Here is a 451,841-nt window from a genome sequence, read left to right on the forward strand (position 1 = left end):
GCGGGTTGCCTGGGGGCGGGGGCGCCGAAAATGCATCGCTCATTGTCGGCCTTATCCGTTTTGCGGCGTGCGGGGTCAACGGCCGAGCGACCGGGCGATTCGCGCGGCGAGCGCGACCATGGCCGCATCGTTCAGCTGATCCGCCACCCCGACGAGCCGCCAGCCGGAACCGGCGGCGCGTGCGACCGCCTCGCTCATCGCGGCCAGCGCGATTTGCGCGCGCACGACGCCGGCCGCGTCGACAACGTGCGCGAAGCGCTCCGCCGCGCGGGGCGAGTGAAGAAGCGCACACCCGCCCGCGATCGATGCGAGCACGTCCGGATCGACGGGAATCGTATCGCTGGCGTAGACGATGACGGTCGCCGCAACATCGGCATGGGCGCGGTGCTCGCGTCCGGCCAGATGGAGAAGGCGCGGCAAGCCCGCGGCGCGGGCACGCACCACCGCTTCCACGATGTCGCCATTGCCGGTGACGGCGACGTTCAGTCCCGCTGCGCGCGCCGCTTTCGCCGTCGCGGTCCCGATCGCGATGATGGGCCGTGTGCCGATCGCCGTGATGGCGTCCCCGCCACAATCGACGGCATTGGCGCTGGTCAGCAAGACGGCGTCGAAGCCTTTCAGTGCCGGCAGTGTTGCCTTGATCGGCACGACCGCGAACAGCGGGCAGCGAATGGCGGTCAGCCCTGCGGCGCTCAGCCGCCGCGACGTGGCTGCGTTGCCCGGCTCTGGCCGCAGGACGGCGACGTGCATCTCAGGCAAAGAGGCGGCGGATTGCGGGCGGCGCGCGCTCCAGCAGCGCGCGCCCGACCGCCCGGCCGAGCGCAACCGGATCGGCGCCCTCGGCCTCGGCGGAAACCGAATCCGCGCCGTCTTCGGTCAGGATTTCGGCGCGAAGCTGCATCCCGCCCTTGGAGAGCGTCGCGAGCGCCGCGACCGGCGAATGGCAATCGGCGCCAAGCTCCGCCAGCATCGCGCGCTCGCACATCACACAGCGCAAGGTGTCCGGATCGCCGATCGCAGCGATGAGGGCTGCGGCGCCGCCACCCGCCAGCGTCTCGATCCCGACCGCGCCTTGCGCCGGTGCGGGCAGCATGACGTCGATCGGAATCGAAACGCCCGTATCGCCGCGCCCGAGCCGATCGAGACCGGCGGCGGCGAGCAGCGTCGCATCGACCTCGCCGATCGCCAGCTTGGCGAGCCGCGTATCGACGTTGCCGCGAAAGAGCACGATCTGCAGGTCCGGGCGTAGGCGTAGCAACTGCGCGCGCCGCCGGGGCGAGCTTGTCCCGATGATTGCGCCCTCGCGCAGCGCATCGATCGACTCGGTGCCGATGATCCGGTCACGCACATCGGCGCGGGGCAGCATCGCCGCGATCGCGATGTCGGCGGGACGGACTGTCTCGACATCCTTCATCGAATGGACCGCGCAATCGATCTCGCCGGCGAGCAGCGCGCGGTCAAGTTCCTTGGTCCACAGCGCCTTGCCGCCGATCTCGGCGAGCGCGCGGTCCTGCACCCGGTCGCCCGTCGTCCTTATGACGACGATCTCGATCGCATCGTCGCCCCAGCCATGCGCGGCGATGAGCGCATCGCGCACCATCCCCGCCTGCGTCAGCGCCAGCGGCGATCCGCGCGTCCCGATCCGAAAGCTCTCCACGCCGCCTTCTTGCAACCTTCGACAAGCCCGGGGCAAGCGGTTAGGACGCGGCGATGCTCATCCTCGGCCTGGAATCCTCGTGCGACGAAACCGCCGCGGCGCTCGTGACGGGCGACCGGCAGGTGCTTGCGCATCGCCTGCTCGGCCAGGAAGCCGCGCATCGTCCGTTCGGCGGCGTCGTTCCGGAGATCGCGGCGCGTGCGCATGTCGAGGCGCTGGAGCCGCTCGTCGCAGCCGCGCTGGCTGATGCAGGCGTCACGCTTGCCGATGTCGATGCGGTCGCCGCGACCGCGGGGCCTGGACTCATCGGTGGCGTCATGGTGGGGCTGGTGACCGGCAAGGCACTCGCCCACGCGGCGGGCAAGCCGTTGATCGCGGTCAATCATCTGGAGGGGCACGCGCTCAGCCCGCGGCTCGCCGACCCCGATCTCGATTTCCCCTATCTGCTGCTCCTCGTATCGGGTGGGCACTGCCAGTTGCTGCTCGTCGAAGGGGTCGGCCGCTACCGCCGGCTCGCGACGACGATCGACGATGCGGCGGGCGAGGCCTTCGACAAGACCGCGAAGCTGCTGGGGCTGGGCTTTCCGGGCGGGCCCGCGGTCGAGCGTGCGGCGGCGGCGGGCGATCCGCGCGCGGTGCCGCTGCCGCGCCCGCTCGTCGGATCGGGGGAGCCGCATTTCTCCTTTGCGGGGCTGAAGAGCGCGGTCGCGCGCGCGGTCGGGCAGCATTCGCCCGAAGATCTGGCTGCGTCGTTCCAGCAGGCGGTGGTCGATTGCCTGGTCGATCGCACGCGGATCGCGATCGACAAGGCGGACGGCGTGTCCGCGCTGGTCGTTGCGGGCGGTGTCGCGGCGAACCAAGCGGTGCGCGGGGCGTTGACGACGCTTGCGGGCGAACATGGCCTGCGCTTCGTCGCCCCGCCGCTGTGGCTGTGCACCGACAACGCGGCGATGATCGCCTGGGCCGGCGCCGAGCGGTTCGCCGCAGGCCTGACCGATCCGCTCGACGTGCCGGCGCGCCCGCGCTGGCCGCTCGATCCGGCAGCGGAAACGGTACGCGGGGCGGGGGTGAAGGCATGAAAATCGGTGTCATCGGCGGCGGCGCCTGGGGCACTGCCCTCGCGCAGGTCGCTGCGCGCGGCGGGCAGGACGTGACGCTGTGGGCGCTCGAGCCCGATGTGGTGTCGGCGATCAACGACGTGCACGAAAACATCCTGTTCCTGCGCAACGTGCCGCTGTCGCCGTCGATTCGCGCGACCGGGTCGCTCGGCGAGCTGGCGGGCTGCGATGCGCTGCTCGTCGTCGCACCCGCGCAGCACGTTCGCGCTGTCCTTGCCGAAACCGCGGTCGGCGCGACCCCGCTGGTGCTGTGTGCCAAGGGCATCGAGGCGGGCACGCGGATGCTGGTCGGAGAGGTCGCGGCGCAAATCCACCCGCGCGCGCCGATCGCGGTCCTGTCGGGGCCGACCTTCGCGCACGAAGTCGCAGCCGGACAGCCGACCGCGGTGACGCTCGCCTGCGAAGACGCTGACCTGCAGCGCGCGCTGGCCGATCGCCTTGCCGGCCCCGCGTTTCGCCCCTACGCATCGGACGACGTGATCGGGGCGGAAATCGGCGGCGCGGTGAAGAACGTGCTCGCGATCGCGTGCGGCGTCGTCGAGGGTGCAGGACTTGGCCAGAACGCCCGCGCGGCGCTGATCGCGCGCGGTTTTGCCGAAATGACCCGCTTCGGGCTGTCGCGCGGCGCGCGGGCGGAGACGCTTGCGGGGCTGTCGGGGCTCGGCGATCTGGTGCTTACCTGTTCATCGACCGCCTCGCGCAATTTCTCGCTCGGGGTCGCGCTCGGCCGTGGTGAGCCGGCGGCGATGCATCTCGCCGACCGGCGCACCGTCGCCGAAGGCGCGCTGACGGCGCCTGTCCTGCGCGAGGCGGCGGCGGAGGTGGGGGTCGATATGCCGATCGTCGAGGCGGTCGGGCGCCTGCTGGACGGCGCGCCCGCGCCGGCGGTGATCGATGCGCTGCTGTCGAGGCCCTTGCGCGGCGAAGCCTAGCGCGGTCGCTCTAGCGCAGCACCTGCGCGGCGAGCGCGCCGCAATCGGCGTCGGTCGCGGTCGGGCCCTGCTTGCCGGTGATCGCGCGGCCGATCGCTTTGAAGAAATTGCCCACCGACTTGACCTGCTTCGGCACGATGATGTCGGGCAGCCTGATCGTCCCCGCCATCGTCGCGGAGCCGGGGAGGCGCAGGATGCTGTTGTGCTTGGGCGCGCCGGTCAGGGTAATCGCCAGGCGTTCGTCGGGGAAGCTGATCGTGCCCGTGCCGCGAGACTGACTCTGCGTCGTGTCGAGGATCAGCGGTGAGACGGTGCCGCGCCCACTGCGCATCGGCAGACCTAGGATCACGCAGCGCAAGCCGGCGCGGTCGTCGTCGCCGGCGGTCAGCGCGCGACCGGCATCGAAGCCGAGCGCGCTCGCGATTCTGGCCGGCAGCTGCCCGTCGCGCGCGGCTAGCCCGATACGGCCGTCGGCGCGGCCGATCGCCTCGCGGATGGTGCTGCCACGCCCGGTCAGCACGGCGCGCGCATCGACCCGGCCCGTCACCGATCCGCCGCCGCCGGCCAGCGCGCCGATGCTGCTGCCCGACAGCCGCAGGTCGAGTGCGAGTTTGGGTTCCTTGCGTCCGTCCTGATCGACGACCGCGCGCCCGGTGATCGCGCCCTGCCGCATCGCGATCCCGAGCGGATCGATGGTAAGCCTTTGATGATCGAGGACGAGCGTGCCCTGCATCGCGGTGATCGGCGATTCGCCCTGCCGCTGGACGACGCGGCGCACGCGGAACGTAAACCGCCCGTCGGTCCTGCCGATCTTGGCGAGGTTGATGCGGGTATCGGGCACCAGTCGCGGGCCGATGGCGCGCTCCTTCGCTTCACCTTGCGCGATGCCCTCGTCCGAGGACAGATCGTCGAAATCGAGCACGCCGGCGTCGAAATCGCCGGCCAGCTTCGTGCGGCCATCGACCTTCTCGACCTTCAGCTTGCCGGCGAAGCGCGATCGGCCGACCGTCCCCTCCAGCCGCGGGATCGTCCAGGTTTCGCCGTCGCGCTCGACATGCGCGGAAAGGCCGACCGGCTGGGTGCGGAACAGCCCCGCCTCGATGATCGCGTCGATCAGCTTCAGGTCGCTCGCGCGGGCGGTGACGTCCAGCGTCATCGAATCGGTGTCGAGCGGATGCGCCATCGTGCCTTTCGCCGTCATCGCCAGCGCAGCGCCGTCGATCTTCGCGGTGAACGGCCAGCGGCCGTCGGCCCCGCCGGCTATGGCCGGGCCGGTCGCTTCGATGATGACCGGCGCGCCGCGAACATCGCCTGACCCCGCGATCCGAAAGCCCTGTTTCGTGTCGGAGGCCAGCATCACGCGAAAGCTGCGGCCCTGTTTGGCGTCGCGGTAGAGCACCGTCGTGCCGCGAATGACGAGCGAATCGAGCGGACGCCCGCCCGGTCCCTTGCGGTCGCTCGACTCGCCCCAATTGACCCGGCCGTCCTTCGCCCTGACGAGCGTGAGCGTCGCACGTTCGACCGAGAGTTCGCGCACCTTGAAGCGTCCGCGCAGCAGCGGGAGTGCGAGAAAACCGATCCGCGCGTCGGCGATGCGCGCAAGGTCGCCCTCGCCCGCCCATCGCGCCTGCGGGATGCGGATGTCGGTCACGCGGAGCATGGGATGGAAGCCGAAGCCATCGATCCGCTCCACCCGCCCGATCGTGACGGTGCGGCCGAAGCGGCGCGACAGCCGATCCTCGATCATTCCCTTGAGCATGCCCCAGGGAAAGGCCGCGAGCAGCATCAACAGTGCCGCGATAATGCCCGCGACGATCGCCGCGCTCCAGCGGACGCGCTTGTCGGAAAGGATCGCGGCTGTCCTCATCCACGCGGAGACGAACGGAGCGGAAATTCGTTCCGGGGGCGTTACGCCGTCAGAAATCGACCGCGATTCCCTTCAGCATCCAGTCGCCATATCGGGTCGGGTCCTGACCCAGCGGATCGGCAGATTTCGCGGGCTTTGCGGCGGGTTTCGGGACCGGCGGATTGTCCGAGAGATAGGCCGGTGGTTTGACGGTATCGGGTCGCTTGCCCATATGCGCGCCTTTTTCTTGTCAGGTCAGGCTCGCCAGATCGGCGTGAAAGCGCCAAGGATCAAGGGATGATGACGAAGACGCCGGGCGGACAGCGCCCGCCAGAACCGCTCGGCACCGCGACTCGCCGGGCGGCGCTGCGCCTGCTCGACGCGGTGCTCCGCCGCGGCGATCCGCTCGAGGCGGCGCTCGCGAATGCGACGCGTGCGCTGCACGGTGGACCCGATCGTGGGCTCGCCCATGCCATTGCGGCGGAAACGCTGCGGCGCTTGCCGGATCTCGACGTGCTGATTGATTCGGCGACGAAGCAGCGCCTGCCCGACGACGCCAAGGCGCGCTTTGCGCTGCGTATCGCGCTCGTCCAGGTGCTCGCGCTCGGCACGCCCCCCCACGCCGCGATCGCGACGGTGCTGCCGCTGGTCGATGGCGGACCCAAGCGACTGGTCCACGGCGTCTTCGGCACGCTAATGCGCCAGGGAGCGGCGCTTGCCGAAATACCGACGCTGCCAGCCGACACTGCGGCACGTTGGCGAGCGGCCTGGGGCGAAGACGCCGTCGTCGCGGCGGCGCGGGCGATCGCGGCACCGCCGCCGCTCGATCTGTCGCTCGTCGCCGACGATGCGGCGCCCGGCGGCGAATCGCTTGCGCCGCGCCACACCCGGATCGAGGACGCCGCCCCGGTGCCCGATCTGCCGGGGTTCGCCGAAGGGCGCTGGTGGGTGCAGGACCTCGCTGCGTCGATCCCGGCGCGGCTGCTCGGCGAAGGGCAGGGCCGCGTGCTCGATCTGTGCGCGGCGCCGGGCGGCAAGACGCTCCAGCTCGCGGCGGCGGGTTGGGACGTCACTGCGCTCGACATATCCGAAAGTCGTCTCGCGCGACTTCGCGACAACCTCGCGCGCACTTCGCTTGCGGCGACGATCGTGCGCGCCGATGCGCTCGACTGGTCGCCAAAGGCGCCGTTCGATGCGGTGCTGATCGACGCGCCGTGCAGCGCGACCGGAATCTTCCGCCGCCACCCCGACGTGCTGTACCGCGTCCGCCCGAGCGTGATTGCGGAAATGGCCGATCTCCAGCGGCGAATCCTGGCGCGCGCAGCGGACTGGGTGCGGCCCGGCGGCACGCTGATCTATGCGACGTGCTCGCTGGAGCCTGAGGAGGGCGAGGCGCAGCTCGCCGCGTTCCTTGCCGAGCGGACCGACTACCATGTGACACCCGCAACCGCGCGGGAGCTGCCGGTAGGTATCGCCCCTCGCGACGACGGCACTGTTCGCACCCTGCCAGGCACGCTCGCCGAGAAAGGCGGATGCGACGGCTTCTTCATCGCACGGCTTACCCGCGCTTCCGCCTGAGCGCCGACTTCGCTAGGGACAGCGCCATGCAGCAGCCAGTCCGTATCGCCCCCTCCATCCTCTCCGCCGATTTCGCGAAACTGGGCGAGGAGGTGCGCGCGATCGACGCGGCGGGCGCCGACTGGATCCATGTCGACGTTATGGACGGCCATTTCGTCCCCAACATCACGATCGGCCCGGCGGTGGTGAAGGCGCTGCGCCCGCACACGACGAAGCCGCTCGACGTGCATCTCATGATCGCGCCGGTCGATCCCTATCTCGATGCCTTTGCCGAGGCCGGCGCCGACACGATCAGCATCCATGTCGAGGCCGGGCCGCACACCCATCGCAGTCTCCAGCACATCCGCTCGCTCGGCAAGCGCGCGGGGGTCGTGCTGACCCCGCAGACCCCGGCCAAGGCGCTCGATTATCTGATCGAGGCGGTCGATCTGGTGCTGGTGATGAGCGTCAATCCCGGTTTCGGCGGGCAGAGCTTCATCGAGAGTTCGCTGCGCAAGATCGAAAGTGTGCGCACGATGATCGACAAGGGCGGTTACATCGTCGATCTCGAGGTCGATGGCGGCATCGACGCCACGACCGCACCACGCGCCATTGCCGCGGGCGCCGACGCGCTGGTGGCGGGCACCGCGACTTTCCGTGGCGGGCCGGACTGCTATGCCGCCAATATCCGCGCGCTGCGGGGATCGTGAAGGACGACGCATCGACACCCGGCACCGACGGGGTCGAGGAAGGCAAGCGGCTGATCCGCATCGGCGGGGATAAGGGGCTGAGCCTCGCCGATCGCCTGTCCGAACGATTCCACAGACTGACCTGGCGCACGCCGCTCCACACCATGCGGCTGAAAGGGCGGTATCCGCTGAAGCTCATCGCGGTGCCCGACGATCCGATCTTCGGCGACGTCGCGCGCGGCCACGCACTTCTCGACGGAATGCTCAGCTATCGCGGCACGCGTGTCGATGTGGAGACGCTCGACTTCGCCAGGCTCGCGGCGCCGACGCCGATGGCCGAGTATATCCACAGCTTTGCGTGGCTGCGCGACCTCTCCTCGGTGGCGACACGGGCGCAAGGCGCGCCGATCGCCGAGGCGCTGATGGCGGCATGGCTGGCGGTGCACGGCGAGAAGGTCACGCCGCTCGCCTGGCGCGCCGACCTGTGGGGGCGCCGGCTGTTGTTCTGGATGGGGCACGCGCCGCTGATCCTGTCCTCGACCGACCTCATCTACCGGTCGAAGGTGCTCAACACCCTCGCGCGCGGCGCGCGGCATGTCGAGCGTGGGGCGGACAAGGCGCCCGCCGGCGCGCCGCGGATTGCCGCGTGGTGCGGGGTCATCGCGGCGGGTCTGCTGATTCCCGGCGGCGATCCGCGCCGGGCGCTGGGCGAGGCGGGACTGGCGCGCGCGATCGCGAGCGGTATCCACGACGATGGCGGCGTGGTCAGCCGCGCGCCGGCGGCGCTCCTGGACGTCATCGCGCTGCTCACCCAGCTGCGCGAGGTCTATGACGCGCGGCGGCTGGAGATGCCGGAGGCGGCGCGCGTCGCGCTGGCGCGAATGGTGCCCGCGCTGCTCGGGGTCGCGCACGCCGACAAGGCGCTGTCGAGCTGGCAGGGCGGCGGACCGCTGCCCGCAGATCGCGTCCAGCAGATCGTCGAGGCGAGCGGCATCCGCTCGCGTCCGCTGCGCCAGGCGCGCGACTGGGGCTATCAGCGGCTCGCCGCGGGCAGCGCGGTCGCGATCATGGACGCCGCCCCGCCGCCGGTCGCGCGCGTCGTCGAGGGCGGGTGCGCATCCACGCTGGCGTTCGAGTTCTCCGACGGGCCGGCGCGGATGATCGTCAATTGCGGCGGCGCGCGCGATCATGTCGCGCAATTGCCGCAGGCGATCGCGGAAGGGCTGCGGACGACCGCTGCGCATTCGACGCTGACGCTCGCCGATACCAATTCGACCGCGATCCACGCCGACGGCACGCTCGGGCGCGGGGTCGCCGAGGTCGAGCTCAGCCGGCAGGAGTCGGATGTGGCGAGCCGGATCGAGGCGAGCCATGACGGCTATGTCCGCCGTTTCGGCTTCCGGCATCGCCGGCAGTTGCTGCTGACCGCCGACGGCAAGGAATTGCGCGGCGAGGATTCGCTGCTGCCCGATGGGCGCAAACGGCGGACGGTGGAGACGCCATTCGCCATCCGTTTCCACCTCGGGCGCGGGGTGCAGGCATCGGCGACCGCGGACGGCATGGCCGCGATCCTGCGCCTCGCGGGCGGTGGCCTGTGGCAATTCCGCTGCCGCGGGGGCGCGCTGGCGCTTGAGGATAGCGTGTGGATCGACGGCGAGGGGCGGCCTGTCGCGACGCAGCAACTCGTCATCACCGGGCAGGCGGCAGCCGGCGGCGCCGCGATCAGCTGGGCCTTGAAGCGCGCGGCGTGAGGCGTCAAGGGGGCGGCACCCTGCCATCCCCGGAGTTCCATCGATGACCGCGATCCCGATTCGCCGCGCCCTCCTGTCGGTATCCGACAAGACGGGGATCGCCGAACTGGGGCAGGCGCTCGCGAGGTCCGGGGTGGAACTCGTCTCGACCGGAGGCACGGCCAAGGCCCTGCGCGAGGCGGGGCTGACTGTCAGCGACGTGAGCGATCTCACCGGCTTTCCCGAGATGATGGACGGACGGGTGAAGACGCTCCATCCCAAGGTTCACGGCGGGCTGCTGGCGGTGCGCGATGACCCCGCGCACGCCGCCGCGATGGAAGAGCACGATATCGACGCGATCGATCTCGTCGTCGTCAATCTCTATCCGTTCGAGGCGACGGTCGCGAAGGGTGCGAGACGCGACGAAGTGATCGAGAATATCGATATCGGTGGCCCCAGCATGGTGCGCTCGGCCGCGAAGAACCACGCCTATGTGACGATCGTCACCGATCCGCGCGACTATGCCGAACTGATCGCGGCGCTGGAGAATGAGGGCGGCGCGACGAGCCTCGACTTCCGCCAAAGCTGCGCGGCGAAGGCGTTCGCGGCGACCGCTGCCTATGACGGCGCGATCGCATCGTGGTTCGCTTTCGCGGACCAGAATGAGCGCTTTCCGGCGACGCTGCCGATCACGCTGAAGCGCGCCGGCGACGAGCTTCGCTATGGCGAGAATCCGCATCAGGCTGCTGCCTTCTACGCCGCGACCGCTCCGGAGGCACGCGGGATCGGCCAGGCCGAACAGGTGCAGGGCAAGGCGCTCAGCTACAACAACCTGAACGATGCCGATGCCGCGCTCGAGCTGGTCAGCGAATTCCGCGACGCAGAGCCGACCGTGGTGATCGTCAAGCACGCCAATCCCTGCGGCGTCGCGACCGCGGCGACGATCGAGGACGCCTATGCGCAAGCCTTCGCGTGCGACACCGTGTCTGCGTTCGGCGGAATCATCGCCCTCAACCGTGCGCTCGACCAGGCGACCGCGCGGGCGATCGCTGCGATCTTTACCGAGGTCGTGGTGGCGCCGGACGCCGATGAGGGCGCGCGTGCGGTGTTCGCCGCGAAGAAGAACCTGCGGCTATTGCTGACGGGGGAATTGCCCGACCCTGCGCGAGACGGCCTCGCCGCGAAGTCGATCGCCGGCGGATGGCTGGTCCAGTCGCGCGATAACGGCCGGCTCGGCGATCTGAAGGTCGTGACCAGGCGCCAGCCGACCGCGCAGGAGCTCGCCGATTGCCGCTTCGCCTGGACCGTCGCCAAGCACGTCAAGTCGAACGCGATCGTCTACGCCAGGGACGGCGCGACCGCGGGGATCGGCGCGGGGCAGATGAACCGGCTGGAATCGGCGCGGATCGCAGCATGGAAGGCAAAGGACGCGGCTGACAAGGCCGGCTGGGCCGAGCCGCGCACGATCGGATCGGCGGTCGCATCGGATGCGTTCTTCCCCTTCGCCGACGGGCTGCTCGCGGCGGTGGAAGCCGGCGCCACCGCGGTGATCCAGCCGGGCGGCTCGATTCGCGACGACGAGGTGATCGCGGCAGCGGACGAGGCGGGCCTCGCGATGGTCTTCACCGGGATGCGCCACTTCCGGCATTGACGCGACGACATGCTTTCAGGCGGTCGATGGGGTTCTACCGCGTCAGTCCGCCCTCGTTCGGCAACGTCGCCTGCTCGGCGTTCGGCACCGTGCCGAACAGCGCGCGGTCGGCGGGGCTGAACGCCCATTTCCACAGCACGAACAGATAGGTCGCCGCGATCGCCGGTTCGCCGATCAACAGCTCCGCCCACTCGTAACGCTTGGGGAGTAAGGTAAAGGCGGTGCCGACGACGATTGCCGCGAGCGCGGCCCAGACGATCGGCCAGCGTAAGGGCGACACCGGCGCGCGCAGGATGCGACCAAGCAGCCGCGCCTTGACCACGGACGTGAGTGCAAGGCTGATCATCAGCGCGAGCGCCGGACCCGCCGCCTGATAATTGGGCGGCCACCCGGCACGCCGCATCCCGAAGATCAGCGCGAAGCTGAGCGCGACCTGCACGCCGAGCATCGTCGCCGAGATCATCAGATTACGGTGGCGCGCGGTGTAGACGAGCGCGGTTTCGCAAACCGCACCCGTTGAGGCGAGCACCTCGGCGATCAGCAGGAAGGCGAGGGCCGCGGTGCCAGCGACGAACTGCGGCCCGACGACGCCCATCACCGCCTCGCCCGGGATCGATCCCATCAACGCGAGCCCGCCCTGCGCTGCGATGATCCAGAACGCGACCTGGCGGACCTGCGTCGCGATGGCGGCGCGGTCGTCGATCGCAAGGCTGCGGGTGATGACCGGGCCGAGGATCGGATCGAAGCTCGTCTTCAGCTTCTGCGGCAGCGACGCGACCTGCTGCGCCATGTAATAGATGCCGACGACCTTGGGCGCGAAAAGCAGACCGAGGATGAAGCGATCGACGTTGCGCGATCCCCATTCCAGCGCATCGGCGCCCGCAAGCGGCATGTTGCGCCGGGCGAGCGCGAAGAGCTGGCGGAACTGCGGCGACCACCCGTGCGGCAGGCCATAGCTGCGCACGAACGGCACGATCGACGCGATCAACGCCGCCGTCATCGACGCGACGTAAGACAGGACGAGCCCGTCGCGGATCGTGAAGAAAGAGAACGCATAGGCCGCGATCGAGATCGTCCACGGCTCCACGACCGCACGCGCCGTCACCGCCGCCTTCACGTTCAGGCGATAGGCCAGTGCGGCGAGGCTGACATCGGACCAGGCTATCGCGACGATGATGAGCGACAGATAGCGGTCGAGCCCCGTGACCGCGGTGTTGGTGTACATGATCTGCGGAAACGCCCACAGCACCGCGCTGGCGCTGATCGCGACGACGAAGGCGACCGCCATCGCGTCCCAAACGACATGCACGTGCGGCCGGTCGGTGGTGCTGAGCGCCTGCGCAAGCCCGCGCTTCAGCCCGAGCGTAGCGACAAGCGCGGCGAGTTCCACCACCACCACCGCGATGGCGAACCGCCCGACGAGATCGGGACCGTAGAGGCGCCCTGCGATGAACAGGAACGGGATGCGTGCAGCAAGCCGCAGCACGAACCCCGCGATGTTGGTGCGCCCGCCCCTGGCGAGTTGGGCGATTTCCTCGGTGGAATCAGCCACGCGCCTTTCCTCTCCCTTTCAGGGAGGGTTGCGAGCCGTCCCCCGACGCTCGTTTGCTGCTCAATGCGCCGCCCCCCAGCTTGGCCCGGTTCCGATCTCGACTCCCAACGGCACGCTCAGCTTCACCGCGGGCTCCGCCGCCCCCGCCATGACCGAAGCGATGATTGGTGTCGTGGCCGCCACATCGCCTTCGGGGAGTTCGAAGACGAGTTCGTCGTGCACCTGCAGCAGCATGCGGACGTTCGTCAGCCCGGCCTCGGCAAGCGCTGGCTCCATCCGCACCATCGCGCGCTTGATGATGTCGGCGCTGGTTCCCTGAATAGGGGCGTTGATCGCGGCGCGCTCCGCGCCCTGCCGCTCGTGCTGGACCTTCGATTTGATCCGCGGGAAATGCGTCTTCCGCCCGAACAGCGTCGTCGTGTAGCCGGTTTCGCGCACGCTCTGGGTCGTCTCGGCGATGTAGCGGTTGATGCCGGGGAATCGCTCGAAATACCGGTCGATCATGCCTTGTGCCTCGTCGGCGGTCACGTCGAGCCGCCCGGCGAGACCCCAGCGGCTGATGCCGTAGAGGATCGCGAAGTTGATCGTCTTCGCCCGCCCGCGCGTGTCGCGCGTCACTTCGCCGAACAGCTCCTGCGCGGTCAACGTGTGGATGTCGTCGCCGCGTTCGAACGCCTCGCGCAGTTGCGGGACGTCGGCGATGTGGGCGGCGAGCCGTAGTTCGATCTGGCTGTAGTCGGCGGCGAGGATGACGTTGCCCGGCTCCGCCACGAACGCATCGCGGATCTGGCGGCCGATCTCGGTGCGGATCGGGATGTTTTGCAGGTTGGGATCGGTCGAGGACAGCCGCCCGGTCTGCGCGCCGGTCAGGCTGTAGCTGGTATGGACGCGGCCGGTTTCGGGGTGGATCTGGTCCTGAAGGGTGTCGGTGTAGGTGTTCTTCAGTTTCGCCAGCTGGCGCCAGTCGAGCACCCGCGCGGCGATGACCTTGCCGGGCGAATCCTTGTCCGCCGCGATCCGCTCCAGCTCGTTGACGTCGGTCGAATAGACGCCCGACTTGCCCTTGCGCCCGCCCTTGATGCCCATCCGCTCGAACAGAACGTCGCCCAGCTGCTTGGGGCTGCCGATGGTGAAGGGGCCGCCGGCGAGATCGTGGATCTCGGTTTCCAGGCTCGCCATCTGCGCGGCGAACTCGCCCGACAGTTTCGACAGCACGTCGCGGTCGACCTTGATGCCGTGGCGCTCCATCCGCGCGATGACGGGGACGAGCGGCCGATCGACCATCTCGTAGACCCGCGTGGAACCCTCGGCCGGCAACCGCGGCTTGAAGCGCCGCCACAGCCTGAGCGTCACGTCGGCGTCCTCGGCGGCGTAGCGCGTCGCGGTCTTCAAATCGACCTCGTGAAAGCCGAGCTGTTTCTTGCCCGTGCCGACGACGTCCTTGTAGGCGATGCAGCTGTGCGAGAGGTGCGTCGCGGCGAGTTCGTCCATGCCGTGGCCGTGGCGCCCGGCATCGAGGTCGAAGCTCATCAGGATCGTGTCGTCGAACGGCGCCACGTCGATTCCGAGCCGCCCGAGCACGATCATGTCGTATTTCAGGTTGTGCCCGATCTTCAGGACGCCCGTGTCCTCAAGCAGCGGCTTCAACTTCGCGAGCGCGGCGTCGCGGTCCAGCTGCACGGGTTTTTCCGCGAACATGTCGCTGCCACCATGCGCGAGCGGCACGTAGCAGGCGAGGTTGGGGGCGAGCGCCATCGATACGCCGACGAGCTCGGCGAGCATCGGGTCCTTCGCCGTCGTCTCGGTATCGATCGCGACCCAGCCCTGGTGCCGCGCGACATGAATCCAGCGATCGAGCGCGGACTCGTCCACCACGGTTTCATAGCCGTCATGGTCGCACGGGGGGTCCTCCTCGAATGCGATCGTCGCCGCCGGCTCCGGTTGGGGGGCATCCGCCACCTGTCCGAGCTTCGCGAGCAGCGACTTGAAGCCGTGATGTTCAAGAAACGCACGCAAGGGCGCCTCGGGAATGCCGTCGAGCACCATCCCGTCGAGCGGCTCTGGCAGCGGCACGTCGCATTCCAGCGCGACGAGCTTGCGGGACAGCCGCGCCATGTCGGCATGCTCGATCAGGTTATCGCGAAGCTTGCCCGGCTTCATCGCCGGCGCGGCGGCGAGCACCGCCTCGACATCGCCATGTTCCAGGATCAGCTTTGCCGCCGTCTTGGGTCCGACGCCCGGGACGCCCGGCACATTGTCGACGCTGTCGCCCATCAGCGCCAGCATCTCGCCGAGTTTGTCGGGGCCGACCCCGAACTTCTCGATCACTTCGGGCGGTCCGAAGCGCTTGTCCTTCATGGTATCGAGCATGTCGATGCCCGGCTCGGTCAGCAGCTGCATGAGGTCCTTGTCGGAGCTCACGATCGTCACCTGCCATCCTTGCGCGAGCGCAGCCTTGGCGTAGCTCGCGATCAGGTCGTCGGCTTCCCAGCCCAGCTCCTCGATGCACGGCAGCGAAAAGGCGCGAGTGGCATCGCGGATCATCGGGAATTGCGGCACCAGATCCTCGGGCGCCGGCGGGCGATGCGCCTTGTATTTGTCGTAGAGGTCGTTGCGGAACGTGTGTTCCGACTTGTCGAGGATCACCGCGAGATGCGACGGCCCCTCCGCTTGGTGCAGCTCGGTCGCAAGCTTCCACAGCATCGTCGTGTAGCCATAGACGGCGCCCGCGGGCTCGCCGTGCTGGTTCGTGAGCTTTGGAAGGACGTGATAGGCGCGAAAGATGAAGCTCGAGCCATCGACGAGGTAGAGATGCGGCATGGGCGTGGGATAGCGGATCGATCCGGCGGCGTCATCCGGCCTGTTGGCAAGAGGCTAAGCGCCATGCCACATTGATGCGCGCGCTCGATACCTTCCTTGGAAGGCCGCGAGGGACCTACGAACCCGCCTCTTCGTCGCCACTGGTCGCCGCCATCGTAGGCGACAACGCATGGCCACCAATGAGCGCCGCGCCGACCGCCTGGATCAGCTGCTGGCGCTCGCGCATGGTGTGGGTCGTGTCGCCGATCATCACCGCGACGGCATAGCGGCGACCGTCCGGGGCGGTGAGCAGCCCGACATCGTTCAGCCCGGCATTGCGGCTGCCGAGCTCCTGCCCCGTCCCGGTCTTGTGCGCGATCTGCCAGTCGGTGGGGACGACAGCGCGCAATCGCGCGCGACCGGTGTGCGAGGCGGCCATCGTGTCCAGCAGCAGCCGGGTCGAGGTTTCGCTCAGCAATTCGCCCCGCGCGAGCCGGGCCAGCGCATCGGCGATCGCCAGCGGCGCGGCGCCGTCGATCGGATCGGCGACATAGCGTTCGAACGCGGCGCGGCGGACAGCCGGGTCGAGCCGCGCGCGTGCCGCCTCGAAACCGCGACCCATCGCCATCGCCTGGTTCCAGGTGACGCCCGCGGTATAGCTCTGCAACAGCCGCTCGCCGGGACCGAAGCGGATATCGCCCAGTTGCTTGGCAGCGATCATCTCGCGCACCGCCATCGGCCCGCCGACAAGCGACAGTAGCCGGTCGTTCGCCGTGTTGTCGCTCATCGTCAGCGCGCGGCGCATCAGCTCGCCGACGGTCGTATGGTAGCCGTCGCCCTTCACGAGCGCGGCGATGGGCTGGTGGAACAGCGTCAGGTCCTGCGTCCGGACGACGATCGGGTCGTCCATCCGCACAAGGCCCCGGTCGCGCTGGTCGAGCAGGGTGATCGCGACCCACAGCTTGCTGACGCTCTGCTGCGGTAGCCGCTGGCGGCCGCCGGCCTCGACCGTCCAGCCTTCATCGACCGCGCGGATGCCGACGCCGGCCTTGCCACCGAACGCGCGGATGAGGTTCGAGACACGATCGGCCAGTTGCTGGGGCGGGCGGACGACGGGGCTGGTCATGACCTGGGGGACCGGAACGGCGACGACATAGCCCGGCGGCTGCAAGGGCGCGCGCGCGACGCCGCTCGGCGCGGCTGACGTCTGACCGCACGCAGCGATCGAAACCGCGCCCGCGATCATGCCAGCCAGCGCGACGACGCTACGCAAACCCGGATACTTCATGTCGTTTCGATGTCCCGCCCCTATCCGGCGGAATCCTACGCGAGAATTCGTCATTAGGAACAGGTCCGTAGCGCAATCGCGATGAACCGCGCCTGACACACGGCGGATTCCCCGCGATTCCGCCATTTCTACGGAACGAGGACCGTGTCGATCGCTTCGGGGAGCGTCTGTGGCCAGTCGAGCGTGTAATGCAGGCCGCGGCTTTCATGCCTGTGGAGCGCCGATCGCACGATCAGGTCCGCGGTCTGCAGCAAATTCCTCAGCTCGATCAGGTCCGGGGTCACGCGGAAATGACCGTAATACTCCTCCACTTCCCTGGTCAGCAGCGTGATGCGGTGCTGCGCACGCTCCAGCCGCTTCGTCGTGCGGACGATGCCGACATAATTCCACATGAAGCGGCGGATTTCGGTCCAGGTCTGCTTGATGACCACCTCTTCGTCGGAATCGGTGACGCGGCTTTCGTCCCAGGCGCGGATCGCGGGCGGCGGCGGCAGGCTGTCCCAGGCGGCGGCGATACTCCGCGCCGCCGCTTCGCCGAAGACGAAGCATTCGAGCAGCGAGTTGCTCGCCAGCCGGTTGGCGCCGTGCAGCCCCGACTGGGTGCATTCGCCCGCCGCATACAGCCCCGGCAGGTCGGTGCGGCCGGCGCGATCGATCATCACCCCGCCGCAGGTGTAATGCTGCGCCGGCACGACCGGGATCGGCTCCTTCGTCATGTCGATGCCGAGACCCATCAGCTTTTCGTAGATGTTGGGGAAGTGCGCCTTCACGAACTCGGGCGGCTGGTGGCTGATGTCGAGATGGACATAGTCCAGACCATCGCGCTTGATCTCCGCATCGATCGCGCGCGCGACGACATCGCGCGGGGCAAGCTCCAGCCGCTCGGGATCGTAATCGGGCATGAAGCGCCGGCCCGTCGTCGGGTTGATCAGCCGCCCGCCCTCGCCGCGCACCGCCTCGGTGATCAGGAAGTTCTTGACCTCCAGATTGTAGAGGCAGGTCGGGTGGAACTGCATGAATTCCATGTTCGATACCCGCGCGCCGGCGCGCCAGGCCATCGCGATCCCGTCCCCGGTCGCACCGCGCGGCGCGGTGGAGAACAGATAGGTTCGTCCGGCCCCGCCTGTCGCCAAAATCGTCGCGCGCGCGGTGTAGAGGTTGACCCGATCGGTCGCGCGATCGACGGCGTAGACGCCCCAGACATTGCCCGCGCCCGAATAGCGTTCCTCATGGCGCGAGGTGGCGAGGTCGATCGCGACCTGATCGGGGACGAGGGTGATGTTGGGGTGCGCCTCGGCTGCCTTCTGCAGCGCCTCCTGCACCGCCCAGCCCGTCGCATCGGCGACATGGACGATACGGCGGTGGCTATGCCCGCCCTCGCGCGTCAGATGAAGCGTGCCTTCCTCCTCGGCAAAGGGCACGCCAAGCTCCTGCAATCGCGCGATTGCCGCCGGCGCGCCCTCGACGACGAACTCGACGATCGCGCGGTCGTTCAGCCCCGCGCCCGCGATCATCGTATCCTCGATATGGCTCTCGAACGTGTCGCCCGGCTCCAGCACCGCGGCGATCCCGCCCTGCGCCCAGGCGGTCGATCCTTCGTTAAGGGCACCCTTGGCGAGCACGGTCACGCGGAAGCGATCGGCGAGGTTCAGCGCGGCCGTCAGGCCCGCCGCGCCCGATCCGACGATCAGGACATCGCTCGTCCGCGCGCCACTCATCGCGCGTTCCGGCGCATCAAGTGGAGAAAGTGGAGAGGTGCCATTGCGTCATCCCAGCCGTGCAGATGGGCAACGTCGGAGGCGGCGAAACGGGTGCGGAGATCGGAACGGGACATGAGCCGTCTTTGGCACGGTTGTGGTGCTGTAGGACAGACCTACAGCGATACGGACGATCGGCGAAGCCACATGGCGGTCCGGCGCTTTGCGACGAGGCGAACGGAACACTTTGCGGCGGCGGGCATTTGCGGACCCGTAAGTATCCTGTCCACTTGACGTTCCCGATCCCATGATGTTCCCGACCAAGGCCGACCGCAACCGCGATCGCGCCGCCCGCCTCCACCGCGAAGCCGCCAACTGCATCACGCTCGCGGTGCGCGAACGCGACGCGGCGCATAGCGCGGAACTGATCGACGAGGCGGTTCGGCTGGAGCGCCGATCGCAGCAATTGGCGGACGCGAAGTGATCGGCTTGATCTACACCGCTGCGATGCACTTATTCGGATCGAGTGCGCGGCAAGGAGGTTTCAATGTCGTCTGATGTCATCAAGGCCGTTGTGACACGATTCAACGAAGAGGTCATCGTCAAGGGCGATCGGACTTCGTTCGAGGCGTTGATCGATCCGGATTTTGTCAATCGATCGGCCCCGGAGGGTGCACCGAACGGGCCGGAAAGCATGTGGAATACGTTCGAGAATGTCCTGCGTCCCGCATTGGCCAACCTGTCGGTAGCGATTCACGACCAGATCGCCGAGGGCGATAAGGTCACCACCCGAAAAACGATCACCGGCATCCATCACGGCACTTTGATGGGTGTGGAAGCCTCGGGACGGGCGGTCGCGATCGACGTCATCGACATCGTTCGCATTGCCAACGGGCGCTATGCCGAACATTGGGGACTGAACACGCTGCAGACCGTGCTCGCGCAGTTGAAAAAATGACGGGCAAATCCGTGCCAGAGCCTCCCTCCTGGGCGGTATGCCGCTCGATCGTCCGGGTCGTGCGTTGCTCAGAAACGCGATCCAGCCCATCTCGAAGGGCGTATCAAGCCCGAACACGTCCGCATGAATGGCGCGAGCGCGAGCGGGTTCGGCGCGGCGAGATTGGCAACGAGTCTGGCGACGGCGATCGGCTGATGAACGCTTGGCAGGCGGACGCTGGCAAGCCCGCGCCAGGCCGCGCGGTGACGTTCGATATATGCTTACGCCAATACTCGGAAAGGCGAAGGCTTAGGCAGCATTCGCTGCGCGCGTCAGGCTGAGGAACACGTCCTCCAGATCGGCTTCCTTCGTCGACACGTCGACGATTCCGAACCCGTCCGCCTGCACCGCGGCGAGGACTTCGCCGGCGTTCACCTTGTCCTTGGCGTAGGTGATCTCCAGCGTCCGCTCGCCCTTCAGCGTGATCTTCTGGAAGCACGCCGCCTGCGGCACGGCTGCGACATCCCGGTCGACGGTGACGGCGACGATCTTTTCCTGCGCCTTGCCGACGAGATCGCGGGTCGGTTCGTTGGCGATGACTCGGCCGTGGTTGATGATCGCGATCCGGTCGCACAGCTGCTCGGCCTCCTCGAGATAGTGCGTCGTCAGCACCACCGTGACCCCGGCTTCGTTGAGAGAGCGGACATAGGTCCACAGTTGCTGGCGCAGCTCGATATCCACGCCCGCGGTCGGCTCGTCGAGGACGAGGACGGGCGGCGAGTGGACCATCGCCTTCGCCACCATCAGCCGACGCTTCATGCCGCCCGACAGCGTGCGGGCATAGGCGTTCGCCTTGTCCTCCAGGTGCACCGCGCGCAGCAGTTCGAGGCTGCGGCGGGCGGCCTTGGGCACGCCGTAGAGGCCGGCCTGGATCTCCAGCGTCTCGAACGGGGTGAAGAAGGGATCGAAGAGGATTTCCTGGTTGACGATGCCGATCGACGCCTTGGCGTTGCGGGGGTGCTGGTCGATGTCGAAGCCCCAGATCGACGCGCTGCCGCTCGTCTTGTTCACGAGGCCCGCGAGGATGTTGATGAGGGTCGACTTGCCCGCGCCGTTCGGCCCGAGCAGGCCGAAGATCTGGCCGCGGGGGACGTCGAACGTCACCCCGTAAAGCGCGCGCTTGCCGCCCTGATAGGTCTTGCAGAGGTCGGCGATCGCGATGGCGGCTTCGGTCATGGGTGCGCGATAGGCTTCGGCGCCGCTCGCCTCAACCCGCGATTGCGCACGCGCGACCACCACGCTATCGGCCGCGCATGGTCCCGCCGCCCGAAACCACCCGCGTCTCCCACCGCCGCGTCGCCTGTGACGGCGCGCAGGACGGCATCCCTGCCGCGCTCGGCCATCCGCGAGTCTGGCTGGAGATCGACGAGACCGGCTACACCGATTGCGGTTATTGCGACCGGCGCTTCATCCTGATCGGCGGCCCGGCGGACGGCGCGGATCAGGCGACGCTCCCCGATCACGGGGATGGCGCGGGCCGCTGAGCCCCCTATATTCGGGCGCATGACCAGCCCGCTGCCTTCGTCCGCCGATCCCCGCCACTTCCTCTACCGCGATGCGCTCGACCCCGAGACCGCGCAGGCGCTGACCGCCAAGGCGCTCGACAAGGCGGACGACGGCGAGTTGTATCTGCAATACCGCAAGTCGGAGGCGTTTGGCTTCGATGACGGGAGGCTGAAGACCGCGAGCTACGATACGCATTCGGGCTTCGGTCTCCGCGCCGTGTCGGGCGAGATGACCGCCTTCGCGCACGCCAACGAGCTGTCCCCGGCGGCGATCAAGCGGGCGGCGGAGACGATGGCGCTCATCGATCCGTCTGAGGCGGCGAAGGCGCCGCGCCCGCGCAGCACCAACCGGCATCTCTATACCGACGCCGATCCGCTCGACCTCGTGCCTTTTTCCGACAAGGTGAACCTGTGCCAGACGATCGACGCCGCCGCGCGCGCGCGCGACAGCCGTGTGGCACAGGTCTCGGTCGGGCTGTCGGGGACGTGGGGCGTCGTCGAGATCGTCCGCGCCGACGGCTTCGTCGCGACCGACGTGCGGCCGCTGGTGCGCCTGAATGTCCAGATCGTCGTCGAGCAGAACGGCCGGCGCGAGACGGGGACGTTCGGGATGGGCGGGCGCTATCTCTACGACCGGCTGTTCCAGCCCGAAACCTGGAACCGCGCGATCGACGAGGCGCTGGCACAGGCGCTGGTGAACCTCGAATCGATCGATGCGCCCGCGGGCGAGATGACGGTGCTGCTGAGCGCGGGCTGGCCGGGGATCATCTTGCACGAGGCGATCGGCCACGGGCTGGAGGGCGATTTCAACAGGAAGGGCACCTCCGCCTTTTCGGGTCGCATCGGCGAGCGGGTCGCGGCGCCGGGGGTGACGGTGGTGGACGACGGCTCGATCGCCGACCGGCGCGGGTCGCTGTCGATCGACGACGAGGGCACGCCGACGCAGGAGAATGTCCTGATCGAGGACGGCATCCTCAAGGGCTACATGCAGGACCGCCTGAACGCGCGGCTGATGGGGGTCGAGCCGACCGGCAACGGGAGGCGTGAGAGTTTCGCGCACGCGCCGATGCCGCGAATGACCAATACCTTCATGCGGGCTGGCCAAGACGATCCGGCCGAGTTGATGTCCCGCGTGAAGCGCGGCATCTTCGCCAAGTCGTTCGGCGGCGGGCAAGTCGATATCGTCTCGGGAAAGTTCGTGTTCAGTTGCACTGAAGCGTACATGATCGAGAACGGCAAATTGGGCGCGCCGATCAAGGGCGCGACGCTGATCGGCGACGGGCCGAGCGTGCTGACCAAGGTGACCGGCATCGGCAACGATTTCGCGCTGGACGAAGGGATCGGCGTTTGCGGCAAGGGCGGGCAATCGGTGCCCGCGGGGGTCGGGCAGCCGACGATGCTGGTGAGCGGGATTACGGTGGGCGGGACAGCGGCTTGATCAGTAGCCGCTGATCAGCATGTCGAGCGCGGCTTTGATGTCCCATTCGTGCGCGGCCAACGATGCCACGGGTCGGCCAAGCTGGCGGCGATCGACCGACCGCAGGAATTGCGCTGCGACGCGGTAACGCGTTCCGTCGATCGTGACTTCGGGGTTGAGCCGCGATTGCCAGACCGTCGGCTCATCCGGATCGCGTAGGGGCGCCACGACGCGCGAACGCAGATCGTTTAGGAGGTCGCTTTGGCAATCGACGACATAACCGTGGCCGGCGATCAGATGCACATCGAATTGCGCCATCAAAGAACGTGAAGGCCCGCGAGCGGAATCCCGTTCTCCTCGATCCAGCGGTTATGCGCTTCGATCCGTTCGCGATTTTCTTCCTTCCAGCGCTGGGTCTGAGCCGCTCGGGTCGCTTCGCGGAGCGCCGCTTCGCTGACCTGCGAGAGGTTGATGCCCACCGCGCGCGCCGCCTGCACGATTCCGGTATCGAGCGAGACGTTGACCGGCTTCCTCTTGCCGGAAGACATGCTACCATGCTTCATGGAGCAAATCTATGCGCATTGTAGATGCGCGTCAATCGGAGCTTCGGATGGAATTCTTCGACCAGCTCACCGACGATCACTGCGCCTTTATCGCTCGGCAGCCGGTGTTTTTCGTCGCGACCGCCGCGGATGGCGCGCGGATTAACCTCAGTCCCAAGGGCATGGACACGTTCCGCGTGCTCGATGCGAACACCGTTGCCTATCTCGATCTCGGCGGGTCGGGGAACGAGACGCAGGCGCATCTAGCGGCAGACGGGCGGATCACCGTCATGTTTTGCGCCTTCGACAATCCTGCGCTGATCCTTCGCCTTTACGGCCGTGGCACCTTCACGGTTGCGGGTGAGGCGGGGTTCGACGCGCTCGCGGTGCATTTTCCCGATTATCCCGGTCGGCGGCAGGTGTTCACGATTGCGATCGAGAGCGTGCAAACGAGTTGCGGCTGGGGTGTGCCGCGAATGACACTGGAAAAGGAACGCGCGACCCTGGCCAGATATCATGCGCAGTCCGATCCGGGTGCCTATCTGGAAAAGATCGCCAGCCGGACGCGGAGCATCGACGGGCTGCCGGTGCGGGTTCAGACGGTGATTCCCGCATGAGCCTCGTCGAACTTGGCCGCTACGATCGCAACCTCGCCAACATCCTTGTCGGCAAGCTGGAGAGCGAGGGCATACCCGCCTTTGCCTTCGATGGCGGTGCGAGCATCGCGGACGGCAGCTGGCTGCTGATCCCGGTACGCGTGATGGTCGATGAAGAGAATCTAGCCGCGGCCCAGGCGATCGCTGGCGCTGCCTGAAAAAAAGGCATCTGTTCGCATTTGCACAAAAACCGATCGTTTCACGTAATGATCTGATGTCGCGAACGTTGGTAACGTAAGACTTTATTCACTTGGCACGCTCGTTGCGAAGCCGTTCCCCGGAACAATCTGCAAGGGGGCTCGGGTGAAGCTGGTCATCGCCATCATCAAACCGTTCAAGCTCGACGAAGTGCGCGAGGCGCTTACCGGGGTCGGCGTCCAGGGCATGACGGTCAGCGAGGTCAAGGGCTTCGGTCGCCAGAAGGGCCAGACCGAAATCTACCGCGGTGCCGAATACAGCACCAACATGGTGCCCAAGATCAAGATCGAGATCGTCTGCGCGACCGACCTCTCAGACCGCGTGGTCGAGGCGATCCAGGCCTCCGCCAACACCGGAGCAATCGGCGACGGCAAAATCTTCGTGCTCGACGTCGGGCAGGCGGTGCGCATCCGCACCGGCGAAACCGATCAGACTGCCCTGTGAGCGGCGCGAACGTGCCTGGGGCTGTGAGGGAAGGGGGAATGATGACGCTTTCGAAATCCGTGAGCCTCGCCAGTGTGGGCTTCGTGCTGTTCGCCGCGCTGCCGGCCTGGGCGCAGGACGCCGCCGCGGCCACGCCGCCGCCGACCGTCAACAAGGGCGATACGGCCTGGATGATGACCTCCACCATCCTCGTCTTGATGATGATCGTGCCGGGCCTTGCGCTGTTCTACGGCGGCCTCACCCGCGCGAAGAACATGCTCTCCACCATGACCCAGATCGGTGCGGTCGCGGCGCTCGCGATGCTGATCTGGGTGATGTGGGGCTATACGATGGCGTTCGGCGACGGGGGCGGGAACTTCATCTCAGGCTTCGGCAAGGCGTTCCTCCACGGCATCACGCCGGATTCGACCGCGGCGACCTTCACCGCCGGGGTCGCGATTCCCGAATATGTCTTCGTCTGCTTCCAGATGACCTTTGCCGCGATCACCGTCGCGCTGGTGCTGGGGTCGGTCGTCGAGCGGATGAAGTTCTCGGCGGTGATGGTGTTCGGCGCCGTCTGGCTGACGATCGTCTACTTCCCCATCGCGCATATGGTCTGGGCATCGGGCGGGCTGTTCTTCAAGATGGGCGCGCTCGATTTCGCGGGCGGCACCGTCGTTCACATCAATGCCGGCGTCTCGGCGCTGGTGGCAGCGCTCATCCTCGGCAAGCGGATCGGCTACCCGACCGAGCGGATCGTGCCGCATTCGCTGACCATGACGGGGGTTGGCACCGGGTTGCTCTGGGTCGGCTGGTTCGGCTTCAACGCAGGCTCCGCGCTGGAGGCCAACGGATCGGCGGCGCTCGCGATGATCAACACCTTTGTCGCCACCGCATCGGCGGGGCTGTTCTGGATGCTGATCGAGCGGGTCAATGGCCACAAGGGCTCCGCCCTCGGTTTCTGCTCGGGCATTATCGCGGGCCTAGTCGCGGTGACCCCGGCGGCGGGCAATTCCGGGCCGTTCGGCGCGATCGTCCTCGGCGCCGTCGCCTCGGTCGTATGCTATTATGCGGTGTCGGTGCTCAAGCCCCGGCTCGGCTATGACGACGCGCTCGACGCCTTCGGCATCCACGGCATCGGCGGCATGATCGGCGCGATCGGGACCGGCATCGTCTATGCGCCGTCGCTCGGCGGCCCCGGCAAGCCCGATTTCGACATGGGGCACCAGATCGTCACCCAGCTCGCGACCGTCGCGACGACGATCGTCTGGGCCGCGGTCGGAACCGGCATCGCGATCTATGCCGCCAAGGCGGTCACCGGCCTGCGCGTCTCCACCGACGTCGAGCGCGAAGGCCTCGACCTCGGCGAGCATGGCGAGCGCGCCTATAACTGATCGGGCGCGGGGGCTGTGCCCCGCGTCACAAAGGGGTTCCTCCTGCGGACGACCTCAGCCCCGGCGCGAAAGTGCCGGGGTTTTTTTGCGTTCCGCCTCGGATCGTCATCCCAGCGAAGGCTGGGATCTATGTCTCTCGGTTGTGTGTCCCATCAGCAGACATGGGCCCCTGCCTTCGCAGGGGCGACGATTTATGGAGCGCGTCCGTCCCGCACAGTCCACTTCTCCCGGATCGTCTCGCTCGTCTCGCGGCTGCCGTCGTGGCTCCAGCCAGGCGGGCGCCAGAGATACCCCAGTTTCGCCCGCCACGGCGCCGTCCAAACGTCGCGCGCAATCCCGATCCATTCGTGCGTCGCTGCCCAAAGCAGGTTGAAGCTGCCCAACTGGTGCACGATCCCGTAGCGCGGGCGGTCGTCGTCGCGCTCGAGCTCGAAGGTGCCGAACATCCGATCCCAAACGATGAACACGCCGGCATAGTTTCGGTCGAGATAGCGCGCATTGGTCGCGTGGTGGACGCGGTGGTGCGACGGCGTGTTCATCACCGCCTCGAACCAGCGCGGGCAGCGGCCGATCACCTCGGTGTGAATCCAGAACTGGTAGATGAGATTCACACCCGCCACGAAGAAGACCATCGCCGGTGGGAAGCCGATCAGGAACAGCGGCAGACGGAATAGGAAGGCGAGGCTGAAAAACGCCGTCCATGTCTGCCGCAGCGCGGTGCTCAGATTATAGTGCTGGCTCGAATGATGGATGACGTGGCTCGCCCAGAACCACCGCACCCGGTGCGCCGATCGGTGGAAGACGTAATAGGCGAAGTCGTCGATGACGAAAGCGACGACGAACCAGTACCACGCATAGCCGATGTCGAAGAGGCGGAATTGCCACACCCATGTCGCCAGCGCGAACACCGCCCCCGCCGACAGGACCCCCGCAACCGTGCTGCCGAGCCCCAGCGCGAGACTGGTCAGCGTATCACGCGGTTCATAGCGCGTGCGGTCCTTGATCGCCGCGACGATCATCTCCGCGAGCACGAGCAGGACGAACACCGGGACCGCAAGGTTCACCGGATCTGGCAGCCTCTCCATGAGGCTCTGCTTACACCGCTGTCAGTTGTGGCGCCAGTTGGCGAATGTGGAGCGCGGTGACGCCGGCGAGGAGTACCGATCCAAAGCGGCGTTCGCCGGTGTCGATCATCATCCCGGCCGGGACCGCGCGCACCTTCTGCCAGATGATCTCGCGCACCGCGATCCGCGCGCCGTGCACCTTCAGCGCGACGACCCGGCCGCGTCCGTCCACCACGAGCGCCGCCTGTCCGTCCGTGCCGACGATCGCGCTTTCTCCGCGAAAACCTGCGATGGCTGCATCCGCCTCGCGGATCGCGTCCTCGGGCTCATCGATGCGCGCGGTGCCGCGGCCGAGGCGAAGCGCCCACGCGATACCGGTCAGGATCAGAATCGCGGCGAGCGACCCGCCGAATATCAGCCAGTTCATTCACCAATCCTCGAAAGCGGGCAGTAACAATCCGATCCGCCTTCCGTTCGCCCTGAGCGAAGTCGAAGGGCAAGCGCCAGGCACGGTGCTTCGACTTCGCTCAGCACAAACGGTTCAGGCGCATTCTTCAAGCGCTCGCAAGCGCGTCGAGCATGGGACGGATGCCGCTGAGGTCATAGCCGGCGGCGGCGGCCTGCGCGGTGAGGAGGTCGGGATCGCGCCCGGCCTTGGCGGCAGCGAGCGCCCAGAGATTGCACGACCGCGTGCCCGAGCGGCAATAGGCGAGCACCGGGCCGTCGGCGGCCACCAGCGCGGCGGCCATCGCATCGAGCTGCGGATGGCTGAACCCCGCCTGCGTCACAGGAATCGCTGTATAGCCGAGTCCTGCGGTCTCCGCGGCGGCACGGATCGCCTCGCCCTTGGGCTGGCCCGCTTCCTCGCCGTCGGGGCGGTTGTTGACGATCGCGACATAGCCCGCGGCCTTGATCGCGGCGATGTCCTCGGGCGCGATCTGCGGCGCGACTGCGACGGATTCGTTGATGGGGCGGATCATGCGGCCTCGCGGATGACGGCTAGAAAGGCGTCGCCATAAGCCTCCAGCTTGCGCTCGCCCACCCCGGAAATGCGCCCCATCGCGGCGCGTGTGTCGGGGCGGCGTTCGGCCATGTCGCGCAGGACGGAATCGTGGAAAATGACATAGGGCGGCACATTGCCCTCCTGCGCCAGTTCGCGGCGGCGCGCGCGCAGCGCCTCGAAAAGCGGATTGCCGATCGGGTTGGGCGTGTCGCTGCCTCTGCCACCACGCCGCCGCTCGCGCTTGGGCGGCACGACGAGCGATACGGCCTCGCCGCCTTTCAGGATCGCGCGTGCGCCGGGGCCGAACTCGAGCCCGCCATGCGCGTTGGTGCGGAGCGCGTCCTTCAAGAGCAGCGCGCGGCCGACCGGCTTGATCAGCGCCGCCTCCTCGCCATCGACGATCCCCCATACGGAGAGCGCCTCATGACCGTTCATCAGACTGCGCTCGGTGGATTGCCCGGTTAGCACGCTCTCGACATAACCGCTGCCGAACATCTGCCCGGTGCGGAAGACGGCGGAAAGGTATTTTTTCGCAGTCTCGGTCGCGTCGATCGCGGCGGGCGGATTGAGGCAATTGTCGCAATTGCCGCACGTCGCGGGCGGGTCCTCGCCGAAATGCTTGAGGAGAATTTGCCGCCGGCACCCCGCGGTTTCGACCAGCGCGCCGAGTGCCGCGAGCCGCGTGCGCTCGCCATGTTGCCGGTGCGGCTCGACCTCGCCGATCCGCTGGCGTGCGCGCGCGAAATCGTCCGCGCCCCAGAACAGATGCGCGATCGCGGGATCGCCGTCGCGCCCGGCGCGGCCGGTTTCCTGGTAATAGCCCTCGATCGACTTCGGCATCCCGGCATGCGCGACGAAGCGGACATCGGGCTTGTCGATCCCCATCCCGAACGCGACCGTCGCGCAGATCACCATGTCTTCGGACGCGACGAAATCGCGCTGGTTGCGCGCGCGCACCGCCGGGTCGAGCCCGGCGTGGTAGGCGCGGGTCGGGCGGCCGGTCTTCGCCAACGCCTCGGCGAGCTTCTCGGTCGCGGCGCGGGTCTGCGCGTAGACGATGCCGGGTCCGGGCTGCTCCGCGATCACATCGGCGATCTGGCGCGCTGTGTTGTCGCGCGGGGAGATCATGTAGCGGATATTGGGCCGGTCGAACCCCGCGACGATCAGCCCTTCGCGCGGGATGCCGAGCTGTTCGAGAATGTCGGCGCGAGTGTGCGCGTCCGCGGTCGCGGTCAGCGCAAGCCGGGGGACATCGCCGAACGTATCGAGCAGCGGGCGGAGCAGGCGGTAGTCGGGACGGAAGTCATGGCCCCATTCCGAGACGCAGTGTGCCTCGTCGATCGCAAAAAGCGACAGCGGCGCGCTGGCGAGCAGGTCGCGAAAGCCTTGCCCCGACGCCCGCTCGGGGGCGACATAGAGCAGATCGAGCTGGCCCGACCGGAACCGATCGCGGGTTTCCGCCTGGTTCTGGTCGACCGAGGTCAGGGTGGCGGCGCGGATGCCGACCGCTTCTGCGGCGCGCAGCTGGTCATGCATCAGCGCGATGAGCGGAGAGACGACGACGCAGCAACCCTCCAGCATCACTGCCGGCAGCTGATAGCAGAGCGACTTGCCCGCGCCGGTCGGCATCACCGCCAGCGTCCGCTCCCCCGCCAGAACGCGATCCACCACCTGGCGCTGGACACCGCGGAAATCGGGAAAGCCGAACAGCGACTGGAGGACGGATACGGGATCGCGTGACATGGCCGGGGCTATAGCGATAAGGCGCTGCCATGGAACAGGTGCGCGACAACAGGGCCGAACAGGAATTCGAACTCGACGTCCGCGGCCACCGCGCGGTCGCGGACTATCAGCGCGAGGGCGACCGGATCGTCTTCACCCATACGCTCGTGCCAAAGGCGATCGAAGGAAAGGGCATCGGCTCGAAACTGATCCGCGCCGCGTTAGAGTCGGCGCGCGATCAGGGGCTGACGGTCGTGGCGCAATGCCCCTTCGTCGCAGCGTATATCGATCGCCATCCGGAATATCGCGATCTGGTGGGGTGATGGGCCAACGGCTGGTTGCGTTCAACCGTCCTCCCCATGCGTTGCATGGGGAGGGGGACCATCCGCAGGATGGTGGAGGGGAGGGGCGCAGTGCTGCAAGATGTGCGCGACGACGCCGTCCAGATCAGCCATCACCTGAAAAGCGGGAAAACGCAGCGTTACGATACCCTGTTCAGCGAGCCGGCGATCCCGAACCTGGTCTCGCTCGGGACGGTCCCCCATGTCATGCGCCATCCCGTCAATCTCGATCGCGAGCCGGGCCTGCGCGCAATAGAAGTCGAGGATGAAAGGGCCCAGCGGATGCTGGCGGCGGAAACGCGTGCCCTGAGGTCTCATCCGCAGGGCTGACCACAAGCGGACTTCGGGCGCGCTCATTGTCCGGCGCAATCTACGGGCCTGTTCTATCGTGCGCCGTCTCGCCATTCCCCTCCACCGCCTTCGGCGGTCCCCCTCCCCATGCAAAACATGGGGAGGATGAAGAAGGGCGCCGACTCATGCAATGTTCGCTGTCGGGGTGAAACTGCCGCCTCTCTACTCCGCCGCCAGCGCCTCCTCGCGCTCGGCCTGCTGGCGCATCCACATCTCCGCATACAGCCCGCCGCGCCTCAGCAACTCGGCGTGGGTGCCCTTCTCCGCGACGCGGCCGGCATCGAGCACGACGATCTGGTCGGCATCGACGATCGTCGACAGGCGGTGCGCGATGACGATCGTGGTGCGGCCGCGTTCGACCTGTTCGAGCGTCTCCATGATCTCGGCCTCGGTGCGGCTGTCGAGCGCGCTCGTCGCCTCGTCGAGGATCAGGATCGGCGGGTTCTTGAGGAGCGTCCGGGCGATCGCGACGCGCTGCTTCTCGCCGCCCGACAGCTTCAGCCCGCGCTCGCCGACGCGGGTGGCGTAGCCATCGGTCTGCGCTTCGATGAACGGCGCGATCGCGGCACCGCGGGCGGCGGCGCGGACGTCGGTGTCGTCGGCGCCCTCACGGCCATAGGCGATGTTGTAGCCGATCGTGTCGTTGAACAGGACGGTGTCCTGCGGCACGATGCCGATCGCGGCGCGCAACGACGCCTGCGTTACCTGCGATATGTCCTGCCCGTCGATCGTGATCCGCCCGCCGGTCAGGTCGTAGAAGCGGTAGAGCAGCCTTGCGAGGGTCGACTTGCCCGCGCCGGAGGGCCCGACCACCGCGAGTGTGGTGCCGGGGGCGAGGTCGAGATCGATGCCTTTCAGGATCTCGCGGTCCGCGTCATAGCCGAAATGCACGCCTTCGAACCGCACATGCCCCGCGCCGACCTGGAGCGGTCGCGCGCCGGGCGCATCCTTCACCTCGGCCTGGGTATCGATCAGATCGAACATCGCGGCCATGTCGATCACCCCCTGGCGGATGGTGCGATAGACCATGCCGAGCAGATCGAGCGGGCGAAAGAGCTGGCTGAGCAGCGTCGAGACGAAGACCACATCGCCGGGCGAGAACCGGCCCTGCCCCCAACCCCAGGCGATGACCCCCATGCCGATCGCCAGCATCGCGCCGGTGATGAACGCCTGCCCGACGTTGAGCCAGGCGAGGCTGTTCTCGGACTTCGTCGCGGCATCGGCATAGGCCTGCATCGCCGCGGAATAGCGCCGGCTTTCGCGGTCCTCGGCGCCGAAATACTTCACCGTCTCGAAATTGAGCAGCGAATCGACCGCATGCGCGACCGCGCCGGTGTCGAGGTCGTTCATCCGGGTGCGCAGCGCGTTGCGCCAGTCGGTCACGATTCGGGTGAACACGATGTAGATCGCGACCATCACCACGGTCGCGGCGACGAGCCACAGGCCGAAATTGGTCCAGAAGATGCCGAGCACCAGCGCGAGTTCGAAGATGGTGGGCGCGATGTTGAAGAGCATGAAATACAGCATCGTATCGATGCTCTTCGTGCCGCGCTCGACCACCTTAGTGACCGCCCCGGTGCGGCGTTCGAGGTGGAAGCGCAGCGACAGGCGGTGGAGATGCGCGAAGACGTGCCCCGCCAGCCTGCGCGTCGCATCCTGCCCGACGCGTTCGAACACCGCATTGCGCAGATTGTCGAACAGGGTCGTCGAGAAGCGCGCCGCGGCATAGCCGACGACCAGCAGGATCACGAGCGTCGCGACGCTGCGGTCTCCAGACGCCATCCGGTCCACCGCATATTTCAGCGTATAGGCCGCCCCGAAGACCTGGGTCAGCTTCGACGCGACGACGAACAGCATCGCAGCCACGATGCGTACCTTCAGCCGCGGCGCGCCGGCGGGCCAGAGATAGGGGAGGAAACGCCTCAGCGTCGGCAGCAGGGGCTGATCGCGCGAGGGTTCGGAAGTCATTGGCGGCATCGTTTGCCTATGTCGGCATGGTGAGAGGCACGCGCAAGCAGGATCGCTCGGGTGGCCGCGCGAGCCAATGTCAGGCGCGGGTCGTCGCAGCTGCGGAACCGTTCACCGTGTCAATCCGTTTTCCCTTGCGAAGGGAGCGGACGATGGAACCGGTGTTCTTTGTGATGGCGATCCTGGGGTGCGGCGACGGCACCACGCAGTGCCAAGCGGCGCGCGTCGAGCCGGCGCATTACAGCACGATGGCGCAGTGCCGCGCGGATGCGGCCAACGCGCTGGCCCGCAACACCGATCTGGAGTTCCCGGTGATTTCAGCGCAGTGCCGCCAGTCGGGCATGATCGTCGCCGAGCGCGGAAAGCTGCCGACGCGCGGCTAACTCGTTTAGCGCATCATATGTGCTTTCGCGCAGGCGGGAGCCCAGTCTGGGTCCCCGCCTTCGCGGGGACACGTTCGTCAGCGAGGGCGGGACCATAGCGAGAGATCACGCGGTGTCTGCTTGGCGGTTCCACGCCCCGCGGCTTCGATAGCCGACCGCCCGATCCACCCAAGCTTCTCTGCCGGCGACGTCGTGACCCGGTGATCCCATGCGTGATCCCCACGCGCCGCGACCTTGCGCGCGATATCGCCATAGATGCCCGCCGCGGCCAGCACCGCCCATGCCGACCGGAACGGCAGCGCCGCCACACCGAGCCGTGCGCTCGCTTCATAGTGCGCGGCGAGCGACGCCAGCCGCCGCGCGAGCACCGATAGTCGCGATCGGAACGGCGGCTTCATGTGCTGTCCCGGCGGCATGTCCATCTCGACCAGCCATTCCTCGGGCAGATAGCAACGGCCGCCGCGGTCATCCTCCTCGATATCGCGCGCGATATTGGCGAGCTGGAAGGCAAGGCCCAGGTCGCACGCGCGGTCCAGCGTCGCGTCATCGTCCGGCGAGACACCCATGACGATCGCCATCATGCACCCCACCGCGCCGGCGACGTGATAGCAGTAGCGGTAGAGATCGGCCTCGCTGCGCGGGCGCCACTCGTCGGCGTCCAGCGCGAATCCGGCGATGACGTCGCGTGCGAAGCGGTGCGGCATCGCGGTTTCGCCGGCGACGATGCCCAGCGCGTCGAACGCCGGATCGCCGACGATCTGCCCGGCGAGCGCGGCTTCGGTTTTGGCGGTGATCTCGGCCAGCCGCGCGGAAGCATCCTCCACCCGGGTCAGGTCGTGGCCGTGATCCTGCCCGTCCGCGATGTCGTCGCAGCGGCGGCACCACGCATAAAGCAGCCACGCCCGTTCGCGGGTGGGCCGGTCGAACAACAGGCTGGCAGCGTGGAAGCTCTTCGACCCGCGCGCGATCGACTCCCGCGCGGTCGCGACGATTGCGTCGCGGGTGGGGAGGGCGACATTCACGCGATGCATACTTCCGCGAAAGCGGGAGGCCAGAACCAAAAACGACGACGCTGGGGGCCCTGGACTCCCGCTTTCGCGGGAGTAGGATTTTGCGAGATCAGTTTCACAAATCCGCGTGGCTCATCCGCACGATCGGCTTGGTCGGCACATGATCGGCCATCTTTGCGAGCAGCCCGTCGAGGGTGTCATCGACGATCAGCAGGTCGCGGTGCTGCGGGCGCAGGAAACCAACCTCGCCCATCTTGTCCCAGAAGGCGATGAGGTGATCGTAATAGCCCGCGGTGTTGAGCAGCCCGACGGGATCGGCGTGATAACCCAGCTGCGCCCAGCTTAGCGCCTCCCACAATTCATCCATCGTGCCCGTGCCGCCGGGAATGGTGACGAAGCCGTCCGCCAAATCGGTGAACTTGGCCTTGCGTTCGTGCATCCCGCCGACAACGTGCAGTTCGGTCAGCCCGCGATGCGCGACCTCCGCATCGACGAGCGCCTGCGGGATCACGCCGATGACCTCGCCGCCCGCCTCAAGTGCCGCGTCGGCGATGGCGCCCATCAGCCCCAGCCGCCCGCCGCCATAGACGACGCCGATTCCGCGCTCGGCAAGGGTGCGGCCGATCGCTCGGGCGGAATCGATGTAGACGGGGTCGGCCGGGGTGGCGGAGCCGCAGTAGATGGCGAGGCGTTTCATGAGGCTGGCCGTATCTTGGTTTTTGGCGGGAGCAAAGGGAAGAGGGTTCAGAGGAGGCGCTAAGACGCGAAGAAGGTTTGTTCACGCGGAGGCGCGGAGACGCGGAGTTTTCGATTTTCCTTCGAGCCGCCGTGGCGGCTCAAGATCATTCAGTTGCTGCCGCGGAACGATTGCCAAGCTCATCCTCCGCGCCTCCGCGCCTCCGCGTGAACGAACTTTCTTCTTAGCGCCTTAGCGCCTTCTGAACCGCATTCACCCCTCCAGCATCAGGCGCGCAGTCGCTTTCGCACTTCCCACGACCCCCGGAATCCCGGCGCCCGGATGTGTGCCCGCACCGACGAAATAGAGGTTGGGGATGTTGTCGTCGCGGTTGTGCACGCGGAACCACGCGCTTTGCGTCAGAGTCGGCTCCAGGCTGAACGCGCTGCCGAGATGCGCATTCAGGTCGGTCGCGAAGTCGGCGGGCGAATAGCTGAACTTGGTGACGATCCGGTCGTGGATGTCGGGGATCAGCCGCCGCCCGACCTCGTCGAGGATGCGCTTCTCCAGGATCGGCTTCACCAGGTCCCAGCTTTCCGGGAACTTGCCCATGTGCGGCACCGGCGCCAGCGCGTAGAAGGTCGAGCAGCCTTCGGGCGCCATCGCCGGATCGGTGATCGTCGGGTGGTGGAGATAGAGCGAGAAGTCCTGCGACAAGACGCCGTGGTCATAGATGTCCGACAGCAGGCCCTTATAGCGCGGGCCGAAGAGGATCATGTGGTGCGGGATGCCCGGCCACGTGCCCCTGACTCCGAAATGGACGACGAACAGCGAGGGCGAATATTTCTTGCGCTCCAGCTTCGCCTTGACCCGCTGCGCGCTGCGGCTGTCCGCCAGCAAGTCGCGATAGGTGTGCATGATGTCGCTGTTGGCGGCCAGCATGTCGCATTCGCTGCGCCAGCCGCTTGCGGTCTCGATGCCGGTCACCCGCTCGCCCAGCGTATCGATCCGGGACACCGGGTCGTTCAATCTTACCGTACCGCCGAGCCGCTCGAAATGCGTGACCATCCCCGCAATCAGCCGGTTGGTTCCGCCGCGCGCGAACCACACCCCGCCGTCGCGCTCCAGCTTGTGGATCAGCGCGTAGATCGCGCTCGTCGTCATCGGATTGCCGCCCACGAGCAGGGTGTGGAAGGACAGCGCCTCGCGCAGCTTCTCCGATTTCACGAAACTCGACACCATCGAATAGACCGACCGCCACGCCTGGTATTTGGCGAGCGCGGGGGCTGCCTTCACCATCGACGCGAAGTCGAGGAACGCGACGTGGCCCAGTTTCTCGTAGCCCTCGCGGTAGACGTCGCCGGCATATTCGAGAAAGCGTTCGTAGCCTGCGACATCTTCGGGATTGAGCTTCGCGATCTCGGCCTTCAGGACCGCATCGTCGTTGGTATAGTCGAAGTTCGTCCCGTCCGCCCAGTTGAGCCGGTAGAAGGGCGAGACCGGCTCCAGCGTCACGTCGTCGGCCATGTCGCGGCCCGAAAGCTGCCACAGCTCCTTCAGGCAATTGGGATCGGTGACGACGGTCGGCCCGGCATCGAAGGTGAAGCCGTCCTTCTCCCAGAAATACGCGCGGCCGCCGGCCTTGTCGCGTCCCTCGACGACGGTCGTGCGCACGCCCGCGGATTGCAGCCGGATCGCGAGCGCCAGTCCGCCGAACCCCGCGCCGATGACGACCGCATGTTTCTGCCCGCCGGCCATCATGCCGGGCATCATTCCGGCCATCGTGCCGGCCATTGTGCCGGATTGCATACCGCTCTGCTGAATCACGCTCGCCATGACGTTTCCTTCAGGACCTTGATCGCGCGGCCGACGGGGACGGGCGGTTTGCCGGTCAGGATACGGGCCTTGTCAGGGAAGGTCGATCGCCCGGCATAGAATCGGCGGATGAGATTGGGGCCGAGGCCGTAGAAGCGCTCGATCACCCGCCAGCGTTCCTCCGGCCGCGCGGCGCGGAACAGCATCGCGTTCAGCATCCGGTAGAAGCGCTGGCTGCGCCACGCGGCGGCGGCATAATCATGGGTGAAGGTCGCGAGGTGTGCGCCCGACAGGTCGCGCTCGGCCGCGATCGCGATGGCGAGGCGCACCGCGTCGGGGAGCGAATAGCCGGTGGTCGGCTGGAACAGCCCCGCGCGCATCCCCGCCTTGGCGACGCCGGCGCCCGTCGATCGCCAATAGCTCTCGAAATCGCCGCCGATGGTGATCGGCAGCACGCCCGTTTCCTCACGCAGCTTGCGCTTCGGCTGCCAGCCGCGCGCGGCGGCATATGCCGCGACGCGCTGGCCGACCGCCTTCACGTCGAGGTCGGGAGTGTCGCTGTAATAGGTGTCCTCGACGAACATCCGCTTCACCCCGAACGGCAGGGCATAGACGAAGCGGTAGCCGTCGATCTGCTCGACGGTGGCGTCCATCACGATCGGGTTGGCGAGGCCATGCGCCGCCTCCAGCCGGTAATCGCGCCCGACGAACTTCTGCCAGCCGAGGTCCATCGTGCGGGTCAGATCGCCGGGGCCGCGCGCGTCGATGATGCCGGTGGCGGTCACGCGGTCGCCGTTCGCCAGCAGGATCGTCGTCGGCGTCACCTCTTCGATCGTCGCGCCGAATGTCAGTCGTTCGGGCGCAAGCGTTTGCCGAACGATTGCATCGAGCCGCGTCGACTCGATCGTGTAATAGGGCTGGGGCAGCTGGCGCACCGCGCGTGGGAACGCGATCGAATAGCCGGGCCAGGCATGGACCACGAGCCGCTCGATCAGCCAGCGCTCGCCCTGCGCGATGTCGGCGCCGAAAAACGACCAGGCGTGGTTGCCGCCGATCGTGTCTGCCCCCTCGATGATCCGCACGTCGAGATCGGGGCGCTTCTCGGCCAGCGCCAGCGCGATCAGCGCGCCGGCCAGGCCCCCGCCAGCGATCGCCAGGTCGCAGTGTTGAACGCTCGCCATGTGGTTTAGCGCGTAGCGGAAAGGGTTGAGGCCGCAAACCGGATTTCATGGCGCTCTTTGCTCGTCATCCCGGCGAAGGCCGGGATCCACTCATCCCCTCGGGCCCGTGGCGCGGTGGATCCCGGCCTTCGCCGGGATGACGATTCGGGTTACGGCAGCGTCATGACCCACGCGCCCACGCTCACCACGTCCCGCCTCACCCTGCGCGGCCACCGCATCGAAGACCTCGACGCGCTTGCCGCGATGTGGGCGGACCCCGCGGTCTATGCCTTTATCGGCGGCAAGCCCCGGTCGCGCGAGGAGGTGTGGCTGCGGCTGCTCCGTTCGATCGGGCAGTGGACGGCGTTCGGCTACGGCTCGTGGGTCGTCGAGCGCGACGGCCGGGTCATCGGCGACATCGGCCTGCTCGAAGCTCGCCGTGAGATCGAACCCGCGATCGACGACGCGCCAGAACTGGGCTGGGCGCTCGCCGGCGCAGCGCAGGGGCAGGGCTATGCTCGCGAGGCGCTGGCAGCGGTGCTCGGCTGGGCAGATGGTCAGAATATCGCCCGGACATGCTGCATCATCGATGCCGGCAACACCGCTTCGATCCGGCTCGGCGAGCGCATGGGCTATGTACTGCGAACAATCGGCCGTTACCACGACGAACCTATCGGCATCTATGATCGCATGGCGGGGGCAGGCGCGATCGGCTAAGGCGTCGCGCATGACGGTCGCCATCGCCATCATCCTGTCCGCGCTTGCGATGACGCTGATCGTCGGCGTGCGCTATCTCGTCACCTCGGGCGCGTTCGCCGCGGCGACGAAGTGGCGGCATCCGGGGCTGTATACCGGCCTCGACGTTCAGATGCGCCGCGAGATCGTGTGGAGCCTTGCCTCGGCCACGATCTACGGCGTTCCTGCAGGCGTCGTCGCCTGGGGATGGCAGAATCGCGGCTGGACGGCGATCTACTCCGATGCTCACGCGATGCCGCTCTGGTATCTTCCGGTTTCGGTGCTGCTCTACCTCTTTGCGCACGACACGTGGTTCTACTGGACGCACCGCTGGATGCACCGGCCGGTGCCGTTCCGTCTCGCCCACGCCGTCCACCACGCCAGCCGCCCGCCGACCGCCTGGGCGGCGATGGCGTTCCACCCGTTCGAGGCACTGACCGGGGCTGTGATAATTCCGCTACTGGTGTTCGTGATTCCGATCCACGTCGCCGCTCTCGGCTTCGTGCTGGCGGTGATGACGGTTATGGGGGTGACCAATCACATGGGATGGGAGGTTTTCCCGCGGTTCATGTGGACGGGGGCATTAGGGGGCTGGCTGATCACAGCGAGCCATCATCAGCGTCATCACGAGCAATACGGGTGTAACTATGGCCTCTACTTCCGCGTCTGGGACCGGCTCTGCGGCACCGATCGGGGCATCGGCGATTTCGCCCGGGCGCACGCCCGGGCGAAGGATCGCGGTGGCGATGGCAGCGGTCGCGCTTCTGCCGCTCATCGGAGCCGTGCCGACCACGCGGCTTGATCTCGGGGTGGATCATGTGCGCTCCGCCAAGGGGTTGCTGCGCGTCTGCCTCACCGCCGATCCCGACAACTTCCCGTCCTGCGTCGATGACGCGCAGGCGCTGACCCGCTCGGTCCCCGCGGCCACGCGCGCGCTCGATTTCGCGGGGCTTCCCCACGGCGATTATGCGATTGCCGTGATCCACGACGAGAACGGGAATGCGAAGCTCGATACCTTTGCGGGCATTCCGAAGGAGGGCTTCGGCTTTTCGCGCAACCCGGCGATCGGCTTCGGCCCGCCGCGCTTTTCGGCAGCGCGCTTCACGATCGGGGGTGATGCCGCAAAGCAACAGATTCGGATGCGTTACATCCTGTGACCGCACGGCGCGGACCCAAAGGCGGGTGAAAGTGTTACGCCCCTGAAATCAGGTTCGGGGTATCCATGTCCATTCGCTTTTCAATCTTCACCGCGCTCGCCTGCGCGGTCGCCACGCCCGCCATCGCGCAGAACACCGTCAACGCAACGCCGCCCGACACCGCGGCACCCGAAAAACAGTTCAGCGACACGATCACCGTCGGCGCTGCGATCGTCTCGATCCCCGATTATGAGGGGTCGGACGATTCGCGGATCACCGGCGCGCCGGGCGCGATCGGATCGTACAAGGGTTTCGGCTTCGTGCTTGCGGGCAACCGGCTGAGCGTCGATCTGATCCCCGATCGCGGCGGCGAGGGGATCGACTTTCAGGCGGGGCCGATCGCGGTCGTCAACTTCAATCGGTCGAGCCTGAACAGCATCGACGATCCCCGCATCCGCGCGCTCGGCAAGGTCGATACCGCGATCGAACTCGGCGGCTATGTGGGAGTCGGCAAGACCGGCGTCATCACCAGCCCCTATGACCGCCTGTCGGTGTCGCTCAGCTATCGCCACGATGTCGCCGGCGCGCACGACAGCGGTATCTGGCAGCCGACGGTCAACTACCTAACACCACTCAGCCGCAAGGCCGCCGTCGCGCTCTTCGCGTCGGCCGAGCATGCCGACAGCGGCTATGCGGACACCTACTTCACCGTGACGTCTACGCAGGCGGTGGCGAGCGGGCTGCCCGCCTATCGCGCGCGCAGCGGGTGGAAGAACTACACGCTCGGCGCGCTCGGCACCTATGCGCTGACCGGCGATCTGCTCCACGGCTGGAAGGTCGTGGCCGGCGGCACCTATGGCCGGCTGCTCAATGATTTCGGCGACAGTCCCGTCGTCAGCATCGCCGGGTCGCGCAGCCAGTGGCTCGGCGCGCTGGGCCTCGCCTACACGTTCTGAGGCCTATGCGCTGACGAGCTTGCCGGTCGCCACCACGGGGCCGGTCGGCAGGCCGGTTGGCGATCCGCCGCTGGGTTCGATCGAAACCGCGAGCGTGATGCCCTCCGCCAGCCGAGCGCGATCGGCGGCGCGCACTGCGAGGATGTGGCTGGCGGGCATGATGCCCAGCGATCGCGGCGTGCCGTCCGCGCCGATCGTCCAGACCTCGGCATCGCGCCCGGCGGGAAGCGACACGTCGCCGGCCATGCGCGCCTCGCCGCGGGCGCTGTCATAGACCAGCCCGAACGCCGCGGCGCCCTTCGCCTTGTCGGTCGGAGTCATTGCCGCGACCATGGGCGCGGGCTGCTCGACCGGGGCGATGACGGCGGGCGGTGGTGGTGCGGCGCCTGGGCGCAGCAGCAGCGCGAGCACCAGCACGGCGGCCAGCGCGCCGAGCGCGATCGTTGCGCCCTTCCACCAGCGCGTGGGCGATGCGTCGACAATTCCGCGTGCCACGCGGTCCTCGATCCCCCCGTCGGGGGCGACATCGGCCCCGACCGCGAACAGCGTCGCGAAATGATCGCGCCACAGTTCGACCTCGTGGGCGAAGGCCGGTTCGGCGAGCGAGCGGCGCAGCGCATCGGCGCGCTCGCCGCCATCGAGCAGCCCGAGCGCCAGCTCGGCCGCGGTGACGCTGTCGTCGGGGGAGAGGCGGGGATCAGTCGGCATCGTTCAGGCAATCGCGCAGCCGCAGCAGTCCGCGGCGAATGGTGCTTTTCATCGTGCTCAGCGGCACGCCCTCGCGCTCGGCGATCTCGGAATAGGTGAGGCCGCCGAAGAACGCGGTGCGGATCGCGCCCTGCTGGCGCGGCTCGAGTTCGTCGAGGCACAGGTGCAGCCGCTGGGCTTCCTCCGTCCGCAGCAGCGCCGCGTCGGCCAGCGGCCGCTCGTCGGCGATCCTGTCCGCCTCGTCGAGCAGCGGCGCGGGCGCTGTGCGCTGTGCGCGCCGCCAGTCGATCGACCGGTTGCGCGCGATCGTGCACAGCCAGGTGATCGGGCTGGCCCGTCCCGGCTGGAAGGCGCCGGCCCGGCGCCAGACTATGGCGTATACCTCTTGCAGCACATCCTCCGCCGCGCGTCGTTCGCCACAGATACGCAGGCAGATGCCGAACAGCTTCGCCGACGTCATTCGATAGACGCGCTGAAAGGCACCGCGATCGGCTGCGCCGGTCGCCACAAGGGCCTCGACCAGCGCGGCGCGATCTGCGGCCTGGCCAGAGTGCGGTCCGGATTGGGCGGGGGGGAGCTGCTCGCTGGTCATGTTCTAGGCGATTTCTAGAAATATTTTCCTGCTTACGCATCCTAAATCGTGGCCGCTCGTATCTGCCTTTGAAGAAAAAGGAAGTTCGCGACGCAAGCGCGCGTCGTGAAGGCGTGTTTTTAAGGGAGGTGCCGACGATGACAGATCAAGCCGAAGCCATTGCGATGCTCGATACACGGGTGCGCAGGCGGGAAGATCGCCGAGCCTTCTTCACTGCTGCCCTCGGCGCTGCTGCCGTTGGTGCGGGGGCGTTCGCCTTTGCCGATGTCGCGAGCGCGCAGTCGGCGCCGACCGATGCCGACGTGCTGAACTTTGCCCTGAACCTGGAATATCTCGAGGCGAACTTCTATTCCTATGCGGTCTTTGGCACGCCGATCGACCCGACGATCACCACCGGCACGACGGGCACGCTTGGCGTCGCTACCGGTGGGCGCAAGGTTGCTTTCACCGATTCGCTGGTCGCCGCCTATGCCAAGGAAATCGCGCTCGACGAGATCGCGCATGTGAAGTTCCTCCGTACCGCGCTCGGCAGTGCCGCCGTTGCGCAGCCGGCGATCGACGTCGGGACCTCCGCTACCGGCGCGTTCAGCAGCGCCGCGGTCGCTGCCGGGCTCATCACGTCGGGCCAGACGTTCGATCCCTATGCGAGCGACGAGAATTTCCTGCTCGGTTCGTTCATCTTCGAAGATGTCGGCGTCACCGCCTACAAGGGTGCTTCGCCGCTCATTACCAACCCGACCTTCCTCGAAGCCGCAGCGGGCATTCTGGCGGTCGAGGCGTATCACGCGTCGATCGTGCGCACCGTTCTCTACGCGAAGGGCATGGCGACACCGTCGCTGAAGCTGATCGAGGCGACTGAGGCGATCTCCAAGGCGCGCGACAGCTTGGATGGCACAACCGATGACGACCAGGGCGTGGCAGACCTGACGACGGGGGTCGGCACCGTCTCCAATATCGTCCCGCTCGACGCCAACGGTCTCGCTTACAGCCGGTCGACCGGACAGGTGCTCAACATCGTCTATCTGAACAACAAGCAGGTCACGATGGGCGGGTTCTTCCCCGCAGGCGTCAACGGCAACATCAAGACGAGCGCTGCGAACTAAGCCTTCGCGCCTGTCCGCTCCCAGGGAGAGACCTCATGATCCAGAACGAAACCATGCTCGCCATTGTCGAGGCATCGGAACATCGCCGGGCCGAACGGCGCCGGTTCCTCAAGGTTGCCGGCGGCGGCGCCGCGGCGGTCGGCGGGCTGTCGCTGCTCGCCGCGTGCGGTGACGACGATGGCGGCTTCAACCCGACGCCGACCCCGTCGCCGACGCCGACCCCGACCCCGACCTCCTCGTCGGCGCAGCAGGACATCAACGTCCTGAATTTCGCGCTCAACCTCGAATATCTCGAGGCGACCTTCTATTCCTATGCGGCCTTCGGCTCGCCGTTGTCGCCCGCGCTCACCAGCGGGATCGGCAATGTCGGGACGGTGACCGGCGGCCGGAAGGTGAACTTCTCCGATCCGATCGTCGCCAAATATGCGCGCGAGATTGCCGGCGACGAGGTCGCGCACGTCAATTTCCTGCGCAGCGCGCTGGGATCGGCGGCGATTGCGCTGCCCGATCTCAACATCGATGGCGGCTCTACCGGCGCGTTCACCGCGGCAGCGCGGGCGGCGGGTCTTGTCAGCTCGTCCGGCACCTTCGACCCTTATGCCGACGACCAAAGCTTCCTGCTCGGCGCGTTCATCTTCGAAGACGTCGGGGTCACCGCCTACAAGGGTGGATCGACGCTGATTTCGAACAAGACCTATCTGGAAGCCGCTGCCGGCATTCTTGCGGCGGAAGCGTATCATGCGGGGCTCGTCCGCACGCTGCTTTACGCCAAGGGCATGACCACGCGGTCGGCGACGGATAGCATTTCGAACGCGCGCGACAGCCTAGACGGGACGACCGATCTCGATCAAGGCACGACAGGTCCGGATTCGAGCCAGTCGAACATCGTGCCGACCGACAGCAACGGCATCGCGTTCAGCCGCACCGTCGCGCAGGTCCACAATATCGCCTATCTTACCAACAAGCAGGCGAGCAGCGGCGGTTTCTTCCCGACCGGCACGCGCAACGCGAACCCGGCGCTGACCCAGAGCGGCGCGAACTGACGCTTTAGGACTTCGGGTCCTGCGGGGAAGGGTGGTACCGGCAACGGTGCCGCCCTTTTCGTCGCTCGGCCCTTCGTGCGTTTGGGGCGCTTCGTCGCGCGGCAAAATCGCGGCGCGGCCTTAGGACATAGACATTGCCCGGAATTTGTCCCAACGCGCGGGCAGGGCGCTTCGTCGTAGGAAGCGGCTGCTAGCGAAGGGACGGCGCAGATGGCGGACAGCGAAGAGATGATGGGCGTGCTTAAGGCACGTGCCGAGCGGCGAAACGATCGACGCGAATTTTTCCTGGCCGCGATGGGGGCTGCCGCGGTCGGCGCGGGCGCCTTCGCCTTTGCCGATGCCGCCTCCGCGCAGACGGTGACCGATGCCGATATCCTCAACTTCGCGCTGAACCTCGAATATCTCGAGGCGAATTTCTACTCGTTCGCTGCGAACGGCACCGCGCTCGATTCCTCGGTGACGAGCGGAACCGTCGGCACGGCCGGGGCCGCGACCGGCGGGCGCAAGGTCAGCTTCACCGATCCCGTCGTCGCGCAATATGCAAAGGAAATTGCGGCGGACGAACTCGCGCATGTGAAGTTCCTGCGCGGCGCGCTGGGCACCGCGACCGTCGCACAGCCGGCGATCGACGTCGGCGTCTCGGCCACCGGCGCATTCAGCGCCGCGGCGCAGGCGGCGGGTGTGGTCGCAGCGGGCGCAGCGTTCGATCCCTATGCGTCGGACGAGGCGTTCCTGCTCGGCGCGTTCATTTTCGAAGATGTCGGCGTCACCGCCTACAAGGGGGCGGCCTCGCTGCTTTCGAGCAAGACCTTCCTCGAGGCGGCAGCCGGAATCCTCGCGGTCGAGGCGTATCATGCTGCGACGGTGCGCAACGCGCTGTATCGCAAGGGGATCGCAACGCCCTCGCTGAACCTCATCCAGAATGCGGGCAAGATTTCCGATGCGCGCGATTCGCTCGACGGCACTGCCGATCTCGACCAGGGCATCGCGGCGGTCGCCACCGGCATCGGCACCGCGTCGAACATCGCGCCCGGCGATACGTCGGGCCTCGCCTTCGGGCGCTCGACGGGTCAGGTCCTCAACATCGTATACCTGAACCGCGCGTCGGCGACGATGGGCGGGTTCTTCCCCGCCGGCGTCAACGGCAACATCAAGACCAGCGTCGCGAACTGAGCCCGGGGAGAGAGATCATGGACAAGCACGAAACCGGCTCGGCGATCCTGAGCAACGAAGAGCGCACGCGGCACGAGCGCAGGCGCTTCCTCCAGGTGGCAGGCGGCAGCGCCGCGGCGGTCGGCGGACTGTCGCTGCTGGCGGCGTGCGGCGGCGACAGCTCGCCCACCCCGTCGCCGTCTCCCACGCCGACACCGACCTCTTCGCCGACCCCGACGCCCACCCCGACCTTCAGCCAGGCCGAGATCGATGTCCTGAACTTTGCGCTGAACGTCGCCTATATCGAGGCGCATTTCTACTGGCAGGCCGCGGTCGGCACCGCGCCGCAGGGGGTTTCGTTCGGCACGACGCCGGGCGCGGTGACGGGCGGTCGGCAGGTGGCCTTTACCGACGCGATCCTCCAGCAGAATGCGCGCGAACTCGCGCTGGACTGCGCCGCGCACATCTCGGTGCTGCGCAGCTTCCTTGGGGCGGCGGCGATCGACCAGCCGGCGATCAACATCGACGGCGGCGCGACCGGCGCCTTCACCAAGGCGGCGCAGGCGGCGGGGATCGTTGCGGCGGGGGCTACCTTCGATCCCTATGCCGGCGACGACAATTTCCTGCTTTCGGCCTTTCTGCTGACCGACGTCGTGCCGACCGCCTACAAGGGTGCGATCACGACGCTCGTCTACACCACGCTGATTGACGCGGCGGCGGGGCTGCACGGCGTGAAGAGCTATCACGCCGGGCTGCTCCGTTCGACGATCTACGCCAAGGGCGCGAGCAACGCATCGTTGCGGACGAACGCAGGATTGATCTCCGATGCGCGCGACTCGCTCGATGGCACGAGCGACCTCGACCAGGGCGTGACGAACACCGACGCGACGATATCGAACATCGTCGCGACCGACGGTAATGGCCTCATCTACTCGCGCACCCCGCAGCAGGTGCTCAACATCCTGTATCTGAACAAGGCGGCGGTAACGTCTGGGGGCTTCCTGCCCGCAGGCGCCAACGGCAACGTAAAGACGAGCGCCGCGAACTGAGCGCGGACGCCCTTGGATTGCTTCGGCAATCCAAGGAGACGTCACGGCGGACAGCGAGGGCGGCAAAGCCGTCCTCGTCTGACGCCGCGACGCTGGACGCAGCAATCCCGACCGCCTACAACGCCATCCATCCCCGGGGGACCGCTATCGCCGCGGTTGAGAGGAGGGCTGCAGCCCTCGACCCGCCGAACCTGATCCGGCTGACACCGGCGTAGGGAGGGAGCGGTCCATCGCCACCGGCCCGTTCTCCTCCGCAATTGGAGTTGAGAATTATGGCCGATATTGATTCCCCGATCTTGCGTTCGTCCGGTGGAAGCCCGCGGCAATCCGGCAGCGATATCGGCGTGACGACCGGGCCGATCCGCGGCAGTCGCAAGATTCATGTCGGGCCGCTCGGCGTTGCGATGCGCGCGATCGACCTGGAAGCCGGGTGCGGCGAACCGCCGCTCAACGTCTACGATACGTCCGGGCCTTACACCGATCCGAAGGTGCAGATCGACATCAACGCAGGCCTTCCCCGGCTTCGCCGCGAGTGGATCATGGCGCGCGGCGATGTCGAAGCCTATGACGCGCGCGAACTCCGCCCGGAGGATAATGGCCAGCTAGGACCCGATCGGTCGGGCGGCGTGCAGCCCTTTCCCAACGTCGTGACGCGGCCGCTGCGCGCAAAGCCCGGCGCGAATGTCAGCCAGATGCACTATGCTCGGCGCGGGATCATCACCCCGGAAATGGAATATGTCGCGATCCGCGAAAATCTCGGGCGCGAGATGCTGCGGAACCATGTTCGCGATGGCGAGAGCTTCGGCGCGGCCATTCCCGATTATGTGACCCCCGAATTCGTCCGTGACGAGGTTGCCCGCGGCCGCGCGATCATCCCGAACAACATCAACCATCCCGAATCCGAGCCGATGGCGATCGGCCGCAACTTCCTGGTGAAAATCAACGCCAATATCGGAAATTCGGCGGTGGCCTCGAATGTCGCGACCGAGGTCGATAAGCTCGTCTGGTCGATCCGCTGGGGCGCCGACACGGTCATGGACCTCAGCACCGGGCGCAATATCCACGATACCCGCGAATGGATCATCCGCAACTCGCCCGTCCCGATCGGGACCGTCCCCATCTATCAGGCGCTGGAAAAGGTCGGCGGCATCGCCGAGGATCTGACCTGGGACATCTTCCGCGACACCCTGATCGAGCAGGCCGAACAGGGCGTGGATTACTTCACCATCCACGCCGGCGTCCGCCTGCCCTACGTGCCGCTCACCGCGAAGCGCGTCACCGGCATTGTCAGCCGCGGCGGCTCGATCATGGCGAAATGGTGCCTCGCCCATCACAAGGAGAGCTTTCTCTACGAACGCTTCGACGAGATCACCGAGATCATGAAGGCTTATGACATCGCCTATTCGCTCGGGGATGGCCTGCGCCCCGGCTCGATCGCCGACGCCAATGACGAAGCGCAGTTCGCCGAGCTTTACACGCTTGGCGAGCTCACCCACCGCGCCTGGGCGCAGGACGTTCAGGTGATGATCGAGGGCCCCGGCCACGTGCCGATGCACAAGATCAAGGAGAATATGGACAAGCAGCTCGAGGTCTGCGGCGAGGCACCGTTCTACACGCTCGGGCCTCTGACGACCGACATCGCGCCCGGATACGACCACATTACCAGCGGTATCGGCGCGGCGATGATCGGCTGGTACGGCACCGCGATGCTCTGCTACGTCACGCCCAAGGAGCATCTGGGGCTGCCGGACCGCGACGACGTGAAGGTCGGCGTGGTGACCTACAAGCTCGCCGCCCACGCCGCCGATCTGGCGAAGGGGCATCCGGCCGCGAAGATGCGCGACGACGCGCTCAGCCGCGCGAGGTTCGAGTTCCGCTGGCGCGACCAGTTCAACCTGAGCCTCGATCCGGACACGGCGGAGCAGTATCACGACCAGACGCTTCCGGCAGAAGGCGCGAAGACGGCGCATTTCTGCTCGATGTGCGGGCCGAAATTCTGCTCGATGAAGATCACGCAGGAGGTCCGCGATTTTGCCGCGAAGCAGAATCAGGGCGCGGAGGGATTCCTCGCCGCGAGTCCCGCAATACCCGACGCCGAAGCGGGGATGGCCCAGATGAGCGATCGATTCCGCGATTCCGGGTCGGAAATCTACCTGAAGGATGCCGATTGACCTCAAGGTGATTCGCCAAGGTGCTCATCTGGCGCCTCGCAGAATGCCATCCAAGTGCCTGTAAATCCGTTCTTTTTCTTCATCTCTGCAACAAAATTGCAAAAAGTGTTTGACGGTGTTGGGGTGTGGTGGGTAGAGGGCTGTTCACCGGCGGCGGTGTCTCGGAAGGGATGGCGTTTCGGTCAGCGAAGCGACAAACCATCGAACATCGACGCTTGCAGCACCGCAAGCGCGCCGCCTAACATCAACCCCCAGACGAGGCCCGCACTCCACTAATTTACGCCGCGAGATGCGCCAAATGATCTGACGACGGACAATGGCTGTTCCTGTCCGATTAAATTATGAGCGGGGAGCGAAAGCGCCAATCTTGAGCTTCTCTTGGCGGTAGGTATTCGGATTGCCAGTATCGGCATCCAGTGCGTCCATCATCTTGTTGACCCGATTAGGACGGGGACCGGGACGGCCACGGCGGAGGAAGTCGGGCAGTTCAATGCCAAGGGCTTCCAAGGCAAAGCGAACGCCAATGGTTACACGGCGATCAGTGGAAGCAAGGTAGACCGCTACCCGGTCATTATTAATGCGGTTCATATCAACGGTTGCAATGGTCATGGTCGGTCCTTTAATTGATTGTGTACTGTCCTGACAAAAGACACAGATGCCCCGCTTATGGATAAGCGAAGCCAAGCGGATATATTGAAGCTATGGAAAGGGTACGCCTGCTAGCTACCAACTAGGGCAATGCTATAGCTAGCAGGCTGGCAATTGCTCAGGGCCGCTGGGAATTAGGGATTGATGAGCAATGCGTATGGTGAGGATGATGGCAGTCATTCCTCGGATAGGCTCAGGGTATGCATAGCGATCACCCGAACAGGAAAGGATGATAACTATCTGAGCCTATCAGAAGAATGAGACTGTGTATGGCATCCATGCTATCAAGCCGTAGAGTGCCAATGATCTATACTAATGTAGTATGATCGTTAGATTTGAGAGATGTAGCTGTATCCCGTGGTCCCCCCGGACAGATAGATAACCGGATTGAGTAAATCCGTTCTGTCACTATGGAGGAGCACTACAGCAGCATGATCGTTGAGTTTGATTAGCGCAGCTTGTATTGCCCGTGGTCCGATACCCTGCATCATCTAATCAAAGATGGCACAGCCCGTCGCTCTTAAGCTAAGCCTTGCGGCCTTCAGTATCTTAGCAGTTGCGTATGCCCTGCCGCTAATGCGGCTTACGGTGCTCCGGCTAAACGGACGCTGGCGGTGATGAATGGTGTATATTGCAAGACGGTACTGAATAGGACCGGATGTGAACGAGGATTTTCCTATATGCCATACGGTCCCATAATCGGTCCCGTCCCTGCCGCTACAGAATAAGCCCCGTACAGAGTCGCCACGGTATCCCGGCTAGGTCGATACCCTGAGCCTCCCATATCGAGTCTGGCGGGCCGTTTCCGGGCGATCTAGCCGGGTCGTCAGGCGGCTCGCTTCTCGACCCGTTGAATGGCAGCGCGGGATACCCCGTACTCGGCAGCGAGGACGCCAAGGGATACCCCCTCGCTACGGCGCTCGCGGATCGTAGCTTGCTGCTCGACCGTCAGGGCCGATGGCCTGCCAAGCGCCTTGCCCTCAGCCTTCGCACGGGTCAGCCCGGCTTGCGTCCGCTCTACCAGCAAGTCCCGTTCAAACTCAGCGACGGCAGCGATAACGCCCATGGTCATCTTGCCAGCGGGGCTAGTCAGATCGACGCCACCTAGGGCTAGGCAATGGACCTTCACCCCCTCCTTGGCGAGGCTATCGACTGTGCTGCGAACGTCCATGGCATTGCGGCCTAGCCGGTCTAGCTTGGTCACGATCAGAATATCCCCGGCTTCCAGCCTATCGACCAGCTTGGCAAAGCCCTTGCGCTCCATGGCAGCAACGGACCCGGATACCGTCTCAGCTACGATACGCTTGGGATCGACCTTGAAGCCTGCGGCCTCAATCTCCCTGACCTGATTATCGGTAGTCTGATCGGCAGTGCTGACGCGGCAGTAGGCGAAGGTGCGAGCCATAGCGGCCTCCTGTATCGAATAGGTGGCTCGCTATATCTGCTGTATCGATACGCCTGTCAAGCTAGGTTTGGATACAATGATCCAGCCTGTATCGTAACCGGTCGTTTTCGATGCAGTTATGCCAGCCTGATCGTAGCGCCCGATTTGTGCAGGGCATCCCGCAATGCCTCAGCCTCAGCGATCCCGGTTCACTCGGGCAAGTCGAGATAGAGCGACTTACCGCCTAGTCCGATATTCTCATTCAGATTGAGCAATAGGAAGCATGGCTGATCGGCCTCGCGTTCCTTGACCTCAGCCACATAATTCCGAGCCATTGCGTTCTCCCGTCATTCCATTCCCGACATGCTGGCGGGATCGGTCGGCAGGAGTATCATATTCGCCAACGGGCCGGGTAGGGATACGGGGGAACTAGGACGCTCAGAATAGTCTGATTACCCTCTCGCGTATCTCTAGCAAAAATAGGTCGTAGGCGGTTTGCCGCTGGCCTCAGAGGCCGTGAGCCTCAGCCTCCAACAGCATTCCTGCGACCCGATAGTCAGATGCCAGCAACTCAACCGATTTATGGGTGACGGTTTGGACCTTTCTCTTTTCTTTCTTATTTGGCTCAAATGAGGAAACCTCAAACTTACCCCGCTTAAACTCCCAGTCGCCATGTATTAGAGAGTTTCTGCGTCCGGTAGCTGCTCTCGTTTTATCGAGGGCTTTATTAATTCTAATCTTCTTGTCTTCATCAGGAACGCTATCCATGAGCGATCTAATCATATCAATCCGAGCGCCCATGTTGACGGTCGAATAGAATAGTGAAGATGCCTTCTTCTGCGATATGCCAGCCAGCTTTGCCAACAGCCTAATCATACTTTTCTCTAGAAGATTAGCGCGGACGACTAATACCCCAAGCGCCTTTAGTATCGCCGTATCATAATCCTGTCCAAAGTAAGTGCTTATCTCACCGCTACTATGAGGTTCTCCGGGTACGTTGACGTTGAATGCCTCACTGATTTTTGTGCGGTTTACCACAGGGGGTTGAGGCAATGCGGCTAGTGCTTCTGCAAGGCTACCTGCAAGCTCAGCAGCAAGATTGGGTCCAATTATCGTAACGAACTGATTGCCCGTTGGTGAGATAAAGCGAAACTCACAAGCGGCGATGCCGTCTCCGCCTAGGTAATTACCGGCGAAGGCCATCACCGTATCAAATGCTATTTGTATGCCCTGCACTTCGGCAGTTGGAGCGGTTTGATTTGCATTGGCCGCAAGGGATTGAAACTCCAGCGCTATAGTGTTCATTGCGCTAAGGTCTGCAACGAAATAGTTATTTACATTGTCGGTTCCTAGAAGGCCGAAATGCACCCGCGTTACGCCTTTGTCCCGGACCATCGCAAATCGGTGGAACCGCTGGATAGGAACGGACTTTGAAAACTCCTCGGGCAATTGCTCGGTAGAGGGCAGTTCCATCATTGCAGCGCCGATCTATCCAGTTGGGTATTTACAGGCTGCAAATCATAGGCACCACCCGCTTGAGTGCAACTGATCGAGTCCCTGTTGCGGACTCACATCGCCAAGCCCCTTGCCACGGCTAAGGGGAAACTGTTACATCAGGCATTGCCAACAGTGACAGCGGCCTAAATAAAAATCGTTGTTCCTCAGTGCCTTATGGGGATATCGGCAAAATCCTCTTCTGGGCACCATTATCATTCGCGTCAGCGAAAAGGCTGGATCGAACGGGCGTCGACGGCGACCATGGGCGGCGGCATGCCCTCATCGCGCGCCTTCTCGCGCGATAGGCCCCGAACTTCATTTGCTCGACAGCGCGGATTGCGCTGAGAGATGGAGACAATAGCCTGTAACGTCGCCGACGCGACGCAGCAAAGATTCGAAGAGACAGCGGGCGAGAGACTGCCGGAGAGGAATCGCGGCATGGCAACGCCGGTTCCGGTCGTTCCATATTATGCCGGTTCGTGGATCGGGCAGCGGTTGAACCGAGCGCGGAACTGCGCCGAATGCTCATACGGCGTCTTGCGCGCACGGTTGATGTTGCCGAGCGGGCGGTGCGCCTCGAGGCCGAGCCAGATCGAGAAGCGCATTTCCTCGTCGACCTCCTGCACAAGCTCCGGGCTCCAGCTGTCCTGCGGCTCGGCGCGGATCGTCGCGACCGTCTGGAACGGCGCGTCGGCCTCCTTCCACTCGACGGTCGAATCCTCGATCGGCTGCTTCTCGAGATCGCGGCACAGCTGGACGCGCAGCTCCCAGACCATGTCCAGAACCTGCGTTTCGGATCGCATGACCTCGCGCAGCGCGTCCGGCCGCCCGCTCGCGTCGATCGTGGTGCCGGTCTGGTCGGTCAGCCCCTTCGACACGGGCACGACCGCGAACTTGGCGATATAGTCACCATAGCGGAACGGCGTGACGCTGAAATAGGTCTCGCCGAGCGGATCGCTGTTCGGTGCTCCGCCCAGCGTCTGGACCGTTGGACTCTCGATCCCGACCGCCGACAGGACGGCGTTGACGCCCCGCAGGACCGAGGACATCGTTTCCTTGGTTCCTTCGGCACGGTCGGTCGTCTTCACCAGCAGCTTGAGGTTGCCGAGGAACTGATCCGCGGTCTTGTTCTGAAACACCGGCCCGTTGACCATCACGAAGTTCTGCGTGCGCCCTTCTGCGTCGGGCAGGCGCTCGCCATCGACGTCGAGCACCTTGAGCGCCAGCCCGCGCGGCAGGCTGACCGTGTCGGGCAGGATGTCACCGGCGTTGGTCGAGATGCGCATGAAGACGCGGTGCTCGCCCGGCGTTGTGAACATCCCCTGCGCGAGTTCGGGCGAAAGGCCGTCATGGATCGTCATCACGCCGGCCAGAATGCCGTGCGCCTTGGCATGGACCGAGCGGACGGCGTGGCCGTAATCTTTAGCGGTCTTGTCGAGCAGCTGGTCGAACGCCGCGTTGATGTCGGCGATCGTCTGCTGCTCGTCGGACTCGACGGTTTCAACCGCAGGAGAGAAGCGGACCGGCGGTGGCAGCGTCATGAGAGTCTCCCGGATAATCGACTCCCAACTCGGGCACACGCCACCGTGTTCCCGTAGTTAATCTGGATCATAGAGAGCGTTGCAAACCGAGTCGCACCGATGATCGCTCCCCGCGTGCCGGCCTGCCTCGACCGGTCACACGATATGCAAGGGATCGATCGCGCTCTGGGTGTTGGCGCCGGACAGCAGCACCGACTGGTCGAAGACACCGTCGCCATTGCCGTCCCAGAACAGCCATCCGTCGGTCGCGCCGGCGACGAAGGTGATATGCCCCGCGCTTTGGGTGAGCTTGGCGGCGGTAAGGGCGTCGGCGAAATTGTTGGTCGCGATGGTCGTCGCGGTGAAGTCCGCAGGCGCCAGGCTGCCGTTCACGACATCGAGGTCGATGACGTCGCCCTCGCTCGCCTTGAAGTCGGTGATGCGGTCGTAGCTGGCGCTGTTGAGCGTGGTATCGCCGAAGTTGAACACGAACGTATCGGCCTCGGTCCCGCCGGTCAGCGTATCCTTGCCTGCGCCGCCGATGAGCGTGTCATTGCCGGCCTTGCCGAGAAGCGTGTCGGCCCCCGCACCGCCATCGAGCCGGTCATTGCCCACCCCGCCGTCCAAAGTGTCGAGCCCGTCCTCGCCGAAGAGCCGGTCGTCGCCGGCATTGCCGGACAGCGTGTCGTTGCCCGCACCGCCCCACAGGCCGTTGTTCGCGCCGTTGCCGGTGATGGTGTTGTTGAGCTCGTTTCCGCGCCCGTCGATCGCGTCGGTGCCGGTCAGCGTCAGCTTCTCGACCTCGGCGGGCAGGCTGTAGGTGATCGCGGAGAAGATCTGATCGGTCGTGCCGCCGTTCGCCAGCTCCACCACCTGGTCGCCCGCATCGTCGACATAATAGCTGTCATTGCCGTCGCCGCCGGTCATCGTGTCGGCGCCGGTGCCGCCGTCGAGCGTGTCGTCGCCCGTCCCGCCGATCAGCGTGTCGGTGCCGTCGCCGCCATAAAGCCGGTCGTTGCCGTCGCCGCCGTCGAGCGTGTCGTTGCCGCCCATCCCGTAAAGCGTGTCGGCACCGAGCCCACCTTCCAGCCGGTTGGCGGCATCGTTCCCGGTGATGATGTTGGCCAGATCGTTACCATAGCCGTTGAGCGCGGCGGTGCCGGTGAGCGTCAGATTCTCGACCTGATCGGCGAGCCGGTAGCTGACCGAGGCATAGACGAGATCGGTGCCGCCGCCGGCAAGTTCGATCACCCGGTCGTCATTGCCCGCATAGCCGTCGTCGGAGAAGGTATCAACGTAGAAGGTGTCGTTGCCCGCACCCCCGTCCATGTAGTCGGCGCCGGCCCCGCCATCGATGATGTCGTTGCCGGCGAGCGCATAGATGGTGTCGCCCAGCGCGGTCGTCTGATAGCCGACGACGGTCGTGGTCGGGCTGATCGTGTTGTTGCCCGACGTGCCGGTGATCGTGCGACCGACCTCGTTCACGTCGGTGACGCTGACCGACAGGAGCTGATCGACGACATTCAGCCCGTCGGTCGCGCGGACGGTGACCTGGTAGATGCCGTTCGCATCGGCATCGAGCGGATGCTCGAAATCGGGGGCCGACAGGAAGGATAGCGCGCCGGTCGCCGGATCGATGGTGAAGAGCGCCGCATCCGCGCCGCCCGCGATGGCGTAGGTCGGGACGGTGCCGTCGGCATCGGTCGCGGTCACAATCGTCACCGCGGTGCCGTTCTCCGCGATGCCGAGGGACGCGGTGCCACCGCCGCCGTTCGAGGTGATGACGGGGGCGTTGTCGTTGACGTTGGCGATGGTGATCGACAGCGCCTGGGCGACGCTGTTCGTGCCGTCGCTCGCGCTCACCACGACCTGATAGATGCGGTCATGGTCGCTGTCGCCGGGTGCCTCGTAATCCGGCGGGGTGATGAAAGTGAGCCGCCCCGTCGCCGCATCGACCGCGAAGAGCGCCGCATCGGCACCGCCGGTGATCGTGTAGGAAAGCGCGTCGCCATCGGCATCGCTCGCCGCGATCGTCGTGGCTGCGGTCACGTTCTCGTTGACCGTGAAGGAAGCCGCCAGCGCCCCGCCGAACGACGTCAGGGCGGGGGCGTTGTCGTTCACATTGCCGACCGTCACGCTGAGCGCTTGGCTGTCGGTGTTGTTGCCGTCGCTCGCCTGGACGACGACGTCATAGACATTGTCGTGATTGGCATCGCCCGGATTTTCGAAGTCGGGGGCGTTTTTGAAGGTCAGCGCGCCGGTCGCGGGATCGATCGCGAACAGCGCAGCGTCCGCGCCGCCGATGATCGCAAAGGCCAGCGTCGGGCCATCGGCATCGGTCGCAGTGACGGTCGTGACGGCGGTCAGGTTCTCGTTGACCGTGATCGCCGCGGTCGCACCGCCGCCGTTGGACGTGATGACCGGGGCAAAGCCATCGGGCACGTCGCGAACGTTCACCGACAGGTCCTGCGTATCGACCCCGCCATTGCCGTCGTTCACCGCGACCACGACACGGTAGACGTTGTCGCCGTTGGCATCCGATGGGCTCTCGAAATTGGGCGCCGTGATGAAGCTCAGCACACCCGTGACGGGATCGACGGTGAATAGCGCCGCATCCGCGCCGCCAGCGATCGTGAAGGTCAGCGTCTGCCCCGCGTCCTGATCGGTGGCAGTGACCGTCGTGACCAGTGTCGCATTCTCGTCGATATCGAGCGAGGCCGCCGCGCCGCTGCCGTTCGAGGTGATGACTGGCAGATAGTTGAGCAGCGTCGACGATACCGTCGTATCGGCAAAGGCGAAGAATTCGACATTGCGAATCGTCTTCGTCCCCTCGGGCGATCCGCCGCGCATGTCGGTCGCGATGAAACTCCCGTCAGTCTGCAGCGCGAATTGATAATCCGCCCGGTTGCCCGCGAACACCACCGTATCGATATCGGCACTGCCGTCGATGATGTCGTTGCCCGCGCCGGCGACGATCGTGTCGTTGCCTGCTCCGCCGTGCACGTAATCGTTGCCGGTGCCGCCATCGAGATAATCGTCGCCCGACCCGCCATAAAGCTCGTCATCGCCGCCGCCGCCATACAGCCGGTCCGCGCCGGCATCGCCGTTCAGCGTGTCGTTGCTCGTCGTATCGGCATCGTCGCCGTAGAGCAGGTCGTCGCCCGAGCCGCCCGACATGTTGTCGCCGCCGGCCTGGCCATAAAGGATGTCGTTGTCGTCGCCCCCGGTCATCTTGTCGCTGCCGCGGCCGCCATACAAAATATCGTTGCCGGCGCCGCCGTCGATCGTGTCGTCGCCCGCGATGCCGTTGAAACCCAGATCGTCGCCGTAGAGCAGATCGTCGCCGGTCCCGCCGAAGATCGTGTCGCTACCGCGCCAGCCGAAGATGATGTCGTTGCCGGCATCACCTTCCAGCGTGTCCTTGCCCGCCCCGCCGATGATGATGTCGTTGCCGCCCTGGCCGTGGATCGCCGCGGCCTTCGCGTAATCGACTCCGCCGGCGCCGTGCGCGGTCAGATCGATGATATCGTCGCCGTCCCCCATCCAGAATTGTTCGATGTTGCTGAACCCGCCGAACCCGCCCGCAATCGCACCATTATTGTAGAACAGCGCGTCTGCGACATTGGAGGCATAGACGATGTCCGTCCCTTCGCCGCCGTTCAGCAAATCCATCGAGATCTGCACGTTGGGCGCGATGATCTGATACGCCGTGCCGCTGCCGGTCAGGATGCCGGTGCTCCAGACGAGCTGCGACAGTGTCGCGTCGGCGCGCAGATGGTCGAAATTGGGGTCTTTGGTAAACGGAAAGAACAGATCACGCCCGGTCGTGCCGTTGGCGATCGAGCTGCCAAGTGTGTTGTAATAATCGGCCATCGCCCGGTCCCTCGAAAGATTCACCCGCGACGAATTCTATCGGGCGCCGCTTCGATCAACGAAGGACCATTTCGGCCCGGCCGAAATAGAAGGCGAGTGCTCATTCGGGGGAGACTAAGCCCTTTGGACCAGCGTCGGTCGCGCCGCGTCGCTGACCGCTCTGCCTCCTGCCCCGTATCTTGACGCGGCCATGCTCGCGACAACGCACAGAAAAAACCCGCCCCCCCAGTCGGACAGGGACGGTGAGCCTGAGGGTCCATTAACCTCTTTGTGATTAGCACACGCTGTGATGGGACGGACGAAATCCTGGGTGCGGCGCGCATGGCCGCCCTGTCTTTTGGGGCTGGCCTATTACGCGGTCGCCGCAGTCTCGCTCGCGCTGACGAAAGGCAGCGACGGGATCGCGACGATCTGGCCGCCCAGCGGGCTGCTGCTCGCGGCGGTCCTGATCCTTCCCGGCCGCCGGATCATGCCCTTTGCCATCGCCGCGGCGGCGGGCAGCGTCTTGGCCAATCTGCTCGCGGGGACGCAAGCCTGGGTCGCCGCCGGCTTCACCGTCGCCAATATCACAGAGGCGCTGACCGCCGGCCTCCTGCTGCGCCGGCGCCAGCCGGTTCGACTTTCCTTCATCGATCCGCGCGGGCTGTCCCGCTTCTTCGCGGCAACGCTCGCCGCGGCGGCGGTCAGCGCCGCGATCGCGGCATGCGTCGATCCTGCCAGCGACTGGCGCTTCACCCTGTCGTGGTTCACCACGGTCTGGCTGGGCATGCTGCTGGTCACGCCGCTGCTCCACGCGTCGTTCGAGCTTTCGACCTCGCCCCGCGCCAAGACCGAAACGGGCAGCGTGAGGGATATCGCATGGATCGCGGCGCTGACCTTGGCGGCAAGCGCGGAGACCTTCTTTAGATCGCCCTATCCGATCCTGTTCGTGCCGATGATCGTCATCATCATCGCCGTCCTGCGCGCCGGCGCGCTGGGCGGCATCGTCAGCATGACCATCACCGCAACGATCGGGTCGATCGCCATCGGCACGCATAGGGGAACGGCCCTCCTCGCCGGGGGAAGCCATCAGAGCGACGTCCTGTTCTATCAGGTCTACCTGCTCGCGCTGTTCGCCTCGGCGCTGCCGATGGCGACGCTGCTCGCCGCGCGCGACCGTTTGCGGCTGGACCTGGCGGAGCGCCTGCGCCTGCTCGACCAGGCCGAGAAGATCGCGCAACTCGGGCACTGGCGCGTCGATCCGACGACCCGGGCGATCTTCTGGTCGCCCGAGGTGTTTCGAATCCACGGCCGGACCGAAGAAACCCCGCCGGCGATCGACGAAGCGATCAACGCCTATCATCCGGACGATCGCGCGCGGGTCGCCGCGATCGTCGAAGATGCCCTACGCGATGGCCTTCCCTTCGAATTCGAGGCGAGGATCGTTCGCCCCGATGGCGTGGTCCGGCATGTCGTCTCCCGCGGCGAGCGCGATTTTTCCTCGCGGGACAACGCGATCGGCCTGTTCGGCCTGATCCAGGACATCACCGATCAGGTCGCGGCGCGCCGGATCCTGAAAGAGGCGCGCGATGCCGCCGAAAAATCGGCACAGGCGGCGCAGCTGCTGGCCGAAACCGATCCGCTGACGGGGCTCGCGAACCGCCGCCGGATCGTCGGCCACCTGACGCACCAGCTCGCCGTGGTGGCGAAGGATCGCAGCGACCTCGCGGTGGTCATCTTCGACATCGATCATTTCAAGGCGATCAACGACAATTTCGGGCACGCGATCGGCGATCTTGTCCTGCGCCGTGTGGCTGTCGCTGCGGCCGCCGGGCTGCGCAGCACCGACATGCTCGGGCGCTATGGCGGGGAAGAGTTCGTCCTCGTCCTTGCCGACGCTCCGGCCGACGTAGCGACGCGGATCGCCGAGCGGGTGCGAGGCGCGGTCGAAAGCAGCGGCGGCGACGGCGATAGCGACCCCAGGGTCACCGTGAGCCTCGGCATCGCGATCGTGTCCCCGGGCGAGACGCTCGATGCGATCCTGCGAAGGGCGGATGCGGCACTTTACGAAGCCAAGAACGCCGGCCGCAACTGCCTGTGCCTCGCTGCGTGACCGCGCCTAGCGCTTCAGGCCGCTCCGCGATCGCCTGAGCGACGCTTGCGGACCCGGCTCGACCGGCAAGGCATCGTTATCGGCCCGGTCGAAAGGGGCCGGGCGGGACAGTGCATTACCCGCCTCGACCGCCGCGTCGCTCGACCCGCGGATGACGAGCGAAGGGGGCAATTTCAGCGACGGCATCGCATCACCGATCATGCGCGCGAGCAGCCGATCGACCATCGCCTTTGCGCCGCCCGCGAAATCCTGGCGCACCGTCGTGATCCGCGGCACGGTCTGCCGGGCCAGCGGCAAATCGTCATAGCCGACGACCCGCACCGCCTCCGGCACCCGGATCCCGTGATCCGCCAGCGCGCGCAGGGTCATCATCGCGATCACGTCGGAGCCTGCGAAGATGCCGTCGATCACCGCGCCGTGCTTGTCGAGATGCGCGCCGATCTCCGCATACATCACATCGGCGGCCAGGTGCGTTTCGAGCAGGACCGGCGGCGCAGCCCCGGCCGCCGCGGTGGCGGCAGACAGCCCGGCGAAGCGCAGTCCGAATTCGGGCGCGCGCACGTCGCCGAGGAAGGCGATGCGCGTGGCGCCGGTCGAAAGCAGATGCTCCCCCGCCAGCCGGCCACCGCGAAAATTGTCGGTGCCCACCGAACAATGCACTTGCCCCTCGGCCAGATCGCCCCACACGACGAGCGGCAGATAGCGCTCGGCGACCCGTTCGATCGCATCGCGCTGATCCGACTGGCCGAGCAGCAGCACGCCGTCCAGCATCCCCGAATCGACGATCCGCTCCAGCCAGTCGGGCGCGTCCGGGATCACGCGCGACAGCATGAGATCATAGCCGATCTCGGTCAGCGCATCGCCGAGATGACCGAGCATCAGCATGAAGAACGGATCGGACAGATGCTGGCGCCGCTCATGCCCAAGCGGCACGACGACCCCGATCACCCCGGTGCGCTTCGTGCGCAGCCGGCTCGCCATCTGGTTGAGCCGGAAATCGTGGCGCGTCGCGAGCGCCTGGATCCGCGCGCGCGTGCCCGGATTGACGAGCGGCGAGTCCGCCAGCGCACGCGACACCGTGCCCGCCGAGACGCCGGCGACCCGGGCGAGGTCGACGATCGTGCGGACGCGCGTTTCGGGCTTCCCGCGCGGGTGTTCGGTGACGGGCATTGCCATCGGTATAGCGCGCATGCGCGTCGTGCCAACGACGAAACGATTCCGTTGCCCGCCCGCGCAACAAACGTTTGCAATGGCTTCCCGATTAAGTATGTTTCGGCACTATCCAGGGACGAGCCGGCCGCGAGAACGAGCCAGCCGAAAAGGAGGAGAGGGCATGATCAAGACCCGTCACATGAGCATCCGCGCCATGCTGCTGCTCGGCGCCGCCCTTCCCGCGCTGCCCGCGGCGGCGCAGGTCGCGCCCGCGCCCGAGACTCAGGCCGATCCGCAGGCTGCCGCACAGACACCCGCGCCCGAGCCGCAGGACGAGGACATCGTCGTTACCGGCCAGACGACGCGCAACCGCCCGCTCATTACCGCATCGGCCGACATCACCCTTGCCAATCGCGACGATATCGATCGAAAGGCGCCGCGATCGACCGCCGACATGCTCGAGCTCGTGCCCGGCATCTTCGTCGAGGGCACGGCGGGCGCGATCTCGAACAACTATTCGGTGCGCGGCCTGCAGGGCGGCGGCCAGCGCTTCGTCCAGCTTGAGGAAGACGGTCTGCCGATCCTCTACAGCGGCGGCGGCGCGGACTTCTTCTTCGATCAGGATCTGACGATCGACCGGCTGGAAGCGGTGAAGGGCGGATCGTCGGGCGTGCTGACCGTCAACGGCGCAGGCGCCACCATCAACTTCATCTCCAAGCGCCCCAATTTCAGCCGCGCCGAGGGAATGGCGCGGGTCACGGCGTATAATTACGGGCTGAAGCGCGGCGATTTCTATTATTCGCAGCCGATCACCGACAATCTGGCCTTCAACATCGGCGGCTATGTCCAGTCGAGCCCGGGCGTCCGCAAGAACCCGTTCGACTATCAGGGTTACCGCGTGAAGGGCGCGCTGGAATACAAGTTCGACGATGGCGGCTATGTCCGCGTCACGGCCAAGGGCGGCAATGTCGAGAACGCCTATTATGCCGACCAGCCCTATCGCTTCACCGACGGCAAGCCGGCCGGCATCCCCAGCCTGGACACCCAGTTCGGCAATGTCGGTGGCGACGCGTTTTCGAACATCGCGGTCCCGGTCTCGACCTTCGCGCATCCCAGCGGCTTTCGCGATTTCCGCTACCGCGACGGCGTGAAGGCGAAGACCGCGCAAATCCGGCTCGACATCGAAAAGCCGGTCGGTGATTCGTTCAATCTCTTCGCGCGCGGCCGCTACCTCAAATATTCCTACGACTTCAACGGCCTGTTCCCCGGTTCCGGCACCGGCAATGCGGGGCTGACCAGCGCGGTCAACTATCTCAATCCCAACGGCACGCTGACCGCGGGCGCCGATCCGACGAATTGCGCCAGCTACACCTATACCTCGCCGATCGGGCAGGTGCTGTGCCTGGGCGGACAGGCATTCCCCAACACCGTGCGCTACGGCATCAAGAACCTGCGCACCGGCGTGTTGCTCGGATCGAACCAGACCGCCGAGCTGAACGCGCTCAACAACAACGGCTTCCTCCAGCGCACGACGCTCAACCACGACTATATCGACGGCAAGGACTTCGGCATGAATGTCGGAGGGACGTGGGAATATGAAAGCGGCGGCTTCAAGAACTCGCTGACAGCCGGCGTGATGTATTACAACGTCAAACGCTTCCAGGATCAGTCCGCGACCGCGAGCGTCGTCAACGACGTCAAGACCAACAGCGACATCTACGACATCGTCGCGCTGGACGCGAACAACAACGTCGTCGGCACGCTCAGCGACAACGGCCTCGTCTCGTACGGCGATTGGGGCGCCGGCATCCGCCAGCGCAACGACTCCACCGTATCGCTCTACGCGAACGACGAATTGTCGTTCGGCGATCTTCACATCGACGGCGGCATCCGCTGGGAAAGCGACAGTGCGACCGCGATCGACGGCAACACCGCCGCCACGAACCAGGCGGTGCAGCCCGGCGTCGTGGGTGTCATCCGCAACGTCGGCTCGACCTTCGACGGCACCTACACGACGCGCAAGAAAACGCAGTCCAAACTGGCCTATACGGTGGGCGCGAACTATCAGCTCACGCCCAATTTCGCCGTTTATGCGCGCTACGCCAACGGCTTCCAGACCAACAACGTCGATCCGATCACCACGATCGAACTCTACGAAGCAGGGGTGCGCGGCCAGTATGGCCGGTTCTTCAGCGGATCGGCGACGGTGTTCCGCACCAACTTCCGCAACCAGAACTACAACTTCGCCGATCCCACGAACCCGACGATCCAGAGCAACATCAATGCCGACCTGCGCACCAAGGGTATCGAGATCGACCTGAACGTCCGCCCGATCGACTGGTTCTCGATCGATTTCCAGGGCGTGTTCCAGGAGCCGAAGCTCGTCAATCTGGCGATCAACGGCGCCAACCAGGAAGGCTTCGAGGGCAATCGCCCCGAGCGGACGCCCGCGAAGCTCTTTACGATCACCCCGGCGATCAAACTTCCGAACGGTCTCGGCGAAATCTACGGCCGCTACAAATATATCGGGCGGATCTTCGCCGATGCGGGCAATGGCGTCGCGCTGCCGAGCTACGGCGTGACCAGCGCTGGCGTCACGCTGAACCTGAGCGACTCGATCCAGGCCAATTTCAACGCCGACAACATCTTCAACGTCATCGGCCTGACCGAGGGCAATCCGCGGCAGGGGCAGACCCAGGCGATCACCGATGGCTATTTCTACGCGCGCGGGATCGTTGGGGCGACCTATGGCGGGTCGATCACGTTGAAGTTCTAAGCTTTTCGAAGCGGGGACGACCGGGCGGCGGGCGCAAATCGCGTTCCGCCGCTCTGCATTGGGCGTAACGGAGCGATGCGATGCGGATGATGGTGACCCTTCCGATACTGGCCTTGCTCTCCACGATCGGCAGCGCGGCGCCTGCACCCGTGCGGCCCGAGCTCGCCTATCAGCTGACCGAGGGCCAGAACCTCAACGCCTTCGTCCGGAACGGACCCGTCGCGGCGCACCTCCTGCTGCGCAACGGCACCGATCCCCGCATTCTCGTCGCCTTCCCGGCAGGCAACAGCGGCGTCGGCCTGTGGTTCGATCGCACCGCCCGCGCGACGTGGCGGCTCGACCAGCCACCGCAGCCGCTCTCTCGCGGGGCGCTGCACGGCATCGGGGTGACTGCGAGCATCGATGCGCCGCGCCTCGTCCCCAGACAGGCCGTGCTGTCCAGCGTGCGCTTCCTGCGCGACTATCAGGCGGTCGGCACCTTCCCCGCAGAGGTCGGCGTGAAGCCGACAATCGCGGGCGATACGATGACCTGGCGCCGGACGCGGCTGGACGGCGCACCGGGCTATGACCTCAGCCTGCGCGTCGTGGAGGGGCGCATCGCGGGCGGCGCGATCGTCGCCGGCGCCAATCGCCGGATCCGCGTGGAGATTACGGCGCTTACCGGCGAGACGCCGCTCACCCCGCTCCCGATCGCGCAGTTGCTGAACGCCAACGCAGCGGCCGATCCCGCCGCGCGCAATGCGCTGGCGTTCCTCAGCTACCGCGAGAAGTTCCTCGCAGGGTCGTGGCGCTTCGATACCTATTTCGGGCGCGACACGCTTATGTCGGTGCGGCTGCTGATGCCCGCGCTGCGGCCCGTCGCGATCGAATCCGGGCTGAACGCGGTCATCGCGCGTCTGTCGCCCGGCGGCGAGGTCGCGCATGAAGAGGGGATCGGCGAGTTCGCGGTCGTCGCCAACCGCAAGGCCGGCCGCGCAGGCGACGCGGCCGAGTTCGATTACGGCATGGTCGATGACGATTACATGCTCGGCCCCGTCGCCGCGGACTATCTGCTCGGCCCCGGCCGCGCGCGCGCCGCAGCCTATCTGGCGGAACCGGTGCACAGCGAAAGCCAGCCGGGCAAGCGCGAGACGGTCGGCGCGGCGCTCGTCCGCAACCTGCGCTTCGTACTGTCCCAGGCGCGTCCGTTTGCCGAGCGTCCGGCCACCGCCACGCTGATCGCGATCAAGCCGGGGCGGATGACCGGCGAATGGCGCGACAGCGACGAAGGGCTCGGTCGCGGCATCTACCCCTATGACGTGAATGCGGCGCTGGTGCCCGCGGCGATCGGGGCGGCCGACAGGTTGCTGCGCGCCGGACTCCTCGATGCCTATCTCTCTCCCGCCGACCGTGCGACATTCCAGCGCGCCGGTGCGATGGCACGGACATGGCGCGAAAAGGCGCCGCCGCTGTTCCGGGTCGAAATCGAGTCCGGCAAGGCGAGCGAACAGATCCGCCGCTACGCAGCGTCGCTCGGGGTGCCCGCCCAGCCCGGTCTGGCGGCGCTCGGGCGGGAGCCGCTCGTCTTCCACGCGCTGTCGCTTCGGAAAAGCGACGGTGCCCCCGTTCCGATCGTCAATTCGGACGAGGGGTTCGCGCTGCTGTTCGACACGCCGACGCCGGCCGATCTCGATACCTATATCGGCGGCATCATGCGCCCCTTCCCCGCCGGCCTGATGACCGACATCGGGCTGCTCGTCGCCAATCCGGCGTTCGCGGACACCGCTGCGCAAAGCCGCTTCACGCCGGCGGCCTATCACGGTGCGGTCGTATGGTCGTGGCAGCAGGCGCTGCTTGCCGCGGGGATCGAGCGCCAGCTCGCACGGCGCGACCTGCCGCCAGCGACCCGCACGCGGCTGATCGCGGCACAGGCGGCGCTGTGGCGCGCCATCGGCGCCGCACGCGCGGTGCAGAGTTCCGAGCTGTGGTCCTGGGCCTATCGTGACGGCCGCTACCGCATCGTGCCCTTCGGCGCGGGCAAGGCGGATGTCGACGAATCCAATGCCGCGCAGCTGTGGAGCACGGTCTATCTCGCCGTCCGGCCGCCAAAGGCGCGCTAGGTCGCGAAGAACCCGGTGATCGTGAGCCGGCCCGTCTGCGGGTCTGCCGGCAGCGGCGCATGCGGCGGGATCGCGCCCGAATGGAGCATGCGGCTGCGGTAGAGGAGCGCACGGTTATAGGCGCCGGGAATGCACGCGGTCTGATCGAACAGCGGCGTGTCGCCCGCGATATACGCCATCGGCGGCGGCCCCCGCGCTGCGATCGCTTCGTTGAGCGCGGCGAAATAGGTCTCGCTACGCGCGGCATCGACCGTTTCGTATCCGCTCGACCGCTGGCGGTAGAAGGCGGTGCCGTCCGTGCCGTCGGGCACGAGGTAATGGATGAGCGCCAGCCGGCCGGGTTCCAGCGCATCGACATGCGGCAGCCGCTGCGACAGCGACAGCGTATCGGGCGACGCGGTGACGATCGAGAAGCGCGCCTCCAGCACGTCCAGCGACGGCCCCGCGCCGAAGACTTCGCGCGCGATTCGCCCGATCAGCGTGGCCTGGGCGGGCATATAGCTATCCGGAAGCGTCGCCTTGATACCGGGATAGTGGCGCCCGGCCGGTTCGTAGCGCTGCTGCGCGGCGAACCGGCGCAGGCCATCCGGATCGCGCGCGAAATTCTCGATGATCGCGACCGGTTCGCGTTCCGCGCCGACCAGCCGGACCGTGACGCGCGGCGCGTTCATCCGTGAACCGATGCCCGTGCGCCGGATTCGCCGAGCAGCGCCGCGATCGCGTCGTCGTGGCGGGGCAGCGTCGGCACCGCGCGCGCGATCACCGCCTCGATCTGGTCGAGCTGTCGGCGGTTGGCCGCGCCGTCCAGCGTATCGGCGATCGGCGCCGGCCCGGCCGCGACGATCCCCTGTCCGTTCAGCACCGCAAGCCAGCTCGCCTCGCGAAACAGTTCGTCGGACGACAGCATCACTCGTCCGGAGCGGGCATAGTGCGCCTCCTTCTCGATCAGCGTGTCGGGCAGCGCCATCGTCCGCGTGTGCTGCCACAGCGGGTGATGGTGGCCGGTCGTCGCGTGGTAATGCAGGATGAGGAAATCGCGGATGCCGTCCATGTCGCGCCCGAACAGCGCGTTGAACTGGCGCGCGAGCGCGGGATCGCAATCGGCGTCCGGGAACAGCGTGATCAGCTTTGCGATCGCGCTCTGGATCAGATGGATGCTCGTCGATTCCAGGGGCTCGAGAAAGCCCGAGGACAGGCCGATCGCGACGACGTTGCCGCGCCACGCCTCGCGCCGGAACCCGGCCTGAAAGCGCAGCATCCGCGGCTCGGCGAGCGCTTCGCCGTCGAGATTCGCGAGCAGCGTCGCCGCGGCCTCATCGTCCGACACGAAGCGGCTGGCATAGACATAGCCGTTGCCGGTGCGATGTTGCAGCGGGATGCGCCACTGCCACCCGGCGGGACGCAGCGTCGAGCGGGTGAACGGCGTCGTCTCTGCCACCCGTGCGCACGGCACCGCGACGGCGCGGTCGCACGGCAGCCAGTGCGACCAGTCCTCGAACGGTGATCCCATCTCATCGCCGATCAGCAGCGCGCGAAAGCCCGAGCAATCGATGAACAGGTCACCCGACAGCCGCTCGCCACGCTCGGTCGTCAGCGCCGTGATGACGCCGCTGTTGGCATCGTGCTCGACCTGCTCCAGCCGCCCCTCGTAACGGGTCACCCCCCGCGCCTCGGCGAGCGAACGGAGATACCGCGCGTAGAGGCCGGCATCGAAATGATAGGCATAGCCGAGCGTCGAGAGGATCGATCCGGGGTCGTTGCTCGGCCGGGCGAAGCCGCCTGCCTCCGCCAGTTGCGCTGCCAGCGAATAGGCCGACAGCGGCCGGTCGTGGCCGTCCGCCCGCGCGCGCAGCCAGCGCTGGTGGAACGGCACCGCCCCAAGATCGACGCCGTAGCGGCCGAAGGGGTGGAAATAGCGGTGACCGGGGCGCGTCCAGTCGACGAACTCGATGCCCAGCTTGAAGCTCGCCTTCGTCTCGCGCACGAAGTCGGCCTCGTCCAGCCCGATCAGCTGGTTGAACCAGTGGATCGTCGGGATCGTCGCCTCGCCCACCCCGACCGTCCCGATCGCATCGGATTCGAGGAGGCTGATCGACACCGTCTGGCCAAGCGTCGCGCCGAGCGCCGCCGCGGTCATCCAGCCCGCGGTGCCGCCACCCAATATCACCACCCTGCGGACGCGCTGCATCGACCGATCTTCCCGTTACCAAAGCGGAGAAGAACCGGGTTTGGCGCAGATGGCAAGCAGGACCGCGCCGGCGCCGATGCCCAGTCAATCAGAAGCGATAGGGCGAGAAGCAGCCGGCGTCGGCATCGGGTCGTCCCGCGAAATCTGCGGCGATGATATCAGCGGCGAGCGCTGCGAAGGTGATGCCGTTGCCGCCGAATCCGCTCGCCAGCCAGAGGTTCGCGCTGCCATCCACCCGGCCGATTGCGGGCAGCCCGTCGGGCGACGACCCGAAGCTTGCTGCCCAGGCGCAGTCCACCCCGACATGGCGCTGTGCGATCATCGCGCCCAGCTTCGCGCTGATCGTCCCCGCCTTCGCCCCGATAAGCGCGTCGCGCTGGCGCGCATCGGCGAAATCCTCGTCCTCGCCGCCGGCGATCACCCGGCCATCGGCGGTCGCGCGCGTGTAGAGATAGGGCGAGGACGCCTCCCAGATCATCGCATTCTCGCGCCAGAGCGGCGCGGTTCCCGGCGCCGTCGCGATGGCGTAGCTCGATCCCACCGTGAAGGCCTGCGGCAGGAACAGCGTCGCGCGCTCATACCCCGGCGCCAGGATCACGTGGCGCGCGGCGATCGTCCGGCCGTCGCTGAAGACCACCCGGATGCTCGCGTCGCCATGTTCGATCCGGGTGACGTCATGCGGAGAGGCGATCGTAGCACCGCCGGCGCGCGCGCGGCGCAGCAGCCCGAGCGTCAGCGCGACCGGATCGACCTCGTAACTGCCGTCCGACACCAACGCAGCGCGCGGCGCGATGGCGAACCGGTCGGCAATCGCATCGCCGCGAGCGAAGGACGACGGCAAGCCCGCGTCACGGCGCGCCGCCCCCTCCGCCTCCAGCGCCGCTTCGTCGAGCAATGTCCCCGCCAGATACAGTTCCGGCCGCGCCACCCAGCCGCATTCGATCGCTTCCCCGGCGATGCGGTCGCCGAGGTCGCGCACCGCGGAAAAGACCCGGCGCCATCGACGTGCCGCCTCGGTCATGCCGATCGTGCGTGCGAGGTGGGTGAGCGGGACGTCGGCGTCCCACATGACCAGTGCGGTCGACGCCGCGGTGCTGCCATGCGCGGGCGGACGCCGATCGACGACCAGCACGCGTCGTCCCATCGCGGTCAGACGATGCGCGATCATCGCCCCCATCACGCCGGCGCCGACGACGGCGATATCGACCGGGCCGGCCGGCAGCGTATCGGACGCGAGCGTGGTGGATTCGTCGGCGACCCAGCTCGGTCGGCCGCCGCGCAGGTCGCGATGCTCGGTCAATTCCATGTCGCGATCCGATACGCGCAGGCATCGCCACGGTTCCTGCGACTCAGCGCGGCGATCGCCTCACACGGGGACAGCGACGTGCTTCCCGCCGAAGAACGCCTGCCAGTTCTCGATTGCGGTGATGACGATCTCGTCCATCGCATCGCCCAGCCACTCGGTCGATACGACGCCGAGCGCCGCGAAGAGGCTCAGCACGAGATAACATGCGACCGAAATCATCGCGAACTGGAACAGGCGCAGCGACATGCGGTCGAGATTGTGCAGCCGTCCGCGCTAAACGCACCGGTCTCCTGAAAAAATGATCGCCGGCGCCGGAAGGTTCCGATGCCGGCGATCGAGGGGGAGGCTGGTCAGAACTGGAAGTTGACGGCGAGCGCGTAGGTGCGGCCGAAATACGCGGTGTAGAGCGGATCCTGGCGCACGGTATCGACGGTCAGGCGGTTCGTCTCGTTGGTGATGTTCGAGACCTCTGCGATCAGCTTCACATTGTCGTTGATGTTGTACGACGCTGACGCATCGACGAAGATCGAGCTTGCGTTCGCGGTCGAGTCGGCATCCACCGATCCGCTCGGCACCGCTGTCAGGAACGCCGACCGGTAGTTGACCGTCGAGCGGATGCTGAACTTCTTGTCCTCATAATACAGCGTGCCGCTCGCGGTTTCCGGCGACAGCCCGACGAGCGCCGCGGTGCGCGAAAGCGTCGGCGAGATGATGTAGTTGATGTTCGAGCGCACGCGCGTGAAGTTGCCCAGCGCCCCGAAATTCCTGAGGAATCCCGGCAGGAAGCGGAACGGCAGCTGCACGTTCACCTCTAGGCCGTTCAACGGGCCGCCCGGCGTGTTGTTGCTGCGCTGTACGGTGAACTGGTCGGTCGGGCGCAGCTGCGTGCCCGTCAGCAGCGACAGCGGCAGGCCGATATCCTGGAACGCCACCTGCTGGCTGGTGGTCTGGATATAGGTCTCGATATTCTTGTGGAAATACGCGACCGAGATCAGCGATCCGGGCGCGAAATACCATTCGAGGGACGCATCGAAGGTGTTGGCGCGGATCGGATCGAGGAACGGGTTGCTGAAGCTTGCGGTCTGGATCACCAGATTGGCCGATCCCGCGGGGATCAGCTGGCCATAGGATGGCCGCGACATGACCCGCGCCGCCGAGAGCCGCGCGATGAGATCGTGCGTGATATCGATCGCCACGTTCGCCGACGGCAGCCAGTCCTCATAGGACCGGCTGACGTTCGAGATGACGTAGCGCGAGGCGTAGGTCGATCCGGTGGGATTGGCGGTCGTGATCGGCCCGTAGGTGTCAAGATCGGTGTGGACATACCGCACGCCCGCATCGCCGCGGATCGCGATCGGCAGCGTGTTTTCGGTATTGAATTTCACCATCAAATAGCCGGACTTGTACTTCTCATCGACCCCGCCATAGGTGCCTTTGGCGCATTCCACGCTGCAGTAGACATAGCTGTCCAGCCCGACTGCCGAGCGGAACTTGTTCGGATCGATGGAGACGAAATCCTGCAACTGCCCGTCTAGGTTGCTGCCGATTCCCCTGGTGACGAAGGCGAAGTCCGCCACGCTGACGCCAGCGGGGAGCGCAAGCGGCGTGTTGGTCGCCAGCTGGCGTTCGCGCGCGGTGTACCTGTTGGTGCGATACTGGCCGCCGACCTGGACCGTGAATCCCGGCGCCGCCTCCCATTCGGTGTTCAGCTCGAAGGTCTTGCTGAGGATCGTGTTGCGGCGGATGAAATTCGAAAGCTGCCCGCGCTGGTCGCCATTTGTAAGCGGCGGCCCATATTGAAAGAGCGCGGCATTGGTGGTGTCGATGCCGTAGGTGATATTCGGGATGTCCGGATTGTCGCGGAAATCGATCTCCCAGTTGCGGGTGTCGTTCGAATCGATCGCGACCTGCAGGCGGTTCACATCGAGCACCGACTGGTTGATCCCGGCCATGCCATACACACGGAAATTATCCGAAAAGCGGTGATCGACGTTGAGGTTCGCCTGCTTGTAGGTCGAGGTAAACCGCTCGTCCTGCATTTCCGAGCGCAGATCGACGCCGTCGAACAGGCCGTGGATCAGCGATCCGTTCTCATCGACCTCGATATCGCGCACCGACGTCAGCGGCTGGCCGTTGTTCGAGATCGCGCGGCCGAACGAGCGCGCGTCGAAATAGGTGTCGAGGCGATTGACCTTGAACCGCGAATACAGCCCGTCGAGCGAGATATCGGTGGCGTCGGTCGGCTTCCACTGCAACGTCAGCGATCCGGCCAGCCGGTCCTGATCCTGCGAGCTCTTCACCGGACGCGGCAGGCGCGGCAGATAGACGCCGCCACCCGGGCGACCGTTCACCCCGGTGCGGCTCATGATATAGTCGTAGGCCGCCGTCGTGCCGGTGCGCGGGTTGCCGGTGCTGCAATTGTTGGCGTCGGCGCCGATCGGGACGCCGTTGGGTTGGGTGTAGCCGGGGACCGGGCTGTTCGTCGCGGCGCCGCGATAGGTGTAGCCGACCGGCGTGCAGAACGGGAAGATGACGCCTGCATTCGCGGTGCCGGCGGGTTGCGCCAGGCCATATACCGTCGTCGGCACCACATCGACCGCCGAATAGGCATATTCGTCGATATGCCGCTTCGAATAGGCGATGCTGCCAAGGATCCCGAAGGTATTGCCGAACTTCTTCGAAACCAGCGCGGAAAGCCGCGGATCGACGTCGCGGCGGATATCGTTGTAGATGCCGCGCGCGGTGGCGGAGAGGACGAAATCCTTGCGCTGGTCGAACGGCTTGGGCGCGCGCAGATCGACCGTCGCGCCGAGCGAGCCTTCCTCCACGTCCGCCGACAATGTCTTGCGGACCGAGAGGCTGGAAAAGATCTCGGTCGGGAACGTCACGAAATCGAACGAGCGACCGGTGGCGACGCCGCCGCGGATATCGCTGCCGCTGACCTGGCTTACGCCTTCCATCCCGTTTATCCGCACCCGGGTGAACTGCGCGCCAAGGCCGCGAACCGAGATGTTGCGGCCTTCGCCGCCATCGCCGCGGGACAGCGCGACGCCCGGAATGCGCTGCATCGATTCGGCGAGGTTCGAATCGGGGAACTTGCCGATATCCTCGGCCACGATGCTGTCGATAGCCGCGGTCTCGTTGCGCTTGGCATTCAGCGCGCTGTTCAGCGACGCGCGGAAGCCGGTGACGACAATGTCCGGGTCGGACGGGCTTTCGGCGCCGCTCTGCGGCACGGCCGCCGGCGCACCGGTCTGGTCGGTCTGCCCTTCGACCGGGGCCCCCGGCTGGCTCGTTGGGCTGGGGGCAGTGGTCTGCGCCTGGGCGATCGTCGCCAGAAACATGCTGGCCAGACCCGTCGACACGAGCAGCCGATATTTGTTCGCGCGCTTGTCCGTCACGCCCCTCTCCCTGTTGTTGCGGCCATTCGAGCGGCCGCATTGTTGTCATGCCGGTCGACCAATTCTTATCGTCCGGTCGGATAACACCGATAAAGCTGCATGACAACATCCCGAGAGTGGTCGGGCAAAAAAGCGCGCTTGTCAGCTCGGGGGTGGTCGCGAGGGTGCCGCGCTACACCGTGCGACGCGCCAGCGCGCGACGGCGCTGGTCGGTCTGCGCCCGTGCGCGCTCCACCGCTTCCGTCTCGTCGACGTGGAGAAGATGGTCGATCACCCGCGTCAGGTGATCGCGCATCGCCAGCCGCGCCTCCGCCGGATTGCGCGATTCCAGCGCGCGCAGGATTCGCCCATGCTCCTCCAGCCGCTCCTTCGTGCCAAGGCTCCCGGCCTTGACCAGCACCTGCCGCGCGAGGGGGGAACGAAAGCGCATGTCCCAGAAATCCGTGACCACCGCGATGATCGCGGCGTTGCCCGTCGCCTCGGCAATGGCGATGTGGAAGCGGCGATCGGCATCCTCGGCAGCGGCATCGTCGTCCTGCGCCATTTCCTTCACCAGCGCGCGCAGGGCCGCGAGCTGGGCCTCGTCGATTTCGGTCGCTGCGACCGCGGCCACCTCGCCCTCCACGAGCCGGCGCGCCTCGGTGATCTCGAAGGCGCCGATGTCGAGCTCCTCGTCGATGTCCCCGCTGGCGGAGGCGAGAACAAACACCCCCGACCCCTTGCGTGCCTCGACCAGGCCCTGCATCTCGAGCGCGATCATCGCCTCGCGCACGGTCGGACGGCTGACGCCGAATCGCTCTGTCAGGTCGCGCTCCGCCGGCAGGCGCGAGCCGATGGGGAAGATCCCCGCCGTGATGTCCGCAACGATCGCCTGCACGATCCTGCGATACAGTTTTCCGCCGCCCTGCACCTGCATAACATGTCCTATCCCGTTTCGCCGCCGCGCACGCCTCATCGCCGCCGTTCCTGCTCCTCACGCATCGCGAGGCGCGGCGTCAAGCCCCCGTGATATCGGCACCCATCTGCCCGAATCGGATAAAATGCCTGACAGACTATTGCATGTGGCCGGACCACATTTTAACAAACGGGTATAAGAGGCTGTGTCGACAACGATCGGCACGCAACAGAGGGACGAGGGCGATGATGGCACCGGGCGACGAACGAAATCTCCCTTTGCGACGTGCGCTGGGTCCCTGCGCGCTCGCCGCAGCGGCGCTGCTCACGGCAACGGGGGCTCCCGTCCTGTCCTCACCCGCGGCGACGACACCGCGCGCACCGTGGCGCGACATCACGCCGAAACCGGGTCTGGCGGGCTACCACAGCACGGGCGGTAACGCCGTCTACGAAGTCGTCGGCGGCGAGCTCGTCGGGCGCGCCACACCGGGCAAGACGAACAGCTGGCTCGTCTCTGACGCGACCTATGGCGATTACATCATGGAGTTCGACGCGAAGACCGATCCCCTGCTCAATTCGGGCATGATGGTGCGCGGACAGAGCAGGCCCGATTACCGCAACGGCGTGGTCCACGGCTATCAGGCGGAAATCGACCCGAGCCCGCGCGCGTGGAGCGGCGGCATGTATGACGAGCAGCGCCGCCAGTGGCTCTACTCGCTGGGCCGCAACGAGGCGGCACGGCGCACCTTTCGTTCGGGCGACTGGAATCACTACCGTATCGAGGCGATCGGCAACCGGCTGCGCACCTGGATCAACGGCGTCCCGGCGACCGACACGGTGGACGATACCGACGCCCGCGGCTTCATCGCCTTTCAGGTTCATGCCATCCCCGACGAGCAGGCGCGCAAAGGCCCCGAGGCGCGGTTCCGCGCGGTGCGCATCATCACCGACAACCCGGCGCGTTACGCCCTGCCGGAAACCGGGCTGCCACAGGAAGGCTGGCTGACCAATCGCCTGAGCGCGCGCGAGCAGCGCGCGGGCTGGTCGCTGCTGTGGGACGGGACGAGCGACCGGGGTTGGCGGAGCGTGACGGCTGCGGGATTCCCGGCAAAGGGCTGGGGAATCGCGGACGGCGTGCTGTCGACGACCGGTGGCGGCGGCGACATCCGGACGGCCGCGCCCTACCGCGATTTCGAGCTTTCGGTGGATTTTCGGCTGACCCGCGGCGCGAACAGCGGGATCAAATACCGCGTCGCGCCGGGCACACGCTCGCTCGGGCTCGAATATCAGCTGCTCGACGACGACCGGCATCCGGATGCGAAGATGGGCCGCGACGGCAACCGCACACTCGCCTCGCTCTACGACCTCATCCCCGCGCGCAATCTTTCCGACCCGGCGAGTCCGGGCAAGCGCACCAACCCGCCCGGGGAGTGGAACCGCGCGGTGATCGTCGTGCGCGGCAACCATGTCGAGCACTGGCTGAACGGGTTCAAGGTCGTCGAATATGACCGCGCATCGCCCGCCTTCCGCGCGGCGGTGGCGGCCAGCAAGTTCGCCGGCGAACAGGGATTCGGCACGTGGCCGCAGAGTCCGATCGTGCTGCAGGACCACGGCGACCGGGTGGACTTCCGCTCGATCAAGCTGCGCAAACTCTAAGGGGAGATCGGCCATGATGGACCGTCGCACGGTAGTCAAAGGTATGGGCGCCACGATCGGCGCCGCGATGACCGCGAAAAGCTATGCGCGGATCAAGGGCGCGAACGATCGCATCAACGTCGCGACGATCGGCGTCAACGGGCGCGGGCAGGCGCATATTGCCGCGTTCACGAAAGTGCCGAACGTATCGCTGACGCATATCGTCGATTGCGATTCGGCGGTGCTGGCGAAGCGCGTCGCCGCGTTTTCGGAGCGTGGGCTACCCGTCCCCCGCACCGAAAGCGACTATCGCCGGCTGTTGCAGAACAAGGACGTCGATATCGTCACTGTTGCAACGCCCGACTTCAGCCATGTGAAGATCGCGACCGATGCGATGAACGCCGGCCACCACGTTTATTGCGAGAAACCGGTTGGAATCTCGCCCGCGGAGGGCGAGGCGATGATCGCGGTGCAGAAGCGCACCGGGCGCAAGCTGCAGATCGGCAACCAGCAGCGCTCCAGCCCCGAAACGCGGCAGCTGGCCGACCTCGTCAAGGCGGGTGATCTCGGTCACATCTACGAGGCGCAGACCTGGTATGCGAATGCGCGCAAGCCGATCGGCCACGGCAAGCGCGTGTCCCCGCCGGCGACGCTCGACTGGGACATGTGGCAGGGTCCTCGGCCGCGTGCTGCCTATCGGTCCAATCTGGTGCCCTATAACTGGCACTGGGTGTGGCAATACGGCACGGGCGAGATCTGCAACAACGGCATGCACGAGATCGACGTCGCGCGCTGGCTGATGGGGCTGACCTATCCCAGCCAGGTGGAAGCGCGCGGCCAGAGGCAGTTCTTCAACGACGACGATTGGGACATGTACGACAGCATGGCCCTGACGCTGGCATTCGACGGCGACCGGACGATTCGCTGGGACGGCCAGAGCGGCAATGCGATGCTGCGCTACGGTCGCGGGCGCGGGGTGCTGCTGCTGGGGACCAAGGGCTCGGCCGTCGTCGATCGCAACGGCTACGAACTCTACGACCTGTCGGGCAAGCAAACGCGCGTCGTGAAGGCGGCGGGCGAATCGGAGACGACCGGCACCGTCGGCGAGGGCGTCCTCGACATCTATCACGCAGGCAATCTCGTCGATAACGTCCGCGGCAAGTCGACGACGCTCAATTCGCCGATTGCGGAGGGGCATATCAGCACCACGCTCTGTCACCTGGGAAACATGGCCTACCGCACGGGCGAAATACTCACCGTCGATCCGAAGACGGGCAGGCCGAAAAGCGCGGAAGCGCTGAAATTGTGGGCGGTCGATTACCAGCCGGGTTGGGAGATCAAGGTCTGAACGCGGTGACGAAGCCGGTCGCGGGTGCGGTGGAACGGTTCGCTGCCATGGGCACGCGGATCGAGCTGCACGTCTTCGGCCCCGGCGCGAGCGAGGGAAGCTTTGCGGACGCCCTCGCCGCCGCACGCCGCACGGTCGAGGCGGTGGACGATGCGCTGACGATCCACCGGCCGTCGCCCGCCACCGCGCTCAACGAGGCGCTGATGGCCGGGACAACGGCTGCGATCGACGACCCCCTGCTCTTCGACGCGCTGGCCGTCGTCGATGACGAATATGCCGCCACCCTCGCGCTGTTCGACGTGGCCGCCGATCGATATCGCGGCGGAGCCTGGTCGCAGGTGTCGCTCGATCGCGCTGCACGACGAATCACCGCAACAGGATTGCTGGCGCTCGATTTCGGGGGAATGGGCAAGGGATTCGCGCTCGACCATGCAGCGGCGGCCCTGCGTGATGGCGGCGTCACCTCGGCGCTGCTGAGCGCGGGCGAAAGCTCGATCGTTGTCATCGGCGAGCATCCGCTTGGCGGCAGCTGGCCGTTCGCGATTCCGCACCCGCTACGCCCGCACGAAACGCTGGTGGAGTTGCAGTTGACCGATGCGGCGCTCTCGATCTCGGCGACCGTCGGAGCAGGGCTCGATGCGCCCGAGCGCTCGGCAACGCTTCGTCCTGGGGGCGGCACGCCCGTCACCGCGCCGCGCTGCACCGCCGCCATCGCGACCACGGGCACGCTCGCGGAGATGATGAGCACCGCGCTGCTCGCCGCCGACGCGGCGCAGGCGCAGCACCTGATCGCGGATGCGCCCCGCGCGCGCTTTCGCTTCGACCTGAACGGCGCCCGGACGGCGCCTCTTGGAGATCTGATCCCAGCATGACCGATGAGACGTTCGAACTCTCCCGCCGGCGCTTCCTCGACAGCGTGCTGGGCGCCACCGCTGCGGCAGGTGTCGCCGCCGCGGCCCCCTGGGCAGCGAGCGCGGCGGCGCAGACGCTGGCCGCACCCGTGCCGCGATCGGGCGACCGCGTAAGGCTGGCCGTGCTTGGCACCGGCGACCGCGGGCGGGCGCTCATCCGCAACATCCAGAAGACGCGCAACTGCACGGTCGTCGCGGTGTGCGACACCTATGCGCCGCATCTGGCGAAGGCGCGCGAGATCGTGGGCGCGGCGGTGCCCGCCTTCACCGATCACCGCCGAATGCTCGATGCGGGCAGATATGATGCAATCGTCATCGCGACGCCCTTGAACCTGCACGCAGCCCATGCCGCGGCCGGGTTCGACGCGGGACTCCACGTCTGGTGCGAAAAGGCGATGGCGCGCACGATCGCGGATTGCGGCGCGATGATCACAGGCGCGCGCAAAGCGGGCAAGGTGCTGCAGATCGGCCACCAGCGCATGTTCCATCCAACCTATCTGAACGCGCTGAAGCGCGTGAAGGCGGGGGACATCGGCTCGATCACCCAGGTCCGCGCAAGCTGGCACCGCAACAACAGCTGGCGCCGCCCCGTCCCCGCCGACGCGACCGACCGCCAGATCAACTGGCGCCTATACCGCGACAGCTCGGCCGGTCTGATGACCGAGCTTGCGACCCATCAGCTACAGGTCTGCAACTGGTTCATGGACAGCGTGCCGACGCGCGTCATGGGATCGGGAAGCATCTGCTTCTGGAAAGACGGTCGCGAGGTCTACGACCACGTCGCGCTGGTTTATGAGTATGCCGGCGGCCGCAAGGTCATCTACACCTCGTTGCTGAACAATGCGCGCTATGGCTGCGAGGAGCAGATTCAGGGCAGCAAGGGCACGATCGAGCCAGAGCTCGGCCGCATCTTTGCCGAGGTGCCGCCCAAGCAGCTCCAGCTCCAGCGCATGCATCAGGACATCGCGCGCGGCCACAAGCGCACCGTGCCGATCGGCGGCGCCACGTGGTTCCCGGAGCTGCCCGTCACCACCCCCGGCGAGTCGCTGGGGTGGAGCGCGTATGACGAGACGATGCTGCAGTTCGAGGGCTTTGGCGAGGCGGTGCGCACCGGCAAGCCGCTGCCCGGGCTGCTCGCCCAGGCCTATTGGGCGAGCGTCGCCTCGCTGCTTGGCGAGCATGCGATGGACCGCGGCGAAGCGATGACATGGCCGACCGATCTGATCGCGGTCTGATCCGACAACAGGAGTAAGCGAAGTGACCGATCCCAGCCGCCGCGATCTCATCGGCCTTGCGCTCGCCACCGGCCTGTCGGGGATGGCGGCCGAGGCGCTGGCGCAATCGACAACCCGCGGCGACGCACCGACCGAAAGCGCCCCAGCACGCCCCGCCCCGGACGCGAAATACCGCGTGCCGTTCGCGGTCATCGGGCTCGATCACAACCATATCTATGGCATCACCGATGCGATGATCCGCGGCGGCGGCGTCCTGACCGCCTTCTACGCCGCCGACCCGAAACAGGTCGCGGCGTTCCGGAAACGCTATCCGGGCGTGCGCCTCGCGCGATCCGAAGACGAGATCATCGAGGACAGGGCGATCAAGCTGGTCTGCAGCGCGGCGATCCCCGCCCTGCGCGCGCCGCTGGGCATCAAGGTGATGCGCGCGGGCAAGGATTACCTCAGCGACAAGGCGGCGGTGGTCACCCTGAAGCAGCTGGCCGAGGTGCGCGCGGCGATCAAGGCGACGGGGCGCAAGTTCGGGATCATGTATTCCGAACGGCTGGAGGTGCCCGCCGCGGTGATGGCGGGGCAGCTGGTCCATGACGGCGCGATCGGCCGCGTCATCCAGACCGTGAACCTTGCGCCGCACCGCGTCGCCGCCCCCACGCGCCCCGCATGGTTCTGGGACCCTGCGCTCAACGGCGGCATCCTGACCGACGTCGGCAGCCATCAGGCGGACCAGTTCGTGTATCTGACCGGCAGCAAGCGCGCGAGCGTGCTGGCCGCGCAGGTCGGCAATTTCGGGAATCCGGATCACCCCAAGTTCCAGGATTTCGGCGACATGATGATGCACGGCGACGGCGGGGCCGGCTATGTCCGCGTCGATTGGTTCACCCCCGACGGGCTACCGACCTGGGGGGACGGCCGGCTCTTCATCCTTGGCAGCGAAGGCTATATCGAGCTGCGCAAATATGTGGACATTGCCGGGCGGCCGGGCGGCAACCATCTGTTCATCGCGGACAAAAAGGGCACGCGCTACATCGACTGCGCGAAGGTGCCGCTGCCGTTCGGGCCGCAGTTCATCGCCGATCTGGTCGAGCGGACATCGGTGGCGCAGGATCAGGACGGCGCGCTGCTTGCCGCGGAGCTGGTGCTTACCGCCTCGGCGAAGGCGACAACGGCGACTGCCTAGTCGTCGCGTACCAGCCGCGTCAGTTCGGCACGGTCATCCGCGTCAAGTGCGTATGCGGCCGGCATCAGCCCGCGCGTTCCGAACACCGCGTCCACCACGCCCTGCGCGCCGCCGCGCCAGCACGCCATGAGCGCCGCGCTGCGCGGATCGTCTGCCGGCGCGCGCACGAAGCGCAGCCACGCTGCCAGCGCGATCAATGTCGCAGGCGAACGTCGCCCGCGCGCGCGATTGATCGCCAGCGGCGCGAGCCAGCGCGGGCCGATCTTCTGCGATCCGTCGGTAGCGATCTGCGCTAGCCGGTGCGGCAGCGCCGGATTGGCAAAGCGCGCGAGCAGCGCGTCGGCGTAGGCGGTGAGATCCTGCCCCGGCGCGGCATCCACCGTCGGCGCCGCCTCCCACCGCATCAGTTCCTCCACCGTTACACGGATGACCGGATCGGCGATCGCTTCGTGGACATGCGCATGGCCCGCGGCGAGCCCGAGATAGGCAAGCGCCGAATGCGCGCCGTTGAGCATGCGCAGTTTTGCGGTTTCGAACGGGCGCACATCGGCGGCGAACTGCGCGCCACCCGCCTCCCAGCGCGGGCGCGGGCCGGCAAAGCGATCCTCGATCACCCATTGGCGAAACGGTTCGGTGACGATCGCGCCCGCGTCGCGCAGGCCGAGACGCGCTTCCGCGTCATCCAGCATTACCGCCGTCGCGGCGGGCACGATGCGATCCACCATGGTGGACGGGCACGCACAGCAATCGGCAAACCAGCGTGCCAGCGACGGGTCGGTCTCGTCGAGCCACGCCGCCACAGCACGTCCGAGCTTGGCGCCATTTTCCGCCAGATTGTCGCAGCTGACGAGCGTGAGGCCGGGCAGTCCCCGCGCCCGCCGCTCGGCAAGCCCGGTCGCCAGATAGTGATACAGCCCCTCCCCGCTCGCCCGCACAGCCGCCAGGTCGAGCGCGCCGCCGGCCCCGAGCTGATAGGCCTTCTCGGTCACCGTCAGTGTCACGACCCGCGTATCCGGATCGGCGAGCGCCGCGACAACCGCGCTTGGGTTCTGCGGCGCGACCAGCACATCGCGCAGCGCGCCGGCCAGTTGCACGCGCTCGCCATCCCCGCCGCGCTCGGTCACGGTGTAGAGCCCGTCCTGCGGCGCGAGCGCTTCGGCGACGCTCGCGGAGCGAAGCGAAACGCCGGTGATCGACCAGTCGCGGTCCCCGGCCGCCATGGCAGCGTCGGTATAGACCGCCTGATGCGCACGCGCGAACGCGCCGATCCCGATATGGACGATCCCGCGCCTTTGCGCCGCGCGATCGTAACCCGGATGCACGACGCCAGCCGGCAGGTGCCGGGCGGTCGCTGCCGAGAGCCTCACACGCGGTACGCCCGGCGTACCAGGCCACTGGTCAATTCATGCGCGAGGTCCGCCGCTTCCCAGTCGGCCAGGCGATGTTCCGCCACGAGCCGCGCGAGGAAAGCACAGTCGATGCGCCGAGCCACGTCGTGCCGCGCAGGAATCGACAGGAACGCGCGCGTATCGTCGTTGAACCCGACGGTGTTGTAAAAACCCGCCGTTTCGGTCGTCATCTCGCGGAAGCGGCGCATGCCCTCGGGCGAATCGTGAAACCACCAGGCCGGCCCAAGGCGCAGGCAGGGATAGTGGCCCGCCAGCGGCGCGAGCTCGCGGGTGTAGGTGTCCTCGTCCAGCGTGAAGAGGATGATTGTGAGGCCCAGCTCGTTGCCGACCACGTCGAGCATCGGCTTGAGCGCCCGGACGAATTCCGCCTGCACCGGGATGTCCGCGCCCTTGTCCCGGCCATGCGTCGCGAACAGGCGGGCATTGTGGTTGCGATAGGAGCCAGGATGGATCTGCATCACCATGCCGTCCGCGACGCTCATCTTCGCCATCTCGGTGAGCATCTGCGCGCGGAACAGTTCGGCATCGTCGGGCGACCACGTGCCGCCGACGATCCGCGCGAACAGCGCCTCGCATTCCGCGGTGGAAAGGTTCGCGGTCGCCGCGCTGGCATGGCCGTGATCGGTCGCGGTCGCGCCAAGATCGCGGAACGCGGTGCGCCGCTTTGCGTGCGCCGCGAGATAGCCCGACCAGCTGTGCACGTCCTCCCCGGTCAGGGCAGCGAAACGCTCCATCGCATCGGCGAACGCCTCATGCTCGACATCGATGACGCCGTCGGGGCGATAGGTGGTGACGACCCTACCCTGCCAGCCCGACCCGCGGATTGCGCGGTGGTGCGCCAGATCGTCGTGCGCGCCTTCGGTCGTCGCGAGGAAATCGATGCGGAACTGCTCGAACAGGGCGCGCGGGCGGAACGCGTCGCTCGCCAGCCGCTCGCCGATCGTGTCGTAATATCGATCCGCCGTGCTCGCATCGAGCGCCACCTCAAAGCCGAACACCTCGGCGAAGACGTGATCGAGCCACAATTGCGATGGAGTGCCGCGGAACAGATGATACCGCTCGGCAAAAGCGCGCCACGCCGCGCGCGGATCGGTATCGGGCACGCCGTCGCGATGCGGAATCGCCAGCGTGTCGAGATCGATGCCCTGGCTGTAGAGCATGCGGAAGACGTAGTGGTCGGGCTGCAGCAACAGGCTCGTCGCATCCGTCCACGGCGCGTTGGTGGCGAACCATGCAGGGTCGACATGGCCATGCGGACTGACGATCGGCAGCGTGCCGACCTCCGCATATAGCGCGCGTGCGATATCACGCTGCACGGGATCGCTGGAGAACAGGCGATCGGGATGGAGCGACAACGGACGGGTCATGGACGGCAACCGATCCTGATTGCCGATAGCGGTGACCTTGCTTGTCGCATCGAACCCTCCTTCTGGCCATGCCTAGCAGCGGCAAAGTGGCCTGACCAGTGGCCGCGTAAATCTGCGCCGGTTCGTTGACATGCCGGCCGACGCTGCTCATCCAATGCGACCGGACGAACCGAAAGGCGCGCTGCGGACAATGCCGGATATCGTGATGGTCGGAGAGGGAATGATCGAGCTGTCGCGCGCCGACGCCGCTGGCGGCTGGCGACTGGCCCATGGCGGCGACACGCTCAACACCGCAATCCATCTGGCGCGCCTCGGCGACCGCGTCCGCTACCTCACAGCAATTGGCGACGATCCGTTCAGCGCCGGTTTGCGTGCCGACTGGGCCGCGGAAGGCATCAATACTGCGCTCACCCTGACCGAGCCAAACGCAAGTCCGGGCCTTTACGCAATCGCCACCGACGACGCGGGGGAGCGCACCTTCACCTATTGGCGCAGCGACAGCGCCGCGCGGCGCGTGTTCGGCGCACCCGGAATCGCAGCGGCGGTCGAGCAAGCGGCGAGCGCCGACCTGCTCGGCTTCTCGCTCATCAGCCTTGCGATCCTGCCCGACGAGGGACGCAACGCGCTGCTCGCGCTGGCCGAACGCGTCCGCGCAAATGGCGGCGGCGTCGCGTTCGATGGCAATTACCGTCCGCGACTGTGGCGCGACGCGGCGGAGGCTCGATCCTGGCGCGACCGGGCGGTCGCGACGTGCAGCATCGGACTTCCCACCGCCGAGGACGAGGCGCTGATCGGCGACGCAGATTACGCCGCTGCCATCGCCGCACGCTGGCGGTCGCTTGGCGCGGGCGAGGTCGTCGTGAAGCTGGGTGCGCGCGGCGCCCTGGTGGATGGCGAAATCGTGCCGCCGCCTGCCCGCCTGACCCCGCGCGACACCAGCGGGGCGGGGGACGCCTTCAACGCCGGCTATCTCCACGCGCGACTGAGCGGCACCGCGCCCGCCGACGCGGCGCTGGCCGGTCACCGCCTCGCCGGGTGGGTGGTTATGCGCCCCGGTGCGATCCCAGGCCGCGATGACGGCGCCGCTTACGATGGCTGAACCTCCGCCACAATCTGCTCATCCTATGTAAGACAGACTATTGCCCGTGGCCTGACCAATGTATAGGTTGATGTCGTTGCCAAGGTGATGGAGCGGCAGGAAGTCGCTTTGTCCGGTCGGGAGGGGAGGAACGGGTGATCCGGTTGGCGAAGACGTGGCGTTGAACGACACTCACCCGGTATTGATGACCCAGACGATGCGCTGGTTCGGCCCGACGGACCCGGTATCGCTGCGCGATATCCGCCAGGCGGGCGCCAGCGAGGTGGTCACCGCGCTTCACGAAATACCCAACGGCGAGGTCTGGCCGCAGGAGGCTATCGCCGCCCGGCGCGACGAAATTATGCGCGCAGGCCTCGGCTGGACCGTCGTCGAAAGCCTGCCCGTGCACGAGGCGATCAAGCTCGGCACCGCGGACCGCGACCGCTGCCTTGATGCGTATCGCCAGAGCCTGCGTCATCTGGCGCGCGCGGGCATCAAGGTCGTCACCTACAATTACATGCCGCTGCTCGACTGGACCCGCACCGATCTCGCCTACGCCATGCCCGACGGCGCGCTGGCACTCCGTTTCGAGCCCGTCGCGCTCGCCGCCTACGACATCCACATCCTGAAGCGCCCCAACGCCGCTGAAAGCTACGACGACGCGGTGCGCGAGCGCGCCGACAGGCGTTTCCACGCGATGGACGACGCCGCGCGCCGCAAGCTGGAGCGCACGATCATCGCCGGCCTGCCCGGCAGCGAGGAGAGCTTCACCTCGGCAGAGTTTCTGCGCGCCATCGAAGGATATGAAGGGATCGACGAGGACCGCCTGCGCGAGCACCATATTGCCTTCCTCGAGGCCGTCTGCCCGGTGGCGGAGGAAGAGGGCGTGCAACTGGTCGTGCACCCGGACGACCCGCCCTTCTCGATCTTCGGCCTGCCGCGGGTGGTGAGCACCGAGGCCGACGCGACCGCGCTGTTCGCGCGGGTGCCGAGTGCCAGCAACGGCCTGTGTTTCTGTGCCGGCTCATTCGGGTCGCGGAAAGACAACGATCTTCCCGGCATGGTCGAGCGGCTGGGCGACCGCATCGGCTTCGTCCATCTGCGCTCGGTTCAGCACAAACCCGACGGGTCCTTCCACGAGGCCGCACATCTAGAGGGACATGCCCGCATGCCCGAGATCGTCGCCGCGCTGCACCGCCTGCAGCAGCGGTCCGGGCGATCGATCCCCATGCGGCCCGACCACGGCCACCAGATGATGGACGATCTACGCCGGGTCACCAACCCGGGCTATTCGCTGCTCGGCCGGATGCGCGGGCTGGCCGAACTGCGCGGATTGGAACGCGGCATCGCCCACGCCGCAGCCTGAAACAACAGGGCGAACAAACCGCCAATGAGCGAAAACACAGGAGAGGGCACGACCATGGCAACGCATTCCCGCCCGGTTCCGATACGCGCCCGACCCGGCGGGAATGTGCGATGGGTGATATGTGCGCTTCTCTTCCTGGCGACGACGATCAATTATGTCGATCGGCAGATCATCGGCATTCTGAAACCCACGCTGCAGGACGAGCTTGGCTGGAGCGAGGTCGATTACGGCAACATCGTCTTCTGGTTCCAGGCCGCCTATGCGATCGGCCTGCTGGCGTGCGGCCCGCTGATCGACCGGATCGGCGCTCGGCTGGGCTATGCCGCCGCGATCGGGATCTGGAGCCTCGCTGCGATGTTCCACGCGGTAGTCAGGACGCCGTTCGGTTTCTCCGGCGCGCGCTTCCTCCTCGGGCTGGGGGAGTCGGCGAACTTCCCGGCCGCGATCAAATCGGTCGCGGAATGGTTTCCGCGGCACGAGCGCGCGCTGGCCGCAGGAATCCTGAACGCCGGTGCCAATGTCGGCGCAATCGCGACGCCGATCGTCGTGCCGCTGCTGACGATCCGCTTCGGTTGGCAGGCGGCCTTCATCGTGACGGGCCTGCTCGGCTTTCTGTGGCTAGCGGCGTGGCTCGCCTTCTACCGCACGCCGGCGGATCACCCGACGGTCACCGCGTCAGAGCGCGCCTATATCGACGCCGATACCGAGGAAGAGCCGAGCGAGCGCGTGCCTTGGCGCCGTCTGTTCGCGCAGCGCCCGACATGGGCTTTCGTCATCGCGAAATTTCTGACCGACCCGGTATGGTATCTCTTCCTGTTCTGGCTCCCTGATTTCTTCTCGAAGGAATATCAGCTCGATCTCAAGACCTTCGGCCCGCCGCTCATCGCCGTGTATCTGCTGGCCGATGCGGGAAGTATCGGCGGCGGCTGGCTGTCCTCGACGCTGATGAAGCGTGGCTACAGCGTGAACGCGGCGCGCAAGATCGCGCTGCTGGCGTGCGCGCTGTGCGTCGTTCCGATCGTGTTCGCCAGCGGTGCGTCCAACCTGTGGAGCGCCGTCGCGATCCTCGGGCTCGCCGCCGCCGCGCATCAGGGGTGGTCGTCGAACCTCTACGCGGTCGTGTCCGACACCGTCCCGCGCTCGTCCATCGCCTCGGTCATGGGGATCGGCGGCGCGGCGGGGGCGGTCGGCGGCATGATCATGGCGCAGTCGGTCGGCCATCTGCTAGAACGGATCGGATCCTATTGGCCGGTATTCCTGTGGGCGAGCAGCGCCTATCTGATCGCGCTTGGCGTGATGCACCTGCTGCTTCCTCGGATCGGTGCGCCGGTGGCCCGCTGAAGGCCGCGGCGCCTCCCGCTTGTCTTTCCCGAACCGCCGATAAGTCAGCCAAACCTCAGTTCAGATCGCGCACCCATATGTTGCGATAGCTGATCGGCGGGCTGGGATCGCCATGCGCCTGGAGCTTGATCGGCGCCCGGTCATAGGCCTTGTAGCTCGGTTTGCCGATATAGAGCGTCTCGCCAAGCAGCGCGACATGGTTCTGGATCAGCACGCCGTTGATGAACGCGGTAACGTGCGCCGGGCTTTTCACCGATCCGGTCGCGTCGAAGGTCGGCTTGTCCCAGACCACATCGATGCTTTGCCACTCGCCCGGCTTGCGCACCGGATTGGCGAGCGGGGCGAACTGCTTGTAGATCGAACCGGCCTGACCATTGACGTAGGTGTCGTTCCGGTAGCTGTCCATGATCTGCAACTCGTAGCCTTCATCGCCCGGACCGGTCGACGCCAGGAACAGCCCGCTGTTGCCGCGTGCCTGCCCCATGCCGGTGACATTGGCAGGGATGCGATATTCGAGGTGAAGCTGATAGCTGCCGAAGGACCGACGGGTCTGGATGTTGCCCGCCTCCTTCGCCACGGTGACGATGCCGTCCGCGACCGTCCAGCCCGCCGCCGCGCCGTCCTTCACGTTCACCCACTGGTCGAGCGACTTGCCGTCGAACAGGACTATCGCGTCGGACGGCGGCGAGGCCGTCTCGCTCCTGCCGGGCGTCACCACCGGCACCGCAGGCGACCAGCGCTCGGTATCCTCAGGCTTCGGCTTGGCGTCTTGCGCCGTGGCGGCGAGCGGGGCTGCGACCAGCAACAGGGGCACGCCCCGGAGGATCGATGTCATAGCTCCCATCCTTTTCGATATGTGCGGTCGAGATAGCGGTTCGCGTCGGCCAAATTGGTGATGCGGCCCGCCGCGGCGTCATACTCGATCGGCTGGCCCGCCCGCATCGCGACGATGCCGAGCAGCATCGTCTCGGTCAGCGGTACCGCCACGGCGAAGGGCGAGGAGATCGCTTCCTCGCCCCGGATCGCGCGAATCCAGTTCATCTCATGGCCGTGCAGGCCGCCCTGGATGCGCGGGAGCGATTGCGGGATGGCGGCGGCGCGTTCGGCGACGCCCTCACCGATGAAGACCGGTTTCTCGCCGTAGGTTTCATGCATCAGCATGCCCTGGCTGCCGACATAGAGCACGCCGCCATCCGGCTTCATCACCGCCGTCGGCGGCAGTCCGCGCGGCGTGGGTGGCATCAGCCCGCCGTCATACCACGTCAGCTTCACCGCCCCGCCTTTGGCGGCGCCGAACTCGAAGAAGGTCGTGGTGGCAAGCGGATAGCTGCCGCGCCCATCGCCTTCCGGCGTGCCCGCCGGCCGCGGATTGTCGCCCCAGGCGGAATGGCGCGTCTCGATGCGGGTCGGAAGACCGGGGTCGAGCGCCCAGACCGGAAAGTCGATCAGGTGCGCGCCCATGTCACCCAGCGCACCGCACCCGAAGGGCTGCCAGCCGCGCCAGTTGAAATGGGCGTAAAGCGGGTTGTAGCCCCAATCGACCGTCGATGGCCCGAGCCACACGTCCCAGTCGAAACCGGCTGGCGTCGGCTGAGACACGGGGCGCGCGATGCCTTGTGGCCAGATCGGCCTATTGGTCCAGACATGAACCTCACGAACGGCACCGATGACGCCGCCACGGATCAGCTCCACCACACGGCGGCCATCGTCGCCCGAATGGCCCTGATTGCCCATCTGCGTCACGAGTCCGGGATTGGCGCGGGCGAGGGCGTTCAGGACGCGACCTTCGCGCACGGTGTAGGTCAGCGGCTTCTGGACATAGACGTGCAGGCCGCGCTCCATCGCCATTTTGGCGGCGACCGCGTGGTGCTGGTCGGGGGTCGCGATGACGACGGCGTCGATGTCCCGCCGATCGAGCATCCGCCGGTAATCGGCATATTTTTCGGCGCGGTCGTAGGCGGCCTTGAGCACCGCGCGGCGCGGGTTCGGCGCGCCGGAATCGTCCACGAACGCCTTGGCGACGTGCGAAAAGTCCGGATCAGCAAGCGCAACGATATTCTGGCTGGTGAACTGCTCCATATTGGCAGCGCCCATCCCGCCTGCGCCGATCGCGGCGATGTTCACGCGGTCGCTGGGGACAATTCGGCGAGTGCGGCGTGCGGCGTGCGACGGCATGGCGATGCTCGACGCAGCGGCGGCGGCGCCCTTCAGCCATGAACGACGGTCCATCATCGCGGCGTCCCCCCGCTCAAGCCAGCGCACCGGCACGCAACTGTTTCACCGCGTGATCCACCGCCCGGCACGTCATCGCCATGAAGGTGAGCGACGGGTTCACGCAGGCGATCGAGTTCATCTGCGAGCCATCCGTCACGAACAGGTTGGGTGCCTCGTGCGCCTGGTTCCACTTGTTGAGCACCGAAGCGCGCGGGTTCTCGCCCATGCGCGCACCGCCCATCTCGTGGATCGCGTCTCCGGGCACGTGTTCGGACTCGCTGCTGGTCACGTTGGTGAGGCCCGCCTTTCGCAGCATGATTTCCCCTTGCTCGCGGGCATCCTTCATCATGCGAAGTTCGTTCTCCCGGAAGGTCACGTCGAAACGCAGCTGGGGAATGCCGAAGCGATCCACCTTCGTGGAATGCAGCGAGACGCGGTTGTCCTCATAAGGGAGACATTCGCCAAAGGCGCCGATCGAGAACCGCCACGGGGCGTAGCGGCGCATGCCCTGCTTCATCGAGGCGCCGAAGCCCACCGGCGCGGCCATGCTCCGGCCCGCGCCGCCCTGATAGCCGTAACCGCGCTTGAACCCGACGCCGTCGTCCTTGCCGATGTTGCGGAATTTGGGAATATAGACCGCGCCGGGACGACGGCCATATTCGATATAGTCCGTCATCCCCGGCACTTCGCCCGAGATATCCGTGCGGAAGATGTGGTCCATCACATAGCGGCCAAGCGTTCCGCTGGTGTCGAAATAGCTGCGGCCCGATCCCGGTGCGCGGGTGTTCATCAAAATCTGGACCGACGCCATCGCCGATGCGCAGAGGAACACCAGATCGGCCTTCACAACACTTGCCTGTCCCGTCTTTGTGTCGATGAAGCGGACGCCCGTTACGCGCTTGCGCTGCGCGTCATAGTCCAGGTTCGACACGACCGCGTCGGAGCGAATGGTGAGGCGCCCCGTGGCGCGCGCCGCGGGCAGGGTGACGGCCTGGGTCGAGAAATAGGCGCCGAACGAACAGCCATTGGAGCATTGGTCGCGGAACTGGCACTTCGTCCGGTTCTGTTCGGGTTTGTCCTCGGTCATGTTCGAAAGCCGCGCGTGGATCAGCTTGCGGCCGGGAAATGCGCCTTCCAGCCGGCCTTTCATCCAGGTCTCGGCCACGTTCATCGGCATCGGCGGCTGGAACTCGCTGTCGGGCAGGTAATCGAGGTTCTCGCGCGAGCCGGAGACGCCGATATATTTCTCGACATAGCTGTACCAGGGCGCAACGTCGTCATAGCGGATCGGCCAGTCCCCGCCGATTCCTTCGCGCTTGTTCGCTTCGAAATCCGCCGGACTCCAGCGGAAGCACCACCGGCCCCAGATCAGCGACTTGCCGCCGAATGCCGCGGGGCGGATCCAGTAGAACTTGCTGCCCTCGTCGATGACGTAGGGGTTCAGCCGGTCGTCATTGTAGAATTGCAGGTTGCTGGTCGACAGATAGCCATGCTTGGCGATGAAATAGTCGCTGTCGACGATCGCCTTGGGGACTTCGCCGCGGGCCGGCAGCTCGAAGGCGGGCTTGCCGTCATAGGGATAGCCCTCGCCGTGCTCGACCATGAAGCCGCGGTCGAGCATCAGGACGCGAAGGCCCTTTTCGGTCAGTTCCTTCGCCGCGAACCCGCCGCTGACCCCGGAACCGATGACGATCGCGTCGAAACTGTTGGTCGAATCCATTGGTGATGCCTTCGCAGCGGGGGATCAGAAGCGCAGCGCGCTGAGGTTCCGGAAGCTGGTGGTGATGTCCGGAAGGTAAGGGGCTGGCGCTTCGTCATTCTCGACATAGAAATGGCGGACGCTGGCGGCGCCGGGCCGCTTGAACAGCGCGGCGAAATCGATCGTGCCGGTGCCGACCGCGGTCATCGACTTGTCGGCGCGCATGTCCTTCACGTGGAAGGCGTAGAGACGGGCAGCGAGGCGATCGACGAGCTTGCCGGGATCCTCGCCGGCGTGAACCGCCCAAAACAGGTCCAGCTCCAGCTTCACGAGCGCGGGGTCGGTCCCGCTGACAAGCCGGTCGTAGAGCGATTTGCCGTCGAAGCGGGTGGTGAACTCGAAATCGTGGTTGTGATAGGCGAGGCCGAGGCCGGCGTCGCGCGCCTGCTTCGCGAAGCGGTTCATATTCTCCACCACCGCGCCGAACCCCGTGTCCGTGCGAAGCTCCTCCGGCAGCCAGGGCACCACGATCGTGTCGGCGCCCAGCGCTTTCGCCATCTTCACCGCTTCGGCGAATTTGGTCAGCAGCGTTTCGTAGGGCACATGCAGCGACGGTGCGGACAGGTGCAGCTTGTCCATCGTCCGGCGCAGCAGCGCGTGGTCCATCGCCTCGTAATTGCCGCCGCCGAACTCGACCTCGCGGTAGCCGATGCGCGCGACCTTCTCGAGCGTGGCGACCGGGTCGCGCTGGAAGAGCTCGCGCACCGTGTAGAGTTGCAGCCCAACCTTGCGAACCTGCGCGGCCATCGCGATTTTCGGGAGGGTGCTGACCGCCAGGGCCCCGCTTATGCTCGCAACGAAAGCGCGTCGATCGATCGTCATGCCGTGTAGACCTTGTTGACCTTGGAATAGAGATAATCGCCGTGATATTCGCCGGGGACCGGCAGATATTCCTGCTCCTGCGTCATCCCGATCTCCGACGTGTAGTATCCGGTCACGACGAGCTGCCGGAACGCCTCGAAGAAATCGGCTCCGCCTGCGAACTGCGCATTCATCGCGGCGGTGAGCAGCGCGTCGAGTTGCTCGGCGGAGGCCTGGGCCGTCGGGACCTTGTAGTCCTGAAGGCATTTGGCCTCGATCGCATCGAGGCCGGCGAGGATCGGAACCCTTTCCTCAGGTAGCGCCCAGTCGGCGAGCAGCTTTTCGATATAGGCTGGCACGCCGGCCTTGATGGCGCCGGGCGTGTCGGTCGTCGGGACGACGCGTTCGCTCAGCGCAGTCATCAGCGCGCGTTGCGGTGCGGTGAAGACCTGCACGCTCGGCGGCCCCTCACTGACAACGGGGCGCAGGTCCTTGCCGACGAGCCCGGCCGCGCGCGCGATCGGCGCGAACAGCGTGGTGCCGAACAGCGCGGCGACCCCGGCAAGGGCGGTTCTACGGTCGATCATTGCGAGCCTCCGGACAGGTTCAGGGGAGTGCTGTTGCACGTCATGCCGCGTCGACCTCGCGATAAGCGACGACCAACCGCTCTTCGCCCGCGCGCCCATTGAGCGAGTTGCCATGTTCCATGCCGATGACGCCATCGTAGCGACGGCGCTTCAGCCAGCGCACGATATTGTGATGGTTGATCTCGCCGGTGCCCGGCTCCAGCCGGCCCGGATTGTCGCCGAACTGGATATAGGCGATCTCGCTCCAGCAGGTCTCCAGCGTCGGGATCAGGTTCCCCGCCTGGATCTGCGCGTGATAGAGATCGGCCAGCACCTTGACCGCCGGGTTGGCGACCCCCGTAGCGATGGCATAGCCCTGCGGGATCGTGCGCATGAAGATATTAGGATGATTGGTGATCGTGTTGAGCGGCTCCATCACCAGCACCAGCCCGTGTTTCGCCGCGATATCGCCCGCGCGGCGCATCACCTCGATGACCCGCGCCGTCTGGATATCGACGGGCACCTTCGGGTCCATGAATCCGGTGACGACGGTCATCCACTTCGCATCGAGCCGCTTGGCGACGTCAACGGAGCGGCGGATGTCGGCGAGCATCGCCTCCTGCTCGACCGCATCGCCGGACCCCAGAAGCGGGCGATACTGATCCCATTTCGGCATGCTGGCGACCAGCACGCCCATCGTCATCCCGCGCTGGCGCAGCGCCTTGCCCATCGCCTCCTGCTCGGCGACGGACCGCCCGGCGGCCTCATTGTCTTCCCATGCCGTGAAACCCTGGTCGGCGGCATAGGCGATCTGCTCGATCCGGTCGCCGCGGCTCGCGAAGCTGCCTTCGTGGGGCGCGAATTTCAGCGCGAACCGCGCGGCGTTTCCTGATGGCCCCGCGGCCCGCGCGCACGTGCTCGCACCGAGCCCTGCCAGGCTCGCCGCCAGGAGAGTGCGTCTGGATGGCGTCAGGCTTTCCAGCATCACGTGCGCATCCCCTATTTGGCCGTCGCCGTCGTCAGATAGGCGATGACCGCCGCGCGCTTCGCCGGATCGGACAGGCTGATCGGCATTTTCGTCCCCGGGACCTTCTTGGTTGGCGCCGCCAGGAATTCGTCCAGCGTCTTGGCATCCCAGGTGATGCCCGAACCCTTCATCGCGGCCGAGTAGCTGAAGCCGGGAACCGACCCGGCGCGTCGCCCGAACAGGCCGGAGAGATTGGGACCGATCCCGTTGCGGCCGCCTTTGGTAACCGTATGGCAGGCCGCGCACATGCCGAATGCCTGCGCGCCGGCAGGGGCGCCTTGCGCGGTCGAGGGCGGAGCGGACACCGCGATGACGCCCAGCAGCGCGGGGGCTGCGATCAGGCTATAAATCCACTTCATCCAAACTCTCCCGATTTTACGGGCCTCGGACCGTCTACGGTTTGCGGGTCGAGGCCGAGCAGTGCGCGATTGGTGGCGTGGTCCGTGCCGCTCGCCGCGAAATCGTCGAACGCGTGCGGCGTGACCCGGATGATATGGTCCCGGATGAAGGGCGCTCCCTCGCGCGCGCCGTCTTCGGGATGCTTGAGCGCGCATTCCCATTCGAGAACCGCCCAGCCGCGGAAGTCATATTGCGCCAGTTTCGCGAAAATCGCGCCGAAATTGACCTGGCCGTCCCCCGGCGAGCGGAATCGGCCGGGGCGATCCACCCAGGTCTGATAGCCGCCATACACGCCGGACCGTCCGTTCGGCCGGAACTCCGCATCCTTGACGTGGAAGCAGCTGATCCGCTCGTGATAGAGGTCGAGAAAGGCGAGATAATCGAGCTGTTGCAGCACGAAATGGCTGGGATCGTAGAGGATCCGGGCGCGCGAATGCTGGTCGACGACGTCCAGAAAGCGCTCGAACGTCACACCGTCGTGCAAATCCTCGCCCGGATGAAGCTCGAACGCGCAATCGACGCCGCAGTCTTCGAACACATCGAGGATCGGGCGCCAGCGCTTGCCGAGTTCGGCAAAGGCTTCGTCGATCAGCCCGGCCGGGCGTTGCGGCCAAGGATAGACATAAGGCCAAGCGAGCGCCCCCGAGAAGGTCGCGTGCGCATCGAGGCCCAGCCGCCGGCTGGCCTGCGCGGCGAGTTTCACCTGTTCGGTCGCCCAGCGCTGGCGCTCGGCCGGCTTGCCCCGCACATGCGCCGCGGCAAACCCGTCGAACAGCCTGTCATAGGCGGGATGGACCGCGACCAGCTGGCCTTGCAGATGCGTGGACAGCTCGCTCACCACGATGCCGTGCCTGTCGAGCGTGGCGCGCAGATCGTCGCAATAGGCCTGGCTTTCGGCCGCCGTCTCGAGGTCGATCAGTTGCGGGGTGCAGGGGATCTGCACCGCTGCATAGCCAAGCCCGGACGCCCACTCAGCCAGGTGATCCAGCGTGTCGAACGGCGGCTGATCGGACAGAAACTGCGCGAGGAAGATGCCGGGGCCCTTGATGGTCTTCATCGGGCTATATCCGGGAGCGACAGCCAGGTTCGCGCCTCGTTCGATCGAACCGCGCAGTCGATGAACCGCGCGGACCGCAGGCCGTCTTCGATGCCGGGCAAGAGGCCTTGCGCGCCGCAACTGCCTTCGATCATGTCGGCGAAATCCGCATAGAGTGTCGCGAACGCTTCGATGAAACCTTCCGGATGGCCGCTGGGCAAGCGGGTCGCCCGCTGCGCCGTGGAGTGCAGGCCTGGCGCTCCCGCGTGGATAATCTCGGTCCGCGCTTCGGGCCAGCGCAGGATCAGTTCCCCCGGCGCGTCGTGGCACCATTCGAGGCCGCCCTTCTCGCCGTAGACGCGCAGGCGCAGCGCGTTGCGTTCTCCCGTCGCGATCTGCGAGGCCGTCAGGACACCGGGCACGCCGCCCGTGAAGCGGAGCAGGACGTTGCAGTCATCGTCCAGCTGACGGCCGGTGACGACACGGGGAAGGTCTGCAATCAGTTCGGCCGCGCGAAGGCCGCTCACATACTCCGCGAGCTGGAAGGCGTGGACGCCAATGTCGCCAATCGCGCCGCCCATGCCGGCCTTGGCGGGGTCAGTCCGCCAGCGCGCCTGGGCATTGTCGGCCTCGATCCGCTCGGACAGCCAGCCTTGCGGATAGTCGACCATGATCTTGCGGACCCGTCCGATCGCGCCGTCGGCGATCCGCGCCCGCGCCTCGCGGATCATCGCATAGCCGGTGTAAGTGTAGGTAAGCGCGAAGGGTCGGCCGGATTGCACCACGATGGGAGCCAGCGCCTCGGCTTCGGCCAGCGTCGCGGTCATCGGCTTGTCGCAGATCACCGCGAAACCGGCTTCCAAGGCCGCCTTGGCGATCGCGAAATGGCTGTCGTTCGGCGTCGCGATGGCGATCGCCTGAACCCCGTCGTCGCGCCCGCGCTCGCCCGCAATCAGCGCCTCGACACCGTCATAGGCCCGGTCTTCCGGGATGCCCCACCGTGCGGCTTGCTGACGCGACTTTGCCAATGTCCGGCTGAACGCGCCGGCGGACAGAACGAAGCGCGCGTCGAGGCAGGCGGCCATGCGGTGCACCGGGCCGATGAAGCTTCCCGGACCGCCGCCGATTAATCCAAGCCTGAGCATCTCGTTCGTCATCCCAAGCCCACCGGTGCGGGCGCGACGGACTTATCGTCGGGGGCGGGTGCTAGTTTCTCGCGGAAGGTGAGCGCGAAGAGAACCATCGCGACGGCGGCGATTACCGCCGGCACCATCCAGATGGCGCGCCAGTCGTGACTGCCGTCGGCGCTGACGTTCATCCCGTACACGACGCCGGCGATGTTCGAGCCGATGACGATGCCGATCCCCTGGGTGATCAGATTGAAGAAGGATTGCGCGCGCGATCGGGCCTCCGCATCGAACTTGCGATCGACGTAAATCTGCCCCGACACGATGAGGAAATCGTAGCAGACGCCGTGAATGATGATGCCGAGCAGCACCATCGGCATGATCGCGGTCGCACCGCTATAGCCGAAGCCGAAGAGCAGGAATCGCACCGCCCACGCGCCCATGCCGATGACCAGCACGCGCTTGATGCCCAGGCGGAACAGCAGGATAGGCAGGCTGATGAGGATCAGTGATTCGAAGATCTGCCCCGCCGTCTGGATGCCCGTCGCCTCGATCCGCGTGCCGAACAGCGTCAGGTGCAGGTCCTTGTCGGCGAAGAAGGTGTTGGCGTAGGTGTCGTAGAAGCTGCGGGGGATCATCAGCGCCAGCGTGCAGGCGATGAAGACCCAGAACGCCGTCTCACGGTGGCGCAGGATCACGTCCAGCCCGAGCACCGCCGACGCGCTGACGATCCGGCCCCGCGCGCGCGGCGGCGTGTTCGGCAAGGTAAGGGCGTAGAGGCCGAGCCCGACATAGACGATCGCCGCCATCCGCATCGGCAGCGCGGTCTGCGCCGCACCCGCGATCACGCCGACCAGCAGCCCCGCCACGATCCAGCCGACCGTCCCCCACACGCGCACCCCCGGAAACTCGCGGGCGATATCGTCCACGGCGTTGAACGCGATCGCGGTCGCAAGCGGAATGGTCGAGGCGTAGAAGAGGAAATGGAGGAGGAGACCGAAAAGGAAGAGCGAGGGCGAGGTCTCGATCGTCGACACCCAGAACAGCGCGGCGCCGGCCAGGATCGACAGGATGCTCAGCAGCTTCTCCGCCGCCATGAAACGATCCGCGATCATCCCCACGAACAGCGTCGATACGATCGTCGCGATGCCGACCATGCCGTACGCGGTGCCGATGATCGTATCGAAATGAAGCCCCTTGCTCATATAGGTGCTGAGCGGGACGAGCCAGACGCCCCACGCGAAATACTGCGCGAACATCATGATCGACAGTCGCAATTTCACCATGCGCAGCACCTTTTCAGACCAGGTTGGAGATTCCCGGCGCACCTCTCACATACATCGGGTGCGGCAACCGGAATGGCGACGCCGACCCGTCACACCCCCGATCTTCGCCGGGGCTTCGACGTGGGCAAGGAAACATGAGATCGATCTCATGGCAAGGTGAAATCGGTAAAAGGCGGAATTATCCGATCAGCTGCGGAGAAGCCGATTCACCGGCGCGGCCCCCAGGCTTTCGCGCGGAATGAGTTCGTAGGGCAGCGTCGCGGAAACGGGCTGCACCTGCCGGCCGCTGAGGATGCCGAGCAGCAGTTCGACCGTCTTGCGCCCGATCTCCGCCATCGGCTGGCGCACGGTCGCGAGCGGCGGATCGACATAGCGCGCCATCTGAATATCGTCGAAGCCCACGACGGAAAGGTCGGCCGGGCAGGACAGGCCGGCGGTGCGCGCCGCCGCCAGCGTGCCGATCGCCATCTCGTCGCTGAAGCAGAAGATGGCGGTGGGGCGCGGGGAGCGCGCGAACAGCGCCATCGCCGCGCGCCGCCCCGACTCGATCGAGAAATCGCCGGCTTCGACGATGAGATTGGCGGCCAGCCCGCGCGCCGCCGCCGCTCTGCTCGCGCCGGCCAGACGATCGCGGGTCAACGGGCTGTCGGCGGGTCCGAGGATGAGCGCGATGTCGCGGTGACCCAGCCCGTAGAGCGCCTGCATGACCTCATGGCCCGCCCCCGCATTGTCGATATGCGCGCTCGACACGCCGAGCGTGGAGGTGAACTCGCAACCATTGACGACCGGCGCGCGGCCGCCATCGCGGGCGAGGATCGTGGCGAGCACCGTCGGCAGCCGGTGGCCGAGAAAGATGATGCCGTCCGCCTCACGGCGATTGAGCATGTCGGCATATTGCTCCTCACGCTCACGCTCGTTGCGGGTGTCGCCAAGCAGCACCGCATAGCCCGCCTTCTGCGCCGCTTCCTCGACCCCGCGGATGACGCGGGAGAAGAACGGGTTCGAGATATCGGGCACGGTCACGATGATCCGCCCCGTCCGCGTTGTCCGCAGGCTCGCCGCGACCGAATTCCGGATGTAGCCGAGCTCCTGCACGGCCTGCATCACCTTCGCGCGCGTTGCGTCTGCGACCAGCTCGGGGGCGGAGAGGACGCGCGCGGCGGTCGCCCTGGAGACGCCCGCGACCTGCGCCACATCGCGAAGCGTCGTCACCGCGCGCGGACGTCGGCGGACATGGCCGCGGCGCGTCCGTCGTGGTGAGCGGTGGGCGATCGTTGGCAACGCATCGCCTTACCTTTGCGAGGGACGTTATCGCTGGCAAGTCCCGTCGTCGATCGACCGACATGTCATGCGACCGCGTCGCGCGATCCTTGGCCCACGTGCCGCGCCACCAGCCACGGCCGGAGACGCGAGCGGGGCCCGCCGCATTTCCTCTGTTCGACCCTCCCTGATTGCCGTAGCCCTTCCCCATGAAGAACGGCGTCCGTCATTCGCTGGCCACGGCTCTTCTTGCGGTCGTGCTGATCGCGAATGCCGACCCGGCGCCGCTTCCCACATATCGACAGGACGTCACCGGATTTGTGTCCGCCAAGGGCGAGCGGGCGCTGCTCATGGGGTATCCCGGCGCGCTCGAAATCTGGGCCTATCCGCTCCAGCTCGCAAGCGACTTCCAGCTTCGCTTCCGCGTTCAGGGCACCGTGGCACCGATCGAGGCGGCACCGCTCCTTCGCCGCGTCGATCGCTCGCCGAACGAAGTCGTGCGCACCTATGTCGGCGCCGACTTCGTCGTGCGCGAACGTCTGTTCGTCCCCCGCCAGCAAGCCGGCGCGATCCTCCGCTATGAAGTGGAGGGCAAGCCCGACGTCCAGATCGAAGCGAGCTTTCGCCCCTCGCTGAACCTCATGTGGCCTGCCGCGCTTGGCGGTCGATCGGTCAGCTGGGACGCGACGCGATCCGGCTATGTCGAGCGCGAGCCGCTGCACGGGTTCAGCGCGACGATCTCCTCGCGCGAGACTGTCGCGCACGACGACGCGATCAATCTCGCCCGGGCGCCGCTGGAGCGATACGCGATGCTGCTTGCCCCGCGCGCGGGAGGCGACGGTGTCCGCTCCGCCAGCCTCGTCCTTGCGCTCGATCCCTCGGCGGAAACCGACGGCGCCCAGAACATTCGCGACTCTGAGACTGCGGCACGCCGGGACGCGGCGACGCACAGCGCGGCGGTGCTCGCGGAGTCGATCGCCATCGAGACGCCGGACCCGGCGGTCAACCGCGCGCTCGCGTCGGCCGCCCTCGCCCTCGATGCGGCATGGGCGTGTAACGACCGCATCGGCTGCGGCGTGGTTGGCGGCTACGGCCCGTCGCGCCCCGATCGACGCCCCCAATATGCGTGGTTCTTCGCAGGCGACGGGCTGGTCGTGATGGAGGGCATGCTCGCCGCCGGCCAGTTCGACCGCGCGCGCCAGGAACTCGCGTTCGTGACCCGCTACCAGGACCCCAGGACAGGGATGATCTGGCACGAAATGTCGCAGAGCGCCGGCCTGATCGATTGGGTCGGCAAATATCATTACATGTACGTCCATGTCGACATCACCTTCCAGTATCTCGCGGCCGTCGCCCGCTACGTGGAGACGACCGGCGATGTCGCGTTTGCGCGCCGCAACTGGCCGGCCATCGCGGCGGCGTGGCGCTACTGCATGTCCGTCATCGATCGCGACACGGGTATTCCCACCATCCCTGCGGGCAAGCAGGGGCAGAATGAGCAGGAGGATCTGCGCGACGATATCCGGCTGTCATCGCTGTGGATCGATGCGGCCGATGGCTACGCGTCGCTCGCCGGCGCGCTGCAAAAGCCCGCGCTCGTAAAGACCGCGGCAGCGGCCGCGACGCGCGCGCGCCGTGCCATTGCCGACAATGGATGGGACGACGCCAACGGCTTCTGGCTTTCGGGCCATCGGCGCGACGGCACGCCGGTCCTCAGCCAGCGCCCCGACGCGATCGGCGTGCTCGATCAGCGCGTCGTATCGGATGCGCGGGCAGCCCGGGTGCTCAACCGGATCGCGTCGCCCGATTTTCTCACCGACTGGGGGGTGCGGAGCCTGGCAGCGAGCGATCCTCAATATGATCCCAATCTTTATTCGGCGGGGAGCGTATGGGCGCTCGGCAGCGCGACCGTCGCCACCACGGCCTACCGGCAGCATCGACCGCAAACCGGATGGGCGATCTGGCGCGCCATGGTGGACAGCGACACGCTCGACAGCGCGGGCCATCTCCACGAGGTGCTGGCCGGCGATACCTATCGACCGGAATTCGAATCCGTGCCCGAACAGAGCTGGTCCTCCGCGGGGCTGATGATCGCGGCAGTGCGGGGTGTGTTCGGGCTTTCCGTGTTCCCCGCCGAAAACCGCGTGAGGCTGGCGCCGCACCTGCCGGCCGAGTGGGATGCCATTCGCTTGCGAAACGTCCGGATCGGCGATCGACGCGTCGGCCTGGCGATCAAACGCGACGCGAAGGGGATGACGCTGACCATCGATAATCCGGGCGATGCCTTGACGGTCGCGTTCGCGCCGGTGATCCCGCTTGGCGCGAGCCTGACCGGCGCCGTCGTCGAAGCGCGCCCCGTGACCATCAAGGCCGTCTCGACTGGCCAGGACAATCACGCCGAAATTACGATCGACGCACGCGCCCGCGGCCAAACGACGGCGCGGATCATGTATGATGGCGGGGTCACGGTGGCGCCGGTGCGGCGACCGGCGTCGATCGGCGACCGCAGCCATAACCCGATCCTCACGTCTGTTTCCGAATATCCTGACGGGCTTGGCCTCGACGCGTGGGTGTCACAGGCCGCGGGCGGCGCCTTCACATTGGCGACGGATCGCGTACCGTCGGTCGGATCGGGCGCGACGATCGATCGCATTCGCGATGGGTTCTACAGAATCACGGTCGCTCCGGGCACAGGTCAGACGGGCAGCATTTCGGGATATGATCGCCATAAGGTGATGATGACCTTCAAACCCTGACCCGTGCTGCTCGTCGATCGCCGAGCGCCGCGGCCTGCCGTGCATGGTGGTGGTCGACGACAATGGCACCGGGCTGACCAGCCATGCCGTCCTCGCCTAGTGCCAGGACACCGGGGGCGAGCGGCACTCCATCGCGCCGGGCACCCCAAGCCTACCCACCCCCGGCCCCTCCCTTCTTAGGGAGGGGAGGAGCTGACATGAACACCAACCTCACCACCGATCGCCCGACCTTCGTCACCCATCTCGAATGCTCGATGACGGGCGAGCGCTACGCGGCGGACACGCTGCACAATCTCTCGCGCGTCGGCCGGCCGTTGCTCGTTCGCTACGATCTGGACGCGGTAAAGGCAGCCGTCTCGCGCGACGCGATGGCCGCGCGCGAAACCGATCTGTGGCGGTGGCGCGAGCTGCTACCGGTGCGCCATACGCGCGATATCGTCAGCCTCGGCGAGATCGAGACCCCACTCGTGCCGATCCCCCGGTCCGGCGGCGCGAACGTGCTGGTCAAGGACGAGGGGCGGCTTCCCACCGGCAGCTTCAAGGCACGCGGGCTGGTCATGGCGGTCGCGATGGCGAAGGAACTTGGCGTCACCCGGATCGCGATGCCCACCAACGGCAATGCCGGCGCCGCGCTCGCCGCCTATGCCACGCGGGTCGGGATCGAGACGATCGTCTTCTGCCCGGACGACACCCCCGAAATCAACGTGCGCGAGATCGCGGTGCAGGGCGCAGCGGTCTGGCGCGTCAACGGCCTGATCGACGATTGCGGCGCGATCGTCGCGAAGGGCGCGGCGGAAGGGCGCTGGTTTGACTTCTCGACGCTGAAGGAACCCTATCGGATCGAAGGCAAGAAGACGATGGGGCTGGAACTCGCCGCGCAATTCGGCTGGTCATTGCCCGATGCGATCTTCTACCCGACCGGCGGCGGCACCGGGCTGATCGGCATGTGGAAGGCGTTCGACGAGCTGGAGAAGCTCGGCTGGATCGGGCCCGAACGCCCGCGCATGTATGCCGTCCAGGCCAGCGGCTGCGCCCCGATCGTCCGCGCCTTCGAAGCCGGCGTGGAGCATGCCGAGCGCTGGGAAGACGCGGCGACCGTCGCGGCGGGCATCCGCGTGCCCAGGGCGGTCGGCGATTTCCTGATCCTGCGCGCGGTGCGCGAAAGCGGCGGCAAGGCGCTCGGCGTCGGCGACCCAGCGATCCTGAAAGCGGTCGAGGAGTGCGCCAAGAAGGACGGCCTCCTGCTCTGCCCCGAAGGCGGCGCGACCCTCGCGGCGTACAAACAGGCGCTGCGCGACGGCGAGGTTGACGAAGACGAGCGCGTCGTCCTGTTCAACTGCGCGACGGGCCTGAAATACCCGATGCCGGCAGCCGACAAGACGCTGGATCGCCACGCGCCGATCGATTTTGACGCGCTTTGAGGGCCGTTCGCTAGCGCGCGGTCGCGCAAGCCGCGCGCGGCTGGCAGGGTAGCGGTTTCCAGGTGGCAATCTCTTTTTGAAGATTGACCAGCGCGCGAGCACCGTAAGCGCCGCGCTCCTGCTCGGTGAGGAGGCCGTCATGATCCGTGTCGGCTTCGGCGAACGCCCGATCGGCCCCCGCAATCGCCTCTTGGATGGAGATGCGCCCGTCATGATCAATGTCCGCGCGGTCGAATTCGGCGCGCGCCATCCGATCGTTGGGCAATCGTTCTGGGATCTGCCCTTTCGGGAATATTGCGGCTAAGGCGAATTCGCGCATCTCGGCATAGGTTACGAAGCCATCGTGGTTCGCATCCATGCGACGGTGATGCGCTAAAGCCGCTGCCTCGTCCTGTTGCCGCGTTTCTCCGACAGGACTGACATTGGCCGCGGCCAGCAGTGCTGCAACGAGAATTGCCATTCCCCGACCCTGCGCCGTACTGAATGACGAGGACGTGACGAACGTCTGAAATCTGCTGTCGATTTGTTCAAGGTTGGTCCGCTCCCTAGAAGAACAGCTTCCGTACCGAAATCCGCACGCTGCGGCCCAGCGCGTCGAGATAGGCGGGCTGGTAGCTGATCGGGGTCAGGCCGTTCGCGTCGGTCACGCGCTGGCGCTGGTTGGTCAGATTGTTGAACGACAGCGTCACCCGCGTTCCCCGCATCCAGGGGTGCGCCTTCACCCATTCCAGCCGCCCGCCCAGATCGGCGAACAGCCGCAGGTTGAAGGTGGCGAGGCTGGAGAAATCGAGCGTCTGCGGGTTGGCGGCGGTGCCGGCCTGCACCGTCGTGCCGCTCTGCCAGTTCGCCGAAAGCCGCGCGCCGATGCCGTTGTTGGTGTAGCCCGCCTGTCCCTCGACCTCGTGGCGCGGCTGGCCGCCGCTCTGCCCGATCGCGTCGCCGCGCAGGAGATCGAGGCTTGGGCCGCCGTCGAGCACATCGACCCGGTCGGTCAGGTGGATGGTGTGATACACCGCGAACTGCAGCCGCCCGCCGCCGCCAGCGCCGCCGCCGCCGCGCCCGCCGAAGCCCCGGCCACCGCCGCTAAATCCACGTCGGCCGCCCGGACCTGCCTGCGGACCATTCGGCCGAGCCGCGCTGTCCGCTGGTGGGGACGCTGCACCATCCGGGGCGGACGTCGCGGCTGTGTTACCACGCGCGCCGTCCTGTCCCTCGCCGCCGCCCTGCCGCCGCTGGCGCCCGGGGAAGGTCATCCCCGCGAACGGGTTGGGTCCAGTGCCCGCGCGATACGCCTCGATCTCGCGCTGGACCTTCGATTTCAGCGATTTGGAGAAGTTGAAACCGTAGCGGAACTGGCTGTTCTCCGTCCGCGCATAGTTGATCGGTCGCGTGTCGAGCCGCACCAGCGTGCCGTTCACCCGCGTGAAGCGATCGCCGAACGCCGCCTCGATCGCGGCGGTGGGCGTAGGGAAGGACGCGATCGGATCATCGACGGTCGTTCTTACGTAGGTGCCCACGATCGTCAGGTCGCTCTTCGCCCACGGCTTCAGCGTCAGACCCAGCTTCTGGACGTTCTTCGTGTCGGAACGCAGCAGCGGGTTGCCGCCGCTGAGCGTCGTCACGTTCACCGTCTGCCCGGTGACGTAATCGAAGACGCGGGTGTTGGGGGTCAGGACCTGCGGATTGCCCAGCTGCGCCGCGCTCGGCGCCTCCTCCCGGTGCGCGACCGATCCGATGAAGCGCACGCCGTCGATCACCGACCAGTTGAAGCCGTAGCCATAAGCGACGAGCGTGCCGAAATCGGAAAGGCGATCCACGCCGAAATTGCCGTTGAGCGAGAAATTGCCCGCCCAGGCGAGCACGTCCTTCGAACGGCTCGCGATCGGCACGTCGACGTTGATCTGTCCACTTGCGGTATCGCGCGACACCTTGCCGCTCTGCACAAGGCCGCTGCGGAACGAATCGCTCGTGAAATCGGAGGTGTCGGCGCCGATCTTGATCGTGGTCGAAACATCGCCCGCAGGAAGGGCGAACAGCGGGCCGCTCGCGGTCGTCGTGAGGTCCGCCGTGCTCGACACCGAATTGCCGCGATTGGGCAGCCCGAACGGCCCGGTCAGCGGATCGCCCGCCAGCAGCGCCGCCTGATAGGTCGCCAGGTCCAGGCTGGTGTCGGTCAGCGTCTTGCTGTTCACCCTGTCGTAGGCGGCGGTCGTCGTCCAGCGCCACTGGTCCGCGGTGCCGTTGACGGTCGCGCCGAGATGGCTGGTGAGGCTCGAATTGCGCTGCGAAAGCGGTGTCAGGTCGGTTGTATCGCTCACCGGCGATTGCAGCGTTACGATCGGCAGGCCGAACGTGCCCAGGCTTCCCGTCTGGGTGATCGAGCCGTTGATCGTCGCGTTCACGCTGTTCCCGAAGGGACGGGCATAGACCATGTTGACGTTCAGCTGGTGGCTGCCGGGCGTCAGCGTGCGATAGGGGCCGAGGTCGATCGCGCTTCCCGGTTCCTGGATGACGTTCCGCTCCGCCTCGGTCAGCGCGGACGTGTCGGTGTAGCTGGTGTGAAGCTGGACGCGGCTGTCGCGCGCGATGTGAAGCAGGTCGAACTCACCCTGCGCGGTGTTGCTGCCGCCCTCGGTCGGGATCTTGTCTGCGGCCTCGATCGTGACCGCGCGGAAACGGCGGCGCAGGACGAAGTTCACCACCTTCTGGTCGGCGCGGTAGCCATATTTCAGCGCGACTTCCTCGGGCAGGATATCGACGCGCAGGATCGCCTCGGTCGGGATATCGCGGATCTCGGAAAAGCCCGCGATCCGCCGCCCGTTCAGCAGCACCACCGGAGGCCCGCCGACGCCGCTCTGCGTCTGCGGGCCGAGCTCGTCGAGCAGGTCGCTGACCGAGCTGACGCCGTAGGAGCGGATGTCCGCCGGCCCCAGCTGCACTTCGGGCGGGATATCGCCGACGACCGCACCGGGCAGGTTCTGTCGGGAGCCGGTGACGACGATATCGGCCGCCTCGTCCTCGTCGCCCGCCGCTGCTGGTTCGGGCGCGGGTTGTGCGGCGGGAGGGGTGGCGGGGGCGGGTGCCTGCTGCGCCCATGCGGGTGCCGCGGTCATCATTCCGAACATCACGACCAGCCGACGCATCTTCACCACTTCCCCGAACCGACACGCGGCCGAAACGCACCGCAGTCCGGCGGGTAGCGCGGCATTGTCGCAAAACTATGTCATGGAGGGGCGACGAAGATTATCCGCCCAATCGCCGCTATCCGCGCAGCCGCTCATGATGGCGGATCACCTCGTCGATGATGAAGCGCAGAAACTTCTCGGAAAACTCCGGGTCGAGATCGGCCTCGCCCGCCAGCCGCCGCAACCGCGCGATCTGCTGCTCCTCGCGCCCCGGATCGGCCGGCGGAAGCCCCGTCTCCGCTTTGTAGCGGCCGACCGCCTGCGTCACCTTGAAGCGCTCGGCGAGCAGGCAGACCAGCGCCATGTCGATATTGTCGATCGACTGGCGATAGCCCTTCAACACATCGTCGGCCATGGCGCGCCCCCAATTGCGGTTCGCCGCCTTTTGTCCGTGCGCGCCGCGAGGGGCAACCCCCGGCCTTGCGTTCGGGCGCGCTTGCCGCCACAGCCTGACCGCGATGACCGCGACGATCCATCGCCTCGCCGGCCGGGCGCCTTCCCTCGACCCGATGGTCCAGCTGGTGACCGGGGACATGAACTGCGTCAACGCAGTGATCCTCGATCGCATGCAGTCGCAGATTCCGCTGATCCCGGAGCTTGCCGGGCATCTGATCGCGGGTGGTGGCAAGCGGATGCGGCCGATGCTGACGCTCAGTTCCGCGCGGCTGATCGGCTATACCGGCACGCGCCACCACCGGCTGGCGGCGGCGGTGGAATTCATTCACACCGCGACTCTGCTCCACGACGATGTCGTCGACGGCAGCGACCTTCGCCGCGGCAAGCGCACCGCGAACATCATCTGGGGCAATCCCGCGAGCGTGCTGGTCGGCGACTTCCTGTTCAGCCGCAGCTTCGAGCTGATGGTCGAGGACGGCAGCCTCAAGGTGCTGAAAATCCTGTCCAACGCCAGCGCGGTGATCGCGGAGGGCGAGGTCAACCAGCTGACCGCCGCGCGCCGCGTCGATCTGGGCGAAGACCGCTATCTCGATATCATTGGTGCGAAGACCGCCGCCCTGTTCGCCGCCGCGTGCCGGATCGCGGCCGTCGTCGCGGAGCGATCGGAAGACGACGAGGCGGCGCTCGACGCCTATGGCCGCAACCTCGGCATCGCGTTCCAGCTCGTCGACGACGCGATCGATTACGTGTCGGACGCTGGCACGATGGGCAAGGATGCGGGCGACGATTTCCGCGAGGGCAAGATGACGCTGCCGGTCATCCTGGCCTATGCGCGCGGCGACGATGCCGACCGCAAGTTCTGGAAGGACGCGGTCGAGGGACGGCGCGACAGCGACGCCGATTTTGCGCACGCGATCGACCTTGTCCGCTCGACCCGCGCGGTCGACGATACGCTCGCCCGCGCGCGTCACTACGGCCAGCGCGCGATCGACGCGATCGGGCGGTTCCCGGCCGGCGCCGCGAAGGACGCGATGATCGAGGCGGTCGAGTTCGCGGTCGCGCGCGCCTATTGAGGACTCAGGACTTCCCGAACATTCCCGACAGTCCGCCCATGATCCCGCCCAGGCCGCCTTCGCCGCCCTGTTCCCCCAGCAAGCCCGCAAAGCGTCCGAGCGCACCTTCGCCACCGATATGGCCGACGATCTGCTGCAGCGCATCGGTTGGAAGCCCGGTCGATTGCGCGGCCGTGTCGACCGTATCGCCCGGCGCCGCGTGTGCCTGACCCAGCGCGGTAACCGCCTGTTCGACCTGATCGGGCGACAGGCCCACTTTTTCGGCGAGGTTGGCGATATCCACATTGCCGGTCACCTGGCCCAGCAGTCCGTCGAGCATACCCATCGCGTATCTCCTGCAATCCCGGACGTCCCGCATAGCACGTCAGCGCGAGCGGAGTCCGCGCCGTAAAGCACGGCTGGCGCAGCGCGGGGTCGGTGTGGCATCGCGGGGGCGATGAGCGACCTGCCAATCCTTGCCGTATTGCCCGAGCTGCTTCGGGTGCTCCGCGAGGGGACGCGCGCCGTGCTGGTCGCGCCGCCGGGAGCTGGCAAGACGACCGCGGTCGCGCCGGCATTGCTTGGCGAGGGGTGGTGTTCGGGCGAAATCCTGCTGCTCAGCCCGCGGCGGATAGCGGCGCGCGCGGCGGCGGAGCGGATGGCTGCGCTCGCCGGTGAGCCGGTCGGCAAAACCTTCGGCTATGCGACGCGGCTCGACAGCAAGCGGTCGGCCGCCACGCGCGTGATCGTGGTCACCGAAGGCATTTTCGTCGCGCGTATCGAGGCCGATCCGGAGCTTGCCGGGGTATCCGCAGTCCTCTTCGACGAAGTGCACGAGCGCAGCCTAGACGGCGATTTCGGCCTCGCCCTCGCGCTCGATGCGCAGGCAGGGTTTCGCCCGGACCTGCGGATCGTCGCGATGTCGGCAACGCTCGACGGCGCGCGCTTCGCCGACGTGATGCACGCAGCCCCGGTGATCGAGAGCGAAGGGCGCAGCCATCCGCTCACCGTTCGGCATATCGGCCGCCGGGCCGAGGCGCGGATCGAGGACGAGGTTGCAGGCGCGATCCGGCGGGCGTTGCGCGAGGAGGAGGGGGGAGTGCTCGCCTTCCTGCCCGGTGTCGGCGAGATCGAGCGGACGGCGGAACGGCTGAGCGAGGACATGGCGCGCCTCGATATCGCGCTGCACCGGCTTCACGGCACGCTCGACCCGGCGGAGCAGCGCGCCGCAATCGCGCCGACGAAGGATGGCCGCCGCAAGGTCGTGCTCGCGACGTCGATCGCAGAGACGAGCCTTACGCTCGACGGTATCCGTATCGTCGTCGACTCCGGCCTTGCGCGCCGCCCGCGCTACGACCGGGCGGCGGGGATGACGCGGCTCGTCACCGAACGCGCGAGCCAGGCGGCGGTGACGCAGCGGGCAGGGCGCGCCGCACGGCAAGGGCCGGGCACTGCCTATCGGCTGTGGGAGGCGGAGGCGACCGCGGGGCTGCCGCGCTTCGACCCGCCGGAAATCCTGGAGGCGGACCTGTCCTCCCTTGTGCTCGCGATCGGCATCTGGGGCGTTGCCGACGCGCGGGAGCTGCGCTGGATCGATCCCCCGCCCGCCGCCGCCATTGCGGAAGCGCGGTCGCGACTGGAGGCGCTGGCGGCGATCGATCCGGATGGCCGCCCCACCCCGCACGGCCGCGCCATCGCCGCGTTGCCGATGTCGCCACGGCTTGCGCACATGCTCCTGCTCGCGTCCGACAAGCGCCTCGCGGCGGAGATCGCGGTGCTGCTCGGCGAGCGCGGGCTTGGCGGCAACGATATCGATCTGGAGACGCGGCTGCGGCGCTGGCGGGGGGATCGCTCGGCGAAGGCGACCGCCGCACGCGGGCTGGCGGAACGGTGGGTCAGCCTTGCTCCCCTCCCTGGAAGGGAGGGGAGCAAGGCTCGCTGACCGAAACGCCATCCCTTCCGAGACACCGCCGCCGGTGAACAGCCCTCTACCCACCACACCCCAACACCGTCAAACACTTTTTGCAATTTTGTTGCAGAGATGAAGAAAAAGAACGGATTTCCGCGGGTCTTAACTCGTTGGCAGGCCGGTGCATCTAGGACGAGCCGATGGACGTTCCCGCCGAATCGCAGCCCGGCACAGCGGCCGCCAGCCGTGATTCGAGCATCACGCCGCTGCGAGCTCAGATCCGGCGCGCGGTCTTGTGGCGCTCGGGAAGCCAGATCGTCGCGCAGATCGTGCAGTGGACAGCGACCTTCCTCGTGATCCGTATTCTGGCGCCCGCCGATTACGGGCTCTTTGCGATGACCCAGGTCGTGTTGATGCTGGCGAGCATGCTCAACGGCATGGGGCTCGCCAATGCTGTCGTCCGCCAACCGACGGTCACCCCGCACGCGCTCCGCCAGGTGTTCGGGATGTTGATCGCGACCAACGCGCTGCTTGCGGTCGTCCAGATCGCCGCCGCGCCGATCGTTGCCGCCTATTATCGCCAGCCGGAGATCACGACGATCCTGCGCGTCCAGGCGCTGCTCTATGGCGCGACGCCGTTGATCGCGCTGCCGCAGGCGCTGCTCGCCCGAACGCTCGAGTTTCGGCGGCAGGCGCAAGTCAACGTTGCAGCGTCCTTGCTCGCGGCATCGAACGCGCTTGGCGGCGCGCTGATGGGCCTGGGCGTATGGACGCTCGTCGCGGCGCCGATCGTCCTGTTCTGGGTCCGCGGGATCGGCTTGACGATCGCCGCCGGCGGCCTGCCGCGTCCGAGCTTCGCCTTTCGCGGCAGCGGCGAGTTCGCGCGCTATGGCGGGTTGCTGGCCGCCGGGCAGTTCTTCGCCTTCATCTGGAGCCAGGCGGACGTGTTCGTCGGCGGACGCGTGCTCGACCCCGCGATTCTGGGGCTTTACACGACGAGCCTGTTCCTCGTGCAGATCGTCGTGTCGAAAATCGTGCCCCCCCTGAACGAAGTCGCCTTTGCAGCCTATGCGCGCATGCAGGACGATCCCGATGCCGTAGCCGCCGCATTCCTGAAGCTGGTGCGGGTCGTCATGGTGATCGCCATGCCCTTCTACCTCGGGTTGGCGGCGACGGCCGAGCCGCTGGTCGCAACGATCCTTGGCAGCAAATGGGTGGCGGCGGCGCCGATTGCGGCGGTGCTCGCGCTGTCGATGCCCTTCTATACCGTTCAGGTCCTGCTGGGGCCGGCGACCGATGCGCTCGGGCGCCCGGGAATCGCGGCGCGCAACGGGCTGACCGCGGCGCTCATCGCGCCGGTCGCTGTGCTCATCGCGATCCCCTTTGGCGTAATCGCGCTCGCAGCGTGCTGGCTTGGCGTGTTTCCGCTGCTTCTCGCGATCTCGGCGCGGCGCGCGTTGCCGGTCATCGGGGTGAGCGCGCGCGCGCTGATCGCGGCGGTCGCGCCGCCCGTGGCCGCAGCGTCGGCAATGGGGCTGGTCCTCACCGTCGTCGACCGGATGTCTGCCATCGAGGCGGACGGCGTGCGCCTCGCGCTTCTGGTTGCGTGCGGTGCGGCGGTCTATGGCACGTGGCTGCTGATCTTCGCGCGCGATTCGGTGCGCGAGATGCTGGCCCTGCTCAGGCGGCGCTGAGCGCCCGGATCGCGTTGTTCGTGGCGTCGAGATAGACGCGCCCGTCGAACCGGCACGTCCCGACGAAATGGACGAAGCGCCGATCCGCCGGAAGTGCCTCCCCCCAGAAATTGAGATAGCGACCATACGGCAGCAGCAGCGGATCGCCGCTATTGGCGATGACGACGTTCGAGGTCACCTGCTCCGTTCCCCACTCGGCCCAGCGCGGCCCCAGCATCGCTTGCGCCTGAAGCGAAAAGGCTTCGGCAAGCGCACGCCCGCCGCGCGAGGGAGCGAATCCGGCAAACCCCGAACATCCGCGCGCGTAGAGCGGCCTCGCAACGCCCGGTAACGCGATCGCATCCATCCGCATCTCGATCGCGTGCTGGATATGGACGCGCGGGCCGACCTCTGGCGCCAGCGTTGCGGGGAAATCCGACATCGGCATAAGCGTGGCGGATTCCTCGCCGCGCAGCATGAACGACCGCCCGGCGTCGATCGCGGCGGCCACTTCCGGCACGTCTCCAAAAGTCACCGTGTCCGAATCGAGCTGGATCACATAGTCGTCGCGCCGCAGGTCGAGGATGGTGAGCAGCCGCTCCCAAGTCCCGCCGCGCGGGCAAGGGCCGGTATCGACGCTGGCGATCGGGATGATCCGTGGCTGCCCAAGATGATGCGCGAGGAGGGCGCGGTCGGCATCTGTCAGCGTCCCGTCATCGACGATGACCACGCGCCCTCGCCCGAGCGCTACCGCAAACGACTTCACCGCGACCAGATAGGGAAGCACCACCTGCGTGCCGATCATCGAGAACAGGATTACGCCATCGTCGCGCGGAATCATCGGCGGGGTATCGATGACGCCGCGCACGACGCGCGCATGCCAGCGGGTCTTCACGCGCCAGTTCAGGTGATCGAGCAGCATCGGCATCGATCGCGTCTTACGCGCGCGTGCGTTAAGGCTTCGTCGCCATCAGGCCGTCTGGATATAGGTCCGCATCGCCTCCGCCTCGGCCTCGATCCGATCGATCCGGTATTTCACCAGATCGCCGATCGACACGATGCCGATGACCTCGCCCCCGTCGATCACGGGCAGGTGACGGATTCGCCGCTTCGTCATCAGCGACAGCGCGCCGAGCACCGAATCGCCGGGCGCGACGGTGAGCGCTGGCGCGGTCATCACGTCGCGCACCGTTTTCTGGAGCGTCGCGGTGTCGCCGTCCTTCAGGCAATGGATCACGTCGCGCTCCGAAAAGACGCCCGCGACCTGCCCGCCTTCCATGACCGGCACCGCGCCGACCCGTCGCTCGGCAAGCAGCGCAATCGCCTCAGCGACGCTCTGGCCGGGGGAGACGGAGACGACCTCTCCGCCCTTGGTTTTCAGGATCGCCGCGATGGTCATCTGTTTTCTCCTTTCGCCGGCGGAGACTGTCTCACTTTTGCGGTGCGGAGAAAAGGCGCGAGCGAGGGCGCCGCATAGAAAAGGCCGGCACCGCGCTGTGCGATACCGGCCATTTCGGGGTTGCAGATGCGACGGACTCAGCTGGCTTGCGAAACCTCGTCGCCGGCGGCGCGGCGGCGACGGCGCGGCTTCTCGGCCACTTCGCCTTCGTCCCCGCTGTCGCCCGATGGCGTGATGCCGAGCGATGGCGGGAGGATCGCCGCATCGAAGGTCGGGGCGGGCTCGGCCCCCTCGGCCTGCACCTTGCGAGGACGGCCGCGGCGGCGCGGCTCTGCGGCCTCGACGCCCTCGTAATCGTTCGCGGGAGTCACCGCGAGCGGACGCTCGCCGTCGCGGCTGCGATCCTGATCGCGGTCGTCCGTGCCCTGGTTCTCGCGCGCCTGATCCCGGCTGACGCGGCGTTGCGGACGATCGTCGCGCTGAGCCCCGTCGCGCTGGAAATCGTCGCGATTGCCCCGATCGTCGCGCGGTTGACGGTTGCTGCGGGCCTCGCGCGGGCTGCGGTCGTCGCGGCTCTGCCCGCCTCGCTCCTGGCCATCGCGATCCTGACCATCTCGACCTCCGCGCTCTTCGCGGTAGCCATCACGGCCATTCTGTTCGTCGGCGCGAACCAGATCGCCCTCGTCGCCGTAATCGTCGAAGTCGCCGTCGAACGAATCCTCCCGCCCACGGCGCGGGTTCTGTTCTTCGGCGCGGCCGCGCTGTTCGGCCAGCACGCGGAAATAGTGGTCCGCAAACTGGAGGTAATATTCGGTGTTGACGCGGTCGCCCTGCATCTGCGCGTCGCGCGCCAGCGTCTTGTATTTCTCGAGCAGCTGGGCGGCATTGCCGCGCGCACGGTTGTCGATGCGGTTACCCATGTTCGGATTGCCGCCGCCACCCTGGCGCTGGCCACCACCACCGCGACCGCGACGGCGGCCGTTCTGACGATTATTGATCAAGCGATTGTCCTCGTCCTCAAACCAAAACCGGTCCTGCTCCCGGAATACTCGGTGCAACCCCGGCCTAACCTGTGCTCAAACGCTCAGGCCAAGCCTGCCACGGTCGCCGGACTGCAGCGACTTCATGACGAAGGAAGCGGGTAAGTGCCCACATCTCAACCAATTCGATGAAATGTGTGGAGCCCCGTGAGCGTCGAATAGCGGCACTTGGACCCGGCTACAAATGAAATATGGGCGGGCCGTGCCGATTTTCAAGCCGGTGTGGCAACGATGGCGCGGGGGCGATCGCCATAATCGCGCACTGCCCGCGTCGCAAATCCGTGGGCCAGCAAGACCGCGGCGACCGCATCCGCCTGCGTCCAGCCGATCTCGACGATCGCCACACCACCGGCCGCGACCAGCCGGGCAAGCTGCGGCGCGAGCGCGCGGTAATCGTCCAGGCCGTCGGCCCCAGCGAACAGCGCCTCCCCCGGTTCGTGGTGCGCCACCTCGTCGGGCAGCGCCTCGTCAGTCGCGATGTAGGGCGGATTGGCGAGAACGAGATCGAACCGCGCGTCGATCGCCGCCGCCCAGTCGCCCTGCACCAGCCGCGCCCGCCCCGGTGCAACGCGCGCGGCGTTGATGCGGGCGTAATCGAGTGCGGCAGCTGACCGTTCGACGCCCAGCCCTGCCGATTCGGGCCACTGATCGAGCGCGGCGAGCAGGAGCGTGCCGGGACCGGTGCCGAGATCAATCACGCTCGCCGGCGCCCGCGCCCCGAAATGCGCGACCGCCGCCTCGATCAGCGCCTCGCTGTCGGCGCGCGGCACGAGCACGCCGGGACCGACCGCGAGGTCGATCGTCCAGAAGCCGCGGGCGCCGGTGAGATAGGCGACGGGCTCGTGTGCGGCACGGCGTTCGACGAGCGCGGCGAAGCCGGGCGGCACCGCATCGTCGAGGTGCGTGAGCAGCAGCGCCTCGCGGGTAACCCCCAGCGCATGCGCCATCAGCAGTTCGGCATCGAGCCGCGGGGTTGCTGAAAAGCCGAACCTTGCGGCTGCGACGGTGAGGGCGGCCCTGACGGTCACGTGAGGCACGCGGCGCGGCAAAGCCGCGCCGTCGAACGGCGCCTCCAGCGCCGTCGGCCGTGCTTGGCCGTGTTCTGCCGCGGCACGCGGCAGGCCGGCCTACGCATCCAGCGTCGCCAGCCGCTCCGCCTCGTCCTCGGCGATCAGCGCGCCGACCAGCTCGTCCATCTCGCCCTCCAGGATTTCCGGCAGACGGTGCAGCGTCAGGTTGATCCGGTGATCGGTCACCCGGCCTTGCGGGAAATTATAGGTCCGTATCCGCTCCGATCGATCCCCCGACCCGACCATCGCCTTGCGAGTCCCCGATCGCTCGCTTGCCAGCCGCTCGCGCTCCGCCTCGTACAGCCGTGTCCGGAGCACCTTCAGCGCCTTCGCCTTGTTCTTGTGCTGCGACTTCTCGTCCTGCTGGATCACGACCAGCCCGGTCGGCAGATGCGTGATCCGCACCGCCGAATCGGTGGTGTTCACCGATTGTCCGCCCGGCCCCGACGACCGGTACACGTCGATCCTGAGATCGCGCGCCTCGTCGATCTGGACGTCGACCTCTTCCGCCTCGGGCAGCACCGCCACCGTCGCCGCCGACGTATGGATGCGCCCCCCGCTCTCGGTGACGGGCACGCGCTGCACGCGGTGGACCCCGCTTTCGAACTTCAGCCGCGCGAACACGCCCTTGCCCTCGACCGAGGCGATCGCCTCCTTGAAGCCGCCGGATTCGGACGAAGATGCAGAGATCAGCTCGACCCGCCACCCCTGCTTCTCGGCGTAGCGCTGGTACATGCGGAACAGATCGCCCGCGAAGAGCGCCGCCTCGTCGCCGCCGGTGCCGGCGCGAATCTCGAGCATCGCCGCGCGCTCGTCGGCGGCGTCGCGCGGCAAGAGCGCGAGTGCGAGGCGACGGTCCGCCGCTTCCAGCGCCGCCTTGTTGTCGCGCAGCTCCTCCTCGGCCATCACGCGCAACTCGGCATCGCTCTCCTGCGTCATATAGGCGAGGCTCTCCGCCTCCTGCCGCAACCGCCGCACCGCCGCCGCGGCTTCCGCGACCGGCTCCAACTCGGCATATTCCTTCGACACCGCAACGAAGCGATCGCCGGCGAGATCGCCCGTCGCCATCAGCGCCGACAATTCATGCAACCGCGCCTCGATCTGCGCGATCCGTTCGGGGGAGATGGTTGTCATTCGGCAGCACCGAGCGCTGGCTCAAGGATTTGCCTGACCCTATCGATTTCCGGTTTCGTAGCTCCAAAACCTCGATGGCCGATACCCGTCACCCCCTCACGAAACGACAACGAGATGATCTGGTCAGGTCGATGTTTAAGCGCCTTGTCATAGCGCTTTTTTGAGCTTCCCGTTGTGACGGCTTCAGCCATCCAACCTGCACGCCGCAAGGCAGCTACACCCGCTAAGACAACTGTTTCATACCGATCATCTTCCGCCACAACTACAACTTGAGGCTTTGGCGCTTCCGGCTCTTCAATCAACATCGCCAATCGCTCGACCCCCGCCGCCCAGCCGACCCCTGCCGTCGCCGGCCCGCCGAGGCTTTCGATCAACCCGTCATAGCGCCCGCCCGCGAGCACCGTGCCCTGCGCACCCAGCCGGTCGGTCACGAACTCGAACGCCGTATGTCGGTAATAATCCAGCCCGCGCACCAGCCGCGCGTTGCGCGTCCACGCCACGCCCGCGGCATCCAGCCCCTTCGTCACGCTGTCGAAGAACGCACCGGCTTTCGCCGACATGAAGTCGTCGATCCCCGGCGCCGCATCCGCCACCGGCCGATCCCGCGGGTCCTTCGAATCGAGGATGCGCAGCGGATTCTTCTCCAGCCGCACGAGGCTGTCCTCGCTCAGCTCCCCGCGATGCGCCTCGAAATGCGCCACCAGCGCGTCCCGCCACGCATCACGCGTTTCGGCATCGCCCAGCGTATTGAGCTGAAGCGTCACCCCGTCCGCGATGCCGAGTTCCCGCAGCAACTGGTCCGCCAGGCACAGCAACTCCACATCCGCCGCCGGCTCCAGCGCGCCGATCACCTCCGCATCGATCTGGTGAAACTGGCGATACCGTCCCTTTTGCGGCCGCTCGTAGCGGAACACCGGACCCGAGGTCGCGAGCTTCAGCGGCGCATATTGCTGCCACCCCTCGGTCAGATACGCCCGTGCGATCCCCGCGGTGAATTCCGGGCGCAGCGTGATGAGGTCGCCGCCGCGATCGGGGAAGGTGTACATCTCCTTCGACACCACATCGGTCGTCTCGCCGATCGAGCGTGCGAAGACCTGCGTGTCCTCGAACACCGGAATGTCGATGCGCTCGAAGCAGTAGAGCGCGCGCACCCGCTCGAAGGTCTGGAGGACATGCGCGAAGCGGCGCTGCTCCTCGCGGAAGATGTCCTGCGTGCCGCGCACGCGTTTTGGTGTTTCGATCCGGGCCATTGCGGCCGGGTATCTAGGCGAGGTCCGTGGGTTACGCTAGCGTCCGCGCAATGCAGCTCCATCTCGGCAAGCGGATCGCCCCGCCGCGCTTCGTCGCCTTCCTCCTGATCTTCGTGGTCGGGCTCTTCGTCGCCATCCCCGCCCAGGGCCTCGGGCGCGGCACGATGATCGCGTTCGACGTGGCGGCGGCGATCTTCCTCGTATCGCTCTGGCCGCTGTTCGGCCGCGGCGGGGCGGAGCAGATGCGCGCCGCCTCCGAACGGAACGACGCCAATCGCGCCGGGCTGCTCGGCATCACCGGGCTGACGATGCTCGTCATCCTCGTATCGGTGGCGAAGGAGCTTCAGGGCAAGAACGATATGCTCGCGATCATCCTCGTCGTCGCGACGCTCGCGCTCGCCTGGCTGTTTTCGAACACGATCTACGCGCTGCACTATGCGCACCTCTATTATTCGGACGGAGAGGCGGGGAAGGACCTGCGCGGGCTCGATTTTCCCGATTGCAAGGAGCCCGATTACTGGGATTTCGTCTATTTCAGCTTCACGCTGGGCATGACGTTCCAGACCAGCGACGTGGGAATCTCGTCGCGGCGGCTGCGCAAGATCGCGATCGGCCAGTGCCTTGCCGCCTTCGTCTTCAACCTCGGCGTCCTCGCCTTCACGATCAACGTGCTGGGCAGCAGCGGGAACTGACCGGAGACATTATTACACCGGAGGGGCTGGACGGCTGACCTTTTCGGCGCGTAAGTCCCCCGCTTCGTCGTCTCCAGCCGAAAGAATCCCCGTGATCGCACGTCTGCTTGCCGCCACCTTACTCGCCTCGACCGCCGCCGCCGCCCTGGCGCAGGTTCCCCAAGGCAACACCGCGCCGCAGCCAGTCCCGATCGTCGATACCATCCCCTCCGCCGTCGACACGCCCTATCCGGGCACGATCCAGCTCGATGTCGACGCGACCGATACCGAGCGCGGCATCTTCCGCGTGACCGAGACGATCCCCGTCGCGAAGGCGGGCCATATGGTGCTGCTCTTCCCGAAATGGCTGCCGGGCAACCATTCGCCCACGGGCCAGGTCGAAAAGCTTGCCGGCCTCGTCATCAAGGCGAACGGGAAGACGCTGCCGTGGACCCGTGATCCGGTCGACGTCTTCGCCTTCCACATCGATGTGCCGGAGGGCGCCCGGCGGCTCGACACGACCTTCCAGTTCATCTCGGCGACGCAAGCCAATCAGGGCTCGATCGTGATGGGTCCGTCTATCCTCCGGCTCCAGCCCAATTCGGTCAGCCTCTATCCGGCCGGCTATTTCACCCGCCAGATTCCGATCCAGATGACGGTGAAATATCCCGCCGGCTGGACCGCATCGGGCGCGGTTCCGGCCAAGGTCGCGGGCGCGACTTACACCTATGACAAGACGAACTACGAGATTCTCGTCGATTCGCCGATCATCGCGGGCCGCTATTTCAAGCGCTGGCCGCTCAGCCCCCGCGTCAATCTCGACGTCTATGCGGACACCCCCGATCAGCTCGCGGCGACGCCGGCGCAGATCGACGCGCACAAGCGGCTCGTCGATCAGGCGGTGAAGACCTTCGGCGCGCAGCATTACGACAACTACACCTTCCTGCTCGGCATCAGCGACCAGATCGGCGGCATCGGGCTGGAGCATCACCGTTCCTCCGAAGACGGCGTGCGCCCCGGATATTTCACTGAATGGGACCAGCAGATCGGCGCGCGCAACCTGCTGCCGCACGAATACACGCATAGCTGGGACGGCAAGTTCCGCCGCGGCGCGGACCTCTGGACCCCGGATTTCCGCACACCGATGCGCAACTCGCTGCTGTGGGTCTATGAGGGCCAGACGCAATTCTGGGGCTATGTCCTCCAGGCGCGCTCGGGCCTCGTCAGCAAGCAGGACACGCTCGATCAATATGCGGGCATCATGGCGCTCTACGATTCGCAGCCCGCGCGTCAGTGGCGCGACCTCGTCGACACCACCAACGATCCGATCATCTCGCGCCGCGCGCCGAAGGGTTGGACGAGCTGGCAGCGTAGCGAAGACTATTACAACGAGGGGCTTCTGGTCTGGATGGACGTCGATTCGATGCTTCGCCAGATGTCGGGCGGCAGGAAGTCGATCGACGATTTCGCCAAGGCGTTCTTCGGCGTGCGCGACGGCGACTGGGGCGAGCTGACCTACACGCTGGACGATGTGGCGAGCACGCTGAACGGCATCCAGCCCTATGACTGGAAGGCCTATCTCGTGAAGCGCCTGACCGAGCATGCCGCCGGCGCGCCGATCGATGGCTTTGCGCGCAACGGCTACAAGCTCGTCTACACCGACCAGCCGACCAACGTCTTCAAGCAGGGCGAGAAGACCCGCAAGATCGCCGATTTCACCTATTCGGGCGGCTTCGTCGTCGGCAAGGACGCGGAAATCAGCTCGGTCACCTGGGATTCGCCGGCGTTCAAGGCGGGGCTCGATGTCGGCACGACGATCGTGTCGATCGGCGACACCGCCTATTCCGACGACCGGATGAAGGCTGCGATCAACGCGGCGAAGACGTCGAAGGAGCCGATCCGCCTGACCGTGAAGAACGGTGATCGCTATCGCCAGGTCGCGATCGATTACCATAACGGCCTGCGCTACCCGCATCTCCAGAAGGTCGGCACCGGCGAAACGGGTCTCGACCGCCTGCTCGCGCCGCGCTGAGGGGGTCGAAGGAACCGGTTCGGGAAGTCGCTAAGGCGCTAAGAAGACACTGTTCACGCGGAGACGCGGGAGTTTAGAAGAGTCGAGCCGCCCCTGGGCGGCTCAAGGCTAAATCGTTGCTGCCGCGGAGCTATACCAGAAGTCCCACTCCGCGCCTCCGCGCCTCCGCGTGAAACCATCTTCCTGCTCTTCTTAGCGCCTTCCCCGAACCGGCTCTTCCCCTCTTCTACAAACGCTCAACCCCCGTCTGCCAACCACTCCAGCGCCTCGCCGGTCACCCGGTTGATCCGCCACTCCTCCAGCGTCTCCGCGCCGAGCGAGCGGTAGAAGTCGATCGCGGGCGTATTCCACGTCAGCACCGACCATTCGAACCGGGCGCAGCCGCGATCCGTCGCGATCCGTGCCAGCCGCTTCAACAGCGCCTTGCCGACCCCGGCCCCGCGTGCCGCCGGGGTGACGTACAAATCCTCGAGATACAGACCGCGCCAACCGGTCCAGGTGGAAAAGTTATGGAAGAACAGCGCCATGCCGACCGGCGCGCCGTCCACCTCGGCGATCAGCGCTTCCGCCGCAGGTGGCGCGGAGAACAGCGCATCGGCCAGCAATGCCTCGGTCGCGACGACCTTGTCGGCGGCGCGTTCATACTCCGCAAGTTCACGCACGAAGCGCAGGATGGTCGTGACGTCGCCGCGTTCGGCGAAACGGATCTTGGTGCTCATGCCGCCGCCTCTAGCGCAGCCTGCGCGATATCGCGACGCCGCGCCGCATACAGGCACGCCGCGACGATGACTGCCGCCCCGCCCAGCGTCCACACCGACACCCGCTCCCCGAACACCGCCCAGCCCAGCACAGCGGCATAGACGAATGACGTATATTCGGTCGTCGCCAGATACCCCGTATCGCCGTGGGCATAGGCCCAGCCGAGTGCGAAGAGCGATGCGGTGGCCAGGCCCGCGCCGATCACCAGCTTCGGCCACTCCCCGACCGGAGGAAATGCCGCCAGCCACGGCGCTGCCAGTCCGAGCAGCGCGACGACGATCATCGACTGGAAGAAGGCGATCTCCCCGGGCCGCGCCGCCTGCGCCTGCACCCGCGCAATGACGAGATTCACCGCATAAAGCACCGCCGACACCAGGATCGCGCATGCCCCTTCGAATGCCTGCGGCCCAAGCGCTGCGCGGCTCTGACCCAGCATCACGATCAACACCCCCGCAAAGGCCGCGACCGACGCGACGACAACGCGCCTGCCGACCCGCTCGCCGAGCACGACCGCCGCCAGTAACAGCGCAAGGATGGGCGCGATGTAGGAGAGCGTGATCGCCTGCGCCATCGGCACCCGCGCCAGCCCCCAGAAGAACAGCAACGCCATGATCGTGGTGACGCCACCGCGCATCGCATGCAGCCGCAGCGCCTTGCGCGTCGGTCGCCCGCTCTTGCCCGCTTTCCACGCGATCGCGCCGAACCCGACCGACACCAGCGACCGCCAGAACAGCGCGTTGTAGACGCCGATCGCAAGCGTCAGCGACTTCATGAACGCGTCCATGATCGAGAACAGCCCGATCCCCAGCGCCGCCACCGCGAAAGCGAGCGCGGGCGATACGGTTCTCGCGCTCACTCGGCGGCCTGCGCCGTCTCCGCTGCCTCCGCCTCGATCTCGGCCGCCTTCGCTTCCACCAGCTTCACGATATGCGAGATCATGTCGGCGTCCTGGACGTGATGATCGGTGACGCCCGACAGATAGACCATGTGCTTGCCGTTGCCGCCGCCGGTGATGCCGATATCCGTCTCGCGCGCTTCGCCCGGACCGTTGACGACGCAGCCCAGCACCGACAGCGACATCGGCGTGCGGATATGCTGGAGCCGCTCCTCGAGCGCCTGCACGGTGCGGATCACGTCGAAGCCCTGCCGCGCGCAACTCGGGCACGACACCACCCGCACGCCGCGATTGCGGATGCCGAGCGCTTTCAGGATTTCGAACCCGACCCGAACTTCGTCTTCCGGCTCGGCCGACAGGCTCACACGGATCGTGTCGCCGATCCCGTACCAGAGCAGCGAGCCGATCCCGATCGAAGACTTCACTGTCCCGCCGACAAACCCGCCCGCCTCGGTGATCCCCAGATGCAGCGGACAATCGACGACCTCCGCCAGCTGCTGATACGCCGCGACCGCCAGAAACAGGTCGCTCGCCTTTACCGCGACCTTGAATTCGTGGAAATCGCGGTCCTGGAGCAGCTTGATATGATCGAGCGCGCTTTCGACCAGAGCATCGGGGCAGGGCTCGCCGTATTTCTCCAGCAGGTCGCGCTCGAGGCTCCCGGCATTCACCCCGATCCGGATCGCGCAGCCATTCGCCTTGGCCGCGTTCACCACCTCGTTCACTCGGCTTGCCGACCCGATATTGCCCGGATTGATGCGCAGGCACGCCGCGCCCGCATCCGCCGCCTCAAGCGCGCGCTTGTAGTGAAAATGAATGTCCGCGACGATCGGCACACTGGCGGCGCGGACGATCTCTTTCAGTGCCACGGTCGATTCCACATCGGGGCACGAGACGCGGATGATATCGACCCCCGCCTCCTCGCAGCGACGGATCTGGTCGATCGTCGCCTTCGCGTCCGAGGTCGGGGTATTGGTCATCGTCTGCACCGTCACCGGCGCGTCGCCGCCGACGGGGACGTTGCCGACCATGATCTGGCGGCTCTTGCGGCGCACGATATCGCGCCAGGGACGGACGGACATGGGGATTCCTTGTGCTTCGGACGGCCTATACTATCGCCCGCGAAACGCCGCCACCCGCCGCGCGGCATTCTCGCGCAGGTTCATATAGGCGATGCTGTAATCGACGTTATGGAAGTTTCCGAACGGGATCATCAGCGCTGCGTAGCGCTTGCCCGGCGGCGAGATGTAGAGCGCGCCGTCCTTCATCCGCCCGGTCACCAGCCCGACATCGGCAACCGCAGGCTCTGCGCCGGGTCCGTGAATCCACGATCCGAGATCGGCCGATTTCGGCGACACGGCCCCGCTCGTCGTCCACGTGAAGGGGTTGATGCCGACATAGGGACGGCGGATCGCCTCCGGCGCATAATGGCTCTGCTCCGCGACGAACCGCCGCTGCGCTGCCCCGTCGCGGCCCTGCGCAAAGGTCGAGAAGGTAACGACGCAGCCGGTATCGTCCCCGCGCTGGCAGGGGGTGATGCCGCCGAGCCTGCGGAACCAGTCCGCCTCGATCCAGTGCCCGATCAGATAGGCCGCGACCATGCGGCGGGCGATCGGCTTGCCCGCAATCTCGCGCTCGATCAACAATCGCCCCAGCCGCGACCCCTGGCTGTGCCCCGCGATGATGAACGGTCGCCCCTTGTTCCAGGCGAGAAACTGCCGAAAGGCGCGGGCGACGTCGCCGTACGCGAGCTCGGTCGCGCGCGCGCTGCCGTCGCTCCAGCGGATATAGCCGCCGAGCGTCATCTGGCGATAGCGCGGCGCATAGACCGCGCAGCAATCGTTGAACGCGCTCGCCTGCCCGCGGATCGTGGTCGCATCGATCTTGGCATTCAGCGCCGCATCGCGCGGATCGGCGTTCCACTGCGTCCGGCTCATCAGCACGGTCGGATAGATGAAGAACACCTCCGCCGGCGCGCGGGTCTGGTCGCCCGGGCGCACGCCGAGCGGCGACACGTCTGCCTCGTCCCGCGTCGTCGGCAGCGCCGCCCAGGACGACGCCCGCGCATAGTCGACCGGGGCGGGCGGGGGCTTGGTCCCGAAGGCGAAGGGCGGTGGCTGGTTGTTGCGCGAGATCTTCAGCGCCTGGAGAATTTGCGCGCTCGCCGCACTCGCCCCCGCCAGCGCGACCGCCGCCAGCGTCCCGTTCCGGATCAGCGTCCCGCGCATCCCGCTTGCTCCCGTCAACGAATTGGTGACCGGCAAAGCCTATACGAGCAACGCATTGAGGGCGAATATTTCCGTGACGATCGGCCGCCATTACGGACTCGACTGGCTGAGGATCGGCGCCTTCGCGCTATTGATCCTCTACCATGTCGGCATGGTCTTCGCGCCCTGGGACTGGGTGGTGAAGTCGCGCGTCACCTATCCCGCGCTCATCGTGCCGATGGCGGCGCTGACCCCGTGGCGGCTTGCGCTGCTGTTCGCGGTATCGGGCTACGCCTCGCGCCGGCTGATGATGCGGGGCGATCTCCTCGCGTTCCTGCGCAATAGGTCGCTTCGCCTGCTCCTCCCGGTCGGCTTCGCGCTCGTCGTGCTGCTGCCTCCCGAATTGTGGATCCGCGAAAGGTTGCGCGGCTATGACGGCTCCCTCTGGCGCTACTGGAGCCACGACTACTGGAGCGTCACCCCGATCCACGGACTCGGCTTCCCGAGCTGGGAGCATATGTGGTTCGTCGTCTATCTCTGGGCCTACACCGTCGCGCTTGTCGGTCTGGTCGCCGCGCTCGGCATTCCGCGCCTCCAGCGCGCCGGTGACTGGCTCGCACATGGCATCCGCCTGCTCTGGGTGCCGATCGCGATCCTCGTCACCCTGAAGCTCGCGCTGATGTTCGAAGTGCCCGAGCAGCAGGGCCTGACCACCGACTGGACCGCGCATGCCGAGTTCGCGCCGCTGTTCCTCTTCGGATTCGTGCTTGGTGGCTCGGACGTGCTGATGCCCGCCGTCCACCGCTTCTGGAAACCGGCCGCGGTCATTGCATTGGTCACCGGCATCTTCGCTGTGTGGATTGAGCTTGCCTATCAGGGCCAGCACGTCCCCGGCCACGCGCTGATGGCGCTCGATCGTGCCGCACGGCTCGCGATGGCATGGGTGATGATCCTGCTGCTCGTCCATATCGCGACACGCTTCTGGAATCACGATCACCCCTGGCGCGCGACGCTCGCGGAGGCGGTGTTCCCGATCTATGTCGCCCACCACCTGATCCTGATGTGGCTCGCCTGGACGACGCTGCCGCTGGACCTGCCGATGCCGGTGGAGTTCGCGCTGCTGTTGGGTGGCACGACGGGGTTGTCGCTCGGCGTCTACCTCATCGGCCGCCGCATCCCGTGGCTGCGTCCGTGGATCGGACTGTCGGCTCCCAAGCGTGCGCCGGCGGTCAAGATAGCCACTGCTTAAATCTGCGCCGTATCGCCCTCACCCTTCCGGCGCGTGCCGCGCCTCCCTCCCTCTCCCGCCGGGAGAGGGAAGGGGCCCGCCGCCGGAGGCGGTGGGAAGGGTGAGGGCGAGATCAGGCGACACTCTGTTACCCTTTTCCACTGGCAATCCGGCCCCCGCTCACCGAAAGCCCGCGCATGGATCGTCACTACGGCCTCGACTGGCTCCGGATCGGCGCGTTCGGGCTGCTGATCTTCTACCATATCGGCATGGTCTTCGTGCCGTGGGACTATCATGTGAAGCTTGCCGCCGCCGATTGGGTCGTCGTCCCCATGCTGGCGACGAACGCCTGGCGGCTGATGCTGCTGTTCGTGGTCTCGGGCTATGCCAGCCGCGCGCTGATGATCCGCAGCGACGGGCTCGCCGCCTTCGCGCGCAACCGCAGCTTCCGTCTGCTCGTCCCGCTGGCCTTCGGCGTCGCGGTGATCGTCCCGCCACAGGTCTGGGCGGAGCTCGCGTCGAAATATGGCTATGCGCGCGGCTATCTCCATTTCTGGGCGCGTGACTATTTCTCGTTCGAGACGATCGGCCGAATCGTCGTGCCCACCTGGAACCACCTGTGGTTCGTGGGCTATCTTTGGCTCTACACCATCGGGCTGACGATCCTCGCGGCGATCGCGGGACGGGTAGGGCATTTGTTCCAGCGGGCTGGCGACTGGCTCTTCGCCGGGCCGCTGCTGTTCCTCGTCCCCACCGCCTGGCTGCTCTTCATCAGCGGCTGGGCCTTTGCCGGCCAGAGCGAAACCCACGCGCTGATCGACGATGGCGTCGCGCATGCCAGCTATCTGCCGATGTTCCTCTTCGGCTTCTGGCTTGCCGGCAGCGAGAGCGCGATCGATCGCTTTCGTCGTTTCTGGCCGGTCACCGCCGCGCTCGGCCTCGCCGCCTATGCGGTCGTCGCCGGGGTCGAGATCGCCTGGCCGGGCGGTGCGCCTTATCCCTGGGGTCGCGTCTTCAGTCTCGGCAAGGGCGTGCAGGGTTGGATGACGATCGCTGCACTTATCGGTCTTGCTGAGGCGTTCCTCAACCGCGACCACCCCTGGCGCCGCACGCTGACCGAGGCGGTGTTCCCCTTCTATATCATCCACCAGACCGTCATCGTCGTTGTCGCCTATTGGCTGCGCGGCGCCGGGCTGCCGCTCGCCGCCGACTTCGCGATCCTGGTGGCGGCGACCGTCACCGGATGCTGGGCCTTCTACCTCGTCGGCCGCTCGGTCGGGTGGCTGCGGCCGCTCATCGGCCTGCGCCCCCGCGTCCATCCGCGCGGCGATATGGCATTTGCGTGAGGCCCGAGGCGTTCAAGCGATCATCCGTTTCAGCGTCTCCACCCGGTCCGCCTCGGCTGCCGGCTTGTCGGTCCTGATCCGCGCGATGCGGGGGAAGCGCATCGCGACGCCGGATTTGTGCCGCCGCGATTCGTGGATCGAATCGAACGCGATCTCCAGCACCAGCGTCTTCTCGACCTCGCGCACCGGCCCGAAGCGGCCAACGGTATTCCGCCGCACGAAGCCGTCGAGCATCTTCAGCTCCTCGTCGGTGATCCCCGAATAGGCCTTGCCGACCGGCAGCAGCTCGCCCTCTTCGCTCCAGCAGCCGAACGTATAGTCGCTGTACCAGGACGACCGCCGCCCATTGCCGCGCTGCGCATACATCATCACGCAATCGGCGGTCAGCGGGTCGCGCTTCCACTTGTACCACAATCCGGTGCGCCGCCCCGCGACATAGGGCGAGTCGCGGCGCTTGAGCATCATCCCCTCGATCGCGGCATCGCGCGCACCGCTGCGGATCGCTTCCAGCGCGGTAAAGTCCTCCGCCTCGATCACCTGGCTCAGATCGAAGCGTTGCGGATCGAGCCGCGGCACGAACGCCTCCAGCCGCACCCGGCGCTCGCTCCACGGCAGCGCGCGCAGATCTTCCTCTTCGTCGAACAATATGTCGTAAAGCCGCACGAACGCGGGATAGTCCACCAGCATCTTCGCCGAGACGACCTTGCGCCCCAATCGCTGCTGGAGCGCGTTGAAGCTCGCCGCCTCTCCACCCTGCGCCTCGCCCTTCACCAGCAACTCGCCATCGACCACTCCGGGTTCGGCAAAGGCCGCCGCTACATCGGGAAAGCTGCCCGTCACGTCGTCACCCGTGCGGCTGTAGAGCCGCGTTTCGCCCTTCACATGGACGATCTGGACGCGGATGCCGTCCCATTTCCATTCCGCGGCATAATCGGCGAGGTCGACGCGCACATCCTCCAGCGGATGCGCGAGCATGAACGGGCGGAACACCGGCACGTCCGCCGCGGTCGGCTGGTCCCCGCGCCCTTCCGCCCAGTCGAACAGCGCGGCGTAAGGCGCGTCGATGCCGTGCCAGACTTCCTCGACCGCCTCGACATCGATCCCGAACGCATCGGCCAGCGCCTGCTTCGCGAGGCGTGCGGATATGCCGATCCGCATGCCCCCCGTCGCCATTTTCAACAGGGCGTAGCGTTCCTCCGGCGTCATCCGATCAAGCATCGCCGCCAGCACCGCCGGGGCATCCGAACGCGACAGATGCGCCAGCCGATCGACGACCGCCGCGACCCCCAACGGCTCATCGACCGGCGGAGTTACCGGATCGGGCCAGAGCAACGCGACCGTCTCGGCGGTGTCGCCGACATAGTCGCGGCTCAGTCGGAACAGCACGGGATCGACCCGTTCCTCGATCAGCGCGCGGATCTGCGCGGGCTTTACCCCCGGCAGATCGAGTTCACCTGTCAGCGCCGCCAGCGCCCAGCCGCGATCGGGATCGGGTGTCGCGCGCAGATAATCGCCGATGAGCTTCAGCTTGGCGTTGCGCGACCGCGTGTAGATCAGCGAATCGAGGAGCTGGGCAAAGGCGCGCATCAGGCCCTAACTAAGCCTTGCGGCTGGCCTCGAAGAGAAACCAGGCGCGTTCCTCGGCCTGATCGGTCCATTCATCGACGATGCCGCTCGTCGCGTTGTCCTTCGCTTCGTCAGCGGCATCCTTCACCACGCGGAAGCTTTCGACGAGCTTGAGATTATCGTCGCGCAGTTCGGCCAGCATCGCGGCAGGATCGACGAAGGGCTTGTCGTTGTCCGCGATGGTCTGGTGCCGCGCAATGTCGCCGATCGATCGCAGCGTCGTGTTGCCGGTCTTGCGCACGCGTTCGGCAATCGCGTCGGTCACGCCCAGAATCTGCGCGGACTGATCGTCGAGCAGCAGGTGATAATCGCGGAAATGCGGGCCGGAAACATGCCAATGGAAGTTCTTCGTCTTCAGATAGAGGGCAAAGCAATCCGCCAGCGACGAATTGAGCGCCTCTGCCACAGACTTGGTCGCGTTGCGGTTGAGGTCGGTCGGGGTCTTGAGATTGGCGTTGGCGTCGGCCATCGGTCTGCTCCGTCGCTGGAATTAATGGATCGTTGCGATAACGGACCGAACCGCGTTTTTATCCCCCGCAAAACTCGATCAGAGCGAACGACGCGCTAGATCAACCGCAACCCGTTCAGCGCACACAGGATTCCCGCAACCAACAGTATCCCGCACGTGCCGAAGCGGATCGCGCGCTGAGGCAGCGACAGCCAGCGGCGCTCGCCCATGATCGCCGCCGGGATGGCGACCGCGAGCGCTCCCGCCGTCGCGCCGACCGCGGCCAGCCACGGCAGCGGGCTGCGCGCGGCGAGCGCAGCGGTCACGAACTGCATGCGGTCGGCAAAGGCGATGATGACGAGGCCGAGGACGCTCGTCGCGACAGCGCCGATCCGCCATCCCTCCAACCGATCGGGCGAACGCGCGCGTAGCGGCGTCTCCACCGCCGCAAAGACGAGCGCGAGGCCGAGAAACACCAGCTTTGCTTCGGGCGAGATCATCGGCGCAACGTAAAGGCCGCCGAGCGTGCCGAGCGCATAGTTGAGCGCGAAGGCGACGAGCAGCGCCACAACGACGATCCCCCGCCGTGCGAATCGATCGGCGAGGATCGCGGCAAGCCACGGCGTACGGTCGCCCGCCTGGCACAGCGCGCCAAGCACGAAGGCGGCCATCAGCGCGTCCATGGCCGCTTCCTATCGCTTTCAATCAGTGCGCGAGGCGAACCGAGCATGCAGCGGCGAACGCGTCGGACGCGGCGGCATCATGCCGTTCGCATCCCACCGCATCGGCCAGCACCGCCAGCCAGCCGCGCACCAGCGCGCCGTGCTCACCGCGCGCCAGAACCGATTCGATCATATGTGCGATGGTGACCGCGGGTTGCATCCCGTTGCGCATCGCGATCGCGCGGATGGCATCGACCTGGCCGGCGATGTCGCCGGCGCGGCTCCACGTCGCGACCGCATCGATCGCGGCGATCCGGCTCAACAACTCCGCCTGAACCGCGGCGATCGGCGTCCTATCCTCCATGCGAAATTTCCCCTTTCGCGTGCTGGCATCATGCTGCGCCCGAAAGGGTAAAGGGGGGATTAAGCGCGCCGTGCGCAGTCTCCGACGTGCCGACCCGCCTTGACTTTGCGCCGCCGCCTTGTCATGCGCCGCCCCTTGATGGGCGGTGCCGCGTTCGCTGTGCCGCTCTTTTGCATTTTTCAGAATCAGGATTTCGGGTCATGGCAAAGCCGACCACCGTCAAGATCAAGCTCGTCAGCACGGCCGATACCGGCTTCTTCTACGTGACGAAGAAGAACCCGCGCACCAAGACCGAGAAGCTGAGCTTCCAGAAGTATGATCCCGTCGTGCGCAAGCATGTCGAGTTCAAGGAAGCCAAGATCAAGTAATGCTGGCGTAGCGGATCAGCCGCGCTGATCCGCGTCTCGACGCCAACACGGCCGGCGTCGGTGCATACCGACGACCGACGGCGCGGCTTTGCCGCGACGATACCCTGAACACATGGGGAACGCCGCAGGCAGATATGCCCGCGGCTTTTTCGTGTTTGCGGCAAGGCCACGGCGTCTATCAGGTCGGGCACGCCCGCGTGTCGGCCGCGCTACGCCTCGCGCACCTGCGATTGGCGGACGCTAATCGCCTTCGAGCAGCGCGTTTACCGCGTCCATGAAGCGGGCAAGACTGATCGGCTTCGACACATACGCCTCCGCCCCCGCTGCGCGAATCCGTTCCTCGTCCTCGCGCCCGGAATAGGCGGTGACCGCCATCACCGGGATCGCGCGCAGCGCCTCGTCGGCCTTCAGCTCGACGATGAGCTCATGGCCAGTCACGTGGGGCATCTGGATGTCCATGACGATCAGGTCGGGCTGGAACGCGCGGGTGCGCTCAACCGCCTCGCGGCCGTCGCGCACCGGCTCCACGCTATGCTCGTGCGCGCGCAGCAGGTCGCAGAACAGCTTCAGATTGAGTTCGTTGTCCTCGACAACGAGCACCCTTTTTGCCACGCGCGGGATCACACCTTCGGTTCGGATGGATGACAGGTAGGCGAAGCGCGTGCGCGATACAAATAAGGAAGAGGCGCTGGCGTTGCAGGCGCTGATATGGACACTCGGCGATGCGAGCCGCGCGGATCGCCTGCTGTCGCTGACCGGACTGACCCCCGACGATCTGCGCGCCCGCGCGGGCGATCCCACGGTGCTCGCGGCCACGCTCGGTTTTCTCGAGGCGCATGAACCCGATCTCGTCGCCTGCGCCGATTCGCTGGATACGGCGCCTGCCGCCCTCGTGCGGGCGCGCGCCACGCTGGAAACGTTATGAAGCCGCTGCTGATCTGCGACTGCGACGAAGTCCTTCTCCACATGGTCCGCCATTTCGGCACCTGGCTGGACGAGACGCATGACATCGATTTCGACATTGCCGGCGGCGATTTCGTCACCGCGATGAAGCGCCGCGACGGCAAGCCTGCACCCAGCCGCGAAGAGATGTGGGGGTATCTGAAAGGCTTCTTCCCCGACGAGATGCACCGCCAGACCCTCGTCCCGCATGCCCGCGAAGCGCTCGCCGCGCTGGCGCAAGCCGCCGATATCGTCATTCTCACCAATCTCGAGGACGAATGCCGCCAGCCGCGTCTGGAGCAGCTCGCCGCGTTTGGCATCGAGCACCGCGTCGAATGCAACCAGGGCGGCAAGGGCGATCCGGTCGCGAGGCTTGTCGCCGAGCATGGCGACCCCGTCACGGTCTTCGTCGACGATCTTGCGGTCCACCATGATTCGGTCGCGCGCCGCGCGCCGCAGGTTCACCGGCTCCACATGATTTCCGAGCCCACCCTCGCCGCGACGATGCCGCCCGCGCCCGCCGCCCACGCCCGGATCGACGACTGGCGCGAGGCACAGGATTGGATCGCCGCGCGCTTCGCCGCCGGCCGACCCGCCGACGCTTGACCCGATCCCCGACAATCGCGAGAGGATTTCCATGACCACGCATATCGATCGCAGGCTCGAAGAGCTCGGCCTCACCCTTCCCGAGGCCGCAGCGCCCGTCGCCGCCTATGTTCCCGTCGTCGAGGCGGGCGGGCTGCTCCACCTGTCCGGGCAGCTGCCCTTCAAGGACGGCCAGCTGATGACTGGCCGGCTGGGCGATGGCGTGAGCCTTGAGGAGGGTCAGGACGCGGCGAAGGCGTGTGCGCTGATGATCGTCGCGCAGGTGAAGAAGCATCTCGGCGGCGATCTGGCGCGGGTGAAGCGGATCGTGAAGCTCGGCGTCTTCGTGAACAGCCACGGCGATTTCACCGACCAGCCCAAGGTTGCGAACGGCGCGTCGGAACTGATGGTCGCGCTGTTCGGCGATGCCGGCAAGCACGCCCGCTCGGCGGTCGGCGTGCCCGTCCTGCCGCTCGGCGCTGCGGTCGAGATCGACGCGATCATCGAACTGGCTTGAGGCGGAGCAGCGCGCTCCTACGTTAGGGAGCGGATGTCCGCTCTCATCGCCCGACTCGCCGACGGCGTCGCACAAGTCCCCGCCGTCCAGTGGGATGCGTGCGCGGGCAACGCCAATCCGTTCGTCAGCCACGCCTTCCTGACCCTGCTCGAGGACTCGGGCAGCGTCGGCGGGCGCAGCGGATGGCAGCCCATCCCGATCCTCGTCGACGGCGCCGACGGCACGCCCGCCGCGATCGCACCCGCCTATGCAAAGGCGCACAGCCAGGGCGAATATGTGTTCGATCATGCCTGGGCCGACGCATGGGAGCGCGCAGGCGGGCGCTATTACCCCAAGCTTCAGATCGCGACGCCCTTCACGCCGGTTCCCGGTCCCCGCCTGCTGCTGCGCGACGAAACCGCCGCCCCCGCGCTGATCGCCGCGATCGAGGCGGTGACCGACCAGCATCAGCTGTCTTCCGCACACGCGACCTTCATCACTCCCGCCGAAATCCCGCTGTTCGAGGCGGCGGGCTGGCTGATCCGGCAGGGCACGCAGTTCCACTGGACCAACGCGGGCTATACGACGTTCGACGATTTCCTCGCCGACCTCGCCAGCCGCAAGCGCAAGGCTATCCGCAAGGAACGCGCCGCAGCCATCGAGGGGCTGACGATCCGGCATCTGACGGGCAGCGACCTGACCGAGGCGCACTGGGACGCCTTCTGGATCTTCTATCAGGACACCGGCTCGCGCAAATGGGGGACGCCCTATCTCACCCGCCGCTTCTTCTCGCTGCTGGGCGAGGCGATGGCCGACAAGGTGCTGCTCGTCCTCGCCGAGCGTGACGGGCGACCGATCGCCGGCGCGCTCAACATGATCGGCGCCGATACGCTTTACGGCCGCTATTGGGGCGCGACCGAGGAGGTGCCCTTCCTCCATTTCGAGCTGTGCTATTACCAGGCCATCGATGTCGCGATCGCTCTGGGGCTGACAACGGTCGAGGCGGGCGCGCAGGGCGAGCACAAGCTCGCGCGCGGCTATGCCCCGGTGCCGACTTTCTCCGCGCACTACCTCCCCGACCCCGGGTTCAAGCGCGCGGTATCGGATTTCCTCGAGCGCGAACGCGAAGCCGTGGCCGCCGACCGCGAATTCCTGGACACGATGACGCCGTTCCGGCGCTGTCAGTAGAACCGGGTCAGTAAAGCGGCGCCTTCATCGTCGCGGGGTCGTAGACCGGCCCCGGCGCGCCGTGATCGACCTTGAACAGCACGCTGCGTCCGCTGCGCCAGATCGGCGTCAGCCCCGCCGTCAACCGCCGGTCGTAGCGCGGCGGATCGATGAGCCACAGATAGTCATAGGCATCCCGCGGAAACTTGAACATCGCGAGTCCGATCGGCCGCCACCATTGCCGCGGGCAGCGATATTGCGTCACGATCTGCGACGGATCGTGCGCGAACCTGCCCGCCGCCGCATAGCGCGTCGTCAGAAGCTGCCCGCCCGGCATCGACCACTGGTCGTTCGCGAACGCCATCTTGCGCACCATCGCCAGCCCCGGCGCATGCTCCAGCCGCGACATCGTCCAGGTGTTGCGGCAGCTATAGCCGATGAAGGTCAGCAGCCGCGCGCGCGGCGGCAGCCTGTCGATCGCCGCGAACTCGCGTTTGTAGGTCTGGTCGAACATCCAGTAGCTGACGGTCTGCGCGCCGATCCTCACCAGGAAGAAGGCGAGCCCTATCGCCGCCAGCACCGCGGCGCCGCGCATCGACAGCCCCGGCTTCGGCCGGATCGCGATCAGCGCGATCGCGACCATGAACGGCGCGAGGCGCATATCGGCATAGGCGGAGCCGAAGACGATGCGCGGGAGCAGGATATAGACCGCGACCAGGAACAGCGTGGAGAGCCCGAGGTGCCGCGAATATTCGATGCCCGGATCGCGCAGGCCCTTCATCAGCACCAGCAGCAGCACCGCGGTCGATGCGATGTCGAAGGCGAGCCAGCGGTCGCGCAGGATCATCGTGATCCACTGGATCTTGAAGCGCCAGTTGAACCAGTCGGCGGTCTGCCCGGTCACATGGTCGCCCGATCGCCACAACACCATGAGCAGCATCGGCAGCGCCAGCGGCAGGCAGCCGAGCCCGGCGCGCACCCAGCTTTCCAGCCAGTGCCCCCCGCGACCGTCCTTGCGCAGATCATGCTGGCGGATCATCTCGGCCGAGAAGGCGAGCACGCCGAGCACCCCCCAGCCGAAGGTGTGACACACCCACAGCGCGCAGGACAGCGGCACGAAGACGACCGCGCGGGCCTTCAGCCGGCCGAGCCGCGCCATGCGCAGCCACAGCCCGAACATCACGAACGCCAGCCCCATCGACAGCGCAAAATTCACGAAGCCGAACTGGAGCGGGTAGCTGTATGCCAGCGGCAGCGCGAAGAGCGCGGTCGGCGGAATGCGGCCGTGCACTTCGCGCGCGATCCACAGCAGCCCGGCGACGATGAGCGCCGGGATCGCCATCACGATCAGCTTCACGCCAAGCTCGAGCCCGAAGACCTTGGCCATCGGGATGACGAGCAGATCGACGCCGAGATTGCCGATCAGCTGCCATTTGAAGGCATACCAGTCGTTGAGCCAGGGATTGCTGCCGATCGCGAGCTGGACGCGATATCGCCCCATATGCCCGAGCAGATCGACGAGCGGCGGCACCGTCGGCCACAGCAGCGGGACGACGGCAACGAACGTCGCCGCGACGACGAACGCGCGGCTTTCCCACCAATGTGTCGCTGTTCGGCCTCCCGCGCCCATCGGCGAGGGTCTATAGGCGAGCGTCACCGGCGCGCAAGCACCCTCACGCCGCCGCCCTGCGCGATCGTCGCAAAGCCCGGTGCCGCACCGCGCGCCGCGATCGAATCGGGCGCCGCGCCGCCGCCGACCGCGCCGGGACACCAGACGATGTAGCGAACCGCATTCGCGCGGAGCAGGCGCGCGGCGACCGCCGGCTCGCCGAGCATGATCCGATACAGCGCCGCATTGCCCATGCCGTCGCGGTGATATGGCCCGGCGAGTGTCGCGTGGCGGGTATCGCGCAGGATTGCCGGACCGAGGTCGATCGGCGCCGCGAGGCGTCCCGGCGGCAGTTTTGCGAGCAAAGCCGTCGCCGCCCCCGCGTCGCACGGCGCGACCGCACCGCGCGGCGATTGCGCGAGTGCGGTTCCGGCGAGCGGATACAGGATCCCGGCCGATGCGATCCACGCCCCCGTCAGCAGGATTGGCCCGCGCGATCGCGCCGCATCGATGAGCGCTGCCAGCGCAATCGGAGCAATGGCCGCCGCGCCATACGCACCGCGCAGCTGCCAGCAGGCCACCATGAGCCCGGAGGCGATTAACGCGGCCACGCCCCACCAGGCGCCACCGCGCAGCCGCGCCTGCCAAAGTGCGGCGAGCAATCCGACAATGGCCAGCCCGGCATAGCCGATCGCGTCGGCAGGCGCGGCGCGCAACAGCGGTTGCGCCTCGGCGACATTGTGCAACCAGAGCCGGACGAGACCAGCATCCACCGCGCCATATGGGCCGACGCGGCAGCCTGCCGGCGCGATCGCCGCCGCGACTCCGATCAGCACGATGCCGCACGCGGCAACGAGCACCCACCGCGGCACCGCAAGATGCCGCGAAGCCAGCGTGATGAGCCCGAGCATGATGCCCGTCACGACCAGGATTGCAGCCAGCGGCGCGGAAAGCGCATCGCAAAGCCCGGACGGTGCGCTGGCGGGGATCAGGCCGAAGGACACCGCCCCGACGATCGCGAGGCCGATCGCAATCCCCTGCAACCGGGCATCGTCGTCGCGCATCCATGTGGCGACAGCCCAAGCGCCGAGAACCGCGAGCAGCGGCACCGTCTCGAACCCGATCGCAGCGCTTGCGGCCATGGCCGCACCGATCGCGATGCCGCGCCCGCGCGATGGAGGCGCGACCATGCCGTGCACGCACGCCAGCAACAGGACGATCTGCAGGCCGTGATGATCGATCCGTCCGGGCACGAACAGCGTCGTGACCGGGAAAGCGATCGCCGCGACGATCATCGCGGTGACGCCCGTAACGCCCAGGCGCCGCGCGACCGCGCCGATCGCTGCGAGGTAGGCCGCGAACAGGAGCACCGGCCACAGGCAGACCGCCACAACTTCCGCCATATGGCGTCCGGCCAGCGGCGCGAGCGCGAGAATCAGCGCCGCGACCGGCATGTCCGCCAGCCGCGACCAGTGCATCGCCGTGCCGCCCGGCGGGCCGAGCCGATACTGGTGGAGGTCGGCATATCCTTGCCCGGCCAGCCAGTCGCGCACCTCGACCAGGCGCATCACGTCATCGGTGTCGGGCAGGCGCAGCGCGGCAAGATCGCCCCAATGCCGCGCCGCCCAGACGAATCCGAGCAGCACGGCAAGCGCGACCGCGATCACCGCATCGCGAAGCCAGGGTCGTGTGCTATCCACCCACGGCGTCTAGCCGCGCCGCGGTAAACGCCGCGTTAGGGCCGGTCGCGCCGTCCCAGCAACCGCAGCCGCAGCGCATTGAGCTTGATGAAGCCCGCCGCATCGCGCTGGTCATAAGCGCCCTGATCGTCCTCGAACGTCACGACCTTCTCGCTGTAGAGCGAGTTCGGCGACCTGCGCCCGGTGACGATGACCGATCCCTTGTAGAGCTTCAGCCGCACCGTCCCCGCAACCTTTTCCTGGCTGTGGTCGATCGCCGCCTGCAGCATCTCGCGCTCGGGGCTGAACCACAGGCCGTTATAGAGCAGCTCCGCATAGCGCGGCATCAGCTCGTCCTTCAGGTGCGCCGCGCCCCGGTCGAGCGTGATCTGCTCGATGCCGCGGTGGGCGAGGTGGTAGATCGTGCCCCCCGGCGTCTCGTACATGCCGCGGCTCTTCATGCCGACGAAGCGGTTCTCGACCAGATCGAGCCGGCCGATGCCGTGCCTGCGCCCAAGCTCGTTGAGCGCGGTCAGCAGGGTCGCGGGCGACATCGCCTCACCGTTCAGCGCAACGCCATCACCGCGCTCGAAATCGATCGTGATCGTCTCCGGCGTGTCGGGCGCATCCTCGGGATTGACGGTGCGCGAATAGACATAGTCGGGAACCTCGTCCCACGGGTCCTCGAGCACCTTGCCCTCGCTCGAGGTGTGGAGAAGATTCGCATCGGTCGAGAACGGCGCCTCGCCGCGCTTGTCCTTCGCCACCTGGATCTGGTGCTGTTCGGCGAACTCGATCAGCTTCGTGCGGCTCGTCAAATCCCATTCGCGCCACGGCGCGATGACCTTGATATCGGGGGCGAGCGCGTAATAGCCCAGCTCGAAACGGACCTGGTCGTTGCCCTTGCCGGTCGCGCCGTGGCTCACCGCGTCCGCGCCGACCTGTCTGGCGATCTCGATCTGGCGCTTGGCGATCAGCGGCCGCGCGATCGAGGTCCCGAGCAGATACAACCCTTCGTAGAGCGCGTTCGCGCGCATCATCGGGAAGACGTAATCCGCGACGAATTCCTCGCGCAGATCGTCGATGAAGATGTGCTCGGGCTTCACCCCGGCATCGAGCGCCTTCTTGCGCGCCGGCTCCAGTTCCTCGCCCTGCCCCAGATCGGCGGTGAAGGTCACGACCTCGCACCCATAGGTCTGCTGCAGCCACTTCAGGATCACGCTGGTATCCAGCCCGCCCGAATAGGCGAGGACCACCCTGTTGATGCCGGCGTCGCCGGCGGGTCGGTTGATTGGATCGGTCATGGCGGGGCTCCCGAGGAACTGGACGCGCCGCGCTCTACGGGCGACACTCGCGCCGCGCAACCGGTGGAGTCGTCCAATGGCAGCCAGCAAGACGCAACCGACCGCCGCGACCGTCGACGGCTTTCTCGATTCGGTCGAGCCACCCGAACGGCGCGCGGATGCCAGGGCGATCGCCGCGATGCTGGCGCGGGTGTCGGGCGAGCCGGCGACGATGTGGGGGCCGGCGATCGTCGGGTTCGGTCGCTATCGCTACCGCTACGACAGCGGCCGCGAGGGGGAGATGTGCCGCGTCGGCTTTTCCCCCCGTAAGGCCGCCTTCACCTTCTATCTGACCACCGGCTTCGCGATGCGGCAGGATTTGCTCGACCGGCTCGGCAAGCACTCGTCCGGCAAGGGCTGCCTTTACGTCAAGGCGCTCGCCGATATCGATCAGGGCGTGCTGGAAGAGCTGGTGCGCGCATCGCTCGCCGATATGGCCGCGCGCCATCCCGATTGAGGCGTTCAGCCGCGGTATAGCTAGCGCGTTGCAGGGCAGCGTTCATCCTGCCATCGGAGTCCGCATGTTCCTTCGATTCACCGCCGCCGCCGCGATGCTCCTCGTCGCCACGCCCGCCTTCGCGCAGGAAACGCGCGCCTCGGCGATCGCCAAGCTCGATGCCGAGTTCAAGGCGACCGACACCGACGGCAACGGCACGCTGAGCCTGGCCGAAGTGACCGCGCGGATGGGCAAGATGAGCGCTGGCATGAAGCAGCTCGATCCCGTCCACGCCAAGCGCGTTGCCGGGCTGTGGTTCCAGTCGGCGGACCGCAACAAGGACGGCAAGGTCACCCGCGACGAATCGCGCGCGCTGATGATCGCGGTGTTCGATCGCTACGACCTTGATCACGACGGCAAGATCACCCCGATCGAGCGCGCCAAGGCGGCGGAAGCGGCGAAGGCGGGCGCGGGGCGGTAACAACTTGCCCGCTTGGGGCTGAAATTCTCAGTATCCCCGCGCAGGCGGGGATCCAGTCTCGCGCCAGCGATCGCTTCGCGAGCCTGGGCTCCCGCCTCCGCGGGGGCACAGACGCCTGGTCACCCCCGTAACACCAGCTCGCGCTCGCCGATGTAATCGCGCGTCAGCGGCACCGCGAGGCGCCCCTTCGCCAGCTGGATCTGGTAGTTGCACAGCCCGCCATAGCGAAACGCGGCACCGGCGCCCGCCAGGTAGAACTGCCACATCCGGAAGAAGCGTTCGTCATACAGCGCGACGATCGCATCCCTCGCCGCGGTCGTGCGGTCGTACCAGTGGTCGATCGTCATCGCATAATGGACGCGCAGCACCTCGATATCGGTCGGCACCAGCCGGAGGCCTTCATAGCCGCGCGCGATCTCCGACAGGGCCGGGTTGTAGCCGCCGGGAAAGACATATTTCAGCGTGAACTTGTCGGTGACGCCCGGCGCGCCCATCCGCCCGATCGTGTGGAGCAGCATCACGCCGTCTTCGGCCAGCAGCTGCCGGCACTTCACGAAGAATGCGCGGTAGTGCGCCGGCCCGACATGTTCGAACATGCCTACCGACACGATCCGGTCGAAAGTGCCGGTGACGTCGCGGTAATCGATAAGTTCGAATCGGACCTTGTCCGCGACCCCCGCCTCCTCGGCGCGTCGGCGCGCGACCTTCAGCTGTTCCTCCGACAACGTGACCCCCAGCACCTCGGCGCCGGTCCTGGCGTGAATGTAGAGCGCCATCCCGCCCCAGCCGCAGCCGATGTCGAGCACCCGCATCCCCGGCTCCACCAGCAGCTTGGCGACGATATGCGCCTTCTTGTCGGCCTGCGCCTGCTCCAGGCTGTTCGCGGGATCGGTGAAATAGGCGCAGCTATATTGGCGGTCGGCGTCGAGGAAGAGATCGTAGAGCCGGTCGGAAAGGTCGTAATGATGCGCGACGTTGCGCTTCGACTTGCGCGCCATGTTGATCCGGTCGGCCCGGTGGGTGATCGCCTGCACCGCGCGGCGCATCGCCGACGCCGCGAGCTTGCTGCCGCCTTCCTCCCATTTGTCGTTGGCGGTCAGCAGGTTGACGAGATCGCGCACGTCGCCCTGTTCGACGATCAGCCGACCGTCCATGATCGCCTCGGCCGCGCCGAGGCCCGGGTCGCGGATGATCGCGCCGGTCACCCCTTTGTCGGCGAACCGGATGGCCACGTCGGGATAGCCATCGGTCGGCGTGCCGAAGTTGCGGACGGTGCCGTTTGCGTGGAAGACTTTCAGGGTCCCGTGGACGACACGGGCAGCGAAAAACCGATCGATCAGCGCCATGAGCCGGGGACCTAGCGGCTAGATTCCGGCGTACCAATCGTAATCGACATTGTCCTCCCAATAGCCGCCCTTGCCGAGCCCGATCCCGGCGAGGCTCTCCACCGCATCGATGCGCATCACATATTTGGCGTGCTTGTAGCCAAGCTGCCGCTCGACCCGGAGGCGTACGGGCGCGCCGTGCCCGACGCTCAGCGGATGGCCGTTCATCGCCCAGGCGAGGATCGTCTGCGGGTGGAAGGCATCGATCATGTCGATCGATTCGTAATAGGGCGTGCCGCGGTAGAGATCGGCGCAGTGGAACACGACATAGCGCGCGGAACGCCGCACGCCCACCGCCTTCAGCACCGTGCCGAGCATCGGCCCGTGCCATTTGCCGATCGCGCTCCACCCCTCGACGCAGTCGTGACGCGTGATCTGGGTGCGAGCCGGCATCGACCGGAGTTGCGCGAGCGAGAGGTCGAGCGGCCGATCGACGAGCCCGCCGACCTTAAGCCGCCAGTCGGCAAAGCGGTTCGCGACATGCGCGTTATAGGCGTCGGTGTTCGGGTTGCGCGTCCCGTTCTCGCGGAAGATCGGCGACATCTGCGCTTCGGTGAATTGCGGCGCGAGTGCGCCCCGGTCGGTGAGCGCGCGCTGGAGACCGCGGTGGATGTCCTCGCCCTTGAACAGGATCGAGCGGAACGTCTCGTTCTGACCGAGCCGGTCGCACCCCGCCAGCAGCGTGCCCGCGCCGACCGCAGCACCGGTGACGAGGCCGCGGCGGGTGATGATACGGCTCATGCCTCGTCCTCCGGAATACGCCACCGCCCGGTGATCATCGACGTCACCTCGCGCACCGGCCCGGCAAGCAGGACGAGCGCGAGGTGGACGATGATGAACGCAGCGATCGCGCCCGCCGCGATGAAATGCAGCGACCGCGCCGATTGCCGACCGCCGAACAGATCGAGCAGCCACGGCCACGCCGCATCCATCCCCGGCGACAGCGTCAGCCCGGTCAGAATCGCCAGTGGCAGCAGGACGAAGATCGTGCCGACATAGGCCAGCTTCTGCAGGATGTTGTAGGCACCGGGCCGGTCGGGATCGTGGAAACGAAAGGCGAGATGTTCCCTCACGTCGTGCCACAGGTGACGCGGCGCGACCTCGCCCGCGCGGATGCGCAGGTCGCGCTGGATGTGGCGATTGACGAGGCTCCAGACGATGAAACCGAGCAGCGCGAAGGCGAAGACCAGCGCGAAGAACAGATGCCAGCGCCGCCCGAGCGCGAGATTGTAGGTCGACGGGATGGTCAGCCAGCCGGGGAAGCGCGGCGGATCAAACCACGCATGGTCGAAATTCGCGCCGTACCGCCCCCAGTAGAGATGCGGATGCGCGTTCGAGATCATCATGCCGGAGCCAAGCAGGATGAACACCGCGACGACATTGATCCAGTGCCACAGCCGCGTCGCGAGCCGGTGTTTCACGATGAAGCGGGGTCGCGGCGCGGCATCGGCGCTTGCGGGCGGTTCAGGATTCGGGTCTGCGTCCATCGGCTCCCTTTTCGCGGCACAGCGCGCGATGGTTACATAGCAGGCAAGGTGCGATGACCGAATATCACTTTTACGAACCCGCAAACGGCCACCGCCTGCCCCACGATCCGACCAATGCGATCATCGCGCCGCGCCCGATCGGCTGGATCAGCACCGTCTCGCCCGCAGGCAAGCGCAACCTCGCGCCCTATTCCTTCTTCAACCAGTTCAATTACCGCCCGCCGATCATCGGCTTCTGCTCGACCGGCTGGAAGGACAGCGTCGCGAACGTGGAAGCGACGGGCGAATTCGTCTGGAATCTGGCGACCGAAGCGCTGGCCGGGGCGATGAACGCGACGTCGGCGACGGTCGAGGACGACGAGTTCGTGCTCGCCGGGCTGGATTCGCTGCCGTCGCGGCTGGTGAAGCCCGACCGCGTGGCGGCAAGCCCGGTTCATTTCGAATGCCGCAAGACGCAGATCGTGCAGCTCCAGACCGCAGACGGGGCGGACGTCGACAGCTGGCTCGTGCTGGGCGAAGTCGTCGCGGTCCATATCGACACCGCAATGCTGGATGACGGCATCTACCAGACCGCGCGCTCCATCCCGATCATGCGCGGCGGCGGTCCGACCGACTATTTCGCGGTGCGCGAGGAGGCGAAGTTCCAGATGCGGCGCCCGGCCTGAACACTCGGAGCGCACCTTCCGCCGGTCCTCCCCTGGAAGGGGAGGTGGCAGCGCGCAGCGCTGACGGAGGGGTAGTCCGCTATCGAGAGCGCGATACCCCTCCACCACGCGCTCCGCGCGCGGTCCCCCTCCCCTTGCAGGGGAGGATGTGAGTCACTCGTCCTCACCCCCGATAAGCCCTGTAGAAGAACACTATCGTCGTTACCCCCGTCACCAGCATCGTCCAGGCGCGCACCATTCCCGGCGAAAGCCGCTTCCCGATCTTCGCGCCCAGCCAGCCGCCGAGGATCGACCCTACCAGCATCGGCGCGCATGCCCACCAGCGGACCAGCCCGGTCGCGATGAAGACGATCGCCGCCGCGGCGTTCGCGACGGCGAGCATCAGCGTGCGCGGCGCGAACAACGCGCGGGGGCTGATGCCGGCGAGCAGCCCGTACATCGCCGTCGTCATGATCCCAACGCCGCCGCCGAAATAGCCGCCATATATCCCCAGCAGCATCTGCGCGATCACGAGACTGCGTCGGCCGATCGTCACCCGCGCGCGCAGCCAGTCCGCGGCGCGCTTGCCGAACGCGATCGCGACGAAGGCGATCAGCAGCAGCCAGGGAATAAGCAGATCGAAGGTGCGTGTCGGTGTCCACACCAGCAGCAGCGATCCGACAAGCCCCGCGCCGAAGGTGATCGCCGCCAGCGTCCGGATCGACACGCCGCCGACCGGCGCCAGCTCGTCGCGGAAACCCCAGGCGCTCGTCGCCGCCCCCGGCAGCAACGCGACGTTCGAGGTCGCGTTGGCCTGGTTGGCGGGCAGCCCGAGCGCGATGAGCGCCGGGAGCGTCGCGAAGGTGCCGCCGCCCGCCAGCGCGTTCATCGCACCGCCGACGATGCCTGCGCCGAATGCCAGCGCGATCCCGCCCGATCCCGCCCCCGCGATCACTCGCCGCGCGGACCCTGGAACGCCCAGCGCAATGTGCGCGCCACGCCAAGCGTCGCGGTCGATACCGCGGGCCGAACCAGTCGGGTCGCGTGGAGGCCGTGCATCCGCCGCGCCCGGTCGGGGAGCAGATCGATTGCCGCCTGCATCATCAGCGACTGCACCGGTGCCGCCGCCAACGACCGCGGTCGCGCGCGCAATACCGCGCGCGCGATGTCGCGGCTGCGCGCGTCGGCGGTGAGGTCCTGCCGAAACGAAGCGATCAGTTCCTCCGCCTCGGCGCGTGTCGTCGGCACCGGATCGGCGCCCAGCGCCAGCGCGACCGGCGCGACATCGGCGAAATAGCGATCCTGATCGACACGCGACATGCCCGGCTCGCCAAAGCGAATCCACGCGTCGAGAAAGGGCAACGCGCCCGCCACGTGCACCCAGGCGAGCAGCCGTGCATCGGCCGCATGATAGGCGGTGCCGTCCGGGCGCGCGCCGGCGACGCCTTCGTGAATCCGCCGCACCCGCGCGATCGCGGCCTCGGCATCGGCCTTCGCACCGAACGTCGTAACCGCGATGAAGCGCGCGGTGCGCCGCAGCCGCCCGATCATGTCGCGGCGGAAATTGCTGTGGTCCCACACGCCCGCACGCGCCGAGGGGTGGAGCATCTGGAGCAGCAGCGCGGCGATGCCGCCGACCATCATCGTCGTCACGTCGCTATGGACACGCCACGCGACCGAACCTTGCGGAATGAAGGGATCGGCCGCGCGCTCGACCGGACGTTCGCCGCGGGCGCGATCGTTGAACAGCGCGCGCACTTCCCCGATCAGCGTCCGGCGAAGTGCGCCCGTCAGGCTCACCCGAGCGCCGCCTGCCACCGATTGCTCCGCAGGCGGGCTCCATGCGGCGCCATGCCCCCGGCATGGCGACTCATCGCATTACGCCCTCAGCCTGCCGGTCGAGTTCCGCCCGGCTCTTCTTTTCAGCGGCGGTCTTCAGCTGTCCGCACGCCGCGTCGATATCGCGCCCGCGCGGGGTCCGCGTCGGCGCGGAAATCCCGGCTTCGAAGACGATGTTCGAAAAGGCCCGGATGCGTTCGGGCGTCGAGCATTCATACGGCGCGCCGGGCCAGGGATTGAACGGGATCAGGTTCACCTTGGCGGGCAGCTTGTACTGCTTGATGAGCCGCACGAGTTCGCGCGCATCGGCATCGCCGTCGTTCTTGTCGCGCAGCATGACATATTCGAACGTGATCCGCCGCGCATTGTTGGCGCCCGGATAGTCCGCGCACGCCTGGAGCAGCTCCTCGATCCCGTATTTGCGGTTCAAGGGCACGATCTCGTCGCGCACGTCCTTCGTGACCGCGTGGAGCGAGACCGCGAGGTTCACCCCGATCTCCTCGCCCGCGCGCGCCATCATCGGCACCACGCCCGACGTGGATAGCGTGATCCGCCGCTTGGAGAGCGCAAGGCCATCGCCGTCCATGACGATCTTCAGCGCATCGCGAACGCTCTCGAAATTATACAGCGGCTCGCCCATCCCCATCATCACGATGTTGGTGAGCATCCGCCCCTCGGGCGTCGAGGGCCATTCGCCAAGCGAATCGCGCGCGAGCATCACCTGGCCGACGATCTCGCCCGGCGTCAGGTTGCGCACCAGCCGCATCGTGCCGGTGTGGCAGAAGCGGCAGTTGAGCGTGCAGCCGACCTGGCTCGACACGCACAAAGTCCCCCGATCGGCATCGGGGATGAACACCATCTCGTAATCTTGCGCGTCGTCGCTGCGCAGCAGCCACTTGCGTGTCCCGTCGGTCGAAACCTGCGCCTCGACGACCTGTGGCCGGCTGATGACGAAGCGCTGTTCCAGCCACGGCTGCATCGTCTTCGAGATGTCGGTCATCAGCGAAAAATCGGTGACGCCGCGATTGTAGATCCAGTGCCACAACTGCTTGGCGCGCAGCTTCGCCTGTTTCGGCTCGAGCTGCGACGTCTCCAGCGCCATGCGCAGGTCGTCCTTCGAGAGTCCGAGCAGATCGATCCGCCCGTCCGAGCGCGGCGCGAGCGCGCGCGCCACGGGCACGGGGTCGAAATGCCCCGGAATGGGCATGGGTGCGGCCGATCCTGTCTGCATGGCCGGGCACATAGGCGATTTGACATGAATTTTCTAGCTGCCCCTCACTTATCCCCGCTTATCCTGAGGAGAGGCTGAGCGAAGTCGAAGCCTCGTCTCGAAGGACGGTCTGGGCGTGTCCTTCGAGACGGGCCTTCGACGAGCTCAGTCCCTCCTCAGGATGAGCGGAGTTGAAGTGGTTGAATTACCTGCGAGCGCAGCCCAGCGCCGCCGCGTCGATCGCGGTCGCGGCGCCGGCCAGCGCGTAGGTATCCGCGAAGGGCGTCCCCCGATCGCTGACCGCAGCCACGCTCATGCTGCGCGCGCCGCGCATCGCCGCCACGATCGCGCGGTCGGTCTGCGCGTCGGGCGCCCAGGCGGCAGCATCGCCGCCCGACAGCGTGAAGCGGCGATCATCGATCGAGAGCGTCACCGGTACGGCGAGGTTGCGCGCGGTCGACAGGCGCACGAACAGCGCGCTGCGGTTGCTTCGCCCGAAATGGCTGGCCACGCTCGCAAAGGGACGCAGCCGGGTCGAGGCACCGGCCCGCACCGGCGCCGCGATCGCAAAGCAGCGCGTGGGGCCTTGATCGCGAAACGCCGCCCAGCTTTCATACACGCCGAGCGTCACGCGGCCGGGCGGCGCAATCGCCAGCAACAGCGCGAGCAGCGCGATCACGCCGGTGCGTAGCCCGTGCCGCGGTGGATCAGATGCTCGACGCCGCGCGCGACCATCGTCACCGATCCCTGCGGCATCCCCGCCATGACCGGCGCACCGGCCCAGCCATCGATGGCGGCCCCCGTCATCACCCCGCGCATCACCCGGCTGGAAATGCCGTGCATGATGACCAGCCGGTCGCCTTCGTCCTCGCCCGTGTCGGCGAGCCAGCCGCTCACCCGCGCCGCGATGGCGGGATAATCCTCGCCGTCTGGGGCGGGCACCAGCAGCCCGCCGTCGTGGACGACGGGGCCGACTTCGTCGATCACATCGGCGTAATAGCGCCCGCCCCACGCGCCCATGCCGATCTCGCTGAGCCGTGCGTCAGTGCGCACCGCGTGCCAGTCGAGCCCGAGATGTTCCGCGATGACCGCCATCGTCTGCAGCGCGCGGCCCGTGGGCGAGGCCCACAGCGTCAGCGCGGGCGATGCGCCGAGCGCCTCGCGCAACGCGGCGCCCATTTCCTCCGCCTGTGCGAAACCCGCGCGCGTGAGCGGTGTATGCGGGTGGTCGCCCTGCAACCGCCGTGCGGCGTTGAACACCGTTTCGCCGTGCCGCGCGACGAAATCGCGCCCTTTTCGCGCCGCAGATGCCTTGGAATCCATTGCCGTCATTTCAACCCCGTGTGGCGCAAAAGCAACGGATTTCCGTGTTTATCTGGGGTTCATGCAACGTCTCGCTGCTTCGGCCATTGGCGCCGTCCCTGCCTCGTTTCGGCAGGAACGTATCGATGGAGTATCCCATGCGTAAGATCACCGCCGCCCTGCTGCTCGCCACCGCTACCGCCGCAACCCCTGCCCTCGCGCAGGAGGTGAACCCCACCTTCACCGGCCCGCGCGTCGAAGGCACGATCGGTTACGACCATGTCGGCGCCGGCTCGTCGGTCAACAACAATAACGGCCAGGACGATCAGTCGATCGACGGCCTGCTCTATGGTGGCGGCATCGGCTACGACATCGCCACGTCGAGCGGCATCGTGCTGGGTGCAGAAGCGGAGATCACCGGATCGACCGCCAAGAGCCAGCGCCGCGACTATACCGCCGATTTCGGCTTCGGCCGGGTGAAGCAGGGGCGCGACCTCTATGTCGGCGCGCGCGCCGGTGTGCTCGTCAGCCCGACGACGATGGTCTATGCCAAGGGCGGCTACACCAACGCCCGCCTGAACGTACTCGCGGGCGACACCCAGCAGACGACCGATACCGACTTCAACCTTGACGGCTGGCGCGCCGGTGCGGGCGTCGAGCATGCGGTCGGCGAGCACAGCTACATCAAGGCCGAATATCGCTATTCGAACTACGGCCGCGGCGCGGTCGATTATGCGAACGGCGCGCAGAGCAGCAAGTTCGACATCGATACCGACAAGCATCAGGCAGTGGTCAGCTACGGCTTCCGCTTCTGAGTTTGCCCGCGGGGCACACCGTTCCGCGCGTAGATGAGGTGGCTGGTCGGGCGTCCCAACGGACAGCACCGATAACGTCCGACATAACAATCCACCGAAAAGAAGGGCCGGGGCGCTTGCTCCGGCCCTTTCTCTTTGGCTAGGACCACTCGGGAGTTGCCCCCGGCTTGAGTCCGGCTGGGCCGGGGGACGATGTGATGAAGGCGACGATCGAACGCGCGACGCTCCTGAAGGGGCTGAGCCATGTCCAGTCGGTGGTGGAGCGCCGCAACACCATCCCGATCCTGTCGAACGTTTTGCTGGAAGCCACGGCCGAGGGCGCGCTGAAGTTGATGGCGACCGATCTCGATCTGCAGATCAACGAGCAGGTCGCCGCCGCGGTCGACCAGCCGGGATCGACGACCGTCTCCGCCCACACCCTGTTCGACATCGCGCGCAAGCTGCCCGAGGGCGCGCAGGTCTCGCTGAGCGCCGCGGAAGGCCGGATGGCGATCGTCGCCGGCCGTGCGCGCTTCTCGCTCGGCACCCTGCCGCGCGACGACTTCCCGGTCATCGCGGAAGGCGAACTGCCAACCCAGTTCGAGCTGCCCGCCGAGACGTTGAAGCAGATCATCGACAAGACGCGGTTTGCGATCTCGACCGAGGAGACGCGTTACTACCTGAACGGGATCTTCCTTCATGTCGCAGATGACGGATCGCAGCCGGTCCTGAAGGCCGCCGCGACCGACGGCCACCGCCTCGCCCGCGTGACGATGCCGCGCCCTGACGGCGCCGAGGGGATGCCCGACGTCATCGTACCGCGGAAATGCGTCGCGGAACTCAGGAAGCTGCTCGACGAGATCGACGGGTCCGTCGGTGTCTCGCTTTCCGCGACCAAGATCCGCTTCGATCTCGGCCAGGCGATCCTGACCTCGAAGCTCATCGACGGCACCTTCCCCGACTACAGCCGCGTCATCCCGACCGGCAACGACAAGATCCTGAAGCTCGACCCCGTCAGCTTCATGCAAGGCGTCGACCGCGTCTCCACGATCGCGACCGAAAAGACCCGCGCGGTGAAGATGGCGCTCGATCGCGACAAGATCACGCTGTCGGTGACTTCGCCGGAGAACGGCACCGCGGCGGAGGAAGTTCCCGGCGACTACACCGCGCTGCCGTTCGAGATCGGCTTCAACAGCCGGTATCTCATGGACATCCTCGGCCAGATCGAGGGCGATTCGGTCGAAGTCCATTTGGCCGATGCCGCCGCACCGACGCTGATCCGCGAAAACGACAAGGCGGTCGCGCTCTATGTGCTGATGCCGATGCGGGTGTAAGGCGACCGCGCCCGAGGTAAGGCGCGGTCAAACCGGCAGATCATTGAAGCAGCCCGGTCCCCGCGATTCGCGGCGGCCTCTGGCGCGCTGGATGCAGGCGCGTTTTACCACTTGGCCTGCAAGATTGACCTGCAACCTCCCTGATATCGAGGGAGGTTGCAGGGTCGGCGCCCGCCTCAGAAGCGGGTGCGCAGCGTCACGCCGTAAGTCCGCGGCTCGGCCAGGAACGAGCTGAACACCTGGTTCGCAGGACTGGTGCCGAACGCCTGGGCCTGTGCCTGGCTGCCCGCGCCCTGGAACGGCGCATTGAAGGCGACCTGCTGATAATTGGTGTCGAGCAGGTTCTGACCCCACAGCTCCAGCGCCCAGCGCTGGCCCGGTCCGCGAATGCCGACGCGGGCGTTCATCAGGAAGAAGCCGTCCTGCGCCTTTTCGGGAAACAGGTCGGACCCCGTGTTGTAGTCGCTGGTCATGCGGCCATCGACATAGAACAGCGCGCTGAGCCCCGATCCGCCGAGTTCCGGCGTCCAGCTCGTCGATGCCGTCACCGTATGGCGCGGCGCGTTCGACAGGTCGCTGCCCGAGAGCAGGAACAGCGCCGGATCGAGCGCCTCGCCGCTCTCGCTGCCGACCAGATTGTTGCGGTAGCGCGTGTCGGTGAAGGTATAGCCCAGGTTCACCGCGAAGTTGCGCGCCGGATACAGCCCCGCTTCGAGCTCGAAGCCCTGCGACAGCACGCCGTATTTGGTCTTGCCCGTGCACGCGCCCGTCGTCGCGCTCGCATCGCGATCCGCGCCGTTCAGGCTGGTGTCGCACGAGCTGAGATTCTGGACGATGTAGTTCTGGCCGTTGAAGGTGTTCAACTGGAAATTCTTGAACTCCTGGCGGAAGCCGGCGACGTTGAAGGTGAAATCGCTGCTGGAGAATTTCAGGCCGACTTCATAGGCGTTGACCGTTTCGGGATCGAAGCGCAGCCGGCTTGCGGCCGCGTTGGTGATCGGCGCGAAGGTGGTGGCGCTCAGGTCCGACCGGTCGAGGTTGTAGCCGCCGGCCTTGTAGCCGCGCGAGTAGGACGCATAGAGCAGCGTGTCGGTGCGCGGCTTGTAGCTGACGACCGCGGTGCCGGTGAACTCGCCTTCCTTGAACCCGTCGTTGAGATCGAGGCCATTGAGCTGCGACGACGAGTTGCCCGTGCAGGTCAGCGTCAGGATGCCGCCGACCAGCGTCTTCAGGCTTGCAGGAACCGCGGCGCTGGCGAGCAGCGGGCTGAGATTGGCCTGCTGCACCGGGCAGACGGTGTTGTTGTTATTGAAGTCCGCATGGAACTGCTTGCGCTCATGCGTGTAGCGCAGGCCGCCGGTGAGGCTGAGCTTGTCGGTGATCTTGAAGATGTTGTGGGTGAAGAACGCGTAGTTCTCGCTGTCCTGATAATAGGTGGAGCGCACGTCGCCGACATTGTTGACTGTGGAGAGACGATCGATCCCGGCGAGAACGGTCGGCGCCAGCGCGCCGAGGCCCGCGCCCACGGCCTGACGCCCGGTTGCGCCGCCAAGCGCGGCGAGCGGCGTCGTGCCGAGGCAGCCCGGCTGGGTCGGATCACGCAGCGCGGCGAGCGGATTGATCGTCGCGACGATACGGCACGATGCGAACGCGCCGTACTGGCTGCCGAACTTCAGATTGTCGGCAACGACCAGGTCTTCCTTCGAGTAATAGCCGCCGACGAGCCAGTCGAGCTTGTCGTCGAACAGCGAGCCGTTGAGGCGGACCTCCTGGCTGAAGGTGTGGAACTGGCGGTAGCTGTTGCCGTCATCGGGGCGGTAGCCGATGTCGAGATTGCCATAGTCGATATCCGCCGCGCCGTCCGACTTGTATTCGCGGTAGGCGGTGATCGAGGTCAGCTGTGCGCCGCCCAGATTCCAGTCGAGCTGCGCCGAGCCGCCATAGTCCTTGGTGACGTTCGCATAGGCGCGACCAAGGGTGTTGGCGATGCGGCGGTTATAGGGATCGCCCGCGCTCGGGAAGATCGCGCCCATGCTCTGCATGACCTGGACGATGCGGTTGCCCGCCGGATTGATCGCGAAGTCGCCGGGGACGCCGGGGGTCGGATCGATCTTCTCGCGCAGATCGACATAGACCGCGCCGCAGCACTTCTCGTCGCGCCACGTATAGTCGCCGATCAGCCGCAGCGAGATATCGGAGGATGGCTCGAACAGCAGCTGCCCGCGCACGAAATAGCGGTTGCGGTCGTTGTAATCGGTCTTGTTGACGACGTCGTAGTAGAAGCCGTCGCGGTTGCCGTAAACGCCGTCGAGGCGGAAGGCGAGCACGTCCTTGATGATCGGGCCGGTGATCGCGCCCGCCACGCGGACGTTGTTGTAGTTGCCGTAGGTCGCCTCGCCATAGCCGCCGAAGGTGAATTCGGGCTTCTTGGTGTAGATGTTGATCGCGCCGGCGGACGAATTGCGGCCCGAAAGCGTGCCCTGCGGGCCGCGCAGCACCTCGATGCGGTCGACCTCGCCGAGATCGTTGAGCCCCGAGCCGGTGCGGCTGCGATAGACGCCGTCGATGAACACCGCGACCGAGCTTTCGAGACCGGGATTGTCGCCGACGGTGCCGATGCCGCGGATGCGCGCCGAGGCGTTGGCTTCGGAGCCCGTCGACGAGACGAGGAGCGACGGCGCGAGCTGGGTCATCTGGCGGATATCGGTCGCGCCCGAGTTCTGGAGCGCGACCTGGCCGACGGCTGACACCGCGATCGGCACGTTCGAAAGGCGTTCGGAGCGGCGAGTCGCGGTGATGACGATGTCGCCGGCGTTCTGCGGGGTTTCGTCGGCAACCTGCGCCTGACTGTCGACGGCGGCGGGAGCGGCCGCGCTCTGCGGGCTGGCGGCGGTCTGCGTATCCGCCGCCGTTGCCGGAGCATCCTGCGCAAAGGCGGGGGCTGCCATGACGACCAGCGCGGTCGACAGGAAAAGGGCCGATTTACGCATGCATGCTCTCCCGTTTCGAATTATCGGTATCGGGAGCGCGATTAGAAGCGCAGGCGTGCGCGTCTAGGTTTTTCGGGCGTCACCGCCGATTTTCGAAGACGAGTGTCGCAGCTTTGCAACAATGGGTCCGCCGCAGACCTTTGGGCAAGAATCGTCTGACGCTACGGAAATCGCGGCGCGCGCAGGGTTTGCCGCCATCGGGCGGGCGCCCAGCGCGCGCATCACGCGAATTATTTCGGCGAGAGCACCATCAGCATCTGGCGGCCTTCCATGCGCGGATAGGCCTCGACCTTGGCGACCTCGGCGGTTTCCTCCGCGACGCGCTGAAGCACCGCCATGCCGAGCTGGCCGTGGCTCAATTCGCGCCCGCGAAAGCGCATCGTGACCTTCACCTTGTCGCCGTCACCGATGAACTCGACGACCTTCTTCATCTTGGTGTCGTAGTCGTGATCGTCGATGTTCGGACGCATCTTGATCTCCTTGATCTCCTGCGTCTTCTGGCTCTTGCGGGCGAGGTTCGCCTTCTTCTGCGCCTCGTATTTGAACTTGCCGACATCGAGGAACTTGGCGACCGGCGGGTCTGCGTTGGGCGACACCTCGACCAGGTCGAGCCCGAGTTCCTTCGCCTGCTCCATCGCCTCACGCGTGTACATCACGCCGAGATTCTCGCCCTCATGGTCGATCACGCGGACCTTGGGGCTCTGAATCCATTCGTTGAAGCGGGGGCCGTTCATCGGCGGCGCCTGGTTGGGCCGGCGCATCATGGGAGGGGGTATGGGGTATGCTCCTGTCGTGATTACAGAAAATATTTCGAGTCACTATATAGGTGAAACGCGACGATCTTGAAAGGTGCGCCGCGTCTCAGCTGAGGTCTGGCGGGGTCGCCTCAGTGGTCAGCGCCGCCACGATCTCGTCCAGCGTCACGATCTGCTGGCCATCGGACCCGAGCCGGCGGACCGCGACCTTGCCCTCCTCCGCCTCGCGCTTGCCGACGACGAGCAGCGCCGGAACCTTGGCAAGGCTGTGCTCGCGCACCTTGTAATTGATCTTCTCGTTCCGGAGATCGGTCTCGACGCGGATGCCCGCCTTGCGGAGCGTGTCGGCGACGTGGCGGGCGTAATCGTCCGCATCGGATACGATCGTCGCGACGACCGCCTGCACCGGCGCCAGCCACATCGGGAATCGGCCGGCATGATGTTCGATCAGGATGCCGATGAAGCGTTCGAACGTGCCGAGGATCGCGCGGTGCAGCATCACCGGGCGGTGCCGCTCACCATCCTCGCCCACATAGGACGCGTCGAGCCGATCGGGGAGCACCCGGTCCGACTGGATCGTGCCGACCTGCCAGGTGCGGCCGATCGCATCGGTCAGGTGGAACTCCAGCTTCGGCGCGTAGAAGGCGCCCTCGCCGGGCAATTCCTCGAACCTGTCCTTGATCGTCTGGGACAGCGACGAGGTGCGCACGGCGACGCGCAATTCCTCTTCGGCCGTGTCCCACATGTCGTCGGAGCCGAAGCGCTTGTCGGGACGCAGCGCCAGCTTCACCGCATAGTCGGTGAAGCCGAGATCCCGATACACGCTGTCGAGCAGCTCGCAGAATTTGCGGACCTCCTCGATCACCTGATCCTCGCGCACGAAGATGTGCGCATCGTCCTGGGTGAACTGGCGCACCCGCATGATGCCGTGGAGCGCGCCGTGGGGTTCGTTCCGGTGGCAGCAGCCGAACTCGGCCATGCGAATCGGCAGGTCGCGGTAGCTCTTGATACCCTGCTTGAAGATGAGAACATGCGCCGGGCAGTTCATCGGCTTCAGCGCCATCAGGTCCGCGTCGCCCGAAAGGATCGCGCCCTCGTCCTCCACGTTCGGCACCTCGTCGGGTACCACGAACATGTTCTCGCGGTATTTGCCCCAGTGGCCGGACTGCTCCCACTGGCGCGCGTCCATCAGCTGCGGCGTCTTGACCTCGGCATAGTCCGCCGCATCGAGACGGCGGCGCATATAAGCCTCGAGGCTGCGCCAGAGGATGAAGCCGTTGGGGTGCCAGAACACCGACCCCTGCGCTTCCGACTGGAGGTGGAACAGGTCCATCTCCTGCCCGATCTTGCGGTGATCGCGCTTCGCGGCTTCCTCGAGCATCGTCAGGTGCGCGTCGAGCTGCTTCCTGGAAAGCCAGCCGGTGCCGTAGATGCGGCTGAGCATCGCGTTCTTCTGGTCGCCTCGCCAATAGGCGCCGGAGACGCGCGTGAGCCTGAACGCCTGCGGGTCGAGTTTGCCGGTGGAGGCGAGATGGGGGCCGCGGCACATGTCGAGCCACGCGTCGTCGCCCTTGCCCGCACGGTACACGGTCAGCTCCTCGCTGTCCGGAAGCTCGGCCGCCCACTCGGCCTTGAACATCTCGCCCTGTTTCTGCCAGCGCGCGATCAGCTGCTCGCGCGTCCAGACCTCGCGGATCAGCGGCTCGTCCTTCGCGATGATCTCGCGCATCTTCGCCTCGATCGCGGGCAGGTCCTCTTCGGTGAAGGGGCCGTGATCGGGCGCCGGGGCGAAGTCGTAATAGAAGCCGTCGTCGGTCGCGGGGCCGAAGGTGATCTGCGTGCCGGGGAACAGCGCCTGCACCGCCTCCGCCAGCACATGCGCATAATCGTGGCGCGCGAGCTCCAGCGCATCCGCCTCGTCGCGCGCCGTGACGAGGGCGAGGCTGGTGTCGCCATCGAACGGCCGGTTCAGGTCGCGCACCTCGCCATCGATCCTCGCGGCGAGCGCCGCCTTGGCGAGACCCGGGCCGATCGCCGCCGCCACATCCGCCGGGGTGGTTCCGGGCGCGACTTCACGGACGGACCCGTCGGGAAGCGTGATGCGGAACAACTCGGCCATTTGGGCGGACATGGAGTGCTTTCCTGCGCGTAGGGAGGGATATCGGAAGCGCGGCAATACAGCGAAGCGGGCGCGCGCGAAACCCCGCGTCAGATCATGCCGAACGGCACCACATGGTTCGCCTGGCTATGCCCCACCTCCGCGCGGCCGAGATAGGGCACGCCCATTTCGCCGCACCAGCGGGTCATCATATATTCCAGCGTCTCCCCCCATTCGGGTTCGTTGGGCTTGATCGCGGTGACCGCGCCCAGCCGGACGCCGGCGATGCCCCGCAACTGGGTGGCGTTCGCCATGTGGAACAGCATCCGGTCGATCGCATACATCGCCTCGGACACCTCCTCGACGATGAGGACATGGTTCTTGAGATCGGGCAGCCACGGCGTGCCGATGATCGCGGTGAGGATCGAGAGGTTGAGGCACACCGAAGGCTTGCCGCCCAGCCCGGGTTCCAGCCCCTGCCGGTCGCCGCGCGCGAGCCAGCCGAGCGTTCGCGCCACCGTCTCGTCGCCCTTTGTGCGGTTGATATCGGTGACCATCGGCCCGTGGGTCGGGCGCCCGATCCGCCTGGCATAGAGCGCGGCGAGGAGGAACCCCATGTCCGAATAGCCGACATAGGCCTTGTGACGCGCCGCCGGCCCCAGCTTCGGGATCGCCTCGGCCAGAATGCGGTTCGAGCCATAGCCGCCGCGGCCGAACCAGATCGCATCGAAGCTGGCGTCGTTGGCGAATTCGAGGAAGGCGGACGCGCGCAGCGCATCGGAGCCAGCGAAATGCCCGTCAACCGCGAAACATTGCGGGTGGAAGACGAGATCGATCTCTGGGTAGGCGACCGCGGCGAAAGCCGATGCGGGGGCCACCATGTCCGGGTTGCCCAGGCTGGCAGGCGATACGACCCCGATCTTCATGCAATTCCCCTCATCGGCGCCGCGGTGCTGTTGCTCCGGCGCGCGGTGCGGGATAGCGCGCTGCCATGCAGGACGGCAACATCGACAACAGGCGCTTCTTCCTCGTGGGCATCGGCGGATCGGGGATGATGCCGCTCGCGATGATCCTGCGCGGACGCGGCGCGCGCGTGGAAGGGTCCGACCGCGGGCTAGATCAGGGTCGCGTGCCCGCGAAGTTCGATGCGCTGCGAGGGCTGGGAATCGCGCTCCATCCACAGGACGGCAGCGGCGTGGTGTCGGCGGAGCAGATCGTCGTGGCATCGGCCGCGGTCGAGGAAACGGTCGCCGATATCGTCGCAGCGACCCAAAAGGGATGCGAGCGACGGACGCGCGCTGAACTGAACGCGCAGCTGTTCAACGAAAGCGCGCTTTCGATCGGGGTGGCGGGGACGAGCGGCAAGTCGACCGTCACCGGCATGATCGGCTGGATTCTCCACGCGGTCGGCCGCGACCCGACGGTGATGAACGGCGCGGTGATGAAGAACTTCGCCACCCCCGACGCGCCGTTCGCGACCGCGCTGGTGGGGGCGGGCGACGCCTATGTCAGCGAGGTCGACGAGAGCGACGGATCGATCGCGCTCTACGCCCCGCGCATCGCAGTGCTGAACAATGTGAGCCTGGACCACAAGTCGCTGGAGGAACTGCGGACGCTGTTCGCGGACTTTGCGGGCAAGGCGGAGCGGACGGTGCTGAACGTCGGCGATGCCGAGGCGCGGGCGCTGGCGTCGGGATTGCCTCGCGAGAAGCTGGTCACGGTAGCCGTGGAGGCCGAGGCCGACCTGATTGCCGAGAACCTCGCTCCCGAGCCGTTCGCGATTGCGTTCGATCTTGTCGTGTCGCCCTCACCCTTCCGCGCCTTCGGCGCTCCCTCCCTCTCCCAGCGGGAGAGGGAAGAGGCGGCATCGCCGCCGAAGGGTGAGGGCGAGGCGCGATACCGCGTCCATCTCGGGGTGCCCGGCCGCCACAATGTCGCGAACGCGCTGGCCGCGATCGGCGCGGTGCACGCCGCCGACGTGTCGATCGAGGCGGCGGTCGCGGCGATCGCCGGGTTCACCGGTCTGCGCCGGCGGTTCGAGCTGATCGGTGCTGGCGGCGGGGTCGCGGTGATCGACGATTTCGGACACAACCCGGACAAGATCGCGGCGACGCTCGATACGCTTCACGCCTTTCCGGGACGAATCCTCGCGCTCTTCCAGCCGCACGGCTATGGTCCGCTCAAGGTCATGCGGCGCGAGCTCGTTGCAAGCGTGGCAGCGCGGCTGCGCGACGACGACCTGCTGGTGCTGCCCGATCCGGTCTATCAGGGCGGCACCACAACTCGCGACGTGACGAGCGCCGATATCGTCGCCGACCTGACGGCAGCGGGCGCGAACGCGCGCTACATCGCCGATCGCGCCGAGGCGGCGGCGGCGATCGTCGCGGAGGCGCGGCCCGGCGACCGCATCGTCGTGATGGGCGCGCGTGACGACACGCTGGGGCTGTTGGCGGCGGAAATGGTCGTCGCGCTGGAAGCCAAGGCTGCAACCGCCGAAGGATTGTGATAGTCTTCGTCATCGACCACCGGAGTGCGCCCATGTTCCGCCGCCTGTTTTATCGTCTGTTCTGGGACCATCCCGAAACCGTCGGTGAAAGCTATGCCGAGCATTTCGGCGTCGCGAGCCGGTTCGGCGCGACGATGATCTGGGGCGGGCTCGGCGCGGTGCTTCATGCCTTCCTGCCGGCGGTCTGCAAGACCCGGGGCAGCGACACCGTGGCGGCGCTCCACCGGCAGATGGTCGCAAAGCGCGGTGCCGTGCGAAACGCGCAGACGCAGATGAAGACGGTCGATTATATCATCTGACAGGTAAAGGACGCTTGACGTAAAGCGTGCTTTCCATGTAAAGCTTCCTTCACATTGTGGAGGAGGTTGCAGTGAGTCGTTCGAAAGCGCGCCAGCGCTACAATATGGCGATCCTCGGCTGTTCGGCGGGCTATGCCTGCGCGCTGTTCGGCGGCGAGGCGTATTTCCAGAACCATCCCGGCGCGAACGGGGTCACCGCCTATGCCGCGGCGATCATTCCGGCGTTGATGATCGTCGGCATGTTCTTCGCGATCGGGCGCTATCTGGTCGAAGAGCAGGACGAATATCAGCGGATGCTGATGGTGCGGCAGTCGCTGGTCGCGAGTGGCTTCGCGCTGAGCATTGCGACCGTCTGGGGCTTTCTCGAAAGCTTCGGCCTCGCGCCCCATGTCGACGCCTATTACGTCGCGGTGATGTGGTTCGGTGGCCTCGGGCTTGGGGCTTGCGTCAACCGGCTTATCGAGCGCCGGTCGTGAACAACCGCCTCAAGGACCTGCGCGGGGAGCGGGGGTGGAGCCAGCAACTGCTCGCCGATCGGCTCGAGGTGTCGCGCCAGAGCGTCAACGCGATCGAGACCGGGCGCTACGACCCGTCGCTGCCGCTCGCCTTCAAGATCGCCGAACTCTTCGAACTTTCCATCGAAGCCATTTTCATCAGTCCGTCCAAAGGAGAACAAGCATGATCCGTTTCTTCGGTCTTCGTCTCGCCGCGTCTGCGCTGACGCTCGCTGTCGTGCTCCAGCCCACGGGTGCGCACGCCCGTCCCGTCGCTACTGCGGCACCTGTCATGCAGATGGCGCACATCTCGATCGAGGCGGTGGGCAAGGGTTCGCCGGTCGTCTTCATCCCCGGCCTGTCGATGCCGCGCGAGAACTGGCGTTCGGAGGCGGAGCGGCTGAAGGCGAGGCACCGGGTCTATCTGGTGCAGATCAACGGCTTCGGCGGCAGTGCGCCGGGTGACAATCTGAAACCGGGGATGCTCGACGGGGTGGTCGCCGATCTCCACGCCTTCGTCGCGAAGGAAAAGATCACGCCCGCGATCGTCGGCCACTCGCTTGGCGGGACGCTTGCGCTGATGTGGGCGAAGGCGCATCCCGAGGATGTGCGCAAGGCGCTGATCGTCGATGCGCTGCCTTGGGTCGGGCTCATCATGGCGCCGCCCACCGCGACGCCCGCAATGATCGCGCCGCAGGCACAGGCGATGCGCGACGCGATGGCCGCGCATTATGGCAAGCCCGCGGACCTCGCGGCGGCGAAGGCGACGATGGCGCGCCTCGCGCTCAAGCCCGCGTCGCAGGAGCAGGGGGCACAGTGGTCCCTCACCGCCGACCCGCGGGTTACGGCCGAGGCGTTCTACGAAGACCTGATGCTCGACCTGCGGCCCGACATGGCGAACATCGCGACGCCGCTGACGCTGATCTATCCGACGGGCGAAGCAGGATCCGGCAAGACGATGGCCGACGGGCTGTACCAGGGCGCCTATGCGAAAGCGCCCCAAGTCACCTATGTGCCCGTCGCCGACTCCGCGCACTTCGTGATGCTCGACCAGCCCGCCGCGTTCGATGCCGCGCTCGACGCCTTTCTGGCGGGTTAGAGCGCCCGTCCCGATCCGTTCGTGCTGAGCGACGTCGAAGCACTTGGGGCGCGTGCCCTTCGACTTCGCTCAGGGCGAACGGAAGTGGGTCAACCTGACCTGAAAATGCTCTAAGGGCGGGGCATGACCGATACGTTCGCCCCCGCCCGCCCCCGCCTCGCCTACCATTTGACCGAAGGCGCCGGCCCCACCGTCATCTTCCTCCCCGGCTATGCCTCCGACATGGAAGGCACCAAGGCGCTGGCGATCGAGGCATGGGCAAAGGCGCAGGGCCGCGCCTTCCTGCGCTTCGACTATGGCGGATGCGGGCAGAGCGAGGGGCGGTTCGAGGATCAGAGCCTCGCCGATTGGCTCGCCGATACGCTGGCGATGATCGACGAGGCGGTGACGGGGCCGGTGGTGCTTGTCGGCTCGTCGATGGGCGGGTGGCTGATGCTGCTCGCGGCGAAGGCGCGGCCGGACCGAGTCGTCGCGCTGGTGGGGATCGCGCCCGCGGCGGACTTCACCGACTGGGGCTTTTCCACCGAGGAAAAGGCCTACATCATGCAGCATGGCCGGCTGGAACGGCCCAACGCCTATGGCCCCGCGCCGACCGTCTACACCAAGCGCTTCTGGTCGTCGGGCGAGGCCAATCGGCTGATGTTCGGCGAGATCGCCTATGACGGGCCGGTGCGCATCCTGCAGGGCCAGCGCGACCCCGACGTGCCGTGGCACCGCGCGCCGCGCCTTGCCGAGCTGCTGCGTTCAGCGGATGTGCAGACGTGGCTCGTCAAGGACGGCGATCACCGCCTGTCGCGCGATGCCGATATCGCGCTGCTGATCCGTGCGGTGGAGGATGTTCTGGACCGCGCATGATCCTGATGCTCGCCGCCCTTGCCGCGCAAACTGCCCCTGCTGGACCGCCGGCCCCGGCGGCCGATCGCTATCAGCACTGCACCGCGCTGCTCGCCGACGACGCGGTCGCGGCCGAGCGTGAGGCGACGCGCTGGGCGGCGCAGGACGGCAAGGCGCCCGCCAGCCGCTGCCTCGGCCTCGCGCTGGTGAAGCAGGCGCGGTTCGCGCCGGCGGCCGCCGCGTTCGAAGCGGCGGCGAAGGCCGATGCCGTCGCCGATCCGCTCGCCGCTGCCGAGGCCTCGGCGCAGGCGGGCAATGCGTGGCTCGCGGCTGGCGATCCCGCGAAGGCGCGGGTGGCGCTCGATGCAGCGCTGGCGGCGAAACGTCTTACCGGATTGCAGCTGGGCGAGGCGCATCTCGACCGTGCCCGCGCGCTCGTCGCGGCGCAGCAGCTCGCGGCGGCGCGGGTCGATCTCGACGAGGCGCTGAAAACCGCAGGCGAGGACCCGCTTGCCTGGCTGCTCTCCGCAACGCTGGCCCGGCGCGCGCAGGACCTGCCGCGCGCCAAGACCGATATCGCCGAGGCGCTACGCCTGGCCGCCGACGCGCCGCAGGTGCACCTGGAGGCGGGGAACATCGCCGCGGCAAGCGGAGACGAGACCGGCGCACGCAAGGCGTGGACCGACACGGTCGCGCTCGCGCCGAACAGCCCGGAGGCGCAGAGCGCGACCCGCGCGCTGGCTCAGTTCGGGCCGGCCGCCGTGCCGAAGGCGCCGGAGGGGCGTTAGAGGGATTCAGATTTATTCAGATCGCGCCCTCACCCTTCCGGCGCTTCGCGCCTCCCTCCCTCTCCCGCTGGGAGAGGGAAGGGGCCCGCTACCGAAGGTGGTGGGAAGGGTGAGGGCGATGCAGTTCGACCGCCAACCCCCTCACCGCAGATAGAAGTCCACCGTCGTCACCACACGCACCTTCTTGAACGGCGTATCGGCGACGCCGTAACTGTCGCCGCCCTCGCCATCGCGCGCGTCGATCGAGAAGTAACCCTGGCTTGCGCTCTTGATGCCGCCGACGCCGGTGCCGCTGTCCTTCGCGAACTGTTCGGCCGCAGCGCGGGCGTCGCGAGTCGCTTCGGCGACCATCGGTGGCTTGATCGCATTGAGCTTCGTGAAGCTGTAGGTCATCCGCGACCCTTCCTGAAGCTGGACGCCCGCGCGGACGAGATCGAACTGCCGCGCCACTGCGCGCCTTGCGCGCGCGACATCGGTGGTTCGGAATTGCAGGCGCTGGTTGATCGTGACCCGTGGCAGGCCGTTGAACATCGACTGGCTGACCCCGGCGCCGGCCGGCTGGAGCGCCTCGGCCGGGAACCCCAGCCCCGTGAAATAGTCGCGCGTCGCCTGCGTGTCGCGCGCGATCGCGGCCTGCACCTCGGCAAGGTCCGATCCCTGTTCGGAATAGGAAAGGTTCCAGGTTGCAAGATCGGCGGTGACGTTGCGCTCCGCCAGTCCGCGCACGGTGACCGACCGATCCGCCTCATGCGCCCGCACCAGCCCGTTGCCGAGGAGATAACCGCCGACGACCAACCCCGCAGCGACGATCGCCGCCGACCCCAGCAGACCCACACGACTTTTGCCCGTCGACCCTTCCATTCGCTTGTCCTCCGCCCGATATGTTGCTCAGCATAAAAGCGGTTTTAGCGATGAACCGTGGCTTAATAGCGACGAAACGAGGACTCGCCGATGAATTATCTCCACACGATGATCCGCGTCGCAGACCCGGAAGCGACCATCCGTTTCTTCGAGGTGCTGGGACTGAAGGAGGTGCGGCGCATGGAGAACGAGAAGGGCCGCTTCACACTCATATTCCTGGCCGCGGACGAGGATATGAACGCGCCCGGTGAACGCGCGAAGGCCGAGGTGGAACTGACCCATAACTGGGACCCGGAGGATTATGGAAGTGGGCGCAATTTCGGGCATCTCGCCTACCGCGTCGACGATATCTACGCGACGTGCCAGCGCGTACTCGACGCCGGCTACACCGTTCACCGCCCGCCGCGCGACGGGCATATGGCGTTCGTGAAGACCCCCGACGGCATCTCGATCGAGTTGCTCCAGAACGGCGTGCTGGAGCCGGCCGAGCCATGGGTGTCGATGCCGAACACGGGAAGCTGGTAGGATGCCGCTGGAGATCGTCCGCGTGCCCGTCCTCAGCGACAATTACGCCTGGCTCGTCCATGACGAGGCCGGCGGCGCGACGATGGCGGTCGATCCCGGCGAGGCGCAACCGCTGATCGACGCGGCGGCGACGCGCGGGTGGCGGATCGATCAGGTATGGATCACCCACTGGCATCCCGACCACACCGGCGGGCTGGCGGCGCTGAAGGCGGCGGGCGCGCAGGTCGTCGGCCCGGCGGCGGAAGCGGCGAAGATCGAGGGGCTGGATATTTTGGTCGGCGACGGCGATGTGGTGAGGCTTGGCGATCATACCGCGACAGTGATGAGCGTCCCCGGCCACACGCTCGGCCACATTGCGTTTCACTTCGCCGAAGACGACGCGATCTTCACCGGCGATACATTGTTCGCGATGGGCTGCGGACGCCTGTTCGAGGGGGGGCCCGAGCAGATGTTCGCCAACATGCAGCGCTTCGCCGCGCTGCCCGACGCGACGCAGGTCTATTGCGGGCATGAATATACGCAGTCGAACGGGCGCTATGCGCTGGTCGCCGAGCCGGACAATGCCGCGATCCGCGCGCGGATGGTCGCGGTCGACGCCGTTCGCGCGAAGGGCGAGGCGACGGTGCCCACGACCATCGGGCTGGAACGCGCGACCAATCCGTTCCTGCGCGCAAGGGATGCAGCGGAACTCGGCCGGATGCGGCAGGAAAAGGACGGCTTTCGCGGCTGAATCGTGCTATATCGCTGTCGGGGCGTGAGTGACGGAGGTGATGATGCGTAGCTTTCTCCCGAAATCCGGCGTTGCGGCCGGTATCGCGGTCCTGGCCGGGATCGCGGCGACCGCAGCGCTTGCCGGCAGCGACCGCAAGCCGGTCGAATCGCCGCAGGTGAAGTTCGACAAGGCGGTCGCCGGTCTGACGCCAGGCAAGCCGATGACGTGCCTGCGCGAACGCACGCCCACGTCGCTGACCGCGATTGGCAACAAGCTCCTCTACCGCGCCAGCGCGAAGCTCATCTATGTCAACGAGACGACCGGCGGATGCGAGAATGTCGCGCGCGGCGATACGCTCATTACCAAATCCTATGGTGGCGGCCTGTGCCGCGGCGATATCGCGCAGACCGTCGATCTGCCCGCCCGCATTCCGACCGGCAGCTGCGCGCTCGGCGATTTCACGCCGTACCGCCGATGATCGCACGCGCAGTCGCGGCGCTGGCGCTCGCCGGCACGATCGGCGCGGCCGCACCCGAGCGCGACGATCTTGCCAAGGCGCTCGCGGGGCGGGTGCCGGGCGAGCCGCAAAGCTGCATTACGCTCGGCAGCAATGACGGCCCACAGATCATCGACGCGCACACGATCCTCTATCGCCATTCGGGCAAGCGGGTGTGGCGCACCGGGCCGATCGGCGCGTGTCCGTCGCTTCGCCCGCTCAATACGCTGGTGATCGAGGTGTGGGGTGGGCAGCTCTGCATGAACGATCGCTTCCGCGTCGTGACGCCCGGGCTGTCGATCCCATCGGGCTATTGCCGCTTCGACAGCTTCACGCCCTACGACAAGATACGCTAGCCGTCGCCCCTGCGCAGGCAGGGGCCTAAGACTGGTCGGTGTGCCACACGATAGAGACATGGGCCCCGGCCTTCGCCGGGGTGACAGTTCTAGAGAGCCTTTGCCCGGCGGCGGTAGGCGTGGAGCAGCGGCTCGGTATAGCCGTTGGGTTGCACCGCCCCCTCGAACACGAGCGCACGCGCGGCCTGGAAGGCGAGGCTCGTCGCTTCGTTTCCCGCCATCGCGCGGTAGAGCGGGTCGCCCGCATTCTGCGCATCGACCTTTGTGGCCATCCGGGTGAGCGCGGCGTCCACGTCCTCCGCGGTGACGACGCCGTGAGCAAGCCAGTTCGCCATGTGCTGCGAGGAGATGCGCAGCGTCGCGCGGTCTTCCATCAGGCCGATATCGTGGATGTCAGGGACCTTGGAGCAGCCGACACCCTGATCGATCCAGCGCACGACATAGCCGAGAATGCCCTGCGCGTTGTTGTTGAGTTCCTCGCGGACTTCCTCGGGCGTCCAGTTGCGTCCGATCGCGACGGGGATGTCGAGCAAAGCGTCGAGCGGAGCGACCGGTTCGCTGGCACGCTCGCGTTGGCGCTCGGCAACATCGATACGGTGGTAGTGGGTCGCGTGGAGCGTCGCTGCCGTGGGCGAGGGCACCCACGCCGTCGTCGCGCCCGACCTTGGGTGTGCGATCTTCTGATCGAGCATGTCGATCATCCGGTCGGGCGCCGCCCACATGCCCTTGCCGATCTGCGCCTTGCCGGCGAGGCCGCAGGCGAGGCCGATCTGGACGTTGCGATCCTCGTAAGCGGTGATCCAGCGCGATGCCTTCATCTCGGCCTTGCGGATCATCGGCCCGGCGCGCATCGCGGTGTGCATCTCGTCGCCGGTGCGATCGAGGAAGCCGGTGTTGATGAAGACGATCCGGTCCTTCACCGCATGGATGCACGCGGCGAGATTGGCGGAGGTGCGGCGTTCCTCGTCCATGACGCCCACCTTGATGGTGTGGCGCGCGAGGCCGAGCAGATCCTCGACCGCGTCGAAGAGCCGGTTGGTGAAGGCGGCTTCGTCGGGGCCGTGCATCTTGGGCTTCACGATGTAGATCGAGCCGGCGCGGCTGTTGCGGCGCGCGCCGATCAGGTCGTGCAGGGCGATCAGCGACGTGACGATCGCGTCCAGGATGCCTTCGGGCGCCTCGCTGCCGTCGGGAAGCAGGACGGCAGGCGTCGTCATCAGATGCCCGACATTGCGCACGAAGAGCAGCGCGCGGCCGGGGAGGGTGAGGTCCGATCCGTCGTCGGCGGTGTAACGGCGATCCGCCGCGAGCCGCCGCGTCATCGCCGTCCCGTTCTTCTCGAAGCTGTCCTCGAGATCGCCGCGCATCACGCCGAGCCAATTGGCATAGGCGGCGACCTTGTCCTCGGCGTCCACAGCAGCGACCGAATCCTCGAGATCGACGATCGTCGTCAGCGCGCATTCGAGGATGACGTCGGCGATTCCCGCGGGATCGTCGCCGATCGGGTGGGCAGGATCGATGACGACCTCTATGTGGAGGCCGTTGTGGCGCAAGAGCAGATTTGCGCCCGCGCGGCCGACCAGTTGTGCGGGGTCGCGCAGTTCCAATTCGCCGCCCCGCCAGTCCGCCCACGAACCAGCTGCCAGCGGCACCGCCTCGTCGAGAAACGCTTTCGACCAGGCGATGACCTGCGCGCCGCGCGCCGGGTCGTAGCCTTTGCCCTTGGGCGTGCCCGGAATGGCGTCCGTGCCGTAGAGCGCATCATACAGGCTTCCCCAGCGCGCATTGGCGGCGTTGAGCAGGAAGCGCGCGTTGAGGACGGGGACGACGAGTTGCGGTCCCGCCAACGTCGCGACCTCGGCGTCGACCCCGGTCGGCGCCACCGTGAACGGCGCGGGTTCGGGGACGAGATAGCCGATCTCACGCAAGAAGGTCTGATAGGCCGGCTGATCGATCGGCTGGCCGACGCGCTCCGCGTGCCAGGCGTCGATCTTCGCCTGGAGCGCGTCGCGCGTGGCCAGCAGATCGCGGTTCTCCGGCGCGAAACGCGCGAAGATGGCGGCGGTGCCGGCCCAGAAGGCGTCGGCGTCGATCCCCGTCCCCGGCAGCGCGCGCGTTTCGATGAACGTCGCGAGTTCGTCGGCGACGCGAAGGCCCGCGCGTGTCGTCATTCCCACCCGATTTCTCCTGTCTCGTATCAGATCAGCCTGCCTGGGGAGGGCGGCGTCCGATGCGAGATCAGACGCGGACGAGCATCTTGCCGGTATTGCCGCCGGTGAACAGCCCGAGAAACGCGTCGGGCATCGCGTCGAGTCCCTCATGCACGGTTTCCTGCCGCTGGAGCTGGCCGCTCTTCAGCCAGCCGCCCATGTCACGGTAGAATTCCTCGGCGCGGTTCATGTAGTCGCTGACGATGAAGCCCTGCATCCGCACGCGGTTGCCAATCAGCCGCGCGAGATAGCGCAGTTCGGTCGGCTTGCCGTCATTGTAGATGTCGATCATCCCGCAGATCGCAAAGCGCGCGTTGGGGCGGGCGGTCGCCAGCGCGGCGTCGAGATGCTCGCCGCCGACATTGTCGAAATAGACGTCGATGCCATCGGGCGCGGACTCGGTCAGCGCCTTCACGACCGGCGTGCCCCCCTTGTAGTCGACGACCTTGTCAGCGCCGAGCGACTGGACCCACGCGCATTTGTCCGCGCCGCCCGCCGAGCCGATGACGGTCATGCCCTTGGCCTTGGCGACCTGCACGACGGTCGATCCGACCGCGCCGGCCGCGGCAGATACGAACACCGTGTCGCCGGCCTTGGCTTCGGCGACCGCGAGCAGCCCGAAATAGGCGGTCATGCCCGGCATGCCGAGCTGGCCGAGATACGCCTGGATATCGACCCCGAGATCGGGAAGCTTCTGCGCCTGCACAGCCGGCAGCACCGCCTCGTCGCGCCAGCCGAGCATGTGGAGAACCTGTGTGCCGACCGGCAGGTCCGCGCTCCTGCTCTCGACCACCTCGCCGACCGCGCCGCCCTGCATCGCCTCGCCGATCTGGAAGGGCGGGACATAGCTTTTCACGTCGTTCATCCGGCCGCGCATATAGGGATCGACCGAGAGCCAGAGATTGGCGACGCGCACCTCGCCGTCAGCGAGATCGCGCGATTCCAGATCGACCATCGCGAAATCGGTATGCTTGGGCATCCCTTGCGGGCGCGATGCAAGGCTCCAGGCGCGGGGCATGTCTCTCTCCTGACGGGATAGGTTTCGAGACTGCGGTATGGCGATCTTCGCGCGCAAAGAAAAGGCCCGGGCGTCGCCGCCCGGACCTTTGTCGTGGGAGTCAAGCTGTCCTCACCCTTCCGCGGCTTCGGGCACACATGAAAGTAATACTTTCATGGGAACCCCTCGCCGCTCCCTCCCTCTCCCAAAGGGAGAGGGAGGGGCCCACCGCCGAAGGCGGTGGGAAGGGTGAGGGCGACAGCCTAGTAGGTGCCGGAGAAGCTCCGGTTGAGCATTCGGCCTTGCGCGTCGTCCGATCCGCGATCGCCAGCTTGTTTGTCGCCGAACATCGCCTGATTGTTCTCCTCGTCACGCCATGCGGACTGTGCCTCGGCTGCCGACTTCGTGAGCGTCACCTTGGTATCGACCTTGTCGATCCAGCGCGACGGGATCGAGTGGTGGCGGCCACCGGCATCGGCGTCGCTCTTGGTCAGCAGAATGCGGTCGCCGCGGACCTTGTCGACGGTGCCGACATGCTCGCCGTCCGATCCGACGACGTCCATGTGCTCACTGACGCTCGACAGCGAGTCGCGCTGGGTCTGACGGCCCTGGCGCCAGGTCGAGAACTCGTTGTGGAACTTCGTCCGGTTTTCGCTGCGATACTCGTCATAGTCGCGGTCGAGCGACGCGATCTGCGTCCGGCGCCAGCTGTGATAATCGTCGTCGCGGTCGTCGCGCGAGCGATTGGCGTAATATTGATCGTCGTAGCGCGAGTCCATGTCGCGGCGGCGTTCCGCATCCTCGTCGCCGAACCACGAGCGCACTTCGTCGCCCGCGCGCGCGAAGAAGCCACGCTCGTCATAGTCGTAGCCCTGCGGCTGGCTGCCATATTGCCGCTGCCGGTTGCCCTGGAAGCGACCGGCGCCGCTATCGCGGTCGAACCGGTTGTCGTCGTCCCAGTCGCGGCGGCTGCCGACATCCTCAAACCGGCGGCCATCGGCGCCGTAGCTGCCGTGATAGTCGCCCGAACGGTAGGTTCCGCCGCCGTAGCTGCCGTAGCGATCCGCGTCGCGACCATAGCTGCGGTCCTGGCCATACTGGCCGCGCTGGCCGTAGCCGCGGTCGTTCTGGCCGCCCTGACGTCCTTCGTCATCGCGCCCGCGGCCATAGCCAGCCGCGCCATATTCACGCGCGCTCGACGCGCCATATTGGCCGCCGCTGCCATAGTCGCGGCCATAATCCTGGGTTTCGCGGCGTCCGTAATAGTCGCGGTCACCGCCCTGTCGGGGATAGCGTTCATAGCCCATCGGTCACACTCCTTGTTTCCTGCGGGCGACCTGTCAGACGTACGTGGCCGCACGCCTGCGTCGCTGCCGTCTTCAAGGGCTGAAAAGGCTTTTCGTTCCTGTCGTTACGCCTGCGAACCTTGATTCCGTCGCAGCCTGCGTTCGGGTGGGCGCGCCGCACGAACGCGGGTTTTCGCGCGGGCGGTATCGGACGGATATTGCAAGGGGGAGGAGAGCCGGCTAATGGCGGCGCTCCCCGGCTTTGCCGGGCCCGGCGGGGCCGTAGCTCAGATGGGAGAGCGCTGCAATCGCACTGCAGAGGTCAGGGGTTCGATTCCCCTCGGCTCCACCACCGGCCTGCAAATCTCAAGTTGTCACGGTAACCTGACAACCTTTCCGCGAGAACGTCGTTCGTGCCCGCTTGCCAAGCGGCGATAAAGAGCGGACTCTGCCGCTGACGCTGCGATCTTGGGGACAAGGGGATGGCGATGGCGACCCGGCTGGCGATCGTGCTGAGCGGAGGCGGCGCGAAAGGCGCCTTCCAGGTCGGCGCGCTCGATGCGCTCATCAACACCCACGGCGTGCGCCCGGCGATCGTCGTCGGCACATCGACGGGCGCGATTCAGGCGCTGGCGGTCGCGCAGGACGATATTGCGGGGCTGCTCGATACCTGGCTGGGGATCCGGGGCAACCGCGACATCTACCGCGATCGCGGCGGCGTCGCGGGGTCGATCATCCTCGGTGAAAAGGCGCTGTACGACGCCGCCCCGCTGCGCCGGCTGCTGAAGGCCTTCGCCGATCCGGCAAGGCTCGCTGCATCCCCGATCGACCTGCGCCTCGGCGTCGTCAGCCTGCAATCGGGCGAATTCCGCACGATCGACAAGTCGGTGCCCGATATCCACAACTGGGTCTACGCCAGCTGCGCGATGCCGGTGTTCTTCGATCCGCTGCAGACTAGCGACCGGCAGCAATGGGTGGACGGCGGGGTGCGCGACGTGACCCCGCTCGGCGCCGCGCTCGATCTCAACCCAACAGGCGTGCTCGTCATTCGCGCCTCGCCGGTCAGCAATCCGGCGACGACGCGGACGTTCGGCGGGCTGATCCCTATCGGACTGCGTGCGGTGAACCTGCTCCAGTCGGAAGTGTCGCGCAACGATCTGGCCAACACCTCGCTTATCAACGACATGCTCGCGGCGCGCGACCAGATCTTCACCGCGCTGGAGGCCACCGGCGCGACCGCGGCCGAGGCGAGCCACCTCGTCCTCCCGCTCGACCGGCAGCTGGCGAAATACCGCTTCGCGCAAGTCCGGGTGATCGAGCCGCGCGAAGAGTTTTCCGATACGCTGGAATTCGATCCGGCAAAGATCCGCCGCGCGATCGATGCGGGCCGGGCTGCCGTCGAGGCGCAGTGGACCGCGATCCAGGCCGTCCTGCATTAGGCGATGTTCTAAAGCGCGGCCTTCAGCGTCGCGCGGGTGCCAGCATGCGTGAAATCATATTCGACCGCTGACTGCAGGCTCTGCGCCATCGCCCGGATCAGCTTGGTGCCGACCCCGGTGCCGCGCGGGGCTGCGTCCGCGGTCATGCCGATGCCGTCGTCCTCCACCGCAAGCGCGAAGTCCTGGCCCTCGCGACGCAGCGCGACGCGCACCTCGCCGCTGCCATCAGGATAGGCGTATTTGCACGCGTTGCTGACCAGTTCGGTGACGATCACGCCAAGCGATACCGCACGGTCGGTCGCCAGCCGGATCGGTTCGGCGGCAAGCGTCAGCGCGCGTGGCGCCTCGTCGCTCGACCAGGTCGCGCGCAGTTCGTCGACGAGCGCGGTCAGATACTCGCACATGTCCACGCCCTCGACGTCACCCGCCGTGTATAGCCGGCGGTGGACCTGCGCGATCGCGGTGATGCGGCGCTGCGAATCCTCGATCGCGAGGCGGGCCGCATCGTCGTCGATCGCGTTGGATTGCATCCGCAGGATCGCGCTGACGAGCTGGAGCGAGTTGGCTACGCGGTGGTTGACCTCGCTCAGCAGCGCTTCCAGCCGCGCATTGCTGGCGCGGAGCTGATCCTCGACGAGCAGCGCCTGGCGTTCGAGGAGATCGCGCGCGCGCACCTGTTCGAACGCGGCGGCGAGCAGATCGAAAAAGTCGTCCCCCACCGTCTTGACCACATAGTCCGCAGCCCCTGCGCGCAGCGCCGCGATCGCGATACGGCCTTCCTCGGACCCGGTGACGTAGACGACGCTCGGCGGATCGGGGAGCGCGCGCAGGCGCTGCAGCGTCTCCAGCCCGTCCAGCCCCGGCATGTAGTGATCGACCGCGACCAGATCGAAGCGCTCGGCACCCGCCAGCGCCAGCCCCGCCGCACCGTCCTCCGCCAGCGTGACGCGGTAGCCACGGCGCGTCAGCGCACGCTGCGCCAGCCGCCGAAGCCCGGCGTCGTCGTCGATATAGAGGATCGAGGCGGCGCTATCCGGCATCAATCCTCGGCGATGTCCGGCACCTGGATCACCGACAGGAACAGCCCGAGCTGGCGGATCGCCTGCGCGAAGCTCTCATAGTTCACCGGCTTGGTGATGTAGACGTTGCAGCCCAGATCGTAGCAGCGCTGGATTTCCACCTTGTCGTCGGTCGTCGTCAGCACGACGACGGGCGCGCGGCGGACAGGGCCGGCGTCGGGCGCCTTGATCTTGGCGAGGATATCGGTGCCGCTCATGTCGGGCAGGTTGAGATCGAGCAGGACGAGCGCCGGGCCGTTCTTGTTGGGGCCGTCCGCCGCATTGAACAGATAGTCGAGCGCGCTCGTCCCATCCATGAAATGCTTGATATCGTTCAGGATGCCGGCGCGACGGATGTTCTTTTCGATGAGGCGGGCATGCCCCTCGTCATCCTCGATCATCACGATGCTGACGGACTGGTGGGTGTTCATGACTGGACCTGTGCTGGTTCGAGGTGGACGGGAAGCGTGACGCGGAATAGCGCGCCTTCCCCAAGTTTCGATGAAAGATCGATCACGCCGCCGAGACGATAGGCGAGCGCGCGGACGTTGGCGAGGCCGATGCCCTCGCCCGGCTGGTCCTGCGTGCCCGAGCGGCGGAACAGGTCGAAGACGCGCGCATGGTCCTTCGGGTCGATGCCGCGGCCATTGTCGTCGATCTCGTACGTGACGTGCGGCCCCAGGCGCTCCCCGCGCACCGCGATGCGCAGCGGGCGGCCGGGCTGCGCATATTTGATCGCGTTTTCGATGAGATTGGAGAAAATCTGCTCGATCGCCAGCCGGTCGGTGACGATGTGCGGCATCGCCCCCTCCATCATGATCTCGCCGTCGCGCGTCTCGAGCTGCTGGACGAGGCTCGCGCCGATCGTCTCGACCATCGCGGCGACATCGATCGTCTCGGGGGTGAGCACACGGCGACCCTGGCGCGAAAGGCCGAGGATCGCGTTGATCAGCCGGTCCATCTTCTGCGTCGAGGTGCGGATGAAGCCGATCGCCTCGGGCAGGTCCTCGCGCGCGGCAAGCCGCGATTCCTCGTCGACGATGTGCGGTGCCTCTGCCTCCGCCCGGTCGAGAAGCGCACGTATCGCACCGGTCGCGCCGTCGAGCTCGGCGGTGAACCCCATGACGTTCACCAGCGGCGCGCGCAGATCGTGGCTGACGATATAGGCGAAGCGCTGGATCTCCTCGTTCGCGCGCGCAAGATCGGCGGTGCGCACGCTCACCTGATCCTCGAGCGAACCGGCAAGCGTCTGAAGCTGCGCGCGCGATGCCGCCAGGCTGCGGGTATAGCGCAGCACCGTGAAGAGCGCGCCGAGAGCCACGAGGATCACGATGACCCCGGCAAGCAGGAGTACGCTGTAGAACGTCGCCGCGCTCTGCTGCGCGTCTTGGTCGCGCTTCTGCAGAAGACCGCGCTCTTGCGCCGCCATCGCGCCGAACATCGTGCGGATGGCGCGCATCCGCTGGCCGCCGACGTCGCGCTGGAACATCGCCATCGCCCCGGCAATATCGCCTGTCGCCGCCAGCGTCATCGATCGCTGGCGCGCGTCGGCGAGCGCGCCGATCATCGCTTCCGCCCGCGACAGTCTGCGCAGCTGCGCCGGATTGTCCTGAATGAGCGCGCGCAACGCGTCGGCGCTCTCCCCCCACCCGTCGGTCGCGGCCCGATAGGTGCGCAGGAATGCCGGATCGCGCGTCAGCAGGAAACCGCGTCGTGCGGTCTCCGCCTGCTCGACCAGACGCGCGCCCTGGGTCGTCGCAAGCTCGACCTCATAGGTGTGGCTGACCCAGCGCGCATGCTCCTGATTACGGTCCGCAACCCACCAGATCGACACGCCGGCCGCAAGCAGGGCCGCAAAGCCGATGAGCAGGAAGGTGACGAGGATGCGCCCGACCCGGCCCTCATCCAATCCGAACCTGTCCAGGAAGCTGCGCATACCGGCGGCAGCGTTACGACCGAAACGATTGTTACGCCAGCGTGTCTGTCTTGATGGGGATCAATCTCACAGCAGGAGATCCTGTGCGCTTTGCCGTCCGACATGGCCGCCGCCGCGCCGCCGGGCGAGCTCGGTTTCCGCGGTGAAGCGCACGTCCGCGTCGCGATCGGTGAGGAAGCCGGCAAGACTGTCGTCGCTGATCTCCGCCCAGCCCTTGCCGCGATCCGGGCCGTAGCGGACGCGCGGCAACAGCCCCGGCTCGCGCGACCAGGCAAGCAATTGCTCGACGCTCGCCTCGTTCAGCATGTCGCGCAGGTGATGCGCGGTGACGTAGGAATCGGGGAAGGCGCGGTGCGCGGGCAGCCCGCGTTCATGCTCAAGCCCCGCGGGCTTGCGCCAGTAGCGCAGGACCTGATTGGAAAAGCTCGGCGAATCCGGCCAGAGCCTCAGCGCGCATTTCCAGGTGCAGATCCATTCGGCGCCGTGGGTGAGCGCGGGCGTGCAGAACTGCATCTCGAAATCGGCGCGGTGCGCGGCGAGCGCGAGGCGGCGCGGATACGGATCGAGGACGGGTCGCGCGACATCGATCCACCACGGGGCGTCGGCCACGTCCTCTTCGCGGATATGGTGGATCGCCTGGGTGATCGGCGGCAGCGGGCGCCCGGGGTTGACGTAGCGCGCACCGCCCTCGCCGTAGAGTTCCCACCGGCCTTCCTTGCCGAGCGCCACGTCCTGCCAGCCCACCTCGCACACAGCATGCGCGGGCGGGGCGGAACCGGTGGTTTCCAGATCGATGACCCGGATGATGCTGGGCGGAGTCGGCGGGCGCATGGCGACCCACGTGGGCACCATCGTCGGGGATTGCCAGCGAAAAGGGAATGCTGTCCGCAATGTCGCGCGTCAAAATCCTCCCCTGGAAGGGGAGGTGGCTCGCGTAGCGAGACGGAGGGGTGTCGCCACCCGAAATCTCGCGCGATACTTATAGGGGGCTACCCCTCCGTCAGCCCTGCGGGCTGCCACCTCCCCTTTTAGGGGAGGATTGGAAGAGCGATCCTTCGGCTGTGATTCTAAGTGCGGACCACGCCGCTTGCCGCCAGTTGCGCATCGACGTGCGCCATCAACCGCGCGAGCGCCGCCTCGTCACGACCTTCGGCGCGGGCGGTAAGCGCGGCCTCGGTGTTCGACGCGCGGAGCAGCCACCAACCGTCTTGGGTCGTCACGCGCACGCCGTCCGTGTCATCCACGTCCCCGCCGGCAGCACGCAGCCGGGCCGCGACCTCATCCACCACCGAGAACTTGCGATCATCCGCAACCGTGAAGCGCAGTTCGGGCGTGTTGGCATAGCGCGGCATCGCGTCGCACAGCGCGGTCAGCGATCCGCCCGCCATCCCCACCGCCTCGATCAGCCGGACCGCGGCGAGCAGCGCGTCGTCATAGCCGCCCTCGTCGCGCCCGAAGAAGACGTGGCCGCTCATCTCGCCGCCGAGGGGCGCATCGACCTCGCGCATCTTCTCCTTGATGTTGCTGTGGCCCGATTTCCACATCACGGGTCGGCCGCCGAGCGCGGCGATCCGGTCGGGCAGCAGCTGCGATGCCTTTACGTCGATGACGATGGCCGCGCCCGGCTGGGCGGCGAGGACAGGCTGCACCAATATGGACAGAAGCTGATCGCCCGCGATCACGCGGCCCAACCCGTCGATCGCACCGATCCGGTCGCCGTCGCCGTCGAAAGCCACTCCGAAATCGAGGCGTCTGTCCGCGACGAGCCGCTGGAGATGCGCGAGGTTCGCAGGCTCGGTCGGATCGGGATGATGGTTGGGAAAATCGCCGTCTATATCGGTGAACAGCAGGTGATGCTCACCCGGCAGGAGCTTCGTCAGCTTCTCCACGATCGCGCCGGCGGCGCCGTTGCCGGCATCCCAGCCGATGCGAAAGGCGTGCGCGGGGCGGCCGCGAACGAGATGGGTCACATAGGCGTCGGCAACGTCGTCGGTCTCGACGCGCCCCATCCCGGCGTTCCAGTCGCCCGCCTCAGCCAGCGCCGCCAGATCACGGATCGCCGCGCCAAAGAAGGGGCGACCCTGAAGGACCATCTTGAAGCCGTTGTCGTCGGCGGGATTATGGCTGCCGGTTACCTGTATGCCGCCATCCACTGGTAGCGTCTGTTCGGCAAAATAGAGCATGGGCGACGGTGCGACGCCAATCCGCACGACGTCGATGCCCGAAGCGGCGAGCCCATGGACCAGCGCGGCTTCGAGCATGGGAGAAGATCGCCGCCCGTCGCGTCCAACGGCCACGCGACTGCCGCCCGCGCGGCGGACGATCGTGGCGAAGCTGCGGCCGATCGCGTGGGCATCGGCTTCACGGAGCGTGCGGCCGAAGGTGCCGCGGATATCATATTCGCGGAGGATCGTCGGATTGATGATATGCGCCACCGGCGCTCAGCTCCGCGAGCGCCCGACGAGCAAATCGCGCGCCGCGTTCAGCCGCCGCGCCAGATCGTCGCCGCCTCCGCGATCCGGGTGCGCCTCCGCAACCAGCCTCCGGTGTGCAGCACGGATCGCCGCGTCGTCTGCCCGAGGGCCGACCCCGAGCAATCGCCGTGCGTCCGCCTCGTCCGGCGACATGCCGCCGCGCGCGGGTTTGCGCATCAGCGTCCAGACCAGCCAGATCACGAGCGCAGCGACGACCCACTTCATCATGCCCGGTCCATCACGCGACGAGGGTCAGCGCAGCAGGTTCGGGCAGCGCCAGCGCGGCCATCATCTCACGCAGCTCCTGCCGGGCGGCGACATGCGCGAGGCCCATTTCGCCGAAATCGCGCGAATCGAGCATGGTGAGCCCGGCCGGAAAAAGCTCGCGGTAGATCACCCGCTCGCCGAGGCCCGGGATGACCCGAAACCCTACCCGCTTGGCGAGCTGGTCGAGCGCTTCCGACACGCGGCGCATGTTGCGCGCCTCGATATGCTGGAGGCGGTTCCTGAGCACGACCCAGTCGATCGTCGATCCGTCTTCCTTCGCGCGGGCCTTGCGGGTTTCCCAGATCAGTTCGGAATAGAAGCTCGGCCGGGTGACCTTGAACGTTTCGGGGTGGACCTGCCCGATGAGGTCGAAATCGACGAAGCTGTCGTTCATCGGGGTGACGAGCGTGTTCGCGCGTACCGCCGCCATTCGCGCGAACGGATCGTCACGGCCAGGCGTGTCGATGACCAGGAAATCGGCGCCCTCCGACAGCTCCGCGAACAGGCCCTCGAAATTTTCCGCGGTCTTGCCGTCGCCGGTCTTGTGGCGCGGGATCACCAGATCGCGGCCGGTGCGGCGCATCGTCTCGGCCCGGTTGTCGAGATAGCGCCCCATCGTCCGCTGCCGGTGATCGAGGTCGAGGCACGCGACGCGCGCGCCCTTCGCCGCCAGCGCGATGGCGACGTGCACCGCCGTCGTCGACTTTCCCGTTCCGCCCTTCTCGTTGGCGAAAACAATGATGTGTGTCTTTTCAGCCCCTTGCGGCAACTCGTCGCATCCCCGGTTGATACTGCCCGTGCACACCCATAGAAGCCCGGCCCGCATTGTTCGAGGGGGATTTACGTGGACACCGTCCGGGATTTGAACGCGCTGCGCGAGACGATCGCGGGGTTGCGTCAGGAGGGCGGTCGCATTGCGCTCGTGCCGACGATGGGCGCGCTGCACGCCGGCCACGTCGCGCTGGTCGAAGCGGCGAGGGACCGCGGCGCGAAAGTCGTAGCGTCGATCTTCGTCAATCCCAAGCAGTTCGGCCCGAACGAGGACCTCGCCCGCTATCCCAGGCGCGAGATGGCTGACCTGAAGATGCTGGCCGACGCGGGCTGCGACGTCGCGTGGCTGCCCCCGATCGAAGTCATGTATCCCGACGGCTTTGCGACCAACATCGCGGTGAACGGGGTCAGCGACCTATGGGACGGCGCCGCTCGACCCGGCCATTTCGACGGCGTCGCGACGGTCGTGACCAAGCTCTTCCACCAGGTCGATCCGGACCTCGCGCTGTTCGGCGAGAAGGATTTTCAGCAGCTTGCGGTCATCCGCCGCATGGTCGCCGACCTCGACATGGATATCGAGATCGTCGGCGTGCCGACCCAGCGCGATGACGACGGCCTCGCGCTGTCCTCCCGCAACATCTACCTCGACGAGGACGAGCGCGCGAAGGCTGTCGCCCTGCCGCGCGCGCTCGGCGTGGCTGCGCGAGCGATCGCCAAGGGCGAGACGGCCGCCGATGTGATCGCGGACGCGAGCGCCAGCCTTACCGCGGCGGGGTTCGAGATCGACTATGTCGCGCTCGTCGATGCCGAAACGCTGACGGCCGACCCGGCCGCCGATCGCCCGCGCCGCATCCTGGCGGCGGCGCGGATGGGGGCGACGCGCCTCATCGACAATATCGCGATCGAATAGGGTGATCGCGGTGTTAACCATTTGTAGAGACTGAGTCGCCAAACCGGCCCCTGGAGGAAAAGGACCTTCTGGGGGACGATCGATGGGCAGCAGTCTGAAAAGTGCGCAGTTTCTGTTCGAAAGCCGCATCCGCGATGCGCTGCTGGGCGACCCGAGCGCCTATTACGACCTCGGCGTCTTCTACTCGACCGGCAGCGGCGGCGTGACGCTCGACCTGATCGAGGCGCACAAGTGGTTCAATCTGGCTGCGGTCGGCGGGGTCGAGGCCGCGCAGGCGTGCCGCGCCGAAATCTCCGAAGACATGACCGCCCGCGAAATCGCGACCGCACAGGGCGCCGCCCGCGCCTGGATCGCGCAGACGATGCGCCGCGCGGCCTGAGCCGAGCAACGGCAAACGAAATGGGTGGGTAAGCCCGCGCTCTGGCGCGCAGCCCCTCACCTCGGCGTCAGGCCGGTGGTTCCCATAATTCGATCGGATTGCCTTCGGGATCGTGGACGCGCGCAAAGCGCCCCGTCTCCGGCGAATCCCATTCGGCACGGGTTTCGGCCGCGATGCCCGCCGCGGTCAGCCCCTCGAGCAATCGCGGCAGGTCGCTCACCCTGAGGTTGAGCATATACGCCTTGTCCGTCGGGAAATAATCGGTGGTCGCCTTGAAAGGCGCGAAGACGACGGGTCCGCCACCAGCGTTCCACGACCATTCGTCGATCGGACCGGTGCCGGTCGAATCGCATCCGCCGCCGATGCCGAGATGTTTCTTGTACCACGCCGAAAGAGCGTCGGGATCGCGCGACCGGAAGAACAGGCCGCCGATCCCGAGCACGGGCATCAGCGGGCGCCCATCCAGAAACCCACCGCATGGGCTGCATAGGCAGAACCGACCGACAGCCCGGTGCCGCCGATCACGATCAACATCGCGAGCCCCAGCTGCTTCAACCGATTGGGGCGCACTTCCTCATTACCCATGCCTTGTCCTCTCCATCGAGCTCGGCGCCGATTTTGGCGATTACCTGAGCGTGATAGGCATTGAGCCATGAAAGTTCGGCCGGCGTCAACAGCTTCGCCTCGATGAGGTCGCGCTCGATCGGCACGAAGGTCAGCGTCTCGAACCCGAGCATCGTCTCGTCTCCGCCGGGCATCGCGCGCTCCTCGACGAGAATCAGATTCTCGATCCGGATGCCGTATTCCCCCGCCTTGTAGTAGCCGGGTTCGTTCGAAAGGATCATGCCCGGCAGCAGCGGCTCGTTGGGTCCGCCGCCCGGATAGCTGGGCTTGGCGATCCGCGCCGGCCCCTCATGCACCGACAGATAGCTGCCGACACCGTGCCCGGTGCCGTGCGCGAAATCGAGCCCCGCCGCCCAGAGCGGCGCGCGGGTGATCGCGTCGAGCTGGCTGCCGACCGTCCCGCGCGGGAAGATCGCGGTCGCGAGTGCGATGTGCGCCTTCAGCACGCGGGTGAAGCGATCGCGCATTTCCGCGGTCGGCGCGCCGATCGGCACGACGCGGGTCACGTCGGTCGTGCCGTCGGCATATTGGCCACCGGAATCGACGAGATAGAGCTGGCCGGGCGCGAGCGCCGCGTTCGAATCCTCGGTCGAATGATAATGCGGCGACGCGCCGTGCGCGCCTGCGGCCGAAATGGTGTCGAACGAGGTGTCGATCAGCACCCCCGTCGCCTGCCGGCATTCCAGCAGCTTCTGCACCGCGCTCAGTTCGCTCTGTCCGCCCTTCGGCGCCTCGGTTTCGACCCAGCGCAGGAAGCGCGAGAGCGCGGCCCCGTCGCGCACGCTCGCCGCGCGGTGCCCCGCGATCTCGACCGCGTTCTTCGTCGCCTTCGGAACGACGACCGGGTCGCGCACCGCGAGCACCGTCGCGCCGCCCGCCTCCAGCCGTTCGAAGATCGCCGCGACCGCGCTCGCCGGATCGGCCGCGACCGTCTTGCCGTCAAAGTCGCCGAGCGCCGCCTCGAACGCCGCGCGATCGTGCACCCGCACCGCGTTGCCGAGATGCTTGGCGACCGCCTCGGTCATCTTTTCCGGTGCGACATACAGGTCTGCGGTGCCATCGCCGTGGACGATCGCATAGGATAGCGCGACCGGCGTGTGCGCAACATCGCCACCGCGCACGTTGAACGCCCAGGCGATCGAATCGAGTGCGGCGAGGACGACCGCATCGGCGCCCTGCTCGCCCAGCCACTCGCCGATCATCGCGCGCTTGTCCGCCGAGGAGCGCCCCGCGACGGCATCGGCCTGCACACTGAGCGTCGCGTCGGACGGCTGAGGCCGGTCGGGCCACACCGCATCGACCGGGTTGGTTTCGACCGCGACGAGCGTCGCGCCTTTCGCCGCGAGCGCTTTCGTTGCTTCCGTCACCCAGGCGCTGGTGTGCAGCCAGGGATCATAGCCAATCCGCGCGCCGGCGGGCGCGTGGCTCCCCAGCCAGCCCGACACGCTCGTCTCGGGCACGGCGACATACTGCCAGTCGTCGCCCGAGACCTGCTCGCGCACCTGGAGCGTGTAGCGTCCGTCGGTGAAGATCGCGGCCTCCGCCGGCAGCACCACCGCAGTCCCCGCCGATCCCTGAAACCCGGTCAGCCACGCCAGCCGCTGCGCATAGGCGCCGACATATTCGCTCATATGCTCGTCGGTCAGCGGCACGACGAAACCGTCGAGCCGATCGCGCGAAAGCTGATCGCGAAGCGCGGCGAGGCGGGCGGAATAGGTCGACATGAGCGCTGGTCCGGAACTGTTATGGCAGGGTTGGGCCCACCCATAACGCGCTTGGCGCGACCGCGCGACCGCGCGACCGCAGCGTTCAGCTCGTCGCTTCGCCAATCTCGGGCGTGGCAGGGCGGGTGCCGAAATGAACGCGGACGCCGTGAACGCTGTCGCTGGCGACCGCGCTGGATGCCGGTTCGGTCGTCACGGCAGCGCGCCCGGTGCCGCGGTGGATGGCGACTCCGAACGCCATATCCGCGGTCTTGCCCGCGGCAGCCGGCTGCGCATCCGTGCTGCCATAATGGACCTGCACCCCGAAGGCTGCGGCAACCGCCTCCCGCCCGACCGATGCCGGACTGGCGCCGATCACCGGCTCGACCCCGGCGTAGCGCTGCCCGTAGGACAGCGCGCTCTCCAGATTGCTGCGCCAGCGGTAGAAGACATGCGCCCCGATCGTCGCGACCCGCGCGAGGCTGGGCGCCCACCACGGCAGGATCGCCGTCGTGTGATAGGAGGTCGCCGAGCCGACCTCTGCGAAGACGCTGCCCGAAAGCGCCGCATCGGCGATACTGCGCGCCCGGTCCCACGCGCGGGGTTCGCGCGGGCGATAGAGCGATCCGTCGCAGGTAAAACTGAACTGGCAGCCGGTGCGCCGGTTCGATCCCTGATAGACGACGCCGCACACCGTGTTCGGAAAGGCGCGGTTGCGCACGCGGTTGAGCACGACCTGCGCCACCGCGCGCTGGCCATCGGGCGCTTCGGAACGCGCCTCGTAATAGACCGCCGCGGTCAGGCAGTCGCGCGCGCGCGCCGCGGCATCGGGCGTGTAGGTCGTCTCGACAAAGGGCGGCGCTGCCGGAAGCTGGCCTTGCGTGACGGCCGCTGCGGGCGACGACGGCGCTTCGGCGAGCGGGCCTTCGGGAACCGCCAGTCCGAGCTTCGTCAGCAGCAGCCGCGGGTCGCGGATCGGCTTGGCCGGCGGCACCGCCTGCGTCGCGACATCGGGCGCGGGCACGCACGATGCGCCAGCACTCAGCAGCGCCACGCCGAAGATCGCCCGAACCCACATCGCCTGTCAGAATCGCCCAAGAAAGAAGCGTCTGCCCTAGCGGCGATGCCTTTGCGTCCGGTTAAGACCGCTTCGAACATGCGCGCGCACGTCAATGGCTTTGACGTCGCGCGCGCCGCGGAGGATAGGCGGCGCATGACCGATCGCACCACGCCGCCCGTCGCCGCAACCCGCCCGCACAGCTTCACCGCGCACGGGGTCACGATCGACGATCCCTGGGCTTGGCTGAAGGACGCCGGCTATCCGGAGGTCACCGACACCGACGTGCTCGCCTATCTGGAGGCGGAGAACGCCTATTTCGACAGCGTGATGGCGCCGCACCAGCCGCTCGTCGACCGGCTCTATGAAGAGATGAAGGGCCGGATCAAGGAGGACGAATCCTCCGTGCCGCAAAAGGATGGCGACTGGCTCTACTGGACCGCATTCGAGACTGGCGGCGAGTATCGAAAATGGTGGCGCAAGCCTGTCCTGAGCGGAGTCGAAGAGCCCACAGCGGGCGGGGCGGACGAACTGCTGCTCGACGAACCGGCGCTGGCCGCGGGCCACGAATATTTTCGCCTCGGCGCGTTTGCGGTCAGCAACAACGGCCGGCTGCTCGCCTATGCGATCGACGACAACGGTTCGGAACGTTTCACCATCCGCGTGAAGAATCTGGAGAGCGGTGAGCATCTGCCCGAAATCATCCCCGGCGTGCTTTCCGATATCGTCTGGACCGCGGACGATAGCGGGTTCCTCTACGGCCTCGCCAACGCGCAGTGGCGCACCGACAATGCGCGGTTCCACCGGCTCGGCACGCCGGTCGAGAGCGATATCGAGCTGTTTCATGAGGCGGACGAAGGCTACCGCGTCGGTGTGTCGGAGACGAGCGACCGGCGGTGGATCATCCTCGCAACCGGCGATCACGTGACGAGCGAGGTCCGCCTGCTGCCCGCGACCGACCCGCTCGCCCAACCGATCCTCGTCGCCCCGCGCTTGCCCGGTCGCGAATATGACGTCGATGCGCACGGCGACACGCTGTTCATCCACACCAACGATACCGATCCGATGTGGCGGCTTTGCACCGCGCCGATTTCGGCGCCGGGGGACTGGTCCGAACTCATCGCCCCGAACCCGCATTTCTACATGACCGGAGTTGAGACCTATCGCGACTTCTTCGTCGTCGAGGGCCGCGAGGATGGTTTGGACCGGATCGCGATCCACCGTTACGACGCGCCGACCGTGCCCGAATGGATCGACTTTCCCGAGGCGAGCTACGCCGCGGGGCTTGGCGACAATCCCGAATATGACATGACCGTGCTCAGGCTCGGCTATGAATCGATGGTCACGCCGGGGACGGTCTACGACTACGACACCGCCACGCGGGCGATGACGACGCTGAAGGTGCAGGAAATCCCGTCGGGTTATGACGGCGGCCAATATGCGACCGAGCGGCTGAAGATCGCCGCGCGCGACGGCACGGAAATTCCGGTGTCGATCGTCTATCCGAAAGGCTTCCAGCGCGACGGGACGCGGCCTCTGTTCCTCTACGCTTACGGCGCTTATGGCCACGCGATCCCGCCGGGCTTCTCGACCGGGCGGCTGTCGCTGCTCGACCGCGGCTTCGCCTACGCCATCGCGCACATCCGCGGCGGCGATGACCTCGGCCAGGCCTGGTATCACGACGGCAAGCTGGAAAAGCGCGCCAACACGTTCAACGATTTCGTCGATGTGGCGAAGGGCTTGATCGCGGATCGCTGGACGGGCGCGGGTCGCATCGCGATCGCCGGGCGATCGGCGGGCGGCGAACTGATGGGCGCGGTCGTCAATTCCGACCCACACCTGTGGGGTGCGGTGATCGCCGACGTGCCGTTCGTCGATGTGCTCAACACGATGCTCGACGCCGACCTGCCGCTGACCCCGGGAGAGTGGCCCGAATGGGGCAACCCGATCGAGGACAAGGCCGCGTTCGATCTGATCCGCGACTACAGCCCCTATGACAATGTGAAGCCGCAAGCCTATCCGCCGCTCTTCATCTCGGGCGGGTTGAACGACCCGCGGGTGACCTATTGGGAGCCGGCGAAATGGGCGGCGAAGCTGCGCAGCGTGAAGACCGACGCCAACATCCTGCTGCTCAAGACCAACATGGGTGCCGGGCATGGCGGCAAGTCGGGCCGGTTCGAATCGCTGCGCGAGGGTGCCGAGGAACATGCGTTCGTGTTGTGGCAGCTGGGCGTGGAAAGCTGAGCGCCGCATGACGATCGAGGCGCTCGTCGCGCGTTACGGGCTCGCCGCGCTGTTTGCCGGCGCCGCGATCGAGGGGGAGACCGTCGTCGTCGCGGGCGGGCTCCTCGCGCACCAGGGCCTCTTCCCGCTGCCCGGCGCGATGATCGCCGCCGCGCTCGGCTCGTTCGCGGCCGACCAGGCGTGGTTCGCTGCCGGACGACGCTTTCGCGGGCACCGCTGGGTGAAGCGCGCGCAGGCGAAGAGCGCCTTCGCCAAGGCGCTGGGGATGCTGGAGCGGCACCCGATCGGCTTCATCTTCGCGTTCCGCTTCATCTACGGGTTTCGCACGGTCAGCCCGATCGCGATCGGCACGACGAAGGTGCGCGCGCGGACGTTCGTGCTGGTCAATGCGGTGTCGGCCGCCGTCTGGGGCGTCGTGTTCAGTGCGGTCGGCTATCTGTTCGGCAACGCGTTCGAGCGGTTCCTGGGCAAGCTGCACCCGCACGGCTGGACGCTGTGGTATATCGTCGGCGGTTTCGTGCTGCTTGGGCTGGCGATCGCGGGCGTGCACTGGTGGAGAACGCGCGAATGACCCGCTTCACCCGCAGCTTCACCGCCACCCCCGCGGACATCGACGAGCTAGGCCATGTCAACAATGCGGTCTGGGTGCGCTGGATCCAGGACCTGGCGACATCGCACTGGGCTGCGGTCGCGCCCGCCGAGCATCAGGCGGCGTTCATCTGGGTCGTGACGCGGCACGAGATCGATTACCGCGGCAATGTTCGTGAGGGCAAGACGGTGACCGGCGAGACATGGGTGCCGAGCGCCCCAAAGGGCGCCCGCTTCGACCGGCACGTTCGTTTCCTCGATGCGCACGGCCGCGTCGTGGTGGAGGCAGTGACGACCTGGGCACTGCTCGACCGCGCGAGCGGGCGCCTGTTGCGGGTCCGGCCGGAGATCGCGGCGCCGTTTCTGGAAACTAAATCCTCCCCTGCAAGGGGAGGTGGCAGCCCGCAGGGCTGACGGAGGGGTATCCCCGGTTGCAGTGATCGCGATCGCGATACCAGCGTCGACACCCCTCCGTCTCGCCGACGCGAGCCACCTCCCCTTGCAGGGGGGGGTCGCGTCAGAAGTTCACCCGACCCACGACCCCGAAATAGCGGTCCGCCTCGCGCGGGATGATATAGCGATAGCTGCCGCCCGGCCCGCCGCTGGTGATCGCCGAGGCGAAGCTCTGGTCGAGCAGGTTCTTGACCTGGAAGGTCACGCGGTAGCGGTCATCGGCATCGACGATACCGGCGGAGAGATCGACCAGCCCATAGGCGCGGATCGTGGTCGCCTGCCGGATCGCGGCCGAGGCATCGAGCTGCGAAATCTGCTTCGATTGATAGGACCCTTGCGCGCCCAGCTGGAAATCGACCGCCCCGCCGGTGCGGATGCGGTAGTCCGCCGACAGCAACCCCTTCCACTTGGGGGCGTAGGGCAGTTGCGTGCCCGATGGGACCACGCCCGTCGTCACGCCGTTGGTCGGCACCTTGAACTGGTCGATATGCGCGTCGGTATAGGCGAGCCCGCCGTTGAAACTCAGATCGCGGATCGGCTGATACAGCAGATCGAGTTCGGCACCGCGGGTCGAGATTTCGCCCGCATTGGTGAAGCGCGTGACGAGCACGCCCGCAACGATGTCCGGGTTGTTCGCCTGGAAGTTGTGATATTTGGCGTAATAGCCGGCCAGATTGACGACAAGCTTGCCGCCGAACAGCGTATTCTTCAGCCCGGCCTCATAGCTATCGGCCGTCTCCGGATCGATGACGTTGGTGCCGGTTGCAGTCAGATTGTAGAAGATATTGAACGCCGGCCCCTTATAGCCGCGTGAATAGGTGGCGTAGGCCGTCGATTGCTTCACGATATCGAATTGCAGGCCAGCCTTGCCCGACCAATTGTCGTTGGTCGTCTTGCCGCGAAACGGGCCAAAACTTGGCTGGATGCCCGGGCCGGCCAGCGTCGTCACGCGGCTGTGGAACACGTCCAGCTGATCGGTGGTGTAGCGGATGCCGGCGATGCCGCGGAAGCGATCAGTGAAGTTGAGCGTCGACTGCCCGAACAGCGCGAAATTCTTGAAGGTCGATCCGAACACCGCGGTGCCAGTCGGACGGGTGATCGTCGTCCCGGTGGTCGAGCACGGCGTCAGGACCGTGGGCGTCGGGGTGAGGGTGCAGGCCACATCGTTTCGGGTAAAGCTGCGCTCGGTATAGGCACGCGAGTAATAGGCGCCCAGCACATAGCTGAAGAACTGGTTCGCAGGGCTGGTGATCCGCAGCTCCTGCGTCAGCGTGTCGCTGGTCTGCGGTCCGAAATCGTGAAGCTCGTTCGCCTGGACATAGGGTTGCGGCAGCCAGTCGCCGTCGCGGATCTCTGTGTTGTCATATTCGCGGTAGCTGCCGATATAGGTCACCGTCTGTGTGCCCAGCGTCCAGTCCGCCTGGAGTGACGCACCCCAGCTTTTCTCATCGGTGTGGGTGATGAGGTTCTGGTTCACCGTGCGCGATTCGTTGCCCCGAATGTCCGGCAGGACGCTCGCGGTCAGATTGGCGGGCGTCGTCCCGATGATCTCCGCGCAGCAATTATCGTCGCTCTTGCGGTAGTCCGCGATCAGCGTGAGGGTCAGATCCGGGGTGGGATCGGCGACGATCATGCCGCGCACGCCCCAATGATCGTAGCCGTTCACTCGCTTGCCGTCATAGGCCAGGTTCTTGATATTGCCGTCGTAATTTCCGTAGAAACCCGTCACGCGCGCGGCGATATGCTCGGCGAAGGGCAGGTCGATCGCGCCGCGGACGCGGTATTCGTTGCCGTTGTCGAAATAATAGGCGCCCTCCAGATAGCCGCCGAAGTCCTTGCCGGGACGCTTCGTCACGATGTTGATGACGCCGGCCGACGTGTTCTTGCCGAACAGCGTGCCCTGCGGCCCGCGCAAGACCTCGATCCGGTCGACGTCGATCAGGTCGCTGAACGCCTCGCCCGCACGGCTGTAGACGACGCCGTCGACGACCGTGGAGATCGATGGCTCGCCCGCGATCGAAAAGGTCGAGGTGCCGACCCCGCGCAGGAACAGCGACTGGTTGATCGCAGTGCCGCTTTTCCGGAAGTTGAGCGTGGGGACGAGATACTGCGCGCCCTCGAGATTCACCGCGCCCTTCGCGGCGAGCGCATCGCCCGAGATGACCGACACCGCGACCGGCACGTCCTGCAACCGCTCCGACCGCTTCTGCGCGGTGACGACGATGTCGCCGGGCGCCGCCTCGGCTGTGTCGGTCGGAACCGCGGCCTGCGCGTCGGCGGCCGGCGTCTGTGTTCCCGCGGTGCCGGCGTCCTGCGCAAAAGCGGGGGCACTGCCCAGTGCAATCAGCGCGGCACCTGCCATCAGATAGGATTTCATTGCGTTCCTCCTCCCTATTCCCACTTCATCGGTGGGATATTCCTGTCATGCCCGCCGTGTCGCCCGCGGTTCGGCTTTGGGGGCGCAAAGCCCCGCTTCGTCAGAATCCCAGTTCGCTCATTTCGACGACGCGCTTCTCGCGCGCGCTGATCTCGGCCGCGGTGCCGATCGCCACCGCCATCAGCCCGTCGCGCGCGGTAACCTCGACCGCGCCCTCCCCGCGCACCGCAGCGTTGAAGCGCTGATGCTCGTAGAAGGTCGATCCGTGATGGCTGCCGGCATCGAGCGCGGCCTGATCGACCTCCACCACATGGCGTTCCGCACGCTTGGGCTGGCGGAAGCCGACGCGGGGCGAATAGACGATCGCGCCTTCGGGGATCAGCACGTCGAGCCGCGCGTCGCTGCCGACCGCGGTGATCTCCTCCTGATTCTCGGCGCCGTCGGCGAACATCGACAGATCGAGCATCGCGCGGACGCCATTGGCGAAATCGACGGTCGTGAAGCTGTTGTCGATGATGTCGGGCTGCACCCCGTCATACGCCTCGTCGAGATGGTTCACGTCCATCGCGCCCGAGCAATACACCCGCACCGCCTCGCTTTTCGTGATGAGCCGCATGAGATCGAAGAAATGGCAGCATTTCTCGACCATCGTGCCGCCGGTGTTCGCGCTGAAGCGGTTCCAGTCGCCGACCTTGGGCAGGAAGGGAAAGCGGTGCTCGCGGATCGACAGCATCTGAAGCCGTCCGATCTTGCCGCCATGCACGCCCGCTATGAACTCGGCCGCGGGCGGCATGTAGCGATATTCCATCGCGGTCCAGAACGGGCGACCACTCTTCTCCGCCTGCTCGACGATCCAGCGCGCATCGGGGATCGTCGTCGCGAGCGGCTTCTCGCACAGGATCGCGAGGCCTTCGCCGAACAGCGGCGCGAGGACGTCGCGATGGGTATGGTTGGGACTGGCGACGATCACCGCATCGACCAGCCCGCTCTTTGCGAGTGCCGCCGAATCGGTGAACGCCTGCACGCCGTCCGCCCGGTCGCCGAGCGCGCCTCTTGCCCAACCCAGCGATGCCTCGACCGGATCGGCGATCGCGGTCACCACCGCGCCCGGCGTGATCGCCAGGTTGTTGAGGTGCTCCACCCCCATCATCCCGGTGCCCACCAGGCCGTAACGGACTTGCTCTCCCAACGATCCTGTCCTTATATGACAACGATGTCTGAAATCGCTCTATCGCCCGATTCGAGGCCGCTCGGCAAGAGCGGAATCATGGTGTCACCGATTGCGTGGGGGATGTGGCGCTTCGCCGGCCGTTCCGCGGACGAGGCCCGCGCGCTGATCGAGGCGGCGTTTGCCGCCGGGATCACGCTGTTCGATACCGCCGACATCTACGGTTTCGACGGGGAGGGCGGATTCGGCGATGCCGAGTTGCTGCTGGGCGAGGTTTTTGCTGCGACACCGGGCCTGCGCGACCGCATGGTACTGGCGACCAAGGGCGGGATCACCCCGCCGGTGCCTTACGACTCGAGCCGCGAGTATCTGATGCGCGCGCTCGACAATTCGCTGCGCCGGATGCGCGTCGAGCAGGTCGATCTCTACCAGATCCACCGCCCCGACATCCTCGCACATCCGCAGGAGGTCGCCCGCGCGCTCGACGACATGGTCGCCAGCGGCAAGGTGAAGGCGGTCGGCGTGTCGAATTACTCGGTCGATCAGACGCGCACGCTCGCGAGCTTTCTCACCGTGCCGCTCGTCAGCCAGCAGCCCGAATTCTCGGCGCTGTTCACCGAGCCGATGACGAACGGCCTGTTCGACCAGGCGATGAAGCACGATGTCGCGATCCTCGCCTGGTCGCCGCTTGGCGGCGGGCGGATCGCCGATCCGGGCACCGCGCAGGAGCGCGCGGTCGCCGCTGCACTGGATGCCAAGGCCGAGGAAGCGGGTGTGAGCCGCACGGCCGCCGCCTATGCCTGGATCATGGCGCATCCGGTCCGCGCGATTCCGATCGTCGGCACCCAGAACGCGCAGCGGATCGCGGAGATCGGTGACGTCTTCAAGGTGAAGTGGACGCGCACCGAATGGTATGACGTGCTCGTCGCGTCGCGGGGGGAGAAATTGCCGTGAGCGATGGCACGAGGGGATGCGAGATCAGCTGGTTCTCGGCGCTGTGCGACGACGATTACGAGTTTCTGGGGCAACCGGACCCGATGCTCGCGTCGAGCTGGGAGCATTGCCGCGACATCGTGATGCAGGCCGAAACCGGCGGGTTCGACAACATCCTGCTCCCCTCCGGCTATGCGCTGGGCATCGACACCACCGCCTTTGCCGCCGCGATCGCGACGCTGACGCGGCGGATCAACCTGCTGATGGCGGTGCGAATCGGCGAGAGCTGGCCGCCCCAGCTCGCCCGCCAGATCGCTACCATTGATCGGATGACGGGCGGCGGCAGGCTGAAGATCAACATCATCTCCTCCGACCTGCCCGGCGAGACGATGCCGTCCGCCCCGCGCTATGCCCGCACGGTCGAGGCGATGGCGATCCTGAAGGACATGCTGAACGGGAAGGCGATCGATCATCAGGGCGAATTCTGGCAGCTGAAGCTCGATCCACCACGCGTCACGACCGTCTCCGGCAGGGCACCGCTCCTCTATTTCGGCGGGCTCTCCCCCGATGCGCGCGAGGCTGCGGCCAAGGGCTGCGATGTGTTCCTGATGTGGCCCGACAAGTGCGAGACGATCGCCGCGATCATGGCCGACATGGACGAACGCGCCGCCAGATACGGCCGCAAGCTCCGCTATGGCTACCGCGCGCACGTCATCGTCCGCGAGACGGAGGCCGAAGCCCGCACCTACGCCGACCGCCTGCTGTCGAAGCTCGACGCCGATCAGGGTGCCGCCATCCGCGCCAAGTCGCTCGATTCGACGAGCGTCGGCGTCGCCGCGCAGGCGGCGCTGCGCGAGGGTGCGTCGGACGACGGCTATGCCGAGGAAAATCTGTGGACCGGCGTCGGCCGTGCACGCTCCGGCTGCGGCGCGGCGATCGTCGGCGATCCCGATCAGGTGCTCGCGAAACTGCGCATGTATCAGGACATGGGGATCGAGGCGTTCATCCTCTCCGGCTACCCCCACGCCGCCGAAGCCGATCTGTTTGCGCGCCATGTGCTGCCGAACATCGACCACGCGCCACTCTGACGCTAACACCCTGCGCATGGCGGACCGCGAACCCACTTCCCCTCTCGTCGTCGGCATCGGCGGCACGATCGGCGGCATCTCCTCCACCGAGCGCGCGCTGCGCATCGCGCTCGACGGCGCTGCGAAGGAGGGGTTCCGCACGCGGCTGTTCGGCGGCGCGGACATGGCGCGCCTGCCGCTTTATGATCCGCGCGCAACGACTCGGACGGCGGACGAGCGCGCCTTCGTCGATGCGGTGCGCGAGGCGTCCGCGATCATCATCGCGTCGCCCGGCTATCACGGCAGCATTTCCGGCGTGGTGAAGAACGCGCTCGATCTGCTGGAAGAAACCGCGCGCGACGAACGCCGCGCCTATCTCGCCGACATGCCGGTCGGGCTGATCGCCACCGCCTATGGCTGGCAGGCGACCGGTTCGACGATCGCGGCGCTCAGATCAATCGTCCACGCGCTGCGCGGATGGCCAACGCCGTTCGCCGCCGCGATCAACACCCAGATCACCAAGTTCGACGACGATGGCGGCGCCAGCGACCCGGCGGTCGTCGAGCAGCTCCGGCTGATCGGCCGGCAAGTCGCGCGCTTCGCACCGCTGGCGGCCGCCAATGCTTGATCGTCGCGCAGCGCTTGCCACGATCGGCTTCGGCACCGCCGGGATCGCGGCGACGGGGTGGGCGGCGGGCGACGGCGGGGTCGATCTCGGCTTTGCGGGCGGACGCCGCGCCCTGACGCGTGCATTTCCCGGCAAGGCTGAGATGATCCTCCAGCGGATGCGCGCGCCGCTGCTCGAAACGCCGATGACCGCGCTCGACGGGCAGGTGTTCACCCCCAACGACCGCTTCTTCGTGCGCTGGCATTATTCGGACATCCCGACCGCGGTCGATCCGGCGACATTCCGCCTCCGCGTCGGCGGCGCGGTGAAGCGCCCGCTCGCGATCCCGCTCGGTGAACTGCTGAAACTCCCGCGCGTCGAGATGGCGGCCGTGAACCAGTGTTCGGGCAATTCCCGCGGATTCTTTACCCCGCGCGTGCCCGGGGCGCAGTGGGGCAACGGCGCGATCGGCAACGCGAAATGGACCGGCGTCCGGCTGAAGGACGTGCTCGATCTCGCCGGGGTCGCGCCCGGCGCGCGGCAGGTCCGCGTGTCCGGCCTCGATCGCCCGCCCCCCGACGCGCCGTGGTTCGCGAAGGCGCTCGAGATCGACCACGCCCGCGACGGCGAGGTCATGATCGCCTTTGCGATGAACGATGCGCCGCTGCCGCTGCTCAACGGCTTCCCGATCCGCCTCATCGTGCCCGGCTGGTTCTCGACATATTGGGTCAAGGCGCTCGACCGGATCGAGGTGCTGAGCGCGCCCGACACCGGCTTCTGGATGGAAAAGGCGTATCGCATTCCGGCGACGCCGGGCGCGAACGTGGCGCCGGGCGCCAAGGATTTCCCGACCGTCCCGATCAACCGAATGGTCCCGCGCGCCTTCTTCACCAACGTCGCCGACACCGCGGCGACGACCGCGAGCAAGCCGCTTTACGTCCGCGGGCTTGCGATGGGCGGAGCGAGCGCGGTCGCCAGGGTCGACCTGTCCATGGATGCTGGCGCGAGCTGGCACGCCGCGCGTCTCGGCCGCGACGAGGGGCGCTACGGCTTCCGGCTGTGGGAGGCGACGCTGCCCCCGCTCGCGCGCGGCGGCTACCGCCTGTGGGTCCGCTGCACCAATGCGGACCGGGAGGCCCAGCCGATGCAGCCGACGTGGAATCCGGGCGGCTTCATGCGCAATCCCGCCGAATCGATCGCGGTGCGCGTCGCATGAGGCTGCTTCTCACCGCTCTAGCGCTCCTGCCGCTCGCTGCCTGCGGCCAGGGCAACGAAGCACCCGCGAACACGACGGCACCGCAGTTCGCCGCGGCATCCATCTCGCTGCCGACCGACGAGCCGACGCTGCCCGCGGGGCCTGCGGGTGAGTTGCTCACCAACAGCTGCACTGCCTGCCACTCGCCGGACTTCCTGATGGCGCAGCCGCCGCTCAAGCCCGAGACATGGAAGGCCGAGGTCACCAAGATGCGCAGCGTCTATCACGCGAGCATCGCTCCGTCCGACGACGAGAAGATCGTCGCCGCGCTGGTCGATCTTCAGAAGCAGCCCCGGCCATAGGACACCGGGGACAAAGCCGTCAGCGCTTGCCCGCGCGCGCCTTGCGCGCGGCGTAGCGCGCGTCGCGGGCGGCCTTCATCTCGGCTTCGGTCGGCATCTTGGGCACATAGACCTTGGCGGCCTCGGCAGCGGCAGCGGCGGCTTCCTCGGCGCGCGCCTTCTTCTCGGCCGCAACCTGTTCGCGCGCGGCCTGCTTCTCGGCGCGCGCCTTGGCCTGCGCGGCCTCGCGGGCTTCCTGCGCCGCCTTGCGCTCGGCGACGACGGCTTCGTCGACGGGCGGCTTGGCGCGCAGCTTGTCGAGCGCGGCCTGTTTGGCTTTGGCGGCGAGCGCGGCGCGCTCCTGAAACGACTGTTCCTTGAAAGAGGCCATGAAGGGGTAGAAATCCTCGTCGATTGTGTGACACGGGTTTGGTGGCGCCCGCTGGCGCCACACGTCGCTGGATGCGCGCGATAGTCGAAAACGCCGCGCTGCACAAAGGGTGCCCGCGATTCGTGCTCGACCTTAGCGATCACCACCCTCGCCAACCCGCCCCCGCAGCCTTAACGGCAGGCCGATCCTCGTGCGAAAAGGCCGCCATGACCCCCAGAGAACTGCTAGGCACTGCAGACGTCCCCGGCGGAGAACCGCTGCGTCTCTTCCGTCGCGGCGGCGACTTCATGATCGTGCTCGATCGCAACGAGCTGATGAGCAGCCGGATGAGCGGGTCGGAGGAAGCGCTGGCGACGATGACCTGCCAGCGACTCGGCGCGCGCGGCGGCATCCGCATGCTGATCGGCGGCTACGGCATGGGCTTTACGCTGCGCGCCGCACTCCGCACGCTGCCGGCAGACGCGCAGATCACCGTCGCCGAGCTGGTGCCCGAAATCCTCGTCTGGGCGCGCGGGCCGATGGCTGCGGTGACCGGCGACTGTCTGGATGATCCCCGCGTAAGCGTCGTCGAAGGCGACGTCGCAGAGGTCATCGCCGACGCGCGCGGCAGCTATGACGCGATCCTGCTCGACGTGGACAACGGCCCCGATGGGCTGGTGCGCGCGGCGAACGACCGCCTCTATTCAGCGGCGGGCCTCGCCCGCGCGCGCGCGGCGCTGCGACCCCGCGGCGTCCTCGCCATCTGGTCCGCCGCCCCCGACGCCGCCTTTACCCGCCGGCTTCAGGTAGCGGGATTCGCAGTCGAAGACGTGACGGTGCGCGCCCGGAACAACGGCAAGGGCCCGGCCCACCTCATCTGGTTCGCCACGCCGCGGTGACGGAGGACGGCCGGCGATTCATCGATCTCGCTAGAAAATGGTGCTGCCGGTGAGGATTGAACTCACGACCTCAGCCTTACCAAGGATGCGCTCTACCACTGAGCTACGGCAGCACTGCCCCGAACCGTAGTCTGTGGGGCGAGGGGGCCTAAGAGACGTTGCCGCCGGGATTGTCAAGGCCGCGTCGGCGGCGCATGGCGCATCCCATGCCTGACACGCCCATCAAGGACGACCGCGCTGACCGCCTTGCGGCGGCGCTGCGCGAAAATCTGCGGCGGCGAAAGGCGCAGGCGCGCGAAACGAGCGCTTCGCCCCCCGTGCCTCCGCCGCACAAGGATTAGCCCTCAGGCGGCAAGTTCGATCGGTGTCCCCGCGGCCGCATCGAGCAACCGCTTCTCCAGGGCGCGCAGTTTCGTCACGCTCGCGATCTTGTCGCCGGTCAGGTCGGTCAGGTAAAAAACATCGACCGCGCGCTCGCCGTACGTCGCGACATGCGCGGAGTGGATCGTCACCTTCGACTGGAACAGCGCATGGGCAAGCTGGTTGAGCAGCGCCGGCCGGTCGCGCGCGTTCACCTCCACGACGGTGAAGCGGTTCGACGCCTTGTTGTCGACCAGCACATTGGGCTCGATCTCGAACGCATCGGCGCGGGTGCGCGGGGTCGGCTTGGCGCGGAGCCGGTCGGCGAGCATGCCGCGGTTCGCCAGCGCATCGTCGATCGCGGTGCGTAGCCGGTCGAGCTGCGCCGCCTCGTCGAACGGGCGGCCGAACGGATCCTGGACGAGGAAATTGTCGAGCGCCATGCCGTCGCGCGTCGTGTGGATTCGCGCATCGATGATGTTGCCGCCGGCGACATGGATCGCGCCGGCGATCCGGTAGAACAACCCCGGATGATCGGCGGCATAGACCGTGACAAGGGTCGCACCGCGATCGGGCTGGGGCTGGGTCGCGATGAAGAGCTGCGCGTCGCCCGCCGCCTCGACCGTGCGCGCGTTGCGGGCGAGCACATCCTCGGGCTCGGCGATCCAATAGGGTTCCGGGAAACGGTGGATATAGGCCGCGAGCGCTGCCTCGTCCCAACCCATCGCCGCCTGCAGCGCCTCGTGCTTGGCCGAGATCCGTTCGGCGCGCCCGCGCTGCTTGTGGCCGAGGCGCAGCACTTCCTCGCCCGCTTCGAACAGGTCGCCGAGAAGTTGCCGCTTCCAGCCATTCCACACGCCCGGCCCCACCGCGCGGATATCGACGATCGTCAGCACCAGGAGCAGGCGCAGCCGTTCCGGGCTCTGCACCGCCTCGGCGAAGTCGAGGATCGTCTTGAAGTCCGACAGGTCGCGCTTGAACGCGGTCGCCGACATCAGCAGATGCCAGCGCACGAGCCATTCGACCGTTTCGGTTTCCGCCGCGCTCAGCCCGAGTCGCGGGCAGAGCCGCCGCGCGACCTCGGCGCCCAGCACCGAATGATCGCCGCCGCGCCCCTTGGCGATATCGTGGAGCAGCACCGCGACATAGAGCGCCCGGCGCGAGACGATCTGCTGCATGATCGCGGTCGCCATCGGGTGGTCGGCCTTCAGCGCGCCGCGTTCGATCTGCGCGAGCAGCCCGATCGCGCGGATCGTGTGCTCGTCCACCGTATAGTGATGATACATGTCGAACTGCATCTGCGCGACGACGCGGCCGAAATCGGGCACGAAGCGGCCGAACACGCCTGCCTCGTTCATCCAGCGCAGCACCAGCTCGGGATCACGTGGGCTCGAGAGGACATCGAGGAACAGCGAATTGGCGCGCGGGTCGCGGCGAATATCGTCGACCAGCTTCGCATCGCGCGTCGCGGCGCGCATCGCGAGCGGATGGATTTCCAGCGTGTTCGCGTCGGCCAGCTGGAAGATTTCGATCAGCCGCACCGGGTCGTCGCGGAAGAAATCGTCGCGCGGCAGCGCCAGGCGCCCGCGATCGAGGACGAAACCGTTGAGCCGCCGCGGCGACCGGCGGATCGTCGGGAAGCCGAAGCGGCGCCCGCGCGCGGCGAACTTCTCGTCGAGATGGGCGAGGAATACCCCGGTCAGGGTGCCGACCGTCTTCGCCTGCAGGAAGTAATATTGCATGAAGCGTTCGACCCGCGGCTTTCCGGGGCGATCGGAAAAGCGCATCCGCTCCGCCACCTCGCGCTGCAGGTCGAAGGTCAGCCGGTCCTCGGCGCGACCGGTGATGAGGTGCAGGTGGCACCGCACCGCCTGGAGAAAATTGTCGGCGCGGTGGAACAGCCGATATTCGGCGCGGGTCAGCAGCCCGGCATCGACGAGCTCGGCCGCGCGCTGGACGTCGTGGACATATTTGCCGATCCAGAACAGCGCGTGGAGATCGCGAAGCCCGCCCTTCCCCTCCTTCACATTGGGTTCGACGACGTAGCGGGTGTCGCCCATCTTGACGTGGCGCACGTCGCGCTCGGCCAGCTTGTCGGCGATGAAGGCGCGCTCGGTCCCGCGCTGCACCTCCGCCTTGAACCGGCGCGCGGCCTCGTCATACAGGTCCTGGTCGCCCCAGACATAGCGTGCCTCGACCAGCGCGGTGCGGATGGTGCCGTCTGCCTTGGCCTGGCGGACCATGTCGTCGAGCGATCGGCTGGAATGGCCGATCTTCAGCCCGAGGTCCCACAGCGTATACAGCATCGACTCGATGACCTGCTCCGCCCAGGGCGTCTGCTTCCACGGGGTCAGGAAACCGATATCGACGTCGGAAAACGGCGCCATCTCCGCGCGGCCATAGCCGCCGACCGCGATGAGGACGAGGCGCTCCGCCGCGGTCGGGTTGGCGAGCGGATAGAGCCGCTGTGTCGCGACATCGAACAGCAGCCTCAGGATCTGGTCGATGAGGAACGCCTGCCCGTTGGTCGCCTCGATCCCGCGCGAGGGGTGTTCGGCCAGCCGCCGTGCGATCTCGGCGCGCCCGTCCGCAAGCGCTGCCTTCAGCACCTCCATCACATGATGGCGCAACTGCGCCGGCGTCGCCGCGTCGATCGCCGCGATTCCGTCGGTCAGCGCCCGGCGGTCGATGATCTGGCGGCGGGCGGGCAGGTGGTCGAAACGCGAGGACATGGTGGTCAGATAGAACGCCCACGCCCTCGCGTCATCCCGGAGCGGAAGTGCCCCGCCCTACCTATTGCCGGTAAGCGGTGTAGGTCGTCTTCGTGCCCGCCTGGTTGTTGGCATAGGTGCCGACCGCCGACTTGCCGTCGGCCGCGACATTGACCTGAAGCACGCCGACGACCTTGCCGCCGCGCTTGTTGATTTCCTCGATCCCGCGGTCGCCCAGCTTCTTCACCGCGATCATCGTGTTGCCGGGGTCTCCGACGAGCGGAACGAACGGCCCGCCAAAGGTGGCGGTATAATGCTCGCCGGTCGGCTGGGTCATCGTCACCGTGTCACCGTCGACCTTATAGGTGACCGTCAGAGCGGCCTCGCTGACCCCCGTGACCGCGCCCGGCTTCCACGAACCGGAGATCGCATGCGCGCCCGCCGGCGCTGGCGCGACGCGGGTTTCGGTCATCGACTGATCGACCGGCGTTCCGTTCGCGTTGTTGGTCGATTTGAAGCTGCTGGTCAGCGTGTTGCCGTCCGCGGACACCGTATCGGTGCCGCTGCTCACGTCCTTGCCCTTCAGGCGGTAGCCATAGGACACCGTGTTCGGATCGACGATGGTCACCGAGATCTCGTCCGAATAGCTGTGGCCGGTGACCTTGTGGAACTTGCCGTCGGCGGGGACGGTCACGGCGGGGGTGCAGGTGCTGCACGAATAGGTGCCGTCCTTCAGCAGCATCACATCGGGCTTGGCCGGCAGCTTCGCGGTCGCCGGATCGAGCTTCCACGTGCCGGCGATCGGGTGATCGGCAAGCGCCGGCGATGCGATGGCAAGGGCGACGAGCGCGGCTGCGCCCGAGGCGAAATGTCTGATCATGGTCTTTCCCCTGTCGGAAGTGGCGGTTTCAGATACGCGCGACCATGGTCTGGTTATGGCCAAAGGCTAAGCCCGCGGACGGTTCGGAGTCAAAGGATCATCCGTCCAATCGCACGCCAGCGATTGGCGGCGGAGCGAACCTCGCCTAGCGTCGCTTCCGATGCATGCGCGCCAGCAAGATGTCGAACGGAGCCGGGCCGGCACGGCGCTCCCCGCACTCGTCGCGCTCGCGCTGTTTGCCGCCTGTGCGCTGTGGATCGCGGCGAAGATGGCGTTTCCGTCGACCTATGACGAGCTCCAGCATCTGTCGGTGGTCGAGGCGCAGCGCGAGGCGCCGCAGCTGTTCGCGGATGCGCGCGACTACCGTGTGCTCGATGCCCGCGACCCATCGCGGTGGAGCGCAAAAGCGAACTACATCAACCACCCATCGCTCTATTATCTGCTGATGGCCCCGCTTCGCGCGGCGACGCCGAGCATCCTCGCGCTGCGGCTGGCGAACGTCGCGCTGGCGCTGATGGCGCTCGCGATCCTGCTGTGGGCGGCGCTCCCGCGCCTTGCGCCGGCGGCACGCTGGCCGTTCGCGATCCTTGCCGGGGCCTTTCCCAAGGCGGCCGTCATCGCCGGCATGGTCAACAACGACAATCTCGCCGCGCTCGCCGCGTCGATGGTGTTTGCCGGCCTCGTCGGGGCGCCGGGCGCGGCGTGGTGGATCGCGATCGGGCTGGCGCTTGCCGGCTGGTCGAAACTGACCGCACTGATCGCGCTCGGCGCGGTCGCCGGGGTCCACCTGATACTCCGGATGAAAGCAGGACCGCGGTCGATGGGGTCGCGCGCACTCGTGCCGATCGCCATCGGCGCGGCGATCGGTGCGCTGCCCTATCTCGTCACCTGGTGGCACACCGGCGCGCTGCTCTACGTCAACGACGCCGCCTTCTTCGTGCCGCCGGCGCTGCGTCCGCTGTTCCACCCTGCGGACTTCACCAGCGCCTTTCTCCGCGCCTTGGTGATGAAATGGCCGGCAGCGGAGAGCCACCTGCCCTTCCCGCTCGCGCTCGCCGTGCTCGGCCTCCCGCTCCTGCTCACCGCCGTCGCAGCCACCCGGCGCGATCCGGCGCGCCTCGTTGCCACCGCATATCTTGCCGGGACCGCGATCCTGCTCGTCATCCATTTGTGGTTCGCATGGTCCGCCTATCGGCGGATCGGCGACCTGACGATCGCGCAGCCGCGCTATTACGGGGTGCTGTGGCCGGGGATCGCACTCGGCGCCGCGGCTGCGCTTGGCCGGACGCCGCGCGCCGTGCGCGTGATCGCGCTCATGCTCTGTCTGATCCCGACCGTTCTCGGCGTGGTCGTGCTTTCGGGACTCGGATTCTAGAGGATTGCGCTATCCCTCCCGCGCGAGCGCCTTCAGCCGGTAGAGCGTGTCGAGCGCATCGCGCGGGGTGAGACTGTCGATATCGAGAACCTCGACCTCGCGGCGAATCGCATCGCACTGCTCCTCCTCCGCCTCCGCGGCGGCCGCGAACAGCGGCAAATCGTCGAGCCCCGCCGCGAGCCCGCCGGTCTTCGCGCGCCCCGCCTCGAGCTTCGCGAGCACCGCCTTCGCCCGCGCGACGGTCGCGGGCGCCATCCCGGCCAGACGGGCGACGGCGAGGCCGTAGCTGCGGTCGGCGGGGCCATCCGCCAGCTCGTGGAGCAACACCAGCTCGCCCTTCCACTCGCGGGCGCGGACATGATGCAGCGTCAGCGCATCGCACCGTTCCGCCAGCCGCGTCAGCTCGTGATAATGCGTCGCGAAGAGGCAGCGGCAGCGATTTTCGTCGTGGATCGATTCGACGACCGCCCATGCAATGGCGAGCCCGTCATAGGTCGAGGTACCGCGCCCGACCTCGTCGAGGATGACGAACGACCGCGGCGTCGCCTGCGCCAGGATCGCCGCCGTCTCGACCATCTCGACCATGAAGGTGGAGCGCCCGCGCGCGAGGTTATCGGAGGCGCCGACGCGGCTGAACAGCCGATCGACCAGCCCCAGCCGCACGGCGGTCGCGGGCACGTAGCTGCCCGCCTGCGCAAGCACCGCGATGAGCGCGTTCTGCCGCAGGAAGGTCGACTTGCCGCCCATGTTCGGCCCCGTCACAAGCCAGAGCCGCGACTCCTCGGTCAGCACGCAGTCGTTCGCGACGAAGCGGTCGCCCGCGCGCGCCACGGCCGCCTCGACGACGGGATGGCGCCCGCCCGTCACCTCGAAACAGAGGTGATCGACGAGCGCGGGGCGCGACCAGCCGCCCTCGACCGCACGCTCCGCCAGCGCCGAGGCGACGTCGAGCCGCGCGAGCGCGTCCGCGGTCGCCGCGATCGCTTCGCGGCTGGCGAGCGCCAGCGCGGTCAGGTCCTCCAGATGCGCGGCCTCGGCGGCGATGGCGTGCGCGCCGGCCTGCGTCACTTTCACCGCGACCTCATGAAGCGCGGGCGCATTGAAACGAACGACGCCGGCGAGCGTCTGGCGATGGATGAAGCCGCTATCCGCCGCCATCAGCGCGTCCGCTGCCTTTGCCGGCACCTCGATATGATAGCCGAGGACGCCGTTGTGGCGGATCTTGAGCGCCTGCGTGCCGGTCTGTGCGCGGAACTCCGCCTCCAGCGCGGCAATCGCACGGCGGCCGCCCGCGCCGGCATCGCGCAGGTCGTCGAGCGAGGCGTCATAGCCCTCCGCCACATAACCGCCATTCGCGGCATCGATCGGCGGCGTCGCGACCAGCGCGCGTTTGAGCAGATCGATGAGCGCGCCGTGTCCGCGCAGGTGCGGCGCGAGATCACGCAGCAACGGCGGGGCGGCATCGATGCCCGCTAGCCGCTCGTCGAGCAGCCACGCGCCGTCCAGCCCGTCGCGCAACTGGCCGAGGTCGCGCGGGCTCCCCCGCCCTACCGCGATCCGCCCGAGCGCGCGGCCGATATCGGGCAGCGCGCGCAGATTTCCCCGCAGCGCATCGCGCAACGCAGCATCGTCGTGGAAGAGCGCGACGAGATCGAACCGCGCCTCGATCCCCGCGCGGTCCATGAGCGGTGCACCGATGTCGGCGGCGAGCAGTCGCGCGCCGGCGCCAGTGACGGTCCGGTCGACCGCATCGAGCAGCGATCCCTTGCGCTGCCCGCTCGCCGTCTGGGTCAGTTCCAGGCTTTCGCGCGTCGCGGCGTCGATCGCCATCGTCTGCGCAGCACTGGTGACACGCGGCGGGCGAAGGAAGGGCAGCGCCCCCTTTGCGGTGTGTTCCAGATACGCGACCAGTCCGCCCGCCGCCGACAGGGCCGCACGCCCGAATTGCCCGAAGCCGTCAAGCGTCGCAACGCTATAGAGCCGCTTCAGCCGCGCCTCGCCAGCGCCGCTGTCGAACTCCCCGCGCGGACGCAGCGTCGTCGCTGCATCGGCGTGATCGCTCGCCTCCGACGCGACGACCTCGGCTGCCGCAAGCCGTGCAAGCTCGGCGCCGAGGGCCGCGCTCGCAACCTCGACGATCTCGAACCGTCCGGTCGAAACGTCGGCGGCGGCGACCGCGATCTCGCCGCCGGCTTCCCCGATCGCGACGCACCAATTGTCGGCCCGCGCATCGAGCAGCGCTTCTTCGGTCAGTGTCCCTGCGGTAACGAAGCGGACGATCGCGCGCCCAACGAGCGCCTTCGACCCGCGCGCCTTCTTTGCCTGTTCGGGGCTTTCGGTCTGCTCGGCGATTGCGACACGGTGTCCCGCCTTGATAAGCCGCTGGAGATACGCGGTCGCGGCGTGGACGGGGACGCCGCACATCGGGATCTTCGTGCCCTCATGCTCGCCCCGCGCGGTCAGCGCGATGTCGAGCACCGCGCTCGCGATTCTGGCATCGTCGAAGAACAGCTCGAAGAAATCGCCCATCCGGTAGAAGAGTAGGCAATCCTCGGCCTCCGCCTTCAGCGCGAGATACTGCGCCATCATCGGGGTCGGGGCGGCGGTCGTCATCGCCGATGCGATAGAGGGAGCGCGACGCGCGCGTAAAGCGCTTTGACCGCAAGCCGCGAGATGTGTCGAGCTCTGCTACACGGTAGAGAGCCACTCATCACCCGGAACCGTTCGGTTCGAGCAGCTTCGAGCGAAGTCGAGAAGCGTCAGTCGAGAACCCTTCTCGACTATGATCTCGGCTTCGCTCGATCTCCGCTCGAAGCAAAAGGGATTCAGTCAGACTGGATCACACCAGGAAAACGGCAGCACGGAGAACCGACCATGACCCTCGCAAGCAAGACCATGCCCTCGCCCGTCGGCACGCTCACCCTCGTGGCGAGCGACGCCGGCCTCGTCGCGATCCTGTGGGCGGACGACGATCCGTCGCGCGTCCGGCTCGGCGTGGTGACGCCCGTCGCGTCGCACCCGATCCTCGATGCGGTGGAGGGACAGCTCGCCGAGTATTTTGCGGGCAAGCGGACGACGTTCGATGCGCCGCTCGATCCGCGCGGCACCGAGTTCCAGAAGAGCGTCTGGCGCGCGCTGTGCGCCATCCCGTTCGGCGAGACGCGCAGCTATGCCGAGATCGCGCGCGCGGTCGGCCGTCCCACCGCAACTCGCGCAGTCGGCGCGGCGAACGGGCGAAACCCCATTTCGATCATCGCGCCGTGCCACCGCGTGATCGGATCGAACGGGGCGCTGACCGGCTTCGCCGGCGGGCTTGCGGCGAAGGACTATCTGCTCGGGCACGAGCGCGCGGTCGCTACGGCACGCTAGCGCCGCCCGAATCATTCCCGGCGTTTTCATTCGCGGCGCACTTGCCTAAAGCCTTGCGGCATGACCGACAGCACCGCCGAAACCCCGACCGACACCAACGTCCAGTTTTCCGAGCGCGAGGCGCTGCTGTTCCATTCGGAAGGCAGGCCGGGCAAGATCGAGATCGTCGCGTCGAAGCCGCTGACCACGCAGCGCGACCTCGCGCTCGCCTACTCCCCCGGCGTCGCGGTGCCGGTGCAGGCGATCGCCGACGATCCGGCGACCGCCTATGACTATACCGCCAAGGGCAATCTCGTCGCGGTCATCTCGAACGGCACCGCGATCCTCGGTATGGGCAATCTCGGCGCGCTTGCTTCAAAGCCGGTGATGGAAGGCAAGGCGGTGCTCTTCAAGCGCTTCGCCGATGTCGACGCGATCGATATCGAGCTGAAGACCGAGGACGTCGATCGGCTCATCGATGCGATCGAGCTGATGGAGCCTAGCTTCGGCGGCATCAACCTGGAGGACATCAAGGCGCCTGAATGCTTCATCATCGAGCAGACCCTGCGCGAGCGGATGAACATCCCGGTCTTCCATGACGACCAGCACGGCACCGCGATCATCACCGCCGCCGGCCTCATCAACGCCTGCCTCCTGACCGGGCGGCGGCTCGACGAGATCAAGGTGGTCGTCAACGGCGCGGGCGCCGCTGCGATCGCCTGCACCGAGCTGATGAAGGCGATGGGCGTGCGCGGCGACAACGTCATCATGTGCGATCGCACCGGCGTGATCTATCAGGGCCGCGAGGACGTGAACCAGTGGCAGTCGGCGCACGCCGCCGCCACCGATCGCCGCACGCTCACCGATGCGCTCCACGGCGCCGACGTCTTTCTCGGCCTTTCCGCCGCGGGCGCGCTGAAGCCCGAAATGGTGAAGGACATGGCGAAGGCGCCGATCATCTTCGCGATGGCGAACCCCGAGCCGGAAATCCGCCCCGAACGCGCCAAGGCCGCACGCCCCGATGCGATCATCGCGACCGGGCGCTCCGACTATCCGAACCAGGTCAACAACGTCCTCGGCTTCCCGTTCATCTTCCGCGGCGCGCTGGACGTGCGCGCGACGGGGATCAACGACGCGATGAAGATCGCCGCCGCCAACGCCATCGCCGAGCTCGCGCGCGAACGCGTGCCCGAGGAAGTCGCCGCGGCCTACGGGGTCAGCCACAGCTTCGGCGCCGATTACATCATCCCCGCCCCCTTCGATCCGCGCCTCATGGAGGTCGTGCCGGCCGCCGTCGCAAAGGCGGCGATGGATTCGGGCGTCGCGACGAAGCCGATCCTCGACATGGAGGCGTATCGGCAATCGCTCCGGGCGCGGCTCAACCCGACGACCTCGGTCCTGACCCTCGCCTATGAAGGCGCACGCGCCCACCCCAAGCGCGTCATCTTCGCGGAGGCCGAAGAAGAGGTCGTCCTGCGTGCGGCCATCGCGTTTCGCGAGGGCGGTTACGGTGTGCCGGTCCTTGTCGGGCGCGACGACGTGCCCGATCGCCTCCGCGCGTTGGGCGTCGCCGATCCGGAAAGCTTCGAGCTGCACAACAGCCGCGTCTCGCCGCTCGTCCCGCAAATGGTGGAGCGGCTCTACGCCCGGCTCCAGCGCCGCGGCTATCTGCGCCGCGACTGCGAGCGGATGGTGAACCAGGATCGCAACATCTTCGGCGCGCTGCTGCTGGAACTCGGCGAAGGCGATGCGATGATTACCGGGATCACCCGCACCTATGGCGAGACGATGCGCCAGATCTACCGCGTCATCGATCCGATCCCCGGCCGCACCCCGTTCGGCATCCACCTGCTCGTCGGGCAGAGCCACACCGTGTTCATCGCCGACACCACCGTCAACGAGCGGCCCAATGCCGAACAGCTCGCCGATATCGCCGAACAGACCGCGGCCGTCGCGCGGCGCATGGGCCACGAACCGCGCGTCGCGTTCCTCAGCTATTCCAATTTCGGCAATCCCAAGGGCGAATGGCTCGACAATATCCGCGAGGCGGTGACCGTACTCGACCGGCGCGAGGTCGGGTTCGAATATGAAGGCGAAATGGCGCCCGATGTCGCGCTCAATCCAAAGCAACTCGCCAACTACCCCTTCGCGCGGCTGTCAGGCCCGGCCAATGTTCTGATCATGCCGGGGCTCCAGTCCGCGCACATCTCGGCAAAGCTGCTGCGTGAGCTGGGCGGGGATTCGGTGATCGGGCCGATGCTGATCGGCATGGACAAGCCGGTTCAGGTCGCGCCGATGACCTCGACCGCGAGCGAGCTGGTGACGCTGGCGGTTCTGGCGGCCGGCGGCATCGCACGCTAACGCGCTCAGTAATTCGTCACCCCGGACTTGATCCGGAGTCCCGCTGCCTTGAGCCGGCAGACGAAGCGGGACCCCGGCTGGGGGCCGGGGTGACGGGTTGGGGAATGCAAGGATCACTCCGGCAAAGCTGAACAACACTCGCCCCACCGCCAGATTTTGCGACAATTTCATGCGGTTCACGGCACAGCTTCGCGACAGCTGCGTTCCACATTGCTCTCACAGGCCCGGTCAGGGCTGCGTATCCAGAGGAGTGAACCCATGAAGACCATGACCAAGCTGATCGCAGGCCTCGGCCTTGCCGCCGCGATCGTCCCCAGCATGGCATCCGCCGCGCCGTGGCAGTCGATCAACCAGCGTCAGGCGAACCTGAACGTGCGCATCGACCAGGGCATCCGCTCCGGCGCGCTGACCCGGCCCGAGGCTATCCGCCTGCGCGCGCAGATGCGCGACGTGGCCAACCTGGAATATCGCTACAAGCGCAATGGCCTGACGCTGGCCGAGCGCCGCGACCTCGACCGCCGCTTCAACGCGATCAGCGCGCGCGTCTACACCAACAAGCACGACCGTCAGTATCGCTGATCCGATCTGACCGAGAACATGGGGCTTCGCAGCGATGCGGGGCCCCTTTTCTTTTGGCGTTGCAGGGGGATGCGGCGCGGCTTACGCCCCGTGACACACCTTTCGGAGCAGCCCCATGCGTTTCGTCCTTGCCGCCTCCCTCGCCCTGACCTTCGCCAGCCCGGCGCTCGCCGACACGCTGCGCGGCTATGCGGGGCTCACGCTGTCGCCGCGCGGAGACCGGATCGCGGCGATCGAGACGGCGCCCGGCGCCAAGCGCGCGGCCATCGTCGTCCGCGACGCGCGCAGCGGGCAGATCGTGCGCAGCATCGATCCGTGCGGCACGTGCAGCTATTCGGGGCTGACCTTCGCCCCCGACGGATCGCTGGCGTGGCTCGCGCGCGATCGTGCGGCGGGCACCGTCACGCTTTCGGTCGATTCAGCCGGCAAGCCGCACACGATCGCGACGGTGAAGGGCATCGCGCAGGCGCCGCGCTTCTCGCCCGACGGCAGCCGGATCGCGCTGCTGGTCACGATCGGCGCGGCCAAGGAATCGGGCGCGGTGCAGGCGGGCGTCCGCCAAATCGGGGAGATTGGCGAGGCGAATGACGAGCAGCGGATCGCAGTATTCCCGGTGCGTGGTGCGGCGGTGTCCGCGGATGCGGTAAAGCCGGTGTCGCCGGCCGATCGCTATGTCTACGAATATGACTGGACGCCCGACGGCCGCGGCTTCGTCGTCACGTCGGCGCTCGGCAATGGCGACGCGAACTGGTGGGTCGCGACCCTCGACGCCGTCGATGCCGCGACGGGCACCGTCCGCACGATCGCGCGGCCCGCGACCCAGATCAACTTCCCGCGCGTTTCGCCGGATGGCCGCACGGTCGCCTATATCGGCGGGCTGATGAGCGACTTCGGTTCGGTCGGCGGCGATGTGTGGACGGTGCCGTTCGCCGGCGGCACGCCGGTCGATCGCACGCCGGGTTACAAGGCGAGCGTGACCTCGCTCGCCTGGACCAAGGCGGGGCTGCGCGGCACGACGCTGGCGGGCGCGAATACGACGCTCGTCAGCTTCCCCGATCGCGGCGAGGGCCGCGTGCTGTGGGCGAAGCCGGTGTCGCTGTCCGCCGGCGACGGCCGCGTCGCGTGGAGCGCGGACGGTCGCATCGCCGCCGCGGTTTCGCAGGATTTCGAACACGCCCCCGCGATCCTTGCCGGCGCACCCGATGCGCTCGCACCGGTGACGCATGACAACGACACCGCGCGCCCGATCGTGACCGCGAAGAGCGTCACCTGGAAGAGCGGCGGCTATGACGTGCAGGGCTGGCTGCTCGCGCCGGTCGGGGCAGACCCGGCCAAGAAGGCGCCGATGATCGTCAACGTCCACGGCGGCCCCGCCGCCGCGAGCACGCCGGGCTTCATGACCGCCGACGGACAGGCGGCAGACTTCATCAACGCCGGCTATTATCTCTTCCTCCCCAACCCGCGCGGCAGCTACGGCCAGGGCGAGGCGTTCACCGCGGCGAACAAGCGCGATTTCGGCGGCGGCGACCTGAAGGACATCCTTGCCGGTATCGACGCGGTGGAAAGGCAGGCGCCGGTCGATGACGCGCGGCTCGGCCTGACCGGCGGCAGCTATGGCGGGTTCATGGCGATGTGGGCGAACACCCAGACCAACCGCTTCAAGGCGATCGTCGCGGGCGCCGGCCTGTCGAACTGGGTCAGCTATTACGGCACCAACGGCATCAACACCTGGATGATCCCGTTCTTCGGCAAGTCGATGTACGACGATCCCGCGGCCTACGAGAAGGTCTCCGCGATCAACTATATCAAGCAGGCGCGAACCCCGACCTTCATCTATGTCGGCGAACGCGACATCGAAGTGCCGCCGACGCAGTCGATCGAATATTGGAACGCGCTGAAGTCCCAGAACGTGCCGACCAGCCTCGTCATCTACCCCGATGAAGGCCACGGCATTCGCCAGCCGGACCATGTCGCCGATCTGCGCAAACGCCTGCTCGCCTGGTTCAATCGCTACCTGCAGCCCGCGGCGCATTAGGGCCGACTGCAACCAAATACCGCGTCGATCATTACGCCTTCATCACGACAGGAGGGTTGGCGATGAAGATGGTGGCGTTGGCGGCAGTCGCCGCGGCGACGTTGGTCGCAGGGTGCAATGACTATGGCCGGGGACCGGGCTACGCAGGTGACTATGGCTATGGTCGTTACGACTATAACCGGCCCGACCCGGCGTATAACGGCTATTATGCCGATCGCTATTACCGTGACGATGCCCGCTACCGGGAACGTCGCCTGGGCAACAATGACCGCGTGTATGTCGGCAATGACGGGCGCTATTACTGCCGCCGCAACGACGGCACGACGGGGCTGATCGTCGGCGGCATCGCGGGCGGCGCGCTGGGTGCTGCGATCGCACCGGGCGGCTCGGGTCTGCTCGGCGCGCTGATCGGCGGCGTCGCGGGTGCAGCAGGCGGTCAGGCGATCGACAAGAACAACGTACGCTGCCGGTAAGGGTCGCGGGTCGGCGTCTGCCTCAGCGGACGAACTGACCCGAATCCTTCCACCGGTCCAGAACCGGAGAATCGGGCAGTCGGTCGTCGCGTTCAGCGGCCAACGGCTGCCCGCTTTGCGTGTGCGCCGGCTGGATGACGGGCGCGGCGTAGGACGGTTCGGGCGTCTTCGCGACATGCACTGCGCTCGATACCGCTGCGACCGCGACGGGAATTGGCGCGGCGACCGGACGCAGCGGGCCGGGCACCTGTTCGCCGCCACGATAGGGCTGGTGGAACGCCGCCGCCGTCCCCCAATAGCCCTTCCACCGATGAAAGAAGTGGGCGCCGATCGCATCGGTCATCACCAGCGTCCGGTTCCACGCCGGGGTCACCGCAAAGGTGTGATAATGCGTCGCCAGGCCCACCGGCGCGAAGACCTGCCCGCCGAGCGCCGCGGCCGCGATCCGCAGCGCGCGCGCCCAGCCGGAGCGTGACGGCTCCCGCGCCATCGCGCCGTCACAGGCGAAGCTGAACTGGCATCCGGTGGGTTTGTTCGATCCCTGATAGACTACGCCGCACACCGTCGCGGGAAAGGCGGGGTGCCGCACCCGGTTCAGGACGACCTGGGCCACCGCACGCTGGCCGTCGTCCGATTCCGACGCGGCTTCGTAATAGATCGCCGCGGCGAGACACTCGAGCGCACGGCCGCGATCAAGCATCGTTGCCGGCCCGAACGCAAAGGGTTGCGCCGGTGTGATGCCGGTCGCGAAATCGGTCGGGACCGGCAGTGCCTTTGGCTCCGGCGGCAGCGCGATGGTGCCGGTCGTCCCTTGTGCGGGCGAGGCGAACGGATCGATCGGCACCGCGGGCGCCACCTTGGCCGCGACGGGCGCCTGCTCGATCGCGAAGACCCGCAGCGCGGCGCTCGCCGAAACCCCGATCAACGCCATCCCGAGCGCTACGGCGAGCACCACACGCCGCTGTCCGCCCCCGTGCGCGGCGACGGCACGACGTTCGGAAGGATGGCGCGCGGAATCGTTCACGCTTGCGCCCGTAGCGCACCAGCGGTGAAGATTCTCCCGCGCAATCGCCCCCGTCCCGCTGCGGGACGATCGCGCGGCGCGCTAACCCTATTTCAGCGTCGCCGAATCGAGGTCGAGCGATGCCGCCGGAATGACCTCGAGCGCCGGATAGCTCTTGCGCAGATCGCCGACGAACTGCTTCGCGTCGCCCACCACGACGATGCTCGCCTTGGAGGGGTCCAGCAGCTTCGCCGCAACCGCCTCGACCCGCGCGCCGGGCACCGCCTCGATCGAACGCGTGTAGCGCCCGATCTTGTCGAGCGGCACGCCGTTGGTGACATAGCCGCCGACGATCGCCGCCAGTCCCTCGGTCCGCTCGATATTCCGTCCGAAATTGCCGACGAGGACCGCCTTGCGCGTCGCGAGTTCGGCATCGGTCGGCGCAGGCGGCTTGCCGAGCTTCGCCATCTCCGCGGTGATGAGCGTCACGACTTCGGCGGCCGACGGGTTCTTGGTCTGGGTGAAGGCGATAACGCTGCCACCTTCGCGCCGCGTGTCGAGCGCGCTGCCCGCGCCATACGCAAGCCCGCGCTTGATCCGCACCTCATAATTCAGCCGCGACGAGAAGCCGCCGCCAAGCACGGTGTTCGCGACCGAGGCTGGATAGAAATCCGCATCGCGCCGCGCGATGCCCGGGCGTGCGACGACGACCCCCGCTTGCCCCGCATCGGGCATGTCGACCACCACCACCCGCGGTGCCGGCGCTGCGGCGAGCTTCGCGGTCGCGGCAGGCGCGGCCCCGTTCGCCTTCCAGCTGCCGAAACTCGCCTCGGCCAACCGCCTGGCCTCGGCCGGGGTCACGTCCCCCGCCACGACGAGCGCGACGCGATCGGGGCGCCATGCGGCGGCATAGCTCGCCGCCACCTGACCGCGCGCGATGGCCTTCAATGATTTCGGCGTGCCGTCTTCGGCGGTCGCATAGGCGCCGCTGCCATAGACGGCGCGGTTGGCGGTCATCCGCGCGAGGTCGGCCGGGTCCTTGAACGACAGCGTCGCCGCGTCGATCGCTTGTCCCCGCGCACGCTCGATCTCGTCCGCCGCGAACGCCGGGTGCTGCGCGACATCGGCCATGATGCCGAGGGCCGGCGCAAGCGCGCTGCTGCGCACCGTGATGCCGAGCGACGATCCGTCGCGCCCGGCATCGCTCGACAGCGACGCGCCGAGCATTTCCGCCGCACGCGCGATCTGGGTGGCGGAGCGTGTCGTCGTGCCCTTGGTAAGCAGATCGGCGGTCAAACTCGCGGTGCCCGCAGGCATCGCATCACCCTCCCCGCCCAGCGCCACCAGCTCTGCGGTGACGAGCGGCACGCCGTGGCGCTCGACGGTGATGACGCGCAGGCCGTTGGCCAGCCGCGTTTCGGATGGGGTCGGCACAGCGGTCGCGACCGGCGTCGCCGGGGCAGGCGGCGCGACGCGGTCGGCAGCGCTCGCCGGTGTCACGACTGCGATATCGGCGGGTGGGGTGAGCGGCGCCGTCACGACGCTGGCGGCGATCGCAACGTCATCGCCCTTCGCGTTCGCCGGCTTGCCCTCGGCCGGCAGATAGCGGATCGACGCCGCCCGCGCATCGCCCAGATATTTGCGCGCGACGCGCTGCACGTCCGCGGCGGTGACCGTCTGCACCTGGGCAAGCTGACGCTCCGACGCGGTCGGATCGCCATCGATCAGCACCGACGACGCGATCATCCGCGCCTTGCCCTCGGCCGTCTCCAGCCCCTTCAGCGCGCCGGTCAGGATCTCGTTCTTCGCCTCGGCGAGTTCGGCCGCGCTGACCGGCGTCTCGCGAACCGCGGCGATCTGCCTGCGCAGCGAGGCTTCCGCAGCCCCCACATCCTTCCCGCCCGCGACGATCGCATAGGCGACCAGCGACCCCGGCCCCTGCCGCATGTCGAGCTGCGTCTCGGCCGACTGCGCGATGCCCTCCTTGTAGACGAGGTTCTCGTAGAATCGCGAGCTTTCGCCGGTCGAAAGGATCGCGTTCAGCACCATGAGCGCGGGCGCGTCGGCATCGCGGTCGGGCGGCAGCGGCCAGGTGATCGCGACAGCGGGCAGCGGCGTGTTCGGTTCATAGACGGTGTAGCTGGCGGGCTTCGCGCGCACCGGCTCGTCTACCGTCACGCGCGGAAGCGCCCCGGCGGGCTTCTTGATGCCTGCGAAATATTGGTCGATCCATTTGTCCAGCTGCGCCGGATCGAAATTGCCCGAGACGACGAGGATCGCATTGTCGGGCCGGTAATAGGTCGCGTGGAAGGCGCGGACATCGTCGATCGTCGCCGAATCCAGATTCGCGATGTCGCCGATGACGCCGCGCGCATAAGGGTGCGTGCGATAGGTGATCGCGGGCAGATATGTGCCGAACAGCTTGCCGTACGGACGCGACAGCACGCTCTGGCGATACTCCTCCTTCACGACGTCGCGTTCCGACACGAAGGTCGATTGCTCGACCGCGAGCGACCCCATCCGGTCGGCCTCGGCGAACAGCAGCCGCTGCAAATGGTTGGCCGGCACGACCTCGTAGTAATTGGTGTAGTCGTCACCCGTGGAGGCGTTGTTGTAGCCGCCGACATCCTCGGTCAGCCGGTCCATCTGTTCCGGCACCAGATTGCGCGTCGCCTTGAACATCAGATGCTCGAACAGATGCGCGAAGCCGGATCGCCCGCGCGGATCGTCCTTGCCGCCGACATCGTACCAGACCTGCACCGCGACGTTGGGCGTACCGGTGTCGCGGATGGCGTAGACGCGCAGGCCATTGGCAAGCGTGCGGGTGGTGAACGCAATCGGCTTCATCGGGGCAGCCGGCGCCGGCTTCTCCTGCGCGGCAGCGGCCAGCGGCAGGGTGACGGCGGACGCGGCGAGCAGGGCGGCACGGATCAGGCGCATCGATGTCTCCAGAGGGATTGGCGGGACGATGAAGTTCAGCGCTTTTTCGGCTTGTCACGATTGGCGAAGAGGACGGCGGCGGCGACCGCAGCAGACCCGATGCCGACGCCGAGCCCGATCTTGCCGATATTCCAGTTACGGTTGCGCGCCTCGCGCTTCGCCTTCTCGGCGCCGAGCTCGTGGCTCTTGGCGGTCGCGGCGGCGGCGAGGATTTCGTTCGGCTCTTCGGGGTCTGACACGGCTACTCTCCTTTGTTCCCACGATAGCGCGCGCGGAATGCGTCTGCGAACCCCTTGAGTTCGCCCGCCGCAATCGCAGAACGCAGATCGGCCATCAACGCTTCGTAAAAGGCGATATTGTGTTCGGTCATCAGCATCGCACCCAGGATTTCGCCCGCTCGCACCAGATGGTGCAGATACGCCCGGCTCCAGCCCGCACACACCGGGCAGCCGCATTCGGGGTCGAGCGGCGACTGGTCCTCGGCGAATTTCGCGTTGCGGATGTTGATCGGCCCGACGCGGGTGAACGCCTGCCCCGTGCGGCCCGAGCGCGTCGGCATGACGCAATCGAACATGTCGATCCCGCGCTCCACCGCGCCGACGATATCGTCGGGCTTGCCCACCCCCATCAGATAGCGGGGCTTGTCGGCCGGAAGCTGTTGCGGCGCATAGTCGAGGCACGCGAACATCGCTTCCTGCCCCTCCCCCACCGCGAGCCCGCCGACCGCATAGCCGTCGAAGCCGATCTCGATCAGCGCATCGGCCGAACTCTTGCGCAATCCCTCGTCGAGCGCACCCTGCTGGATGCCGAAGATCGCGTTGTGCGCGGCGTGCGCCTCGCCCCCGTCAAAGGCATCGCGCGACCGGCGCGCCCAGCGCATCGATCGTTCCATCGCCGCCGCCTGCACCTCGCGGGTCGAGGTCGTCGGCACCAGCTCGTCGAACGCCATCACGATGTTCGAGCCGAGCAGCCGCTGGATTTCGATCGAGCGTTCCGGGCTCAGCAGATGCCGCGTGCCGTCGAGATGCGACTTGAACGAAACGCCCTCTTCGGAGCGTTTGGTCAGATCGGCGAGGCTCATCACCTGATAGCCGCCGGAATCAGTCAGGATCGGCTTCGACCAACCCATGAACGCATGCAGTCCGCCAAGCCGCGCGACGCGCTCTGCACCGGGACGCAGCATCAGATGATAGGTGTTGCCCAGGATGATGTCGGCGCCCGCGCGTTCCACATCCGCGGGCTTCATCGCCTTCACCGTCGCGGCGGTGCCGACCGGCATGAAGGCAGGCGTGCGGATCACGCCGCGTTCCATGGTGATGGCGCCGGCGCGGGCGCGGCCATCGCGGGCGTGGATGGCAAAGGCGAAACGATCCGTCACGCGCGCCGCAATGCCGGTGGGCACCGGGCTTGTCGAGAGTGGGATCAGCGCCGCTTGCCGCGCCGCGGGTCGCGGTCCCCGCCGCTCGCGCGGATCGTCAGCAGCTCGGCGCGAGTCACCGCGCCGTCATGGTCGCGGTCCAGCCGCGCGAAGATCTCGGCCATCTTCGCCTCCAGCTCGCCGAGCGTGATCCGGTTGTCGCCGTCGGCGTCGGTCTCGAACGGGCTGGGCAGCGCGTTGCGATCGCCGAGCCAGCGCTCCGCCCAGTCGGCAAAACCGATATAGCCGATGCTCCCCTTGTGCTCGCTGTCGATCGCATCGAAGCCGCGCTTGACGCAAGACGTCAGCTCGGCACGGGTCGTCTTCCCGTCGCCGTCGCTGTCGCAGGCGGCGATCAGCATCCCCGCCGGCTCGACCACCATCGTCGCGGGCGGCAGTTGCGGAATCGCGGGCGGTGCGACGGGAGTGACCTGGGCGAGGACGAACAGCAGCATCGGCGAGAACCCTCAAGGAAGAAGCAGCGACGCATCCCCGTAGCTGTAGAAGCGGTAATCGTGTCGAATCGCGTGCGCATACGCCGCCTGCATGCGGTCCAGCCCCATCAGCGCCGAGACCAGCATGAACAGGGTCGATCGCGGCAGATGGAAGTTGGTGAAGAGGCCATCGATCGCGCGGAAGGCATAGCCGGGGGTGATGAAGATCGCGGTGTCGCCCTCGAACGGGCGGATGACTCGGTCTTCGCCGCTCGCGCTTTCCAGGAGGCGCAGCGACGTCGTGCCGACCGCGATCACCCGGTCGCCCCGCGCGCGCACCGCATTCAGCCGACCGGCGGTCGCTGCGTCGATCCGACCCCATTCGGCATGCATGACATGCGCGTCGGTATCCTCGGCCTTTACCGGCAGGAAAGTGCCCGCGCCGACGTGCAGCGTCAGCGTCTCGTGCGCGATCCCCGCCGCCTCCAGCGCCGCAATCAATTCCGGGGTGAAGTGGAGCGCGGCGGTGGGCGCGGCGACGGCGCCCGCCTCGCGCGCGAACATCGTCTGGTAATCGTCCGCGTCGCGCGCGTCGGTCGGACGCTTCGCCGCGATATAGGGCGGCAGCGGCATGCGACCGGCGCGTTCCAGCAGCAACTCGACCGGCTCGTCCCCTGCGAACTCCAGCGCGAAGCTGCCGTCCTCGCGGCGGTCGCTCGCGCGGGCGGTCACGCCGTTCCCAAAATCGATATCGTCACCGTCGCGCAGCCGCTTGGCGTTGCGGATGAAGGCGCGCCAGCGTCGCGGCCCCTCGCGCTTGTGCAGCGTCGCGCCGATCGTCGCGTCGCCGCGGCGTCCTTCGAGCTGGGCAGGGATGACGCGCGTGTCGTTGAAGACGAGGCAGTCGCCGGCGCGCAGCTGCGCCGGCAGGTCGGTGACGTGCAGGTCGCGGGTGACGCCGCCGTCAAGGACGAGCAGGCGCGCCGAATCGCGCGGGGACGCCGGACGGAGCGCGATCCGCTCCGGCGGCAGCTCGAAATCGAACAGATCGACGTTCATCTCGCGTCAGGGCGGGATCGAGCCCGCCCCGCCCGGATCACTTGGTCGCGGGCGCGAGCTTGGGCGCCGCGACGTTCTTTCCCGGCACCGTCTTCTTCGCGATGGTCTTCGTGCCCGGCAGCGCGGTGACCGTGTCCGACGCGACCGGCGCGGGCGGCGGGGCTGGCTGATAGGCCGGGGGATTGTCGCCCGCGATATAGGCGTGGAGGATCCGCGTCGGGTTCTGCGGCGGCTCGCCCCGCTCGATCGCATCGACATATTGCATGCCGTCAATGACGCGGCCGAACACGGTGTATTTCTTGTCGAGGCTGAGGCGCGGCTGGAACACGATGAAGAACTGGCTGTTCGCGCTGTCCTCCGAATCCGCGCGCGCCGCCGACACCGCACCGCGGACGTGGGGCAGATAGTTGAACTCCGCCTTCACGTCGGGAAGCGTCGAGCCGCCGGTGCCGTCGCCCTTGGGATCGCCGCCCTGCGCCATGAAGCCGTCGATCACGCGGTGGAACAGCAGGCCGTCATAGAAATGCTGGCGCGTGAGGTTCTTGATGCGCGTCACCATCCGGGGCGCGACGTCGGGCCGCAGCCAGATCGTGACGCGGCCGCCGTCCGACAGGTCGAGCAGCCACTGGTTGTTCTTGTCGGTCATCGGCGGCGGGGTGATCCGCACCGCAGCGGTCGCCGCCGTCGCTTCGCGCTGTTCATCGGCGAGCTTCGACGCCATCTTCGCCTGCTCGGCCTTCTTCACGGCATCGCCCTGCGACTGGGCGAGCGCCGGGGTGGCGGCCAGGCAGCCGAAAAACGCAAGAACAGCGAAAACGCGCATGGGGTCGTTCATCCTAGAAAGCCGGTCCCGCGCGCTTAGAGCAAAAGGCCGATTGCGCCAAACTGAACGTCAGCTACCGCGGCGCCCCAGGACGGCGACGCGTGCGACGACCTCTTCGCGCACCGCCGGCGTCACGAACTTGCCGATCTCGCCGCCGAAGATCGCGATCTCCTTGACCAGCCGGCTCGCGATCGGCTGCAGCGCGACATCGGCCATCAGGAACACCGTCTCGATGCGGTTGTTGAGCTGCTGGTTCATCCCCGCCATCTGATATTCATATTCGAAATCGGCGACCGCCCGCAGGCCACGCACGATGACCGAGGCGCCTTCGCGCTCGGCGAAGTCCATGAGCAGCGAATCGAAGCTCACGACGGTGACGTCGCCCGCGATATCCGCGACCTCGCGCTCGACGATCGCCATGCGTTCGGGCAGCGAGAACATCGGCGACTTGGACGGGTTCGTCGTGACCCCGATCACCAGCCGGTCGACCAGCTTCGCGCCGCGCCGGATGATGTCCATATGCCCGAGCGTGATCGGATCGAAGGTGCCCGGATAGACGCCGATGCGGATGGTCACGGACGCTGTTCCCTTCAGTGGTCGCGCGCCACGACGAAGCGGGCGATGTCGCGCAGCAGTTCGGCCTCGTCGCCGAAACCGCGCAGATGGTCGATCGCCTGATCGACGAGCATGCGCGACTGCGCCCGCGCGCGCTCGATGCCGAGCAGCGAGACGAACGTCTCCTTGCCCGCCTCGCCGTCCTTGCGCAGCTTCTTGCCCGCCAGCGCCTCGTCGCCCTCCACATCCAGCAGATCATCGACGATCTGGAAGGCAAGCCCCAGATCGTGCGCATAGCCGCGCAGGCTGGTGCGCATATCGGGGGAGGCCTTGCCCAGGATCGCGCCGGCTTCCACCGACGCCGCGATCAGCGCGCCGGTCTTCATCGCCTGCAGCCGGGTGACGGTATCGAGGTCGAACTGAGCGCGTTCGGCCTCCAGGTCCATCATCTGGCCGCCGGCCATGCCCGACGGTCCCGATGCGCGCGAGAGATCGAGGATCAGTTCGGACCGCACGAACGGATCGGCATGCGTCGCGGGTTCCGCCAGCACTTCGAAGGCGAGCGCGTGGAGGCAATCGCCAGCGAGGATCGCGGTCGCTTCGCCATATGCCTTGTGCGCAGTCGGCTTGCCGTGGCGCAGATCGTCGTCGTCCATCGCGGGCAGATCGTCATGGATCAGCGAATAGACGTGAATACATTCGATCGCGGTCGCCGCGCGGCCGGCGCACTCGCGGTCCACGCCGAACAGGCTCGCGGTCGCGAAGACGAGCAGCGGACGCAGCCGCTTGCCGCCGCCGATCGCGACATGCCGCATCGCGCGGTAGAGATCGGCCCGCGGATCGTCGGGCACCGTCAGCAGCGCGTCGAAACGGTCGTCCATCTCGGCCGCGACCTCGGCAAGCGCATCCTGCAGGCGGGGCGACGCGGTGGCCATACCGCTCATCCGGCGGCGAAGGGCTTGGTGCCCGCGGCGCGCCCTTCGGCATCGACCCGGATCGCCTCGATCCGCGCCTGCGCCGCGTCGAGCCGTTCCGAACAGCGCTGCCGGAGCGCGTTGCCGCGTTCGTAGAGATGGATCGATTCGTCGAGGCTCGCATCCCCTGATTCGAGCCGGGTCACGACCGCCTCGAGCTCCTTGAGCGCATCTTCGAACGAAAGGGCATCGATCGGGCTATCCATCGCATCGCTATGCGGCAGCGCGCTTGGGCCGGTCAAGGCGGCTGGGCGATCCTCCGGACGAGCGCGGGATACCCGGGCACAAGGCATGCGTCGAAAGGCCAAAAAAGAGCCGGCGCCGTATTCCTCTTGTCGATCTCGTGATTGGCAAGACCGGGGCGCCATTCCCCGATTCATCTTGGCGAAGCCATAATGGCGAGCGCGGTCCCTTCGGCCTTGCAAGTTCAGGACGCTGAAAACCATGCTGGTGGCATGAATTCGGATCCACCCTGCGCAAGCGGCCGATCGGGGCCGCGCTAGGGCTGCTCTGCCGTCACCTCGACAACCAGGTCCTTGCGGCTCAGCTTGCCGATCATCGTCTTCGGCAGGCTGTCGCGCACGATCACCGCATCGACGCGTTCGTGCTTGCCGAGTTGCGGGTTCAGCCAGCCGGCGAGCGCGGCACCGTCCACCGCCGCCTCATCGGTCAGCGTCACATAGGCGCGCGGATGCTCGCCGCGATACGCGTCGGGCAGCCCGATCACTAGCGCCTCCTTCACCGCAGGATGCGTGTAGAGCACCGCCTCGATCTGGCTGGGGAACACCTTGAATCCGCCGACCGCGATCATGTCCTTCAGCCGGTCGACGATCCGGATGAAGCCGTCTTCGTCGATCGTGCCGACATCGCCGGTGCGCAGCCACCGCGTGCCGCCATCGTCGGTGACGAAGGTCTCCGCATCGGCATCGTCGCGGTTCCAGTAGCCCGCCATGATCTGCGGCCCCGCCGCGACGATCTCGCCGGGGTCACCCGCCGGCGCGGGCCGCGCGGCGTCTTCCTTGTCGACGAGACGAATCCGGGTGCCGGGAATCGGCTGGCCGATCGTGCCGGGCTTGCCTTGCGCCTCGTAAGGATTCGCCGCGAGCACGCCCGAGCTTTCCGACAGGCCATAGCCCTCGATCAGCGTCGCGCCGGTCGCGGCCTCGAACCGGGTCTTGAGCTCCGCCGGCAGCGGCGCGCCGCCGGAGATGCAGATGCGCAAGGACGACAGGTCGGTCTGCGCCAGCTTTGGGTGATCGAGCAGCGCACGGTACATCGTCGGCACGCCGGGCAGCGCGGTCGCCTTCGTCCGCTGGATCGCGGCGAGCGCCTGCGCGCCGTCGAAACGCGGCAGCATCACGATCTCGCCGCCGTTCAGCACGGTGCGGTTGAGCACGCAGGTGTTGGCGAAGACGTGAAACAGCGGCAGCACGCCGAGGATGCGGTCGGGCGCGTTCGGATTCGGATCGAGTCCCGCGACCTGGCGGGCGTTCGCGGACAGATTCCGGTGCGTCAGCATCGCGCCCTTGGGCACGCCGGTGGTGCCGCCGGTATACTGGATCAGCGCGACGTCGTGATCGGGATCGATTGGCGCCGCATCGCGCACCCCGTCATTGGCGATGAGCTGCGAAAAGGCGGTGATCCGGCCGTCCTGGGGTCTCGCGGTGACTTCACGGCCGCGGAACAGCCGGTAGAACATGGATTTCGCCGGCGGCAGCGCCCCCGCGACCGAGCCCACGATCAGCCGTTCGAGCCCGCTCTTCTCCAGCACCGCAAGCGCGGTCGGCAGCAGCGCGCTGGCGGAAATCGTGAAGAGCGCCCGCGTGCCCGAATCTTCGACCTGATGGCGCAGTTCCTCGACCGTGTAGAGCGGCGAGAAATTGACGACCGTCGCACCCAGCCGCAGGATGCCGTAATAGGCCGCGACATAATGCGGGACGTTGGGGAGGAAGAGCCCGATCCGGTCGCCCGGACCATAGCCCATCGCCGCCAGCCCTTTCGCGACGCGCCGCACCCCGTCGGCCGTCTCGCGGTAGCTATAGTGCCGCCCCAGAAAATCGATGAGCGCCCGGTCGGCGAACCGCGTCGCCGAAGCGTCGAACAGCTCCGTCATCGATTCGGGTGGAAATGCGGTATCCCACGCAGTCGGATGGCGATACCGCGCGCGCCACGCGGCTTCCGGTGCAGGATCGGGTGCAGTCATTGACACTGATGTAAGCAAGCCGCGTGCAGGCGGCAAGCGCAGCCGGTCAGCTGCGCGGTGCCAGCCGTGAAGACGTCCAGGTGACGAGCACCGAAACCCCCATCAGCCCCAGATCGACCGCGGCCTGGAACCGGTGCGGCGCGCTATCCCAGGCCTCGTGGTTGATGAAGCGCAGATCGGCGGTCGGGTGGCGCGCCGAAACGAGCGCCAGCGCAAGGGCAAATCCGGCGATCACGGTGGTACGGCGGCGGGAATCCATGGCGGCATTCTCCTGCCGCGGGCCTTAGCGCGAAATTGCTTCGACTACAAGCGTAATCAAGCAGCGGCTTCGCAGCGCGCACGATCGCGTCCGGCGGCTTTTGCTTCGAACAGCGCGCGGTCGGCGCGGCGATACATCGATTTCCACGCAGCCTCGCTCTCGATGCCGCCGGCACAGCTGCCGATCGAAACGGTGACGGTAATGTCGAAGGGCATGCGCTCCGCGCGGATACGGCCGAGCATTGCCTGCGCATCGAGCGGCGCGAAGACGCCGGTGAGGATCGCGAATTCCTCGCCGCCGATTCGCGCCACGATCGCACCCGCCGGCGCCACCGCGCGCAGCGACCGTGCGACGATTCGCAGCACTTCGTCGCCGCCGTCATGGCCGAGCGTATCGTTGACCCGCTTGAAATGATCGATGTCCACGATGAACAGCCGGTGGTCGCCCCCACGCCCGATCGCCTCGCGCAGGAAGCCGCGGCGGTTGAGCAGCCCGGTCAGCGGGTCGATATCGGCGAGCAACCGCGCCGCGACCTCCTGCTCGCGCGCCTCGTCGCGTTCCTTGGACAAGAGGCGGATTCGGTAGGCGATGGCGACACTCGACAACAGCGCCTCGGTCGCCATCGCAAGAATCGTCGAATTGTCGACCCAGAAGCTCCACCCGATGAGCTGCAGATTGCCCGCGACGCGCACCGTGGCGAGCGCGATCGGCGATGCCCAGGCAATGGCGAACAGCCACAGATAGTTGCTCCGCTCGCGCCAGGCGCGCCACAACACCGCAGCGGCCGTGACGAGCAGGAACGCGAAGGCGAACGCATAGAGCTTGTCGAGCAGCATCATCCGCCACGGCGCCGCCGCCGCCAAGAGCGCCGACGATCCCAGCAGCCCCGCGATCGTCGCGGCGGCCATCAGCTTCAGCCGCCGGCCGAACACCCGCTCCTCGAAGAAGCAGCGAGCGAAGACGAGCGCTGCCGACGCACTGCCCGCGAGCATCACGTAATTCAGCCGGATCCGGTCATTGTTCGCGACGTCAGGCCATATCCATGCGAGCGCGCCCGAAGACGACAGCGCATAGACGCCTAGGCAGGCAAGCATCGCGCAATAGGCGAGCTGGAACCGGTGCCGGAGCACGAACCACAGCGCCAGATTGTAGACGAACAGCGCCACCGCGAGCCCGCCGAAGCCAGCGTAGATCGCGGCCATTGTCAGGTTGGCACCGGTGGAATCGCGCATTCCCGCAAGCGTGACGCCCATCATCACCGCGCGCGTGTTCGTCGCGTGCTCGACATGCCACAGCAGCCGTTCGAGCGGCGCCGCGCGCATTGGCAGCCGAACCTCGATGATCGCGCCTAGCTGGATATGCCGCGACACCCCCCGCCCGTCGAGCAGCTGCGTTTCGACATGGCCATCGGCATAGCGCGCGTAGAGGGTGAGCCGGTCCTGCCAGAGACTGGCGAACCGCACGCGCATATGGGGAATGGTCGTGACGGCTGTCGGAATGCGCTTCGAAAGCACCCAATAGTCGCCGCTGCCGAAGCGCCGCTGCGGCGTCTCGCAATCGAACCGGGCCGGGGACGCGAACAACGCGGCCGGCGTCATCCCCGGAGCCGCGCGCGTCACGCACACGCCGAGATTGGTGCCGACAAGCCCCGCCTGCGCACGCGTCGCGCCCGGAAGCATCAGCGCCGCAAGCGCTGCCAGCACTGCAATGATCCATCCCCGCGTCATGGACCTCTGCTAGGGCGCAAGTCGCGAAAGAGTGGTAAATGCCCCCGAGGAAAAGGACGGCGCCGGACCTATCCGCCCGACGCCGCCCGCCTTTTTCCCGCGATTCCCTGCGCGCGCACCTGCGCGTGAGAATCAGGCCTTTACCTTCTCCGCACGACCACCCTTGGGGCCGCCCTTCTTGCGCGGCTTCGCGGGTGGCGCGGCGACGATCTCGAAGGCCGGCGCACCGTCCTTCATCTTCACCGTCACCTCGCCGCCATGGACGAGCTTGCCGAACAGCAGCTCCTCGGCGAGCGGCTGCTTGACCTTTTCCTGGATCAGCCGCCCCATCGGCCGCGCGCCGTAGAGCTTGTCATAGCCCTTGCTCGTGAGCCAGGCGCGCGATTCGTCGTCCAGCTTGATGTGGACGTTGCGGTCCGCAAGCTGCAGCTCGAGCTGGAGGATGAACTTGTCCACGACGCGTGCCACCACTTCGGTCGGCAGGTAGCCGAACGGAACGATCGCATCGAGCCGATTGCGGAATTCCGGCGTGAACATCTTCTGCACCGCCTGCTCGTCCTCGCCCTCGCGCGTCAGGTTGCCGAAGCCGACCGTCTCACGCGCCATGTCGCTGGCGCCCGCATTGGTCGTCATGATGAGGATCACGTTGCGGAAATCGACCGACTTGCCGTGCTGGTCGGTGAGGCGCCCGTTGTCCATGACCTGGAGCAGGATGTTGAAGAGATCGGGATGCGCCTTTTCGATCTCGTCGAGCAGCAGCACGCAGTGCGGGTTCTGGTCGACCGCGTCGGTCAGCAGCCCGCCCTGGTCGAACCCGACATAGCCCGGCGGCGCCCCGATCAGCCGGCTGACCGAATGACGCTCCATATATTCGCTCATGTCGAAGCGCTGGAGCGGAATCCCCAGGATCGACGCGAGCTGTTTCGCCACCTCGGTCTTGCCGACACCGGTCGGGCCGGTGAACAGGTAGTTTCCGATCGGCTTTTCCGGTTCGCGCAGCCCCGCGCGCGCCAGCTTGATCGCCGACGCCAGCTTCTCGATCGCCGCATTCTGGCCGAAGACGACGCGCTTCAGGTCGGTCTCAAGGCTTTCGAGCGCCTTCTTGTCGTCGCTCGACACCGATTTCGGCGGGATGCGTGCCATTGTCGCGATCACCGCCTCGATCTCGCGCGTGGTGATCGTCTTCTTGCGCTTGGACGGGGCGACCAGCATCTGCATCGCGCCGACCTCGTCGATCACGTCGATCGCCTTGTCGGGCAGCTTGCGGTCGTTGATGTAGCGCGCGCTCAGTTCCACCGCCGACTTGATCGCGTCGGGGGTGTATTTGACGCTGTGATGCGCCTCGAACGCGCTGCGCAGCCCGGCGAGGATCTTGATCGTGTCCTCGATCGTCGGCTCGTTCACGTCGATCTTCTGGAACCGGCGCAGCAGCGCGCGATCCTTTTCGAAGTGGTTGCGGAACTCCTTGTAAGTGGTCGAGCCGATGCAGCGGATCGTGCCCCCCGACAGCGCCGGCTTGAGCAGGTTCGACGCGTCCATCGCACCGCCGCTGGTCGCGCCGGCGCCGATGACGGTGTGGATCTCGTCGATGAAGAGCACCGCATCGGGCAGCTTCTCCAGCTCGTTGACGACCGCCTTCAGCCGCTCCTCGAAATCGCCGCGATAGCGCGTGCCGGCGAGCAGCGCGCCCATGTCGAGCGAGTAGATGACCGCGGGCTTCAGCACGTCGGGCACGTCGCCCTCGACGATCTTGCGCGCCAGCCCTTCCGCGATCGCGGTCTTCCCGACGCCGGGATCGCCCACATAAAGCGGATTGTTCTTCGAACGGCGGCAGAGGATCTGGACCGTGCGGTCGACCTCCGGCCCGCGCCCGATCAGCGGATCGACCTTGCCGCTCTTCGCTTTCTCGTTGAGATCGACGGTGAACTGCTTCAGCGCGCTTTCGCCCTTGGCCTTGTCCGCGGATTTGCCCGGTTTCTCCTCCTCGGCGCCCTTGGGGGCGGCGGCCTCGTTCGGGGTTGTGCCCTTGCCGACGCCGTGGCTGATATAGCTCACCGCATCGAGCCGGCTCATATCCTGCTGCTGGAGGAAATAGACGGCGTAGCTCTCGCGCTCGCTGAACAGCGCGACGAGCACATTGCCGCCGGTCACCTCGTCACGGCCCGACGACTGGACGTGGAGGATCGCGCGCTGAACGACACGCTGAAAACCGCTCGTCGGCGAGGGATCGGTCTGCGCCTCGACCTTCAGCGCGTCAAGCTCGGTATCGAGATAATGCGCGACGGTGGTCCGGAGCTCACCCAGATCGACCCCGCACGCAGTCATCACCTTTGACGCATGCTCGTCATCGACGAGCGCGAGCAGCAAATGCTCCAGCGTCGCATATTCGTGGCGGCGCGAGGACGCGGCCTCGAGCGCGGTGTGCAGCGTGGTTTCGAGTGCGCTGGCGAAGGAAGGCATCAGATTACTCCAACGGGCGTGCGACACATGCGCGGCCCGTTCCCGATATGTTGGCATCGGAAGGCCCCGCATCAAGCGCTGGGGCGTTCGCATCGGCGGCGGCGTGCCGGTCAGGCGTGTCGCCGGACCGATGCGCCCCTTCGGCTGCCTGCAAGGCAGACGTCGGGGCTGGCCCTAGGCTCATGACTTGAATAACGCATCAGCGCTTGCGCGATGGTTAACGGCGCCTTCAATTTTTCGTTTCGTGCGCGCGATCTCGCCGTCCAGCGTGGCGACCCGCGCGTGAAGTTCGGCGACCGAAAGCCGATCGAGGTCCTCGCGCACCAGAAGCGCGATCGGGGCTTCGCCTCGCAGCGGAAGATTGTCGTCCGCGTCCATGTGCCACAGCGTTGACCGGGGTGCGGGCGATGTCAATAAGGCAGCCATCGACAGAAGGCGGATGACGATGACCGACGTGCCCGAGACGATGCAGGCGATCGATCCCGAGGCGGCGGGAGGACCCGAAGTCCTTGTGCCGGTCACCCGCCCGGTGCCCCGCCCCGCGCCTGGCGAAGTGCTGGTCCGGGTCGAGGCGGCCGGCGTCAACCGGCCCGATGTGCTCCAACGCAAGGGCGGCTACCCCCCGCCCCCCGGTGCGCCGTCGATCCCGGGGCTGGAAATCGCGGGCTATGTCGTGGCGCTTGGCGAGGGCGTCGGCGCGGAAATGCTCGGCCAGCCCGTCTGCGCGCTGGTCGCGGGTGGCGGCTATGCCGAATATGCGGTCGCGCCCGCGGGACAGTGCCTCCCCGTTCCGGACGCGCTGACGATGACCGAGGCGGCCGCGCTGCCCGAGACGCTTTTTACGGTGTGGACGAACCTGTTCGAGCGCGCCTTTGCGGTCGAGGCTGACACGGTGCTCGTCCATGGCGGCACGAGCGGGATCGGCACGATGGCGATCGCGCTCTGCAACATCTTCGGCATCACGATCATCGTGACCGCCGGATCGGACGAGAAATGCGCCGCGGCACGCGCGCTGGGGGCGGATCACGCGATCAACTACAAGACGCAGGACTTCGTCGCCGAGGTAAAGACTATTACCGAGGGACGCGGCGTCGCCGCGGTGCTGGACATGGTCGGCGGCGATTATGTGCCCCGCAACCTCCAGTGCCTGGCGGAGGACGGCCGCCACGTGTCGATCGCGGTGCAGGGCGGCGCGACCACGACGATCCCGATCTTCGAGATCATGCGCAGGCGTCTGACCCTTACCGGATCGACGCTGCGCGGGCGCGACACCGCGTTCAAGGCGCTGGTCGCCGACGAGCTGTCGCGCACCGTCTGGCCGCATGTCGAGGCGGGACGGCTGAAACCGGTGATCGACCGCAGCTTTGCGCTCGCCGACGCGGCTGACGCGCACCGGCGGATGGAGGCGGGCGATCACGTCGGGAAGATCGTGCTGACGATCTAGCCGGCCGACGCGGACCGCCGTCGACTGTGTTGCCTGCACGCCACAGTCGCCGATTTTTCGTCTCGGGCGAACGATATAGTCCTTTTGAAGGCTGGGGCCGCAGTTGCGCCACCGGAAAGAACGCGTAAGCTTTTGCGATCGTGCAGGGAAAAGCACGTCATCAAAGATTTTAGGGGGATTACCGATGTCGATAGCTGCCAACCGCGCCAGTGCGCGCGCCGTCCGTCTCGCGCTGCTCGCGTCGACCGCGATGCTGGCAGTTCCTGCCGCGGCGCAGGATGCAGGCGTGGTTCGGCCCGACGGGTCCTACAACGATCCGCAGATCGTGATCTCGCAGCCCGGAACGCCAGCGTCGGCGGTCGACAAGACCGATGTGACCGGCGTCGGCCAGATGATCATCGATCAGAAGAACGGTTTTGTCGGGCTGTGCACCGGCACGCTTATCAACCCGCGCACCGTGATCTTCGCCGCGCACTGCGTGAACGAGAGCCCGAGTGGCGCCGCGATGAACCCCTGGGGCTACGGCACCGGCGCGGGTCAGCTGCCGATCGGCTTCGGGTTCAAGGCGAACAACCTCCCCGGCATCGTTTCCTGGTTCAACAGCAATTACCAGTCGAGCAAGACCAACGCTTTCTACAACGTCAACCAGGTCGTCTATAACCCCGATTCGCTGAAGCTCGGCCTCGCCAACAACTTCCTGCAGGGCGACATCGCGCTCGCCTCGCTCGACACGCCGGCCAGCAACGTGCCGACCTGGACGATCCTGCTCTCCGCGCTCCCCGCACCCGCATCGATCAGCAACACCACCGGCACCGGCTATCACGTCACCGAGGTCGGCTACGGCAATAACGGCGTCGGGACGACGGGCTCGACGGGCGGTATCGATTATCGCCGGCGCGTGGCGGAGAACTTCATCGGCCTGCTCGGCTCGCTCGACGACCGCGACCTTTTTCTCTTCGGCTCGCCGGACGGCCTGCCGCAGAACCTCTACCAGCTCGATTTCGACGATCCGCGTCGGGGCACGGCATCGGCCAGCCCATATGACTTCAACCTGTTCAAGGACAATGCACTGCCGAGCGAGGGTATCACCGCGCCCGGCGATTCGGGTGGTCCGCTGATCCTCGACAAGACCTTCGACCGGCCGACCGTGATCGGCGTTCTGTCGGGCGGCAGCCGCTTCTACGGGGCGCAGCCGGCCGGCTCCTACGGCACCTCGTCCTTCTATCAGCCGCTCTATCTGTTCTGGGATTATATCGTCGCGAACAACCCGTATCGCTACGTCTCGGCGAAGGCTGGCGACGGCAAGTGGAGCGATGCGACCCACTGGGTGACCAATCTCGACCCCGCCTATCAGATCATCGCGGGCGGCAAGCTGGTAAACGGCGTGCCGACGACCCCGGGTGCGGGGATCGCGGGTGACGGCAACAAATTCGGCCAGGTCTGCTTCGAGCAGCGCGGCTCCAGCGAATGCCAGGACGTCGCGACCGGCGTCTATTACGTCAATGGCCAGCCTGTCTCCGCCGACGCGGCGGCGCCAGACGCTGCGGGCGCGACCGCCGGCGCGATCGGCGTCGAGACCGCCAGCGACAAGGCGACGGTGCGCGGGATCACCGCGATCAACAGCGCGCAGGACGCAACCGCATCGTCGGGGCTGACCGCATCGGCTGGCGACGTTGCAGCCGCAGCGGCCGCCGCCGCCGCGCTGCCGACACCGACCCTCGCCAATGGCCTGCCGGGCGCGACCAATTTCGTGCCGAACAACATCGACCCGAACGCCGCGACGAAGACCAACGGTCGCTATTTCGACGTGAACCTTTCGGCGACCGGCACGACGACGCTCGACACCGCGGTGACGATCGATCGCTTCACGATTTCGGGCACCGGCGCCAAGCTGAACGTAACGAGCACCGGGTCGCTCTCCAGCCTCATCGATTTCAGCCACCTGACCGGACTCGTTACCGTCGATGGGCGGATCAAGTCGGCCGGTGACTATTTCATGATGGCCGGCGCGCTGAACGGTTCGGGGCGTATCGACGCGCCCTATTTCACCAACGCAACCGGCATGATCGCCCCCGGCACGATCGGCGGGGTGGGCACGCTCACCTTTGGCGGCAACGTGATCCTGTCGTCGGGCAGCGCCTTGCTCATCGACCTGGGTGACAATGGCGCAAGCGACAAGCTGGCGGTGGTCGCGACCCAGTTCAGCGGGACGACCGCGCTCGACGGCAAGGCATCGATCGGCGGGACGGTGGGCTTCGCGCCGGCTTCCGGCACGATCCTGCGCGCCAACAGCGTCTATACCATCCTGACCGCGCAGGGCGGGATCGGCGGCACGTTCGCTGCGCCCAAGGCGTTCAGCGCGATCCTGACGCCGCAGTTCCTCTACAGCACCAACGCAGTGCAGGTGCGGATCAACGCTGGGCTCTACGCCAATGTCGTGGCGGGCACGCCGATCCAGTCCGCCTATGCGCGGCTGCTCGACAGCAACCGGGCGAACGCGACGGGGCTGAGCGAACTCTACGGCATCCTCGACCTGCAGAATGCGGCGACGATCCAGACCACGCTCGAGGGGCTGGCGCCGCGCACCGAATCGCTTGTCCAGGCACTCGGCACCACCGCGACCGACAACCTCGCGCGCTTCTACCGCGATCGCCTCGGCCAGATGGACGTGCGTGGCGGGCTCGGCGGCAGCCTTGCGCTGATCGGCCAGCCGATCCAGCTCGCCGCCGTCGCGACGATGCCCGGCGCGCAAGCGACCGCCAGCGATTCGGGCGGCATCTCGCTGCAGGAAAATGCGCTTCCCGATACGGTCGCTGCCTATATCGCTGGCGGCTATATCGACGGCAAGGCGCGCTCGACCCCGGGGCTCAATCCGCAAGGGTCGCGTGATCCCTTCGACGGCTGGTTCGTGGCGGGCGGCATCGAAACCGAGATCGACGACAACGCCGCGATCGGCTTCTCGCTGTCCTACACCAAGGTCGATGGCACCACGAGCGGCATCGCGCAGACCGCGCGCGGCGAGCTCTACTCCGGCACGCTCTACGGCAAGCTGGAAACAGAGAGCGGCGTGACGCTCGACACCCAGTTCAGCGCCGGCGTCTTCCAGGCCCGCACGCGCCGCGGTGCGCAGCTGGTGACCAACAGCTATACGCTGCGCAGCCGTGACAATGCGCTGGCGGTGTCGAGCGAGGTCGGACTTGCCAAGGCGTTCGATCTGGGCGGGTTCAAGATCGGCCCGCGCATCGCCGCGCGCGCCAGCCATCTCGGCTTCACCCCGACGGCAGAGACCGGCGGTGCGCCGGCGCTCCGCTACGATCGCGGCAGCTATGACAGCCTGCAGGGCCGCGCCGGTCTGCAGCTGTCGGGCGGCATGGGGTTCAAGCCCTATGCCTCGGCCTATTACGTCCACGATTTCCAGGACAAGCCGGGCTATTACGGCGCGAATTTCGCCGGCGGCTTCCCGGGCAACTCGGCGCTGTTCGCGCTGCCGGGCCAAGACAAGAACTGGGGCGAGCTGAGCGCCGGCGTGTCGTTCGGTGGCGAAAAGGTCTCGGTCTCGGTCGGGGCGGACACCACCGTCGGCCGGGAATCGCTCGAGAACCAGTCCTATCGCGGATCTATCAGCGTCCGCTTCTGATCGCGCGGATCATGACGAAGGGGGTCGCGCCGTCGGCGCGGCCCCTTTTTTTGCGCGCTGCGCACAACCCAACCTCGCGGCACACCGCAATCGCGTTCGCTCGGCTGAAGAAGCGACGCGAAGTTTCAGACCTATCGGTGCTGGTGGCGCTGGATGCCCCGTGAGGATTCGAACCTCAATTGACGGAGTCAGAGTCCGTAGTCTTACCTTTAGACGACGGGGCAATCGAGGGGGGCTGTAAGGCGCAGAAAACCGTGGGTCAAGCGCGTTTCCGGGCGGCGCTGCGACGAAAACCGTTGTCGCACTGCGACGAAGCGGCGGCCATCGACCACCTTTTCGGGCCGGATTGGCACGCAGCTTGCCGCACGCGCGCATCGCCGCTACGCTTGGGGTCAAGCACCGGGCGGATCGGGACCGAAAGGGGCCGCGCCGCAACGGCAGAACGAACAAGAAGCGAGTGACGGCAGTGGGCGATCAATCCGCCGGCATGCCGGACCGGGCCGGAGACATTGCGGCACGGGCGGCTGGCAAGACGACAATGCGGCATCGCGGCCGCGAGCCGCGGCATTTCGCCGCGCTCGATCTGGGCACCAACAATTGCCGGTTGCTGATCGCGCGCCCGCAGGGCGACGGCTTTGCGGTGATCGATGCCTTTTCGCGAATCGTGCGCCTGGGCGAAGGTCTCGCGACCACTGGCCGACTCAGCGACGCCGCGATCGAGCGGACCATCGCCGCGCTTCGCGTGTGTGCCGACAAGCTGAAGCGCAGGAATGTCGCGCTCGCGCGTTCGGTGGCGACAGAGGCGTGTCGTCAAGCCTCGAACGGCGAAAGCTTCATCGAACGCGTCCGCGCCGAGACGGGCATCCATCTGGACATCATTTCTGCCGAGGAAGAGGCGCGTCTCGCGGTGCTCGGCTGCCACGTGCTCATCGAGCCCGGCAACGGCCCGGCGATCGTTTTCGATATCGGCGGCGGATCGACCGAGATGGTGCTCATCGACACCAGCACGACGATCCCGACCGTGCTCGACTGGCATTCGACGCCGTGGGGTGTGGTGTCGCTGACCGAGTTCGTCGGCGGCGGCGACGGCGCTGACGGGCGCGCCGCGTCCTATGCGCGGATGCGCGGGCTGGTCGCCGAGAGCTTTCGCCCCTTCGCAGCGCGGCTGCCCGATCCCGGCGAGCGCCCGCGGCTGCTCGGCACCAGCGGCACGGTGACGACGCTGGCGAGCGTCCATCTGGGGCTGGAGCATTATGACCGCGCCGTCGTCGATGGCCTGATCGCGCCGGCGGCGGCGATGCGGCGGATCAGCAGCACGCTCTCGACCATGTCGCCGGCCGAACGCGCTGCGCTGCCCTGCATCGGCACCGAGCGCGCCGACCTGGTGGTCGCGGGGTGCGCGATCCTCGAATCGATCCTCGATATCTGGCCCGCCGAACGGCTGGGCGTCGCCGATCGCGGCATTCGCGAAGGCATCTTGCGCCGGCTGATGGGCACGCGCGTTCAGTGAAGGCAGATCATGTCCAAGGATAGCCTGCGCGGGCGCCAGCGCGTCCGCACCGCACGCGGGCGCACCGCGCAATCGACCCGCTGGCTCGAGCGCCAGCTGAACGACCCTTATGTCCGCCGCGCGAAGGCGGAAGGGTATCGCAGCCGCGCCGCCTACAAGCTGATCGAGCTCGACGAACGGTTCGGCTTCCTGAAGGGCGCGAAGCGGATCGTCGATCTGGGCATTGCGCCCGGCGGCTGGTCGCAGGTCGTTCGCCGCCAGCTACCGAACAGCGCCGTCGTCGGGATCGATCTGCTACCCGTCGATCCGATAGACGGGGTCACGATCTTCCAGATGGATTTCATGGATGACGCTGCGCCAGGCAGGCTCATTGAGGCGCTCGGCGGCGCGCCCGATCTCGTCATCTCGGACATGGCGGCGAACACCGTCGGGCATCCGCAGACCGATGCGCTGCGCACGATGGCGCTGGTCGAAACCGCGCTCGCCTTTGCATGCGACGTTCTGCAACCCGGCGGCGATTTCGTCGCGAAGGTCTTTGCAGGAGGAGCCGATTCGGCGCTCGTCGCCGAGATGAAGCGAAACTTCACGACCGTGAAGCACGCCAAGCCGCCATCGAGCCGCAAGGGGTCGGTCGAATGGTTCGTCGTCGCGCAGGGGTTCAAGGGCCGCACCGAACCGGAAATCGGCGCCGCCGGATAAGCCGATCGAACAAAAGCCGCACAGGCGCGTTGCGGCAATTGGTCCCTTCCCCCCTTTCGGGACCAGTGCCGACCCAAGCCGGCACCGGCCGCGCCGGCGCGTAAACGCGGCGCGGCCGAAACGGGGAACAGGGGGCACGTCGTAACGCCGCGCCCCCGGATTTCCTACCAGTAGAAGTTGCGGATCACATCGACGACATAGCCGCGACGGTAATCGACGAGAATCACGTCGTTATAATGCCGCACCCACCGCGTGCCGGGACGCGCGATCGGCAGGCGATAGCGCCAGGGATCGGCGATGACGTAGCGCGGTCCATAGTAAAAGCTCTGGATGCGCACCCCCGGCCGGAACGTCGTGTAGCGGAACGGCGCGCGCCAGTTGCCGCGCGCGTAGAGCGCACGATTCTGGTTGCGCCAGCCCTGCCAGTCGTTGCGGCCCCAGCGGTGATTGCGATCGCGCAGGTCCTCGCGATATTCCTGACGCGCGTCGCGAACGTCGCGGCGCTGGTCACGCACGTCCCGCTGCGTGCCATAGCGGCGCGCCTGGTTCAGGTCGCGCTGTTCCTGCCGGATATCCTGCCGGTCGTGGCGCAGTTCGCGTGCGGACTGGGCATTTGCCACCGACGGCAGCGCCGTCGCGGCGAGCAGGGCAACGGTCATCAACGTACGCATGATCTGTCTCCTGTCATGGCGCCGCGACCCCAAACGAAGATCGCGGCATGAGGGAGAATTGCCCGAACGGTCCTGAACGCTGCGGGAATGCGCCGGTCAGCCGCCAGCAAGGTGCCAGCGGAGTGGCGTCAGGGGGTATCGCGACCGCCGCCGCCTGCGTCACCACCGCCCGCCCCAGCCGCACCGACCGTGCCGATATTGCCGAACAGATCCTCGAAGAAGCCGCGCTTGCGGCCGAGCGTCGGCGTGGTCTTCGACGATGGCGAGATCGAGGCCACCTGTTCCTCACCAGACTTGCGGATGGCGGTAACCGTACCGGCCTGGTCGAAGCTGATCTGCAGCGTCAGCTGCTTGTCGACCTTGGGGGAGTTATACGCGTAATTCTTGCTGTCGCGCGCGATATAATACCAGTCGCCCTGGCCGAACTGGCTCGCAAAACTGGGATGGCCGAGCGTCGCGGCGACCGAATTGCGGTTGTCGACCCCCGGCTGGATCGAATTCACCAGATCGGCATCGACGATATAGCCCTGGTGCGATTTGAGCGGCGCGCACGCCCCGCTGGCAAGACCGAGCGCGATCGCGACGAGGAGAGTGGACGATACGCGCATGGGAACTCCGAGCCGACAAGCAAAGCCGCGCGTTGCATCGGCGCGGCAAAGCCTCAATATGCCGAGGCGCGCTGCAGGACAAGCACGGGCGTCATGCGGCATGGACGGGAAGGGTCAGCGTTGGGTTTGTTCGACAGGCTGTTCGGAGATCGCACCTCCGAAGCGCAGCTCCTCTACAATGCCGCGGTGGCGAAGGGGCGCGAGCCGCACTGGTATGTTGAAGGGGCCGTGCCCGACACCGTCGATGGCCGGTTCGACATGATCACGGCCATCGTCGCCGTCATCATGCTGCGACTGGAGGATGACCCCGATGGTGCTGCGCCCAATGCGCGGCTGGCGGAATGCTTCGTCGCCGACATGGACGGGCAGATGCGCGAGCTCGGCATCGGCGATGTCGTCGTGGGCAAGAAGATCGGCCGGCTGATGAGCCTGCTCGGCGGGCGGTTGGGCGCCTATCGCGATGGCCTGGCGGGAGGATCGCTGGACGAGGCGTTGGTGCGCAATCTCTATCGCGGAGTGGCGCCGGGGAACGAGGCAGTGGTTCACGTAGCAAAGCGCCTCGCGGCGTTGCGCGCCGATCTCGACCAGGTGACGATCCCGGCGCTGCTGGAAGGCCGGCTGCCATGACGCCGGAGTTTTCGCGGACCGAACGGATCGACACGATCGGCGGCGATGCGCGCGCGGTATCGATCGAGGCGACGCCCGGGGAACGCGCGGCAATCGCGCGGCGCTTCGATCTGGTGGCGCTCGACCGGCTGGCCGCCGAGCTATCCGTCCGTCGCACTGCAAGCGGGGTGATGGTCGAGGGGCGGGTTACGGCCGCGGCGACGCAGGCGTGCGCGATCACCGGCGATCCGTTGCCCGTCTCGATCGACGAGGCCGTGGCGCTGCGCTTCGTCGATGCGCAGGCAAGCGAGGAGGACATCGAGCTCGACGCCGACGGGCTCGACACCGTCGAGATCGAGGATGGCGCGGTCGATCTGGGTGAGCTCGCCGCCGAAACGCTGGCCCTCGCGCTCGATCCGTTCCCGCGTGGCCCGAACGCCGAGGCGGCACTCCGCGCGGCAGGCGTCCTTCGCGAAGAGGATGTGCGGCCGGCCAATGCCTTTTCCGGGCTGAAGGACAAGCTTTCGGGGCGTTGATCCCGCGGATCGTGCGCCGCGTCCTACCCGAACGCCGACGTCTCCGGGTCCACCAGCGTCGTCAGCCGGCGTGCGGCGCGGCGGGCGAAGGCGAGGGTGCAGCGCTTGCGGACATGCGCGGCGAGCGGCACCGTCGCGCCTTCGCGCACGATTGCGGCGTCATAGCGGTCGGCCACGATCAGCCCGGTACGGTCCGGCAGAAAGGCGGGGCCGTCGATCGGGGACGCATCGAAGCCCGCCGGTACCGCCCAGTAGAACCGGTCGCAGTGATCGAGATACTCGCGCCATTTGGCATCGCCGATCAGATCGGCGCGCGACACCTTGATCTCGACGATCACGATCCGCCCCTTCACGTCGAGCGCCATCAGGTCGGCGCGGCGCCCGCCGTCGAGCGGCACTTCGCCGATCGTCGTCAGGTCGTGGCGCAGCAGCATCCGCGTGACGCCGCGCGCGACATCGGCGGCGCACAATGCCTCGGGCGAACCGTCCAGACAGGAAGAAGGGGCGACGAGCATGGCCCGCCACCCCTAGAACATTGCACGAACCTTTTGAAGCCTCAGCGGTAAAAGACGTGGTTGCCGATAGAGGCGACCTGGGTCTTGTTCCACCCCGGCGAGACGCGGCGGGCGTGGAAGAACAGCGCCTTGCCGGCCGGGCTGTCCCATGCATCGTCCATCGCGACCTTCGCGACCGCAACGGCGGTACGGTAGCTCGCGCGGCTTTCCGGGATCGAGGGGATCCGCCCACCGCGCACGAACGAGAACTGGCCGCGCTGGGTCACGACGTCGCACACCGTCTCACCGAAGCGACGCGCCGCCACACGGTTCAGGATGACTTCGGCAACCGCGAGCTGGCCGGCGAGGGGTTCCCCCTTCGATTCGAAATAGATCGCGCCCGCAAGGCAGCGGAGTTGCTCGTCGCTCGCCTCGACAGGCTGCGCGGCGACCGCGGCGGCAAGCGTGGGATAAGCCACGGTATCGCCGTCATCGATGTCGGCGGATTCGGTCGGCGGCGTGGTCGCGGCCGGCGCGGGGTAGGTCGGGGTGGGGAGCGCCTGGGGCGCCTGACCGTCCTGGAAGACGATGATCGCGGGAGCCGGGGTCGGCACGTTCGCGTGGGGCGTTTCCGCCGCGAAGCCCGCGGTGCTGTGGGCGGCAAGCCCGACAAGCGCAAGAGAAAGGGCTGCGACGGACGCAACCCGCTGACGAAACGACATCAATCAACACATTTATGCGGTTGGCGTGCGGAACGCGGTCGTCATCGCCTCACAGCGAACGACCGGCCGGACTTACCCCCCGACTGCGTAACTGACCGGATCGCACCCGCCCCAGCACAACGCGAAGAACCCAATGCGGCGGCTGTGATGGTGCGGTGCACGCAAGTCAAATCATCGCGATCGTTTCAGCGACGAATCGTTCGGCCTCCGGGACGGCCAGAGCAACCACCCATAGATCGGGATCGCGCGCGCGCCGGCGGCGCCAATATTCCTCAACCGACTCCTCGCCGCCTGCACGCGGCCCGGTTTCGATGAGGCCGGAGCGGCCATCGGCGCCGATCCCGCGCTCCATAACCCGGTCGCCCGCCGTCTCCTCGAGGAGGAACAGGATGGCGCCTGCCTGTGCGTCGCCCTTCGCGCGAACCACCGCGAATCCACCGGAATCATTGGCGCGGCGAAGCAGCGCGGACACAAGGATGCCGCTCGGCAGGCGATCACTCACCGGACGCCATAGCCATCGAGGCCGGCGAGCGCGATTCGCGACTTCATGAAGGTGCCCGTGCCGCGCGCGACCTCCTCGCCCGCGGCATCGATCAGGCGGGCGTCGGAGACGAAGACGCGCCGCTGGCCGCTGATCCAGCGGCCTTCGGCAACGACCCGCCCCTCGCGCAGCGGCCGGGTGAACAGCAGGTTGAACGCAGTGGTCAGCAGGAAACGGTCGGTCACCAGGCTGTTCGCCGCGTAAAAGGCCGCGTCGTCGAGCATCTTGAAATAGCTCGTGCCGTGCACCGCACCGGCGGCGTGAAAGTGCCGCCGATCGAGGTTGAAATGGATTCGCGCGACGCCCGCCGCAACGATTTCGAGCCGCGAATCGAACAACTGGTTGATTGGCGCGTGCGCGTAGAGCGATTCGAGCGCACGGTAGTGCGCCGCCGCGCCACCCGTCACCCCCGCCGCCATGGCTCCGTCAGGCGGCGTCACGCGCGTCGTCCCCGGTCAGCAGCGCGTAGATCGCATCGCGCGATCCGGCGCCGCGCAGCTTCGCGACGAAAGCGCGGTCGCGCAGCCGGCGCGAGATTCGTGCCAGCGCCTTCAGATGCTCAGCACCCGCCTCAGGCGGAGACAGGAGGACGAAGGCGATATCGACGGGCAGATCGTCGACCGCCTGGAAATCGATCGGCTGGGCGAGCCGGATCACCATCCCGGCGATGCGCGGCAGATCGGGCACGCGGGCGTGGGGAATGGCGACGCCGCCGCCAAACCCCGTCGATCCCAGTTTCTCGCGCGCCGCCAGCAGCCGCGCGACCGTTCCCTCGTCGAGATTGAGGACGGGGGCGGCGGCGGCGGCGGCCTGCTGAAACAACGCCTTCTTGGTTGCCGCCGCCACGTCCACCAGGACGAGTTCGGGCAGCAGCAGGTCACTCACATCGGTCATCGTCGTGCAATCGTCACCCTGCGCGCTGCGGCTCGACCCACCCGATCGTGCCGTCGCCGCGCCGATAGACCATGTTGTACGATCCGGTCCCCGAATTCTTGAACAGCAGCGCAGTGGTGTTGCGCAGATCGAGCATCATCACCGCATCGGACACGCTGGCATCGGGGACATCGACCCGCGTCTCGGCGATGATGAGCGGCGAATCGGGCGATTCCTCCTGCTCGTCGGTGCGCTCCGCGAACAGGGTATAGCCGGCATTGTCATAGCCGTTGCCCTCCGCCGCCGCGTTCGCCTGATCGGCATGGCGATCCTTCAGCCGGCGCATGTAGCGGCGCAGCTGCTTCTCGATCTTGTCCGCGACACCGTCGAAGGCGAGATGCGCATCCTGCGCGTCGTGCCGGCCCTTCAGCACGAGGCCCTGCATCACATGCGCGGTGATATCGCAGGTGAAGCCATTGTCGTGCGGCCCTTTCCCGAACGTCACCTGCGCCGAGATCGCCCGGGAGAAATATTTGCTCGCGATACCCTGGAGCCGGTCTTCGACATGGCGCTTCAGCGCGTCGCCGGTGGCGACCTGATGACCCGAGATCCGGATATCCATATGTTCTTCTCCTTTGTTGGCGCCGGCACGAAAACGCGCGCCGGCGCAGGTCTCAGGCGGCGGTCCAGATCGGATCGCTCACCTTGGACAGGAACGCGGCATGCGCGGCCAATTCTCCCTCGCTCGGCTGAAAAGTGCGCGCCGGCCGGACGCTTGCGGCAGGGCGTGCCGCCGAGGCGGCGACCGCGGCGGTCGCGGTTTCGCTGACCAGCGACAGGCCGATCTGGCGGCCGCCCATCAGCTCGACATAGACCTGGGCGAGGAGCTGCGCGTCAAGCAGCGCGCCGTGGAGGACGCGGTGCGAACGATCGATGCCGTAGCGCGAGCACAGCGCATCGAGCGTGTGCTTGGCGCCCGGATGCCGCTGCCGCGCGATCTGCAGCGTATCGATCATCCGCGTGGTGCACACGAGCGAACGGCCGCATTTGTGAAGCTCGCCGTTCAGGAAGGAAAAGTCGAAGCCCGCATTGTGCGCGATCAGCGGCGCGTCCCCGATAAAGGCGATGAGCGCGTCCGCCGCATCGGCGAAGCGCGGCTTGTCCGACAGGAAGGCGTCGCTGAGCCCATGCACCGCCTGCGCCTCCGCCGCCATCGGGCGCTCGGGATGATAATAGGCGTGAAAGACCTGACCCGTCTCGACCCGGTTGATCATCTCGACACAGCCGATCTCGACCAGCCGGTCACCGCCGGAGAAGCTGAGCCCCGTGGTTTCGGTATCGAACACGATTTCGCGCATCGGGGCGTTATCGGCCTTCGCGCGGCGCTAGGCAAGCAACGACGCGGGCGACGGCGCTGCGGGTCTGCTCGAGCGGCACATCGGTGGCGATGACGAAGTCGGCGCGCGCGCGCTTTTGCGCATCCGGCATCTGGCGTGCGAGGATCGATTCGAACTTCGCCGCACTCATGCCGGCACGCGCGAGCACGCGGGCGCGCTGCACGTCAGACGAGGCGGAGACGACGACGACCTTGTCCACCCGCCCGTCACCGCCGGTTTCGAAAAGCAGGGGGATGTCGAGGACGACGATCGGCGCATCGATGCGATCGGCGAAGAAGCGTGCCCGTTCTTCGCCGACGGCCGGATGGACGATCGCCTCGAGCCGCCGCATCGCCGCATCGTCGTTCAGCACCGCTGCCGACAGGGTGGGACGATCGACCCCGGATGCGCCGGTAGTGCCCGGAAACGCCGCCTCGATCGCCGGCACGATCCGCCCGCCCGGTCCCTGCAGCGCGTGGACCACCGCATCGGCATCGAAGACCGGCACGCCAAGGTCCGCGAACATCGCCGCCACCGTCGACTTGCCCATCCCGATCGAGCCGGTGAGCCCGACGACGATCCGCGGCGGCGTCACGACGTCAATAGCGTGCGCAGCGCGTCATCCCGGTCGCGCGGCGGTGCCTGACCGAAGAACATCTCGAACGCCGCAGCCGCCTGACCGATCAGCATTTCGAGCCCGTCGACCACATCAAGACCGCGTGCGCGTGCGGCGGCGAGCAGCGGGGTTTCGAGCGGCGCGTAAACGATATCATAGACGACCGCGTCATCGGGCAGGGGGTCGAGGTCGATCGTCAGCGGCGGCTGGCCGGCCATGCCGAGAACGCTCGCATTGACGAGTAGCGCGGCCGGCGGAATCGGCGCGGTCAGGGGAAGCGCTTCGCCCTTCAGCCCGAACGACGCCAGCAGCGCCGCGCCCTTCAAAGGATTGCGATTGAGGATCGTCACGCGGCCGACATCCATGCGAGCCAGCGCGAAGAGAATCGCGCGCGCCGCGCCGCCCGCACCGATCACGACGACGGGCGCCCCGTCGAGATCGAGGTCGGCAATCGGCGCGTAGAAGCCGGCGGCATCGGTGTTGGTGCCAACCAGCACCTCGCCCTCCGCGCGCACCACGCAGTTGATCGCGCCGATCGAGCCGCGCACATCACCGGGATCGGCGACATGGTCCAGCGCGGCGATCTTGTGCGGCACCGTGATATTGCATCCGCGCCAGGCCGGGTCCGCGCGACGATCGGCAAAATAGGCGGCGAGCCCGTCCGGCGTCACATGCACCGCGCGATACTCGGCATCGACCCCCAGCGCGTTCAGCCAGAAATTGTGGATGACCGGCGATTTCGAATGCGCGATCGGATCGCCGATGACTTCGGCAAACGGCTTGTTCGGCGCGGTCATGCGGGCAGGATCTTTCGCGTCCGGAGATATTCGAGCACGGGAAGCAGCGGCATGCCGAGCACGGTGAACTGGCTGCCGTCGATCCGCGTGAACAGCTGTGCGCCCGGTCCCTCGATCCGGTAGCAGCCGACGCACCCTGCGATCGCCGGCCATTCGAGATCGAGATAGCGCGCGATGAACGCGTTCGAGAGCGGACGGACGTGCATCCGCGCGCGATCGACATGCCGCCAGACGGCACGACCGCCTTCCGCAACGACCGCAGCGCTCACGAGATCGTGATGACGCCCGCTCATCCGCCGCAGGTGGTCCGCTGCCTCCGCACGGTCGCGCGGCTTGTCGAGGATGCTGCCATCGTCAAGTACCGCAAGCGAATCCGAACCCAGCACCAGGGCGTCGGCGTGCAGCGCGGAAACCTTGATCGCCTTCAATTCCGCCAGCGCGTCGGCCAGATCGCGCGGGCGTGCGGAATCGAACGATGCCTTGACGCCAGCTTCATCGACGTGCCCGGGAACAGCCTGATACGCCACGCCCGCCGCGTCGAGCATCGCGCGGCGTGACGCGCTTTGCGACGCGAGGATCAGTCGAGAAGCGGCGGGATCGTTCAAGGTCACAAGTCTTCCCCGCGCGACGCGCCGCGACGTTCGTTGCACAGCGCGATGACCGCGGCGGCGGTTTCCTCGATCGAGCGCCTCGTCACATCGATGACCGGCCAGCCATGATCCGCGAACATCCGCCGCGCGAAGGCAATCTCGCTCGCGACCGCCTCCTGGTTCACATAATCGGTTTCAGCTGCCTGATTGAGCGAGAGCAGCCGGTTGCGTCGGACCTGGATCAGCCGGTCCGCGCTCGTCGTCAGCCCGACGATCAGCGGATTGGCGAGGCTGTAGAGCGACGTCGGCGGCGGGCTTTCGACCACAATCGGGATGTTCGCGACCTTGTAACCGCGATTGGCGAGGTAAATCGAGGTCGGCGTCTTCGATGACCGGCTGACCCCCGCGAGAACGATGTCCGCTTCCTCCCAGTCTTCGTGCGCGATGCCGTCGTCATGCGCGATGGTGAACTGGATCGCATCGACCCGCGCGAAATAGGCGGCATCAAGGACGTGCTGGCGCCCGGGGCGAGCCTTAGCCTGCTGACCCAGCATCGACGACAGCGCATCGTTGACGGAATCCAGCGGCGCGACCGTCGGCAGGCCCAGCGCTGCGCACCGTTGCTCCAGCGCACGTCGGGTCGACGAGTTGACCAACGTGAAGATCACGAGTCCCGGATTCTGCGCGATTTCCTGCAGGATGCGATCCAGATGCGCCTCGGTGCGCACCATCGGCCAGAAATGCCGGACGGTCTCGACATCGTCATATTGCGCGAGCGCCGCCTTTGCGATGTTCTCCAGCGTCTCGCCGGTCGAGTCCGACAGGAGGTGCAAATGGAGGCGCGTCGCCATCAGCGGGATCGATCTGTGGACAAGATGGGGACGAGCGCTAGCGCAACTCGCAACCGCGGCCAAGCGCAGCGCCGCCGGTGGATCATCCGCGATCTGTCCACAAAGTCGTCAACGCCCACCGGGTTCCTGCACAGGCTGTGGATAACGGGGATGCCCGACGCGAATCCCAAGGGAATCGTCAGCACGCATACGTCAAGCTGTTGGCATTTCCGGGATGGCCGCATAATCCCGGTCACCAACGCGACTACTACCGCAACAGCTTCTTTAAGATTCTCTTCATCAGTAGAAGGACGCCCGCGCTGACCAAGCCCCTGCTCGCAACGCTGAAGGGTCAGCGCCAGTCGGTGCCGCCAATGTGGCTCATGCGGCAGGCGGGGCGCTATCTGCCCGAATATCGTGCTCTCAGGGCGGAGAAGGGCGGGTTTCTTTCGCTCGCGACCGACCCCGAAGCTGCGGCGGAAGTGACGCTTCAGCCGATCCGGCGCTTCGGATTCGACGGCGCGATCCTGTTCAGCGATATCCTGATGGTGCCCTGGGCGCTTGGCCAGGACCTGAGTTTCGGGGTGGGAGAAGGCCCGCGACTGGAGCCGGCGCTCGTCGATCATGCGCTGGTGGCGCTTCAGAGCGTCCCTGAGAGGCTAGAACCTGTCTATGCGACCGTCAGGACTGTCGCGGCGGCTTTGCCCCCCGAAACGACCTTTCTGGGCTTTGCCGGCTCCCCCTGGACCGTCGCGACCTATATGGTGGCCGGACAAGGCAGCCGCGATCAGGCCGAGACTCGGCGCTACGCCTATCGCGATCCCGGGGCGTTCGGCGCGATCGTCGATGCTATCACCCGGATGACGACCGACTATCTTTCCGCGCAGATCGAGGCGGGCGTGGAGGCGGTGCAGCTGTTCGACAGCTGGGCGGGGAGCCTCAGCCCGGCACAATTCGAACGCTGGGTCATCGCGCCGAACGCCGCGATCGTTGCGGGGGTAAAGGCGCGGCACCCGGAGGCGGTCGTCATCGGCTTTCCCAAGGGCGCCGGCGGGAAGCTCCCCGCCTATGCGCGCGAAACGGGGGTCGATGCGCTGGGGCTGGACGAGACGGTCGATCCCGAATGGGCGGCCGCCTCGATCCCGGCGGCGATGCCGGTGCAGGGCAATCTCGATCCGCTGGCGCTCATCACCGGCGGCGAAACGCTCGATGCCGCGATCGATCGTATCCTTGCAGCCTTCGCCGACCGGCCGCACGTCTTCAATCTCGGCCACGGCATCCTTCAGGACACGCCCATCGCGCATGTCGAGCAACTGATCGCGCGGGTGAGGGGAACGGCATGATCATCGATCTTGGTGCGGCCTACCCGTGGGTGAAGGCGGCGCATGTCGTCTTCGTGATCTTCTGGATGGCGGGGCTGTTCATGCTGCCGCGTTACCTCGTCTATCATCAGGAGGCGCTGGGCGACGGCGCGCAGGAGGCGCTGTGGGTCGAGCGCGAGGCGAAGCTCCGCCAGATGATCCTCACCCCGTCGATGATCGCGGTTTGGGTGCTGGGGCTGCTGCTCGCTGCCAATCTCGGGCTGTTCAGCGGCGGTGCGGGCCTGGGATGGCTGCATGCCAAGCTGACGATCGTCGTGCTGCTATCCGCCTATCATGGCTGGGCGGTGGGGTATGGCAGGCGGCTCGGCAAGGGGGTGGCGCGGCTGACCAACCGGCAGTTGCGGATGGCCAACGAGCTCCCCGCGCTCGCTACCGTTCTCATCGTCGTGCTGGTGATCGCCAAGCCCTTCTGATCCGCTTGACTTGAACGCGGCCGAATCCTAGATTCGAGGCTACCGGGAACCGGCGTCCGCCGTGCGTCTCGCGTATCCCCTCCAGCTTCGTCAGTCGCGTTCCACCGCCGGCCGAGCTTCCCCCACGACCGATCCATTCGGAAAAAACACATGCATCTCAAAGATTTGAAAAAGAAGACTCCCGCGGAGCTCGTCCAGCTGGCCGAGGAATTGGGGGTCGAAGGCGCGTCGACGCTGCGCAAGCAGGACCTCATGTTCGCGATCCTGAAGGTCCAGGCCGAGAATGGCGAGCAGATCATGGGCGAGGGCACCATCGAGGTGCTCCAGGACGGCTTCGGCTTCCTCCGTAGCCCCCAGGCAAACTACCTTGCCGGCCCCGACGACATCTATATTTCGCCCAATCAGGTCCGCAAATTCGGGCTGCGCACCGGTGATACCGTCGAGGGCGAGATCCGCGGTCCCAAGGACGGCGAGCGCTATTTCGCGCTGACCAAGCTCATCAGCGTCAATTTCGACGATCCCGATGCGGTGCGCCACCGCGTCAACTTCGACAACCTCACGCCGCTCTATCCCGAGGAGCGGCTGAAGCTCGAGATCGAAGACCCGACGATCAAGGACAAGACGGGCCGCGTGCTCGACGTCGTCGCGCCGCTCGGCAAGGGCCAGCGCTGCCTGATCGTCGCGCCGCCGCGGGTCGGCAAGACGGTGATGATGCAGAATGTCGCGCGCGCGATCAGCGTCAATCATCCCGAGGTCTACCTCATCGTGCTGCTGATCGACGAGCGGCCCGAGGAAGTCACCGACATGCAGCGCACGGTGAACGGCGAGGTCGTCTCCTCGACCTTTGACGAGCCGGCGACGCGCCACGTGCAAGTCGCAGAAATGGTGATCGAAAAAGCCAAACGCCTGGTCGAGCACAAGAAGGACGTGGTGATCCTGCTCGACAATATCACGCGCCTTGGCCGGGCCTACAACACGGTGGTGCCATCGTCGGGCAAGGTGCTGACCGGCGGCGTCGACGCGAATGCGCTCCAGCGGCCGAAGCGCTTCTTCGGTGCAGCGCGCAATATCGAGGAAGGCGGGAGCCTCACGATCATCTCGACCTCGCTGATCGACACCGGCAGCCGCATGGACGAAGTGATCTTCGAAGAGTTCAAGGGCACCGGCAACGCCGAGATCGTGCTCGACCGCAAGGTGGCCGACAAGCGCGTCTTCCCGGCGATCGACATCGGCAAGTCGGGGACCCGCAAGGAGGAGCTGCTCGTCGAGAAGGGGCAGCTCAGCAAGATGTGGGTCCTGCGCCGCATCCTCATGCAGATGGGCACCGTCGATGCGATGGAATTCCTGCTCGACAAGATGAAGGATTCGAAGACGAATTCGGACTTCTTCGACAGCATGAATCAGTAACCGAGCACGGCCCGCTGCATGCTGCAGCGGGACTCGTGCCGGTTCGGCCGGTGGGCGCAAGCCCGTCCGACGTGAAGGCGCGGGCTATGCCCGCGCCGTTTTTCTTGTATCCCATTGAGCCAAACCAGGCGGCGATCGTTCCGTATTGGTCCGTTCACGAACTCCGGGAGTCGTTCTTGAGCATCATCGCGCTTCTTGCCCAGGCTGTCCAAGGTCCGGGGTCGCCAGCGGAAATCTGGCAGCATATCGTTGCCGACTTTTCGAACATCACCGAACCTGCGGCGCTCGCGGCGTTCGGATCGGTGCTGATGATCGACCTCGTCCTCGCTGGCGACAACGCGATCGTCGTCGGCGCGCTGGCAGCGGGGTTGCCCGCCGAGCAGCGCAAGAAGGTCATTCTGATCGGGATCGGCGCGGCGCTGGTGCTGCGCATCCTCTTCGCGCTGATCGTCACCTGGCTCATGGGGATCGTCGGACTCATCTTTGCCGGCGGGCTTCTGCTGCTGTGGGTCAGCTGGAAATTCTGGCGCGAAATCCGGCATTCGGCCGCCAATGTCGGCTCGGACGAGATCGCCGGTGACGAGCATTCGGGCCTGACCCCTGCGAAGAGCTTCGCTGGTGCCGCATGGGCAGTCGCGGTCGCCGATGTGTCGATGAGTCTCGACAATGTGCTCGCCGTCGCAGGTGCCGCGCGCGAACATCCCGGCATCCTCGTCGTCGGGCTGCTCCTATCGGTCGCGCTGATGGGGTTGGCCGCGAATTTTATCGCGCGGATCATCGATCGATACCGATGGATCGCGTATCTCGGCCTAGCCGTCATCCTGCTCGTCGCGGGCAAGATGATCTATGAAGGCTGGGTCGGCACCGGCGAGACGCAGGGCATCATCACGCTGTTTACATGACGAAAAAGGCCTGCCGCGCCGACAAATGGCGTGGCAGGCCGTCGCGGTTATCCCAGATGGCTGGCGAAGAACGCCGCCGTCCGCTCGTCCGCACGCTTCGCGGCTTCATCCGAACGCCGCTCACCGAATTCGGTCGCGAAGCCGTGATCCTCGCCCGGATAATCATAGAGGGTGATCTTGGGATGATCGTCGAGCCCGGCATGCATCGCAGCCTGCGCTGTCTTGTCGACGAAGTGATCTTCCTGGGGAATGTGGAGAAGAACCGGGCGGGCGATCGCGTGCTTCTCGCCGAGCAGGCCGTCGATGCCGACGCCGTAATAACCGACGCTTGCATCGATATCGGTACGCGTCGCGGTCATGAAGGCGAGGCGTCCACCCAGGCAATATCCCACCGCGCCAACCTTTGCGTCGTCACCGAGAAGCCTTCGCGCCGCGTGAATCGTCGCCTCGATATCCTGGATACCCTGATTCTGGTCGAACTCCCCCATCAGCCCCAGCGCTTCCTGCATCTCGGCCTCGATGTCCGGATCGAGCTCGATCCCGGGGCGCAGGCGCCAGAAGAGATCGGGGGCGAGCGCGAGGTAGCCCGCCTCTGCCAGCGTATCGCATTTGCGGCGGATGCCTGCGTTCACGCCGAAGATTTCCTGGATGACGATGATCGCTGCTCTGGGGGTGGCTTCGGGGTCGGCGCGGTATGCGGGGAAGGTTGCGGCCCCGTCCAGCGTCGGCACATCGATCATCGTCGTCATCAGTCTCTCCGGTAGCGAAGCTCGTGAGCGAGCAGCCATTGTTTCGTCGAAACGCCGTGACCGGCCGAATAGTGCCCGATTCCGTTGGTCGCGAGCACGCGGTGGCAGGGAATCACGATCGGAAAAGGGTTGCGCGCGCAGGCCTGACCGATCGCACGCGGGCTGGAGGCGATGCGGCGTGCAAGCGCGCCGTAGCTTTGCGTCTCGCCATAAGGAATGGCGATCATCCCGTCGCGTAGTGCCTGACCGCGTGGGGTTGCGGCAGGTGTCAGGGGCAGGTCGAAGAGTTGACGGTCCCAGGCGAACCATTGGCGAAGCTGTGCGATAGCGGCCACGACCGCCTTGGCCGAGCCGGCGTGTGGCGACCCCTCCGCACCGATCGAAATCGACAGGACGCGGTCGTCATCCCCGGTGACGCTGACGATCCCGACGGGCGTTGCGATTGCGGCACGATCACGGGCATACATACGCCGAATACTGCCTCCGGTGGTCGGCGGGCTCAAGCGGAGACGCGCGTGTGAAGATCAATGTCGAGGTGGATTGTACTCCCGAAGAAGCACGGCGTTTCATGGGACTTCCCGATCTTTCGCCGCTCCATGCGCGCTATATCGAGAAGATGGGCGACATGATGGACGGCAGCGTGCAGCCCGAGATGGTCGAGGCGATGATGAAGGGCTGGGCGCCGATGGGCGAGGCTGGCATGACCTTCTGGCGCCAGTTGTTCGAGGCCGGCGGCAAGCCGGGCGGCTGAGCGGCGCAAATGGCTGACACGATTTTTGCGGTTTCAAGTGGGCGCCCGCCCGCGGCCATCGCGGTCATTCGGGTGAGCGGGGCGCTTGCGATGGCGTGCGCCCAGAGCCTTGCCGGGAATATTCCTGAACCGCGACGAGCGACGCTGCGGCAAATCAGGAATGCGGATGGGCTGCTGCTCGATCGTGCGCTGCTGCTCGCCTTTCCGGGACCGGAGAGCGCAACGGGCGAGGATCTGCTCGAAATTCACGCGCATGGCGGACCCGCGGTCGTCGCGGCGATCGAGGCCGCGCTCGCCGCCATGGCCGGCGTGAGACGCGCCGAACCGGGCGAATTTACCCGCCGGGCGCTCGAACATGGCCGACTCGATCTGTCGCAGGCCGAGGCTCTCGCCGATCTGCTGGCGGCCGAAACCGAGACGCAGCGTCGCCAGGCTATCCGCGCAAGTGAGGGTGAGCTGAGCGCCGCGGTCATCGCCTGGATGGATCACCTCGCGGCGATCGCGGCGATGATTGAGGTGGCGATCGACTATGACGGAGAGGAGAACTCGGGCGATCCGGAGGAAGCGGCCTTGCGCGCGACATGCGCGGTGCGGGATGACATAGCGCTCGCCCTTGCCAGACCGCCGGTAGAGCGGCTGCACGATGGGATAAGGATCGTACTCGCCGGGCCTCGAAATGCCGGAAAGTCGACGCTATTCAATGCGTTGGTCGCACGGGATGCAGCAATTACCTCACCGATTGCGGGCACGACGCGCGATTTGATCGAAGCGAGCGTCCAGCGCGGAGGACGGGCTTATGTCCTGGTCGACACGGCCGGAATAGTCGCGGAGACCGCCGATCCGATCGAAGCGATTGGGATCGAGCGGGCGGGGCAGGCCATCGCGCACGCGGACGTTGTCTTGTGGCTGGGCGACGAAGTTCCTCCCGAGCAGAATGGGATGATCGCTGTACATCCCCGTGCCGACTTGCACGGTCGGGAGATCGCACCTGAGGGGCGTATTGCGGTTTCGGCCGGTGACGCTGCTTCGGTCGAACGGGTCTGGCGCGCGATCGATGCGAAAGCCAATCTGATGATCCCTGCTGTCGATGTTATGTTCAACAACCGTCAGCGCCGCGCGCTTCGGGAGGCCTGGAGTGCAATCGCCGACCCCGATGACGAGCTGTTGTTGCTCGCCGAACAGCTTCGTGTCGCAACGCGGAGCCTTGCGGCAGTGATCGGGGTCGATGCCACCGAGTCGATGCTGGATATGCTCTTTTCGCGATTTTGCCTCGGAAAATGACAATGTTTCACGTGGAACGTTTTTGACGGTCCACGCGCAAATAGTTTAGGCGCTCTGCATGAACTATGATGTGATCGTCGTCGGTGGTGGCCACGCAGGCGTGGAAGCCGCGTGTGCCGCCGCGCGCCGCGGCGCGCGGACGGTGCTTGTTACGCTTGATCGACGCGGTATCGGCGCCATGTCCTGCAACCCCGCGATTGGTGGGGTCGGCAAGGGCCATCTCGTCCGCGAGGTGGACGCATTGGGCGGGGCAATTGCCGTTGCGGCCGATCAGTCGGCGATCCATCATCGGATGCTTAACAGGAGCAAAGGGCTAGCGGTTCATGGTCCGCGCATACAGGCCGATCGTTCCCGATTTCATCGTGCCGTGGCATCGATCGTCAAAGCGGCACCGAATCTCGATATGATCGAAGCGGAAGTCGTCGATCTCGATCTGAAGGGCGCGACCATCCGCGGCGTGGTGCTCGCAGACGGGTCGCGGATAGGTGCCCGCGCGGTCGCTATCGGCAGCGGCACGTTTCTCGGCGGGCGCCTCTTTCGGGGTGTCGAGCGCAGCGTCGGAGGACGGATTCACGAGAGACCAACGACAGCGCTTGCGGCTCGGCTGCGCGATCTCGGGCTGCCGATCGCACGGCTCAAGACCGGAACACCGCCGCGGCTGGATGGACGCACCATCGATTGGACTCGCCTTGAACGACAGCCCTCGGACATCGACGACTGGACGATGTCGCCGATGACGGCGCAGCGTATACTGCCGCAGGTCGCGTGCGGGATCACGCGGACGAACAGCCGGACCCACGCGATCATCGCCGCATCTCTCGACCGATCGCCGCTATTCAGTGGCGACATCGCTAGTGGCGGACCGCGCTATTGCCCGTCTATCGAAGACAAGATTCATCGCTTTGCCGATCGCGATGGTCATCAGATTTTCCTGGAGCCGGAGGGGCTGGACGACGCGACCGTCTACCCGAACGGCATATCGACCTCGCTGCCGACGGACGTGCAGGAGGCGCTGATCGCGACGATCGAGGGACTCGAAAGCGCCCGTATCGTCGAGCCGGGCTATGCGGTCGAATATGACCATATCGACCCACGAGCGTTGACGCCGCTGCTAGCAACGCGGGCGGTCGAAGGATTGTTCTTTGCCGGTCAAGTGAATGGCACCACCGGCTATGAAGAGGCGGCTGCACAGGGATTGGTTGCGGGCGCCAATGCCGCTGCGGTTGCTCGCGATCTGGCGCCGTTCGAAGCGGATCGCACGACAAGCTATATCGGCGTGATGATCGATGACCTCGTGCTGCAAGGCGTGACGGAACCCTATCGCATGCTCACGGCAAGGGCAGAATATCGCCTGGCTTTGCGTGCAGACAACGCGGAGTCGCGACTATCCGCCGTGGCGGACTCGCTCGGGATGCTGACGCCGGCGCGACAGGAGGTGTGGAGGGCGCGAAGCGACGAGCGTGAGCGCGCCCGCGGCGGTCATCACGATGTCAGCGCCGACATTTTGCGCGAGGTCGAGGAGGATGCACGCTACGCACCATATTTGGCGCGACAGGCCGCAGAGGTCGCGCGTCTGCGTCGGGAGGGCGGTCTCGCAATTCCAGCAACCATCGATTATCGCGCTGTCCCCGGCTTATCGACCGAAATGATCGAACGGCTCGATGCCGCGCGTCCGGAAACGCTGGGGGCGGCGGGACGGGTTCGGGGCGTCACACCGTCGGCAATCTCCGCAATCTGGCTTCAGCTCCGCCGGGTGGCGGCGTGACGGAAAGCGATGCCCGCGCGTGGATCGTATCGCGGTTCGGCGACCACAAGGCGGCGCTGCTCGAGCGCTTCGGCGAAATCGTCGGCGAAGAAAACGAGCGCCAGAATCTCGTTTCCAAAGCGACACTGGACTCGATCTGGACACGGCACTTGGTTGACTCGGCGCAGCTGGTCCCGTTGGCGCCGGAATGCGGAACGTGGCTTGATATCGGAACGGGCGGTGGATTTCCCGGTATGATCGTCGCGGCGCTTCGCGAACAGCCTGTGGTCTTGTGCGAGCCCCGCCGCCAACGTGCGCAGTTCCTGAAAACGTCCGCGGGCTTATTGGGGTTATCGAATGTCTCCGTCGAACAGCGGAAAGTCGCAGCGCTCTCGGGGTTTACGCCTGCGATAATCTCGGCACGCGCGGTCGCACCGGTAGATGTCCTTTTTCGCGATACCCTTCATTTGACCCATCCGGACACGCTTTTCGTGTTTCCGCGTGGTCGTTCGGGCACCGATGAGCTATCAGCAGCAAAGCGCAATTGGCGAGGAATGTTTCACGTGAAACAGAGCATCACGGACGCGGACTCGGTGATCGTGACCGCGACGAAGGTCCGTCCCTCATGATCCGCATCGCCGTCGCGAATCAGAAGGGAGGGGTTGGCAAGACAACCTCCGCGATCAATCTCGCGACGGCCCTCGCCGCCACTGGGCAGCGCGTCTTGCTGATCGACCTTGATCCACAGGGTAATGCCTCAACCGGACTGGGGATCGGCGCGAATCAAAGGCATCGCTCGAGTTACGACGTCCTGGTTGGCAATACGACGGTGTCGGACGCGGTCGTAAATACCCCGATCCCGCGCCTCGATGTGCTGCCGGCGACCGTCGATCTGTCTGGTGCAGAAATCGAACTGGTCGAGCTCGAAGCGCGAACGCACCGTCTGCACAAGGCGCTCGAAGTTGCGCCCGCGGATTGGGATATTGTCCTCATCGATTGCCCGCCCTCGCTCGGGCTGTTGACGATGAACGCGATGGTCGCGGCCGATTCCTTGCTGGTGCCCTTGCAGTGCGAGTTTTTTGCGCTTGAAGGGCTCAGCCAGCTGTTGAGCACGGTCGAGCGGATAAGGGCGCGCTTCAACCCGTCCCTGTCGATCCTGGGTGTGGCGCTCACGATGTACGATCGGCGCAATCGTTTGACTGAACAAGTGTCGAAGGACGTTCGCGCCGTTTTGGGGCAGGTTGTGTTCGATACCGTCATCCCCCGCAATGTGCGGCTTTCGGAAGCGCCTAGCCACGGCTTGCCGGCGCTGATCTACGATCATCGTTGTTCGGGATCGGAGGCGTATATCGCGCTGACGCGCGAGCTGCTCGCACGTCTGCCGCGTCAAAGGGAGGCTGCATGAACGAACCACAGATGAAGCGTGCGCGTCCAGGACTTGGCCGCGGGCTTAGTGCGCTGCTCGGCGATACGCTGGTCGATGACCTGGCGGGCGGCGGCGAGGGCGGGCGCAAGGCGGGCGTGCAGACGATGGCGGTAAGTGCGCTGTCGCCGCATCCGGGGCAGCCGCGACGACATTTCGATGAGGCCGCGCTCGACGAACTCGCGGCGTCGATTCGTCAGAGGGGACTGATCCAGCCGATCGTCGTGCGACCCCATGGCCATGATTTTCAGATTGTCGCGGGCGAGCGACGCTGGCGCGCGGCGCAGCGTGCGCAGCTCCATGAAGTGCCTGTCGTCGTGCGCGATTTCACCGACGCGGAAACGCTGGAAGTCGCGCTCGTCGAGAATATCCAGCGGCAGGACCTGAATGCGATCGAGGAGGCGGAAGCCTATTCGCGGTTGATCGCGGAGTTCGACCACACGCAGGAAGCACTGGCGAAGATCGTCGACAAGTCGCGCAGCCATGTGACGAACCTGCTGCGGCTGCTCGACCTGCCCCGCCCGGTGCAGTCGCGGCTTGCTGCCGGCGACCTGTCGATGGGACATGCCCGCGCGCTGATCGGCGCGGCCGATCCCGAGGCGCTGGCGGAGCAGGTCGTCGCACGCGGTCTGTCCGTGCGCGAAACGGAGAAACTCGCGCGGGCAGCGAAGAACAAGCCAGTGCGGGCAAAGATCAGGCAAGAGCGCAACGCCGATATCACGGCATTGGAGACGCAACTAGCGGATTTGCTTGGGCTTTCGGTATCGATCGCTCATGCCGAGTCTGGAGGCACGCTGACGCTCAGCTATTCGACGCTCGATCAGCTCGACATGATCTGCCAGCGGCTCACTGGCGAGGCGATCTGATCTCGTTCGTGCACGACCTACTCGGCGTCCGGCCCTAGCCCCGGATCGAGGTCGCGCGGGCGGACAAAGCGGCTGAGCGCGCATAGTCCGGCAGTCCAGTCGCTCCAGGAATCAGGTCCGCGCAGCTGCGCAAAGCTCGCCGTCGGAAATTTATGCTCGACTGCTTCTCGCATTTCGCCCGTGTTGGCGAGCAGCAGCGCGATATCTTCAAGGCCTGGATTGTGGGCTATTATCAATGCATTAGCTACTTTTTCTGGCATCGTGTGGACGATGTCGAGCAGCGTTGCCGAAGACGCGAGGTAGATCCGGCGGTCCCATATCGGCGTCACCGCCCGGCCATAGCCAGCGCTGAAAGCTTCGACCGTCTCGACCACGCGGATCGCCGGCGACGCAATGACGTGGTCGAAAACCAGGTCGAGCTCGCGGGCGTGCGCGCCCATCATCGCCGCGGCGCGCTTGCCCTTGGCGTTCAGGTCGCGGTCGAAATCGCGCGCGATGTGCGGATCATGGCCCGACTTGGCGTGGCGCAGCAGCGTCAGCGTCTTCACGGGCGGCGATCTCCGTCAGGCAGGTGAAGTCGCCTCATGCCGTATCGCGGGCGCCGAGGGAAGTCGTGCCCGCACCCGCGCCACCGCTTCGTCAAGGGTCACACGCGCGATCGGCACGCCGGGCGGGAAGGCAGTGAGCAGCCGGGACGGCATCGCCGCCGACAGCAGCACGAAGGCGCCGCGATCGTCGGCGCGGCGGATCAGCCGCCCGAACGCCTGCGCCAGCCGCGCCCGGACGATCCGGTCGTCATAGGCGCTGCCGCCGCCCGCCAGTCGACGCGCTGCGTGGAGCACCGTCGGCTTGGGCCACGGCACGCCTTCCATCACCACCAGCCGCAGCGAATGGCCAGGCACGTCGACGCCGTCGCGCAACGCATCCGTTCCGAGCAGCGAGGCATGCGGATCGTCGCGGAAGATATCGACCAGCGTGCCGGTATCGACAGGATCGACGTGCTGCGCGTGGAGCGGCAAGCCTTCGCGCGCCAGCCGATCGGCGATACGGCCATGCACCCCGCGCAGCCGGCGGATCGCGGTGAACAGCCCCAGCGTCCCGCCCTCGGCCGCGACGATCAGCTGGGCATAGGCATTGGCGAGGGCGGAAACGTCCCCGCGCTTCACGTCGGTAACGATCAGCACCTCGGCCTGCGCGGCATAGTCGAACGGACTCGGCGCTTCGAACCGCGCGGGCGATTTGAGCAGATGCGGCGCGCCGGTGCGCGCTTCCGCGACCGACCAGTCGCCACCGCCGGTCAGGGTTGCCGAGGTCACAAGCGCGCCATGCGCGGGCTTGAGGACGATTTCAGCGAAGGGCCGGGTGGGATCGAGCCAGTGACGGTGGAGACCGATGTCATACTCGCGGCCCTCGACCCGGTCGACCGCGAGCCAATCGACGAAATCGGGCGACGCGGGCCCGCCGATGCGCGTGAGCAGCGACAGCCACGCCGCAACCGTCTCCGCCCGCCAGCCGACCGACGCGATCGCACCCTCGATCCGCGCCCGCGCCGGCCCGTCCATCCAGTCGGGCGCCTCCGCCAGCACCGCCTCAAGCCGCCGTCCGAGCGTCACGAGCGGGCGAACCAGCGTATCGAGCGCGGCGGCGGCGGGGGCGGCGGCGTCGATCAGTTCCGGGCTCGGCTCTGCCAGCTCGGTTTCCAGCCCATAACCCGCATCGCCGGGCTGCTCGGCGCGCGCATAGGTGAGCCCGCGAACCGCCGCGAGGAGCCCCTCGATCGGCCCGAACGGCTCGCCTTCCGCCAGACGCTGCAGCCAGCCATCGGACGCAAGCGCGCGCGCCGCGTCCACCGCATCGGTGATCGCGGTGCCGCCGAGCGCATCGTAGCTCGCCACATCGGACAGTCTTGCCTGCAGCCCTCGCCGCCGCCCGCGCCCGCCCGACTCCGGGCCGAGGATCCAGCGGCGCAGTTCGATCGTCTCCTGCCCGGTCAGCGCGGTGGAGAACATGGAATCCGCCGCATCGAACAGGTGATGCCCCTCGTCGAAGACATAGCGGGTGGGGCGCGTCGTCATCTCGCGCCCACGCGCTGCGTTGACCATCACCAGCGCGTGGTTGGCGATGACGATATCCGCGTCGGCAGAGGCGCGCGCGGCGCGCTCGATGAAGCATTTCCGGTAATGCGGGCAGCCGGCATAGACGCACTCGCCGCGCCGGTCGGTCAGCGCAGCGGGGCCGTTGCGACGGAACAGCGCGGTCAGCCAACCCGGCAGGTCCCCGCCGACCATATCGCCGTCCGCGGTATAGGCCGCCCAGCGCGCGACCAGATGCGCCAAGATCGCCGCGCGCCCCTGGAACCCGCCTTGCAGCGCGTCCTCCAGGTTGAGCAGGCACACATAATTCTCGCGGCCCTTGCGAGTCACGACGCGGGTCTTGCGTATCGCTGCGTCGGGATAGAGCCGCTGTGTCTCGTGCGCGAGCTGGCGTTGCAGCGCCTTGGTATAGGTCGATACCCAGACCGCGCCGCACGCCTGATCCGCCCAGATCGAGGCGGGCGCGAGATAGCCAAGCGTCTTGCCGATCCCGGTGCCCGCCTCCGCCAGCACCATATTCGGGGCGTCGCGCGTCGTGCGCGGCGCGAATGCCTGCGTGGCAGCGGTCGCATAGGCGCGCTGGCCGGGGCGCTCCTCCGCGCCGTCTCCGGTCAGCGCGGCGAGGCGATCCAGCACCGCTTGCGGGTCCGGCGTGACGGTATGCGGGGCGGGGCGGGGCGCGTGCTCCTCCCATTCGGGGAGCTTCGAGAACAGCCAGCGCTCATTGGTGTCGGGCTTTGCGATCCTGGCGCCGACGACGGGCGCCCAGGGCCAGCGCAGGCGGGTGAGAGACTGCGCGGCGGTCCACACCCCTTCGCGCTCGGGCCAGTCGCCATCGGTGACCGCGAGCATCGCCGCCGCTGCCGCGCGAAGAAATGGCGCGACGTCGGCATCGTTCGCGGGCATCGCGATCCCAGCGGCACGCGCCAGCCCGCGCGGGGTCGGCACCATGAAGCGCGCCGGATGCAGGAAGGCGAAGAGTTCGAGCAGATCGAGCCCCGACAACTCGCCATGGCCGAGCCGCTGCGCGATCAGCGGCGCGTTCAGCAACAGCAGCGGCGTATCCGCAGCCACCCGGATCGCCTCCCCACGCCCCACCGCGCGGCATTCGTCAGCGGTGGCGATCCAGATGCCGGCATGGCTGGCATGGAGCGCGGGGTAGGGCAGCGGATCGGGCTGGAGGGGCGTCACGCGGCGTCTTTAGCCTGTCTGGAACGAAAGAGAAACGCTGGCTTGAAAAAGAGCCGGCTGGAATCACTACCTCCGCTCGTTTCGGATCAACTCAGGTTGCAAACGCTTTAGCCTGTCGACACGGCGTATCGAGGTCGCTGCCACATGGCGGGTTTCTCGATACCGTCTCTCGACATGCCCGTCCCCTACGCGAGACGAACGGTGGGGTTGAATGCAGACCGCCCTAGCGTCTCAGCGGCTCGGCGAGCGTCGCCTTTAGCGCCGCGATCAATTCGGGCGACCGCTCGCCCAGCACGCCCCGCGCCTCGGGCGCGACATGCGCCATCGGGTCGCCGTCCGCGCGGAAGATGTAATGATCGAAGAAGACCTTCCACGCCGCCAGCTCGCGCGCCGGCAGTTCGTGCATCGTCATCGCGGCGTGGAGCAGCGCGTGCATCGGCGTGGTCATCCGCGCCGGCCCGTCGCGCCACCAGAAATTCACCATCGCACCGACCGGATCGGGGCTGGTGACGCCATGCCACCACAGGCTCGGCATGTAGAGCGCGTCGCCCGGTTCCAGCTCGGCGATCTCGGCGGCGTCCCAAGCCTCGGCAAAGCGCGGGAAGCGTTCGAGATCGGGGTGATCGATATCGACCATGCTCGAGGGCTGACCGGCGAGCGTCCGGTCGATCGGCCCGACATAGAGGTTCGCGACCTGATCGGTCGGAAACAGCGTGAAACGCCGCCGTCCCGCGACGACGCAGGCGAGATTCTGCGGCAGGTCCCAATGCGCGGCCGTCGTCGTCCGGTTGCCCAGCCAGAGCGAGACGAGCATGTGGCGATCGTCGGCGAGCAGCGGCATCGGATTCTCGGCGAGAAAACCGGGCAGATGGCGACCCACGGGCAGTGCACCGGCATAGACCGCCCAGGGCGCTGCACTTTCGCGTTGCGCGAGGATCAGATCGAGCAGCTGGTCGATCGTCGCGAGCTTGCGTTCGTGATTGAACCCTGCGTGATCGGGCGCAAAGTCGAAGCGACCGCCAATCTCCGGCGGCCCGAACCATGCCTCCGCCGCGTCTTCCGAGGCGCGCTGGCGCAACCAGGCGGCGAGCTCGTCGGCGCCTTCCCGCGCCGCGAGCACGATCGGCCAGTCGCGCACCAGCCCGCGCAAGACCGCGGGCCGGCCGGCCGGCACGATCTCGGTTTCGAACCGCGCCCGGTCGACGCCGTGATAGTCGGGGGCTGGGCGAGCCATCGCGGCTGACTAGCAGACCGCGCGGTTGCAACCAACGCCGGCGATGAACGTTGCGCTCGTGTATCAATTCAGTGGAGGCGAGTGATGCGTAATTTTGTCATGGCGATGAGTGCCCTGTCGCTGGCGATTCCGGCGACGATGGCGCTGCCGACGAGCAAGGCGGAGGCGCGGCGTCATTACACCCGTGGACACTATACCCACTATCGCGGCCGCTGCCGTCACTCGAGCGGCACGACCGGCCTCGTCGCGGGCGGTGTCGGGGGTGCGCTGGTCGGCAACTCGCTGCTCGGCCACGGCGCGCTCGGCACGATCGCCGGCGGCGTCGGCGGCGCCTTTGCGGGCCGCGCGATCGACCGGACGATCACCGCGGACAAGCGCTGCCGCTGACGCTCGCCAGACCGGGGTGACGGATGCGCGCGCACGCGCTACGTCGCCCCGGTCATGACCGATCCCGACCTGCGCAGCGCTGCCCTCGACTCCAAGGCCTGGCCGTATGAGGAGGCGCGCAAGCTGCTGAAGCGTTGGCCGGATGGCAAGCCCGGCGGTGATCCTGTTCTCTTCGAAACCGGCTACGGACCTTCGGGGCTGCCCCATATCGGCACCTTCAACGAAGTGCTGCGCACGACGATGGTGCGCAACGCCTTCCACGCGCTCAGCGACCAGCCGACGCGGTTGATCGCGTTCTCGGACGACATGGACGGGCTGCGCAAGGTGCCGGACAATGTGCCGAACGGCGACATGCTGCGCGAATATCTCGGCAAGCCGCTGACCCGGATTCCCGACCCCTTCGGCACGCACGAGAGCTTTGCGGCGCACAACAATGCGCGACTGCGTGCGTTCCTCGATCAATATGGCTTCGACTACGAGTTCGCCTCGTCGACGGACTATTATGAGAGCGGCCGGTTCGACGACGCGTTGAAGGGCGTGCTCGCGCACTGGCAGGGCATCATGGACGTGATGCTGCCGACGCTCCGGGCAGAGCGGCGCGCGACCTATTCGCCAGTTTTGCCGATCAGTCCCAAAACCGGCATTGTGCTTCAGGTTCCGGTCGAGGTCATCGACGCCGACTCGGGGACGATTGCCTTCATCGATGAGAACGGCGAGCGGATCGTCCAGTCTGCACTCGGCGGGCAGGCGAAGCTCCAGTGGAAGGTGGACTGGGCGATGCGTTGGGTCGCGCTTGGCGTCGATTACGAGATGGCGGGCAAGGACCTCATCGATTCGGTCACGCAAAGCTCGAAGATCGCGCGCGCGCTCGGCGGGCGCCCGCCCGAGGGTTTCAACTACGAGATGTTCCTCGACGAAAAGGGGGAGAAGATCTCGAAGTCGAAGGGCAACGGCCTGACGATCGAGCAGTGGCTGACCTATGGCCCCGACGAGAGCCTGGCCTTCTATATCTACCGCGAACCCAAGAAGGCGAAGCAGCTGCATCTGGGGCTGATCCCGCGCGCGGTCGATGAGTATTGGCAGTTTCGGGGCAATTACGCCGGGCAGCCGCTCAAGGAGCAGCTCGGCAATCCCGTCCATCACATTCACGATGGGAAGCTTCCTGACGGCGAGCTGCCGGTGACGTTCGGGCTACTGCTGAACCTTGTCGGCGTGATGGGCGAGGCGACGAAGGACCAGGTCTGGGGCTATCTCGCCAACTACGTCCCCGACGCGACGCCGGACCGTTATCCCGAGCTGGATCGGCTGATCGACCACGCGCTCGCCTACGCGCGTGATTTCGTCGCGCCGACGCTTCATCGCCGCGTGCCGGAAGGACTCGAGGTGGCAGCGCTTCGGCGGCTTGACGACGATCTGGCGGCGCTCCCCGACGATGCGTCGGCCGAGGATATCCAGAACATCGTCTATGAGATCGGCAAGACCGCAGGGTTCGAAAGCCTGCGCGACTGGTTCAGGGCGCTCTACGAAACGCTGCTCGGCTCCGCGCAGGGGCCGCGCATGGGCAGCTTCATCAGGCTTTACGGAATCGACAACAGCCGTCGTCTTATTGCAGAGGCGCTGACGAAGGCGTGAGACCGGCAGGCGGGGCAACCGTCCATTCCAGCGTGACGGCCGATCCGCCGCCGCTGCGCGATGCGGCGATGCCAGCGTTGGTCAGCTCATCAACGACCGTGTTCGCGCGCGCCGCCGGGCCCGAAACCGCGATGCCGAGACCCAGCCGTCTGGCGCCCCAGATCGCTGCGGCAATCGTCTGTGCATCGGGACTCTCGCCATCGAAGGGAACCGCGCCGGGCGGGACGGCAGGCGGCACGAGATAGACCTCCCACCCCGGCGTGTTCGCCGCCGCGCGCTGCTCCAGCGCACGATAGGTCGCAAGGCTTGCGCCGGGCAGCGCCGCCGCTGCCACCCGCGCGCGGCGATGCTCGCGGTCGATCGTGATGGCATCGGGGGAGACTCCGGCCACCAGCGCCAGCCGATCGGCCAGCGCGTCCGCCGCTGCATCGGCGGGCGACGCGGTCCCCCGCGCCTGCGCAGCCTGAAGCGCCGCATTCTCCGCCGCGCCGCTGCCGGTGCCGACCCGGTATTGTTCGATCTGTACTCTCGCGGGGCGACCGGCATCCTTCAGAAAGGCCGCTGCCGCGATACGTTCGGCATCGGCGCGGTAGCGCGGGGTGAGGACGGTGGCGACAATCCTGATCGGAACGGCATTGAAATCGATGTCGATCTGACTGATCCGTGCCTTGCCGTCGAAGACGTCGGCGACGGCGGAACGCGCCTGCCGCCCCGCCAGGCCCTCCCAGGCGATCTTGCGAAGCGCGACCCCCAGCGGGACGGCGAGCGCCGCAAACGTTGCGATGACGACGATCAGCTGCACCGCGGTCTGGTTCGGCGACAGCGACTGGCCGAAGCCATACAGCCGCGCCATCACCGCTGCCGCCAGCGCGATCGTGACGAAGTTGGTGACGAACAGCAGCAGCGCGCCGAAGAACACGGTGCCGTTCCACGTCGCGAGCCCGAAGCCGACGGTTGCCAGCGGCGGCATCAGCGCGGTGGCGATAGCGACGCCGACGATGGTGCCGGCGCGGCCGCGAATCGTCGCATAGCTGCCGGCGAGCGCCGAGAAGAGCGCGACCGCAAGGTCGAACAAATTGGGCCGCGTCCGTGCCGCGAGCTCGCTCGTCACGTTCTGCAATGGCGAAACCAGGACGATCGCGGCGCAGAACAGCACCGCGATCAGCGACCCGGCGACCAAAGCCGCAAGCGCGCGCCGGATCTGGCGCGAATCGACGGTGGCAACCGCGAACCCCAGCCCGATGATCGGCCCCATGAGCGGCGAGATCAGCATGGCGCCGATGACGACTGCCGGCGAGGACAGCAGCAGGCCGAGGATCGCGATCCCCGCCGACATCGCGATCATGAACAGATAGCGCCCACTCCAGCCGGCATCATCATGGACGGTATCGATGACCGCGACATGATCGACACTGCCGATGACATGCGCCTGCCACCAGCGTTGGAGGACACGGTGCTGGGGGACTTCGCTCATGTCGCCGGGTTACGGGCTTTGACCGTCGCGATCCACCCTGTAACCCGATGGGATGAGCGAGACGCCGACCCTGCTGAAACCGATCTCGGCGCTACGCCATTTCCTTCATTCGTCCGCCTCGGGCGGCATCCTGCTGATGGCCGCCGCGGCGTTGGCGTTGTTCGCGGCGAATTCCGACGTGTCGCAGGCCTATCAGCACCTGCTGCACCTTGAGACTGGGCCGATCCTCGCCCCCGCGATCGGCGCGATGACCGTCGAGCTGTGGATCAACGACGGGCTGATGGCGCTGTTCTTCCTGCTCGTCGGGCTGGAGATCAAGCGCGAGCTGATCGATGGCGAACTGGCCGATCCCGCGGACCGACGCTTGCCGATTGTGGTCGCGCTGGCGGGAATGATCGTGCCGGCGATCGTCTATCTCGCGGTGGTCGGGGGGGACCGTGCGCTGGTGCGCGGCTGGGCGATCCCGGCGGCGACCGACATCGCCTTCGCGATCGGGGTCATGGCGCTGCTCGGCAAGCGGGTGCCGCCGCAACTGAAGCTGTTTTTGGCGACGGTCGCGATCGTCGATGACATGGGCGCGGTCGCGATCATCGCGCTCGTCTACAGCCACGGGCTCGATATCGGCGCGCTGGCGGCGGCGGCGGGAACGCTCGCGATCATGGCCGCGCTCAACCGGCGCAAGGTCAAGGCGCTGACGCCGTATCTGCTGCTGTCCTTGCTGCTGTGGTTTCTCGTTCTGCGATCGGGGGTGCACGCGACCATCGCGGGGGTGCTGGCGGCGATCTTCATTCCCATCCACAAGTCACCCGGCGTTCCCGACGACATCGAATCGCCGCTCCACCGGCTCGAACACGCGCTCAGCCCGTGGGTTTCGTTCGTCATCGTGCCCGTCTTCGGCTTCGCCAATGCAGGGGTCGCGCTTGGCGGCGCATCCCTCGGCGCGCCGGTGGTGATCGCGGTGGCGAGCGGGCTGTTCGTCGGCAAGCAGATCGGAATCCTCGCCGGCGTCTGGCTCGCCGAGCGAACCGGGTTCGCGCGCCGACCATATGGGGTGGGGTGGACCCAGCTTTACGGCGTCGCGCTGCTGGCGGGGATCGGCTTTACCATGAGCCTGTTCATCGGCGGCCTTGCCTTTCCCGGGAACGCGGCGCTGGTCGACGAGGTGAAGATCGGCGTTCTCGCCGGATCGGTGCTGTCCGCGCTCGGCGGCTTCCTCGTCCTGCGCTTTGCGGTTCCGGTGCGGCGATGAAGGCGTATTTCGATCCGCGCCAGCTCGCCCATGCGCCGGCGCGCGAACTGCACAATGGCAGCTTCACCGCCTATGCGGAGGTGCCCGCGCGCGGCGAGGCGATCCGCGCGGTTCTGCCTGACTGCCACTGCCCCGACGATTTCGGCGAGGCCGCGATCGTGGCGGTCCATGATGCGGGCTATCTCGCATTCCTGAAGGATGCGGCGCGGCTCTGGGCGGAGGCGGGGCGGGCGGGGGACCCGATCCCATACGCCTTTCCGATCGTGCGCCGCCGCTCTCCCCATCTCACTCGCATCGATGCGCTGATGGGCCGCTACAGCTTCGACGCGACGACGCCGATCACTCGCGAAGCCTGGGCGTCGTCCTATTGGAGCGCGCAGTCGGTGCTCAGCGCGACGCATACAGTGCTCGGCGGTGACCGCGCGGCCTTCGCGCTGTGCCGACCGCCGGGGCACCATGCCGGCGCCGACTATTGCGGCGGCTATTGCCACCTCAACACTGCCGCGATCGCGGCGCAGGCCGCGCGTGATGCCGGATGCGCCCGCGTCGCGATTCTCGACATCGACTATCACCACGGTAACGGCACGCAGGACATCTTCTGGACGCGCGGCGACGTCTTCTACGCCTCTGTCCATGCCGATCCGGCAACCGATTATCCCTTCTACTGGGGCCATGCCGACGAGATCGGCGAGGGCGCCGGACGCGGTGCGACGCTGAACCTGCCGCTGCCGCACGGCACCCGGGTCGATGCGTTTCGCGCGGCGCAGGCCAGTGCGCTCGAGGCGATCACGCGGTTCGCGCCCGATCTGCTCGTGCTGAGCTTCGGGGCGGATACGTGGGAGGGCGATCCGATCTCGCATTTCGCGCTGACGACCGCCGACTACGCCGTTCTCGCGCGCGATATCGCCGCGTGCGGCTGGCCCACCGTCATCGCGATGGAGGGCGGCTATGCCGTCGACGCGCTGGGCGCCAATGTCGCGAGCTTGCTGTCGGGATTCTAGTTCGGCGCGGTGGCATCGACGGGTGGCATGCCGGCGCTCGCTTTCGCGACAGCCTCGACGCGCTCCATGACCCGCAGGATGTTGCCCTGTGAAAGCTTCACGAGATCGGTATCGCTCCAGCCGCGCCGCGCGAGTTCGGCGAAGACCTTCGGATAGCCATCGACCCCCTTCATCCCCACCGGGCCAGTGCCGCTGATCCCGTCATAATCGCCGCCGATGCCGACATGATCGACGCCGGCGACCCTGGCGACATGGGCGACGTGATCGGCGACCGTCGCTGCCGTGACGAGGGGTTCGGGGTGGGCCGCATCCCAGGCGACGAGCGGTGCTGCGCTGCGCGGGCCATAGACGTCGGCCGGCACGCCGACCGACTTCGCGTAGTCGGTCCGCGCCTTGTCCCACGCGCGCCACTGCCTCGAGAGGAAGGCGGGGTAGAAGTTCACCATCACCACGCCGCCATTGGCGCCGATCGCGCGGAGCAGATCGTCGGGGATGTTGCGCGGCGCGTCCGCAAGCGCGCGGGCCGAGGAGTGCGACGCCATCACCGGCGCCTTCGAAGCGGCGAGCGCCGCGGCCATCGTCGCGTCGGAGACGTGGCTCACATCGACGATCATACCGATACGGTTCATCTCGGCGACGACCTTGCGGCCGAAATCGCTGAGGCCATTGGCGCGGGGGCCATCCGTCGCGCTGTCTGCCCAATCGAGGCTCTTGCTATGGGTCAGCGTCATGTAGCCGACGCCGAGCGCCTTGTATTCGCGCAGCACCGACAGCCGCCCGTCGATCTGGTGTCCACCCTCGACGCCCAGCAGCGAGGCGATCCGGCCGGATTTCTGGATGCGACGGATATCGTCGGCGGTCGTCGCCATCGCGAACGCATCGGGATTGGCGGCGACGAAGCGGCGGACGATGTCGATCTCCTCCAGCGTCGTCTCCACCGCGGCGGGGCCGGTGATCGACGCGGGGATGTAGACCGACCAGAATTGTCCGCCGAGATGCCCCGCCCTCGCGCGCGGGATGTCGGTCTGCAGGGGATGGGGGCGCTTCGTCGTGTCCGCCTTGAGATCGACGGTTTCGACCTTCGCATTGGCGCCCTCGCGGATTTCCCAGGCCAGATCGTTGTGCCCGTCGATCACCGGCGCGCGGGTCAGCAGCCGCTCGATACGGGCGGGGATAGCAGGAGCGGCCTGGGCCGCGGCAAGGAGGGCGAGCGCGATCATGGCGCAAACCATGCCAGCGCAGCCCACAGGGTCAAAGGCGGCGAGGCGAATTTATTTTCGGGCGCATGGAACCAAGCTCACGCACGAGCCGTTAATGTCAGGCTTGGATCGAAAGAGCCAAGTGATTGACGGTTCGGAGCCTTGTGCGAAGATCCGTCCAGGGAGCCCCGCCGCGAAAGCGACGGGGCTTACTCGTATCTAGACCCGCTCATCTTGATGACCGGTCAGACGGTCGGGCGTTTGACGAACCCCTCCAGCGTCTCGCTCGGCGCGTCGTCGGTGACCGCAACATCCACCACGCGAGACGCCGGCGAGCCGGCCCTCGCCTTCGCGATGATCGCCTCGACCATCTCGGGCGGTCCAGACACCACCGCCTCGACCGAATTGTCTGCCCGATTGCGAACCCAGCCATCCACGCCGAGGCCCAGCGCCTGCTCGACGAACCAGTCGCGGTAGAAGACGTTCTGGACGCGGCCGGTGATGACGAGGCGACGGCGGATCATGCCAGGCACTCCTCGATGACGCTCAACGAGCGGACGGACGCGCCGGTTGCGGTTTCAGTGGCTGTTTCGGCGTCCGACCGCGGCCCTCGTCGATCAGCCAGGGCTTCACCAGCCCGGTCGGCTTCGCCTTGCCGTCGAGCCGCGTCGCCTTCGTGATCGTCACCGGCTTCAGCAGCAACTGCCCGCCCATGCCGCCGCCGGTCGGCATCGCCAGAATGTTACGGACAATCCCCATGCCCGACACAATCCGCCCGAACGCGGCATAGCCCATCTGGCCGGGGCTGGCGTCCATGGTCGGGATCGCGCCGACGGTAATGAAGAAATTGCCACCCGCCGAGCTCGGGTCGGCGCGCCGTGCCATCGAGATCGTCGCGTCGAGGTGCTTGATCCCGGTCTTCGCGGTGGATTCGAAGGCGAAGGGCGGCAGGATTCGGCGCGCATCGGTCCGGATGCCGCCCTGGATGAAGCCGAATTTGGGCGCAGCCTTGCGCCGCGAAGACCGGTAGAAGCTGATCCCGTCGAACCGGCCGTCGTCGACATAGGCGAGGAAATTGGCCGCAGTCTTCGGCGCATGCCGCTGATCGACCGCGATCACGATTGGGCCGAGCGTGGTCGCAAAGCGGACGCGGACGATTCCGGCGCCGGTGGCCGGACGCGCGCCGGCCGGGGACGCAAGGACGAACAGCGCGAGAAGCGCGGTAGAAATACGCATGAACCCGGCGCTACGGCGTCCATCCGGCCGCGGCAAGCCGCCGGCCGATCAGAGGAACTGATCCCAGTGCCGGTATACCGGTTCGGGCGCCTCGTGCGGCCGATCCTTTGGGTCGACGACCATATAGGGCACCGCCTCGATTTCCTCGCGCGTGTAGGGCAGCAGATAACCGCCAAGGCCGGCATCGAACCGCAACTGGTCCCATGCCAGCGGGCAGGCCCGCGCGCCCACGCCGAAGATGCCGCCAAACGACAGCACCGCGTGCGACACGACGCCGGTCGTCTTCGAAATCATCAATGACCGGATCGATCCGATCTTCACCGCCCGGCGATCGAATACCGGGGTTCCCTCGACGCGCGAAGACGCGACGAGATCATGGTCGTCAACAACGCTTTCCATCTCTGGCCTCCTCAAGAACAACCGCACGGCGCGTGGGTGAGAGGAGCAAGCCGATCATAACGCGCGTCGCACGGGAGTCGGGACGGGGAATTTACGCCTTTCCTGACACCGCGGCAAACCCTGTCGGGGTGGAAGGCGCGCATCGCCGCCCTACATCACCGGCATCGCCTGCCGTGAAGGAGTCATCCCGCATGCCCGATACTGCCGACTATACCCCGCCAAAGGTCTGGTCCTGGAACAAGGACAATGGCGGGCGCTTCGCCAATATCAACCGGCCGATCGCGGGAGCGACCCATGACAAGGACCTGCCGGTAGGCGAGCATCCGCTGCAGCTCTATTCGCTGGCGACGCCCAACGGTGTGAAAGTGACGGTGATGCTGGAGGAGTTGCTGGCGGCCGGGCATTCCGGCGCAGAATATGACGCGTGGCTGATCCGTATCAACGAGGGCGATCAGTTCGGCAGCGGGTTCGTCGATGTGAACCCCAATTCGAAGATTCCCGCGCTCGTCGATCGCAGCGGGGCCGCGCCGATCCGGATTTTCGAATCGGGGGCGATCCTTGTCTATCTCGCGGAGAAGTTCGGCGCCTTCCTCCCCACCGACGCGGCAAAACGCGCGGAGTGCCTGTCCTGGCTGTTCTGGCAGATGGGGGCGGGGCCGTATCTCGGCGGCGGGTTCGGCCATTTCTACGCCTATGCGCCGGTGAAGATCGAATATGCGATCGATCGCTTCGCGATGGAGGTGAAGCGGCAGCTCGACGTGCTTGATCGCCGGCTGGCCGAGACCGAATATCTCGGCGGCAGCGAGTATACGATCGCGGATATGGCGGTCTGGCCGTGGTATGGCGCGCTGGTGAAGGGCCTTGTCTATGACGCGGGCGAGTTTCTCCAGGTGCAGGACTACGCCCATGTCCAGCGCTGGACCGACCAGATCGCGGCCCGGCCGGCGGTGAAGCGTGGGCGGATGGTCAACCGGGTGATGGGAGACCCGGCGAGCCAGCTCCATGAACGGCACGATGCGAGCGATTTCGAGACGAAGACTCAGGACAAGCTGGCGCCCGCGGACGCGGCAGAATGAGGCTGTTCGACAGCCGCCGCGCGCCCAATCCGCGGCGGGTGCGCTGGGTGATGGCCGAAAAGGGCATCGACGATATCGAGATCGTCGAGATCGACGTGTTCAAGGGCGAGCACAGAACGCCGGAGTATCTCGCGCGCGCCGGCTTGGGCAACGTTCCGGCGCTGGAGCTGGACGACGGCACCACGATCACCGAGTCGGTCGCAATCTGCCGCTATCTGGAGAGCGTCTATCCGGAGCCGAATCTCTTCGGTCGCGACGCGAAGGAGACGGCGGTGATCGAGATGTGGGCGCGGCGGGCGGAAATGCTGCTCGCGACGCCGCTGATGCTGGCGGTGCGCCACGGCCACCCCGCGCTCGCGGCGCTGGAGACGCAGGTGCCGGCGATTGCGGAGAGCAACGGCGCGGGCGCGACGCGTGCGTTGAAGGTCTTCGATCGGCGGCTTGGGGAGAGCGACTTCATCGCCGCGGACCGGGTGACGATCGCCGACATCCTGGCCTTCACGGGAATCGATTTCGCGCGGATGATCCGGTTCAGGTTGCCGGAAGAGTTCGCGAACATGGCGCGCTGGGCCGAGGCAATGCGGGCGCGGCCGGCGGCTTCAGCGGGGGTTTGACCAGCAATCCAGTCACCCCCGCGCAGGCGGGGATCCACGTCTCTCGGTTGCGCGCGTAACGGCGAGACATGGACCCCAGCCTTCGCTGGGATGACGGGATTTACAGCTTTTCGGTGAGTTCCGGCACGATCTTGAACAGATCACCCACCAGGCCGATGTCCGCGACCTGGAAGATCGGGGCGTCCTCGTCCTTGTTGATGGCGATGATGGTCTTGGAATCCTTCATGCCGGCGAGATGCTGGATCGCCCCCGAAATGCCGACCGCGATATAGACTTCCGGTGCGACGATCTTGCCGGTCTGGCCGACCTGATAGTCGTTGGGGACATAGCCCGCATCGACCGCAGCGCGGCTGGCGCCGACGCCGGCCCCGAGCTTGTCGGCAAGCGGCTCGATGAGGCTGTGGAAGTTCTCGCTGTTCTGCAGCGCGCGGCCACCAGAGACGATGATCTTGGCTGAGGTCAGTTCGGGACGTTCGAGTTTGGCGATCTCGGCGCCCTCGAAAGTCGAGAGGCCTGTCTCGCCGGTGCTGGCAACCGCTTCGACTGTTCCCGACCCGCCCTCGGTCGCTGCCTTGTCGAAGGCGGTGCCGCGCACGGTGATGACCTTCTTCGCGTCCGACGACTGGACGGTCGCGATCGCGTTGCCCGCGTAGATCGGCCGGGTGAAGGTATCGTCGCTCTCGACCGACAGGATGTCGCTGATCTGCATCACGTCGAGCAGCGCCGCGACGCGCGGGGCGATGTTCTTGCCGTTGGTGGTGGCTGGCGCGACGAACGCGTCGTGGTCGGCCATCAGCTGGACGACGAGCGGCGCGACGTTCTCCGCCAGCGCATGGGCGAAGGCGGCATCGTCCGCGACATGGACCTTGCCGACGCCCGCGATCTTCGCTGCGGCCTGCGCCACGCCGTCGACGCCTTGGCCGGCGACCAGTAGGTGGACTTCGCCGAGTTTGGCGGCTGCGGTCACCGCGGAAAGCGTTGCGTCCTTGACGGCGGCACCGTCATGTTCGACCCAAACCAGAGTCTTCATGTCTCAATCCTCTCAAACCGTTCGGCCCCGGACTTGATCCGGGGCTGTCGAAGCAGTCCTATCTTCGATCGGTAGAAATACGGCCCTTCGACAAGCTCAGGGCAAACGGGTTGCGTTTACTTCGCGACGCCCATCGTCTTGAGCTTGGCGACCAGTTCGTCAACATCCGCGACCTTCACGCCGGCGGTGCGCTTGGCAGGCTCGACGACCTTCAGCGTCTTCAGCCGCGGCGTCACGTCCACGCCGTAATCGGCGGGCGTCTTCTGCGCCATCGGCTTCGATTTCGCCTTCATGATGTTCGGCAGCGACGCATAGCGCGGCTCGTTGAGGCGCAGGTCGGTCGTCACGATTGCCGGGAGCTTCAGCCCGTCGGTCTCCGCGCCGCCATCGACCTCGCGCGTCACCTTGGCGGTGCCTTCCGCGACCTCCACCTTCGAGGCGAAGGTGCCCTGGCCCCAGCCGAGCAGCCCGGCGAGCATCTGCCCGGTCTGGTTGTTGTCGTCATCGATCGCCTGCTTGCCGAGGATGATGAGCTGAGGCTGTTCCTCCTCGGCGATCTTGGCGAGGATCTTGGCGACGCCCAGCGGCTCGACCTTCTCGTCAGAGGTCACGAGGATCGCGCGGTCGGCGCCCATGGCGAGGGCGGTGCGCAGCGTTTCCTGCGACTTCTGCTCGCCGATCGAAACCGCGACGATCTCGGTCACGACGCCCTTTTCCTTCAGGCGGATGGCTTCCTCGACCGCGATCTCGTCGAACGGGTTCATGCTCATCTTGACGTTGGCGAGGTCCACTCCCGACCCGTCCGCCTTCACGCGGGGCTTCACGTTATAGTCAAGCACGCGCTTGACGGGGACGATGACCTTCATTCGCTTGCTCTCCTATCCAAACCGCATCCCTGGGGAGAGATGTGTTCCCGCGCAGGCGGGGACCCAGTCTGGGCTCCCGCCTTCGCGGGAGCACAAATACGACTTATGCCGCCTTCTTCACCTCGGCGACGATTTTCTTCGCGGCATCGCCCAGATCATTGGCAGGAACGATCGCGAGGCCCGAGGTCGACAGGATTTCCTTGCCCTTCTCGACATTGGTGCCTTCGAGGCGAACCACCAGCGGGACCGAAAGGTTCACTTCCTTTGCCGCGGCGACGATGCCCTCCGCGATGATGTCGCAGCGCATGATGCCGCCGAAGATGTTGACCAGAATGCCCTTCACGTTCGGGTCCTGGAGGATGATCTTGAACGCCGCGGTGACCTTCTCCTTGTTGGCGCCGCCGCCGACGTCGAGGAAGTTCGCGGGGAACATGCCGTTCAGCTTGATGATGTCCATCGTCGCCATCGCCAGGCCCGCGCCGTTGACCATGCAGCCGATATCGCCGTCGAGCTTGATATAGGCGAGGTCGTATCTGGACGCCTCCAGCTCGGCCGGGTCCTCCTCGGTCTCGTCGCGCAACTCCGCGATGTCCTTGTGGCGGAACATCGCATTGCCGTCGAAGCCGACCTTGGCGTCGAGGACCATCAGCTTGCCGTCTTCGGTGACGGCGAGCGGGTTGATCTCGATCTGCTCGGCATCGGTGCCGAGAAACGCGGCATACAGCTTCGACGCGACGTTCGCGGCTTGCTTGGCGAGATCGCCCGTCAGTTCGAGCGCGGCGGCAACCGCGCGGCCGTGATGCGGCATGAAGCCGGTCGCGGTGTCGATGTCGATGCTGTGGATCTTCTCCGGCGTGTCATGCGCCACCGTCTCGATGTCCATGCCGCCTTCGGTCGAGGCGACCATCGAGACACGCCCCGTCGCGCGATTGACGAGGAGTGCGAGGTAGAATTCCTTTGCGATATCGACGCCGTCAGTGACGTAGAGCCGGTTGACCTGCTTGCCGTGCTCGCCGGTCTGCACCGTTACCAGGGTATTGCCGAGCATGTCGGTCGCCGCCGCGCGCACTTCGTCGGCGGTCTTGGCGAGGCGGACGCCGCCCTTGGCGTCGGGGCCCAGCTCCTTGAATTTGCCCTTGCCGCGGCCGCCGGCGTGAATCTGCGCCTTCACGACGTAGAGTGGTCCGGGCAGCTTCTCCGACGCCGCGACCGCTTCCTCGACGGTCATCGCCGCGAAGCCCGCGGGGACGGGGACGCCGAACTTCGCCAGCAGTTCCTTCGCCTGATATTCGTGGATGTTCATGGGATGCGCCTTTTTACAGCAACCGGAAGGTTTGCGGCGGGCTTAAGCACAGCCAGCCCGGCGAATCCACCCCGCCGCCAAAATCAGCGAGCGCTCTCGCTAATGCGTCTCCGTCGCAGTTGGCGCGGCGTGCGAGTTTGCGGATGACGATTCCGGTCGAGTGTCACTATATGGCACGCATGGCGCTGTGGTCGGGTCTTTTGCTGTTTCTCTTCACCGTCATCGGGATGGAGGGCTTTGCCTATGCCGCGCATCGCTGGGTCATGCATGGCCCAGGCTGGTTTCTTCACAAGAGCCATCACCGGCCGCGCACCGGCAACTGGGAATTGAACGACCTCTACGCGGTGATCTTTGCGGTGCCGTCGATCGTGCTGATTCTGGGTGGGGTGCAGCTGGGCTGGTGGCCGGGCTGCGCGTGGATAGGAGCGGGGATCGCGGCGTATGGCGCGATCTATTTCGGTTTCCATGACGTCATTGTCCACAGGCGGCTGCCGACCCGCTATTTGCCGAAATCCCCCTACATGAAGCGGATCGTCCAGGCGCACCGCCTGCACCACGTGGTCGAGACGAAGGCTGGAACGGTCAGTTTCGGCTTTCTCGTCGCGCCGAAACCCGAAGCCTTGAAGGCCGAGTTGCGCCGCCGCAGTCGCGCCGGGATTCGCGCGCCCAACAGCCGCGTGTTTGCGGAAAAATAACCTTTTTCCGGCATCCGGGGGGCATGGAACCGGCAATGCCCTTCGCCTTCGATTCGGACGAAACCGACGAGAATCGCCGCGCGCTGCGCAAGGCCGTGAAGATGCGCGCGCATTTGCGCGATCGCGGGACGACCCGGTTCGAGATCGATATCGTCGATCTTTCGACGACCGGCTTCCGCGCCGAGACAAGCTTTACACTGTGGCCGGGCACCAGCGTCTGGCTGACCCTGCCGGGGCTTGCCGGGCTGGAGGCTGTGGTCGCCTGGCGCGACAAGTATCGCTATGGCTGCGCCTTCACCAAGCCGCTGCATCCGGCGGTGTTCGATCACATCGTGGCGCTCAGCAACCGCTGATCAGTAAACGCGGTCGGAGGAAAGCGCCTCGATCGTGTGAAGCAGCGTGGTGGCGCGATCCTCCGGGGCGGTCGTCTCGATATCGTCGAAAATCGGCTGCAGCGTGTCGGTGAGCGCGCGGTCCGGGCCGAGCCACGTCAGCCGCCAGGTCGGGAAGCGACGATAGCTGATCTGCGGTGGCGGCACGATGACGACGCGCTCGTGGCGCAGATCGCGACAGATGCTCGTCATCACTGCGCTCACGGCGTCCCCCTCGCCTTCGAGATATTGCGCGAAATTGCGGGGCGTGACGACGAGCAGGCCGGTGAGGTTGAGATCGCGATTGCGGGCGACGGACAAATGGTGGATCGCGGACACCTGCGCGGCGTCGGCTGGAAGCGTCAGCCGGCTATGGCTGAGATACATGGTCGAGCACAGCATGGCGGACGGCGCGGCTTCCTCTCCGCGCTTTCCTTGCCCGATGCCATCACGCGAGGACAAGGCGTGTCGCCCGCTGGCCCGCCAAATTCGGGCGGTGCCGTGGCTTGCCCGCGTTTAGTCGAAGAGGCTGGACACCGACGTTTCGTCCGCGATCCGGCCGATCGCCTCGGCGAGTAGCGGCGCGATCGTGAGGTGACGGATGCGTTTGCCACCGGCGATGATGTCCTGGTTGCCGATCGAATCGGTGATGACCAGCTCGCGCAAGGCCGATCCCTCCACGCGCGCGACCGCCCCCCCGGAGAGCACGCCGTGGGTGACATAGGCGACGACATCCTCGGCGCCCGCCTCCTTCAGCGCGGCGGCGGCGTTGCACAGCGTGCCCGCCGAATCGACGATATCGTCGACGAGGACGCAGAATCGTCCCTCGACGTCGCCGATGATGTTCATCACTTCCGACTCGCCTGCCCGCTCGCGGCGCTTGTCGACGATCGCGAGCGGCGCGTTGTTCAGCCGCTTGGCGAGCACCCGCGCGCGAACGACGCCGCCCACGTCCGGCGAAACCACCATCAGGTTCCGGTCGCCGAACCGCGACTGGATATCCGCGGACATGACGGGAGCCGCATAGAGATTGTCGGTCGGGATATCGAAGAAGCCCTGAATCTGCCCGGCATGGAGATCGACCGACAACACGCGGTCGGCGCCGGCAACGGTGATGAGGTTCGCGACGAGCTTCGCCGAAATTGGGGTACGCGGCCCCGGTTTGCGGTCCTGCCGGGCATAGCCGAAATAGGGAACGACCGCGGTGATCCGCTTCGCCGACGCCCGCTTCAGCGCGTCGATCATGATGAGCAGTTCCATGAGGTTGTCGTTCGCCGGAAAGCCGGTCGATTGCAGCACGAACACATCCTCGCCGCGGACATTCTCCTGGATTTCGACGAAGATTTCCTCATCGGCGAAGCGACGGACGAGCGCCTCGGTCAGCGGCAGCTCGCAATAGGTCGCGATCGCCTTGGCCAGCGGCAGGTTCGAATTGCCCGTCAGAAGTTTCATGCGCGTCCACTGCTCCCGCCCGCGTTTGTGACGCCTTAGGCCGCGAGTCGCAGCAGGGCAATTGCCGCGTGGGCGGTGGCACCGTAGAGCCTCGCAGATGACCGTTATCACCCGTTTCGCACCGTCGCCGACCGGCCGGCTCCATGTCGGCAATTTGCGCACCGCACTCCACAACTGGCTGTTCGCGCAGAAGATGGGCGGGGCGTTCTGGCTGCGCATCGACGATACCGATGACCAGCGCAGCGAGGAGCGGTTCGTCGAGTCGATCCGTGCGGACCTCGCCTGGATGGGGTTGGCGCCGGCGGGCGAGGTGCGGCAGTCGGCGCGGTTCGATCTCTACCAGCGGCGCTTCGACGAACTCGTCGCCACCGGGCGGGTCTATCCGGCCTATGAAACCGCCCAGGAACTCGATCTCAAGCGCAAGATCCAGCTCGGGCGCGGTCTGCCGCCCATCTACGACCGCGCCGCGCTCGCGCTGAACGACGCCGACCGCGCCGCGCTGGAGGCGGATGGCGTCAAGCCGCACTGGCGTTTCCGGCTGGACGAGACGGCGACGATCACCTGGGACGATCTGGTGCGCGGGGGCCAGCATTTCGCCGCGTCGACGATGAGCGACCCCGTGATCCGCCGTGCCGACGGATCGTGGCTCTACATGCTGCCATCGGTCATCGACGATATCGACATGGGCGTGACGCACGTCGTGCGCGGCGAGGATCATGTATCGAACACCGCGCTGCAGTTGCAGATGTTCGAAGCGCTCGGTGCGCCCGCACCCGCCTTCGCGCATGCCGCGCTGCTGATCGGGAGCGAGGGCAAGCTGTCGAAGCGGCTCGGTTCGCTGGGGGTGGACCATTTCCGGGAGGCGGGTGTCGAACCGCAGACGCTGGCGGCGCTGCTCGCGCGGATCGGGACGAGCGATCCCGTCGAGCCGCTGATCGACGAAACCGTGCTCGCGGCCACGTTCGACTTCGCCCATTTCGGCCGGGCGCCGGCTCGCTTCGATGAGGCGGAACTGGCGCAGGTGAACGCGCGCATCGTCCACCAGCTGCCCTATGATGCGGTGCGCGATCGCGTGCCCGGCGGCATGGGCAAGGTCGAGTGGGACGCGGTTCGTCCCAATCTCGCCAGGGTCGCAGACGCGGCGGAATGGTGGCAGGTCATCGAGGGGCCGGTTGCCGCGACGATCGATGAAGCGGATCGCGCCTACCTCGCGCAAGCCGCCGCGGTCGCAGAGGCGATCGACTGGACAGCCGATCCCTGGCACGCGCTGACGTCTGCGCTCAAGGATCGCGCAGGTCGCAAGGGCAAGGCCCTGTTTCTGCCGCTCCGCCGGGCGCTGACCGCGCACGATCACGGTCCGGATATGGCGACGCTGTTGCCGCTGATCGGACGCGAGCGTGCTCTCCAACGGCTGCAGGCCGCCGCCGCGGGCTAGAGAGGCTGAGATCGGACGGCGCTTGCGCCAAACGTGCAATGTTGCAACATTACGGAGCCGGGAAATCCGGAGAAGGAGATGCGATAAGGAGCGGTCAGGATGTATGCGGATCGTTACGCTCGGTCGGGGGGCATTCAGCCCGGCAGCCTCGCCATCGCGCTTGGCCTCAACGCGGCGGTCGTTGCCGCCCTCGTGCTCTCGTCGCCCGCGGTGCAGGAAAAGCTGCGCGACCCGGTGCTGACGACCCGCAACATCCCGATCGAAGACCCGCCGCCCCCTATACCCCAGCCGAAGCCGCAACCGCATCAGAAGGCGATCCTGCAGCAGCGCCAGCCGATCGAGACGGTGGACCGGATCGTGAAGACCGATGCTGGCGACGGGCCGATCCTTCCCCCGACCCCGCCGTTTGATCCTGGCCCGCCCAGCGGCCTCGATGGCGTCGGCACCGGGCCGGGTCCGATCACGCCGCCGCTGCCCGCGCTGATCGCGGCGAGCGTCGATCCGCGTTTCGCCGCCGATTTTCAGCCGGATTATCCCGCGGCCGAGCGCCGGCTGGAACGCGAGGGCGTGGTGAAGATTCGCGTGCTCATCGGCGTCGATGGCCGAGTCAAGGCGGCGCAGCAGATCGCCGCGACGAGCGATGCGTTCTGGCGCGCGGCGGAACGTCAGGCCCTGTCCAGATGGCGCTTCAAGCCCGCGACGCGCGGCGGCGTGGCGGAGGAAAGCTGGCGCACCATGTCGCTGACCTTCGTCCTGCGAGACTGAGGAGGCGCACGACCGGTCGCGGGGGTGGCCTTGCCGCCCCCGCGGCCCTATCTTTCCCTCATCATGCGCTATTTCGCCCGAATGAACCCGCTGCGCGCGGTGCGCGACCTGCGCCTCTTCCTGTCGCAGCGCGAGAAGTACGAACTTTGGTTCGGTATTCTCGCCGTTTCGCTCACGCTGCTGCTGCTGATCGGATTCCTTCACGATTCGCGGATGGAGGCGCCAGCCTATGATCCCGAGATCATCTATGTGCAGCAATGGCCCGCGAACCGCACCGATGCGGAAATTCGCGCGCAGCAGAAGATCGATCAGGCGAAGAAGGACGAGCGGCAGGCCATTATCGACGCGCGCGAGGCGAAGTCCCGCGCGGCGCTGAAGCGGCTCGACGAGCAGCTCGACCGGATGGGAATCTGACCATCGCTGACGATGCGCGCTGGATGGCGGCAGCGCTAGCGCTCGCCGAGCGGACGCGTGGGCATACCGCGCCCAATCCCAATGTCGGCTGCGTTATCGTGAAGGACGGCCGGGCGGTCGGTCGCGGTTGGACCCAGCCGGGCGGACGGCCGCACGCGGAGGCGATGGCGCTCGATCGGGCCGGCGAGGAGTCGCGCGGCGCGACTTGCTATGTGACGCTGGAGCCGTGCGCGCACCAGTCGTCACGGGGGCCGGCGTGCAGCGACCTGCTGGTCGCGGCGGGTGTCGCGCGGGTCGTGGTCGCGATGCGTGATCCGGACGAGCGCACCAACGGCGCGGGACTCGAGCGGCTGGAGGCAGCCGGGATCGGAACGAAAACCGGCGCCGGCGCCGATGCCGCGGCGCGCTTGATGGCGGGCTTCCTGACGCGGCGGCGCTTCGGACGCCCGCATGTGACGTTGAAGCTCGCGACCTCGCTTGATGGCTGCATCGCGCTCGCGTCGGGCGAAAGCCGCTGGATCACCGGGCCGGAGGCGCGTGCACATGCGCATCTGGAGCGCGCACGACACGAGGCGATCCTGGTCGGTCGCGGCACGTGGGAGGCGGATGCGCCGAGGCTCGATGTGCGTTTGGCGGGGTTGGCGGCGCGCGCGCCAGCGCGAGTGGTTCTTTCCAGTCGTCCTCACCCTTCCGCCGCGCTGCGCGCGGCTCCCTCCCTCTCCCAGCGGGAGAGGGAAGGGGCGGGCCCGGCAGAGCCGGGTGGGAAAGGTGAGGACGGCATGATCTGGCTGTCCGCACTCGCCGCCATCGCGACCCTTCCCGGCGATAACCTTCTGGTCGAAGGAGGCGCTGCGACGGCGGCGTCTTTTCTCCGCGCAGACCTCGTCGATCGCTTGTTTCTCTACCGCGCACCGATCCTGCTGGGCGGGGGGCGGCCGGCACTAGGCGACCTCGGCCTGACAACGTTGACAGAAGCGCATGGCCGCTGGCATCTGGCCGATGCACGCGCGCTTGGCATCGACCGTCTCGAGGTTTACGAGCGCGTCAGGCAACAGGATCGATAATGTTCACCGGCATCGTCTCCGACATCGGCACCATCCGCAGCGTCGAGCAGCGCGGGGACACGCGCGTCGTCGTCGAGACGGCCTATGACATGGGCGGGGTCGAACTCGGCGCGTCGATCGCCTGTTCGGGCGTCTGCCTGACCGTCGTGGACAAGTCCCCCGCGGGTGCGCCGGGCTGGTTCGCGGTCGATGTGTCCGGCGAGACGATCAGCCGCACGGCGCAAGGCCAATGGACCGCGGGACGTCGCCTCAACCTCGAACGCGCGATGAAGCTGGGCGATGAGCTTGGCGGGCATATCGTCACCGGGCATGTCGATGGCATCGGGACGGTGGTCGAGGCGATAGCCGAGGGCGACTCGACGCGACTGTCGATAAGGGTCGGCGCGGAAATCGCGTCCTTCATCGCCGAAAAGGGATCGGTCACGGTCGACGGCGTGTCATTGACCGTCAACAGTGTGGCCGACCTGTCCGACGGCACGGTGTTCGGCCTGAACATCATCCCGCACACAGCAGCGGTCACCACACTCGGCGATCTCTCGGGCGATCACACCGTCAATATCGAGATCGACGTCCTCGCCCGCTACCTCCAACGCATGGAGCACTACCGTGCAAAAGCCTGAGCTCGCGCGCCTGCGCCACGGTTTCCTGTCCTCGCCCGAAGAGATCATCGACGAGGCGAAGAACGGGCGGATGTTCATCCTCGTCGATGACGAGGACCGCGAGAACGAGGGCGATCTCGTCATCCCCGCCCAGATGGCGACGCCCGAAAAGATCAACTTCATGGCCCGCCACGGCCGCGGTCTCATTTGCCTTGCGATGACGAAGAAGCGGATCGACGAGCTAGGGCTGGGGCTGATGAGCCGTCAGAACGGCACGCGCCACGAAACCGCGTTCACGACCTCGATCGAGGCGCGCGATGGGGTGACGACCGGCATTTCGGCGGCCGACCGCGCGCGCACCGTCGCGGTCGCGATCGACGCGTCGAAGGGGAGGGACGAGATCGTGACGCCGGGCCACGTCTTCCCGCTCGTCGCGCGCGATGGCGGCGTTCTGGTGCGTGCCGGACATACCGAGGCGGCGGTCGATGTCGCGCGGCTCGCCGGGCTCAACCCCTCGGGCGTGATCTGCGAGATCATGAACGAGGACGGCACGATGAGCCGGATGGACGACCTCGTCGCCTTCGCGCAGCTCCACAACCTCAAGATCGGCACGATCCGCGATTTGATCGCCTATCGCCGCCGCTACGACCACCTCGTCGAAAAGCGCGCGGAGATGACCTTCCATTCGAAATGGGGCGGCGACTGGCGCGCGATCACCTATCACAACAAGGCGACCGGGGACGAGACGATCGCGCTGGTGAAGGGCAAGGTCGATCCCGCGCAGCCGACGCTCGTGCGGATGCACACGCTCAGCTATTTCGTCGATGCGTTCGGCGAGGATTCGGAGCGCGCAGGGCTGCTCTCGCGCTCGATGGAACTGATCGCCTCCGAGGGATCGGGCGTCATCGTCGTCATCAACCGCCCGATGAAGGATTCGGTCAGCCGCTTCATCCGCCTGCGCGGCGAAGGCAAGGGCGCGGGGGCCCCGGAGATCGAGGAACTGCGCGACTACGGCGTCGGCGCGCAGATCCTGGCCGAGCTGGGCGTCGAGGAAATGGTGCTGCTGACCAATACCCACCACGCGCTCGTCGGTCTGGAAGGTTACGGCCTGTCGATTGTCGACGAGCGCAAGATTCCGGGCACTGGCGGCGAGTGACAAGTCCTTCCCATGCCGGGGAGGATCAAGGAGGTGCAATGGCCCATATCCTCATCGTCGAAGCGCGCTTCTACGATCATCTGAACGACATGCTCATCGCCGGCGCGCGTGCGGCGATCGAGGGGGCGGGACATAGCTGCGAGGTGCTGACCGTGCCGGGCGCGCTTGAGGTCCCGGGCGCGATCGCGATGGCGGCGGAGACGGGGCGTTATGATGCGTTCGTCGCGCTCGGCGTCGTGATCCGCGGCGAGACCTATCATTTCGAGATCGTGTCGAACGAAAGCGCGCGCGGCGTCATGGCGCTGACGCTCGACGGAATCGCGATCGGCAATGGCATCCTGACGACCGAGAACGAGGCGCAGGCCATCGCGCGCGCCGATCCGGCACAGCTCGACAAGGGCGGTGGCGCGGCGAAGGCGGCGCTCGCGATGCTCGACCTCAAGGATCGGCTGGGCTGAGATGACGGCGCCGCCGCCCTCGCGCTACCGGGTGGTCGAGCGCGGGCGGCGGCTGGTGGTGATCGACCGGCAGAGCGGGGCGGAGGTGAGCCGGCAGCCCGAGGTGCCCGGTTCCGGTAGCGGCGTTCCGCGGCGAGGTCGCCTCTCGCTGCCATCCGCGCCGAAACGCACGAGCTTCGACGGGACGAGCACGCTCACCACGCACGCGCTCTACGACCTGAAGGCGCCGCGCACGATCCGGCTCGATCCCGGCAGTGCGCTGACGCTCAGCCGGATGCGTCTGGCAGCGGTTGTCGTCGCTGTGCTGACCGTCGTCGCGATCGTGGCGTGGCCGGCGCTGATGGTGATCCCGATCGTGCTGGCGAACGCGAAGGTTCGGGACGGTGCGCGGCGCGCAGCGACTGGCTGGCTCGACCGCGTCGAGGCAGAGGCGAACTGACCTAACCGCGCGGGTCAGGCGTCTTACGGTATCGGTGTGATCGCCACGATCTCCAGCGCCGCCGCCTGGCCGCCGAAATCGACTGCTTCGCCAATGGCCGCCCCCATCAGCGCGCGGGCGAGCGGGGCAGAAAAGCTCACGCGGCCCTCGCCCGGATCGGCCTCGTCGTCGCCGACGATCTCGATCATCCTCACCGTATCGTTCTGGCGAAACGCGACGCGCGTGCCGAACGCGACCTCCTCGCCATTCGGAACGGGCGCCAGTTGCGCGGTCGTCTGGCGTGTCGTCCAATAGCGAAGGCCACGCCGCGCGGCCTCGATCACGCTCTCCTCACCGCCTGCATCGATGACCGCACTCAGCGCGGCGATGCGCTCGTCGATCAGCGCGAGTCCGCGCGCGGTGACGAGGTTCGGCCCAGCCGGGATCGGCAGCTCGAACCGCGGCTCCTTGTGGTCCTCATCGCTCTCGCGGCGAAAGGCTACGCTCAAAATCCAGTCTCCTCGCCTCCGATATGGGGCACGAGGAGACGAACGCAAAGCCGCGCGCGGGATGTCTCCGCGCGCGGCTGCGATTTCAGGCCGCGACCGCCGTTTCGTCGATCGTCGGATAGTCGGTATAGCCTTCAGCGCCCTGGCTGTACCAGGTTCGCGGATTGCCGGGGTTGAGCGGGGCACCGTCCTTCAAGCGCTCGGGCAGATCGGGATTGGCGAGGAATGTCCGCCCGAAGCTCACCGCGTCCGCCACGCCGGAATCGATCACGGCCTGCGCTTCGTTCACCGTCGTATAGTCCGAATTGAGGATCAGCGGGCCGGCAAAGGCCTCGCGAATCTGCGGCGAGAGCTTGGGCACATCGGTGCGCCCGAACGTGCCGTCGGGGCCAGGCTCGCGCAGCTCCAGATAGGCGATGCCGATATCGGACAGCGCGCGGACGGCGGGGAGGAAGACGGCGTGCGGATCGCTGTCGTCGACGCCCTGCGATTCGCCGTTGGGCGACAGTCGGACGCCGGTGCGGTCGGCGCCAGCGACCGAGGCCACGCGTTCGGCAACTTCGCGCAGCAAGCGAATGCGGTTTTCAGCGCTGCCGCCATACGCATCGTCGCGGTGGTTGGCGCCGTCGCGCAGGAACTGGTCGATCAGATAGCCGTTCGCGGCGTGGATCTGCACACCGTCGAACCCGGCGGCGATCGCGTTGCGCGTGGCGAGCGCGTAATCGTCGAGCAGCCGCGGCAGCTCGTCGATGTGCAGCGCGCGCGCGGTCTCGAAATCCTGCTTGCCCTCGAACGTGTGCGCCTGACCTTCGGTGCGCGTCGCGGAGGACGAAACGGGTTGCTGGCCGATGACCGAGGAATGGACCTGCCGGCCCATATGCCAGAGCTGCGCGACGATTCGCCCGCCCGCGGCGTGCACCGCGTCTGTCACCGGCTTCCACGCCTCGGTCTGCGCGTCGGTCCACAGTCCCGGCGCAAACGGCCAGCCAAGGCCCTCGCGGCTGATCCCGGTGGCTTCCGAGATGATGAGGCCGGCGGATGCGCGCTGCGCGTAATATTCCGCCATGATCGGGGTCGGCACCGCGTCGCGCGTCGCGCGGCCGCGGGTGAGGGGGGCCATGAGAATGCGATTGGGCGCGTCGATCGCGCCGAGAGTGATCGAGTCGAAAAGGCTCGGCATAGGTTTTCCTTTGCTACCTGACTTGGGCCAGATAGGGCGTTAGGGGGCGCCATGCACGGCCAGTCTCCGAAAAGAATTGCTATCGCGCCCGAAAGCACGCCGCCGGCCGTGACTGCCCCTGCGCCCGCCCCCGCGGTGGCATTTGTGGCGCTCGTGCTGGCGAATGTCGCGCTTGCCTTCGGGCCGTGGTTCGTGCGGTTGGCCGATACCGGGCCGGTCGCGGCCGCGTTCTGGAGAATCACGCTCGCCGCGCCCGTCCTCGCACTGGCCGCGCTCGCCACGGGAGGGCGTCCACAGCGATTGTCGCCGGCGCTCTGGGGTGTACTGGCGCTTGCCGGGCTGGCCTTTGCGGCCGATCTTGGCAGCTGGCACGTCGGCATCCACAAGACGACCCTCGCCAACGCAACGCTGTTCGGCAATTCGGCGACGCTGATCTTTCCGATCTACGGATTCCTCGTCGCACGCGTGTGGCCGACGCGGATGCAGGCCTTTGCGCTGGCGCTCGCTGCCGTTGGGGCTGCGCTGTTGATGGGGCGATCCTATCAGCTCGATCCACGGCATCTCGTCGGCGATCTGCTCTGCCTGCTCGCGGGTGTGCTTTACACCGGCTATTTCATCCTCATGGCGCGCGCGCGCACCGTCATGGCGCCGCTCTCGTCGCTCGCGCTGGCCACGATGGCGTCGATCGTGCCGCTGCTGCTGGTGGCGTTGCTGCTGGGCGAGCGCATCCTGCCGCAGGCCTGGGGGCCGCTCATCCTGCTGGCCCTGGTCAGCCAGATCATCGGACAGGGACTGATGATCTACGCGCTCGGCAAGCTGTCGCCGCTCGTGGTCGGGATCGCGCTGCTCCTCCAGCCGGCGGTCGCGGGGATAATCGGCTGGATCGCCTATGACGAACGGCTGGGCGCGCCCGATTTCGTCGGGCTGGCGATGGTCGCCGTCGCCCTCGTTCTCGTCCGTCGCGCGAGCGGGGTTGCCAAGCCGGTCCCCGCCGACGATCTTGGGCGCGAGGAGCCCGCATGATGGACGCGCAAGACCTGACGCTCGACGAAGTCCGCGCGCGGCTCGCCGACGATATCGCAGCCAACGCCGCCTTCGATGGCTGGGGTGACGCGGCGCGCGACATGGCGGCGGACGCGGCCGGCATTGACCGCGATATCGCGCGGATCGCCTTTCCCGGCGGCGCCGTGGACATGATCGACGCGTGGTTCGCGCAGGTCGATGCGCGGATGGCGCAGGCGGTTCCGGACCCGGTGATGGCGACGCTCAAGGTTCGCGAGAAGATCGCGCGGCAGATCGAGGCGCGGCTGGAGGCGGTGGCGGGCAATCGCGACTCGCTTCGCCGGGCGCTCGCGATTCTTGCCATGCCGCAGAACCTCGCGCGCGGCGCGAAGCTCGGCTGGCGCACTGTCGATCTTATGTGGCGACGCGCCGGCGACACCGCGACGGACTACAACCACTATACGAAGCGCACCATTCTGCTCGGTGTCTACGGCGCGACGGTCACGGTCTTTCTGGACGACGAAAGCGCCGGTTTCGCCGATACCCGTGCCTTCCTGCAGCGCCGGATCGACGGGATCATGCGCTTCGAAAAGACGAAGGCGGGGATGCTGAAGCGCGCTGCCCACCGGCCCAGCCTTTCGCGGTTCATCGGCCGGCTTCGCTACCCGGTTGCCTGACCCCCGCAATATTTCCTTTCCACGCGCTGCCGTTATTGATAATCACTCGCAGCGTGGATATGTCCTCCCCCATGATCCCGGCCTTAAGCCTTGAGTCGCTGCCCAGGCGCCAGCGCGCCACCGTCGCGACGATCGACTGGTCGCATCTGGCTGTCGCCGAGGCTCGCCGCCTGCGCGAGCTTGGCTTCGACGAAGGCGTCGGGGTGGAAGTCCTGCACCGCGCGACGCTAGGCCAGGGACCGATTGCCTGCCGGATCGGGCGGATGACGGTCGCGCTGCGCCGCGTGGTCGCCCGCTCCATCCATGTATCGCTCGCCGGCTGAGGTGAACGCAGCGCCGCTCGTGGCGCTCGTCGGCAACCCCAATGCCGGCAAGAGCGCGCTGTTCAACGCGCTGACCGGCGCCAGGCAGAAGGTCGGCAACTATCCCGGCGTGACCGTCGAACGGCATTCGGGGCGCCTCGCGCTCGACGACGGACGCCCGGTCGAGCTGGTCGATCTTCCCGGTGCGTATAGTCTAGATCCCGCGAGCCCCGACGAACGCGTGACGCGCGACGTGGTGACGGGGCGGCAGACGGGCGAGCGACTGCCCGACGCGCTCGTCGTGGTGATCGACGCCGCCAATCTCGACAATCATCTGCGCTTCACGCTCCAGCTGATCGCGCTCGGCCTGCCGATCGTCGTCGCGCTGAACATGATCGACCTGGCGGAACGCGATGGCCTGACGCTCGACCCTGCGATCCTGGCGAAGGAACTGGGCGTGCCCGTCGTCCCGACCGTCGCGGTGCGCCGCCGTGGGCTCGATCTCCTCAGGACCGAGATCGCGCGGCTCGTCGGCGGCGGCGTGGCGGTGCGGCTGCGTGCGTCCAACGGCGCAATCGACGACGATATCGCCGCCCTCCAGCGCAAGGCGCGCCACATCGCGGCGGCCGCGACGGTCAGCGAGACGCCGGTGCGCCGCTGGACCCATCTGCTCGACGCGGTCGCGCTGCATCCGGTCAGCGGACCCATACTCCTTGCGGCGCTGCTCTTCGTGATGTTCCAGGCAGTCTTCGCCTGGTCCGAAGTGCCGATCGGATGGATCGAATCGGCCTTCGCGGCGATCGACGGCGCGGTGAAGGGCGCGATGCCAGACGGCATCCTGCGCAGCCTCATCACAGACGGCGTCATCGCGGGGGTCGGTGCAGTCGTCGTCTTCCTGCCGCAGATACTGATCCTCTTCGCCTTCATCCTGATCCTCGAGGCGTCGGGGTACATGGTTCGCGCGGCGTTCCTGATGGACCGGCTGATGAGCCGCGTCGGGCTGTCCGGGCGCGCGTTCATCCCGCTGCTGTCGAGCTTCGCCTGCGCGGTGCCCGGCATCATGGCGACGCGGACGATCGACGACGAGAAGGATCGGCTGACGACGATCCTCATCGCGCCGCTGATGACCTGTTCCGCGCGGCTGCCCGTCTATACCATAATCATCGGCGCATTCATCCCCGATCGCGCGGTGCTGCCCTTTGTCGGCTTGAAGGGGCTGGTGCTCTTCGGGCTCTACATCATGGGCATTGTCGGCGCGTTCGTCGCGGCGCTGGCGCTCAGGCATACGGTGACCAAGGGGTCGTCCTCGGGCTTTCTCATGGAGATGCCCAAATATCAGTGGCCGCGGCTGCGCGACGTGCTGATCGGGCTGTGGCAGCGGGCGTGGATTTTCCTGAAGCGCGCCGGCACGATCATCGCGCTGACGACGGTGGTGCTCTGGGCGCTGCTCTCCTTCCCGCAGGCACCCGCCGGGAAAAGCCAGGTCGATTACTCGATCGCCGGCCGGATCGCGAACGGGGTCGAGGTCGTCGTCAGGCCGATCGGCTTCAACCGCGATATTGCGCTCGCGCTCATCCCGGCGATGGCGGCGCGCGAGGTTGCGGTCGCGGCGATCGGCACGGTCTATGCGGTCGACAATGTCGAGGATGCGGCGGGCGAGCGAAGCCTCGTCCAGAGCCTGCGCGCCCGCTGGAGCCTGCCCACCGCGCTCGCCTTTCTGATGTGGTTCGTCTTCGCGCCGCAGTGCATCTCGACGATCGCGGTGACGCGGCGGGAGACGAACGGCTGGAAGTGGCCGGCCTTCATGCTAGGGTATCTTTTCGCGACCGCCTACATCATGGCGGGGATCACTTTCTGGCTGGCGACGTTTGCCGGCCTGTAGACTCTAGGGCGGACAATGGCAGGCAGCGTCAACAAGGTCATTCTGGTGGGCAATCTGGGGCGCGATCCCGAATCGCGGTCGTTCCAGAACGGCGGCAAGGTTGTGAACCTGCGCATCGCGACGTCGGAAAGCTGGAAGGACCGCAATTCGGGCGAGCGCAAGGAAAAGACCGAATGGCATTCGGTCGCGATCTTCAACGAAGGCCTGGCGGGCGTTGCGGAGCGGTTCCTGCGCAAAGGATCGAAGGTCTATATCGAGGGCCAGCTCCAGACCCGCAAATGGCAGGACCAGCAGGGGCAGGACCGCTATTCGACCGAGATCGTGCTGCAGGGCTTCAACAGCGTGCTGACGATGCTCGACGGCACTGGTGGCGGTCAGGGCGGTAGCGGCGGCGGCAGTCGTGGCGGTGACGACTGGGCCGGCGGCAGCGACGATTTCGGTGGTGGTTCTGGCGGCAGCCGCGGCGGCGCTTCGTCGGGCGGGGGCGCACGCGGATCGAGCTTCGGCCAGGGCGGCGGCTTTGCCGACGACCTCGACGACGACGTGCCGTTCTGAAGGCTCGTCCCACGGCCGACATCGACGTCTTGAAGGGCACCGTCCCCATGTCCTCCGTCTGCGGTGCAGACGAAGCGCGCGCCGAGGTCATCGCGGCGTACGATGCGCGCGGTGGTGTCAGTCACGGCGCGCTCGACGAGGTGGTACGGTTCGCCGCGCAATTGTGCGAGGCGCCGGTCGCGATCGTTACCTGGATCGACGGGGCGACACAGTATTTCCTCGCCAGGAACGGAGTGGATGTCGATCGTACCGAAACGCGACATTCCTTCTGCCAGTTCGCGCTCGCAAGCGGCGACTATATGGAGGTGTGCGACGCGACCGAAGACCCGCGCTTCATCGACAACCCCTATGTCACCGGCGATCTGAACGTCCGCTTCTATGCGGGCATGCCGCTGATCTCGCCGGAGGGGATCGCGCTCGGCACGGTGTGTATCCTCGATACGGCGCCGCGTCCGGCGGGATTGACCGCGTTTCAGCGCGAGGGGCTGAGGCTGCTCGCCGATCTCGCCATGGCGCGGCTCGGCGATCGCCGTGTGTCGCTGGAGCGCTCGGCGGAGCAGAACGAGGCGCAGGCCGCGATCGCGGACAGCGCGCTGCGCTTCCGCATCCTTGCCGACACCATGCCGCAAATGGTGTGGTCGACGCTGCCAGACGGCTTCCACGATTATTACAATGCGCGCTGGTACGAGTTTACCGGTGTCCCCCAGGGCACGACCGATGGCGAGGGATGGAACGGCATGTTCCACCCTGAAGATCAGGACCGGGCATGGGCGCGCTGGCGGCACAGCCTGGAAAGCGGCGATCCCTATGCGATCGAATATCGCCTGCGTCACCGTGACGGCACCTATCGCTGGGTGCTGGGCCGTGCCCTGCCGATCCGCGACCCCGACACGGGGGCGATCACGCGCTGGTTCGGGACGTGCACCGATATTCACGAGCAGAAACTCGCACTCGAGGAGCGCGAGATCATCAGCCAGGAGCTGAGCCACCGCATCAAGAATATCTTCGCGGTGGTATCGGGGCTGATCGCCTTCGCGGCGCGCGCGAGACCGGAATTCGCGCCCGTCGCAACCGATCTTCGCGAACGGGTGACGGCACTCGGCCGCGCGCATGACTTCGTCCGGCCGCACAGCGCGCAATCACGACCCTCCGCGCAGCAGGACAGCCTCAAGGGCCTGATGGCCGAACTGTTCTCGCCCTATCAGCAGGCGGGGGACGATCGTATCCGCGTCCAAGGCGGCGATCTGTCGATCGACGATCGTTCGGCGACGCCGCTGGCGCTCCTGTTCCACGAGCTCGCCACCAACGCGACCAAATATGGCGCGCTATCCAACGACGAAGGGCATGTGGTCGTATCGATCGACAGCGACGGCGTGGTCGCACGTCTGGGCTGGCGCGAATATGCCGGCCCCGCCGTCAGTGCTCCCTCGGGCGCGGGCGGATTTGGCAGCCAGTTGATCGAAATGAGCGCCGTTCGCCAGATGGGCGGCACGGTGACCCGGTCATGGGACCCGGACGGGCTTGCGCTGGAAATAGCCGTGCCGCTGTCGGCGCTTACCCGCCAGCCCGCGAACTGAGTCGCACCACGTCGTCATTGGCGGCATCATGAGGAATGCGGCCGGTCGCGAGATCGGCCGCTGCGCGAATTGCCGTTTCGCCGAAGGGCTTGCGCACATAACCGATCGCATCGGGATAGGTGATCTGCGCAGGATTGGCGGTTACGTAGATGACACGGATGCCCGACGCGGTAAGCGTGCGCGCGATATCCGATCCCGTCGCGCCGTCACGCAAATTGATATCCACGAACGCAAAGGTGCACCCTGCAGCCGCCGCAAGCGCCGTCGGCGTATCGGCCGCAATACCCGCGACGCGAAAGCCGGCCTCCGTCAGGATCCGTTCTATGTCGAGCGCGACGAAAATCTCGTCTTCGACGATGAGGGCGGTGTCGATCATCCGTCGTCTGCCGTTCAAGGTTCGGGGTTAGCAAACACGCGTCATAGTGCATGGTTCCGCTGCGGCCCCGAAATCGCGCTGCGATGCGTCATTTACTTTCGATCGAAGGACAAAGTCGGGGCAGCCAGCAAGAAAACCGCATGCTCGGCGCGAAAATTGGCCGCCGCTGAGCGCGTGGGGTAGCCGCGCGACAAGAACCACGCGTCCTCGACGGTGATCGACCGCTCGCGCAGGAAGGCGCGGAAGTCGTCGATCGTCACATGGTGGATGTTGGGCGTGTCGAACCACTGCTCGGGCAGCAGCTTCGTCACCGGCATCCGCCCGCCCCACAGCAGCGAGGCACGCACCCGCCAGTGCGCGAAATTGGGAAAGCTGACGAAGGCGCGGCGCCCGATCCGCAGCAGCTCAGTCAGCACCTTGTCAGGGGCGCGGCACGTCTGGAGCGTCTGGCTGAGAATCGCATAGTCGAAGCTCGCATCGGGATAGGCCGCCAGATCGGTGTCGGCGTCCCCCTGGATGACGGAGAGCCCGCGCGCCACCGCCGTCGCGACGTTGCCGGGATCGATCTCGAGCCCGCGGGCATCGACGCCCTTTTCATCGCGCAACGCAGCCATCAGCGCGCCGTCGCCGCAGCCGATATCGAGCACGCGCGAACCGCGGGCCACGTGATCGGCGATGATCGCCAGATCGGCACGCAGCGTCACGGCGCTGCCCTCAGCCTCGCCGCCGCGTCTGGAGTCAGACGCTCCATATAGCGTTCGGGCCGCAGCAGCGCGTGGAAGCCGAGCGCGGCATAGACGCCGTGCGCGTCGGCGGTGACGAGGCCGAAGCGGCGAATGTCGGCAAAGGCGGGGTGATCGACGAACCAGCGAACCATCCGCCGTCCCAACCCCTGTCCACGCGCGCTTTCGTCGATCCAGACATCGGCGATCCAGGCAAAGGTCGCGTGATCGGTGATCGCGCGGGCGAAACCGACCTGCGTTCCGTCCCGATAGGCGCCCAAGGCGTGCGACCCCGCGATCGCGCGCTCCACCAGGGATCGCTCGATGCCGGGTGACCAATAGCTCGACGCCAGCCAGCCATGAATGCGCGCGATATCGAGCCTCGCCTTGTCGTCGTCGAGCGCGATCATGCCGATGCCCTCAGAAAGCCATCGACGACCCGGTTCATCTCCGGTGCGTCGAGCAGGAAGGCATCGTGTCCGTAAGGGCTCGAGAGTTCGACGAAACTCACGGGCGCGCCGGCGGCGTTGAGCGCCTGGACGATCACGCGCGATTCTGCGGTCGGGTAGAGCCAGTCGGTATCGAAGCTGACGAGGCAGAAGCGTGCCTTCGTGGCGCGAAAGGCGTTGGCGAGGTGCCCGCCATGTTCTTCGGCGAGATCGAAATAATCCATCGCGCGGGTGATATAGAGATAGCTGTTGGCGTCGAACCGATCGGTGAAGGTCAGCCCCTGGTGCCGCAGATAGCTTTCGACCTGGAAGTCGGCGTCGAAGCCGAAGGTCTTGGCGTGCCGCGCCTGCAGGCGGCGACCGAACTTCTCGGTCAGCCCGGCCTCCGACAGATAGGTGATGTGTGCCGCCATCCGTGCGACGGCGAGGCCCGCGGTCGGCGCCTCACCGGCGTAATAGTCGCCGCCGCGCCACTGAGGATCGGCCATGACCGCCTGCCGCCCGACTTCGTGGAACGCGATGTTCTGCGCGGTGTGGCGCGCGGTCGAGGCGATGACGACCGCGGCACGCACGCGGTCGGGAAAGGTCGCCGGCCAGCTGAGCGCCTGCATGCCCCCCATCGATCCGCCGACGACCGCGCGGAGCATCCGGACGCCGAGATGGTCGAGCAACGCCGCCTGCGCGCGCACCATGTCGCGGATGGTGATGACCGGGAAGGTCATGGCATAGGGCTTGCCCGTCGCCGGATCGATCGAGGCGGGGCCGGACGATCCCATGCAGCTGCCGATGACATTTGCGCACACGATGAAATGCCGCGCGGGGTCGATCGGCTTGCCTTCGCCGACCATCCGCGTCCACCAGCCCGGCTTGCCGGTGCGCGGATGCGCGGAGGCAACATGCTGATCGCCGGTCAGCGCGTGGCAGATGAGGATCGCGTTGCCGCCGTCCGCACCCAGCGTGCCATAGGTTTCGTAACCGATTTCCAGCTGCGCGAGGCTGCCCCCGCCATCGAGCGCGAACGGCCCGGGCAGGACGACGTGGCGGGCAGGGCCGAAACGCTGGTTGTCGGACATGATCGCGGGCTAGCGAGGTTGGTCTTGCTCCACAACCGTGCCGGCATGGACGGCATCGCTCGACAGCGACGGACGAGGGAAGCTAAGGCGCGGGGATGAACGCACCGCAGCCCAAGAAATGGATCATGGACATCGCGCCCTATATTCCGGGCCGATCCACCACCGATGACGGCCGCAAGGTCGCCAAGCTCTCGTCGAACGAGAATCCGCTCGGCACCTCGCCCCGCGCGCGCGAAGCGTTCGCCTCGGCCGCGAACGAGCTGGAGCGCTATCCCGATGCCTCCGGCGCGATCGTGCGCGAGGCAATCGCGGCGAAATACGATCTCGATCCGGCGCGGATTATCTACGGCAACGGCTCGGACGAGGTCCTGCACCTCGCGGCTGGTGCCTATGCCGGGGCGGGCGACGAGATCATCTTCGTGAAATACGGCTTTGCGGTGTACGAGATCGCGACGCGACGCGTCGGCGCCGTGCCCGTCATCGCGCCGGACGCGGATTATGCGACCGACGTCGATTCGGTGCTCGCCAGCGTCACCGACAGGACGCGCATCGTCTTCATCGCAAACCCCAACAACCCGACCGGCACCTTTGCGCCGCGCGCCGAGATCGCGCGTCTGCATGCAGGCCTGCCGGCGCACGTCCTGCTCGTCCTCGATCAGGCTTATGCCGAATATCTGGGCGCGGCGGACGACGATGGCGGGATGGACCTGGCGAAGACCGCGACGAACGTCCTCGTCACGCGCACCTTCTCCAAGATCCACGGACTTGCCGCGGAGCGCATCGGCTGGGGCTATGCGCACGTCGACATCATCCAGGCGATGCACCGCATCCGCCTGCCGTTCAGCATCACGATCGCGGGGCAGCGCGCGGCGGTCGCGGCACTGGTTGACGACGCTTTCGTCGCCCACACCCGCGATCACAACGCGACGTGGCGCGCGTGGTTCGTGGACGAGATCGCGAAGCTGGGCAATGGCGGGCTGCGCGCGATCCCCAGCCAGGCGAACTTCGTGCTCGTGGTGTTCGAGGGCACGCTGACCGCCGAGACGGCCTATAAGGGCCTGATGGACGCCGGCTATATCGTCCGCTGGCTGCCGGGGCAGGGCCTGGCGCAGGGGCTGCGCATCACGATCGGCACCGAAGCGGAAACGCGCGGCGTCGCGGCGGCGCTGCGCACCTTGGTCGAGCAGGCGGGGTGACGCCGCCCTTCGCGCAGGTTGCGGTCATCGGGCTTGGGCTGATCGGCTCCTCGATCGCGCGCGCGGTGAAGGCGGCGACGCCGGACGTGCGGGTCACCGGGTTCGATGCCGATGCGGGCGTGCGCGAAACCGCGCGGCGGATCGCGCTGTGCGACGCAGTGGCCGAGAGCGCGGGGGAAGCGGTTGCAGCAGCCGATCTCGTCATCCTGTGCGTGCCGGTGGGCGCGATGGGCGCCGCAGCGGCGTCGCTTGCGGATCATCTGCCTGCGCACGCGGTCGTCAGCGATGTCGGCAGCTGCAAGGCGTCGGTCGCCGACGCGCTGCGCGCCGCACTGCCGGGGGTCGAGGTCGTCCCCGCGCATCCCGTCGCGGGCACCGAGCAGAGCGGCCCGGAGGCCGGATTCGCGACGCTCTTCCACCGCCGCTGGTGCATCGTCACCCCGCCCGAGGGGGCCGATGCGGGCGCCGTCGCCAGGGTCGAGGCATTCTGGCGCTCGCTCGGCGCGGAGGTCGAGACGATGGCGCCCGATCATCACGACCGCGTCCTCGCGGTGACCAGCCACCTGCCCCACCTCATCGCCTATACGATCGTCGGCACCGCCAGCGACCTCGAGGAAGTGACGCAGAGCGAAGTCATCAAATTCTCCGCCGGCGGCTTTCGCGACTTCACCCGCATCGCCGCATCCGATCCGACGATGTGGCGCGACGTGTTCCTGTCGAACCGCGAGGCGGTGCTCGAGATGCTCCAGCGTTTCTCCGAAGACCTGTCGCAACTCCAGCGCGCGATCCGTTGGGGCGATGGCGACGCGCTGTTCCGTCACTTCACCCAGACCCGCGCGATCCGCCGCGGGATTGTCGAGCAGGGGCAGGACGACGCCGCACCGGATTTCGGGCGGACGCACGAATAGCCTTTAGCGATCGCCCGATCCTCCCCTGGAAGGGGAGGTGGCATCGCGCAGCGATGACGGAGGGGTAACACCCTCTCGATAGCGCGATACCCCTCCACCAGCTTCGCTGGTCCCCCTCCCCTTGCAGGGGAGGACTTTGGGGGCGGTTATCTCACCGATCGAGCACGTTGATCGCCGCATGCACGCGCGCGTCGATCTCCTCGCGCGGCAGGCCCGGTGGAATGACGTCACCGAAGCGAAAGGTGATTACGCCTGCGTGCTTGGCGCCCTTTTTCGGCCAGAGCACGCCGGTGTCGCACGCGACGGGCACGGTCGGCATTCCGAGCGTCCGGTACAGCCCTGCGAAGCCCGACTTGAGCGGCGGCTGCTCGCCCGGACGCACGCGGGTGCCCTCGGGAAAGATCAGCACCGACCGCCCCTGTGCCTTCGCCGCCTTGCCCTCGCGCATCATCTGGCGCAGCGCGGTCGCCGACGCGTCGCGGTCGATGACCAGCGCGCCGTAGCGCCGCGCCGCCCAGCCCCACACCGGAATGTCAGCCAGCTCCTGCTTCAGGACCATCGCCGGTCCGTCGAGCAGCGCCTGCAATTCCAGCGTCTCGAACATCGCCTGGTGCTTCGACGCGTACAGCGCCGGACCTTCCGGCCGCTCCCCCTCGATCCGGATGCGGATACCCAGCAGCCAGCGTGCCGCCCAGCGGTGGAAACGCGTCCAGAAGGTCGCGTGCGCGATGATCGCCTTTTGCCCGAACAGCGCGGAAATGGGCACGGTTCCCACGATCGGGACCGACAGGCCGTAGAAGACGATGCGGAACGCCAGCGTGCGGACCCACGCGATCGCACCATCCATCCTACAGGCCGATCCCGAGCCACAGCGCGACGCGGCGCAGCAGCAGCTTGTTATATTCGTTGATGAGCAGCGCCAGCCGCGGCTCGCTCGCCACCCCGTCTTTCACGATCACTATATCCTTCAGCGCCGACTGGAGTTCCATCTTCGCGCGCGCCATGTGCCAGTCCGACGTGACGAGGCGAACCGAGGTGAAACCGTGGTCGTGGACCCAGCGGGCGGTTTCCTCGGCATTGGACCGCGTATCGACCGCTTCCGCGCCCAGATCGATGCAACACGCGAAGATCGCCGGCCGCACCTTGTAGGCGAGCGCGAGGTCGATCGGACGGACGCCGGGGCCGACACCGGTGACGAGCATGCGCTTCGCCTTCTTCGCCTGGATCATCGCGATCCCGCGGTCGATCCGCCCCGCGCCGCCCGTCGGCACGACGACCGCGTCGGTGACGGTCGTGTCGTCCGGCTTCGGCAGAGTCAGCATGAACGCGGCAAAGCCGAGCGCCCAGGCCAGCAGGACGACGCCGATGGTGCGCACGATCACAGCGTGCGCCTCAGCACCGCAGTCACCGCGATCCGCGCCGACAAGGCCGCGAGCCCGACGAAGAGCAGGGGCAGCAGGGCCAGCGCGACCCATCCCGCGCCGCCGAGCGTCGCTGCCGACAGCAGGTCCGATCCGACATCGCCGAGCTTGATGCCGAGAACGACGACGACCAGGATCGCGGTCGCCCCGCCGATCGCGCCACCGACCAGCGCGTCGCGCGCGATGCGCCGCTGGAACAGTCGCGCGACCTGCACGTCGGTGGAGCCGAGCATATGCATGACCTCGATCGTCGGGCGGTGCGCCTCGAGTCCGGCGCGTGTCGCCAGCACGACGACCGCGGCAGTCGCGCCCGCCATCAGCAGCACGAGCGCGACGGCGAGCAGGGTGACGAAGCGCATCAATCCGCTGACCGGTGACATCCACGCCTCGTGCGCGTCGATCCGCGCGGCGGGCACCGCGCGGGCGAGCGCGGAGCGGACGCGGGTCAGTGTGGCATCGGACGGATCGGCGAGATCGACGTCGATCAGTGCGGGCATCGGCAATTCGGGATCGGCGCCGTCACTGCCCAGCCACGGCGACAGCAGGCGCGCGAGCGCAGCGCGATCGACCGGGCGGACCGCGGCGACGTCGCGGCTCGCCCGCAGCAATGCCGTGGCGCGCGCGGCCGCGGCATCGCGCTGCGCCGGGTCGGCGATCGCAACCTGCACTGTCATGCGCCCCGCGAGTTGCCGGTCGAGCGACCGCGTCGCGCCCCAGGTCGCCAGACCCAGCGCGGCGGCGAGCACCGTCAGGAACAGCATGATCGACAGCACCCCGGTCATCGCGCCGGCGCCGTTGGCGGCATCGAGCACGCGTGCGGCATGGGGGCGTCGCGCGCGCCTCATGCGTCGAGCCTGCGCGGCGGGAAGCGCAGCGCGCCCGTCGGATCGAGCAGGCGCCCCTTGTCGAGCCGCATCATCTGCGCATTGGGCACGCGGCCGATGATGTGGAGATCGTGGGTCGCTACGACGACCGTGGTGCCCAGGCTGTTCAGGGAATCGAACAGATGCATGAGCCGGTCGGCCATTTCCGGATCGACGTTGCCCGTCGGTTCGTCCGCCACGAGGATTTCGGGCCGGCCGATGACCGCGCGCGCGATCGCCACGCGCTGCTGCTCCCCGCCGGAGAGCGTCGCCGGAAGCGCCTGCGCACGGTCGCGCAAACCCACCCAGGCCAGCATCTCGCGCACCGGCGCCTCGATATCGGCCTCGGGCATGCCGGCGACGCGCAAGGGCAGCGCGACATTGTCGGCGACCGAAAGATGGGGAACGAGCCGGAAATCCTGGAAGACAACGCCGATCCGCCGACGAAATCCCGGCAGCCGGCTGCGCGGCAGGAGAACGGCATCCTCGCCGAAGAGCCGGATGATGCCGCGGCTGGGGCGCTGGGCGAGGTAGAGGAGCTTCAGCAGCGAAGTCTTGCCCGCGCCGCTCGCGCCGGTGAGGAAGTAGAAGGTGCCGGACGCGAGCGTGAACGAGATATCCGACAGCGTTTCCGCGCCCGTGTCGTAGCGCAGCCCCACATTTTCGAACTGCACGATATTCGCCACTGCGCGCCTGCGCTCCCCGCCCCGACCCCGGTCTTGCCCCGGTCCTCGCCACGCCATCGCATGACAGGCGCGCGCGCTTCAAGCGTGGTGATCGAGGGCACGCTTGCCACAGGGTCACGCGGCGTGCTTAGAATCGCGGGTTAACCGGGTTTTACGCGGCGGGGGGTCCGCAGCGGGTTGGCCCGGCCAGTCGTGAAGCGTGCGAGACCATGATCCTCGAATGCCCGGAGTGCCATACCCGCTATCTCGTTCCCGACACGGCGATCGGTGCGGACGGGCGCACGGTGCGCTGCGCGACATGCAAGCATAGCTGGTTCCAGACGCCGGCGGGCTTTTCCGCGCCGATCGACGCGCCGGTCGAACCTGAACCGATCCCGTCGGCTCCCGCGACGTCGGGGGAGGTCGAAGACCGGGCGGGGTCCCGCGCCGACGCGCGACCGGCGTCGGTCATCCCACCCGCGCCGCAGGTTGCCGCGTTTGCGGGCGCCGAACCCGCTGCCGCCGATTATGACGCCTTCGCCCACCGCGCGCCGTTTCGCGCGCGGCGCAATCCTGCGCGCCTCTGGACGATCGCCGCGATTGCCGCGGCCGTGTTCATGGTCGTCGCTGCCGGCGCGATCCTGTGGTCCGGCGCGCCAGGGCTGCTCCAGCGCATCGGCATCCCCGTGGGCAGCGGGGAAAACCCGCTGAAGCTGGTGAACAACCCGATCGAGCGGCGCGAGCTCGCCAATGGCAGCGAGCTGTTCGCGATCAGCGGTCGCGTCATCAACCCGTCTGGCAGCCGCCAGCGCGTGCCCGATATCCGCGCCGATCTGAAGGACGCCTCGAACCGCACGGTGTTCAGCTGGACGATCACCCCCGAGCAGCGGACGCTGGGGCCGGGTGGAACGATCGACTTCAACTCCGCGAAGCTCGACGTGCCGGCAAACTCGAAACAGCTCGAGCTCAGCTTCGCCGGCGAAAACGCCAGCTGATTCGCAAATGCGGGCATTGCCAGCCCCGAAACGCTTTGCTAGGGGCGCTCGCCTACCAGCTGCCGGGGCGTGAACCGGTAGTTCTTCGAGTGCGGTCGTGGCGGAACTGGTAGACGCGCAACGTTGAGGTCGTTGTGGCCGAAAGGCCGTGGAAGTTCGAGTCTTCTCGACCGCACCATTCCCGAGCAAAAGAGGGCACCGCCCGCTTTCGGGCGCGGTCGTGTGTGACCTGGGCATGTTCGAATGCAGCCCGGGTTCGCGAAAATGCGGACAGCGTCCGTCGAAAGTTCGACCCTGTCGACCGGAAAAGCAATATCGGCGGGTCTGAAATCAGGATCGCCGCGCCGGCGTCTGTCGCTCGGTCTCCATCCGAATTGACGAACCATCGTGGGCGTGATCTTGCGTTTCGAGATACGATCATGGCTGTGCGCGCCCAATTTCTGCGGCCGCTTTCGCCCCGCCGCGCGATAGCCCGGCGATGCGATGGCTGGAACGACGCATATCGGCTTTCGCATCGTCCACGCGAACCCGCGCATTTGAATCGCGCGGTCGCGGATATGCGTGATTTACACAAATGAACTTTTGCTCGGGGTGCGTGAGCGCGTGGCGCGCCCGAACAGAGGGTGAGGTCACGGCGTCGCAGAAAGCTCGTCATGCGCGACGCGTTGCAACGCGACCGCATCCCTAGGTGAGATGCCGAGTTCGTCGGCGGCGCGCTCGGCGGCACCGAGCGACATCGGGTCACGCCCGGTGATCCGCCCGAAGACGACCAGCGCCTCGAGATAATAGCCGTGGATGCTGGCGTGATATTGGTCGTAGGTCCACAGATCGACCTGGCCGTAGCTGATGCCGTCATACGGATCGGGGTCCGCCACGCCCGTCGCGAACGCGCGGTTCCAGGCCTGTCCCACCGGCAGGACGCCCGCGACCGCCGGCGTTGCGGCGCGGGCACGATCGGCGGCGGCGCGCAGGTCGGTCGCCATCACGCTGACCGGCTGGCGATACCAGTGGCCGGTCGGGCGATAGGTTTCGTCGGCGCGGGTCCAGGTCGCCATCAGTTCGATCCGCACCGCCGGATTGCGCGCGGTGAACAGCCGCGCCAGGCGGCCGACATCAGCGATATAGTCGGTGTCGTCGCCGGGCTTCTTGCGGTTGAGCGTGCTCAGCTCCTGCAGCACCACCACGTCCCACGCCCGGTCGAGGCGCTGCCGCCGCTCGTCATAGTGGAAGCCCAGCGTTTTGCCGCCCTGCGTCTCCAGGCTGACGGCGTAGTCGAGTCCCGCTTCCTCGGTGAAGGTCTTGAACAGCGCGGGCACCCCGCCATAGCCATCGCCATTGAGGTCGGTCACGCTCGCGGCGTGCCAGTTGCGCACCGCCGAATGCGCGCCCTGGGTGAAGCTGTTGCCGACGAACAGGATCGTGCGGGCCGGGGCCGCGACACCAGGAGCGGCGATCGGCGGGACGGCCGGCGGGACGGCCGGCGCGTCCTGGGCGGTCGCCGGGGTCGCAATGGTCAGCGCGATGGCGATCAGCGGGATATGGCGCCAGTTCATCAGAAGTTCTTCCCGACCGTCAGATACCAATAGCGGCCATAGGGCACATAGAGCGAGCCCAGATACCCGTCGGCGACCACCGGCGGTTCCTTGTCGAACAGGTTGCGCGCGCCGATGCGGAAGCGGGTGCCGTCCATGAAGGTCCCTTTCACCCGGTATTGCGCGTAGAGATTGAAGGTCGTCGTCCCCGCGACCGGATAGGGGTTGCCGTCGGTATCGAGGAAGTTGGTGTCGTCGACCGGGCCGATATAGTTGGCGAATGCGCCCACCTGCCACTGCTTCTGCGACCAGGTCAGCGATCCCGTGACGCGCCACTTCGGCCGGCCGCGATCCTCGATCAGGTCGCTCGCGTCGGTCAGCGGGGTGGCGGCATTGATCTGCCCCGCCGCACGCGCGTCGAACAGCGCCTGTACCGCGGGCGGCGTATCGCGGCTGAACTTGGTCAGCCGCGCGGCGTTGATTGCCAGGTCGAATTTTCCGATGTCGGTGCGCACATTATAGAGCAGCGCCAGATCGATGCCCTGCACGGTCTGCGGCAGCAGGTTGGTGAACTGGTCGTTGATCTGCAGCACCGCTCCTGCCGGCGCAAGCCCGGTGCCGGCGAAGGCGGGGGTGTCGTCCGCAGTCGGCGCGGCGCGGATCACGTTGGGGTTGCTCGATCCCTGCAGCCGCAGCAGATAGTCGAGCACCAGCGCGTTCTGCGGCCCGAACTGGCCGACGATGCCGACCTGCTTGATCGACCAGAAATCCGCGGTCAGTGTCAGCCGGCCATACTCGCTGGGGATGAAGCCCGGCTGGATGACGGTGCCGACCGTCCAGTTGGTGCTGTTCTCGGGCTTCAGGTCGCGGTTGCCTGCGATCGCGATCTGGTAGCTCACCCCGCGGCCGCACGCGCTGAAGGTGCTGATCCGACCGGCGCGCAGATCGGCCTCGCACGCATAATAATCGGTGTTCGATCCCAGCCGCGAATAGCGCGTGGTGTTGACCTGTTCGAGGTTCGGCGCGCGGAACCCCTGCGAAGCGGAGGCGCGCAGGCGAAACCCGTCGACGAGATCCCAGGCGATCGCGACCTTGGGCTTCGCGACCGATCCGAAGTCGCTGTAATGCTCGTAGCGGCCCGCGATCTGCATATCGATTCTGTGAACGAGCGGAATGCCCATATCGGGCGACACGACCGGCAGCGCGATCTCGGAGAAGGCCGAAAACACGGTGCGCGCGCCGAACGAGCTCGGCGTCGGGCTGACCGCGGCGACGTTGGACAGATTGGTTTCGCCCGTCACCAGATCGGTGAAGGTGATGTCGCCGTTGAGATTGGGATCACGGATGTCCGCCTGCGTCTCGCGCCGCCCTTCGACGCCGAACGCGAAGCCGACATGTCCCGCGGGCACCGCGATCAGCCGCGCGTTCGACAGCTTGAAATCGCCGAGGAACAGCGTCGTGCGGTCCTTGCGCCGCAGCCGGAACTGGAAGGCGTCGATCGTCTGCTGGCTGGCCACGGAGCAATCCCCCAGCGACGGGGTCGCCGAACAGCCGCCCGAGAACGGGTTGTATGCATTGGGCGTCGAGAGCGCGAGGTTCTTCTGGAACGCGGTCATGTCGATCGCGTTCGAATCGTCGGTCGCCTGCGCCGCAGTGTAGAGCAGCGCGCTGTCGAAATCGAAGCTGCCGAGCTTGCCCTTCACCCCGCCGAGGAACCGCGACTGCCAGTTGGTGACATCGACCAGCTGCTTGCCCGCATCGACGAAGCGGTAGGTGGACAGGCGCACGGGTAGCCCCGCCGCGGGGACGTTGGTCAGACCGGGGATACGGTTTGGGTTGAGCGATCCGTCCGCGAAGCGGGTCGGGCCGAACGGGTTCCAGTAGTTCGAGGCCGGGATGACGATCGCATTGAGGTTGATCGTCGGCGGCTGCATACGGTGGGTGTCCGCCCGGTAATAGCCGAGCTCGGTGTAGAAGGTCACCGCGTCGCTGACGTCGTAATGCGCCGTCAGGAAGGTGTTGTAGCGGTTGAACGACGGCGTGACGGTGGTGCCGGGGCGGGTATCGAACCGCTCCGAGCGCAGCGTCGAGGCGGTCGCGCGGGTTCCGGTGCCGTAACAGACGTTGGAATTGACCGTGAAGGCGCAACCCGGATTTGCCGCCGACTGGGTGTGGAAGGCGCCGGCGGACGAGGTCACCGCGCGGGTGCCCATGCGGATCGTGCCGGGGCCGCCGACCACCGCCAGGTTCGCCCAGGGCGACTGGGTCGCGCGGCCGTCGGGGACGAGGCTGGAGGCGTAAGCGGGGTTGTCCGCGAAGAAGGACAGTAGGTTGTCGGACGCCGTATAGGGCTCATCCGAGGCCAGCTGTGCGGTGCGCCGGGTATAATCGAGGAAGATGGAGACGTTGCCGCGCCCGTCCGCGAAATTCGTCCCCGCAGTGCCGGTGACCTGCAGCTCCTTGCGGTGGGTGCCCTCGGCAAAGCCGAACCGGTAGTTGAGGCTGGCGCCGTCGAAATCCGATTTGGTCACCGTGTTGACCACGCCCGCGACCGCATCGGCGCCGTAGATCGCGGCGGCGCCATCGCGCAGGATTTCCAGTCGCTCGATCCCCGCGACCGGCAGCGCATTGGAATTATAGCCGAGCACCGGCACGTTGCCGTCGCCTGCCTGACTGGTGGGATGCTGGACGAGGCGGCGGCCGTTGAGCAGCACCAGCGTGTTGCCGACCCCCAAATTGCGCAGGTTGATAGAATTGACGTCGCCGCGCGCCGCGTTCGAGGTCTGCGGGTTGTTCGCCTCGTTGAAGGTCACGTCGCCGGCTTGCGGGATCGACCGGAACAGTTCGTCGCCCGAGACCGTGCCGGTCGCGTCGATCTGCGCCTGATCGATGACCGACACCGGCAGCGCGGCACTGGTGCTCGCGCCCTTGATCTGGCTGCCGACGACGACGATGTCCGCGGCAGCCTCCGGGGCCTGCGCTGCGGTGTCGGGGTCGGCGTTCGCCTGCGGTGTCGCCTGGGCCAGGCCGGGAACGGCTTCGGCGCGCGGCGCGGGCGTCTGCGTTTGGGCCTGGGCCTGGCCCGCGATCAGTGCCGCGAGCGCGCTGCCGGTGGCAAGCGCAAGGCGTGCGTTGGTCATCGTCATTCTCCCTGCATGGTGGTCAGCGGGGCCGTGTCGGCGAAGCGTGCCGCCGGCCCTCTGTGGTGAAGCGTCGCGTCGAGGCGCGCGCGGTCGAGCTTGCCTTCCCAGCGCGCGACGACGATTCCCGCCACCGCATTGCCGATGAAGTTGGTCAGGCTGCGGCATTCGCTCATGAACCGGTCGACGCCGAGGATCAGCGCCATGCCCGCCACAGGGACGGAAGGCACGATCGACAGCGTCGCGGCCAGCGTGATGAATCCCGCGCCTGTCACCCCGGCCGCGCCCTTGGACGAGAGCATAGCGACGCCGAGGAGGAGCAGCTCCTGCCCGAGCGTGAGGTCCACGTTGCAAGCCTGCGCGATGAACAGAGCGGCAAGGGTCATGTAGATGTTGGTGCCGTCGAGGTTGAACGAATAGCCGGTGGGCACGACCAGCCCGACGACCCCGCGGTCGCATCCCGCGGCTTCCAGCTTGACGATCAGATTGGGCAGCGCCGCCTCGGACGAGGAGGTGCCGAGGACGAGCAGCAGCTCGGCCTTGAGATACAGGATGAGGCGGATGATCGAAAAGCCGTGCAGCCGCGCGACCGCGCCCAGCACGACCAGCACGAACAGCAGCGAGGTGAGATAGAAGGTCGCGACGAGTCCGCCGAGGTTGACGAGGCTCCCCGCGCCATATTTGCCCACCGTGAACGCGATCGCACCGAACGCGCCGACCGGGGCGGCGCGCATCAGGATGCCGGTCAGGCGGAACACGATTTTGCCGGTCCGATCGATCAGGTCGAGCACTGGCTGCGCGGGTTCGCCCACCAGGCTGATCGAGATTCCGACCAGGATCGCGACGACCAGCACCTGCAGGATATTGCCCTGGATCAGCGCCGAAACCAGCGTATCGGGGATCATCGCGAGCGCGAAACCGACCAGCGTCGTCTCGTGCGCCTGATGCGCATAGTCGGCGACCGCGCCCGGATCCAGCGTAGCGGGGTCGATGTTCATCCCCGCGCCGGGCTGCACGGTGTTGGCGACGATCAGCCCCACCACCAGCGCGAGCGTGGAGAACAGCAGGAAATAGCCCAGCGCCTTCGCGGCGACGCGCCCGACGGTGCGCAGCTCGCGCATCCCGGCGATGCCGCTGACGAGGGTGAGGAAGATGACCGGCGCGATGACCATCTTCACCAGCTTGATGAAGGCGTCGCCCAGCGGCTTCAGCGCCTCGCCCGCCGCGGGGTAGAAATGGCCGACCAGCGCGCCCGCAACGATCGCCGCGAGCACCTGCACATAGAGGTGATGATAGAATGGCCGGGGCCCGGCGATGGCCGGCTGATCCGCGTCGGGCGTCATGTCCTCTCCCCCGCACCTCTGTCATCCGAGGTTGCGGCTGTTAGCCTAGCCGCCGTCGGGCGATGTTCCAGTCGCTCACCTGGATTCTTGCAAGAGACTGAAAAGTCGTGATTAAGCACCATAATAGCGGCGTGGGATGCGCGGCGCAGGAGCACGGCACGCCTTCCCATCCTCCTAAAAGTGTGTGGTAATCCACACATGTTCGCGTGGCGCCGAATCGTCCTGGTCCTGCTCGCCGCCGCCGCCGTCGGCGCGCTCGCGCTCGCGGGACTGCGCTGGGCCGGGACGCGGGCGGAGCGGGTCGCCGATATCGGCGCCGCATCGATCGCAAGGACGCATGCCGGGCTGCTTGAAAGCGAATTGCAGAAGTTTCGCCTGCTGCCACTCGTCCTGACCGAATATCCCGGTGTCTCGACGGTGCTCGCCGGGGACGACCCGGCGGCGGCAGCCCGGCTCGACCGCACGCTGCAGTCGCTCGCTGGCCGCACCGACGCCGCGGTGCTCTACGTGATCGATCGCAGCGGGCGCACACTGGCGGCGAGCAACTGGCGCTTGCCGAGCAGCTTCGTCGGCCAGAATTACGGCTTTCGCCCCTATTTTCTCGACGCGATGCGCAGCGGGTCTGCAGAGCTTTTTGCGCTCGGCACCGTCAGCGGCCGGCCGGGTCTCTACCTCGCACGGCGGGTGGACCGGGACGGCAAGGCGCTTGGCGTCATCGTGGTCAAGGTGGAGTTCGACACACTGGAGGCGAACTGGGCGCGGTCGAGCGGCATCAGCCTGCTGACCGATCGACACGGGGTGATCCTCATCACCAGCCGTCCGGCCTGGCGCTTTGGCGCGATCCACGCGCTGGACTCCACGACGATCGCCGACGCGCGAAGAACGCTTCAGTTCGGGCCCCGGCCACCCCGTCGTGCACCGGTCACGATCAAGGGCGCGACCGCGACCGTCGATGGCGCGCTGACCGAACGGTTTCGCGCTGCCGCCGTGCCATCGAGCCTGCGGGGCGCCCGGTTGATCCACCTCGCGCCGCTCGCGCCGCCGCTCGCTGCCGCGCGGCTGCAGGTCCTGATCTGGGCGTTGTGCATGCTCATCGTCGCCGGCATCGCGAGCGGCGTCGTGATCCGCGCCGCCGATCGCCGTCGTCTCCACAGGATCGCGCACGAGGCGCTGGAACGCGAGGTCGCGCATCGCACCGCGGAACTGCGCGAGACGAATGCGCGCCTGGTGATCGAATCGGAAGAACGGCTGGCCGCGGACCATCGCTACCGAGCCGCGCGCGAAGAGCTGGCACAGGCCAGCCGGCTGGGATCGCTCGGCCAGATCACTGCGGGCGTGGCGCATGAGATCAACCAGCCGGTTGCGGCCATCCGCGCCTTTGCCGAGAACGGGCAGGCGATGCTCGCCGGGGGCGCAACAGACGATGCGAAGGTCAATCTCGCCCGGATCGTGGCGCTCACCGAACGCGTCGGGGCGATCACCGGCGAACTGCGCGCCTTCGTCCGCCGGCGCAAGGCGGATGTCACCGCGGTGCCGTTCGGTGCGGTGATCGACGGGTTGTTCCTGCTGATGGGCGAGCGCGTGCGCGGCCTCCTGACGCTCGATCTGCCGCCGGCGCTGAAGGCAGCGTGCGTGGTCGGCGACCGCATCCGCCTCGAACAGATATTGGTGAACCTGGTCCAGAACGCACTCGACGCGGCGGGGGACCGCCCCGGCATCGCGATCACCTGTGCGGTGCGCCAGGACGATGCGCATCTGCTCGTCAACGTCAACGACAATGGACCAGGCATCGATCCCGCGGTTCGCGCGACGCTGTTCGATCCGTTCGTCTCCGGGCGCGAAGACGGCCTCGGACTCGGGCTGGCGATCGCGCGGGACATCGCGCGCGGCTTCGGTGGGGAATTGGCGCTGCATGAGGGCCCCGGCGGCGGCGCGTCCTTCCTGTTGACGCTGAAACGCGCATGACGGGCAGCGCATCCCGCCTGGAGATCATCCTGATCGAGGACGATCACGATCTGCGACTGGCGACCGCGCAGTCCTTCGGGCTGGCCGGATTTAACGTTCGCGCCTTTGCCGGGGCCGAGGCTGCGCTCGCGCTGGCCACCCCAAGTTTCGAAGGCGTGGTCGTGTCCGATATCCGCATGCCACGGATGGATGGCTTTCAGCTGCTATCGGCCGTCCGCGCGGTTGATCCTGAGGTGCCCGTGATCCTCATCACCGGCCACGGCGACGTGCCGATGGCGGTCGCGGCGATGAAGGAGGGCGCGTATGATTTTCTCACCAAGCCCTTTTCGGTGGATCACCTGACGCTTGCGGTCTCCCGCGCGCTCGAGCGGCGGCGGTTGGTCATCGAGAACCGCCAGTTGCGCGCCGTGGCCGAGGCGGGTGAAGCGGCTAGCCCGCTGATCGGTAACAGTCGGGCGATCACCCAGTTGCGTGCGCAGATCCAGCGCCTCGCACAGGCCAGTATCGACGTGCTGATCGAAGGCGAGACCGGGACCGGCAAGGAACTCGCCGCGCTCATGCTGCACCGGCAGGGGCCGCGTCGGCAAAAGCCCTTCGTTGCGATCGACTGTCCGACGCTGGACGATGCCACCGCCGCGATCGAATTGTTCGGCCATGCCGCTGACGTCGTCCCGCACACCCGGCTCGCGCGCACCGGGCTCATCGTGGAGGCGAACGGCGGCACGCTGCTGCTCGACGACATCGACGCGCTATCGCCGGACCTGCAGACGAAACTGCTCCGCGTGATCGAAGAACGCGAGGTTCACCCTCTGGGAGCACCGCGCCCCGAAGCCGTGACCATCCGCATCATCGCCACCTCAAAATCCGATCTGCGGGCGAGCGTTGATCGCGATGGCTTTCGCGCCGACCTATATCATCGTCTTGCAACGACCCATTTGCGGCTACCGCCGCTTCGCGAGCGGGAGAGCGATGCGATGATCCTATACGCCATCTTTGTCGAACAGGCGAAGGCGCAGCTCGGACGACCCGATCACGTCATCGGCGATGCCGAGCGGCGCCATGTCCTGGCATATGAATGGCCCGGAAATGTCCGCGAGCTGCGCAACTACGCGTTCGGAACCCTCCTCGGCGACATGGCCGTCTTGCCGGATGACACGGATTTGCGAGGACGTGTCGCGGCATTCGAAAAGCAGCTGATCAGCAACGCGCTCAAAGCGACAAAAGGCAATGTCTCGGCCGCTATCAAAGAACTGAAAATTCCAAGGAAAACCTTTTACGAGAAGGTCGGCAGGCTCTCGATCGATCCTGCATCGTTCCGACCATGACACCGTGTCGCGAGGGACGTGCTCCTCAAACGGAAAGCTCGGGATTCCCCTCGAGCACTCGCTGCTCCAGCTTCGGCGGCACTCCCGGCCGCCACATGTTGGCGCGGTGCGAAACGCGGTATCGCAGGGGGCCGCCGTCGGGTGTTGCAGCGCGCGCGATCGGGCGGGCGATGCAGACGAATTCGGTGTCGATGGAATCCGGTCCGGCGGTAACCACGGCATAGCCGTGACCGGCCATATCGACGAACTCCAGATGTGGCGCGACATCGGGATTGGTGACCGCGCGCGCCTTTGCGATATCGCCGCTCGCCGCATATTCGAGCGCACTGCGCACCCCGCGCTTGATCGTGAGGTTGATCGTATGCTCGGGCGCGGCGCCCGCCGTCTTGCGGACGAAGAGCGGCAGCAGCGGGGACGCCTTCCTATATTCCGCCGCTTCGCCGAGACCGGGCGCCGAGATCGAACCGGTGATGAAGCTGATCCCGACCGGCGCGAATCCTTCGGGCGGCAGTGCCGGCGCGGCATAGCCGGCCCAGAAGCTGTGACGATCGCCCGAGACGGTGACGAACCCCGACACCTTGTGATCGCGGACCAGGTCGTAGATTTCCGCCCGCTCGCTGAACGCGCCGCTGAAGTCGCCGCCGCCGAATGTGCCGAACCCCTTGCCGGGCCACGCCGCCTTGACCAGGCCGGCGGGCAGATTCTGCGGGTCGGTCCGCATGTCGAGCGTCCCGTTGGTCGCGCCCCAGATCTTCCAGGTTGCGGTCGATTCAGTCAGTTGCGCCTTTAGCCATGCCTTCTGCTCGCGTCCGAGCACGGTGTAGGCGGGCTCGTCCTTGCGATAATTAGGGATGGTCCTGTCGCCGATCGCAATGGTCGCGGGTGGCTTGCCGCCGGCATAATCCTTGCCGCCATCGACGATCTCCATCCACTCCTGCGGGATGACCGGGAACTCGCCCGCATCGAGCGCCGCTGCTTCCGGCCGGTCCGTCGGGTCTTCCATCTTGTAGCTGTGAAGGTCGGTCAGGACGAGCTCGACGTGCCGGCCGTATCGAAGCGCGCGATAAGCGGTCATGCTGCCGACCGCGGCGCGGTTATTGGCCTCGGTGCCGAACCCGTGATCGTCGAACGCGTCGATCGGCGCCTTTGACACCGCGGGCGGTCCGAACTGCTCGAAACCCGGCCCCGATGCCTTGCGGACGCGCGACGGGATATACTCCCACCACGCCTGGTTGGCGGCGACACGCAGCGGCTGTGCTGGTTCGACCGTTTCGCCATATTTGATGAAGCTCTGCCAGCCCTGCCACGAGAATTCGTGATTGTCGCCGATACACACGAAGGGAAAGCGGGCCCGTGCGTTCTGGATATCGGGATCGTCGATATGCGCACGATAGACGTGGCGGTAGCCGGCGAGATTCGTCGGCACATGGAAATTGCCGACCTTGCGGGCGTCAGGAATGTGGCCGAGGTCGTAGACGGTGCGCGCGTAGCGATGCGGCACCTCTTCGGGATATTCGACCACTTCGTAGATGAAGTCCCCGAGATGGAGCACGAATCCGAGGTTGCGGTCGACGGGCGCGCGCTCGTCTTCCCAGATCATCCGGCGATAGGCGTTCTGCGCGCCTTCGTTGACGCTGTTGCACGAAACGAACGCGAAGCGGACCGGACGCGGATCGGTGATGCGCGGCGCGGTGATCGTTCGCCCCACCCGGCTGCCCGCGCCGCTATCGTCGGTGAAGCGATACCAGTAGGTCGTTGCCGGCAAGAGTCCGCCGACAAGCACGCGGCATGTCCAGTCAGCGGCCGCCAGCACGGGCGCGTGCGCCTTTGCCACGACGCGGCGGAAATCCGGATCGCGCGCGACCTCCACCGCAAGCTCGTGCCGGTCGCCCGCATCGAACGGTCGCCGGGTCCACAGCACGACACTGTGCTCGTCCGGGTCACCCGACGCGACGCCTTGAGGATACAGCGCGCGATCCTCGTGCGGGTCGAGGCGCGACTCGGCAGCGGCCGATCGCGCAGCCCAGACCGCGAACAGTCCGAGTGACGCGGCGTTGGCCAGAAACTGCCGTCGTTCCATGTCTCACTCCAAGCCCGCTTGGCGTGATGGTCTAGTAACACAGCCGTCAGGTCAAGGAGGCCCGCATGATGGCCTTGTGCCGCGGCGCGCTGGTGACGGTCGCAGCTCAGCCGTCGCTGGCGCGCTCGATATCGGCGCCGACGGCGGACAGTTTTTCCTCCAGCCGCTCATACCCGCGGTCGAGATGGTAGACGCGGGCAACCTGCGTTTCGCCGTCCGCCGCCAGCCCGGCGAGAATGAGACTCATCGAGGCGCGCAGGTCGGTCGCCATGACGGGCGCGCCGACCATGCGGTTCACCCCGCGGACGATCGCGGTGCGACCGCTGACGGTGATATCCGCGCCCATCCGCGCAAGCTCGGGGACGTGCATGTAGCGGTTCTCGAAGATCGTCTCGGTCAGCACCGACGCGCCGTCCGCCTTGCAAAGCATCGCCATGAACTGCGCCTGCATGTCGGTGGCAAAGCCCGGATAGGGTGCGGTGGACAGCGTCAGCGGTTTCAGCGTCGTGTCCGCGGTGACGCGCACGCCGTCCTTCGTTTCCTCGATCGCGACGCCGGCCTCGGCGAGCGCGGTCAGCGTCGCGCGCATGTCGTCGGCATTGGCGCCGACCAGTTCCAGGCTGCCCCCGGTGATCGCGGCGGCGCACGCATAGCTGCCCGCCTCGATCCGGTCGGGCATCACCGCATAGGTCGCGCCGTGCAGGCGGTCGGTGCCCTCGATCTCCAGCGTCTCGGTGCCGATCCCCGCAATTTTTGCCCCCATCGCGACCAGGCAGTCGCACAGATCGACGATCTCGGGTTCGCGCGCCGCGTTCTCGATCCGGCTCGTGCCCTTCGCCAATACGGCCGCCATCACGACATTTTCGGTCGCGCCGACCGACACGATCGGGAAGGTGTATTTGCCGCCGGACAGCCGCCCGCCGGGCGCGGTCGCCTTCACATAGCCCGCCGCCATCTCCAGCTCGGCGCCGATCGCTTCCAGCGCCTTCAGGTGAAGGTCGATCGGGCGGTTGCCGATCGCGCAGCCGCCGGGAAGCGAGACGGTCGCTTCGCCGCCGCGCCCGATCAGCGGCCCCAGGACGAGGATCGATGCGCGCATCTTGCGCACGATGTCGTAGGGCGCCTCGGTCGAGGTCAGCTTCCCCGCGCGGATCGTCATCACCCGGCCGAAATCCTCCGGCCGGGTCCCCTCGATCGCGGTCGAGGCGCCGAGCTGGTTGAGCAGGTGGCCGAACCCGTCGACATCGGCGAGCCGCGGCAGGTTGCGCAGCGTCAGCGGCTCGTCGGTCAGGAGGGCGCAGGGCATGAGTGTCAGCGCCGCGTTCTTTGCGCCCGAGATCGGAAGGCGGCCGGAAAGGCGGTTGCCGCCGCGAATGAGAATACGGTCCATCCGCCGGCTCTAACGCGTCCGTAGCGGGTTGCAAACGACCGGATCGGCACCTGCATTGATCGATTTTAATGCGCGTGCGCAACGATGTGCCCATGGCTGGTAACCATCAGGGGGTTGCGCTTGCGTGTCAGGTAGTTGTTTCGCCGAGCGGCTCGGTGATTTTCTCGCGCTGTCGTCTGCCGAGCATGACGCACTTGCGCGGCTGGAAGAGCGCGAACGCCCGCTGCGGCGCGGCGCAACCCTGATTCGCGAGAACGATCCGCTGGGCGAGCTGTTCATCCTGCGCAAGGGCATGATGATGAGCTATGTGCTGCTGCCCGACGGCAGCCGCCAGATTCTGCGCTTTCTGTTTCCCGGCGACATGATCGCGTCGTCGGCGATGGTGTATCGCGATTCGCCCGAAACCGTGGTGGCGCTGACCGACAGCATCGTCTGCCCGTTCGAGCGCAGCGCGATGGCGACGCTGGTGACCGAACATCCCCGCCTCGCCGCGCTGTTCATGGTCCTTGCCCAGATGGAGCGCGTGGCGCTCACCGACCGGCTGGCGGCGCTCGGCCGGACATCGGCGAAGGCACGCGTCGCGGCGCTGCTCCTCGAGATACGCTACCGCATGCGCCCGACCGATCGGACGAACGGCGACAGCTTCGTGCTGGGGCTGACTCAGGAAGAGATCGGCGACGCGACGGGGCTGACCGCGGTGCATGTCAACCGTATGCTGCGCCAGATCGAGGACGAGGGGCTGATCACGCGTGAGGCCGGGCGGGTGACGGTGCGCAACGAGGCCGGACTGGCGAGCGCTGCCAATTATATCGACCGGTTCACCGGACTCGAACTCGGCTGGCTCCCCGCCGCGCGCTGACCGCGGATCAGGCCTTCTCCAGCGTGCACTGCAGCGGGTGCTGGTTTTCCCGGGCGAAATCCATGACCTGGCCGACCTTGGTTTCGGCGACTTCGTAGGTGAAGACGCCGCACACGCCGACGCCCTTCTGATGGACGTGGAGCATGACTCGCGTCGCCTCTTCCATGTTCATCCGGAAGAATCGCTGCAGGCACAGGACCACGAATTCCATCGGCGTATAGTCGTCGTTGAGCATCAGGACGCGGTACGGCGTCGGCTTCTTCGTGCGCGTGCGCGTGCGGGTCGCAACACCGACACCCGGATCGCGGGTATCGTCGTCGACGCCGTCGTCGCGGCGTTCGGCCATGGTCAGGGGGTCGCACTGCATGATGATTGCCAAAATATGGCATTTGCGCCGGTTCAGGCAAGGGCGTGGGCGCGTGCTGACCACGAAAAAGGGGCGCCGGGCCGAAGCCGCGGCGCCCCTTGGACATTTTCCCGCGAAGGCGACCGAAGTCGTCTGGCGGTGTCGTCGCGTTACGCGGCGACCTTTGCCTTTTCCATCGCGACCGCGACGCGGTTCGAAACCGGCTGCACGATCTCGCCCCACAGCTTCAGATAGTTCTCGGTGAACTTCGACGCTTCGGCGACGACGGCGTCGATCGCCTTGCGCGACGCGTCCGACTGGATCTGGAAGAACTCGGTCGGCGACTTGGCGCCGGCCAGGTCCTTGGCGGTGGCGTTGGCCTTCTCGATCGTCTGGCGACCGTAATCGATGGTGTAGCGCGCGATGTCCTCGGCACCCTTCGCGGCGATCTTGGCCGATTCGACCATCGCCTCGACATTGCCCTTCGACAGATCGTTGAACTCTGCGACCATCTTCTGGCTCTTCTCGACCGCGCCCTTCGCGCGCGCGTTCACGTCGGCGAACATTTCCTTGGCCTGCGCCTGGGTCTTCTCGGCAGTGGCCTTCATCGTGTTGGTGTCCATCGTTGCGTCCTTTACTGGCGGCATGAGAGCCGGAGCCGCCGGAACCGCGGCGGGCGGGGTCGAAGTCTTCGGAGCGGATGATGCAGCAGCCGTTGCCGGCCGCGCCGGGGCGCCGCGCTTGCCGCGCGGGGCCGGGACAGCGGGGGTTTTCGCAATGGCCATCTGACGTCCACCTCGATCTTTGCTGCGGCGCAACATAGTATGGATTCGAGACGGGTTCAAGCGTGATTGTGCGACGCAGCAAAGACTCCGCACGCAGTGTGGCGCTGGAATTGGTCGAGCCATCGGAACCGCTTCCCAGCGTCGTGCGCTGTGCGCTAGCGTGCAGGCACAGCCAACGAACGGGGAGACAATGCAATGCGCTATGCGATGACGATCGGGGCGGCGGCAGCGTTGGTCGCGGTGGCGGCCTGCAGCGAAAAGCGTGTCGATACCGGCATGCCCGTCGCCGGCGCGGCAAAGGCGGTCGCGATGCTGCGCACCGCAGCCGGGGTCGATGTCGGCCGGGCAAGCGCGACCGAGGTTGCGGGCGGGGTGCGCTTCACGATCGATGCGAAGGGCATGCCGCAGGGCAATCACGGCGCCCATATCCACATGACCGGGCGCTGCGACGGTCCCGACTTCACCACGGCGGGCGGGCACTGGAACCCGACGAACATGAAGCATGGCTCGATGAACCCGCAAGGGCCGCATGAGGGCGATTTGCCCAATCTGATGATCGGGGCGGACGGACGCGGCACGCTCGGCGCGACGATCCCGGGCGCGACCATGGCCGGGCTGATGGACGCGGACGGCGCGGCGATCGTCGTCCATGCCGGCCCCGACGACCTGATGACGGATCCCGCCGGCAACAGCGGCGCCCGGATCGCCTGCGGGGTCTTCCAGCCGGGTTGATCGCGCCCGCGCGACTCCCTACGCTCGCCCGAAACAAGCGATCGGGGAGCCGGGGATCATGGGGTCGAGCAGACCGGCGCGTGTGCGCGCCGTCATCGGGGGTGCGCTCACCTTTGCGCTGATGGCGTGTGCTGGCGAGGCGAAGGAACGGCCGAAAGCCGCGTCGGATACCAGCCCACCCGCCGCCGAACGCCGCTACGATCGCGATCCCTTTCCGTCGACCTATCACGCCTATCCCGGCGTCCCGACGCTCTTGCGCGGCGCGACGATCTACGACGGGGAGGGTGGTCGGATCGAGCGCGGCTCGGTGCTCTTCGCGGACGGGAAGATCGTGGCGGTCGGTGCCGATGTGCAGGCGCCGGCGGGTGCGACCGTCATCGACGGCACCGGGCTGTGGGTCACCCCCGGCGTCATCGATATACACAGCCACCTCGGTGATTACCCCTCGCCGGGCATCCGCGCGCTGTCCGATGGCAACGAGGCGACTGCCCCCGCGACCCCGGAAGTGTGGGCGGAACACAGCGTCTGGCCGCAGGACCCCGGCTTTTCACGCGCGCTCGCCAATGGCGGGGTAACCACGCTCCAGATCCTGCCCGGCTCCGCGAACCTCTTCGGCGGGCGCTCGGTCATCCTGAAGAACGTCTATGCCCGCACGGCGCAGGGGATGAAGTTCCCTGGCGCGCCTTATGGCCTCAAGATGGCGTGCGGCGAGAATCCGAAGCGTGTCTATGGCGGCAAGGGCCGCGCGCCCTCGACCCGAATGGGCAATATCGCGGTCGATCGCCAGACCTGGGCGAAGGCGGTCGAGTATCGTCGCAAATGGATGAAATACGAAAAGGACGGCGGCGATCCGCCCGCGCGCGACATCGCTATGGATACGCTGCGCGGCGTGCTCGATGGCGACATCCTCGTCCAGAACCACTGCTACCGCGCCGACGAGATGGCCAACGTCCTCGATATGGCGAAGGAGTTCGGGTACAAGGTCACCGCGTTCCACCACGCGGTCGAGGCGTACAAGATCGCCGATCTGCTGAAGGCCACCGGCACCTGCGCTGCGGTGTGGGCGGACTGGTATGGCTTCAAGATGGAAAGCTATGACGGCGTCGGCGCCAACCTCGCGCTGCTCCAGAAGGCGGGGGCGTGCGCGATGATCCATTCCGACGACGAGAACGGCATCCAGCGGCTCAATCAGGAGGTCGCGAAGGCGCAGGCATCGGGTCGCCGTGTCGGGATCGACATCCCCGATGCGGTCGCGTGGGAATGGTTGTCGATCAATCCGGCGAAAGCGCTGGGCATCGCCGACAAGACGGGCAGCCTCAAGCCCGGCAAGATGGCGGACGTGGTGCTGTGGAACGGCAATCCGCTGAGCGTCTATACGCGGCCGGCCAAGGTCTGGGTCGACGGCGCGCTGCTCTATGATGCGACCGACCCGTCGCGGCGCCCCGTGTCCGATTTCGAGCTTGGCCAGCCCGGGCAGGGAGACGTGAAGTGAAGGCGCTCCTCCTTGGCCTCGCCGCGCTCGTCGCGGTCCCCGCCGCGGCACAGACCATCGCCATTACCGGTGGCACCGTCGCGATCGGCGACGGATCACAGCCGATCGCGAACGGCGTCGTCGTGTTCTGCGATGGCCGCATCGTCGCGGCGGGGCCTAACGTGCCGGTTCCCGCCGGCGCGACGATCGTCGATGCTCGTGGCAAATGGGTCGCGGCCGGCATCGTCGCCGGCTTCACCAACCTTGGCCTCGTCGATGCCGAGGGGATCGAGGAATCGAACGACGTCAGCGCGAGCGGCTCGCCGTTCGCCGCCGGCATCGACGTATCGACCGCGATCAATCCCGATGGCGTGGAGATCGGCAACGAACGCGCCGGCGGCGTCACCCGTGCGCTCGTCGCGCCGGGAACGGCGGGGTCGATCTTTGCGGGACGCGGCGCAGTGATCGATCTCGGCGCTGACGTCGATCCAGTCACGCGCGCGCGGGCGTTCCAGTATGTCGAGCTGGGCGAAGAGGGCGCGCGCCGCGCCGGCGGCAGCCGCCCGGCCGCCTATGCGATGCTGCGCGATGCGTTCGCGCAGGCGCAGGACTATCGGCGCAGTCCGACGGGGTTCGGCGGGCGCGAGAAGGATTCGCTGCTGAAGCGCGCCGATGCGCAGGCGCTGCTCGACGTGCTCGACGGCAAGACGCCGCTGCTCGTCCATGTCGAGCGCGCGGCCGATATCCGCATGGTCCTGTCGCTGCGCCGCGATTATCCCGCGATCAGGCTTGTTCTCGTCGGCGCCACCGAAGGCTGGATGGTCGCGCAGGAGATCGCGACGGCGCGGGTGCCGGTGATCGCCGCGGCGCTCGCCGACCTGCCGTTCAGCTTCGAATCGCTGGCCGCGACCGAAACCAATGTCGGGCGGCTGACCCGGGCGGGAGTTTCGGTCGGAATCTCGACGGTCGATATCAACACGGCACCGGGCGAGCATGTCCTCGCGCAATATGCCGGCAATCTGGTCGCGATCGGCAAGGTGCCGCGCGGCATCGGGCTCGATTGGGGGCAGGCGTTTGCGACGATCACCTCGAAGCCAGCCGCGGCGCTGGGCATGGACGGGGAGATCGGGTCGCTGCGTACGGGGCGCCGCGCCGATGTGGTAATCTGGGACGGCGACCCGCTTGAGCTCTCGTCAGCGCCGGAGCAGGTCTTCATCGACGGCCGTGCGCAGCCGATGGAGTCGCGGCAGAAGCTGTTGCAGCGGCGCTATGCGGTCCCGACCGAGGGTGCACTGCCGAAAGCGTATGATCGATAGGCAGACCCCGGAACAGGTCCGGAGTGATGGCAAGCCTCAAGCCGCCGCCAGATCCTCGCTCGTCGCATCCTCAAGGCTTGTCCCGTCCAGAATCCGCGCGGTTTCGTCGCGCACGCGCATCATCGCGTGGCGGATCGCGCACGTCGCCTCATCCTTGCAGTCGGCGCAGCGGCGATAGGCGGTGCGGCTGACGCAGGGCACGAGCGCCAGCGGCCCCTCGATCACGCGGACGATTTCGCCCAGTGAGATGAGGTGGGTTGGGCGCGACAGGCAATATCCGCCCATCTTGCCGCGGTGACTGTGGAGCAGCCCGGCATCGCGCAGATCGGCGAGGATCAGCTCCAGGAACTTGCGCGGGACGCTTGCCGCCGCCGCGATCCGGTTCATCGGGATGGGCGGCGATCCGGCGGGCGCCTCGGCCAGGAAGAGCATCGCGCGGAGCGCGTAACGGGAACGCTGCGTCAACATGATGGTCCCCTTATGGCCCTGCTTTGTGGCGAGCGAAAGGCGCCCTTTGCGTTTATTGCGCGCAAGGCCTATATCGGTCGGGCAAGGGGCTTCGGCCCTGGCTATGGCGATAAACGGCGGCGTATAATAGACGCAGCGGACCCGGGGGCAGTACCCGGCGGCTCCACCAAAGACCCTCGGCGACGGGGGCCTCTGACGGGGCCGAACCAGGATCGACGTGTGTTGAACGGCGCTGCCTTTTGCTCGGAATGGGACCACCGTGACGGCCCATACACAAGTGCCAACGATAACGAAGCACTCGCGATTGCGGCGTAACTGAGGGCCTCACGGCCTAAGGTTACTCCAAGATAGCGCGGTCGGACCCCACCGGGCAACAGAAGGGGATTCCAGCGGCCGCCGGGGGGGCCGGGCAACAGAACCCCCCGGACTTCCTCCGAAAAAGCGCGGAGCACCGGGCAACGGAAGCTCCCCACTTCTCTTAAGTCGACGCTCTTGATTTGCTCCGTTTGTGCTGAGCGAAGTCGAAGCACGCTCCGTGGCGTGTGCCCTTCGACTGCGCTCGGGGCGAACGCAGGTTGGGGGAGCTAGGGCTGATACTCTAACGGTTTCGAGCCAGCCGCTCTTCCTCGCGACTAAAGGCAGACCTGCCCTTGCTGCCATCGGGCACGGCGGTCGCGAAGAAGGCGACGCCGCGGCCTTTTGCGCGGTCGATCCACAGCCCCGATCGCACCGCATAAGCTTCCCCCGCATGGCCGACCCATGTCGCGTCGTCGCCGAACAGATCATCGGCGCAGCCGTTCGCGGGGGTCGGCAGCGTCTGTGTGGCGAGGCCGTAGCGGCAATAGAAGCCGTGTGACGTGTCGCCATTGGTGCCGTCATACGTCCAGACGGGCGTCGTCAGTGTCGCCATCGATGCCGGTGAGAGGAAGCCGTCACCGTTCTTGAGGAACACCCTTCCGATCCGCGCCAGATCGCGCATCGAGGCGCGCACCCCGCCCTGCGGACTGAAGATCGCGCCGTTGTCGCCGAGCCGGTAGCTCGCCAGATCGCACCCGCCCGACGTGTTGACCGGGCAGGGCGGGGGTTGCCCGTGCAAGTCGTCTAGCGCGACTTCACCGGTCGCGCGGTAGAGGACGACATGGCGCGCGATCTTGGCTGGGCTGCATCCCGACCAGTTGAAGCACGCATCAAGCCCGAGCGGCTGGAAGACAATTCGGGTCATCAGCCGATCGAACCGCTCGCCCGTCGCCTTTTCCAGCACGCCTGCGATCACCGGAAAATTGAGGTTGGTGTAGGCGAACCAGGTGCCCGGCGCGTGGCGCTGGTCCCAGGCGCGGGGATCGGCGAGCACGTCCTTGAGCGATTTGCCGAGCGGGATGACGTAATCGGCACCGTCGGCCAGGCTCGATCGGTGCGATAGCAGCAGCCTGAGCGTGATCGGCGTGTCGGGAAAGGCCGGGTTACGCAGTCGGTAACCGAGCCAGTCCGACACGTCGCGATCGAGGGTGATCTTGCCTGCCTCGACCAGCCGCATGACGCCGAGCGCGGTCACGAGCTTCGATATGCTGGCGAGGCGGACGGGGGCGTCGGCGTTGACGCGGCGCTTCGTCGTGCGGTCGGCCAGACCGCGTGCGGTGACGCTTGTCACTCCGGTCGCATCGAAGCCGACGCGGACTTCGGCGGGGCGTGTCGCGCAGCCGGAGAGCAGGAGCGCGAACGCGGCGAGGGCGGTGCGGATCATGCGATCGAGCATAAGCGGGCGCCCGCCGCGCACAAGAAAAAGGGCCCGGTTTCCCGAGCCCCTTGGCAATCTCCCAATTCCGTTTGTGCTGAGCCTGTCGAAGCAGTGTTCTACCGCTATCCGAAAGAAGAACGGCACTTCGACAAGCTCAGTGCGAACGGATTTGGGTTTATTCCGATCCTAGTCGCGGTCGCCCGTCAGGAAGGCTGGCGCGAACTCCGGCGCGGGGCCCCGATCGTCATTGGCGTCGTTGCCGCCTTCCGAACGCTCGCGGCGCGGACCGCGATCCGAGCGCTCGCCGCCTTCGCGACGCGGGCCACGATCGCCGTCACGGCGCGGGCCGCGGCCACCGCCATCACGACCGCTGCCATCACGACGCGGACCACGATCACCGCGCGGGCCGCGATCGCCACCCTCGCGCGGCGGACGCGTGTCCTCCAGCTCGGCGCCGGTGTCCTGATCGACGACGCGCATCGACAGGCGCACCTTGCCGCGCTGGTCGATCTCGAGGACCTTGACCTTCACTTCCTGGCCCTCGGACAGGACGTCGGAAACCTTCTCGACCCGCTCGTTCTTGATCTCCGAGACGTGGACGAGCCCGTCCTTGCCGCCCATGAAGTTCACGAACGCGCCGAAATCGACGAGATTGACGACCTTGCCGTCATAGATCTTGCCGACTTCCGCTTCCTCGACGAGCCCCTTGATCCACTTGACCGCCGCTTCGATCTGCGACGGATCGCTCGACGAGACCTTGATGACCCCCTCGTCGTCGATATCGACCTTGGCACCGGTCGTCGCGACGATTTCGCGGATGACCTTGCCGCCGGTGCCGATGACTTCGCGGATCTTCGACTTGTCGATCGAGAAGGTCTCGATGCGCGGTGCGTGCGCCGACAGCTCTTCACGCGTGTGGTCGAGCGCCTTGGCCATCTCGCCCAGGATGTGCGCGCGGCCTTCCTTCGCCTGATCGAGCGCGGTCTTCATGATCTCCTCGGTGATGCCGGCGATCTTGATGTCCATCTGCATCGTCGTGATGCCTTCGGACGTGCCCGCAACCTTGAAGTCCATGTCGCCGAGGTGATCCTCGTCGCCGAGGATGTCGGAAAGGACCGCAAAGTCCTTGCCCTCGAGGATCAGGCCCATCGCGATGCCCGAAACCGGACGCTTCAGCGGCACGCCCGCGTCCATCATCGACAGCGACCCGCCGCACACCGTCGCCATCGACGACGAACCGTTCGACTCGGTGATGTCGGAGAGAACGCGGATCGTGTAGGGAAACTCCTCCTTCGATGGCAGCACCGGGTGCAGCGCGCGCCAGGCGAGCTTGCCGTGGCCGACTTCGCGACGCCCCGGCGCACCGAAGCGGCCGACTTCACCGACCGAATAGGGCGGGAAGTTATAGTGCAGCATGAAATGCTCGTAGGAGAGGCCGGTCAGCCCGTCGATCATCTGCTCGCTGTCGCGCGTGCCGAGCGTCGTCGTGCAGATCGACTGCGTCTCGCCGCGGGTGAACAGCGCCGAGCCGTGTGCGCGCGGCAGGAAGTGCACCATCGCCTCGATCGGACGGATCTGCGTGGTGGTGCGGCCGTCGATGCGGGTGCCGTCCTTCAGGATGGCGCCGCGGACGATTTCCGCCTCCAGCTTCTTCATCAGCTTGCCCGCGGCCATCTGGTCCTGCGGGGTGGCCTCGGCGAACGCTGCCTTGCCCTTGGCGCGCGCCTCGTTGAGCAGGCCCGAACGCTTGGACTTGTCGGTCACCTTGTAGGCAGCCGCGATGTCCTTGCCGACCAGCTTCTTCAGCTTGTCCTTGGCAGCCGAAAGGTCGGCCTGCGGAGCCATTTCCCACGGGTCCTTGGCGGCCTGCTCGGCCAGATCGATGATCGCGTTGCACGCCGCGCGGCAGGCGTTGTGGGCGAACTGGACCGCGCCCAGCATGACCTCTTCGGAAAGCTCCTTGGCTTCGGATTCGACCATCATCACCGCGTTGCCGGTCGCGGCGACGACCAGGTCGAGATCGCCGTCCTTCGCCTGCTCGGTCGTCGGGTTCAGGATGTACTCGCCATCGACGTAGCCGACGCGCGCAGCCCCGATCGGGCCCATGAACGGCACGCCCGAAATGGTCAGCGCCGCCGAGGCCGCGACCATCGCGAGAATGTCCGGCTCGTTCTCGCCGTCATAGCTCAGCACCTGGGCGATGACGTTGATCTCGTTGTAGAAGCCTTCCGGGAAAAGCGGGCGGATCGGACGGTCGATGAGACGGCTGGTCAGCGTTTCCTTTTCGGTCGCGCCGCGCTCACGCTTGAAGAAGCCGCCGGGGATGCGGCCGCTGGCGGAGAACTTTTCCTGATAATGGACGGTGAGCGGGAAGAAATCCTGCCCTTCCTTGACCGAGCGTGCAGCGGTGACGGCGCACAGCACGACGGTTTCGCCGAGCGTCGCGAGCACTGCGCCATCGGCCTGGCGGGCAACGCGGCCCGTTTCGAGGGTGAGGGTCTTTCCGCCCCACTCGATGCTTACCTTCTTGGTATCGAACATGTTTTTTCCTTTACGCCACGCGCCCGATGCGCGTGGGGCCTATGAGTGAGCCAGTATCGGCTCCTGCCAGAGCACCGAATTGTGGTCTGGCGTTGCATGTGCTCCCGCGAAGGCGGGAGCCCAGTCTGGACCCCGGCCTTCGCCGGGGTACATGATGCGAAAAGGGCGACCCGCAGGCCGCCCCCGAATTATTTCCGAAGACCGAGCTTCGCGATGAGGGCGAGATACCGATCCCCGTCCTTGTGGCGGAGATAGTCGAGCAGCGAGCGCCGCTTGTTGACCATCATCAGCAGCCCGCGGCGCGAATGGTTGTCCTTCTTGTGACCCTTGAAATGCTCGGTCAGATTCTTGATCCGCTCGGTCAGGATCGCGACCTGGACTTCGGGAGACCCGGTGTCGCCCTCGGCGCGCGCATGATCCTTGATGACTGCCTGGCGGCGTTCTGCGGTAATCGTCATATCGTGTCCTTCGACATCGTCTTACAGGTTGAAGCCGCGGACGACGCGGGCGTTGCCGCCCTCCACCTCGACCAGCGCGACCGGAACGTCGTCCAGCATCGCAAAGGCAAGGCCATCGTCTGTGGCGATCCCGGCCAGCACACGCCCCTGTCGGAGCGCTCCTGCCTGGTCGGGGGTGAGGGGGAAAGCCGGGATGTCGTCCAGCCCCGCCCTCAATGGCAGAAGTATCTGTTCAAGGGTGCGCGCCTTAGCGTGTTCGTCCAGTTTGTCCAGCGATATCGCCGAATCGAACCCGAACGCCCCGGCCCTGGTGCGGCGAAGCATGGTGACATGTCCCACCGTGCCGAGCGCCAGCGCGATGTCGCGCGCGAGGCTGCGGATATAGGTCCCCTTGGAGACATGCGCGGTAAGGGTGATTTCCTCTAGTTCCTCCCCGGCACGGGGAGGGAGACCAGCCGCAGGCTGGTGGTGGGGTATCCCGCTATCGATAGGGGGACACCCCTCCGTCGCGCTTTGCGCGCCACCTCCCCTTCCAGGGGAGGAGCAGAGACTATGTATCGTCACGCTGCGCGTCGCGAGCATGACCTCTTCACCCGCCCGTGCGAGATCATACGCCCGCGCGCCATCTACCTTCAGCGCCGAATAGGCCGGCGGCACCTGTTCGATCGAACCGGTGAAGCGCGGGAGAACCGCTTCCAGCGCTCGCATAGAGGGCCGAACATCACTCGTCGCGATCACCGCGCCCTCGGCATCCAGCGTATCGGTCTGCTCTCCGAAGCGAATGGTGAAATCATAGACCTTGTCGCTATCGAGCATCCGCCCCGCGAGCTTCGTCGCCTCGCCGATCGCGATCGGGAGGACACCGGTCGCCAGCGGATCGAGCGTCCCGCCATGGCCGACCTTCCACTTGCCATATCCGCCCTGCCGCAGCGCGCGCTTCACCGCGCTCACGCCCTGCGTCGAGGCAAGCCCCAGCGGCTTGTCTAGGATGATCCAGCCGTGCACGCGCGTCAGCCGTTCAGTGCTTCGACGAAATGGCGGCGACACAACGCAACGTAGCGGTCGTTGCCGCCGATCTCGGTCTGCGCGCCCTTGGCGATCGGGCGGCCGGTGCCGTCGACGCGCAGGTTCATCGTCGCCTTGCGCCCGCACTGGCACACCGACTTGATCTCGATCAGCGCGTCGCCGAGCGCAAGCAGCCGTGCCGAGCCGGGAAAGAGCTGTCCCTGGAAATCGGTGCGCAGGCCGTAAGCGAGCACCGGAATGCCCCCGCTATCGGCGATCGCCGCCAGCTGGTCGACCTGCGCCTCGCTCAGGAACTGCGCCTCGTCCACGAGCACGCACGCAAGCGATGTGTCGGCATGGCGCGCGGCGACCGCGGCGGCGATATCGGTCGCGGCGTCGAACATCGTCGCCGGCGCCGACAGCCCGATCCGCGACGCGATCGTCCCGCTTTCGAACCGGTCGTCGATCGCTGCGGTGAACAGCATCGTCGCCATGCCGCGCTCACGGTAATTGAAATCGGCCTGGAGCAGGTTGGTCGATTTCCCGGCGTTCATCGAGGCGTAGTAGAAATAGAGCTTGGCCATCAGTCGAGCGTCTCGACCGGCACCGGCGCGCCCGGGCCGGCATCGCCCACCACCGCACGATCGAATGTCGCGAAGCCGACCGTCGACGTCGAGGACGCGAGATGGATCATGTCCGCGATATCCGCTCCGGCTGCGTAGCGCGACAGCACCCATCGCATAAGAGGCGCGTCGGCCACAGTGACTGAGGGCAGGTCGATGATCCCAGCCAGTGTGTCAGCCACGACCTCGCGTGACTGGCGATATCGCGATTGCAGAAGCCAAGAGAGTTCGAGCAGGACGGTAGCCGGGACGAATACGCCTGCGGCTATCGTTGCGGCTGCTAACTCCGACTGCTTTTTGTCATCGTTGAGAAGATATCGCGCGAGAACATTAGTGTCGATCGCGCGCATGGTCACTCCGTCCTGCCGAGTCTGCCCAAGCTTCGCGAATCGTGAGATTCATCTCTTCGATCGAAACAGGCGGCCCATCGTATTTGATGCGGGCACGGATACTGTCCGTGATCTCTTCGAACGACCGGCCACTTTTTTGGGTCACCGGCCGCAGCAGGACGCCCCCCGCCGTTTGGGTGACATCCAGCGCTTGGCCGGGCTTCAGCCCAAGAGCATCGCGAACATCCTTGGGGATGACGACCTGGCCTTTCGCCGAAATAGTGGTCCGTGCGTTCATGTCGGTAAGATACGTCTTACCCAGTTTGCGGTCAATCACCGTCACCGAGGTCCCGCGCGACCTGCGGCGCGCGTAGCAGCGTGTCGATGTGGCTGCCCTCGTCGAAGCTCTCGTCCGCCAGGAACTTCAGCTTCGCGGCATATTTCATCTTCACGCGGTGCGCGACTTCACGCTGAAGATAGGCGGTGTTGGTCCTGAGCGCCTTCAATACCGCCTCCTCGTCCCGCCCGAGCAGCGGCTTTACGAAGACGGTGGCGTGGCGCAGATCGGGCGACATGCGCACTTCGGTGACGCTCACCATATGGCTGGCCAGCACCGGGTCGTGCACGTCGCCGCGCTGGAGGATCTCGGACAGGATGTGACGCACCTGCTCGCCGACGCGCAGCGTGCGGACCGATTTTTCGGGTTGTTCGGTTTTCATGTTCCCTCTCCCGGCGGGAGAGGGAGGGGCCCGCTCGGCATAGCCGAGTGGGAGGGTGAGGGCAGCTTTGGCCCATCATCCCTGTCCTCACCCTTCCGCCGCTCTTCGAGCGGCTCCCTCCCTCTCCCAAATGGGAGAGGGAAAAGTCCCTATAGCGTGCGTTCGCGCAGTTCGACCTCGAAGGTTTCGAGATAATCGCCGGCCTTGATGTCGGTGAAGTTCTGCGTGAACGTCACACCGCATTCCAGCCCTGCGCGCACTTCCGCCACATCGTCCTTGAAGCGGCGCAGGCTCGCGATCTCGCCCTGGTAGATGATGACGTCCGCCCGCGTGATACGCGCCTTGAGTGCCTTGCGGATGATGCCGTCGGTGACGAGCAGACCTGCCGCCTTGCCATGCTTGCCGGCGGAGAACACCTCGCGGATTTCGGCGCGGCCGACGACCGTCTCGAACGCCTCGGGGCCGAGCTCGCCCGCCATGCCGGCGCGGATCTCGTCGATCAGGTCGTAGATCACGTCGTAATATTTCAGCGCCACCTTCTGCCGTTCGGCGATCTCGCGCGCCTTCGCGTTGGCACGGACATTGAACCCGATGATCGGCGCGCCCGATGCGCCCGCGAGCGTCACGTCGCTTTCGGTGATGCCGCCGACGCCCGAATGCAGCACCCGCGCCTTGATGTCGTCGGTCGAGATCTTGTTGATCGACGCGACGATCGCCTCCACCGTGCCTTGCGTGTCGGCCTTGACGACGAGCGGATATTCGATCGCCTGGTTGGCCTTCAGCGCGGAGAACATCGTCTCCAGGCTCGCCGGCGCCGTAGTCGTGCGCTTCTGGGTGAGCACGCCCTGACGGTAATCGGCAACCTCGCGTGCGCGCGCTTCGGTTTCGACGACCTGGAGCGCATCGCCCGCCGACGGCGTGCCCGAAATGCCGAGGATCTCGACCGGCATCGACGGGCCTGCTTCCTTCAGCTGGCGCCCCTTGTCATCGACGATCGCGCGGACCTTGCCGCTTTCCGCGCCGACGACGAAGATGTCGCCGACCTTCAGCGTGCCGCGGTTGACGAGGATCGTCGCGACGGGCCCGCGCCCCTTGTCGAGCTTCGCTTCGATCACCGTGCCTTCGGCATCGCGATCGGGGTTCGCCTTCAGCTCGAGCAGTTCGGCCTGGAGCTGGATCTTTTCGATCAGCGTGTCGAGCCCGGTCTTCTTGAGCGCCGACACCTCCACGTCCTGAACCTCGCCGCCCATGTCCTCGACGATCACCTCATGCTCGAGCAGGCGCTCGCGCACCCGCTGCGGGTTCGCGCCGTCCTTGTCGACCTTGTTGATCGCGACGATCATCGGGACGCCCGCCGCCTTGGTATGGTTGATCGCCTCGATCGTCTGCGGCATCAGCCCGTCATCGGCAGCGACGACCAGCACGACGATATCGGTGACGTCGGCCCCTCGCGCACGCATCTGCGTGAACGCCTCGTGGCCCGGCGTGTCGAGGAAGGTGACCTTCGACTTGTCCTTCAGCGTGACCTGATAGGCGCCGATATGCTGGGTGATGCCGCCGGCCTCGCCCTTCACCACGTCGGTGCCGCGCAGCGCGTCGAGCAGGCTCGTTTTGCCGTGATCGACATGGCCCATGATCGTGACCACAGGCGCACGCGGCTGGAGCTGATCGGCCGAATCTTCGGTCGTGTCGAGCGCGAGGTCGATGTCCGAATCGGAGACGCGGACGATGTTGTGGCCGAACTCGGTCACCAGCAGCTCGGCGGTGTCCTGATCGATCGTCTGCGTCATCGTGACGGGCATGCCCATCTTGAACAGCGTCTTGACCAGATCGGCGCCGCGTTCCGCCATGCGGTTGGCGAGCTCCTGGACGGTGATGGCCTCAGGCACCTGCACGTCGCGGACCTGCTTGGCCTGCGGTTCACGCGGGCCGCCAAAGCCGCGCTTTTCCTTTTCGCGCGCGCGCTTGAGCGCGGCGAGGCTGCGCGCACGGGCGCCGCCGTCCTCGTTGAGCGCGCGGTTGACGGTCAGCTTGCCGCCACGCCGCTCGTCACCCTTGCGGTCACGCTGCTGCGGACGGGCGGGCGTGTCGGTGCGGCGCGGCGTCGCCTGGCCGCTGGGAAGCGCACGCGTGCCTGGTGCGGACGCGCTTGCCGCCGCTGCCGGAGCAGGGGCGGCCTTTTCGACCGGCTTGGGTTGCGGCCTGGGAATGTCGGGACGCGCGACCGGCGAGAAGCGGCGCGGCGCGGGCATCGCCGGATCGCGGGCGAGTTCGACGATCGGCGGCGGTGCGGCGGGTGCCGGCGCCTCGACGGGAGCTGCTTTCGCTGCGACCCTGGCGGGCGCGTCTGCCGTCGATGCGGGCGGCGCGGCTTCCACCGGTGCCGACTCGGTTACGGCCGGCTGGCGATCGACTGCAGCAGGCGCCGGCTGTGGCGCGGTTTCGGGCTTGCTTGCGCGTTCCTCGGCGCGGCGTGCCTCCTCTTCGGCCGCGCGCTGGCGATCGGCTTCCTCGCGGCGCCGTGCATCTTCCTGCGCGTGCATGCGCTGCTCTTCGGCTTCGCGCAGCAGCCTGGCCTGGCGCTCCTGCGGAGTCAGCGCCGCATCGGACGGTGTCGCGCGCGGCGCGGCGGTGCGCTCGACAGGCGCCTCGGCGGCGGGGGCGGGCGCAGGCTCCGCCACGGCCGGCGCTGCCTCGGGCGCACCGCCCTGCGGCCCGAGCACGCGGCGACGCTTCACCTCGACCACCACCGTGTTCGAACGGCCGTGGCTGAAGCTCTGCTTCACCTTGCCGGTCTCGACCGTGCGCTTCAGCCCCAGGGGCGCACGCATTCCGAGCTTCGGCTTGTCGTTTTCGGTCTCGCTCACTCAAAATCCTCTTGGGCTATCGTCGGCCTGAGCTCGGTGGCCTGGGCGGCGGCAATGCCGGTCGCCGATGCGCCTTGCGAGGCCGTTTCGCAAGGTGCGTGCTTCAGGTCGGATCCGATAAAGTGCAGCCACCGATCGAGCGCGTCGCCCAATCGCATGGCCGCCAGACGGTCTGTAACGCCGATATGTACCACATTTTCGCGGCCCAGCGCCATCGCCAATATGGTGCGCGAGGCTGGCAACGCCAACCCCTTCAGGTCGCTGCCTTCGCGGTCGCTGCCGACCCGCCACGCCTGGGCAAGCTTGCGCGCACCATCGGCGGCGGCATCGGCCGCGTGGTAAAGCGCATGAAGCTTGCCGCTGCGCGCCGCGTCCTCGATCCGGTCGGACCCGGTCAGCAGATTGCCCGATCGCGATTCCAGCCCGAGCCGGTCGAGTGCGTTGCGTTCCAGCGCGGCGGCGATCCTGGCGGGCAGATCGTCGGGCAGCGCGAAATCATTGGCCTTGAACGCGCGCGCCAGGGCGCCGCGAAGCTTGCCCTTCGCCAGCGCCGACTCGAGCGCGGCACGGTCCACCCCGATCCACGCGCCCCGCCCCGGCGCCCTGGCGCGCACGTCGGGCAGCACCTGCCCGTCGGGCGCCAGCGCCAGCCGTACAAGTCGATCCTGCCCGCTCCGCTCGCGGGTCAGGATGCAGGAGCGTTCGGGGCCTTCTACCGGCTCATTGTCCCGGGACCGCATGCGCGTCTCCCCGGGGTTCGGTGGCAGGGACCGGGGCGGGCGGGTTCGCGCCGCGGTCGGCGATCAGGATGCCGCCGGCGCCGTAATTTTCCGTCGAGACTTCCTCGATCACGATCTGCACCGCCGCCGGGTTCTTGCCCAGCCGCGCGACCAGCGAGGCCGTGACGTCTGCCACGATCCCCGCCTTTTGCGCCTTGGTGGCGGTGCCCGAAATCCTGATCGAGACGAACGGCATCAGGCCTCCTCGCCCTCCGCGTCAGCGGTTGCCGCCGCCGGCTCGTCCTCGAACCAGTGCGCGCGGGCGGCCATGATCATCTCGTTGCCCTGCTCCTCGGTCAGGCCGTATTCCTGCAGAACGCCGCCCTTGTGCTCGGGGCGCTTGGGGGCATCCTCGCTGCGGCGGCGCGGCTCGATGCGCTTCTTCTCGATCAGCTCGTCGGTCGCCAGATCGGCGAGGTCGTCGAGCGTCTTGATACCCGCCTTGCCGAGCGTGACCAGCATCGCCTCGGTCATATACGGCAGGTCCGCGAGCGCATCCTCGACGCCTAGGGCCGTGCGCTCCTCGCGGGCGGCCTGTTCGCGGCGTTCGAGCGCTTCCTGCGCGCGGCTCTGCAACTCCTGCGCGAGGTCTTCGTCGAAGCCCTCGATCCCGGCCAGCTCGTCGAGCTCGACATAGGCGACCTCTTCCAGCGCGCCGAAGCCTTCGGCGACCAGCAGCTGCGCCAGCGTCTCGTCGACGTCCAGCTCGGTCTGGAACATCTCGGTGCGCTCGGTGAATTCCTTCTGGCGCTTCTCCGACGCATCGGCCTCGGTCAGGATGTCGATCGCCTTTGCGGTCAACTGCGAGGCGAGACGGACGTTCTGCCCACGCCGCCCGATCGCGAGCGACAACTGATCGTCGGGAACGACGACCTCGATCCGGTCCTCTTCCTCGTCGATGACGACGCGGCTGACGTTCGCGGGCTGGAGCGCGTTCACCACGAAGGTCGCGGTATCGGGCGACCACGGAATGATGTCGATCTTCTCGCCCTGCATTTCCTGCACGACGGCCTGCACGCGGCTGCCCTTCATGCCGACGCACGCGCCGACCGGATCGATGCTGCTGTCGTGCGAGATGACGCCGATCTTGGCGCGGCTGCCGGGGTCGCGCGCCGCGGCCTTGATCTCGATGATGCCGTCGTAGATCTCGGGGACTTCCTGCGCGAACAGTTTCTTCATGAAGTCGGGATGCGCGCGGCTGAGGAAGATCTGCGGGCCGCGGTTCTCGCGGCGCACGCTGAAGATCAGGCTGCGGATGCGGTCGTTGACGCGCACGACTTCGCGGGGAATCTGCTGGTCGCGGCGGATGACGCCTTCCGCGCGGCCGAGATCAACGACGATATGGCCGAACTCGACCCGCTTGACGACGCCGGTGATGATCTCGCCGGCACGGTCCTTGAACTCCTCGAACTGGCGCTCGCGCTCGGCATCGCGGACTTTCTGGAAGATCGTCTGCTTCGCCGCCTGTGCCTGGATGCGGCCGAACTCGATCGGGGGCAGCGGATCGACGAGGAAGTCGCCGACGACTGCGCCCGCCTGCAGCTTCTGCGCGCCTTTCACGTCCACCTGCTTGTAGATGTCGTCGACCAGCTCGACGACCTCGACGACGCGCCACAGGCGCAGGTCGCCGTTATTCGCGTCGAGCTTGGCGCGGATATCCATTTCCTGGCCGTAGCGGGTGCGCGCAGCGCGCTGGATCGCGTCCTCCATCGCCTCGATGACGATCGCCTTGTCGATCATCTTCTCGCTCGCGACCGAATTCGCGATCGCGATCAGTTCCGCGCGGTTCGCGGTAACGCCGGAAGTCGCCGTGGCCATCAGTTCGTTTCCTCTGCTTGCGCCGCGTCGGACGCGTCGCCTGTGTCTTCGTCTATGTCTTCGAATTCGTCGGCGCCCTCGGCCGAGAGCGGCGCGGTGGCGGCGAGCAGCCGGTCAGTGAAGACGAGCTTCGCCTCCTCGATCCGCGCGAACGGCAGCATGAAGGTCGCGCCGGCCGCGGAGCGGAGCATCACGACGCCGCCCTTCTCGTCAACGCCGGCGAGATCGCCCTTGAACGTCCGCTGTCCACCCAGCTTCTCGACGAGCGTGATCCGCGCCTCGTGCCCCGCCCAGTCGGTAAAGTCCTTCAGCCGGGTCAGCGGCCGGTCGATGCCGGGGCTCGACACCTCAAGCCGGTAGGCGTCCTCGATCGGGTCACGGTCTTCCGCCTCCAGCGCGTCGAGCCTGTCGGACACCCGGCGCGACAGGTCGGCGCAGTCGTCGATCGTCAGCTGGCGGGTATCGGGGCGCTCCGCCATGATTTGCAGCGTGCGCTCGTCGCCGCGCCCGAACAGCTTCACGCGCACCAGGTCGAAGCCCAGCGCGCGCGCCTCGGGCTCGATCAGGTCGGTCAGCTTGGCGATATCGGCCACGGGCACCTTTCGGACATGCGTTTCTTGCCGCCGCGGAGCCGGGCCCCGCAGCCTCCTTCACCTGGCGATGTAAGAGATGCGAGAGCGCTATAGCGCCGACGCCCCGATCGCACAAGCGCTTGCCGCATCCATTGCGGCGCCGATACGTTCATGCCGTTGTCACGACCGGGAGATAGTGATGCGTTCTTCGATCCTTGCCGCCCTGCCGATCATCCTCGTCGCCTGTTCGAGCAGCGGCACCATGGCCGAGTCCCCGGCCCCAGCACCCAGCGAAGACGGACTGGTGGCGCAGGCGGACAGGGCGGACCAGCGGCCGTTCGCGACCAGCGTCATCGCGGATTTCGAGGCGCCCTGGGCGATGACCTTCCTGCCCGACGCGCGCATGCTCGTCACCGAAAAGGCGGGTCAGATGCTGCTCGTCTCCGCCGACGGCACGCAGCGACAGACGATCGCGACGATTCCCGTCGATTCGGCCGGACAGGGCGCGTTGATGGACGTCGTCCTCGCGCCTGATTTCGCGACGTCGAAGCGCGTGTATTTCAGCTATGCCGCGGCCGGCGAGGGCGGCAAGGGTGTCGTCCTGGCGCGCGGGGTGCTGGAGGAAAGGCAGGTCCAGTGCATCAAGGCGCCGTGTCCGCCGGTCGCGCGGCTGTCCGGCATCGAAACACTGTTCCGCGCGCATCCGCTCGTGGACGGAGACGGGCATTATTCCGGCAGGATCGCTTTCTCGCCGGACGGCAAATATCTGTTCTTCACCAATGGCGAGCGGCAGAAATTCACGCCTGCGCAGGACCCCAAGGTCACGCTGGGCAAGGTGCTGCGGCTGACGCTCGACGGCAAGCCGGCGCCCGGCAACCCGCTTGCCGCGAAGGGCTTCGATCCCGCCATCTGGTCCTACGGCCACCGCAACCTGCTCGGCATCGCGTTCGATTCGGCGGGCAATCTGTGGGAGCAGGAAATGGGGCCGAAGGGCGGCGACGAGATCAATCTCATCAAGCCCGGGCTGAACTATGGCTGGCCCAGGGCATCGAACGGCAGCAATTACGACGACACCGACATCCCCGATCACCGCGCCGGCGACGGCTATGAACCGCCCAAGGTCTGGTGGAACCCGTCGATCTCGCCTGCGGGGCTGATGATCTATTCGGGCAACCTCTTCCCGCAGTGGAAGGGCGATGCCTTTGTCGGCGGGCTGTCGTCGAAGGCACTTTTGCGCATCGATCTTGACGGCACCAATGCAAGGAAGGGCGACCAATGGGACATGGGTGCGCGTATCCGCGAGGTGGAGCAGGGGCCGGACGGCGCGATCTGGCTGCTGGAGGATGGCGGGCGGGGCTCACAGGGGCGGCTTCTCAAGCTGACGCCGCGGTCATGATCCGCCGCGCGCTCACGCCGCTTGCGCTGCTGCTCGTCGCTGCGTGCGGTGGCGAAGGGGGCGGCACGATCGGCTCCGCTCCGACACCCACACCCACACCTACACCGACGCCCGCCCCCTCGCCGACGCCGGCGCCAACGACGACGGCGGTGACCCGCACACCCGTCGCGTCGTTCGACAATCCCTGGGCGATGGTGTTCCTGCCCGACGGACAGCTTCTGGTCACCGAAAAGCCGGGGCGGCTGCAACTCGTCACCCAGGCGGGCGTGAAGACGCCGGTCACCGGCGTGCCGGCCGTTACCTATTCGGGCCAGCTGGGGTTCCAGGACGTGATCCTCGATCCCGGGTTCGCGACCAACCGCGTCGTTTACCTGAGCTATGCGGAGCCGGCGTCGGGCGGTCGATCCGCGCTGGCGGTCGCGCGTGCCACGCTGGCCACCGGTTCGGCGCCGCGGCTCGACAGCCTCAGCGTCATCTGGCGCGCGGTGCCCGCCACCACCGGCGGCCAGCTCGGCGCACGGCTCGCCTTTTCACCGGACGGGCATCTGTTCGTCTCCACCGGGGAGCGCCAGCAGGGCGCGCCGGCGCAGGACATGGGCGGGACGCTCGGCAAGATCGTGCGTCTCAATGCTGACGGCTCGGTACCGGCGGGCAATCCCTTTGCGGCGACGTCAGGCGCGCGGCCGGAAATCTGGACGCTCGGCCACCGCAATCCCTACGGCCTCGTCTTCGCCCGCGACGGCCGTCTGTTCGAAAGCGAGATGGGTCCGGCGGGTGGCGACGAGTTCAATCTCATCACGGGGGGAAAGAATTACGGCTGGCCCAACGTGTCGGAGGGCGACAATTACGACGGCACGCCGATCCCGCGCCACGCGACCAATCCCGCCTACACCCCGCCGCTGACAAGCTGGACGCCGGTGATCGCGCCGGGCGGAATGATCGAATATCGCGGCACGCGCTTCAGCGGGTGGGACGGCGACTTCATCCTGGCCGGGCTGGCGGCGCAGGCGATCGTCCGGGTGCGCGTCAGCGGCACCACCGCGAGCGAAGCGGGGCGGATCAGCCTCGGCGCGCGCATCCGCGAGGTCGAGCAGGGGCCGGACGGCGCGATCTGGGTGCTGGAGGATGGCGGCGGCGGCCGGCTCATCCGGCTTGATCCCGCCTGACGTAAATCAGGCGGCAAACAGTTCGAGCTGCTCGCGCTTCGGCACCACCATCGGTTTCAGATCGGCGCGGTCGGTCAGCGCCACCGGTCGCCAGTCGTTAGTGACGATGAACGGCCGCATCTTGGCAACCGACACCGTCAAGCGCCCCACATCGGCCAGCGACAGCCTTCGCCAACGCCGCGCGCCAAGGATCGCGTTCACCGCTTTCACGCCAAGCCCCGGGACGCGCAGCAGCATCTCGCGCGGCGCGCGGTTGATATCGATCGGGAAGGACGCCCGGAATTTCAGCGCCCAGGCGAGCTTGGGATCGATGTCGAGCGGCAGCATCCCCGTCGCATCGTCCGCCGCCGCGACGACCTCGCGTGGCGCAAAACCGTAGAAGCGCATCAGCCAGTCGGACTGATAGAGCCTGTGTTCGCGCATCAGCGGCGGGCGCTGGAGCGGTAGCACCGCGCTGGCATCGGGAATCGGGCTGAACGCCGAATAATAGACGCGCTTCAAGGTGAATCGGTCGTAGAGAGTCGCGGCCTTCGTCACGATATCGCCGTCCGTCGCCGCATCCGCGCCGACGATCATCTGGGTCGATTGGCCGGCAGGTGCGAAACGCGGCGCGGAGCGGTATTTCTTCCGCGCGTCGGCGGTATCGACGATCGTCGCCTTCGTCTCCCCCATCGCACTCTCGATCCGCGCGCCGTCCTTTTCGGGCGCCAGCCGCTTCAATCCGCCGGCGGTCGGAAGCTCGACGTTGATCGACAGGCGATCGGCGTGAAGTCCCGCCTGCCGCACCAGCTCCGGATCGGCGTCGGGGATCGTCTTGAGGTGAATATAGCCGCGGAAATCATGATCCTCGCGCAGCGACCGCGCGACCTCGCCGATCTGCTCCATCGTGTAGTTGGACGTTCCGATGATGCCCGAGGACAGAAACAGCCCCTCGATGTAGTTGCGCTTGTAGAAGGCGAGGGTGAGATCGACGACTTCCTTCGCGGTAAAGCGCGCGCGCCGCACGTTCGAGCTCTTGCGGTTGATGCAGTAATGGCAGTCGAAGATGCAGCTGTTCGTCAGCAGGATTTTCAGCAGGCTGATGCAACGGCCATCGGGCGCATAGGCGTGGCAGATGCCCATGCCGGCATCGGTCGATCCCAGCCCCTTGCCGTCGCGCGAGGTGCGCTTCACCGATCCCGACGAGGCGCACGACGCATCGTATTTCGCTGCGTCGGCAAGGATTTCCAGCTTCTGTCGGACATCGAGCTGCGCCATGCGTTCCTTATATGTTCGGCGTGGCCGAAAGCCAAGCGCTCGATTATGGCGAGGGAATGGACAGGCTGATGCGCGACCGTGCGCCCTACGCATTGCTGGCGCTGACCTGCCTCGCGGGCTGGCTCTTCAAATGGCATTGCGGCGCCTTCTGGGTCGGCAACGTCCAGTATGTCACCGGCTGCTATAGCGACGCGGTGCCATTCTGGGGGTTGCGCGGGGTGGCGGCGGGACAGGCGCCCTATTTTCAGGCGCGGATGGAATATCCGGTGCTGACCGGCGCGCTGATCTGGGTCGAGGGCGGGATCACCCGGTTGGGCGGTGCGCGCGCGGATGCGGCGGACTTCCTGACGATCGTCAGCGGGGTGAACGCCGTGCTCGCCTTTGTCGTGCTGGCGATGATGCGCGGCGCCGGCGTCGATCGCGCGCGGCAGTTTGCGTGGAGCCTTTCCCCGCTGCTCGTCCTGTATCTGGGGCATAATTGGGACATGCTGGCGGTCGCGTTCGCGGTCGGCGCGCTGCTGGCGGCGCGGCGGGGGCGGGATGCGACCGCGACGGCGCTCGCCGCGCTCGGCACCGCGGCGAAACTCTTTCCCGTGCTCATGCTGCCCCTATTCGGGCTTGGCGCCCTGTTCAAGCGGGGCGAGCGGCTGCCGCAGCGCCTCGCCAGCGCAGCCACGCTCGTCGCGGTCGCGGTTCTGGCATGGGGAGTCGTCAACCTGCCGGTCGCGATCGGTGCGTTCCAGAACTGGTCGGAATTCTACCGCTTCTCGGGCGAACGCAGCGGGACGGCGGGGTCGGTGTGGGAGCTGGCGTCGATGCTCGGCGTGGCGCAGATCGATGTGCCCACGCGCAACCTCTGGTCGTTCGCGGCCTTTGCCGCCGGCGCGGTGGCCATCGTCGCGGCGGGATGGCCGCGCCACCGCGACCGGTTGTGGCTGCTCTTTACGCCAGTCCTCGCGTGGTTCCTTTTGACCAGCAAGGTCTATTCGCCGCAATTCGACCTGTGGCTGTATCCCTTCGCGATCCTGACGAGCCGGCGGCTCTGGCCGGTCGCGTGGTTCGCGCTTGGTGACGCGCTCGCCTATTTCGCGGAGTTCTGGATCTTCGCCGGGCTCGCAACGCCGAAAATGCTCGCGGTCGCTGCGGTAATCCGGGCAGGCGCGATGCTGTGGATCATCGGATCGGCGCTGACCGAACCGCCGCCCGCGTGGATCAGCCGAACAGACCCCAGAGATAGCGCAGCAGATCGACCGCGCTCCCCAGACTTATCGGCATCAACAGCAATATGAAGGCGTAGATCAGCAGCAGCCGGCTGACGACGCGCTCGCGCTGCGACCGCGGTGTCGGCGCGGGTTCGTCGCGGCGGGGCCAGGTCGTGCGTTCGTCGAGGAACATGCGCGCAAGTTTGCGCTTTCATTCGGCGGCGATCAAGCGCTCCGCCCCGCCGAGATCGACCGAGACCAGCCGGCTGACCCCGCGCTCGATCATCGTCACCCCGAACAGCCGGTGCATCCGGCTCATCGTGACGGCATTGTGGGTGACGATCAGATAGCGCGTATGCGTTTCCACCGTCATCGCGTCGAGGAGATCGCAGAACCGCTCGATATTGGCGTCGTCGAGCGGGGCATCGACCTCGTCGAGCACGCAGATCGGCGCCGGGTTGGTCAGGAACAGCCCGAAGATCAGCGCGACCGCGGTCAGCGCCTGCTCGCCCCCCGACAAGAGGGTCAGCGACTGGAGGCGCTTGCCCGGCGGCTGCGCCATGATTTCCAGCCCGGCCTCGAGCGGATCGTCCGAATCGACGAGCTCCAGATGCGCCTGCCCGCCATCGAACAGCGTCGCGAACAGCCGCTGGAAATGTCCGTTGACCGCCGCGAACGCCGCAAGCAGCCGCTGGCGGCCCTCGCGGTTCAGCGTGCCGATCGATCCGCGCAACCGGTTGACCGCCTGACCCAGCTCGTCGCGCTCGGCGGCGTTGGACAGCGCGCCCGTTTCCAGCTCGGCCAGTTCCTGTTCCGCCACGAGATTGACCGGACCGATGCGTTCGCGATCGACCGTCAGCCGATCGTGCGTGGCCGATTCCTCCGCCGGCGCCCGGACGGAGTCGCTGTCGAAGCCGATTTTCGCGGGAAGGACCGGCGCTGGGCATTCGAACCGCTCGCCGGAGACGCGGCCCATCTCGACCCGGCGAAGCTCCTGGTGCTCGGCGCGCGCGATCGCCCCGGCGCGCAGCTCACGCGCCTGCGACAGCGCTTCGCCCGAAATCCGCGCACTGTCCTCGGCCGCGCGCAGCGTCGATTCGGCGGCGCGCTCCGCCGCGGCAAGGTCGTCGGCGGCACCGCGCGCGGTCTCGTGATCGGCCGCGATCCGCGCGATGTCGGCGTCGAGCACCCCCGGCCGATCGGCGAGCGCGCTCGCCTCGCGGGCCAGCTCCTCCGCGCGCTTGTCCATGTCGGCGATTCGGCGCGCGGCATCGCCCGCGCGCGCGCGCCAGCTCTTCGCCTCCACCTGCGCGCCGGCAAGCCGCTCGCGTTGCGCGGTCAGGCCGCGGTCGATCGCCGCGCGCTCGGTGCGCGCCTGTGCCACCGCCGTGCGTTGAAGATCAGCTGCACGCTGCGCCTTCTCGACTGCCGCTGCCGTCGCGGTCGTATCGGGAAGTGCGGTTATGGCAGCGGTCGCCACTCCGGCCTCGCGCGCGGCCTCGTCATGCTCCGTTTCAGCCCGCGCGGCGCGCGCGTCGAGATCGGTGCGTTGACCCGAAAGCCGCTCGATCTGCGCGGTGGCGCGGTCCTCGCGCTGGCGGGCGTCGCGGGTCGCTGCCTCCGCCTGTGCCATTGCTCCACGCCCCGCCTGCGCCCGTGTCCGTGCCGCGGCGATCGCGCGCTCGGCCTCGTCCAGCGCGGCGTCGCCCTGTGCCACGGCGTCGCGCGCGGCGGGCAAGGCTGTTTCGATGGCGGCGAGCCGATTCATCCGCTCCAGCCGCTCCGCCGCCGCCGCGCCCCCGGTGCGCGCGACAAGCCCGTCCCAACGCCGCATCGCGCCGCCTCTGGTCACGATCCGCTGGCCGGGCAGGAGCGCGCGGCCGTCATCGGTGTCGACGACGATAATTTGCGCAAGACGACGGCCAAGCACGTCGGGCGCGCTGACGTGGCGGGAAAGCGGATCGCCCGCCACCGCCGCGTCGCCGGATGCGCTGGCGCCCGCCCAATGCGCGTCAGCCGAAGGATCGATCCCGATCTCCAGATCGTCGCCAAGCGCCGCGGCGAGCGCGCGCTCATAGCCCGGCGCGGCGCGGACATGATCGAGCAGGCGGTCGCGCCCCGACCGCTGTGTCGCCCGGGTCAGCGCGGCGGCTTCGCTTTCCAGCGCGGACAGGTCGGCGCGGGCGGCGGCGCGTGTGGCCTGCGCGGTGTCGCGGCCGGCGGCCGCCGCGCGCTCGGCCGCGTCGGCATCGGCGATGTACCGGCGGGCTGCGTCGAGCGCGACCGTGCCCATGTCGCGGTCTTGAATCGCGCGGCGGCGTTCCGCCTCGATCGGGGCCGGGTCGCCGATCGCCGCGATGGCCTGCGCGACCTGCGCCACTTCGCGCTCGGCGCGCTCGAGCCGTGCGCGTGCAGCGTTGAGCGCCGCGTTCGCCACGCGCGCATCGGCCGCCTCGCTCGCCGCCCGCGCGATCGTTTGCGCCAGCGCGACCTCGGCGTCGCGCGCGCTGCGTTCCGCCCCGGCCAGCGCGGCGTCCAGCGTCGGCAGCGCATCGCCGCCCCGCGCGATCTCGCGCTCCAGCAGCCTCGCTTCGTCGGTCAGCCGCCCGATCGCGTCCGCCGCGTCGTTGGCGAGCGCGCCTTCGCGGTCGCGGTCGGCGACGATCCGCGCGCTCGCCTCGGCAAGGTCGCGCAACCGTCGTTCCGCTGTGTCCCGTTCGCTGCGCAACGCCGCCAGCCGGTGTCCGGCCTCGCTTGCACGGTCGCGCGCGGACAGCGCCGCGGCGCGCGCGGTCGCCAGCGCGTCGGTCGCCTGCGCCTGATACGCCGCCGCCGCCGTCTGCGCTTCGTGCGCCGCGGTAACCTTCACCCCCGCGCTCGCCGCCTCGGCCTTGGCGGTGTCCGCCGCCGCCGCCGCCTCGCGCCAGCGGGCGAAGATCATGCGCGCTTCGGCGACGCGGATCTGTGCGGAGAGCGCGCGATAGCGCTCCGCCTGCCGTGCCTGACGCTTCAGCGCGGCGGCGCGCGCATCCTGATCGGCGATCACCTCGTCGAGCCGCGCCAGATTGGCCTCGGTCGCGCGCAGCTTCGCCTCCGCGTCCTTGCGGCGCACGTGCAGCCCCGCGATCCCCGCCGCTTCCTCCAGCATCGCGCGCCGCTCGGCGGGCTTGGCCGCGATCACCGCGCCGATCCGGTTCTGGCTAACGAGGGCAGGGCTGTGCGCGCCGGTCGCGGCGTCGGCGAACAGCAGCGCCACATCCTTCGCGCGCACGTCGCGGCCGTCGATCCGGTAGGCGGAGCCAGCGCCGCGTTCGATCCGGCGGACGACCTCGGTTTCCTCTCCCGCGATCTCGGCGAGCAGAGAGACTTCGGCGAAGTCGCGCGGCGGGCGCGTCGCGGTGCCGGCAAAGATCACGTCTTCCATGCCGGCGCCGCGCATCGACTTCGGACTGTTCTCGCCCATCGTCCAGCGCAGCGCCTCGAGCAGGTTCGATTTGCCGCAACCATTGGGGCCGACGACGCCGGTCAGCCCCGGTTCGATCCGCAGGTCGGCTGCGTCGACGAAGCTCTTGAAGCCCGACAATCGCAGCCGCTTGATCTGCATCGGTTCAGCGCCCCCCGACGCCCGTTTCCAGCGCTCAGGCGCCCGCGTTCTTCAGCGCCTTCTCGACCTCGTCCCAGCTGACCACATCGAGCTTCTTGCCGTTCAGGAAGAACGTCGGCGTGCCGGTCACGCCCTGGTCGGTGCCGCCCTGCATGACCTTGGTGATCTCGTCGATCGCCTTCTTGTCGGTGATGCACGCGCGCGCCTGCGCCTCGGGAATGCCGCGCTGCTTCACGAAATCGATATAGCCGAGCTGTTCGGCCCAGGCGGTGAACATCTGCGCCGGCGGGAGGCTCGCGACCTTCTGCTGGAAGGCGTTCGCGTTCTCCATCTTCGGCAGGATCGTCGGCTGGGCCGCGAACATGTCCTCCAGCAGCGGGAAGAACGGCGCGGTGCCGGCACAGCGGCCGAGCAGCGCAGGCGCGAAGTCGGGCGCGCCGTGGACCATGAATTCGCGGAATTCGTAACTCACCTTGCCGCTCGCGACATAGGTGTTCTCCAGCGGCTTCATGCCGGTATTGGCGAACGCACCACAGGTCGGGCACAGCCGCGAGCCATATTCGACGAGCTTGATCGGCGCGTTCGGGTTGCCCATCACATAGCCGTTCTCCGGCGTCTTGGAGACGATTTCGGTCCACTTCTGGCCGGCGGGTGCGGCCTGCGCGGCGACGGGCGCCGATGGCGTCGTCGAATTGCCGTCGCCCGAGCCGCAGGCAGCGAGCGCCAGCGGCAGCAGGGCGAGAAGGAAGCGCGTTGTCATCGAATAGGTCTCCGAAATGGGTTATTTGGCGCCGGCGGCGCGTAATTGCGGTTCGAGCTGTGCCCAGCCGACATTCTCGACAAGCTTGCCATTGATCTCGAACGCCGGCGTGCCGTTGATCTTCTGCGCGGTCGCGTTGGCGACGGCGAGGGTCTTGGCGAGGACCGCGGGGTCCGCAAGGCAGGCATCGACCGCCGCGCTCGTCATGCCGTTCGCCTGCGCGATCGCGGTGAGGCCCGAGCCCTTGGCGAGCGCCTTCAGCTGGTCCGCTTGCGGGTAGAGCCGCATCCGCGACGCGTTCGCGCTGTCGTAATCGGCACCCGCCGAAACCCAGTCTTCCTGCTGTGCATAGACCGCGTCGTGGAAGCGCGGGAAGTTCGCCGCACCCGAGCAGCGCGCGAGCAGCGCCGCGACGAGATCGAGCTTGTCGTGAACGGCGTTGCGGATCTCCAGGCTCGTCGAGCCGGACCGGATCATCCTGCCCTTCAGCGTCGCGGCCGATTCCTCGCCGAAATGCCGGCAATGCGGACAGGTATAGCTCGCATATTCGACCAGCTTCACCTTCGCCTTCGGGTTGCCGATGACATAGCTGCCGTTCGGCGCAGGCGACGCCACGCTCGCCCAGTCGCGCGGTGCCGCGCTGGCGAGAGTGCCCGCGCCGATCAGCGCGAGCGCGAAACCGAGAATCCGCTTCATTTGACCTGGGGCACTCCACGCGTGGCGGCGACGCCGGCGGCAAGCGCCTCCAGCACGGCCTTCAATTCGGGATCGGCGATCGTCTTCAGGCTGTTGCCGAGCTCGACCGGCACCACTTTCAGCGACGGCGGCGCGCGGCGTTCGGGACGCACCGCGACCTCGCCCTGACGGATCACCACGCGCTCGACCGCGACGTAGCCGAAGAAGCGGTTCACCCGCTCGACGATTTCCGGGGTGATGTGCTGCATCATCGGCGCGTGGGCACCGCGAACCGTCAGCGTCAGGATACCGTCCTGCTTGCGGCCGACGGGGAAGCGGATCGATTCGGGCGTGCTGACCCGCGACAGCTTCTCGCCGACGATTTCGCCCCAGCGGCTGACGATCGACGACTGGACGAAGCCGAACTTGCGGAACGCGGCCCGGCCGACATCGGGCAGCAATTCCGCCACCTGGCGCGCGCGGTTGGCGCGCGGCGCATCGGTCGTGGAGGTGGGACGCTTGCTCATCACGCCACCCATGCCATAGCGCGGCCATGTCCGCCAAGCGCCCTTCGATCGCCGATCTGCTGCTCGCCTGGTATGATGCGAACGCGCGCGTGCTGCCGTGGCGCGCGCCGCCCGGCGAGACGGCCGATCCCTACCGCGTCTGGCTGTCCGAAGTGATGCTCCAGCAGACGACGGTCGCTGCCGTCCGCCCGCGATTCGCGGCGTGGGTCGCGCGCTGGCCCGATCTCGCGAGCCTGGCCGCGGCGGACGAGGCCGACGTGATGGCGGCATGGGCGGGGCTCGGTTACTATGCCCGCGCGCGCAACCTGCTCGCCTGTGCGCGGGTGGTTTCGGCGGATCATGGCGGCGAATTTCCGCGGACCGAGGCCGCGTTGCGCGCGCTGCCGGGGCTCGGCGCCTACACCGCCGCCGCCGTCGCCGCGATCGCGTTCGGCGCGCGCGCGGTGGTCGTCGACGCCAATGTCGAGCGCGTCGTCGCGCGGCTCTTCGCGATTCCCGACAAGGGCGCCGCGATTCGCGCCGCGGCGGAGGCGATCACGCCCGATGCGCGATCGGGCGACTTCGCGCAGGGGATGATGGACCTGGGCTCGGCGATCTGCACCCCGCGCGCACCCAAATGCCTGCTCTGCCCGCTCGCCGACCGGTGCGACGGACGGCTGGCTGGCGATCCCGAGGCCTATCCGGCAAGGAAGGCGAAGGCGGCGAAGCCACAGCGTTACGGCACGGTCTTCTGGCTGGAGCGTGGCGGCGCGGTGTGGCTCGTTCGCCGCCCGGCCAAGGGACTGCTCGGCGGAATGCGCGCGCTGCCGACGGGCGCGTGGAGTGATGCGCCGCCCGGTCTTGTGGATGCACCGGCCCCCGCCGGGTGGCGCGTGCTGGATATGACGGTCGCGCACGGCTTCACCCATTTCGATCTGCAACTGGCGCTTGCGATGGCGGATGCAGGGGCGCATCAACCCGCCGGCGAGGGGGAATGGTGGCCGGTCGATGCGCTTGATTCGGCAGGGCTTCCGACCGTCTTCGCCAAGGCTGCCATGCGGATGAGGAGCGAGCGATGAAGCGGGTGGGGAAACGAACGGCGATGACGGCGATCGCGCTGGTCGCGCTGATGGGCGCAGGCGCGGTGGCGCGAGAGGCGAAGGTCCAGCCGCAGGCCGCCCCAGCCACGACCCCTCCGGCTCCGAGGAACCTCGCCCTGCCGACGACGCAGGCGCTGTTCGACGGCTATGTCCGCGACGGCAAGATGCCGGGGATCGTCGGCGCCTTCGGGTTCGGTGACCGGCCGACCCAGTTCGTCTCCGCGGGCCGGATTGCCGACGATGCCGGCGCCCCCGCGGCCGGCCCCGATTCGCTGTGGCGCGTCTATTCGATGACCAAGCCGATCACCGCGATGGCTGCGATGGTGCTCATCGACGACGGCAAGCTCAGGCTCGACCAGCCGGTCAGCGATTTCTTCCCCGGCTTCAAGACGATGAAGGTGCTGACCGGCGAAACCTCGCTCGAAAGCGTGCCGGCAACCCGCGAGATCACGATCCGCAACCTGCTGACCCATACCGCCGGGCTCGGCTACAACATCATCACCAAGGGTCCGCTGCTCAAGGAGTATGAGCGGCTCGGCATCCTGCCGGGTGCGGTCAATCCGCAGATCGAGGCGCAGATGCGCGCCGTCCGCCCGAAGACCCTCGCCGAGTTTGCGGAACGCGTCTCGACGCTGCCGCTCATCGCGCAGCCGGGGACGAAATGGAGCTATTCGATCGGGCTCGACGTGATGGGCGCGGTGATCGAGAAGGCGAGCGGGATGCCGTTCGACCGGTTCGTCCAGACGCGGCTGCTGACCCCGCTCCGGATGACCTCGACCTATTGGACGGTCCCGGCGAGCGAGGCCGGACGGCTGGCAACGAACTACGCGTTCGTCGGTGAGACGCGGACCCCGCTCGATACCGGCGCCGGCTCGGTCTGGCTCAGCCCGCCGAGCTTTCCCTATGGCGGCGCCGGGCTCGTGACCTCGGCGCGCGATTACGACCGGTTCCTGCACATGCTCCAGGATGGTGGCACACTCGACGGCGTGCGGGTGCTGAAACCGGAGACGGTGGCGCTTGCCATGTCGAACCTGCTGCCGCCGGGGGTGTTCTTCCAGGGTGTCGGCGGCGGCACCGGGGGCACGCAGGCGGAGGTGCCGATGGGGTTCGGCGCGGGCGGATCGGTGTATCTCGCCGACAAGCCGGGCGGGCCTTCGAAGGGCACCTATGGCTGGGGCGGTGCTGCCGGCACGATCGCGTGGGTCGATCCGGTCAAGCACGTGCGCGGGACGGTGATGGTCAACTATTTCCCGGCCGAGAAATGGCCGCTGCGCGCCGATATCCCGCCGGCGCTCGCCCGCGACGCGATGCGCATGACCGCGCGGTGATTCGCGCAGGGTTCACCGGCAGCGTCCTCGACCGCGCCGACCATCTGCGCCACGATGCCGACGCGCTCGCCGGCGTGACGGACTGGCGCGCGCGGCTGTTGAAGCTCGATGGACTGCATCCCGAGGTTTCCGACGATGGTACCCTCGGCTGGACGACGCTCGCCGAGGCGGACGAGGATGCGCAGCTTATCCTTCTCGGCGTCCACGAGGGGCGCGCGCACTTCGCCGCCTATCGGCCCGGCACCCGCGCGGCGGAGGCGACGCCGATGCGCTCGCCCGCGATGATCCACGCGCTCTCGACGCTCCGGCCGGAGGAAGCGGCGACCTATGCCGCCGCGCGCAGCGTCATCGACTGGCATTCGCGGCACGGCTTCTGCGCCAATTGCGGCGCCGGGACGCAGCCGTTCCGCGCCGGCTGGGGCCGCACGTGCGACGCGTGCGGGACCGAACATTTCCCGCGCGTCGACCCGGTCGTCATCATGATCGCCGAACATGACGGCCGCGCGCTGCTCGGGCGGGGAAAAAACTGGCCGGCGGGGCGCTATTCGGCGCTCGCCGGTTTCCTGGAGCCTGGCGAATCGATCGAGGAAGCGGTGGCGCGGGAGATTCGCGAAGAGGCGGGGGTGCGGGTCGGCGAGGTTCGCTATGTCGCGAGCCAGCCCTGGCCCTTCCCGTCCTCGCTGATGATGGCGTGCGTCGGGGTCGCGCAAGATGACGCGCTGACGATCGATCGCAACGAGCTGGAAGACGCGATCTGGGTGCCGCGCGAGATGGTGCGGCAGGTGCTGGCTGGCGGCGAGGGGCCGTTCATCGCGCCGCCGCCCTATGCGATCGCGCATACGCTGCTGACCGAGTGGGCGCGCCGCGCCTAGCGCGAAAAGGAGCCGGCTGGGATCACAACTTCCGTTCGTTTCGAGCGAAGTCGAGAAACGCCGGACTGCGCCTGGAAACGTTTCTCGACTAAGCTCGAAACGAACGGGCGGATCAAGGTTCAACACGCTCGAAGCCGCGCCGTCGGTCGGCGCTTGTGCGCCGCCGGCCGGTCGCGCCTTGAGCGCGAAGCGAGCGACGCTCGCTTCGGCGCCGGCGCGACGCAAAAGAGGCCGCGGCGCCCCCCGACGCCGCAGCCTCCTCCCGGATACGCGGGTGACTGTCTGTCAAAAGCTCAGGCGACGGCGGCCTTGGGCACTTCCTCGAGATCGCGCAGCACATAGCCGCGGCCCCAGACGGTCTCGATGTAATTCTCGCCTTCGCAGGCCAGCGACAATTTCTTGCGCAGCTTGCAGATGAAGACGTCGATGATCTTGAGTTCGGGTTCGTCCATCCCGCCATACAGGTGGTTGAGGAACATTTCCTTGGTCAGCGTCGTGCCCTTGCGGAGCGACAGCAGCTCCAGCATCGCATATTCCTTGCCGGTCAGATGGACCCGCGCACCATCGACCTCGACCGTCTTGGCATCGAGATTGACCGAGAGCTTGCCCGTCTTGATGACCGACTGGCTGTGGCCCTTGGACCGGCGGACGACGGCGTGGATACGCGCCACCAGCTCTTCGCGGTGGAAGGGCTTTGTCACATAATCGTCGGCACCGAAGCCGAAGCTGCGGACCTTCGAATCCATTTCACTGATGCCCGACAGGATCAGCACCGGCGTCGAAACGCGCGCAACGCGCAGCTTCTTCAGCACGTCATAGCCGTGCATGTCGGGCAGGTTCAGGTCGAGCAGGATGATATCGTAGTCGTAGAGCTTGCCCAGATCGAGGCCCTCTTCGCCCAGATCGGTCGTGTAGACGTTGAACCCTTCAACCGCGAGCATCATCTCGATCGCCTTGGCGGTCGTCGGCTCGTCTTCGATCAGCAACACGCGCATTGGCTTGTTCCCCCCAGGCGGCAGCGCTGCACCCCATTAGCAGCACGGTCCGACGCGAGATTTATTAACCAAACGGGGAATGAAGGCAAAAGGTTAATTTGGATTTAAGCGCGCGATTTCCGTGAGTCGTGACCGGTTCGGAGGGATCAGTCCTGTTCGACGCGCGGGATATCCTCGCCGAGCACTTCACGTAGATAGAGCGTGCGAACAAGCGTGAAGATCACCACCAGCAGCGCCGCTGAAAAGAAGAGCCCGAAAATCCCGAAGACCGCACCGATGACGAGGATCGCGAACAGCGTGACCGCAGGCGGAATCGAGATCACCCGCGCAGTGACGAAGGGGGTGATGAAGTTGGTCTGCACGATTCGCACGAGCGCGAAGGTGACGAGCGTGCCGATGATCGCGGGCGTGCCGACCGTCGCCGCCAGCCCGAGCGCCGGCAGCATCGCGGCGACCGGGCCGATATAGGGGACGAATTCGCTGAGGCCGGTCAACAGCCCGAGCGCCGGGGCGGAGGGCACGCCCGCGATGGCCAGTCCGACGCCGACGAGCACCCCCATCGTCGTCATCTGGATGAGCTGCGCGCGCAGCCACAGCCTGAGCGTCGCGGCGACGTCCTCCAGCGAATCCTCGAAAGCGGGGCGCTTGGCGCGAGGGACGAGGAGCAGCAGCCCGCGTTCATAGACCTTGGGATCGACCGCGAAGAAGATCGCGCCGACGACCAGCAGCAGGAAGTTGAGCGCGATCTCGCCGCCCCCCTGCACCAGCCCGCCGATGTCCTGTGCGACCCGGCTGCCCGCGAAGGCCGCCTGCACCGCATCGACAACCTTCGCGCCGACCGCGGACTGCGATGCCCATGCGGCGAACTGATCGAGGATACCGGGAAGGCGCAGGACGAGCACGTTCAGCTGCTGGCGAAAGGCGACCCCGAACAGCCAGCCCAGAAACGCGATTCCCGCGAGAATGCTGACGACGCCGAGGATCAGCGCCGGGCGCTCAGGCACCCGCAGCTTGCGATGATAGAGCTCGGCGATGGCATGGATGGTGATCGCGCCGAGGACGGAACCGAAGGCGAGGATCAGCAGATCGGACGCGAGAAAGATCGCGCCCGCGATGGCCAGCACGAGGAGCGCGAGGACGAGGCGGCGAACGAAACGCGTGTCGTCGGCGTCGGGGGTGAGGCGGTTCATGGCATCAGGTGGAGAAAGTGGAGAGGGGCCATTGAGGTGGTCCGACCACCCCACGCCTCGATGCAACTGTGCTCCCGCGAAGGCGGGAGCCCAGGCTGGATCCCCGCCTTCGCGGGGATACAAGAGAAGCGTAATTTCATACCGCCGAACCGTCGCACATCGCCGCCGTGTAGGACAGCCTTCAGCGTGTATCGCGCAGCGTCTCCCACGCCAGCGTCTGCAACCGAACGACCGTATCCGGGTTCAGCCCGAGATCCTGTGCGGCGCGTTCCTCGCGGCCGAGGACCCGCGGATCGGTGCCGGTGACGCGGCCGAAGGCGACGAGCGCTTCCAGATAATAGCCATAGGCGCTCGCGTGATACTGGTCCCACGTCCACAGGTTGATCTGGCCGTACGACACCCCGTCATAGGGGTTTGGATCGGCGATCCCCGCCTGCATCGCGCGGTTCCACGCCTGCCCCGCCGGGATGATCATGGCGATATCGCGGGAGGACGCGCGGACGCGCGCGGCGGCGCGGGCGATATCGTCCGCCATCGCGGTGATCGGCCGCCCCGCCCAGGCGCCGCCGGCCTTGTAGGTCTGGTCGGCGCGGCTCCAGGTCGGCATCAGCGCGACGTTCACCCGCGGATTGCGCGCGGTGAGCATCTTCGCGATCGCGCCGGCGTAGCGCTGGTAGTTCTCCGGATTGCCGGGCCGCTGCGGGTCGAGCGTGGAATATTCCTGCAACACGACTGCGTCCCACCGCCGGTCGATGAGCGCGCGGCGCTGTTCGTAGTGGAAGCGCAGCGTCTGCCCGCCCTGCGTTTCCGAATAGACGCTGTAGTCGAGCCCGACCTGCGCGGTGAACGCCTTGAACAGCGCGGGCACCCCGCCGAAGCCCTGCCCGGTCAGGTCGACGACGCTGCCGGGGCGAAAGCGCATGACCGGCGAATTGGCGCCGAAGGTGAAGCTGTTGCCCACGAACAGGATCGTGCGGGGTGATTGAGTCGGGGGCGCCTGGGTGCGCCGCACCTGCGGCGGCGCGACTTGCGGGGCGGCATTCTGCGCGGCGAGGGGAGCAGCAACGAAGGCGAGCAGGGCGAGCCACGTCATCGGTCGCGCAGTCTTTCGGTCAGGAAGGCCATCAGCGCTTCGACACGCGCGGGACGCAGCGGGCTGGGCGGGGTCATCAGGTGGAGCCCGACGGTCGATGGCGCCCATTCCTTCAGGATTTCGACCACGCGGCCGTCCGCGAGCGCGCTGCCGAGAATGAAGGTCGGCAGCCGGGCGATGCCGAGCCCGGCGATCAGCGACGGCAGGATCGCGTCGCCGCTGTTGGCGCTCAACTGCCCGGTCGCGCGGACAGAGATGTCGCTGCCGTCGGCGCCCCGGAAACGCCACGGCCCGGTGATGTTGGTATAGCCGAATAGTTTGTGCTCGCCGAGCTGCGCCGGGTGCGTGGGCGTGCCGTGACGCTCCAGATAGGCGGGCGCGGCGACGATGTGCGCGGTGATGTCGCACAGCCGCCGCGCGCGCAGCGAACTGTCGGGCAGATCGGCGATGCGCAGCGCCACGTCGTAGCCCTCCGCGACGATATCGACGCGCGCGTCGGACAGATGCAGCTCGATCTCGATCGCGGGGTTGGCGGAGAGGAAGTCGGCGATCAGCGGCGCGACGTGGGTGACGCCGAAGGTCATCGGCGCGGCCATGCGGATACGGCCGGCGGGCAGCCCGGCGCTGTCGCGCGCGGCTTCCTCTGCGATGCGGGCGTCGGCGAGGATGCGTGCGGCGTGCTCGGCGAGCGGCTTGCCTGCCTCGGTCAGCGACAGGCGGCGCGAGGTGCGATGGAAGAGCGACTGGCCGAGGCTGGCCTCCAGCCGCGAGATCGCCTTGGAGACGGTCGCCTTGCTGACCCCGATCGCATCGGCCGCAGCGGAGAAGCTGCGATGCTCCACCACGCTCGCGAAGATCGCCCAGGCCTCGAGATCGGGGAGCCGCATTGCGCACCGATAGGACGGTCGCGCTGGCATCGCAATTGGCGGCCGAAACGAAACAAAGGGTTTCAGACGTTTCCATTTACGAGGTGATCGGCGCGCCTATCTTCATCGCAACTCAACAGGAGGTTGCAATGACCACCGACACACTGACCAAGGGCGTCGAACGCCGGAGTTTCGAAAGTCTGGGCCATGCCGATCATGGCTGGCTCAACGCGCGGCATCATTTCTCGTTCGCCGATTACTACGACCCGGCACGCATGGGCTGGGGTTCGATCCGCGTCTGGAACGATGACGAGATCGGCGCCAACAGCGGCTTCCCGCCGCACCCGCATCAGGACATGGAGATCATCACCTATGTTCGCTCCGGCGCGATCACCCACCAGGATTCGATGGGCAATCAGGGCCGCACCGGGGCGGGCGATGTGCAGGTGATGAGCGCGGGCACCGGCGTGCGCCATGCCGAGTATAATCTGGAAGGCGAGACGACGACGCTGTTCCAGATCTGGATCGAGCCGAAGCGCAAGGGCGGTGCGCCGTCCTGGGGCGCGAAGCCGTTTCCCAAGGGCGATCGCAGCGGCAAGTTCGTCGTGCTGGCGAGCGGGTTCGATGGCGACGTCCTCGATAGTGGAGGGGGCGCCCTGCCGATCCGCGCCGACGCCCGCGTCTTGGGCGTGACGCTGAAGGCCGGCGAGACGATCACCCACAGCGTCGGCGAGGGACGTCATGCGTATCTTGTGCCTGCAACCGGCGCGATCGAGATCGACGGCACCCGCTTCAACGCGCGCGACGGCGCGGCGCTGTCCGGCGGCCAGACGGTGACGATCACGGCACGCGAAGACGCCGAGGTCGTTCTGGTCGACGCCGACTGACGTTTCCCCCTGCCGCCCCGGTCTTCCCCCGCCGGGGCGGCTCCCCTGCCAAGGAGCATCCCATGACCAAGGTTCTCGTCCTCTATTATTCGTCCTACGGCCATATCGAGCAGATGGCCGACGCCGTCGCCGAGGGCGCGCGCGCCGGCGGGGCGGAGGTGGATATCCGCCGCGTCGCCGAAACCGCGCCGAAGGAGGTCATCGAGGCGGCGCACTTCAAGACCGACACTGCGCACCCGCTGATCGAAGGGCCGGACGCGCTGGCGAACTACGACGCGATCATCGTCGGCGCGCCGACCCGCTATGGCCGGATGCCGAGCCAGATGGCGGCGTTCTGGGACATGACCGGCGGGGTTTGGATGCGCGGGGGCCTGATCGGCAAGGTCGGCGGCGCGTTCACCTCGACCGCGAGCCAGCATGGCGGGCAGGAGACGACGCTCTTTTCGATCATCACCAACCTGCTGCACCACGGGCTGACGATCGTCGGGCTGGACTATGGTTTCCAGGGCCAGATGGGGGTCGACGAGGTACGCGGCGGGTCGCCCTATGGCGCGACCACGATCGCCGACAGCGACGGCTCGCGTCAGCCGCACGCGGAGGAGTTGGAGGCGGCGCGCTATCAGGGCAAGCGGATCGCCGAGACCGCGGCAAAGCTGAAGGGTTGATCGGCTAGTCCGTATTCCCGCGCAGGCGGGAATCCAGGGTCACGGGCGCCAGCGCTCGCGACTCTGGATCCTTGCCTGCGCGGGGTGCAGCGCCCTCATCGACGCTTCGCCTTCGCCACCTTGCACTTGCCCTTCTTGTTGCAGACCGGCGCAGGCAAATTCCCCATCCACACCGGCGGCGCCGGCACGCTCGCGATCACGATCACGTCGCGCACACCGGGATTCGCCGGAAACTCTCGCCGCGCCCGTGCGAACAGGAACCGCGCCCGCGCCGCGCCCGGCGTGGCGGCGGTCGCGCCGACCCAACGCCAGTGCCACGGCTCCCACTTCACATTCTGCGTGTTGCCCGCCGGAAACGACATCTCGAAGCCGTATTTCGGCGCGTTGGCGGCGAGCCATCTGAACGCGGGCGTTGCGGCCATGCAGGCTTCGGCATCCGGACAGCCATTCGCGGGCCGCACCGCGAAATCGAGCGCATAGCCGGTCGCGTGCTCGCTATGCCCCGGCGGCGCGACCGAGATCGCGCGGCCCGCGACTGCCAGGTTGATCCCCGGACGGCAGAACACCGATTGCTGGTAGCTGAGCGGCCGCTGGCACGAGAGCGCGCGGAGCTGGCCCGCGACCGCCGCATCGCCGTTCGCCGCCGCGAGCAGCCGCTGGAGATCGGCGACCACTTCGGGGCGCAACAGGCAGGGATTGACGGTGAGTTCGCTCGGCACCGGCACGAGTTCGTCGCGCGGCGCGTCGCCATAGGGGAGGTGGCCGAAGACGCGACCGTCGACTTCTGCGCCGACCGAGCTTCCCGCGCAGATCTGCGCTTGGGCGGGGGCTGTCAGCAGTAGTGCGGCGAGCGCGAATGCCCGCGCGGGCTGGCGCCGGGGCGCGGGGAATGGCAAGGGCGGCGTCATGCTGGGTGATCGTGTCCTGTTCCTCGACGGCGAAGCGCTGGTGATCGACAAGCCCGCGGGCCTGCCGGTCGATAGCCCTCGCGATCGCTCCATCAGCCTTGAGAACCACCTGTCCTACCTGACCTTCGGGTTCAAGCGCTGGCCGCAGGCGGTCCACCGGCTCGACCGCGATACCAGCGGCTGTCTTCTCCTGTCGCGTAACCCGAAGGCGCACGCGCGGTTCCAGCAGGCGTTCGAACAGGGGCTGGTGGCGAAGCGCTATGTCGCGATTCTCGCGGGCGTGCCGAAGGACCGCGAGGGCGTCATCGACCTGCCGCTCGCGAAGGTGTCGACCCGAGAAACCGGGTGGCGGATGGCGCATGATCCAAAGGGCAAGGCGGCGCGGACCGACTGGCGACTGCTTGCGGAAAAGGACGGGCGCGCCCTCGTCGAGTTCCGCCCCGCGACGGGGCGGACACACCAGATCCGGGTCCACGCGCTGGAAGGGCTCGGCGTGCCGGTATTCGGCGATCCGACCTATGGCGCGGCCGACGCGCTCGGCATGATGCTCCACGCGGCACATCTGTCGGTGCCGCGCGGCGACAAGGCGCCGGTCGTCGCCGACGCGCCTTGGCCCGGACGCTTTGCCAAGGCCGGCTTCGATGCGCCCGATCCCTGACGAGGCGATCGAGGAGAAGTTCCTCGCCGCATCGGGGCCTGGCGGGCAGAACGTCAACAAGGTCGCGACCGCATGCCAGCTGCGCGTCAACGTCTTCGCGCTTGGCCTTCACCCCGAAACATGGCGCCGGCTGAAGGTCGTCGCGGGCAGCAAGCTCACCGCGAGCGGCACTCTCGTCATCACCGCGCGCCGCTATCGCACGCAGGAGATGAATCGCGCCGATGCCCGCCAGCGGCTGGCCGACCTGCTCGACAAGGCAGAGGAGCGCGAGGCGCGGCGGGTCAAGACCAAGCCATCGCGCGCGGCAAAGGCGAAGCGCGTCGATGCCAAGAAGGGCCGGGGCGCGGTGAAGGCGACGCGCGGGCGCGTGACGTTCGATTGACCGGGCGCGTAAAGCTCTATTTCGACGGCGGCTGGCGCCCTGCGACCGGCATGGAAATCGCGGTCGTCGTGCGCGGGGAGACGCGTATCACCCGCGACCTGAGGCAGGGCAGCAGCATGGCGGCTGAATGGCTCGCGCTGATCGAGGCGCTACGCACCGCGCGGGCAATGGTGCTCGAAGACTTCGTGCTGCTGGGCGATTCGCGTGCCGTCATCGATCAGGCGACGGGCCGTGTCCCGAGCCGCGGTGCGAACGCCCACCACCGCGCGACGTTCTGCGCGCTTGCCGGCGAGATGCCCCGCATCCGCCACATCGCGCGCGCGCAAAACCTTGCCGGCATCGCCCTCGCCGCGTTGCATCCGCGGTGAGGGGGATAGAGCCGGGCCTTGCGACGTTGAGGACTCGAATGCGCCAGGGGCTTCGACCCGCGGAGCGAGCTGAAGGACAAAGATGACGTCAGGCACGATCACCCGCAGATCGTTCATCGCCGCCGCCAGCACCGGGTTTGTCGCCGCGGCGAGTCCGCGTGGGAGCGCTGCCAGCAACCTGCTGATTCGGAGCCCGGCAACGGTGACATTGGGCGCGCGCGGCGCAACGCTTTCCGGGCTGCGCGCCGCGGTGCAGGACATCGCCTCCGCTGGCGGTGGCGCGCTTCACATCAATGTCAGCTCGGTGGTAATCGATACCGTCGATCTCTGGCGGAACGGCCCGGTGGATTTGCCCGCATCGACCACGATCGAAGGCAATGGTGCGACCTTGTCCTTCACAGGCTTGGGCATTGCGCATCCCCTCTTCGTTGGCCGTGACGTATCCGCGATCGCACTTCGAAACCTTGTAGCGAAGGGAAATAACAAGGCGCGGATCGGCGCCGATACAGGCGGATTCGCGCGCTTCGAACTGACGTCCACGGCGGTGGGGAACATGGACGACATAACCATCGAGAACCTGCAGATTTCCGGATTCGCCGGCGAGCGTTGGGTTCAGTTCCTGCAGCGTAGCCCGGCTGGCACGATGTCGGGGCTGCGCGTTATCGATGTGAAGGCATGGGGAGGATCTTCGCTCTCGCCTGGCGCGATCGCCGTGTCTGCGGCGCCAATCTGGTTCTACGGCGTTGATGGCGCGATCGACGATGTGGCGGTTCGCCGGGTGAGCATCGACGCGATGGCGCTGAAGCAGGGGGTCGTGCTGTTCCACCGAATCGCCAACGCGACGCTGGATGCCGTGTCGGTGGCCAACGCCGGAGTCGCCGGTGCGCGTGACGATTCGGGGGCCTATGCGATCATGGCCTATGCCGATCCGGGAGAGATGTATGGAATTTCCATCATATCGCCCGTCATCCGTGGACCGCGCAGCTGCGGCATTTATCTGCGCGGCGCAGACGACGTGCGAATCCGCAATCCCGTCATTGCCGGGCAGACCGACAAGGTTGCCGACAATCTTCCGAAAGGCGCGATCGCGATGAACGGGTGTTCGGGTGTGACGATCGAAGGGGGGCGCTTGTCCGACAATGCCTTCGACCTCTCCGTCGCAGATGGCGGCAGGCCGCGGCTGAAGCTCGGGGTGCGCGATCTCACCACCGCCGCTTCGCGAACCTCCGTGATTCTCGCGCTGTCCCCAGGCAAGGGGGCCGTTACAGGGGTAAGCTTCGCCGGCTGTACGCTTTCCGGTGCCGATCGTGTCTTTCGCATCATGAACGACGAAGTCCGGGGGCGTTGCTACAATGACGTGGCGATCACCGGCAGCACGCTACACAGTGCGACAGCCGCGAACGTCATCGAGCTGACGCAGGGCACGCCGACGGCGGCAACCGGCTATCGCATCGAGGATGTGACCGTTCAGGCGAATTTCACCGGAATCATGGCGTCGGGTTTGCTGGGTTCGCTGGCGATCCATCGGGTGACGATCGAGGGGCTGGGGCGGCTCGACTACGGTATCGTCGCGGACGATTGTCCGAAGCTGGACTGGGAGGATGTCACCTTCCGCAACATGCGCAGCGGCTATGCGTTTGCAGCGCGATCGTTGACCCGGCAGGCCCGAGGCACGCTGCGGAAGCTTCGCTTCGAAGGCGTTGCCAATCCGAGTATCCGGGGTTCGCTCAAGGCGCTCGATTAACCCGGCAGCCCAATCTTAATCATACCCCGCTAGGCCGGTGCCATGCGCATCCTTGTCACCGGCGGCGCCGGCTTCATCGGGTCGGCCCTTGTCCGTCACCTCATCGCGGCGACGGCCCACCACGTGCTCAATCTGGATGCGCTGACCTATGCCGGGTCGCTGGCCTCGCTCGCCGGGGTAGAGGGGCATCCCCGCTACCGGTTCGTGAAAGCCGATATCTGCGATCCCGATGCGCTGGCCGAGGCGTTCGCGGCGTTCCGGCCCGACATCGTCACCAACTTGGCGGCGGAAACGCATGTCGATCGCTCGCTCGATGGCCCGGAGGCGTTCATCGAAACCAATCTGGTCGGAACCTACCGGCTGCTGGTGGCGGCGCGGCGGCACTTCGAGACGCTGGCGGGCGATGCACGCGCAGCATTCCGCTTCCACCACATCTCCACCGACGAGGTTTTCGGGTCGCTCGGCGAAAGCGGGGCGTTCACCGAAGTCACGCCCTACGATCCAAGGTCGCCCTATTCGGCATCGAAGGCCGGGTCGGATCACCTCGTCAGTGCCTGGGGGCACAGCTACGGCCTGCCGGTTCTGCTCACCAACTGCTCGAACAATTACGGGCCATGGCAATTTCCGGAAAAGATGATCCCGCTGATGATCGCGCGCGCGCTCGCCGGCGACACGCTGCCCGTCTATGGCCGCGGCGACAACGTCCGCGACTGGCTGCACGTCGATGATCATGTGCGGGCGCTTCGTTTGGTCTTCGAAGGCGGACGGCCCGGGCGGCGCTACAATGTCGGCGGCGGTGCCGAACGGCGCAACATCGACGTCGTTCACGCCATCTGTGCGGTGCTGGACCGGTTGCGGCCCCGACATGACGGCGCGTCCTATGCCGGCCAGATCGCGTTCGTCGCCGATCGCCCCGGGCACGACCGGCGCTACGCGATCGACGCGACCCGGATCACGCGGGAACTCGGCTGGAGCCCCGATCATGGATTCGAGAGCGGGCTTGAAGCGACCGTGGGCTGGTATCTCGACCATGCCGGCTGGTGGGAACCCATGGTTGCACAGCAGGCGTCCGTCCGGCGTGGGCTGGGGAGATAACGGGCTGGGCAGCTAACGGGTTGTTCAACTTGCCGCGCTAGGCATGACGCATGAAGGGCATCATCCTGGCAGGGGGGACCGGCAGCCGGCTGTATCCCGCGACCCTCGTCGTCAATAAGCAGCTGCTGCCCGTGTACGACAAGCCGATGGTCTACTATCCGCTGTCGGCGCTGATGCTCGCCGGCATCCGCGATATCCTGATCATTTCAACTGCGCAGGATCAGCAGCATTACCGCACGCTGTTCGGCGACGGATCGGCGCTCGGCCTGTCGATCGCCTATGCCGTCCAACCAAGGCCGGAGGGGTTACCCCAGGCGTTCACGATCGGCCGCGAGTGGATCGGCGGCGATGCTGTCGCGCTGGCGCTCGGCGACAACATCTTCTTCGGGAACGGCCTGTCGGTCATGCTCCGCCGCGCGGCGGCCAGACCGAGCGGTGCGACGATCTTCTCCTACCGGGTCGACGATCCCGAACGCTATGGTGTGGTCGAGTTCGATTCCGCGGGGCGGGCGGTCGCGATCGAGGAGAAGCCGGCGGTCCCGCGCTCCAACCACGCGATCACCGGTCTGTATGTCTTCGATTCGCGCGTGTGCGATTTCGCCTCGCGGCTGAAGCCATCGGCCCGCGGCGAGCTCGAGATCACCGACCTCGCCCGCTGCTACCTTGAGATCGGGGCGCTCCACGTCGAGCCGATGGGACGCGGCTATGCGTGGCTCGATACCGGCACGCACGACAGCCTGCTGGAGGCGGCCGAGTTCGTGCGCACCATCCAGCGGCGCCAGGGCATCCAGATCGCCTGCCTGGAGGAAATCGCCTATCTCGCCGGCTTCATAACCGCCGACGCGGCACTTGCGCGCGCGCAGGCGCTCGGAAAGACGGCTTACGCCCGCGCGATCATGGCGGCGGTGGCGGATGCGCCACACCCCATAGCGGGCAATGCGCCTCAAGCCGCGGTTGCGGCTCCGGTCTCGCGCGCAACGACGTTCTCGCAATACCACTGATAGACCCGCGCGACGCCCTGATCGAGACCGATCGACGGGCGCCAACCGAGCCCTTCCAGCTTGCGCGTGTCGAGCCGCTTGCGCGGGGTGCCGTCGGGCTTGGTCGCGTCGGTGTGCACCGCGCCCTCGAAGCCGACCGTGCGGGCGATCAGCCGCGCCAGATCGCCGATCGCGACCTCGTCACCGCTGCCGATGTTGACGATCTCGCCGTCCGAATAGTTTTTCGCGAGGAAGACGAGCGCGTCGGCGAGATCATCGACATGCAGGAATTCGCGAAGCGGCGTTCCGCTGCCCCAGATCGTGAAGCTGTCCGCCCCGGCCTGCTTCGCCTCGTGCGCCTTGCGCACCAGCGCTGGCAGGACGTGGCTGGAATTGAGGTCGAAATTGTCGAACGGGCCGTAGAGGTTGGTCGGCTGCGCCGAAATGAAATCCAGCCCATATTGCTTGCGATACGCCTGGCACAGTTTGATGCCGGCGATCTTGGCGATCGCATACCACTCGTTGGTCGGCTCCAGCGGGCCGGTAAGCAGCGCGTCCTCCGAGATCGGCTGCGGCGCTATCTTGGGATAGATGCACGACGACCCGAGGAACACCAGCTTGGCAGTGCCCGCCTGCCGCGCCGCCTCGATGATGTTCGTCTCGATCATCAGATTGTCGTAGAGGAATTCGGCCGGCCGCGTGTCGTTGGCGTGGATACCGCCGACCTTGGCGGCTGCCACGAAGACGAGATCGGGGCGTGTCTCGTCCATCCATGCCTCGACCGCGGCCTGACGGCGCAGATCGATCCGCTCGCGCGGCGCCACGAGATCGCAGTTCTCGATTTGGAGGCGTCGCACCAGCGCCTGGCCGACCATGCCGCGATGGCCGGCGACCCAGACGCGCCGGCCGGTGAGATCGAACGCCGCCACCGCGCTCAGGCCGTGGTGCGCGGGCGCAGCGCGGATTCTTCGTCGATGCGGCGGTGCTGCGCCTCGCGCTCGACGGTCTTCAGATCGGCGACCATCATGTCGGTCACCAGCTCCTCGAAGCTGGTCGTCGCTTCCCAGCCCAGATCGGCCTTGGCCTTGGCGGGATCGCCGATCAGCAGCTCGACTTCGGTCGGGCGGAAATAGCGTGGATCGATCTCGACCAGCGTGCGCCCCGTCTTCGCGCACACGCCGCGCTCCTCGACGCCCTCGCCCTGCCAGTCGAGCGTGATGCCGACATGCGCAAAGGCGCGCTCGACGAACAGGCGGACGGTCTGCGTCTGGCCCGTCGCCAGCACGAAATCGTCGGCGCGGTCGTGCTGCAGGATGCGCCACATGCCCTCGACATAATCGCGCGCGTGGCCCCAGTCGCGCTGCGCGTCCATGTTGCCGAGATACAGCTTGTCCTGAATGCCCAGATGGATCGCCGCCACCGCACGGGTGATCTTGCGGGTGACGAAGGTTTCGCCGCGGATCGGGCTTTCGTGGTTGAACAGGATGCCGTTCGACGCGAACATCCCGTAGGCTTCGCGGTAGTTGACCGTGATCCAGTAGGCGTAGAGCTTCGCCGCCGCATAGGGCGAGCGCGGGTAGAAGGGCGTCGTCTCGCGCTGCGGAACTTCCTGGACGAGGCCGTACAGCTCGGACGTCGATGCCTGATAGAAGCGCGTCTTTTCGGTCATCCCCAGGATCTTGATCGCCTCGAGAATGCGCAGCGTGCCGATCGCATCGGCGTTCGCGGTATATTCGGGCGTGTCGAAGCTGACCTGGACATGGCTCTGCGCCGCCAGATTGTAGATCTCGTCGGGGGCGATTTCCTGGACGATCCGGATCAGGTTCGTCGAATCGGTCATGTCGCCATAATGAAGGTGCAGCTTCGCGCCGCTTTCATGCGGGTCCTGATAGATGTGGTCGATGCGGCCGGTGTTGAACGACGATGACCGCCGCTTCAGGCCGTGCACCTGATAGCCCTTGGCGAGCAGCAGCTCCGCCAGATAGGCGCCGTCCTGTCCGGTGACGCCGGTGATGAGTGCGGTCTTGGTCATGATGGTCCTGATTGCCGGGGGCCTGGTTGCCTGATGCCCCGTGGAATTTTGCAGCCGCCCTTAGCTTGAGGAACCGTGCAAGGTCTAGCCGTTAACCGCGACTTCCTCGCGGCGCAGCGCCACGAAGTCGACGACATCGGCCATGGGTTCGAACTCGACGACAAGCGTCATCAGCAGCGCGCGCGCCGCGTCCGCTTCGCCCGCGTCGATCATCGCCTGAAGCCGGTCGAGCGCGTCGCGGAGCGTTGCCCAGGGAATCAAGGGCTCATGCGCGCGGAGAATACGGGGGTGCGCCGACGGGCTGGGATCATTGCCGATCAGCAGCTCTTCATACAGCTTCTCGCCCGGACGCAGACCGACATATTCGATGGCGACATCGCCGTCGGCCACGCCGTCCTCGCGAACCCGAAGCCCCGACAGTTCGATCATCGAGCGCGCCAGATCGACGATTCTTACCGGCTCCCCCATGTCCAGCACGAACACGTCGCCGCCCTCGGCCATGGCGCCCGCCTGGATCACCAGTTGCGCGGCTTCCGGGATGGTCATGAAATAGCGGGTGATCTCCGGGTGGGTGATGGTGATCGGTCCCCCGGCGGCGATCTGGCTGCGGAACAGCGGGACGACCGATCCGCTCGACCCAAGCACGTTGCCGAACCGCACCATCGAGAATTTTCCCGGGAGGCCATCCGCATTGAGCGCCTGCAGCACGATCTCGGCGAGCCGCTTCGTCGCGCCCATGACGTTGGTCGGGCGCACCGCCTTGTCGGTACTGATGAGGACGAAGCTGGCGACACCGTGCTCGCGCGCGGCGACCGCGACGTTCAGCGTGCCGATGACGTTGTTCGCGACGCCTTCGAGCAGATTGTGCTCGACCAGCGGGACATGCTTGTAGGCGGCGGCATGATAGATCGTGTCGGGGCGCCAGGTGCCGACGATCTCGTCGATCCGGCGGCGGTCGCGCACCGTGGCGAGCAGCGGCACCACCGACCGTACCGTCGCGGTGCCCGCCGCCATCTCGGACAGCAGTTCCTGGTGGATGGCGTAGAGGTTATATTCGCTCGAATCGACCAGCAGCAGGATATCGGGCGCGATGCGCGCGATCTGCCGGCAGATCTCGCTGCCGATCGACCCGCCCGCGCCGGTGACGAGGACGACCTTGCCGGTGATGTTGCGCCGCAGGAGCGCGGCATCGGGCGGGATCGGCGACCGGCCGAGCAGATCCTCGATATCGAGGTCCTTCAGATCGCTGAACGAAACGGTGCCGCGCGCGAGCTGATCGACGCCCGGCATCGCGCGGATATGAAGCCCCGATTTCTTGAGCTGCGCGATGATGTCGCCCCGGCGCGTGCGCGAGGCCTTGTTGATCGCCAGCAACACGTCGGAGACCGCGTGGCGTCCGATCAGCCGGGTGAGGTCGCGCGGCGCATAGACGCGCAGGCCGTCGATCGTCGCCTTCCACAGCGATTCGTCGTCGTCGAGGAAGCCGATCACGCGGACCTGTCCGCTGATCTTCAGGGCCGAGGCGACCTGACGGCCCGACGCGCCGGCGCCGTAGATGAGCACGCGCGGCAACTCGCCATCCGCGCCCGCCATGCGGTGGCTCCGTCCCAGCCAGGCGCCTGCAACCCCGCGCAGTCCGATCACCAGCAGCAGCAGGACGATCGGCTGGATCAGGCCGATGGTACGCGGCACGCCGGTCATCCCGACATAGGTGTAGATCAGCGCGAAGGGGACCGCGTAGACCGCGACCGCCTGCGCGATCGTGACGAGCGATGCAAGCCCGGAGAACCGGAAGATCGCGCGATACAGCCCGAACAGGACGAAGATCGGCAACGCTAGCAGGATCGACACGATCGTCGGATAGAAAACCGGCCCGAAAACGTCAGGCCAGTCGTTGGTGCGCAGATAATAGGCGACGTGAACACTGCCGGCGCACAGCAATGCATCTGCCGTGAAGGCGATGGCGCGCTTCGCCGGGCGCGGCAGCGACAGGACCGCTTCAGAAACCGATGCTGCTACCACGCGAACGCTTACCCCGATCTTGTGATCTGCCGCGCTTGCGTTCGCGGAAAATCGGCACTCGTTCCGCGCTCTTAATGAGTAACGGTCTTGTCGCCAAGTAGCTTCGCAGCGGTAAGCACAATGATGCGCAGGTCGAACATCATCGAACGCCGGTCGTAATATTCGCGGTCGAGCGCGACCTTCGCAGGAATCGGCAGTTCGTCGCGCCCGTTGATCTGTGCCCACCCGGTGATGCCCGGGCGAAGATCATCGATGCTTTGCGTCTTGCGCAGCGCGATGAGATCGTCCTGGTTGAACAGCGCGGGGCGCGGCCCGACGAAGCTCATGTCGCCCTTCAGCACGCTCCACAATTGCGGAATCTCGTCGAGACTTGTCTTGCGCAGAAAGCCGCCGATCGGCGTCAGCATCGCGCGCGCGTCGGCGAGCAGGTGCGTTGCCACCGCCGGCGTCCCGGTGCGCATCGTGCGAAACTTCGGCATGCGAAAAATACGTCCGCCGCGCCCGACCCGGTCGGACCAGTAGAGCGCCGACCCGGCGGAGGTCGCCTTGACCGCAATCGTGACTACCAGCGCGACCGGCAGCGCGATCGTCATCACGATCAGCGCGAATATCACGTCGAACACCCGCTTTGCCATGTCGTGCATGTATCGTTTCTCGTTCGGCGCGATGATATCAGAACAGCATGTCGATGAGCTTGAGCGGATATTTCGTCATGATCATGGCAGGGTTGGTATACACCCCGTTGTCCCGGCACGCCCGCACGCACTCGCGGTTGATGAGCAGCTTCGACGAAAGGCCGGAGGTGCTGAGGCCGCCGGCGCGCATCCGGACGACCACCTCGGGCAGGTGCCGATAGCGGATCCGGGCCTTGGTGAAGGCGCGCACGGCATATTCGTAATCCGCGGCGAGCCGGAAGTCGGTGCGATACAGCCCGATCCGGTCATAGACGCCGCGCGCCAGAAACGTGCCGGGATGCGCGGGCATCCAGCCCCAGGCCAGCTTTCCGGGGGCAAATCGCGTGCTGCGATAGCGTCGCGTGATCCTGTCGGGATTGTCGCCGTCGAAATACACGACATCGCCAAGCACGGCCTCGAGCCCGGCATCGGCCGCGAACAGGGCCGCGACCTTCGAGAGCACCTGCGGATTCGCATAGGCGTCGTCGGCGTTCAGGATTGCGATGACGTCGCCGGTCGCCAGCTTCACGCCCTTGTTCATCGCGTCGAACAGCCCGGCGTCACGCTCCGACACGACGACCGCGCCGGGCATCGCCTCGCGCGCGATGATGCCCTGCGTGCCGTCGGTCGACAGCCCGTCGATCAGCACATGCTCGATATCTTCGTGGTCCTGCGCGCGCACCGACGCCAGCGTCTCGCTGATCGTCGCGGCGGCATTGAAGCTGACCGTGATAACGCTGATCTTCACTCGAACTTCCTGCTTCGTGCGGCTGCGGTCGGGCGCCGGCGCCTTTAGCCGCGCGGGGCCGGCTTCACAATCCTGGCCGCAGCGGCGGTGCGAACGACGCCGCTGAGCGTTCGCGCAAACACGCGCTGGCGCTCCAGCGTCGGTGCCCGCGCCGCTGCCATCGCGGCGACGATCGTGTCCGGCGAACGCGGCGGAGCGGCGTCGATCGCGTCGGCCAGCGCACCCGCATCGTCGAGCGCGAAGAAGCGCGCGTCCGGCGCCTGCTCGCGGTGCACGCGCAGGTCCGACAGGATCAGCGGCGTCCCGCACGCCTTGGCTTCCTCCACCGTCGTGCTCCAGCCCTCGAACCGCGACGGATTCACGAGGGCGTTCGCGCCGATCATCATCGCCTGCACCATCCGGTGCTCGACGCTGCCCAGCATGCGGAAGTGCGATTCGACGCCCGCTTCCGCCACCCGCGCCGCCAGTTCCGTGCCATAAGCCGGGTAGCGCGGATCGACGCCGTGCCCCGTCACCAGGATGCACCGCGTCGATCCGCGCGCGCGCAGGATCTTCGCCGCCTCGATCGCGACGCCGTGATTCTTGTGGACCCATAGCTGGTTGGGCAGGAAGACGAAGTCCTCCGGCACGCCGCCTTCGCGCAGCATCGCCCAGGCGGCTGCTGCATCGGGCCAGCTGTCGATCGGCACCGAAAAGCGCGCGACATGGGTGCGGCCCCTGGCACGCGGATAATATTCCAGGCAGTCGGCCTCGGCATCATGGCTGCTCAGCAGGATCGCGGCGCTGGACGCGACCTGCGCGCGAAAGCCGATATCGCGCTTCCACCAGGTCGCGCGGCCGAACAGATGCGGCAGGCGGCGGTGCTGGAAATCGGGGATCCACGCGATCGACGGGATCTCGCTGCGCCAGCCAAGATAGATGGCGGGCGAAAACGCCGCGTCCACACCCTCGCGCGCATAGGCGGCGAGGAGCGGCGCGTTGCGTCCGGTCGCCAGCGCGCGCCCGATCCCGCCCCGCACCCGGTCCTCGGCGAACGCCGGATCGACGACGATGCGCGTGCGCGGCAGCGCTGGCAGGTCGCGGACATAGGGGTCGTCGGCGCGGTCCGGCCCCAGGAACAGCAGCGTCTCGATCTCCGCATCGCCGTGCTCGGCCATCGCCCGCACGAGGTTGCGCATATACATCCAGCCGCCGAACCAGCCCTTCCCGCCGATCGGCGGCACCGCGAAGCGGATCATGCGCGCGGTTCCGGCATATCGTGCTGCGCCCGATACCAGCGGACGTAATCCGCGATCCCGGCATCGACGTCGGTAGCGAAGCGGAACCCCGCGGCATCGAGCGCGCCCGGTGCCGCGACGAGGCTGAACGGGTCGCCCGCGCGGCCTTCGCCCGAAAAGGCGAGGCACGCCGGGTCACGCCCGAAGGCGCGCGCCACGCTTTCGGCGATCCGCCGCACGCTGCCGGCCCGGGTGGAGCCGGCATTGACCACCGGCATCGCCGGCGACGCGAGCGGCGCCGCGGTGACGAGCGCGCGCACCACGTCGCGCACATGCGTCCAGTCGCGCAGTTCCTCCCCCGTGCCGCCCAGCGTCACCGGGTCGGCGCCGCTGGCAAGCTTTCCGCACAGGTCCCACAGCAGCTGCTTGGCAAGCCCGGGACCATAGACCGAGAACAGCCGCACCGCGACGACGTTCAGCGCAAAGCTGCCCGCCCAGCCGCGGCACACCGCCTCCATCGCGAACTTGTGCGCGCCGTAGGGGCTGAACGGCGCGGTCGCCGCGTCCTCGGCGATGCCGGCGCGGTGCAGGTCGCCGTAAACCGCCGCCGACGACACGATCACCAGCCTTGCGCCCGGTGCGCGGGTGCGCAGCCAGTCGAGCAGCATCCCCGTGCCGCCCACTGTCGCGCTGAAATCGCGGTAGGGATCGGCCAGCGACGCCCCGACCGATGATCCCCCCGCCAGGTGATAGACGGTGTCGGGCACGCCGGTTTCGCCGGCCAGCGTATCCAGCCCCGCCTGCGACAGCGCGCCCGCCGACCAGCCGCAGGTGGCGTCATCCAGCGCGCAGCCGCCGGCATCGATCAGGTCCAGCCCGGCGACGCGCGTCCCCGTCGCGGCGAGATGCCGCACGAGATGCCGGCCGATAAAGCCGCCGGCGCCGGTGACGAAGGCGAGGGTCACGCGCGCGCGGCTTGCCGGGGCTTGCGCGCGACGAAGGAGGCGTGGCGCCCCGGCCGCTTGTCGATCCGCGAGGCGAGGCGGCGCACCATCCCGCCGACCCCGGGCAGACCCAGCACGGCCGCGCCGACCGGGCGCAGCGGAGCGACCGGAATCAGCTGCGTGGCGATTCGGCGATTGATCTCGCCGGCCGATTGCGGGCCATAATTGATCGGGCTGTCCAGCGACCCGATCGTGCGCTCCAGCACCAGGCCCGACGCCCTGATCGCGTCTTCATACACCGCCAGCGGATGCGCGTTCTCGCCGCCATAGCGGTGATGCAGCGCGTGGGAGGCGAAGAAGGCGGGCAGGTCGGCCGAGCTGTTGACGACATGCTCGCGCGCCGCGACGAAGACGCCGCCCGGCCGCAGCACGCGGTGAAATTCGCGCGCCGCGGCCGGCAGGTCGTCGATGTGGTGCAGCACCGCGCGCGCGAAGATGACGTCGAACGATGCGTCCGCGAACGGCAGCCGCTCGGACAAATTCTCCTCGACCCGGATCGCCAGACCGGCCTGCGCAGCAAGCGCGCGGATCGCGCCGCCGCCGACGAGATCGCTCGGGTCGGGCTCCAGCGCGGTCACCGTGAAGCCGTCCTTCGCCAGCGCATAGCTGGCGATGCCGCGCCCGGCGCCCGCGTCCAGCGCCTCGCCGGGGCCGGTGCCGACGATCTTGCGCACCGCTGCCCATTCGTTGCTGCGCCAGTAGCGATCGGCCGCCTCGATCAGCGGATCGTCATAATAGGCGTCGCGCACGATATCCTCGCGGCCGGGCTGATCGCGCAGCCAGCGAACTGCGTCCTCCCAATTGCCGTGGTGGGTGTCTGTCATGAATCCGGTCCTGAAAGTGTGCGCAGGACAACCGCCGGGTTGCCGCCGACGATCGTATAGGGCGCAACATCCTTGGTGACGACCGCCCCCGCCGCGACGATCGCGCCTTCGCCGATGGTGACGCCCTTTAGGATGATGGCGTTGAATCCGATCCACGCCTTATCGTCAATCCGTACCGGCGCGATTTTTACCGCGCTCCAATCCTTGGCGCCCCGTCCCCAGTCGAGGACGTCTTGGGCGCGATCCTGCCACGCAATGCCATGCGAGTTGTGATCGACGACGGTCACGCCCCACGACATGACGACATCGTCACCCAGCGAGATTTCGCGCGCGAGGACGAAATGACTGGCGCCGACGTAACAGCGATCTCCGCACCGGAAGGACGCGTTGTCCCGGTCGAAGGATATTCGCGCGTTTATGATGCAGTCGTCACCGATGGACACGCGGCAGCCGAGTTTGGGCGCAACCTTGTCGAACCGCAGGCTCGACCGCGCACCGGTCACGCAATCGACGTGACCTTTCAGTCGACGGCGGCCGAGCGCGTTTAGCGCTCGTTGCGCGATAGCCCTCATGCGACGATTTCCACGAAGCGTTCCCACTGGCGCTGCTTGGAAAAACGGTCGGCGATCATTGCGTGGCCTGCCCGCGCCATCGCCTTGCGCTGATCGTCATCGGCGTGAAGCGCGCGGATTCGATCGACGGCCTCTTGTGCGGATGCATAGGCGGCGAAGTGCTCACCCTGAACGATCCCGTCTGGATATCGCCCAATGTCGCTCACCAAGGCCGCGCCGCAGCCCATGGCCTCCCACACGCGCATGTTGCCGCGATCGCCGCCTGCCATGTCGATGGCGCCGTTCACGACGACCTTCGCCGTGCCGATCGCTTCGAGCAGGTCGAGGCCGAATACGGGACCACGTGCAACCGCACGGATATCGCGATTGCGCCGATGCTTGGCGAGCGGCCCCATCCAGCCGAGCGGCGTCTCGGCAAGTCGGGTCAACCGGGAACGATCGAGGTGCATGACCACGTTCATGTCGAGGCGCAGCGCGGCAACCGCCTCGAGAATGAGCGCGCGACTGCGGTGATAACGGGAGTAGGTTCCGACGAACAGAACATCGATCGGACGATCGGTGCGATCCGCATAGCGATCCATTGCGGGGTCGTGCGCGGGCGCGAAATATTCGGCACGCGCGCCTTGTGCGCGGTATTGATCGAGCAGGCCGGGAAAGTTGTTGACGATCACGTCATGTTTCAGGAACCGACCGCCGGCAGATGGGGCCGCGCGCCATGCGACCGTCCGTTTCACGCTCCCCGGCAGCGTCGCCAGGAAGTCGTCGCCATATCGCATCGGATCGGTGTTGTAGAAGATTTCGGTGCGGTGATGCTCGATCTGCGCGCGCAGGATTTCCTCCAGCGTCGCGTTGGCGGGCAGGCCGTTCTCCTTCGCCCACAGCCGCTGCGAGAACTCGTCGTCGCCATTTGCGAAGAACGCCGTCTCCTCGACGTTCAGGATCGGCTGCAGGAAATGCGCCGCGCCGAACCGGTCGTCGAGAAACGCCGCCGTCGCGTCCGCGAAGCTGCGGCTGTCCTTCGTCAGCCGCGCGAGGCGCGGGCGATAGGACCGGTAGACACCGCTGTTCTGGAAAATCCGCATGACGCTTCAATCACGATCGAGGGGGGCTAGGAATACCAGCGCGCAAAACAGCAGCCCGCCGCCCGTCACCAGCGAGGTCAACAGGCTGGTATTGGCGAGCGCCAGCATGAAGCCGGTGCCCCCTGCGACCATCAGCATCGTCCGCTCCTCCGCCACGAAGCGCGACATGATGCGCAGCGCGAATGCCCCGACGACGCTGGCCAGCGGCACGCCTACGATGCCAAGCGCCGCCATCCCGTCGGTCGCGAGGAAGTTGGCGTTCAGCTCTCCCAGCTCGAACGCGCTGCTCGGGATGAGGAACTGCTGCACCGTCTGGCCGACGCTCAGCGTGCCGTAGGGATAGGTGACGAACAGCGAAACGAGGCTGTTGTTCGAATAATAGGTCAGCGGGAACAGGCTGAAGAACTGCTCGTACACGCCGTAGGTCGCGCCCGCGATCAGCAGCGTGCGCATGTAGAGCAGGGACACGAACTGGTTGATGCTGCCGCCCAGCGGATCATAGCGCATCAGCAGCGGCAGGGTGAGCACGAAGACGCCGATCAGCCCGACCAGCAGCAGCCGACCTCGCATCGCCGAATGCCCGTCGCGCAGGAAATACGCGCCAATGACGAACAGTGGCGAGAGCAGCACCGCCTTTGCGGCCAACGTGCCGTACAGGGTGATCTGGGCCAGCGCGCCCGCACCCGCGATCCAGTACCGCCGCGTGTGCAGTCCTGCCGCGACGAGGAAGGGATCGATCGCGCTCCCCAGAAGCGCGATCGAATAGCGAACGACCGGGTTCGTCGCCGCCTCGGCCGCGTCGAAACGCTGATTGTAGATGTCGTCCACGCCGACGAACTGGAACTGCGCACCGAAACTGACGACCACCATCACCAGCATCGCCAGCCACAGCGCGAACAGCGCGCCCCAGAACAGCTGCGACGGGATGACCGGTGCCTTGATCCGGCGCACGTCGCCGCGCACCAGCGCCAGGAATGCGAAGCAGCCGGACAGCGTCGCGCCGAAAACCTGTGCCAGACGTCCCAGGTCGTCGGAAAACTGCATGACCGGGACCAGCAGGCAGGGCAGGAATATCAGGGCATAGACGAACCAGCCGGCGGCTTGCGCGAAGGTCGTCGGGCGAGCGACCAGCAGCAGCGCGGGGGTCGCCGCGACGATGCATGCGCCGTACAGCAGGACGTCGTTCGTCAGCCTGTAGGTGAAGCCGAAATAATCCCACCACAGCGACAGGACGTGATAGGCATAACACAGCGCGAACGCATAGATCAGCGCCAGCAGATACCTGCCGAGGCCGCCCGCCAGCATTGTGCCCGCCTGCGTGGAACCCGCATCCACGTCGGTTCGCATCTGCCTGTCAGGCGGGCTGTAGGCGGCTGTCAGGGGCATCGCCGGTCCAGATACCATTTCATGTTGATATAGGGCCATAGCCGGCCGACCGACGTCCAGTCCCAGCGCTTCGCCGCGGTCAGCGCGGTCACCCGCGCGCTCAGCGCCGTGCGGTCGACGATCGCGTCGAACGCGTCGTGCGGGGTCGCCAGCACCCGCGCGGCCCAGGTGCCGAGCGATCCGTTGAGCCAGGCGGGCATCTGCGAATTGAACCCGACCTTGCGGGTCGCGGTGCGGATCGATTCGGGCATGATTCCCGCCATTGCCGCGCGCGCCACCAGCTTCGAATGCGTCGCGTCCGCCTTCATCGCGCCCGGCAGCGCCAGCGCGTAGGTGGCGAGCCGCCAGTCCATGAACGGCATCCGCACCTCGATCCCGTGTGCCATCGACAGCCGGTCGAAATTGCGCAGGATCGTCGGCAGGACGCTGCCGTTGAACATCGCGTAGAGCCGCCGGTCGAATCCGGTGTAGCGATCGGGCAAGCGGTCGCCATAGGCCGCGATGGGCAGCCGGTCGGGCGGTGAGAGACCGGCGCCGCCGCGCAGGAAATAGCTGCGATCCATGCGCAGCGCGGCCAGCTTCGCGGTTTCGCTGATCCGCGCCGCCACGCGTCCGCCGCCGGCCTGGTCGCCGATCAGGTTGCGCAGCGCGAACGCCAGATTGCGCCCGCCCTGCCGGTATCCGCCGATCATCTCGTCGGCGCCGTGCCCGTCCAGCGTCACGCGCACCCCGCCGCGCCGGACTTCCTGATAAATCCGCCACGGCGCGGTAGGCAGGCTGATATACACGTCGTCCAGCGCATCGAGCACGGTGTCGGCAAGCTCCGCCCCGTCATCGCCGCCCAGATCGAAGAAATGCGGGGTCACACCCGCATGGCGTGCCGCCTCGATCGCCTCGGGCGTCTCGTCATGCGGCTGCCCGCTGAAGCTCGCGACGAAGGCGTGGCGCCAGTCGTCGCTCTCGCGTTCGTGCGCGCCGCCCGATCCGGCGATGTGCGCCATCGCGGATACGACCGCGGTCGAATCGAATCCCCCCGACAGGCAGCTGCCGATCGCCACGTCGCTGCGCATGCGAAGCCGGGTCGCATCGAGGAACAGGTCGCGGAAGCGCTCCGCTGCTTCCGGCATCGCCGCAGGTATATCGTCGCTCAGCGCCTCGGCGGTCACCCACCAGCGCGACACGGTCAGCCGGCCGTTCTTCAGCAGGGCGCTGTGCCCACCGGGCAGGCGTCTGATGCCGGTGTGTAGCGTGTATTCGGACCCCTCGACCCCGAACGGATCGAACAGCAGGCGGCGTGCGACCTCCGTCGCCGGGCTGCGATCGACGAAGGGCAGGGTCAGCAGCGCGCGCACTTCGGAGGCGAAGGCGAAGCGCGTCCCTGCCTGCGCGTAGACCAGCGGCTTGATGCCGAACCGGTCGCGCGCGAAGAAGACCTCGCCGCTGGCATTGTCGCGAATCGCTAGCGCCCACATCCCGTTGAGCCGCGGCAGCATCGCCGGTCCCCAGGCGATATAGCTCTGCAGCAGCACTTCGGTGTCGCCATCGGTGCGAAAAACGACCCCCTTTGCCGCCAGCTCGGCCCGCAGCTCAAGAAAGTTGAAGATCTCGCCATTGAAAACAATGGCATACCGGCCGTCCTCGCTGAGGAAGGGCTGGTCCGATCGTGCTTCGGTATCGATGATCGCCAGACGGGCATGCACGAACCCGCATGCGCGGTCTTCGGAGAGCCACGTCTGCTGCCCGTCCGGTCCGCGGTGTGACAGGCACGATCCGAGCCCGGCGAGCAGTGCCTGCTCGACCGGGGCTGCGGTATCGATGATGCCGGCGATGCCGCACACGTCGTCAAACTCCCTGGAAGCCGGCGGACGACGCGCCGCGCAGCTTGAATAGGCACAGGATGACGAACGCGACCCCAAGTGTGCAAACCGTCGCGGCATGTAGCGCCACAGCCGTATACAGGTTCAGGTGCAGCGTGACGACCGCGATCCACGCGGTGCCGATGAAGATCGGCCAGCATATGTCCCAGGCTGACTGGAGCCGGAAAGCGCTGAGCGACACAAGTGTCTGGTTGACGATGCCTGATACCAGCGCGACCGCATAGCTGAAAATCAGGATTCGCGCGATGGCAATCGCCTGATCCCAGCCGGCGCCGAAAATGATCCGGAACGCCGTTGGAATGAGCAGATAGGCAATTGCAGCGCCCGTGCCCGATATCACGGCCGTAGCCAGCACGATTCGCAGCACGACCTTGCGCACGCCGGCGCGGTTGCCTTCGCGGATTTGCGCGGTGATCCGGCCGGCAAACACCTGGCTTCCAGCATTCACGACCATCGCCACCGGGACGCCCATGGCGCGGTCAACGAGGCCATACTGGCCGGCCGCCGCCGCGCCGAAGACGTGAAACACCATGAAGGGAGTCAGCATCGCGCCGCCCGAATTCGCGAGCGCGCCGGGCAGCGAGATCACCGCCATCTCCCAATGACGGCGGACGAACTGCGCTAGGTTACGAAATCGTGCGCCCGGCTGCCCCTCCGGTTGACCGCTGCGAACGAAGCTGAGCGCGAGGGCCCCGCCGGCGATGCGTCCGACGACGTCAGCGGTAATGAGTCCCCACAGAGTCGGCCTGGCCGCCGCGATCGTCAGGGCGACCACGGCATAGACCAGCACTTGGCTGACCTTCACGGCAGCCAGCCGCGAGAAGCTCTGGTCGCGGATAAGCTTGTAGGACGCGACCTGCGCAAAGCCATTACCGGCGAGGCCGAGACCGAGAAAGACTGCGGGAAATCCGATCCCAGGCCCGACCAATCCGTAAATCGACAAGGCCGTCGCAACCACGACACTCGTCGCGAGAACGAGTCCGAACAACGACGCGACGGTGTGGTGCGCTTCGTCGTCCGGCTTCGACAGAAGCGTCAGTTCGATCCGCAGCGCCACGGCCACGGTCGCGAAGATCAGCAACGAGAGATAGAGCTGGAAGACGCCGAACGCCTCCGGCGCGAAGGTGCGTGCCAGAATCGGCAGGATCAGCAGGCCGATCGCCTGCGCGCCAGCCGTGCCGGACATGACCGTCAGCAGATCGCGAACCGTCGAACGCGGTCGCGTCGGCTTGTCCGCGACCGGGGCGCTCGTCACGCCCCCGCCGCCTCCCGCACCGCTGCCGCGACGATATCCTGCTGCGCCGGCGTCAGCTCGGCGAAGATCGGCAGCGACAGGATGCGGGTCTGCGCGCGGTGGGCGACGGGGAAATCCGCAGAGGTGTGGCCGCGATCGGCATAGGCCGGCAGGAAGGGCAGCGCGCGGCGGTAGTTGATGACCGTCGGCACGCCCTTCGCCTTCAGCGCATCGGCCAGCGCGTCGCGGCTGTCGGTTTCGATCACATAGAGGTGATACACATGCTCGCGACCCTCGGCCTCGGTGGGCGTCGTGATGCCCGGAATGCCGGCGAGAAGCGTGTCGTAACGGTGCGCGACGGCGCGGCGGCGTGCGGTCCAGTCGCGCAGGTGCGGCAGCTTCACCCGCAGGATCCCCGCCTGCAGCCCGTCGAGCCGGCTGTTGATGCCCTCGATCTCGTGATCGCCCTTCTTGATCCCGCCGTGGCGCGCGAAGCGGGCCATCTTGTAGGCCAGGTCGTCGCTGTTCGTGGTCGCGGCGCCGGCATCGCCCATCGCGCCGAGATTCTTGCCCGGATAGAAGGACCAGGACGCGATATCGCCGAAGGTGCCGACCTGGCGCCCCTCATAGGCGGCGAGATGCGACTGCGCGCAATCCTCGATCACCCACAGGCCGCGGCGGCGGGCGATCGCCATGATCGGGTCCATGTCGGCAGGCTGGCCGTAGAGATGGACCGGGATGATGCCGACGGTGCGGTCGGTGATCTTCGCCTCGATGAGCGCGGGGTCGATCGTGTGAGTCACGGGATCGATGTCGACGAACACCGCCTTCGCGCCGTGCTGGCCGACGGTTTCGCTAGTCGAGATCCAGCTCTGTGCCGGCACGATCACCTCGTCGCCGGGCTTCACGCCGAGCGCGTGCATGGCAATGTACAGCGTGTCGGTGCCGTTGGCGGCCGAAACGCAGTGCGTGGCCTGCATCAGCTCAGCATATTCGGCCTCGAACGCCTCGACGTCGGGACCGCGCACGAAGCTGCTGTTGGCGATGGTGCGCGCGATGGCTGCGTCGATTTCGTCCTTCAGCGCAAGATACTGGGCATGCAGATCGACGAACGGGACGGACATGTGGCCTCCGGGCAAGAAAGAATCAACCGTGGCGGCGCAAAAGGCGCGCCGGGTTGCCGGCATAGATGCCCGGCTGGGCGATGGATTTCGTGACGACCGATCCCGCGCCGATCACGACATCGTCGCAGATCGACACCGGCATGATCGTCGCGTTCGAACCGATCGAGACGCGGTTGCCGATCGCGGTCGATTCCCACTTGCTGGTGTCGCCGCGTGCCGGCCCGCCGCCCGCGAAGCGGTCGTTCACGAACATCACGCCGTGGCCGATGAAGCAATCCTCGCCGATCGTCACCAGCTCGCACACGAAGCTGTGGCTCTGCACGCGCGTGCGCGCACCGATGACGACGCCCTTCTGCACTTCGCAGAACGGCCCGACGAACACGCCGTCGCCGAGGGTGCACTCATAAAGGTTGCTGGGTTCGACGATCGTCACGCCCTCGCCGGCGGCGACATCGCGCACGCTTGCGGTGTGGCGCTTCATTCCCGACACGCCTCAGCCGCCGAGCCGCGCGTGGCGCGAACGGAAGCGCAGCGGGACGTCGCGGCCGGTTTCGATCGATTCATACAGCGCGGTGATGAGCTCGAGGCTCCGCCGCCCCTCCAGCCCGTCCACGAGCGCCGCGGCATCGTTTTTCAGGCAATCGACGACATGCTCGTAATAGGCCTGGTGGCCATAGCCATAGACGTTCGGCGGATTGACCGAGAAATCCTCGAGCACCTTCTCGTCGCCTGCCTGCGGATCGACGAAGTCCCACGTCACCATCTTGTTGACCGCAAAACCGCCGATGACGACTGTGCCGCCCTCGCCCAGGATCGAGAGCGACCCTTCCAGATCGCGCGGCCGTGCGGCGTTGGTCGCCTCGACGACGCCCAGCGCGCCGTTGGCGAATTGTAGCGTGGCGATCGCGGTGTCCTCCGCCTCGATATCGACCAGCGTGCGCGAGGCGCGGGCGTGGACCGACACCACGTCGCCCATGAAATATTCGAGCAGATCGACATGGTGGCTGGCCTGATTGGCCAGCACGCCGCCATCCTGCGCCCAGGTGCCGCGCCACGGATCCTGATCGTAATAACTCTGGTCGCGCCGCCAGCGAACCCGCACCGTGCCCAGGACCAGCTTGCCGAAACGCCCTGCATCCAGCGCCTCGCGTGCCTTCACGACGGGCACGTTCAGCCGGTTCTGCTTCACCACGAACAGCTTCACGCGCGCGCGGTCGCACGCGGCGATCATCGCGTCGGCATCTTCCAGGCGCAGCGCCATCGGCTTTTCGACGACGACATGCTTGCCAGCACGGGCAGCGGCAATGGCGTGCTCGGCGTGCATGCCGCTCGGCGTCAGGACGGTGACGACCTCGACCGCCGGGTCCGCGAGCATGGCATCGAGCGAATCATAGGCGGCGACGTTGTGACGCTGACGCGCGGCCTCCAGCCGGGCGGGATCGTTGTCACAGATCGCCACGAGCTCCGCGCCGTCGATTTCGCCACCCCCGAGCAGGTCGAGATGCCGCTTCGCAATCCGGCCACAGCCGACAACGCCAAACTTAATCATTCTAATATAATGCCTTCGCTGGAGCCGATCGGATCAGCCGCCGGGCGCCGATAGAGGCTTTCGCGCGGTCATGCAATGCGCGCTGCCTGGGCATCCTTTTCAGCATATCGGGGCAATCACCGGCCCTCGCACGCCAGCGGTCGAGAGCCGCGCCTTTCCACCGTGCGAACGCGCGGGAGGCGCATTGCCATGCCGCTTTGTTTTGGTGATCGGATGTCCTACGGGACGAAGCCATGTCGTCGCATTCCCGCCCCTTGCCGCGCCTCGATGTCGGGCTGGGCTTCATTCTGCTCTGCGCCTTTGCCGCCGTGCTGTGGCTGGCGGGAGGCGCGTCGCGTGCCGATGCGATGGGGCAGGTGCTCGTGCGCACGGCCGCATTCGCGATTCTCGTCGCGCTCGCGCTGTTCGGGCCGCGTCCCGCATTCGCTTCGGCAAAGCCTGTCACATGGCTGCTCGCTTCGGCGATCCTGCTGGCCATGCTGCAACTTGTGCCACTTCCGCCGGCGCTCTGGCAGGCGCTGCCGGGCCGCGCGCTGTTCGGCCAGGCGGCGGAACTGACCGGGCAGTCCCAGCCGTGGCGACCGATCGCGATCGTCCCGGGCGCTGCCGCCAATGCGGCCGCATCGCTCGTCGTTCCGCTCGTCGTGCTGATCCTGTGGGGTTGCCTGCGCGAAGACGAGCGCCGGCGGCTGCCGGGCTTGTTGCTGATCCTGGTGACGGCGTCGATGGCGCTGGGCCTGTTGCAATTTACCGGTAGCGTCTTCGACAATCCGCTCATCAACGATTCGATCGACCAGGTCAGCGGGACCTTTGCCAACCGCAACCATTTCGCCGCCTTTCTGGCGATCGGGTGCGTGGTCGCGCCGGTCTGGGCGTTCGCGGAAGGGCGCAAGCCCGGCTGGCGCGCGCCGACCGCGCTCGGCATCGTCGCGCTGCTTGTGCTTGCCCTTCTGCTGACGGGATCGCGCGCGGGAATTCTGCTCGGCGTGATCGGCCTCGGCTTCGGCCTGCTGCTGGCGCGCGACGGCATCCGCCGCACGCTGCGCCACTATCCGCGCTGGGTATTCCCGGCGCTGATCGGCGCGATCGTTCTGCTCGTTGCGGGGCTTGCGGTGGCAAGCATTCTTGCCGACCGCGCGGTGTCGGTCCACCGCGTGTTCGAGAACGCATCGGTCGCCGACAGGCGCGAAAATGCGCTGCCCGTCGTGCTGGCGATGGTGAAGGCCTATTTCCCGTTCGGTGCGGGCTTTGGCGGGTTCGACCAGATCTTCCGCATCCACGAACCGTTCGACCTATTGACGTATACCTATTTCAATCAGGCGCATGATGATCTGCTGGCGGTGGTGCTGGATGGCGGGCTTGCGGGGGCCGTCATCCTGCTGGCCGGACTCGGCTGGGCCGTTCTCGCCAGCATGCGGGCGTGGCGGACGGGCGCGCGAACCGGCGCCAGACAGACCGCGCGGCTCGGCTCGGTGATCCTGCTGATCGTCGTGCTTGCCAGCGCGGTGGACTATCCCGCGCGCACGCCGATGATGATGGCCGTCGTGATGCTCGCCGCGCTCTGGCTGGCGGACCAGCGGGATGCGGCCGGTCAGCGTCCTTTACCCGCTACCCGCCAGCCGATATAGCGCGCGATCTTCCCCTTAAGTCTGGAAGCGTTTCACAGGCATGCGTAAAATCTTCTTCACCCTGCTGATCGCAGCGGCCCTCTCCGGGTGCGGCGGCAGAGAACCCCTGGAATCGACCCAGACCCTGACGGTGGTGAAGGACAGCGGGACGCTGCCGGCGCCCGATCGCAACGACCTGACCGCGCCCGATCGGCCCTCGCTGATCGGCCCGCTCGACACGATCCAGGTCGACGTGCTCAGCGTGCCCGATCTCAGCCGCGAGATGCAGGTCGACGCCAGCGGGCGCATCTCGATGCCGCTGGCCGGCGCGATCGATGCGCGCGGCAAGACGTCGGAGGAGCTGGCACGCCAGATCGAAACCGCGCTGCGCGCACGCTATATCCGTGACCCGCAGGTGACGGTGAACATCAAGAGCTCCGTCAGCCAGGTGGTGACGGTCGACGGACAGGTTGTCGAGCCCGGCCTTTACCCGGTGACCAACCAGATGACTTTGTTGCGCGCGATCGCGTCTGCCAAGGGGCTGTCCGAATATGCGCGGCAGGATGATGTCGTGATCCTGCGCACGGTGAACGGCCGCAAGCTTGCCGGGCTGTATAATGTGGGCGCGATCCGTCGTGGCGCCTATGACGATCCGCCGATCTACGCCAACGACCTCATCGTCGTCGGCGATTCGCCGCAGCGTCGCCTCTTCCGCGATTTCGTATCGCTGTCGCCCATTCTCGCCGCGCCGCTCATCGCGCTCGTGCAATAAGGCTCCCGGACGTCATGAACATGGTTTATCCTGATCGGCCCGCTGCCCTCGCACCGGCCGGCGCCGCATTCCCCACAGCGGGGGCCGCCCCGGCTGAAGGCTTGCCGATCATCCGGCAGTATCTGCGGATCGCGATGCGCTGGCGTTACGTGATCCTCGGCATCACTGCGGCGTGCGTGCTGCTGGGCCTCGTCGTCACCCTGCTGATGACGCCGAAATACATGGCGGTCACCACGGTCGAGATTTCGCGCGAATCGGACAAGGTCACCGACTTTCAGGGCGTGCAGCGTGACGCGGGCGTTGCCGATCAGGAATTCTACCAGACGCAATACGGCCTGCTGAAATCGCGGTCGCTGTCGGAACGGGTCGCGTTGCAGATGCGGCTGGTCGATGATCCGAAATTCTACGAGATGTTCCGCGTCAAATCGAAGCTCGATGCCTTTCAGCTGGTCGACGGGCGATACCCCGCGGCAGGACGCGCGACGCGCCAGCGCATCGCCGGCGAGACGCTGCTCAAGAACGTCGATGTATCGCCGACGCGTCTGTCACGGCTCGTCGATATCGGCTTTACCAGTCCGGACCCGGATTTTTCGGCGAAGGTCGCGAATGCCTGGGCCGACAATTTCATCCAGACCAATCTTGAGCGCAAGATCCAGGCAACGTCCTATGGCCGCGACCTGCTGCAGAAGCAGCTGGCACAGCTGAAGGACAAGCTGAACGAATCGCAGCGGCAGCTGGTCGGCTATGCCTCGGCCGAGAAGATCATCAATCTTCCCTCCCAGTCCAGCGACGGGAAGACGACCGCCGAGCGCTCGATCGTGGCGGACGATCTCGCGTCGTTGAACACCGCGCTTTCGCAAGCCACCGCAGACCGTATCCAGGCGCAGGCGCGCTTCGAACAGTCCGGGCGCGCCGGCGCCTCGACCGAGGCGCTGCGCAATCAGGCGATCAACGCCCTGCGACAGAAACGGGCGGAACTCGCTGCCGATTATCAGCGGATGATGGTCCAGTTCGAGCCGGGTTATCCGGCCGCCAAGGCGATCCAGGGCCAGATCGATCAGCTCGATCGCAGCATCGCGCGTGAGGAGGGCCGCGTTTCGGGTTCGCTCGCGGCGGATTTCCGTGAGGCCCAGGAGCGGGAATCGGCGCTCAAGGCCAAGGTCGAGCAGCTCAAGACCGGCTATCTCGACCTGCGCCGGCGCAGCATCCAGTACAATATCTACCAGCAGGAAGTGGACACCAACCGCGCACTGTATGACGGCCTGCTGCAGCGGTTCAAGGAAATCGGCGTTGCCGGCGGCGTGGGGGTGAACAACATTTCCGTCGTCGACCCGGCCGATGTGCCGCAGCGTCCATCGAGCCCACGCATGCTGGTGAACCTCGCGCTGTCGCTGCTGGCCGGGCTGGGGCTTGGTGCGCTCATCGCGATCGCGCTCGAGCAGATCGACGAAGCCATCGCCGATCCGGGCGAAGTCGAGCGGCGGCTCGGTCTGCCGCTGCTCGGCTCGGTTCCCAAGCTGGAGCACGGCACGCCGACCGAGGCGCTCCTCGATCGCAAGTCGGAGATGTTCGACGCCTATCTGGCGGTGCAGACCAATCTCGGCTTTACGACCGAACACGGCGTGCCGCGCTCGTTCGCCGTCACCTCGACGCGGCCGGCGGAAGGAAAATCGACGACGGCGCTTGCGCTCGCTACGACGCTGGCGCGCGCCCACCGCAAGGTCATCCTTGTCGACGGCGACATGCGATCGCCCTCGATCCATCATCTCGGCGGCGTCGATCACGATCACGGTCTGAGCAACTTCCTGTCGGGTCAGGACGATATCGCGACGCTTACCTTCCAGATGCGCGACCTTGGTTTCACCGCGATGTCGGCGGGGCCGATTCCGCCCAACGCCGCCGAGCTGCTGACCGGGAACCGGCTGGCACTGCTGATCGAGCGGCTGGGGGAGCAGTATGACCATGTCGTGATCGATTCGCCGCCGGTGATGGGCCTGGCGGACGCGCCGCTGATCGCGAGCCGGGTGGAGGGCGTGATCTACGCCGTCGAATCGCACGGCATCCGCACCAGCATGGTCAAGACCGCGCTGGCCCGCCTGACGAGCGCGAATGCGCGGATCATTGGCGGCGTTTTGACCAAGTTCGTCGCGCGCAAGGCCAATTACGGCTACGGCTATGAATATGGCTACGGCTATGGCCGGCAGGGCGACAAGTCCGCGTCGGACGCCTGACCGGTGGCGGGGCGCTCTCGCGTAGCGCGGCGATCGGGGGCCGAATGGAGCGTCCGTATCGGTCTCGCGCTGGCGACGCTCGTGCTCGGCTATCTCGTCGTCACCGCAACGCTCGCCTATGCGCTGCGGAACGGCGATCCCGAGCGTGCACACGCCATGGCGCCACATGACGGGCGGATCGCCGCGCTGCTGAGCGAAAAGCTGACGACCGACGCCGACGCGACGCCGCGGGATCGCGCGCGGGCCGTGGCGTTGGGCAAGCAGGCGCTACGCGACGATGCGACCGCGGTGATCGCCGCATCCTCGCTCGGACTCAACGCCGATATGGCCGGCGACCAGAGTCACGCGCGCGCGCTCTTTGGCTATGCCGAGACACTCTCGCGACGCGATCTCGCAACCCAGCTATGGGCGATCGAGGACGCGGTCGCGCGCGGCGACGTTCCGGGGGCGCTCAGGCATTACGACACCGCGCTGCGCACCTCGGCCAAGGCATCGACCCTCCTCTTTCCCGTGCTGGCCTCGGCCATCGCGACGCCCGAAGTCCGCACGAATCTCGTCCGGACGCTGGCGCGGAAGCCCGAATGGAGCGTGCATTTCATCGGCTATGCGGTGGATGAGGGCAGCGATCCGCGCGCGACCGCGGCGCTGCTTGCGGGCCTGCAGCGCGCGGGTGTGCCGGTCGCGCCGAGCTGGCGTGCCGGGATGGTCAACCGGCTGCTCGATGCCGGTTTCGCGGCTGAAAGCTGGGCGGCCTATGCGAGGCTGCGTCCGGGTGCGCCGCGCAACGCTTCGCGCGATCCCGACTTCGCGCTGGATCCCGCCAACGCGTCGCGGTTCGACTGGCTGGCCGTGCAGGACAGTGGTTCGGCATCGATCCTGCCGCGCGCCAAAGGTGGCCTCGCGCAGTATTCCATGCCTTCCGGTTCGACCGGCGCCGTGTTGCAGCAGGTCCAGATGCTGCCACCGGGCAATTATCGGATCGACGGGCAGAGCGCGAACGTGACCCAGCCGGCGGGAGCCGGCCCCTATTGGTCGCTCGCCTGTCGCGGCGGACGCGAGCTCGGCCGGGTCGATGTCGGGCCCTCGGCGGCGTCCAACGGCGCGTTTTCCGGTCGGTTCAGCGTCCCTGCAGGATGCCCGGTCCAAACGCTGTCGCTGATCGTCCGCGCAACCGATGCGATCGGCGGCAGCGAGGGCGAGATTCACCGCGCCATCCTGCGCACGGCGGGATGAGCGGGCATGATGGCGAACGAGGAGATCGTTGCGTGACGGCTTCGGGACGAAGGCTACCGATCGTGACGGCATGGGCAGCGGTGCTGGCGATGGCAGTGCCCGCGCCCGCGACCGCTCAGACGACGCCGAGCGGCCAGGTCGCCAAATCGTCGGTCGGCAAGGTCGGCGAGCGCGCGACCAAGGAACAGGCCGCGAGCGGGATCGAGCCGCTCGACCGGATCGACAGCCGTATTCAGAACCGCGTCCAGTCGCGAATCCGCAACCGCATCGATCGTTATTACGATCCGACGGCCAACGCGGTGTCGCCGTTCAAGGTCGCCGAGGAAAAGACGCGCACCGCAGGCACGCCGCAAGTCCGCTGACCGCGCGGTTCGATGGAGGATCGATCAGCCGGCGCTGGGCCGTGACGCGCAAGCGGGGGCGAGGCGGCAGGTCAGCCCGGTGTCGGTTTCGATCTGGATCGTCGTATGGTCGATCGCGAACCGCTCGCGAAGATCGTGTGCGGCCCGGTGAGTGAAGGCGTCTCCCGGATATCCTGAAGGCACAACAAGATGCACGGTCAGCGCGGTTTCGGTCGTGCTCATCGGCCAGACGTGAAGGTCGTGGATCCCGGTGACGCCCGCCCGCGCACGGAGATACGTCTCGATTCCCGGCAGATCCGTGCCGGGGGGCGCCGCGTGTAGCGTCATGTTCACCGAATCGCGCAGCAGTCCCCAGGTCCCGATCGCGATGACGACCACGATGGCAAGGCTCGTCACCGGATCGATCCAGGTCTTGCCGGTGACCGCGATCAGCCAGCCTGCAACGACGACGCCGGCCGACACCACCGCGTCGGCTGCCATATGGAGGAAGGCGCCGCGGATGTTGATGTCGTCATGTCGCCCGCGCATGAACAGCAGTGCCGTCGCGGTGTTTACCGCGATCCCGATTGCGGCGACGACCATCACCGTGCCGGTCTGAACCGGCGTCGGGTTGGCCAGACGCGTGATCGCCTCGACCGCGATCGCGCCAATCGCGACGAGCAGCAGCAGCGCATTCAGGAAGGCGGCGAGGATCGACGAACTCTTGAGTCCGTAGGTATAGCGCCCGCCCGGTCGCCGCGTCGCAAGCGTCGCCGCGCCCCACGCGATCAACAGCCCCGCGACATCGGACAGATTGTGCCCGGCGTCGGCGAGCAGCGCCATCGAGTCGGCGAGGAAGCCATACACCGCCTCGACGACGACGAAGCCCAGGTTGAGCGTGACGCCGATCGCGAAGGCGCGTCCGAACGACGCGGGGGCATGTGAGTGGCCGTTTGGCCCGTGCGAATGGTGCCCGCGCGTCGCGCTGACGTCCGCGGCGTGATCGTGATGATGGGCGTGCGTACCGGACATGCGACCTCCGCTGCCGGGATTTTCGCCCGGTTTCAGCCTGTCGCCGCCATGATCGAAGGGCCAGCGCGAGGCAACCCCTCCGCGCGCCGCCGTCGCCCCCTTTATTCTGCTGCCTGCGCCTCGTCGGGATCGCGCGCCACGTCGCCGGGCAGTGCCCAGATCAGGTCGTGCTTGCCAAGCACCCGTCCGTCATGCGCCAGCACCGCGACCTCGCGGATCGGTCGCCGGTCGCGCGCATCGACCAAAGTGGGGAAGGCGGGGACACAGGTTTCCCACCGCTCGCCCCATTGCCTGAGCGCGATCATCGTCGGCAGCAGCGCATAGCCCTTGTCGGTGAGGCTGTAGGCGATCTTGCGCCGGTCCTCGGGCAGGGCCGCGCGCTCCATGATGCCGTGATCGACCAGCCGCGCGAGCCGGTTCGCCAGGATGTTCCGCGCGATACCGAGCTCGGTCTGGAATTCCTCGAAATGGTGGAGGCCGTTAAAGGCGGCGCGCAGGATCATGAACGACCACCGCTCGCCCATCGCCTCCAGCGCCGCGGGGAGGCTGCATTCGATCAACGGTTCGCGCAGCTTGTCCAAGTCCGTCTCCTGACGCGCAGCCTATCGCATTTTCGCGGAGGCCAAAGCGATAATATAAGTTTTCGGTTGCAACTTGCTACTTAGTGCATTAAGTAGCGATTCGCAACCCAACAGGAGTTCCTCCCATGATCCGTCTCGTTTCGATCGCCGCCGCGTTCGCGACGTCCGCCGCGCTGCTCGGCGCGACCGCCAGCCACGCCCAGTCGCCGACCGGCTATTATGTCGCCGTCCCCGCTGCGGCCCCGACCAAGGCCAGCCTCATCACGCGATCGACGCCGTGGTCGCTCCACGACGGCAGCTATGTCGCAAACAAGGCGCCCGAGCGTGACGGCGTGCTGTGCGAGCTGGTCGTGAAAAGCGTCGGCAAGCTCAACAGCTTCACGGTCGCGGGCAAGGCCTATGACGCGCCCGCGCTCGACAAGTGCAATTCCAAGGCGAAGTAAGCTCGCGCTATTGATCCTCGCCGCGATTTTCGCCGGGAGGATCAATTGTGTTGCAAAGCAGCGTGGCCCCGCACCATCTTGGGGCCATGCTTCGACAATATGAGCTGGTCGATCGGGTCCTCGACTACGATCCCGATGCCGACGAAGGCCTGCTCAACCGTGCCTACGTCTTTTCGATGCAGGCGCACGGATCGCAGAAGCGTGCGAGCGGCGACCCCTATTTCAGCCATCCGATCGAGGTGGCGGGCATCCTGACCGACCTCAGGCTCGACGCGCAGACGATCGCGACCGCGATCCTCCACGACACCATCGAGGATACCGTCGCCACGCCGGAACAGATCACCCAGCTGTTCGGCACCGACGTCGCGCGGCTGGTCGACGGGGTGACCAAGCTCTCCAAGATCGAGGCGCAGACCGAGAGCGAGCGCGCGGCGGAAAATCTGCGCAAGTTCCTGCTCGCCATGTCCGACGATATCCGCGTGCTGCTGGTGAAGCTCGCCGACCGGCTGCACAACATGCGCACGCTCCATCACATCGGGAAGCCCGAGAAGCGTCGGCGCATCGCGAAGGAGACGATGGATATCTACGCGCCGCTCGCCGAGCGGATCGGCATGTACGAGTTCATGAAGGAGATGCAGACGCTCGCCTTCGCGCAGCTCGAGCCGGAGGCGTACGAATCGATCACCCGGCGGCTCGAGCAGCTCAAGACGGGCGGCGGCGACCGGATTGCCAAGATCGGATCGGGGCTGAAGCTGCTGCTGTCGCGCCACGGCATCGACGCCGATATTTCGGGGCGCGAGAAGCATCCCTACAGCATCTGGAAGAAGATGCAGGAACGCCATATCAGCTTCGAGCAGCTCTCCGACATCATGGCGTTCCGCGCGATCGTGCCGACGGAAGAGGATTGCTACGCCGCGCTCGGCCAGATCCACCGGCGCTGGCCCATGGTGCCGGGGCGGTTCAAGGATTACATCTCGACCCCGAAACGCAACGGCTATCGCTCGCTCCACACGAGCGTCATCCACGCCGACAATGCCCGCATCGAGATTCAGATTCGTACGCCCGACATGCATGCGGAGGCCGAGTTCGGGCTGGCGGCGCACTGGGCCTACAAGCAGGACAAGGTCCGTGCCGAAACGCAGCACAGCTGGATCGCCGACCTTGTGGAGATTCTCGAGACTGCAGCCAGCCCCGAAGAGCTGCTCGAACACACGCGCATGGCGATGTATCAGGACCGGATTTTCGCCTTCACCCCCAAGGGCGAGCTGATCCAGCTGCCCAAGGGCGCGACGCCGATCGATTTCGCCTATGCGGTCCACACCGATCTGGGCGATCAGGCGGTGGGCGCGAAGGTCAACGGGCGCGTCGTGCCGCTGCGCACCGTCATCGAAAATGGCGATCAGGTGCAGATCCTGCGGTCAAAGGCACAGACGCCGCAGCCGAGCTGGCTGACGTTCGCGATCACCGGCAAGGCGCTCGCCGCGATCCGCCGCCATCTGCGCCATGTCGAGCGCGACCAGTCGATCGCGCTCGGCCGCAAGATCTATGACGACATCGTCGGCCGGCTGCCCGCGCAGCTTGGATCGGACGCGCTCGCGATCGCGCTCCGGCGGCTGAAGATGACCGAAGAGACGCAGCTGATGATGGCGATCGCCAGGCGGACGATCGGCGATGCCGAAGTGATGGAGGCGCTGATGCCGGGCTCCGCGGGCGCCGACGTCGCGCAGGCCGCACCGCAATCCTCGGCGATCTCGATCAAGGGGCTGACGCCGGGGGTCGCATACGACCTCGGCGATTGCTGCCACCCCGTTCCCGGCGACCGGATCGTCGGGCTGCGACGGCCCGATGCGGGGATCGAGGTGCACCGGATCGACTGCCCGACGCTCGCCGGCCTTGCCGACCGGTCGGAGGCGGAGACCGACTGGATCGACGTGCAATGGGGCAGCAAGACCGAGGGCGCGACCGCGCGCATCGAGGTGGAGGTACGCAACGAACCCGGCGCGCTCGGCACGCTGGCGACGATCATCGGCCAGCAAAAGGCGAACATCATCAACCTGCGGCTCGACAATCGCGATACCGGCATCCACACCAACGTCATCGACGTGGAGGTGCACGACGCGCACCAGCTGATGCGGGTTCTCGCTGCGCTGCGCGCCGCCGACGTTGTGCATGTGGCGGAACGGATCTGAGCTGAATCGCCCTACCGTCCGGTGCGCAACGGGAGTAGGACACGCCGCCATGCATGGTCCCGTTTCCCGTACGATCGATCCGCCTGCCCCCCGGACCGGCCACCGGCCGGCGCTGTCCGTCGTCATTCCCTGCTACAACGAGGCGGCGTGTCTGGACCTGCTCCACGCGCGCGTCTCCGCTGCGGCACAGGCGGCAGTTGGCGACGACCACGAGATCGTGCTGATCAACGACGGGTCGAAGGATGATAGCTGGGCGGTGATGCAGCGCCTCGCGGCGGGCGATCCGCGGCTCGTCGCGATCAATCTCTCGCGTAACCATGGGCATCAGCTGGCGCTGACCGCGGGGCTGGACCTGTGTGCCGGCGCGCAGATTCTCATCATCGACGCCGATCTTCAGGACCCGCCAGAGCTGCTGGCCGACATGCGCCGCACGATGGCGGAACGGCAGGCCGACGTGGTCTATGCGGTCCGCCGCAAGCGCGCGGGCGAGACGATTTTCAAGAAGGCGACGGCGGCCGCATTCTACCGCGTGCTCGACCGGGTGACCGACACGCCGATCCCGCTCGACACCGGCGATTTCCGCCTGATGAGCCGCCGAGCGCTCGACGCGCTGCTCGCCATGCCCGAACAGGCGCGATTCATTCGCGGGATGGTGGCGTGGGTCGGCTTCCGGCAGGTGCCGTTCCCCTATGACCGCGCGGAGCGGCATGCGGGCGAGACGAATTACCCGCTCGGCAAGATGATTCGCCTCGCCTTCGATGCGGTCACCGGCTTCTCGACCGCCCCCTTGCGCTGGGCGAGCCATGTCGGCCTCGCGCTCACCGGCGTGTCGGCGCTGCTCGTCGTCTACATCATTCTCGGCTGGCTGACGGGGTCGGCCGTGCAGGGCTGGACGTCGACGATGCTGGTAACGGTCATCCTTGGCGCGGTGCAGATGTTCGTGCTCGGCATGATCGGCGAGTATCTCGGGCGGCTCTACATCGAATCGAAGCGCCGTCCGCTGTATCTGGTCGCGGATGTGGCGGGGCCGGTGATGGGGCGCCCGCAGCTGGGTTTCGTCAGCGATGTGCCCGACGATGAGGACCACGCGGCGCCGCTTGCCCCACCGGTTGATGACGGCCCGCAGATCAGGCGGGACGCGGTTCCGCGAGCGTGACGATCGAGACGCCCGGCGTCATCGGCAGCCGCCCGACCAGATGGCGTTCGAGCCGGAAAATGCCTTCGAACAGCGCGTTGACCGGCTTTGGCGGGGGCGAATCGTCGCTGTCGTCACGGCCGGTCAGGCGCCCCGCCACCCGCGCGGCGGCGGCGAGCGGGAACAGCAGCGAGTTGAAATAGCTGAGCTTGCGCGGGGCGAGTCCTGCGGCTTCGATCGCGGCGACGAGCGTCGCCTTCGAATAGCGACGGTGGTGGTGGTTCACCACGTCGTGTGCGCTCCACATCCACTGGTGTGCGGGCACCGCGATCAGGATCTTGCCGCCGGGTTTCAGACACGCGGCCATCGCCTTCAGCGCGGCAACGTCGTCCTCGATATGCTCGACCACGTCGAGCACGGCGATCAGATCATAGGCGCCGCGCTCGATCCCCGGCAGCGCTGGCAGCGGCGCGTCGCCGACCGGGCGACCGAGACGCTGGCTCGCGATGTCGCGCGCGGCGGGATCGATCTCGATCGCGTCGACGGTACCGAACGTCGCCAGCATCGGCAGGTTGTGCCCGGTGCCGCAGCCGATCTCGAGGATGCGCGCCTGCTTGGGCAAATCGGCATAGCGCTTCAGGTAATCGGTGAGGATGTCGCGGCGCGCGCGGTACCACCAGTGAGTGGAATCATGCGCGGCCATGCGGTCGTAGACGATGCGGTCCATCAGGCGAATACCAGCCAGCGATTGAGGATGAAGGTGAAGATCGTCGCGAGCAGCACCGCGGGCAGGAGAGGCGCCCAGGCAGGAAGCCCGAACTGCGCGGTGCCGATCCACGTGACGAGCGCGTTCAGCGCCATGCCCGATGCCTGCACCGCGACGAACTGTGCCTGCTGCCAGCCCCCGCGATCCCGGCTGCCGTGATCCTTGAAGCTCCACCGGCTGTGCAGGAAGAATCCGGCCGTCACCGCGACCGCAAAGGCGAACGGGACCGCGTAGACGGCGTGGCGCCGATCGAAGACGAAGGTCGTCAGCGGCAGGTAGACCGCGGCGTAGATCACCGTTGACAGCCCACCGGCGATGCCGAAGCGAATGAGCTGGCCGAGCATCCCGCTCGCCCGCCAATCGTCCAGTCGTCCACGCATCGCCGTCAAAACTTGCCCTTTACGCTTGCCCGGCTAAGGACGCTGCCAGCGTCCATCCGGGGTTGGGCGGCGTCTAGGACCTGCCGGGCGGGGATGGAAGTATTTTGACGAACGAACCGACCCCGACTGCCGGCACGCTCGGCCAGTTTCTCGATCGCCGGTGGCTGCAGCTCACGCTCATCGCGTGGGCGGTGATCGCCATCTGGTTCGTGTTCGATCGCTGGGGTGCGATCCGCTGGTTCGCGCTTGGCGATACCGACGACAATATGCGGATGATGCAGGTCCGCGCGTGGTTGAACGGCCAGGGTTGGTACGATTTGCGCAATTACCGGCTGAACCCGCCCGCCGGCTTCGACATCCACTGGACCCGCCTGGTCGATCTGCCGATCGCCGGATTGATCCTGATCCTCAGGCCGTTTGCGGGGCCGGTGTGGGCGGAGCGCCTTGCCGCGGGTATCGCGCCGCTCCTTCCCATGTCCGTCGCGCTCATCGGCATATCGCTGACGCTGCGCCGCCTCATCAGCCCGTTCGCGTGGCCGCTCGGCATCGTCTTGCTGCTCGGTTCCAGCGTCACGCTGCTGATGTATATGCCCGAGCGGATCGACCATCACGGCTGGCAGCTCGCCTTTCTGAGCCTGACCGTCGCGGGGCTCGCCGATCCCAGGGGCGCGCGGGGCGGCGCGGTCGTCGGGCTGTCGAGCGCGGCGTCGCTGACGATCGGGCTCGAGATGCTGCCTTACGCCGCGATGGCCGGCGCGATCCTCGCGCTGCGCTGGGTGCAGACCCGCGACGAGGCGCAGCGGCTCGCGGTCTATGGCCTGACGCTGGCCGGCGGCTCCGCGCTCGGCTTCGCGGCGTTCGGCTCGTATGGCAACCGCGTGCTGCGCTGCGACGCGCTGACGCCTGTTTGGCTGACCGTGATGATCGTCGCGGGGACTTTTCTGTTCCTGCTCGCGCGGTTGAACCCGGAAAAGCGCGGTGTCCGCTTCGGGTTTGCGGTCGTTGCCGGCGCGCTGATCGGCGCTGGCTTCGCGATCGTCTTCCCCCAGTGTCTGGGGCGGCCGGAACAGGTCTCCCCCGAACTTGCGCAGAACTGGCTGAACAACGTCCGCGAGGCGAAGCCGATCTTCAAGCATCCGCTGCGCACCGGGCTCTCGATCGCGACGTTGCCGGTGGTGGGGATGCTCGGCGCGATCTTCGCGACGTGGCGCGCACGTGGGACGCCGCGTTTCAACGGCTGGTTGCCGGTTGCGCTGTTTCTCTCGTTCGGGACGTTGATGCTGTTGTGGCAGGTGCGCGCGGGGCCGGCAGCGCAGTTGCTCGCCATCCCCGGCGCCGCGGCGCTGCTCTGGCTGCTCGTGCCGATGACGCTCGGTCACAAATCCGTGCTGGTGCGCGTCTTCGGCACAGTCGCCGCCTTCCTGATCGCATCAGGCATGGTGACCGGGCTGCTGCTCCAGGCGTTCCCGGGCGTCGCGAAACCGAAGCCCTGGGTCGCGCGGGTCAACAAGGCGACGGGACGGTGCGTGACGATGCCCGCGATGGCGCCGCTCGACCGCTATCCCGCGCAGACGATCTTCACCTTCATCGATCTCGGCCCGCGGCTCGTCACGCTGACCCATCATGATGCGGTCGCGGGGCCCTATCACCGCAACGGCGACGCGATTCTCGACGTGCAGCACGCATTCGGGCGCTCACCGGCGGAAGCGCGTGCGATCATGAAGCGGCACGGCGCGACGCTGCTGCTGCTGTGCCCGAACATGGCGGAATCGACGAATTACCGCGCGCGCAATCCGGGCGGATTCTACGACCAGATGGCGAAGGGTGCGGCGTTCGACTGGCTGACCCCGCTGCCGATGCCCAAGGGATCGCCGCTGCGGCTGTACCGGATCAGCTGATATGGCGTCACCCCAGCGCAGGCTGGGGTCCATCTCTTGTCGGTTTGCCACCCGCGAGAGACATAGACCCCAGCCTTCGCTGGGGTGACGCTTACTTCGCCTCCGCGATCAGCGCCTTCGCCTCGTCGCTCGTCCAGTCCTTCGCCCCCGTAAATCGCCAGACTTCCTTGCCCGCCGAATCGAACAGGATCGTCATCGGCAGGTTCGCCTGATAGGCGAGGCTCAGGCCGAGCTTCGGGTCGCGATAGGGCTTCAGCGCGACGAGTTTCTCCTTGGTGAAGAACGGCGCCACTTTTGCGGCGCCCTCCATGTCCTGGCTGACTGCGAGCACCGTCATCCGGTCGCCTGCGGTCTTCGCGAGCGATTCCAGCGTAGGCATTTCCTTGACGCAAGGCGCGCACCACGTCGCCCACAGGTTGAGCAGCAGTGGCTTGCCCTTGAACGCGGCGAGCGTCACCGGCTTGCCGTCGGGCGTCTCGAAGGTCACGCTGGCCGCCGCTGAGCCCTTGTGGCTGCGATCGAGCCCGCCCGTCTGCGGTGCGGCGGTCGGTGGCACCTCGTCGGGCGCGACTTCGTCCGCGGCCACCGTGTTCGCTTGTGCGGGAGCCGGCGATTTTCTATCGCACCCCGCTATGGCCAACGCCGAGGCCAGGAGACAGACGATCGCTGAGCGGGATGACATGAGCGGTTCCAATGCGATGTGGGGCGGCCGTTTTGCGGAAGGCCCGGCCGCGGTTATGCGCGAGATAAATGCCTCCATCCCCTTCGACAAGCGGATGTGGCGGCAGGATATCGCCGGCTCCAGGGCGCATGTCGCGATGCTCGGCGCGCAGGGCATCGTCGCGGCGGCGGATGCGGCGGCGATCGATGCGGGGCTCGGCCGCGTGGCCGCGCATTACGCAGCGCACGGCGTGGCGGAGGACTTAGCGCTCGAGGATATCCACATGCAGACCGAGGCGCGCCTTGCCGACGCGATCGGCGCGGTCGCGGGACGGCTCCATACCGCACGCAGCCGCAACGATCAGGTCGCGACCGATTTCCGCCTGTGGGTGCGCGACGCGATCGACCAGGTGCTCGCGGCGCTGGCGGCATTCGACGCGGCGCTGCTGGCACGCGCGGAACAGCACGCCGGTGACGTCATGCCCGGTTTCACCCATCTGCAAAGCGCGCAGCCGGTGACGCTCGGCCATCACCTGATGGCGTATCACGAGATGGTGGCGCGCGACCTTTCCCGATTCCGCGATGCGCGCGCGCGAATGAACGCGTGTCCGCTCGGATCGGCGGCACTGGCGGGGACGGGGTTCCCGGTCGACCGCCACGTGACCGCCGCCGCGCTCGGCTTCGACGCGCCGACGCGCAATTCGCTCGATGCGGTCAGCGACCGAGACTTCGCGCTCGATTACCTCGCCGCCGCCGCCCAGTGTTCGCTGCACCTCAGCCGGCTCGCCGAGGAGTTCGTGCTGTGGGCATCGCAGCCCTTCGGCTTCGTGCAGCTTTCGGATCAATGGTCCACTGGTAGCTCGATCATGCCGCAGAAGCGCAATCCCGATGCGGCCGAACTGGTGCGCGGGCATAGCGGGCGGATCACCGGCTGCCTCGTGTCGCTGATGATGACGATGAAGGGCCTGCCGCTCGCCTATTCCAAGGACATGCAGGACGACAAGCCGCCGGTGTTCGAGGCGCACGACCTGCTGGCGCTGTCGATCGCGGCGATGACCGGCATGGTCGAAAGCGCGACCTTCCGGACCGATCGAATGCGCGCCCTTGCCGAAAGCGGCTATGCAACCGCGACCGACCTCGCCGACTGGCTGGTGCGCGAGGCGGGCGTGCCGTTTCGCGAGGCGCATCATATCACAGGGCGCGCCGTCGCCGCTGCCGAGACGGCAGGCGTCCGGCTCGATCAGCTCGCGATCGACGACCTGACCGCGATCGACGCGCGGATTGACGCGCGGGTCTATGACGTGCTGTCGGTCGATGCGTCGGTCGCCAGCCGCACCAGCTTCGGGGGAACGGCCCCCGACAATGTTCGCGCCGCCATCCGCGCCGCGCGGGGAGACAAGCAATGACGCGCGTGACACGCGGTGGCGTGATCCTGCTCGGGCTCGCGCTGGCGAGCTGTGGGTCGGCTGGCAAGCTGAAGCCCGCGCCGGGCGAGCACCTGCCAGTGGCGCCTTACGGCGCGACCGCGACGCCGACGCCGGGCGATCTGCTAACCCCCACCCAGCAGCAACGCCCGCAGCGCAGCGATGAGCTGTTGAAGAGCTCCGAGGAGCGCCGCTCCGACGAATTCGATCTGCCGCCCACGCGCTGATGGACCGGTTCACGCTGAAGGGCGGTGCGCTGCACTGCGAGGATGTCGCGCTCCAGGCGATCGCGCGTGAGGTCGGCACGCCGGTCTATGTCTATTCCGCGAAGATGTTTCGCGAAGCTGCGCAGGCGTTTCGCGGCGGGCTGGTCGATGCGGGCGTCCACGACGCGCACCTTGCCTACGCGATCAAGGCGAACCCCAATATCGCGGTGCTGAAGGTGCTGGCCGCGGAGGGCTTCGGCGCCGATGTGGTATCGGCCGGCGAGATGAACCGAGCGCTCGCGGCGGGGATGCCCGCGGCGGACATTGTGTTTTCGGGGGTCGGCAAGACGCGCGGCGAGCTCATCGCGGCGCTCGATGCCGGGATCGGCCAGTTCAACCTGGAGCTCGAGGAAGAAGGTGAGGTCCTTGCCGATCTCGCCGCCGCACGCGGGATCACGGCGCCGGCGGTATTGCGCGTGAACCCCGACGTCGATGCCGGCACCCACGCGAAAATCTCTACGGGGCGCAAGGAGAACAAGTTCGGCATCCCGATCAGCGAGGCGGTCGCGATGTATGCGCGCCTCGCCGGGCGCCCCGGGCTCGATCTGAAGGGCGTCGCGATTCACATCGGCAGCCAGTTGAGCGATCTCGCGCCGCTGGAAGCCGCCTATGTGCGGGTCGGCGAACTCGTCGCCGAGCTGCGCGCGGCTGGCCACACGATTGCCCGTGTCGATCTCGGCGGCGGTCTGGGCGTGCCCTACAAGGTCGGCGAAGTCATGCCGAGCGCAGCGGCTTTCGGCCAGATGGTCGCGCGCGTGACGAAGGAGTGGGGCGTCACCTTGATGTTCGAGCCCGGCCGGCGGATCGCGGGCAGCGCGGGCGTGCTGGTGACCGAAGTCGTGTGGGTAAAGCCGGGGGCGGTGAATCCCTATATCATCGTCGATGCGGCGATGAACGACCTCGCCCGCCCGGCGCTCTATGACGCGTGGCACGATTTTCAGGCAGTCGTGCCGACCGGCAACCGCATGATCGCCAACATCGCGGGACCGGTGTGCGAGACGGGCGATACGTTCGCGATGGGGCGCGAGATCGATGAGGTGGCGAGCGGCGACCTCGCGGTGTTCCGTACCGCGGGGGCTTACGGCGCGACGATGGCGTCGACCTACAACAGCCGATCGCTGGTGCCCGAGGTGCTGGTCGAGGACGGTCGCTACGCCGTCGTCGCGGACCGGATCACGCCCGAGACGATCCTCGCCGCCGAACGCGTGCCCGACTGGCTGTGACCCTCGCCAGCCTGCCGCTGTTCGTCAGGCTCGGCGGGCGGGCGGTGATTCTGCTGGGCGAGGGCGAGGCGGCGGATGCGAAACGGCGGTTGCTGGACCGCGCAGGCGCGGTGATCGTCGGGGAGGCGGACGAGGCGGCGCTCGCGGTCGTCGCGATCGAGGACGACCTGGAAGCCGAGGCGGCCGTCGTGCGGTTGAAGGCGCGGGGTGTGCTGGTCAACGCGGTCGATCGCCCGGCCTTCTGCGACTTCACCATCCCCGCGATCGTCGAGCGTGAACCGGTCGTGGTCGCGGTCGGGACGAGCGGCGTGTCGGCAGGGCTTGCCGCGGCGCTGCGACAGCGGCTTGAGGCTTTGCTGCCGGCGCACCTCGGCGAGCTTGCGCAGGGCCTCCACGCGGCGCGGGCGGCATTGCGCGAAGCCTATCCCGACAGCGGCGACCGCAGGCGCGCCATCGCGGGTGCGCTTGCGCCGGGCGGTGCGCTCGATCCGCTCGGCGCCGATCCGGATGTCCGGTCGTGGCTGGACGAGCCGCACGCGCGGGGTTTCGCCCCGGGGTCCATTTCGTTCGTGCTCGGCTCTCCCGATCCGGACGACCTCACGCTGCGCCAGGCCCGCGCACTCGCAAGTGCTGACCGCGTCGTCCATGCCCCCGACGTGCCGCCGGCGATCCTCGATCGTGCACGCGCCGATGCGCTGCGGATCGAAAGTGCTGCGCCGCCGGTTGAGGATGGCCCGGGACTGACGGTGTATGTGAGGATGGCATGAGCGGTTTCGGGTATCGAATCAGCGAGGGCAAGGCGGAGCGGGTCCCGGTCAAGGAGGCGCTGGTCTGCGACGGATCGCTCGTATGGGTGCACCTGTCGACGACCGAGGCGCGCGCACAGGACTGGCTGCGGGAGGAAGCGCAACTTCCCGAATATCTGGTCGAGGCGCTGACCGCGAGCGAGACCCGGCCGCGCTGCGAGGCGTTCGACAACGGCGCGTTCCTCAACCTGCGCGGGCGCACGACCGAGCAGATCGAATCGTCCGACATGCTCGCCTCCATCCGGATCTGGGCGGTGAAGGGCCGGGTGATCTCGATCACGCGCAAGCACCTCGTCGCGCTCGATACCGTCGAGGCGGAGGTGAAGCGCGGTGACGTTCGCGATCCGGGCGATCTCATCACCGCCTTTGCCAGCGCGATCACCAACGATCTCGATCCCGACGTTGCGGACCTTGGCGACACGCTCGACGATTGCGAGGAGAAATTGGACGCCGCGCGGGTGTTCGAACAGCGCCGCAGCGTCACCCATGTGCGCGTGCAGGCGATCAGCTATCGCCGCTTCCTCGCGCCGCAGCGATCGGCGCTGGAAAAGCTGGCGGCGCTGCCGGGCGACTGGCTTGGCGACGACGACCGGGTGCATCTGAACGCCGCCGCAGACCGCGCCGCGCGCATGGCGGAAGAGCTGGAGGCGATCCGCGAGCGCGCGTCGCTGATGCACGAGACGCTGACCGATCTGCGCGCCGAACAGATCGACAGCCGCAGCCTCGTCATCGCGATCGCGGCGATGGTCTTCCTGCCGCTGACCTTCATCACCGGACTCTACGGCATGAACGTCGACGGGCTGCCCTATGCACACGAGCCGTGGTCGTTCGATGCGATTGCGGTCATCTGCGCGGTCATCGCGGTCGGCACGGTCGGCTATTTCGTCCGCCGCCACTGGGTATCGGGCTAAGCGCGCGTCCCGTTCGCGCGCACGACGCCGGCGAAGTGACGCAGCGCGCGGATATTGGCGTGGAGATAGGGCAAGTCGCGCGCCAGGAAGCGGCGCGGCGTCGTGCCGATGAAGCGCCGGGCGTCGCGCAGGAAGTGCGGCATGTCGTGATACCAGGTATCGGCCGGCAAGGCGTTGGTCATGCCGCTTTCGAACATCGGCATGAACGTGCGCAGGAAGCGGGTGCGCAGCAGCAGCGTCTTTGGCGGGAAGCCGAAATAGCGGGTCGACAGCCGCCGCAGCTGGCTGGCGCTGATCCCGACTGCGGCGGCGGCGGTATCGATATCGCGTGTCGCCGGGTCCATGAGCAGGCGGATGACCGCCGCGATCAGCGGCTCGTCGGGAGAGGGGGACAACAGGGTCGATCGGAAGAAATCGTCGAGGATCGGCTTGACCTCGGTGCTCTGGTTCGACGCGCGCAGCCGCGCGACCAGCCCCGCGACGTCGGCGCCGGGCAGCGCGGTTTCCAGCGGCACCACCCGGTCGCGGAACCGGTCGGCCGGGGTGCGGAACAGCCGCGCCCAGCCAAGCGGGCCGATATCCGCGCCGATCGTCACCCCGCCATTCGTTACCATCCGCATCGCGCGACTGGTCGTGCCGTAGAGCGACGCGACGGGCAGCGGATTATAGTCCCACGCGCCGATCTGGAGGCGGATCGGGCGATCGGCCAACACGATGCGGATCGCCGGCCAGGCGGGCAGCAGCCAGTTCTCGATATCGTGCTGCCATTCTTCGGAATCGAAGACGTGATAGTCGCGGATATAGCGGGTGAGGAGCGGGGCGGGCTGTTCCAGGCGCAGCGCCGTGCCCTCGGGCAAGCCGAAGGCGGCGACATCGATACCCGGGGTGAGGCTACCGCTCTCGATCATCCGCCTCAGCCGATGAGCAGCCCGGCGAGCGCGGCGCTCATCAGGTTGGCGAGGCTGCCTGCGAGCAATGCGCGGATGCCGAGCTTGGCGATCATCGGGCGCTGGTTGGGGGCGAGGCTGCCCGTCACCGCCATCTGGATCGCGATCGACGAGAAATTGGCGAAACCGCAGAGCGCGAAGGTGATGACCGCGACCGTCGTCGGCAACAGCACCGCCATCTGCTTGCCGAGATCGATATAGGCGACGAATTCGTTGAGCACGATCTTCTCGCCGAACAGGCCACCCGCGATTCCCGCTTCGTGCCAGGGCACGTTCAGCAGGAACATGACCGGCTGGAAGACATAGCCGAGCAGTCGCTGGAAGCTGAGGTCGTGCAGGCCGACCATGTTGCCGAGCCCGCCGAGCAGCCCGTTGGCCAGTGCGACCAGCGCGACGAAGGCGAGCACCATCGCGCCGACCGCTACGGCCAGCTTCACGCCGGTCTGCGCGCCCTGTGCCGCCGCCATGATGATGTTGGCGGGGCGTTCCTCGTCATGCGTCGCGTCGGCGAGCGCGATCGTCTCGTCCTCCGGCCGGTCGCCGAGCGGCAGTTCGCCCGCCGGCGGTTCGATCGAATCCGGCATGACGATCTTCGCCATCAGGATGCCGCCCGGCGCCGCCATGAAGCTTGCCGCAAGCAGATAATCGATGCGGATGCCCATCGAGGCGTAGGCCGCGAGGATCGTGCCCGCGACGCCTGCCATCCCGCTGGTCATCACGGTGAAGAGCTGCGCGGGGGTCAGCGCGGCGAGATAGGGGCGGATAACCAGCGGCGATTCGCTCTGCCCGACGAAGATGTTCGCCGCCGCGCACAGCGATTCGACCTTCGATACGCCGATCACCTTCTCGATGCCGCCGCCGATCCAGCGCACGACGAGCTGCATGATGCCGAGATAATAAAGGATCGAGACGAGGCTGGCGAAGAAGATGATGACGGGCAGCGCCGCGATCGCGAAGCTGTTGCCGCCGATCGCCGGGCTGGCGAGCGGCCCGAACAGGAAGTCCACCCCCGCCTTTGCATAACCGAGCAGGTTCGCCACCCCGCCCGAAAGAAAGCCGAGGACATGCTTGCCCGCGGGCACATACAGCACGAGTACCGCGATGCCGACCTGCAGCGCGAAGGCGGCGCCCACCACGCGCAGCCGGATGCCGCGGCGGTTGGTGGAAAGCAGGAACGCCAGCAGGAGAATGACGACGATGCCGGCGAGGCCGATGAGAATTCGTTGCATTGAATACCCGCGCTAAACTCACGCGGCCCCCCGGCAGCGCGGCGCTGGACCATACACGTCCCGCAGGCGCACACCATAGCGTTTACGGCAGCCCTTGCGCGGCGCGCGCGATCGTTTAGCACCCCCGCATGGATGCTTTCCCCCGCGCGATCCCGCGCTCGTTGTTCGCCTTCTCGATCTTCTATGGCGGCATGGTCTGCATCGCGGGCGTGCTCGGCAACAAGCAGGTGGCGCTCGGGCCGCTTTCGGGAATCGGGCCTGTCTTCGGGCTGGGGCCGCTTGCGGTCGAAGCTGGGATCTTCGCCTTCCTGCTGCTCGTCGTCGTGTCCAGCGCGGTGGCGGAGCTGCACGGACGCGCGACCGCGAACCGGCTGGTGCAGATTGGTTTCGTCCCGCTCATCGTCTCGATCCTTTTGTCCATCGTCGTCCTGTCGGTGCCTGCCGCACGCGACATGGACCCCGCGCGCCGCGATGCGTTCCAGCTCATCATGGGCGGCACGCCGCGCATCTGGTTCGGGGGAATCGTCGCTTACGGCATCTCGCAGACGCTCAACGTCACGATCTTCGCGGCGTTGAAGGGCCGCGAGGGCAGCCGGATGCTGTGGCTGCGTGCCGCGGTCGCCAGCATCCTGAGCCAGATCGTCGACACGTTGCTGTTCGTCACGATCGCCTTTGCGGGCGTCTTTCCGATCACCGAGCTGCTGTTCGGGCAGATGCTCGCCAAGGTCACGCTGTCGGCGATTCTCGTGCCGCCGCTGATCTATGCGTTCGTCGCGCTGGGCCGCAGGCTGGATCGCGCCTGACCTTCAATATAAGGGGGCGCCCATGACCAGCTACGCTCCCGACCCAACGCTGCTCGCCAAGGCCGAAACGCTGACCGAGGCGCTGCCCTATCTGCAGCGCTACGCCGGCAAGACCTTCGTCGTGAAATATGGCGGCCACGCGATGGGCGATGCGGGGCTGGCGCGCGATTTCGCCGAGGATGTGGTGCTGCTGAAGGCGGTCGGCATCAACCCGGTCGTCGTCCATGGCGGCGGTCCGCAGATCGGATCGATGCTGAAGCGGCTGGGGGTCGAGAGCGAGTTCGTCGGCGGGCTTCGCGTCACCGACAAGCCGACCGCGGAGATCGCCGAGATGGTCCTGTCGGGCGCGATCAACAAGGAGATCGTCGCGTGGATCGGCCAGGCGGGTGGCCGAGCGGTCGGGATTTCGGGGAAGGATGCCGGGTTCGTCCAGGCGGAAAAGGTCGCGCACCGCGCCGCCGATCCGCTGCAGGGAATCGAGCGGCATGTCGACTTGGGCTTCGTCGGCGAGCCGGTTGCGGTCGATCGGCGTATCCTCGACACGCTGTCCGCCGCCGGGATCATCCCCGTCGTCGCGCCGATTGCGATCGGCGCGGACGGGCACACCTACAACATCAACGCCGACACGATGGCCGGCGCGATCGCCGCCGCGATGGGCGCGGCGCGCTTCTTCCTGCTGACCGACGTGGCGGGGGTGCTCGACAAGTCCGGCACGCTGCTGTCGGACCTCGACCCGGCGAAGATCGACGCCTTGAAGGCGGACGGCACGATCTCGGGCGGGATGATCCCAAAGGTCGAAACCTGCGTCGCGGCGGCGAAGAGCGGGGTCGACGCCGCGGTGATCCTCGACGGCCGCGTGCCCCACGCGATGCTGCTCGAAATCTTCACCCGCGAAGGCGTCGGCACCCTCGTCCACGCCTGAGCCTGCGCGCTCTAGCGGTAGGCGTGTCGCATCCCTATAACAGTGGCCTAACCCGAGACGGAGACGAAGTTGATCGCCATACTGCAAATCCTCCAGGTGCTGCTGAACCTCGTCTGGTGGATCATCGTGGTCCAGGCCGTGCTGTCCTGGCTGATCGCGTTCAACGTCATCAACACCCACAACGATCTGGTGCGCACCATCTGGGGCGCACTGACCCGGATGACCGAGCCGCTCTATCGCCCGATCCGGCGCATCCTGCCCGATTTCGGCGCACTCGATCTGTCGCCGATGGTCGTGCTGCTGATCGTCTATATCCTCAGCAACATCGTCATCCCCAATATCGCCGCCAATTATCTGATGGCGACCGGCTGACGGTGCCCGCGCTGGCGCAATCGGCCCGGCGCCTCTAAGGGGCGGGGCATGACGGCACGGATCATCGACGGGAAGGCTTTCGCGGCGGGTCTGCGCGCGCGGGTGGCCGAGGGCGCCGCGGCGTTCGCAGCGGCGGCTGGGCGAAAGGCGGGGCTGGCGGTGGTGCTCGTCGGCGACGATGCCGCTTCGGCGGTCTATGTCCGATCTAAGCACAAGGCGACGCTTGCTGCGGGCATGAAAAGCTTCGAGCATCGCCTTCCCGCCGCTACCGTGCAGGATGCGTTGATCGCCCTCGTCCGCCAGCTGAACGCCGATGACGCAGTCGACGGCATCCTCGTCCAATTGCCGCTTCCGAAGCATATCGACGAGCAGGCGGTGGTCGAGGCGATCGATCCGGCGAAGGACGTCGACGGGCTGACCCCGATCAGCACCGGGCGGCTCGCGCTCGGGCTCGACGGGCTGGTGCCCTGCACGCCGCTCGGGTCGATGATGCTCGTCGAGGACGTGCTGGGTGATATTTCGGGCAAGGACGCGGTGGTGATCGGTCGCTCGATCCTGGTCGGCAAGCCGATGGCGCAATTGCTGCTGGCGAAGAACGCCACCGTCACGATCGCGCACTCGCGGACGAAGGACCTGCCCGCGCTGGTCGCCCGTGCCGATATCGTCGTCGCGGCAGTGGGGCGCGCGGGTATGGTCAAGCCGGACTGGGTCAAGCCCGGCGCGGTCGTGATTGATGTCGGCATCAACCGCACCGATGCGGGGCTGGTCGGCGATGTCGACCCCGCCGTGTTCGCGGTCGCGGGCGCGATGACACCGGTGCCCGGCGGCGTCGGCCCGATGACGATCGCGTGCCTGCTGCGCAACACGCTGGTCGCTGCCCACCGCCGCGTCGGCGTGCCGATGACGACGCCGCTGTGATCGAGCTCTTTATCTCCTCGTTCATCACTTTCTTCGTGGTGATCGATCCGCCGGGCTGCGCGCCGATCTATGCGGGGCTGTCGGCAGGTGCCGCGCCGATGCAGCGCCGGGCGATGGCTGTGCGGGCGGTGGCGGTCGCGTCGCTGATCCTGTTCGTCTTTGCGCTCTTTGGCGAAAAATTGCTGCGCGGGCTGGGGATCGAACTCGCGAGCTTTCGCATCGCCGGCGGCGTGATGCTGTTCCTCATCGCGCTGGAAATGGTGTTCGAAAAGCGCACCCAGCGGCGTGAGGACCGCGCGGCGAAGGTCTCGGCCGATCCCGAGGCCGACGACGTGTCGATCTTCCCGATGGCGATGCCGATGATAGCGGGGCCGGGATCGATTGCGACGGTCATGCTGTTGATGGCGAAGAATGACGGGATCGAGCGGTCGGCTGTGGTGCTCGGCGCGATGGGTGCGAACCTGCTGCTGACGCTCGTCGCGCTGCTGGCGGCGGGGCCGATCATGCGCGTGCTCGGCACGCGGATCGAGGCGGTCATCACGCGCCTGCTTGGGGTGCTGCTCGCGGCGCTAGCGGTGCAGTTCGTGATCGACGGGATTGTGGAGCAGCTGAGATAACGTCGCCCCTGCGAAGGCAGGGGCCCATGTCTCTAGCGCGTGGCACACCGGCCAGAGATGGATCCCTGCCTTCGCAGGGATGACGACGTTTTTTCAGTTCGCCACGGCCGCTGCCGCCAGCTTTAAATCTTCTACGAAGCGCGCAAACTCTTCGACCTTCTGCGCTTCGTCCGGAAGCCGCAGCAGATAGCTCGGGTGCACCGTGATCCACGCCTCGCCACCCTCAGGCAGTTGCATCGCCCGCCCGCGCTCGCGGCCGATCGTCATCGTCTTGCCGAACAGTGAGCGCGCCGCGGTGGCGCCGAGCGCGACCGTCACCTTGGGCCGGACGATCATCCGCTCCTGTTCGATCCACCAGCGGCAGGCCTGAATCTCGCCGGTGTCGGGCTTCGAATGGATCCGCCGCTTGCCGCGCTGCTCGAACTTGAAGTGCTTCACCGCGTTGGTGACGTAGGTGCGCGCGCGGTCGATGCCGGCCTGCGCGAGCGCGCGGTCGAAGACCTGCCCCGCCGGGCCCACGAACGGCCGCCCGGCCAGATCCTCCTGATCGCCCGGCTGCTCGCCGACGAACATCAGCGCGGCATCGACCGGGCCTTCGCCGAACACCGTCTGCGTCGCGGGGCGGTAGAGCAGGCAGCGGGTGCACGCCATCGCCTCGTCGCGCAGCGCCGCCCATGCCGCGTCGCTGTTGCCGCCGACCTCGGTGCGTGCCTTCTCGATCATTCCGACCTCCCGTGCCTGTGCGCCGGCGATCAGCGCGGGGACGAGCGCGGTCTCGGGCATGTTCTTCCAGTATTTGCGCGGCATTTCCTTCAGCATCGCGCCGATCTTCACGCGGGCGGGATTGAAGATGCTCGCGTAATAGGTCTTCCAGACTTCCTCGACCGGATCGCCATCGGGGGCGTCGCCCTTCTCCGCGCCCGGCCCCTCGGTGAGCGTCGCGCAGTCCCAGTGGAGCGAGACCTCGGGGGTCAGGATTGACCATTGCATCGACGCGAAGCGATCGATGAAGAACTTCGCATTGGCCCGCACGATATGATGATCAGGCTCGAACCACGCGACGAAGCGACTGCCGCCCTCCTCGGCGACCTCGCGGAAGCGCAGGAAGGCGCGCATCTTGTGGATGTCGCGCCGTACGTCCTTGGCCAGCCGATCGACGCGCCGGACGAGCGGGTCGGCCTGATCCTCGATGAGTTTGGGCTGCTGGCGAAGCCGGGTCAGCAGCGTGTAGAGCAGGGCGAAGCGTTCGGGATCGCTCGACAGCGCGGCGCTGCGAGTGAGGTCGATGAAGGCGCGGGGCACGGAAAAGCCGGACGGCTCCGAGGCTGGCGCGGGCGCCGCTGCTTCCCCAAACAGGTCGTCTGCCGCGTCGCCTACCTGCCACACCACGTCTTCCGGGGGCACGCCTTGGTCGGCCAGCGCGCGGGCGGCGTCGCGCCAGCCGTCGAAATCGTCGGGCGTGGCGAGGGCGACGCGGTGCATGGGCGTCCGTCAGTCGCGCTCGTCGCCACCCGGCGGGTTGGCCTTCGCGAGCTTCAACTCCTCGGGCTTCCGCTCCTCATAGGTTTCCGCCATCTCGATCTCCGTCTCGGCATCGAGTTCCTTCGCGGCGGCGGGAAACATCTCTTCCTCCTCCTCGTCGATGTGATGCTCGTAGCGGTGGCGCATGTGGAAGAACTTCGCGTTCCACTCGTCCGATCCGAAGTCGAGATCCATCATCTCGCCCATCAGGTCGTCGATCTCCTTGTGCTCGGAGACCGAATGGCGCGCTTCGTCGCGAAGATCGGGCTCGCCGAGCATCGTCGCGTAGAGCGATTCCTCTTCCGCTGCGGCGTGGCTCTGCACTTCGAGCCGGAATTTCTCGAAAAGGTCGCGGCGCTTCTTCGTATCGCCCTGCAGCCCCGCGAGTTCCTCCAGCATCGCGCGCTGCTTGTCGTGATCCGCCTTCAGGTCCTTGTAGATCTGTGCCTCGGCCATCGCCTGTCCTCCTGGTTCACCCGCGACAACAGGCGAGCTCACGGGCGGTTTCAGTTGCGAGGCGTTTTCAGTCGCGCGCGATCAGATAGTTCATCCGCGCGGCCGCGATCGGCCGGTCGCGCTCGTCCTGCCACGCGACCGCTTCGACATTGGCGATGCGGTTGCCCAGCCGGGTGACGATGCCGCGCGCCCGCGTCGGCTTGTCGCGGCCGCCGCGCATATAGTCGACGGTGACGTTGATCGGCTTGATCCGGCCGCCTCCCTCAGCCTCGAGTGCCTGCTGGAGCGCAGCGATCGCGGCGACCTCGAGCAGCCCCGCGATCGCGCCGCCCTGAACGAAGCCGGGCCGCCCCATGACCGCGTCGTCGAAGGGCATAACCAGCACGGGAACGCCGTCCTCATTTTCCCCGATCGTCGCGCCGAGCAGATCGGCATAGGGCGGCAGCGTCATGGATAGCCCTCCGGCGCCATGAAGGTGCCGGCGACGTGCGCGATCGGGTCGTCGGGGTCGCCGTCATGCGCCTGGCCGCGAATGAAGGCGACCGACCGGGTGATCCGGTAGCATTCGCCGCGCCCGATGACGGTGTGGCCCGGTTTCGCGCCGCGCAGATAATCGACCCTGAGATCGAGCGTCGCGTGCGCCACGAATCGCCCGGCGCGCATCCACACTGCCATGCTCGTCGCGATATCCATGAGCGCGACGATCGGCCCGGAGGCGATGACGCCGCTCGCCGGATCGCCGATCATGTCGGTGCGGTAGGGCAGCGCCATCTCGACCCAGTCGTCGCTCGCGTCGTGAAAGGCGATCCCAAGCCGGTTGCCATGTCCGCCGAAGCGCATGGCGGCAAAGGCGCGGATGTCGAAAGCCATGGCGCGGGCTGTAGCGCGCCGGCGGGGCGGCGCAACAATTGTCGCGCCTGCGCCGATCGCCTAGCGTGGCGCGCAGGAGACACGCCGATGACCGATACCGCCCGTGTGACGACGACCGTGACCGATGCCATCGCCGATGTGCGGCTGACGCGGGCCGACAAGATGAACGCGCTCGACCCCGCGATGTTCGAGGCCATCGGGGCGGCGATCGATGCCTTGCATGGCCGCGCCGATGTGCGCTGCGTCGTGCTGTCGGGCGAGGGGCGCGCGTTCTGCGCGGGACTCGATATGGCGAGCATGGCGGCGGGCGGATCGGGCACGGGACGCGCGCGCAATGCGCAAGGGTCGATCCTGCCGCAGCACGTGACCTGGGGGTGGCGACAATTGCCGATGCCGGTGATCGCGGCGGTGCACGGCGTCGCGTTCGGCGGCGGCTTCCAGATCATGGCGGGGGCCGACATCCGCATCGTCGCGCCCGGCACGCGCTTCGCCATCCGCGAAGTGCATTGGGGGCTGGTTCCCGACATGGCGGGTTTTCCGTTGTGGCGCACGCTGGTGCGCGACGACGTGCTGCGCGAGCTCATCTACACCGCCCGTGAGTTCGATGCCGACGAGGCGCTCGGCCACGGTTTTGTCACGCGCGTCGCCGATGATCCGCATGCGGCGGCGATGGCGCTGGCACGCGAGATCGCGGCGCGCAGCCCGCATGCGATCCGCGGCGCGAAGCGGCTGTGCAACATGGCGCACGACGCCGACCCGCGGTCGATGCTGGTGGCGGAAACCGACGAGCAGATGACGGTCATCGGCAAGACCAACATGATGGAAGCCGTCGCCGCCAACATGGCGAAGCGGGCGGCTATGTTCGAAGACTAGAAACGTCTGACCGAAATTACGGGTTTCGGTGGCGCGCCTTCTTTAACTTGTTATCGCGCCAGCATTTATCTGCCAAAGCATCGGCGGCTTACCTACGAAGGTCAGCTTGATCGGGGACTGTAACGCGCGCTCATTGCCGTCTTCTCAGGCAATGAGGAAATCATCATGGTCCGGAAAGTTACAATCGGCATCTGTGCGACGATAGGTCTGGCGGGTTCCATCGCCTTTGCGAAGGAATATCAGGACTATACCCCGCAAAAGGGGCTGTGGCGAATCAACGCGGTCGAAGTCGACCCCAATCACGTCGACGATTATCTGACAGGCTTGAGGAAATCGCAGATCCCCAATTTCGAGGTGCTGAAGGCGCACGGAGTCATCGATTCCTACAAGTTCCTCGTCCGAACCGGCTACAACAAGGGCTCTCCCAACGTTCTAATCCAGACCCACCTGACCAGCGCGGCGATGCTCAATCCCGACAAGGCGCGCGACGAAATGATGCAGCAGGAAGCATTCGCGAAGTTCAGCGAGGCCGACGGCAAGGCGGCGGTGGCGGAATATGACAAGTACCGCACCTTCATCGACAACGGGCTGTGGAGCGAGATCGTGATGACGCGTTAGGTTGCTGTGGGGGGGCGTCGGACGAGGCCTTCGGCTCCGCCGGCCACGCTTGCGGGAGTCCGCGCGCAGCGTGCGCGCGGCTCCGTTGCGCGTCACCGCGGCGCCATCCTGATCGCCCCGTCCAATCGCACATCCTCGCCGTTGAAATAGCCGTTCTCGATCATCGTCAGCGCGAGGCCGGCATATTCCGCCGGATTGCCGAGCCGTTTGGGGAACGGCACCGATGCCGCCAGATTGTCCTTCACCTGCTGCGGCGCGCCCTGCATCAGCGGCGTGTTGAAGATGCCGGGCAGGATGGTGTTCACGCGGATGCCTTCGCTCATCAGGTCGCGCGCGATCGGCAGGGTCATGCCGACGACGCCGCCCTTGGACGCTGAATAGGCCGCCTGGCCCATCTGCCCGTCCTCCGCGGCGACGCTGGCGGTCATCACGATCGCGCCGCGCTCGCCGTCCTCGCCCGCGTCGAGCGTCAGCATGCCAGCAGCGGACTTCGCGACGCAGCGGAAGGTGCCGACGAGGTTGATCTGGATGAGCCAATTGAACGCGTCGAGGCTGAAATGCTTGATGCTGCCGTCTTCCTTCGAACGGCTCGCGGTCTTCATCGCGTTGCCGGTCCCCGCGCAGCAGACGAGGATCGATTCCTGCCCGTGCGCGGCGCGCGCCTTGGCGAAGCCCGCGTCGACGCTCTCGTCCGTGGTCACGTTCACTTCGCAGAAGACGCCGCCGATCTCGCTCGCGACCTTTTCACCCTTCTCGGTTTGCAGGTCGAAGATCGCGACTTTCACGCCCTTGGCCGCAAGCGCGCGTGCGGTGGCTTCGCCGAGGCCGGAAGCGCCCCCGGTGACGACGGCGGCGGTGGTTTGGTCTAGCTTCATCCTCAATCCTCTCCTTGTGTCCCCGCGAAGGCGGGGACCCAGACTGTGCTCCCGCCTTCGCGGGAGCACACATAGTCAAGCGTCGCAATTCTCGATGATCGTGACGTTCGCGATGCCGCCGCCCTCGCACATCGTCTGCAAGCCGTATTTCCCCCCACGCTTGCGCAGCGCGTGGACCAGCGTCGCCATCAGCTTCGTGCCGCTCGCGCCGAGCGGATGGCCGAGCGCGATCGCGCCGCCGTTGACGTTGAGTTTCTGGGGGTCGGCGCCGGTGTGCTTCAACCATGCGAGCGGGACGGGTGCGAAGGCCTCGTTCACTTCGAACAGGTCGATATCGTCGATCGTCAGCCCCGCCTTCTTCAGCGCCTTGTCGGTCGCGTAGAGCGGCTCTTCCAGCATCACGACGGGATCGCCGGCACTCACGGTCAGCGTCCTGATCTTCGCCAGCGGCTTGAGGTTGTAATCCTTCAGCGCCTTTTCGCTGACGATCAGCACCGCACTCGCGCCGTCGCAGATCTGGCTCGCCGACGCGGCGGTGACGACGCCGTCCTCGCTCAGCAGCTTCACCGAACCGATCGATTCCATCGTCGAGTCCGCGCGGATGCCTTCGTCGCGGTCGTGGGTCGCGGGGCCGTCGGGCGTCTCGACATCCAGCGCGACGATCTCGTCGGCGAAGTCGCCGCGCTCGGTCGCGGCGGCGGCTTTCCGGTGGCTTTCCAGCGCGAACGCGTCGAGATCGGCGCGCGAGAAGCCGAACTTCTTCGCGATCATTTCCGCGCCCATGAACTGGCTGAACTGGATGCCGGGATAGCGGTCCTCGACCCTGGGCGACTTCGACCTGCCGAGGCCTTCCTTGGCGAACAGCGCGCCGGTCGATCCCATCGGCACCCGTGTCATGCTCTCGACGCCCGCCGCGATCACCACGTCCTGCGTGCCCGACATGACGGCTTGGGCTGCAAACTGGATCGCCTGCTGCGACGATCCGCACTGACGATCGATCGTCACCGCCGGCACGCTTTCGGGAAGTTTCGAGGCGAGGACGGCGTTACGCCCGACCTGGAACGACTGCTCGCCGCCCTGGCTCACACAGCCCATGATGACGTCGTCGACCGCTTCCGGAGGGATGCCGGACCGATCGACGACCGCGTCGAGAACGGCGCCCGCCATGTCGACGGGGTGCCAGCCGGCAAGCCGCCCGCCGCGGCGCCCGCCGGCGGTGCGCACGGCTTCGACGATATAGGCCTCGGCCATTTCCGACTCTCCATAACTGATGTTATTGCCGCATCTGTGGCGTGAATTGACGCGAACGGCAAGCGGGAAGGTGGCGCGGATGGAGGTGAGTGCGGCGATCGCGGCGCGGCGATCGGTCAGGGGGTATCTCGACACGCCGGTGGCCGAGGACGTGCTCGTCACGATCGCGCGCAAGGCCGCGCGCGCCGCGACCGGGGGTAATATCCAGCCCTGGCATATCGATATCGTCCACGGGTCCGCGATGGCGGACCTGAAGCAGCAGATGGCGGGCAAGCTGGCGCGGGGCGAGACGGAAGCGCCGGGCTACGACATCTATCCGCGCGCAATGGAGCGCATCCACAAGGATCGCATCTTCGGCGTGGGGGAGGAGCTGTACGGCCATCTCGGCATCCCGCGCGAGGACAAGGCGGCGCGGCGCGCGTGGTTCGCGCGCAACTTCCAGTTCTTTGGTGCCCCCGCGGCCTATTTCTGCACCGTCGACCGGCGGATGGGGCCGCCGCAATGGGCTGACCTCGGCATGTATCTGCAGAACCTCATGCTGCTTGCAGTCGAGGCGGGGCTGGCGACCTGCCCGCAGGAATGCTGGGCGATGTATCCGGCGACGGTCGAGGGGTTTCTCGGCACGCCGGCGGAGCGGATGCTCTTTTGCGGGGTCGCGATCGGGTTTGAGGACGAAAGCGAGCCCGCCAACCGGACGCGCAGCGCCCGCGCGCCGGAAAGCGAGTGGTTGAAGGTTAGGGGGTAATGTGTTCCCGCGAAGGCGGGAACCCAGACTGGACCCCCGCCTTCGCGGGGGTACATTTTTTGCGGATTACCGTCCCGCCGACGCGCCGCCGCTGCGCTGGCCGCCGCGACCACGGCCGCGGTTGCCGCCGCGCTGACCGCCGCCAGCGCCACCCCGACCGCCGGGGCTGGCGTTGGCATAGTTGCGGCCGTTGGTCGCGGTCGGCGCATGCGTCGCGCGCGGACGTGCTGGGCCGCGCTGCTGGCGCGGGCGATCCTCGCGCGGGGCGGGGTCGGCACCGATCGCCTTCACACGGGCGTGCTTGATCGCTTCCGCCTGACGCATGAAGTCCTCGGGTAGCGGGGTAACCGGCACCTTCTGGCGCGTCGTGCGCTCGATATCGCGCAGATACGGCTTCTCGTCATCCGCGCAGAAACTGATCGCCTGCCCGCTGGCGCCCGCACGCGCGGTGCGGCCGATGCGGTGGACATATTGCTCCGGCACGTTGGGCAGCTCGAAGTTGAACACATGGCTGACCCCCGACACGTCGATCCCGCGCGCGGCGATATCGGTCGCGACGAGGATCGGCACCTGACCCGATTTGAACAGGCCAAGCGCGCGCTCGCGCTGCGGCTGACTCTTGTTGCCGTGGATCGCGTTCGCGGCGATGCCGTTGCCCGCCAGCAGTTTCACGACGCGGTCGGCGCCGTGCTTGGTGCGGGTGAAGACGAGCGCACGGTCGATGCTCGCGTCGCCCAGCAGAATGGTGAGCAACGCCTGCTTCTCGCTCTGGTTGACGAAGGTCACCTGCTGGTCGACGCGCTCCGCGGTCGTCGCGGCCGGCTTGATCGAGACGGTCGCGGGATCGGTCAGGAACTGACCCGCCAGCTCGCGGATCGCGGCGGGCATGGTTGCCGAGAAGAACAGCGTCTGGCGCTTGCGCGGCACCATCCGCACGATCTTCCTGAGCGCGTGGATGAAGCCGAGGTCCATCATCTGGTCGGCTTCGTCGAGGACGAGAATCTCGACCATCGACAGGTTGCACAGCCCCTGCTCGACGAGATCGATGAGGCGGCCCGGGGTCGCGACGAGGATGTCGACGCCGCGCGAGAGGTCCTGCCGGTTCTTGTTGATGCTGACCCCGCCGAAAACGGTCGCGACCGACATCCGGCTGAACTGGCCGTAGCCGCGCGCGCTGTCGGCGATCTGGCTCGCGAGCTCGCGCGTGGGGGCGAGGACGAGCATGCGGCAATGCGTCGGCAGCACGCGCTTCTGCGCGGCGACGAGACGCTGGATCGACGGCAGCACGAACGCCGCGGTCTTGCCGGTGCCGGTCTGCGCGATGCCGAGCAGGTCGCGGCCTTCGAGCAGCTGGGGAATGGAATCGCGCTGGATCGGCGTGGGCTGGGTATAGCCCTTGGCCTCGATGGCGCGGACGAGAGGCTCGGCAAGGCCGAGATGAGCGAACGACATGAAGAGAAAGTCCATATGCAGGCCGCCAGCCGCGTCATCGGACGCAACCGGGGCGGGGGAAACTGACACCCCGCGTGACTTGGGAAGCCTGGCTTAACGACCGAGACGGAGCCGACCCTGGTAAAAGCCAGGGCGATCACGCTGCATGACGCCTCGATTGTTGCGTGATGTGCGTTGTGCACCGCAAAAAGTCAAGGCGAGGTGATTCGGGGCGCGCTTTTGATCGGCGATCATGCAACATTCGGGATCATCAGCCATTTGCACCTTGGCAGGGGCTCGGGGTATAACTGACGGTATGGACGACGAAACTTCGCGCGGCGACGCGGTCACCACCGTGGCGCATCTGGCGAGCGTCGGGACCTGGGACTGGGATGTCGCCGCGGACATCGTGACCGCGGATGCCAATTTCGCGCGGCTCTACGGCGTCGATGCGGAGGTCGCGCGGGCGGGCGCGTCGATCGCGACCTTCTTCGCCGGCATTCATCCGGACGATGTTGCGCGTGTTCAGCGCGAGGTCGACGCCGCGATTCGGACCGGTGCGGCGTTCGAGACCGAATATCGCCTGATCGGCCATGAGGGGCGATCGCACTGGGTGATGGCGCAGGGCCGGTGCCACTATGCCGCGGACGGCACGCCGACGCGGTTCCCCGGCATCAGCTTCGATATCGATGCGCGCAAATGGACCGAGCGGCGGCTTGCCGCGATCGTCGCGCTCAACGATGCGCTGCGCCAGCCCGGCGATGCCGCCGACCTCGCCTATGCCGCGTCGGAAATTCTCGGCCGCACGCTGGAGGTCAGCCGTGCCGGCTACGGGCTGATCGACCGGGCGACCGAAACGATCCTCATCGATCGCGACTGGCGCGCGCCCGGCGTCATCAGCATCGCCGGCACGCTGCACTTTCGCGATTACGGCACGTATATCGACGATCTGAAACGCGGCGAAACCGTCGCCGTGACGAATGCGGATTCCGACCCCCGAACCCGCGACACCGCCGACGCGCTGAAGGCGATCACCGCGCATTCGTTCATCAACATGCCCGTCACCGAACAGGGCGGTTTCGTCGCGCTCATCTTCGTCAACCACGCCGTGCCGCGCACCTGGACCGACGACGAGGTCGCCTTCATGCGCGAACTCGCCGAGCGCACCCGCGACGCGACCGAGCGGCGCCGCGTCGAGCAGGAGCTTGCGACGCTCAACGCCTCGCTCGAACAACAGGTCGAGGAGCGCACCCGCGACCTGCTGATCGCCGAGGAGCATCTGCGCCAGGCGCAGAAGATGGAAGCCGTGGGCCAGCTAACCGGCGGACTGGCGCACGACTTCAACAACCTGCTGACCGGCATCTCGGGCGCGATCGAGATGATGCAGGTGCGGATCGGGCAGGGGCGCATCGCCGAGCTCGACAAATATGTCACGGCCGCGCAAGGGGCGACGCGGCGCGCGGCGGCGCTCACCCACCGGCTCCTTGCCTTCTCGCGCCGCCAGACGCTCGATCCGCGGCCGACCGACGTCAACCGCCTGATCGCGGGGATGGAGGACATGATCCGCCGCACCGTCGGCCCCGGGATCGAGGTCGAGGTGGTCGGCGCGGCGGGGGCGTGGGGCGCGATGGTCGATCCCAACCAGCTCGAGAATGCGCTCCTCAACCTGTGCATCAACGCGCGCGACGCGATGCCCGATGGCGGTCGGATCACGATCGAGACCGCCAACAAATGGCTCGACGAACGCACCGGGCGCGAGCGCGACCTGGAGCCGGGGCAGTATCTGTCGCTGTGCGTCACCGATACCGGCACCGGCATGACGCCCGAGGTGCAGGCGCGCGCCTTCGATCCCTTCTACACCACCAAGCCGCTCGGCGAGGGCACCGGGCTCGGCCTGTCGATGATCTATGGTTTCGCGCGCCAGTCCGGCGGGCAGGTGCGCATCTACACCGAGATAGGCGAGGGCACGACGCTGTGCATCTACCTCCCGCGCCATTACGGCGAGCTTGACGAGGAGGCGCCGGCTACCCGTTCGCTAGATGATGCACCCCAAGCCGACGGATCGCGTACGGTGCTGGTGGTCGATGACGAGCCGACGATCCGGATGCTGGTGATCGAGGTGCTTGACGAACTGGGCTATACCGCGTTCGAGGCGGCCGACGGCGCGGCGGCGATGCGCATCCTGCAGACCGGGGCGAAGATCGATCTGCTCATCACAGATGTCGGGCTGCCCGGGCAGATGAACGGCCGTCAGGTCGCCGACGCGGCGCTGACGCGCACCCCCGATCTGAAGGTGCTGTTCATCACCGGCTATGCCGAGAATGCGGTGATCGGCAACGGCCAGCTCGCGCCCAACATGTCGCTGGTGACGAAGCCGTTCGCAATGGAAGCGCTGGCGGCGAAGGTGAGGGCGCTGCTGGCGGGGTGAGGCCATCGAAATGTGCCTGACGTCTGGTTTCTCTTCCGTTCGCCTCGAGTAGCCGTCGAGCCTGTCGAGACGGCGTATCGAGAGGTCTGCCCCGCGTCCGAGTCTCTCGATACGGGCTCTCGACAAGCTCGATCCCTACTCGAGACAAACGGAAGGGGCTTAGGTCGATCAGGTCCTCACGCCGCGGCCAGCGCTCCCAGAAACGCGCCAAGGTGCCGGTCGAGCGTATCGGCCTTGTCAGCGAGCGCGCGGGCCAGGCCGCCCATCTCGCCCGCATCGGCCCCCGCACTGCGCGCGCTCGCCAGGATATCGGTGACGTTCTCCCCGACATGATCGGCGGCGCGTCCGGCATCGGCAACGTTGCGACTGATCGTCCGCCCCGCGGCACCCTGTTCGCGGATCGCGCCCATCACGCTGTCCGACAAGGTCTCGACCGCGCGCACCGCGTCCGACACGCCGGCGTGGCCGGTCGAAACCTGTTCGGTCGCCGCGCGGATGCGGTCGATATGCCCGCCGATACCGGCGGCCGCGCGCCGGGTCTGCCCGGCCAAAGCCTTCACAGCATCCGCGACCACCGCGAAGCCGCGCCCGGCATCACCGGCGCGCGCAGCCTCGATCGAGGCGTTGAGCGCGAGCATCGTCGTGCGCTGCGCGATGTCGTCGATCAAGGCGGTCACGTCGCCGATCGTGTCGGCGGCGTCGCTGAGTTGCGTGACCTGATAGGCGCCGTCATGCGCCTGCTGAACCGCTGTCCGCGTCGCGCCCTGCGCCTCGACCATGCGCTGCTCGACGTCGCCGAGCGAACCGGCAAGGCGCTGGCCCTGATCCGCAATCTCCCCCATATTCGCGGAGGCCTGCGTCGTCGCGGCGGCGACTGCGGCGATTCGTTCGCTGATCTGGCCTGCGCGAAGCCCCATTCGCGACGATGTCGCCTCGACTCGCCGCGATGCGTCGGCCAGCCCGGCGGTGAGATCGCGGACGCTTTCCTCGAAGGCGCGGCTGGCTGCATCGATACGGTCGGCGCGTGCGGCATTCTCCCGGCTGATCGCGGCGTCGCGCTCGGCGGCGAGCTTCAGCAGCGTGACCTGATCGATGACCCCCTCGAACTGTCCGCCGCGCGTGACGACCAGCCCCTCGGTCCCGCCGGCCGCCCAAGCATCGAGCGCATCGCCGACGCGCGTGCCGAGTTCGACCGCGGTGCACGCCAGAACATGCCGGTCGAGCCCGATCGCGAGGCTCCGGTTATACAGCAGCGCATAGCCATAAGGGCTGAACAGGATGTCGCGGATGTCGCGCTCGTAGATCGCCCCTACCGGCCGGCTGCCCGCATCGAGCACCGCGAGCATGCGCAGGTGCGGCTGGGCGCGGAAGATCTTGGCGGCGTCGAGCAACGGTACGCCGTTTGCGATGGCGGTGCGATCGATGATCGCATCGCTCGCGATCACGCGTTCGCCCTCCGCCCTGTCGGTCCACCCGATATTGCCGCGACCCATCATTGCGCTCCCGTTGCGGGGGTGGCGTGGCGCATGGCTGGTAAATGCGGGGTTAGGGGTTCGTGACGGTTCGATGACTTGCGACGAACCGAGTGGGATCGATCAGGATTGTCCCGCGACCCGTGCGACGATCGCGGCGATCCGGCGCTCGCGGGTTTCGTCGCGCCTGGCGCCGGTGACGCTTTCCGCATCTTCGCGTCGCTGGGTGACGCTGAGCGCATCCCACCGCGCGCGCAGTGCCGCCGCGGCGAGGGCCTCGGCCAGCGGCGCCGGCGCCTCGACCGCGCGCGGGGCGGTGTCGAGGGTGAGCGTGACTTCGATTGTGTCGCTGGCGGCCACGCTCGCGGCCTCGCGGTTCGATCGGCGCAGCGGCACGAAGGTCGCACCGTTCATGATCGCGATCGTGCTGCGATAGCTGTGGCCGTTGATCGTCACGACCACCGGCGGACGCGCTTTGCCGAACAGCGCGCGCTGGTCGAACGGGACGGGGATGGCGCCTTCGTCCGCGAGGGTGGTGGTGTAGGTGATCGAGGGCGCGGGCATTCCGGGAGGATAGCGTGAGGCGCGCCGCCCGCAAAATCCTCCCCTGCAAGGGGAGGGGGACCAGCCGCAGGCTGGTGGAGGGGTATCCGCTATCGAGAGGGTGACACCCCTCCGCCGCGCTGCGCGCGCCGCCTCCCCTTGGAGGGGAGGATTGTCGAGGTTTGCCAGCCGGCAAAGCATGTCCTGAGCGCCTGCCTTGCAGGCAGCCGAAGGGGCCGTCGGCCGGATCGGGCGAGGCCCGTCCGCCGGCCGCGCAAGCTGTTCGCGCTCCCGCGCGATCGGCGCGAACGTCGTCGCGCCTACAGCTTGCGGCCAATAACCTCCTTCATGATCTCGTTCGTCCCGCCATAGATCCGGCTCACCCGCGCCGCGCGCCAGCTCCGTGCGATCGGATACTCGTTCATATACCCCGCTCCTCCGTGGAGCTGGAGGCACTTGTCCATCACCTCCCATTGCAGCTCGGTATGCCACAGCTTCGCGGCCGCACCCTCCTCGTTGGTCAGTTCCCTCTTCAGATGCCGCTGGATGGCCCAGTCGAGATGCGCCCAGCCGACCTGCAGTTTCGATTTGAGATCGGCGAGGACGAAACGCGTGTTCTGGAAGTCGAAGACCATTCCGGCGAACGCCTTCCTTTCCTTGGTGAAGGCGACCGTCTCGTCGAACGCCTTCTGCGCCGACGCCTGCGTGCCGACCGCGATCGACAGCCGTTCCTGCGGCAACTGGCTCATCAGGTAGATGAAGCCCTTGCCCTCCTCGCCCAGGCAATTGGTGATCGGCACGCGCACGTCTTCGAAGAACAATTCCGACGTATCGGCCGCGTCCTGCCCGATCTTGTCGAGCTTGCGCCCGCGCTTGAACCCCTCGCGGTCGCTTTCGATCAGGATGATCGACATGCCCTTATACGCCGGCTTGGCCTCGGGATCGGTCTTGGCGACGACCAGCACCAGATCGGCATTCTGCCCGTTGGTGATGTAGGTCTTCGAACCGTTGACGACATAGTGGTTGCCGTCCTTCTTCGCGGACGTGCGGATCGCCTGGAGGTCGCTGCCGGTGCCCGGCTCGGTCATTGCGATCGCGGTGATCGTCTCGCCCGACACGAGCTTCGGCAGCCACTCCTGCTTCTGCTCCTCCGACCCGTAATGGACGATATAGTCGCAGACGATGTCGGACTGGAGCGAGAAGCCGGCGGGGACGCCGTTATAGCTCATCTCCTCATCGACGATCGCGTTGTAGCCGAAGTCGAGACCCAGCCCGCCATAGGCCTCCGGCACCGTCGGGCACAGCATCCCGACCTCGCCCGCCTTGCGCCAGAAATCCTTGGGGACGAGACGCTGCTCCTCCCATGCGGTCACGTTGGGCACGCCTTCCTTCTGCAGAAAGCTGCGCACCGTCTGACGAAACGCCTCGTGATCCTCGTTATACGCAAAGCGGCCGGGCAGGGTGTCGAGCGACATGGGCATCCTCTCATTTGACGTTGCAGCAAGCGTGAGAGCGATCGTTGGAAGCGTCAAGTAACAAAAGTTATGGCGGGCTTGTCCGCCCGTTGCGGCAGGCCGCGACCATCGCGCGCGCCTTTGCGGCGTCGAGTCCGTCGCGCCGGTCCGCGCAGACGCGCCCGCTTTCGTCGATGGCGATGCTGTAGGGGAGTCCGGCGCTGTCGCGGAACAGTCGTGCCTCGATCTGGCGGCGTTTTTCTGGCGGGAACATGAGCAGCTGGTCGCGCGGCACGGCCCGCATCATCGCGCGTCCGGCGGCGGACTCGTCGAGCACGGTCACGCCGACCGCGAACGGCCGCGCCGCAGCGGTAATGTCGTCCAGCCGCGCAATCTCGCCATGGCACGGCGCGCACCAGCCGGCGACGAACATCACGATCGTCGCGGGGGGATAGCGAAGCGGCGCGTCGGCAGCGGCCGGGGCGAGAACGGCGACGGCGCCGAACCCTGCGCCAAGTCGCGCAATCTTCGCCAAAAAACCTCTCGACACCATGCGCGTCCCGTGATCTTTCGCTGCTGAAAACCGGGTAGAAACTGGGGGATGATATGGTCGCGATCTTGCTCGTCATGCTGGCCGCCGGTCAAGCGGCTCCCGCGCCGGCAACAGGCGCGCCGATGACGCTCCAGCAGCGCTTCGACGCGGCGAGCGCTGCGGCGGAGGCCGGCAATTGCAGTGATGCGGTCAAGCAGTTCGAAGCGATCGAGACGACGGGCGCGGCAAGGCGCAGTCCGCTGGTCGGCGCGGCGATCGCGGTGCGCAAGGGCAATTGCCTGATCGGCACCGACCGTTCCAACGAGGGCGAGGCGGCGATCCGCCGCGGCTTGCCGGCGCTGGAAGCCAGGGGCGCGGACTTCGCCGGCGACGTGCGCGACGCGCGCCTCGGGCTGGCGGCGGCGGCGCAGCTGCGCTTCGACTATGCCGCGGCGGCGACCGAGTATGAGACCGCGCTGAAGCTGTCGACCGGTGCCGCGCGGATGCGGCCGTTGCTGGCGCTGTCGCGGCTGCGGATGTTCGATCATGACGGCCGCGCGCTCGCCGAGGCGGAGGAGGCGCGCACGCTCGTCACGACCGTGCCGGGCTATACGAAGAAGGACATCGCGACCGTCCAGACGCAATATGCCCGCGTCCTGCTGAACGAAGGGCGCAAGAAGGACGCGTATGACACGCTAAAGGACAGTTTGAAGAAACAGGGCGGGCTTGGCACGCGAGTCGGGCTTGCCGACATCGCGACCCGGTCCGATCTTGCGATCGCCGCCCTGCAGAACGGAGACAAGGACGCGGCGCGCGAATATCTCGCCTACACCGGCGCGGGGCGGATGAAGGACGGGCCGTTCGGGCAGGCGGTATCGATGGACGCGCCCGTGTGCGGCGCCGATACCGGGCTGAAGCCCGACGATATGGCAATCGTCGAGTTTTCGCTGGCGGAGGACGGCCACGTTACCGCCGTCACGCCGATCTACACGCCGGGCAACCGGCAGGTCGCGCTCGCCTTCGCGCGCGCGGTCGCGGGCTGGTCGTGGCGGGCGGAGGATGCCGCGAAGGTGCCGGCGCTGTTCCGCTATGCGACGCGGGTCGAGATGCGGTGCGCGAAGACCGGCGACCGCCCGTCGATCGACGCGCCGCTCAAACAGGCCTTCGGCGACTGGTTGCGCGAGGCAGGCGCGGGCGAACCGGCATGGGCGGACCTGTCCGAAGCGAGCGCGCTGCCGGTCCAGCGCGCCGCGCTCGACCGCGCGACCGCCGCGGGCAATCGCGCGGCGACGCTGCAGGCAATCGCGGCGCTCGTCGACAATGCGGTTCTGAAGGGGGACCAGCGCGCGCCCCTGGCGGCGCGCGCTGTCGACCTTGCCGCTGCGATGAAGGCGCCGGTGCCGGTGCGGACCTATCTCGCGATGACCAGGGCGCGGATCGATGCCGATAGCGCCAAGGGGATGCGCGCGGGCATGCGCGCGCTCCTCGCGCAGCCGGATGTCGCCGCCGATCCGTTGAGCGCGGGCACGCTGCGGCTGCTCATCGCGCGACCGGACTATCGCGAGGCGCCGCCGGCCGACGCGCAGACGCTTCTCGATGCGGTGATCGATTCGCCGGGATTGCCGCAGCGCCACCCGTTGAAGGTGAACGCGATGCTGCAGGAGGCGAACCTGCTGGCCGCGAAGGGCGACCTGCCGGGGGCGCGCGCCGTCTTCGATCGCACCGGGCTGAACGCGGAGCAATGCGCGATGATCGGGCTGACCCCGGCGATGCGTCGATCGGGGGCCAGCTCCAGCGACTATCCGATGGAGGCGGTGCGGATGGGGTTCGAGGGCTGGGTGAAGACCGAATTCGATGTCGCGGCCGACGGCAGCACGATCGCACCGCGCGCGATCGTCGCTTACCCGCCGTTCGTCTTCGACGAGGCGGCGACCGGGATCATCCGGGATGCGCGGTTCACCAGCAGCTTCCGGCCGACGGGGTCGGTCGCCTGTGCGGGCAGCCGGCGAGCCATCGTCTTCCGCCTGCCCTGAGACGCGCCGCCTCTCGACTTCGCGGCGTCGCCCCGCCTAAGGGTGACGCAAAGGAGAGACGTGCATGAAACTGGCCAGCCTGAAGCAGGGGCGCGACGGGCGTCTCGTCGTCGTGTCGAACGATCTCGCCTGGTATGCCGATGCGGGCCACATCGTCGCGACGCTGCAGGCCGCGCTCGACGACTGGGACCGGTACGAGGGCGATTTGCGCAACCTCGCGACCGATCTCGATCACGGCATGATCCCCAAGGAGCGCTTTCACGAGCATGACGCCGCCTCGCCGCTGCCGCGCGCCTATCAATGGGCGGACGGCTCGGCCTATGTGAACCATGTCGCGCTCGTCCGGCAGGCGCGGGGGGCGGAGATGCCCGACAGCTTCTGGCACGATCCGCTGATGTATCAGGGCGGATCGGACGGCTTCCTCGGCCCGCGCGACGCGATTCCGCTCGCCGACGAAGCGTGGGGCTGCGATCTGGAAGCCGAGGTGGTCGTGGTGACCGGCGACGTGCCGCTCGGCGCGACGCGGGATGAGGCACTCGCCGCGATCCGCCTCGTCGGGCTGACCAACGACGTGTCCTTGCGCAACCTCATCCCGGGCGAGCTGGGCAAGGGGTTCGGCTTCTTCCAGTCGAAGCCGGCGAGCGCGTTTTCGCCGGTCTTCGTTACCCCCGATACGCTCGGCGAGTGGTGGCAGGACGGCAAGCTGCAACGGAAGCTGATGGTCGACCTGAACGGCGAACCCTTCGGCCGCGCCGAGGCGGCTGAGGACATGACGTTCGATTTCGGCACGCTCGTGGCCCACGCCGCCAAGACCCGCAAGCTGGGCGCCGGGACGATCGTCGGCTCGGGCACCGTCTCCAACCGCGATGCGGATGGCGGCCCCGGCAAGCCGATCGCGGAGGGGGGCGTGGGCTATTCCTGCCTCGCCGAGGTCCGCACCGTCGAGACGATCGCTGGCGGCAAACCCGTCACGCCGTTCCTGAAGAAGGGGGATACCGTCCGCATCTGGGCGGAGGACGACAGGCATCACCCGATCTTCGGGGTGATCGAACAGACCGTCGAATGAGGCGCATCGGCGTCCGGTGGATCGCGGTCGCGCTCGCCGCCGCGCCGCTCGCGACGCCGGTCGGCGCGCGAGACACCGCACCCGCGGTCGCGACGCCTGCCGATCTCTATGGTCCGTTGTTCGAGGCGGTGCAGATGCGCCGCATCTTTCCCGACGGGAAGACCTTCGTCGACGCGGTGGCAAAGCGGCCGGCGCAGGCGATCGTCGCGGACTACCGCAAGCACGCGCCGATGGACGATGCCGCGCTGAAGGCGTTCGTGCTCGCCAATTTCGCGGTGCCCGGCATCCTGACGGCCCCGCAACCCAGCGCTGCCCGTCCGCCGATCGCCGATCATATCCGTGCATTGTGGCCGGTCCTGACCCGCGCAGCGATCCGCGCCGAGCCTGGCTCGTCGGCGCTCGCGCTCCCGCGGCCCTTTGTCGTCCCCGGCGGGCGCTTTCGCGAAATCTATTACTGGGACAGCTATTTCACGATGCTGGGCCTGCAAGCCGACGGTCGGCAGGATTTGATCGAAGGGATGATCGACGATTTCGTCAGCCTCGTCGAGCGCTATGGCCACGTCCCCAACGGCGCGCGGACCTATTATGTCAGCCGCTCGCAGCCGCCCTTTCTCTACCTGATGATGGGCCTGTCGCGCACCAATGATCCGGCGGTGAAGGCGAGGCGCCTTGCGGCGCTGAAGCGCGAGCATGAATTCTGGACGAGCGCCGCGCGCACCACGCGGCTGCCCGACGGCAGCGCACTTGCGCATTACGGCGATGCGCGCTCGACCCCGCGCGATGAGAGTTGGCGCGAGGATGTGGAGACAGCGCGCGGTTCCAGCCGACCGGTCGCCGAGGTGCAGAACGCGTTGCGCGCCGGGGCGGAGAGCGGATGGGACTTCTCGTCACGCTGGTTCGCTGACGGCCGGCGCCTCGCCACGATCGACACGCCGCACATCGTGCCCGCCGATCTCAACGCGCTGCTCTATGGCCAGGAGCGCGCGATCGCCACGATGAGCCGTAAGGCGGGGGACACCTCCACGGCCGCGCGGTTTGATACGCTCGCGGTGACGCGCGCGAAGGCGGTGGAGCGCTGGCTGTGGGACGCGAAAGGCGCGCGCTACGGCGATTTCGATACGAAGCGGCGGACTCTTCGCCCCGGCCTCACCGCTGCCAGCGCCTATCCGCTCTTCACCGGCCTCGCCTCGACAGCGCACGCCAAGGCTGCCGCCGAGACGATCGGGCGCCGCCTGATCGCCCCGGGCGGCGTGCGGACCTCGCTGGTCGTGACCGGCCAGCAATGGGATCGCCCCAATGGCTGGGCGCCGCTGCAATGGGTGACGATCGCGGGCCTGCGCCGCGCCGGCCGCGACGATCTGGCGCGCCGCGCCGCCACGCGCTTCCTCGCCACGGTCGAGCGTGAATATCAGGCGAGCGGCAAGCTGCTCGAGAAATATGATGTCGAGGAAAGCCGCCCCGGCGGCGGCGGAGAATATCCGACGCAGGACGGCTTCGGCTGGACCAACGGCGTCGTCCGGGCGATCCAGCTTTACCTGGGCGAATCACCCGCGCGGCACTGATTGGCGGCTGTGCGCACAAGTCGGTCGCGCGGACGGACCGGCGCGCCGCATGTGTTGCGCCGCGCCACCCCACACACCGCTTGAAATTATATAACAAGGCTCCGAAAGCGGATGCTACGCGTTCCCGAATGCCGGAACCGAATATTGGAGAGGTCATGGCGAGCGATACGCGCCGCACCAACTTGCCGCCGCTGGCGCTGCACGTACCGGAACCCAAGTTCCGGCCCGGCGACGCGGTCGATTTCGTCGGGGTCGACGTGCCCGCGGTCGATGCCGCCCGCCGCCCCGACACCGCGGCGCAGGCGTCGGAGTTTCCCGATCTCGCCTACGGCCTCGTCCGCGTCCTCGATCTCGACGGCACCGCCGGCGGCGCGTGGGACCCGAAGCTCTCGCCCGACATGATGCGCCGCATGCTGCGCAGCATGGCGCTCGTCCGCGCGTTCGACGAACGCATGTTCCGCGCGCAGCGGCAGGGCAAGACCAGTTTCTACATGAAGTGCACCGGCGAGGAGGCGGTCGCGGTCGCGGCGGCCCATGCGCTCGATTACGAGGACATGTGCTTCCCCTCCTACCGACAGCAGGGGCTGCTGATCGCGCGGGGCTGGAGCCTCGTCGACATGATGAACCAGATCTATTCGAACAGCGCCGATCGGCTCCAAGGCAAGCAGCTGCCGATCATGTATTCGGTGAAGGAAGCCGGCTTCTTCTCGATCTCCGGCAACCTCGCGACGCAATATCCGCAGGCGGTGGGCTGGGCGATGGCTTCCGCGGCGAAGGGCGACACGCGGATTTCGGCGGTGTGGTGCGGCGAGGGCTCGACCGCGGAGGGCGATTTCCACTCGGCGTGCACCTTCGCCAGCGTCTACCGCGCGCCGGTGATCCTGAACGTCGTCAACAACCAGTGGGCGATCTCCAGCTTTTCGGGCTTTGCGGGCGCCGAGGCGACGACCTTCGCGGCGCGCGCGGTCGGCTACGGCATCGCCGGGCTGCGGGTGGACGGCAACGATGCGCTCGCCGTCTATGCGGCGACCCAGTGGGCGGCCGAGCGCGCGCGCACCAATCAGGGCCCGACGCTGATCGAGCACTTCACCTACCGCGCCGAAGGCCACTCGACCTCGGACGATCCCGGCCAGTATCGCTCGGCCGGCGAGGCGACCGCCTGGCCGCTCGGCGACCCGATCGCGCGGCTGAAGGCGCATCTGATCGCGCTCGGCGAGTGGGACGAGGACCGCCACGCCGCGCAGGACAAGGAACTCGCCGAGGAGGTGAAGGTGGCGCAGAAGGAGGCCGAGAAGAACGGCATCCTCGGCCACGGCCTGCACCAGCCGCTCGACACCCTGTTCGACGGCGTGTTCGAGGAGATGCCGTGGCATTTGCGCGAGCAGCAGGCGCAGATGATGGCGGAAGAAGCGGCAAGCGGTCGCCCGTGGGATCGGAAGTGAGCGTTCCCGCCCATCATTGTATCCCCGCGAAGGCGGGGATCCAGCCTGGGCTCCCGCTTTCGCGGGAGCACAACTTCGGATTGCGATATGACTGACCTGATGGATCACACCGCCGAAGCCGCCACCACCACCCGCATGAACATGATCCAGGCGATCAATTCCGCGATGGACGTCATGATGGCGCGCGATCCGGATGTCATCGTGATGGGGGAGGATGTCGGCTATTTCGGCGGCGTCTTCCGCGCGACCGCGGGGTTGCAGGCGAAATACGGCAAGACCCGTGTGTTCGATACGCCGATCACCGAATGCGGCATCGTCGGCGTCGCGGTCGGTATGGGGGCTTACGGCCTGCGACCGGTCCCCGAGATCCAGTTCGCCGACTACATCTACCCCGCGCTCGACCAGCTTGTCAGCGAGGCCGCGCGGCTGCGCTATCGCTCGGCGGGCGAGTTTACCTCGCCGATCACGGTGCGCTCGCCGTTCGGCGGCGGCATCTTCGGCGGCCAGACGCACAGCCAGAGCCCCGAGGGCATCTTCACGCACATCTCGGGGGTGAAGACGGTGATTCCCTCGACCCCCTATGATGCCAAGGGCCTGCTGATCGCCGCGATCGAGGACAATGATCCGACGATCTTCTTCGAGCCCAAGCGCATCTACAACGGCCCGTTCAACGGCCATTGGGACCGCCCGGCGGAAAACTGGTCGAAGCATCCCGCGGGCGAGGTGCCGACCGGCTATTACAAGATCGAGCTCGGCAAGGCGAAGGTCGTGCGCGAAGGCGAGGCGCTGACGATCCTCGCCTATGGCACGATGGTGCATGTCTGCCAGCAGGTCGTCGCCGACACCGGCGTCGATGCCGAGATCGTCGACCTGCGCACGCTGGTGCCGCTCGACATCGATACGATCGAGGCGTCGGTAAAGAAGACCGGCCGCTGCATGATCGTCCACGAGGCGACGCGCACCTCTGGCTTCGGCTCCGAACTGTCGGCGCTGGTCCAGGAGCGGTGCTTCTATCACCTCGAGGCGCCGATCGAGCGCGTCACCGGCTTCGACACGCCCTATCCGCACAGCCTCGAATGGGCGTATTTCCCCGGCCCCGTCCGCATCGGCGAGGCGCTCAAGAAGATCATGAAGGACGCATAATGGCCCGCTTCACCTTCAAGCTGCCGGACATCGGCGAAGGCATTTCCGAGGCCGAGATCGTCGCATGGCATGTCGCGGTCGGCGACCGCGTCGAGGAAGACCAGCAGATCGCCGACATGATGACCGACAAGGCGACCGTCGAGATGGAATCGCCGGTGTCGGGCACGGTGATCGAGCTGGCCGGCGAAGTCGGCGATCAGGTCGCGATCGGCGCGGCGCTGGTGGTGATCGAGACCGAGGGCGATGTGTCGGCGGAGGAAGCGCCGGCGTTGGGGCCGGTCGAGACCGAACTGAGGGCGGTGCCTGCCAGCGAGGCGCAGGAAGAGGTCGCCGAGCAGTATGAAGCGGAGAATCCTGGGGTCGAGGACTTGGCGGAAACGTCCGCGTCGCAGCCCGCCCGTGCTCCCGCGCAGGCGGGAGCCCAGTGCCCGGAGCGCACCGCTGGCGACCCTGGGCTCCCGCCTGCGCGGGAGCACAATGCGGGTGAAGCGCGCGACCATTCAACCCACTCAGTGTTGGCCTCCCCCGCCGTCCGCGCCCGCGCGCAAGACCTCGGCGTCGACCTTGCGCAGGTAAAGGTGTCGGACGGCGACCGCATCCGCCACGCCGATCTCGACGCCTTCCTCCGCTATGGCACCGGCCAAGGCTACCACGCCCCCCACGCATCGCGCGCCCGCGAGGACGAGGCTGTCAAGGTCATCGGCATGCGCCGTCGCATCGCCGAGAACATGGCGGCATCGAAGCGCAATATCCCGCATTTCACCTATGTCGACGAGATCGACGTCACCGCGCTGGAGGCGATGCGCGCCGATCTCAACGCCAATCGCGGCGGCCGTCCCAAGCTCACCATGCTGCCGCTGCTGATCGTCGCGATCTGCCGCACGCTGCCCGAGTTCCCGATGCTCAACGCGCGCTACGACGACGAGGCGGGCGTGGTGACGCGTTCTGGTCGCGTCCATCTCGGGATGGCGACGCAGACCGATGCAGGGCTGACCGTGCCGGTCATCCGCGACGCGCAGGACAGGAACGTCTGGCAACTCGCGACCGAGATCACCCGGCTTGCGGAGGCCGCGCGCGCGAACAAGCTCGCCCCCAGCGAGATGGGCGGCGGCACGATCACCGTCACCTCGCTCGGCCCGCTCGGCGGCATCGCGACCACGCCGGTCATCAACCGTCCGGAGGTCGCGATCATCGGCCCGAACAAGATCGTCGAGCGGCCGGTTTTCGACGGAGACGACATCCGCCGCGCCAAATGCATGAACCTGTCGATCAGCTGCGACCACCGCGTCGTCGATGGCTGGGACGCGGCAAGCTATGTTCAGGCGCTCAAGCGCTTCCTCGAGACGCCGGTGCTGCTCTTCGCCGACTGACGCTCAGCTGCGCGCTTTCTGGAGCGATCCGGCGATCCGCCGCGCCAGCGCGCGGGGGGTGAAGCGGATCGAACCCGCCATCGCCGCATTCATCGCGCCAGAGACCTTGACCGCGCGGTTGGCGGCGAGCGCCTTCAAGCCGTCGCGAACGACGGTGTCCGGGCCGCTCGCGAAGCGCTTGAACAGGTCGCTGTCGCCCATCCCGGCGACGTCGGCGAATTCGGTGCGGGTTGGTCCCGGGCACAGCGCGGAGACGTGGATGCCGTTGCCCTTCACCTCTTCGTGCAATGCTTCGGAGAAGCTTAGAACAAACGCCTTGGTCGCGTAATAGACGGCCATCCACGGTCCCGGCTGGAAAGCGGCGGTGGAGGCGACGTTGAGGATGCCGCCGCGTCCCGCCGCGATCATTGCCGGGAGGACGGCGTGGCTGAGCGCGACGAGCGCGCGGCAGTTGACGTCGATCTGGCCGAGCTGCGTCTCAAGCGGCATCTCGGCGAACGCGCCGCGCCCGCCGAAGCCGGCATTGTTGATGAGCGTGTCGATCGTCAGCCCCGCAGCCGTGATGTCGGCGATCAATCCGGCCGGCGCATCGGCCGCTGCAAGGTCTGCGGCGAAGACGTGGACCGTGACGCCGTGCCGATCCCGTAACTCTTGCGCGAGCGCTTCCAGTCGATCGGTGCGCCGCGCGGTCAGGAGCAGGTCGCACTTCTCGGCCGCGAGCGCCCGCGCGAAGCCCTCGCCAAGTCCTGCCGATGCGCCGGTGATGAGTGTCGCCATGATGTGCCTACTCCTGTTTCTCGACTTCGCTCGAAACGAACGGGGAATTGCGCACCACATCCGTTCGCTTCGAGCGAAGTCGAGAAGCCTTTGGAAACGCTCAAGCCAACTCGAACAGCCCCGCTGCGCCCATGCCGCCGGCGGTGCACATCGATACCACGACATAGCGCACCCCGCGCTTGCGTCCCTCGATCAGCGCATGGCCGACCAGCCGGCTGCCGGTCATCCCGAACGGGTGCCCGACCGCGATCGCGCCGCCGTTGACGTTATATTTCTCCGGATCGATGCCGAGGTGATCGCGGCAATAGAGGCACTGCGACGCGAATGCCTCGTTCAACTCCCACAGCCCGATATCGGCGACCGACAGCCCGGCGCGGTCGAGGAGCTTCGGGATCGCGAAGACCGGGCCGATCCCCATCTCGTCCGGCTCGCACCCTGCCGCCTGGAAACCGCGATAGATGCCCAGGATATCCTTGCCCTCCGCCACGGCAGTCGCGCGGTCCATGACGATCTGCGCGGCGGCGCCGTCGGAAAGCTGCGAGGCGTTGCCGGCGGTGATGTTGCTGCCGGCGCCGGTGAAGTCGCCGCCGGGCCACACCGTCTTCAGCCCGGCAAGCGCTTCGGCGGTCGTGCCGGCGCGGATGCCCTCGTCCTGCGCGATCGTCACGGTTTCGCTGCCGGTGCGGTTGCCGTCCCTGTCGAAGATCGCCTTGTCGACGGTGATCGGCACGATCTCTTCGGAAAAGGCGCCGTTCGCCACGCCGGCGGCGGCGCGCTGCTGGCTCGCCGCGGCATAGGCGTCCTGCGCCGCGCGGCTGATGCCATAGCGCTCGGCGACGATCTCGGCCGTCTCGATCATCGGGATGTAGGCGGCGGGCACATTCGCGGTGACGCTTTGGTTGACGTAGCGCGGCGCGTCCTTCGTGACGGTGAAGCTGATCGACTCCATCCCGCCGGCGAGCCCCACATCGATATCGCCCGCGATGATCGAGCGTGCGGCGAGCGCGACCGCGGTCAGCCCGGAGCCGCATTTCCGGTCGAGCGTGAAGGCCGGCACCGAATGCGGCAGCGCGCCCGCGAAGATCGCCATGCGCCCGGCATTGCCGCCTTGCGTCCCCCACTGGTTGCCGACGCCCCAGAACACGTCGTCGATGCGTGCCGGATCGATCCCCGCGCGTTCCACCGCGGCGTTCATCACATGACCGGCCAGCACCGGCGCCTCGGTCGCGTTGAACGCGCCGCGATACGCCTTGCCGATCGCGGTGCGGGCGGTGGAAATGATTGCGGCTTCACGCATCGACGGGCCTTTCGAGGATCGGGTATGGCTCCGTCGATACGCGCTGGCCCCGCGGCGTGCAATCGTTCAGCCGAGCGCGGCCTCGGCCTGGGCGAGCGCCCTGGGGTCATCGACGTCGAGCCACCAGGCATCGCCGATATCGACGGTGCGCGCGCCGCCAAGGCTTGCCAGCGCTTCGACGCCGGCCGAGATCGAGCCGGGGCCCCCAGCGGCGATCGAAGCGCGCAGCGCGTCATGAAAACGGCCATCGACCTTGAACACGCCGCAGTCGAACGCGTCGTAATCGGGCAGATGCTTGCCGATCGCGACGATCGCGCCCGCACGCGTCCGGACCCGCGTGACGTCGTCCATGTCGACCAGCGGATTGTCGAGGCGGCGGTCGATCGCGAGCGTCAGCGGTGCATCGGGCGCGGCGATGGCGGCCGCGACGATCGCCGGATCGAAGAGATGATCCGCCATCATCAAGAGGTGCGGGTCTGAACCGATCGCGTCGGCGCCGGTCAGCACCGAATGGCCGTTGGCGAGGCTCCAGTCGGGTGTCGCGACGCAGCGGATCGCGGGATCGAACGCGTGGAGGAACGCCTCCAGCCGCGCGCCTTCATGCCCCGTCACCACCACGAAGCCGGTCGCACCCCCGGCGCGCGCGGCGTTTATCACGCGCGCGATGAGCGGCGTGCCGGCGACATCGGTGAGCGGCTTGGAGGGCGACACCGATCGCAGCCGGCTGCCATAGCCGGCTGCGACGATCAGGGCCTGCATTTCCGGTTTCTAGGCCTTATTCGGCGGCGAGTCGCGCGTCGGCGTGGATGAAGTCGTCGGTCAGCTTCGCGGCGACGTCATCGGTGAACTGCTGCGGCGGATGCTTGCAGAAGAAGGCGGACGGCCCCTCGAGGGCGCCCGCGACGCCGCGGTCGAGCGCGACCTTCACGCAGCGGATCGCATCGACGACGACGGCTGCCGAGTTCGGCGAGTCCTCGACCGAGAGGCGAAGCTCGAGGTTCATCGGCACGTCGCCGAACAGATTGCCCTCCAGCCGCAGGAAGCACAGCTTGTTGTCGTGGAGCCACGGGATGTAGTCCGACGGGCCGACATGGATGTTCTCGTCGGCGAGCCGCTCGGCGATCACCGCCTGGACGGCCTCGGTCTTCGATTCCTTCTTGCTCGCCAGGCGCTGGCGATCGAGCATGTTCATGAAGTCGGTATTGCCGCCGGTGTTCAGCTGATAGGTGTGATCGATCGTCACGCCGCGCTGGCCGAAGAGGTTCGACAGCACGCGGTGGACGATCGTCGCGCCGACCTGCGCCTTCACGTCGTCGCCGATGATCGGCAGGTTCGCGTCGGCAAACTTCTTTTCCCATTCCGGGCGGCTGGCGATGAACACCGGCATGCAGTTGACGACGCCGACGCCCGCCTCGAGCGCGCATTCCATGTAGAATTCGGTCGCGTCCTGGCTGCCGACGGGGAGGAAGTTGACGAGGATCTCCGCGCCCGAATCCTTGATCGCGGCGACGATCTCGGCCCTGGACGCGTCGCGCGTCTCGTCGATCTCGAAGCCGCGGTCGTTGGCGGCGGTCAGCATGTGCGGGGCCACGCCGTCCAGCTTGGCGCCCATCTTCACGATCGTGCCGGTCTTGGGCACATCGGCGTGGAACACCTTTGTGCAGTTGGGCTTCGCGAAGATCGCCTCGCCCAGATCCATTCCGACCTTGCGCGAATCGACGTCGAACGCGGCGACGAATTCCAGGTCGGCAACCTTGTAACCGCCGATATCCTCATGGATAAGGCCGCTTGCGGTGTTACTGCCGGTATAGTGATACTTGCCCTGAACGAGGCTCGACGCGCAGTTGCCGACGCCGATGATTGCGACCTTGATCGTCATTCCCGTAATATCCCTGATGCGGAGCCGATAGCAGCCGCGATGACACCATGATGACGGACAGGTGACAGAAGTGCTACCCGTGTCAAGCGACACGACGGGCACAGCCGCGAAAAGCTGCTGTTCCGGTATAGGGTTGAGGGGACACGGGGCATAATGGCGACAGTTTTTCGCGACGAGACGTTGAAGACGGGCAAGCCCCGCGAATTGCAGGACCCGCTCAACCGCTATCTCTACCACCCGCTCGCGCGGCGGCTGGCGCGCGCGCTGGTGCCGACCGGGATCAGCCCGAACATGGTGTCGATCGCAGGGGCGATCGTGGTCGTGCTGGCGGCGATCCTCTACACCACCGCGCCGTTCGCTGGCGCGGTCCTTCTCGCCTACGCGCTGCATCTGTCGTGGCACGTCATCGACGGCGCCGACGGGGACCTCGCGCGGTTGACCGGCAAGGCATCGCCCAATGGCGAGATGATCGACGGGATGTGCGATTATTTCGGGCATGCCGCGCTCTACATCCTGTTCGGCATGCTGCTGGATGACCAGATCGGCGGTGCGGCCTGGCTGCTCGTCGTCGGCGCAGGGATCAGCCGCGCGGTGCAATCGGTGTTCGCGGAGAGCCAGCGGCGCACCTATCTTTGGTGGGCATATGGCGTGCCGTGGATCGCGAAGGCGCCGCCCACCGGCGACGGCATCGGCCAGCGGCTGACGCGCCTCTATGTCGGTGCAGCGCGGGCGATGGGCGGCGCGACGGAAACGGTGAATGCGGTTGTCGCGGCGGCGGAACCCGATCTGGTCGAGCGCAAGCGAATCGCGCTGCTCGCGCGCGAGACGTGCCGCGCGACGTTGCCGGTGCAGACCGCGCTGGGGGCGAACCCGCGGACGGTCCTGCTGGGGCTGTGCGTGCTTGGCGGGCACCCCGCGTGGTTCTTCGCGATCGAGTTGCTGCCGCTCAACGCGCTGCTCGCCTTCGCGGTCGCACAGCAGGCGCGGTGCTGTCGCAGGCTGTTGACCCTCATCGCGGGCGGGCGGGGCTGAAACAAAAAGGGCCGCAACGTCGCGGTTGCAGCCCCTTCTTCAAGCCGTAGGTCTCGGATCAGCCGTCGTAGTCGGCGCCCAGATTCTGGTTGCGCGGCGGGGCCGCTGCGGTGAGCCGAAGCGCCTCAGCCGACGCGGCCAGGCTGCCGACCTCATCGACCTCGTCATCATCGTCGATCTGCACCCGCTGCAGGCTGCCGACCGCAGACTCGCGCAGATCCTTCGGACGCACGGTTTCCTCGGCGATCTCGCGCAGCGCGACGACCGGATTCTTGTCGCGGTCGCGGTCGATGGTGAGATCGGCGCCGCCCGAAATCTGGCGCGCGCGCTGGGCTGCGAACAGCACCAGATCGAAACGGTTGGAAACCTTGTCGACGCAATCCTCGACAGTGACGCGCGCCATGGACGCTTTCCTTCGCTAGTCTGACGATGGGTGAAAGCGAAGCCTCTAAGGCCGCGAGCGCCGCAGAGTCAAGGAAAACGCCGCGCTTGCGCGCGCGCGCGCAACGCTTCAGTTGGGTCGGCGATGGACGAGGAGGCGCCCCCCGCGATCGTGGACGGCAACCGGCTGACGCTGCTGGAGGGCGGGACGGAACGGTTCGACACGCTCATCGCGCTCATCGACGCAGCGGAGCGGTCGCTAAGACTGCTCTACTACATCTACACTGACGACGAATCGGGCAAGCGCGTAAACACGGCTTTGATCGCAGCGGCGAGCCGCGGAGTGCGCGTCAACCTGATCGTCGACGGCTTCGGCTGCGCGGCGCCCGCCGAATTCTTCGAGCCGCTGAAAGCGGCGGGGATCACGGTCTGCCGGTTTCTTCCCCGCTACGGGCGCCGCTTCCTGCTGCGCAACCACCAGAAACTGGCGTTGGCCGATGACGCGCGGATCATCATCGGCGGCTTCAACATCGAGGATGACTATTTCGGTTCGGACGGCGCCGACAGCTGGCGCGACCTCGGGCTGCTTCTAGAAGGGCCGGCGGCGCGGCACATGGCGGGCTATTTCGACGCGCTGGAGAGGTGGGTGCGCACCCCGGGCGGCAAGATGCGCCACCTCAATCGCGCGCTGGCGCAGTGGAGCCAGCAGGAGGGCAGGCTGCGCTGGCTGATCGGCGGCCCGACGCGGCGGCTGTCGCCCTGGGCGCGTGCGGTGCGCGACGACATGCAAAGCGGCGAACGGATCGCGATCATCGCGGGCTATTTCACCCCGAGCCCGACGATGCTGCGCAGGCTGGACCGCGCGGGGCGGAACGGCCGCGACGTGCGGATCGTCACCGCGGCCAAATCCGACAATGATGCGACGATCGCAGCGGCACGCTTCACCTATCGCGGCCTGTTGAAGAAGGGGGTGCGGATCTTCGAATACCGGCCGCGCAAGCTCCACACGAAACTCTATCTCGTCGATGATGTCGTCCATATCGGCTCGGCGAATTTCGACATGCGCAGCCTGTTCATCAATCTGGAGATGATGCTGCGGATCGAGGATGCGGGCTTCGCGGCGAGCGTGCGGCGCTATATCGACGGCGAGATCGCGCGATCGGTGGAGATCACGCCCGAACGCTACCGGGCGGCGACGGGCATCTTTCAGCGCATCCGCCAGTTCGGCGCCTATCTGATGATCGCGGTCGTCGATCCGGGGCTCTCGCGCGGACTGAATTTCGGGATCGACGATATCGAGCCTGGCGACGCGGGCTGAGCGCTCAGTCCTTCCAGGCCCAGTAGAGCTGCTCGGGCGGTATGTTCCACCACTCCATCGCGTGGTCGATCCGCGCGAAGTGCGGCGCGATGACGTCGCGCACCGCCGTCGTCACCTGATAGATCAGGAACGCGCCGCCGGGGCGCAGGACGCGGTGAGTGGCCGATGCGACGCTTTCGCCGACGCCGTCGGGCAGGGTGGAGAAGGGAATGCCCGACAGGACGTAATCCGCCGCCTCATGGCCGTGATCGGCGATGATCGTCTCGACATCCGCTGCCGATCCGCTGACCGCGGCGAAGCGGGGGTCGACGATCGCGTGGCGCAGATAGCGGACGAAATCGGGGTTGGTGTCGATCGCGATCAGCCGCGCATCGGGCGCCATCCGATCGAGGATCGGGCGGCAGAAGGTGCCGACGCCGGGGCCAAATTCGACGAACAGCTTGCAGCTCGCCCAGTCGACCGGGCCGAGCATCCTGGCGATCAGCGCGTCTGACGAGGGGATGATCGATCCCACCATCCGCGGGTGCTTCACGAACCCCTTGAAGAAGATGCCCCACGGGCCCGGCACGCCCTTGGGTCGCGTGCGCGCGCGGCGGCCGGCGGCGGCGGGGATCGAACTGGGCATCGGCGAACGTCATCCTGCGTGGGTTGCGACAGCGACGCCTCCGTCGCACGATTGCCAAACGATACACAAGCACCGAAGGTTGCGCCCGGTCCTTGCACCGCGCGGCAAAGCGCGTAAGCCGGAAGCCATGATGCGGGGGATCGGCACGCGCCCGGGCGGGCGAGCGATGCGGCGAGACGGATGAAGGCCTTGCACATGCGGCCGCCCGCGCTCGACCGCAATTTCGCGCTGCTGTTCGTCGTGATGCTGACGATCGCGGCGGGCAACACCGCGCTGCAATCGGTGCTGCCCGCGCTCGGCCGATCGCTCGCGGTGCCAGACAGCGCGGTCGCGGCGGCGTTTTCGGTGTCGGCGCTCTTGTGGGTCATCGCGGCGCCGATCTGGGCCAATCGATCCGATCGCCACGGGCGGCGCGCGATGATCCTGCTTGGCGTCGGCGGGTTCAGCACGAGCCTGGCGCTGTGCGGCTGCTTCCTCGCAGCGGGGATCAACGGCTGGATCAGCGGGACGGCGGCGTTCCTGCTCTTCATCCTCGGCCGGCTTATCTACGGCACGTTCGGGTCCGCAGCCCCACCGGCGGTGCAGGCGCTGGTGGCGGGCGCGACGACGCGCGAGGAGCGGACGCGCGCGCTGACCCTGCTGGCCAGCGCGTTCGGCCTGGGGACGATCCTCGGCCCCGCGATCGCGCCGTATCTGATCCTCGGCGGCATCGGTCCGGTCGAGATCGGGCTTTCAGGTCCGGCCTTTCTCTTCTCGCTCTTCGGCATCGCGGTGTTCGTTGCGGTGCGCCGGATGCTGCCCGATGACCGCTTCCCGAACCTTTCGGCACACGGCGCGTCGTCGGCCTATCCCTCGATCGGCGGCGCGCCGACCGGCGCCAGCGTGCGCGCGGCGACGGAGAGCCATGTCGAGCATGTCGGCTATCTCGACGCCCGCGTCCGCGCCTGGATGATCGCGGGGCTCGTCGCCGGCCACGCGCAGGCGATGACGAGCCAGGCGATCGGCTTTCTGGTGATCGATCGGTTGCATGTCGCCCCCGCGGCGGCGCTGGAGCCGACCGGGATCGTGCTGATGATGGGCGCCGGATCCGCGCTGCTCGCGCAGTGGGGCGTCATCCCGCTGCTCAATCTGTCGCCGCGGTGGCTGATGCTCGTTGGGCTGGTGCTGTCCGCGGCGGGGTGCGCGCTGACCGGGCTGGCGACCTCGCTCTACGGCATCGCGACCGCGTTCGCGCTGGCTAGCCTTGGATTCGGCTTTACCCGACCGGGTTTCACCGCCGGATCGTCGCTCGCGGTCGGGCCGGAGGCGCAAGGGTCGGTCGCAGGCAAGGTGACGAGCATCAACGGCGCCTCGTTCGTGCTCGGCCCGTCGATCGGCGTCGGGCTCTACGAGGCGCAGCATTCGCTGCCGTATCTGATTGCGGGTGCGGCCTGCGTCGTGCTGTTCGGCTATGCTTGGCGTGCGCTGCGAGAACAAGTTGGCTGAAAACCCAATCCTCCCCTGAAAGGGGAGGGGAACCAGCGAAGCTGGTGGAGGGGTGTTCCCCTCAACGAGAGCGCGATACCCCTCCGTCATCGCTGCGCGATGCCACCTCCCCTTGCAGGGGAGGATCGTTTGGGAACGGCATCTTTCAGTCAGTCCCCTTCGGCCCGCGCGGGGTGAGCTGGCCCGGCGCGATGAAGCCGATCGTCGGCATCGCCGCCTCCTGCTTCAGCCGCGCTGCCATCTGCTCATATTCGCGCTCGGCTTCGGGCGTCACGCTCGCACGCGACTCCTTCAGCGCCGCGTCGAAATGCGCCTGCGTGACCTCGCGCGTGTCCAGCGACTGGCGCAGCGCGATCAGCCCGGCGCGGCGCACCACATCCTCCAGATCGGCGCCGGTGAAGCGATCGGTCTGCGCGGCAACGCCGTCCAGATCGACGTCGCCTGCCAGCGGCATCTTCGCGGTCTGGATCGCCAGAATGCGCCTGCGCCCCGGCTGATCGGGGACGCCGACATAGACCAGCTCGTCGAAGCGTCCCGGGCGCAGCAGCGCCGGATCGACCATGTTGGGACGGTTGGTCGCGCCGATGACGACGACCGACTGGAGTTCCTCAAGTCCGTCCATCTCGGCGAGGATGGTGTTGACCACGCGCTCGGTCACCTGCGGCTCGCCCAAGCCCCCGCCGCGCGCGGGCACGAGGCTGTCGAGCTCGTCGATGAAGATCACCGTCGGCGCGACCTGGCGCGCGCGCGCGAACAATTTGGCGATCTGCTGCTCGCTCTCGCCATACCATTTGCTGAGCAGGTCCGACGATTTGGTGGCGATGAAGTTCGCTTGCGCCTCGCGCGCGACTGCTTTCGCCAGCAGCGTCTTGCCGGTGCCGGGCGGGCCGTAGAGCAGGAAGCCCTTGGCCGGGCGGATGCCCAGCCGCCGGAACGCGTCGGGGTCCTTCAGCGGCAGCTCGACGCCTTCCCTCAGCCGCATCTGCGCATCGTCGAGCCCGCCGACATCGCTCCACCGCGTCGTCGGCGCCTGCACCATCACCTCGCGCATCGCCGATGGCTGGACGCGTTTCAGCGCATCCATGAAGTCCTCGCGCGTGACGGCGAGGGTATCGAGCACCTCGGGCGGGATCGTGCGTTCCTCGAGGTTGAGCTTCGGCATGATCCGCCGCACCGCCTCGATCGCGGCCTCACGCGCCAGCGCGGCGATATCGGCACCGACGAAGCCGAAGGTCATCCGCGCCAGCTCGTCGAGATCGACCTTGTCGCCCAGCGGCATGCCGCGCGCGTGGATGCCGAGGATTTCGCGCCGCCCGCGTTCGTCGGGCACACCGACGATGATCTCGCGGTCGAACCGGCCCGGCCTTCTCAGGGCTTCATCAATCGCCTCGGGGCGGTTGGTGGCGGCGATGACGACGAGGTTCGCGCGCGCCTCGAGTCCGTCCATCAGCGTCAGCAACTGCGCGACGACGCGCTTCTCCGCCTCGCCCGACACCTGCCCGCGCTTGGGCGCGATCGAGTCGATCTCGTCGATGAAGACGATCGACGGGGCGTTCTTCGCCGCTTCCTCGAAGACGCTGCGTAGCCGCTGCTCCGATTCGCCATAGGCCGATCCCATGATCTCGGGGCCGTTGATGAGGAAGAACTGCGCGTCGCTCTCGTTCGCCACCGCGCGCGCCAGCCGCGTCTTGCCGGTGCCGGGCGGGCCGTGGAGCAGCACCCCCTTGGGCGGATCGACGCCCAGCCGCTGGAACAGCTCAGGGTAACGCAGCGGCAGCTCGACCATCTCGCGCAGCTGGTCGATCGTCTGCGCCATGCCGCCGATATCGTCATAGGTCACGTCGGCGCGGCGCGCGGTTTCCGGCTCCTCATATTCGGGGCGGAGCTCGATCTCGGTGTCGGCGTCGATATGGACGATGCCCTTCGGAGCGGCGGAGACGACGACGAGGCGGATTTCCTGGAGCGCATAGGCCGGCGCGTTGACGAACTGCTGCATCTGCGGCGGCATGTTGGTCACGCGCTGCTGGCCGGCCGTCGCGACGACATCGCCCTGGCAGAGCGGGCGGCCGTAGAAGGTGCGTTTCAGCGCATTGGTCGATCCCTGCAGGCGCAGATTCTGCTGCGCGGGCGCGAAGACGACGCGGGTCGCGGGCTTAGATTCGATCGGGCGGACCTCGACGAAATCGCCCGCGCCGACGCCGGCATTGGCGCGCTGAAGCCCGTCGATGCGGATGATTTCCAGCCCCTCGTCATCGGCATAGGGGCCGACGACGCGCGCGGGGGTGGATTTCTTCCCCGCGATCTCGACGACGTCGCCTTCGTCCAGGTTGAGCGCGCGCATGACCTCGCGCGGCAGATGCGCGATACCGCGGCCGCTATCTTCCGGCCGCGCATTCGCCACCTGCAGCTTGCGCATTTGCACGTCGCTGTCCGCCATCGTCATCCTCTTGCCTGCTGATCGAACCCCGGGGTCGCAAGCGCGCAACATGGGGGTGCGGTTCCCGATTGCGAAGGGGTGAACGCGCCGATGGGACCGGTTACAGACAGAAAAAAGGGCCGGCTCCGAAGAGCCAGCCCATGAAAGTTTTTAGGAGAGGATGCCTGAAAGGCCCGCCCTATGTGCGGCGCGGCAGCATCTTGTGCAAGTGCGAAAAGATTGACGTGAATTGCAGAAAATGCACGCGGGGGCTGGCCAATGCATGGGTGGCGTGCCTATTTTGCAATCACATCCTGTGACGCGCTGCACAAGATAGCGAGAGACACGCTCATGCGCCGATTGCCGCCGCTGACCGCCATCGAAGCCTTTCTCGCGGTCGCGCGCACCGGCTCGGTAAAGGCCGCGGCGCAGGAACTGGCGCTGTCCGCGCCCGCGCTCAGCCGTCGCGTCCAGACACTGGAGCGCTTCCTCGGCAAGCCGCTGTTCGACCGGCGTCATCAGGCGATGGTGCCCAACGCCGATGGCGAGCGGCTGATGGCGGGCATCGCGCCTGCGCTCGACAGCCTGTCCGATGCGGTCGAGGCGATGACGAGCGGCACGGAGGTACTCCGGCTGCGCCTCGGCGTGCTGCCCCTCTTCGCGTCGCAGCGACTGTTCCCGCGGCTGGGCCAGTTGCGGGCATCGCATCCCGAGCTTCACCTCGACATCGATACCGCCGGGCACGGCATCACCCGGCTGGGCGAGGGACTGGACGCGGTGATCGCGCTGTCGCGAGAGATCGATCCCGCGCTCCACGCCAGGCGGCTCGATCGCAACTCTGTCTACGTCATCGGCGCGCGTAGCCTGCTGGAGCGCGCCGATCCCGTCACCCGGCCGGAACAGCTTTCGACGCTGACCGCGCTCATCCATCGCGACATGCCCGACACGTTCAGCGCGTGGCGGCACGCGGCGGGCCTCGACGGCATCGAGCCGCTGGCGATCGATCAGTTCGATTCGGGCGCGTTGATGCTGGAAGCGGCGGCGCAGGGGCTCGGCATCGCCTTCATGCACAAGAGCCATTTCGACGACGCGAACGACCCGCGGCTCGTTCGGCTTTTCGGGATCGAGGTCGAAAGCCCCTACAGCTACTGGTTCGTTTGCCGCCCGCGCGCGCTTCAGCAGAAACCTGTGCGGCTGTTCCGCGATTGGCTCGTCGCGACTCTGGCGGGGGACGGGGCGGCGGACAGATAGTTATTCAATCCTCCCCTAGAAGGGGAGGTGGCAGCGCGAAGCGCTGACGGAGGGGTATCGCGCCATCGAGAAGGCGACACCCCTCCACCATGCTTCGCATGGTCCCCCTCCCCTTACAGGGGAGGATTTTGCAGAAGCTCCGGTCTGACGCCCTTACGCAGCGCGCGCTTTCACAATCTTCCCCGGCTCGCGCGGCGGCTCGCCCTTGGGGAGCGCGTCGATCAGGTCCATGCCGTCGGTGACTTCGCCCCAGACGGTGTATTGCCCGTCGAGGAAGCGCGCGTCGTCGAAGACGATGAAGAACTGCGAATTGGCCGAATTCGGATCGTTGGTGCGCGCCATTGAGCATACGCCGCGGACGTGCGGTTCCTTCGAAAACTCCTGTTTCAGGTTCGGCTTGTCCGATCCGTGCATGCCGGTGCCGGTCGGGTCGCCGCCCTGCGCCATGAATCCGGGGATGACGCGGTGGAAGACGACGCCGTCGTAGAAGCCGTCATTCGCCAGCTCCGCGATGCGCTCGACATGCGCGGGCGCCAGATCGGGGCGCAGCTTGATGGTGACATCGCCGCCATCGAGAGTCAGCGTCAGGGTCGTCGGGGTATCGGCCATTTGAGATAAACTCCTTGAATGATGCCGCGCCACGTAGGGAGTCGCGTCCCGGCTGGCAAATCCCGACCGCCCGATATAGAGCCGCCGCGAGGCACATCAGACGCAATTTCCGGGAGGCGGCCGCGTGAACGAAACCGAGCTTCCCGAGGCGGAAACCGAGAACACCCGGCTCGAAAGCCAGCTGGACGGGGACGACCGGCTACGCCCGTCCTTTGTCGATGCGGTGCTCGACGCGGTTGAGGCGGGCGACGACGAGGGCGTCCATGCGCTCGTCGAGCCGCTGCACCCCGCCGATATCGCCGACCTGTTCGAGCTGACGCCGGAGGACCGCCGCGCGGATCTCGCCAAATCGGTCGCCGACCTGCTCGACGCCGACGTGTTCGCCGAGATGAACGATTATGTCCGCGAGGACCTGATCGATGCGCTCGAGCCGCAGCAGGTCGCCGACATCGCGTCGGAGCTCGATACCGACGACGCGGTCGCGATCATCGAGGACCTCGACGCCGACGACCAGCGCGAGGTGTTGCGCGCGATGGAGCCCGACGATCGCGCCGCGATCGAGGAAGCGCTGTCCTATCCGGAGGAATCCGCCGGTCGCCTGATGCAGCGCGAGCTGATCGCGGTGCCCGAGCACTGGAGCGTCGGCGACACGCTCGATTACCTGCGCGGCCATGACGAGCTGACCACCGATTTCTGGGAAATCTTCGTCGTCGACGAGCGCCACAAGCCGATCGGGACGGTCGCGCTGTCGTGGATCCTGCGCACCCCGCGCGGCATCGCGATCGCCGATGTGATGCAGCGCGAGCAGACGCTGATCCCGGTCGATATGGACCAGGAAGAGGTCGCGCTGCGCTTCCAGAAATACGCGCTGATCTCGGCCGCGGTCGTCGATGGCGGCGGGCGGTTGGTCGGCATGATTACGGTCGATGACATCGTCCACATCATCTCCGAAGAAGCGGGCGAGGATATCCTGCGGCTGTCGGGCGCGGGCGAGGGCGACATCAACGAGCCGATCCGGATGACCGTGCGCACCCGGCTCGCCTGGCTCGTCGTCAATCTGGGCACCGCGATCTTCGCCTCGTCAGTCGTCGGGCTGTTCCAGGGCGAGATCGCGAAGTTCGCGCTGCTCGCGGTGCTGATGCCGATCGTGTCGGGGATGGGCGGCAATGCGGGCACGCAGACGCTGGCGGTCGTCGTCCGCGCGCTGGCGACCAATCAGCTGACCGATTCGAACACCGCCCGGATGATCGGGCGCGAGCTGCGCATCGCCATCGCCAACGGCGTGTCGCTCGGGCTGCTCATCGCGCTCGGCACCTATATCATCTTCCGCAACAGCGACCTCTCGCTCGTCATCGGGCTGGCGATGGTGGTGAACAACCTCATCGCGGGGCTGGGCGGGGTATTGGTGCCCGTGACGCTCGACCGGATGCGGATCGACCCCGCGGTATCGTCGGCGGTGTTCGTCACGACGCTGACCGATACCGGCGGGTTCATGTCGTTTCTTGGGCTCGCGACCTTGTGGGGGCTGGGGGCCTGACCCCACATCGTCGTCGATGCCGCTCCATCTGACCAAGGTCGCGTTCGGCGCCGCCAGCGTGGAGGCGCTCGCCGCGCGGCTGGAGCAGCGCGGGCGGGAAGGTCCGGTCTTCCTGACGACGCGCTACCTGCCCAAGCGGCACGAGGAGATTGCGGGTCCCGTCGGCGTTGAGGGATCGCTGTTCTGGATCATCAAGCACCAGCTCATCGCGCGCTCGCCGATCCTGAGCTTCGGGGAAGCCGAGGGTGGCCGTGTTGCGATCCACATCGATCCGCGTGCTATCCTGGTCCAGGCGCGGCCCAAGCGCGCGCATCAGGGCTGGCGGTATCTCGAAGGCGCCGACGCACCGGTCGATCTCGGCGACGGTGCCGGGGGCGTGGAGGCGTTGCCGCCGGCGCTCGTCGGACGGCTGGCGGAACTTGCCCTTATCTAGGGCGGGTCGATTTATCGCCTGATTCCCGGCAGCGGCAGGTGACAGCCCAACGTCTTCTCAGGCGGTAGCGTGAAGGTGGCGAATGGCGGCATGGACGTTGTTTTAGGGGTGCCCATGCCCTCGGTTAGGTCAGAATTTTACCCCCGCGCGCACGCCGAGGGTGCGCGGGGTGATCGGCACGACGTAGGGCCGCTGGTAACAACTGCCGCATTGCAGGAACCGCGTCAGCTGCCCGCGTTCGTCCCAGAGATTCTGGGCGAACACCTCGAACGTGTAATTGCCGACCTCCGCACCCAGCGCGAGATTGCCGGTCGTATAGGCAGGCAGCCTCCCGATCTCCGCCGCTGGGTTCGCGATCCGCCCCGTGCCCGTCTCGTAGACCGCGGTGCGGATATCGGACGATGCACTGCTCTGATGCGCGACCAGCAGCTGGGCATAGGCCTTCGCCGCGCCGATCGGAACGGTGTAGCGCGCGGTGCCGCTGATCTTGAACTGCGGGGTGATCGGCAGCCGCGTTCCGGCCGGCGCGGAAACGATGTTGGGTGCGCCGCCGGCGGTCAGGCCGTCGCACACGAAGTTCGCACGCGCCTCAAGACACAGGTCCTGCTTCGTACGGGCGTCGGTATAGGAGCCCGCAGCGGTGAGATTGAGCGCGCCCAGCGTCGCGTTCACGTCCAGCTCGGCGCCGCGGATGCGGGCGTCGGGGCCGTTCTGGATGACGGTGAAGCTGTTCTGCCCGAGGAACGCGAACTGGAAATTCTTCCAGGTCTGCTGGTAGATCGCGCCGTTCAGTCGCACCCGCCCGTCGGCGAGCGTCGTCTTGAAGCCAAGCTCGTAATTGTCGAGGAAGTCGGCGGCATAGGACGCGACGTCGCCGCGCCGGTTGATTCCGCCGGGCCGGAAGCCGCGCGACGCGGTGCCGTAGAGCAGGATGCCCTGCACGGGCTTCCATGTCGCGTTGAACCGGTAGGTGGCGCCCTGTCCTTCGGTTTCCTTGGGCCGGATCGACCCGTTCACATAGGTGCCCAGGTTCGTGCACGGCCCGCCCGCCACGGCAGGCGGCAGCAGCGCCGAGGTGTCGCCGCCGTTCAGATACGCGTCGCGCAAGGTCTGGCCGTTGGTGAGATAGCAGCCCGCGACGCCGGTCCGCGAACTGCCCGCTGCATTGAACGGGGTCGCGGTGAACGGCCGTCCGTCCGCCGGATCGACCCCCGGATTTCGGCCGAAGCCGAAGAAGCCGATCAGCGAATTGTCGTAGATATAGGCACGACCGCCCGCGGTCAGGGTCAGCGTCGGCGTGAGGTCGAAGCTCGCCTCGCCGAAGACCGCATAATCCTTGTCCACGCGGTGCTGCTGGGTCAGCCACAGCGTGCCCGGCGATCCATTGACCGACACCTGGTTACCCAGTCCCGGAATCTGATAGTCCTGGTGGATGAGGTTCGACTGACGCTGGTAGAAGGCGCCGGCGACGATGCGGAACGGCTCGTCCGCGGGCGAGGCGACGCGGAATTCCTGGCTCAGCTTCTTGAAATGGTCGGTCGCGAGCACGTTCTGGCGCGGATCGATCGTGTTGCCGGCATTGTCCTGATAATAGAAATAGCCCGCCAGCCCGCCGACCGACGAATAGAGATTGTCATAGGCTTCCGAATAATCGGTATAGTCGGTCGAGGATGCGGTGCGCCGGTCGAGATAGGCGCCGGCATAGGTCACATCCCAGTTGCCGACCTTGCCCTCGATCGTCAGCGCGCCCTGGATGAACCGGTCGCGGCGATATTCCGGGTAGAAATGCTGGATCTTGAGGTCGCCGACGCGCGGGTCATAGGCGTAGGCGCCGTGCGAGCGCTGTTCCTGATACAGAACCGTCGGGGTGACCGTCCAGTTGTCGTCGAGATCGATCTTCAGCGCGGCGCGGCCGCCATAGGTTTCGGTGTCGTTGTAATCCTTCTTCACGAACGCGCTGTTGTTGACGGCGATGCCGCCATTGGTCGCGGTGCAGGACTGGTTGGTCGGCTCCGGCAGGAAGCTGCGGCAGCCGGCGACGTTGTCGATATAGCCAGCGTCGCGCTGGTAGAAGCCGACGACGCGCAGCGCCGCCTTGTCGGCGAGCGGGGCGTTGATCATCCCCTCCAGCTTGCCGCCCTGCCCGCCATGCGCGACGGTGTTTCCTTCCGCATCGATGCGGCCGTAGAATCCCGAGGTATCAGGCTTGTTGGTGATGATGCGGATCGTGCCCGCCTGGCTCGACGCGCCGTAAAGCGTGCCCTGGGGCCCAGCGAGGCTTTCGATCCGCGCCACGTCGTAGATGTGGATATCGAGCGTGCCGCCGATCGTCGTCACCGGCTGCTCGTCGAGATAGCTGCCGACGGACGGGAGCGAGCCGGAGTGGTTGCCGTCCCCGCCGCTCGCGACGCCGCGCATATAGACCGTGGTCACCCCGGGCTGGACGCTCTGGAACGCGACCGAGGGGAGAAGCTGGGTATATTCGTTGAAGTTCGAGATGTTGAGCTGATCCAGCTTCTTCGTGCCGATCGCCTGGATGCTGATCGGCACCGACTGGATATTCTCGTCACGCTTCTGCGCGGTGACGATGATGTCGCTGTCGGTGTAAGTCTGGGTTTCGGGCGCCGCGGCCTGCGGATCGGGTGTCTGCGCCGGTGCGGTCTGTGCCAGCGCCGGGTTGGCGAGACAGGCGGTGGAGGCCAGCAGGCCGGTCAATACCGCGCGACGCATCGAAACGTTCACCACAGCCCCCAATTCCTATGATCTTGTTGCGGGGAGACTGTGGCGCGGCGTAACGAAGGTCAATCGGTGCCGTAACGGCCCGTCCGATCGCGCGCACCGCGTGACAGTTTTGCAACGCTATCGAAACGACGGCGCATCGGGGTAGTGCGCGATGACATCGCCGAGCGCTGCCTCCAGTGGCGCGAGATGCGCCGCGAACGGTCGCCAGGCGCGATCGCCGCCGGTATAGATCGGCTGGCGCACCTGTTCGGAGCTTGCGGTGCGCACCGCGCGCGCGGTTTCGTGGAAGGTGAGGCAGGCGGGCTCGAACTCGACGCCGCACGCGCCCAGCAAACGGCGGACTTCGGCTTCGGTATCGGCGACCAGCGTTTCGTGGATCACGCGGTGGATACGGGCCGGCTGCACCGTGTCGAGATGCGCCATCAGCCGCACATAATCGCGGTAATAGCGGCCCATGTCATCAAGCGCGTAGCTGAACGCCTGACCGCGCGCGAAATGCTGTTTGAAGTTCGAGAAACAGCACGCCCGCGGATCGCGCCGCGCGTCGATGATCGTCGCGTTGGGCAGGATCAGCCGGATGAGGACGACATGCGCCCAGTTGTTCGGCAACTTGTCGATGAAGAACGGACGGTCGGTGCGCCGCTGGACGGCGGTCCGCCGCAGATACTCCTCTCCCATCGCGCGCGCCTGGTCCGCGGTCAGATCGGCGAGGCCGTGCGGATAGCGATCGATCCGCCGCGCGAGGGCGGGGAGATCGGGCAACTCGCTCGTCCCCTCGATCCGGCTATGGCTGGCGAGGATCTGCTCGACCAGCGTCGATCCGGCGCGCGGCATGCCGAGGATAAAGATCGGGTCGCGTGACGGCGTTCCCCAGCCGGCGCGCGCGGCGAAGAAATCGGGTGTGGCGAGCGCGGTGCAGTCGTCGACGAAGCGCTCGGTTTCGTCCGCGTCATAGGTCAGCTGGGTGCGGCGCAGCGCATTGCCGGCCGCATAATGGGCAAACGCGCGGTCCGCCTCGCGGCGATCCTCGCATGCCTTGCCGAGCGCGAAGTCGAGGTGGAAGCGGTCTTCGTCGGCAATCGCCGCGTCGGCGCGCGCGGCCTCCATCGCGGCGATATCGGCATCCTCGAAGCGCACCGTCTTCAGGTTCGCGAGACTCCACCACGCCTCGCCGAGGTCGGGTTTGAGCGCAATCGCGTGGCGGTAGGCGGCGATGCCGTCCGCCTGGCGTCCGACCGTCTTCAGCATATGGCCATAGCTCATCCAGACTTTAGGCTGGTTCGGCGCGTCGTGCAGGACGCGCTCGTAGAGCGGGATTGCCTCCTCGAAACTGCCGAGCCGCCCCAACGCCGCCGCCTTCAGGTTCGCATGGCCGATATGATCGGGGTCCTCGGCGATCAGCGTGTCGAGCTCGGCGAGCGCATCGACCGGACGGTTCAGCCGGTAGAGCACGATCGCGAGGTTCGCGCGCGCGGCCGAGAATGCGGGCGAAAGCTCCAGCGCGCGGCGCAGGAGGTGCTCGGAATCCTTCAGCCGCCCGATCCGGCCGGCCAGTTCAGCCAGCATGCGGATCGCACGCACATCGAACGGGTCGCGCTTCAGATACGCCTTCAACCCGCGCTCCGCCTCGGGAATGCGGTTGTCGTGGAGCGCGAGCGCGGCGTCGAGCAGGTCCGGCGGGTAGCGGCCCGCACTTGGCTGATCGGATGAGGGCGCGCGGCTAGCCATGTGCCCCGGCATAGCCAAGGGCGATGCCCCTCGCCAAGCGGGGCGTTTCATGGTCTGATGTTGGGGAATGCGAGGCGGGGCGGGATGAACGATCAGGAGACACGGCCATTCGGCTTCTGGACCGCGGTGGCGCTCGTCGTCGGCGGGGTCATCGGTGCCGGCATCTATGTCGTGCCGACATCGTTCGCGAACTATGGCTGGAGCGGCGCCGCGGCATGGATCGCGGGCGGCATCGGCGCGCTGATCATAGGCCGCGTGCTGGCCGCGCTCACCGCCGCGCGGCCCGACCAGCCGGGGCTGATCGCGGCGATCGGCGCCGAATTGGGGCCGGTGATCGGCGTGCTCGTCGGCTGGGAGGCCTGGGTCAGCTACTGGTGTGCCAACGCCTATATCTCGCTGACCGCGGCGCGTTATGCCGGGCAGATCGTCCCCGGCCTCGCGATGACCCCCGTCCGTCAGGCGGTGACGGCGTGCGCGCTGCTCGTTGCGCTGACCCTCCTCAACCTCAGCGGACTGAAGACGTCGGGCCGGTTTCAGGTCGTGACGACAGCGCTCAAGCTGCTACCGCTCGCGGCCGTGGTCGCGATCGTCGCTGGGCTCGCGCTTGGCGGCGGTGAGGGCGCTGCGATCACCCCGCAGGCGCCGCTAAACCTCGGCACGCTGGTGGCAGCGACCGCGCTCAGCATGGTCGCGATCATCGGCTTCGAATCCGCGAGCATCGCCGCCGAGCGCATCCGCGAGCCCGAACGCAACGTCACGCGCGCGACGATGCTGGGCATTGCGCTGTCCTGTGCGATTTACCTCGTCGTCTGCACCGGTATCGTGCTGACGACACCCGCCGCCGATCTGGCCGGGTCGAACGCGCCGGTCGCGATGTTCATCGCGCGGCATTGGGGACCGTGGGCGGGCGCCGCGGTGGCGGCGTTTGCGGTGATCTCGACGGTCGGGTGCCTCAACGTCTGGGTGCTGATGCAGGGCGAGGTGCCGCTCGGCCTCGCGCGTGCGGGACTGCTCCCCGCCTGGTTTGCGCGCACCAACGCGAAGGATATCGCGACCGTGCCGCTGGTCCTCGCCTCCGCGCTCGCCAGCGTGTTGCTGTTGGTCGGGTGCTGGCGCGGCGGCGCGGCGCTCATGGATTTCATGCTGCGGCTGACCGCGGTGTCGGGGGTGTGGATCTATGCCTTTGCCGGCATCGCCGCGATGAAGGCGCGGGTGCGCCCGGTGCTGGGGCTCCTTGCAACGCTGTTCTCGGTCGCCGTGATGATCGGCAGCGGGGCGGAGGCGACGCTGCTCAGCATCGCGCTGATGCTCGCCGCCTTGCCGCTCTACGCCGCCACCCGCCGCGCGGCCCTACGCACGGCGCAGCAGCCGGCCTGACAGCGACCGGTCGCGCAGGATTTCATGCGCGGCATTGTGGCCCGGCGCGCCGGTCACGCCGCCGCCGGGATGCGTCCCCGCGCCGCACATGTAGAGCCCTTTGATGGGCGCGCGGTAATCGCCATGGCCGAGCACCGGGCGCGCCGCCCAGAGCTGATCAAGCGTCATGTGGCCGTGCATGATATCGCCGCCGATCAGCCCGAACTTGCGCTCCAGATCGAGCGGCGAATGGATCTGCCGGGCGATGATCGAGGCCGTGAAATTGGGGGCGTGCTTCGTGACCTCCTCGACGATCGCGTCCGCCGCGGCCTCGCGCTCGTCGTCCCAGTTGCGACCGTCCGGCAGCTCCGGCGCGAACTGCTGGCAGAAGAGGCTCGCGATATGCTGGCCCGGCGGCGCGAGGGTATCATCGACGCTCGTCGGCAGCTTCATCTCGACGATCGGCGCCTTCGACCAGCCATAGGCCTTTGCGTCGGTGAACGCCTTGTCCATGTAATCGAGCGTCGGCGCGATGATGATCCCGGCGGTGTGATGCTCGGCCTTTTCCTTGCCCGGCAGGACGGTGAAATCGGGCAGTTCGGAGAGCGCGACGTTCATCCGGAACGTGCCCGACCCGGCCTTGTAGCCGTCCATCCGCCGCGCGAACTCGGGCGTCATGTCGGCGCGGTCGACGAGTTGGCGGAAGAGCAGGGCGGGCCCTGCGTTCGACGCGACGATCGGCGCCGCGATCTCCTCCCCGCTTTCCAGCCGCACGCCGGCGACACGCTTGCCATCGACGAGCACGCGCGCGACCGGCGCCTCCAGGCTGATCTCCACCCCCGCCTCGACGCACGCCTCGGCCATATACTGCGTGATCGCGCCCATCCCGCCGACGCTGTGGCCCCACATCCCCATCTTGCCGTTCACCTCGCCGAAGACGTGATGAAGGAGGACGTAGGCGCTGCCCGGCGTGTCGGGGCTGGCATAGTTGCCGACGACCGCGTCGAAGCCGAAAGCGGCCTTCACATGCTCGTTCTCATACCAGCTATCGAGGAAGCTGCGCGCGGACTTGACGAACAGGTCCATGACGTCACGCTGCGCCTCGATGTCCATGCCCGCGAGCCGCCGCCCCTGCGCGACGCCGGCGATCAGCGACCGCAGGCCGCCGCCGACATTGGGCGGCGTCTTGAGCGCCAGATCGCGCAGCACCTGCGCGACGCGTTCCAGCGCTTCCTCATAGCGAGGGAAGGTCTCCGCATCCTTCGCCGAAAAGCGCGCGAACTCGGCCTGCGTGCGCGCCGTCCCGCCGCCGAGTTTCAGATAGCCGTCCGCGTGCGGGAAAAAGTTGCTGATCGTCCGCTCGATGATCCGCCAGCCGCGTTCGTGCAGCTTCATGTCCCTGATGACCTTGGGGCGGAGCAGGCTGACGGTGTAGCTGGCGGTCGAGTTGCGGAAGCCGGGGTGGAACGCCTCGGTCACCGCCGCGCCGCCGACGATGTGGCGGCGCTCGAGGACGCGGACCTTCATACCCGCGCGGGCGAGGTAGAAGGCGCAGACGAGGCCGTTATGCCCGCCGCCGATGATGAGCGCGTCGTAGGATTTGGTCATAGCGCAATATCCGTTGGTGCTGAGCGAAGTCGAAGCACGTTGGTGATCGCTGGCCTTCGACTTCGCTCAGGCCGAACGGTGGGGATAGCGCGACCACCCCGCCGCCGGCGCATGGTGTAGCCGCGCCTCGGGAATCCTCTCCCTGATCTTCCGCGCGAAGCTGCGCAGGCACACCTCGCTCGCCCCGATCGGCCCGACTGCGTAGCTGCGCGACGCCATGCCCTGCTGCACCCGCTCGATCAGCCAGGTATCCTCGGCATTCACGGTGCGGTTGATCCGCCAGTTGGCGTAGCGGACGAGCTTCATCACGCGTCGATCGTCTGGCAGGGCGAAGGTCATCTCGCGCAGCACGCTCGTCGTCGGCGTCAACGGCAGCCACTGCATGAAATCGATCTGGTCGGCATAGATGTCGAACGCCATGTTCGGCCACAGCTTGTAATACAGCCACAGCCGCTGGTTCGCCTCCGGCAGATGATCCACGCGCGGCAGATGCGTCTGATAGAATCGCTCCCACGGATCGGCGGAGGGGCGATCGACGAGCTGCCCCGACATCTTGTCGACGAACGGCTCCGCTTCGATCGCGTAGCTCTTGCCGAACAGCCGCGTCAGCCCTTCATGCGCGACGGGGATGTGCAGGTTGTCCGAATAATTGTCGCCGACATTCTTCCAGTTCACCGCCCGTTCGCGGAGGCGGACGTCGCTCAGGCGGCGCATATCCTCGAAGCGATAGGGCGCGATCTCGTGGTCGTAGGGCGCCATCATGTCCGCGACCGAAGGACCGCCATCCTCCAGCCGAACGAAGACGAACCCGCGCCACCGATCGATCTCGACCGGGGCGAGGCCGTTGTCCTCGAGCCGTAGCGCGGGATAGTCGCGCTTCATCGGCACGCCAGACAGCCGCCCGTCGAGCCCATAGGTCCAGGCGTGATAGGGGCAGACGAGCTTGCGCGCGCACCCCGCATTTCCCTCGACGAGCCGCATCGCGCGGTGGCGGCAGACATTGTGGAAGGCGCGCAGTGCGCCGTCGTCGCCGCGCAGCACGACGAGGCTTTCACCGAGATATTCGATTGTCCGCCAGTCGCCCGGGTTCGGCAGGTCGCTTTCGTGACAAACGATCTGCCAGGACGGCCGGATGACCCGATCGCACTCGACCGCGAAATACTCGGCGTCGGTGTAGAGCCAGCCCGGCAGGCTCCAGTCAGCATCCGGATCGGGTGCCGGCGCCGGTGGGGAAAGGTCGGCGAAACGCTGCGCCATTTGGGCCTCCCGGTTGCTTGTTGAACGACCGTATAATAACGTGCCGTCATGCACAAGCCCGCCTATTCGCGCGATCATCCCGACGATCGCCGCGCGAGCCTGATCGCGGCGACCCGGCGTGTGCTGACCCGCGGGGGGGCCGGCGCAGCGACGGTGCGGGCGATCGCGGCGGAGGCGGGGGTGTCGCCGGGTCTGGTCGGCCATCACTTCGACGGAATCGATGCGTTGATCGCGGCGACCTATGCGGTGGTCGGCGCCGAGGTCGAGGCGGCGCTGGCCGCGGCCGTCGCGGGTGCCGGCGACGATCCGCGGGCGCGCCTGTCGGCCTATGTCGGGGCGAGCTTCGCCGCGCCGATCGCGGACCCCGCGCTGCTCGCGACCTGGATCGCCTTCTGGAGCCTGGTCGCCGCCAAGTCGGAGATCGCGCGGCTGCATGAGCGCGTCTACGCCGCCTATCGCGCCGATCTTGAGGCTCTGCTCGCGGCATGCGGCGTGGCGGCGGCGCGTCGCCGGCTAGCCGCCATTGCGATCACCGCGCTGGTCGACGGGCTGTGGCTGGAGCTCTGCCTGTCCCCGGCGACCTTTACCGCCGCAGAGGCGCGCGCGATCGCCGAGGCGCAGCTGGCGGCGCTGCTCGTATAGCGCAGGCACATGCCACCCCGGCGAAGGCCGGGGCCCAGTTGAAATGTGGGATGTCATAGCGCGCCACGCTCGTTTCCGATGGTCGCGCAACTGGGCCCCGGCCTTCGCCGGGGTGACGACAACTCGGAAGACTGCCCTATCGCGACAAATCGGTGAGGAGCGACCGGTAATAGGCAATCGCCGGGCGGATGTTCGCAACCGGGGTCCGTTCGTTCAACCCGTGGCTGAAATCGTCCGATTCCTTCAGGAACATCGGGCTCGCGCCGTAGCTGGGTACGCCGTGATACCGGAACCACATGCTGTCGCTCGCGCCCGCGGCCATGCTGGGGAAGACGGGGACGCCGGGATAGGTCTTCGCCATCGCCTTCGTCACCGCCGCGACGAAATCGGCGCGGACGGGGGACGCGTCGTTGGGCACCGAGCCTTCGGTCACGTCCTTGAAGGCCACGGCCGGATCGGCGGCGACGCGCGACAGCTCCGCCATCACCGCGGCGGGCTTCACGCCGGGAAAGATACGGCAGTTGATGTTCGCGGTCGCACGCTGGGGCAGCGCGTTCAGCGCGTGGCCGCCCGATACCATCGTCGCGACGCAGGTCGTGCCGATCTGTCCGACATAGGCGGGGTCGGCGGCAAGGACCGCGATCGCCTTCTCGTCCGCCGGGTTCTTCGCGAACGCGCGCATCGCATCGGCGATCGCGCCGGTCTTGTGCTTGGCGGCCTCGACGAAGAAGGTCCGCGTCACGTCATTGACCTGCGGGGTAAAGCGGTAGTTGCCGATCCGCACCAGCGCCGCGGACAGCTGGTTGATTGCGTTGAGCTTGCGCGGGGCCGACGAATGCCCGCCCGGATTGGTGACGGTCAGCTCGAAATCGGCATAGGTCTTCTCCGCCCCCTGCCAGGTGAAGAACTGCGGCTTGCCATCCTCCGCCAGATGCCCGCCGCCGCCGTCGATATTGAGCACCATTTCGGCGTTCTTCAGCTTCTCCGCGATCAGCGCGCTCGTCTTCATCCGCGTCTCCTCGTCGCCCGAGAATTCGAGGATGATGTCGCGGCGCGGGCGAAAGCCTTCGCGCTTCATCTGGAGGAGCGCCGCCATCGCGATCGCGGCATCGAACTTCATGTCGGTCGCGCCGCGCCCGAAGAGATAGCCGTTCTCGACCACCGGCGTGAACGGATCGCGCTGCCAGTCGGCGGGCTTCGCCTCGACCACGTCGATATGCCCCGAAATGACGAGCGGCTTCGCCTTCGGATCGGTGCCCGGCCAGCGCGCGATCATATACGCCGTGTCGTCAACCGGCGTGATGCTGATCTCGTCGGTCGCAAACCCGCCCGCGACCAGCACCGATTTCAGATAGGCGGCGAGCTGCGGTGTCTGGTTGCCGGGTCCCGCCACGCTGCGAAAAGCAATGGCGCGCTTGGCGATGTCGAGCGCCTGGGTTTCGGCGGGAGTCGCGGGTGCATCCGCTGCATGTGTCATCGAGGGAGACATCCCTGCGAACGCGATCGTCATTGCCGCCACAACTGTCCGCATCATCGCCACCCTTCTCGCGTCATTCCGATGGGAGGATAGGCAGCGGAAGCGGCGCGCGACAAGCGCTCGTATCGCTGCGCAAAATGCGTTGCACACCGGACCAATTCCCGCTACCGATTGGAAGCGCTTCCAATTCGAAGCGCCAAGAATGGCGGATGCGTGCCGGATTGGGGCCGGCCACGTCCATGGGGAGGATGAATGATGGTTCGCAGCGCGCGCGACGGTGCACCCGTGTCCCGGGTTTCGGCTGGCCTGTATCTTGCGGCATCGGCAATCGCGATGGCGGCGGCGGTGCCAGCGCTGGCGCAGGAAGCGACCGCGCCGGTGCCCGGCAGCACCGATCAGACGACACCCGATCAGCAGACGACGACCGCGCCCGCGCAGCAGCCCGGACAGGTTGCGCCCGACGACCAGACGCAGGCGTCGGACATCGTCGTCACCGGCATTCGCCGCGGCATCAAGGATTCGATCGACCTCAAGAAGCGCGAAACGTCGATCGTCGAGGCGATCTCGGCGGAGGATATCGGCAAGCTGCCCGACGTCTCGATCGCGGAATCCATCGCGCGCCTGCCGGGCCTGGCGGCGCAGCGCGTCAACGGCCGTGCGCAGGTCATCTCGATCCGCGGCCTCGCGCCCGATTTCACCACGACGCTCCTCAATGGCCGCCAGCAGGCGAGTTCGGGCGACAACCGCGCGGTCGAGTTCGACCAGTATCCCTCGGAACTCCTATCCAGCGTCGTCATCTACAAGACGCCGGACGCGCAGATCGCGGGCTTCGGTCTGTCGGGCACCGCCGACCTGCGCACCGTCCGCCCGCTCGAATTCGGCAAGCGCGCCTTTGCGGTCAACGTGCGCGGTGAAAAGACCGAAGGCGCGCGCCTGAACCAGGATCTGCGCAACTGGGGCGGCCGCGCGAGCGTCAGCTATATCGACCAGTTCGCGAACGGCACGCTCGGCGTCGCGTTCGGCTATGCGCACCTCGATTCCCCGTCGCAGAACAAGCACTACAAGGCTTATGGCTATGAGGCGTTCGGCGACCAGACCGATGCCAATGGCAACCCGATCAACGTCGTCCAGCCCGACAGCGCCGATGGCGCGCTGCTGCTGAACGGCCAGGAAGCCTTCCTCACTTCGCGCCTCAACAAGCGCGACGCCTTCATCGGCATCATCGAATGGCAGCCGAGCGAGAATGTCCACTCGACGATCGACGCCTATTATTCGAAGTTCGATCAGAAGGAGGTCACGCGCGGCGCGCAGTGGTTCTCCAACCCCTTCGCGGACGGCCTGACCTTCACCAACGTGACCGCGGAAGACCGCGACGGTTCCAAGTTCGCCGCAACCGGCACTGCCAACAATGCGATCCCGATCATCCGCAACGACTACAACACCCGCCAGGACGATCTCGTCTCGATCGGCTGGAACAACGAGTTCAAGCTCGACGACCGCACGAAGTTCTTCACCGACCTGTCCTACTCGCGCAATCATCGTAAGGAGCAGATCGCGGAAACCTATGCCGGCTACGGCCTTGGAGTCGGTGGCGTGAACCCGACGACGCAGACGGTCGGACGCACTAACGACACGATCGGCTTCACCGTGCCCGCCGATGGCTTCCCGACCTACGATCCCGGCCTCGACTATGCCGACGCGTCCAAGGTCTCGCTCGGCGACCGCGCGCCTTGGGGCGGGTGGGGCCATGACGGCGCGATCCGCTTCCCCGATGTGAAGGAATCGGTCTACGCGCTCGATCTCCGTCTGAATCACGAACTCGACGGCTTTTTCGACAGCGTCGATGTCGGCGTGAACTACACGCACCGCTCGAAGAGCAAGTTCGTCAATGATAACGACCTGTTCCTGAAGAACGGCCGTCAGCAGACCCTCGTCGATGCCGGCGATCTCGTCACGCCGACCGATCTCGGCTTCGTCGGCTTCGGCAATGTACTGAGCGTCGATCTGCGCACCGCGCTCGACAAATATTATGATGTCTCGCCGATCCGTGACTCCAACTTCTACGACAAGAACTGGGGCATCACCGAGGATGTCATCACCTGGCACGGCAAGCTCAACATCGACTGGGGCCGGTTGAAGGGCAATGTCGGTGTCCAGATCATCGACCAGACCCAGCGCTCCAGCGGCGTCATCATAAACGGGAACAGCCCGATCAACCGCGTCGATGGCGCAAGCTACACCGATATCCTGCCCAGCGTGAACCTGATCTACGATTTCGGCGGTGGCTTTAGGCTGCGTCTCGCCGCGTCGAAGACGACCGCGCGCCCGCGCATGGACGATCTGCGCGCCAACGTGTCGCCCGGCTTCAACCTGCTGGCGTGCGCCGGGCAGCCGTGCGGGCCGGGCACCGTCGTCAATCCGTGGTCGGCCAGCGGCGGCAACCCGAAGCTGAAGCCGTGGCGAGCCGATGCGCTCGACGCGTCCTTCGAATGGTATGTCAATCCGACGACCTATTTCGCGATCGCCGGCTTCTACAAGAAGCTCAACACCTACATCTACCAGCAGTCCGGTCTGTTTGACTTTACCGGCATCCCCCAGCCTGCCGATGTGTCGTTTCCGGCCGGCACCACGATCAGCCCGATCGGCCAGATCACGCTCCCCGCCAACGGCAAGGGCGGCAATCTGAAGGGGCTGGAATTCTCCGGCTCGTTCAACTTCGGCACGATCACGAACTTCCTCGACGGCCTGGGCGTCCTCGGCAGTCTGTCGCTGACCGAATCGAACCTCAACCCGACGTCGAACCCCGATCCGACGCAGGCGGTCCGGATTCCGGGGCTGTCGGGAACGATCTACAACGTCACCGCCTTCTACGAAAAAGGCGGCTTCCAGGCCCGTGTCAGCCAGCGTTACCGCTCAGCGTTCAAGGGGGAGGTTGTCCAGCTCTTCGCGACGCGCGGCTTCACCGAAATCCTCGCCGACAAGCAGGTCGATGCGCAGATCGGCTATACCATTCAGGGCGGCGCGCTGGAGGGGCTGGGCATCCTGTTCCAGGTCAACAACCTGACCGACTCGCCCTACCGCACCCGGCTAGGCCTCGACGGTGGCGGCACGACGACGGCGGACGGCGCCTCGCTGCTTGAAACCTATGAGAAATACGGCCGGCAATATCTGCTCGGCTTCAACTACCGCTTCTGATCCTCCCCCTGGAGGGCGGCGGGTCCCCTCGCGCCGCCCTCGTCTTTTTGGGGTAGGCCCTAACCTGCACTCCGTTCGTTTCGAGTAGGGATCGAGCGAAGTCGAGAGCCCGTATCGAGAGAGGCTCGCCAGTGTCGCTGACCTCTCGACACGTCATCTCGGCAGGCTCGATGGTTGCTCGAGGCAAACGGAGAAAGGACGCGGCGGATTTTCGATGATGGCGATCGAGGCTAGGCTGGCCCAATGAACCAACTCAAACGCATCCTCATCGCTGGCGGCGGCTCGGCCGGGTGGATGACGGCCGCGATGATGAGCCGGCTGTTCCAGGGGCTGTACGAGATCATCCTCGTCGAATCCGACGCAATCGGCACCGTCGGCGTCGGCGAGGCGACGATCCCCGCGATCAAGAAATTCAACGAGCTGCTCGGCCTCAACGAGAATGAATTTCTCCAACGCACCCAGGGCACCTTCAAGCTCGGCATCCGCTTCATCGACTGGCTGCGCCCGGGCAGCAGTTACACCCACGGCTTCGGTGTCATCGGCCAGGACTTGGAATGGCTGCGCTGCCACCAATATTGGCTGAAGATGCACGGACTCGGCCGCGCGAGCGCCCTCGACCATTTCTCGATCAACACCGCCGCCGTCCACCACAACAAGTTCATGCGTGCGCGCCCCGATCAGCCGCAATCGCCGATCGGCCAGATCGCCAACGCCTTCCATTTCGACGCCGGCCTCTACGCCGCCTATCTCGCCGACTACGCCCAGGCGCGAGGCGTGCAGCGGCGTGAGGGAAAGATCGCCACGGTCACGCTCGCGCCCGAGGACGGCCCAGAAAGCGGATTCGTCCGCTCGATCACGATGGCGGACGGCGAGACGATCGAGGCCGACCTCTTCATCGATTGCTCGGGCTTTCGCGGACTCATCATCGCCGAGGCGCTGGGCGCGGGCTATGACGATTGGAGCCACTGGCTCCCCTGCGACCGCGCGGTCGCGGTGCCGTCCGAGCGCTCCGACGATTTCACCCCCTACACCCGCTCCACCGCGCGCCCCGCCGGCTGGCAGTGGCGCATCCCGCTCCAGCACCGCACCGGCAACGGCCATGTCTATGCCAGCCGCTGGATGAACGACGCGGAGGCCGAGGCGATCCTGCTCGACACGCTCGACGCCCCCGCCGCCGGAGACCCCCGCCGCCTGCGCTTCGTGCCGGGCAAGCGTACGCAAGCCTGGGTGAAGAACTGCGTCGCGATCGGCCTGGCGGGCGGCTTCCTGGAACCTCTGGAATCGACCGGCCTCCACCTCATCCAGTCCGCGATCCTGCGCCTCGTCCGGCTGCTTCCCGATGCCGGGTTCGATGCCGCCAACATCGCCGAGTTCAACCGCCAGACCGATTTCGAGTACGAACGCATCCGCGACTTCATCATCCTCCACTACAAGGCGACCGAGCGCGGCGACACGCCGTTCTGGCGCCACGTCCGCGACATGGCCGTGCCTGCGACCCTCCAGCGCAAGATCGATCTCTTCGCCGCAAACGGGCGCATCTTCCGCGAAGATGACGAGCTGTTCGCCGAGGAAAGCTGGATCCAGGTCTTCATTGGCCAAGGGATCATCCCGCGCGGCTACGACCCGCTCGTCGACGCCAAGTCCCCCGACGAGATCGCGGCGTTCCTCGGCAACATCGAACAGGTCATCGCGCGCTGCGTCGAGGTGATGCCCACCCATGCGGAGTATGTCGCGAAGACCTGCCCCGCGCGCCCACTTACCGCTTCGGCGCGCCCGGTGCCGGGCTTTGCAGCCGCGCGATAAGCTCCCGGCGCATCTGCGCTACGTCGCGCGGGTCCGTCGCCGCCAGGATGCCGCGCGCATGCGGCGGGATATGCGCGGCGGGATCGCCATCGCCCGCGAACACATAATGCGCGAACATCGCCCGCCAGTGCCGCTGCTGGTCGGCGGGCAGGGTGCGCAGCGTCATCAGACCATGCAGCAGCGCGTCCCAAGGCGAACCCCCATCAGTCCGCGCCGCATTCCACCAGTAATTGACGAGCAGGTTGGCTGGCTCCAGCGCCTCGACATGGTGATACCAGCCATAGGGAATGTAGAGCGCATCCCCCGGCCCGAGCTCCGCCTCCTGCGCGCTCGCCAGCGCGTCGGCAAAGCGCGGGTAGCGGGCGAGATCGGGCGCGGTCAGATGGACCATGCTCACCGGCGTGCCCGCGGGGGTCAAATGGAACGGCCCCATATACAGGTTGGGCAATTGCTCCGGCGCGAAAAGGGTGAAGCGCCGCCGACCGGCCGCGACGACCGCGACATTCTCCATCGGATCGTTGTGAATCGCGACGCGGGCGCGCGTGCCGATCCAGAGCCGCGGGGCAGCGTCGGCTGGAACGAGCGGCATCGCGTTCGCGGCGGCAAAGCTTGGCAGGACCGCGTCCGCGCTAATCGCCTGCACTGCCAGCGTATCGGGAACGGGCTCTGCCTCGGCGGCGAGCGCGCGCAGGAAGCCGGCCAGCGTATCGGGTCCGCGCACGAAATTCGTGCCGCGCAACCCCGCGTCATAATGCAGCCGCCCTTCCGCTTCGGGCGCGGCCCGCACGACGGGAACGGGCGTGTCGTTCGCCAGACTCGCGAGATAGTCCATCCATTGGGCGCCGGCGCGCACGACAGCCCAGTCGGCCGCCACGCCGCGCAGTACGACGGGTTCGGCGGCGGGGCGCACCTCGCCGTCGAAGATCGCAGGCGTTACGCCGTGGCGTTCGGGAATGGCGCGCATGACCTGGTGGTGCTCGGCGCTCATCCCAGCACTGTCAACCGCGCGGAGCGCCGGTGACGCCGAGCGTCAGCGTGGAGCGCGTCGGCGGCGAAGGCGAGCCGATCGTCGTCATCGATAACTTCGCGCCTGATCCGGATGCGCTGGTCGACGCCGCGGCTGCGATCACCCTCGCGGCCGCCGGCGAGTTCTACCCCGGCCCGCGCGCGCCCGCGCCGCCCGAATATTTCGCGCAAGTTGGCGGGCTGGTCGCGGCGGCGGTCCGCAAGGTCTTCGGCTATCACGATCACCTCGCGGTCGACCGGGCGCTCTTCTCGCTCGCCACCACGGACCCTGCCGACCTGTCGCTTGCCCAGCGCATCCCGCATGTCGATTCCGTCGAGCCGGGGCGGATCGCGATCGTCCACTATCTCTCGCGCACCGACTTTGGCGGCACGCGCTTCTTTCGCCACCGCGCGACCGGGTTCGAGACGATCGATGCAGTGCGGCACCGCGCCTATCTCGATGCGCTCGCCGCCGAGTTCGCGACGCAGGGCGAGCCGCCGCCCGGCTATATCAGCACGGATTCGCCGCTTTTCGAAACGATCGCGACCGTGCCGCCGACGTGGAACCGCGCGATTCTCTACCGGTCGGGCCTGCTCCACTGCGCCGCGATCCCGAACGACATCGAGTTGCCCGCCGACGCGCGCACCGGGCGGCTGACGATTGCAAGCTTCCTCACCGCGCGCTGATCGTCCAATAGGCTTAGCGATCATGCCCCACGGAGACGAAAAACTGACGCATCGCAAGCCGACGATCGACGATGTCGCGGCGCTTTCCGGCGTCGGCCGCACGACCGTGTCGCGGGTGCTGAACGACGGCCCCAATGTCAGCGCGAAGATGCGCGCGCGGGTGCTGACCGCGGTCGAGACGCTTGGCTATCAGGTCAACGTCCAGGCGCGCTTCCTTGCCGGCGGCACCGCGCGCACGATCGCGCTGATCTGTGCCGCGGACGTCGAGAACGAGCCGAACTCCTACTACCAGTCGGCGCTTGAGGTCGGCGCGCTCAGGGCCTGCGCGCCGCTCGGCTTCCACCTCGTCATCCACAGCGTCGTCCAGACCCGCCCCGATCTCGCCGACGAGATCGCGCAACTGATCGAGGACAGCCGCTCCGCCGGTGCGATCCTGACCCCGCCTTTCTCCGACAACCTCGCGCTCGTTCGCCGGCTGGAGAAAACGGGCCGCGCGGTCGTCTGCATCTCGCCCGGGCCGCAGACCCATGGCGCTGCGCCGGGGGTGGGGATGGACGATGAAGCCGCCGGCTTCGCGCTGGCGACCGCGCTCCTCGCGCTCGGCCACCGCCGCTTCGGCTTCATCAAGGGGCTGGAGCACCATCTGTCGGCGGAGCAGCGCTATCGCGGCACTGTCCAGGCGCTCGCCGCCTATGGTCTGGCCGAAGGCGCGATCACGTCGGTGCGCGGCAACTTCACGTTCAAGGGCGGGAAGGAGAGCATGCCTGCGATCCTCGCCGCCGATCCGCGCCCGACCGCGGTGATCTGCGCCAATGACGACACCGCGGTCGGCGCGCTCTTCGCCGCGCACGAGCTCGGCGTGACGGTGCCGGCCGATCTCTCGATCGCGAGCTTCGACGATACGCCCGTGTCCGCCCTGGTCTGGCCGCCGCTCACCACCATCCACCAGCCGATCCAGCGCATGAGCCAGCGCGCCGTCGAAATCCTGGTCGATCGCCTGACGACGGGCGGCAAGGGCCGGGGAGAAGGGGGACAGGGGGGGCACGCCGCTCCGATGGAATACCTCCCCTTCGCGCTGATGACGCGGCAGTCGACGGCGGCGCCGGCGGGGTGAGCGGCTGTTCCGCAGCTGAGCCGCCTCACCTGTAACCCGACCCACGTGCTACCCGGAATAATCCGGACGTTCGATGTCACGCACGATCCCGGCCTGCCCGGGTGCCCACCCCAGCGTCTGCCTGGTCCACTTACTCGATGCGGGGCCATCAATGCAGACCCAGGCCGCCAGGGGGCCGAAGTGCGTTTCCGCTTCGTCCTGCGTGAGCGATTTCGCTGGCAAGCCGAGCTGGCGGCCGATAGCATCGGCGATGTCGCGATACGGCATCCCTTCCTCCGCGACGGCATGATAGGCTTCGCCCCGCGCGCCACGTTCGAGTGCCAGGCGGTAGACGGTGGCGGAATCCAGGCGGTGGACGGCGGGCCAGCGATTCTGTCCGTCGCCGACATAGGCCGACACGCCCTTTTTGCGCGCGACCGCGGCAAGCATCGGCACGAAACCATGTTTTTCGCCGATGCCGTGCACGGAGCGCGGATTGCGCACGACATTCGCGTGCACCCCGCGCTCGGCCAAAGCGAATGCCGTCTGCTCCGACATGCGCGGGAAGCCGGGCCTCACGGCCGGCCTGTCGGTCTCGATCGCCGTGCGGCCGTTGTGAAGGAAGCCGCCGGTTACGATGATCGGCCGATCGGACCCGGCGAACACGTCGCCAAAGGCCTCGATCGCAGCTCTTTCCTCTTCGGCCAATTGCTCGATCTTCGACAGATCGAGGCCGAACGCGGTATGGACGATGCCATCGGCGTCCCGCGCACCCTGCCGCAATGTCTCCAGATCGCCGAGCGAGCCGATCAACGGCGTACCCCCGGCGACGCTGAGTGCGCTGCCCTTCTCCGCAGACCGCACCAATCCGACCACCGCATGGCCGGCCGCCAGCAGATCTTGGGCGATCATCGAGCCGATCCAGCCACTGGCACCTGTCAGGAATACGCGCATCGCAATCTCCTTGCCGCACGGGACGAAACCGTTATGACCCGTGTCAGTGACTGACATAATGGTCATGTCAGTCACTGACAAGGGCGGTGATATGGCAAACCGGGACGGCGACGTGAGAGATCGCCTGCAACAGGCAGCATTGGGGTTGTTTCAGGAACACGGCTATGACCGCACGACGGCGGCCGAGATCGCCGCCCGGGCGGGAGTCACGGAACGGACGTTCTTCCGCCATTTCCCGGACAAGCGAGAGGTGCTGTTCGACGGCGAAGCCATCCTGCGCGAAGCGCTGCTCGCCGCAATCGGTGATATTCCCGACGATGTCGGACCGCTCGACACGCTCTTTCGCGCGTTCGGATCGATTCAGCCCCTTCTTGAAAACAACCGGTCGTTCGCCAAACCGCGGCAGGCGCTCATCGCAGGCACACCAGCGCTTCAGGAGCGCGAACTGGCGAAACTGGCGGTGTTGGCGGATGCGTTAGCGGAGGCGCTGGTGGCGCGGGATGTTCCCGAAGTTCGCGCTATCCTCGCAGCCAGGACGGGCATGGCTGCCTTCGCGCAAGCCGTCATGTCCTGGCTCGATGACGAGGAGGGTGGCCTCGGCGCGCGCCTCGATCTCACCGAACGTGAACTCAATGCCATCGTTACGCATTGCTGACCCGGTTGACAATCGCTCCCTCAACCCGGAAAGCATTCTCATTGGAAGCGCTTCCAAGTCGCGCGATAATCGGGAGGGGTAAGATGCTCGGCAAGGCTCGTGACGCGTCGATCGCGGCGTCGGTGATGGCGCTGGGTTGGTCGATGCCTGCCGCGGCGCAGGATGCGCTCGCGCCCGCCACAACCAACACCCCCACCGCCGCCGAAACCCGCGCCAACGCCCTTGCCGACAAGATGACGCGTGCGGAGAAGCTGCGTTACGTCCACGGCTATTTCCCGCCGCTGTCGAAAGATCGCCCCGCCGACATGATCCCGTCGGCAGGCTATGTCCCCGGCGTCCCCCGGCTCGGCATCCCGACGCTAAGGGAAAGCGATGCCAGCCTCGGCGTCGCCAACCAGATCGAACAGCGCAAGGGCGACGTCGCGACCGCGCTGCCCGCCAGCCTCGCGCTCGCCGCCAGCTTCGATCCCGATCTCGCGTATCGCGGCGGGGCGATGATCGGGGCGGAGGCGCGGGCGAAGACCTTCAACGTGCTCCTCGCCGGCGGCGTCAACCTGACGCGCGATCCGTGGGGCGGGCGGACCTTCGAATATCTGGGGGAAGACCCGCTGCT

424 protein-coding genes, 4 tRNA genes, 1 other RNA gene, 3 pseudogenes and 1 riboswitch (1 of these 433 only partly in view) are annotated in these 451,841 nt (G+C 67.1%); of the genes and pseudogenes, 193 read left to right on the forward strand and 239 right to left on the reverse strand.

Annotation, left to right across the window (positions count from 1 at the left end; genetic code table 11):
• Positions 1-75 precede the first annotated feature (75 nt).
• Positions 76-750, reverse strand: a complete 675-nt coding sequence (locus BOS5A_RS02265) for a uroporphyrinogen-III synthase (protein WP_151954453.1) — start codon at positions 748-750, stop codon at positions 76-78.
• 1 nt (position 751) lies between these two features.
• Positions 752-1,600 carry a hydroxymethylbilane synthase gene (gene hemC, locus BOS5A_RS02270; RefSeq protein WP_234419237.1) on the reverse strand — a complete coding sequence of 283 codons (849 nt, stop codon included), beginning with the start codon at positions 1,598-1,600 and terminating at the stop codon, positions 752-754.
• Between the two features lie 110 nt (positions 1,601-1,710).
• Here hemC and tsaD point away from each other — a divergent pair, with 110 nt between their 5' ends.
• Together tsaD and BOS5A_RS02280 are read left to right on the forward strand one after the other, a co-directional pair.
• On the forward strand, positions 1,711-2,736 hold the full coding sequence (gene tsaD / locus BOS5A_RS02275) for a tRNA (adenosine(37)-N6)-threonylcarbamoyltransferase complex transferase subunit TsaD (RefSeq protein WP_151953607.1): 1,026 nt from the start codon (positions 1,711-1,713) through the stop codon (positions 2,734-2,736).
• A complete protein-coding gene (locus tag BOS5A_RS02280; RefSeq protein ID WP_151953608.1) occupies positions 2,733-3,707 on the forward strand; it encodes an NAD(P)H-dependent glycerol-3-phosphate dehydrogenase in 975 nt (324 codons plus the stop codon). Before tsaD ends, BOS5A_RS02280 begins: the two co-directional genes overlap by 4 nt.
• 10 nt (positions 3,708-3,717) lie before the next feature.
• On the opposite strand, the gene BOS5A_RS02285 is transcribed toward BOS5A_RS02280, so the two are convergent.
• Positions 3,718-5,574, reverse strand: a complete 1,857-nt coding sequence (locus BOS5A_RS02285) for an AsmA family protein (RefSeq protein WP_151953609.1) — start codon at positions 5,572-5,574, stop codon at positions 3,718-3,720.
• A 49-nt stretch (positions 5,575-5,623) separates the two neighbouring features.
• Entirely contained in the window at positions 5,624-5,785 is a 162-nt protein-coding gene (locus BOS5A_RS02290) for a DUF1674 domain-containing protein (RefSeq protein ID WP_151953610.1), read from the reverse strand.
• 65 nt (positions 5,786-5,850) lie between these two features.
• Between BOS5A_RS02290 and BOS5A_RS02295 the strand changes: the two genes are divergently transcribed.
• The 4 genes from BOS5A_RS02295 to purH are packed head-to-tail and all read left to right on the forward strand — an operon-like array spanning position 5,851 to position 11,180.
• Complete coding sequence (locus BOS5A_RS02295) at positions 5,851-7,131, forward strand: RsmB/NOP family class I SAM-dependent RNA methyltransferase (RefSeq protein ID WP_442800494.1); 1,281 nt, start codon at positions 5,851-5,853, stop codon at positions 7,129-7,131.
• Between the two features lie 26 nt (positions 7,132-7,157).
• A complete protein-coding gene (rpe, locus tag BOS5A_RS02300; RefSeq protein ID WP_151953612.1) occupies positions 7,158-7,820 on the forward strand; it encodes a ribulose-phosphate 3-epimerase in 663 nt (220 codons plus the stop codon).
• A complete protein-coding gene (locus tag BOS5A_RS02305; RefSeq protein WP_234419163.1) occupies positions 7,817-9,550 on the forward strand; it encodes a heparinase II/III family protein in 1,734 nt (577 codons plus the stop codon). Before rpe ends, BOS5A_RS02305 begins: the two co-directional genes overlap by 4 nt.
• A 43-nt stretch (positions 9,551-9,593) precedes the next feature.
• On the forward strand, positions 9,594-11,180 hold the full coding sequence (purH, locus tag BOS5A_RS02310) for a bifunctional phosphoribosylaminoimidazolecarboxamide formyltransferase/IMP cyclohydrolase (RefSeq protein WP_151953613.1): 1,587 nt from the start codon (positions 9,594-9,596) through the stop codon (positions 11,178-11,180).
• 34 nt (positions 11,181-11,214) lie between these two features.
• On the opposite strand, the gene BOS5A_RS02315 is transcribed toward purH, so the two are convergent.
• The 4 genes from BOS5A_RS02315 to nadB all read right to left on the reverse strand — a co-directional run bounded on the left by BOS5A_RS02315 (position 11,215) and on the right by nadB (position 18,537).
• Positions 11,215-12,732: a lipopolysaccharide biosynthesis protein gene (locus tag BOS5A_RS02315; RefSeq protein WP_151953614.1), complete on the reverse strand. Its 1,518-nt coding sequence runs from the start codon at positions 12,730-12,732 to the stop codon at positions 11,215-11,217.
• Positions 12,733-12,792: 60 nt separating this feature from the next.
• Positions 12,793-15,552: a DNA polymerase I gene (polA, locus tag BOS5A_RS02320; RefSeq protein ID WP_151953615.1), complete on the reverse strand. Its 2,760-nt coding sequence runs from the start codon at positions 15,550-15,552 to the stop codon at positions 12,793-12,795.
• 115 nt (positions 15,553-15,667) lie between these two features.
• Entirely contained in the window at positions 15,668-16,819 is a 1,152-nt protein-coding gene (locus BOS5A_RS02325; protein WP_151953616.1) for a serine hydrolase, read from the reverse strand.
• A 128-nt stretch (positions 16,820-16,947) separates the two neighbouring features.
• A complete protein-coding gene (gene nadB / locus BOS5A_RS02330; protein ID WP_151953617.1) occupies positions 16,948-18,537 on the reverse strand; it encodes an L-aspartate oxidase in 1,590 nt (529 codons plus the stop codon).
• 286 nt (positions 18,538-18,823) lie between these two features.
• On the opposite strand from nadB, the gene BOS5A_RS02335 reads away from it, so the two are divergent.
• Positions 18,824-19,000, forward strand: coding sequence for a hypothetical protein (locus tag BOS5A_RS02335; protein WP_199857175.1), 177 nt, complete (start codon positions 18,824-18,826; stop codon positions 18,998-19,000).
• 63 nt (positions 19,001-19,063) lie between these two features.
• Positions 19,064-19,474, forward strand: a complete 411-nt coding sequence (locus BOS5A_RS02340; protein WP_151953618.1) for an ester cyclase — start codon at positions 19,064-19,066, stop codon at positions 19,472-19,474.
• A 288-nt stretch (positions 19,475-19,762) separates the two neighbouring features.
• On the opposite strand, the gene BOS5A_RS02345 is transcribed toward BOS5A_RS02340, so the two are convergent.
• The gene (locus tag BOS5A_RS02345) at positions 19,763-20,689 is read right to left on the reverse strand and encodes an ABC transporter ATP-binding protein (RefSeq protein WP_151953619.1); all 927 of its coding nucleotides are present in this window, start codon (positions 20,687-20,689) and stop codon (positions 19,763-19,765) included.
• A gap of 77 nt (positions 20,690-20,766) precedes the next feature.
• On the opposite strand from BOS5A_RS02345, the gene BOS5A_RS02350 reads away from it, so the two are divergent.
• Together BOS5A_RS02350 and tldD are read left to right on the forward strand one after the other, a co-directional pair.
• Positions 20,767-20,997: a zinc-finger domain-containing protein gene (locus tag BOS5A_RS02350; protein ID WP_151953620.1), complete on the forward strand. Its 231-nt coding sequence runs from the start codon at positions 20,767-20,769 to the stop codon at positions 20,995-20,997.
• A 31-nt stretch (positions 20,998-21,028) separates the two neighbouring features.
• Positions 21,029-22,456 carry a metalloprotease TldD gene (gene tldD, locus BOS5A_RS02355; protein ID WP_442800505.1) on the forward strand — a complete coding sequence of 476 codons (1,428 nt, stop codon included), beginning with the start codon at positions 21,029-21,031 and terminating at the stop codon, positions 22,454-22,456.
• Here tldD and BOS5A_RS02360 read toward each other — a convergent pair whose 3' ends face one another.
• Together BOS5A_RS02360 and BOS5A_RS02365 are read right to left on the reverse strand one after the other, a co-directional pair.
• Positions 22,457-22,753: a CcdB family protein gene (locus BOS5A_RS02360; protein WP_151953622.1), complete on the reverse strand. Its 297-nt coding sequence runs from the start codon at positions 22,751-22,753 to the stop codon at positions 22,457-22,459. It abuts the gene before it with no gap.
• Positions 22,753-22,998: a type II toxin-antitoxin system CcdA family antitoxin gene (locus tag BOS5A_RS02365; RefSeq protein WP_151953623.1), complete on the reverse strand. Its 246-nt coding sequence runs from the start codon at positions 22,996-22,998 to the stop codon at positions 22,753-22,755. The genes BOS5A_RS02360 and BOS5A_RS02365 overlap by 1 nt, the downstream gene beginning before the upstream one ends.
• 47 nt (positions 22,999-23,045) lie before the next feature.
• On the opposite strand from BOS5A_RS02365, the gene BOS5A_RS02370 reads away from it, so the two are divergent.
• The 4 genes from BOS5A_RS02370 to BOS5A_RS02385 all read left to right on the forward strand — a co-directional run bounded on the left by BOS5A_RS02370 (position 23,046) and on the right by BOS5A_RS02385 (position 25,648).
• Positions 23,046-23,594, forward strand: a complete 549-nt coding sequence (locus BOS5A_RS02370; RefSeq protein WP_151953624.1) for a pyridoxamine 5'-phosphate oxidase family protein — start codon at positions 23,046-23,048, stop codon at positions 23,592-23,594.
• Positions 23,591-23,791, forward strand: coding sequence for a putative signal transducing protein (locus BOS5A_RS02375; protein ID WP_151953625.1), 201 nt, complete (start codon positions 23,591-23,593; stop codon positions 23,789-23,791). The genes BOS5A_RS02370 and BOS5A_RS02375 overlap by 4 nt, the downstream gene beginning before the upstream one ends.
• A 145-nt stretch (positions 23,792-23,936) precedes the next feature.
• Complete coding sequence (locus BOS5A_RS02380; protein WP_151953626.1) at positions 23,937-24,275, forward strand: P-II family nitrogen regulator; 339 nt, start codon at positions 23,937-23,939, stop codon at positions 24,273-24,275.
• A gap of 38 nt (positions 24,276-24,313) precedes the next feature.
• Complete coding sequence (locus BOS5A_RS02385) at positions 24,314-25,648, forward strand: ammonium transporter (RefSeq protein ID WP_442800495.1); 1,335 nt, start codon at positions 24,314-24,316, stop codon at positions 25,646-25,648.
• A 191-nt stretch (positions 25,649-25,839) separates the two neighbouring features.
• On the opposite strand, the gene BOS5A_RS02390 is transcribed toward BOS5A_RS02385, so the two are convergent.
• The 4 genes from BOS5A_RS02390 to recQ all read right to left on the reverse strand — a co-directional run bounded on the left by BOS5A_RS02390 (position 25,840) and on the right by recQ (position 29,458).
• Complete coding sequence (locus BOS5A_RS02390; RefSeq protein WP_151953627.1) at positions 25,840-26,733, reverse strand: sterol desaturase family protein; 894 nt, start codon at positions 26,731-26,733, stop codon at positions 25,840-25,842.
• 10 nt (positions 26,734-26,743) lie between these two features.
• Positions 26,744-27,139 (reverse strand): hypothetical protein, encoded by a 396-nt coding sequence (locus BOS5A_RS02395; protein WP_151953628.1) that lies wholly within the window; start codon positions 27,137-27,139, stop codon positions 26,744-26,746.
• Between the two features lie 127 nt (positions 27,140-27,266).
• Positions 27,267-27,692, reverse strand: a complete 426-nt coding sequence (locus tag BOS5A_RS02400) for a TIGR01244 family sulfur transferase (protein ID WP_151953629.1) — start codon at positions 27,690-27,692, stop codon at positions 27,267-27,269.
• Positions 27,689-29,458: a DNA helicase RecQ gene (recQ, locus tag BOS5A_RS02405; protein ID WP_151953630.1), complete on the reverse strand. Its 1,770-nt coding sequence runs from the start codon at positions 29,456-29,458 to the stop codon at positions 27,689-27,691. The genes BOS5A_RS02400 and recQ overlap by 4 nt, the downstream gene beginning before the upstream one ends.
• 29 nt (positions 29,459-29,487) lie before the next feature.
• Between recQ and BOS5A_RS02410 the strand changes: the two genes are divergently transcribed.
• The gene (locus BOS5A_RS02410) at positions 29,488-29,760 is read left to right on the forward strand and encodes a GNAT family N-acetyltransferase (RefSeq protein ID WP_151953631.1); all 273 of its coding nucleotides are present in this window, start codon (positions 29,488-29,490) and stop codon (positions 29,758-29,760) included.
• Between the two features lie 21 nt (positions 29,761-29,781).
• Here the strand turns inward: BOS5A_RS02410 and BOS5A_RS02415 are convergent, their stop codons facing one another.
• On the reverse strand, positions 29,782-30,183 hold the full coding sequence (locus BOS5A_RS02415; RefSeq protein ID WP_151953632.1) for an endonuclease domain-containing protein: 402 nt from the start codon (positions 30,181-30,183) through the stop codon (positions 29,782-29,784).
• A 108-nt stretch (positions 30,184-30,291) separates the two neighbouring features.
• Positions 30,292-32,106: an ABCB family ABC transporter ATP-binding protein/permease gene (locus BOS5A_RS02420; RefSeq protein ID WP_151953633.1), complete on the reverse strand. Its 1,815-nt coding sequence runs from the start codon at positions 32,104-32,106 to the stop codon at positions 30,292-30,294.
• A 143-nt stretch (positions 32,107-32,249) separates the two neighbouring features.
• On the opposite strand from BOS5A_RS02420, the gene BOS5A_RS02425 reads away from it, so the two are divergent.
• Positions 32,250-32,480, forward strand: coding sequence for a hypothetical protein (locus BOS5A_RS02425; protein WP_151953634.1), 231 nt, complete (start codon positions 32,250-32,252; stop codon positions 32,478-32,480).
• Positions 32,481-32,557: 77 nt separating this feature from the next.
• On the opposite strand, the gene BOS5A_RS02430 is transcribed toward BOS5A_RS02425, so the two are convergent.
• The 4 genes from BOS5A_RS02430 to crtY form a co-directional block, all read right to left on the reverse strand.
• Positions 32,558-33,511 carry a phytoene/squalene synthase family protein gene (locus BOS5A_RS02430; RefSeq protein WP_151953635.1) on the reverse strand — a complete coding sequence of 318 codons (954 nt, stop codon included), beginning with the start codon at positions 33,509-33,511 and terminating at the stop codon, positions 32,558-32,560.
• A 94-nt stretch (positions 33,512-33,605) separates the two neighbouring features.
• Complete coding sequence (locus BOS5A_RS02435; RefSeq protein ID WP_151953636.1) at positions 33,606-34,187, reverse strand: TIGR00730 family Rossman fold protein; 582 nt, start codon at positions 34,185-34,187, stop codon at positions 33,606-33,608.
• Positions 34,188-34,439: 252 nt separating this feature from the next.
• Entirely contained in the window at positions 34,440-35,924 is a 1,485-nt protein-coding gene (locus tag BOS5A_RS02440; protein ID WP_151954456.1) for a phytoene desaturase, read from the reverse strand.
• A gap of 65 nt (positions 35,925-35,989) precedes the next feature.
• A complete protein-coding gene (crtY, locus tag BOS5A_RS02445) occupies positions 35,990-37,162 on the reverse strand; it encodes a lycopene beta-cyclase CrtY (RefSeq protein WP_151953637.1) in 1,173 nt (390 codons plus the stop codon).
• Between the two features lie 162 nt (positions 37,163-37,324).
• Here crtY and BOS5A_RS02450 point away from each other — a divergent pair, with 162 nt between their 5' ends.
• The 4 genes from BOS5A_RS02450 (at position 37,325) to BOS5A_RS02465 (ending at position 39,968) form a co-directional block, all read left to right on the forward strand.
• Positions 37,325-37,858: a GNAT family N-acetyltransferase gene (locus BOS5A_RS02450; RefSeq protein ID WP_151953638.1), complete on the forward strand. Its 534-nt coding sequence runs from the start codon at positions 37,325-37,327 to the stop codon at positions 37,856-37,858.
• A 10-nt stretch (positions 37,859-37,868) separates the two neighbouring features.
• Positions 37,869-38,678, forward strand: a complete 810-nt coding sequence (locus tag BOS5A_RS02455) for a sterol desaturase family protein (protein WP_151953639.1) — start codon at positions 37,869-37,871, stop codon at positions 38,676-38,678.
• Positions 38,623-39,033 (forward strand): DUF2141 domain-containing protein, encoded by a 411-nt coding sequence (locus BOS5A_RS02460; protein ID WP_151953640.1) that lies wholly within the window; start codon positions 38,623-38,625, stop codon positions 39,031-39,033. Before BOS5A_RS02455 ends, BOS5A_RS02460 begins: the two co-directional genes overlap by 56 nt.
• Positions 39,034-39,098: 65 nt before the next feature.
• Positions 39,099-39,968: a MipA/OmpV family protein gene (locus tag BOS5A_RS02465; protein WP_151953641.1), complete on the forward strand. Its 870-nt coding sequence runs from the start codon at positions 39,099-39,101 to the stop codon at positions 39,966-39,968.
• 3 nt (positions 39,969-39,971) lie between these two features.
• Here BOS5A_RS02465 and BOS5A_RS02470 read toward each other — a convergent pair whose 3' ends face one another.
• Both BOS5A_RS02470 and BOS5A_RS02475 read right to left on the reverse strand, forming a co-directional pair.
• Entirely contained in the window at positions 39,972-40,676 is a 705-nt protein-coding gene (locus tag BOS5A_RS02470) for an anti-sigma factor (protein WP_151953642.1), read from the reverse strand.
• A complete protein-coding gene (locus tag BOS5A_RS02475; protein ID WP_151953643.1) occupies positions 40,666-41,268 on the reverse strand; it encodes a sigma-70 family RNA polymerase sigma factor in 603 nt (200 codons plus the stop codon). The genes BOS5A_RS02470 and BOS5A_RS02475 overlap by 11 nt, the downstream gene beginning before the upstream one ends.
• A 137-nt stretch (positions 41,269-41,405) precedes the next feature.
• Between BOS5A_RS02475 and BOS5A_RS02480 the strand changes: the two genes are divergently transcribed.
• From BOS5A_RS02480 to thiC, 5 genes are all read left to right on the forward strand, one after another.
• Positions 41,406-42,371, forward strand: coding sequence for a ferritin-like domain-containing protein (locus BOS5A_RS02480; RefSeq protein WP_151953644.1), 966 nt, complete (start codon positions 41,406-41,408; stop codon positions 42,369-42,371).
• A gap of 35 nt (positions 42,372-42,406) precedes the next feature.
• Entirely contained in the window at positions 42,407-43,414 is a 1,008-nt protein-coding gene (locus BOS5A_RS02485) for a ferritin-like domain-containing protein (RefSeq protein ID WP_151953645.1), read from the forward strand.
• Between the two features lie 210 nt (positions 43,415-43,624).
• A complete protein-coding gene (locus tag BOS5A_RS02490; RefSeq protein WP_151953646.1) occupies positions 43,625-44,587 on the forward strand; it encodes a ferritin-like domain-containing protein in 963 nt (320 codons plus the stop codon).
• Positions 44,588-44,604: 17 nt separating this feature from the next.
• Entirely contained in the window at positions 44,605-45,615 is a 1,011-nt protein-coding gene (locus BOS5A_RS02495) for a ferritin-like domain-containing protein (RefSeq protein WP_151953647.1), read from the forward strand.
• 124 nt (positions 45,616-45,739) lie between these two features.
• Positions 45,740-45,850: riboswitch (TPP riboswitch) on the forward strand.
• A 37-nt stretch (positions 45,851-45,887) separates the two neighbouring features.
• A complete protein-coding gene (gene thiC, locus BOS5A_RS02500) occupies positions 45,888-47,786 on the forward strand; it encodes a phosphomethylpyrimidine synthase ThiC (protein ID WP_151953648.1) in 1,899 nt (632 codons plus the stop codon).
• Between the two features lie 339 nt (positions 47,787-48,125).
• Here the strand turns inward: thiC and BOS5A_RS02505 are convergent, their stop codons facing one another.
• From BOS5A_RS02505 to BOS5A_RS16085, 6 genes are all read right to left on the reverse strand, one after another.
• Positions 48,126-48,395 carry a hypothetical protein gene (locus BOS5A_RS02505; protein WP_151953649.1) on the reverse strand — a complete coding sequence of 90 codons (270 nt, stop codon included), beginning with the start codon at positions 48,393-48,395 and terminating at the stop codon, positions 48,126-48,128.
• A gap of 865 nt (positions 48,396-49,260) precedes the next feature.
• Positions 49,261-49,839 carry a recombinase family protein gene (locus tag BOS5A_RS02510; RefSeq protein WP_151953650.1) on the reverse strand — a complete coding sequence of 193 codons (579 nt, stop codon included), beginning with the start codon at positions 49,837-49,839 and terminating at the stop codon, positions 49,261-49,263.
• Between the two features lie 188 nt (positions 49,840-50,027).
• Complete coding sequence (locus BOS5A_RS16215) at positions 50,028-50,153, reverse strand: hypothetical protein (RefSeq protein WP_267903804.1); 126 nt, start codon at positions 50,151-50,153, stop codon at positions 50,028-50,030.
• A gap of 172 nt (positions 50,154-50,325) precedes the next feature.
• Positions 50,326-51,294: a hypothetical protein gene (locus BOS5A_RS02515; protein ID WP_151953651.1), complete on the reverse strand. Its 969-nt coding sequence runs from the start codon at positions 51,292-51,294 to the stop codon at positions 50,326-50,328.
• A gap of 488 nt (positions 51,295-51,782) precedes the next feature.
• The gene (locus BOS5A_RS02520) at positions 51,783-52,856 is read right to left on the reverse strand and encodes a catalase family protein (protein ID WP_151953652.1); all 1,074 of its coding nucleotides are present in this window, start codon (positions 52,854-52,856) and stop codon (positions 51,783-51,785) included.
• Positions 52,857-52,991: 135 nt separating this feature from the next.
• The gene (locus BOS5A_RS16085; RefSeq protein WP_151953653.1) at positions 52,992-56,708 is read right to left on the reverse strand and encodes a beta strand repeat-containing protein; all 3,717 of its coding nucleotides are present in this window, start codon (positions 56,706-56,708) and stop codon (positions 52,992-52,994) included.
• A gap of 289 nt (positions 56,709-56,997) precedes the next feature.
• On the opposite strand from BOS5A_RS16085, the gene BOS5A_RS02530 reads away from it, so the two are divergent.
• Positions 56,998-58,800: a sensor domain-containing diguanylate cyclase gene (locus BOS5A_RS02530; RefSeq protein ID WP_151953654.1), complete on the forward strand. Its 1,803-nt coding sequence runs from the start codon at positions 56,998-57,000 to the stop codon at positions 58,798-58,800.
• Positions 58,801-58,806: 6 nt separating this feature from the next.
• On the opposite strand, the gene BOS5A_RS02535 is transcribed toward BOS5A_RS02530, so the two are convergent.
• The gene (locus BOS5A_RS02535) at positions 58,807-59,970 is read right to left on the reverse strand and encodes a LacI family DNA-binding transcriptional regulator (RefSeq protein WP_199857176.1); all 1,164 of its coding nucleotides are present in this window, start codon (positions 59,968-59,970) and stop codon (positions 58,807-58,809) included.
• Positions 59,971-60,133: 163 nt separating this feature from the next.
• Between BOS5A_RS02535 and BOS5A_RS02540 the strand changes: the two genes are divergently transcribed.
• Both BOS5A_RS02540 and BOS5A_RS02545 read left to right on the forward strand, forming a co-directional pair.
• Positions 60,134-62,728 carry a TonB-dependent siderophore receptor gene (locus BOS5A_RS02540; RefSeq protein WP_234419164.1) on the forward strand — a complete coding sequence of 865 codons (2,595 nt, stop codon included), beginning with the start codon at positions 60,134-60,136 and terminating at the stop codon, positions 62,726-62,728.
• 86 nt (positions 62,729-62,814) lie between these two features.
• A complete protein-coding gene (locus BOS5A_RS02545; protein ID WP_325058519.1) occupies positions 62,815-64,827 on the forward strand; it encodes a hypothetical protein in 2,013 nt (670 codons plus the stop codon).
• Here the strand turns inward: BOS5A_RS02545 and BOS5A_RS02550 are convergent.
• From BOS5A_RS02550 to BOS5A_RS02575, 6 genes are all read right to left on the reverse strand, one after another.
• Entirely contained in the window at positions 64,824-65,498 is a 675-nt protein-coding gene (locus BOS5A_RS02550; protein ID WP_151953657.1) for a DUF6445 family protein, read from the reverse strand. The two genes, BOS5A_RS02545 and BOS5A_RS02550, sit on opposite strands and share 4 nt — an antisense overlap.
• Positions 65,495-67,015 carry a tryptophan halogenase family protein gene (locus BOS5A_RS02555; RefSeq protein WP_151953658.1) on the reverse strand — a complete coding sequence of 507 codons (1,521 nt, stop codon included), beginning with the start codon at positions 67,013-67,015 and terminating at the stop codon, positions 65,495-65,497. Before BOS5A_RS02555 ends, BOS5A_RS02550 begins: the two co-directional genes overlap by 4 nt.
• 88 nt (positions 67,016-67,103) lie before the next feature.
• Entirely contained in the window at positions 67,104-68,321 is a 1,218-nt protein-coding gene (locus BOS5A_RS02560) for an NAD(P)/FAD-dependent oxidoreductase (RefSeq protein WP_151953659.1), read from the reverse strand.
• A gap of 60 nt (positions 68,322-68,381) precedes the next feature.
• On the reverse strand, positions 68,382-68,567 hold the full coding sequence (locus BOS5A_RS02565; RefSeq protein WP_151953660.1) for a hypothetical protein: 186 nt from the start codon (positions 68,565-68,567) through the stop codon (positions 68,382-68,384).
• Positions 68,568-68,671: 104 nt separating this feature from the next.
• Positions 68,672-71,722, reverse strand: a complete 3,051-nt coding sequence (locus BOS5A_RS02570; RefSeq protein ID WP_199857177.1) for a TonB-dependent receptor — start codon at positions 71,720-71,722, stop codon at positions 68,672-68,674.
• A 172-nt stretch (positions 71,723-71,894) separates the two neighbouring features.
• Entirely contained in the window at positions 71,895-72,638 is a 744-nt protein-coding gene (locus tag BOS5A_RS02575; protein ID WP_151953661.1) for a FadR/GntR family transcriptional regulator, read from the reverse strand.
• 224 nt (positions 72,639-72,862) lie between these two features.
• Here BOS5A_RS02575 and BOS5A_RS02580 point away from each other — a divergent pair, with 224 nt between their 5' ends.
• From BOS5A_RS02580 to BOS5A_RS02600, 5 genes are read left to right on the forward strand one after another with little or no spacing between them, the layout of a single operon-like run.
• Positions 72,863-74,272: a 3-keto-disaccharide hydrolase gene (locus BOS5A_RS02580; RefSeq protein WP_234419165.1), complete on the forward strand. Its 1,410-nt coding sequence runs from the start codon at positions 72,863-72,865 to the stop codon at positions 74,270-74,272.
• Between the two features lie 13 nt (positions 74,273-74,285).
• Positions 74,286-75,599: a Gfo/Idh/MocA family protein gene (locus tag BOS5A_RS02585; RefSeq protein ID WP_151953662.1), complete on the forward strand. Its 1,314-nt coding sequence runs from the start codon at positions 74,286-74,288 to the stop codon at positions 75,597-75,599.
• 5 nt (positions 75,600-75,604) lie between these two features.
• Positions 75,605-76,471, forward strand: a complete 867-nt coding sequence (locus BOS5A_RS02590) for an FAD:protein FMN transferase (protein WP_234419166.1) — start codon at positions 75,605-75,607, stop codon at positions 76,469-76,471.
• The gene (locus tag BOS5A_RS02595; protein ID WP_151953663.1) at positions 76,468-77,745 is read left to right on the forward strand and encodes a Gfo/Idh/MocA family protein; all 1,278 of its coding nucleotides are present in this window, start codon (positions 76,468-76,470) and stop codon (positions 77,743-77,745) included. The genes BOS5A_RS02590 and BOS5A_RS02595 overlap by 4 nt, the downstream gene beginning before the upstream one ends.
• 22 nt (positions 77,746-77,767) lie before the next feature.
• Positions 77,768-78,922: a Gfo/Idh/MocA family protein gene (locus tag BOS5A_RS02600; protein WP_234419167.1), complete on the forward strand. Its 1,155-nt coding sequence runs from the start codon at positions 77,768-77,770 to the stop codon at positions 78,920-78,922.
• On the opposite strand, the gene BOS5A_RS02605 is transcribed toward BOS5A_RS02600, so the two are convergent.
• Positions 78,919-80,289, reverse strand: coding sequence for a mannitol dehydrogenase family protein (locus BOS5A_RS02605; RefSeq protein WP_151953664.1), 1,371 nt, complete (start codon positions 80,287-80,289; stop codon positions 78,919-78,921). The genes BOS5A_RS02600 and BOS5A_RS02605 overlap by 4 nt on opposite strands.
• A complete protein-coding gene (gene uxaC / locus BOS5A_RS02610) occupies positions 80,286-81,698 on the reverse strand; it encodes a glucuronate isomerase (RefSeq protein WP_151953665.1) in 1,413 nt (470 codons plus the stop codon). The genes BOS5A_RS02605 and uxaC overlap by 4 nt, the downstream gene beginning before the upstream one ends.
• A gap of 190 nt (positions 81,699-81,888) precedes the next feature.
• On the opposite strand from uxaC, the gene BOS5A_RS02615 reads away from it, so the two are divergent.
• The 3 genes from BOS5A_RS02615 to BOS5A_RS02625 all read left to right on the forward strand — a co-directional run bounded on the left by BOS5A_RS02615 (position 81,889) and on the right by BOS5A_RS02625 (position 85,483).
• Positions 81,889-82,797: a sugar kinase gene (locus BOS5A_RS02615; protein WP_151953666.1), complete on the forward strand. Its 909-nt coding sequence runs from the start codon at positions 81,889-81,891 to the stop codon at positions 82,795-82,797.
• 160 nt (positions 82,798-82,957) lie between these two features.
• On the forward strand, positions 82,958-84,142 hold the full coding sequence (gene uxuA / locus BOS5A_RS02620; RefSeq protein WP_234419168.1) for a mannonate dehydratase: 1,185 nt from the start codon (positions 82,958-82,960) through the stop codon (positions 84,140-84,142).
• Positions 84,143-84,196: 54 nt separating this feature from the next.
• Positions 84,197-85,483, forward strand: coding sequence for an MFS transporter (locus tag BOS5A_RS02625; protein WP_151953667.1), 1,287 nt, complete (start codon positions 84,197-84,199; stop codon positions 85,481-85,483).
• Positions 85,484-85,538: 55 nt separating this feature from the next.
• Here BOS5A_RS02625 and BOS5A_RS02630 read toward each other — a convergent pair whose 3' ends face one another.
• The 11 genes from BOS5A_RS02630 to BOS5A_RS02680 all read right to left on the reverse strand — a co-directional run bounded on the left by BOS5A_RS02630 (position 85,539) and on the right by BOS5A_RS02680 (position 96,910).
• Entirely contained in the window at positions 85,539-86,318 is a 780-nt protein-coding gene (locus BOS5A_RS02630; protein ID WP_151953668.1) for a 3-keto-disaccharide hydrolase, read from the reverse strand.
• Positions 86,315-87,715 (reverse strand): Gfo/Idh/MocA family protein, encoded by a 1,401-nt coding sequence (locus BOS5A_RS02635; protein ID WP_151953669.1) that lies wholly within the window; start codon positions 87,713-87,715, stop codon positions 86,315-86,317. Before BOS5A_RS02635 ends, BOS5A_RS02630 begins: the two co-directional genes overlap by 4 nt.
• Before the next feature lie 16 nt (positions 87,716-87,731).
• Entirely contained in the window at positions 87,732-89,417 is a 1,686-nt protein-coding gene (locus BOS5A_RS02640) for a GMC oxidoreductase (protein ID WP_151953670.1), read from the reverse strand.
• A gap of 24 nt (positions 89,418-89,441) precedes the next feature.
• Entirely contained in the window at positions 89,442-90,203 is a 762-nt protein-coding gene (locus BOS5A_RS02645) for a sugar phosphate isomerase/epimerase family protein (protein ID WP_234419169.1), read from the reverse strand.
• Positions 90,204-90,274: 71 nt separating this feature from the next.
• Positions 90,275-90,844, reverse strand: a complete 570-nt coding sequence (locus tag BOS5A_RS02650; RefSeq protein WP_151953672.1) for a gluconate 2-dehydrogenase subunit 3 family protein — start codon at positions 90,842-90,844, stop codon at positions 90,275-90,277.
• A gap of 40 nt (positions 90,845-90,884) precedes the next feature.
• Positions 90,885-91,808, reverse strand: a complete 924-nt coding sequence (locus BOS5A_RS02655) for a hydroxypyruvate isomerase family protein (RefSeq protein WP_234419240.1) — start codon at positions 91,806-91,808, stop codon at positions 90,885-90,887.
• Positions 91,809-91,822: 14 nt separating this feature from the next.
• Positions 91,823-92,209, reverse strand: a complete 387-nt coding sequence (locus BOS5A_RS02660; RefSeq protein WP_151953673.1) for a c-type cytochrome — start codon at positions 92,207-92,209, stop codon at positions 91,823-91,825.
• Entirely contained in the window at positions 92,206-93,306 is a 1,101-nt protein-coding gene (locus BOS5A_RS02665) for a sugar phosphate isomerase/epimerase family protein (protein ID WP_151953674.1), read from the reverse strand. Before BOS5A_RS02665 ends, BOS5A_RS02660 begins: the two co-directional genes overlap by 4 nt.
• Positions 93,303-94,442 carry a Gfo/Idh/MocA family protein gene (locus BOS5A_RS02670; RefSeq protein ID WP_199857178.1) on the reverse strand — a complete coding sequence of 380 codons (1,140 nt, stop codon included), beginning with the start codon at positions 94,440-94,442 and terminating at the stop codon, positions 93,303-93,305. Before BOS5A_RS02670 ends, BOS5A_RS02665 begins: the two co-directional genes overlap by 4 nt.
• The gene (locus BOS5A_RS02675) at positions 94,439-95,698 is read right to left on the reverse strand and encodes an MFS transporter (protein ID WP_151953675.1); all 1,260 of its coding nucleotides are present in this window, start codon (positions 95,696-95,698) and stop codon (positions 94,439-94,441) included. The genes BOS5A_RS02670 and BOS5A_RS02675 overlap by 4 nt, the downstream gene beginning before the upstream one ends.
• 186 nt (positions 95,699-95,884) lie before the next feature.
• Positions 95,885-96,910, reverse strand: a complete 1,026-nt coding sequence (locus BOS5A_RS02680) for a LacI family DNA-binding transcriptional regulator (RefSeq protein ID WP_151953676.1) — start codon at positions 96,908-96,910, stop codon at positions 95,885-95,887.
• A 257-nt stretch (positions 96,911-97,167) separates the two neighbouring features.
• On the opposite strand from BOS5A_RS02680, the gene BOS5A_RS02685 reads away from it, so the two are divergent.
• Both BOS5A_RS02685 and BOS5A_RS02690 read left to right on the forward strand, forming a co-directional pair.
• On the forward strand, positions 97,168-99,714 hold the full coding sequence (locus tag BOS5A_RS02685) for an amylo-alpha-1,6-glucosidase (RefSeq protein WP_151953677.1): 2,547 nt from the start codon (positions 97,168-97,170) through the stop codon (positions 99,712-99,714).
• A gap of 197 nt (positions 99,715-99,911) precedes the next feature.
• Positions 99,912-101,135: a threonine synthase gene (locus BOS5A_RS02690; RefSeq protein ID WP_151953678.1), complete on the forward strand. Its 1,224-nt coding sequence runs from the start codon at positions 99,912-99,914 to the stop codon at positions 101,133-101,135.
• Positions 101,136-101,145: 10 nt separating this feature from the next.
• Here BOS5A_RS02690 and BOS5A_RS02695 read toward each other — a convergent pair whose 3' ends face one another.
• The 3 genes from BOS5A_RS02695 to BOS5A_RS02705 form a co-directional block, all read right to left on the reverse strand.
• The gene (locus tag BOS5A_RS02695; RefSeq protein ID WP_151953679.1) at positions 101,146-101,595 is read right to left on the reverse strand and encodes an EF-hand domain-containing protein; all 450 of its coding nucleotides are present in this window, start codon (positions 101,593-101,595) and stop codon (positions 101,146-101,148) included.
• 85 nt (positions 101,596-101,680) lie between these two features.
• Entirely contained in the window at positions 101,681-104,278 is a 2,598-nt protein-coding gene (locus BOS5A_RS02700; RefSeq protein WP_151953680.1) for a TonB-dependent receptor, read from the reverse strand.
• Positions 104,279-104,396: 118 nt separating this feature from the next.
• Positions 104,397-104,675: a chorismate mutase gene (locus tag BOS5A_RS02705; protein ID WP_151953681.1), complete on the reverse strand. Its 279-nt coding sequence runs from the start codon at positions 104,673-104,675 to the stop codon at positions 104,397-104,399.
• Between the two features lie 103 nt (positions 104,676-104,778).
• Between BOS5A_RS02705 and BOS5A_RS02710 the strand changes: the two genes are divergently transcribed.
• Complete coding sequence (locus BOS5A_RS02710) at positions 104,779-105,789, forward strand: polyprenyl synthetase family protein (protein ID WP_151953682.1); 1,011 nt, start codon at positions 104,779-104,781, stop codon at positions 105,787-105,789.
• Positions 105,790-105,793: 4 nt separating this feature from the next.
• Here the strand turns inward: BOS5A_RS02710 and BOS5A_RS02715 are convergent, their stop codons facing one another.
• Positions 105,794-106,114, reverse strand: a complete 321-nt coding sequence (locus BOS5A_RS02715; RefSeq protein ID WP_151953683.1) for a hypothetical protein — start codon at positions 106,112-106,114, stop codon at positions 105,794-105,796.
• Positions 106,115-106,225: 111 nt separating this feature from the next.
• Here BOS5A_RS02715 and hrpB point away from each other — a divergent pair.
• Together hrpB and BOS5A_RS02725 are read left to right on the forward strand one after the other, a co-directional pair.
• Positions 106,226-107,692, forward strand: a pseudogene (gene hrpB, locus BOS5A_RS02720) (ATP-dependent helicase HrpB); the annotation flags it as partial.
• 185 nt (positions 107,693-107,877) lie between these two features.
• Positions 107,878-109,371 (forward strand): lipopolysaccharide biosynthesis protein, encoded by a 1,494-nt coding sequence (locus tag BOS5A_RS02725; protein WP_151953684.1) that lies wholly within the window; start codon positions 107,878-107,880, stop codon positions 109,369-109,371.
• Here the strand turns inward: BOS5A_RS02725 and BOS5A_RS02730 are convergent.
• The 6 genes from BOS5A_RS02730 to hisS all read right to left on the reverse strand — a co-directional run bounded on the left by BOS5A_RS02730 (position 109,358) and on the right by hisS (position 115,243).
• The gene (locus BOS5A_RS02730) at positions 109,358-110,272 is read right to left on the reverse strand and encodes a hypothetical protein (RefSeq protein WP_234419170.1); all 915 of its coding nucleotides are present in this window, start codon (positions 110,270-110,272) and stop codon (positions 109,358-109,360) included. The genes BOS5A_RS02725 and BOS5A_RS02730 overlap by 14 nt on opposite strands.
• Before the next feature lie 48 nt (positions 110,273-110,320).
• Positions 110,321-110,749 (reverse strand): CBS domain-containing protein, encoded by a 429-nt coding sequence (locus BOS5A_RS02735; protein WP_151953686.1) that lies wholly within the window; start codon positions 110,747-110,749, stop codon positions 110,321-110,323.
• 137 nt (positions 110,750-110,886) lie between these two features.
• A complete protein-coding gene (locus BOS5A_RS02740; protein WP_234419241.1) occupies positions 110,887-111,669 on the reverse strand; it encodes a DUF4167 domain-containing protein in 783 nt (260 codons plus the stop codon).
• Between the two features lie 332 nt (positions 111,670-112,001).
• On the reverse strand, positions 112,002-112,826 hold the full coding sequence (gene prmC / locus BOS5A_RS02745; protein WP_234419171.1) for a peptide chain release factor N(5)-glutamine methyltransferase: 825 nt from the start codon (positions 112,824-112,826) through the stop codon (positions 112,002-112,004).
• Between the two features lie 90 nt (positions 112,827-112,916).
• Positions 112,917-113,993, reverse strand: a complete 1,077-nt coding sequence (gene prfA, locus BOS5A_RS02750) for a peptide chain release factor 1 (RefSeq protein WP_151953689.1) — start codon at positions 113,991-113,993, stop codon at positions 112,917-112,919.
• A complete protein-coding gene (hisS, locus tag BOS5A_RS02755; protein ID WP_151953690.1) occupies positions 113,990-115,243 on the reverse strand; it encodes a histidine--tRNA ligase in 1,254 nt (417 codons plus the stop codon). The genes prfA and hisS overlap by 4 nt, the downstream gene beginning before the upstream one ends.
• Before the next feature lie 50 nt (positions 115,244-115,293).
• On the opposite strand from hisS, the gene BOS5A_RS02760 reads away from it, so the two are divergent.
• Both BOS5A_RS02760 and BOS5A_RS02765 read left to right on the forward strand, forming a co-directional pair.
• Complete coding sequence (locus BOS5A_RS02760) at positions 115,294-115,935, forward strand: DUF1345 domain-containing protein (RefSeq protein WP_151953691.1); 642 nt, start codon at positions 115,294-115,296, stop codon at positions 115,933-115,935.
• A 91-nt stretch (positions 115,936-116,026) separates the two neighbouring features.
• Positions 116,027-117,946, forward strand: a complete 1,920-nt coding sequence (locus BOS5A_RS02765) for a M61 family metallopeptidase (RefSeq protein ID WP_151953692.1) — start codon at positions 116,027-116,029, stop codon at positions 117,944-117,946.
• 236 nt (positions 117,947-118,182) lie between these two features.
• On the opposite strand, the gene BOS5A_RS02770 is transcribed toward BOS5A_RS02765, so the two are convergent.
• Genes BOS5A_RS02770 through BOS5A_RS02785 form a run of 4 tightly spaced genes read right to left on the reverse strand, consistent with a single transcriptional unit; the run spans position 118,183 to position 121,828 of the window.
• On the reverse strand, positions 118,183-118,665 hold the full coding sequence (locus BOS5A_RS02770; protein ID WP_151953693.1) for a GNAT family N-acetyltransferase: 483 nt from the start codon (positions 118,663-118,665) through the stop codon (positions 118,183-118,185).
• Positions 118,662-119,561 carry a DMT family transporter gene (locus BOS5A_RS02775; RefSeq protein ID WP_151953694.1) on the reverse strand — a complete coding sequence of 300 codons (900 nt, stop codon included), beginning with the start codon at positions 119,559-119,561 and terminating at the stop codon, positions 118,662-118,664. Before BOS5A_RS02775 ends, BOS5A_RS02770 begins: the two co-directional genes overlap by 4 nt.
• Positions 119,558-120,682, reverse strand: coding sequence for a flavodoxin-dependent (E)-4-hydroxy-3-methylbut-2-enyl-diphosphate synthase (ispG, locus tag BOS5A_RS02780; protein WP_151953695.1), 1,125 nt, complete (start codon positions 120,680-120,682; stop codon positions 119,558-119,560). Before ispG ends, BOS5A_RS02775 begins: the two co-directional genes overlap by 4 nt.
• 30 nt (positions 120,683-120,712) lie before the next feature.
• Complete coding sequence (locus tag BOS5A_RS02785; RefSeq protein ID WP_151953696.1) at positions 120,713-121,828, reverse strand: DUF3089 domain-containing protein; 1,116 nt, start codon at positions 121,826-121,828, stop codon at positions 120,713-120,715.
• A gap of 73 nt (positions 121,829-121,901) precedes the next feature.
• Here BOS5A_RS02785 and BOS5A_RS02790 point away from each other — a divergent pair, with 73 nt between their 5' ends.
• Together BOS5A_RS02790 and BOS5A_RS02795 are read left to right on the forward strand one after the other, a co-directional pair.
• Positions 121,902-123,056, forward strand: coding sequence for an acyltransferase family protein (locus tag BOS5A_RS02790; protein WP_199857179.1), 1,155 nt, complete (start codon positions 121,902-121,904; stop codon positions 123,054-123,056).
• A gap of 176 nt (positions 123,057-123,232) precedes the next feature.
• Entirely contained in the window at positions 123,233-124,381 is a 1,149-nt protein-coding gene (locus tag BOS5A_RS02795; protein WP_151953698.1) for an acyltransferase family protein, read from the forward strand.
• A 12-nt stretch (positions 124,382-124,393) separates the two neighbouring features.
• Here the strand turns inward: BOS5A_RS02795 and BOS5A_RS02800 are convergent, their stop codons facing one another.
• From BOS5A_RS02800 to BOS5A_RS02815, 4 genes are all read right to left on the reverse strand, one after another.
• Positions 124,394-125,968, reverse strand: a complete 1,575-nt coding sequence (locus tag BOS5A_RS02800) for a cisplatin damage response ATP-dependent DNA ligase (protein ID WP_151953699.1) — start codon at positions 125,966-125,968, stop codon at positions 124,394-124,396.
• Positions 125,969-125,978: 10 nt separating this feature from the next.
• Complete coding sequence (locus BOS5A_RS02805; protein WP_151953700.1) at positions 125,979-126,476, reverse strand: Dps family protein; 498 nt, start codon at positions 126,474-126,476, stop codon at positions 125,979-125,981.
• Positions 126,477-126,571: 95 nt separating this feature from the next.
• Positions 126,572-127,138, reverse strand: coding sequence for a TMEM165/GDT1 family protein (locus BOS5A_RS02810; RefSeq protein ID WP_151953701.1), 567 nt, complete (start codon positions 127,136-127,138; stop codon positions 126,572-126,574).
• A gap of 22 nt (positions 127,139-127,160) precedes the next feature.
• Complete coding sequence (locus BOS5A_RS02815) at positions 127,161-127,481, reverse strand: hypothetical protein (RefSeq protein WP_151953702.1); 321 nt, start codon at positions 127,479-127,481, stop codon at positions 127,161-127,163.
• 200 nt (positions 127,482-127,681) lie between these two features.
• Between BOS5A_RS02815 and rpmG the strand changes: the two genes are divergently transcribed.
• On the forward strand, positions 127,682-127,849 hold the full coding sequence (rpmG, locus tag BOS5A_RS02820; protein ID WP_151953703.1) for a 50S ribosomal protein L33: 168 nt from the start codon (positions 127,682-127,684) through the stop codon (positions 127,847-127,849).
• 240 nt (positions 127,850-128,089) lie between these two features.
• Here rpmG and BOS5A_RS02825 read toward each other — a convergent pair whose 3' ends face one another.
• Positions 128,090-128,461, reverse strand: a complete 372-nt coding sequence (locus BOS5A_RS02825; RefSeq protein ID WP_151953704.1) for a response regulator — start codon at positions 128,459-128,461, stop codon at positions 128,090-128,092.
• A 49-nt stretch (positions 128,462-128,510) separates the two neighbouring features.
• On the opposite strand from BOS5A_RS02825, the gene BOS5A_RS02830 reads away from it, so the two are divergent.
• The 4 genes from BOS5A_RS02830 to BOS5A_RS02845 are packed head-to-tail and all read left to right on the forward strand — an operon-like array spanning position 128,511 to position 131,060.
• On the forward strand, positions 128,511-128,774 hold the full coding sequence (locus BOS5A_RS02830) for a DUF3572 domain-containing protein (RefSeq protein ID WP_151953705.1): 264 nt from the start codon (positions 128,511-128,513) through the stop codon (positions 128,772-128,774).
• Entirely contained in the window at positions 128,771-129,397 is a 627-nt protein-coding gene (locus BOS5A_RS02835; protein WP_151953706.1) for an HAD family hydrolase, read from the forward strand. The genes BOS5A_RS02830 and BOS5A_RS02835 overlap by 4 nt, the downstream gene beginning before the upstream one ends.
• 31 nt (positions 129,398-129,428) lie before the next feature.
• Positions 129,429-129,893, forward strand: a complete 465-nt coding sequence (locus BOS5A_RS02840; RefSeq protein WP_151953707.1) for a RidA family protein — start codon at positions 129,429-129,431, stop codon at positions 129,891-129,893.
• Positions 129,894-129,926: 33 nt separating this feature from the next.
• Positions 129,927-131,060: a GNAT family N-acetyltransferase gene (locus BOS5A_RS02845; RefSeq protein WP_151953708.1), complete on the forward strand. Its 1,134-nt coding sequence runs from the start codon at positions 129,927-129,929 to the stop codon at positions 131,058-131,060.
• A 7-nt stretch (positions 131,061-131,067) separates the two neighbouring features.
• On the opposite strand, the gene BOS5A_RS02850 is transcribed toward BOS5A_RS02845, so the two are convergent.
• Genes BOS5A_RS02850 through BOS5A_RS02860 form a run of 3 tightly spaced genes read right to left on the reverse strand, consistent with a single transcriptional unit; the run spans position 131,068 to position 135,631 of the window.
• Positions 131,068-132,669, reverse strand: coding sequence for a hypothetical protein (locus BOS5A_RS02850; RefSeq protein ID WP_151953709.1), 1,602 nt, complete (start codon positions 132,667-132,669; stop codon positions 131,068-131,070).
• A gap of 23 nt (positions 132,670-132,692) precedes the next feature.
• Entirely contained in the window at positions 132,693-134,348 is a 1,656-nt protein-coding gene (locus BOS5A_RS02855) for a hypothetical protein (protein WP_151953710.1), read from the reverse strand.
• A gap of 35 nt (positions 134,349-134,383) precedes the next feature.
• Positions 134,384-135,631, reverse strand: a complete 1,248-nt coding sequence (locus BOS5A_RS02860; protein WP_151953711.1) for an argininosuccinate synthase — start codon at positions 135,629-135,631, stop codon at positions 134,384-134,386.
• A 76-nt stretch (positions 135,632-135,707) separates the two neighbouring features.
• Between BOS5A_RS02860 and BOS5A_RS02865 the strand changes: the two genes are divergently transcribed.
• Positions 135,708-136,127 (forward strand): DUF1801 domain-containing protein, encoded by a 420-nt coding sequence (locus tag BOS5A_RS02865; protein ID WP_151953712.1) that lies wholly within the window; start codon positions 135,708-135,710, stop codon positions 136,125-136,127.
• Positions 136,128-136,191: 64 nt separating this feature from the next.
• Positions 136,192-136,587 carry an EF-hand domain-containing protein gene (locus tag BOS5A_RS02870; RefSeq protein WP_151953713.1) on the forward strand — a complete coding sequence of 132 codons (396 nt, stop codon included), beginning with the start codon at positions 136,192-136,194 and terminating at the stop codon, positions 136,585-136,587.
• A gap of 119 nt (positions 136,588-136,706) precedes the next feature.
• Here BOS5A_RS02870 and BOS5A_RS02875 read toward each other — a convergent pair whose 3' ends face one another.
• The 3 genes from BOS5A_RS02875 to BOS5A_RS02885 are packed head-to-tail and all read right to left on the reverse strand — an operon-like array spanning position 136,707 to position 139,459.
• Positions 136,707-137,933, reverse strand: a complete 1,227-nt coding sequence (locus BOS5A_RS02875; RefSeq protein ID WP_151953714.1) for an SAM-dependent methyltransferase — start codon at positions 137,931-137,933, stop codon at positions 136,707-136,709.
• An 18-nt stretch (positions 137,934-137,951) separates the two neighbouring features.
• The gene (locus BOS5A_RS02880; protein ID WP_151953715.1) at positions 137,952-138,713 is read right to left on the reverse strand and encodes a molybdopterin-binding protein; all 762 of its coding nucleotides are present in this window, start codon (positions 138,711-138,713) and stop codon (positions 137,952-137,954) included.
• Entirely contained in the window at positions 138,710-139,459 is a 750-nt protein-coding gene (locus BOS5A_RS02885; protein WP_151953716.1) for a cytochrome b/b6 domain-containing protein, read from the reverse strand. Before BOS5A_RS02885 ends, BOS5A_RS02880 begins: the two co-directional genes overlap by 4 nt.
• Before the next feature lie 53 nt (positions 139,460-139,512).
• Between BOS5A_RS02885 and BOS5A_RS02890 the strand changes: the two genes are divergently transcribed.
• Entirely contained in the window at positions 139,513-140,124 is a 612-nt protein-coding gene (locus tag BOS5A_RS02890; protein WP_151953717.1) for a flavin reductase family protein, read from the forward strand.
• Between the two features lie 163 nt (positions 140,125-140,287).
• Here the strand turns inward: BOS5A_RS02890 and BOS5A_RS02895 are convergent, their stop codons facing one another.
• From BOS5A_RS02895 to BOS5A_RS02915, 5 genes are all read right to left on the reverse strand, one after another.
• Entirely contained in the window at positions 140,288-141,058 is a 771-nt protein-coding gene (locus BOS5A_RS02895; protein WP_234419172.1) for a sulfite exporter TauE/SafE family protein, read from the reverse strand.
• On the reverse strand, positions 141,055-141,921 hold the full coding sequence (locus tag BOS5A_RS02900; protein WP_234419173.1) for an oxygenase MpaB family protein: 867 nt from the start codon (positions 141,919-141,921) through the stop codon (positions 141,055-141,057). The genes BOS5A_RS02895 and BOS5A_RS02900 overlap by 4 nt, the downstream gene beginning before the upstream one ends.
• A 52-nt stretch (positions 141,922-141,973) precedes the next feature.
• Complete coding sequence (gene rlmN, locus BOS5A_RS02905; protein ID WP_234419174.1) at positions 141,974-143,173, reverse strand: 23S rRNA (adenine(2503)-C(2))-methyltransferase RlmN; 1,200 nt, start codon at positions 143,171-143,173, stop codon at positions 141,974-141,976.
• A gap of 184 nt (positions 143,174-143,357) precedes the next feature.
• Complete coding sequence (locus tag BOS5A_RS02910; protein ID WP_151953718.1) at positions 143,358-143,831, reverse strand: invasion associated locus B family protein; 474 nt, start codon at positions 143,829-143,831, stop codon at positions 143,358-143,360.
• Positions 143,828-144,475, reverse strand: coding sequence for a histidine phosphatase family protein (locus BOS5A_RS02915; protein WP_199857181.1), 648 nt, complete (start codon positions 144,473-144,475; stop codon positions 143,828-143,830). The genes BOS5A_RS02910 and BOS5A_RS02915 overlap by 4 nt, the downstream gene beginning before the upstream one ends.
• A gap of 137 nt (positions 144,476-144,612) precedes the next feature.
• Here BOS5A_RS02915 and BOS5A_RS02920 point away from each other — a divergent pair, with 137 nt between their 5' ends.
• Positions 144,613-145,269, forward strand: a complete 657-nt coding sequence (locus BOS5A_RS02920) for an outer membrane protein (protein WP_151953720.1) — start codon at positions 144,613-144,615, stop codon at positions 145,267-145,269.
• A gap of 197 nt (positions 145,270-145,466) precedes the next feature.
• Positions 145,467-146,582, forward strand: a complete 1,116-nt coding sequence (gene dnaN / locus BOS5A_RS02925) for a DNA polymerase III subunit beta (protein WP_151953721.1) — start codon at positions 145,467-145,469, stop codon at positions 146,580-146,582.
• A 176-nt stretch (positions 146,583-146,758) separates the two neighbouring features.
• On the opposite strand, the gene BOS5A_RS02930 is transcribed toward dnaN, so the two are convergent.
• The 4 genes from BOS5A_RS02930 to BOS5A_RS02945 form a co-directional block, all read right to left on the reverse strand.
• Positions 146,759-149,572: a TonB-dependent receptor gene (locus tag BOS5A_RS02930; protein WP_151953722.1), complete on the reverse strand. Its 2,814-nt coding sequence runs from the start codon at positions 149,570-149,572 to the stop codon at positions 146,759-146,761.
• 230 nt (positions 149,573-149,802) lie between these two features.
• A complete protein-coding gene (gene infC / locus BOS5A_RS02935) occupies positions 149,803-150,336 on the reverse strand; it encodes a translation initiation factor IF-3 (protein ID WP_151953723.1) in 534 nt (177 codons plus the stop codon).
• A 97-nt stretch (positions 150,337-150,433) separates the two neighbouring features.
• Complete coding sequence (thrS, locus tag BOS5A_RS02940) at positions 150,434-152,446, reverse strand: threonine--tRNA ligase (protein WP_151954468.1); 2,013 nt, start codon at positions 152,444-152,446, stop codon at positions 150,434-150,436.
• 89 nt (positions 152,447-152,535) lie between these two features.
• Positions 152,536-153,351: an LD-carboxypeptidase gene (locus BOS5A_RS02945; RefSeq protein ID WP_151953724.1), complete on the reverse strand. Its 816-nt coding sequence runs from the start codon at positions 153,349-153,351 to the stop codon at positions 152,536-152,538.
• 65 nt (positions 153,352-153,416) lie between these two features.
• Between BOS5A_RS02945 and BOS5A_RS02950 the strand changes: the two genes are divergently transcribed.
• The 7 genes from BOS5A_RS02950 to BOS5A_RS02980 all read left to right on the forward strand — a co-directional run bounded on the left by BOS5A_RS02950 (position 153,417) and on the right by BOS5A_RS02980 (position 158,445).
• On the forward strand, positions 153,417-154,931 hold the full coding sequence (locus BOS5A_RS02950; protein WP_151953725.1) for a glutamate ligase domain-containing protein: 1,515 nt from the start codon (positions 153,417-153,419) through the stop codon (positions 154,929-154,931).
• Positions 154,932-154,963: 32 nt separating this feature from the next.
• Positions 154,964-155,230 (forward strand): DUF6356 family protein, encoded by a 267-nt coding sequence (locus BOS5A_RS02955; protein ID WP_234419175.1) that lies wholly within the window; start codon positions 154,964-154,966, stop codon positions 155,228-155,230.
• A 71-nt stretch (positions 155,231-155,301) separates the two neighbouring features.
• Positions 155,302-155,706, forward strand: coding sequence for a hypothetical protein (locus BOS5A_RS02960; RefSeq protein ID WP_234419176.1), 405 nt, complete (start codon positions 155,302-155,304; stop codon positions 155,704-155,706).
• Positions 155,703-155,912, forward strand: coding sequence for a helix-turn-helix transcriptional regulator (locus tag BOS5A_RS02965; RefSeq protein WP_151953726.1), 210 nt, complete (start codon positions 155,703-155,705; stop codon positions 155,910-155,912). Before BOS5A_RS02960 ends, BOS5A_RS02965 begins: the two co-directional genes overlap by 4 nt.
• Positions 155,909-156,823: an alpha/beta fold hydrolase gene (locus tag BOS5A_RS02970; protein ID WP_151953727.1), complete on the forward strand. Its 915-nt coding sequence runs from the start codon at positions 155,909-155,911 to the stop codon at positions 156,821-156,823. The genes BOS5A_RS02965 and BOS5A_RS02970 overlap by 4 nt, the downstream gene beginning before the upstream one ends.
• A gap of 123 nt (positions 156,824-156,946) precedes the next feature.
• On the forward strand, positions 156,947-157,678 hold the full coding sequence (locus tag BOS5A_RS02975) for an alpha/beta hydrolase (RefSeq protein ID WP_151953728.1): 732 nt from the start codon (positions 156,947-156,949) through the stop codon (positions 157,676-157,678).
• Positions 157,675-158,445, forward strand: coding sequence for a hypothetical protein (locus BOS5A_RS02980; protein WP_151953729.1), 771 nt, complete (start codon positions 157,675-157,677; stop codon positions 158,443-158,445). Before BOS5A_RS02975 ends, BOS5A_RS02980 begins: the two co-directional genes overlap by 4 nt.
• A gap of 141 nt (positions 158,446-158,586) precedes the next feature.
• Here BOS5A_RS02980 and BOS5A_RS02985 read toward each other — a convergent pair whose 3' ends face one another.
• On the reverse strand, positions 158,587-159,306 hold the full coding sequence (locus tag BOS5A_RS02985; protein WP_151953730.1) for an SIMPL domain-containing protein: 720 nt from the start codon (positions 159,304-159,306) through the stop codon (positions 158,587-158,589).
• Between the two features lie 90 nt (positions 159,307-159,396).
• Here BOS5A_RS02985 and BOS5A_RS02990 point away from each other — a divergent pair, with 90 nt between their 5' ends.
• From BOS5A_RS02990 to BOS5A_RS03005, 4 genes are read left to right on the forward strand one after another with little or no spacing between them, the layout of a single operon-like run.
• Positions 159,397-159,831, forward strand: a complete 435-nt coding sequence (locus BOS5A_RS02990) for a VOC family protein (RefSeq protein ID WP_151953731.1) — start codon at positions 159,397-159,399, stop codon at positions 159,829-159,831.
• A 1-nt stretch (position 159,832) separates the two neighbouring features.
• A complete protein-coding gene (gene gloB, locus BOS5A_RS02995; RefSeq protein WP_151953732.1) occupies positions 159,833-160,561 on the forward strand; it encodes a hydroxyacylglutathione hydrolase in 729 nt (242 codons plus the stop codon).
• 43 nt (positions 160,562-160,604) lie between these two features.
• A complete protein-coding gene (locus BOS5A_RS03000) occupies positions 160,605-161,021 on the forward strand; it encodes a hypothetical protein (RefSeq protein ID WP_151953733.1) in 417 nt (138 codons plus the stop codon).
• Positions 161,018-161,395 (forward strand): hypothetical protein, encoded by a 378-nt coding sequence (locus BOS5A_RS03005; protein WP_151953734.1) that lies wholly within the window; start codon positions 161,018-161,020, stop codon positions 161,393-161,395. The genes BOS5A_RS03000 and BOS5A_RS03005 overlap by 4 nt, the downstream gene beginning before the upstream one ends.
• 89 nt (positions 161,396-161,484) lie before the next feature.
• Here BOS5A_RS03005 and BOS5A_RS03010 read toward each other — a convergent pair whose 3' ends face one another.
• From BOS5A_RS03010 to BOS5A_RS03020, 3 genes are all read right to left on the reverse strand, one after another.
• Positions 161,485-163,566, reverse strand: coding sequence for a malate synthase G (locus tag BOS5A_RS03010; RefSeq protein WP_151953735.1), 2,082 nt, complete (start codon positions 163,564-163,566; stop codon positions 161,485-161,487).
• Positions 163,567-163,633: 67 nt separating this feature from the next.
• A complete protein-coding gene (locus BOS5A_RS03015; protein WP_151953736.1) occupies positions 163,634-164,623 on the reverse strand; it encodes an NADP-dependent oxidoreductase in 990 nt (329 codons plus the stop codon).
• A 242-nt stretch (positions 164,624-164,865) separates the two neighbouring features.
• Entirely contained in the window at positions 164,866-165,909 is a 1,044-nt protein-coding gene (locus BOS5A_RS03020) for a DUF2171 domain-containing protein (protein ID WP_151953737.1), read from the reverse strand.
• Between the two features lie 255 nt (positions 165,910-166,164).
• On the opposite strand from BOS5A_RS03020, the gene BOS5A_RS03025 reads away from it, so the two are divergent.
• A tRNA-Ala gene (locus BOS5A_RS03025) sits at positions 166,165-166,240 on the forward strand.
• 136 nt (positions 166,241-166,376) lie between these two features.
• On the forward strand, positions 166,377-167,327 hold the full coding sequence (locus BOS5A_RS03030) for a patatin-like phospholipase family protein (RefSeq protein ID WP_199857182.1): 951 nt from the start codon (positions 166,377-166,379) through the stop codon (positions 167,325-167,327).
• 8 nt (positions 167,328-167,335) lie between these two features.
• On the opposite strand, the gene BOS5A_RS03035 is transcribed toward BOS5A_RS03030, so the two are convergent.
• The 7 genes from BOS5A_RS03035 to BOS5A_RS03065 all read right to left on the reverse strand — a co-directional run bounded on the left by BOS5A_RS03035 (position 167,336) and on the right by BOS5A_RS03065 (position 173,888).
• Positions 167,336-168,367, reverse strand: a complete 1,032-nt coding sequence (locus tag BOS5A_RS03035) for a sensor histidine kinase (RefSeq protein ID WP_151953739.1) — start codon at positions 168,365-168,367, stop codon at positions 167,336-167,338.
• The gene (locus BOS5A_RS03040; protein WP_151953740.1) at positions 168,367-168,816 is read right to left on the reverse strand and encodes a response regulator; all 450 of its coding nucleotides are present in this window, start codon (positions 168,814-168,816) and stop codon (positions 168,367-168,369) included. The genes BOS5A_RS03035 and BOS5A_RS03040 overlap by 1 nt, the downstream gene beginning before the upstream one ends.
• The gene (locus tag BOS5A_RS03045) at positions 168,813-170,321 is read right to left on the reverse strand and encodes a sensor histidine kinase (RefSeq protein WP_151953741.1); all 1,509 of its coding nucleotides are present in this window, start codon (positions 170,319-170,321) and stop codon (positions 168,813-168,815) included. Before BOS5A_RS03045 ends, BOS5A_RS03040 begins: the two co-directional genes overlap by 4 nt.
• Positions 170,322-170,387: 66 nt before the next feature.
• Entirely contained in the window at positions 170,388-171,152 is a 765-nt protein-coding gene (locus BOS5A_RS03050; RefSeq protein ID WP_151954471.1) for a 3'-5' exonuclease, read from the reverse strand.
• Between the two features lie 236 nt (positions 171,153-171,388).
• Positions 171,389-172,756, reverse strand: a complete 1,368-nt coding sequence (gene pgmG, locus BOS5A_RS03055) for a phosphoglucomutase/phosphomannomutase PgmG (RefSeq protein ID WP_151953742.1) — start codon at positions 172,754-172,756, stop codon at positions 171,389-171,391.
• A gap of 6 nt (positions 172,757-172,762) precedes the next feature.
• On the reverse strand, positions 172,763-173,023 hold the full coding sequence (locus BOS5A_RS03060; protein WP_325058522.1) for a J domain-containing protein: 261 nt from the start codon (positions 173,021-173,023) through the stop codon (positions 172,763-172,765).
• A 10-nt stretch (positions 173,024-173,033) separates the two neighbouring features.
• A complete protein-coding gene (locus BOS5A_RS03065) occupies positions 173,034-173,888 on the reverse strand; it encodes a division plane positioning ATPase MipZ (protein ID WP_151953743.1) in 855 nt (284 codons plus the stop codon).
• Between the two features lie 18 nt (positions 173,889-173,906).
• Here BOS5A_RS03065 and panC point away from each other — a divergent pair, with 18 nt between their 5' ends.
• Both panC and BOS5A_RS03075 read left to right on the forward strand, forming a co-directional pair.
• Positions 173,907-174,743 (forward strand): pantoate--beta-alanine ligase, encoded by an 837-nt coding sequence (gene panC / locus BOS5A_RS03070; RefSeq protein ID WP_151953744.1) that lies wholly within the window; start codon positions 173,907-173,909, stop codon positions 174,741-174,743.
• A gap of 82 nt (positions 174,744-174,825) precedes the next feature.
• Entirely contained in the window at positions 174,826-175,122 is a 297-nt protein-coding gene (locus tag BOS5A_RS03075) for an SEL1-like repeat protein (protein WP_151953745.1), read from the forward strand.
• A 67-nt stretch (positions 175,123-175,189) separates the two neighbouring features.
• Here the strand turns inward: BOS5A_RS03075 and BOS5A_RS03080 are convergent, their stop codons facing one another.
• From BOS5A_RS03080 to BOS5A_RS03095, 4 genes are all read right to left on the reverse strand, one after another.
• Entirely contained in the window at positions 175,190-175,570 is a 381-nt protein-coding gene (locus tag BOS5A_RS03080; RefSeq protein WP_199857183.1) for a VOC family protein, read from the reverse strand.
• Entirely contained in the window at positions 175,570-175,707 is a 138-nt protein-coding gene (locus BOS5A_RS03085) for a hypothetical protein (RefSeq protein WP_199857184.1), read from the reverse strand. The genes BOS5A_RS03080 and BOS5A_RS03085 overlap by 1 nt, the downstream gene beginning before the upstream one ends.
• Positions 175,674-177,470, reverse strand: a complete 1,797-nt coding sequence (locus BOS5A_RS03090) for an aminopeptidase P family protein (RefSeq protein ID WP_151953747.1) — start codon at positions 177,468-177,470, stop codon at positions 175,674-175,676. Before BOS5A_RS03090 ends, BOS5A_RS03085 begins: the two co-directional genes overlap by 34 nt.
• An 85-nt stretch (positions 177,471-177,555) precedes the next feature.
• Positions 177,556-178,527 carry a cell wall hydrolase gene (locus BOS5A_RS03095; RefSeq protein WP_151953748.1) on the reverse strand — a complete coding sequence of 324 codons (972 nt, stop codon included), beginning with the start codon at positions 178,525-178,527 and terminating at the stop codon, positions 177,556-177,558.
• 135 nt (positions 178,528-178,662) lie between these two features.
• On the opposite strand from BOS5A_RS03095, the gene BOS5A_RS03100 reads away from it, so the two are divergent.
• Genes BOS5A_RS03100 through BOS5A_RS03110 form a run of 3 tightly spaced genes read left to right on the forward strand, consistent with a single transcriptional unit; the run spans position 178,663 to position 181,752 of the window.
• A complete protein-coding gene (locus BOS5A_RS03100) occupies positions 178,663-180,750 on the forward strand; it encodes a S9 family peptidase (protein ID WP_151953749.1) in 2,088 nt (695 codons plus the stop codon).
• A 7-nt stretch (positions 180,751-180,757) separates the two neighbouring features.
• Complete coding sequence (locus BOS5A_RS03105) at positions 180,758-181,321, forward strand: DedA family protein (RefSeq protein WP_151953750.1); 564 nt, start codon at positions 180,758-180,760, stop codon at positions 181,319-181,321.
• A complete protein-coding gene (locus tag BOS5A_RS03110; protein ID WP_199857185.1) occupies positions 181,318-181,752 on the forward strand; it encodes an acyl-CoA thioesterase in 435 nt (144 codons plus the stop codon). The genes BOS5A_RS03105 and BOS5A_RS03110 overlap by 4 nt, the downstream gene beginning before the upstream one ends.
• A gap of 103 nt (positions 181,753-181,855) precedes the next feature.
• Here BOS5A_RS03110 and BOS5A_RS03115 read toward each other — a convergent pair whose 3' ends face one another.
• Entirely contained in the window at positions 181,856-184,168 is a 2,313-nt protein-coding gene (locus BOS5A_RS03115) for a TonB-dependent receptor (protein WP_151953751.1), read from the reverse strand.
• Between the two features lie 100 nt (positions 184,169-184,268).
• A complete protein-coding gene (locus BOS5A_RS03120; protein ID WP_151953752.1) occupies positions 184,269-185,357 on the reverse strand; it encodes a Gfo/Idh/MocA family protein in 1,089 nt (362 codons plus the stop codon).
• A gap of 24 nt (positions 185,358-185,381) precedes the next feature.
• Here BOS5A_RS03120 and BOS5A_RS03125 point away from each other — a divergent pair, with 24 nt between their 5' ends.
• Genes BOS5A_RS03125 through BOS5A_RS03145 form a run of 5 tightly spaced genes read left to right on the forward strand, consistent with a single transcriptional unit; the run spans position 185,382 to position 189,500 of the window.
• Entirely contained in the window at positions 185,382-186,290 is a 909-nt protein-coding gene (locus tag BOS5A_RS03125) for an aldo/keto reductase (RefSeq protein WP_151953753.1), read from the forward strand.
• A complete protein-coding gene (locus BOS5A_RS03130) occupies positions 186,287-187,357 on the forward strand; it encodes an LLM class flavin-dependent oxidoreductase (protein WP_151953754.1) in 1,071 nt (356 codons plus the stop codon). The genes BOS5A_RS03125 and BOS5A_RS03130 overlap by 4 nt, the downstream gene beginning before the upstream one ends.
• A gap of 16 nt (positions 187,358-187,373) precedes the next feature.
• The gene (locus BOS5A_RS03135; RefSeq protein WP_151953755.1) at positions 187,374-187,964 is read left to right on the forward strand and encodes an NADPH-dependent FMN reductase; all 591 of its coding nucleotides are present in this window, start codon (positions 187,374-187,376) and stop codon (positions 187,962-187,964) included.
• Positions 187,957-189,159 carry a molybdopterin-dependent oxidoreductase gene (locus BOS5A_RS03140; protein ID WP_151953756.1) on the forward strand — a complete coding sequence of 401 codons (1,203 nt, stop codon included), beginning with the start codon at positions 187,957-187,959 and terminating at the stop codon, positions 189,157-189,159. Before BOS5A_RS03135 ends, BOS5A_RS03140 begins: the two co-directional genes overlap by 8 nt.
• The gene (locus BOS5A_RS03145; protein ID WP_151953757.1) at positions 189,156-189,500 is read left to right on the forward strand and encodes a cytochrome C nitrite reductase; all 345 of its coding nucleotides are present in this window, start codon (positions 189,156-189,158) and stop codon (positions 189,498-189,500) included. The genes BOS5A_RS03140 and BOS5A_RS03145 overlap by 4 nt, the downstream gene beginning before the upstream one ends.
• Positions 189,501-189,519: 19 nt before the next feature.
• Here BOS5A_RS03145 and BOS5A_RS03150 read toward each other — a convergent pair whose 3' ends face one another.
• Positions 189,520-189,870 carry a DUF6481 family protein gene (locus tag BOS5A_RS03150; protein ID WP_151953758.1) on the reverse strand — a complete coding sequence of 117 codons (351 nt, stop codon included), beginning with the start codon at positions 189,868-189,870 and terminating at the stop codon, positions 189,520-189,522.
• A 206-nt stretch (positions 189,871-190,076) separates the two neighbouring features.
• Here BOS5A_RS03150 and BOS5A_RS03155 point away from each other — a divergent pair, with 206 nt between their 5' ends.
• On the forward strand, positions 190,077-190,748 hold the full coding sequence (locus BOS5A_RS03155; RefSeq protein WP_151953759.1) for a spermidine synthase: 672 nt from the start codon (positions 190,077-190,079) through the stop codon (positions 190,746-190,748).
• Between the two features lie 38 nt (positions 190,749-190,786).
• Here the strand turns inward: BOS5A_RS03155 and BOS5A_RS03160 are convergent.
• From BOS5A_RS03160 to BOS5A_RS03170, 3 genes are all read right to left on the reverse strand, one after another.
• Positions 190,787-190,861 (reverse strand) — tRNA-Thr (locus tag BOS5A_RS03160).
• A 231-nt stretch (positions 190,862-191,092) separates the two neighbouring features.
• Positions 191,093-193,840, reverse strand: a complete 2,748-nt coding sequence (locus BOS5A_RS03165) for a [protein-PII] uridylyltransferase (RefSeq protein WP_151953760.1) — start codon at positions 193,838-193,840, stop codon at positions 191,093-191,095.
• 61 nt (positions 193,841-193,901) lie between these two features.
• Positions 193,902-194,699 carry a hypothetical protein gene (locus tag BOS5A_RS03170; RefSeq protein WP_151953761.1) on the reverse strand — a complete coding sequence of 266 codons (798 nt, stop codon included), beginning with the start codon at positions 194,697-194,699 and terminating at the stop codon, positions 193,902-193,904.
• Positions 194,700-194,859: 160 nt separating this feature from the next.
• Here BOS5A_RS03170 and BOS5A_RS03175 point away from each other — a divergent pair, with 160 nt between their 5' ends.
• The gene (locus BOS5A_RS03175) at positions 194,860-196,074 is read left to right on the forward strand and encodes a hypothetical protein (protein ID WP_151953762.1); all 1,215 of its coding nucleotides are present in this window, start codon (positions 194,860-194,862) and stop codon (positions 196,072-196,074) included.
• A gap of 9 nt (positions 196,075-196,083) precedes the next feature.
• Here BOS5A_RS03175 and mutS read toward each other — a convergent pair whose 3' ends face one another.
• Positions 196,084-198,663, reverse strand: coding sequence for a DNA mismatch repair protein MutS (gene mutS / locus BOS5A_RS03180; protein WP_151954474.1), 2,580 nt, complete (start codon positions 198,661-198,663; stop codon positions 196,084-196,086).
• 285 nt (positions 198,664-198,948) lie between these two features.
• On the opposite strand from mutS, the gene BOS5A_RS03185 reads away from it, so the two are divergent.
• The 5 genes from BOS5A_RS03185 to BOS5A_RS03205 all read left to right on the forward strand — a co-directional run bounded on the left by BOS5A_RS03185 (position 198,949) and on the right by BOS5A_RS03205 (position 204,870).
• Positions 198,949-199,443: a methylated-DNA--[protein]-cysteine S-methyltransferase gene (locus tag BOS5A_RS03185; RefSeq protein ID WP_151953763.1), complete on the forward strand. Its 495-nt coding sequence runs from the start codon at positions 198,949-198,951 to the stop codon at positions 199,441-199,443.
• Positions 199,444-199,503: 60 nt separating this feature from the next.
• The gene (locus BOS5A_RS03190; RefSeq protein ID WP_151953764.1) at positions 199,504-201,783 is read left to right on the forward strand and encodes an NADP-dependent malic enzyme; all 2,280 of its coding nucleotides are present in this window, start codon (positions 199,504-199,506) and stop codon (positions 201,781-201,783) included.
• 258 nt (positions 201,784-202,041) lie between these two features.
• Entirely contained in the window at positions 202,042-202,362 is a 321-nt protein-coding gene (locus BOS5A_RS03195; protein WP_199857186.1) for a hypothetical protein, read from the forward strand.
• Positions 202,363-202,477: 115 nt separating this feature from the next.
• Entirely contained in the window at positions 202,478-204,397 is a 1,920-nt protein-coding gene (locus tag BOS5A_RS03200) for a S9 family peptidase (protein WP_151953765.1), read from the forward strand.
• Between the two features lie 62 nt (positions 204,398-204,459).
• A complete protein-coding gene (locus tag BOS5A_RS03205) occupies positions 204,460-204,870 on the forward strand; it encodes a hypothetical protein (RefSeq protein ID WP_151953766.1) in 411 nt (136 codons plus the stop codon).
• 22 nt (positions 204,871-204,892) lie between these two features.
• Here the strand turns inward: BOS5A_RS03205 and BOS5A_RS03210 are convergent, their stop codons facing one another.
• From BOS5A_RS03210 to BOS5A_RS03280, 15 genes are all read right to left on the reverse strand, one after another.
• On the reverse strand, positions 204,893-205,894 hold the full coding sequence (locus BOS5A_RS03210) for a cell wall hydrolase (RefSeq protein ID WP_234419178.1): 1,002 nt from the start codon (positions 205,892-205,894) through the stop codon (positions 204,893-204,895).
• Positions 205,895-205,981: 87 nt separating this feature from the next.
• On the reverse strand, positions 205,982-208,813 hold the full coding sequence (locus BOS5A_RS03215; RefSeq protein ID WP_151953767.1) for a M16 family metallopeptidase: 2,832 nt from the start codon (positions 208,811-208,813) through the stop codon (positions 205,982-205,984).
• A 35-nt stretch (positions 208,814-208,848) separates the two neighbouring features.
• On the reverse strand, positions 208,849-209,052 hold the full coding sequence (locus BOS5A_RS03220) for a hypothetical protein (RefSeq protein ID WP_151953768.1): 204 nt from the start codon (positions 209,050-209,052) through the stop codon (positions 208,849-208,851).
• Between the two features lie 2 nt (positions 209,053-209,054).
• Positions 209,055-210,191 (reverse strand): tRNA guanosine(34) transglycosylase Tgt, encoded by a 1,137-nt coding sequence (tgt, locus tag BOS5A_RS03225; RefSeq protein WP_151953769.1) that lies wholly within the window; start codon positions 210,189-210,191, stop codon positions 209,055-209,057.
• A gap of 44 nt (positions 210,192-210,235) precedes the next feature.
• Entirely contained in the window at positions 210,236-210,685 is a 450-nt protein-coding gene (locus tag BOS5A_RS03230) for an EF-hand domain-containing protein (RefSeq protein WP_151953770.1), read from the reverse strand.
• A 12-nt stretch (positions 210,686-210,697) separates the two neighbouring features.
• Entirely contained in the window at positions 210,698-211,723 is a 1,026-nt protein-coding gene (gene queA / locus BOS5A_RS03235) for a tRNA preQ1(34) S-adenosylmethionine ribosyltransferase-isomerase QueA (protein WP_151953771.1), read from the reverse strand.
• Between the two features lie 37 nt (positions 211,724-211,760).
• Complete coding sequence (locus tag BOS5A_RS03240) at positions 211,761-212,546, reverse strand: peptidylprolyl isomerase (RefSeq protein ID WP_234419179.1); 786 nt, start codon at positions 212,544-212,546, stop codon at positions 211,761-211,763.
• Between the two features lie 69 nt (positions 212,547-212,615).
• Positions 212,616-213,122: a pantetheine-phosphate adenylyltransferase gene (gene coaD, locus BOS5A_RS03245; protein WP_151953772.1), complete on the reverse strand. Its 507-nt coding sequence runs from the start codon at positions 213,120-213,122 to the stop codon at positions 212,616-212,618.
• Between the two features lie 14 nt (positions 213,123-213,136).
• Complete coding sequence (locus BOS5A_RS03250) at positions 213,137-214,036, reverse strand: polyprenyl synthetase family protein (protein WP_442800506.1); 900 nt, start codon at positions 214,034-214,036, stop codon at positions 213,137-213,139.
• 5 nt (positions 214,037-214,041) lie between these two features.
• Positions 214,042-214,281: an exodeoxyribonuclease VII small subunit gene (locus tag BOS5A_RS03255; RefSeq protein ID WP_151954478.1), complete on the reverse strand. Its 240-nt coding sequence runs from the start codon at positions 214,279-214,281 to the stop codon at positions 214,042-214,044.
• Positions 214,282-214,574: 293 nt separating this feature from the next.
• Positions 214,575-216,278: a long-chain-fatty-acid--CoA ligase gene (locus tag BOS5A_RS03260; RefSeq protein ID WP_234419180.1), complete on the reverse strand. Its 1,704-nt coding sequence runs from the start codon at positions 216,276-216,278 to the stop codon at positions 214,575-214,577.
• 46 nt (positions 216,279-216,324) lie between these two features.
• Complete coding sequence (locus BOS5A_RS03265; RefSeq protein ID WP_151953774.1) at positions 216,325-216,537, reverse strand: hypothetical protein; 213 nt, start codon at positions 216,535-216,537, stop codon at positions 216,325-216,327.
• 56 nt (positions 216,538-216,593) lie between these two features.
• On the reverse strand, positions 216,594-218,264 hold the full coding sequence (locus tag BOS5A_RS03270; protein WP_151953775.1) for a GGDEF domain-containing protein: 1,671 nt from the start codon (positions 218,262-218,264) through the stop codon (positions 216,594-216,596).
• 132 nt (positions 218,265-218,396) lie between these two features.
• Complete coding sequence (clpA, locus tag BOS5A_RS03275; protein WP_151953776.1) at positions 218,397-220,724, reverse strand: ATP-dependent Clp protease ATP-binding subunit ClpA; 2,328 nt, start codon at positions 220,722-220,724, stop codon at positions 218,397-218,399.
• A 180-nt stretch (positions 220,725-220,904) separates the two neighbouring features.
• The gene (locus BOS5A_RS03280; protein WP_151953777.1) at positions 220,905-221,102 is read right to left on the reverse strand and encodes a DUF1192 domain-containing protein; all 198 of its coding nucleotides are present in this window, start codon (positions 221,100-221,102) and stop codon (positions 220,905-220,907) included.
• A gap of 67 nt (positions 221,103-221,169) precedes the next feature.
• Between BOS5A_RS03280 and BOS5A_RS03285 the strand changes: the two genes are divergently transcribed.
• The 3 genes from BOS5A_RS03285 (at position 221,170) to BOS5A_RS03295 (ending at position 225,969) form a co-directional block, all read left to right on the forward strand.
• Positions 221,170-222,168, forward strand: coding sequence for an NAD(P)H-quinone oxidoreductase (locus BOS5A_RS03285; protein WP_199857187.1), 999 nt, complete (start codon positions 221,170-221,172; stop codon positions 222,166-222,168).
• A gap of 184 nt (positions 222,169-222,352) precedes the next feature.
• Positions 222,353-225,805, forward strand: a complete 3,453-nt coding sequence (locus tag BOS5A_RS03290) for an autotransporter domain-containing protein (protein ID WP_151953778.1) — start codon at positions 222,353-222,355, stop codon at positions 225,803-225,805.
• Positions 225,806-225,816: 11 nt separating this feature from the next.
• Positions 225,817-225,969: a hypothetical protein gene (locus BOS5A_RS03295; RefSeq protein ID WP_199857188.1), complete on the forward strand. Its 153-nt coding sequence runs from the start codon at positions 225,817-225,819 to the stop codon at positions 225,967-225,969.
• Here the strand turns inward: BOS5A_RS03295 and BOS5A_RS03300 are convergent.
• A tRNA-Gln gene (locus BOS5A_RS03300) sits at positions 225,956-226,029 on the reverse strand. The genes BOS5A_RS03295 and BOS5A_RS03300 overlap by 14 nt on opposite strands.
• Before the next feature lie 314 nt (positions 226,030-226,343).
• On the opposite strand from BOS5A_RS03300, the gene BOS5A_RS03305 reads away from it, so the two are divergent.
• Entirely contained in the window at positions 226,344-227,315 is a 972-nt protein-coding gene (locus BOS5A_RS03305; protein WP_234419243.1) for a Ppx/GppA phosphatase family protein, read from the forward strand.
• A 9-nt stretch (positions 227,316-227,324) separates the two neighbouring features.
• Entirely contained in the window at positions 227,325-228,014 is a 690-nt protein-coding gene (locus BOS5A_RS03310; protein ID WP_151953779.1) for an RlmE family RNA methyltransferase, read from the forward strand.
• Between the two features lie 164 nt (positions 228,015-228,178).
• Here the strand turns inward: BOS5A_RS03310 and BOS5A_RS03315 are convergent, their stop codons facing one another.
• Together BOS5A_RS03315 and BOS5A_RS03320 are read right to left on the reverse strand one after the other, a co-directional pair.
• Positions 228,179-228,685 carry an RcnB family protein gene (locus BOS5A_RS03315; protein ID WP_151953780.1) on the reverse strand — a complete coding sequence of 169 codons (507 nt, stop codon included), beginning with the start codon at positions 228,683-228,685 and terminating at the stop codon, positions 228,179-228,181.
• Positions 228,686-228,813: 128 nt separating this feature from the next.
• The gene (locus tag BOS5A_RS03320; RefSeq protein ID WP_151953781.1) at positions 228,814-229,293 is read right to left on the reverse strand and encodes an outer membrane protein assembly factor BamE; all 480 of its coding nucleotides are present in this window, start codon (positions 229,291-229,293) and stop codon (positions 228,814-228,816) included.
• A 120-nt stretch (positions 229,294-229,413) separates the two neighbouring features.
• Here BOS5A_RS03320 and BOS5A_RS03325 point away from each other — a divergent pair, with 120 nt between their 5' ends.
• Complete coding sequence (locus BOS5A_RS03325; RefSeq protein WP_442800496.1) at positions 229,414-229,920, forward strand: ubiquinol-cytochrome C chaperone family protein; 507 nt, start codon at positions 229,414-229,416, stop codon at positions 229,918-229,920.
• Complete coding sequence (locus BOS5A_RS03330) at positions 229,917-230,435, forward strand: YceD family protein (RefSeq protein WP_151953783.1); 519 nt, start codon at positions 229,917-229,919, stop codon at positions 230,433-230,435. The genes BOS5A_RS03325 and BOS5A_RS03330 overlap by 4 nt, the downstream gene beginning before the upstream one ends.
• 23 nt (positions 230,436-230,458) lie before the next feature.
• Here the strand turns inward: BOS5A_RS03330 and BOS5A_RS03335 are convergent, their stop codons facing one another.
• From BOS5A_RS03335 to BOS5A_RS03385, 11 genes are all read right to left on the reverse strand, one after another.
• Complete coding sequence (locus tag BOS5A_RS03335; RefSeq protein WP_151953784.1) at positions 230,459-230,950, reverse strand: MmcB family DNA repair protein; 492 nt, start codon at positions 230,948-230,950, stop codon at positions 230,459-230,461.
• 41 nt (positions 230,951-230,991) lie between these two features.
• The gene (locus BOS5A_RS03340; RefSeq protein WP_151953785.1) at positions 230,992-231,651 is read right to left on the reverse strand and encodes a cell wall hydrolase; all 660 of its coding nucleotides are present in this window, start codon (positions 231,649-231,651) and stop codon (positions 230,992-230,994) included.
• Positions 231,652-231,817: 166 nt separating this feature from the next.
• Complete coding sequence (locus tag BOS5A_RS03345) at positions 231,818-232,153, reverse strand: DUF1491 family protein (protein ID WP_151953786.1); 336 nt, start codon at positions 232,151-232,153, stop codon at positions 231,818-231,820.
• Positions 232,150-232,611, reverse strand: a complete 462-nt coding sequence (locus BOS5A_RS03350; RefSeq protein ID WP_151954482.1) for a PaaI family thioesterase — start codon at positions 232,609-232,611, stop codon at positions 232,150-232,152. The genes BOS5A_RS03345 and BOS5A_RS03350 overlap by 4 nt, the downstream gene beginning before the upstream one ends.
• Positions 232,612-232,618: 7 nt before the next feature.
• Positions 232,619-233,086 (reverse strand): PTS sugar transporter subunit IIA, encoded by a 468-nt coding sequence (locus BOS5A_RS03355; RefSeq protein ID WP_151953787.1) that lies wholly within the window; start codon positions 233,084-233,086, stop codon positions 232,619-232,621.
• Positions 233,087-233,099: 13 nt separating this feature from the next.
• Positions 233,100-233,687 carry a ribosome hibernation-promoting factor, HPF/YfiA family gene (gene hpf / locus BOS5A_RS03360; RefSeq protein ID WP_151953788.1) on the reverse strand — a complete coding sequence of 196 codons (588 nt, stop codon included), beginning with the start codon at positions 233,685-233,687 and terminating at the stop codon, positions 233,100-233,102.
• Positions 233,688-233,739: 52 nt separating this feature from the next.
• Positions 233,740-234,423 (reverse strand): DNA polymerase III subunit epsilon, encoded by a 684-nt coding sequence (dnaQ, locus tag BOS5A_RS03365; protein WP_151953789.1) that lies wholly within the window; start codon positions 234,421-234,423, stop codon positions 233,740-233,742.
• A gap of 7 nt (positions 234,424-234,430) precedes the next feature.
• Entirely contained in the window at positions 234,431-235,036 is a 606-nt protein-coding gene (gene coaE, locus BOS5A_RS03370) for a dephospho-CoA kinase (protein WP_151953790.1), read from the reverse strand.
• A complete protein-coding gene (locus BOS5A_RS03375) occupies positions 235,033-235,854 on the reverse strand; it encodes a shikimate dehydrogenase family protein (protein ID WP_151953791.1) in 822 nt (273 codons plus the stop codon). The genes coaE and BOS5A_RS03375 overlap by 4 nt, the downstream gene beginning before the upstream one ends.
• Entirely contained in the window at positions 235,851-236,459 is a 609-nt protein-coding gene (locus tag BOS5A_RS03380) for a Maf family protein (RefSeq protein ID WP_267903823.1), read from the reverse strand. Before BOS5A_RS03380 ends, BOS5A_RS03375 begins: the two co-directional genes overlap by 4 nt.
• Before the next feature lie 2 nt (positions 236,460-236,461).
• Positions 236,462-237,295, reverse strand: coding sequence for a pyruvate, water dikinase regulatory protein (locus BOS5A_RS03385; RefSeq protein WP_151953792.1), 834 nt, complete (start codon positions 237,293-237,295; stop codon positions 236,462-236,464).
• Between the two features lie 278 nt (positions 237,296-237,573).
• Here BOS5A_RS03385 and hemE point away from each other — a divergent pair, with 278 nt between their 5' ends.
• From hemE to BOS5A_RS03405, 4 genes are all read left to right on the forward strand, one after another.
• A complete protein-coding gene (gene hemE / locus BOS5A_RS03390) occupies positions 237,574-238,617 on the forward strand; it encodes a uroporphyrinogen decarboxylase (protein ID WP_267903824.1) in 1,044 nt (347 codons plus the stop codon).
• Positions 238,614-239,069 (forward strand): CopD family protein, encoded by a 456-nt coding sequence (locus BOS5A_RS03395; RefSeq protein WP_151953793.1) that lies wholly within the window; start codon positions 238,614-238,616, stop codon positions 239,067-239,069. Before hemE ends, BOS5A_RS03395 begins: the two co-directional genes overlap by 4 nt.
• A 150-nt stretch (positions 239,070-239,219) precedes the next feature.
• Entirely contained in the window at positions 239,220-240,476 is a 1,257-nt protein-coding gene (rho, locus tag BOS5A_RS03400; protein WP_151953794.1) for a transcription termination factor Rho, read from the forward strand.
• Between the two features lie 176 nt (positions 240,477-240,652).
• Complete coding sequence (locus BOS5A_RS03405; protein ID WP_234419181.1) at positions 240,653-241,378, forward strand: TerC family protein; 726 nt, start codon at positions 240,653-240,655, stop codon at positions 241,376-241,378.
• 47 nt (positions 241,379-241,425) lie between these two features.
• Here the strand turns inward: BOS5A_RS03405 and BOS5A_RS03410 are convergent, their stop codons facing one another.
• Together BOS5A_RS03410 and BOS5A_RS03415 are read right to left on the reverse strand one after the other, a co-directional pair.
• Positions 241,426-242,127, reverse strand: coding sequence for a dienelactone hydrolase family protein (locus BOS5A_RS03410; protein WP_151953796.1), 702 nt, complete (start codon positions 242,125-242,127; stop codon positions 241,426-241,428).
• Positions 242,127-242,594, reverse strand: coding sequence for a methylated-DNA--[protein]-cysteine S-methyltransferase (locus BOS5A_RS03415; protein WP_151953797.1), 468 nt, complete (start codon positions 242,592-242,594; stop codon positions 242,127-242,129). The genes BOS5A_RS03410 and BOS5A_RS03415 overlap by 1 nt, the downstream gene beginning before the upstream one ends.
• 50 nt (positions 242,595-242,644) lie before the next feature.
• Here BOS5A_RS03415 and BOS5A_RS03420 point away from each other — a divergent pair, with 50 nt between their 5' ends.
• The 6 genes from BOS5A_RS03420 to BOS5A_RS03445 are packed head-to-tail and all read left to right on the forward strand — an operon-like array spanning position 242,645 to position 248,192.
• Entirely contained in the window at positions 242,645-242,878 is a 234-nt protein-coding gene (locus BOS5A_RS03420) for a DUF6489 family protein (RefSeq protein WP_151953798.1), read from the forward strand.
• A gap of 9 nt (positions 242,879-242,887) precedes the next feature.
• Positions 242,888-244,159 carry a tRNA uridine-5-carboxymethylaminomethyl(34) synthesis GTPase MnmE gene (mnmE, locus tag BOS5A_RS03425; protein ID WP_151953799.1) on the forward strand — a complete coding sequence of 424 codons (1,272 nt, stop codon included), beginning with the start codon at positions 242,888-242,890 and terminating at the stop codon, positions 244,157-244,159.
• Between the two features lie 58 nt (positions 244,160-244,217).
• A complete protein-coding gene (gene mnmG / locus BOS5A_RS03430) occupies positions 244,218-245,924 on the forward strand; it encodes a tRNA uridine-5-carboxymethylaminomethyl(34) synthesis enzyme MnmG (RefSeq protein ID WP_151953800.1) in 1,707 nt (568 codons plus the stop codon).
• Positions 245,921-246,532, forward strand: a complete 612-nt coding sequence (locus BOS5A_RS03435) for a 16S rRNA (guanine(527)-N(7))-methyltransferase RsmG (protein WP_151953801.1) — start codon at positions 245,921-245,923, stop codon at positions 246,530-246,532. The genes mnmG and BOS5A_RS03435 overlap by 4 nt, the downstream gene beginning before the upstream one ends.
• Positions 246,529-247,308 carry a ParA family protein gene (locus tag BOS5A_RS03440; RefSeq protein ID WP_151953802.1) on the forward strand — a complete coding sequence of 260 codons (780 nt, stop codon included), beginning with the start codon at positions 246,529-246,531 and terminating at the stop codon, positions 247,306-247,308. Before BOS5A_RS03435 ends, BOS5A_RS03440 begins: the two co-directional genes overlap by 4 nt.
• Positions 247,305-248,192, forward strand: a complete 888-nt coding sequence (locus BOS5A_RS03445) for a ParB/RepB/Spo0J family partition protein (protein ID WP_151953803.1) — start codon at positions 247,305-247,307, stop codon at positions 248,190-248,192. Before BOS5A_RS03440 ends, BOS5A_RS03445 begins: the two co-directional genes overlap by 4 nt.
• A gap of 17 nt (positions 248,193-248,209) precedes the next feature.
• On the opposite strand, the gene BOS5A_RS03450 is transcribed toward BOS5A_RS03445, so the two are convergent.
• The 3 genes from BOS5A_RS03450 to BOS5A_RS03460 all read right to left on the reverse strand — a co-directional run bounded on the left by BOS5A_RS03450 (position 248,210) and on the right by BOS5A_RS03460 (position 252,710).
• Complete coding sequence (locus BOS5A_RS03450) at positions 248,210-248,740, reverse strand: SixA phosphatase family protein (protein ID WP_151953804.1); 531 nt, start codon at positions 248,738-248,740, stop codon at positions 248,210-248,212.
• Between the two features lie 15 nt (positions 248,741-248,755).
• Positions 248,756-251,476, reverse strand: a complete 2,721-nt coding sequence (locus tag BOS5A_RS03455; RefSeq protein ID WP_234419182.1) for an ATP-dependent DNA helicase — start codon at positions 251,474-251,476, stop codon at positions 248,756-248,758.
• Positions 251,477-251,699: 223 nt separating this feature from the next.
• Positions 251,700-252,710, reverse strand: a complete 1,011-nt coding sequence (locus BOS5A_RS03460; protein WP_151953805.1) for a cupin-like domain-containing protein — start codon at positions 252,708-252,710, stop codon at positions 251,700-251,702.
• A gap of 84 nt (positions 252,711-252,794) precedes the next feature.
• Between BOS5A_RS03460 and BOS5A_RS03465 the strand changes: the two genes are divergently transcribed.
• Together BOS5A_RS03465 and BOS5A_RS03470 are read left to right on the forward strand one after the other, a co-directional pair.
• The gene (locus BOS5A_RS03465; protein ID WP_151953806.1) at positions 252,795-253,097 is read left to right on the forward strand and encodes a hypothetical protein; all 303 of its coding nucleotides are present in this window, start codon (positions 252,795-252,797) and stop codon (positions 253,095-253,097) included.
• A 54-nt stretch (positions 253,098-253,151) separates the two neighbouring features.
• On the forward strand, positions 253,152-254,729 hold the full coding sequence (locus tag BOS5A_RS03470; RefSeq protein ID WP_151953807.1) for a lysine--tRNA ligase: 1,578 nt from the start codon (positions 253,152-253,154) through the stop codon (positions 254,727-254,729).
• On the opposite strand, the gene BOS5A_RS03475 is transcribed toward BOS5A_RS03470, so the two are convergent.
• Positions 254,701-256,203, reverse strand: coding sequence for a DUF389 domain-containing protein (locus BOS5A_RS03475; RefSeq protein WP_151953808.1), 1,503 nt, complete (start codon positions 256,201-256,203; stop codon positions 254,701-254,703). The two genes, BOS5A_RS03470 and BOS5A_RS03475, sit on opposite strands and share 29 nt — an antisense overlap.
• Positions 256,204-256,255: 52 nt before the next feature.
• Between BOS5A_RS03475 and nhaA the strand changes: the two genes are divergently transcribed.
• On the forward strand, positions 256,256-257,452 hold the full coding sequence (gene nhaA / locus BOS5A_RS03480; protein ID WP_151953809.1) for a Na+/H+ antiporter NhaA: 1,197 nt from the start codon (positions 256,256-256,258) through the stop codon (positions 257,450-257,452).
• Complete coding sequence (locus tag BOS5A_RS03485) at positions 257,449-258,453, forward strand: histone deacetylase family protein (RefSeq protein ID WP_151953810.1); 1,005 nt, start codon at positions 257,449-257,451, stop codon at positions 258,451-258,453. Before nhaA ends, BOS5A_RS03485 begins: the two co-directional genes overlap by 4 nt.
• Here BOS5A_RS03485 and BOS5A_RS03490 read toward each other — a convergent pair.
• The 4 genes from BOS5A_RS03490 to BOS5A_RS03505 all read right to left on the reverse strand — a co-directional run bounded on the left by BOS5A_RS03490 (position 258,450) and on the right by BOS5A_RS03505 (position 261,287).
• Positions 258,450-259,673, reverse strand: coding sequence for a dipeptidase (locus BOS5A_RS03490; RefSeq protein WP_234419183.1), 1,224 nt, complete (start codon positions 259,671-259,673; stop codon positions 258,450-258,452). The genes BOS5A_RS03485 and BOS5A_RS03490 overlap by 4 nt on opposite strands.
• Positions 259,674-259,897: 224 nt before the next feature.
• Positions 259,898-260,176 (reverse strand): acylphosphatase, encoded by a 279-nt coding sequence (locus BOS5A_RS03495; protein WP_151953812.1) that lies wholly within the window; start codon positions 260,174-260,176, stop codon positions 259,898-259,900.
• Between the two features lie 22 nt (positions 260,177-260,198).
• Positions 260,199-260,888 (reverse strand): peptidylprolyl isomerase, encoded by a 690-nt coding sequence (locus BOS5A_RS03500; RefSeq protein WP_151953813.1) that lies wholly within the window; start codon positions 260,886-260,888, stop codon positions 260,199-260,201.
• A gap of 48 nt (positions 260,889-260,936) precedes the next feature.
• The gene (locus BOS5A_RS03505) at positions 260,937-261,287 is read right to left on the reverse strand and encodes a PRC-barrel domain-containing protein (protein ID WP_151953814.1); all 351 of its coding nucleotides are present in this window, start codon (positions 261,285-261,287) and stop codon (positions 260,937-260,939) included.
• 191 nt (positions 261,288-261,478) lie between these two features.
• On the opposite strand from BOS5A_RS03505, the gene yghU reads away from it, so the two are divergent.
• Positions 261,479-262,363, forward strand: coding sequence for a glutathione-dependent disulfide-bond oxidoreductase (gene yghU / locus BOS5A_RS03510; RefSeq protein WP_151953815.1), 885 nt, complete (start codon positions 261,479-261,481; stop codon positions 262,361-262,363).
• The gene (locus BOS5A_RS03515) at positions 262,360-262,977 is read left to right on the forward strand and encodes a glutathione S-transferase family protein (protein ID WP_151953816.1); all 618 of its coding nucleotides are present in this window, start codon (positions 262,360-262,362) and stop codon (positions 262,975-262,977) included. The genes yghU and BOS5A_RS03515 overlap by 4 nt, the downstream gene beginning before the upstream one ends.
• A gap of 100 nt (positions 262,978-263,077) precedes the next feature.
• On the opposite strand, the gene BOS5A_RS03520 is transcribed toward BOS5A_RS03515, so the two are convergent.
• From BOS5A_RS03520 to sucC, 3 genes are all read right to left on the reverse strand, one after another.
• Positions 263,078-264,007 carry an electron transfer flavoprotein subunit alpha/FixB family protein gene (locus BOS5A_RS03520; protein ID WP_151953817.1) on the reverse strand — a complete coding sequence of 310 codons (930 nt, stop codon included), beginning with the start codon at positions 264,005-264,007 and terminating at the stop codon, positions 263,078-263,080.
• 116 nt (positions 264,008-264,123) lie between these two features.
• Complete coding sequence (locus BOS5A_RS03525) at positions 264,124-264,873, reverse strand: electron transfer flavoprotein subunit beta/FixA family protein (protein WP_151953818.1); 750 nt, start codon at positions 264,871-264,873, stop codon at positions 264,124-264,126.
• 103 nt (positions 264,874-264,976) lie between these two features.
• Positions 264,977-266,176: an ADP-forming succinate--CoA ligase subunit beta gene (sucC, locus tag BOS5A_RS03530; RefSeq protein ID WP_151953819.1), complete on the reverse strand. Its 1,200-nt coding sequence runs from the start codon at positions 266,174-266,176 to the stop codon at positions 264,977-264,979.
• 179 nt (positions 266,177-266,355) lie between these two features.
• Between sucC and BOS5A_RS03535 the strand changes: the two genes are divergently transcribed.
• Both BOS5A_RS03535 and BOS5A_RS03540 read left to right on the forward strand, forming a co-directional pair.
• A complete protein-coding gene (locus tag BOS5A_RS03535; protein WP_151953820.1) occupies positions 266,356-266,871 on the forward strand; it encodes a sterol desaturase family protein in 516 nt (171 codons plus the stop codon).
• 35 nt (positions 266,872-266,906) lie between these two features.
• The gene (locus BOS5A_RS03540; protein WP_234419184.1) at positions 266,907-267,224 is read left to right on the forward strand and encodes a pilus assembly protein PilZ; all 318 of its coding nucleotides are present in this window, start codon (positions 266,907-266,909) and stop codon (positions 267,222-267,224) included.
• Here the strand turns inward: BOS5A_RS03540 and BOS5A_RS03545 are convergent, their stop codons facing one another.
• Together BOS5A_RS03545 and BOS5A_RS03550 are read right to left on the reverse strand one after the other, a co-directional pair.
• Positions 267,225-267,704, reverse strand: a complete 480-nt coding sequence (locus BOS5A_RS03545) for a BLUF domain-containing protein (protein WP_151953822.1) — start codon at positions 267,702-267,704, stop codon at positions 267,225-267,227.
• Positions 267,705-267,758: 54 nt separating this feature from the next.
• A complete protein-coding gene (locus BOS5A_RS03550; protein WP_151953823.1) occupies positions 267,759-268,694 on the reverse strand; it encodes a ribose-phosphate pyrophosphokinase in 936 nt (311 codons plus the stop codon).
• Positions 268,695-268,791: 97 nt separating this feature from the next.
• Between BOS5A_RS03550 and gltX the strand changes: the two genes are divergently transcribed.
• From gltX to BOS5A_RS03590, 8 genes are all read left to right on the forward strand, one after another.
• On the forward strand, positions 268,792-270,129 hold the full coding sequence (gene gltX, locus BOS5A_RS03555; RefSeq protein ID WP_151953824.1) for a glutamate--tRNA ligase: 1,338 nt from the start codon (positions 268,792-268,794) through the stop codon (positions 270,127-270,129).
• A 99-nt stretch (positions 270,130-270,228) separates the two neighbouring features.
• Positions 270,229-270,894, forward strand: coding sequence for an energy transducer TonB (locus BOS5A_RS03560; RefSeq protein ID WP_151953825.1), 666 nt, complete (start codon positions 270,229-270,231; stop codon positions 270,892-270,894).
• A gap of 63 nt (positions 270,895-270,957) precedes the next feature.
• Entirely contained in the window at positions 270,958-271,308 is a 351-nt protein-coding gene (locus BOS5A_RS03565; RefSeq protein ID WP_151953826.1) for a hypothetical protein, read from the forward strand.
• A gap of 23 nt (positions 271,309-271,331) precedes the next feature.
• The gene (ribD, locus tag BOS5A_RS03570) at positions 271,332-272,372 is read left to right on the forward strand and encodes a bifunctional diaminohydroxyphosphoribosylaminopyrimidine deaminase/5-amino-6-(5-phosphoribosylamino)uracil reductase RibD (protein ID WP_151953827.1); all 1,041 of its coding nucleotides are present in this window, start codon (positions 271,332-271,334) and stop codon (positions 272,370-272,372) included.
• Positions 272,372-272,992 carry a riboflavin synthase gene (locus BOS5A_RS03575; protein ID WP_151953828.1) on the forward strand — a complete coding sequence of 207 codons (621 nt, stop codon included), beginning with the start codon at positions 272,372-272,374 and terminating at the stop codon, positions 272,990-272,992. Before ribD ends, BOS5A_RS03575 begins: the two co-directional genes overlap by 1 nt.
• A complete protein-coding gene (ribB, locus tag BOS5A_RS03580; protein WP_151953829.1) occupies positions 272,979-274,127 on the forward strand; it encodes a 3,4-dihydroxy-2-butanone-4-phosphate synthase in 1,149 nt (382 codons plus the stop codon). The genes BOS5A_RS03575 and ribB overlap by 14 nt, the downstream gene beginning before the upstream one ends.
• Positions 274,128-274,165: 38 nt before the next feature.
• Positions 274,166-274,585 (forward strand): 6,7-dimethyl-8-ribityllumazine synthase, encoded by a 420-nt coding sequence (gene ribH, locus BOS5A_RS03585; protein WP_151953830.1) that lies wholly within the window; start codon positions 274,166-274,168, stop codon positions 274,583-274,585.
• 1 nt (position 274,586) lies between these two features.
• On the forward strand, positions 274,587-275,024 hold the full coding sequence (locus BOS5A_RS03590) for a hypothetical protein (RefSeq protein WP_151953831.1): 438 nt from the start codon (positions 274,587-274,589) through the stop codon (positions 275,022-275,024).
• Between the two features lie 23 nt (positions 275,025-275,047).
• Here BOS5A_RS03590 and BOS5A_RS03595 read toward each other — a convergent pair whose 3' ends face one another.
• Together BOS5A_RS03595 and BOS5A_RS03600 are read right to left on the reverse strand one after the other, a co-directional pair.
• Positions 275,048-275,512 (reverse strand): GreA/GreB family elongation factor, encoded by a 465-nt coding sequence (locus tag BOS5A_RS03595; RefSeq protein ID WP_151953832.1) that lies wholly within the window; start codon positions 275,510-275,512, stop codon positions 275,048-275,050.
• 85 nt (positions 275,513-275,597) lie between these two features.
• Positions 275,598-276,692 (reverse strand): alkene reductase, encoded by a 1,095-nt coding sequence (locus tag BOS5A_RS03600; protein WP_151953833.1) that lies wholly within the window; start codon positions 276,690-276,692, stop codon positions 275,598-275,600.
• Between the two features lie 51 nt (positions 276,693-276,743).
• Here BOS5A_RS03600 and BOS5A_RS03605 point away from each other — a divergent pair, with 51 nt between their 5' ends.
• The 6 genes from BOS5A_RS03605 to BOS5A_RS03630 all read left to right on the forward strand — a co-directional run bounded on the left by BOS5A_RS03605 (position 276,744) and on the right by BOS5A_RS03630 (position 282,687).
• Positions 276,744-277,715 (forward strand): DMT family transporter, encoded by a 972-nt coding sequence (locus tag BOS5A_RS03605; protein ID WP_151953834.1) that lies wholly within the window; start codon positions 276,744-276,746, stop codon positions 277,713-277,715.
• On the forward strand, positions 277,715-278,371 hold the full coding sequence (locus BOS5A_RS03610; protein WP_151954486.1) for a COQ9 family protein: 657 nt from the start codon (positions 277,715-277,717) through the stop codon (positions 278,369-278,371). The genes BOS5A_RS03605 and BOS5A_RS03610 overlap by 1 nt, the downstream gene beginning before the upstream one ends.
• A 71-nt stretch (positions 278,372-278,442) precedes the next feature.
• Entirely contained in the window at positions 278,443-278,694 is a 252-nt protein-coding gene (locus BOS5A_RS03615; RefSeq protein ID WP_199857189.1) for a FeoA family protein, read from the forward strand.
• 1 nt (position 278,695) lies between these two features.
• Positions 278,696-280,555 (forward strand): ferrous iron transporter B, encoded by a 1,860-nt coding sequence (gene feoB / locus BOS5A_RS03620; RefSeq protein ID WP_199857190.1) that lies wholly within the window; start codon positions 278,696-278,698, stop codon positions 280,553-280,555.
• Positions 280,556-280,570: 15 nt separating this feature from the next.
• On the forward strand, positions 280,571-281,110 hold the full coding sequence (gene ssb, locus BOS5A_RS03625) for a single-stranded DNA-binding protein (RefSeq protein WP_151953836.1): 540 nt from the start codon (positions 280,571-280,573) through the stop codon (positions 281,108-281,110).
• 47 nt (positions 281,111-281,157) lie between these two features.
• Positions 281,158-282,687, forward strand: coding sequence for a sensor histidine kinase (locus tag BOS5A_RS03630; protein ID WP_151953837.1), 1,530 nt, complete (start codon positions 281,158-281,160; stop codon positions 282,685-282,687).
• Here BOS5A_RS03630 and BOS5A_RS03635 read toward each other — a convergent pair.
• From BOS5A_RS03635 to metX, 4 genes are all read right to left on the reverse strand, one after another.
• Positions 282,665-283,063: a response regulator gene (locus BOS5A_RS03635; RefSeq protein WP_151953838.1), complete on the reverse strand. Its 399-nt coding sequence runs from the start codon at positions 283,061-283,063 to the stop codon at positions 282,665-282,667. The two genes, BOS5A_RS03630 and BOS5A_RS03635, sit on opposite strands and share 23 nt — an antisense overlap.
• Positions 283,064-283,155: 92 nt before the next feature.
• Positions 283,156-283,767 (reverse strand): methionine biosynthesis protein MetW, encoded by a 612-nt coding sequence (gene metW / locus BOS5A_RS03640; RefSeq protein ID WP_234419185.1) that lies wholly within the window; start codon positions 283,765-283,767, stop codon positions 283,156-283,158.
• Positions 283,764-284,195 carry a GNAT family N-acetyltransferase gene (locus tag BOS5A_RS16100; protein ID WP_151953839.1) on the reverse strand — a complete coding sequence of 144 codons (432 nt, stop codon included), beginning with the start codon at positions 284,193-284,195 and terminating at the stop codon, positions 283,764-283,766. The genes metW and BOS5A_RS16100 overlap by 4 nt, the downstream gene beginning before the upstream one ends.
• Entirely contained in the window at positions 284,192-285,307 is a 1,116-nt protein-coding gene (gene metX, locus BOS5A_RS03645) for a homoserine O-acetyltransferase MetX (RefSeq protein ID WP_151953840.1), read from the reverse strand. The genes BOS5A_RS16100 and metX overlap by 4 nt, the downstream gene beginning before the upstream one ends.
• A gap of 95 nt (positions 285,308-285,402) precedes the next feature.
• On the opposite strand from metX, the gene hisC reads away from it, so the two are divergent.
• Together hisC and BOS5A_RS03655 are read left to right on the forward strand one after the other, a co-directional pair.
• Complete coding sequence (gene hisC / locus BOS5A_RS03650) at positions 285,403-286,503, forward strand: histidinol-phosphate transaminase (protein ID WP_151953841.1); 1,101 nt, start codon at positions 285,403-285,405, stop codon at positions 286,501-286,503.
• A complete protein-coding gene (locus tag BOS5A_RS03655; protein ID WP_151953842.1) occupies positions 286,500-287,411 on the forward strand; it encodes a prephenate/arogenate dehydrogenase family protein in 912 nt (303 codons plus the stop codon). Before hisC ends, BOS5A_RS03655 begins: the two co-directional genes overlap by 4 nt.
• 151 nt (positions 287,412-287,562) lie before the next feature.
• Here the strand turns inward: BOS5A_RS03655 and BOS5A_RS03660 are convergent, their stop codons facing one another.
• The 4 genes from BOS5A_RS03660 to ftsE are packed head-to-tail and all read right to left on the reverse strand — an operon-like array spanning position 287,563 to position 290,381.
• On the reverse strand, positions 287,563-288,258 hold the full coding sequence (locus tag BOS5A_RS03660; RefSeq protein WP_234419186.1) for a lysophospholipid acyltransferase family protein: 696 nt from the start codon (positions 288,256-288,258) through the stop codon (positions 287,563-287,565).
• Position 288,259: 1 nt separating this feature from the next.
• Entirely contained in the window at positions 288,260-288,793 is a 534-nt protein-coding gene (locus BOS5A_RS03665; protein ID WP_151953843.1) for a YdcF family protein, read from the reverse strand.
• The gene (locus tag BOS5A_RS03670; protein WP_151953844.1) at positions 288,790-289,677 is read right to left on the reverse strand and encodes a cell division protein FtsX; all 888 of its coding nucleotides are present in this window, start codon (positions 289,675-289,677) and stop codon (positions 288,790-288,792) included. Before BOS5A_RS03670 ends, BOS5A_RS03665 begins: the two co-directional genes overlap by 4 nt.
• Positions 289,674-290,381: a cell division ATP-binding protein FtsE gene (gene ftsE, locus BOS5A_RS03675; protein ID WP_151953845.1), complete on the reverse strand. Its 708-nt coding sequence runs from the start codon at positions 290,379-290,381 to the stop codon at positions 289,674-289,676. Before ftsE ends, BOS5A_RS03670 begins: the two co-directional genes overlap by 4 nt.
• Positions 290,382-290,590: 209 nt before the next feature.
• Between ftsE and BOS5A_RS03680 the strand changes: the two genes are divergently transcribed.
• The gene (locus BOS5A_RS03680; protein WP_151953846.1) at positions 290,591-291,355 is read left to right on the forward strand and encodes an MJ0042-type zinc finger domain-containing protein; all 765 of its coding nucleotides are present in this window, start codon (positions 290,591-290,593) and stop codon (positions 291,353-291,355) included.
• A gap of 91 nt (positions 291,356-291,446) precedes the next feature.
• A tRNA-Leu gene (locus tag BOS5A_RS03685) sits at positions 291,447-291,533 on the forward strand.
• A gap of 451 nt (positions 291,534-291,984) precedes the next feature.
• Here the strand turns inward: BOS5A_RS03685 and BOS5A_RS03690 are convergent.
• The 3 genes from BOS5A_RS03690 to BOS5A_RS03700 are packed head-to-tail and all read right to left on the reverse strand — an operon-like array spanning position 291,985 to position 297,370.
• Positions 291,985-292,908 (reverse strand): DUF4886 domain-containing protein, encoded by a 924-nt coding sequence (locus BOS5A_RS03690; protein ID WP_151953847.1) that lies wholly within the window; start codon positions 292,906-292,908, stop codon positions 291,985-291,987.
• Positions 292,908-296,027: a TonB-dependent receptor domain-containing protein gene (locus BOS5A_RS03695; RefSeq protein WP_234419187.1), complete on the reverse strand. Its 3,120-nt coding sequence runs from the start codon at positions 296,025-296,027 to the stop codon at positions 292,908-292,910. The genes BOS5A_RS03690 and BOS5A_RS03695 overlap by 1 nt, the downstream gene beginning before the upstream one ends.
• A gap of 2 nt (positions 296,028-296,029) precedes the next feature.
• Positions 296,030-297,370: a dicarboxylate/amino acid:cation symporter gene (locus BOS5A_RS03700; RefSeq protein WP_151953849.1), complete on the reverse strand. Its 1,341-nt coding sequence runs from the start codon at positions 297,368-297,370 to the stop codon at positions 296,030-296,032.
• Between the two features lie 198 nt (positions 297,371-297,568).
• Here BOS5A_RS03700 and BOS5A_RS03705 point away from each other — a divergent pair, with 198 nt between their 5' ends.
• Together BOS5A_RS03705 and BOS5A_RS03710 are read left to right on the forward strand one after the other, a co-directional pair.
• Positions 297,569-299,335, forward strand: coding sequence for a sensor histidine kinase (locus BOS5A_RS03705; RefSeq protein ID WP_151953850.1), 1,767 nt, complete (start codon positions 297,569-297,571; stop codon positions 299,333-299,335).
• Positions 299,332-300,660, forward strand: coding sequence for a sigma-54-dependent transcriptional regulator (locus BOS5A_RS03710; RefSeq protein WP_151953851.1), 1,329 nt, complete (start codon positions 299,332-299,334; stop codon positions 300,658-300,660). Before BOS5A_RS03705 ends, BOS5A_RS03710 begins: the two co-directional genes overlap by 4 nt.
• 25 nt (positions 300,661-300,685) lie before the next feature.
• On the opposite strand, the gene BOS5A_RS03715 is transcribed toward BOS5A_RS03710, so the two are convergent.
• On the reverse strand, positions 300,686-302,740 hold the full coding sequence (locus BOS5A_RS03715) for an alkaline phosphatase D family protein (protein WP_151953852.1): 2,055 nt from the start codon (positions 302,738-302,740) through the stop codon (positions 300,686-300,688).
• 106 nt (positions 302,741-302,846) lie between these two features.
• Positions 302,847-304,130: a UDP-N-acetylglucosamine 1-carboxyvinyltransferase gene (gene murA, locus BOS5A_RS03720; protein ID WP_151953853.1), complete on the reverse strand. Its 1,284-nt coding sequence runs from the start codon at positions 304,128-304,130 to the stop codon at positions 302,847-302,849.
• A gap of 124 nt (positions 304,131-304,254) precedes the next feature.
• Between murA and BOS5A_RS03725 the strand changes: the two genes are divergently transcribed.
• A complete protein-coding gene (locus BOS5A_RS03725) occupies positions 304,255-304,989 on the forward strand; it encodes a Crp/Fnr family transcriptional regulator (protein WP_151953854.1) in 735 nt (244 codons plus the stop codon).
• 7 nt (positions 304,990-304,996) lie between these two features.
• Here BOS5A_RS03725 and clpS read toward each other — a convergent pair whose 3' ends face one another.
• Together clpS and BOS5A_RS03735 are read right to left on the reverse strand one after the other, a co-directional pair.
• Positions 304,997-305,335, reverse strand: a complete 339-nt coding sequence (gene clpS, locus BOS5A_RS03730) for an ATP-dependent Clp protease adapter ClpS (protein WP_151954490.1) — start codon at positions 305,333-305,335, stop codon at positions 304,997-304,999.
• Between the two features lie 170 nt (positions 305,336-305,505).
• On the reverse strand, positions 305,506-305,958 hold the full coding sequence (locus BOS5A_RS03735; protein ID WP_151953855.1) for a phasin family protein: 453 nt from the start codon (positions 305,956-305,958) through the stop codon (positions 305,506-305,508).
• A 357-nt stretch (positions 305,959-306,315) separates the two neighbouring features.
• Here BOS5A_RS03735 and BOS5A_RS03740 point away from each other — a divergent pair, with 357 nt between their 5' ends.
• From BOS5A_RS03740 to BOS5A_RS03750, 3 genes are read left to right on the forward strand one after another with little or no spacing between them, the layout of a single operon-like run.
• The gene (locus tag BOS5A_RS03740) at positions 306,316-306,852 is read left to right on the forward strand and encodes a superoxide dismutase family protein (protein ID WP_151953856.1); all 537 of its coding nucleotides are present in this window, start codon (positions 306,316-306,318) and stop codon (positions 306,850-306,852) included.
• Positions 306,853-306,910: 58 nt separating this feature from the next.
• Complete coding sequence (locus BOS5A_RS03745) at positions 306,911-308,344, forward strand: amidohydrolase (protein ID WP_151953857.1); 1,434 nt, start codon at positions 306,911-306,913, stop codon at positions 308,342-308,344.
• Positions 308,341-309,639: an amidohydrolase family protein gene (locus BOS5A_RS03750; protein WP_151953858.1), complete on the forward strand. Its 1,299-nt coding sequence runs from the start codon at positions 308,341-308,343 to the stop codon at positions 309,637-309,639. Before BOS5A_RS03745 ends, BOS5A_RS03750 begins: the two co-directional genes overlap by 4 nt.
• 36 nt (positions 309,640-309,675) lie before the next feature.
• Here the strand turns inward: BOS5A_RS03750 and BOS5A_RS03755 are convergent, their stop codons facing one another.
• A complete protein-coding gene (locus BOS5A_RS03755) occupies positions 309,676-310,107 on the reverse strand; it encodes an RrF2 family transcriptional regulator (protein WP_151953859.1) in 432 nt (143 codons plus the stop codon).
• A gap of 42 nt (positions 310,108-310,149) precedes the next feature.
• Here BOS5A_RS03755 and ssrA point away from each other — a divergent pair.
• Positions 310,150-310,496, forward strand: a transfer-messenger RNA (tmRNA) gene (gene ssrA, locus BOS5A_RS03760).
• A gap of 209 nt (positions 310,497-310,705) precedes the next feature.
• On the opposite strand, the gene BOS5A_RS03765 is transcribed toward ssrA, so the two are convergent.
• The 13 genes from BOS5A_RS03765 to rimP all read right to left on the reverse strand — a co-directional run bounded on the left by BOS5A_RS03765 (position 310,706) and on the right by rimP (position 323,574).
• Positions 310,706-311,848: a serine hydrolase domain-containing protein gene (locus BOS5A_RS03765; RefSeq protein ID WP_151953860.1), complete on the reverse strand. Its 1,143-nt coding sequence runs from the start codon at positions 311,846-311,848 to the stop codon at positions 310,706-310,708.
• 180 nt (positions 311,849-312,028) lie between these two features.
• Entirely contained in the window at positions 312,029-314,383 is a 2,355-nt protein-coding gene (gene pnp, locus BOS5A_RS03770; protein ID WP_151953861.1) for a polyribonucleotide nucleotidyltransferase, read from the reverse strand.
• A gap of 188 nt (positions 314,384-314,571) precedes the next feature.
• On the reverse strand, positions 314,572-314,841 hold the full coding sequence (gene rpsO, locus BOS5A_RS03775) for a 30S ribosomal protein S15 (protein ID WP_151953862.1): 270 nt from the start codon (positions 314,839-314,841) through the stop codon (positions 314,572-314,574).
• A 21-nt stretch (positions 314,842-314,862) separates the two neighbouring features.
• A complete protein-coding gene (gene truB / locus BOS5A_RS03780; protein WP_151953863.1) occupies positions 314,863-315,846 on the reverse strand; it encodes a tRNA pseudouridine(55) synthase TruB in 984 nt (327 codons plus the stop codon).
• 5 nt (positions 315,847-315,851) lie between these two features.
• Entirely contained in the window at positions 315,852-316,430 is a 579-nt protein-coding gene (locus BOS5A_RS03785) for a thymidine kinase (RefSeq protein WP_151953864.1), read from the reverse strand.
• On the reverse strand, positions 316,430-316,819 hold the full coding sequence (locus BOS5A_RS03790) for a type II toxin-antitoxin system VapC family toxin (protein ID WP_151953865.1): 390 nt from the start codon (positions 316,817-316,819) through the stop codon (positions 316,430-316,432). The genes BOS5A_RS03785 and BOS5A_RS03790 overlap by 1 nt, the downstream gene beginning before the upstream one ends.
• Positions 316,800-317,141, reverse strand: coding sequence for an AbrB/MazE/SpoVT family DNA-binding domain-containing protein (locus BOS5A_RS03795; protein WP_234419188.1), 342 nt, complete (start codon positions 317,139-317,141; stop codon positions 316,800-316,802). The genes BOS5A_RS03790 and BOS5A_RS03795 overlap by 20 nt, the downstream gene beginning before the upstream one ends.
• Positions 317,128-317,517 carry a 30S ribosome-binding factor RbfA gene (rbfA, locus tag BOS5A_RS03800; protein WP_151953866.1) on the reverse strand — a complete coding sequence of 130 codons (390 nt, stop codon included), beginning with the start codon at positions 317,515-317,517 and terminating at the stop codon, positions 317,128-317,130. Before rbfA ends, BOS5A_RS03795 begins: the two co-directional genes overlap by 14 nt.
• A 149-nt stretch (positions 317,518-317,666) precedes the next feature.
• The gene (gene infB / locus BOS5A_RS03805) at positions 317,667-320,384 is read right to left on the reverse strand and encodes a translation initiation factor IF-2 (RefSeq protein ID WP_151953867.1); all 2,718 of its coding nucleotides are present in this window, start codon (positions 320,382-320,384) and stop codon (positions 317,667-317,669) included.
• On the reverse strand, positions 320,381-321,124 hold the full coding sequence (locus BOS5A_RS03810; RefSeq protein WP_151953868.1) for a DUF448 domain-containing protein: 744 nt from the start codon (positions 321,122-321,124) through the stop codon (positions 320,381-320,383). The genes infB and BOS5A_RS03810 overlap by 4 nt, the downstream gene beginning before the upstream one ends.
• Positions 321,105-321,359 (reverse strand): tautomerase family protein, encoded by a 255-nt coding sequence (locus tag BOS5A_RS03815; protein ID WP_151953869.1) that lies wholly within the window; start codon positions 321,357-321,359, stop codon positions 321,105-321,107. The genes BOS5A_RS03810 and BOS5A_RS03815 overlap by 20 nt, the downstream gene beginning before the upstream one ends.
• Complete coding sequence (nusA, locus tag BOS5A_RS03820; protein WP_151953870.1) at positions 321,359-322,981, reverse strand: transcription termination factor NusA; 1,623 nt, start codon at positions 322,979-322,981, stop codon at positions 321,359-321,361. The genes BOS5A_RS03815 and nusA overlap by 1 nt, the downstream gene beginning before the upstream one ends.
• Positions 322,981-323,574 carry a ribosome maturation protein RimP gene (gene rimP / locus BOS5A_RS03825; RefSeq protein ID WP_151953871.1) on the reverse strand — a complete coding sequence of 198 codons (594 nt, stop codon included), beginning with the start codon at positions 323,572-323,574 and terminating at the stop codon, positions 322,981-322,983. Before rimP ends, nusA begins: the two co-directional genes overlap by 1 nt.
• Before the next feature lie 178 nt (positions 323,575-323,752).
• Here rimP and BOS5A_RS03830 point away from each other — a divergent pair, with 178 nt between their 5' ends.
• Together BOS5A_RS03830 and BOS5A_RS03835 are read left to right on the forward strand one after the other, a co-directional pair.
• Positions 323,753-324,949: a PQQ-dependent sugar dehydrogenase gene (locus BOS5A_RS03830; RefSeq protein WP_151953872.1), complete on the forward strand. Its 1,197-nt coding sequence runs from the start codon at positions 323,753-323,755 to the stop codon at positions 324,947-324,949.
• On the forward strand, positions 324,946-326,115 hold the full coding sequence (locus BOS5A_RS03835) for a PQQ-dependent sugar dehydrogenase (RefSeq protein WP_151953873.1): 1,170 nt from the start codon (positions 324,946-324,948) through the stop codon (positions 326,113-326,115). The genes BOS5A_RS03830 and BOS5A_RS03835 overlap by 4 nt, the downstream gene beginning before the upstream one ends.
• 6 nt (positions 326,116-326,121) lie before the next feature.
• On the opposite strand, the gene BOS5A_RS03840 is transcribed toward BOS5A_RS03835, so the two are convergent.
• On the reverse strand, positions 326,122-327,372 hold the full coding sequence (locus BOS5A_RS03840) for a putative DNA modification/repair radical SAM protein (RefSeq protein ID WP_151953874.1): 1,251 nt from the start codon (positions 327,370-327,372) through the stop codon (positions 326,122-326,124).
• Between the two features lie 20 nt (positions 327,373-327,392).
• Here BOS5A_RS03840 and BOS5A_RS03845 point away from each other — a divergent pair, with 20 nt between their 5' ends.
• Positions 327,393-328,661 carry a hypothetical protein gene (locus BOS5A_RS03845; RefSeq protein WP_234419189.1) on the forward strand — a complete coding sequence of 423 codons (1,269 nt, stop codon included), beginning with the start codon at positions 327,393-327,395 and terminating at the stop codon, positions 328,659-328,661.
• A gap of 124 nt (positions 328,662-328,785) precedes the next feature.
• Here the strand turns inward: BOS5A_RS03845 and smc are convergent, their stop codons facing one another.
• Genes smc through BOS5A_RS03865 form a run of 4 tightly spaced genes read right to left on the reverse strand, consistent with a single transcriptional unit; the run spans position 328,786 to position 334,152 of the window.
• The gene (smc, locus tag BOS5A_RS03850; RefSeq protein ID WP_151953876.1) at positions 328,786-332,178 is read right to left on the reverse strand and encodes a chromosome segregation protein SMC; all 3,393 of its coding nucleotides are present in this window, start codon (positions 332,176-332,178) and stop codon (positions 328,786-328,788) included.
• A gap of 34 nt (positions 332,179-332,212) precedes the next feature.
• A complete protein-coding gene (locus BOS5A_RS03855) occupies positions 332,213-332,938 on the reverse strand; it encodes a DsbA family protein (RefSeq protein ID WP_151953877.1) in 726 nt (241 codons plus the stop codon).
• Positions 332,939-332,959: 21 nt separating this feature from the next.
• The gene (locus BOS5A_RS03860; RefSeq protein ID WP_151953878.1) at positions 332,960-333,634 is read right to left on the reverse strand and encodes a thioredoxin domain-containing protein; all 675 of its coding nucleotides are present in this window, start codon (positions 333,632-333,634) and stop codon (positions 332,960-332,962) included.
• On the reverse strand, positions 333,631-334,152 hold the full coding sequence (locus BOS5A_RS03865; protein ID WP_151953879.1) for a DUF721 domain-containing protein: 522 nt from the start codon (positions 334,150-334,152) through the stop codon (positions 333,631-333,633). Before BOS5A_RS03865 ends, BOS5A_RS03860 begins: the two co-directional genes overlap by 4 nt.
• A 14-nt stretch (positions 334,153-334,166) precedes the next feature.
• Between BOS5A_RS03865 and BOS5A_RS03870 the strand changes: the two genes are divergently transcribed.
• From BOS5A_RS03870 to nudC, 3 genes are read left to right on the forward strand one after another with little or no spacing between them, the layout of a single operon-like run.
• The gene (locus BOS5A_RS03870; protein WP_151953880.1) at positions 334,167-335,198 is read left to right on the forward strand and encodes an A/G-specific adenine glycosylase; all 1,032 of its coding nucleotides are present in this window, start codon (positions 334,167-334,169) and stop codon (positions 335,196-335,198) included.
• Between the two features lie 23 nt (positions 335,199-335,221).
• A complete protein-coding gene (locus tag BOS5A_RS03875; protein WP_234419191.1) occupies positions 335,222-336,547 on the forward strand; it encodes a serine hydrolase domain-containing protein in 1,326 nt (441 codons plus the stop codon).
• Positions 336,544-337,419 (forward strand): NAD(+) diphosphatase, encoded by an 876-nt coding sequence (gene nudC, locus BOS5A_RS03880; protein ID WP_151953882.1) that lies wholly within the window; start codon positions 336,544-336,546, stop codon positions 337,417-337,419. Before BOS5A_RS03875 ends, nudC begins: the two co-directional genes overlap by 4 nt.
• Before the next feature lie 293 nt (positions 337,420-337,712).
• Here the strand turns inward: nudC and ctrA are convergent, their stop codons facing one another.
• From ctrA to BOS5A_RS03900, 4 genes are all read right to left on the reverse strand, one after another.
• On the reverse strand, positions 337,713-338,414 hold the full coding sequence (ctrA, locus tag BOS5A_RS03885) for a response regulator transcription factor CtrA (RefSeq protein ID WP_151953883.1): 702 nt from the start codon (positions 338,412-338,414) through the stop codon (positions 337,713-337,715).
• 146 nt (positions 338,415-338,560) lie between these two features.
• Positions 338,561-339,604, reverse strand: coding sequence for an AI-2E family transporter (locus BOS5A_RS03890; protein WP_151953884.1), 1,044 nt, complete (start codon positions 339,602-339,604; stop codon positions 338,561-338,563).
• Positions 339,605-339,785: 181 nt separating this feature from the next.
• Positions 339,786-340,697, reverse strand: coding sequence for a DUF4886 domain-containing protein (locus BOS5A_RS03895; RefSeq protein WP_151953885.1), 912 nt, complete (start codon positions 340,695-340,697; stop codon positions 339,786-339,788).
• Positions 340,694-341,584 (reverse strand): LysR family transcriptional regulator, encoded by an 891-nt coding sequence (locus tag BOS5A_RS03900; protein WP_151953886.1) that lies wholly within the window; start codon positions 341,582-341,584, stop codon positions 340,694-340,696. The genes BOS5A_RS03895 and BOS5A_RS03900 overlap by 4 nt, the downstream gene beginning before the upstream one ends.
• A gap of 128 nt (positions 341,585-341,712) precedes the next feature.
• On the opposite strand from BOS5A_RS03900, the gene BOS5A_RS03905 reads away from it, so the two are divergent.
• A complete protein-coding gene (locus tag BOS5A_RS03905; protein WP_151953887.1) occupies positions 341,713-342,450 on the forward strand; it encodes a pirin family protein in 738 nt (245 codons plus the stop codon).
• A gap of 62 nt (positions 342,451-342,512) precedes the next feature.
• A complete protein-coding gene (gene wrbA / locus BOS5A_RS03910) occupies positions 342,513-343,115 on the forward strand; it encodes an NAD(P)H:quinone oxidoreductase (RefSeq protein WP_151953888.1) in 603 nt (200 codons plus the stop codon).
• A 95-nt stretch (positions 343,116-343,210) separates the two neighbouring features.
• On the opposite strand, the gene BOS5A_RS03915 is transcribed toward wrbA, so the two are convergent.
• Positions 343,211-344,023 (reverse strand): M15 family metallopeptidase, encoded by an 813-nt coding sequence (locus tag BOS5A_RS03915; protein WP_151953889.1) that lies wholly within the window; start codon positions 344,021-344,023, stop codon positions 343,211-343,213.
• Here BOS5A_RS03915 and BOS5A_RS03920 point away from each other — a divergent pair.
• The 6 genes from BOS5A_RS03920 to rfbA all read left to right on the forward strand — a co-directional run bounded on the left by BOS5A_RS03920 (position 344,022) and on the right by rfbA (position 349,271).
• Positions 344,022-344,681 (forward strand): RluA family pseudouridine synthase, encoded by a 660-nt coding sequence (locus BOS5A_RS03920; RefSeq protein WP_151953890.1) that lies wholly within the window; start codon positions 344,022-344,024, stop codon positions 344,679-344,681. The genes BOS5A_RS03915 and BOS5A_RS03920 overlap by 2 nt on opposite strands.
• Complete coding sequence (arfB, locus tag BOS5A_RS03925) at positions 344,665-345,063, forward strand: alternative ribosome rescue aminoacyl-tRNA hydrolase ArfB (protein WP_151953891.1); 399 nt, start codon at positions 344,665-344,667, stop codon at positions 345,061-345,063. The genes BOS5A_RS03920 and arfB overlap by 17 nt, the downstream gene beginning before the upstream one ends.
• A complete protein-coding gene (locus BOS5A_RS03930; RefSeq protein ID WP_151953892.1) occupies positions 345,060-345,431 on the forward strand; it encodes a reverse transcriptase-like protein in 372 nt (123 codons plus the stop codon). The genes arfB and BOS5A_RS03930 overlap by 4 nt, the downstream gene beginning before the upstream one ends.
• An 82-nt stretch (positions 345,432-345,513) precedes the next feature.
• Complete coding sequence (locus BOS5A_RS03935) at positions 345,514-347,175, forward strand: hypothetical protein (protein ID WP_151953893.1); 1,662 nt, start codon at positions 345,514-345,516, stop codon at positions 347,173-347,175.
• Positions 347,176-347,217: 42 nt separating this feature from the next.
• Positions 347,218-348,270, forward strand: a complete 1,053-nt coding sequence (gene rfbB / locus BOS5A_RS03940; protein WP_151953894.1) for a dTDP-glucose 4,6-dehydratase — start codon at positions 347,218-347,220, stop codon at positions 348,268-348,270.
• A 50-nt stretch (positions 348,271-348,320) separates the two neighbouring features.
• The gene (rfbA, locus tag BOS5A_RS03945) at positions 348,321-349,271 is read left to right on the forward strand and encodes a glucose-1-phosphate thymidylyltransferase RfbA (protein ID WP_151953895.1); all 951 of its coding nucleotides are present in this window, start codon (positions 348,321-348,323) and stop codon (positions 349,269-349,271) included.
• Here the strand turns inward: rfbA and BOS5A_RS03950 are convergent.
• The 9 genes and pseudogenes from BOS5A_RS03950 to BOS5A_RS16280 form a co-directional block, all read right to left on the reverse strand.
• Complete coding sequence (locus BOS5A_RS03950) at positions 349,214-350,188, reverse strand: GDP-L-fucose synthase family protein (protein WP_151954493.1); 975 nt, start codon at positions 350,186-350,188, stop codon at positions 349,214-349,216. The two genes, rfbA and BOS5A_RS03950, sit on opposite strands and share 58 nt — an antisense overlap.
• On the reverse strand, positions 350,185-351,282 hold the full coding sequence (gmd, locus tag BOS5A_RS03955; RefSeq protein ID WP_151953896.1) for a GDP-mannose 4,6-dehydratase: 1,098 nt from the start codon (positions 351,280-351,282) through the stop codon (positions 350,185-350,187). Before gmd ends, BOS5A_RS03950 begins: the two co-directional genes overlap by 4 nt.
• A gap of 84 nt (positions 351,283-351,366) precedes the next feature.
• Positions 351,367-353,304, reverse strand: a complete 1,938-nt coding sequence (locus tag BOS5A_RS03960; RefSeq protein ID WP_151953897.1) for a polysaccharide biosynthesis protein — start codon at positions 353,302-353,304, stop codon at positions 351,367-351,369.
• Between the two features lie 71 nt (positions 353,305-353,375).
• Positions 353,376-353,948, reverse strand: coding sequence for a sugar transferase (locus tag BOS5A_RS03965; RefSeq protein WP_234419192.1), 573 nt, complete (start codon positions 353,946-353,948; stop codon positions 353,376-353,378).
• 28 nt (positions 353,949-353,976) lie between these two features.
• A complete protein-coding gene (locus tag BOS5A_RS03970; RefSeq protein WP_151953898.1) occupies positions 353,977-354,726 on the reverse strand; it encodes a glycosyltransferase family 2 protein in 750 nt (249 codons plus the stop codon).
• A gap of 44 nt (positions 354,727-354,770) precedes the next feature.
• On the reverse strand, positions 354,771-355,964 hold the full coding sequence (locus tag BOS5A_RS03975; RefSeq protein WP_151953899.1) for a glycosyltransferase family 4 protein: 1,194 nt from the start codon (positions 355,962-355,964) through the stop codon (positions 354,771-354,773).
• Entirely contained in the window at positions 355,961-356,908 is a 948-nt protein-coding gene (locus BOS5A_RS03980) for an NAD-dependent epimerase/dehydratase family protein (protein WP_151953900.1), read from the reverse strand. Before BOS5A_RS03980 ends, BOS5A_RS03975 begins: the two co-directional genes overlap by 4 nt.
• Positions 356,905-357,771, reverse strand: coding sequence for a class I SAM-dependent methyltransferase (locus BOS5A_RS03985; protein ID WP_151953901.1), 867 nt, complete (start codon positions 357,769-357,771; stop codon positions 356,905-356,907). Before BOS5A_RS03985 ends, BOS5A_RS03980 begins: the two co-directional genes overlap by 4 nt.
• A 32-nt stretch (positions 357,772-357,803) precedes the next feature.
• Positions 357,804-357,941, reverse strand: a pseudogene (locus BOS5A_RS16280) (DapH/DapD/GlmU-related protein); the annotation flags it as partial.
• 99 nt (positions 357,942-358,040) lie between these two features.
• On the opposite strand from BOS5A_RS16280, the gene BOS5A_RS03995 reads away from it, so the two are divergent.
• Complete coding sequence (locus tag BOS5A_RS03995; RefSeq protein WP_199857264.1) at positions 358,041-358,319, forward strand: hypothetical protein; 279 nt, start codon at positions 358,041-358,043, stop codon at positions 358,317-358,319.
• Positions 358,320-358,339: 20 nt separating this feature from the next.
• Here BOS5A_RS03995 and BOS5A_RS04000 read toward each other — a convergent pair whose 3' ends face one another.
• Genes BOS5A_RS04000 through BOS5A_RS04030 form a run of 7 tightly spaced genes read right to left on the reverse strand, consistent with a single transcriptional unit; the run spans position 358,340 to position 366,595 of the window.
• A complete protein-coding gene (locus tag BOS5A_RS04000) occupies positions 358,340-359,425 on the reverse strand; it encodes a glycosyltransferase family protein (RefSeq protein WP_151953903.1) in 1,086 nt (361 codons plus the stop codon).
• A gap of 6 nt (positions 359,426-359,431) precedes the next feature.
• On the reverse strand, positions 359,432-360,811 hold the full coding sequence (locus BOS5A_RS04005) for a hypothetical protein (protein WP_151953904.1): 1,380 nt from the start codon (positions 360,809-360,811) through the stop codon (positions 359,432-359,434).
• A complete protein-coding gene (gene asnB / locus BOS5A_RS04010) occupies positions 360,802-362,649 on the reverse strand; it encodes an asparagine synthase (glutamine-hydrolyzing) (RefSeq protein ID WP_151953905.1) in 1,848 nt (615 codons plus the stop codon). Before asnB ends, BOS5A_RS04005 begins: the two co-directional genes overlap by 10 nt.
• 4 nt (positions 362,650-362,653) lie before the next feature.
• Positions 362,654-363,943: a lipopolysaccharide biosynthesis protein gene (locus tag BOS5A_RS04015; protein WP_151953906.1), complete on the reverse strand. Its 1,290-nt coding sequence runs from the start codon at positions 363,941-363,943 to the stop codon at positions 362,654-362,656.
• On the reverse strand, positions 363,940-365,046 hold the full coding sequence (locus BOS5A_RS04020) for a DegT/DnrJ/EryC1/StrS family aminotransferase (protein ID WP_151953907.1): 1,107 nt from the start codon (positions 365,044-365,046) through the stop codon (positions 363,940-363,942). The genes BOS5A_RS04015 and BOS5A_RS04020 overlap by 4 nt, the downstream gene beginning before the upstream one ends.
• A gap of 22 nt (positions 365,047-365,068) precedes the next feature.
• Complete coding sequence (locus tag BOS5A_RS04025; RefSeq protein ID WP_151953908.1) at positions 365,069-365,527, reverse strand: acyltransferase; 459 nt, start codon at positions 365,525-365,527, stop codon at positions 365,069-365,071.
• Positions 365,528-365,539: 12 nt separating this feature from the next.
• Positions 365,540-366,595 (reverse strand): Gfo/Idh/MocA family protein, encoded by a 1,056-nt coding sequence (locus BOS5A_RS04030; RefSeq protein ID WP_151953909.1) that lies wholly within the window; start codon positions 366,593-366,595, stop codon positions 365,540-365,542.
• A 233-nt stretch (positions 366,596-366,828) separates the two neighbouring features.
• Here BOS5A_RS04030 and BOS5A_RS04035 point away from each other — a divergent pair, with 233 nt between their 5' ends.
• From BOS5A_RS04035 to BOS5A_RS04055, 5 genes are read left to right on the forward strand one after another with little or no spacing between them, the layout of a single operon-like run.
• Entirely contained in the window at positions 366,829-368,223 is a 1,395-nt protein-coding gene (locus tag BOS5A_RS04035) for an O-antigen ligase family protein (protein ID WP_151953910.1), read from the forward strand.
• Between the two features lie 40 nt (positions 368,224-368,263).
• Positions 368,264-368,974 carry a polysaccharide biosynthesis/export family protein gene (locus tag BOS5A_RS04040; protein WP_151953911.1) on the forward strand — a complete coding sequence of 237 codons (711 nt, stop codon included), beginning with the start codon at positions 368,264-368,266 and terminating at the stop codon, positions 368,972-368,974.
• Between the two features lie 14 nt (positions 368,975-368,988).
• Positions 368,989-371,205 carry a GumC family protein gene (locus BOS5A_RS04045; RefSeq protein WP_199857192.1) on the forward strand — a complete coding sequence of 739 codons (2,217 nt, stop codon included), beginning with the start codon at positions 368,989-368,991 and terminating at the stop codon, positions 371,203-371,205.
• A 3-nt stretch (positions 371,206-371,208) separates the two neighbouring features.
• Positions 371,209-372,438 (forward strand): hypothetical protein, encoded by a 1,230-nt coding sequence (locus tag BOS5A_RS04050; RefSeq protein WP_151953912.1) that lies wholly within the window; start codon positions 371,209-371,211, stop codon positions 372,436-372,438.
• Positions 372,439-372,470: 32 nt separating this feature from the next.
• A complete protein-coding gene (locus tag BOS5A_RS04055; RefSeq protein ID WP_151953913.1) occupies positions 372,471-372,800 on the forward strand; it encodes a hypothetical protein in 330 nt (109 codons plus the stop codon).
• Between the two features lie 24 nt (positions 372,801-372,824).
• On the opposite strand, the gene BOS5A_RS04060 is transcribed toward BOS5A_RS04055, so the two are convergent.
• Positions 372,825-373,811 (reverse strand): cation diffusion facilitator family transporter, encoded by a 987-nt coding sequence (locus BOS5A_RS04060; protein WP_151953914.1) that lies wholly within the window; start codon positions 373,809-373,811, stop codon positions 372,825-372,827.
• A gap of 101 nt (positions 373,812-373,912) precedes the next feature.
• The gene (locus BOS5A_RS04065) at positions 373,913-374,335 is read right to left on the reverse strand and encodes a winged helix-turn-helix transcriptional regulator (RefSeq protein WP_151954496.1); all 423 of its coding nucleotides are present in this window, start codon (positions 374,333-374,335) and stop codon (positions 373,913-373,915) included.
• A 182-nt stretch (positions 374,336-374,517) separates the two neighbouring features.
• Between BOS5A_RS04065 and BOS5A_RS04070 the strand changes: the two genes are divergently transcribed.
• The 3 genes from BOS5A_RS04070 (at position 374,518) to BOS5A_RS04080 (ending at position 378,180) form a co-directional block, all read left to right on the forward strand.
• Positions 374,518-374,835 carry a CC_3452 family protein gene (locus tag BOS5A_RS04070; protein WP_151953915.1) on the forward strand — a complete coding sequence of 106 codons (318 nt, stop codon included), beginning with the start codon at positions 374,518-374,520 and terminating at the stop codon, positions 374,833-374,835.
• 86 nt (positions 374,836-374,921) lie between these two features.
• Positions 374,922-377,024 (forward strand): RelA/SpoT family protein, encoded by a 2,103-nt coding sequence (locus BOS5A_RS04075; RefSeq protein WP_151953916.1) that lies wholly within the window; start codon positions 374,922-374,924, stop codon positions 377,022-377,024.
• A 49-nt stretch (positions 377,025-377,073) separates the two neighbouring features.
• Positions 377,074-378,180 carry a glycosyltransferase family 2 protein gene (locus BOS5A_RS04080; protein ID WP_151953917.1) on the forward strand — a complete coding sequence of 369 codons (1,107 nt, stop codon included), beginning with the start codon at positions 377,074-377,076 and terminating at the stop codon, positions 378,178-378,180.
• Here the strand turns inward: BOS5A_RS04080 and BOS5A_RS04085 are convergent.
• Both BOS5A_RS04085 and BOS5A_RS04090 read right to left on the reverse strand, forming a co-directional pair.
• The gene (locus BOS5A_RS04085) at positions 378,152-378,886 is read right to left on the reverse strand and encodes a class I SAM-dependent methyltransferase (RefSeq protein WP_151953918.1); all 735 of its coding nucleotides are present in this window, start codon (positions 378,884-378,886) and stop codon (positions 378,152-378,154) included. The two genes, BOS5A_RS04080 and BOS5A_RS04085, sit on opposite strands and share 29 nt — an antisense overlap.
• Positions 378,886-379,305: a GtrA family protein gene (locus tag BOS5A_RS04090; protein WP_234419249.1), complete on the reverse strand. Its 420-nt coding sequence runs from the start codon at positions 379,303-379,305 to the stop codon at positions 378,886-378,888. Before BOS5A_RS04090 ends, BOS5A_RS04085 begins: the two co-directional genes overlap by 1 nt.
• A gap of 104 nt (positions 379,306-379,409) precedes the next feature.
• On the opposite strand from BOS5A_RS04090, the gene BOS5A_RS04095 reads away from it, so the two are divergent.
• Positions 379,410-381,203, forward strand: a complete 1,794-nt coding sequence (locus tag BOS5A_RS04095) for an AcrB/AcrD/AcrF family protein (RefSeq protein ID WP_151953919.1) — start codon at positions 379,410-379,412, stop codon at positions 381,201-381,203.
• A gap of 91 nt (positions 381,204-381,294) precedes the next feature.
• Here BOS5A_RS04095 and BOS5A_RS04100 read toward each other — a convergent pair whose 3' ends face one another.
• The gene (locus BOS5A_RS04100; protein ID WP_325058529.1) at positions 381,295-381,789 is read right to left on the reverse strand and encodes a TlpA family protein disulfide reductase; all 495 of its coding nucleotides are present in this window, start codon (positions 381,787-381,789) and stop codon (positions 381,295-381,297) included.
• A gap of 112 nt (positions 381,790-381,901) precedes the next feature.
• Here BOS5A_RS04100 and argH point away from each other — a divergent pair, with 112 nt between their 5' ends.
• From argH to BOS5A_RS04125, 5 genes are read left to right on the forward strand one after another with little or no spacing between them, the layout of a single operon-like run.
• The gene (gene argH, locus BOS5A_RS04105) at positions 381,902-383,269 is read left to right on the forward strand and encodes an argininosuccinate lyase (protein WP_151954498.1); all 1,368 of its coding nucleotides are present in this window, start codon (positions 381,902-381,904) and stop codon (positions 383,267-383,269) included.
• On the forward strand, positions 383,266-383,514 hold the full coding sequence (locus BOS5A_RS04110) for a hypothetical protein (protein WP_151953921.1): 249 nt from the start codon (positions 383,266-383,268) through the stop codon (positions 383,512-383,514). The genes argH and BOS5A_RS04110 overlap by 4 nt, the downstream gene beginning before the upstream one ends.
• Complete coding sequence (gene lysA, locus BOS5A_RS04115; protein WP_151953922.1) at positions 383,514-384,776, forward strand: diaminopimelate decarboxylase; 1,263 nt, start codon at positions 383,514-383,516, stop codon at positions 384,774-384,776. Before BOS5A_RS04110 ends, lysA begins: the two co-directional genes overlap by 1 nt.
• The gene (locus tag BOS5A_RS04120) at positions 384,773-385,543 is read left to right on the forward strand and encodes a precorrin-2 dehydrogenase/sirohydrochlorin ferrochelatase family protein (protein ID WP_151953923.1); all 771 of its coding nucleotides are present in this window, start codon (positions 384,773-384,775) and stop codon (positions 385,541-385,543) included. Before lysA ends, BOS5A_RS04120 begins: the two co-directional genes overlap by 4 nt.
• A complete protein-coding gene (locus BOS5A_RS04125) occupies positions 385,540-386,493 on the forward strand; it encodes a zinc transporter ZntB (protein WP_151953924.1) in 954 nt (317 codons plus the stop codon). The genes BOS5A_RS04120 and BOS5A_RS04125 overlap by 4 nt, the downstream gene beginning before the upstream one ends.
• Here the strand turns inward: BOS5A_RS04125 and BOS5A_RS04130 are convergent.
• On the reverse strand, positions 386,490-387,401 hold the full coding sequence (locus BOS5A_RS04130) for an AraC family transcriptional regulator (RefSeq protein ID WP_151953925.1): 912 nt from the start codon (positions 387,399-387,401) through the stop codon (positions 386,490-386,492). The two genes, BOS5A_RS04125 and BOS5A_RS04130, sit on opposite strands and share 4 nt — an antisense overlap.
• Before the next feature lie 5 nt (positions 387,402-387,406).
• A complete protein-coding gene (locus tag BOS5A_RS04135) occupies positions 387,407-388,669 on the reverse strand; it encodes a NupC/NupG family nucleoside CNT transporter (protein ID WP_151953926.1) in 1,263 nt (420 codons plus the stop codon).
• 128 nt (positions 388,670-388,797) lie between these two features.
• On the opposite strand from BOS5A_RS04135, the gene BOS5A_RS04140 reads away from it, so the two are divergent.
• The 5 genes from BOS5A_RS04140 (at position 388,798) to BOS5A_RS04160 (ending at position 392,301) form a co-directional block, all read left to right on the forward strand.
• On the forward strand, positions 388,798-389,472 hold the full coding sequence (locus BOS5A_RS04140; protein WP_151953927.1) for a queuosine precursor transporter: 675 nt from the start codon (positions 388,798-388,800) through the stop codon (positions 389,470-389,472).
• A 22-nt stretch (positions 389,473-389,494) separates the two neighbouring features.
• Positions 389,495-390,394 (forward strand): acetylglutamate kinase, encoded by a 900-nt coding sequence (gene argB, locus BOS5A_RS04145; RefSeq protein ID WP_151953928.1) that lies wholly within the window; start codon positions 389,495-389,497, stop codon positions 390,392-390,394.
• A gap of 69 nt (positions 390,395-390,463) precedes the next feature.
• Positions 390,464-390,766, forward strand: a complete 303-nt coding sequence (locus BOS5A_RS04150) for a YggT family protein (protein WP_151953929.1) — start codon at positions 390,464-390,466, stop codon at positions 390,764-390,766.
• Between the two features lie 48 nt (positions 390,767-390,814).
• Positions 390,815-391,684 carry a bifunctional methylenetetrahydrofolate dehydrogenase/methenyltetrahydrofolate cyclohydrolase FolD gene (gene folD / locus BOS5A_RS04155; RefSeq protein ID WP_151953930.1) on the forward strand — a complete coding sequence of 290 codons (870 nt, stop codon included), beginning with the start codon at positions 390,815-390,817 and terminating at the stop codon, positions 391,682-391,684.
• Positions 391,681-392,301: a MarC family protein gene (locus BOS5A_RS04160; RefSeq protein WP_151953931.1), complete on the forward strand. Its 621-nt coding sequence runs from the start codon at positions 391,681-391,683 to the stop codon at positions 392,299-392,301. Before folD ends, BOS5A_RS04160 begins: the two co-directional genes overlap by 4 nt.
• Positions 392,302-392,394: 93 nt before the next feature.
• Here the strand turns inward: BOS5A_RS04160 and BOS5A_RS04165 are convergent, their stop codons facing one another.
• The 4 genes from BOS5A_RS04165 to BOS5A_RS04180 all read right to left on the reverse strand — a co-directional run bounded on the left by BOS5A_RS04165 (position 392,395) and on the right by BOS5A_RS04180 (position 395,148).
• Complete coding sequence (locus tag BOS5A_RS04165) at positions 392,395-393,783, reverse strand: UdgX family uracil-DNA binding protein (RefSeq protein ID WP_151953932.1); 1,389 nt, start codon at positions 393,781-393,783, stop codon at positions 392,395-392,397.
• A 9-nt stretch (positions 393,784-393,792) separates the two neighbouring features.
• On the reverse strand, positions 393,793-394,278 hold the full coding sequence (locus tag BOS5A_RS04170; RefSeq protein WP_151953933.1) for a hemerythrin domain-containing protein: 486 nt from the start codon (positions 394,276-394,278) through the stop codon (positions 393,793-393,795).
• Positions 394,279-394,345: 67 nt separating this feature from the next.
• Positions 394,346-394,729 (reverse strand): PaaI family thioesterase, encoded by a 384-nt coding sequence (locus BOS5A_RS04175; RefSeq protein ID WP_151953934.1) that lies wholly within the window; start codon positions 394,727-394,729, stop codon positions 394,346-394,348.
• Positions 394,726-395,148, reverse strand: coding sequence for a PaaI family thioesterase (locus BOS5A_RS04180; protein ID WP_151953935.1), 423 nt, complete (start codon positions 395,146-395,148; stop codon positions 394,726-394,728). The genes BOS5A_RS04175 and BOS5A_RS04180 overlap by 4 nt, the downstream gene beginning before the upstream one ends.
• 87 nt (positions 395,149-395,235) lie before the next feature.
• On the opposite strand from BOS5A_RS04180, the gene BOS5A_RS04185 reads away from it, so the two are divergent.
• Positions 395,236-396,021 carry a crotonase/enoyl-CoA hydratase family protein gene (locus tag BOS5A_RS04185; RefSeq protein ID WP_151953936.1) on the forward strand — a complete coding sequence of 262 codons (786 nt, stop codon included), beginning with the start codon at positions 395,236-395,238 and terminating at the stop codon, positions 396,019-396,021.
• 165 nt (positions 396,022-396,186) lie between these two features.
• On the forward strand, positions 396,187-396,639 hold the full coding sequence (locus tag BOS5A_RS04190; RefSeq protein ID WP_151953937.1) for a hypothetical protein: 453 nt from the start codon (positions 396,187-396,189) through the stop codon (positions 396,637-396,639).
• A gap of 92 nt (positions 396,640-396,731) precedes the next feature.
• On the opposite strand, the gene BOS5A_RS04195 is transcribed toward BOS5A_RS04190, so the two are convergent.
• Together BOS5A_RS04195 and BOS5A_RS04200 are read right to left on the reverse strand one after the other, a co-directional pair.
• Positions 396,732-397,514 (reverse strand): SDR family NAD(P)-dependent oxidoreductase, encoded by a 783-nt coding sequence (locus BOS5A_RS04195; RefSeq protein WP_151953938.1) that lies wholly within the window; start codon positions 397,512-397,514, stop codon positions 396,732-396,734.
• 75 nt (positions 397,515-397,589) lie between these two features.
• The gene (locus tag BOS5A_RS04200; RefSeq protein WP_151953939.1) at positions 397,590-398,765 is read right to left on the reverse strand and encodes an acetyl-CoA C-acetyltransferase; all 1,176 of its coding nucleotides are present in this window, start codon (positions 398,763-398,765) and stop codon (positions 397,590-397,592) included.
• Positions 398,766-398,844: 79 nt separating this feature from the next.
• Between BOS5A_RS04200 and BOS5A_RS04205 the strand changes: the two genes are divergently transcribed.
• On the forward strand, positions 398,845-399,510 hold the full coding sequence (locus BOS5A_RS04205) for a nitroreductase (protein ID WP_151953940.1): 666 nt from the start codon (positions 398,845-398,847) through the stop codon (positions 399,508-399,510).
• 66 nt (positions 399,511-399,576) lie between these two features.
• Here the strand turns inward: BOS5A_RS04205 and BOS5A_RS04210 are convergent, their stop codons facing one another.
• Positions 399,577-400,962, reverse strand: coding sequence for a DEAD/DEAH box helicase (locus tag BOS5A_RS04210; protein ID WP_151954499.1), 1,386 nt, complete (start codon positions 400,960-400,962; stop codon positions 399,577-399,579).
• A gap of 355 nt (positions 400,963-401,317) precedes the next feature.
• On the opposite strand from BOS5A_RS04210, the pseudogene BOS5A_RS04215 reads away from it, so the two are divergent.
• Positions 401,318-403,369: pseudogene (locus tag BOS5A_RS04215) on the forward strand (ATP-binding protein); the annotation flags it as partial.
• A gap of 176 nt (positions 403,370-403,545) precedes the next feature.
• Here the strand turns inward: BOS5A_RS04215 and BOS5A_RS04220 are convergent.
• The 4 genes from BOS5A_RS04220 to BOS5A_RS04235 all read right to left on the reverse strand — a co-directional run bounded on the left by BOS5A_RS04220 (position 403,546) and on the right by BOS5A_RS04235 (position 407,373).
• Positions 403,546-404,862, reverse strand: a complete 1,317-nt coding sequence (locus BOS5A_RS04220; protein WP_199857193.1) for a methyl-accepting chemotaxis protein — start codon at positions 404,860-404,862, stop codon at positions 403,546-403,548.
• Between the two features lie 102 nt (positions 404,863-404,964).
• A complete protein-coding gene (locus tag BOS5A_RS04225; protein WP_199857194.1) occupies positions 404,965-405,405 on the reverse strand; it encodes a YdeI/OmpD-associated family protein in 441 nt (146 codons plus the stop codon).
• A 299-nt stretch (positions 405,406-405,704) separates the two neighbouring features.
• Positions 405,705-406,859, reverse strand: coding sequence for an acyl-CoA dehydrogenase family protein (locus tag BOS5A_RS04230; RefSeq protein ID WP_151953944.1), 1,155 nt, complete (start codon positions 406,857-406,859; stop codon positions 405,705-405,707).
• A gap of 67 nt (positions 406,860-406,926) precedes the next feature.
• Positions 406,927-407,373, reverse strand: a complete 447-nt coding sequence (locus BOS5A_RS04235; protein WP_151953945.1) for a TlpA family protein disulfide reductase — start codon at positions 407,371-407,373, stop codon at positions 406,927-406,929.
• Between the two features lie 71 nt (positions 407,374-407,444).
• On the opposite strand from BOS5A_RS04235, the gene BOS5A_RS04240 reads away from it, so the two are divergent.
• The 6 genes from BOS5A_RS04240 (at position 407,445) to BOS5A_RS04265 (ending at position 415,986) form a co-directional block, all read left to right on the forward strand.
• Positions 407,445-409,403, forward strand: a complete 1,959-nt coding sequence (locus BOS5A_RS04240) for an energy transducer TonB (protein WP_151953946.1) — start codon at positions 407,445-407,447, stop codon at positions 409,401-409,403.
• Between the two features lie 64 nt (positions 409,404-409,467).
• On the forward strand, positions 409,468-410,469 hold the full coding sequence (locus BOS5A_RS04245; RefSeq protein WP_151953947.1) for a fumarylacetoacetate hydrolase family protein: 1,002 nt from the start codon (positions 409,468-409,470) through the stop codon (positions 410,467-410,469).
• Positions 410,466-412,031, forward strand: coding sequence for an alpha,alpha-trehalase TreF (gene treF / locus BOS5A_RS04250; RefSeq protein WP_151953948.1), 1,566 nt, complete (start codon positions 410,466-410,468; stop codon positions 412,029-412,031). Before BOS5A_RS04245 ends, treF begins: the two co-directional genes overlap by 4 nt.
• 155 nt (positions 412,032-412,186) lie before the next feature.
• Positions 412,187-413,473, forward strand: coding sequence for a thiamine pyrophosphate-dependent enzyme (locus BOS5A_RS04255; protein ID WP_151953949.1), 1,287 nt, complete (start codon positions 412,187-412,189; stop codon positions 413,471-413,473).
• 135 nt (positions 413,474-413,608) lie between these two features.
• Positions 413,609-414,616, forward strand: coding sequence for an alpha-ketoacid dehydrogenase subunit beta (locus tag BOS5A_RS04260; protein WP_151954500.1), 1,008 nt, complete (start codon positions 413,609-413,611; stop codon positions 414,614-414,616).
• Positions 414,616-415,986, forward strand: coding sequence for a dihydrolipoamide acetyltransferase family protein (locus BOS5A_RS04265; protein WP_151953950.1), 1,371 nt, complete (start codon positions 414,616-414,618; stop codon positions 415,984-415,986). Before BOS5A_RS04260 ends, BOS5A_RS04265 begins: the two co-directional genes overlap by 1 nt.
• A 3-nt stretch (positions 415,987-415,989) precedes the next feature.
• Here BOS5A_RS04265 and BOS5A_RS04270 read toward each other — a convergent pair whose 3' ends face one another.
• The 4 genes from BOS5A_RS04270 to BOS5A_RS04285 form a co-directional block, all read right to left on the reverse strand.
• The gene (locus BOS5A_RS04270) at positions 415,990-416,763 is read right to left on the reverse strand and encodes an SDR family NAD(P)-dependent oxidoreductase (RefSeq protein ID WP_151953951.1); all 774 of its coding nucleotides are present in this window, start codon (positions 416,761-416,763) and stop codon (positions 415,990-415,992) included.
• 100 nt (positions 416,764-416,863) lie between these two features.
• The gene (locus BOS5A_RS04275) at positions 416,864-418,060 is read right to left on the reverse strand and encodes an acetyl-CoA C-acyltransferase (RefSeq protein WP_151953952.1); all 1,197 of its coding nucleotides are present in this window, start codon (positions 418,058-418,060) and stop codon (positions 416,864-416,866) included.
• A gap of 66 nt (positions 418,061-418,126) precedes the next feature.
• Positions 418,127-418,819 (reverse strand): phosphocholine cytidylyltransferase family protein, encoded by a 693-nt coding sequence (locus BOS5A_RS04280; RefSeq protein ID WP_151953953.1) that lies wholly within the window; start codon positions 418,817-418,819, stop codon positions 418,127-418,129.
• A 16-nt stretch (positions 418,820-418,835) separates the two neighbouring features.
• Positions 418,836-419,939: an inositol-3-phosphate synthase gene (locus tag BOS5A_RS04285; RefSeq protein WP_151953954.1), complete on the reverse strand. Its 1,104-nt coding sequence runs from the start codon at positions 419,937-419,939 to the stop codon at positions 418,836-418,838.
• Between the two features lie 153 nt (positions 419,940-420,092).
• Between BOS5A_RS04285 and BOS5A_RS04290 the strand changes: the two genes are divergently transcribed.
• Positions 420,093-420,971, forward strand: coding sequence for a CDP-alcohol phosphatidyltransferase family protein (locus tag BOS5A_RS04290; protein ID WP_151953955.1), 879 nt, complete (start codon positions 420,093-420,095; stop codon positions 420,969-420,971).
• Between the two features lie 58 nt (positions 420,972-421,029).
• Here the strand turns inward: BOS5A_RS04290 and rpoZ are convergent, their stop codons facing one another.
• Positions 421,030-421,374: a DNA-directed RNA polymerase subunit omega gene (rpoZ, locus tag BOS5A_RS04295; protein ID WP_151953956.1), complete on the reverse strand. Its 345-nt coding sequence runs from the start codon at positions 421,372-421,374 to the stop codon at positions 421,030-421,032.
• A gap of 123 nt (positions 421,375-421,497) precedes the next feature.
• On the opposite strand from rpoZ, the gene BOS5A_RS04300 reads away from it, so the two are divergent.
• Complete coding sequence (locus BOS5A_RS04300) at positions 421,498-422,670, forward strand: phospholipase D-like domain-containing protein (protein WP_151953957.1); 1,173 nt, start codon at positions 421,498-421,500, stop codon at positions 422,668-422,670.
• A 4-nt stretch (positions 422,671-422,674) separates the two neighbouring features.
• On the opposite strand, the gene BOS5A_RS04305 is transcribed toward BOS5A_RS04300, so the two are convergent.
• On the reverse strand, positions 422,675-423,295 hold the full coding sequence (locus BOS5A_RS04305; RefSeq protein WP_151953958.1) for a class I SAM-dependent methyltransferase: 621 nt from the start codon (positions 423,293-423,295) through the stop codon (positions 422,675-422,677).
• A 195-nt stretch (positions 423,296-423,490) separates the two neighbouring features.
• Between BOS5A_RS04305 and BOS5A_RS04310 the strand changes: the two genes are divergently transcribed.
• Complete coding sequence (locus tag BOS5A_RS04310) at positions 423,491-424,780, forward strand: MFS transporter (RefSeq protein WP_151953959.1); 1,290 nt, start codon at positions 423,491-423,493, stop codon at positions 424,778-424,780.
• A 145-nt stretch (positions 424,781-424,925) separates the two neighbouring features.
• On the opposite strand, the gene BOS5A_RS04315 is transcribed toward BOS5A_RS04310, so the two are convergent.
• Entirely contained in the window at positions 424,926-427,217 is a 2,292-nt protein-coding gene (locus tag BOS5A_RS04315) for a CDC48 family AAA ATPase (RefSeq protein ID WP_151953960.1), read from the reverse strand.
• A 330-nt stretch (positions 427,218-427,547) separates the two neighbouring features.
• Between BOS5A_RS04315 and BOS5A_RS04320 the strand changes: the two genes are divergently transcribed.
• A complete protein-coding gene (locus BOS5A_RS04320) occupies positions 427,548-428,447 on the forward strand; it encodes a LysR substrate-binding domain-containing protein (protein ID WP_151953961.1) in 900 nt (299 codons plus the stop codon).
• 153 nt (positions 428,448-428,600) lie between these two features.
• Here the strand turns inward: BOS5A_RS04320 and BOS5A_RS04325 are convergent, their stop codons facing one another.
• The gene (locus BOS5A_RS04325) at positions 428,601-429,056 is read right to left on the reverse strand and encodes a peptidylprolyl isomerase (protein WP_151953962.1); all 456 of its coding nucleotides are present in this window, start codon (positions 429,054-429,056) and stop codon (positions 428,601-428,603) included.
• A 124-nt stretch (positions 429,057-429,180) separates the two neighbouring features.
• On the opposite strand from BOS5A_RS04325, the gene mgtE reads away from it, so the two are divergent.
• Positions 429,181-430,593, forward strand: coding sequence for a magnesium transporter (gene mgtE, locus BOS5A_RS04330; protein ID WP_151953963.1), 1,413 nt, complete (start codon positions 429,181-429,183; stop codon positions 430,591-430,593).
• Between the two features lie 16 nt (positions 430,594-430,609).
• On the forward strand, positions 430,610-431,026 hold the full coding sequence (locus tag BOS5A_RS04335) for a DUF1489 family protein (protein ID WP_151953964.1): 417 nt from the start codon (positions 430,610-430,612) through the stop codon (positions 431,024-431,026).
• Between the two features lie 129 nt (positions 431,027-431,155).
• On the opposite strand, the gene BOS5A_RS04340 is transcribed toward BOS5A_RS04335, so the two are convergent.
• Positions 431,156-433,768 (reverse strand): TonB-dependent receptor, encoded by a 2,613-nt coding sequence (locus BOS5A_RS04340; protein ID WP_151953965.1) that lies wholly within the window; start codon positions 433,766-433,768, stop codon positions 431,156-431,158.
• 117 nt (positions 433,769-433,885) lie between these two features.
• Positions 433,886-435,496, reverse strand: coding sequence for a tetratricopeptide repeat-containing sulfotransferase family protein (locus BOS5A_RS04345; protein ID WP_151953966.1), 1,611 nt, complete (start codon positions 435,494-435,496; stop codon positions 433,886-433,888).
• Between the two features lie 84 nt (positions 435,497-435,580).
• On the opposite strand from BOS5A_RS04345, the gene BOS5A_RS04350 reads away from it, so the two are divergent.
• On the forward strand, positions 435,581-436,873 hold the full coding sequence (locus BOS5A_RS04350) for an APC family permease (protein WP_199857195.1): 1,293 nt from the start codon (positions 435,581-435,583) through the stop codon (positions 436,871-436,873).
• On the opposite strand, the gene BOS5A_RS04355 is transcribed toward BOS5A_RS04350, so the two are convergent.
• A complete protein-coding gene (locus BOS5A_RS04355) occupies positions 436,847-438,460 on the reverse strand; it encodes a phytoene desaturase family protein (protein WP_151953968.1) in 1,614 nt (537 codons plus the stop codon). The two genes, BOS5A_RS04350 and BOS5A_RS04355, sit on opposite strands and share 27 nt — an antisense overlap.
• Before the next feature lie 66 nt (positions 438,461-438,526).
• Positions 438,527-439,717: an aromatic ring-hydroxylating oxygenase subunit alpha gene (locus BOS5A_RS04360; protein WP_151953969.1), complete on the reverse strand. Its 1,191-nt coding sequence runs from the start codon at positions 439,715-439,717 to the stop codon at positions 438,527-438,529.
• Positions 439,718-439,765: 48 nt separating this feature from the next.
• Between BOS5A_RS04360 and BOS5A_RS04365 the strand changes: the two genes are divergently transcribed.
• Positions 439,766-440,359 carry a TetR family transcriptional regulator C-terminal domain-containing protein gene (locus tag BOS5A_RS04365; protein ID WP_151953970.1) on the forward strand — a complete coding sequence of 198 codons (594 nt, stop codon included), beginning with the start codon at positions 439,766-439,768 and terminating at the stop codon, positions 440,357-440,359.
• Between the two features lie 136 nt (positions 440,360-440,495).
• On the opposite strand, the gene BOS5A_RS04370 is transcribed toward BOS5A_RS04365, so the two are convergent.
• Positions 440,496-441,890: a M20/M25/M40 family metallo-hydrolase gene (locus tag BOS5A_RS04370; protein ID WP_151954501.1), complete on the reverse strand. Its 1,395-nt coding sequence runs from the start codon at positions 441,888-441,890 to the stop codon at positions 440,496-440,498.
• Between the two features lie 198 nt (positions 441,891-442,088).
• Here BOS5A_RS04370 and BOS5A_RS04375 point away from each other — a divergent pair, with 198 nt between their 5' ends.
• Complete coding sequence (locus tag BOS5A_RS04375) at positions 442,089-445,031, forward strand: TonB-dependent receptor (protein WP_199857196.1); 2,943 nt, start codon at positions 442,089-442,091, stop codon at positions 445,029-445,031.
• 243 nt (positions 445,032-445,274) lie between these two features.
• Positions 445,275-446,834 (forward strand): tryptophan halogenase family protein, encoded by a 1,560-nt coding sequence (locus tag BOS5A_RS04380; RefSeq protein WP_151953971.1) that lies wholly within the window; start codon positions 445,275-445,277, stop codon positions 446,832-446,834.
• Here BOS5A_RS04380 and BOS5A_RS04385 read toward each other — a convergent pair.
• Complete coding sequence (locus BOS5A_RS04385) at positions 446,788-447,822, reverse strand: cupin-like domain-containing protein (protein WP_234419195.1); 1,035 nt, start codon at positions 447,820-447,822, stop codon at positions 446,788-446,790. The two genes, BOS5A_RS04380 and BOS5A_RS04385, sit on opposite strands and share 47 nt — an antisense overlap.
• A 29-nt stretch (positions 447,823-447,851) precedes the next feature.
• Between BOS5A_RS04385 and BOS5A_RS04390 the strand changes: the two genes are divergently transcribed.
• Both BOS5A_RS04390 and BOS5A_RS04395 read left to right on the forward strand, forming a co-directional pair.
• Positions 447,852-448,526, forward strand: coding sequence for a DUF6445 family protein (locus BOS5A_RS04390; RefSeq protein ID WP_151953972.1), 675 nt, complete (start codon positions 447,852-447,854; stop codon positions 448,524-448,526).
• Between the two features lie 22 nt (positions 448,527-448,548).
• The gene (locus tag BOS5A_RS04395) at positions 448,549-449,640 is read left to right on the forward strand and encodes a LacI family DNA-binding transcriptional regulator (protein ID WP_199857197.1); all 1,092 of its coding nucleotides are present in this window, start codon (positions 448,549-448,551) and stop codon (positions 449,638-449,640) included.
• Positions 449,641-449,688: 48 nt separating this feature from the next.
• Here BOS5A_RS04395 and BOS5A_RS04400 read toward each other — a convergent pair whose 3' ends face one another.
• Complete coding sequence (locus BOS5A_RS04400) at positions 449,689-450,573, reverse strand: SDR family oxidoreductase (protein ID WP_151953973.1); 885 nt, start codon at positions 450,571-450,573, stop codon at positions 449,689-449,691.
• A gap of 64 nt (positions 450,574-450,637) precedes the next feature.
• Between BOS5A_RS04400 and BOS5A_RS04405 the strand changes: the two genes are divergently transcribed.
• On the forward strand, positions 450,638-451,228 hold the full coding sequence (locus tag BOS5A_RS04405; protein ID WP_234419196.1) for a TetR/AcrR family transcriptional regulator: 591 nt from the start codon (positions 450,638-450,640) through the stop codon (positions 451,226-451,228).
• A gap of 83 nt (positions 451,229-451,311) precedes the next feature.
• Positions 451,312-451,841, forward strand: partial view of a beta-glucosidase family protein gene (locus tag BOS5A_RS04410; RefSeq protein WP_151953974.1) — the 5' portion only. The gene runs 1,735 nt beyond the window's last position; the window shows 530 of its 2,265 coding nt (coding positions 1-530); it begins with the start codon at positions 451,312-451,314; its stop codon lies off the right edge, out of view.

The sequence above is a fragment of the Sphingomonas sp. EC-HK361 genome, from assembly GCF_902498785.1.
Classification (GTDB): domain Bacteria; phylum Pseudomonadota; class Alphaproteobacteria; order Sphingomonadales; family Sphingomonadaceae; genus Sphingomonas.

Coding starts and splice junctions, on each gene's coding strand:
- BOS5A_RS02265 (WP_151954453.1), bottom strand. CDS start 750: ATGCACGTCGCCGTCCTGCGGCCAGAGCCGGGCAACGCAGCCACGTCG.
- hemC (WP_234419237.1), bottom strand. CDS start 1,600: ATGGTGCGCGATGCGCTCATCGCCGCGCATGGCTGGGGCGACGATGCG.
- tsaD (WP_151953607.1), top strand. CDS start 1,711: ATGCTCATCCTCGGCCTGGAATCCTCGTGCGACGAAACCGCCGCGGCG.
- BOS5A_RS02280 (WP_151953608.1), top strand. CDS start 2,733: ATGAAAATCGGTGTCATCGGCGGCGGCGCCTGGGGCACTGCCCTCGCG.
- BOS5A_RS02285 (WP_151953609.1), bottom strand. CDS start 5,574: ATGAGGACAGCCGCGATCCTTTCCGACAAGCGCGTCCGCTGGAGCGCG.
- BOS5A_RS02290 (WP_151953610.1), bottom strand. CDS start 5,785: ATGGGCAAGCGACCCGATACCGTCAAACCACCGGCCTATCTCTCGGAC.
- BOS5A_RS02295 (WP_442800494.1), top strand. CDS start 5,851: ATGATGACGAAGACGCCGGGCGGACAGCGCCCGCCAGAACCGCTCGGC.
- rpe (WP_151953612.1), top strand. CDS start 7,158: ATGCAGCAGCCAGTCCGTATCGCCCCCTCCATCCTCTCCGCCGATTTC.
- purH (WP_151953613.1), top strand. CDS start 9,594: ATGACCGCGATCCCGATTCGCCGCGCCCTCCTGTCGGTATCCGACAAG.
- polA (WP_151953615.1), bottom strand. CDS start 15,552: ATGCCGCATCTCTACCTCGTCGATGGCTCGAGCTTCATCTTTCGCGCC.
- BOS5A_RS02325 (WP_151953616.1), bottom strand. CDS start 16,819: ATGAAGTATCCGGGTTTGCGTAGCGTCGTCGCGCTGGCTGGCATGATC.
- nadB (WP_151953617.1), bottom strand. CDS start 18,537: ATGAGTGGCGCGCGGACGAGCGATGTCCTGATCGTCGGATCGGGCGCG.
- BOS5A_RS02335 (WP_199857175.1), top strand. CDS start 18,824: ATGATGTTCCCGACCAAGGCCGACCGCAACCGCGATCGCGCCGCCCGC.
- BOS5A_RS02340 (WP_151953618.1), top strand. CDS start 19,064: ATGTCGTCTGATGTCATCAAGGCCGTTGTGACACGATTCAACGAAGAG.
- BOS5A_RS02345 (WP_151953619.1), bottom strand. CDS start 20,689: ATGACCGAAGCCGCCATCGCGATCGCCGACCTCTGCAAGACCTATCAG.
- BOS5A_RS02350 (WP_151953620.1), top strand. CDS start 20,767: ATGGTCCCGCCGCCCGAAACCACCCGCGTCTCCCACCGCCGCGTCGCC.
- BOS5A_RS02360 (WP_151953622.1), bottom strand. CDS start 22,753: ATGGCGCAATTCGATGTGCATCTGATCGCCGGCCACGGTTATGTCGTC.
- BOS5A_RS02365 (WP_151953623.1), bottom strand. CDS start 22,998: ATGAAGCATGGTAGCATGTCTTCCGGCAAGAGGAAGCCGGTCAACGTC.
- BOS5A_RS02370 (WP_151953624.1), top strand. CDS start 23,046: ATGGAATTCTTCGACCAGCTCACCGACGATCACTGCGCCTTTATCGCT.
- BOS5A_RS02375 (WP_151953625.1), top strand. CDS start 23,591: ATGAGCCTCGTCGAACTTGGCCGCTACGATCGCAACCTCGCCAACATC.
- BOS5A_RS02385 (WP_442800495.1), top strand. CDS start 24,314: ATGATGACGCTTTCGAAATCCGTGAGCCTCGCCAGTGTGGGCTTCGTG.
- BOS5A_RS02390 (WP_151953627.1), bottom strand. CDS start 26,733: ATGGAGAGGCTGCCAGATCCGGTGAACCTTGCGGTCCCGGTGTTCGTC.
- BOS5A_RS02395 (WP_151953628.1), bottom strand. CDS start 27,139: ATGAACTGGCTGATATTCGGCGGGTCGCTCGCCGCGATTCTGATCCTG.
- BOS5A_RS02400 (WP_151953629.1), bottom strand. CDS start 27,692: ATGATCCGCCCCATCAACGAATCCGTCGCAGTCGCGCCGCAGATCGCG.
- recQ (WP_151953630.1), bottom strand. CDS start 29,458: ATGTCACGCGATCCCGTATCCGTCCTCCAGTCGCTGTTCGGCTTTCCC.
- BOS5A_RS02410 (WP_151953631.1), top strand. CDS start 29,488: ATGGAACAGGTGCGCGACAACAGGGCCGAACAGGAATTCGAACTCGAC.
- BOS5A_RS02415 (WP_151953632.1), bottom strand. CDS start 30,183: ATGGCGAGACGGCGCACGATAGAACAGGCCCGTAGATTGCGCCGGACA.
- BOS5A_RS02420 (WP_151953633.1), bottom strand. CDS start 32,106: ATGCCGCCAATGACTTCCGAACCCTCGCGCGATCAGCCCCTGCTGCCG.
- BOS5A_RS02425 (WP_151953634.1), top strand. CDS start 32,250: ATGGAACCGGTGTTCTTTGTGATGGCGATCCTGGGGTGCGGCGACGGC.
- BOS5A_RS02430 (WP_151953635.1), bottom strand. CDS start 33,511: ATGCATCGCGTGAATGTCGCCCTCCCCACCCGCGACGCAATCGTCGCG.
- BOS5A_RS02435 (WP_151953636.1), bottom strand. CDS start 34,187: ATGAAACGCCTCGCCATCTACTGCGGCTCCGCCACCCCGGCCGACCCC.
- BOS5A_RS02440 (WP_151954456.1), bottom strand. CDS start 35,924: ATGGCCGGCGGGCAGAAACATGCGGTCGTCATCGGCGCGGGGTTCGGC.
- crtY (WP_151953637.1), bottom strand. CDS start 37,162: ATGGCGAGCGTTCAACACTGCGACCTGGCGATCGCTGGCGGGGGCCTG.
- BOS5A_RS02450 (WP_151953638.1), top strand. CDS start 37,325: ATGACCCACGCGCCCACGCTCACCACGTCCCGCCTCACCCTGCGCGGC.
- BOS5A_RS02455 (WP_151953639.1), top strand. CDS start 37,869: ATGACGGTCGCCATCGCCATCATCCTGTCCGCGCTTGCGATGACGCTG.
- BOS5A_RS02460 (WP_151953640.1), top strand. CDS start 38,623: ATGGCAGCGGTCGCGCTTCTGCCGCTCATCGGAGCCGTGCCGACCACG.
- BOS5A_RS02465 (WP_151953641.1), top strand. CDS start 39,099: ATGTCCATTCGCTTTTCAATCTTCACCGCGCTCGCCTGCGCGGTCGCC.
- BOS5A_RS02470 (WP_151953642.1), bottom strand. CDS start 40,676: ATGCCGACTGATCCCCGCCTCTCCCCCGACGACAGCGTCACCGCGGCC.
- BOS5A_RS02475 (WP_151953643.1), bottom strand. CDS start 41,268: ATGACCAGCGAGCAGCTCCCCCCCGCCCAATCCGGACCGCACTCTGGC.
- BOS5A_RS02480 (WP_151953644.1), top strand. CDS start 41,406: ATGACAGATCAAGCCGAAGCCATTGCGATGCTCGATACACGGGTGCGC.
- BOS5A_RS02485 (WP_151953645.1), top strand. CDS start 42,407: ATGATCCAGAACGAAACCATGCTCGCCATTGTCGAGGCATCGGAACAT.
- BOS5A_RS02490 (WP_151953646.1), top strand. CDS start 43,625: ATGGCGGACAGCGAAGAGATGATGGGCGTGCTTAAGGCACGTGCCGAG.
- BOS5A_RS02495 (WP_151953647.1), top strand. CDS start 44,605: ATGGACAAGCACGAAACCGGCTCGGCGATCCTGAGCAACGAAGAGCGC.
- thiC (WP_151953648.1), top strand. CDS start 45,888: ATGGCCGATATTGATTCCCCGATCTTGCGTTCGTCCGGTGGAAGCCCG.
- BOS5A_RS02505 (WP_151953649.1), bottom strand. CDS start 48,395: ATGACCATTGCAACCGTTGATATGAACCGCATTAATAATGACCGGGTA.
- BOS5A_RS02510 (WP_151953650.1), bottom strand. CDS start 49,839: ATGGCTCGCACCTTCGCCTACTGCCGCGTCAGCACTGCCGATCAGACT.
- BOS5A_RS16215 (WP_267903804.1), bottom strand. CDS start 50,153: ATGGCTCGGAATTATGTGGCTGAGGTCAAGGAACGCGAGGCCGATCAG.
- BOS5A_RS02515 (WP_151953651.1), bottom strand. CDS start 51,294: ATGATGGAACTGCCCTCTACCGAGCAATTGCCCGAGGAGTTTTCAAAG.
- BOS5A_RS02520 (WP_151953652.1), bottom strand. CDS start 52,856: ATGACGCTGCCACCGCCGGTCCGCTTCTCTCCTGCGGTTGAAACCGTC.
- BOS5A_RS16085 (WP_151953653.1), bottom strand. CDS start 56,708: ATGGCCGATTATTACAACACACTTGGCAGCTCGATCGCCAACGGCACG.
- BOS5A_RS02530 (WP_151953654.1), top strand. CDS start 56,998: ATGGGACGGACGAAATCCTGGGTGCGGCGCGCATGGCCGCCCTGTCTT.
- BOS5A_RS02535 (WP_199857176.1), bottom strand. CDS start 59,970: ATGCCCGTCACCGAACACCCGCGCGGGAAGCCCGAAACGCGCGTCCGC.
- BOS5A_RS02540 (WP_234419164.1), top strand. CDS start 60,134: ATGATCAAGACCCGTCACATGAGCATCCGCGCCATGCTGCTGCTCGGC.
- BOS5A_RS02545 (WP_325058519.1), top strand. CDS start 62,815: ATGATGGTGACCCTTCCGATACTGGCCTTGCTCTCCACGATCGGCAGC.
- BOS5A_RS02550 (WP_151953657.1), bottom strand. CDS start 65,498: ATGAACGCGCCGCGCGTCACGGTCCGGCTGGTCGGCGCGGAACGCGAA.
- BOS5A_RS02555 (WP_151953658.1), bottom strand. CDS start 67,015: ATGCAGCGCGTCCGCAGGGTGGTGATATTGGGTGGCGGCACCGCGGGC.
- BOS5A_RS02560 (WP_151953659.1), bottom strand. CDS start 68,321: ATGGAATTGACCGAGCATCGCGACCTGCGCGGCGGCCGACCGAGCTGG.
- BOS5A_RS02565 (WP_151953660.1), bottom strand. CDS start 68,567: ATGTCGCTGCGCCTGTTCCAGTTCGCGATGATTTCGGTCGCATGTTAT.
- BOS5A_RS02575 (WP_151953661.1), bottom strand. CDS start 72,638: ATGCAGGTGCAGGGCGGCGGAAAACTGTATCGCAGGATCGTGCAGGCG.
- BOS5A_RS02580 (WP_234419165.1), top strand. CDS start 72,863: ATGATGGCACCGGGCGACGAACGAAATCTCCCTTTGCGACGTGCGCTG.
- BOS5A_RS02585 (WP_151953662.1), top strand. CDS start 74,286: ATGATGGACCGTCGCACGGTAGTCAAAGGTATGGGCGCCACGATCGGC.
- BOS5A_RS02595 (WP_151953663.1), top strand. CDS start 76,468: ATGACCGATGAGACGTTCGAACTCTCCCGCCGGCGCTTCCTCGACAGC.
- uxaC (WP_151953665.1), bottom strand. CDS start 81,698: ATGACCCGTCCGTTGTCGCTCCATCCCGATCGCCTGTTCTCCAGCGAT.
- BOS5A_RS02615 (WP_151953666.1), top strand. CDS start 81,889: ATGCCGGATATCGTGATGGTCGGAGAGGGAATGATCGAGCTGTCGCGC.
- BOS5A_RS02625 (WP_151953667.1), top strand. CDS start 84,197: ATGGCAACGCATTCCCGCCCGGTTCCGATACGCGCCCGACCCGGCGGG.
- BOS5A_RS02630 (WP_151953668.1), bottom strand. CDS start 86,318: ATGACATCGATCCTCCGGGGCGTGCCCCTGTTGCTGGTCGCAGCCCCG.
- BOS5A_RS02635 (WP_151953669.1), bottom strand. CDS start 87,715: ATGATGGACCGTCGTTCATGGCTGAAGGGCGCCGCCGCCGCTGCGTCG.
- BOS5A_RS02640 (WP_151953670.1), bottom strand. CDS start 89,417: ATGGATTCGACCAACAGTTTCGACGCGATCGTCATCGGTTCCGGGGTC.
- BOS5A_RS02645 (WP_234419169.1), bottom strand. CDS start 90,203: ATGGCCGCGCAGGTTCGCAAGGTTGGGCTGCAACTCTACACGGTGCGC.
- BOS5A_RS02650 (WP_151953672.1), bottom strand. CDS start 90,844: ATGATCGACCGTAGAACCGCCCTTGCCGGGGTCGCCGCGCTGTTCGGC.
- BOS5A_RS02655 (WP_234419240.1), bottom strand. CDS start 91,808: ATGCTGGAAAGCCTGACGCCATCCAGACGCACTCTCCTGGCGGCGAGC.
- BOS5A_RS02660 (WP_151953673.1), bottom strand. CDS start 92,209: ATGAAGTGGATTTATAGCCTGATCGCAGCCCCCGCGCTGCTGGGCGTC.
- BOS5A_RS02665 (WP_151953674.1), bottom strand. CDS start 93,306: ATGAAGACCATCAAGGGCCCCGGCATCTTCCTCGCGCAGTTTCTGTCC.
- BOS5A_RS02670 (WP_199857178.1), bottom strand. CDS start 94,442: ATGACGAACGAGATGCTCAGGCTTGGATTAATCGGCGGCGGTCCGGGA.
- BOS5A_RS02675 (WP_151953675.1), bottom strand. CDS start 95,698: ATGGTGAAATTGCGACTGTCGATCATGATGTTCGCGCAGTATTTCGCG.
- BOS5A_RS02685 (WP_151953677.1), top strand. CDS start 97,168: ATGAAGAACGGCGTCCGTCATTCGCTGGCCACGGCTCTTCTTGCGGTC.
- BOS5A_RS02690 (WP_151953678.1), top strand. CDS start 99,912: ATGAACACCAACCTCACCACCGATCGCCCGACCTTCGTCACCCATCTC.
- BOS5A_RS02695 (WP_151953679.1), bottom strand. CDS start 101,595: ATGGCAATTCTCGTTGCAGCACTGCTGGCCGCGGCCAATGTCAGTCCT.
- BOS5A_RS02700 (WP_151953680.1), bottom strand. CDS start 104,278: ATGCGTCGGCTGGTCGTGATGTTCGGAATGATGACCGCGGCACCCGCA.
- BOS5A_RS02705 (WP_151953681.1), bottom strand. CDS start 104,675: ATGGCCGACGATGTGTTGAAGGGCTATCGCCAGTCGATCGACAATATC.
- BOS5A_RS02710 (WP_151953682.1), top strand. CDS start 104,779: ATGACCGCGACGATCCATCGCCTCGCCGGCCGGGCGCCTTCCCTCGAC.
- BOS5A_RS02715 (WP_151953683.1), bottom strand. CDS start 106,114: ATGGGTATGCTCGACGGACTGCTGGGCCAGGTGACCGGCAATGTGGAT.
- BOS5A_RS02725 (WP_151953684.1), top strand. CDS start 107,878: ATGGACGTTCCCGCCGAATCGCAGCCCGGCACAGCGGCCGCCAGCCGT.
- BOS5A_RS02730 (WP_234419170.1), bottom strand. CDS start 110,272: ATGCTGCTCGATCACCTGAACTGGCGCGTGAAGACCCGCTGGCATGCG.
- BOS5A_RS02735 (WP_151953686.1), bottom strand. CDS start 110,749: ATGACCATCGCGGCGATCCTGAAAACCAAGGGCGGAGAGGTCGTCTCC.
- BOS5A_RS02740 (WP_234419241.1), bottom strand. CDS start 111,669: ATGGGTAACCGCATCGACAACCGTGCGCGCGGCAATGCCGCCCAGCTG.
- prfA (WP_151953689.1), bottom strand. CDS start 113,993: ATGACAACCATCTCCCCCGAACGGATCGCGCAGATCGAGGCGCGGTTG.
- hisS (WP_151953690.1), bottom strand. CDS start 115,243: ATGGCCCGGATCGAAACACCAAAACGCGTGCGCGGCACGCAGGACATC.
- BOS5A_RS02760 (WP_151953691.1), top strand. CDS start 115,294: ATGCAGCTCCATCTCGGCAAGCGGATCGCCCCGCCGCGCTTCGTCGCC.
- BOS5A_RS02770 (WP_151953693.1), bottom strand. CDS start 118,665: ATGAGCACCAAGATCCGTTTCGCCGAACGCGGCGACGTCACGACCATC.
- ispG (WP_151953695.1), bottom strand. CDS start 120,682: ATGTCCGTCCGTCCCTGGCGCGATATCGTGCGCCGCAAGAGCCGCCAG.
- BOS5A_RS02785 (WP_151953696.1), bottom strand. CDS start 121,828: ATGCGCGGGACGCTGATCCGGAACGGGACGCTGGCGGCGGTCGCGCTG.
- BOS5A_RS02795 (WP_151953698.1), top strand. CDS start 123,233: ATGGATCGTCACTACGGCCTCGACTGGCTCCGGATCGGCGCGTTCGGG.
- BOS5A_RS02800 (WP_151953699.1), bottom strand. CDS start 125,968: ATGCGCGCCTTTGCCCAGCTCCTCGATTCGCTGATCTACACGCGGTCG.
- BOS5A_RS02805 (WP_151953700.1), bottom strand. CDS start 126,476: ATGGCCGACGCCAACGCCAATCTCAAGACCCCGACCGACCTCAACCGC.
- BOS5A_RS02810 (WP_151953701.1), bottom strand. CDS start 127,138: ATGGACGCGCTGATGGCCGCCTTCGTGCTTGGCGCGCTGTGCCAGGCG.
- BOS5A_RS02815 (WP_151953702.1), bottom strand. CDS start 127,481: ATGGAGGATAGGACGCCGATCGCCGCGGTTCAGGCGGAGTTGTTGAGC.
- rpmG (WP_151953703.1), top strand. CDS start 127,682: ATGGCAAAGCCGACCACCGTCAAGATCAAGCTCGTCAGCACGGCCGAT.
- BOS5A_RS02835 (WP_151953706.1), top strand. CDS start 128,771: ATGAAGCCGCTGCTGATCTGCGACTGCGACGAAGTCCTTCTCCACATG.
- BOS5A_RS02840 (WP_151953707.1), top strand. CDS start 129,429: ATGACCACGCATATCGATCGCAGGCTCGAAGAGCTCGGCCTCACCCTT.
- BOS5A_RS02845 (WP_151953708.1), top strand. CDS start 129,927: ATGTCCGCTCTCATCGCCCGACTCGCCGACGGCGTCGCACAAGTCCCC.
- BOS5A_RS02850 (WP_151953709.1), bottom strand. CDS start 132,669: ATGGGCGCGGGAGGCCGAACAGCGACACATTGGTGGGAAAGCCGCGCG.
- BOS5A_RS02860 (WP_151953711.1), bottom strand. CDS start 135,631: ATGACCGATCCAATCAACCGACCCGCCGGCGACGCCGGCATCAACAGG.
- BOS5A_RS02865 (WP_151953712.1), top strand. CDS start 135,708: ATGGCAGCCAGCAAGACGCAACCGACCGCCGCGACCGTCGACGGCTTT.
- BOS5A_RS02870 (WP_151953713.1), top strand. CDS start 136,192: ATGTTCCTTCGATTCACCGCCGCCGCCGCGATGCTCCTCGTCGCCACG.
- BOS5A_RS02875 (WP_151953714.1), bottom strand. CDS start 137,933: ATGGCGCTGATCGATCGGTTTTTCGCTGCCCGTGTCGTCCACGGGACC.
- BOS5A_RS02880 (WP_151953715.1), bottom strand. CDS start 138,713: ATGAGCCGTATCATCACCCGCCGCGGCCTCGTCACCGGTGCTGCGGTC.
- BOS5A_RS02885 (WP_151953716.1), bottom strand. CDS start 139,459: ATGGACGCAGACCCGAATCCTGAACCGCCCGCAAGCGCCGATGCCGCG.
- BOS5A_RS02890 (WP_151953717.1), top strand. CDS start 139,513: ATGACCGAATATCACTTTTACGAACCCGCAAACGGCCACCGCCTGCCC.
- rlmN (WP_234419174.1), bottom strand. CDS start 143,173: ATGCAGACAGGATCGGCCGCACCCATGCCCATTCCGGGGCATTTCGAC.
- BOS5A_RS02915 (WP_199857181.1), bottom strand. CDS start 144,475: ATGGATTCCAAGGCATCTGCGGCGCGAAAAGGGCGCGATTTCGTCGCG.
- BOS5A_RS02920 (WP_151953720.1), top strand. CDS start 144,613: ATGCGTAAGATCACCGCCGCCCTGCTGCTCGCCACCGCTACCGCCGCA.
- dnaN (WP_151953721.1), top strand. CDS start 145,467: ATGAAGGCGACGATCGAACGCGCGACGCTCCTGAAGGGGCTGAGCCAT.
- BOS5A_RS02930 (WP_151953722.1), bottom strand. CDS start 149,572: ATGCGTAAATCGGCCCTTTTCCTGTCGACCGCGCTGGTCGTCATGGCA.
- infC (WP_151953723.1), bottom strand. CDS start 150,336: ATGATGCGCCGGCCCAACCAGGCGCCGCCGATGAACGGCCCCCGCTTC.
- thrS (WP_151954468.1), bottom strand. CDS start 152,446: ATGGCCGAGTTGTTCCGCATCACGCTTCCCGACGGGTCCGTCCGTGAA.
- BOS5A_RS02945 (WP_151953724.1), bottom strand. CDS start 153,351: ATGAAGATCGGGGTCGTATCGCCTGCCAGCCTGGGCAACCCGGACATG.
- BOS5A_RS02950 (WP_151953725.1), top strand. CDS start 153,417: ATGCAGGACGGCAACATCGACAACAGGCGCTTCTTCCTCGTGGGCATC.
- BOS5A_RS02955 (WP_234419175.1), top strand. CDS start 154,964: ATGTTCCGCCGCCTGTTTTATCGTCTGTTCTGGGACCATCCCGAAACC.
- BOS5A_RS02970 (WP_151953727.1), top strand. CDS start 155,909: ATGATCCGTTTCTTCGGTCTTCGTCTCGCCGCGTCTGCGCTGACGCTC.
- BOS5A_RS02975 (WP_151953728.1), top strand. CDS start 156,947: ATGACCGATACGTTCGCCCCCGCCCGCCCCCGCCTCGCCTACCATTTG.
- BOS5A_RS02980 (WP_151953729.1), top strand. CDS start 157,675: ATGATCCTGATGCTCGCCGCCCTTGCCGCGCAAACTGCCCCTGCTGGA.
- BOS5A_RS02985 (WP_151953730.1), bottom strand. CDS start 159,306: ATGGAAGGGTCGACGGGCAAAAGTCGTGTGGGTCTGCTGGGGTCGGCG.
- BOS5A_RS02990 (WP_151953731.1), top strand. CDS start 159,397: ATGAATTATCTCCACACGATGATCCGCGTCGCAGACCCGGAAGCGACC.
- gloB (WP_151953732.1), top strand. CDS start 159,833: ATGCCGCTGGAGATCGTCCGCGTGCCCGTCCTCAGCGACAATTACGCC.
- BOS5A_RS03000 (WP_151953733.1), top strand. CDS start 160,605: ATGCGTAGCTTTCTCCCGAAATCCGGCGTTGCGGCCGGTATCGCGGTC.
- BOS5A_RS03005 (WP_151953734.1), top strand. CDS start 161,018: ATGATCGCACGCGCAGTCGCGGCGCTGGCGCTCGCCGGCACGATCGGC.
- BOS5A_RS03010 (WP_151953735.1), bottom strand. CDS start 163,566: ATGACGACACGCGCGGGCCTTCGCGTCGCCGACGAACTCGCGACGTTC.
- BOS5A_RS03015 (WP_151953736.1), bottom strand. CDS start 164,623: ATGCCCCGCGCCTGGAGCCTTGCATCGCGCCCGCAAGGGATGCCCAAG.
- BOS5A_RS03020 (WP_151953737.1), bottom strand. CDS start 165,909: ATGGGCTATGAACGCTATCCCCGACAGGGCGGTGACCGCGACTATTAC.
- BOS5A_RS03030 (WP_199857182.1), top strand. CDS start 166,377: ATGGCGACCCGGCTGGCGATCGTGCTGAGCGGAGGCGGCGCGAAAGGC.
- BOS5A_RS03035 (WP_151953739.1), bottom strand. CDS start 168,367: ATGCCGGATAGCGCCGCCTCGATCCTCTATATCGACGACGACGCCGGG.
- BOS5A_RS03040 (WP_151953740.1), bottom strand. CDS start 168,816: ATGAACACCCACCAGTCCGTCAGCATCGTGATGATCGAGGATGACGAG.
- BOS5A_RS03045 (WP_151953741.1), bottom strand. CDS start 170,321: ATGCGCAGCTTCCTGGACAGGTTCGGATTGGATGAGGGCCGGGTCGGG.
- BOS5A_RS03050 (WP_151954471.1), bottom strand. CDS start 171,152: ATGCGCCCGCCGACTCCGCCCAGCATCATCCGGGTCATCGATCTGGAA.
- BOS5A_RS03060 (WP_325058522.1), bottom strand. CDS start 173,023: ATGATGAAGTGGGTCGTCGCTGCGCTCGTGATCTGGCTGGTCTGGACG.
- BOS5A_RS03065 (WP_151953743.1), bottom strand. CDS start 173,888: ATGCGGGCCGGGCTTCTATGGGTGTGCACGGGCAGTATCAACCGGGGA.
- BOS5A_RS03075 (WP_151953745.1), top strand. CDS start 174,826: ATGGGCAGCAGTCTGAAAAGTGCGCAGTTTCTGTTCGAAAGCCGCATC.
- BOS5A_RS03080 (WP_199857183.1), bottom strand. CDS start 175,570: ATGCCCGTGCTCGGGATCGGCGGCCTGTTCTTCCGGTCGCGCGATCCC.
- BOS5A_RS03085 (WP_199857184.1), bottom strand. CDS start 175,707: ATGGGTAATGAGGAAGTGCGCCCCAATCGGTTGAAGCAGCTGGGGCTC.
- BOS5A_RS03090 (WP_151953747.1), bottom strand. CDS start 177,470: ATGTCGACCTATTCCGCCCGCCTCGCCGCGCTTCGCGATCAGCTTTCG.
- BOS5A_RS03095 (WP_151953748.1), bottom strand. CDS start 178,527: ATGTGGGTTCGGGCGATCTTCGGCGTGGCGCTGCTGAGTGCTGGCGCA.
- BOS5A_RS03100 (WP_151953749.1), top strand. CDS start 178,663: ATGACCGATCGCACCACGCCGCCCGTCGCCGCAACCCGCCCGCACAGC.
- BOS5A_RS03105 (WP_151953750.1), top strand. CDS start 180,758: ATGACGATCGAGGCGCTCGTCGCGCGTTACGGGCTCGCCGCGCTGTTT.
- BOS5A_RS03110 (WP_199857185.1), top strand. CDS start 181,318: ATGACCCGCTTCACCCGCAGCTTCACCGCCACCCCCGCGGACATCGAC.
- BOS5A_RS03115 (WP_151953751.1), bottom strand. CDS start 184,168: ATGAAATCCTATCTGATGGCAGGTGCCGCGCTGATTGCACTGGGCAGT.
- BOS5A_RS03125 (WP_151953753.1), top strand. CDS start 185,382: ATGTCTGAAATCGCTCTATCGCCCGATTCGAGGCCGCTCGGCAAGAGC.
- BOS5A_RS03135 (WP_151953755.1), top strand. CDS start 187,374: ATGGCGGACCGCGAACCCACTTCCCCTCTCGTCGTCGGCATCGGCGGC.
- BOS5A_RS03140 (WP_151953756.1), top strand. CDS start 187,957: ATGCTTGATCGTCGCGCAGCGCTTGCCACGATCGGCTTCGGCACCGCC.
- BOS5A_RS03145 (WP_151953757.1), top strand. CDS start 189,156: ATGAGGCTGCTTCTCACCGCTCTAGCGCTCCTGCCGCTCGCTGCCTGC.
- BOS5A_RS03150 (WP_151953758.1), bottom strand. CDS start 189,870: ATGGCCTCTTTCAAGGAACAGTCGTTTCAGGAGCGCGCCGCGCTCGCC.
- BOS5A_RS03155 (WP_151953759.1), top strand. CDS start 190,077: ATGACCCCCAGAGAACTGCTAGGCACTGCAGACGTCCCCGGCGGAGAA.
- BOS5A_RS03165 (WP_151953760.1), bottom strand. CDS start 193,840: ATGTCCTCGCGTTTCGACCACCTGCCCGCCCGCCGCCAGATCATCGAC.
- BOS5A_RS03170 (WP_151953761.1), bottom strand. CDS start 194,699: ATGATCAGACATTTCGCCTCGGGCGCAGCCGCGCTCGTCGCCCTTGCC.
- BOS5A_RS03175 (WP_151953762.1), top strand. CDS start 194,860: ATGCATGCGCGCCAGCAAGATGTCGAACGGAGCCGGGCCGGCACGGCG.
- mutS (WP_151954474.1), bottom strand. CDS start 198,663: ATGATGGCGCAGTATCTCGCGCTGAAGGCGGAGGCCGAGGATTGCCTA.
- BOS5A_RS03185 (WP_151953763.1), top strand. CDS start 198,949: ATGACCCTCGCAAGCAAGACCATGCCCTCGCCCGTCGGCACGCTCACC.
- BOS5A_RS03190 (WP_151953764.1), top strand. CDS start 199,504: ATGACCGACAGCACCGCCGAAACCCCGACCGACACCAACGTCCAGTTT.
- BOS5A_RS03195 (WP_199857186.1), top strand. CDS start 202,042: ATGAAGACCATGACCAAGCTGATCGCAGGCCTCGGCCTTGCCGCCGCG.
- BOS5A_RS03200 (WP_151953765.1), top strand. CDS start 202,478: ATGCGTTTCGTCCTTGCCGCCTCCCTCGCCCTGACCTTCGCCAGCCCG.
- BOS5A_RS03205 (WP_151953766.1), top strand. CDS start 204,460: ATGAAGATGGTGGCGTTGGCGGCAGTCGCCGCGGCGACGTTGGTCGCA.
- BOS5A_RS03215 (WP_151953767.1), bottom strand. CDS start 208,813: ATGCGCCTGATCCGTGCCGCCCTGCTCGCCGCGTCCGCCGTCACCCTG.
- BOS5A_RS03230 (WP_151953770.1), bottom strand. CDS start 210,685: ATGCTGCTGTTCGTCCTCGCCCAGGTCACTCCCGTCGCACCGCCCGCG.
- queA (WP_151953771.1), bottom strand. CDS start 211,723: ATGAACGTCGATCTGTTCGATTTCGAGCTGCCGCCGGAGCGGATCGCG.
- BOS5A_RS03240 (WP_234419179.1), bottom strand. CDS start 212,546: ATGCGCGTTTTCGCTGTTCTTGCGTTTTTCGGCTGCCTGGCCGCCACC.
- BOS5A_RS03250 (WP_442800506.1), bottom strand. CDS start 214,036: ATGGCCACCGCGTCGCCCCGCCTGCAGGATGCGCTTGCCGAGGTCGCG.
- BOS5A_RS03255 (WP_151954478.1), bottom strand. CDS start 214,281: ATGGATAGCCCGATCGATGCCCTTTCGTTCGAAGATGCGCTCAAGGAG.
- BOS5A_RS03260 (WP_234419180.1), bottom strand. CDS start 216,278: ATGACTGCACCCGATCCTGCACCGGAAGCCGCGTGGCGCGCGCGGTAT.
- BOS5A_RS03265 (WP_151953774.1), bottom strand. CDS start 216,537: ATGGATTCCCGCCGCCGTACCACCGTGATCGCCGGATTTGCCCTTGCG.
- BOS5A_RS03270 (WP_151953775.1), bottom strand. CDS start 218,264: ATGACGCGGGGATGGATCATTGCAGTGCTGGCAGCGCTTGCGGCGCTG.
- clpA (WP_151953776.1), bottom strand. CDS start 220,724: ATGCCTTCCTTCGCCAGCGCACTCGAAACCACGCTGCACACCGCGCTC.
- BOS5A_RS03280 (WP_151953777.1), bottom strand. CDS start 221,102: ATGGACGCGGACGACAATCTTCCGCTGCGAGGCGAAGCCCCGATCGCG.
- BOS5A_RS03285 (WP_199857187.1), top strand. CDS start 221,170: ATGACCGACGTGCCCGAGACGATGCAGGCGATCGATCCCGAGGCGGCG.
- BOS5A_RS03290 (WP_151953778.1), top strand. CDS start 222,353: ATGTCGATAGCTGCCAACCGCGCCAGTGCGCGCGCCGTCCGTCTCGCG.
- BOS5A_RS03295 (WP_199857188.1), top strand. CDS start 225,817: ATGACGAAGGGGGTCGCGCCGTCGGCGCGGCCCCTTTTTTTGCGCGCT.
- BOS5A_RS03305 (WP_234419243.1), top strand. CDS start 226,344: ATGCGGCATCGCGGCCGCGAGCCGCGGCATTTCGCCGCGCTCGATCTG.
- BOS5A_RS03310 (WP_151953779.1), top strand. CDS start 227,325: ATGTCCAAGGATAGCCTGCGCGGGCGCCAGCGCGTCCGCACCGCACGC.
- BOS5A_RS03315 (WP_151953780.1), bottom strand. CDS start 228,685: ATGCGTACGTTGATGACCGTTGCCCTGCTCGCCGCGACGGCGCTGCCG.
- BOS5A_RS03320 (WP_151953781.1), bottom strand. CDS start 229,293: ATGCGCGTATCGTCCACTCTCCTCGTCGCGATCGCGCTCGGTCTTGCC.
- BOS5A_RS03330 (WP_151953783.1), top strand. CDS start 229,917: ATGACGCCGGAGTTTTCGCGGACCGAACGGATCGACACGATCGGCGGC.
- BOS5A_RS03335 (WP_151953784.1), bottom strand. CDS start 230,950: ATGCTCGTCGCCCCTTCTTCCTGTCTGGACGGTTCGCCCGAGGCATTG.
- BOS5A_RS03340 (WP_151953785.1), bottom strand. CDS start 231,651: ATGTCGTTTCGTCAGCGGGTTGCGTCCGTCGCAGCCCTTTCTCTTGCG.
- BOS5A_RS03350 (WP_151954482.1), bottom strand. CDS start 232,611: ATGGCGGCGGGGGTGACGGGTGGCGCGGCGGCGCACTACCGTGCGCTC.
- BOS5A_RS03355 (WP_151953787.1), bottom strand. CDS start 233,086: ATGACCGATGTGAGTGACCTGCTGCTGCCCGAACTCGTCCTGGTGGAC.
- hpf (WP_151953788.1), bottom strand. CDS start 233,687: ATGGATATCCGGATCTCGGGTCATCAGGTCGCCACCGGCGACGCGCTG.
- dnaQ (WP_151953789.1), bottom strand. CDS start 234,423: ATGCGCGAAATCGTGTTCGATACCGAAACCACGGGGCTCAGCTTCTCC.
- BOS5A_RS03375 (WP_151953791.1), bottom strand. CDS start 235,854: ATGACCGCGCCGAACAAGCCGTTTGCCGAAGTCATCGGCGATCCGATC.
- BOS5A_RS03385 (WP_151953792.1), bottom strand. CDS start 237,295: ATGGCGACGCGCCTCCATTTGCACCTCCTGTCGGACTCGACCGGCGAG.
- BOS5A_RS03395 (WP_151953793.1), top strand. CDS start 238,614: ATGATCATCGATCTTGGTGCGGCCTACCCGTGGGTGAAGGCGGCGCAT.
- rho (WP_151953794.1), top strand. CDS start 239,220: ATGCATCTCAAAGATTTGAAAAAGAAGACTCCCGCGGAGCTCGTCCAG.
- BOS5A_RS03410 (WP_151953796.1), bottom strand. CDS start 242,127: ATGACGACGATGATCGATGTGCCGACGCTGGACGGGGCCGCAACCTTC.
- BOS5A_RS03415 (WP_151953797.1), bottom strand. CDS start 242,594: ATGTATGCCCGTGATCGTGCCGCAATCGCAACGCCCGTCGGGATCGTC.
- mnmE (WP_151953799.1), top strand. CDS start 242,888: ATGGCTGACACGATTTTTGCGGTTTCAAGTGGGCGCCCGCCCGCGGCC.
- mnmG (WP_151953800.1), top strand. CDS start 244,218: ATGAACTATGATGTGATCGTCGTCGGTGGTGGCCACGCAGGCGTGGAA.
- BOS5A_RS03440 (WP_151953802.1), top strand. CDS start 246,529: ATGATCCGCATCGCCGTCGCGAATCAGAAGGGAGGGGTTGGCAAGACA.
- BOS5A_RS03445 (WP_151953803.1), top strand. CDS start 247,305: ATGAACGAACCACAGATGAAGCGTGCGCGTCCAGGACTTGGCCGCGGG.
- BOS5A_RS03460 (WP_151953805.1), bottom strand. CDS start 252,710: ATGGCTCGCCCAGCCCCCGACTATCACGGCGTCGACCGGGCGCGGTTC.
- BOS5A_RS03465 (WP_151953806.1), top strand. CDS start 252,795: ATGCGTAATTTTGTCATGGCGATGAGTGCCCTGTCGCTGGCGATTCCG.
- BOS5A_RS03470 (WP_151953807.1), top strand. CDS start 253,152: ATGACCGATCCCGACCTGCGCAGCGCTGCCCTCGACTCCAAGGCCTGG.
- BOS5A_RS03475 (WP_151953808.1), bottom strand. CDS start 256,203: ATGAGCGAAGTCCCCCAGCACCGTGTCCTCCAACGCTGGTGGCAGGCG.
- nhaA (WP_151953809.1), top strand. CDS start 256,256: ATGAGCGAGACGCCGACCCTGCTGAAACCGATCTCGGCGCTACGCCAT.
- BOS5A_RS03485 (WP_151953810.1), top strand. CDS start 257,449: ATGAAGGCGTATTTCGATCCGCGCCAGCTCGCCCATGCGCCGGCGCGC.
- BOS5A_RS03490 (WP_234419183.1), bottom strand. CDS start 259,673: ATGATCGCGCTCGCCCTCCTTGCCGCGGCCCAGGCCGCTCCTGCTATC.
- BOS5A_RS03495 (WP_151953812.1), bottom strand. CDS start 260,176: ATGATCCGCCGTCGCCTCGTCATCACCGGCCGCGTCCAGAACGTCTTC.
- BOS5A_RS03500 (WP_151953813.1), bottom strand. CDS start 260,888: ATGCGTATTTCTACCGCGCTTCTCGCGCTGTTCGTCCTTGCGTCCCCG.
- BOS5A_RS03505 (WP_151953814.1), bottom strand. CDS start 261,287: ATGGAAAGCGTTGTTGACGACCATGATCTCGTCGCGTCTTCGCGCGTC.
- yghU (WP_151953815.1), top strand. CDS start 261,479: ATGCCCGATACTGCCGACTATACCCCGCCAAAGGTCTGGTCCTGGAAC.
- BOS5A_RS03515 (WP_151953816.1), top strand. CDS start 262,360: ATGAGGCTGTTCGACAGCCGCCGCGCGCCCAATCCGCGGCGGGTGCGC.
- BOS5A_RS03520 (WP_151953817.1), bottom strand. CDS start 264,007: ATGAAGACTCTGGTTTGGGTCGAACATGACGGTGCCGCCGTCAAGGAC.
- BOS5A_RS03525 (WP_151953818.1), bottom strand. CDS start 264,873: ATGAAGGTCATCGTCCCCGTCAAGCGCGTGCTTGACTATAACGTGAAG.
- sucC (WP_151953819.1), bottom strand. CDS start 266,176: ATGAACATCCACGAATATCAGGCGAAGGAACTGCTGGCGAAGTTCGGC.
- BOS5A_RS03535 (WP_151953820.1), top strand. CDS start 266,356: ATGGCGCTGTGGTCGGGTCTTTTGCTGTTTCTCTTCACCGTCATCGGG.
- BOS5A_RS03540 (WP_234419184.1), top strand. CDS start 266,907: ATGCCCTTCGCCTTCGATTCGGACGAAACCGACGAGAATCGCCGCGCG.
- BOS5A_RS03550 (WP_151953823.1), bottom strand. CDS start 268,694: ATGAAACTTCTGACGGGCAATTCGAACCTGCCGCTGGCCAAGGCGATC.
- gltX (WP_151953824.1), top strand. CDS start 268,792: ATGACCGTTATCACCCGTTTCGCACCGTCGCCGACCGGCCGGCTCCAT.
- BOS5A_RS03560 (WP_151953825.1), top strand. CDS start 270,229: ATGTATGCGGATCGTTACGCTCGGTCGGGGGGCATTCAGCCCGGCAGC.
- BOS5A_RS03565 (WP_151953826.1), top strand. CDS start 270,958: ATGCGCTATTTCGCCCGAATGAACCCGCTGCGCGCGGTGCGCGACCTG.
- ribD (WP_151953827.1), top strand. CDS start 271,332: ATGGCGGCAGCGCTAGCGCTCGCCGAGCGGACGCGTGGGCATACCGCG.
- BOS5A_RS03575 (WP_151953828.1), top strand. CDS start 272,372: ATGTTCACCGGCATCGTCTCCGACATCGGCACCATCCGCAGCGTCGAG.
- ribH (WP_151953830.1), top strand. CDS start 274,166: ATGGCCCATATCCTCATCGTCGAAGCGCGCTTCTACGATCATCTGAAC.
- BOS5A_RS03590 (WP_151953831.1), top strand. CDS start 274,587: ATGACGGCGCCGCCGCCCTCGCGCTACCGGGTGGTCGAGCGCGGGCGG.
- BOS5A_RS03600 (WP_151953833.1), bottom strand. CDS start 276,692: ATGCCGAGCCTTTTCGACTCGATCACTCTCGGCGCGATCGACGCGCCC.
- BOS5A_RS03605 (WP_151953834.1), top strand. CDS start 276,744: ATGCACGGCCAGTCTCCGAAAAGAATTGCTATCGCGCCCGAAAGCACG.
- BOS5A_RS03610 (WP_151954486.1), top strand. CDS start 277,715: ATGGACGCGCAAGACCTGACGCTCGACGAAGTCCGCGCGCGGCTCGCC.
- BOS5A_RS03615 (WP_199857189.1), top strand. CDS start 278,443: ATGATCCCGGCCTTAAGCCTTGAGTCGCTGCCCAGGCGCCAGCGCGCC.
- ssb (WP_151953836.1), top strand. CDS start 280,571: ATGGCAGGCAGCGTCAACAAGGTCATTCTGGTGGGCAATCTGGGGCGC.
- BOS5A_RS03630 (WP_151953837.1), top strand. CDS start 281,158: ATGTCCTCCGTCTGCGGTGCAGACGAAGCGCGCGCCGAGGTCATCGCG.
- BOS5A_RS03635 (WP_151953838.1), bottom strand. CDS start 283,063: ATGATCGACACCGCCCTCATCGTCGAAGACGAGATTTTCGTCGCGCTC.
- BOS5A_RS16100 (WP_151953839.1), bottom strand. CDS start 284,195: ATGATCGCGCTCGACGACGACAAGGCGAGGCTCGATATCGCGCGCATT.
- metX (WP_151953840.1), bottom strand. CDS start 285,307: ATGTCCGACAACCAGCGTTTCGGCCCTGCCCGCCACGTCGTCCTGCCC.
- hisC (WP_151953841.1), top strand. CDS start 285,403: ATGAACGCACCGCAGCCCAAGAAATGGATCATGGACATCGCGCCCTAT.
- BOS5A_RS03660 (WP_234419186.1), bottom strand. CDS start 288,258: ATGGATGGTGCGATCGCGTGGGTCCGCACGCTGGCGTTCCGCATCGTC.
- BOS5A_RS03670 (WP_151953844.1), bottom strand. CDS start 289,677: ATGAGGCGCGCGCGACGCCCCCATGCCGCACGCGTGCTCGATGCCGCC.
- BOS5A_RS03680 (WP_151953846.1), top strand. CDS start 290,591: ATGATCCTCGAATGCCCGGAGTGCCATACCCGCTATCTCGTTCCCGAC.
- BOS5A_RS03690 (WP_151953847.1), bottom strand. CDS start 292,908: ATGAACTGGCGCCATATCCCGCTGATCGCCATCGCGCTGACCATTGCG.
- BOS5A_RS03695 (WP_234419187.1), bottom strand. CDS start 296,027: ATGACCAACGCACGCCTTGCGCTTGCCACCGGCAGCGCGCTCGCGGCA.
- BOS5A_RS03700 (WP_151953849.1), bottom strand. CDS start 297,370: ATGACGCCCGACGCGGATCAGCCGGCCATCGCCGGGCCCCGGCCATTC.
- BOS5A_RS03705 (WP_151953850.1), top strand. CDS start 297,569: ATGTTCGCGTGGCGCCGAATCGTCCTGGTCCTGCTCGCCGCCGCCGCC.
- BOS5A_RS03710 (WP_151953851.1), top strand. CDS start 299,332: ATGACGGGCAGCGCATCCCGCCTGGAGATCATCCTGATCGAGGACGAT.
- BOS5A_RS03715 (WP_151953852.1), bottom strand. CDS start 302,740: ATGGAACGACGGCAGTTTCTGGCCAACGCCGCGTCACTCGGACTGTTC.
- murA (WP_151953853.1), bottom strand. CDS start 304,130: ATGGACCGTATTCTCATTCGCGGCGGCAACCGCCTTTCCGGCCGCCTT.
- clpS (WP_151954490.1), bottom strand. CDS start 305,335: ATGGCCGAACGCCGCGACGACGGCGTCGACGACGATACCCGCGATCCG.
- BOS5A_RS03735 (WP_151953855.1), bottom strand. CDS start 305,958: ATGGACACCAACACGATGAAGGCCACTGCCGAGAAGACCCAGGCGCAG.
- BOS5A_RS03740 (WP_151953856.1), top strand. CDS start 306,316: ATGCGCTATGCGATGACGATCGGGGCGGCGGCAGCGTTGGTCGCGGTG.
- BOS5A_RS03745 (WP_151953857.1), top strand. CDS start 306,911: ATGGGGTCGAGCAGACCGGCGCGTGTGCGCGCCGTCATCGGGGGTGCG.
- BOS5A_RS03755 (WP_151953859.1), bottom strand. CDS start 310,107: ATGTTGACGCAGCGTTCCCGTTACGCGCTCCGCGCGATGCTCTTCCTG.
- BOS5A_RS03765 (WP_151953860.1), bottom strand. CDS start 311,848: ATGATCCGCACCGCCCTCGCCGCGTTCGCGCTCCTGCTCTCCGGCTGC.
- pnp (WP_151953861.1), bottom strand. CDS start 314,383: ATGTTCGATACCAAGAAGGTAAGCATCGAGTGGGGCGGAAAGACCCTC.
- rpsO (WP_151953862.1), bottom strand. CDS start 314,841: ATGACGATTACCGCAGAACGCCGCCAGGCAGTCATCAAGGATCATGCG.
- BOS5A_RS03785 (WP_151953864.1), bottom strand. CDS start 316,430: ATGGCCAAGCTCTATTTCTACTACGCCTCGATGAACGCCGGGAAATCG.
- BOS5A_RS03790 (WP_151953865.1), bottom strand. CDS start 316,819: ATGCGCGCGATCGACACTAATGTTCTCGCGCGATATCTTCTCAACGAT.
- rbfA (WP_151953866.1), bottom strand. CDS start 317,517: ATGAAAACCGAACAACCCGAAAAATCGGTCCGCACGCTGCGCGTCGGC.
- BOS5A_RS03810 (WP_151953868.1), bottom strand. CDS start 321,124: ATGCGGTCCCGGGACAATGAGCCGGTAGAAGGCCCCGAACGCTCCTGC.
- BOS5A_RS03815 (WP_151953869.1), bottom strand. CDS start 321,359: ATGCCGTTCGTCTCGATCAGGATTTCGGGCACCGCCACCAAGGCGCAA.
- nusA (WP_151953870.1), bottom strand. CDS start 322,981: ATGGCCACGGCGACTTCCGGCGTTACCGCGAACCGCGCGGAACTGATC.
- BOS5A_RS03830 (WP_151953872.1), top strand. CDS start 323,753: ATGCGTTCTTCGATCCTTGCCGCCCTGCCGATCATCCTCGTCGCCTGT.
- BOS5A_RS03835 (WP_151953873.1), top strand. CDS start 324,946: ATGATCCGCCGCGCGCTCACGCCGCTTGCGCTGCTGCTCGTCGCTGCG.
- BOS5A_RS03840 (WP_151953874.1), bottom strand. CDS start 327,372: ATGGCGCAGCTCGATGTCCGACAGAAGCTGGAAATCCTTGCCGACGCA.
- smc (WP_151953876.1), bottom strand. CDS start 332,178: ATGCAGATCAAGCGGCTGCGATTGTCGGGCTTCAAGAGCTTCGTCGAC.
- BOS5A_RS03855 (WP_151953877.1), bottom strand. CDS start 332,938: ATGACAACGCGCTTCCTTCTCGCCCTGCTGCCGCTGGCGCTCGCTGCC.
- BOS5A_RS03860 (WP_151953878.1), bottom strand. CDS start 333,634: ATGAAGCGGATTCTCGGTTTCGCGCTCGCGCTGATCGGCGCGGGCACT.
- BOS5A_RS03865 (WP_151953879.1), bottom strand. CDS start 334,152: ATGGGTGGCGTGATGAGCAAGCGTCCCACCTCCACGACCGATGCGCCG.
- BOS5A_RS03870 (WP_151953880.1), top strand. CDS start 334,167: ATGTCCGCCAAGCGCCCTTCGATCGCCGATCTGCTGCTCGCCTGGTAT.
- BOS5A_RS03875 (WP_234419191.1), top strand. CDS start 335,222: ATGACGGCGATCGCGCTGGTCGCGCTGATGGGCGCAGGCGCGGTGGCG.
- ctrA (WP_151953883.1), bottom strand. CDS start 338,414: ATGCGCGTGTTGCTGATCGAAGACGAGCCGACGACCGCCAAGGCGATC.
- BOS5A_RS03890 (WP_151953884.1), bottom strand. CDS start 339,604: ATGAACCGCCTCACCCCCGACGCCGACGACACGCGTTTCGTTCGCCGC.
- BOS5A_RS03895 (WP_151953885.1), bottom strand. CDS start 340,697: ATGACGTGGCTCGCCCTGCTCGCCTTCGTTGCTGCTCCCCTCGCCGCG.
- BOS5A_RS03900 (WP_151953886.1), bottom strand. CDS start 341,584: ATGCGGCTCCCCGATCTCGAGGCCTGGGCGATCTTCGCGAGCGTGGTG.
- BOS5A_RS03905 (WP_151953887.1), top strand. CDS start 341,713: ATGACCACCGACACACTGACCAAGGGCGTCGAACGCCGGAGTTTCGAA.
- wrbA (WP_151953888.1), top strand. CDS start 342,513: ATGACCAAGGTTCTCGTCCTCTATTATTCGTCCTACGGCCATATCGAG.
- BOS5A_RS03920 (WP_151953890.1), top strand. CDS start 344,022: ATGCTGGGTGATCGTGTCCTGTTCCTCGACGGCGAAGCGCTGGTGATC.
- BOS5A_RS03915 (WP_151953889.1), bottom strand. CDS start 344,023: ATGACGCCGCCCTTGCCATTCCCCGCGCCCCGGCGCCAGCCCGCGCGG.
- arfB (WP_151953891.1), top strand. CDS start 344,665: ATGCGCCCGATCCCTGACGAGGCGATCGAGGAGAAGTTCCTCGCCGCA.
- BOS5A_RS03935 (WP_151953893.1), top strand. CDS start 345,514: ATGACGTCAGGCACGATCACCCGCAGATCGTTCATCGCCGCCGCCAGC.
- rfbB (WP_151953894.1), top strand. CDS start 347,218: ATGCGCATCCTTGTCACCGGCGGCGCCGGCTTCATCGGGTCGGCCCTT.
- rfbA (WP_151953895.1), top strand. CDS start 348,321: ATGAAGGGCATCATCCTGGCAGGGGGGACCGGCAGCCGGCTGTATCCC.
- gmd (WP_151953896.1), bottom strand. CDS start 351,282: ATGACCAAGACCGCACTCATCACCGGCGTCACCGGACAGGACGGCGCC.
- BOS5A_RS03965 (WP_234419192.1), bottom strand. CDS start 353,948: ATGCACGACATGGCAAAGCGGGTGTTCGACGTGATATTCGCGCTGATC.
- BOS5A_RS03975 (WP_151953899.1), bottom strand. CDS start 355,964: ATGATCCGCTTCGCGGTGCCGCCGATCGGCGGGAAGGGCTGGTTCGGC.
- BOS5A_RS03985 (WP_151953901.1), bottom strand. CDS start 357,771: ATGACAGACACCCACCACGGCAATTGGGAGGACGCAGTTCGCTGGCTG.
- BOS5A_RS04000 (WP_151953903.1), bottom strand. CDS start 359,425: ATGCGGATTTTCCAGAACAGCGGTGTCTACCGGTCCTATCGCCCGCGC.
- BOS5A_RS04005 (WP_151953904.1), bottom strand. CDS start 360,811: ATGCCCCTGACAGCCGCCTACAGCCCGCCTGACAGGCAGATGCGAACC.
- BOS5A_RS04020 (WP_151953907.1), bottom strand. CDS start 365,046: ATGTCCGTCCCGTTCGTCGATCTGCATGCCCAGTATCTTGCGCTGAAG.
- BOS5A_RS04025 (WP_151953908.1), bottom strand. CDS start 365,527: ATGAAGCGCCACACCGCAAGCGTGCGCGATGTCGCCGCCGGCGAGGGC.
- BOS5A_RS04030 (WP_151953909.1), bottom strand. CDS start 366,595: ATGATTAAGTTTGGCGTTGTCGGCTGTGGCCGGATTGCGAAGCGGCAT.
- BOS5A_RS04035 (WP_151953910.1), top strand. CDS start 366,829: ATGTCGTCGCATTCCCGCCCCTTGCCGCGCCTCGATGTCGGGCTGGGC.
- BOS5A_RS04040 (WP_151953911.1), top strand. CDS start 368,264: ATGCGTAAAATCTTCTTCACCCTGCTGATCGCAGCGGCCCTCTCCGGG.
- BOS5A_RS04045 (WP_199857192.1), top strand. CDS start 368,989: ATGAACATGGTTTATCCTGATCGGCCCGCTGCCCTCGCACCGGCCGGC.
- BOS5A_RS04060 (WP_151953914.1), bottom strand. CDS start 373,811: ATGTCCGGTACGCACGCCCATCATCACGATCACGCCGCGGACGTCAGC.
- BOS5A_RS04065 (WP_151954496.1), bottom strand. CDS start 374,335: ATGGGCGAGCGGTGGTCGTTCATGATCCTGCGCGCCGCCTTTAACGGC.
- BOS5A_RS04070 (WP_151953915.1), top strand. CDS start 374,518: ATGATCCGTCTCGTTTCGATCGCCGCCGCGTTCGCGACGTCCGCCGCG.
- BOS5A_RS04075 (WP_151953916.1), top strand. CDS start 374,922: ATGCTTCGACAATATGAGCTGGTCGATCGGGTCCTCGACTACGATCCC.
- BOS5A_RS04080 (WP_151953917.1), top strand. CDS start 377,074: ATGCATGGTCCCGTTTCCCGTACGATCGATCCGCCTGCCCCCCGGACC.
- BOS5A_RS04085 (WP_151953918.1), bottom strand. CDS start 378,886: ATGGACCGCATCGTCTACGACCGCATGGCCGCGCATGATTCCACTCAC.
- BOS5A_RS04090 (WP_234419249.1), bottom strand. CDS start 379,305: ATGCGTGGACGACTGGACGATTGGCGGGCGAGCGGGATGCTCGGCCAG.
- argH (WP_151954498.1), top strand. CDS start 381,902: ATGTGGGGCGGCCGTTTTGCGGAAGGCCCGGCCGCGGTTATGCGCGAG.
- BOS5A_RS04110 (WP_151953921.1), top strand. CDS start 383,266: ATGACGCGCGTGACACGCGGTGGCGTGATCCTGCTCGGGCTCGCGCTG.
- lysA (WP_151953922.1), top strand. CDS start 383,514: ATGGACCGGTTCACGCTGAAGGGCGGTGCGCTGCACTGCGAGGATGTC.
- BOS5A_RS04125 (WP_151953924.1), top strand. CDS start 385,540: ATGAGCGGTTTCGGGTATCGAATCAGCGAGGGCAAGGCGGAGCGGGTC.
- BOS5A_RS04130 (WP_151953925.1), bottom strand. CDS start 387,401: ATGATCGAGAGCGGTAGCCTCACCCCGGGTATCGATGTCGCCGCCTTC.
- BOS5A_RS04135 (WP_151953926.1), bottom strand. CDS start 388,669: ATGCAACGAATTCTCATCGGCCTCGCCGGCATCGTCGTCATTCTCCTG.
- BOS5A_RS04140 (WP_151953927.1), top strand. CDS start 388,798: ATGGATGCTTTCCCCCGCGCGATCCCGCGCTCGTTGTTCGCCTTCTCG.
- argB (WP_151953928.1), top strand. CDS start 389,495: ATGACCAGCTACGCTCCCGACCCAACGCTGCTCGCCAAGGCCGAAACG.
- folD (WP_151953930.1), top strand. CDS start 390,815: ATGACGGCACGGATCATCGACGGGAAGGCTTTCGCGGCGGGTCTGCGC.
- BOS5A_RS04165 (WP_151953932.1), bottom strand. CDS start 393,783: ATGCACCGCGTCGCCCTCGCCACGCCCGACGATTTCGACGGCTGGCGC.
- BOS5A_RS04170 (WP_151953933.1), bottom strand. CDS start 394,278: ATGGCCGAGGCACAGATCTACAAGGACCTGAAGGCGGATCACGACAAG.
- BOS5A_RS04175 (WP_151953934.1), bottom strand. CDS start 394,729: ATGACGCTGCCGCCCTATGCCGATCTGCTCGGCGCGACGATCGGGGAA.
- BOS5A_RS04180 (WP_151953935.1), bottom strand. CDS start 395,148: ATGGCTTTCGACATCCGCGCCTTTGCCGCCATGCGCTTCGGCGGACAT.
- BOS5A_RS04185 (WP_151953936.1), top strand. CDS start 395,236: ATGACCGATACCGCCCGTGTGACGACGACCGTGACCGATGCCATCGCC.
- BOS5A_RS04190 (WP_151953937.1), top strand. CDS start 396,187: ATGGTCCGGAAAGTTACAATCGGCATCTGTGCGACGATAGGTCTGGCG.
- BOS5A_RS04195 (WP_151953938.1), bottom strand. CDS start 397,514: ATGAAGCTAGACCAAACCACCGCCGCCGTCGTCACCGGGGGCGCTTCC.
- BOS5A_RS04200 (WP_151953939.1), bottom strand. CDS start 398,765: ATGGCCGAGGCCTATATCGTCGAAGCCGTGCGCACCGCCGGCGGGCGC.
- BOS5A_RS04205 (WP_151953940.1), top strand. CDS start 398,845: ATGGAGGTGAGTGCGGCGATCGCGGCGCGGCGATCGGTCAGGGGGTAT.
- BOS5A_RS04210 (WP_151954499.1), bottom strand. CDS start 400,962: ATGTCGTTCGCTCATCTCGGCCTTGCCGAGCCTCTCGTCCGCGCCATC.
- BOS5A_RS04220 (WP_199857193.1), bottom strand. CDS start 404,862: ATGGGTCGCGGCAATATCGGGTGGACCGACAGGGCGGAGGGCGAACGC.
- BOS5A_RS04225 (WP_199857194.1), bottom strand. CDS start 405,405: ATGCCCGCGCCCTCGATCACCTACACCACCACCCTCGCGGACGAAGGC.
- BOS5A_RS04230 (WP_151953944.1), bottom strand. CDS start 406,859: ATGTCGCTCGACACCCTGCCCGGCCGCTTTGCGTATAACGAGGATCAC.
- BOS5A_RS04240 (WP_151953946.1), top strand. CDS start 407,445: ATGGTCGCGATCTTGCTCGTCATGCTGGCCGCCGGTCAAGCGGCTCCC.
- BOS5A_RS04245 (WP_151953947.1), top strand. CDS start 409,468: ATGAAACTGGCCAGCCTGAAGCAGGGGCGCGACGGGCGTCTCGTCGTC.
- treF (WP_151953948.1), top strand. CDS start 410,466: ATGAGGCGCATCGGCGTCCGGTGGATCGCGGTCGCGCTCGCCGCCGCG.
- BOS5A_RS04255 (WP_151953949.1), top strand. CDS start 412,187: ATGGCGAGCGATACGCGCCGCACCAACTTGCCGCCGCTGGCGCTGCAC.
- BOS5A_RS04260 (WP_151954500.1), top strand. CDS start 413,609: ATGAACATGATCCAGGCGATCAATTCCGCGATGGACGTCATGATGGCG.
- BOS5A_RS04265 (WP_151953950.1), top strand. CDS start 414,616: ATGGCCCGCTTCACCTTCAAGCTGCCGGACATCGGCGAAGGCATTTCC.
- BOS5A_RS04270 (WP_151953951.1), bottom strand. CDS start 416,763: ATGGCGACACTCATCACCGGCGCATCGGCAGGACTTGGCGAGGGCTTC.
- BOS5A_RS04275 (WP_151953952.1), bottom strand. CDS start 418,060: ATGCGTGAAGCCGCAATCATTTCCACCGCCCGCACCGCGATCGGCAAG.
- BOS5A_RS04280 (WP_151953953.1), bottom strand. CDS start 418,819: ATGCAGGCCCTGATCGTCGCAGCCGGCTATGGCAGCCGGCTGCGATCG.
- BOS5A_RS04285 (WP_151953954.1), bottom strand. CDS start 419,939: ATGACGATCAAGGTCGCAATCATCGGCGTCGGCAACTGCGCGTCGAGC.
- BOS5A_RS04290 (WP_151953955.1), top strand. CDS start 420,093: ATGGCGACAGTTTTTCGCGACGAGACGTTGAAGACGGGCAAGCCCCGC.
- rpoZ (WP_151953956.1), bottom strand. CDS start 421,374: ATGGCGCGCGTCACTGTCGAGGATTGCGTCGACAAGGTTTCCAACCGT.
- BOS5A_RS04300 (WP_151953957.1), top strand. CDS start 421,498: ATGGACGAGGAGGCGCCCCCCGCGATCGTGGACGGCAACCGGCTGACG.
- BOS5A_RS04305 (WP_151953958.1), bottom strand. CDS start 423,295: ATGCCCAGTTCGATCCCCGCCGCCGCCGGCCGCCGCGCGCGCACGCGA.
- BOS5A_RS04310 (WP_151953959.1), top strand. CDS start 423,491: ATGCGGCCGCCCGCGCTCGACCGCAATTTCGCGCTGCTGTTCGTCGTG.
- BOS5A_RS04315 (WP_151953960.1), bottom strand. CDS start 427,217: ATGGCGGACAGCGACGTGCAAATGCGCAAGCTGCAGGTGGCGAATGCG.
- BOS5A_RS04320 (WP_151953961.1), top strand. CDS start 427,548: ATGCGCCGATTGCCGCCGCTGACCGCCATCGAAGCCTTTCTCGCGGTC.
- BOS5A_RS04325 (WP_151953962.1), bottom strand. CDS start 429,056: ATGGCCGATACCCCGACGACCCTGACGCTGACTCTCGATGGCGGCGAT.
- BOS5A_RS04335 (WP_151953964.1), top strand. CDS start 430,610: ATGCCGCTCCATCTGACCAAGGTCGCGTTCGGCGCCGCCAGCGTGGAG.
- BOS5A_RS04345 (WP_151953966.1), bottom strand. CDS start 435,496: ATGGCTAGCCGCGCGCCCTCATCCGATCAGCCAAGTGCGGGCCGCTAC.
- BOS5A_RS04350 (WP_199857195.1), top strand. CDS start 435,581: ATGAACGATCAGGAGACACGGCCATTCGGCTTCTGGACCGCGGTGGCG.
- BOS5A_RS04355 (WP_151953968.1), bottom strand. CDS start 438,460: ATGACCAAATCCTACGACGCGCTCATCATCGGCGGCGGGCATAACGGC.
- BOS5A_RS04360 (WP_151953969.1), bottom strand. CDS start 439,717: ATGGCGCAGCGTTTCGCCGACCTTTCCCCACCGGCGCCGGCACCCGAT.
- BOS5A_RS04365 (WP_151953970.1), top strand. CDS start 439,766: ATGCACAAGCCCGCCTATTCGCGCGATCATCCCGACGATCGCCGCGCG.
- BOS5A_RS04370 (WP_151954501.1), bottom strand. CDS start 441,890: ATGCGGACAGTTGTGGCGGCAATGACGATCGCGTTCGCAGGGATGTCT.
- BOS5A_RS04375 (WP_199857196.1), top strand. CDS start 442,089: ATGATGGTTCGCAGCGCGCGCGACGGTGCACCCGTGTCCCGGGTTTCG.
- BOS5A_RS04380 (WP_151953971.1), top strand. CDS start 445,275: ATGAACCAACTCAAACGCATCCTCATCGCTGGCGGCGGCTCGGCCGGG.
- BOS5A_RS04385 (WP_234419195.1), bottom strand. CDS start 447,822: ATGAGCGCCGAGCACCACCAGGTCATGCGCGCCATTCCCGAACGCCAC.
- BOS5A_RS04395 (WP_199857197.1), top strand. CDS start 448,549: ATGCCCCACGGAGACGAAAAACTGACGCATCGCAAGCCGACGATCGAC.
- BOS5A_RS04400 (WP_151953973.1), bottom strand. CDS start 450,573: ATGCGCGTATTCCTGACAGGTGCCAGTGGCTGGATCGGCTCGATGATC.
- BOS5A_RS04405 (WP_234419196.1), top strand. CDS start 450,638: ATGTCAGTCACTGACAAGGGCGGTGATATGGCAAACCGGGACGGCGAC.